Annotated in this window: 410 protein-coding genes, 12 pseudogenes and 1 riboswitch (1 of these 423 running past the window's edge); of the genes and pseudogenes, 160 read left to right on the top strand and 262 right to left on the bottom strand. The window is 63.0% G+C overall.

The features are described 5' to 3' along the window. The 3 genes from RI103_RS09910 to RI103_RS09900 all read left to right on the top strand — a co-directional run. A protein-coding gene (locus RI103_RS09910) for an HlyD family efflux transporter periplasmic adaptor subunit (protein WP_310811883.1) crosses the window boundary here: on the top strand, positions 1–657 show its 3' portion. It extends 585 nt beyond the left edge of the window; the window shows 657 of its 1,242 coding nt (coding positions 586–1,242); its start codon lies beyond the left edge, outside the window; the stop codon is at positions 655–657. Between the two features lie 81 nt (positions 658–738). Further along, a complete protein-coding gene (locus RI103_RS09905) occupies positions 739–2,301 on the top strand; it encodes a DHA2 family efflux MFS transporter permease subunit (RefSeq protein WP_310811882.1) in 1,563 nt (520 codons plus the stop codon). 156 nt (positions 2,302–2,457) lie between these two features. Continuing rightward, on the top strand, positions 2,458–2,649 hold the full coding sequence (locus RI103_RS09900) for a DUF2964 family protein (protein WP_310811881.1): 192 nt from the start codon (positions 2,458–2,460) through the stop codon (positions 2,647–2,649). Between the two features lie 134 nt (positions 2,650–2,783). On the opposite strand, the gene RI103_RS09895 is transcribed toward RI103_RS09900, so the two are convergent. Continuing rightward, a complete protein-coding gene (locus RI103_RS09895; RefSeq protein WP_310811880.1) occupies positions 2,784–3,476 on the bottom strand; it encodes an HD domain-containing protein in 693 nt (230 codons plus the stop codon). A gap of 273 nt (positions 3,477–3,749) precedes the next feature. Between RI103_RS09895 and RI103_RS09890 the strand changes: the two genes are divergently transcribed. Together RI103_RS09890 and RI103_RS09885 are read left to right on the top strand one after the other, a co-directional pair. Beyond that, positions 3,750–5,072: an LLM class flavin-dependent oxidoreductase gene (locus tag RI103_RS09890; protein ID WP_310815149.1), complete on the top strand. Its 1,323-nt coding sequence runs from the start codon at positions 3,750–3,752 to the stop codon at positions 5,070–5,072. A 163-nt stretch (positions 5,073–5,235) separates the two neighbouring features. Then, positions 5,236–5,319, top strand: a pseudogene (locus RI103_RS09885) (NAD(P)-dependent oxidoreductase); the annotation flags it as partial. A gap of 2 nt (positions 5,320–5,321) precedes the next feature. Here the strand turns inward: RI103_RS09885 and RI103_RS09880 are convergent. Both RI103_RS09880 and RI103_RS09875 read right to left on the bottom strand, forming a co-directional pair. After that, a pseudogene (locus tag RI103_RS09880) lies at positions 5,322–5,711 on the bottom strand (thiamine pyrophosphate-binding protein); the annotation flags it as partial. Between the two features lie 266 nt (positions 5,712–5,977). Continuing rightward, positions 5,978–7,036, bottom strand: coding sequence for a DNA-binding protein (locus tag RI103_RS09875; protein WP_310815148.1), 1,059 nt, complete (start codon positions 7,034–7,036; stop codon positions 5,978–5,980). Between the two features lie 110 nt (positions 7,037–7,146). On the opposite strand from RI103_RS09875, the gene RI103_RS09870 reads away from it, so the two are divergent. Beyond that, complete coding sequence (locus tag RI103_RS09870; protein WP_310815147.1) at positions 7,147–8,406, top strand: tyrosine-type recombinase/integrase; 1,260 nt, start codon at positions 7,147–7,149, stop codon at positions 8,404–8,406. Between the two features lie 36 nt (positions 8,407–8,442). Here RI103_RS09870 and RI103_RS09865 read toward each other — a convergent pair whose 3' ends face one another. Both RI103_RS09865 and RI103_RS09860 read right to left on the bottom strand, forming a co-directional pair. Continuing rightward, the gene (locus tag RI103_RS09865; protein ID WP_310815206.1) at positions 8,443–10,074 is read right to left on the bottom strand and encodes an ATP-binding domain-containing protein; all 1,632 of its coding nucleotides are present in this window, start codon (positions 10,072–10,074) and stop codon (positions 8,443–8,445) included. A 35-nt stretch (positions 10,075–10,109) separates the two neighbouring features. After that, a complete protein-coding gene (locus tag RI103_RS09860) occupies positions 10,110–11,129 on the bottom strand; it encodes a WYL domain-containing protein (RefSeq protein ID WP_310815146.1) in 1,020 nt (339 codons plus the stop codon). A gap of 384 nt (positions 11,130–11,513) precedes the next feature. On the opposite strand from RI103_RS09860, the gene RI103_RS09855 reads away from it, so the two are divergent. Both RI103_RS09855 and RI103_RS09850 read left to right on the top strand, forming a co-directional pair. Next, the gene (locus RI103_RS09855; RefSeq protein WP_310815145.1) at positions 11,514–12,518 is read left to right on the top strand and encodes a helix-turn-helix domain-containing protein; all 1,005 of its coding nucleotides are present in this window, start codon (positions 11,514–11,516) and stop codon (positions 12,516–12,518) included. Positions 12,519–12,578: 60 nt separating this feature from the next. Next, positions 12,579–13,190, top strand: a complete 612-nt coding sequence (locus tag RI103_RS09850) for a hypothetical protein (RefSeq protein ID WP_310815144.1) — start codon at positions 12,579–12,581, stop codon at positions 13,188–13,190. A gap of 205 nt (positions 13,191–13,395) precedes the next feature. On the opposite strand, the gene ilvD is transcribed toward RI103_RS09850, so the two are convergent. After that, positions 13,396–15,258 (bottom strand): dihydroxy-acid dehydratase, encoded by a 1,863-nt coding sequence (gene ilvD, locus RI103_RS09845; RefSeq protein ID WP_310815143.1) that lies wholly within the window; start codon positions 15,256–15,258, stop codon positions 13,396–13,398. Between the two features lie 599 nt (positions 15,259–15,857). Next, positions 15,858–16,021: riboswitch (yybP-ykoY riboswitch) on the top strand. 28 nt (positions 16,022–16,049) lie between these two features. On the opposite strand from ilvD, the gene RI103_RS09840 reads away from it, so the two are divergent. The 3 genes from RI103_RS09840 (at position 16,050) to RI103_RS09830 (ending at position 17,684) form a co-directional block, all read left to right on the top strand. Beyond that, the gene (locus RI103_RS09840) at positions 16,050–16,640 is read left to right on the top strand and encodes a TMEM165/GDT1 family protein (RefSeq protein ID WP_310815142.1); all 591 of its coding nucleotides are present in this window, start codon (positions 16,050–16,052) and stop codon (positions 16,638–16,640) included. 262 nt (positions 16,641–16,902) lie between these two features. Beyond that, a complete protein-coding gene (locus tag RI103_RS09835) occupies positions 16,903–17,094 on the top strand; it encodes a hypothetical protein (protein ID WP_310815141.1) in 192 nt (63 codons plus the stop codon). A 362-nt stretch (positions 17,095–17,456) separates the two neighbouring features. Then, positions 17,457–17,684, top strand: a complete 228-nt coding sequence (locus RI103_RS09830) for a hypothetical protein (protein ID WP_310815140.1) — start codon at positions 17,457–17,459, stop codon at positions 17,682–17,684. A 140-nt stretch (positions 17,685–17,824) separates the two neighbouring features. Here RI103_RS09830 and RI103_RS09825 read toward each other — a convergent pair whose 3' ends face one another. The 5 genes from RI103_RS09825 to RI103_RS09805 all read right to left on the bottom strand — a co-directional run bounded on the left by RI103_RS09825 (position 17,825) and on the right by RI103_RS09805 (position 21,754). After that, positions 17,825–18,238, bottom strand: a complete 414-nt coding sequence (locus tag RI103_RS09825) for a GFA family protein (RefSeq protein WP_310815139.1) — start codon at positions 18,236–18,238, stop codon at positions 17,825–17,827. A 42-nt stretch (positions 18,239–18,280) separates the two neighbouring features. Beyond that, the gene (locus tag RI103_RS09820; RefSeq protein WP_310815138.1) at positions 18,281–18,817 is read right to left on the bottom strand and encodes a hemerythrin domain-containing protein; all 537 of its coding nucleotides are present in this window, start codon (positions 18,815–18,817) and stop codon (positions 18,281–18,283) included. A 93-nt stretch (positions 18,818–18,910) separates the two neighbouring features. Continuing rightward, positions 18,911–20,212: a TIGR00366 family protein gene (locus tag RI103_RS09815; protein ID WP_310815137.1), complete on the bottom strand. Its 1,302-nt coding sequence runs from the start codon at positions 20,210–20,212 to the stop codon at positions 18,911–18,913. Between the two features lie 292 nt (positions 20,213–20,504). Then, the gene (locus RI103_RS09810; RefSeq protein ID WP_310815136.1) at positions 20,505–20,924 is read right to left on the bottom strand and encodes a DUF1810 domain-containing protein; all 420 of its coding nucleotides are present in this window, start codon (positions 20,922–20,924) and stop codon (positions 20,505–20,507) included. A 110-nt stretch (positions 20,925–21,034) separates the two neighbouring features. After that, positions 21,035–21,754: a Crp/Fnr family transcriptional regulator gene (locus RI103_RS09805; protein ID WP_310815135.1), complete on the bottom strand. Its 720-nt coding sequence runs from the start codon at positions 21,752–21,754 to the stop codon at positions 21,035–21,037. Between the two features lie 240 nt (positions 21,755–21,994). Between RI103_RS09805 and RI103_RS09800 the strand changes: the two genes are divergently transcribed. The 4 genes from RI103_RS09800 to RI103_RS09785 all read left to right on the top strand — a co-directional run bounded on the left by RI103_RS09800 (position 21,995) and on the right by RI103_RS09785 (position 23,611). After that, a complete protein-coding gene (locus tag RI103_RS09800; protein WP_310815134.1) occupies positions 21,995–22,297 on the top strand; it encodes a hypothetical protein in 303 nt (100 codons plus the stop codon). Between the two features lie 174 nt (positions 22,298–22,471). Beyond that, positions 22,472–22,705 carry a hypothetical protein gene (locus RI103_RS09795; RefSeq protein ID WP_310815133.1) on the top strand — a complete coding sequence of 78 codons (234 nt, stop codon included), beginning with the start codon at positions 22,472–22,474 and terminating at the stop codon, positions 22,703–22,705. Positions 22,706–22,717: 12 nt separating this feature from the next. Then, positions 22,718–23,008 (top strand): hypothetical protein, encoded by a 291-nt coding sequence (locus RI103_RS09790; RefSeq protein WP_310815132.1) that lies wholly within the window; start codon positions 22,718–22,720, stop codon positions 23,006–23,008. 78 nt (positions 23,009–23,086) lie between these two features. Continuing rightward, positions 23,087–23,611 carry a universal stress protein gene (locus RI103_RS09785; protein WP_310815131.1) on the top strand — a complete coding sequence of 175 codons (525 nt, stop codon included), beginning with the start codon at positions 23,087–23,089 and terminating at the stop codon, positions 23,609–23,611. Between the two features lie 15 nt (positions 23,612–23,626). On the opposite strand, the pseudogene RI103_RS39625 reads toward RI103_RS09785, so the two are convergent. After that, a pseudogene (locus RI103_RS39625) lies at positions 23,627–23,767 on the bottom strand (acyl-CoA desaturase); the annotation flags it as partial. Positions 23,768–23,865: 98 nt separating this feature from the next. Beyond that, positions 23,866–24,823 (bottom strand): annotated as a pseudogene (locus RI103_RS09780) (acyl-CoA desaturase); the annotation flags it as partial. 415 nt (positions 24,824–25,238) lie between these two features. Here RI103_RS09780 and RI103_RS09775 point away from each other — a divergent pair. Both RI103_RS09775 and RI103_RS09770 read left to right on the top strand, forming a co-directional pair. Further along, a complete protein-coding gene (locus RI103_RS09775) occupies positions 25,239–25,676 on the top strand; it encodes a 2,4'-dihydroxyacetophenone dioxygenase family protein (protein ID WP_310815129.1) in 438 nt (145 codons plus the stop codon). Positions 25,677–25,757: 81 nt separating this feature from the next. Beyond that, on the top strand, positions 25,758–26,114 hold the full coding sequence (locus RI103_RS09770) for a nuclear transport factor 2 family protein (protein ID WP_310815128.1): 357 nt from the start codon (positions 25,758–25,760) through the stop codon (positions 26,112–26,114). Positions 26,115–26,279: 165 nt separating this feature from the next. On the opposite strand, the gene RI103_RS09765 is transcribed toward RI103_RS09770, so the two are convergent. Next, positions 26,280–27,152, bottom strand: coding sequence for a manganese catalase family protein (locus RI103_RS09765; protein ID WP_310815127.1), 873 nt, complete (start codon positions 27,150–27,152; stop codon positions 26,280–26,282). A 243-nt stretch (positions 27,153–27,395) separates the two neighbouring features. Here RI103_RS09765 and RI103_RS09760 point away from each other — a divergent pair, with 243 nt between their 5' ends. Then, positions 27,396–27,812: a response regulator gene (locus tag RI103_RS09760; protein WP_310815126.1), complete on the top strand. Its 417-nt coding sequence runs from the start codon at positions 27,396–27,398 to the stop codon at positions 27,810–27,812. A 12-nt stretch (positions 27,813–27,824) separates the two neighbouring features. Here RI103_RS09760 and RI103_RS09755 read toward each other — a convergent pair whose 3' ends face one another. After that, positions 27,825–28,760, bottom strand: coding sequence for a LysR family transcriptional regulator (locus RI103_RS09755; RefSeq protein WP_310815125.1), 936 nt, complete (start codon positions 28,758–28,760; stop codon positions 27,825–27,827). Between the two features lie 116 nt (positions 28,761–28,876). Between RI103_RS09755 and RI103_RS09750 the strand changes: the two genes are divergently transcribed. Beyond that, positions 28,877–29,734 carry an oxidoreductase gene (locus RI103_RS09750; RefSeq protein WP_310815124.1) on the top strand — a complete coding sequence of 286 codons (858 nt, stop codon included), beginning with the start codon at positions 28,877–28,879 and terminating at the stop codon, positions 29,732–29,734. 147 nt (positions 29,735–29,881) lie between these two features. Here the strand turns inward: RI103_RS09750 and RI103_RS09745 are convergent, their stop codons facing one another. Both RI103_RS09745 and RI103_RS09740 read right to left on the bottom strand, forming a co-directional pair. Next, on the bottom strand, positions 29,882–31,099 hold the full coding sequence (locus tag RI103_RS09745; RefSeq protein ID WP_310815123.1) for an MFS transporter: 1,218 nt from the start codon (positions 31,097–31,099) through the stop codon (positions 29,882–29,884). Between the two features lie 113 nt (positions 31,100–31,212). After that, on the bottom strand, positions 31,213–31,647 hold the full coding sequence (locus RI103_RS09740; protein WP_310815122.1) for a helix-turn-helix domain-containing protein: 435 nt from the start codon (positions 31,645–31,647) through the stop codon (positions 31,213–31,215). A 157-nt stretch (positions 31,648–31,804) separates the two neighbouring features. Between RI103_RS09740 and RI103_RS09735 the strand changes: the two genes are divergently transcribed. Continuing rightward, on the top strand, positions 31,805–32,803 hold the full coding sequence (locus tag RI103_RS09735; protein WP_310815121.1) for an aldo/keto reductase: 999 nt from the start codon (positions 31,805–31,807) through the stop codon (positions 32,801–32,803). 67 nt (positions 32,804–32,870) lie between these two features. Here the strand turns inward: RI103_RS09735 and RI103_RS09730 are convergent, their stop codons facing one another. After that, positions 32,871–33,485, bottom strand: coding sequence for an ankyrin repeat domain-containing protein (locus tag RI103_RS09730; RefSeq protein WP_310815120.1), 615 nt, complete (start codon positions 33,483–33,485; stop codon positions 32,871–32,873). A 68-nt stretch (positions 33,486–33,553) separates the two neighbouring features. After that, positions 33,554–35,008, bottom strand: a complete 1,455-nt coding sequence (locus RI103_RS09725) for a catalase (protein ID WP_310815205.1) — start codon at positions 35,006–35,008, stop codon at positions 33,554–33,556. Positions 35,009–35,586: 578 nt separating this feature from the next. On the opposite strand from RI103_RS09725, the gene RI103_RS09720 reads away from it, so the two are divergent. Further along, complete coding sequence (locus tag RI103_RS09720; protein WP_310815119.1) at positions 35,587–36,531, top strand: cupin domain-containing protein; 945 nt, start codon at positions 35,587–35,589, stop codon at positions 36,529–36,531. Here the strand turns inward: RI103_RS09720 and RI103_RS09715 are convergent. Further along, positions 36,528–37,481 carry a LysR substrate-binding domain-containing protein gene (locus RI103_RS09715; protein WP_310815118.1) on the bottom strand — a complete coding sequence of 318 codons (954 nt, stop codon included), beginning with the start codon at positions 37,479–37,481 and terminating at the stop codon, positions 36,528–36,530. The genes RI103_RS09720 and RI103_RS09715 overlap by 4 nt on opposite strands. Before the next feature lie 244 nt (positions 37,482–37,725). On the opposite strand from RI103_RS09715, the gene RI103_RS09710 reads away from it, so the two are divergent. Further along, positions 37,726–39,027 (top strand): aspartate aminotransferase family protein, encoded by a 1,302-nt coding sequence (locus tag RI103_RS09710; RefSeq protein WP_310815117.1) that lies wholly within the window; start codon positions 37,726–37,728, stop codon positions 39,025–39,027. A gap of 106 nt (positions 39,028–39,133) precedes the next feature. Here RI103_RS09710 and RI103_RS09705 read toward each other — a convergent pair whose 3' ends face one another. The 4 genes from RI103_RS09705 to RI103_RS09690 form a co-directional block, all read right to left on the bottom strand. After that, complete coding sequence (locus tag RI103_RS09705; protein WP_310815116.1) at positions 39,134–39,604, bottom strand: universal stress protein; 471 nt, start codon at positions 39,602–39,604, stop codon at positions 39,134–39,136. A gap of 181 nt (positions 39,605–39,785) precedes the next feature. Continuing rightward, positions 39,786–41,291 carry a type I glutamate--ammonia ligase gene (gene glnA, locus RI103_RS09700; protein WP_310815115.1) on the bottom strand — a complete coding sequence of 502 codons (1,506 nt, stop codon included), beginning with the start codon at positions 41,289–41,291 and terminating at the stop codon, positions 39,786–39,788. Positions 41,292–41,373: 82 nt separating this feature from the next. Further along, positions 41,374–41,583, bottom strand: coding sequence for a hypothetical protein (locus tag RI103_RS09695; RefSeq protein ID WP_310815204.1), 210 nt, complete (start codon positions 41,581–41,583; stop codon positions 41,374–41,376). Positions 41,584–41,645: 62 nt separating this feature from the next. Beyond that, entirely contained in the window at positions 41,646–41,939 is a 294-nt protein-coding gene (locus tag RI103_RS09690; protein ID WP_106307087.1) for a GYD domain-containing protein, read from the bottom strand. Between the two features lie 300 nt (positions 41,940–42,239). On the opposite strand from RI103_RS09690, the gene RI103_RS09685 reads away from it, so the two are divergent. Continuing rightward, on the top strand, positions 42,240–42,905 hold the full coding sequence (locus tag RI103_RS09685) for a c-type cytochrome (RefSeq protein WP_310815114.1): 666 nt from the start codon (positions 42,240–42,242) through the stop codon (positions 42,903–42,905). A gap of 376 nt (positions 42,906–43,281) precedes the next feature. Here RI103_RS09685 and RI103_RS09680 read toward each other — a convergent pair whose 3' ends face one another. Then, positions 43,282–43,893, bottom strand: coding sequence for a septal ring lytic transglycosylase RlpA family protein (locus RI103_RS09680; RefSeq protein ID WP_310815113.1), 612 nt, complete (start codon positions 43,891–43,893; stop codon positions 43,282–43,284). Between the two features lie 638 nt (positions 43,894–44,531). Here RI103_RS09680 and RI103_RS09675 point away from each other — a divergent pair. Beyond that, positions 44,532–44,939, top strand: a complete 408-nt coding sequence (locus RI103_RS09675) for a RidA family protein (protein WP_310815112.1) — start codon at positions 44,532–44,534, stop codon at positions 44,937–44,939. Between the two features lie 310 nt (positions 44,940–45,249). Here RI103_RS09675 and RI103_RS09670 read toward each other — a convergent pair whose 3' ends face one another. Together RI103_RS09670 and RI103_RS09665 are read right to left on the bottom strand one after the other, a co-directional pair. Then, on the bottom strand, positions 45,250–46,215 hold the full coding sequence (locus tag RI103_RS09670; RefSeq protein WP_310815111.1) for a Tim44-like domain-containing protein: 966 nt from the start codon (positions 46,213–46,215) through the stop codon (positions 45,250–45,252). A gap of 82 nt (positions 46,216–46,297) precedes the next feature. Then, the gene (locus tag RI103_RS09665) at positions 46,298–46,792 is read right to left on the bottom strand and encodes a CBS domain-containing protein (RefSeq protein WP_310815110.1); all 495 of its coding nucleotides are present in this window, start codon (positions 46,790–46,792) and stop codon (positions 46,298–46,300) included. Between the two features lie 145 nt (positions 46,793–46,937). Between RI103_RS09665 and nhaR the strand changes: the two genes are divergently transcribed. From nhaR to RI103_RS09625, 8 genes and pseudogenes are all read left to right on the top strand, one after another. Beyond that, positions 46,938–47,834, top strand: a complete 897-nt coding sequence (gene nhaR / locus RI103_RS09660; RefSeq protein WP_310815109.1) for a transcriptional activator NhaR — start codon at positions 46,938–46,940, stop codon at positions 47,832–47,834. Positions 47,835–47,899: 65 nt separating this feature from the next. Next, entirely contained in the window at positions 47,900–48,301 is a 402-nt protein-coding gene (locus RI103_RS09655; RefSeq protein ID WP_310815108.1) for a hypothetical protein, read from the top strand. 553 nt (positions 48,302–48,854) lie between these two features. Then, positions 48,855–51,171 (top strand): annotated as a pseudogene (locus tag RI103_RS09650) (sigma 54-interacting transcriptional regulator). Further along, positions 51,161–52,387, top strand: coding sequence for a DUF917 domain-containing protein (locus tag RI103_RS09645; protein WP_310815107.1), 1,227 nt, complete (start codon positions 51,161–51,163; stop codon positions 52,385–52,387). Before RI103_RS09650 ends, RI103_RS09645 begins: the two are co-directional and overlap by 11 nt. Then, entirely contained in the window at positions 52,384–53,109 is a 726-nt protein-coding gene (locus tag RI103_RS09640) for an aspartate/glutamate racemase family protein (RefSeq protein ID WP_310815106.1), read from the top strand. Before RI103_RS09645 ends, RI103_RS09640 begins: the two co-directional genes overlap by 4 nt. Positions 53,110–54,102: 993 nt before the next feature. Further along, a complete protein-coding gene (locus RI103_RS09635) occupies positions 54,103–54,291 on the top strand; it encodes a hypothetical protein (protein WP_310815105.1) in 189 nt (62 codons plus the stop codon). 644 nt (positions 54,292–54,935) lie between these two features. Then, positions 54,936–57,197 carry a catalase/peroxidase HPI gene (gene katG / locus RI103_RS09630; protein WP_310815104.1) on the top strand — a complete coding sequence of 754 codons (2,262 nt, stop codon included), beginning with the start codon at positions 54,936–54,938 and terminating at the stop codon, positions 57,195–57,197. Positions 57,198–57,452: 255 nt separating this feature from the next. Continuing rightward, complete coding sequence (locus RI103_RS09625; RefSeq protein WP_310815103.1) at positions 57,453–58,145, top strand: NnrU family protein; 693 nt, start codon at positions 57,453–57,455, stop codon at positions 58,143–58,145. Positions 58,146–58,169: 24 nt separating this feature from the next. Here the strand turns inward: RI103_RS09625 and RI103_RS09620 are convergent, their stop codons facing one another. Then, positions 58,170–58,493, bottom strand: coding sequence for a hypothetical protein (locus RI103_RS09620; RefSeq protein ID WP_310815102.1), 324 nt, complete (start codon positions 58,491–58,493; stop codon positions 58,170–58,172). Between the two features lie 211 nt (positions 58,494–58,704). Between RI103_RS09620 and RI103_RS09615 the strand changes: the two genes are divergently transcribed. Together RI103_RS09615 and RI103_RS09610 are read left to right on the top strand one after the other, a co-directional pair. Then, complete coding sequence (locus RI103_RS09615; RefSeq protein ID WP_310815101.1) at positions 58,705–58,944, top strand: hypothetical protein; 240 nt, start codon at positions 58,705–58,707, stop codon at positions 58,942–58,944. 342 nt (positions 58,945–59,286) lie between these two features. Beyond that, the gene (locus RI103_RS09610) at positions 59,287–59,727 is read left to right on the top strand and encodes an NUDIX domain-containing protein (RefSeq protein WP_310815100.1); all 441 of its coding nucleotides are present in this window, start codon (positions 59,287–59,289) and stop codon (positions 59,725–59,727) included. A gap of 267 nt (positions 59,728–59,994) precedes the next feature. Here RI103_RS09610 and RI103_RS09605 read toward each other — a convergent pair whose 3' ends face one another. The 3 genes from RI103_RS09605 to RI103_RS09595 are packed head-to-tail and all read right to left on the bottom strand — an operon-like array spanning position 59,995 to position 62,596. Then, positions 59,995–61,479 carry a CHASE2 domain-containing protein gene (locus RI103_RS09605; RefSeq protein ID WP_310815099.1) on the bottom strand — a complete coding sequence of 495 codons (1,485 nt, stop codon included), beginning with the start codon at positions 61,477–61,479 and terminating at the stop codon, positions 59,995–59,997. A 38-nt stretch (positions 61,480–61,517) separates the two neighbouring features. Beyond that, the gene (locus RI103_RS09600; protein ID WP_310815098.1) at positions 61,518–62,132 is read right to left on the bottom strand and encodes an OmpA family protein; all 615 of its coding nucleotides are present in this window, start codon (positions 62,130–62,132) and stop codon (positions 61,518–61,520) included. Beyond that, a complete protein-coding gene (locus tag RI103_RS09595; RefSeq protein ID WP_310815097.1) occupies positions 62,129–62,596 on the bottom strand; it encodes a FecR domain-containing protein in 468 nt (155 codons plus the stop codon). The genes RI103_RS09600 and RI103_RS09595 overlap by 4 nt, the downstream gene beginning before the upstream one ends. A gap of 421 nt (positions 62,597–63,017) precedes the next feature. Here RI103_RS09595 and RI103_RS09590 point away from each other — a divergent pair, with 421 nt between their 5' ends. Continuing rightward, positions 63,018–64,475 carry an NCS1 family nucleobase:cation symporter-1 gene (locus RI103_RS09590; RefSeq protein WP_310815096.1) on the top strand — a complete coding sequence of 486 codons (1,458 nt, stop codon included), beginning with the start codon at positions 63,018–63,020 and terminating at the stop codon, positions 64,473–64,475. A 121-nt stretch (positions 64,476–64,596) separates the two neighbouring features. On the opposite strand, the gene RI103_RS09585 is transcribed toward RI103_RS09590, so the two are convergent. Then, positions 64,597–65,967 (bottom strand): MFS transporter, encoded by a 1,371-nt coding sequence (locus RI103_RS09585; protein WP_310815095.1) that lies wholly within the window; start codon positions 65,965–65,967, stop codon positions 64,597–64,599. A 57-nt stretch (positions 65,968–66,024) separates the two neighbouring features. After that, the gene (locus tag RI103_RS09580) at positions 66,025–67,275 is read right to left on the bottom strand and encodes an amidohydrolase family protein (RefSeq protein WP_310815094.1); all 1,251 of its coding nucleotides are present in this window, start codon (positions 67,273–67,275) and stop codon (positions 66,025–66,027) included. Positions 67,276–67,617: 342 nt separating this feature from the next. Between RI103_RS09580 and RI103_RS09575 the strand changes: the two genes are divergently transcribed. Then, complete coding sequence (locus RI103_RS09575) at positions 67,618–67,824, top strand: hypothetical protein (protein ID WP_310815093.1); 207 nt, start codon at positions 67,618–67,620, stop codon at positions 67,822–67,824. A 219-nt stretch (positions 67,825–68,043) separates the two neighbouring features. Beyond that, positions 68,044–68,451, top strand: a complete 408-nt coding sequence (locus RI103_RS09570; protein ID WP_310815092.1) for a DUF2784 domain-containing protein — start codon at positions 68,044–68,046, stop codon at positions 68,449–68,451. Positions 68,452–68,568: 117 nt separating this feature from the next. Here the strand turns inward: RI103_RS09570 and RI103_RS09565 are convergent, their stop codons facing one another. The 5 genes from RI103_RS09565 to RI103_RS09545 form a co-directional block, all read right to left on the bottom strand. After that, the gene (locus RI103_RS09565; protein ID WP_310815091.1) at positions 68,569–70,131 is read right to left on the bottom strand and encodes a class I adenylate-forming enzyme family protein; all 1,563 of its coding nucleotides are present in this window, start codon (positions 70,129–70,131) and stop codon (positions 68,569–68,571) included. A gap of 151 nt (positions 70,132–70,282) precedes the next feature. Next, positions 70,283–70,726, bottom strand: coding sequence for a universal stress protein (locus tag RI103_RS09560; protein ID WP_310815090.1), 444 nt, complete (start codon positions 70,724–70,726; stop codon positions 70,283–70,285). A 291-nt stretch (positions 70,727–71,017) separates the two neighbouring features. Beyond that, the gene (locus RI103_RS09555; protein ID WP_310815089.1) at positions 71,018–71,614 is read right to left on the bottom strand and encodes a type VI secretion system ImpA family N-terminal domain-containing protein; all 597 of its coding nucleotides are present in this window, start codon (positions 71,612–71,614) and stop codon (positions 71,018–71,020) included. 158 nt (positions 71,615–71,772) lie between these two features. Continuing rightward, positions 71,773–72,276, bottom strand: a complete 504-nt coding sequence (locus RI103_RS09550) for a DUF3455 domain-containing protein (RefSeq protein WP_310815088.1) — start codon at positions 72,274–72,276, stop codon at positions 71,773–71,775. 40 nt (positions 72,277–72,316) lie between these two features. Beyond that, positions 72,317–73,039: a superoxide dismutase gene (locus RI103_RS09545; protein WP_409076970.1), complete on the bottom strand. Its 723-nt coding sequence runs from the start codon at positions 73,037–73,039 to the stop codon at positions 72,317–72,319. 218 nt (positions 73,040–73,257) lie between these two features. On the opposite strand from RI103_RS09545, the gene RI103_RS09540 reads away from it, so the two are divergent. Beyond that, positions 73,258–73,956, top strand: coding sequence for a hypothetical protein (locus RI103_RS09540; protein WP_310815087.1), 699 nt, complete (start codon positions 73,258–73,260; stop codon positions 73,954–73,956). Positions 73,957–73,973: 17 nt separating this feature from the next. Here the strand turns inward: RI103_RS09540 and RI103_RS09535 are convergent, their stop codons facing one another. Continuing rightward, on the bottom strand, positions 73,974–74,924 hold the full coding sequence (locus RI103_RS09535) for a GlxA family transcriptional regulator (RefSeq protein WP_310815086.1): 951 nt from the start codon (positions 74,922–74,924) through the stop codon (positions 73,974–73,976). Positions 74,925–75,083: 159 nt separating this feature from the next. Here RI103_RS09535 and RI103_RS09530 point away from each other — a divergent pair, with 159 nt between their 5' ends. Then, positions 75,084–76,424, top strand: coding sequence for an epoxide hydrolase (locus tag RI103_RS09530; protein WP_310815085.1), 1,341 nt, complete (start codon positions 75,084–75,086; stop codon positions 76,422–76,424). A gap of 81 nt (positions 76,425–76,505) precedes the next feature. Here the strand turns inward: RI103_RS09530 and RI103_RS09525 are convergent, their stop codons facing one another. The 6 genes from RI103_RS09525 to RI103_RS09500 all read right to left on the bottom strand — a co-directional run bounded on the left by RI103_RS09525 (position 76,506) and on the right by RI103_RS09500 (position 82,697). After that, complete coding sequence (locus RI103_RS09525; protein ID WP_310815084.1) at positions 76,506–77,189, bottom strand: hypothetical protein; 684 nt, start codon at positions 77,187–77,189, stop codon at positions 76,506–76,508. Further along, complete coding sequence (locus RI103_RS09520; protein ID WP_310815083.1) at positions 77,186–78,592, bottom strand: selenium-binding protein SBP56-related protein; 1,407 nt, start codon at positions 78,590–78,592, stop codon at positions 77,186–77,188. The genes RI103_RS09525 and RI103_RS09520 overlap by 4 nt, the downstream gene beginning before the upstream one ends. Positions 78,593–78,898: 306 nt before the next feature. Next, positions 78,899–79,777: an ABC transporter permease gene (locus RI103_RS09515; protein WP_310815082.1), complete on the bottom strand. Its 879-nt coding sequence runs from the start codon at positions 79,775–79,777 to the stop codon at positions 78,899–78,901. Further along, the gene (locus RI103_RS09510) at positions 79,774–80,604 is read right to left on the bottom strand and encodes an ABC transporter ATP-binding protein (protein ID WP_310815081.1); all 831 of its coding nucleotides are present in this window, start codon (positions 80,602–80,604) and stop codon (positions 79,774–79,776) included. The genes RI103_RS09515 and RI103_RS09510 overlap by 4 nt, the downstream gene beginning before the upstream one ends. A 70-nt stretch (positions 80,605–80,674) precedes the next feature. Beyond that, a complete protein-coding gene (locus RI103_RS09505; protein WP_310815080.1) occupies positions 80,675–81,727 on the bottom strand; it encodes an ABC transporter substrate-binding protein in 1,053 nt (350 codons plus the stop codon). A 61-nt stretch (positions 81,728–81,788) separates the two neighbouring features. Beyond that, positions 81,789–82,697, bottom strand: coding sequence for a TauD/TfdA family dioxygenase (locus tag RI103_RS09500; protein ID WP_310815079.1), 909 nt, complete (start codon positions 82,695–82,697; stop codon positions 81,789–81,791). A gap of 295 nt (positions 82,698–82,992) precedes the next feature. On the opposite strand from RI103_RS09500, the pseudogene RI103_RS09495 reads away from it, so the two are divergent. Then, positions 82,993–83,544 (top strand): annotated as a pseudogene (locus RI103_RS09495) (LLM class flavin-dependent oxidoreductase); the annotation flags it as partial. Positions 83,545–83,732: 188 nt separating this feature from the next. Here the strand turns inward: RI103_RS09495 and RI103_RS09490 are convergent. Next, on the bottom strand, positions 83,733–85,046 hold the full coding sequence (locus RI103_RS09490) for a replication-associated recombination protein A (RefSeq protein ID WP_310815078.1): 1,314 nt from the start codon (positions 85,044–85,046) through the stop codon (positions 83,733–83,735). A 235-nt stretch (positions 85,047–85,281) separates the two neighbouring features. Between RI103_RS09490 and RI103_RS09485 the strand changes: the two genes are divergently transcribed. Next, positions 85,282–86,835 (top strand): phospholipase D family protein, encoded by a 1,554-nt coding sequence (locus tag RI103_RS09485; RefSeq protein WP_310815077.1) that lies wholly within the window; start codon positions 85,282–85,284, stop codon positions 86,833–86,835. Positions 86,836–86,880: 45 nt separating this feature from the next. On the opposite strand, the gene RI103_RS09480 is transcribed toward RI103_RS09485, so the two are convergent. The 3 genes from RI103_RS09480 to RI103_RS09470 all read right to left on the bottom strand — a co-directional run bounded on the left by RI103_RS09480 (position 86,881) and on the right by RI103_RS09470 (position 89,898). Then, entirely contained in the window at positions 86,881–87,711 is an 831-nt protein-coding gene (locus tag RI103_RS09480; protein ID WP_310815076.1) for a polysaccharide deacetylase family protein, read from the bottom strand. Beyond that, the gene (locus tag RI103_RS09475) at positions 87,708–88,823 is read right to left on the bottom strand and encodes a glycosyltransferase family 4 protein (protein ID WP_310815075.1); all 1,116 of its coding nucleotides are present in this window, start codon (positions 88,821–88,823) and stop codon (positions 87,708–87,710) included. Before RI103_RS09475 ends, RI103_RS09480 begins: the two co-directional genes overlap by 4 nt. A gap of 457 nt (positions 88,824–89,280) precedes the next feature. Next, positions 89,281–89,898: a DJ-1/PfpI family protein gene (locus RI103_RS09470; RefSeq protein ID WP_310815074.1), complete on the bottom strand. Its 618-nt coding sequence runs from the start codon at positions 89,896–89,898 to the stop codon at positions 89,281–89,283. Positions 89,899–90,328: 430 nt separating this feature from the next. Here RI103_RS09470 and RI103_RS09465 point away from each other — a divergent pair, with 430 nt between their 5' ends. Beyond that, a complete protein-coding gene (locus RI103_RS09465) occupies positions 90,329–91,078 on the top strand; it encodes an aldolase (RefSeq protein ID WP_310815073.1) in 750 nt (249 codons plus the stop codon). A 133-nt stretch (positions 91,079–91,211) separates the two neighbouring features. On the opposite strand, the gene RI103_RS09460 is transcribed toward RI103_RS09465, so the two are convergent. Continuing rightward, the gene (locus RI103_RS09460; protein ID WP_310815072.1) at positions 91,212–92,372 is read right to left on the bottom strand and encodes a response regulator transcription factor; all 1,161 of its coding nucleotides are present in this window, start codon (positions 92,370–92,372) and stop codon (positions 91,212–91,214) included. Between the two features lie 90 nt (positions 92,373–92,462). On the opposite strand from RI103_RS09460, the gene RI103_RS09455 reads away from it, so the two are divergent. Then, complete coding sequence (locus RI103_RS09455) at positions 92,463–93,605, top strand: aminoacyl--tRNA ligase-related protein (RefSeq protein WP_310815071.1); 1,143 nt, start codon at positions 92,463–92,465, stop codon at positions 93,603–93,605. 95 nt (positions 93,606–93,700) lie between these two features. Here the strand turns inward: RI103_RS09455 and RI103_RS09450 are convergent, their stop codons facing one another. Continuing rightward, positions 93,701–94,030 carry a hypothetical protein gene (locus tag RI103_RS09450; RefSeq protein WP_310815070.1) on the bottom strand — a complete coding sequence of 110 codons (330 nt, stop codon included), beginning with the start codon at positions 94,028–94,030 and terminating at the stop codon, positions 93,701–93,703. A 218-nt stretch (positions 94,031–94,248) separates the two neighbouring features. Here RI103_RS09450 and RI103_RS09445 point away from each other — a divergent pair, with 218 nt between their 5' ends. Beyond that, positions 94,249–94,740, top strand: coding sequence for a RidA family protein (locus RI103_RS09445; protein WP_310815069.1), 492 nt, complete (start codon positions 94,249–94,251; stop codon positions 94,738–94,740). Between the two features lie 290 nt (positions 94,741–95,030). On the opposite strand, the gene RI103_RS09440 is transcribed toward RI103_RS09445, so the two are convergent. The 6 genes from RI103_RS09440 to RI103_RS09415 are packed head-to-tail and all read right to left on the bottom strand — an operon-like array spanning position 95,031 to position 101,463. Then, positions 95,031–96,371 (bottom strand): hypothetical protein, encoded by a 1,341-nt coding sequence (locus tag RI103_RS09440; RefSeq protein WP_310815068.1) that lies wholly within the window; start codon positions 96,369–96,371, stop codon positions 95,031–95,033. Then, complete coding sequence (locus RI103_RS09435; RefSeq protein WP_310815067.1) at positions 96,368–97,960, bottom strand: VWA domain-containing protein; 1,593 nt, start codon at positions 97,958–97,960, stop codon at positions 96,368–96,370. The genes RI103_RS09440 and RI103_RS09435 overlap by 4 nt, the downstream gene beginning before the upstream one ends. Then, positions 97,950–98,987: a VWA domain-containing protein gene (locus RI103_RS09430; protein WP_310815066.1), complete on the bottom strand. Its 1,038-nt coding sequence runs from the start codon at positions 98,985–98,987 to the stop codon at positions 97,950–97,952. The genes RI103_RS09435 and RI103_RS09430 overlap by 11 nt, the downstream gene beginning before the upstream one ends. Further along, positions 98,974–99,513: a DUF4381 domain-containing protein gene (locus tag RI103_RS09425; protein ID WP_310815065.1), complete on the bottom strand. Its 540-nt coding sequence runs from the start codon at positions 99,511–99,513 to the stop codon at positions 98,974–98,976. The genes RI103_RS09430 and RI103_RS09425 overlap by 14 nt, the downstream gene beginning before the upstream one ends. Further along, positions 99,510–100,466, bottom strand: a complete 957-nt coding sequence (locus RI103_RS09420) for a DUF58 domain-containing protein (protein WP_310815064.1) — start codon at positions 100,464–100,466, stop codon at positions 99,510–99,512. Before RI103_RS09420 ends, RI103_RS09425 begins: the two co-directional genes overlap by 4 nt. A gap of 37 nt (positions 100,467–100,503) precedes the next feature. Further along, the gene (locus RI103_RS09415; protein ID WP_310815063.1) at positions 100,504–101,463 is read right to left on the bottom strand and encodes a MoxR family ATPase; all 960 of its coding nucleotides are present in this window, start codon (positions 101,461–101,463) and stop codon (positions 100,504–100,506) included. Positions 101,464–101,825: 362 nt separating this feature from the next. Here RI103_RS09415 and RI103_RS09410 point away from each other — a divergent pair, with 362 nt between their 5' ends. From RI103_RS09410 to RI103_RS09365, 10 genes are all read left to right on the top strand, one after another. Continuing rightward, complete coding sequence (locus tag RI103_RS09410; protein WP_310815062.1) at positions 101,826–102,992, top strand: formylglycine-generating enzyme family protein; 1,167 nt, start codon at positions 101,826–101,828, stop codon at positions 102,990–102,992. Positions 102,993–103,121: 129 nt separating this feature from the next. Then, on the top strand, positions 103,122–104,180 hold the full coding sequence (locus RI103_RS09405) for an HAD family hydrolase (protein WP_310815061.1): 1,059 nt from the start codon (positions 103,122–103,124) through the stop codon (positions 104,178–104,180). A gap of 133 nt (positions 104,181–104,313) precedes the next feature. Next, on the top strand, positions 104,314–105,996 hold the full coding sequence (locus RI103_RS09400; protein ID WP_310815060.1) for an arylsulfatase: 1,683 nt from the start codon (positions 104,314–104,316) through the stop codon (positions 105,994–105,996). Between the two features lie 309 nt (positions 105,997–106,305). Continuing rightward, the gene (locus RI103_RS09395; protein ID WP_310815202.1) at positions 106,306–108,792 is read left to right on the top strand and encodes a fused MFS/spermidine synthase; all 2,487 of its coding nucleotides are present in this window, start codon (positions 106,306–106,308) and stop codon (positions 108,790–108,792) included. 569 nt (positions 108,793–109,361) lie between these two features. Next, on the top strand, positions 109,362–110,696 hold the full coding sequence (locus RI103_RS09390) for a DUF3300 domain-containing protein (protein WP_310815059.1): 1,335 nt from the start codon (positions 109,362–109,364) through the stop codon (positions 110,694–110,696). A gap of 22 nt (positions 110,697–110,718) precedes the next feature. Next, positions 110,719–111,690, top strand: coding sequence for a DUF2950 domain-containing protein (locus RI103_RS09385; protein ID WP_310815058.1), 972 nt, complete (start codon positions 110,719–110,721; stop codon positions 111,688–111,690). A 148-nt stretch (positions 111,691–111,838) separates the two neighbouring features. Continuing rightward, complete coding sequence (locus RI103_RS09380) at positions 111,839–113,458, top strand: MlaD family protein (RefSeq protein ID WP_310815057.1); 1,620 nt, start codon at positions 111,839–111,841, stop codon at positions 113,456–113,458. A 429-nt stretch (positions 113,459–113,887) separates the two neighbouring features. Next, the gene (locus RI103_RS09375) at positions 113,888–114,466 is read left to right on the top strand and encodes a DUF2760 domain-containing protein (RefSeq protein WP_310815056.1); all 579 of its coding nucleotides are present in this window, start codon (positions 113,888–113,890) and stop codon (positions 114,464–114,466) included. Continuing rightward, entirely contained in the window at positions 114,463–116,322 is a 1,860-nt protein-coding gene (locus RI103_RS09370) for an Hsp70 family protein (RefSeq protein ID WP_310815055.1), read from the top strand. Before RI103_RS09375 ends, RI103_RS09370 begins: the two co-directional genes overlap by 4 nt. Continuing rightward, on the top strand, positions 116,319–119,186 hold the full coding sequence (locus RI103_RS09365) for an Hsp70 family protein (RefSeq protein ID WP_310815054.1): 2,868 nt from the start codon (positions 116,319–116,321) through the stop codon (positions 119,184–119,186). The genes RI103_RS09370 and RI103_RS09365 overlap by 4 nt, the downstream gene beginning before the upstream one ends. 11 nt (positions 119,187–119,197) lie before the next feature. On the opposite strand, the gene RI103_RS09360 is transcribed toward RI103_RS09365, so the two are convergent. After that, positions 119,198–119,467, bottom strand: a complete 270-nt coding sequence (locus tag RI103_RS09360) for a hypothetical protein (RefSeq protein ID WP_310815053.1) — start codon at positions 119,465–119,467, stop codon at positions 119,198–119,200. Between the two features lie 310 nt (positions 119,468–119,777). Next, complete coding sequence (locus RI103_RS09355) at positions 119,778–120,560, bottom strand: glucose 1-dehydrogenase (protein WP_310815052.1); 783 nt, start codon at positions 120,558–120,560, stop codon at positions 119,778–119,780. 128 nt (positions 120,561–120,688) lie between these two features. Between RI103_RS09355 and RI103_RS09350 the strand changes: the two genes are divergently transcribed. Further along, a complete protein-coding gene (locus RI103_RS09350; RefSeq protein ID WP_310815051.1) occupies positions 120,689–121,597 on the top strand; it encodes a LysR family transcriptional regulator in 909 nt (302 codons plus the stop codon). 12 nt (positions 121,598–121,609) lie between these two features. Here the strand turns inward: RI103_RS09350 and RI103_RS09345 are convergent, their stop codons facing one another. Continuing rightward, positions 121,610–122,641 carry a sensor domain-containing diguanylate cyclase gene (locus RI103_RS09345; protein WP_310815050.1) on the bottom strand — a complete coding sequence of 344 codons (1,032 nt, stop codon included), beginning with the start codon at positions 122,639–122,641 and terminating at the stop codon, positions 121,610–121,612. Between the two features lie 256 nt (positions 122,642–122,897). Here RI103_RS09345 and RI103_RS09340 point away from each other — a divergent pair, with 256 nt between their 5' ends. After that, on the top strand, positions 122,898–124,136 hold the full coding sequence (locus RI103_RS09340; RefSeq protein ID WP_310815049.1) for an amidohydrolase family protein: 1,239 nt from the start codon (positions 122,898–122,900) through the stop codon (positions 124,134–124,136). A gap of 78 nt (positions 124,137–124,214) precedes the next feature. Beyond that, a complete protein-coding gene (locus RI103_RS09335) occupies positions 124,215–125,111 on the top strand; it encodes a LysR family transcriptional regulator (RefSeq protein ID WP_310815048.1) in 897 nt (298 codons plus the stop codon). Between the two features lie 26 nt (positions 125,112–125,137). On the opposite strand, the gene RI103_RS09330 is transcribed toward RI103_RS09335, so the two are convergent. From RI103_RS09330 to RI103_RS09315, 4 genes are all read right to left on the bottom strand, one after another. Continuing rightward, positions 125,138–125,512 (bottom strand): hypothetical protein, encoded by a 375-nt coding sequence (locus RI103_RS09330; RefSeq protein ID WP_310815047.1) that lies wholly within the window; start codon positions 125,510–125,512, stop codon positions 125,138–125,140. Positions 125,513–125,523: 11 nt separating this feature from the next. After that, positions 125,524–126,426, bottom strand: a complete 903-nt coding sequence (locus RI103_RS09325) for a hypothetical protein (RefSeq protein ID WP_310815046.1) — start codon at positions 126,424–126,426, stop codon at positions 125,524–125,526. A gap of 239 nt (positions 126,427–126,665) precedes the next feature. Further along, positions 126,666–127,469, bottom strand: coding sequence for a phosphonoacetaldehyde hydrolase (gene phnX / locus RI103_RS09320; protein ID WP_310815045.1), 804 nt, complete (start codon positions 127,467–127,469; stop codon positions 126,666–126,668). A gap of 12 nt (positions 127,470–127,481) precedes the next feature. Beyond that, entirely contained in the window at positions 127,482–128,714 is a 1,233-nt protein-coding gene (locus RI103_RS09315) for a 2-aminoethylphosphonate--pyruvate transaminase (RefSeq protein ID WP_310815044.1), read from the bottom strand. Between the two features lie 119 nt (positions 128,715–128,833). On the opposite strand from RI103_RS09315, the gene RI103_RS09310 reads away from it, so the two are divergent. Further along, positions 128,834–129,718 carry a LysR substrate-binding domain-containing protein gene (locus tag RI103_RS09310; RefSeq protein ID WP_310815043.1) on the top strand — a complete coding sequence of 295 codons (885 nt, stop codon included), beginning with the start codon at positions 128,834–128,836 and terminating at the stop codon, positions 129,716–129,718. Between the two features lie 114 nt (positions 129,719–129,832). Here RI103_RS09310 and RI103_RS09305 read toward each other — a convergent pair whose 3' ends face one another. Further along, positions 129,833–130,579, bottom strand: coding sequence for a glucose 1-dehydrogenase (locus RI103_RS09305; RefSeq protein WP_310815042.1), 747 nt, complete (start codon positions 130,577–130,579; stop codon positions 129,833–129,835). 337 nt (positions 130,580–130,916) lie between these two features. Between RI103_RS09305 and RI103_RS09300 the strand changes: the two genes are divergently transcribed. After that, a complete protein-coding gene (locus RI103_RS09300) occupies positions 130,917–131,111 on the top strand; it encodes a hypothetical protein (RefSeq protein ID WP_310815041.1) in 195 nt (64 codons plus the stop codon). Here RI103_RS09300 and RI103_RS09295 read toward each other — a convergent pair whose 3' ends face one another. Beyond that, positions 131,112–131,888, bottom strand: a complete 777-nt coding sequence (locus RI103_RS09295) for a sulfite exporter TauE/SafE family protein (RefSeq protein ID WP_310815040.1) — start codon at positions 131,886–131,888, stop codon at positions 131,112–131,114. A 159-nt stretch (positions 131,889–132,047) separates the two neighbouring features. On the opposite strand from RI103_RS09295, the gene RI103_RS09290 reads away from it, so the two are divergent. Together RI103_RS09290 and RI103_RS09285 are read left to right on the top strand one after the other, a co-directional pair. After that, positions 132,048–132,932: a LysR family transcriptional regulator gene (locus RI103_RS09290; RefSeq protein ID WP_310815039.1), complete on the top strand. Its 885-nt coding sequence runs from the start codon at positions 132,048–132,050 to the stop codon at positions 132,930–132,932. Positions 132,933–133,093: 161 nt separating this feature from the next. Continuing rightward, the gene (locus tag RI103_RS09285) at positions 133,094–134,071 is read left to right on the top strand and encodes a PDR/VanB family oxidoreductase (protein ID WP_310815038.1); all 978 of its coding nucleotides are present in this window, start codon (positions 133,094–133,096) and stop codon (positions 134,069–134,071) included. Positions 134,072–134,154: 83 nt separating this feature from the next. On the opposite strand, the gene catC is transcribed toward RI103_RS09285, so the two are convergent. From catC to RI103_RS09270, 3 genes are all read right to left on the bottom strand, one after another. Next, entirely contained in the window at positions 134,155–134,445 is a 291-nt protein-coding gene (gene catC, locus RI103_RS09280; RefSeq protein ID WP_091800467.1) for a muconolactone Delta-isomerase, read from the bottom strand. A 139-nt stretch (positions 134,446–134,584) separates the two neighbouring features. Then, the gene (gene catA / locus RI103_RS09275; protein ID WP_310815037.1) at positions 134,585–135,493 is read right to left on the bottom strand and encodes a catechol 1,2-dioxygenase; all 909 of its coding nucleotides are present in this window, start codon (positions 135,491–135,493) and stop codon (positions 134,585–134,587) included. Between the two features lie 55 nt (positions 135,494–135,548). After that, positions 135,549–136,706 carry a muconate/chloromuconate family cycloisomerase gene (locus RI103_RS09270; protein WP_310815036.1) on the bottom strand — a complete coding sequence of 386 codons (1,158 nt, stop codon included), beginning with the start codon at positions 136,704–136,706 and terminating at the stop codon, positions 135,549–135,551. Positions 136,707–136,809: 103 nt separating this feature from the next. Here RI103_RS09270 and RI103_RS09265 point away from each other — a divergent pair, with 103 nt between their 5' ends. Then, positions 136,810–137,697 (top strand): LysR family transcriptional regulator, encoded by an 888-nt coding sequence (locus tag RI103_RS09265; RefSeq protein WP_310815035.1) that lies wholly within the window; start codon positions 136,810–136,812, stop codon positions 137,695–137,697. A gap of 4 nt (positions 137,698–137,701) precedes the next feature. Here RI103_RS09265 and RI103_RS09260 read toward each other — a convergent pair whose 3' ends face one another. Further along, complete coding sequence (locus RI103_RS09260; RefSeq protein WP_310815201.1) at positions 137,702–138,622, bottom strand: LysR family transcriptional regulator; 921 nt, start codon at positions 138,620–138,622, stop codon at positions 137,702–137,704. 105 nt (positions 138,623–138,727) lie between these two features. On the opposite strand from RI103_RS09260, the gene RI103_RS09255 reads away from it, so the two are divergent. The 8 genes and pseudogenes from RI103_RS09255 to RI103_RS09220 all read left to right on the top strand — a co-directional run bounded on the left by RI103_RS09255 (position 138,728) and on the right by RI103_RS09220 (position 145,006). Then, complete coding sequence (locus RI103_RS09255) at positions 138,728–140,011, top strand: aromatic ring-hydroxylating dioxygenase subunit alpha (RefSeq protein WP_310815034.1); 1,284 nt, start codon at positions 138,728–138,730, stop codon at positions 140,009–140,011. Beyond that, a complete protein-coding gene (locus tag RI103_RS09250) occupies positions 140,008–140,508 on the top strand; it encodes an aromatic-ring-hydroxylating dioxygenase subunit beta (RefSeq protein WP_310815033.1) in 501 nt (166 codons plus the stop codon). Before RI103_RS09255 ends, RI103_RS09250 begins: the two co-directional genes overlap by 4 nt. Beyond that, positions 140,495–140,623 (top strand): annotated as a pseudogene (locus RI103_RS09245) (tautomerase family protein); the annotation flags it as partial. The gene RI103_RS09250 and the pseudogene RI103_RS09245, both read left to right, overlap by 14 nt. A 42-nt stretch (positions 140,624–140,665) precedes the next feature. Continuing rightward, complete coding sequence (locus RI103_RS09240; protein ID WP_310815032.1) at positions 140,666–141,982, top strand: MFS transporter; 1,317 nt, start codon at positions 140,666–140,668, stop codon at positions 141,980–141,982. 188 nt (positions 141,983–142,170) lie between these two features. After that, the gene (locus tag RI103_RS09235; protein WP_310815031.1) at positions 142,171–142,548 is read left to right on the top strand and encodes a hypothetical protein; all 378 of its coding nucleotides are present in this window, start codon (positions 142,171–142,173) and stop codon (positions 142,546–142,548) included. 20 nt (positions 142,549–142,568) lie between these two features. Further along, on the top strand, positions 142,569–143,084 hold the full coding sequence (locus RI103_RS09230) for a nuclear transport factor 2 family protein (protein WP_310815030.1): 516 nt from the start codon (positions 142,569–142,571) through the stop codon (positions 143,082–143,084). Beyond that, positions 143,081–144,205: an amidase gene (locus tag RI103_RS09225; RefSeq protein WP_310815029.1), complete on the top strand. Its 1,125-nt coding sequence runs from the start codon at positions 143,081–143,083 to the stop codon at positions 144,203–144,205. The genes RI103_RS09230 and RI103_RS09225 overlap by 4 nt, the downstream gene beginning before the upstream one ends. Positions 144,206–144,262: 57 nt before the next feature. After that, positions 144,263–145,006 (top strand): SDR family oxidoreductase, encoded by a 744-nt coding sequence (locus RI103_RS09220; RefSeq protein WP_310815028.1) that lies wholly within the window; start codon positions 144,263–144,265, stop codon positions 145,004–145,006. A gap of 33 nt (positions 145,007–145,039) precedes the next feature. Here the strand turns inward: RI103_RS09220 and hypB are convergent, their stop codons facing one another. The 19 genes from hypB to RI103_RS09130 form a co-directional block, all read right to left on the bottom strand. Next, on the bottom strand, positions 145,040–146,095 hold the full coding sequence (hypB, locus tag RI103_RS09215) for a hydrogenase nickel incorporation protein HypB (protein ID WP_310815027.1): 1,056 nt from the start codon (positions 146,093–146,095) through the stop codon (positions 145,040–145,042). Then, entirely contained in the window at positions 146,095–146,424 is a 330-nt protein-coding gene (gene hypA / locus RI103_RS09210; protein ID WP_310815026.1) for a hydrogenase maturation nickel metallochaperone HypA, read from the bottom strand. Before hypA ends, hypB begins: the two co-directional genes overlap by 1 nt. Before the next feature lie 20 nt (positions 146,425–146,444). Then, positions 146,445–147,536, bottom strand: coding sequence for a hydrogenase expression/formation protein HypE (gene hypE, locus RI103_RS09205; RefSeq protein WP_310815025.1), 1,092 nt, complete (start codon positions 147,534–147,536; stop codon positions 146,445–146,447). After that, entirely contained in the window at positions 147,533–148,792 is a 1,260-nt protein-coding gene (hypD, locus tag RI103_RS09200; protein WP_310815024.1) for a hydrogenase formation protein HypD, read from the bottom strand. Before hypD ends, hypE begins: the two co-directional genes overlap by 4 nt. After that, a complete protein-coding gene (locus RI103_RS09195; protein ID WP_310815023.1) occupies positions 148,789–149,496 on the bottom strand; it encodes an SIS domain-containing protein in 708 nt (235 codons plus the stop codon). The genes hypD and RI103_RS09195 overlap by 4 nt, the downstream gene beginning before the upstream one ends. A 31-nt stretch (positions 149,497–149,527) precedes the next feature. Next, the gene (locus tag RI103_RS09190) at positions 149,528–149,803 is read right to left on the bottom strand and encodes a HypC/HybG/HupF family hydrogenase formation chaperone (RefSeq protein WP_310815022.1); all 276 of its coding nucleotides are present in this window, start codon (positions 149,801–149,803) and stop codon (positions 149,528–149,530) included. A gap of 30 nt (positions 149,804–149,833) precedes the next feature. Next, positions 149,834–152,245, bottom strand: coding sequence for a carbamoyltransferase HypF (gene hypF, locus RI103_RS09185; protein ID WP_310815021.1), 2,412 nt, complete (start codon positions 152,243–152,245; stop codon positions 149,834–149,836). Between the two features lie 24 nt (positions 152,246–152,269). After that, on the bottom strand, positions 152,270–152,371 hold the full coding sequence (locus tag RI103_RS39620; protein ID WP_370707810.1) for a DUF6893 family small protein: 102 nt from the start codon (positions 152,369–152,371) through the stop codon (positions 152,270–152,272). Positions 152,372–152,431: 60 nt separating this feature from the next. Beyond that, positions 152,432–152,983 carry a hydrogenase maturation protease gene (locus tag RI103_RS09180; RefSeq protein WP_310815020.1) on the bottom strand — a complete coding sequence of 184 codons (552 nt, stop codon included), beginning with the start codon at positions 152,981–152,983 and terminating at the stop codon, positions 152,432–152,434. Then, entirely contained in the window at positions 152,980–154,392 is a 1,413-nt protein-coding gene (locus RI103_RS09175; RefSeq protein WP_310815019.1) for a hypothetical protein, read from the bottom strand. The genes RI103_RS09180 and RI103_RS09175 overlap by 4 nt, the downstream gene beginning before the upstream one ends. Next, positions 154,389–155,048 carry a DUF6084 family protein gene (locus RI103_RS09170; RefSeq protein WP_310815018.1) on the bottom strand — a complete coding sequence of 220 codons (660 nt, stop codon included), beginning with the start codon at positions 155,046–155,048 and terminating at the stop codon, positions 154,389–154,391. The genes RI103_RS09175 and RI103_RS09170 overlap by 4 nt, the downstream gene beginning before the upstream one ends. Further along, the gene (locus RI103_RS09165; RefSeq protein WP_310815017.1) at positions 155,041–155,679 is read right to left on the bottom strand and encodes a DUF5947 family protein; all 639 of its coding nucleotides are present in this window, start codon (positions 155,677–155,679) and stop codon (positions 155,041–155,043) included. Before RI103_RS09165 ends, RI103_RS09170 begins: the two co-directional genes overlap by 8 nt. Beyond that, positions 155,676–156,290, bottom strand: a complete 615-nt coding sequence (locus RI103_RS09160) for a NifU family protein (RefSeq protein ID WP_310815016.1) — start codon at positions 156,288–156,290, stop codon at positions 155,676–155,678. The genes RI103_RS09165 and RI103_RS09160 overlap by 4 nt, the downstream gene beginning before the upstream one ends. After that, on the bottom strand, positions 156,287–158,101 hold the full coding sequence (locus tag RI103_RS09155) for a nickel-dependent hydrogenase large subunit (RefSeq protein WP_310815015.1): 1,815 nt from the start codon (positions 158,099–158,101) through the stop codon (positions 156,287–156,289). Before RI103_RS09155 ends, RI103_RS09160 begins: the two co-directional genes overlap by 4 nt. A gap of 53 nt (positions 158,102–158,154) precedes the next feature. After that, positions 158,155–159,213 (bottom strand): hypothetical protein, encoded by a 1,059-nt coding sequence (locus tag RI103_RS09150; RefSeq protein ID WP_310815014.1) that lies wholly within the window; start codon positions 159,211–159,213, stop codon positions 158,155–158,157. A gap of 337 nt (positions 159,214–159,550) precedes the next feature. Continuing rightward, entirely contained in the window at positions 159,551–160,606 is a 1,056-nt protein-coding gene (locus tag RI103_RS09145; RefSeq protein ID WP_310815013.1) for a HoxN/HupN/NixA family nickel/cobalt transporter, read from the bottom strand. Positions 160,607–160,736: 130 nt separating this feature from the next. Further along, positions 160,737–161,120, bottom strand: a complete 384-nt coding sequence (locus RI103_RS09140; RefSeq protein WP_409076969.1) for a copper resistance protein CopC — start codon at positions 161,118–161,120, stop codon at positions 160,737–160,739. A 27-nt stretch (positions 161,121–161,147) separates the two neighbouring features. After that, positions 161,148–162,044, bottom strand: a complete 897-nt coding sequence (locus RI103_RS09135; protein ID WP_310815012.1) for a hypothetical protein — start codon at positions 162,042–162,044, stop codon at positions 161,148–161,150. Positions 162,045–162,149: 105 nt separating this feature from the next. After that, complete coding sequence (locus RI103_RS09130; RefSeq protein ID WP_310815011.1) at positions 162,150–162,611, bottom strand: DUF2946 domain-containing protein; 462 nt, start codon at positions 162,609–162,611, stop codon at positions 162,150–162,152. Between the two features lie 260 nt (positions 162,612–162,871). Here RI103_RS09130 and RI103_RS09125 point away from each other — a divergent pair, with 260 nt between their 5' ends. Then, entirely contained in the window at positions 162,872–164,224 is a 1,353-nt protein-coding gene (locus tag RI103_RS09125) for a TAXI family TRAP transporter solute-binding subunit (RefSeq protein ID WP_310815010.1), read from the top strand. A gap of 15 nt (positions 164,225–164,239) precedes the next feature. On the opposite strand, the gene RI103_RS09120 is transcribed toward RI103_RS09125, so the two are convergent. Then, a complete protein-coding gene (locus tag RI103_RS09120) occupies positions 164,240–165,097 on the bottom strand; it encodes a ProQ/FinO family protein (RefSeq protein WP_310815009.1) in 858 nt (285 codons plus the stop codon). Positions 165,098–165,323: 226 nt separating this feature from the next. Between RI103_RS09120 and RI103_RS09115 the strand changes: the two genes are divergently transcribed. Further along, positions 165,324–166,235: a LysR family transcriptional regulator gene (locus RI103_RS09115; RefSeq protein WP_310815008.1), complete on the top strand. Its 912-nt coding sequence runs from the start codon at positions 165,324–165,326 to the stop codon at positions 166,233–166,235. An 89-nt stretch (positions 166,236–166,324) separates the two neighbouring features. Here the strand turns inward: RI103_RS09115 and RI103_RS09110 are convergent, their stop codons facing one another. From RI103_RS09110 to RI103_RS09070, 9 genes are all read right to left on the bottom strand, one after another. Further along, positions 166,325–167,701: an MFS transporter gene (locus RI103_RS09110; protein WP_310815007.1), complete on the bottom strand. Its 1,377-nt coding sequence runs from the start codon at positions 167,699–167,701 to the stop codon at positions 166,325–166,327. 91 nt (positions 167,702–167,792) lie between these two features. Next, entirely contained in the window at positions 167,793–169,532 is a 1,740-nt protein-coding gene (locus RI103_RS09105; RefSeq protein WP_310815006.1) for a GMC family oxidoreductase N-terminal domain-containing protein, read from the bottom strand. A gap of 50 nt (positions 169,533–169,582) precedes the next feature. Continuing rightward, the gene (locus RI103_RS09100; protein WP_310815005.1) at positions 169,583–170,389 is read right to left on the bottom strand and encodes an enoyl-CoA hydratase-related protein; all 807 of its coding nucleotides are present in this window, start codon (positions 170,387–170,389) and stop codon (positions 169,583–169,585) included. Positions 170,390–170,392: 3 nt separating this feature from the next. After that, positions 170,393–171,970 (bottom strand): AMP-binding protein, encoded by a 1,578-nt coding sequence (locus RI103_RS09095; protein ID WP_310815004.1) that lies wholly within the window; start codon positions 171,968–171,970, stop codon positions 170,393–170,395. Continuing rightward, positions 171,963–172,544 (bottom strand): 2Fe-2S iron-sulfur cluster-binding protein, encoded by a 582-nt coding sequence (locus RI103_RS09090; protein WP_310815003.1) that lies wholly within the window; start codon positions 172,542–172,544, stop codon positions 171,963–171,965. Before RI103_RS09090 ends, RI103_RS09095 begins: the two co-directional genes overlap by 8 nt. Further along, positions 172,517–173,338 (bottom strand): FAD binding domain-containing protein, encoded by an 822-nt coding sequence (locus RI103_RS09085; protein ID WP_310815002.1) that lies wholly within the window; start codon positions 173,336–173,338, stop codon positions 172,517–172,519. The genes RI103_RS09090 and RI103_RS09085 overlap by 28 nt, the downstream gene beginning before the upstream one ends. Next, a complete protein-coding gene (locus tag RI103_RS09080; RefSeq protein ID WP_310815001.1) occupies positions 173,335–176,373 on the bottom strand; it encodes a molybdopterin cofactor-binding domain-containing protein in 3,039 nt (1,012 codons plus the stop codon). Before RI103_RS09080 ends, RI103_RS09085 begins: the two co-directional genes overlap by 4 nt. Further along, positions 176,370–176,990, bottom strand: coding sequence for a UbiX family flavin prenyltransferase (locus tag RI103_RS09075; protein WP_310815000.1), 621 nt, complete (start codon positions 176,988–176,990; stop codon positions 176,370–176,372). The genes RI103_RS09080 and RI103_RS09075 overlap by 4 nt, the downstream gene beginning before the upstream one ends. Further along, positions 176,983–178,467, bottom strand: a complete 1,485-nt coding sequence (locus RI103_RS09070; RefSeq protein ID WP_310814999.1) for a UbiD family decarboxylase — start codon at positions 178,465–178,467, stop codon at positions 176,983–176,985. The genes RI103_RS09075 and RI103_RS09070 overlap by 8 nt, the downstream gene beginning before the upstream one ends. 304 nt (positions 178,468–178,771) lie before the next feature. On the opposite strand from RI103_RS09070, the gene RI103_RS09065 reads away from it, so the two are divergent. Next, on the top strand, positions 178,772–179,758 hold the full coding sequence (locus tag RI103_RS09065; RefSeq protein ID WP_310814998.1) for a LysR family transcriptional regulator: 987 nt from the start codon (positions 178,772–178,774) through the stop codon (positions 179,756–179,758). A 24-nt stretch (positions 179,759–179,782) separates the two neighbouring features. Here the strand turns inward: RI103_RS09065 and RI103_RS09060 are convergent, their stop codons facing one another. Further along, positions 179,783–181,147, bottom strand: coding sequence for an ATP-binding protein (locus tag RI103_RS09060; protein WP_310814997.1), 1,365 nt, complete (start codon positions 181,145–181,147; stop codon positions 179,783–179,785). After that, positions 181,147–181,806, bottom strand: a complete 660-nt coding sequence (locus RI103_RS09055; protein WP_310814996.1) for a response regulator — start codon at positions 181,804–181,806, stop codon at positions 181,147–181,149. The genes RI103_RS09060 and RI103_RS09055 overlap by 1 nt, the downstream gene beginning before the upstream one ends. Positions 181,807–182,013: 207 nt before the next feature. On the opposite strand from RI103_RS09055, the gene RI103_RS09050 reads away from it, so the two are divergent. Genes RI103_RS09050 through RI103_RS09040 form a run of 3 tightly spaced genes read left to right on the top strand, consistent with a single transcriptional unit; the run spans position 182,014 to position 187,650 of the window. Then, positions 182,014–183,492, top strand: a complete 1,479-nt coding sequence (locus RI103_RS09050) for a TolC family protein (RefSeq protein WP_310814995.1) — start codon at positions 182,014–182,016, stop codon at positions 183,490–183,492. Beyond that, positions 183,482–184,603 carry an efflux RND transporter periplasmic adaptor subunit gene (locus RI103_RS09045; RefSeq protein WP_310814994.1) on the top strand — a complete coding sequence of 374 codons (1,122 nt, stop codon included), beginning with the start codon at positions 183,482–183,484 and terminating at the stop codon, positions 184,601–184,603. Before RI103_RS09050 ends, RI103_RS09045 begins: the two co-directional genes overlap by 11 nt. After that, on the top strand, positions 184,600–187,650 hold the full coding sequence (locus RI103_RS09040) for an efflux RND transporter permease subunit (RefSeq protein WP_310814993.1): 3,051 nt from the start codon (positions 184,600–184,602) through the stop codon (positions 187,648–187,650). Before RI103_RS09045 ends, RI103_RS09040 begins: the two co-directional genes overlap by 4 nt. A gap of 70 nt (positions 187,651–187,720) precedes the next feature. Here the strand turns inward: RI103_RS09040 and hpnK are convergent, their stop codons facing one another. Genes hpnK through RI103_RS09025 form a run of 3 tightly spaced genes read right to left on the bottom strand, consistent with a single transcriptional unit; the run spans position 187,721 to position 190,175 of the window. Further along, positions 187,721–188,548 carry a hopanoid biosynthesis-associated protein HpnK gene (gene hpnK, locus RI103_RS09035; RefSeq protein ID WP_310814992.1) on the bottom strand — a complete coding sequence of 276 codons (828 nt, stop codon included), beginning with the start codon at positions 188,546–188,548 and terminating at the stop codon, positions 187,721–187,723. Then, entirely contained in the window at positions 188,538–189,812 is a 1,275-nt protein-coding gene (gene hpnI / locus RI103_RS09030; protein WP_310814991.1) for a bacteriohopanetetrol glucosamine biosynthesis glycosyltransferase HpnI, read from the bottom strand. The genes hpnK and hpnI (RI103_RS09030) overlap by 11 nt, the downstream gene beginning before the upstream one ends. Positions 189,813–189,824: 12 nt before the next feature. Continuing rightward, positions 189,825–190,175 (bottom strand): hypothetical protein, encoded by a 351-nt coding sequence (locus RI103_RS09025; RefSeq protein WP_310814990.1) that lies wholly within the window; start codon positions 190,173–190,175, stop codon positions 189,825–189,827. A gap of 330 nt (positions 190,176–190,505) precedes the next feature. On the opposite strand from RI103_RS09025, the gene RI103_RS09020 reads away from it, so the two are divergent. Further along, positions 190,506–191,165 (top strand): response regulator transcription factor, encoded by a 660-nt coding sequence (locus tag RI103_RS09020; RefSeq protein ID WP_310814989.1) that lies wholly within the window; start codon positions 190,506–190,508, stop codon positions 191,163–191,165. Beyond that, complete coding sequence (locus RI103_RS09015; protein ID WP_310814988.1) at positions 191,162–192,565, top strand: ATP-binding protein; 1,404 nt, start codon at positions 191,162–191,164, stop codon at positions 192,563–192,565. Before RI103_RS09020 ends, RI103_RS09015 begins: the two co-directional genes overlap by 4 nt. 117 nt (positions 192,566–192,682) lie before the next feature. Here the strand turns inward: RI103_RS09015 and RI103_RS09010 are convergent, their stop codons facing one another. The 5 genes from RI103_RS09010 to RI103_RS08990 all read right to left on the bottom strand — a co-directional run bounded on the left by RI103_RS09010 (position 192,683) and on the right by RI103_RS08990 (position 196,921). After that, positions 192,683–193,681, bottom strand: coding sequence for a lysylphosphatidylglycerol synthase domain-containing protein (locus tag RI103_RS09010; protein ID WP_310814987.1), 999 nt, complete (start codon positions 193,679–193,681; stop codon positions 192,683–192,685). A gap of 93 nt (positions 193,682–193,774) precedes the next feature. After that, complete coding sequence (hpnI, locus tag RI103_RS09005; RefSeq protein WP_310814986.1) at positions 193,775–194,935, bottom strand: bacteriohopanetetrol glucosamine biosynthesis glycosyltransferase HpnI; 1,161 nt, start codon at positions 194,933–194,935, stop codon at positions 193,775–193,777. Continuing rightward, positions 194,932–196,353: a hopanoid biosynthesis associated radical SAM protein HpnJ gene (gene hpnJ, locus RI103_RS09000; protein ID WP_310814985.1), complete on the bottom strand. Its 1,422-nt coding sequence runs from the start codon at positions 196,351–196,353 to the stop codon at positions 194,932–194,934. The genes hpnI (RI103_RS09005) and hpnJ overlap by 4 nt, the downstream gene beginning before the upstream one ends. A 97-nt stretch (positions 196,354–196,450) precedes the next feature. Continuing rightward, on the bottom strand, positions 196,451–196,624 hold the full coding sequence (locus RI103_RS08995) for a hypothetical protein (RefSeq protein WP_310814984.1): 174 nt from the start codon (positions 196,622–196,624) through the stop codon (positions 196,451–196,453). A gap of 93 nt (positions 196,625–196,717) precedes the next feature. After that, positions 196,718–196,921 (bottom strand): cold-shock protein, encoded by a 204-nt coding sequence (locus tag RI103_RS08990; RefSeq protein WP_007181784.1) that lies wholly within the window; start codon positions 196,919–196,921, stop codon positions 196,718–196,720. 302 nt (positions 196,922–197,223) lie between these two features. On the opposite strand from RI103_RS08990, the gene RI103_RS08985 reads away from it, so the two are divergent. Continuing rightward, positions 197,224–198,669: an NAD-dependent succinate-semialdehyde dehydrogenase gene (locus tag RI103_RS08985; RefSeq protein WP_310814983.1), complete on the top strand. Its 1,446-nt coding sequence runs from the start codon at positions 197,224–197,226 to the stop codon at positions 198,667–198,669. Positions 198,670–198,949: 280 nt separating this feature from the next. Here RI103_RS08985 and kdgT read toward each other — a convergent pair whose 3' ends face one another. Continuing rightward, entirely contained in the window at positions 198,950–199,966 is a 1,017-nt protein-coding gene (kdgT, locus tag RI103_RS08980; RefSeq protein ID WP_310814982.1) for a 2-keto-3-deoxygluconate transporter, read from the bottom strand. A 303-nt stretch (positions 199,967–200,269) separates the two neighbouring features. Here kdgT and kduI point away from each other — a divergent pair, with 303 nt between their 5' ends. The 3 genes from kduI to kdgR all read left to right on the top strand — a co-directional run bounded on the left by kduI (position 200,270) and on the right by kdgR (position 202,922). Then, positions 200,270–201,106: a 5-dehydro-4-deoxy-D-glucuronate isomerase gene (gene kduI / locus RI103_RS08975; RefSeq protein ID WP_310814981.1), complete on the top strand. Its 837-nt coding sequence runs from the start codon at positions 200,270–200,272 to the stop codon at positions 201,104–201,106. Positions 201,107–201,160: 54 nt separating this feature from the next. Then, positions 201,161–201,931, top strand: coding sequence for a 2-dehydro-3-deoxy-D-gluconate 5-dehydrogenase KduD (kduD, locus tag RI103_RS08970; protein ID WP_310814980.1), 771 nt, complete (start codon positions 201,161–201,163; stop codon positions 201,929–201,931). Between the two features lie 103 nt (positions 201,932–202,034). After that, positions 202,035–202,922, top strand: coding sequence for a DNA-binding transcriptional regulator KdgR (gene kdgR, locus RI103_RS08965; protein ID WP_310814979.1), 888 nt, complete (start codon positions 202,035–202,037; stop codon positions 202,920–202,922). Between the two features lie 96 nt (positions 202,923–203,018). On the opposite strand, the pseudogene RI103_RS08960 reads toward kdgR, so the two are convergent. Further along, positions 203,019–203,255 (bottom strand): annotated as a pseudogene (locus tag RI103_RS08960) (TauD/TfdA dioxygenase family protein); the annotation flags it as partial. Between the two features lie 809 nt (positions 203,256–204,064). On the opposite strand from RI103_RS08960, the gene RI103_RS08955 reads away from it, so the two are divergent. Together RI103_RS08955 and RI103_RS08950 are read left to right on the top strand one after the other, a co-directional pair. Further along, positions 204,065–204,454: a hypothetical protein gene (locus RI103_RS08955; RefSeq protein WP_310814978.1), complete on the top strand. Its 390-nt coding sequence runs from the start codon at positions 204,065–204,067 to the stop codon at positions 204,452–204,454. Positions 204,455–204,514: 60 nt separating this feature from the next. Continuing rightward, positions 204,515–204,763, top strand: a complete 249-nt coding sequence (locus RI103_RS08950; RefSeq protein ID WP_310814977.1) for a hypothetical protein — start codon at positions 204,515–204,517, stop codon at positions 204,761–204,763. A 57-nt stretch (positions 204,764–204,820) separates the two neighbouring features. On the opposite strand, the gene RI103_RS08945 is transcribed toward RI103_RS08950, so the two are convergent. The 10 genes from RI103_RS08945 to mprF all read right to left on the bottom strand — a co-directional run bounded on the left by RI103_RS08945 (position 204,821) and on the right by mprF (position 219,092). Then, complete coding sequence (locus RI103_RS08945) at positions 204,821–205,072, bottom strand: hypothetical protein (RefSeq protein WP_310814976.1); 252 nt, start codon at positions 205,070–205,072, stop codon at positions 204,821–204,823. A gap of 415 nt (positions 205,073–205,487) precedes the next feature. Continuing rightward, the gene (locus RI103_RS08940; protein ID WP_310814975.1) at positions 205,488–206,126 is read right to left on the bottom strand and encodes a glutathione S-transferase N-terminal domain-containing protein; all 639 of its coding nucleotides are present in this window, start codon (positions 206,124–206,126) and stop codon (positions 205,488–205,490) included. Between the two features lie 310 nt (positions 206,127–206,436). Beyond that, positions 206,437–207,201, bottom strand: a complete 765-nt coding sequence (locus RI103_RS08935; protein ID WP_310814974.1) for a ParA family protein — start codon at positions 207,199–207,201, stop codon at positions 206,437–206,439. 545 nt (positions 207,202–207,746) lie between these two features. Continuing rightward, positions 207,747–208,925 (bottom strand): 4-hydroxybenzoate 3-monooxygenase, encoded by a 1,179-nt coding sequence (locus RI103_RS08930; protein WP_310814973.1) that lies wholly within the window; start codon positions 208,923–208,925, stop codon positions 207,747–207,749. A 241-nt stretch (positions 208,926–209,166) separates the two neighbouring features. After that, positions 209,167–210,741 carry a threonine ammonia-lyase, biosynthetic gene (gene ilvA, locus RI103_RS08925; RefSeq protein WP_310814972.1) on the bottom strand — a complete coding sequence of 525 codons (1,575 nt, stop codon included), beginning with the start codon at positions 210,739–210,741 and terminating at the stop codon, positions 209,167–209,169. A gap of 342 nt (positions 210,742–211,083) precedes the next feature. After that, on the bottom strand, positions 211,084–212,883 hold the full coding sequence (locus tag RI103_RS08920) for a serine aminopeptidase domain-containing protein (protein ID WP_409076982.1): 1,800 nt from the start codon (positions 212,881–212,883) through the stop codon (positions 211,084–211,086). A gap of 40 nt (positions 212,884–212,923) precedes the next feature. Beyond that, positions 212,924–213,184, bottom strand: coding sequence for an acyl carrier protein (locus RI103_RS08915; RefSeq protein WP_310814970.1), 261 nt, complete (start codon positions 213,182–213,184; stop codon positions 212,924–212,926). A 37-nt stretch (positions 213,185–213,221) separates the two neighbouring features. Beyond that, positions 213,222–214,835: an amino acid adenylation domain-containing protein gene (locus RI103_RS08910; protein ID WP_310814969.1), complete on the bottom strand. Its 1,614-nt coding sequence runs from the start codon at positions 214,833–214,835 to the stop codon at positions 213,222–213,224. A 445-nt stretch (positions 214,836–215,280) separates the two neighbouring features. Continuing rightward, positions 215,281–216,543, bottom strand: coding sequence for an AcvB/VirJ family lysyl-phosphatidylglycerol hydrolase (locus RI103_RS08905; protein ID WP_310814968.1), 1,263 nt, complete (start codon positions 216,541–216,543; stop codon positions 215,281–215,283). Then, positions 216,540–219,092, bottom strand: a complete 2,553-nt coding sequence (gene mprF, locus RI103_RS08900; protein ID WP_310815199.1) for a bifunctional lysylphosphatidylglycerol flippase/synthetase MprF — start codon at positions 219,090–219,092, stop codon at positions 216,540–216,542. The genes RI103_RS08905 and mprF overlap by 4 nt, the downstream gene beginning before the upstream one ends. A gap of 483 nt (positions 219,093–219,575) precedes the next feature. Between mprF and RI103_RS08895 the strand changes: the two genes are divergently transcribed. Then, on the top strand, positions 219,576–219,713 hold the full coding sequence (locus RI103_RS08895; RefSeq protein WP_310814967.1) for a hypothetical protein: 138 nt from the start codon (positions 219,576–219,578) through the stop codon (positions 219,711–219,713). Positions 219,714–220,000: 287 nt separating this feature from the next. Here the strand turns inward: RI103_RS08895 and RI103_RS08890 are convergent, their stop codons facing one another. Continuing rightward, the gene (locus RI103_RS08890) at positions 220,001–220,150 is read right to left on the bottom strand and encodes a hypothetical protein (RefSeq protein WP_310814966.1); all 150 of its coding nucleotides are present in this window, start codon (positions 220,148–220,150) and stop codon (positions 220,001–220,003) included. 226 nt (positions 220,151–220,376) lie between these two features. On the opposite strand from RI103_RS08890, the gene RI103_RS08885 reads away from it, so the two are divergent. Next, positions 220,377–221,774: an MFS transporter gene (locus tag RI103_RS08885; RefSeq protein WP_310814965.1), complete on the top strand. Its 1,398-nt coding sequence runs from the start codon at positions 220,377–220,379 to the stop codon at positions 221,772–221,774. Positions 221,775–221,784: 10 nt separating this feature from the next. Here RI103_RS08885 and RI103_RS08880 read toward each other — a convergent pair whose 3' ends face one another. The 5 genes from RI103_RS08880 to RI103_RS08860 all read right to left on the bottom strand — a co-directional run bounded on the left by RI103_RS08880 (position 221,785) and on the right by RI103_RS08860 (position 226,984). Next, positions 221,785–222,279 (bottom strand): YetF domain-containing protein, encoded by a 495-nt coding sequence (locus RI103_RS08880; protein WP_310814964.1) that lies wholly within the window; start codon positions 222,277–222,279, stop codon positions 221,785–221,787. A 71-nt stretch (positions 222,280–222,350) separates the two neighbouring features. Continuing rightward, on the bottom strand, positions 222,351–223,007 hold the full coding sequence (locus tag RI103_RS08875) for a glycosyltransferase (protein WP_310814963.1): 657 nt from the start codon (positions 223,005–223,007) through the stop codon (positions 222,351–222,353). Continuing rightward, complete coding sequence (locus tag RI103_RS08870) at positions 223,004–223,609, bottom strand: SAM-dependent methyltransferase (protein WP_310814962.1); 606 nt, start codon at positions 223,607–223,609, stop codon at positions 223,004–223,006. Before RI103_RS08870 ends, RI103_RS08875 begins: the two co-directional genes overlap by 4 nt. A 24-nt stretch (positions 223,610–223,633) precedes the next feature. Continuing rightward, complete coding sequence (locus RI103_RS08865) at positions 223,634–224,812, bottom strand: acyl-CoA dehydrogenase (RefSeq protein WP_310814961.1); 1,179 nt, start codon at positions 224,810–224,812, stop codon at positions 223,634–223,636. Positions 224,813–224,998: 186 nt separating this feature from the next. Further along, positions 224,999–226,984, bottom strand: coding sequence for a PAS domain S-box protein (locus RI103_RS08860; RefSeq protein WP_310814960.1), 1,986 nt, complete (start codon positions 226,982–226,984; stop codon positions 224,999–225,001). A gap of 192 nt (positions 226,985–227,176) precedes the next feature. Here RI103_RS08860 and RI103_RS08855 point away from each other — a divergent pair, with 192 nt between their 5' ends. Beyond that, complete coding sequence (locus tag RI103_RS08855) at positions 227,177–227,413, top strand: hypothetical protein (RefSeq protein WP_310814959.1); 237 nt, start codon at positions 227,177–227,179, stop codon at positions 227,411–227,413. A gap of 83 nt (positions 227,414–227,496) precedes the next feature. Here RI103_RS08855 and RI103_RS08850 read toward each other — a convergent pair whose 3' ends face one another. Beyond that, complete coding sequence (locus tag RI103_RS08850) at positions 227,497–228,546, bottom strand: NAD(P)/FAD-dependent oxidoreductase (protein ID WP_310814958.1); 1,050 nt, start codon at positions 228,544–228,546, stop codon at positions 227,497–227,499. A gap of 229 nt (positions 228,547–228,775) precedes the next feature. Between RI103_RS08850 and RI103_RS08845 the strand changes: the two genes are divergently transcribed. Then, the gene (locus RI103_RS08845; RefSeq protein WP_310814957.1) at positions 228,776–229,213 is read left to right on the top strand and encodes a carboxymuconolactone decarboxylase family protein; all 438 of its coding nucleotides are present in this window, start codon (positions 228,776–228,778) and stop codon (positions 229,211–229,213) included. A gap of 95 nt (positions 229,214–229,308) precedes the next feature. Here the strand turns inward: RI103_RS08845 and RI103_RS08840 are convergent, their stop codons facing one another. After that, positions 229,309–230,169: a LysR family transcriptional regulator gene (locus RI103_RS08840; RefSeq protein WP_310814956.1), complete on the bottom strand. Its 861-nt coding sequence runs from the start codon at positions 230,167–230,169 to the stop codon at positions 229,309–229,311. A 164-nt stretch (positions 230,170–230,333) separates the two neighbouring features. On the opposite strand from RI103_RS08840, the gene RI103_RS08835 reads away from it, so the two are divergent. Next, complete coding sequence (locus RI103_RS08835; protein ID WP_310814955.1) at positions 230,334–231,734, top strand: DHA2 family efflux MFS transporter permease subunit; 1,401 nt, start codon at positions 230,334–230,336, stop codon at positions 231,732–231,734. 21 nt (positions 231,735–231,755) lie between these two features. Here RI103_RS08835 and RI103_RS08830 read toward each other — a convergent pair whose 3' ends face one another. Then, the gene (locus tag RI103_RS08830) at positions 231,756–232,529 is read right to left on the bottom strand and encodes an SDR family NAD(P)-dependent oxidoreductase (RefSeq protein WP_310814954.1); all 774 of its coding nucleotides are present in this window, start codon (positions 232,527–232,529) and stop codon (positions 231,756–231,758) included. Between the two features lie 251 nt (positions 232,530–232,780). Here RI103_RS08830 and RI103_RS08825 point away from each other — a divergent pair, with 251 nt between their 5' ends. Next, a complete protein-coding gene (locus RI103_RS08825; protein WP_310814953.1) occupies positions 232,781–233,710 on the top strand; it encodes a LysR family transcriptional regulator in 930 nt (309 codons plus the stop codon). Positions 233,711–233,758: 48 nt separating this feature from the next. On the opposite strand, the gene RI103_RS08820 is transcribed toward RI103_RS08825, so the two are convergent. From RI103_RS08820 to RI103_RS08795, 6 genes are all read right to left on the bottom strand, one after another. After that, positions 233,759–234,010, bottom strand: a complete 252-nt coding sequence (locus RI103_RS08820; protein WP_106284301.1) for a DUF1488 domain-containing protein — start codon at positions 234,008–234,010, stop codon at positions 233,759–233,761. Between the two features lie 85 nt (positions 234,011–234,095). Then, complete coding sequence (locus RI103_RS08815; protein ID WP_310814952.1) at positions 234,096–235,541, bottom strand: amidohydrolase family protein; 1,446 nt, start codon at positions 235,539–235,541, stop codon at positions 234,096–234,098. Between the two features lie 19 nt (positions 235,542–235,560). Then, a complete protein-coding gene (locus RI103_RS08810) occupies positions 235,561–236,358 on the bottom strand; it encodes an ABC transporter permease (RefSeq protein ID WP_310815198.1) in 798 nt (265 codons plus the stop codon). 86 nt (positions 236,359–236,444) lie between these two features. Further along, the gene (locus tag RI103_RS08805) at positions 236,445–237,278 is read right to left on the bottom strand and encodes an ABC transporter ATP-binding protein (RefSeq protein ID WP_310814951.1); all 834 of its coding nucleotides are present in this window, start codon (positions 237,276–237,278) and stop codon (positions 236,445–236,447) included. Between the two features lie 2 nt (positions 237,279–237,280). After that, complete coding sequence (locus tag RI103_RS08800; RefSeq protein WP_310814950.1) at positions 237,281–238,327, bottom strand: aromatic ring-hydroxylating dioxygenase subunit alpha; 1,047 nt, start codon at positions 238,325–238,327, stop codon at positions 237,281–237,283. An 81-nt stretch (positions 238,328–238,408) separates the two neighbouring features. Further along, positions 238,409–239,431 carry an ABC transporter substrate-binding protein gene (locus tag RI103_RS08795; protein ID WP_310814949.1) on the bottom strand — a complete coding sequence of 341 codons (1,023 nt, stop codon included), beginning with the start codon at positions 239,429–239,431 and terminating at the stop codon, positions 238,409–238,411. Positions 239,432–240,039: 608 nt separating this feature from the next. Between RI103_RS08795 and RI103_RS08790 the strand changes: the two genes are divergently transcribed. The 3 genes from RI103_RS08790 (at position 240,040) to RI103_RS08780 (ending at position 241,879) form a co-directional block, all read left to right on the top strand. Then, complete coding sequence (locus RI103_RS08790) at positions 240,040–240,225, top strand: hypothetical protein (protein ID WP_310814948.1); 186 nt, start codon at positions 240,040–240,042, stop codon at positions 240,223–240,225. Positions 240,226–240,437: 212 nt separating this feature from the next. Further along, complete coding sequence (locus RI103_RS08785) at positions 240,438–241,511, top strand: glycosyltransferase (protein ID WP_310814947.1); 1,074 nt, start codon at positions 240,438–240,440, stop codon at positions 241,509–241,511. 146 nt (positions 241,512–241,657) lie between these two features. Then, on the top strand, positions 241,658–241,879 hold the full coding sequence (locus tag RI103_RS08780) for a hypothetical protein (RefSeq protein WP_310814946.1): 222 nt from the start codon (positions 241,658–241,660) through the stop codon (positions 241,877–241,879). Positions 241,880–241,976: 97 nt separating this feature from the next. On the opposite strand, the gene RI103_RS08775 is transcribed toward RI103_RS08780, so the two are convergent. From RI103_RS08775 to corA, 12 genes are all read right to left on the bottom strand, one after another. Beyond that, positions 241,977–243,340 (bottom strand): IS3 family transposase gene (locus RI103_RS08775; protein ID WP_310812657.1). Its coding sequence is split into 2 segments (ribosomal slippage): positions 241,977–242,878 and positions 242,878–243,340, totalling 1,365 coding nucleotides; the frame shifts between segments, so codons are not numbered across the junction. A gap of 118 nt (positions 243,341–243,458) precedes the next feature. After that, a complete protein-coding gene (locus RI103_RS08770) occupies positions 243,459–244,763 on the bottom strand; it encodes an MFS family transporter (protein WP_310814945.1) in 1,305 nt (434 codons plus the stop codon). Positions 244,764–245,054: 291 nt separating this feature from the next. Then, positions 245,055–246,773: a SpoVR family protein gene (locus RI103_RS08765; protein WP_310814944.1), complete on the bottom strand. Its 1,719-nt coding sequence runs from the start codon at positions 246,771–246,773 to the stop codon at positions 245,055–245,057. Beyond that, the gene (locus RI103_RS08760) at positions 246,770–248,041 is read right to left on the bottom strand and encodes a YeaH/YhbH family protein (protein WP_310814943.1); all 1,272 of its coding nucleotides are present in this window, start codon (positions 248,039–248,041) and stop codon (positions 246,770–246,772) included. Before RI103_RS08760 ends, RI103_RS08765 begins: the two co-directional genes overlap by 4 nt. A 174-nt stretch (positions 248,042–248,215) precedes the next feature. Next, entirely contained in the window at positions 248,216–250,138 is a 1,923-nt protein-coding gene (locus RI103_RS08755) for a PrkA family serine protein kinase (protein WP_310814942.1), read from the bottom strand. A gap of 793 nt (positions 250,139–250,931) precedes the next feature. Next, positions 250,932–251,693 (bottom strand): hydratase, encoded by a 762-nt coding sequence (locus tag RI103_RS08750; protein ID WP_310814941.1) that lies wholly within the window; start codon positions 251,691–251,693, stop codon positions 250,932–250,934. A 379-nt stretch (positions 251,694–252,072) separates the two neighbouring features. After that, the gene (locus tag RI103_RS08745; protein WP_310814940.1) at positions 252,073–253,872 is read right to left on the bottom strand and encodes a methyl-accepting chemotaxis protein; all 1,800 of its coding nucleotides are present in this window, start codon (positions 253,870–253,872) and stop codon (positions 252,073–252,075) included. Positions 253,873–254,440: 568 nt separating this feature from the next. Next, the gene (locus RI103_RS08740) at positions 254,441–255,481 is read right to left on the bottom strand and encodes a LacI family DNA-binding transcriptional regulator (protein WP_310814939.1); all 1,041 of its coding nucleotides are present in this window, start codon (positions 255,479–255,481) and stop codon (positions 254,441–254,443) included. 168 nt (positions 255,482–255,649) lie between these two features. Beyond that, the gene (locus RI103_RS08735; protein ID WP_310814938.1) at positions 255,650–256,687 is read right to left on the bottom strand and encodes an ABC transporter permease; all 1,038 of its coding nucleotides are present in this window, start codon (positions 256,685–256,687) and stop codon (positions 255,650–255,652) included. Then, positions 256,684–258,282 carry a sugar ABC transporter ATP-binding protein gene (locus RI103_RS08730; protein WP_310814937.1) on the bottom strand — a complete coding sequence of 533 codons (1,599 nt, stop codon included), beginning with the start codon at positions 258,280–258,282 and terminating at the stop codon, positions 256,684–256,686. Before RI103_RS08730 ends, RI103_RS08735 begins: the two co-directional genes overlap by 4 nt. Positions 258,283–258,578: 296 nt before the next feature. Next, on the bottom strand, positions 258,579–259,541 hold the full coding sequence (locus RI103_RS08725; RefSeq protein WP_310814936.1) for a sugar ABC transporter substrate-binding protein: 963 nt from the start codon (positions 259,539–259,541) through the stop codon (positions 258,579–258,581). A 443-nt stretch (positions 259,542–259,984) separates the two neighbouring features. Further along, a complete protein-coding gene (gene corA, locus RI103_RS08720; RefSeq protein ID WP_310814935.1) occupies positions 259,985–260,962 on the bottom strand; it encodes a magnesium/cobalt transporter CorA in 978 nt (325 codons plus the stop codon). 610 nt (positions 260,963–261,572) lie between these two features. Here corA and cydX point away from each other — a divergent pair. Then, entirely contained in the window at positions 261,573–261,722 is a 150-nt protein-coding gene (gene cydX / locus RI103_RS08715) for a cytochrome bd-I oxidase subunit CydX (RefSeq protein ID WP_409076981.1), read from the top strand. Then, positions 261,719–262,339, top strand: a complete 621-nt coding sequence (locus RI103_RS08710) for an ATP-binding protein (protein WP_310814933.1) — start codon at positions 261,719–261,721, stop codon at positions 262,337–262,339. Before cydX ends, RI103_RS08710 begins: the two co-directional genes overlap by 4 nt. Before the next feature lie 132 nt (positions 262,340–262,471). Here the strand turns inward: RI103_RS08710 and RI103_RS08705 are convergent, their stop codons facing one another. The 3 genes and pseudogenes from RI103_RS08705 to RI103_RS08695 all read right to left on the bottom strand — a co-directional run. Next, positions 262,472–263,569 (bottom strand): saccharopine dehydrogenase C-terminal domain-containing protein, encoded by a 1,098-nt coding sequence (locus RI103_RS08705; protein ID WP_310814932.1) that lies wholly within the window; start codon positions 263,567–263,569, stop codon positions 262,472–262,474. Positions 263,570–263,789: 220 nt separating this feature from the next. Then, on the bottom strand, positions 263,790–264,248 hold the full coding sequence (locus RI103_RS08700; protein WP_310814931.1) for an Lrp/AsnC family transcriptional regulator: 459 nt from the start codon (positions 264,246–264,248) through the stop codon (positions 263,790–263,792). 147 nt (positions 264,249–264,395) lie between these two features. Then, positions 264,396–264,539 (bottom strand): annotated as a pseudogene (locus RI103_RS08695) (LysR family transcriptional regulator); the annotation flags it as partial. 255 nt (positions 264,540–264,794) lie between these two features. On the opposite strand from RI103_RS08695, the gene RI103_RS08690 reads away from it, so the two are divergent. Together RI103_RS08690 and RI103_RS08685 are read left to right on the top strand one after the other, a co-directional pair. Then, entirely contained in the window at positions 264,795–265,316 is a 522-nt protein-coding gene (locus RI103_RS08690) for a Spy/CpxP family protein refolding chaperone (RefSeq protein ID WP_310814930.1), read from the top strand. 287 nt (positions 265,317–265,603) lie between these two features. After that, entirely contained in the window at positions 265,604–266,041 is a 438-nt protein-coding gene (locus RI103_RS08685) for a PGDYG domain-containing protein (protein WP_310814929.1), read from the top strand. A 10-nt stretch (positions 266,042–266,051) separates the two neighbouring features. Here RI103_RS08685 and RI103_RS08680 read toward each other — a convergent pair whose 3' ends face one another. From RI103_RS08680 to RI103_RS08645, 8 genes are all read right to left on the bottom strand, one after another. Beyond that, positions 266,052–266,420, bottom strand: coding sequence for a DUF3022 domain-containing protein (locus tag RI103_RS08680; RefSeq protein ID WP_310814928.1), 369 nt, complete (start codon positions 266,418–266,420; stop codon positions 266,052–266,054). A gap of 107 nt (positions 266,421–266,527) precedes the next feature. Then, on the bottom strand, positions 266,528–267,346 hold the full coding sequence (locus RI103_RS08675) for a YhfC family intramembrane metalloprotease (RefSeq protein ID WP_310814927.1): 819 nt from the start codon (positions 267,344–267,346) through the stop codon (positions 266,528–266,530). A gap of 71 nt (positions 267,347–267,417) precedes the next feature. Continuing rightward, entirely contained in the window at positions 267,418–268,509 is a 1,092-nt protein-coding gene (locus RI103_RS08670; RefSeq protein ID WP_310814926.1) for a LacI family DNA-binding transcriptional regulator, read from the bottom strand. 31 nt (positions 268,510–268,540) lie between these two features. Then, positions 268,541–269,506 carry a D-glycerate dehydrogenase gene (locus RI103_RS08665; RefSeq protein ID WP_310814925.1) on the bottom strand — a complete coding sequence of 322 codons (966 nt, stop codon included), beginning with the start codon at positions 269,504–269,506 and terminating at the stop codon, positions 268,541–268,543. Further along, positions 269,506–270,801, bottom strand: coding sequence for an MFS transporter (locus RI103_RS08660; RefSeq protein WP_310814924.1), 1,296 nt, complete (start codon positions 270,799–270,801; stop codon positions 269,506–269,508). Before RI103_RS08660 ends, RI103_RS08665 begins: the two co-directional genes overlap by 1 nt. A gap of 164 nt (positions 270,802–270,965) precedes the next feature. After that, positions 270,966–271,949: a sugar kinase gene (locus tag RI103_RS08655; protein WP_310814923.1), complete on the bottom strand. Its 984-nt coding sequence runs from the start codon at positions 271,947–271,949 to the stop codon at positions 270,966–270,968. A gap of 219 nt (positions 271,950–272,168) precedes the next feature. Next, positions 272,169–272,942 carry a sugar phosphate isomerase/epimerase gene (locus tag RI103_RS08650; protein WP_310815197.1) on the bottom strand — a complete coding sequence of 258 codons (774 nt, stop codon included), beginning with the start codon at positions 272,940–272,942 and terminating at the stop codon, positions 272,169–272,171. 216 nt (positions 272,943–273,158) lie between these two features. Next, positions 273,159–274,049 carry a LysR family transcriptional regulator gene (locus RI103_RS08645; RefSeq protein ID WP_310814922.1) on the bottom strand — a complete coding sequence of 297 codons (891 nt, stop codon included), beginning with the start codon at positions 274,047–274,049 and terminating at the stop codon, positions 273,159–273,161. A 121-nt stretch (positions 274,050–274,170) separates the two neighbouring features. On the opposite strand from RI103_RS08645, the gene RI103_RS08640 reads away from it, so the two are divergent. The 8 genes from RI103_RS08640 to RI103_RS08605 all read left to right on the top strand — a co-directional run bounded on the left by RI103_RS08640 (position 274,171) and on the right by RI103_RS08605 (position 281,897). After that, positions 274,171–275,268, top strand: a complete 1,098-nt coding sequence (locus RI103_RS08640) for a YeiH family protein (protein ID WP_310814921.1) — start codon at positions 274,171–274,173, stop codon at positions 275,266–275,268. 182 nt (positions 275,269–275,450) lie between these two features. Beyond that, positions 275,451–276,188, top strand: coding sequence for a glutathione S-transferase (locus RI103_RS08635; protein ID WP_310814920.1), 738 nt, complete (start codon positions 275,451–275,453; stop codon positions 276,186–276,188). Positions 276,189–276,300: 112 nt separating this feature from the next. Next, positions 276,301–278,034 (top strand): ClcB-like voltage-gated chloride channel protein, encoded by a 1,734-nt coding sequence (locus tag RI103_RS08630; RefSeq protein WP_310815196.1) that lies wholly within the window; start codon positions 276,301–276,303, stop codon positions 278,032–278,034. Between the two features lie 164 nt (positions 278,035–278,198). Continuing rightward, the gene (locus RI103_RS08625; protein ID WP_310814919.1) at positions 278,199–279,536 is read left to right on the top strand and encodes a C45 family peptidase; all 1,338 of its coding nucleotides are present in this window, start codon (positions 278,199–278,201) and stop codon (positions 279,534–279,536) included. Between the two features lie 293 nt (positions 279,537–279,829). Continuing rightward, positions 279,830–280,084: a hypothetical protein gene (locus RI103_RS08620; protein WP_310814918.1), complete on the top strand. Its 255-nt coding sequence runs from the start codon at positions 279,830–279,832 to the stop codon at positions 280,082–280,084. 191 nt (positions 280,085–280,275) lie between these two features. Then, positions 280,276–280,506 (top strand): DUF2795 domain-containing protein, encoded by a 231-nt coding sequence (locus RI103_RS08615; protein ID WP_310814917.1) that lies wholly within the window; start codon positions 280,276–280,278, stop codon positions 280,504–280,506. Then, positions 280,503–281,390: an AraC family transcriptional regulator gene (locus tag RI103_RS08610; protein WP_310814916.1), complete on the top strand. Its 888-nt coding sequence runs from the start codon at positions 280,503–280,505 to the stop codon at positions 281,388–281,390. Before RI103_RS08615 ends, RI103_RS08610 begins: the two co-directional genes overlap by 4 nt. A 117-nt stretch (positions 281,391–281,507) precedes the next feature. Then, on the top strand, positions 281,508–281,897 hold the full coding sequence (locus tag RI103_RS08605; protein WP_310814915.1) for a cupin domain-containing protein: 390 nt from the start codon (positions 281,508–281,510) through the stop codon (positions 281,895–281,897). Between the two features lie 271 nt (positions 281,898–282,168). Here the strand turns inward: RI103_RS08605 and RI103_RS08595 are convergent, their stop codons facing one another. Then, positions 282,169–283,227, bottom strand: coding sequence for a LysR family transcriptional regulator (locus RI103_RS08595; RefSeq protein WP_310814914.1), 1,059 nt, complete (start codon positions 283,225–283,227; stop codon positions 282,169–282,171). A gap of 290 nt (positions 283,228–283,517) precedes the next feature. Between RI103_RS08595 and RI103_RS08590 the strand changes: the two genes are divergently transcribed. Next, positions 283,518–283,730: a hypothetical protein gene (locus tag RI103_RS08590; RefSeq protein WP_310814913.1), complete on the top strand. Its 213-nt coding sequence runs from the start codon at positions 283,518–283,520 to the stop codon at positions 283,728–283,730. A gap of 20 nt (positions 283,731–283,750) precedes the next feature. On the opposite strand, the gene RI103_RS08585 is transcribed toward RI103_RS08590, so the two are convergent. Beyond that, positions 283,751–284,368 (bottom strand): TetR/AcrR family transcriptional regulator, encoded by a 618-nt coding sequence (locus tag RI103_RS08585; protein WP_310814912.1) that lies wholly within the window; start codon positions 284,366–284,368, stop codon positions 283,751–283,753. A 218-nt stretch (positions 284,369–284,586) separates the two neighbouring features. Here RI103_RS08585 and RI103_RS08580 point away from each other — a divergent pair, with 218 nt between their 5' ends. The 3 genes from RI103_RS08580 to RI103_RS08570 are packed head-to-tail and all read left to right on the top strand — an operon-like array spanning position 284,587 to position 290,398. Next, a complete protein-coding gene (locus RI103_RS08580; protein WP_310814911.1) occupies positions 284,587–285,744 on the top strand; it encodes an efflux RND transporter periplasmic adaptor subunit in 1,158 nt (385 codons plus the stop codon). Next, a complete protein-coding gene (locus tag RI103_RS08575; protein ID WP_310814910.1) occupies positions 285,741–288,878 on the top strand; it encodes an efflux RND transporter permease subunit in 3,138 nt (1,045 codons plus the stop codon). Before RI103_RS08580 ends, RI103_RS08575 begins: the two co-directional genes overlap by 4 nt. Positions 288,879–288,880: 2 nt before the next feature. After that, positions 288,881–290,398, top strand: coding sequence for an efflux transporter outer membrane subunit (locus tag RI103_RS08570; RefSeq protein WP_310814909.1), 1,518 nt, complete (start codon positions 288,881–288,883; stop codon positions 290,396–290,398). 296 nt (positions 290,399–290,694) lie between these two features. On the opposite strand, the gene RI103_RS08565 is transcribed toward RI103_RS08570, so the two are convergent. Then, entirely contained in the window at positions 290,695–291,573 is an 879-nt protein-coding gene (locus tag RI103_RS08565; RefSeq protein ID WP_310814908.1) for a lipid A biosynthesis lauroyl acyltransferase, read from the bottom strand. A gap of 406 nt (positions 291,574–291,979) precedes the next feature. Then, positions 291,980–294,481, bottom strand: coding sequence for a penicillin-binding protein 1A (locus tag RI103_RS08560; RefSeq protein WP_310814907.1), 2,502 nt, complete (start codon positions 294,479–294,481; stop codon positions 291,980–291,982). A gap of 491 nt (positions 294,482–294,972) precedes the next feature. Here RI103_RS08560 and RI103_RS08555 point away from each other — a divergent pair, with 491 nt between their 5' ends. The 3 genes from RI103_RS08555 to RI103_RS08545 all read left to right on the top strand — a co-directional run bounded on the left by RI103_RS08555 (position 294,973) and on the right by RI103_RS08545 (position 298,135). Next, positions 294,973–295,602 carry a hypothetical protein gene (locus tag RI103_RS08555; protein ID WP_310814906.1) on the top strand — a complete coding sequence of 210 codons (630 nt, stop codon included), beginning with the start codon at positions 294,973–294,975 and terminating at the stop codon, positions 295,600–295,602. 570 nt (positions 295,603–296,172) lie between these two features. Continuing rightward, complete coding sequence (locus tag RI103_RS08550) at positions 296,173–296,853, top strand: PspA/IM30 family protein (RefSeq protein WP_011488613.1); 681 nt, start codon at positions 296,173–296,175, stop codon at positions 296,851–296,853. An 88-nt stretch (positions 296,854–296,941) separates the two neighbouring features. Beyond that, positions 296,942–298,135 carry a tetratricopeptide repeat protein gene (locus RI103_RS08545; RefSeq protein ID WP_310814905.1) on the top strand — a complete coding sequence of 398 codons (1,194 nt, stop codon included), beginning with the start codon at positions 296,942–296,944 and terminating at the stop codon, positions 298,133–298,135. A gap of 104 nt (positions 298,136–298,239) precedes the next feature. On the opposite strand, the gene RI103_RS08540 is transcribed toward RI103_RS08545, so the two are convergent. Further along, positions 298,240–298,929 (bottom strand): TetR family transcriptional regulator, encoded by a 690-nt coding sequence (locus RI103_RS08540; RefSeq protein ID WP_310814904.1) that lies wholly within the window; start codon positions 298,927–298,929, stop codon positions 298,240–298,242. Between the two features lie 144 nt (positions 298,930–299,073). Here RI103_RS08540 and RI103_RS08535 point away from each other — a divergent pair, with 144 nt between their 5' ends. Together RI103_RS08535 and RI103_RS08530 are read left to right on the top strand one after the other, a co-directional pair. Continuing rightward, positions 299,074–300,564 carry an NAD(P)/FAD-dependent oxidoreductase gene (locus tag RI103_RS08535; RefSeq protein WP_310814903.1) on the top strand — a complete coding sequence of 497 codons (1,491 nt, stop codon included), beginning with the start codon at positions 299,074–299,076 and terminating at the stop codon, positions 300,562–300,564. A 571-nt stretch (positions 300,565–301,135) separates the two neighbouring features. Then, complete coding sequence (locus RI103_RS08530; protein WP_310814902.1) at positions 301,136–302,542, top strand: methyl-accepting chemotaxis protein; 1,407 nt, start codon at positions 301,136–301,138, stop codon at positions 302,540–302,542. Between the two features lie 166 nt (positions 302,543–302,708). On the opposite strand, the gene RI103_RS08525 is transcribed toward RI103_RS08530, so the two are convergent. From RI103_RS08525 to RI103_RS08485, 9 genes are all read right to left on the bottom strand, one after another. Next, on the bottom strand, positions 302,709–304,115 hold the full coding sequence (locus RI103_RS08525) for a hypothetical protein (protein WP_310814901.1): 1,407 nt from the start codon (positions 304,113–304,115) through the stop codon (positions 302,709–302,711). 12 nt (positions 304,116–304,127) lie between these two features. Next, positions 304,128–304,418: a PAAR domain-containing protein gene (locus RI103_RS08520; RefSeq protein ID WP_310814900.1), complete on the bottom strand. Its 291-nt coding sequence runs from the start codon at positions 304,416–304,418 to the stop codon at positions 304,128–304,130. 1 nt (position 304,419) lies between these two features. After that, a complete protein-coding gene (locus RI103_RS08515) occupies positions 304,420–305,787 on the bottom strand; it encodes a hypothetical protein (RefSeq protein WP_310814899.1) in 1,368 nt (455 codons plus the stop codon). A 79-nt stretch (positions 305,788–305,866) separates the two neighbouring features. Beyond that, positions 305,867–309,565, bottom strand: a complete 3,699-nt coding sequence (locus RI103_RS08510; protein WP_310814898.1) for a type VI secretion system Vgr family protein — start codon at positions 309,563–309,565, stop codon at positions 305,867–305,869. Positions 309,566–310,023: 458 nt separating this feature from the next. After that, positions 310,024–310,647, bottom strand: coding sequence for a hypothetical protein (locus tag RI103_RS08505; protein ID WP_310814897.1), 624 nt, complete (start codon positions 310,645–310,647; stop codon positions 310,024–310,026). A gap of 157 nt (positions 310,648–310,804) precedes the next feature. Beyond that, positions 310,805–311,623: an ABC transporter permease subunit gene (locus RI103_RS08500; protein WP_310814896.1), complete on the bottom strand. Its 819-nt coding sequence runs from the start codon at positions 311,621–311,623 to the stop codon at positions 310,805–310,807. Further along, on the bottom strand, positions 311,623–312,552 hold the full coding sequence (locus RI103_RS08495; protein WP_310814895.1) for an ABC transporter permease subunit: 930 nt from the start codon (positions 312,550–312,552) through the stop codon (positions 311,623–311,625). Before RI103_RS08495 ends, RI103_RS08500 begins: the two co-directional genes overlap by 1 nt. Further along, a complete protein-coding gene (locus tag RI103_RS08490) occupies positions 312,549–313,715 on the bottom strand; it encodes a polyamine ABC transporter ATP-binding protein (RefSeq protein ID WP_310814894.1) in 1,167 nt (388 codons plus the stop codon). The genes RI103_RS08495 and RI103_RS08490 overlap by 4 nt, the downstream gene beginning before the upstream one ends. A 92-nt stretch (positions 313,716–313,807) precedes the next feature. Next, positions 313,808–314,908, bottom strand: a complete 1,101-nt coding sequence (locus RI103_RS08485) for a polyamine ABC transporter substrate-binding protein (protein ID WP_310814893.1) — start codon at positions 314,906–314,908, stop codon at positions 313,808–313,810. Positions 314,909–315,420: 512 nt separating this feature from the next. Between RI103_RS08485 and RI103_RS08480 the strand changes: the two genes are divergently transcribed. The 3 genes from RI103_RS08480 to RI103_RS08470 all read left to right on the top strand — a co-directional run bounded on the left by RI103_RS08480 (position 315,421) and on the right by RI103_RS08470 (position 318,677). Further along, positions 315,421–316,725: an Nramp family divalent metal transporter gene (locus RI103_RS08480; protein ID WP_310814892.1), complete on the top strand. Its 1,305-nt coding sequence runs from the start codon at positions 315,421–315,423 to the stop codon at positions 316,723–316,725. Between the two features lie 274 nt (positions 316,726–316,999). After that, entirely contained in the window at positions 317,000–318,328 is a 1,329-nt protein-coding gene (locus RI103_RS08475) for a phospholipase A (protein WP_310814891.1), read from the top strand. A gap of 145 nt (positions 318,329–318,473) precedes the next feature. Beyond that, on the top strand, positions 318,474–318,677 hold the full coding sequence (locus tag RI103_RS08470; protein WP_310814890.1) for a DUF1289 domain-containing protein: 204 nt from the start codon (positions 318,474–318,476) through the stop codon (positions 318,675–318,677). A gap of 154 nt (positions 318,678–318,831) precedes the next feature. Here RI103_RS08470 and RI103_RS08465 read toward each other — a convergent pair whose 3' ends face one another. The 5 genes from RI103_RS08465 to RI103_RS08445 all read right to left on the bottom strand — a co-directional run bounded on the left by RI103_RS08465 (position 318,832) and on the right by RI103_RS08445 (position 325,187). Beyond that, entirely contained in the window at positions 318,832–319,488 is a 657-nt protein-coding gene (locus tag RI103_RS08465) for an OmpW family outer membrane protein (protein ID WP_310814889.1), read from the bottom strand. Positions 319,489–319,558: 70 nt separating this feature from the next. Next, positions 319,559–320,749, bottom strand: a complete 1,191-nt coding sequence (locus RI103_RS08460; RefSeq protein ID WP_310814888.1) for a nitronate monooxygenase family protein — start codon at positions 320,747–320,749, stop codon at positions 319,559–319,561. A gap of 129 nt (positions 320,750–320,878) precedes the next feature. Then, on the bottom strand, positions 320,879–322,303 hold the full coding sequence (locus RI103_RS08455) for an aldehyde dehydrogenase family protein (RefSeq protein ID WP_310814887.1): 1,425 nt from the start codon (positions 322,301–322,303) through the stop codon (positions 320,879–320,881). Between the two features lie 152 nt (positions 322,304–322,455). Continuing rightward, entirely contained in the window at positions 322,456–324,048 is a 1,593-nt protein-coding gene (locus RI103_RS08450; protein WP_310814886.1) for an ABC-F family ATPase, read from the bottom strand. Between the two features lie 92 nt (positions 324,049–324,140). After that, on the bottom strand, positions 324,141–325,187 hold the full coding sequence (locus RI103_RS08445; protein WP_310815195.1) for an NAD(P)-dependent oxidoreductase: 1,047 nt from the start codon (positions 325,185–325,187) through the stop codon (positions 324,141–324,143). 202 nt (positions 325,188–325,389) lie between these two features. On the opposite strand from RI103_RS08445, the gene RI103_RS08440 reads away from it, so the two are divergent. Then, complete coding sequence (locus tag RI103_RS08440) at positions 325,390–325,596, top strand: dodecin (RefSeq protein ID WP_091793652.1); 207 nt, start codon at positions 325,390–325,392, stop codon at positions 325,594–325,596. A gap of 126 nt (positions 325,597–325,722) precedes the next feature. Here RI103_RS08440 and RI103_RS08435 read toward each other — a convergent pair whose 3' ends face one another. From RI103_RS08435 to RI103_RS08420, 4 genes are all read right to left on the bottom strand, one after another. Then, positions 325,723–326,817 carry a BMP family ABC transporter substrate-binding protein gene (locus RI103_RS08435; protein WP_310814885.1) on the bottom strand — a complete coding sequence of 365 codons (1,095 nt, stop codon included), beginning with the start codon at positions 326,815–326,817 and terminating at the stop codon, positions 325,723–325,725. Positions 326,818–326,886: 69 nt separating this feature from the next. Next, on the bottom strand, positions 326,887–327,816 hold the full coding sequence (locus tag RI103_RS08430; RefSeq protein WP_012433315.1) for an ABC transporter permease: 930 nt from the start codon (positions 327,814–327,816) through the stop codon (positions 326,887–326,889). Between the two features lie 44 nt (positions 327,817–327,860). Then, complete coding sequence (locus RI103_RS08425) at positions 327,861–328,967, bottom strand: ABC transporter permease (protein WP_310814884.1); 1,107 nt, start codon at positions 328,965–328,967, stop codon at positions 327,861–327,863. An 86-nt stretch (positions 328,968–329,053) separates the two neighbouring features. Next, positions 329,054–330,655, bottom strand: coding sequence for an ABC transporter ATP-binding protein (locus RI103_RS08420; protein WP_310814883.1), 1,602 nt, complete (start codon positions 330,653–330,655; stop codon positions 329,054–329,056). A 250-nt stretch (positions 330,656–330,905) separates the two neighbouring features. Here RI103_RS08420 and RI103_RS08415 point away from each other — a divergent pair, with 250 nt between their 5' ends. After that, positions 330,906–331,838 carry a LysR substrate-binding domain-containing protein gene (locus tag RI103_RS08415; protein WP_074764203.1) on the top strand — a complete coding sequence of 311 codons (933 nt, stop codon included), beginning with the start codon at positions 330,906–330,908 and terminating at the stop codon, positions 331,836–331,838. A gap of 75 nt (positions 331,839–331,913) precedes the next feature. Here the strand turns inward: RI103_RS08415 and RI103_RS08410 are convergent, their stop codons facing one another. Continuing rightward, positions 331,914–333,311: an 8-oxoguanine deaminase gene (locus RI103_RS08410; RefSeq protein ID WP_310814882.1), complete on the bottom strand. Its 1,398-nt coding sequence runs from the start codon at positions 333,309–333,311 to the stop codon at positions 331,914–331,916. Between the two features lie 535 nt (positions 333,312–333,846). Between RI103_RS08410 and uraH the strand changes: the two genes are divergently transcribed. The 6 genes and pseudogenes from uraH (at position 333,847) to RI103_RS08380 (ending at position 336,618) form a co-directional block, all read left to right on the top strand. After that, a complete protein-coding gene (gene uraH / locus RI103_RS08405; RefSeq protein WP_310814881.1) occupies positions 333,847–334,200 on the top strand; it encodes a hydroxyisourate hydrolase in 354 nt (117 codons plus the stop codon). A 326-nt stretch (positions 334,201–334,526) separates the two neighbouring features. After that, positions 334,527–335,720 (top strand): urate hydroxylase PuuD, encoded by a 1,194-nt coding sequence (locus RI103_RS08400; RefSeq protein ID WP_310814880.1) that lies wholly within the window; start codon positions 334,527–334,529, stop codon positions 335,718–335,720. A gap of 19 nt (positions 335,721–335,739) precedes the next feature. After that, positions 335,740–335,973, top strand: coding sequence for a hypothetical protein (locus RI103_RS08395; protein WP_310814879.1), 234 nt, complete (start codon positions 335,740–335,742; stop codon positions 335,971–335,973). A gap of 23 nt (positions 335,974–335,996) precedes the next feature. Beyond that, positions 335,997–336,263: a helix-turn-helix transcriptional regulator gene (locus RI103_RS08390; protein WP_310814878.1), complete on the top strand. Its 267-nt coding sequence runs from the start codon at positions 335,997–335,999 to the stop codon at positions 336,261–336,263. Further along, a pseudogene (locus RI103_RS08385) lies at positions 336,260–336,400 on the top strand (type II toxin-antitoxin system HipA family toxin); the annotation flags it as partial. The gene RI103_RS08390 and the pseudogene RI103_RS08385, both read left to right, overlap by 4 nt. Further along, a complete protein-coding gene (locus RI103_RS08380; RefSeq protein ID WP_310815292.1) occupies positions 336,397–336,618 on the top strand; it encodes a hypothetical protein in 222 nt (73 codons plus the stop codon). The pseudogene RI103_RS08385 and the gene RI103_RS08380, both read left to right, overlap by 4 nt. Before the next feature lie 3 nt (positions 336,619–336,621). Here RI103_RS08380 and RI103_RS08375 read toward each other — a convergent pair whose 3' ends face one another. The 11 genes from RI103_RS08375 to RI103_RS08325 all read right to left on the bottom strand — a co-directional run bounded on the left by RI103_RS08375 (position 336,622) and on the right by RI103_RS08325 (position 346,942). After that, entirely contained in the window at positions 336,622–337,134 is a 513-nt protein-coding gene (locus RI103_RS08375) for an ureidoglycolate lyase (protein WP_310814877.1), read from the bottom strand. After that, positions 337,131–338,144: an allantoicase gene (gene alc / locus RI103_RS08370; RefSeq protein ID WP_310814876.1), complete on the bottom strand. Its 1,014-nt coding sequence runs from the start codon at positions 338,142–338,144 to the stop codon at positions 337,131–337,133. The genes RI103_RS08375 and alc overlap by 4 nt, the downstream gene beginning before the upstream one ends. A gap of 72 nt (positions 338,145–338,216) precedes the next feature. Then, positions 338,217–338,738, bottom strand: coding sequence for a 2-oxo-4-hydroxy-4-carboxy-5-ureidoimidazoline decarboxylase (uraD, locus tag RI103_RS08365; RefSeq protein ID WP_310814875.1), 522 nt, complete (start codon positions 338,736–338,738; stop codon positions 338,217–338,219). After that, positions 338,735–339,709 carry an allantoinase PuuE gene (puuE, locus tag RI103_RS08360; RefSeq protein ID WP_310814874.1) on the bottom strand — a complete coding sequence of 325 codons (975 nt, stop codon included), beginning with the start codon at positions 339,707–339,709 and terminating at the stop codon, positions 338,735–338,737. Before puuE ends, uraD begins: the two co-directional genes overlap by 4 nt. Before the next feature lie 237 nt (positions 339,710–339,946). Then, entirely contained in the window at positions 339,947–340,813 is an 867-nt protein-coding gene (locus RI103_RS08355; protein WP_310814873.1) for an aspartate/glutamate racemase family protein, read from the bottom strand. A 26-nt stretch (positions 340,814–340,839) separates the two neighbouring features. After that, positions 340,840–342,321: an NCS1 family nucleobase:cation symporter-1 gene (locus tag RI103_RS08350; RefSeq protein ID WP_310814872.1), complete on the bottom strand. Its 1,482-nt coding sequence runs from the start codon at positions 342,319–342,321 to the stop codon at positions 340,840–340,842. 335 nt (positions 342,322–342,656) lie between these two features. Beyond that, complete coding sequence (locus RI103_RS08345) at positions 342,657–343,397, bottom strand: GntR family transcriptional regulator (protein WP_310814871.1); 741 nt, start codon at positions 343,395–343,397, stop codon at positions 342,657–342,659. A 312-nt stretch (positions 343,398–343,709) separates the two neighbouring features. Continuing rightward, positions 343,710–344,636: a muramoyltetrapeptide carboxypeptidase gene (gene ldcA / locus RI103_RS08340; RefSeq protein WP_310814870.1), complete on the bottom strand. Its 927-nt coding sequence runs from the start codon at positions 344,634–344,636 to the stop codon at positions 343,710–343,712. 28 nt (positions 344,637–344,664) lie between these two features. Then, the gene (gene tadA / locus RI103_RS08335; RefSeq protein ID WP_310814869.1) at positions 344,665–345,399 is read right to left on the bottom strand and encodes a tRNA adenosine(34) deaminase TadA; all 735 of its coding nucleotides are present in this window, start codon (positions 345,397–345,399) and stop codon (positions 344,665–344,667) included. Then, positions 345,396–345,797: a DnaJ family domain-containing protein gene (locus RI103_RS08330; protein ID WP_310814868.1), complete on the bottom strand. Its 402-nt coding sequence runs from the start codon at positions 345,795–345,797 to the stop codon at positions 345,396–345,398. Before RI103_RS08330 ends, tadA begins: the two co-directional genes overlap by 4 nt. Before the next feature lie 539 nt (positions 345,798–346,336). Continuing rightward, positions 346,337–346,942, bottom strand: a complete 606-nt coding sequence (locus tag RI103_RS08325) for a 2'-5' RNA ligase family protein (RefSeq protein WP_310814867.1) — start codon at positions 346,940–346,942, stop codon at positions 346,337–346,339. Between the two features lie 330 nt (positions 346,943–347,272). Here RI103_RS08325 and RI103_RS08320 point away from each other — a divergent pair, with 330 nt between their 5' ends. Then, positions 347,273–348,481, top strand: coding sequence for a putative DNA modification/repair radical SAM protein (locus tag RI103_RS08320; protein WP_310814866.1), 1,209 nt, complete (start codon positions 347,273–347,275; stop codon positions 348,479–348,481). A gap of 9 nt (positions 348,482–348,490) precedes the next feature. Beyond that, positions 348,491–349,966, top strand: coding sequence for a UdgX family uracil-DNA binding protein (locus RI103_RS08315; RefSeq protein WP_310814865.1), 1,476 nt, complete (start codon positions 348,491–348,493; stop codon positions 349,964–349,966). 62 nt (positions 349,967–350,028) lie between these two features. Here RI103_RS08315 and RI103_RS08310 read toward each other — a convergent pair whose 3' ends face one another. From RI103_RS08310 to RI103_RS08290, 5 genes are all read right to left on the bottom strand, one after another. Further along, entirely contained in the window at positions 350,029–350,544 is a 516-nt protein-coding gene (locus tag RI103_RS08310) for an Ohr family peroxiredoxin (protein WP_310814864.1), read from the bottom strand. A gap of 23 nt (positions 350,545–350,567) precedes the next feature. After that, positions 350,568–351,323, bottom strand: a complete 756-nt coding sequence (locus tag RI103_RS08305; RefSeq protein WP_310814863.1) for an SDR family oxidoreductase — start codon at positions 351,321–351,323, stop codon at positions 350,568–350,570. 238 nt (positions 351,324–351,561) lie between these two features. Continuing rightward, positions 351,562–352,563 carry a LysR family transcriptional regulator gene (locus tag RI103_RS08300; RefSeq protein WP_310814862.1) on the bottom strand — a complete coding sequence of 334 codons (1,002 nt, stop codon included), beginning with the start codon at positions 352,561–352,563 and terminating at the stop codon, positions 351,562–351,564. A 182-nt stretch (positions 352,564–352,745) separates the two neighbouring features. Further along, a complete protein-coding gene (locus tag RI103_RS08295; RefSeq protein WP_310814861.1) occupies positions 352,746–353,627 on the bottom strand; it encodes an RNA polymerase sigma-70 factor in 882 nt (293 codons plus the stop codon). A 288-nt stretch (positions 353,628–353,915) separates the two neighbouring features. Further along, a complete protein-coding gene (locus tag RI103_RS08290) occupies positions 353,916–354,422 on the bottom strand; it encodes a hypothetical protein (protein WP_310814860.1) in 507 nt (168 codons plus the stop codon). 215 nt (positions 354,423–354,637) lie between these two features. Between RI103_RS08290 and RI103_RS08285 the strand changes: the two genes are divergently transcribed. Then, positions 354,638–355,543: a DUF72 domain-containing protein gene (locus RI103_RS08285; RefSeq protein ID WP_310814859.1), complete on the top strand. Its 906-nt coding sequence runs from the start codon at positions 354,638–354,640 to the stop codon at positions 355,541–355,543. A 32-nt stretch (positions 355,544–355,575) separates the two neighbouring features. On the opposite strand, the gene RI103_RS08280 is transcribed toward RI103_RS08285, so the two are convergent. Beyond that, positions 355,576–356,235 (bottom strand): UdgX family uracil-DNA binding protein, encoded by a 660-nt coding sequence (locus RI103_RS08280; RefSeq protein ID WP_310814858.1) that lies wholly within the window; start codon positions 356,233–356,235, stop codon positions 355,576–355,578. A gap of 352 nt (positions 356,236–356,587) precedes the next feature. Here RI103_RS08280 and RI103_RS08275 point away from each other — a divergent pair, with 352 nt between their 5' ends. The 3 genes from RI103_RS08275 to RI103_RS08265 all read left to right on the top strand — a co-directional run bounded on the left by RI103_RS08275 (position 356,588) and on the right by RI103_RS08265 (position 359,275). Beyond that, complete coding sequence (locus RI103_RS08275; RefSeq protein WP_310814857.1) at positions 356,588–357,181, top strand: ParB/Srx family N-terminal domain-containing protein; 594 nt, start codon at positions 356,588–356,590, stop codon at positions 357,179–357,181. A 164-nt stretch (positions 357,182–357,345) separates the two neighbouring features. Beyond that, a complete protein-coding gene (locus RI103_RS08270; RefSeq protein WP_310814856.1) occupies positions 357,346–358,218 on the top strand; it encodes an endonuclease/exonuclease/phosphatase family protein in 873 nt (290 codons plus the stop codon). Between the two features lie 139 nt (positions 358,219–358,357). Next, positions 358,358–359,275, top strand: coding sequence for a YihY/virulence factor BrkB family protein (locus RI103_RS08265; protein WP_310814855.1), 918 nt, complete (start codon positions 358,358–358,360; stop codon positions 359,273–359,275). A gap of 85 nt (positions 359,276–359,360) precedes the next feature. On the opposite strand, the gene RI103_RS08260 is transcribed toward RI103_RS08265, so the two are convergent. Continuing rightward, positions 359,361–359,630, bottom strand: coding sequence for a DUF2934 domain-containing protein (locus RI103_RS08260; protein WP_310814854.1), 270 nt, complete (start codon positions 359,628–359,630; stop codon positions 359,361–359,363). Positions 359,631–360,196: 566 nt separating this feature from the next. On the opposite strand from RI103_RS08260, the gene RI103_RS08255 reads away from it, so the two are divergent. Beyond that, positions 360,197–360,559 (top strand): hypothetical protein, encoded by a 363-nt coding sequence (locus RI103_RS08255; protein ID WP_310814853.1) that lies wholly within the window; start codon positions 360,197–360,199, stop codon positions 360,557–360,559. Between the two features lie 308 nt (positions 360,560–360,867). On the opposite strand, the gene RI103_RS08250 is transcribed toward RI103_RS08255, so the two are convergent. From RI103_RS08250 to RI103_RS08230, 5 genes are all read right to left on the bottom strand, one after another. After that, complete coding sequence (locus RI103_RS08250; RefSeq protein ID WP_310814852.1) at positions 360,868–361,533, bottom strand: protein-L-isoaspartate(D-aspartate) O-methyltransferase; 666 nt, start codon at positions 361,531–361,533, stop codon at positions 360,868–360,870. A 780-nt stretch (positions 361,534–362,313) separates the two neighbouring features. Beyond that, positions 362,314–362,472 (bottom strand): hypothetical protein, encoded by a 159-nt coding sequence (locus RI103_RS08245; protein ID WP_310814851.1) that lies wholly within the window; start codon positions 362,470–362,472, stop codon positions 362,314–362,316. Positions 362,473–362,500: 28 nt separating this feature from the next. Next, complete coding sequence (gene phbB, locus RI103_RS08240; RefSeq protein WP_310814850.1) at positions 362,501–363,244, bottom strand: acetoacetyl-CoA reductase; 744 nt, start codon at positions 363,242–363,244, stop codon at positions 362,501–362,503. Between the two features lie 155 nt (positions 363,245–363,399). After that, positions 363,400–363,969: a TIGR01841 family phasin gene (phaP, locus tag RI103_RS08235; protein WP_310814849.1), complete on the bottom strand. Its 570-nt coding sequence runs from the start codon at positions 363,967–363,969 to the stop codon at positions 363,400–363,402. Between the two features lie 235 nt (positions 363,970–364,204). Continuing rightward, positions 364,205–364,402, bottom strand: a complete 198-nt coding sequence (locus RI103_RS08230) for a hypothetical protein (RefSeq protein ID WP_310814848.1) — start codon at positions 364,400–364,402, stop codon at positions 364,205–364,207. A 334-nt stretch (positions 364,403–364,736) separates the two neighbouring features. Between RI103_RS08230 and RI103_RS08225 the strand changes: the two genes are divergently transcribed. Then, positions 364,737–365,009 carry a hypothetical protein gene (locus RI103_RS08225; protein ID WP_310814847.1) on the top strand — a complete coding sequence of 91 codons (273 nt, stop codon included), beginning with the start codon at positions 364,737–364,739 and terminating at the stop codon, positions 365,007–365,009. 404 nt (positions 365,010–365,413) lie between these two features. After that, complete coding sequence (locus RI103_RS08220; RefSeq protein WP_310814846.1) at positions 365,414–365,701, top strand: hypothetical protein; 288 nt, start codon at positions 365,414–365,416, stop codon at positions 365,699–365,701. A gap of 369 nt (positions 365,702–366,070) precedes the next feature. Here the strand turns inward: RI103_RS08220 and RI103_RS08215 are convergent, their stop codons facing one another. Beyond that, complete coding sequence (locus RI103_RS08215) at positions 366,071–366,343, bottom strand: hypothetical protein (RefSeq protein WP_310814845.1); 273 nt, start codon at positions 366,341–366,343, stop codon at positions 366,071–366,073. Between the two features lie 373 nt (positions 366,344–366,716). Between RI103_RS08215 and RI103_RS08210 the strand changes: the two genes are divergently transcribed. Then, the gene (locus RI103_RS08210; RefSeq protein ID WP_310814844.1) at positions 366,717–367,436 is read left to right on the top strand and encodes a hypothetical protein; all 720 of its coding nucleotides are present in this window, start codon (positions 366,717–366,719) and stop codon (positions 367,434–367,436) included. A gap of 155 nt (positions 367,437–367,591) precedes the next feature. Here the strand turns inward: RI103_RS08210 and RI103_RS08205 are convergent, their stop codons facing one another. The 4 genes from RI103_RS08205 to RI103_RS08190 form a co-directional block, all read right to left on the bottom strand. Beyond that, on the bottom strand, positions 367,592–369,073 hold the full coding sequence (locus tag RI103_RS08205; RefSeq protein WP_310814843.1) for a diguanylate cyclase domain-containing protein: 1,482 nt from the start codon (positions 369,071–369,073) through the stop codon (positions 367,592–367,594). A gap of 471 nt (positions 369,074–369,544) precedes the next feature. Then, on the bottom strand, positions 369,545–370,318 hold the full coding sequence (locus RI103_RS08200) for an ATP-binding cassette domain-containing protein (RefSeq protein WP_310814842.1): 774 nt from the start codon (positions 370,316–370,318) through the stop codon (positions 369,545–369,547). Beyond that, a complete protein-coding gene (locus tag RI103_RS08195; RefSeq protein WP_310814841.1) occupies positions 370,315–371,289 on the bottom strand; it encodes an ABC transporter permease subunit in 975 nt (324 codons plus the stop codon). The genes RI103_RS08200 and RI103_RS08195 overlap by 4 nt, the downstream gene beginning before the upstream one ends. 81 nt (positions 371,290–371,370) lie before the next feature. Further along, positions 371,371–372,351 (bottom strand): ABC transporter substrate-binding protein, encoded by a 981-nt coding sequence (locus tag RI103_RS08190; protein WP_310814840.1) that lies wholly within the window; start codon positions 372,349–372,351, stop codon positions 371,371–371,373. Between the two features lie 364 nt (positions 372,352–372,715). Between RI103_RS08190 and RI103_RS08185 the strand changes: the two genes are divergently transcribed. Further along, the gene (locus RI103_RS08185) at positions 372,716–373,021 is read left to right on the top strand and encodes a cyclic-phosphate processing receiver domain-containing protein (RefSeq protein WP_310814839.1); all 306 of its coding nucleotides are present in this window, start codon (positions 372,716–372,718) and stop codon (positions 373,019–373,021) included. Beyond that, positions 372,987–373,832: a uracil-DNA glycosylase family protein gene (locus RI103_RS08180; RefSeq protein ID WP_310814838.1), complete on the top strand. Its 846-nt coding sequence runs from the start codon at positions 372,987–372,989 to the stop codon at positions 373,830–373,832. The genes RI103_RS08185 and RI103_RS08180 overlap by 35 nt, the downstream gene beginning before the upstream one ends. A 69-nt stretch (positions 373,833–373,901) precedes the next feature. Here the strand turns inward: RI103_RS08180 and RI103_RS08175 are convergent, their stop codons facing one another. From RI103_RS08175 to RI103_RS08165, 3 genes are all read right to left on the bottom strand, one after another. Next, positions 373,902–374,915 (bottom strand): aldo/keto reductase, encoded by a 1,014-nt coding sequence (locus tag RI103_RS08175; RefSeq protein ID WP_310814837.1) that lies wholly within the window; start codon positions 374,913–374,915, stop codon positions 373,902–373,904. Between the two features lie 58 nt (positions 374,916–374,973). Then, positions 374,974–376,221, bottom strand: a complete 1,248-nt coding sequence (locus RI103_RS08170; RefSeq protein ID WP_310814836.1) for an ABC transporter substrate-binding protein — start codon at positions 376,219–376,221, stop codon at positions 374,974–374,976. A 102-nt stretch (positions 376,222–376,323) separates the two neighbouring features. Beyond that, positions 376,324–377,568 (bottom strand): DUF1479 domain-containing protein, encoded by a 1,245-nt coding sequence (locus RI103_RS08165; RefSeq protein WP_310814835.1) that lies wholly within the window; start codon positions 377,566–377,568, stop codon positions 376,324–376,326. 95 nt (positions 377,569–377,663) lie between these two features. Between RI103_RS08165 and RI103_RS08160 the strand changes: the two genes are divergently transcribed. From RI103_RS08160 to RI103_RS08150, 3 genes are all read left to right on the top strand, one after another. Next, positions 377,664–378,638 (top strand): helix-turn-helix domain-containing protein, encoded by a 975-nt coding sequence (locus RI103_RS08160; protein ID WP_310814834.1) that lies wholly within the window; start codon positions 377,664–377,666, stop codon positions 378,636–378,638. 175 nt (positions 378,639–378,813) lie between these two features. After that, positions 378,814–379,077 (top strand): PepSY domain-containing protein, encoded by a 264-nt coding sequence (locus tag RI103_RS08155; RefSeq protein WP_310814833.1) that lies wholly within the window; start codon positions 378,814–378,816, stop codon positions 379,075–379,077. A 13-nt stretch (positions 379,078–379,090) separates the two neighbouring features. Then, positions 379,091–379,612 (top strand): cytochrome b/b6 domain-containing protein, encoded by a 522-nt coding sequence (locus RI103_RS08150; protein ID WP_310814832.1) that lies wholly within the window; start codon positions 379,091–379,093, stop codon positions 379,610–379,612. Between the two features lie 101 nt (positions 379,613–379,713). Here the strand turns inward: RI103_RS08150 and RI103_RS08145 are convergent, their stop codons facing one another. The 4 genes from RI103_RS08145 to RI103_RS08130 all read right to left on the bottom strand — a co-directional run bounded on the left by RI103_RS08145 (position 379,714) and on the right by RI103_RS08130 (position 382,690). Next, positions 379,714–380,115: a hypothetical protein gene (locus tag RI103_RS08145; RefSeq protein WP_310814831.1), complete on the bottom strand. Its 402-nt coding sequence runs from the start codon at positions 380,113–380,115 to the stop codon at positions 379,714–379,716. Positions 380,116–380,506: 391 nt separating this feature from the next. Further along, positions 380,507–381,592 (bottom strand): PKD domain-containing protein, encoded by a 1,086-nt coding sequence (locus tag RI103_RS08140; protein ID WP_310814830.1) that lies wholly within the window; start codon positions 381,590–381,592, stop codon positions 380,507–380,509. Continuing rightward, on the bottom strand, positions 381,541–381,927 hold the full coding sequence (locus RI103_RS08135; RefSeq protein WP_310814829.1) for a hypothetical protein: 387 nt from the start codon (positions 381,925–381,927) through the stop codon (positions 381,541–381,543). Before RI103_RS08135 ends, RI103_RS08140 begins: the two co-directional genes overlap by 52 nt. A 280-nt stretch (positions 381,928–382,207) precedes the next feature. Further along, entirely contained in the window at positions 382,208–382,690 is a 483-nt protein-coding gene (locus RI103_RS08130; RefSeq protein ID WP_310814828.1) for a cupin domain-containing protein, read from the bottom strand. A 350-nt stretch (positions 382,691–383,040) separates the two neighbouring features. Here RI103_RS08130 and RI103_RS08125 point away from each other — a divergent pair. Further along, a pseudogene (locus tag RI103_RS08125) lies at positions 383,041–384,393 on the top strand (dicarboxylate/amino acid:cation symporter). Between the two features lie 133 nt (positions 384,394–384,526). Here the strand turns inward: RI103_RS08125 and RI103_RS08120 are convergent. From RI103_RS08120 to RI103_RS08110, 3 genes are all read right to left on the bottom strand, one after another. Then, positions 384,527–385,141, bottom strand: coding sequence for a hypothetical protein (locus tag RI103_RS08120; protein WP_310814827.1), 615 nt, complete (start codon positions 385,139–385,141; stop codon positions 384,527–384,529). 92 nt (positions 385,142–385,233) lie between these two features. Further along, entirely contained in the window at positions 385,234–386,283 is a 1,050-nt protein-coding gene (locus tag RI103_RS08115; RefSeq protein WP_310814826.1) for a patatin-like phospholipase family protein, read from the bottom strand. Between the two features lie 121 nt (positions 386,284–386,404). Further along, a complete protein-coding gene (locus tag RI103_RS08110; protein ID WP_310814825.1) occupies positions 386,405–389,863 on the bottom strand; it encodes an adenylate/guanylate cyclase domain-containing protein in 3,459 nt (1,152 codons plus the stop codon). 366 nt (positions 389,864–390,229) lie between these two features. Here RI103_RS08110 and RI103_RS08105 point away from each other — a divergent pair, with 366 nt between their 5' ends. From RI103_RS08105 to RI103_RS08095, 3 genes are all read left to right on the top strand, one after another. Continuing rightward, positions 390,230–391,930, top strand: coding sequence for a 3-(methylthio)propionyl-CoA ligase (locus RI103_RS08105; RefSeq protein WP_310814824.1), 1,701 nt, complete (start codon positions 390,230–390,232; stop codon positions 391,928–391,930). A gap of 66 nt (positions 391,931–391,996) precedes the next feature. Then, positions 391,997–392,482 carry an adenosine-specific kinase gene (locus tag RI103_RS08100; RefSeq protein ID WP_310814823.1) on the top strand — a complete coding sequence of 162 codons (486 nt, stop codon included), beginning with the start codon at positions 391,997–391,999 and terminating at the stop codon, positions 392,480–392,482. Between the two features lie 136 nt (positions 392,483–392,618). Beyond that, a complete protein-coding gene (locus tag RI103_RS08095) occupies positions 392,619–393,542 on the top strand; it encodes a phosphorylase (protein ID WP_310814822.1) in 924 nt (307 codons plus the stop codon). A gap of 115 nt (positions 393,543–393,657) precedes the next feature. On the opposite strand, the gene RI103_RS08090 is transcribed toward RI103_RS08095, so the two are convergent. Beyond that, positions 393,658–395,454, bottom strand: coding sequence for an ABC transporter transmembrane domain-containing protein (locus tag RI103_RS08090; RefSeq protein WP_310814821.1), 1,797 nt, complete (start codon positions 395,452–395,454; stop codon positions 393,658–393,660). A gap of 235 nt (positions 395,455–395,689) precedes the next feature. Here RI103_RS08090 and RI103_RS08085 point away from each other — a divergent pair, with 235 nt between their 5' ends. From RI103_RS08085 to RI103_RS08075, 3 genes are all read left to right on the top strand, one after another. Beyond that, entirely contained in the window at positions 395,690–395,881 is a 192-nt protein-coding gene (locus RI103_RS08085; RefSeq protein WP_310814820.1) for a hypothetical protein, read from the top strand. Between the two features lie 480 nt (positions 395,882–396,361). Next, a complete protein-coding gene (locus RI103_RS08080; RefSeq protein ID WP_310814819.1) occupies positions 396,362–396,844 on the top strand; it encodes a glycosyl hydrolase 108 family protein in 483 nt (160 codons plus the stop codon). After that, complete coding sequence (locus RI103_RS08075; RefSeq protein ID WP_310814818.1) at positions 396,844–397,539, top strand: hypothetical protein; 696 nt, start codon at positions 396,844–396,846, stop codon at positions 397,537–397,539. Before RI103_RS08080 ends, RI103_RS08075 begins: the two co-directional genes overlap by 1 nt. A 712-nt stretch (positions 397,540–398,251) precedes the next feature. On the opposite strand, the gene RI103_RS08070 is transcribed toward RI103_RS08075, so the two are convergent. Continuing rightward, the gene (locus tag RI103_RS08070) at positions 398,252–398,464 is read right to left on the bottom strand and encodes a hypothetical protein (RefSeq protein ID WP_310814817.1); all 213 of its coding nucleotides are present in this window, start codon (positions 398,462–398,464) and stop codon (positions 398,252–398,254) included. Between the two features lie 39 nt (positions 398,465–398,503). Continuing rightward, positions 398,504–400,090: a hypothetical protein gene (locus RI103_RS08065; RefSeq protein ID WP_310814816.1), complete on the bottom strand. Its 1,587-nt coding sequence runs from the start codon at positions 400,088–400,090 to the stop codon at positions 398,504–398,506. Between the two features lie 733 nt (positions 400,091–400,823). Between RI103_RS08065 and RI103_RS08060 the strand changes: the two genes are divergently transcribed. Both RI103_RS08060 and RI103_RS39615 read left to right on the top strand, forming a co-directional pair. Then, on the top strand, positions 400,824–401,891 hold the full coding sequence (locus RI103_RS08060; protein ID WP_310814815.1) for a hypothetical protein: 1,068 nt from the start codon (positions 400,824–400,826) through the stop codon (positions 401,889–401,891). 9 nt (positions 401,892–401,900) lie between these two features. Continuing rightward, complete coding sequence (locus tag RI103_RS39615) at positions 401,901–402,518, top strand: RICIN domain-containing protein (protein WP_409076968.1); 618 nt, start codon at positions 401,901–401,903, stop codon at positions 402,516–402,518. A 122-nt stretch (positions 402,519–402,640) separates the two neighbouring features. Here RI103_RS39615 and RI103_RS08050 read toward each other — a convergent pair whose 3' ends face one another. Next, the gene (locus tag RI103_RS08050; protein ID WP_310814813.1) at positions 402,641–403,453 is read right to left on the bottom strand and encodes a DNA-binding response regulator; all 813 of its coding nucleotides are present in this window, start codon (positions 403,451–403,453) and stop codon (positions 402,641–402,643) included. A gap of 456 nt (positions 403,454–403,909) precedes the next feature. On the opposite strand from RI103_RS08050, the gene RI103_RS08045 reads away from it, so the two are divergent. Continuing rightward, positions 403,910–405,079, top strand: coding sequence for a hemopexin repeat-containing protein (locus tag RI103_RS08045; protein WP_310814812.1), 1,170 nt, complete (start codon positions 403,910–403,912; stop codon positions 405,077–405,079). A gap of 91 nt (positions 405,080–405,170) precedes the next feature. Here RI103_RS08045 and RI103_RS08040 read toward each other — a convergent pair whose 3' ends face one another. Next, complete coding sequence (locus RI103_RS08040; RefSeq protein ID WP_310814811.1) at positions 405,171–406,199, bottom strand: LuxR C-terminal-related transcriptional regulator; 1,029 nt, start codon at positions 406,197–406,199, stop codon at positions 405,171–405,173. An 855-nt stretch (positions 406,200–407,054) separates the two neighbouring features. Here RI103_RS08040 and RI103_RS08035 point away from each other — a divergent pair. Next, a complete protein-coding gene (locus RI103_RS08035) occupies positions 407,055–407,825 on the top strand; it encodes a hypothetical protein (protein WP_310814810.1) in 771 nt (256 codons plus the stop codon). 388 nt (positions 407,826–408,213) lie between these two features. Here the strand turns inward: RI103_RS08035 and RI103_RS08025 are convergent, their stop codons facing one another. From RI103_RS08025 to RI103_RS08005, 5 genes are all read right to left on the bottom strand, one after another. Further along, complete coding sequence (locus tag RI103_RS08025; RefSeq protein WP_310814808.1) at positions 408,214–409,146, bottom strand: FAD-binding protein; 933 nt, start codon at positions 409,144–409,146, stop codon at positions 408,214–408,216. A 77-nt stretch (positions 409,147–409,223) separates the two neighbouring features. Next, positions 409,224–409,973 carry an electron transfer flavoprotein subunit beta/FixA family protein gene (locus RI103_RS08020; RefSeq protein WP_310814807.1) on the bottom strand — a complete coding sequence of 250 codons (750 nt, stop codon included), beginning with the start codon at positions 409,971–409,973 and terminating at the stop codon, positions 409,224–409,226. A 71-nt stretch (positions 409,974–410,044) separates the two neighbouring features. After that, positions 410,045–411,304: an MFS transporter gene (locus RI103_RS08015; protein ID WP_310814806.1), complete on the bottom strand. Its 1,260-nt coding sequence runs from the start codon at positions 411,302–411,304 to the stop codon at positions 410,045–410,047. A gap of 114 nt (positions 411,305–411,418) precedes the next feature. Beyond that, positions 411,419–412,573 carry an acyl-CoA dehydrogenase family protein gene (locus RI103_RS08010; RefSeq protein ID WP_310814805.1) on the bottom strand — a complete coding sequence of 385 codons (1,155 nt, stop codon included), beginning with the start codon at positions 412,571–412,573 and terminating at the stop codon, positions 411,419–411,421. Positions 412,574–412,624: 51 nt separating this feature from the next. Continuing rightward, positions 412,625–413,467, bottom strand: a complete 843-nt coding sequence (locus RI103_RS08005; protein ID WP_409076980.1) for an IclR family transcriptional regulator — start codon at positions 413,465–413,467, stop codon at positions 412,625–412,627. Positions 413,468–413,804: 337 nt separating this feature from the next. Between RI103_RS08005 and RI103_RS08000 the strand changes: the two genes are divergently transcribed. Continuing rightward, a complete protein-coding gene (locus tag RI103_RS08000) occupies positions 413,805–415,028 on the top strand; it encodes a CaiB/BaiF CoA-transferase family protein (RefSeq protein WP_310814803.1) in 1,224 nt (407 codons plus the stop codon). 172 nt (positions 415,029–415,200) lie between these two features. Here the strand turns inward: RI103_RS08000 and RI103_RS07995 are convergent, their stop codons facing one another. The 6 genes and pseudogenes from RI103_RS07995 to RI103_RS07965 form a co-directional block, all read right to left on the bottom strand. After that, entirely contained in the window at positions 415,201–415,632 is a 432-nt protein-coding gene (locus RI103_RS07995) for a hypothetical protein (RefSeq protein ID WP_310814802.1), read from the bottom strand. Positions 415,633–415,950: 318 nt separating this feature from the next. Next, positions 415,951–417,078 carry a zinc-dependent alcohol dehydrogenase family protein gene (locus tag RI103_RS07985; RefSeq protein WP_310814801.1) on the bottom strand — a complete coding sequence of 376 codons (1,128 nt, stop codon included), beginning with the start codon at positions 417,076–417,078 and terminating at the stop codon, positions 415,951–415,953. Then, positions 417,078–418,466 (bottom strand): acetolactate synthase large subunit, encoded by a 1,389-nt coding sequence (locus RI103_RS07980; protein WP_310814800.1) that lies wholly within the window; start codon positions 418,464–418,466, stop codon positions 417,078–417,080. The genes RI103_RS07985 and RI103_RS07980 overlap by 1 nt, the downstream gene beginning before the upstream one ends. 35 nt (positions 418,467–418,501) lie before the next feature. Further along, positions 418,502–419,434: pseudogene (locus RI103_RS07975) on the bottom strand (CoA-transferase). Between the two features lie 103 nt (positions 419,435–419,537). After that, positions 419,538–420,443, bottom strand: a complete 906-nt coding sequence (locus tag RI103_RS07970) for a class I SAM-dependent methyltransferase (protein ID WP_310814799.1) — start codon at positions 420,441–420,443, stop codon at positions 419,538–419,540. Further along, the gene (locus tag RI103_RS07965; protein WP_310814798.1) at positions 420,440–420,943 is read right to left on the bottom strand and encodes a polyhydroxyalkanoate granule-associated phasin; all 504 of its coding nucleotides are present in this window, start codon (positions 420,941–420,943) and stop codon (positions 420,440–420,442) included. Before RI103_RS07965 ends, RI103_RS07970 begins: the two co-directional genes overlap by 4 nt. Positions 420,944–421,929: 986 nt before the next feature. On the opposite strand from RI103_RS07965, the gene RI103_RS07960 reads away from it, so the two are divergent. Continuing rightward, complete coding sequence (locus RI103_RS07960; RefSeq protein ID WP_310814797.1) at positions 421,930–422,739, top strand: transglutaminase family protein; 810 nt, start codon at positions 421,930–421,932, stop codon at positions 422,737–422,739. Positions 422,740–422,757: 18 nt separating this feature from the next. Here the strand turns inward: RI103_RS07960 and RI103_RS07955 are convergent, their stop codons facing one another. Then, positions 422,758–423,657, bottom strand: coding sequence for a LysR family transcriptional regulator (locus RI103_RS07955; RefSeq protein ID WP_310814796.1), 900 nt, complete (start codon positions 423,655–423,657; stop codon positions 422,758–422,760). Between the two features lie 161 nt (positions 423,658–423,818). Between RI103_RS07955 and RI103_RS07950 the strand changes: the two genes are divergently transcribed. From RI103_RS07950 to RI103_RS07935, 4 genes are all read left to right on the top strand, one after another. Next, positions 423,819–424,565 (top strand): SDR family oxidoreductase, encoded by a 747-nt coding sequence (locus RI103_RS07950; protein WP_310814795.1) that lies wholly within the window; start codon positions 423,819–423,821, stop codon positions 424,563–424,565. Between the two features lie 93 nt (positions 424,566–424,658). Further along, entirely contained in the window at positions 424,659–425,306 is a 648-nt protein-coding gene (locus RI103_RS07945; RefSeq protein ID WP_310814794.1) for a glutathione S-transferase, read from the top strand. A gap of 42 nt (positions 425,307–425,348) precedes the next feature. Then, positions 425,349–425,768, top strand: a complete 420-nt coding sequence (locus RI103_RS07940; protein WP_310814793.1) for a DUF427 domain-containing protein — start codon at positions 425,349–425,351, stop codon at positions 425,766–425,768. A 48-nt stretch (positions 425,769–425,816) separates the two neighbouring features. Further along, positions 425,817–426,557, top strand: a complete 741-nt coding sequence (locus RI103_RS07935) for a 3-oxoacyl-ACP reductase family protein (RefSeq protein ID WP_310814792.1) — start codon at positions 425,817–425,819, stop codon at positions 426,555–426,557. 334 nt (positions 426,558–426,891) lie between these two features. On the opposite strand, the gene guaA is transcribed toward RI103_RS07935, so the two are convergent. The 3 genes from guaA to guaB all read right to left on the bottom strand — a co-directional run bounded on the left by guaA (position 426,892) and on the right by guaB (position 430,871). After that, complete coding sequence (gene guaA, locus RI103_RS07930; RefSeq protein WP_310814791.1) at positions 426,892–428,475, bottom strand: glutamine-hydrolyzing GMP synthase; 1,584 nt, start codon at positions 428,473–428,475, stop codon at positions 426,892–426,894. Between the two features lie 191 nt (positions 428,476–428,666). Beyond that, positions 428,667–429,404, bottom strand: a complete 738-nt coding sequence (locus tag RI103_RS07925) for a hypothetical protein (RefSeq protein ID WP_310814790.1) — start codon at positions 429,402–429,404, stop codon at positions 428,667–428,669. Positions 429,405–429,410: 6 nt separating this feature from the next. Then, positions 429,411–430,871, bottom strand: coding sequence for an IMP dehydrogenase (gene guaB, locus RI103_RS07920; protein ID WP_132373943.1), 1,461 nt, complete (start codon positions 430,869–430,871; stop codon positions 429,411–429,413). Positions 430,872–431,242: 371 nt separating this feature from the next. On the opposite strand from guaB, the gene RI103_RS07915 reads away from it, so the two are divergent. Beyond that, positions 431,243–432,220 (top strand): DMT family transporter, encoded by a 978-nt coding sequence (locus RI103_RS07915; protein ID WP_310814789.1) that lies wholly within the window; start codon positions 431,243–431,245, stop codon positions 432,218–432,220. Positions 432,221–432,264: 44 nt separating this feature from the next. Here the strand turns inward: RI103_RS07915 and RI103_RS07910 are convergent, their stop codons facing one another. Next, positions 432,265–432,597 carry an RnfH family protein gene (locus RI103_RS07910; protein ID WP_310814788.1) on the bottom strand — a complete coding sequence of 111 codons (333 nt, stop codon included), beginning with the start codon at positions 432,595–432,597 and terminating at the stop codon, positions 432,265–432,267. Then, entirely contained in the window at positions 432,594–433,031 is a 438-nt protein-coding gene (locus tag RI103_RS07905; RefSeq protein WP_012433427.1) for a type II toxin-antitoxin system RatA family toxin, read from the bottom strand. Before RI103_RS07905 ends, RI103_RS07910 begins: the two co-directional genes overlap by 4 nt. 100 nt (positions 433,032–433,131) lie before the next feature. On the opposite strand from RI103_RS07905, the gene smpB reads away from it, so the two are divergent. Further along, positions 433,132–433,578 carry an SsrA-binding protein SmpB gene (smpB, locus tag RI103_RS07900; protein ID WP_042323149.1) on the top strand — a complete coding sequence of 149 codons (447 nt, stop codon included), beginning with the start codon at positions 433,132–433,134 and terminating at the stop codon, positions 433,576–433,578. A gap of 328 nt (positions 433,579–433,906) precedes the next feature. Here smpB and RI103_RS07895 read toward each other — a convergent pair whose 3' ends face one another. The 3 genes from RI103_RS07895 to ppsA all read right to left on the bottom strand — a co-directional run bounded on the left by RI103_RS07895 (position 433,907) and on the right by ppsA (position 437,929). Then, a complete protein-coding gene (locus RI103_RS07895) occupies positions 433,907–434,839 on the bottom strand; it encodes an SPFH domain-containing protein (RefSeq protein ID WP_310814787.1) in 933 nt (310 codons plus the stop codon). A 61-nt stretch (positions 434,840–434,900) separates the two neighbouring features. Continuing rightward, the gene (locus RI103_RS07890; RefSeq protein WP_310814786.1) at positions 434,901–435,356 is read right to left on the bottom strand and encodes an NfeD family protein; all 456 of its coding nucleotides are present in this window, start codon (positions 435,354–435,356) and stop codon (positions 434,901–434,903) included. Between the two features lie 167 nt (positions 435,357–435,523). Next, positions 435,524–437,929, bottom strand: a complete 2,406-nt coding sequence (gene ppsA / locus RI103_RS07885; RefSeq protein WP_310814785.1) for a phosphoenolpyruvate synthase — start codon at positions 437,927–437,929, stop codon at positions 435,524–435,526. A gap of 520 nt (positions 437,930–438,449) precedes the next feature. Between ppsA and RI103_RS07880 the strand changes: the two genes are divergently transcribed. Continuing rightward, on the top strand, positions 438,450–439,265 hold the full coding sequence (locus RI103_RS07880; protein ID WP_012433432.1) for a pyruvate, water dikinase regulatory protein: 816 nt from the start codon (positions 438,450–438,452) through the stop codon (positions 439,263–439,265). 156 nt (positions 439,266–439,421) lie between these two features. Here RI103_RS07880 and RI103_RS07875 read toward each other — a convergent pair whose 3' ends face one another. The 16 genes from RI103_RS07875 to rpsB form a co-directional block, all read right to left on the bottom strand. Beyond that, a complete protein-coding gene (locus tag RI103_RS07875) occupies positions 439,422–440,207 on the bottom strand; it encodes an RNA methyltransferase (RefSeq protein WP_310814784.1) in 786 nt (261 codons plus the stop codon). A gap of 71 nt (positions 440,208–440,278) precedes the next feature. Beyond that, a complete protein-coding gene (gene rnhB, locus RI103_RS07870) occupies positions 440,279–441,022 on the bottom strand; it encodes a ribonuclease HII (protein WP_310814783.1) in 744 nt (247 codons plus the stop codon). Next, on the bottom strand, positions 441,019–442,188 hold the full coding sequence (gene lpxB, locus RI103_RS07865; RefSeq protein ID WP_310814782.1) for a lipid-A-disaccharide synthase: 1,170 nt from the start codon (positions 442,186–442,188) through the stop codon (positions 441,019–441,021). The genes rnhB and lpxB overlap by 4 nt, the downstream gene beginning before the upstream one ends. Before the next feature lie 3 nt (positions 442,189–442,191). Beyond that, positions 442,192–442,980: an acyl-ACP--UDP-N-acetylglucosamine O-acyltransferase gene (gene lpxA, locus RI103_RS07860; RefSeq protein ID WP_310814781.1), complete on the bottom strand. Its 789-nt coding sequence runs from the start codon at positions 442,978–442,980 to the stop codon at positions 442,192–442,194. A gap of 110 nt (positions 442,981–443,090) precedes the next feature. Beyond that, complete coding sequence (gene fabZ, locus RI103_RS07855) at positions 443,091–443,555, bottom strand: 3-hydroxyacyl-ACP dehydratase FabZ (protein ID WP_310814780.1); 465 nt, start codon at positions 443,553–443,555, stop codon at positions 443,091–443,093. A gap of 208 nt (positions 443,556–443,763) precedes the next feature. After that, complete coding sequence (gene lpxD, locus RI103_RS07850; RefSeq protein WP_310814779.1) at positions 443,764–444,876, bottom strand: UDP-3-O-(3-hydroxymyristoyl)glucosamine N-acyltransferase; 1,113 nt, start codon at positions 444,874–444,876, stop codon at positions 443,764–443,766. Between the two features lie 277 nt (positions 444,877–445,153). Next, on the bottom strand, positions 445,154–445,675 hold the full coding sequence (locus tag RI103_RS07845) for an OmpH family outer membrane protein (protein ID WP_181916899.1): 522 nt from the start codon (positions 445,673–445,675) through the stop codon (positions 445,154–445,156). 47 nt (positions 445,676–445,722) lie between these two features. Continuing rightward, positions 445,723–448,026: an outer membrane protein assembly factor BamA gene (gene bamA, locus RI103_RS07840; RefSeq protein ID WP_310814778.1), complete on the bottom strand. Its 2,304-nt coding sequence runs from the start codon at positions 448,024–448,026 to the stop codon at positions 445,723–445,725. 67 nt (positions 448,027–448,093) lie between these two features. After that, positions 448,094–449,479, bottom strand: a complete 1,386-nt coding sequence (gene rseP / locus RI103_RS07835; RefSeq protein ID WP_310814777.1) for an RIP metalloprotease RseP — start codon at positions 449,477–449,479, stop codon at positions 448,094–448,096. Positions 449,480–449,486: 7 nt separating this feature from the next. Further along, positions 449,487–450,692, bottom strand: coding sequence for a 1-deoxy-D-xylulose-5-phosphate reductoisomerase (locus tag RI103_RS07830; RefSeq protein ID WP_310814776.1), 1,206 nt, complete (start codon positions 450,690–450,692; stop codon positions 449,487–449,489). A gap of 10 nt (positions 450,693–450,702) precedes the next feature. Next, positions 450,703–451,524, bottom strand: a complete 822-nt coding sequence (locus RI103_RS07825; protein ID WP_310814775.1) for a CDP-archaeol synthase — start codon at positions 451,522–451,524, stop codon at positions 450,703–450,705. After that, on the bottom strand, positions 451,518–452,300 hold the full coding sequence (gene uppS / locus RI103_RS07820) for a polyprenyl diphosphate synthase (RefSeq protein ID WP_310814774.1): 783 nt from the start codon (positions 452,298–452,300) through the stop codon (positions 451,518–451,520). The genes RI103_RS07825 and uppS overlap by 7 nt, the downstream gene beginning before the upstream one ends. 66 nt (positions 452,301–452,366) lie before the next feature. Next, entirely contained in the window at positions 452,367–452,927 is a 561-nt protein-coding gene (gene frr / locus RI103_RS07815; RefSeq protein ID WP_012433445.1) for a ribosome recycling factor, read from the bottom strand. 100 nt (positions 452,928–453,027) lie between these two features. Then, on the bottom strand, positions 453,028–453,741 hold the full coding sequence (gene pyrH / locus RI103_RS07810; RefSeq protein WP_011488865.1) for a UMP kinase: 714 nt from the start codon (positions 453,739–453,741) through the stop codon (positions 453,028–453,030). A 221-nt stretch (positions 453,742–453,962) separates the two neighbouring features. Next, complete coding sequence (gene tsf / locus RI103_RS07805; protein WP_310815194.1) at positions 453,963–454,844, bottom strand: translation elongation factor Ts; 882 nt, start codon at positions 454,842–454,844, stop codon at positions 453,963–453,965. Positions 454,845–455,049: 205 nt separating this feature from the next. Beyond that, positions 455,050–455,802, bottom strand: a complete 753-nt coding sequence (gene rpsB, locus RI103_RS07800) for a 30S ribosomal protein S2 (protein ID WP_132373926.1) — start codon at positions 455,800–455,802, stop codon at positions 455,050–455,052. Positions 455,803–455,899: the final 97 nt, after the last annotated feature.

Raw genomic sequence — 455,899 nt, 5'->3', positions numbered from 1 at the left:
CGCACATCGATCGAACAGCATCCGAACGTGCAGGCCGCGGCCTCGAAAGTGCGCGACGCGTACCTGAATTACGCGCGCAACACCTTGCCCGCGCCCGTCACCGGCTATGTGGCGCGCCGCTCGGTGCAGGTCGGCCAGCGCGTGGCGCCGGGCAACCCGTTGATGGCGATCGTGCCGCTCGACGGCGTGTGGGTCGACGCGAACTTCAAGGAAGGGCAGCTCAGGCACATGCGCATCGGCCAACCCGTCACACTCACCGCGGACGTGTACGGTTCCGGCGTCAAATATCACGGCCGGGTGGTGGGCTTCTCGGCGGGCACGGGCGCCGCATTCGCCACGCTGCCCGCGCAGAACGCCACCGGCAACTGGATCAAGGTCGTGCAACGTCTGCCGGCGCGGATCCAGCTCGACCAAAGTGAATTGAATGCGCATCCATTGAGGATCGGTCTGTCGATGCAGGTCGACGTCGACACCCACAAGGAAACGGGCGCTCAACTCGGCGCGGCGGTCAACACCTCGTATCACACCGACGTATTCGCGCAGTACGGCGACGAGGCCGACGCTGAAATCGCGCGGATCATCGCCCAAAACATGCCGGCGAAGCGCGAGATGGCCGCGAGTCCCACGCAGAAAAACGCCGTACGCAAAGCAGGCTGAACCTGCGGCTACCGAGTACCGGTTTTTTTGTGCATTTAACTGATAAGTCAGATAGTTTTGCCTTCCTCGACAGGTGATGAAATGAATGGATCGACGAAGCCCGCCACGCTGCCACCGCTGACCGGCGGCAAGCTGGTGCTGGCGACGCTTGCCGTGGCGCTCGCCACGTTTATGAACGTGCTGGATTCATCCATTGCGAACGTGGCGATTCCGACTATCGCCGGCAATCTCGGCGTTTCGGTGGACGAGGGCACGTGGGTGATCACGCTGTTCGCCGCCGCCAACGCGATCGCAATTCCGTTGACCGGCTGGCTCACGCAGCGCGTTGGGCAGATCAAGCTGTTCGTGTGGGCGATTCTGTTGTTCGTGCTGTCCTCGTGGCTGTGCGGAATCGCGCCGAATCTGCCGGTGTTGCTCGCCGCGCGGATTCTGCAGGGGGCGGTGGCGGGTCCGTTGATTCCATTGTCGCAAGCGATTCTGCTCGGCTCGTATCCGAAGGAGAAATCCTCGACCGCGCTCGCCTTGTGGGCGATGACCGCGACCGTCGGCCCGATTGCGGGCCCGGCGCTCGGCGGCTGGATCACCGACAGCTATAGCTGGTCATGGATCTTCTACATCAACATTCCGGTGGGCCTGTTCGCGGCCGGCGTGACGTGGGCGATCTATCGCACCCGTGAAACCCCGACCAAGCGGCTGCCGATCGACAAGGTCGGCCTGATCTCGCTGATCGCGTGGGTCGGCTCGTTGCAGATCATGCTCGACAAGGGCAAGGATCTCGACTGGTTCGGCTCGCCGGTGATCGTCGCCCTGACGGTGTTCGCGGCGATCAGCTTCGCGTTCTTCGTGATCTGGGAGCTGACTGAGAAGAACCCGATCGTCGACTTGAGACTGTTCGGCAAACGCAATTTCCTCGGCGGCACGATCGCGATTTCGGTAGCGTACGCGGTGTTTTTCTCCAACCTCGTGCTGTTGCCGCAGTGGATGCAGGCGTATCTGAACTACCGTTCCGTCGATGCCGGTCTGGCGATGGCGCCGCTTGGCATCTTCGCCGTGCTGCTCGCGCCGGTCATGGCGAAGATCATGCCGAAGTCGGATGCGCGCGTGCTGGCGACGCTGGCGTTCGTCGGTTTCGCCGGCGTGTTCTTCATGCGCTCGAACTACACCACCGGTGTGGACACGTGGACGCTGGTCCTGCCGACGTTGCTGCAAGGTTTCCCGACCGCGCTCTTCTTCGTGCCGCTGACCGCGATCATTCTGTCGGGCCTCACGCCCGACCGGATTCCAGCCGCGGCGGGCCTGTCGAATTTCGTGCGGGTGTTCGCCGGCGCGGTGGGTACGTCGCTGGCTTCGACGGGATGGAACGACCGGACGATCCTGCATCATGCGCAACTGGCCGAGCAGACGAGCGTGAACAATCCGGTTTACACGTGGGCGCTGGATGCGCTGCAAAGTTCGTTGGGAGGCGGTCAGGCGCAGGCCATGGCGTTCTTCGAACGCTCGATGAATGCGCAGGCGGCGATGCTGGGACTGAACGATATTTTCTGGCTGTCGGCGGTGATTTTCGTGCTGATCATCCCGTTGATCTGGGTGACGAAACCGGATCGCGCGAGTTCGGCCGCGGCGGCGGGAGCGGGTGGCCATTGACTGCGGCACAGGTGGCGAGCGGCATGCTTACCGGTATTTACTATTGCCTTTTCGCCACCTACGATAGATTGAGGTTTCCGTCGCACGACGCACGAGTTCGAGATCTTCCATCGTTCCTGTTCGTCATACGGCATTAACATCTTGCGGGAGAGCGCCATGATTCGCGCCGAACGTCGGATCGTATTCGCGGCCATCGCGGTGTTCGTCGCGCTGGCCGGCATGGCGATGGTCATTCATGGCGTGCTATTCGACATACGCAATGCCATGCTCTATGGCGGCGTGTTGCTGGTGCTCGGCGTCGCGGTGCTGGCGCTGATGCTGACGCCGCGACCGTCGGACAGATCGTGAAGCAGGGGTGGCAATGGCCGGGTCAATCAATGCCGCGCCGACAGATGCGGCGCCTCATGGGCCTCGCGTTCCGCACGCCCTGAGTCCTGAATTGGCCGGCACGCAAAGCGCCGACCATTTTGCGCAGGCAGTTATTACGCCGCCGGCCCGTGATTGCATGCCGCGTGATGGACGTGACCCGCGTTGCTGTCGTCCCATGCCGAGCCGAGAATGATCTTGCAGAAATTCAGCCGCTTGTAGCTGGGGTCTTTCATCTCGAGGACATCGGCTTTCACGTTGCCGAATGTGGTTTCGGGCTTGCTGATCGTGCCCTGCGCAAACGCGTCGATGATCTGGTTCTTGAAGTCCTGCTCCCGCGGATGCGCGGCCACCACGCTGACGCGTTGCGCGTCGTCGAAGTCGTGATACCGCATACCCAGCACGTCCATCTCGACGCCCGCCGTCACCAGCGAAACGACTGGCTTCAGATGCTCGGGGACGCCCGGCGTGGTGTGAAGTGCGATCGACAACCAGACCTGTTCGATGTCGTAGTCGTTGACGCCGTAGCTCTTGAGAAAGTCGCGCGCGGCATTGGCGCCGTCCACTTCGAAGCGATCCGTTTTGCTGCTGTAGTCCGGCGTGAGGCCCATGTCATGAAACATCGCGCCGATGTACAACAACTCGGGGTCGTACGCCAGGTTGCGGCGCACGCCTGTCAACGCACCCCACAGGAACACGCGCCGCGAGTGATTGAAAAGCAGATCGTTCTCGGTGTCGCGGACCAGATCGGTTGCTGCCCTCGCGAGGCGGCTGTCTGGAATCTGAATGCCGGCAATGGTCGTACTCATCGAATCTCTCCTGGACGAAAGATGGTGCCTCGTGAGGCGGTGGATTTCATGTCGCTCTGGCAGCGGCCTGTTGCCCAAGTATCCGTCCGAGTCGCTTCCGGGTGAGTAGCATTCGACCGGCAAAGCGTGCCAGTGATACGCTGTTTGCTGCCATTCGCGCCTGGTGGGCGGCGATCGGTGCCGCCCGCGCGCAGCGGCGTGCGAACCGGCCGCAAGCAGTCTTGACGAAGCGCGATTAAACTGGCGCGACCTGTTTGCGATGGAGATCGGCACATGTCACGTCAGCTTCGCCTCGGCGCCTTCATGCGCCCCACGACGATCCATACCGGCGCATGGCGCTATCCCGGCGCCTATCCGGACGCCAACTTCAATTTCGGCCATCTGAAGCGTTTCGCGCAGACACTCGAACGCGGCCGCTTCGACGCATTCTTCATGGCCGACCATCTGGCAGTGCTCAATATGCCGCTCGATGCGCTCAAGCACAGCCACACGGTCACTTCGTTCGAACCGCTGACGCTGTTGCCGGCGCTGGCGGCGGTGACCGAAAGGCTGGGGCTGGTCGCCACGGCGTCCACCACGTTCGACGCGCCTTATCACGTGGCCCGGCGCTTCGCCTCGCTGGACCACATCAGCGGCGGCCGCGCGGGATGGAATCTCGTGACGACGTCGAACCCGGACGCCGCGCTCAATTTCGGGCTCGACGAGCATGTGGAGCACGACGAGCGGTATCGGCGCGCCCGCGAGTTCTTCGATGTGGTCACCGGCCTCTGGGACAGTTGGGCCGACGACGCTTTTATCCGCGATACGGCAACCGGTACATTCTTCGATCCGCAAAAACTGCACGTGCTCAACTATAAGAGCGAGAACTTTTCGGTGCGCGGTCCGTTGAATATCGCACGCCCCGTTCAAGGCTGGCCCGTCATCGTGCAGGCTGGATCGTCGGAAGCAGGGCGCCAGATCGCCGCCGAAACCGCCGAGGTGGTGTTCACCGCCCAAACCCGCCTCGAAGACGGAAAGCACTTCTACAGCGATGTGAAAGGCCGCATGGAAAGACTCGGGCGGCAACGCGATCATATGAAAATCCTGCCGGCCGCCTTCGTGGTGGTTGGCGATACTTTGGATGAAGCGCTGGAAACGCGCGCGCGGCTCGACACGTTTGTTCACTACGAGAGCGGCATCGCTTCGTTGTCGATTGCATTGGGGCACGACGTGTCCGGCCTCGATCCGGACGGCCCGCTGCCCGACATCCCCGAGACCAATGCGAGCCGCACGGCGCGGCAACGGGTGCTCGAATGGGCGCAGCGTGATGGGCTGACGATTCGTCAACTCGCACAGCGCATCGGCGGCTACTCGGGACTGGAGATGGTCGGGACGGCCGCGACGATTGCGGATCAGATGGAGCAGTGGTTGGTGGAAGAGGGCTCGGACGGATTCAATGTAATGTTCTCGCATCTTCCCGCCGGCCTCGACGATTTCGTCGATAAAGTCATTCCCGAGTTGCAGCAGCGAGGGCTGTTCCGGCGCGAGTATGAAGGCGCGACGCTGCGCGAGAATCTCGGTTTGCCGCGGCCTGAAAACCGGTTTTTTCCTGCGTGATCTTCCTTGCCGCGCGTCGTATCGATACCGTATGTGTCTGCGTCCCGGTGGCACGGGCGGACGGCGTGAGCCCGAGTGACAGCGCCGCGTTGCGCTGGCCCACGTCGATCGAGACGATGCCCGCATGCACCGAGTGCGACAGATACGCGCCTCTGCAACGACCGGGGCGTCGATCGTGAATACGTCGTCGATCAACGCGGATCATCCCGATCCCGGCCTGATCGCTTATGCGACGACCAAAGGTGCGAGCTGGTAGTGGCCGCCGAGGGCGGCGCGGGCTTGCTGGCCGGCTATGGCAAGGACCGGCATGTGGTCCATCCTCGCGTCGTAGAGGCCGGTGATCAGATGCGAGGCGCCGGGGCCCGAGGTGGCGATACACACGCCGAGTTCGCCGGTGAATTTGGCGTGAGCCGTGGCCATGAACGCGGCCATTTCCTCGTGGCGCACCTGGATGAATTCGATCGGGGCCGGCTGGTCTTTGTCCTTGTCCTTGTCCCTGCGATGTTTTCTGGAATCGGCCTGGGCGCGGTTGAGGGCGCCGAACACGCCATTGATGCCGTCGCCCGGATAACCGTAAATGCGGCGCACGCCCCACGCGTGCAGTCGTTCGATGATGAAGTCGCCGACGGTTTCGGACATCACTATCTCCCTTGGAAGCGATTGAAGCGGCGACGGTCGGGGCATCTGGGCTGAGCCATATGCCGGTCGTCTGTCGCATGCGTGCTTCGCCTGTCGCAAGTCCCGTTCCGCGGTATTGCAGGCTGTAATCGTCAAGGCGGATGTTCGGTGAGCGGCGCCGCGCGGGACATTCTGACGCCGGGAGCGGCGGCACGTTGCGTTGCATTGCATTGCGTTTGCGTGAGGTGTGCAATCACAGGTGTGCACCGCGCTTTGCGCCGGGTGTTTCAGCCGCCTTCCGTGGATGACCTGCGGATCGCTGTTTCGGTGAACTTCAACTCGCGGCGCACGCCGCGCCGCCTGGCTGACGACGGGCGGCGAAGAGGGAGTGAGGAGGCAGGAGGGCGCCCGCTTTCTACCAGCTGGCGAGACAGCGCTTCAAGCTTTTTACGAAGGAGCTCGCTTGCGGCTATTTGTTGGTCGAGCGCAATTTGCCGTGACGCCAGCTCTCCTTCGACGCTCGCGCAACGTGTCATGGAAGCCGTCAACTGTGTTTTCGCCGCGCTGAGGGCATCGCGCAACTGGTCCCGCTCCGCCTGATGCGTGGCCTGGGCCGCGGCCATCCGATCGATAGCGGCCTGCAGCTCCTGGCGCGTCTGGCGCGCCGCCGCCCGCTCGCTGTCGATCTCCAGCAGCGCCCGCTTTTCGGTCGCCGCCAGGCGCTGCTCGCTCTGATTGTGCATGACACGCAGCTTGCCCAATTCCTCGGCGAATTCCCGTCTGGCGTCCGACAACGCCGTGGAGGCGACTGCGCTTTCATTTCTGGACTGCGCAAGCTGATCCGTCAACATGGTTTTGGCCGTTTCCAGTTCGACCAGCCGGGCGAGCAGCCTGGCGTTTTCAATGCGCAGATCTGCCGCTTCCCGGGACGCCTGCTCGGCGGCGTTGACCGCTGCCTCGTGTTCCGCAACCGTGTCCTGAACATGTTCGCGCGCCGCCTCAAGCTCGTGCTGGGCATCGCGCCTGAAGACTTCCAGTGCGGCGTTTGCCGCGTCGCTGGATAGCCGCCAGAGGGTCGCCGCCAATTCGCCGGCGGCGGTTGCGACTTCGGCCGGCAGATCCGGTTGCCCGACGTCGACCCGCGTCTTGTCCCTGACTTCCGTCCAGAAATCGCGCAAGGCTTTTGCCGGAGCGCTCATGCTGCCTTTGCGAACGAGTTGATACAGCTTGTTCGCCGTCGGCGTTTCTCCGTAACGGAAGAACATCAGCGCGCAGACCTCGCGATACAGCTCTTGCGTGTCCGGGACGCGTTCTCGTAGAGCTGCAATGTCGGTTTCGAGAGGCATGGGAATCCTTGGGCGGCGGATCAAGATGAATGTGTTGATAATACAACATATAATGTTAAATAACCAACTTGCGCTAGTTTGTACACGACATTAGTACTATAATGTCGTGTATGGTGTATCAGACGTCATATGCGTCGAGCCTTGCCTTTGGAGCCTTCAAAACCGTGCCTGATGCTCAACTTGCCACCGTTCAGCCCGTCGAATCGCTCGTCGTTCCCGAAATGCTCGATGGCCGCGACGGCACCAACCGTGGCGCAGCCGGTGGCTCACAGCTGTCGGCCACCAACGATCTGGACGCCGTCCGCGCCTGGCTTTCGAACTACGCGGACACCAGGACGACGTTCGACAACTACCGGAAAGAAGCTGAGCGGCTACTGCTCTGGGCCGTCGTGCAACTCGGCAAACCGCTGTCATCGTTGACGCATGAGGATCTGCTCATGTTCAAGGCGTTTCTCGTCGATCCTCAGCCGGAGAGTCGTTGGGTATCGACCACCGGCGGCAAATATCCGCGCGGCGACGAACGCTGGCGCCCGCTCAACGGACCGCTGTCGCCGGCGAGTCAGCGCCAGGCGCTGATCATCCTGAATGCGATGTTCACGTGGCTGGTCAACGCCGGATATCTGCGCGGCAATCCGATGGCGTTGCTGCGGCAACGGGCAAAACGCTCCGCGCCGCGAGTGACGCGTTACCTGTCGACGTCGCTGTGGGATGAAGTGAAGGTATTTGTCGAGCAATTGCCGCGGGAGACTGCTGATGAGCGGGCCTATTACGCCCGTTGCCGCTGGTTGACGACACTTTTCTACCTCCAGGGCATGCGCATATCGGAAGTTGCCGGCGGGAAAATGGGGGCCTTCTCCCGGCGGCTGGGTGCCGACGGCCAGGACCAGTGGTGGCTTGAAACACTCGGCAAGGGAAACAAGGAGCGCATTGTCCCCGCCTCGCCCGAACTGATACAGGAAATGCGGCTATACCGCACTGGACATGGCTTGGCGCCACTGCCCGCCCGGGATGAAGAAACACCGTTGGTCATTCCATTCCGAGGCCGGAACCGATGCTTGTCCCGTTCTGCCATTCACGACGCGATCAAGAGCATTTTTGGCAATGCTGCCATCTGGTTGCGCGCCAAAGGCGCCGAATTCTCCGATCGGGCGGACGAACTGGAGCGAGCGTCTGCGCACTGGCTTCGGCATACCGCGGGTTCGCATCAAGCAGACGGCGGCGTGGATCTGCGCACGATCCGCGACAACCTGGGCCACGTGTCACTCAACACCACCAGTCTCTACCTCCATACCGAAGACGATGTGCGCCATCGCGAAACCGTCGATCGCCACCGAATGAACTGGGATGATTCCAAACCTGAGCCGAAGTGACCTGGCTGTGACGCGGGCGCGTCACAGCGGCCAACCTCAAAGCCTCCCAATCACCTCACCCGCCGCCCTCTCCGAAATGACGAGCAGCAACTTCATGGTGGCTCGCGTCGCCCCCACGAAGAGCCGCTTCAGCGCCGCCTCATCCAGAACTTCAAAATCTATTTCAGTCAGAATGACGCACGGTGCGCATTGCCCCTTGAAGCGAAACACCGAGTCGAACAGGATGTCCCCGTCACGATAGAGCGGCGTGCCTGCTGCATCGTAGTGACCTGTAAAGCTTCGCAGACGATGTTTTCCAAGTTGATCGAGCACGGGGAACACCGACTTCTCCCTCCCCTGGAAAGTCAGCACGGCAATGTCCTGCGGGCGAAATCCGAGTGCCAGTGCCTCAGCTAACGCGTCGCGGGTTGCCTGTAGCGCGCTTGCTCCCGGATAGGAAATCACGCCGATATCCGACCCATCGAATGGGCTCGCTGCTTCAATCGCTGTCGGCGTGCTGGTGAGTTGCCCGAGAAAGCGCACGATATCGCGCGGGCTTCGATAGTTCGACGTGGCGCGGACCTCCACCCAGCCGGGCAGCGCGATAGCCTCCCGTCTGTAGAGGTTTTGCATTGGGTCTTCAAGCCACCACCAGCGACCGCCAGCCTTCAGCAACCGCTCAAGCGGCTCTACCCAGGCCTGAATAAAGTCCTGGCCTTCGTCGACTATGATCACGTCGAACTGCAAATCTACGCTTATCGTGCCGCTCAGGAACGCCTGCTCGAGCGAGTGGAACGCGCGCGCGTCGTTGAAGTCGACCTTTACGCCTGCCTGGTTCGCAACGGCTTCGCACAGTTGATGAAACGACATGATCGTGACGTCTTGCGGCGCAATCCGCCGAACGTGATCGGCGAGGGGACGGTTGTAGCAGACGTAGAGGGCACGAAGCCGCATCCGCGCCGCGTCCTCCAGCACGCGGATAGCGAGCTGCGTCTTGCCTGAACCGGCGGTGCCGACTACGCGCAGCCGAAACGGCTGGAACTCGATGCAGCGCGCCCAACTGGCGAGCCCTTCCGACACACGCGTAACGAGCTTCGCCGCTTGACCGATCATGGCGCCCGCATCGGGGACAAGCGCCAATTCGTTGGCCAGAAATCCGTGAATCTGGTCACGGCTCGGCAGAGGCGCCTCGTCTTCCGGCATCATCGCTTCGATGATCTCAGCCAATTTGTCTCGCTGCGAAGCGTCGACGATTCTGGACGGGTTCACGCCCGCGATTGCGCGATTGCGAACCTGATAGTCAGGACAGTAAAGCAGTTCTTCAATGCGGTAAGTGTTCGAACCAAAGGCCGCCGTCAGACGGCTATGCAAGCCGGCGACCGTGCGCGAAATCTGTGCCGCGATATTTTTTGGTTTTGCGGCGTACGTTTTTACCAGCCCGCCTTCTGTCTCCTCGAGCAAGCCTGATTTCTGCTCGATCACAGCGAGTCGGCCCGAGGGGCTGACAACAATGAAGTCTGCTTCGCCGAACACCGCGAAGCCGCTGCGCAGCTTGGTCCAGTGCACGCCGTGATACACCGTGTACGTATCGGCAAGTGTGGCCTTGAGCAGCGCCAGCGTTTCGACTTCGCGCCGCGCACCGCCACTCAGGCGCAGGGTATCCCATCCGTCGGGAAATATTCGAGCCATATTATTGAATGGGCAGCCGATGCATGTTGCCGGGCTTAATGCTGGTAGATCTTCGCCAGCGCAAGCGCTTCCTGCGCGAACTCCGCGCGCAGACTCCGCGGTCCGATCACTTCGACGTAAGGCCCAAAGGAGCGCAGCCACCAGCGCAAGCGCTGGCTCAGCAATACAGTGCCCTGCACTTCGAGCCCATCGCCGTTCTGCCGGGCATCCTGGTCCGCCGCGAAAGGCGCCTCGAGAAGGTGATCGCCGGCGCCGTTCAGGAACCGCAGCTTGAGCGTGACTTCGCCCTCGACCATGAAATCGAACTGCCTCTGCTGCTTCACATAGTCGTCGAGCTTGAAGGAACGAGGATACGAAAATGACTCCAGCATCATCTTCACCCTCGCCAGCCGGTCCAGCCGGTACATCGTCGGATTAGGACGGCCCTCGGTGCCGCCGATCAGGTAGACGAGGCCGCCTACTTCGACCAGACCGAGCGGCAGGATGACCTTGCACTTGTCATTCGTCACGTTGGAGCGCGGGCGATAGACGATTTCCAGTTTGCGTTCGTGAAAGAGTGCCTGGGACACGATGGCGAAGATCTCTGCATCGATCGCTGGATAACGCAGCGCGAATCCGCTGTGTTCTACCGCAACCTTGTCCGCCCATCGCCTGTAACGACGTTCATCTTCGGTCACCGCTACTTCGAGCCGTTTTTCCGCGACCTTGAACAGATCGGAAAGCGCCTCTGCGACGAGGGTCGGGATCTGCCGCGACGTAAAGCTGCGCAGCATGTGCAGGGCAAGCGCTTCCTCGCGCGTCATGATCGCGCCGGATTTCCCCGCCATGCCACCCGCACCGGCGCCCTTGCGCCAGTACCACGCCGCGCCGCGCTTCTCCATTTCGACGAAGCCCTCGAGTTGCAGCTTCTCCAGCCGTCGCTGCACTGTTTTTATAACAGGCGCGGCAGATTCAATCATTTCCAGCTTCTTGTGGACAGCCGGCGTGCTGAGATACTCAGCGCTCGAGTCGGCATTGGGCAATACGCTGATGATCTTGCTGTCAAGAATGTCCATGCAGAGGAACTTTCGATAAGTTGTAGGCGTTACGACATCGTTGTTAACGGCAAACAGCGGCAAATCTTAAGCGACCGTATCAAAGATCGATTTTCATTTTTTCAGGTCGCCCGACCGACAGAATTCGCTCCGGCTCCCCCGCCGCTCCAACGGGACAAAAAGTGTCTCGATATGACGGACGAACTCGAAAGTTGAATGGGACAGCGATTGTCCGAACGCACGGTTATCTTCTCGCTGTGCCGACTTCGAACACGAGGAAATGAAATGGGCAAACCGTCTGATCGAGCCCATTCCCTTAAGCCTGGTGATTTTCTTTTGTGCACAACAGGCAGTGAGATTCACCAGCTTGAATTGGAAGGGATTTGACTTCCGCAGTAAAGCGGGATGCATTGCTTTGCCGACGTTCGAGATATCACCGCCCTAAAAGGACACACTCTGCCCGACACAAACACAGTGAAACACATTGGCATTGCCTTATTCAACGGCTTTGCGCTTCCTGAAACAGCATCGATTGTCGAAGCGTTTCAGTCGGCCAATGCGCTTGCCGACAGTTCGCCACGCAATGCCACGCGCTATGAGGTCCGGCTGCTGTCGACTGCCGGCGGCCGGATCGCCAGCTCATCGTCGGTATTTGTCTGGACTGACAGTGTGGAGGCATGCCGCCAGGCCCTGAGTTTCGATGCTTTGTTCATCGCCGGCGGCACGGGCATACAGAGCGCCGTCCGTGATGAACGGTTGCTGATGTGGCTCCGCCAAGCCTACTTCCACAGCGATCTGGTGCTCCCCATCGCCGAGGGTCAGTTGCTGCTCGAAGCGGCCGGATTTGCGCATGCATCAGGTATCGGACTTGCCGCCGACGGCACGCCGTACGTCAAGCGCCGCGAGGGTCTCGATCCGAAGGCGTTACGTGATGCAGCGAGCGCGCTGCAGAGTGCGTTGAGTGTCATTCAGGACGATCTCGGCGCGGAGATCGCGCGTAAAGCCGCCGAGTGCGTCGCACCGCCCGCATCGACGCGATTCACAGCGTTCCTATACAGAGCGGCCTCGCGAGATGTGAGCGAGAGAATCCGGAACTCGGCGCGGTGGCTTGAAGAGAACAGCGACCGGCCGATTGCAATCGACGAAGCAGCGCATTTCGCTGCCATGAGCGAGCGCAATTTTCTGCGACGCTTCAAAGCCGAGATAGGTGTGACGCCGTCAGACTACCTGGTGTATGTGCGGCTTGATACGAGTTGCCGACTCCTTGCCGAGACAACGCTGCCGGTCGACAAGATTGCGCGCCGCTGCGGGATAGGCAGCGGCGGACAACTCGCGAAGCTGTTCCGCAAATACCTCGCGACAACGCCCACGGAATATCGCTCCAACAAGCGTTCTTCGAATGCGTCCTGACAGATCTCGCATTAAGCGTCATGGATCATTTTCGAAAGGCAACGAGGATCGAACGCTTTGGTGGACAACGAAAAAAATTGTGGATCGATCGGGACACGATTTGACTCTATGGGCCGCCACACTATCAACCTACTGAACAGCAAGGAGTACGACAGTATGCGAAATCTCAATTCCAACGCGCTTGAAATCAGCGGACGTCGTGACAATCGGCCGCTACCCGCCGAAGGCGCCGCGTTGCGCGTCGGCTTGCGCTTGTGGGGCTTTGCCGAGTCCGAGGTCGATGCATGGACCCCTGGTCTGCCGGTATTCGACGGCCTGCTCTCCTGGGAGATCGCCCGTCATCGGGATGGGGACGGCGCCGGCATGATCATCCATCTCGTCAAATCCTCGTCTCGAGCGCTGGGATCCTTCTGCTGGAACTGCGTAGGTGCGAATGAGGCGATTCGAGCTTCGGCCAATACGTCGCGTGTCGAAGCCGCGTTGTTTTGCGGCGACGAGAGCCGCTTGCCCGCCGTCCGATCCGGATTCTGGGCGATGGCAGGAACCCGTCCCGCCGAAGCAGCGCTTCATACACTGGCCCACGCCGTCATCGTTCCGCGACTCATGCGTGAGCGCGCGCGCCAGCGCGATAGCGTGATTCGCGTTGTCCCGCGTCGCCTCGCGTCGTCCTGATGGCTGCGGCATCACGGTACGGAGCGGTCCCGCCTCATCGCACCGGCGATGACACCCCTGGCATGACGAACAAATATCGGGGTTCTGTTTCTACGATGCGTATCGAGCCGGTAGGCCGGTCTCATTGCGCCGCGACCGATAGGCAGCACGCCGCCTATCGATCCCTTCGGCCCTGATCGCCTCACAGCGCCAGAGCCGTCCCGCCTCACTTGCGCTTGAGTTGCGAGATATCCCGCACCGCGCCACGGTCGGCCGAGGTCGCCAGCGCGGCGTAGGCCTGCAACGCTTGCGACACCACGCGTTCACGGTTCACCGGCAGCCAGGCCTTGTCGCCGAGTGCCTCCATGGCTTTGCGACGGCGCGCCAATTCCTCGTCCGACACCACCAGATGCATCTTGCGGTGAGGAATGTCGATTTCGATCACATCGCCCTCTTCCACCAGACCGATCGTGCCGCCTTCGGCGGCTTCGGGCGACGCGTGTCCGATCACCAGCCCCGACGAACCGCCGGAGAAACGGCCGTCGGTAAACAGCGCGCAGGTCTTGCCCAGGCCCTTGGATTTCAGATACGACGTGGGGTAAAGCATTTCCTGCATGCCGGGGCCGCCCTTGGGGCCTTCGTAGCGGATCACGACCACGTCGCCCGCCACGACCTTGTCGCCCAGAATGGCTTCCACTGCGTCGTCCTGGCTCTCGAAGACGCGCGCGCGCCCGGAGAAAATCCATTGCGATTCGTCGACACCCGCGGTCTTGACGATACAGCCCTTCTCCGCGAGATTGCCGTAGAGCACGGCGAGGCCGCCGTCTTTCGAATACGCGTTCTGCTTGCTGCGGATGCAACCGGTCTTGCGGTCGGTATCCAGCGACGCGAACGTGGCTTCCTGGCTGAACGCAACGGTGGTCGGAATGCCGCCGGGAGCCGCGCGGAAGAACTTCTGCGCTTCTTCGCCCGCGCCGCCGGCGACGTCCCATCTGGCGATGGCATTGCCCAGCGTGCCGCTATGCACGTTGCCGCACGACAGGTCGAGCAGATCCGCACGCGCCAGTTCGCCGAGAATGCCGAGAATGCCGCCGGCACGATGCACGTCTTCGATATGGTATTTGTCGGTGGCGGGCGCCGCCTTGCACAGGCACGGCACCTTGCGCGAGATGCGATCGATATCCGACATCGTAAAGTCGACGCCGGCTTCCTGCGCCGCTGCCAGCAGGTGCAGCACCGTATTGGTCGAACCGCCCATGGCCACGTCGAGCGTCATGGCGTTCTCGAACGCCTGCTTGCTGGCGATGCTGCGCGGCAGGACCGACGTGTCTTCTTCCTGATAGTAGCGGCGGCACAGATCCACCACGAGGCGGCCGGCCTGCTCGAACAGACCCTTGCGCCATGCATGCGTGGCGACGATCGTGCCGTTGCCGGGCAACGCCAGACCGATCGCTTCGGTCAGACAGTTCATGGAGTTCGCGGTGAACATACCCGAGCACGAGCCGCACGTCGGGCAGGCGTTGCGCTCGACTTCCGCCACTTCAGCGTCGCTGATCTTCGGGTCGGCCGCTTTGATCATTGCGTCGATCAGGTCGATCTTGGCGATCACCTGACCATCGGTCGGCGATTTGACCTTGCCCGCTTCCATCGGACCACCGGAGACGAAGACGACGGGGATGTTCAGGCGCATGGCGGCCATCAGCATGCCCGGCGTGATCTTGTCGCAGTTGGAGATGCAGACCATGGCGTCGGCGCAGTGCGCGTTGACCATGTATTCCACCGAGTCGGCAATCAGTTCGCGCGAGGGCAGCGAATACAGCATGCCGCCGTGACCCATGGCGATGCCGTCATCCACGGCGATGGTGTTGAATTCCTTGGCGACACCGCCGGCCGCTTCGATCTCTCTCGCCACCAGCGCGCCCAGGTCGCGCAGATGCACATGGCCCGGCACGAACTGCGTGAACGAGTTCACCACCGCAATAATGGGCTTGCCGAAATCACCGTCCTTCATTCCGGTGGCGCGCCACAAGGCGCGGGCGCCGGCCATGTTGCGGCCATGGGTCGAAGTTCGCGATCGATAGTCAGGCATCTGTGTCCTCAGGTATTGGGGTCGTCAAGACTGGAATTGTGCCCAGGCCGGCAAGCACCGTTACGGATGGTGACGGCGCACCGAGTGCCGCCAGTGGCTCGCAATGGCGCGCGCGTGCGGCTGGGAAGGTACGAATAGTGCGAGAGGACACTTAAGACGTCCAATATATTTTTTCGGTGGAATTAGGTCGCAAAAGATATTAGTTGGCCGTCGTTCGAGGCGGACAAGCGGCGTGAAGATTTCCTTGAAACGATGTCCGCCGCGATTGAGACTGCGGGGAAGCTGCACCAATGACGCTCATCGGTGTCAACCCGAAATGGAAATGTCGGCGCGGACGCGTTGCCACGAACATCGTCAATCCTGTTGAGGAATGCGCGCGACTTTCGAGTTCTTGTTCCCTGCGGAATGGCGGCGTCCACTACAGTCGCGTATAAGAACGTTGTGTAGAACGGTCGCCTCGATCGTCGTCGCGCCAATGTGTGCCCTTGCCGGCCTCCTCTCCTGGATTCCGCGTTCGTGGCTCCGCGCAGATCCTGCTCATCGCGCCGCCTGTCGGAAAGCTGACGATTTGCGTCACTCTGTCAGGACACTGTAGAATCGCGCAACTCATTGGGGAGTAGCCGCCTCGACCGCAATGATCGAGGGTGCCCGTCAACATACTTGGGGGTCGACAGACCGCCATGGCGTGCACAGCACGATGCCTGGCAAGACCGATGACTCGCATTCCGACCTGACCGGGTCGCCGGAATGCGCGTCATCGTGTACTTATCGCGCGGCCCGGCCTACAAACCATGCAATCGTTCCTCGTTTCGACCAGTGTGGTCGGCCTAGCCGAAATAGGCGACAAGACCCAGCTGCTGTCCCTGGTGCTGGCCGCCAGGTATCGCAAGCCCATTCCGATCATTCTCGGCGTGTTCGCCGCGACGCTCGTCAATCATGCTGCGTCCGGCGCGTTGGGCGCGTGGCTTGCCAGCGTACTGAGTCCCACGGTCCTGAACTGGGCCGTCGTCGCATCGTTTGCCGTCATGGCCGTCTGGATTCTGATCCCCGACAAGCTCGACGGGGCCGAGGCGGTTTCGACCACGCATCCGATGGGGGTGTTCGGCACCACGGCGCTGACGTTTTTCCTCGCGGAGATGGGTGACAAGACGCAGGTTGTGACGATCGCCCTGGCCGCGCGATTTCACGAGTTTTTCGGGGTGGTCGCCGGCACCACGCTTGGCATGATGTTGGCAAACGTGCCCGTCATCTACCTGGGACACAAGTTCGCCGACCGCCTGCCAACCAAGGCGGTCCACATTCTGGCCGCTGTCATCTTCGTTGTCCTCGGCGGCCTCGCTCTCAGGACGGCGCTGTATCCGCACGAGCATCCGCTGTTCTAGTTCGAAGTACGTTCAAGGCGCGTGGCGTCCGCGCTCGCTCCGGGACGCACTCAAACATCGCAGGGTCGACCTCATCCACTTCCGCAGCGTATGGCACCCAGGCTGCGCATAGCCGACAACCGTGTCGCCGTTTCGCACTCGAGAAAAATGGGCCCTGGCCGTTCAGCTTTTGACCTTTGTAAAGGAAAGCGTGCTTGCACCGGGCGATGGGTATACAGTCGGTAGATGGGTCGCGCTCAGTGCCCCTCGTTCTGGAATCATCATGCGATCACAAATCAAAACTGCACCACGTACGGCCGGCAATGTGAGCGAGTATGCTCTGTCGCGTCAGGCCCAGGCACTCTCGCTCGAACAGGCGGATCGTGCACGGGAGGAAATACGACGCGTCAACGACGCCCGCATTGATTCGAAAGCAAGCAAATGGCGTTATTCAGCGGCGTTGGCAGAGAGTTGACGCCGAGGTTCAGACTCTCATCCACTCGATAACCATGCAGCCTTTGGCCTTCCGACACGCGGCCGTTCCAGATCTGCACGCTTGATCATAAGACCGGAGAGAGAATGGCGGCGCTGGCCGCTCGCTCTACGAAGGCGTTTCTGTATCGTTCTGTCCGAATCGTCTCTCGCCGCCTTTCGTTGCTGAGGTCGCCGCAACGCAACTAGTCCGGACGTCGGTGTTAGCGGGAGTTCGTGTGCGAGAAATATCGGACACGCAAAGAGGACCCGTGCCCGAACCACGAATGCGCCCCGTTCCCGACGCTATGGGACGGATGCCGACATCCCGTTGATGAGCCCGTTCTTTATCGGCAGGAGAAAATCATGAATGGTGACCAGGCCAATACGCAACATCAGCTTGAAAAAGATCTGACTCATCTCGAACACATATTCCCGCAACTCGTCGCCAATAGTGTGCTCGGACTCGTCTATTGGCGCCAGCGTATGACAGCACTTGAAACGGCGCAGACATCGCTTCCCGTTGTTGCCGGGAGAGCGACGCGCCTGCGGTTCATGTTTGATCAGATAGACGGCGGGATCGCCCGCCTTTAAAGCAACGTACACAGTGATTGATCGGCAGCCGTTGCATGGGCTTGCCGTGATCGAATAACCTCTTGCCACGCAGTCAACGCTGCCAGCGGCGCAACGCCTCGCGCGATATTTGTTCCGGCATTCCGCCACCGCTACGTTCGTTACTCGTCCGCCGTGGGTCTGTCTTCGTTATATTCCGCGCGCACACCGGCGGGCAGCCATGGCTCCTTGTGACAACACCAAAGCTCGTAGCTCGGCTCATACAGGCCGACCCGGTCGAAGCCACCCAGCGGAAGGTCCAATTCGTCGCTGTCGAGATATTCCATGAACGCGACCGATCCGCATGTCGGGCAGAAATGCCTTCGCGCCCCGGGCGAACTCTGCCACGCCTGCGTCGCACCGGAAAACGCCACAGCGCTGCGCTCGAACATGGCATAACCGCCGAACACGTTGCCATGTATTCGTCGACACGTCATGCAGTGGCATATCGACACTCGCCTCGGCCGCGCGCTGACGTGGAATCGTACCGCGCCGCACGCACATCCGCCGGTTTGTTCCACTGGCTCGCTCTCCATCGCCGTGCCCTCCTCCGGTTTCGACGTCGTGCGACACTGGTCCTAAAGCACCGCGGTCTTGTCGCCCACCGATCTGCTGCCCACCGCATCGAGCTTGCTCTGCAATTGCGCCTTGCGTTTCGCCATCTTCTCGCCCAACGCGCGGAGATTGCAATTTGACTTGCGCAGTTCCGGAAAGAGTTCCCCTTCTTCCTCTTCGACGTGATGTCCCACCATCTCGCTCATCACCTTGAAGGTCGCGTCGAAGCCCTTGTCGCCCGCCTTCAGCGTTTCGAACTTCGCGATCAGCGTTTTGACGAGGAAATGCTCGACGTACGCTTCTTCGACGTCGATCTTGTCGCTGTCAGGCAACGCCTCCTGCGCAGCCGGATAGAGCAGTTCCTCTTCGAGCATGGCGTGAATGGCTAGCTCCTCGCAAGCGCGCTGCGCGAGTGCCGACTTCGCTTCAAGATCATCGTCCCCGGCTTTCCTGAATGCCGTGAACAATTTTTCGACAGCGCGATGATCTGCCTCGAGCAGGGCCAGTGCGTCGTGCGCGGCGGATTCAGTCGCCTTGTTGTCCTGCTTCGTCTTTTCCATCACGTTCTCCTCGGTCACGCGGTTGAATGCTAGATCGAGCAAACGTCATGCCCAGCCGCCGTCGCTTTTTTGCCCGACGCGTGCGCGAGCGAATCACGGAATCAGCCAAAGCGCCGCTGCATAGATGACGAGTGAGACGGCAAACGTGATTGCTGTGTAGCCCATCACCCGCTGGATGCGAATGCCGGCGATCGCCACGACGGGTACGGCCCAGAAAGGTTGCAGCATGTTCGAGACGTTTTCGGCCATGGCGACGCCCATGGCCGTGCGTGGAACGGAAGCATGCAGACTGAGCGCGGCGGGAAGAACAAAAGGTCCCTGTACAGCCCAGTGTCCGCCGGCGCTGGGAATGAGCAGCGTGATGATCAGCGAGCTGAAGTAACTCAAAACGGGAAGCGTCACCGGGGTGGCAATGGCCACAAACGTCTTGGCAATCGTCGACGCGAGTCCGGTTCCGGTCATGATGCCCATGATGCCGCCGTACATCGGATATTGAAGCAGCATCGATCCGGTTTGCCGCGCGGCGCGGCGAATGGCATCGGCATAGGCGATCGGTGTGCGCTGCAGCGCGAGCCCTGCCAGCAGGAAGATCAGGATCGTCGTGTTGATGTCGAGCTCGAAGCCCTTGCTGGACCATGTCAGCGCGAGATAGCCCACGCCCAGCGCCAGCAGGATTAACGTACCGAGCATTGAGCGCTCGGCGCGGGCAGCGAACGACGATGTCTTCGCGTCCCTGGCATGCGGATCGGCTTCTGTCGGTGCTTCAGGCTCAGGGTGCGTTTCATTGAAGGCGACCACATGCTCCTGCTTCGGGTGCATCCAGATGAAGATCGCCGTCATCACGACAACGACCAGGACGGTCGGGATGAAGACGAATGGCGCGAACACGGTCTCACTCAACGGAATCACCTGTCCCGTCGCTTTTTCGACCAGGTTCAATGCGTTGCCGTGCGATGCCTGTGACAACGCGATCGAACTGGACAAGCCGCTATTGCAGACCGACCACGCGGAGTAGCTACCCGCAACGAGCCATGCGAAATCCACCTTCACGCGCCGCGCGATTTCGCGCGACAGCAGCGCGCCGACGACCAGACCCAGCCCCCAGTTGAGCCACGCGGCAACCGCGACGATCGGGAACACCAGCAGCGCGGCGCGGGTCGGCGTGCGCACGCTCGCAGCCATCGCACGCAGGCCGCGCTGGACGAGGGGCGCGTCGGCGATCGCATAGCCGGTGGCGAGAATCAGGATCATCTGCAGCGCGAAGCCGAGAATGTTGAACGTGCCGCCGTACCAGGCGCTCAGGATGACAGCGAGCGACGCATGCGGCGCGAAGGCCATCGCCAGCAGAATCACCACGAGCGTCAAGCCAATGGCAAGGACGAATGGGTCCGGCATGAGCTGCTCGAACATATAGACCAGACCCCCGACTACGCTCCGGCGGCGCACGCTGCGATCTGTGCCGGCTGAGTTGATGTTCTCTCGTTCATGATTTTCCAGTCCGTCATTGACATTACATCGCTTACAGCGCCCGCAATCGATCACGGGCCGCCTCGCAGATGCGTTCAATGCTTTGTACCCTCGCGAAGCGTCCTGGACAAGGTTTAACTGTTCGCGCGAGCGGCGGCCGATGGCTGGTGGCGGAATCAATGCGGGACGTGGCAGGCTGCGCCGATCCGGCAAGCGCGTGCTAGAGGCGTTCCAACGTCAGCGGATCGGCCTGCCCGTGGAAGTACTTCCTCAGCGCCTCCGCAAACGGCTCTTTGTCGATCGCCGTGCGCTCGAATAGCGTCATCGACGAGTGAAACTTCAGGTAATCCGGATAGCCGAAAATTTCTTCGATTGGTCGACCTTCGACAACGTTCACGTATTGGGTCGATTGCCGCAGCCGTTCGCCCAGTATCGGATGCCGCAGATAAGCATCGGCCTCGGCCAGCGACGAAATCGCGAACCGCTGCGCCATTGCACTCGCTCCAAGTCCGTGGATCTGCGGAAACACGAACCACATCCAGTGGCTTCGCTTACGCCCGCTGCGCAGTTCGTCACAGACCTGGGCGTACAACGGATCCTGAGCATCGACAAAGCGCTGAAGGTTGAAAGGATCGTTCAATTCGCTCTCCGTTCACGCTGACTTGAAAAGCCACGTGTGAATGGCAATTCGCTCGTCATCCCGACCGCTGCATTAAATTGAATCCGCGCCAGGATGCGCTCACGCCGTTTCTATAGCACTTTCAAAGCGGGCAGCAAGCGGTCGAATTCGCGCTTCACTACGCCATAACACTCGCACACCCGCTTTTCGAGTCCCGGCCTATCCAATACCTCGATGTGACCATGGCTGTACCGAATCAAACCCGCATCCTGCAGTTTCAGTGCGGCTTCGGTTACGCCTGAGCGGCGCACGCCCAGCATGTTCGCGATCAGTTCCTGCGTCATCTTCAGTTCGTTTGACGGGAGACGGTCGATGCTGAGCAGCAGCCACCGGCACAACTGCTGGTCGATCGAATGGTGACGGTTACATACGGCGGTCTGCGCCATCTGGGTGATCAACGCCTGCGTATAGCGGAGCAATAGCCGCTGCACGGGCCCTGCACGATGAAATTCCTCTTTCAGGATTTGAGCGTCCAGTCGATAAGCCTCCCCCGCGCTTTGTACGACCGCGCGGCTCGGCGTGGTCTCACCCCCCATGAAAAGCGCAATGCCGATGAGTCCCTCGTTGCCGACGATCGCGATCTCGGCGGACGCACCGTCTTCCATCACATAGAGCAGCGACACGATGCAGGTGGTCGGGAGATAAACATAATTGAGGCGATCGCCGGATTCATAGACCACGCTGCCGAGCGGCATATCCACGAGTGTCAGATGCGGCGCCAGACGCCCCCACTCCAGCTCAGGCAACACTGCCAGCAGATGATTTTTGTTTTGGCGGTGATCTTGAGACATTTCACACTCTCCGCAGCTCGTCCGGAACCACGCCGCTTTCGCCGACGGTTTCCTGACGCGTCAATATGGATAGAAGGAGGAATGCGCCAACACCTTTGGGGCCCGTGCCGCAGCGCGCCGCCGCGCGGTAATCTTCGAGGTGCTCGAGATCTGGCCGATACGCAGAAAGATTATAGGCCGCGTCGAAATTACGCGCCGATCCGCGCCCTGCCGCAGGTGTGAGGGTTTAAGGCACGTCTGATGATTGCCACCCGCGTCAGCGCAACAGTGCTCGTCGGCCGTCAGGAGAATGTGGCGAGATTAGCGTCGATTGCGCGTTTGAACATGGACAGACGTCTGTACGTTGTCGTACCGCTTTTTCCGGCGCGTACGCGTAGCGTGTCTTCTATCCGTCGACCAGCGGGAGAAAATCATGCTTGGACGAACTTTCATCTGGGTACGTCCGGGTCGATTCTGGCACTCGCTTTCGTGCTGACCAATACCGGCCTGATGGCGGCTGCGTCGTTGCAAGGCACCAAAGTCACGCGGCTCGCGTCGCTTTGAAGTTCAGACCGGAGGTGCGGCGTCATGCCTCCCTCGCCGACACGCCCTGTGGAGAAACCATGCTGCGAAGCAGAAGAAACCTGCACGGCAGCACCGTTATTCGCCACCGGCGTTCGTCTGCGTGACACCGACGAGGAATGGGAGTATTCAAAGGAATAAATGCAGGAGCACGTCATGAGGCAAAACATCCAGAAGCTGTATCAGGCCCGTATCCATACTTTCACACCCGAATGCAAGGAACTGCAGGACGGGAGATTCGATTTTCATCTTCGGCATGCTGTGGAAGGTTGCCTTCCTTCTGCAGACAAACACTACGACATTGGCGTTTTTACAACTAGCGAGGAAGGCTATGCGGCCGCACTCGCATACGGCGACAAATACATTGCCGAACATAAGTTCGGGATATAGCGGCGCCGACGGTTGGCAACGAACCGCGAGCTTTATCTTGCAGCGACGACGGCCGCAGTGGCTGTCGTTCAACAAACAGGCGGCACCATGGCGGACAGAATCATTTCAGGCAGGACACACGACGCTTACATGACGGTCAAGGATCATGTTGCCGATGGCTGGGTGGCGAGCGTGTGTATTATTCGGAAAGGCGCGTCAAAGGGTAAGGAACGCATCAAACTCGACACTTTCTTCGAACGTGAAGATGTTGCATGGGAATCGGTCGAGACGCTCGCGCGTGCCGAACTCAACAATCTGAAATAGCACACGGGCGCCCTGCCAAACATACCAAGCCCATCCCGCGACGGCGCTCGCCGTCTGAACGAATTCATCGAGGCCGACATGTATAAACGCATTCTGGTAGCGATCGACGGCAGCGAGACGTCTGAACATGCGTTCGACAGCGCACTGCAGATCGCACGCGCCAATGACGCGCAGCTACAGCCGCTCTATGTGGTCGACAACCCCCTGATGACATACGACGCGTCCGGCTACGATCCGACGATCCTGCGCGACGCCTGCATTGAAGAAGGCCAAAGGCTGATGGCGGATGCGCTGGCGCGAATGAAACACGAGAACGTGGCGGGCGTACCGCGGATCGTCGACGTCGCGCCAATCGGCGAGGACATCTCGGAACGGATCCGCATTTCGGCGAACGAATTCAATGCAGACCTGCTGGTGCTCGGTACGCACGGCAGACGGGGTTTCAAGCGCCTGTTCCTGGGCAGTGTGGCCGAACGGGTCGTACGCAGCGCAAGCCTGCCGGTGCTGCTGGTCCCGAGCCGGCAAGCGCGAACCACGGTCGCGGAGACCGCGAAGCGCGTACACACCGACGTTGCCGCCGCGATGTACGAACTGCCCCGCTGACGGCACACCGCGGCATCAGCCGTAATGACGAAGACGTAGGGAAAACTGTCTCAAGGCGTCGATCCGACTTTGCTCCGCACGCCGGCACCAGTCCTGCAACTGACAGAGTAGCTGTTCACGGGAGAGATTCGAGCGTTCCCAGATTGCCGACAGATCCTCGCGCAATTCGAGGTAGATACGAAGCGCCGGGGCGTTGTCGTCTAGCCCTGCCGGCACCGGCTGACACGTCCTGGCCGGTCCTCCCTGCCCGTCACGGAACCAGCGTCTTACGCCGCGCATGAGCAGGGCTTTCTCGCGGCGGCTCGTGTGTTTCACATGCGCCAGTTCATGCCGGTAGGCGCGCTCAGCCGTTCGGGCATAGCTTGCCATTACCTCGAAACGGTTTCGAAGTACAGCTTGCAACGTATCGTCATCGATCTCCGCTTTGTCTTTGACCAGAAGCGGCCTCGGCGCGACTTTTCGGACCGTGGCCAGCCCAAGCGCGGCAAGGACGCAAATGTACATCCAGCCCATGTCGAACTCGTACCACCTGTTCGACAACCTGGCGGATGTCGCATACGCATGGTGATTGTTGTGAAGTTCTTCGCCACCGATCAGGATACCGATCGGGATCACATTCGTGCTCGCATCGGGAGGACCGAAGTTGCGGTAACCCCAGTAATGACCCAGTCCGTTCACGACGCCGCCAGCCCAGAATGGAATCCAGATCATCTGGACGGCCCACACCGACACGCCGACGACTCCGAACAGCGCGACATCGATCACGATCAGCAGGCTGATGCCGAGGTTCGGATACTTCGCATAAACGTTCCGCTCTATCCAGTCGACTGGTGTGCTGTGGCCGAACCGGCGAAGTGTTTCCTCGTTCTTCACTTCAGCGCGATAGAGTTCGGCACCGCCAAGCAGTACCCTCCAGACGCCCCTGATCTGTGGGCTGTGAGGATCCTCCTGCGTCTCGCACTTCGCGTGATGCTTGCGGTGAACCGCGGCCCATGTGCCCGTCACCATGCCCGTCGTCATCCACAGCCAGAACCGGAAAAAATGGCTGACGACGGGATGCAGGTCGAGCGCGCGGTGAGCCTGGCAGCGGTGCAGATAGACCGTCACACTGATGATCGTGACGTGCGTCGATATCAGCGTTGCCAGCAGGATCTGCCACCCAGAAAGGGCAAGCAGACCGTCCGAGAAGAATGCGAGTGAAGCACTGAACAAGTTGACCTTCTTTCTACAACAACGTAGCGCGGATTCGAATGTGTCTGTGTCGATCAGTATTTCGCACAGCGTGCGTGGCTTCAAGATGCCTGAGTCCGTATGAGACGTCGGTACGGTGCCGCACCGGTTGCCTATACTTCATGGGAGCGATCGTTCACGAGGAGCGGACCGGCTGATGGCGCGAAGTCACGAATCGCGCTAGCGCTGCGCTGCACCGTACGCCGAAGAAAAGACACGATGTGGACGACGTCCACAATTAAACATGCACTAAATATTCAGCGCCCTTCCACCAGCACTGGCTGGCAACTCGAGTTGCGCTAGCGTGCAATCTTCGCCCCGCTTCCTGCGATATTGTTGTTTCACCCACGAACCTCGCCGAACTCTGAATTCGGTTCGGCCAAATCAGGAGACGACGATGGAAATCAAGCAGAAGATTCGCGAAGAAGCGGTTCAAATCGACGACATCCCCTGGAAGCCCTTCCCGGACGCGTTATCGCAGGGCGGCATTCGTTGGAAGATGCTTCACGCTTCCCCAGAGATGGGCGCATGGACGGCGATTTTTGACTGTCCCGCCGGCTCATCCTTCAACGCACACTTTCATGTCGGCCCAGGGGAATACCTGCTGACCAAGGGCCGCATGGATGTCCGTGGCGGCAGCGAACACGGCGGCGACACTGTCGTGGCGCCGGCCTATGGTTACGAGTCCGCGAATGCGCGCCACGACAAAACCGCGTTCCCGGTCGATAGCGAGTTCTACATGACGTTCCTGGGACCGCTGTCCTTTATCAAGGAAGACGGCACGCCAATCGTGGTCGTGACCTGGGACGAAGCCCAGCGCGCATATGCGGGCTAACAAGGCCACTGTCTACTTCCTGTATCGGCAACGGCCATCGTTGCCGATACATCCCGTTGCCCCCTCTTGTGGACATTCGATATGTCAAATTCCTCTGAACAGGTAGAAGCAGCAACCAAACAGGTCCTTGACCATCATCTAGGCGCGTTTGCTCAGGGCGTCGACGAAATTCTCAAGGATTACGGCGACAATTCCGTCCTCGTTACGCCAGACAAGACCTTCCGCGGCCTCGATGAGATAGCGGGCTTTTTCAAGGCGTTCGTGGATGGCGCAGACCCGGCGTTCTGGCCAGCCTTCAAGATTACGAGTATGAGCACGGTGAACGACGTGGCGTATCTCGTGTGGGAAGCGAGGCCGTGGGTCACCCTGGCGACGGATACGCTGATCGTCAAAGACGGAAAAATCGCGGTTCAAACGTTCACATCGTTCTCGGCCTGAGCGGACATATCGAGCGTCAGCCTTTCGTCTGTCACTGACGGATCGCAAAGCACAGCGGACAAGCTAGCTGCTGTCCGCTTTGTCATGCCAACCCGTCTGATGAGCCGGTGCCCACCGTCCTAGCAAGGCGCGGCCGTCAGGACGGCCGCGCATGTGCTCACAACGTCAAACGGTCTGACCCGCGCCGAGGTCCGCACCCGTGGTCGGATCCGAGGTCGCATCCGACGCGGTTCTCGATGCCATGGCCTGCAGCATCTTCACATCGCGTTGCGATACGTTGACAGTGGCCATTCCGTCACCGCCATCCACGGCCGGCTCCGGAGACTCCACGAACTCCCAATCCGGGCCTTCGTTCCATGGCCCGCGCGGCGCATCATCGCCTTGCGACATGTTGTAGTACACGCTCGTGCATTCCGGCACGCCAGGAAGTTTGCCCTGCGGAAAGTTTGGCTGGATCGAATGCAATGCCTTCTCGAACGTTTTCTGGTGGGCGATTTCTCGTGTCATCAGAAAGCCGAGCGTTTCCTTGATGCCCGGATCGTCGGTGACGTTGATCAGGCGTTCGTAGACTATCTTCGCGCGAGCCTCGGCGGCAATGTTCGACCGCAGATCGGCCGTCGGATCGCCGATCGTGTCGACATAGGAAGCGCACCACGGCACGCCAGCCGAATTGGTCAGCGCCGGGCCGCCGCCATACAGCAGCGCCGTCGTGTGGGAATCGTTTCCTCCGCCCGTCATCGAGCGATAGAGCTCCGCCTCCGCCTCCACGGCTTCGGCTAACTGGCCCTTCGCACTTTTGTTCAGCATCGCGACGATCGAGCCAACAATTTCCAGATGACTCAGTTCTTCGGTTGCGATATCGAACAGCAGGTCCTTTCGGCCGGGATCATCTTCGCCGACCGCCTGGGTGAAGTACCGGCAGGCGGGACCGAGTTCTCCCTGAGGTCCACCGAATTGCTCCAGCAGCAGATTCGCCAGACCCGGATTCGGCGCGGCGACGCGCACGGTGTATTGCAGGCGTTTGTTGTGAATGAACATGAGGCTTCTCCAGTGACTGGCCGAAGCAACGCCGTACGGGTACAGACATGGACCTGTTAAGTCCCTGCACCCCTAGCTCGACTTCCCATGCGCGGCCAGCACCATGGGTCTGCGGGAAGATCAGCGGCGTGACGCCGACTCCTCGTGAACTCGATTGACCGGTGCCCCCGCCGGAATGGAACAACTATTTCCGCTCGGGTCCGTCAATTGCGTCAATCTGATGCACGGTTCGGAGAAACGGAGATGCAACCTGTCGGCGCCCACCATTTACTCATTGCAGATGACGACCCGAGTCTGCTCGCGGCATACGTCCAGTATTTCGAGCTTCACGGCTACGAAATTCGCGCCACTCGGGACGGAGTCGAGGCGTTGGCCGAGTACTGCCGGTGGTTCCCCGCTGTGGTGATTCTCGACGTTCAGATGCCTCGACTCGACGGCCGGGAGGTGGCCAGGAAAATCAGGCGCCTGAGGAGCAAACCCATACCATTGCTTGTCGCGGTGTCCGGGTTGTCCTCGCAATCCGAGCGGGCCGTATCGCTCAGGTCCGGTTTCGATCACCATTTCGCCAAACCGGCCGAGCTTCCGGTCATTCTTTCCGCGATTGCTTTTCGCTCGCGCACCCGCGACCCGGACCTTGCCCAGGTTCAGAGCCGGTGTTGACCGTCGGCGGACTCAACGGACCGCGCCAAGTTCGGACGGCTCGAAATAAAAACTCCGGTTCCCCGCGAGTCGCGCGACCATGAAGTCGATAAACGTCCTCACCCGCAACGGCTGCTCGGTCCGGTGACGATAGTAGATATAGACCGCTTCGCGCTGGGTGACATGCTCAACCAGCAAGGGAACGAGTTGGCCGCTCCTGATCGGCGCGGTGGCCGAAAAGCTGCCCAATTGACCAATCCCGAGTCCGGCGACAACGGCGGCGGTCTCGGCGTCGATATCGTTGACGCACAAGGTCGCCGCGATGTCGCGATAGACGATTTCATCGCCGATCAGGAATTCCCACGGCGCCTGCTTGCCCGTGTTCGCGCGCCGATATCCCGTGCAGCGGTGAGCGTCGAGCTCGTCGATAGTCCGCGGCGCGCCATGACGCTCGATATAGGCGGGCGACGCGCAGACGATCAACTGGATCGGCAGGAGCCGCCGCGCGATGGTGCCGCCCGACGGCGGCGAGCCGCCACGAAAGCCCACATCCGCGCGCTCGCTGATGAGGTCGGTGAAGTGGTCGTCGAGCTGTACATCGAGTTGCACGTTCGGATGCAGCTCGGCGAATTCAAGAAAATAAGGCCACAGCACCACATGCCCCATCGCTCTTGGCGCGCTCACCCGTAGCGGCCCCGCGATCTCTGCCTTTGATCGTCGCGCGTCGTCGAGTGCCGATGACAACACAGCCAACGCGGGCTCCACGCTGTCGAGCAGGCCCTGCCCTTCCTCGGTCAAGCTCAGCTTGCGCGTGGTTCTGTGGAAGAGCCGCACGCCCAGCTCCTTTTCCAGTTGCATCACCGCGTGGCTCGCGGCCTGCGGCGAGATGCCCTGGTCGACGGCCGCCTTGCGCAGGCTTCCGAGCGTCGCCGCCCGGACGAATATCGTGATTGCACGAACTTCATTCACGGCAGCCCCCATTAGCAAATAAAAGTTGATTATCAGTCTAGCAACCTGCGTCTAGTTCGTGCGAATCGATACTCCTATGATCCGTTCACACCCACCCCAAACGTAGGAGAAGCATCATGGTCGAACTCACGAGGAACGGCTTCAAGCGTGTCTGGTTCATCACGGGCGCGTCGCGCGGCCTTGGCGCCCTGATCGCCCAGGCGGCGCTCGCTGACGGCAACGCGGTGGTTGCCGCGGGCCGCAATGTCGCGGCGATCGTCGAGCGCCTCGGCGACTCGCCGGCACTGCTGCCGGTAGCGTTGGACGTCACGGACGAAGCGCAGGCAAAAGCCGCGGTTCAAGCCGCGGTCGAAAAATTCGGCCGTATCGACGTTCTGGTGAACAACGCGGGATTCGGTTTGCTCGGCGCCATCGAGGAGTCCAGCGACGCGGACGTGCGCCGCATGTATGACACCAACGTGTTCGGGCTGCTGACTGTCACGCGCGCCGTTCTGCCGGTGATGCGCTCGCAGCGCGCCGGTCACATCATCAATATGTCGTCGATCGGCGGCTACCGGTCCGCCGCCGGATTCGGCGCGTACTGTTCGACGAAGTTCGCGGTCGAAGGCCTGACCGAAGCATTGCACGCCGAATTGCAGCCGCTCGGCATTCACGCGACGGTCGTCGAGCCGGGTTACTTCCGGACTGACTTCCTCGACGCGTCGTCGCTGGTTGTCGCACACGAAGTCATTGCGGACTATGACGCGACATCGGGCAATGTGCGTCGGCACGCCGCCAACATGAATCACAACCAGCCAGGGAATCCCGCGAAGCTCGCCACGGCGATGATCGACCTGGTCGATGCGCAAACGCCTCCGCTGCGTCTGCCGCTTGGCACCGACACGCTAGAGGCCATCGCTGAGAAGAATGCCTATGTCGGGCAGGAAACGGAAACCTGGAAGGCGCTGTCGGCATCGACTGATTTTTCCGCTTGATACTTGACGATCGGATCGGCAAGCGCCTGGTGACGGGCAAGCTTCGGGTCCGGAAGCCAAGCCGGGTTGCGTAATCGGAGCCGTCATCGGGGAGATCGACGAGATAGTCGCCGCAGGCAGAGCTCATCTCGAGGAGCGGATGACCTGTCAATCGCCGGTCGCCCGCGCATCTTGCCCCGTGTCCGCTTGCTTGCGCATCAACAGGAGCAGCGCGATGAGCACAAGGACTATCGTCATGCCGACGAAGAGCAGCGTCGCGCGTTGAATGTCGGCGATCTGCATGACGATGCCGAGGCCGATCACGGGTAGTGAGATCGCCACGTAAAGCACGACGAAAAAGCTGGACGTGACTTCCGCGCGCCGGTGCGCGGGTGCCGCCGCCGCGATCTCGCCCAACCCGGCGCGAAAGCTGATGCCCTGCCCGATCCCTGCCAGGGCGGTGCCGAGCAAAAGCACACCGAACGAGGCCGCCGGCACGCACAGGCCGACACACATCAGCCCGACGACGAGTCCAATGCAGCCAGCCGCTTGCCTCCATCGGGCAGTAATGACGGTCTGCACCAGCTGCCCGAGGGCCGAGCACGCGAACAGCAGGAACACGATCGCGCCGGTCACGATACCGCTATGAAAGCCGAGTACGCCCCGAATCAGCTGAGGGGCGACCGCCGCGAAGAAGCCCACCACGACGAAACCGGCAAAGCCCGCCAGCGCGGCGGGGATAAACGCAGGGCGTACTTCGGCGGGAAGCGAAATTTTCTGGATGCCGAGCTTCACTCGCGAAGGAATCGCAGCGGTTTCCGGCACGCCAAGGACGATCAGTGCGGCGACACCGATCAGCGCGAGATGCACCGCATAGGGCAAGCGCATCGGCCAGGGGAAGAGTTCGACGAGAATGCCGCTTAGCAACGGACCGCAACCCAGTCCCAGCATATTGGAGGCGGTAGCGGCGAGCATGGCCTTGCCGCGCCATGCCGGCGGCGCGAGTTCGATCACGGCCACGGTGGCGGTTCCAGTGAAGATGCCGGCGGAGATTCCCGACAGCAGGCGACCCAGCATCAGAAGCGGCAGCCCGTCGCTGAGCAGGAACGTCAGCGCTGACGCGGCCGACGCACACAGCCCCGCCAGCAGCATGCGACGACGGCCCAGCTGATCGGACCAGTTGCCGACCAGCAGCAGTGCGGCCAGCACGCCGATTGCATACGACGCATAGATCACCGTGATGATGGTCGGCGTAAAACCGTACTGCAGCTGGTAGTACCGATAGATTGCCGTCGGTAGCGTTGTACCCATCATGTTGATCGCGAACGCCAACGCGACAGCGAGAAATGCGATCGGAGATTGCGGTGCTGCAGAAGCTGCTTTCATGAAACGTCCCAACGGTTGTTCAAAGACTGCGCGCAATTATGGGCAATTTCTCACGAGCCTGCTGACAGCTTGAAGATCGTGCTCAGCGTCGACCTCGTCTTGCGGCGACCGAGCTAGACGATGGGCACATCACGCGGATGGAGATGGTCGATCCGCTTTGCGCCGTGGTCGAACTCGCGGCGCGCCAATTCCATTTCGCTCATATGGACCTCGACCCAATTCCATATCCCGCAGATCTTGTCGAGCAGGCTGCGCCCCAATGGCGTCAACTGATAGTCGACTCGCGGCGGGATCACCGGATGCACGTAGCGCGCAACGAGGCCGTCACGCTCGAGCTGCCGCAATGTCTTGGTGAGCATTTTCTGGCTCACGCCCTCCACCACTTCTCGTAGCCGCGAAAAACGCATCTCGCCGTGCGTGCCGAGTGCATCGATGACGAGGATCGTCCACCTGTCCGCGATCTGCTCGATGATGTTGCGCGCCAGGTCGTCGGTTTTTTTTTGCGGATTGTCGTGCGCGTAAGCGCTGTCGTAGCAATTAGTTTCCATGGGGAAAGTATGAAACCGTCAGGTGCCTTCTTGTGATCGCCGGATGCCGCTGAAATAATCGGCTCGCCTGCCCGTCCAATGGGTACGTCGCCGTTAGTCAGATCGCATTCGACCCGTATGCGGTGCTTTACGCAGTGCTTTGATTAGAGAGCTTCACATGACTATTGAAACAATCGCAATTGAAGGTTTAACGACTCCCGTCTCACGCATCGGCCTTGGCACCTGGGCGATCGGCGGGTGGATGTGGGGCGGCACCGATGAGAAAGACTCGATTGCGGTGATCCGCCGGGCGCTGGACAGCGGTGTCAATCTGATCGACACGGCGCCGGTGTATGGCTTCGGCGCTTCGGAGGAGATCGTCGGCAAGGCGCTGGCCGATGGGTATCGGCACAAGGCGGTCATCGCGACCAAGGTCGCATTGGAATGGCGCGACGGCGCGGTGTTCCGCAATTCGTCGCCAGAACGCATTCGTCAGGAAGTAGAGGATACGCTGCGGCGCTTGCGGACAGATTACATCGACCTGTATCAGGTCCACTGGCCCGATCCGCTGGTGCCGATCGAAGAGACCGCCGCGGTGCTCGACGCTCTGCGCAAGGAAGGCAAGGTGCGCGCGCTGGGCGTGAGCAACTTCTCGCCAGAGCAAATGGATGCGTTCCGCCGTGTGGCGCCGCTGTCGGCCACGCAGCCGCCGTACAACCTGTTCGAACGCGATATCGACCGTGACGTGCTGCCGTATGCAAAACAGCATGGGCTCGTCGCGCTTGCCTATGGGGCACTGTGTCGCGGACTGCTGGCGGGGCGCATTGGCGTCGAGACACGTTTCGAGGGCGACGATCTGCGCCAGCGCGACCCGAAGTTTCGCGAGCCGCGTCGCGCGCAATATGTCGCGGCGGTGAAAGCACTGAACGTGTTCGCGCGCGATAACTTCGACAAGTCGGTGCTCGCGCTCGCGGTGCGCTGGGTGCTCGACCGCGGCCCGACGATCGCGCTGTGGGGCGCGCGCCGTCCGGCGCAACTGGACGGGGTCGACGACGTGTTCGGCTGGCGCCTCGATGAAAAGGCGTTCCAGCAGATCGACGCGATCATCACGCAGTACGTCAAGGATCCCGTTGGGCCGGAGTTCATGGCGCCGCCGGAACGCGTGCTTGCCGCGTGACAGGCAGGCATCGAACATCCTTTGCCGGCGGGCCACACGGCATGAAAGGCGATTGATCAGCGATGCCTCACTGCGTCGCGCCGACATGCCGCAATGCATCCTCCGCAGCCGGGTTGTGTTGTGCGATCGCCATTTGCAACGCGGTCCCGCCGCGCGCGTCGACATGATTCGCGTTGGCGCCGTGCGCGACGAGCACCGGAATCATATCGAGCCGGCCGAATAGCGCGGCAAACGACAACGCCGTTTCCCCCGCGTTGTTGGTTTGATCGATGTCGCAATGCGTGTCGAGCAGCATCGTTGCAATATTCGTCTCGCCTTTGAAGAGCGCCCCCATCAGCGCGGTGTTGCCGTGCCGGTCGGCGGCGCAAGCGTTGGCACCTGCGGAAAGAAGGGCCTTCAATGTCTGCGCGTGATTGTCATAGGCACTCAGTATCAGCGCGGTATAGCCTTCGGGAGTGGTTGTATCGAGCGGGAAATGCGCATCGATCAAGGCCTGAACGATATCCGTGCGTCCCGCGCGCGCCGCGGCAAACCAGTCTTCTGTGTAACGCGGCGTGTCCGTCGCGGCCGAATAGGTTCCCGGCTGATACACATGCTGCGCGCAACTCGCCGTCAATAGCGCGGCCAGGGTGGCGGCCGCCGCAGTCCGAAGAATGCGCCGGGCAGTGAAAAAGCATCGCATCAGGTTCTCCGTGAGAAAGCATGTCCAACAGTCGGAAAGCCTGCTTGCGCAGGCTTTCCGTACGTGCTTCAGTTTTCGCTCAGGTGTGCTGCCGCATCCTTCACACGGTTGAGGTCCGCATGGGTCGCCGCCGTGAGGCGGGTGCCGTAGTCGGAATCGGCCTTATAGAAGTAAGAGAGCATCGCGTACTTGTTGGCGTCGTTGGTCACGTGGCTAAGGTCGCCCGACAGCGCCGTGATCAGATCTGCCTTGTCGGTTTCCGACAGCGTCCGGTAGTACTCGCCGGCCTGACGGAAGTCGAGCGTCTTGTGGATCGCTCTTTGCTGGGTCGTCCCCTTCAGCGGCGTCTGCACGGACTTGTACTTGTCCTGCTGTGCGATTTCGGCGACTCCCGATGGCTCGTAGTTCACTTCGCCCTTTCGATCGTCCCCGTTCATCAAGCCGTCCTGATTGTTGTTGTGGACCGCGACGACCGGACGGTTGATCGGCAACTGGTTGTAGTTGGGGCCGAGGCGATACATCTGCGTGTCCGCATAGGCGAACAGGCGGCCCTGCAACATCCGGTCTTCGGACGGCTCGATCCCTGGCACAAGCCGCGACGGCGCAAATGCCGATTCTTCCGTGGACTCGAAATAGTTGTCCGGAATGCGGTTGAGCGTCATCGTGCCCACCTTCTGCTCCGGGATGGAAGACGGCCACACCTTCGTGTCGTCCAGCGGATCGAAATCGTACTTATCCAGATCTTTTGGCGAGAGCACCTGGATATAAAGATCCCATTGCGGGTAGGAATGCGCCTTGACCGAGTTGTACAGGTCGTTGGTCATCATGTTCCAGTCGGCGCCGATCGAATGCGGAATATCCTGGGGACGAATGCCCTGGATCCCCTGACGGCTTTTCCAGTGGAACTTCACGTAGTGAACTTCCCCTTTCGCGTTCACGAACTTGAAGGCGTGCACACCGAAGCCGTCCATGTGGCGATACGAATCCGGCATGCCCTCGTCCGTATAGAGATGCGTGAGCATGTTCGTCGCTTCGGGCGAATGGGCGAAGAAGTCGAATGCCAGATTCGGATCCTGCACACCCGTCACAGCCGACGGTTTGTTCGCATGCACGAAGTCAGGAAACTTGATGGCGTCCCGAATGAAGAAGATCGGCCAGTTGATGCCGACCATGTCCCAGTTGCCTTGCTGCGTGTAGAACTTGATAGCGAAACCGCGCGGGTCTCGTGCCTGCTCGGGCGATCCGCGATAGCCCATCACCGTCGAGAATCGAACGAAGACGGGAGTCTTGGTCCCTGGCGTGAACACCTGGGCCGTGGTCAGCGAACTGAGGTCCGTGGTCGGCACGAACTCGCCGAACAGACCCGTGCCACGCGCATGCACGACGCGCTCGGGTATGCGCTCGCGATCGAAGCGCTGCAGCTTCTCGATGAGATGAGAATCCTGCAAAAGAACTGGACCTTCGGGGCCCGCTGTCTGCGAGTTCTGGTTGTCGCCGACGGGCGCCCCGCTATCCCGGGTCATATCCACGGCATGCGCCGGTTGAGCGATCGAGATTGCCGAGACGATCGAGAAAATGCTTGCTGCAATTTGCGTCTTCAGTATTTTCACGTTGTATTCCTGGGTTCAGTTGGAAACCGGAGGGATCCTATGGCTCAGGAATTTTATTATCCAATGTGTTTTCTCTATCATTTCCATAGTGACCGGATTAATTTCAGAAACAACCGTTGCGGAACGCAAGCAAGCAGTGAGCGTGGCGACGCGCTACAGAATGATTTCAGGCAGGCATGTGCCGTGCGCTTTGTTCGCAGCGAGAAAATTTACAATTGCATTTAGTATTTCCACGCATACCCTTATGAACAATATGGATTTATATGGAAAATGCAACTAATATTTGGTTTTTCATCAATTGCCTGAACCTGACCTTATCATTGCGCGGAATAGCGGCAATGAATGAACGGTGCACCCATTTGCGCAAAGGTGATTTCGATATCCGGTACTTCTGAGGCCAGCGACCCGCGCCTATAGTCAGCTCAGCTTTCGGACGCCACCCAACTTCGTGATGGACCCGCACGAAGTTTCCCAATCCAAAGGAGCAGACCATGTTGACCCGCACGTCTTCGGCGCCTCTCGCCGAACCCGCTGACGCGACCCTCGATGCGCAATACTTCGAATACACGTCGTCAGCCAATCCGATCGGCGCGAAGCTCATCTCGCGCGTGCCTTTCCGCAATTTCGCGCCTTCGCTGTACGCAGACGGCGCAACCCGGATCGTGCCGCTGGACCTCTCCGCGGAGTTGGGTTGCCCCGGCCCCGCGACCGGTCCTGGCCTGAGCGCCAATTTCCTGCGTATCGTCGCGGGGGACGCATTGACGCTCGCCCCGAACGCGACCTCGCAGCTTTGCTACGTCATCAGCGGGAGCGGCAGCGTGATGCAAGCCGAGACGCGCTTCCCCTTCGGGCAGGGCGATTTCTTCACGCTGCCCGGTGGCGATGCCGCCGTGCTGTCCGCCGACACGACGGCCACGCTCTATTACGTCAACGACGCGCCGCTGCTCACCTATCTCGGCACGACCGGCGTCGAGGCGCGCTTCGCGCCGACGCTCTATCCGGCCGCCCAGGCGCAGGCGGAATTGCGCAAGGTCGCGGAAGAAGCCAATGCGGGCCGCCGCAACCGCATCAGCGTGCTGATGGGCAACGCCAACTTTCCGCAGACGCGAACGGTCACGCATGTGTTGTGGGCCATGTTCGGCATCGTGCCGCCCAACTCGATCCAGAAGCCGCACCGCCACCAGTCGATTGCACTCGACTTCATCGCCGGAGGCCAGCCAGGCGTCTATACGCTGGTCGGCACCGAACTGGACGAGAACGGCAATATCGTCGATCCGACACGCGTCGATTGGGAGGCCGGGATGGCGTTCGTCACGCCGCCCGGATACTGGCATGCGCATTTCAATGAAACGAACGAAAACGCTTACGTGATTCCGATCCAGGATGCCGGCTTGCAGACCTGGCTGCGCACGCTCGACATCCGCTTCGCCCGTTAAGGCTGAAGCGCCAGTGCGAGTCCGTCGTCCCAGTACGGCGGCTCGCCGATTGCCGCGGCGTAGAAATCCACGAACGCGCGCACCTTCGACGAGACGATTTTCTTCGGCGGGTAGACCGCCCAGACCGCGGGTTCGGCACGTCCCGTGCGCGCTTCCCATTCGGGCAGCGCGTGTTGCAGGTGCCCTTCGCGCAGGGCCGTGGATGCGAGCCACGTCGGCAGGAGAGCAAGGCCGCAGCCGGCCACGGCGAGTTGCAGCACGGCTTCGGAGTCGTCCGCGCGCAAGCGCCCTCGCAATGCCACCAGCACCTGCTGCGACGCTGCCTGCGCATCTGCGATGCGGGTGAAAGACCATTTGTCGTCCGGCAGCAGAGCCAGGCGAAGCGTATCGTGCGCCGCCAGATCTTCAGGCACACGAGGCATCCCGCTGCGCTCGAAATACGCCGGGCTGCCGCAGACGATCCGGTGATGCGGCGCAATGCGTCTGGCCATCAACGACGAATCGGGCAGCACGCCGATACGGATCGCCACGTCGATGCCAGCCTCGATCATGTTGAGCGTTTCGTCGGTCGACACGATATCCAGGTCAATGTCCGGGTAGCGCGCCATAAACGCCGGCAGATGCGGCACGATGTGCCGGCGCCCGAATGTCGACGGCATCGTGACGCGCAGCACGCCTTGCGGTGTGCGATTCAGTGACGACGTAACCTGGCGCGCGTCGTCGAGCGCCTGCAGGGCAATCATGGCGTGTTCACGAAATAGCCTGCCGCCCTCGGTCAGGACAAGCCCTCGCGTCGACCGGTTGAACAGGGCAATGCCCAGATCCTTTTCCAGCTCGCTTACGTAGCGCGAGACGGTCGAGGTCTTGACTGCCATTTCATGGGCCGTCTTGCTGAAGCTCTGCAGGTCCGCTGCGCACACGAAGGCGCGTACCGCGGCAAAGTAATCCATGGTATTTCTAATGCGAATCGAGCGTTCTACAAGGAACCTCACGACAGGACCCGCGCAACGCTCTGCCCGCGAGTTGCCGTTATTTTTGACTGGCCGTCCCGAGCCCGCGCCGCCCTGCTTGCCGCTGCGATAGCGTGGAAGGTGCGAGTCGAAGGCGAGAAGTCAGGCACGATCTTACCTGGATCGTCACTGTCGGGCGATCTAGACTGCAAGTTATTCTCGTCGCCAACCAAGGAGAAGCACGGTGTCCCGAAACAATGACGCAGTCTTCTGGCGCAACGCCAGGCAGCACCTCATCCGCTATGGCGGCACCTTCGAGCCGATGATCATCGAGCGCGCCCAGGGCAGCTTCGTCTACGACGCGGACGGCCGCGCGATCCTGGATTTCACCTCCGGGCAGATGAGCGCGGTGCTTGGGCACAGCCATCCGGACATCGTCGCGGTCATCAACGAATACGCCGGCAAGCTCGACCACCTCTTCAGCGGGATGCTGTCGCGGCCCGTGGTCGAGCTGGCAACCCGTCTGGCCGACATCACGCCCGACGGACTCGACCGCGCCCTGTTGCTCAGCACAGGCGCGGAGTCGAACGAGGCCGCCATTCGCATGGCGAAGCTGGTCACCGGCAAATATGAAATCGTCGGCTTCGCGCAGTCGTGGCATGGCATGACGGGGCATGCCGCATCGGCGACTTACAGCGCCGGTCGCAAAGGCGTCGGTCCGGCGGCCGTCGGCTCCTTCGCGATCCCCGCTCCGTTCCTGTACCGGCCGCGTTTCGAACGCAACGGTGAGTACGATTGGCTGGCGGAACTGGACTACGCCTTCGATCTCATCGACCGTCAGTCCAGCGGCAATCTCGCTGCTTTTATCGCCGAGCCGATCCTCAGCTCCGGCGGAATCATCGAACTGCCAGTAGGCTACATGGCCGCACTCAAGCGCAAATGCGAGGAGCGCGGCATGTTGCTGATCCTCGATGAAGCGCAAACCGGGATCGGGCGCACGGGCACGATGTTCGCCTTTCAGCGCGATGGCGTCACGCCCGACATTCTCACGCTGTCGAAGACGCTCGGTGCCGGTTTGCCGCTCGCGGCCGTCGTGACTTCCGCGCAGATCGAGGAGCGGGCCCATGAATTGGGCTACCTGTTCTATACGACCCATGTGTCCGATCCGCTCCCCGCCGCCGTCGGGCTGCGGGTGCTGGATGTGGTCGAACGCGAGGGGCTGGTCGCGCGTGCGAACCAGATGGGTGAGCGGCTCAAACGCGGTCTGCTGGATCTGATGGAACGCTTTGAGTGCATCGGCGACATTCGCGGACGCGGGCTGCTTCTGGGCATGGAGATCGTCAAGGACCGCCGCACCAGGGAGCCGGCGGATGGGCTGGGCTCGAGGATCACCCGCGAGTGCATGGATCTGGGGCTCAGCATGAACATCGTGCAGTTGCCCGGCATGGGCGGCGTCTTCCGGATCGCTCCGCCGTTGACCGTCCACGAGGAGGAGATCGACCTGGGCCTGGAACTGCTCGGACGAGCGATCGCACGTTCGCTGTAGTCGCAAACCACTGGCGTAGCGCGAACGCTGGACTCTATATGAGGATTCCGATGCAATTCATTCGTATACTTCCGGGTTCGCGCTCCTTCTCCCTCCGCCGACCGGACTATCGCCCCGGAGGCGCGGCGGTCGACGTCGACTGCCGGACGACGAGGACCGGGATCTGACTGTGTGTCAGGACCTTCTGCGTCTCGCTGCCGAGCAAAAACGCCCGCATGCCACTTCGGCCGTGGGACGCCATGACAATGAGATCACAGTTCTGCTGTGCTGCAACGCTGATAATCGCCTCGTAAGGATGAGCGCGATTCACCGCAACCGTATTGCACTCGACACCTGCTTGCGCAGCAGCTTGTTTGACCAGCCCGAGGTAGTCGTCCGCACGCTGCCGCGCGGCCTCAATGATTCGATCCTCGTTGTCCGCGATCATCTCCGTGCCATAGGCGAGGACATGAAACTCCGGAATGACATGAAGTCCCGTGACTTTGGCTCCGCTTTCCACGGCGAGCGTTACCGTCATCTGAATGGCGGCCTCGGAAAGCGCCGAGCCGTCGGTCGGCACCAGCAGATGCTTGAACATATGCCCCTCCCCCGCGAGCTGGCCGGCTCGCGTTGAAATCCTGCCCGGCGCCTCGACCACCTGAACCCGGTGAGTTTGAATCAGAGGCGGCCTCTTTGAGTATAGTCACTCCCGCCTCGCAACCACTGCATATCGTCGAGCCGAGCCTGCCCGCCGGCACATGACCGATTCAATATCGATCTCAAGTATCGAAATACAGGTAAAACTCCCACGGATGCGGACGCAATTTGATCGAGTCGATCTCGCGTTTGCGCTTGTATTCGATCCAGGTCTGCAGCACGTCTTCGGTGAAAACATCGCCCTTGCGCAGAAATGCCGTGTCGGACTCCAGCGCCGCCAGCGCCGCGTCGAGCGAGCCCGGAACCTGCCGTATGTTGTGGGTCTGTTCGGGCGATAGGTCGTAGATGTTCCGGTCGAGCGGATCGCCCGGATCCGTCCTGTTCTCAATACCATCGAGGCCGGCCATCAGCATCGCCGCGAACGCCAGGTACGCATTGGCCGACGGGTCCGGACAGCGGAACTCGACGCGCCGCGCATTGGGCGAATCCGAATACATCGGGATGCGCGCCGCTGCCGAACGGTTGCGCTGCGACATTGCCAGATTGACGGGTGCCTCGTATCCTGGGACGAGACGCTTGTATGAATTGGTAGTCGGGGCGCAAAAAGCCATCAGCGCGGGGGCATGTTGCAGCAAGCCGCCAATGTACCAGCGGCACATGTCGGAGGTCAGCGCCCAACCGTTTGCGTCGTAAAAGAGGTTCTCGTCGTCTTTCCACAGACTCTGGTGACAGTGCATGCCGCTCGCGTTGTCGGCAAACAGCGGCTTCGGCATGAAAGTCGCGACTTTCCCGTGCCGGCGCGCGACGTTCTTGCAAACGTACTTGTAGATCATCACGTTGTCAGCCATGCGTGTGAGCGTTGCAAAGCGCATGTCGATTTCGTTCTGACCGGCGGTCGCGACTTCGTGGTGATGCACTTCAATCTGTACGCCGGCCTGCTGCAGCGTCAACGCGATCTCCGAGCGGATTTCCTGTAGCGTGTCGTGAGGCGGCACCGGGAAATAGCCCTCCTTGTAGCGCTGCTTATAGCCGAGATTGCCGCCGCCATACGCGCCCTCGTCGCGGCCAGTATTCCAGTCGCCCTCGGACGACTCGACATAGTAGAAGCCGCAGTGCTGGTTCTGACCGAAACGGATCGAGTCGAAGATGAAGAACTCGAGTTCGGGCCCGATGTAGCATGTGGTCGCAATACCGGTTTGGCGTAGATAGTTTTCCGCCTTTTTCGCCACATAGCGCGGATCGCGTGAATACGGCTGCTGCAAAATCGGGTCGACCACGTCGCAGATGATCGACAGAGTTGGCGTGTCACACACCGGATCCACAAAGGCGGTCGCCGGATCGGGTCTGAGCAGCATGTCCGATTCGTGAATCTCCTGAAAGCCGCGAATCGACGAGCCGTCAAAGCCGATTCCGGCCTCAAAAAGGTCCGGGTGAACTTCAGGAAGCGTGATCGAAAAGTGCTGCCAGAGTCCGGGCAAGTCGGTGAACTTCAGATCGACGATCTGGATATTTTTTTGCCGCACCAGATCGATCACCTCATTCGCGCTGCCTGGTCGAGCGACGTGGAAGCGGCCTGCTTCGACGGACACCGTGAGAGGCGATGCCGGCGCTTGTGGCGTGCTGGACATTGGCTTCCTCCCCTCCCGGCCCTCTGCCTCTGGTCCAACTCTAGTCTGTCCGCGAGCGAAAACAAGGCCTCCGTTCGCCTCGCTACCGGTCTTCCGTCAGTCCCTTCAGATAGGCCTCGCCAGCGTCTTGAGCCGCGGCGCGCATGGCGAATGTGTCGTCCGAAACAATCGACCGCTTGACCTTTTGTGCTCCGAAGTCGACCAGCGTAATGACCCAGACAAACTCGCCGGCCTGCTCGGCGGTTTGAACGAATGCCCGTACGTCTTCGCTGTCGCTTGCTTTTGCGTTCATTGTGATCTCCTGAGAAAGAGTCGCGGAAAGAGAACGGCTCACGTGCCCGAGCACCGCCTGTTTTATGGAAGTTTGCCGATAATCGCGCTGCATTCATCCTTCGTGAAGGCACGGAGCGTTTGCGTGCGGACATTGCCCGCGGACCCCAGCGCGTAGCCGAATGCCGCGAAGCTTTGCTCATCCGGTGCGTCGATCACCGTGACAATGTCATATTTGCCTACCGTCCAGAAGATCTGTTTCATTTCACAGCCAAAGCTCTTGGCCAACTCCGCCGCTTGACCAGCCCGCTGCGGGCTGTTCTTGATGTTACGTATGCCCTGATCGGTGAATTGTGCAAGAACCACATAGGTCGCCATGACGATTCTCCTTACGATTAGTACGAGTCGCGTTTCATACGCGCAAGCCCGACCGCGAACGCGACTGCAATCGGGTTGCCCGAAAGCGTTCTGCGCGTAACCTGATTCTATGCAATCGAATCGGGTGCCACTGGCTGTTTGGTTTCGTGGTCGTCCAAGGCGGCGGCAGACGGGTTCCCGCTCGCCTTAGATGACAAATACGTCATTCTTTCGACGGTCGCTTGTCAGAATCACTCCCGCAGAATCGATTCACAGCGTCGTTCACCGGACGCTTGTTCGACGGAAACCGGAAAGGCCACGATGATCAGTTCACGTTCTAGCACCATGCTGCGCAACCGCTTGCGCTCCCTTTCGATCGCGGCGCTCGTCGGTTTCGCAGGCACCTGTCAAGCACAGCCCGCAGCGAATGCGCAAGATACGGCCGCGGGAACAACGGCGCCGTCCATCGCAACGTGTGTCGCGTGCCACGGCGCACTGGGCGCCGGCACCGTAAGCGGTGGGCCGCGGCTTGCCGGCAAGGATCCCGTTTATCTCGCCCATGCATTGTCAATGTTCAAGGCGGGCACTCGCGCGAGCACTGTCATGCAGCCGGTCGCGCTCAATCTATCCGATAGCGACATACAGCAACTCGCAAACTTTTTTTCCAGCCAGGATCCGCCGCTTGCCAAAGGTGCACCGCCGCCGCAGAGTCTGGTGATCGCCGGAAAGCAGCTCGCCGAGATGGGTGCTGGCTCCAACGTTCCCGCCTGTTTCAGCTGTCACGGGGCCGGCGGCAAGGGCAACGGGGCTCGCTTTCCGGGCATCGCGGGTGAACCGGCGGCATTTGTCGTTACCCGGTTACACGAATTTCAGGAGCGCGCGAAGGGAAAACCGCCGGCGCCGGGTTCGATGACAGCCGTTGCGGCGACATTGAACGATGCGCAGATCGAAGAGGCCGCGGCTTATCTTTCGGTGACCAGACCTTGAAGACTGACAAGGTGCGCATAGCGTTTGCGAAGCAACTCCCCTGCCGCCACCTGCCTTTCGTGTCGAGGACCTATGAGATCGATTGAGTGGAGCCACTTCGTGGTCATATCGGGTCTGGTTATGATGCTTGCCGGCTGCGCCGTGACCAGCCGCGATTCGAATCTGAGTGCAGCCCGGAACCCACAATTGCCTGACTCGTATCCCTGCCAGAGCCTGCATGTTAAGGCGATGAGCTGCCCACTCGGATAGGGCGTCACCGACCGCGCGCTATTTCCTCGGCGGCAACGTGCTGGCCGGCACATTCAGTCGAGGCGGGCAAACGTCCGCTCGCGAAGCAGTTTCACGAGCCGAGCGACGAGCCGCGTCCGTTGCCATTTCAATGCAATGAATGGCGGCTATCCTGCACATCAGCCGACGACCTGGCGCGCGGGGTTTCCTGTACACCTGCGCCCGGCTTCACGGTACCGTCGGCCTGCGGAACTTCCACCGGCTTGACTTCGACGGGGGCGATGCCATCTTTTTTCAACCCGAGCTTATCCGCAGTCTGGGGCGATACGTCGACGATTCGATCCTTGACGTACGGGCCGCGATCCCTGATTTCCACCACCTCGCTGTTGCCGTTTTTCAGATTCGTGACTCGCGCCTTGGTGCCAAGCGGTAGCGTCTTGCTCGCGGCGGTATTGGATTGCGGATTCATCGGCGTACCGTCAGCCATCTTTCTTTTGTAGAACTCCCGGCCATAATACGAAGCCTTGCCCTTGCGGGTCTTGCCGGTGCGATCAAGACGTCCGTGCTGAGCTGCCTTCGGGCTCGCCGGGCTGACTTCGGCGGATGCCGGCTTTTGCGCCGGAAGCGCCGTGCTCGAGAAGCACGACAACACCAGAAACAGAAGCGCTGCAAACGCGGATCCTGGACCGGGCCGCAAACGGACGTGGTCGAGATGGCCGCGAGCGTCGTACCGCAACGTACCAGGCGCCTTCTTGAGCAACACCTGCCGCACTTTCGGACGCGTCAATTCCGCTTGGGGAAGTGGGCCGGGTAGCCGATTCTGCGTGGTATGAAGATTGTCTTCCATTTGCCACTCCTTTCCAGCCTGTCAACGCAGCGGGCACCTGGTTCAGCAAGCGACACGTAAATTACGGCTGTGTTCGGGCTGCTAAATAAGCCTCGCACGCAGGCTGAGCGGTGTGCGCATGGGTATATCGGTCCGCCGGCCGCCCGTTCACAACCCGAGCCGCCTGACGAGTCCGCGGGCGGTTGCGCCACCTGTGACGCAGAATTGAGTTCACTGGAAACCTGCGACAATCAGCAGCCACGCTCAAACATCTGTTGATTGACGCACTTCCCGTGGATGACCCATGCCTGCTTCTCAAGCAATTTCGCCGCCACGTCTATCACCCGGCAATCTGAGCGAGCTGATCACTCTGCTCGAGGTTCAGGTACTGGGGCTTTCCGGGTGCCTGGTCAGCCAAGGATTCATGCTGGAACTGGATGGCCACAGTCGCTTGCGAACGGCCGCTTCGACCGCTTGCCAAAGGCGCCGTCAAGCGTATGGTTGAACGGCATCTTCGAGGACGTGGCGTAGCGTCTTCTTCAACGACCAATCGTTTTCACACGGAGCGAACCATGAGCCGAGAAATCATTCGCGTCGAACCACTGTCGAGCTGGCTCGAACGCTGGAAAGCGCCGACTTCCGCGGTCACCCGCCACGGCGACACGATCTACGTGTCCGGCTTCCCGCCGTTCGATCCCAACACGGGCGAAGTGATGGACGCACCGATCGAGCGTCAGACGGAGCGGGTATTGGAACAGCTGAAATTGTGCGTCGAGACGGCGGGTTCATCGCTCGATCAGGTGCTCAAGTGCAACGTGTATTGCACGTCGGTCGACATGTTTCCCGCCGTCAACGCGATCTATGCGCGCTTCTTCGGACCGAACCCACCCGCCAGGATTTTCGTCAATGTGCCGGCGTGGCCTGGACGCTTCGACATCGAGATCGATTGTGTGGCGGCGATTGATAGCAGCCGCGCCTGAGTATCCGTATGATGACGGTCGCCGCGCGACGCCTCGATGATCTTCAACGCGAGATGCATGAGTGGCCGAAGTTCGGCCATATTGGGACCGATCGCTGATCGCGACCACGTGCAGCGTCGCCAGTGCTTCTGGCGGCAAGCAGATCACGCCAATCAGGCGGCCAGGTTCGGATAGCCCGCATTTTGCGCACCTCGCTTGCCGCGCTTCGAGCACGGCGGGTGAACCGCTCTTTTCAATCCGCGAAGTCTAACGCGGCTTTTGCAAATCGCCCGAAGACCGGCGCTTCTTCGCGCCGGCTTCGACCGCGCTGTTATCCGCCGATCTGCTGGATGCCCGCCAGGCGCCACGCCTGGTCGCCCTGCACTTGCCTGACCAGGTTCCAGATCTCCTGGAATGGCTGGGCGGTCTGAGCATCGTCTTCCCGCATCTGACCGTGGAAGCGAACGCTGACCAATGTTTCATCGGCATTGCTTTCGGTGCCCAGCACCTCGGCATCGAGTTGCGTCACGTCCGTATGGCTCGGCTCGCGACCGCGCGCCTCGAGGTCCTGCTTGAGCCGCGCGAACATTTCCGGCGTCGTCAGTTCGAACAGATCCCCCTGCTCGTTGCGGTCCCACGCGCCCTGGAGACGCATGAACATCGACTTCGCCGACACCAGCAATGCAGTCTGATCGGGTCCGGGCGAAAGTTCCGGTGCGTTCATGGTGTTCGCCGTTCCGGTCATACCCATCGCTGCGCGCGGCCAGCCTCGAAAACGCGTTTCGGCCCGCGCTTGCCCCATCTGATTCAGAAGCGGCGAGCTGCCCGTTTGCTGCCGGCTCGCGGCACCGTGCCCATAGGCGAGATCCGAGCGACGCCGGTTGGCGATAAAGCGGAACAGCATCACGCCGGCAAGAATCACCACGCCGATCAACAGCGCATTCGACAGCAGTTGCGCGAGTCCCTCACCGAGCCCAAACGACGACAGCAACGCCGCAATGCCAAGTCCAGCGGCAAGGCCGGCGAGCGGGCCCATCCAGCGGCTTCCCGCGCCGGCGGCCGGCGCCTGCGTGGCCTGCTGCGCCGGTTGGGCTTGCTGGCTCCGTTGTGCTTGCCCGGATGGCGACGCCGTTTGCGACTGACGCCCGATGCTTTGGCTGCCGCCCACCCGCTTTGCTTCGGCATCGTTCGAAGCCACGGCGCCGAGCGCAAGGAGCCCCGCCAGACCGAGCGCCGCGGTCCCGCGCGTCACCGTGCCGGCAGCACGTCGAAGTTGATTGATGATCTGCGTGTACATAGAAAGCCTCTTTGGTGAGTCAGTGGACTGGCCGCTTCGCGCGCTCTTCGTCGTCGCGCGAAATACATTACGAACAGTAATATTATTGAGTGCTCAAACCTGCTGGCGATTGCGCCTGAAATCCATGATGTCCGACCTGAAAACCGTTGCCGTGGATGTAGTGCTCCAACTGCCGGATCGTGTCTTCCTGCTCGGCAATCAGGTTCTTGATCAGGTCGCCGATCGACACCATGCCGACCACTTGCCCCTCGGCAATCACAGGCAGATAACGGATCCGGTGCTCCGTCATGAGGGCCATGCATTCCTCGGTGGTCTGTTCCGGACTGACATAGCGCACCGCCGTCGACATGATGTCGCGCACCGGCGTATACCTTGACGAGCGGTGCATCAGCACGATTTTTCGCGCGTAATCGCGCTCCGTGACGATGCCGGCCACACGCCCGTCATGGACGACGATGAGCGCGCCCACCCGCCTGTGAGCCATGATCGCGATCGCGTCGTAAACCGAAGCGGATGCCTGGGTCGACCATACTGTCCGGAACGCCTTTGAACGCAGGAATTGCGCAACCGATGCCATTTGCCACCTCCGTCAACTACCGTTGCCGCCCGCAAAAACCATGGGCGAGACCTCAATCTATCCGAACCCGAGATAACGTAAAATGCGTATTTTTTATGCTGATATTTCGAGAAAACCGTAGCATTGAGTAATCGGCGGAGAGATCGTGAACTTCAAACATCTGCATTACTTCTGGGTCGCGGCGCACGCGGGCGGCATCGTTCGGGCGGGCGAGCAGTTGCACATCTCGCCGCAAACGCTCAGCGGGCAGATCAAGCTGCTTGAAGAAGCGCTGGATAAAAAACTGTTCAGAAAAAGCGGCCGCACACTCGAACTCACCGATGCGGGCCGCCTGGCGCTCGATTACGCCGACGAAATATTCTCGCTAGGTTCGGAGCTGGAAAGCGCGGTGCGGCGCGAAAGCGAAGCTGGGCCGCAAACGCGGTTTCGCGTCGGAATCGCGGATTCGGTGCCGAAGGCGATCGCGTACCGGCTGCTGGAACCCGCGCTGAGCGCTTCCGTCTCGCTGCGTATGATCTGCCATGAGGGCAAGCTGCACGCACTTCTTGCGCAACTGGCCGTGCACCGCCTCGACCTGATCATCGCGGACGCTCCCATTCCCGCCGACGTCAACATCAAGGCATTCAACCACCGGCTCGGCCGTTCGACGCTCAGTTGCTTCGGCGCGCAGGCGCTGATCCAGAGTGGCAAGAAACGCTTCCCGCTGTCGCTCGGTCAGTTGCCGGTGTTGCTGCCCGGCACGGAATCCGCGGTGCGCCGCAAGCTGGATCACTGGCTGGCGTCGCATGCGATTTCGCCGCGCATCGTCGGCGAGTTCGACGACGGGGCGATGACCATGGCATTCGCGCGTGAAGGCCGCGGCTTGCTGTTCGCGCCCACCGTGCTGGAGAGCCAGCTGCAGGCCGAGCACAAGCTGACGATGGTCGGGCAGATCAATTCCATCGTCGAAGAATTCTTTGCCATCTCGATCGAGCGCCGAATCAGCCATCCGGCTGTCGCGATGATCCTGGACGCGGCGCGTAGCGAGCTGTTCAATGTCTAGCGGCGCATGCTTGCGCAGATGCCATTACAATCCAGCACTTCGATCCGACCACCGTGATTCGCGCCATGAAATATCTCCTTGCATCGACCCTCGCGGCGCTCATCGCCGTCGCAAGCACGGCGGCGACAGCCCAAACGTCCGGGAGCAGCGACACACCCAAACTGCAGTGCGCCATCGGGTATGTCACGGGCATCGGCGGATCGGCGCAAAGTTTCCGCGAATACCTGGCGACCCCGGACAGAGACCGATATCGCTACCTCGCGGACAATCCGATCCAATGCAAGGTCTCCGACGAGGGTCGCGCATCAGGCTGCACCGGCCTCACGAGTCTGCGGCATGAAAAGGTCAGCGTGTACGACGATATCGACAACGAGACGATGTCCGTCGTCGCCCGTGTGGAACTCGAACACGGCACGTATCCGGTGATCATCGTCGTGCGAAGACAGGACGTGAAGTGCGAGGAGTGAGTGTTCTCACGTCTTGACAGTCAGCGATTCCACGCAGGTCTGCGCAAGGTTGTGCGTACACTTTGTTTCGCACAGATCCATCCGACGCCCGACGCCAAAGTCCTTGATCTTCACGTCACTTTCCTTTGTCATTCCACTAAAGGATCATCGCTGGAACGCCGTTATCAGGGTAACGCATTGTCAACCGCCGGACGCGCTTGCGCCGTCGCGGCAAATACCATTTGGTGCCTTGTTCTTACACGCCCTACACCACGCCTGTCGCCGGATCGGCGACAGCGCCGCCAGCTTTCATCAGCCCTCGGCCAGAAAGCACTGCATGGCTCGCCGCACCTTGCGATGAAGTCCGCACATGTGCTCACGCCAGGAATAATTTCGAAAAGGACAAGACCGGCAACAAGCCGTCATACTCTGTCTCTTCTTGCGGCGGACGGTCCCGAGAACGCAACCGGAAAGCTTCGCCGGAAACGCGATCGATGCATGACCGTCCGTCCCGTCGTTTCGACGGCAATTTCCGCGTAGCGCCACGCGCGGTTCAAGTGGAGCGTGCTTTGCAATGAGTTACCCCCCTGTCGTTCCGTTCGCCCACGACAAGGCTGATTCGGGCGCCTTCGTGGGCGGCGCCCCGGCGTTTCGCCAACTGGTCCGCATGATCGATCGGGTCGCCCCGACCGATCATCCTTTGCTCATCTTCGGGCCGACGGGTTCGGGCAAGGAACTGGTCGCGCGCCGTGTGCACGCGCATAGCCAGCGCCAGGATCAACCATTCGTCGACGTCAACTGCGGCGCGATTCCAGAGAACCTCGTCGAAGCCGAACTGTTCGGACATGTCAAAGGCGCGTTCACCGGCGCGGGCGAAAACCGCCAGGGACTTTTCCAGCAGGTCGGCAAGGGCACACTGCTGCTCGATGAAATCGGCGAACTGCCGCTTGCGCTGCAACCCAAACTGTTGCGCGTGCTTGAAACGCGGACCTTCCGTCCGATTGGCTCGTCCACCAATCTGCATTTCGCGGGTCGGGTCGTTGCTGCGACTCACCGCGACCTGCGCGAACTTGCCCGTGAAGGACTATTCCGCGAGGACCTTTTCTACCGGCTCGCGGTCTTCGTGCTGGCAGTCCCCGGACTCGAGCAGCGCATCGAGGACATCCCCGCGCTGGTGACCCACTTCGCGTCGCAGCACGCGCGCCGTCTCGAGTTCTCGCCGGCCGCCGTCCGGCGGCTTTGCCAGCATTCGTGGCCGGGCCACATCCGGCAATTGCGCAACCTGGTCAGCCAGTTGAGCGTGCTCGCCGAAAACACGCTCATCGATGTCGACTCGCTCGAACCGTTTCTCGCCAATGAAACCAGCGGGCCGGTGTCGCGCGCGAGCCTCGCCGACATGCTGTTGCAACTCGAAGGCCGCGACAAGCTCGCCGCCGCCGAAGACCTATTGATCGACCGCGCGCTCGAACGGACCAGCGGCAACAAGAGCGCGGCCGCCGCGATGCTCGGCGTGGGCCGCAAGACCATCGAACGGCGTCTGAAGTCACGCGAGGAACATCACCGGGAAGCGCGCAAGTGTCTCGAACACGCGAGCGCGCTGATCGAGGAGTCGAAGTTCGCCGAGGCCATTCCGCTATTGCGCCGCTGCCTCGACGTGCTGCAGACGCCTCACGAACAGGAAGCCGTGCGTCGCTTGCAGTTCGACGCCTACCGGCTGCTCGGCATGAGTTTGCGCAGCGTGCACGGCTGGCTGTACGCGGAGGCCACTGCCTGCTACGCCGCCGCGCTGACGATCGGCGAAGGCGTCTGCGAGCCCGCCGAGATCGCCGCGATCCAGTTCGGCATCTGGACCACGCAGTTGACGACACTTCAGCTCAAGCAGGCGCGCGCGACCGCGCAGAACATGCTGGAGCGCGCGCAGAACGGCGGCGACCGGGTTTCGCTCGACGAAGCCCACGTCGCGATGACCAACACCCTGTTCTGGCTTGGCGACAGCGAGGAGGCTCTCGCCTGTCTCGCGCGCGGCAACCTGCTCAGCGTGGGGCGCAACGACACCCGTACCGGCTCGCAAGGGATCGATCTCGCCAGCCTCGCGCTGACTTTCGAAGGACTTGCCGCCTACCAGATCGGCGCATTCAGCCAGGCGCGCCGCGCGATGGAGATGTTGATCCTGCGCGCGTCCGAACCGGGCGCGCACGCGCTCGCTCATGCCGTCAACCTGCAGGGCGCCGCCTGGCTCGCCTGTTTGTTCGATGACGTGGACCGGCTCGGACACCTCGCGAGCGAACTCGAATCGGTGTCGATCGCGAACGGCTTTGCGTTCTACCGGGGCGTCGGCCAGGTGCTTCGCGCATGTCACCTCAGTTCGCTTGGCCATTCCGACGAAGCGGAGACCGTCATGCTCGACGGCTACGACAACCACGTCGTCTGCAACGGCGGCGCGCTGTTCTATTCCTTCAAGACGTGGCAGCACGGCGAACTGCTGCTGCGCGCCGGCCGCGCGAAGCTATGCGAGGCGATTCTCGCCACCGCGATCGACGAGACCCTGGCCCGTCAGGAACGCGTCTACCTCGGCGAACTCCTGGTCACCCGGGCTCGCGCGCAGTGGGCGCTCGGCGATGTGAACGCCGCGGAGCAGGGTCTGCGTACCGCGCTGTCCACCGCGCTCGCGTTCGGCTCGGTGCCGGCGCGCGTGGACGCCGCGCGCTATCTCGCCGATCTGCTGCGCTCCACCGGCCGCAGCGCCGAAGCCATCGACACACTCGAGCGCGGGTTGCGCTCGCTGACGGGCGATCCGACCACTCGCGTCACCAGCGCCGTGAATCTGCTTGCCGAACTCCAGCAGGACGCTTCTTTCAACCTCGACTAAAGGACTCGCAAATGGCCTATGAATTACGCCGGGAAGATCTGGAACCGCTGCTATTGGGAGCAGCGTTCTTCGGAAGCGGCGGCGGCGGCACGATCGAATCCGCGCGGCATCTGGCCGGGCATTTCGTCACCGGCAACTACTACCCGTCCGACACAGTCAAGGTCGTGTCGGTCGACGAGGCCACTGAAGGCGCGGCGGTCATGGTCGCCTATCTCGGCGCACCTGAAGCGATCAACTCCGCCACCTATCCGATCGGGCCCGTGACGGCCGTGCAGAACGTCCAGGCCCGGCTCGCTTCGCAATCCACCAGGCTCGCCTATGTGATGCCGCCGGAAAGCGGCGCGCTGGGTTTCACGGTGGCGGCGCTGGTGGCGGCGAAACTCGGCCTGGCGGTGATCGACGCCGACGGCGCCGGCCGCGCCGTGCCCTCGCTGCCGATGCTCACTTTCGCGGCCGCCGGGATCGATCCGCGCCCGGCGTTCCTCGTGAGCCAGGGCGGCCTGTGCGTCGAGCTCGACGTGACGCCGCGCGCCGGCAACCAGGGCGGTCCGGCCCATCAACGCGACGTGTCGGCGATTGTCGAGCAGATGATGCGGCCGGTCGTTGCCGATCCCGAGTTCGGTCAGTTCGGCGGCCTCGCGATGTGGGTCATGAAGCCGGCCGACATCCGTCGCGCGACGCCGATCCGTGGCACCTTGACGCGCGCGTTGGAACTCGGGCGCGCGCTGCAGGCCGGGCAGATCGGCAGCGCCCGGCACATGATCGGCTATCTCGCCGAGCGTTGCGGGCTTTCCGCGCGGGCCATCTCGGAGCCCGGCGAACTGGTCTCGGCCGAAGTCGATACGAGCGGCGGCTTCGACGTCGGCAAGGTCCGTATTCAGGCCGGACAGCGCACTTATACGGTGATGTACCAGAACGAGTCGCTGCTGGCGTGGGACAGCGCGTGTCCGCAGCCGATCGTGCTGTCGCCGGACAGCGTGGCGTATTTCGTCGGCGGCGAAGGCCAGGCGATCTTCAGCAACGGCGATCTTCTCAAGGATGACGGTTCGTTGAATCCGGTGATCGGCAAGCGCCCCGTGACGCTGATCGCCTGGCGCGCCGAAGCTGAACTGCGCAAGCCCGGCCTGATCCTCGACAGCTTCATGCAGTTGCTGAACTCGCTCGGCTATCTCGGGCCGTATGTGCCGCTTGAATCGCTTCAATCGCCCCAGTCCGCGCGCAACGGAGACGTATCTTGAACTCACCTCTGCGCATCTGCGTGCTCGTGCCCGTTGCCACGTCGGCATACAACGACCGCATCATGAAGGCCATCGCGCCGGTCGTGCCGCCCGACGTGCAGGTCGAGATTCGCAATATCACCAGGGGCCATGCCGATATCGAGAGCCGCACGAACTGGCTGCAGAACGGCATGCCGGTGGTCGAACTCGCGCAGTCCATCGCCAACGACGGTTTCGACGGCATCTGGCTGACCGACTTCGACATGTGCGGCGTCGAAGCCGCGCGGGAAGTGATCGACATTCCGATCATCGGCGGGTTTCCCGCGTCGGCCTTCACCGCGCTCGCGCTCAGCCAGCGGTTCTCGATCATCACTATCCTGCAAAGCACGCTGGCGATGCAGCGCGGTCATCCGCAGACCTATGGCATCCAGGATACGTTCGCGTCGATCCGCGCGATCGATTGCCCGGTCGCGCAGCTCGAGAACGTCGACGTGGTGGTCGTTCGCACCTTCGAGGCGGCGCTGAAGGCGATCAAGGACGACGGCGCGCAAGCCATTCTGCTCGGGTGCACCGGTTTCGTCGACGTCGCGAGCCGCGTCTCCACGCTGCTTGGCGAGGCGCTCGGCGCGTACGTGCCGGTGATCGATCCGAATCAGGCCGGTTTCAGCTTCCTCGTGTCGCTGGTGCGGATGAAGGTGCGCCCCAGTCGGCTGACTTACAGCAAGGTCAGCCTCCAGTCGTAAGCGGCGCGCCTCTCTCCGTGTTCGCTCGGCGCGGCGCGATTGCCGAACCGGCTCTTCTCGCCTCGATCGGCCATGCTCCGCATCGCCCCTTGCCTCTCAGTCGCTTTCGTCCCATGTGGACGAAAGCGCCCGCTTGCCATGCTTGATGCAGTCAACTGGACGATATCGTCCAATCTGCGGAACGCGTGTGGACGAGACTGACCAACGCCGCGACTGAAATATGCCGACCCTCCCGCTCCGACAAGGCGGCGCAGGCTGGCACGCTCATTGCTAATGCCTACATAATGAGATAAGTCGGCGTCTGAAGAAAGCGGCGCAAACGAATCCGTCCGACAAGCCGGGGAACCTGAGAGACCAATAAGGATCGCGCGCCGCAATGCGTTCGACACACCGACGTCCGGCGACGTGCAGGTTGCACGTCGATAGCCGACGCCGCCGATTCCCGGACCGCCGCTGGTCATCAGGGCTTTTCGGTTAGTGATCCGAACGATGGTCGATGCGCCGATCAAGTCCAACGACACCGGGTCGTTGGGAACAGACCGAGAGAGGGGCTGTGCTGTTGTTGTAGTTGTGACTGTCGTGTGTCGACGCATCGCGACCGAATGCTTCCATAGAGAAGTTCGTCGCGATGCGTGACTGCGAAAATCGCGGTATCCGTCTGGCTATGTACCAGGCGGCCTGCTACGGGGTTCGGCCGTCGTTGCCTTCCCTTCCCGGGACAAGCAGCGGCGGCTCGCTCTTTTTAATCAGCCTGCGCCAACCGCGGCCAATCCGCCTCCTTCCGCAGGATATTTGCATCAGTTGCCTGCGGCACCGGCACGCCCGGCCATCCCGAGAGATTTTTCCGGAACGTCCGGTGTGCGGTCTCTTCCATTGCGTGACCGCGTGGATCCACTGCGCGGAACAGAATCAGCATTTTGCAACCGTACGCGGCGTCAGATTGTTAGCGACGCCGCGAGCCGAGCACATTGGCCATTCACGGGGATTCAAACAATGCATCACCATATTTTCGAAAGCGAACTCGTTCATCTGGAACGCGTCATCGCATTCGCGCCACGCGAGCCCTTTCCGCCGACTTACTGGCGTGATCGTGTCGAGCATCTGAAAAATTGTCCGCACGCGCCTTTGTATCGCAACCGCATTGCCCGTCTGTCCCGCCTTGTCGCCGAACTGAGTGGGTAGCCGTAAGCTTCGATACCTGATTGGCCTCCCGGTGGACCGTCCAACGACGATTTAACCCAACGCTTTCAACCGAACGAATCGGCCGGGCTCGGGCGGTCGCCAACTGGCCACATGTTCATCGAGGCGACCGGGCGAGTCGCCGTTCTCAGGCAGCGCGAGCCGGCCCGACCGGCCGTGGAACTCGCCGCACCCTCCTTCCGCGCTTCGCCGTCGATCGTCAGCGTTCGCCCGAGCGCCGGTACTGGTTGATCCTCTACCGCGACGCCACCGCCTTCGGCCGCCCCTGCAATGGGCGCAAAGTCGCGCATAGGCTAAAGCACCGAAAATACGCGGCATTTCATAGCCGTGCACTATCGACGGCATTGCCGTAATCTCATTCTATTGATGGTGACTCTCACCTATATTTTGAGTTGCATCAGCAGGCCTGCCGACGCGAGCTATTCTCGTCCAATGCATGCCACGACATTCCTGTCGGATGGAGAGCATGTGCGTCGGACAATCGCAGCGGTACACGCAGTACGCCCACAAGAGCCCACCAGATGATGTTCCGGCAGCCCCGTCGGCGCGGGATCGTGCGATGCGCCATAGATGGCGGACACCGTAGCAGAACAAATAGTGGGTACGTCCTCTCAAGGAGATAGCGCATGTCAACTGAAGCAAAGTGCCCGTTCAACCATGCCGCCGGCGGCGGTACGACGAACCGTGACTGGTGGCCAAAGCAGCTGCGGCTGGACCTGCTAAGCCAGCACTCCAGCAAGTCGGATCCGCTGGACGGCAGCTTCAACTACGCCGAGGCCTTCAAGAGCCTCGATCTGGCTGCGGTGAAAAAGGACCTCGCCGCGCTGATGACCAATTCACAGGATTGGTGGCCGGCGGACTTCGGCCACTACGGTCCGCTTTTCATCCGCATGGCCTGGCATAGTGCCGGCACATACCGCATCGGCGACGGCCGCGGCGGCGCCGGGCGCGGCCAGCAACGTTTCGCGCCGCTCAACAGCTGGCCGGACAACGTCAGCCTCGACAAGGCGCGCCGCCTGCTGTGGCCGATCAAGCAAAAGTACGGCCAGAAAATTTCCTGGGCCGATCTGCTGATCCTCACCGGCAATGTCGCGCTCGAGACCATGGGCTTCAAGACCTTCGGCTTCGCGGGCGGTCGCCCCGACACGTGGGAACCGGATCAGGACGTCTACTGGGGCACTGAAAAGACCTGGCTGGGCGGCGACGTCCGTTATGGCAAGGGTGCCGCGGGCAATGAAGACGACGGTGGCGTGATCGTCGCCGACGAAGAAAAGCACGGCGAAGAGGTCAGCCGCGACGACAACGGACGCAACCTGGAAAATCCGCTGGGCGCCGTGCAGATGGGCCTGATCTATGTCAACCCGGAAGGTCCCGACGGCAATCCGGACCCGGTCGCCGCGGCACACGACATTCGTGAAACCTTCGCTCGCATGGCCATGAACGACGAGGAGACGGTCGCGCTGATCGCCGGCGGTCACACCTTCGGCAAGACGCACGGCGCCGGTCCCGCCGACAACGTCGGCCCCGAACCCGAGAGCGCCGATCTCGAGAACCAGGGGCTGGGCTGGAAGAACAGCTTCGGCACCGGCAAGGGCGGCGACACCATCACCAGCGGTCTGGAAGTCACCTGGACGAGCACGCCCACGAAATGGGGCAACGGCTACCTGGAAAACCTGTTCAACCACGAATGGGAACTGACCAAGAGCCCCGCCGGCGCCAACCAATGGGTCGCCAAGGATGCCGGCGAAACGATCCCGCACGCTCACGATCCCTCGAAGAAGCTGCGGCCGACGATGCTCACCACCGACCTGTCGCTGCGCCTGGACCCCGCCTACGAGAAGATTTCGCGGCGCTTCCTGGAAAATCCCGACCAGCTCGCCGATGCCTTCGCCCGTGCATGGTTCAAGCTGACTCATCGCGACATGGGACCGCGCGCCCGCTATCTTGGACCGGAAGTGCCCGCTGAAGAACTGATCTGGCAAGACCCCATTCCGGCGGTCGACCATCCGCTGATCAACGAGCAGGACGTCGCCTCGCTCAAGCAGAAGATCCTGGCGGCGGGGCTGCCCGTCTCGCAACTGGTGTCGACTGCGTGGGCGTCGGCGTCCACCTTCCGCGGCTCGGACAAGCGCGGCGGCGCCAACGGCGCGCGCATTCGCCTCGCGCCGCAGAAAGACTGGGCGGTCAACCAGCCTGAACAGCTGGCGAAGGTACTGAAGGTCCTCGAAGGCATCCAGAGCGAGTTCAACGGCGCACAGTCCGGCGGCAAGAAGGTGTCGCTCGCCGACCTGATCGTGCTGGCCGGTAACGCCGGCATCGAACAGGCGGCGAGGAGCGCCGGCCATCAGGTGACGGTGCCGTTCGCGCCGGGGCGCATGGACGCCTCGCAGGAACAGACCGACGTGGAATCCGTCGGGGCGCTCGAACCGCTCGCCGATGGTTTCCGCAACTATCTGAAGGGCAAGTTCGGTGTCCCGGCTGAGGCTTTGCTGATCGACAAGGCGCAATTGCTGACCCTGACCGCGCCGGAGATGACGGTGCTGATCGGCGGCTTGCGCGTGCTGAACGTGGGGGCCGGACAGACTCCGCAAGGCGCCTTTTCCCACAAGCCGGAAACGCTGACCAACGACTTCTTCCGCAACCTGCTCGACATGGGTACGGAATGGAAGCCGACCTCGGAAGCGCGCGACGTGTTCGAAGGGCGCGACCGCAAGAGCGGAGAGCTGAAGTGGACCGGCAGCCGCGTCGATCTGGTGTTCGGTTCGCATGCGCAGTTGCGGGCGCTAGCCGAGGTCTATGCCAGCGAGGACGGGCAGGAGAAATTTGTCCGCGACTTCGTCGCGGCATGGGTCAAGGTGATGAACCTCGACCGGTTCGACCTCGCCTGAGCGGGTGCCCCGGTTCCGTCAGGGTTGCGGCCCTGACGGGACGGTGCGCCACTGGGCGAAAGTCAAACTGCCAGGTCACGGTGCGAGTCCCGCTGTAGGGGCCGCACCGTTTTTTTTCGCGCGACACGATGCGTGAGTGTGCGAGAGTGGCGGATGGGCGAAACCCTGTCTCAAGGTCAAGCGCCCATGCACCGCGCCGCCGAAGGTGACGGTGACGGTGACGGCATACGGTCAACGACTTGAGGAGCCGGCTCAATGGGAAGCACCAGCGCAGTTGCGGCAGCGGCGCTCGCCTTCGTGGGCAGCCACTTTCTCTTGTCCCATCCGCTGCGCAGACCGTTGGTCCGCGCGATTGGCGAGACGGGGTTCCAGGGCGTCTATTCGCTGGTCGCGTTCCTGACGCTCGGCTGGCTGATCGTGGCTTACGGAAAGGCTCCGCTTTCCCCACCACTATGGCCGGTAGGAGACTGGCTCTGGGCGGTGGCGACCGTGATCATGCTGATCGCGTCGATCCTCCTGACGGGTTCCCTGATCCGCAACCCGGCGCTGCCCACCGGCGGCCGGCCCGGCTCGTTTCCCGACTCGGCCCGCGGCGTCTTCGCCGTAACGCGCCACCCGATGATGTGGTCGTTCGCGCTTTGGGGGCTGTGCCACATCGCCGTGTTCCCTGTGGCCAGGAACATCATCCTTGCGGCGGCCATGGTGATTCTCGCGCTCGTCGGCGCCGCGCTGCAAGACCGGAAGAAGGAGCAGCTTCAGCCCGATCTCTGGCTCGCGTGGGAGGCGAAGACGAGCTATCTGCCGTTCGCGGCGATCGCCGCCGGCCGCGCGCGGTTGGGCGGGTTCGGCATGCACGCGCTGTTGGGCGGACTCGTCGTCTGGCTCGCGGCGACCTGGGCTCATATCCCGCTCACCGGTTGGGCTGCGGGCATCTGGCGCTGGCTGTAGACGCAGCCACCTCAGTGCCGTCGCTCAAGCCGCACTGCGTGCCATCGCTTGCCGGCTCGAAGTGAACTGCTCCTCGCGCGTCGCGGTGAAATCGGCGGCCCGAAGTGGAACCGTGTCTGGACCGGCAATCGAACGCTTCGCGCTGGCTCGTGCCAGAATGCGTGTCAGACACAGATAGAAATGCTCCAATTGTTTCGCGTCCGAAGCGCCGCGTTCGAGCTCGAACACATCTTCGAGCGCGCGGCGCGAAACGTGGAAACGTTGAAGTCCGTGGACGATGCGAATCTGAAAGACGACGCCGTCACTATTGTGCGGCACCGCTGCCCAAATGAGCGAATGGCTACGCATGGAGCCCCCCGTGGACCATGTTGGATCGAAATCCCGTCAATTTATGTTCGCACATCTCGGTGAGAGGCGAATCTTTTCAAAAACATGACGTTACATGATTTGACATTTTTACCACGGTCGGCATATTGCAGCGCAGCAAAATACCTGTAGACTCAAGACAGGGCAACTGCAATTGTGCACCCACGGTCGCAATATGACGGGAGCATGCGCCATGACGACTTCTCAGTCTTCACACACTCCAACCGTCCCTGCATTGCATGTCTTCGAACAGGCCGGAGGCTGGCATTGGGGCATCACCGTCCCGCGCGCGAAGGGAAGCGGATTCAAACTGATCGCCTTTAGCGAAACAACCTTCGCGGTTGAGGACGCCGCCCGCGCGGACGGGAGTCAAGCACTACAAAGTCTCGCCGTTAGCGGCGCACGCGACCGGCTCACGACCGACGTCGCGTGAATTCAATTTGCCGCGGCGCCGATCGAGCCTGGCCCGCGCAGACCGCATTTCCCGGAGTTACCTTGAGATCGATGGTCGCGCTGGCGATCAGGTAAGGCTTGCGTAGAGGACAAGCTTCGATCGTCGTCGCCACGCTGCAAGTGACCTCCGCCGCCGCACCGGCGCCACAATATTGTCACACTTTAAAACGACGATCGGTGGTTGCACCGTCCTTGGCCCGGACGGGCGGCATGGCGCGGAGATTCTGCCGCTGTCCCGACGATAGTGACCGCAGTGTTGCACCCGCATCGCCAGATCCAGGTTCAGGCATGCGGCGTGCTTTGCACAACGCGGCGAAAAAACATGAGAGACACCGTGAAGCAACGAGCGACTGTTGTCTGCCAGGTCGGCAGGCGAATCCTCCTGGTCAGCCGGGAAGGCTCGCGCTGGTCGCTGCCCGGCGGCAAGCCTGCGGCGGGGGAAGATCTTCGCGAAACCGCAATGCGCGAGTTGATGGAAGAGACCCGCCTTCGCGCAATGGACATGCGGTACATATTCGGCTTTACGGGCACACACACCTGTCACCATGTATTCGCTGCAACGATAGCCGATGGCGAACACCCGGTGCCCAGCAACGAAATTACGCGTTGTACCTGGGTGAAGATCGCGGCGGTGGCCAATCTGCCAGTCAGTGTTTCCACGAAGGGGATCGTTGAAGTCCTCACCATGGCATCCAACGGCGCGTCAAGACTGCCCAGCGACTACGACCAGGCAGCCGATACCGGAATCCGCTTCTCTCGCTGATGAAACCGTCTCCGGGCAGCAAAGCCATAACGGCCCGCGTTCGCCTTGCGTGCACCACGTGAATTTCACCCGCATCGCATCAACATAGGCGGTCACCCAGCCGCCATGATTCGATGGAATAATGAGGCTTCGTGCTCGCCTGGATGACTCGTAGAATTGCAGCCGGATGCGCTGCAACCCGACATCGTTCAGGCGGGCGCGCTCGACTTGCACTACCCCGCATGAGTGTTTTTGCGGATAACCCACGCACGATGATCAGAGTCTCCCTCAAGGCCCCGGCGCCTTGCCGGTGCGATCGTCGCCTGCTTCACGCTCCCGCGCTTGCGTGGTTTCTGTTCTGCCTTGTTCATCGGCATGAAGCAACGCGGGCGTGAGAAAGCAGCCCATGACGGCGGACAGGATAATAAAAATCGAGGCCGCATCGACCAGCAGCCCAAAATGAACAAAAATAAAGAAGCAGCACAAAACATTCAGCAGATGCAGGAGTAAGCCCAGAACGGTGGAACCCTTGGGGACCGCTCGTATGAACACCGCAAGCCGCGACTGGCGCCGTGGCACATACCAGATGATCAGCAGCCCGAACGTCATGATGAAGGCGCTTTCCGCCCATTTCAACCAGGTGGGCCGGCGCAGGAAACGTCCCTCGACAATCGTCTCGATGACTTGCGCCTGAATCTCGATGCCCGGCACCAGTTCCCCCAGCGGGGTCGTGCGCATGTCGGTCACGCCGGTGCCAGTCAGGCCGACCAGCACCAGTTTGTTCCGGATCCGGTCCGGATCGACTGTGCCCTGCAGGACGTCGCGCGCCGACACGTAGCGGCTCAGCGTCGAGCGAATGGACGCGAAATGCAACCAGATGTCGCCGGCGGGTTGCGTGGGCACCTGCACGTCCGCGACGCCCACCGCCTGCACGCCCGATGCGTCGGCAAAGACGTCGATTGCCGATGATCCCGTGGCGAGGCGGAGCATTTCCATCGGCAGACTGGGGACCAGCTTCTCCCGCAAACCCATCATGAGCGGGATATGCCGGACCACGCCTTGTTCGAGCGCCACACTGAGCATCGCCTGTCCGTGAGCCGCCGCCTGCAATTCCGGCAAGCTGGCGAGCACATAGTCGAACCGTTGCACATAGTCGAGTGGATCGGCGCCATGCACGAGGATCGGCGCGCTGCGCAGATCGGTACTGGCGGCGAGGGTTGCGTGATCGAGCGGCGCGGCCCCCAATATGGTCGGCGCCGCGTGCAACGATCTGGCAAGAACGGCCTCGTGACTCGGCAGCGCCCGCAAGCCGGCGGCAAGCGCCGCAGCCGTTTCCGGCAGATTGGCGGCCACCTTGTCGGGCGAGGTCTGATCCGGCTCCGGCATGTAGATGTCGAGACCGATCGCCAGCGGTTTCAGTGCTGCAATGGCATCGACCAGGCCTGCGAGCCGATTTCGCGGCCACGGCCATTGGCCGACGCTCGCTAGCGTCTCCTCATCGATCTCCACGATGGTCACGGGCTGCGCAGTCGGAACCCGCGCGAAGTGGCGTTGATACTGATCGAACAGAATTTGCCGGGCGGTTTTGAAGGAATCCGGCAGCGCCGCGTCGAGCGTGTCGACGAAAGCGGGACGCGGTATGTCGCTCGGCCATTCGCTGGTCAGATTGAGCAGGCTCAGGCCGAACAACAGCGCCAGCGCCACCGGACGTCCCTGGGCCGTCTTCAGCAGATGCCTGATCCGCGCAAGCCATGGGTCGAAATAGCGTTTCATCGACGGAAAGGCCGTTCAGCGCCGACGACTGGCGCAGGTCATTGGATGGTGATGACTGCGCGCCGGTTCATGCGATGAGGAACACCATCTGCCGTGGGCACCAATGGCTCGCGCTTGCCGCGGGCCGCGGTCTCTATCTGTTGCGGAGGAATGCCTTGCTTGATCAGGAACGTTGCGACGGTCTGCGCGCGTTGCATGGACAGCCGGTCATTGAATTCCTGCGAGCCGGCCAGATCGGTGTGACCGACCACCACGAGCTGAGGCGCGGGCCAGGTCGCCAGCACGGCCTTCAGTTTCTTAACCGTGGCGGACGACTCCGGGGCCAATTCGGTGGCCGAATCAAAAAGAAAAAAGATAGTGAATGTCATGGGCCGCGGCGGCCGGGCCGCGAGCAATTCGCCATATCGTGCCTGCACACTGGATTGGCTATCCAGCGTTTTTTCGATCGTGCCGCCCTTGCTGACGTCGACTCCGGCATAAGCCTTGTCGATGGTTTGCTCCGCGGTGGCGCTGTGGACCACGACCGCGCCGACCTTGCCATCCGGATCCGGCAATAGAATGATTTTGTCCGGCGTGCTGCACGCGGCCAGCCAGGCCAGCATGACGAATGCCGCTGCGAATGCCAGCCCGTGACGTCGAATTGCAGCCTTCAACGTGCCCCCTCCCCTTTGTCGCCGACTTCGATGATGAACTCCGTGCCGCGCACCCCCAGCGTGGTAGTCGGCGTGCTGAAACGGACGGCATCCGGATTCGCCTTCGCCAGCTTTCCTGAAATCACGGCCAGGGAACCGCGTTTGATGGACGCGTCGAGCACACCGTCATGGGTCGTGGTATTGAACGCGAATTTGTTCAGGTCGAGGATCGTATCGGCGCCGGCCGACAGTTGGGTGGTGTCACGCAGCGTGATGCCGACCGACGACTGCGGGCCGGTCACGATGCGATCGCTGCCATACACCTCGCTGCCGATGGCCGCGCCCGAACTTGCTCCGGCCCGCTCGATCCGCACCGTGCCCTTGAGCGTCTTGACGACGCCGGCGGCATCGTCGGCGAATGCACCCGTGATAGCCATGCATCCGCAGGCGAGAAGCAACGCATAGTGAGCGGCTTGGAGACGCATCGGTGGCACCTGATGGCGTAAACGCTGCATTTCCGCGGGACAGCGCGGTTCCCCGGATGTCGACCTGGTGTTGCGAGCGAACCTTGCCCGACTGCGTGTAGAGCCGGGGCTAGCGAAGAACCTGCGGAACTACTGCTCCTTGAAGCGGGGGAAACTTCTCTGGGGCATCCATCAGGCTAGCGCGCCGTCCCGGATGCCTCTGTGCGCTGCCGCGCATATCGTCAGCGGATACTTCTTCGGCACGCTAATCGACCGGTCGCCTTGCGTCCGCACGCCTGTCGATTAAGGGTTAACCCATTCAGAACTGCGCATCAAAGTGCATACAGTTCTTGCATACGCGCTTGCTTCAGATGCGGGGCATTGCCGCCCGGGGACTTCCGGCGGTGTTTCCTCAGTTCCACGAACTCAAAGGAGATGGCAAATGGAAATCCGCAATCCTTCCCCCGGCCTCTACAACGAAGATCTCGCGCCTTCGAGGGTACGCAACTGGGGCGCCTTCAGCATCTTCAACGTCTGGACCTCGGACGTGCACAGCCTCTGGGGCTACTACCTCGCCGCCAGCCTGTTCCTGCTGTGCGGCACGTTTACCAACTTCGTGCTGGCGATCGGGCTCGGCTCGCTGGTGATCTTCGCACTGATGAACCTGATCGGCTACGCCGGCGAGAAGACCGGCGTGCCTTACCCGGTGCTGGCGCGCGCCTCCTTCGGCGTGTGGGGCGCCAACCTCGCCGCACTGGTGCGCGCGGTGGTGGCCTGCTTCTGGTACGGCGCGCAGACGGCGGCGGCGTCCGGCGCGATGGTCGCGTTGCTCATCCGCAGCGACAGTTTGATGGCGTTTTACAAGGGCACGCACTTGCTCGGTCACTCGGCACTGGAGGTGATCTGCTACGTGGTCATCTGGGCGCTGCAACTGCTCATCATCCAGAAGGGCATGGAGACGGTGCGCAAATTCCAGGACTGGGCCGGTCCGGCGGTGTGGGTCGCGATGCTGATCCTCGCGATCGGCCTATGCGTGAAGGCCGGCGGCTTCTCGTTCGCGCACGTCATTCCGATGGACGTGCTGCTCGACAAAACCAAAGACGCTGGTGTGAGCGGCGAGCCCGGCTCGTTCTGGGCGCTGATGGCCGTGGGCGCGACCTGGATCACCTACTTCGCGGCGCTGTACCTGAACTTTTGCGACTTCTCACGCTACGCGAAGAATCGCGACGCCGTGAAGAAAGGCAATCTGTGGGGCCTGCCGGTCAACCTGATCGCGTTCTCGCTGGTCGCCGGCATCACCACCATCGCCGCCTTCAAGGTGTACGGCGAAGTCCTGCTGCACCCCGAGCAGATCTCAGCCAAGTTCGATAGCTGGCTACTGGCGCTCATCGCGGCGCTGACCTTCGCGGTCGCCACGCTCGGCATCAACGTGGTCGCCAATTTCGTCTCGGCGGCGTTCGACATCTCGAACGCTTTCCCCAAGCAGATCAGTTTCAAGAGGGGCGGCTATATTGCCGCCGCTATCGCGCTGGTGCTCTACCCGTTCGCGCCATGGGAAGGCAACGCCGCGCACTTCGTCAACGCGATCGGCGCGACGATGGGCCCGTTGCTGGGGATCATTCTGGTGGACTACTACCTGGTGGCCAGGGGCAACATCGACGTCGCGGCGCTCTATCAGGAGCATGGCGAGTACCGTTACGAAGGCGGCTGGAACGTCAACGCGTTGATCGCGGCGGCGATCGGCAGCGTGTTTTCGACCTTTCTACCCAACTTCACCAACCTGCTGCCGGTCTGGTGGAATACCTATGGCTGGTTCTTCGGCGTGTTGATCGGCGGCGGCACATATCTGATCATGGCGACGTTGCGGCCACGTACCGCGATCGCGACGACCCGCGCTTAAAGGGTTCTTCGTGGGGCTGGACGCGTTGACCCGCGTTCAGCCCCACGAGGCAGACTCAAGCATTAGCTCGCGCTGCGTCGCGCAGGCGGATGGATCGTCGCGATAGCCAGGTTCGCTTTTCTCACTGGTTGATCTGCCCTGCTGCAATGTCCTCCAGCGATCTTCCGCGCGTCGGCACGCCCATGAGCAGCACCGCCATCGCGCCGATCAGCAGCACCAGCGTCGTCGCGCCGAACACCCCGGCAAAGCCCAGCAGCGGATACACATAGCCAACGAGAATAGGCGCGGCAATCGCACCCAGCCGGCCAATCGACGAAGCGAGCCCGGTGCCTGTCGCGCGCACGTCGGTGGGAAAAACCTCGGGGGTGTAGGCATACACGCCGGCATAAGTGCCGTTCATGAAGAACGAAAGCAGGATGCCCGACACCATGATGCCCGCATCCGTGCGCGTCAACGCAAGCCCGAGCGCCGAGACGCCGCCCAATATCATGTACGATGCGATCGTCGCCTGGCGGCCGATTTTTTCATTGAGCCACGCGCCCGAAAAGTAGCCGGGGATCTGCGCAATGTAAATCACGAGCGAATACGAAAAACTCCGCGTGATCGTCATTCCGTTCTGGACCAGCAAGCCTGGAATCCACGTGAAAAAAGCGTAATAGCTGAACGTGATGGATAGCCACATCAGCCACGTCATGGCCGTGATGCGCGCGAGCTTCGCCGCCCACAACGCCTTGACGTTCGCGATGATCGAGGCCCGTCCGGCGGCAAGCGGAACGGCTCCCTCGCGCACGGGAGGCAGCGGCTCCAACTGCACGCCGGCTTTCACCACCTCCGCTTCCATTCGCGACACGATCGCATCGGCTTCCGCGTGCCGGTCGCGCGCCTCGAGCCAGCGCGGCGACTCGGGCAACGCTCGGCGCCACCAGAGCAGCATCACAATGGGCAGCGCCGTGATCACCATGACCACACGCCATGCATTGGGTGCGAGCGGGATCACCAGATAGCCGAGCAGTGCAGCCGCCACGAAGCCAAAGGAGAAAAATCCCGCGAGACTGCCGGTGAAGCTGCCGCGATAGCGCCGCGCTACGAACTCGGAGAGAAACGGCGCGACGATGGCGCTTTCCGCTCCCGTCCCCAGGCCGGCGACAATCCGCGTCGCCAGAAAAAATCCCCAGTCGTTCGCAAGCGCGCTGGCAAGCGAGGCGACACAGTAGATCACCAGCGCATACATCATGACCTTGCGTCGGCCGATGATGTCGCCGAGCATGCCCGCCAGCATCGCGCCGACGAAATAGCCCATGAACGTCCCGCTTCCCAGCACGCCGGTCTGCACGCTCGTGAGCCCCCATTGCGTGCGCAGCACCGGCAGCAGGAACGCGAGCACGGCGGCGTCCATCGCATCGAAGGTATAGCCAAGGCCGCCCATCAGCAGCAAACGGCGGTGAAAACCTGAAAACGGCAGTCGCTCGATGCGAGCGGCAATCATCGACATGAACAAGCTCCAGTTGGGACTGTGGGGCGCCGCGAACGCGGGCGGGCTCTTATAAGGTCAGGCGCTTTCGAGTTCGTTGACGAAGATCCGGCCATCCTTCATCACGAGCGGAATATGCTCGCCCTGGCCTAACAGGCAATCGACGGACTTCAAGGGATTGCCATCGACCACCAGCACATCGGCATGGGCGCCCGGCATGATTCTGCCGAGTTTGTCCTGCATGCCGAGCACTTCCGCGCCGACGAGGGTCGCGCTCGCGATCACCTCGGCCGGCGACATGACGTCGGCCAGAATCCGGAACTCATCGCTTTGCAGCCGCTGCGCCTCGCCGAGCAGGTCCGTGCCGAAGCCCATTTTGACGCCGGCGCGTTTCATGATTTCAATCGAGTGCAGACCCGCGCCGTGCACGTCCGCGACCTTGGCGATGCTGGCCGGCGGCAGCCCATATTTCTCGCCCTCGCTTGCAAGGGCGTCGTAAGTGACGAGGGTCGGCACGACATACGCTCCGTGCTCCGCGACGAGGCGCGCGGTCTCCTCGTCGATCAGATTGCCGTGCTCGATCGTGCGCACGCCACAACGCACGGCGCGCGCGATCGCCTCAGGCGTATAGGCATGCGCCAGCACATACGTGCCGCGCCCTTGAGCTTCGGCGACGATGGCGCGGATCTCGTCTTCGGAGTAACCGAATGCGCCGACCGGATCGGTGGGTGAAGCAACCCCGCCCGAAGCCATGATCTTGATCTGGTCGGCGCCCATCTGCAGTTCCTCGCGCACGGCCCGGCGCACTTCGTCGACACCGTCCGCCACGCGGCCGAGCGCGCCTACGCGCACGCAGCATCCGCACGGTGAATCGGATGGCATGTAGTCGGAGCGGGCGCGCGGATCGGCGTGTCCGCCCGTCTGGCTCAACGCGCGGCCGGATACGAAAAGACGTGGACCTTCGATGAGCCCCGACTCGACGGCCTGCTTGAATGGATACCCTGCCCCGCCCGCATCGCGCACGGTGGTGAAGCCGCGGCGCAGCATCGCGCGCATGATCGGCACGGCGCGCAGCGTGACGAGCACATTCGGCAGCGTCGCCACGCGCGGCAGATTGAACCCGATTGCGACGACGTGCACGTGGAGATCGATCAAACCCGGCATGATCGTTTTGCCTTTGACGTCGATCACGCGCGCGTTGCTGCTTTTGATCGGTCGATCGGACACTTCGCGCACGAACCCGTCTTCGATGAGGATTTCGAAGCCCTCCAGCAGGTCCGGATGGGTAGGATCAAGTAGCGCACCGTTACGTAGGATGAAGCTGGTCAAGTGTTATCTCCTTCAGGTTTTGATCGCAGCGCCCGGCATATGGGCCTCCCTTCGCGTATGGAGGCGGTATATGGAAGCGCTGCCAGGCTATTCGTCAGGATAGAACTCGCAGGCATCAAGTATGGCGCCGACGAACACCTGGCGCAAAGCGGCTCAAAAAAAGCTTTCCCACATGTTGATCTATGGCGGGCCTCAGCATTAAGATGAGCACCTCGGCGCGCGACATGTCCCCGAACGCGAGGTGACATGCAGCAGCCGTCATCACAAGATTGATCCTGCTCGCAAAGCGAGGCCAACGGATCAGGTTCCCAGCGAAGCAGCAAGCTCAGCCAGGAGACGACGATGCTCAGTCCACACGAATTCGCGACCCTCATGTTGCTCAAGGATGCACCGGATCTGCTGAGTCTGGACGGTGCCGATCTGGAAGCGCTTCTGGAGCGCCAACTCGTCACGCTGGAAGACCTCGCCTCCGGGCAGCAACGCCCTCTCATTACCGATGACGGTCAGATGTTTCTGAACGCCGCCGCGCGTATCCTGAACGACGAATGACACGTATCGCTTGATCAGTTGCACAGTCAAGGAGTGTTGCATGGCCGAATCGGGGGCAGGAATCGTCTTGGGTCTGTTTGGGCTGAGCGTCGCCGTGCTGTTGGTCGCCGGACATTACTGGCGCGAAATGATACGGCGGCGGCAACTCAGGCGGATGGACCATCGCGACTGTTGGGAAGTGATGCGGCATAGGCGCTAAAGGGCCGCGCGAAAGCCTTCATGATCTGGCTGGCCGATGCGGTGCTTGTCGCGCACGCGCTGCTTGCGGTTTTCATCGTGAGCGGATTCATCGCGATCTGGGTGGGTGCCGGTCTTCGCTGGAAGTGGATACGCCAGCGGTTTTTCCGGCTCGTACATCTGTTAGCGATCGTTATCGTGGCCACACTGTCGCTGCTTGGTATCGCGTGTCCGTTGACGACGCTCGAGGACTGGCTGCGCACGGGTTCGCTGGAACCACAGGGACTCACGCAAGGCTTCATCCAGCGTTGGGTGAGCCGCCTGCTGTACTACGATTTGCCGGCCTGGGTCTTCACCCTTCTGTATGTCGCTTTTGGTCTGGTGGTGGTGTTGACCTGGCGCCTGATTCCCCCAGAGAACGGACGTTATTCGAAATCAACGCGCCCGTGAGCATGAAGCAACGCGCTGGACACCAAAGGCGAGCAAATGGAACGACGGGCATCCGCATGTCCGCAGCCCGTATCGTGCGAAATTGGGTTTCGCAGCTACCGGACACACATTGCCCGTTCACGCCGCGCGCCAATCGTCCAGACGCTCGCCGATGGCTTTCAGTTTGGCCCGGTCCACTTTGCCTAACGAATTGCGCGGCAACTGCTCAACGACGATGAGCCGCTCCGGCATCTTGTAGCTTGCCACCCTGGTGGACAGGTCGCGCAACACGTCCCCGATCTGCGTCACGGCTTCGGTCAGTTCAACGAAACCGATCACGCGCTGACCGAGGACGGGGTCCGGTACGCCGACTATCGCCGCTTCGCGCACGCCGCGATGGACGGTGAGCGCATGCTCAATTTCGGTCGGCGAGATGTTCGACCCGCCGCGAATGATCAGGTTTTTCTTTCTGGCGACGTACCAGAAATCGCCGGCTTCGTCCTCGCGCAGCACGTCGCCGGTGGCCCACCAGCCATCCTTGCGTGCGTCGTCAATGCGTCCGGGGCCGAGCCAATAGCCGACGAACAGGTTCGGTCCGCGCAACAACAGTTCGCCCGCTTCGCCGCGCCTGACCGTGTTGCCCTCCGTGTCGACGAGGCGGACCCGGTCCATGTCGACCGCTCGACACACGGGCCCGGTATCGAATCCATAGGTGAAGGTGCCCGCGCTTTCGCTCATCCCGAGGAAATTGCGCATCCTGACGCCGAACACCCGCAAGAACTCCTCCTGCAGACTCGGCGGCGTCGTGTCGCCGCCGACGAGGCAGATGCCTAGTGACGTGACGTTGCGTGGCTGCGCAATCTGCTCGGCGATCGCCTCCGAATACATGAACGGCAACCACATCATCATCGTGCAGCGGTGCCGTTCTATCAGGTCGAGGGCGGCCGCCGGTTCGAACCGGTCCAGCAGGACGCACGTGCCTTCTGCGGCGAGCGTGGTCAGCGCAGTGAAGAGCCCCGCACCATGCATCATGGGCGTGGCAATCAGCGTGACGTCGTATGGCCTCGACGCAATGGCCTGGCAAGCTTGCATCATCGAGCATGCAGTGCGCGGGGTGTGCGTGACGAACTTCGGTTCGCCCGTGGTGCCGGACGTCGACAGCAGCAGCGCTGGTTCATCGACTCGCACCGGATCGAGCCGCAGCTCGTCTAGCTCGTGCTCGATCAACTCGCTCCAGGCTCTGGCGTGCGTGCCCTGCGGCGAGCCGTCGACAAGAAAGCGCTTGTCCGCAACGAGAATCGAAGCATCCACAGCGGCAATCGCGCCGTATAGATCAGTCTGGCCGAGATACAACGAAACCTGCAGGCGTCGGAGCTGCGGCTCGAGTTCCGCGCGTGTGAGCCGGTTATTCAGCGGCACCGCGATCATGCCTGTCAGCATGCACGCGTAATACGCGGCGACGGTTTCCGGTTTGTTCGTCATGTGCAGCGCGACGCGATCGCCGGGTTTCAGACCCTGAGCGAGCAGCCCTTGCGAAAGCCTCCTGATGTACCGCGCCAGACGATCGTAGGTCCATCCGTCGTCTCCGGCGATCAGCGCAACGGCGTGAGGGCGAGCCGCGGCAGAGTCGAACAGGCGTTCGGGCAGCGTAACGAGTTGCGGCGTCTCGATGAGTTGCGCGCGTGTTCCGGGACGAGACATGGTGGTTGCTCCAAGGGTCGGTTGGCTGTCGGTGACAGGTCTACCCTCACAACAGGCAACGCGCCGAAATTATTCCGCTCCGGCGCTTGCGCCGCGCCAATCCCCTTCTCCGCGCCAATGACAACGGCATGTCGATCCACGGCGCCATCCTCTAGTCCAACGGCACGGTAATCACAGCACGCCCCGCGGCACGTTTCACGAGCTCCGCGTGGGTAGATGGCTGGCCTAACCATCTTGCCAGTCCACGCGGATTCCGGTGACCCAGCACGAGCAGGTCCGCGTTGAGCAAGCCTGCGTAATTCGCCATGCTATCGACCACGTTACCCACGGCGACATATCCGCGTGCAACCGTTCCGCTCTGTGTCAAATGATCCAGTGCTTCCTTCAAGGTCTGTTTTGCCACGCTTTCCATGTGTGAACACGCCACGTCCGATACGTATCCGAGACTGCTGGCCACGGCCGAGCCGATATCCACCACCGACAGCACATGAACGGTAGCGGTGAGCGCATACCCCGAACGGGCCACGCGCAGCAAAGCCGATCTGGATTCAGGCGATCCATCGTAATAGACGAGCAGATTGTAGTGGTCAGGCATGGGATCCTCGAATCGGGCGACGAAGGGAGTTGCGCGGTTTGCAATTCTCATAACACCCTTGGCCGACGAGGTATTCCAGAGAAGCACAACGCTTCTCGTCGTCCACGGCTCGTTGCCGTCGTGGAATAAAGCCGTCAGCACAGGCGTTCGGAGAAGGACGATTCAGCGCCAAAGGGATTGGGCAATTCGGTCCGCGGAATGACTGCTCCGTGATTGCACGGCCATTTCTTTGCGCACTCCGGGATCGTTCGTTCGCGTGCATCGCAGATAGAAAGACGATTGCGGCGGGCGCTACTCCGAACACGAAAAGGAATCAGCGAAATGAAACTGCGTCAAAAGGCAGTGATTGCCTGGTCTTTCGCCGCTTGCACGGTAATACTCACCGCGTGCGGCGGCAGCGACAATGCCACGCCGCCGACCCCGGCCACCGGCCCTTTCAAGGCCACCGTGCTGGTTTCCGACGGCAGCGTGAGCGCACCGAACACGGATGCCAATCTCAAGAACGGCTGGGGTATCGCCTTCAATCCATCCGAGTTGCGGATGCACGTGATCCCAGTTGCGATCGAGAAGCGTCGCGGCGAGCGCGAGGCCATCCGCGAGCCCGGCAACACCCTCGCGAGCCAGTCGCGCTCGCGCAAGCCACGCGACCACACGCAGGTCTCGCGTATGCGCCATCAACTCGATGCACAAGGCGTTTGCCGCAACCCAGTCGGGCGGTACGGCGGCGACTAGCGTGGCGCCGTATTCCGCTTCAGGACGTCCGCTAACGGCTTGCTCGAGTTCGCGGAAGCGCGGGTCGTATTCGAGATCGGGTCCGCACGGCGCTTCATCCGACAGCGCGTCCAGCCATTCCGTCCAATCCTGATGAGCGATGAATTCAGTTTCCATGGTCTGCGTTGTGCGTTGAACCCAGGTGGTCCGTTCATTTGCCTCTTGCTTCAGATAACACGCGAAAGGCCGCCGTATTCCATCGACTTTATAAACGTAGTTATCCGAATTAACATGAACGATCGCGACCGGCGGGCGCTAACGCCCGCAGCCGCTTGTTACTTGAAAAAGGTATAAGTGGCGATGTACGGCGAGCTGCCAGGCGCGTGTTCGACGGTGCATGGCGCTGTCGGCGCGGCACCGCCCGCGGTCATCGTGCGTTGCACGTAGCGCACGTCGCTCAACATGCCCTTCGCGCCCGTCGAATGTGTTTCCAGCAGGAGCTGCGGCACGGCGTTCGGCGTGTTACCCGGCATCTGCGCGAGGACACGGCCCACGATCCGGCTGCCGTCACGGGCTTCCCAGGAAGGACCCGCCGAATGCTCGATCACCGCGGTCCCGCTGGCGTCGAACAAGGTGGCGCGCGGACTGCGGAACACCCAGCCGAGCGTGTGATTCGCGCCGTATTCGCACGAGTAAATCTGGACGCCGGATGCGGTCGCGCTCAAAAGCGCGTGCGCATCCGGCGGATCGATCGAGGCGGCGCCGGCCGACGTGCCGACTACTGCCAACAGCCATCCGGCACCGATCGAATGGCGCATTCTGCGTGACAAGCGAAACATGGTGATACTCCCTTTGAGCCGATACGATGAAAACCTGCAACTACCCCGCTCCACCTGAGGCGCGCTCGAGATTGGCCGAGGCGAACGCCCAGTTCAGGTGGCGCGACAGCGTCGCGGCCAGATAATCCGGCCGACGGTTCTGATAGTCCAGGTAGTACGCATGCTCCCATACATCGACGGTCAGCAGCGGCACGAGTCCACGCGTGAACGGTGTTTCCGCGTTGCTCGTCTTGACGACCGCGAGTTCGCCGCGATCGAGCACGAGCCATCCCCAGCCGCTGCCGAACTGCGATGCCGACGTCGCGGCGAGCGTCTTCGCGAGTGCCTCGACGGAACCGAACTTGCGACCAATTGCCGCTTGAAGCTTCTCGCCCGGCGCGCTCGGCGCCGGGCTCAGCGAGTTCCAGTAGAAGTTGTGGTTCCATGCTTGCGCGGCGTTGTTGAAGACGTCGGCGAGCGCGGGCTGGTCATGCGACTGCATGATGACCTGTTCGAGCGATGCCTGTTCGAGCGGCGTGCCGGCAAGGAGCTTGTGCAGGTTGTCGAAATAGGCGCGGTGGTGCTTGCCATGATGAATGCCGATGGTACGCGCCGAGATGGCCGGTTCGAGCGCATTGTCGGCCCATGGCAATGGCGGCAGCGTTTGCGGCGACGAGCCGAGAAATGCCGGAACGACACTCGTCGCCATGCTTGCGGCGGGCCCGGCGTCGGGAGCGCCAGCGCCGTACGCTATCTTCGAAAACAGCAGGCTGAATGAAGCCATGGACCCCGCCGTCATCAGACGTCGCCGGGAAATGAAGGAGTTGAGCATGTTTGAACCTGTTGTTGTGTGGGCGACCGGTTCACCCGGTCTGCTCACACAACACCTGGTCATTGGCATCTATTCCACGCCGTTCTGAAATCGCCCCGTGCGGTTGCAGGCGGAATAACGGCGTTGCACGGCTGTTCTTTGCACATGAAGAAACCGCCAGCGGAGATGCAATGAAAGCAAAAATGACCATCGAAGAATTGTCGATTCCCTACGAGAGAATTACGCCGGTCGGAGGCCGCCTTTCAACCGAACCTGCCGGTCATCACTTCGACCTGAGCTTTCGCATCAACGTGAAGGCGCGTACGTTGGGCACGTTCTCGGGTGCCGACATCGACGCCCCAGTGCTGCAATGGAACGAGCGCATCGAATGGTTCCGCTACGATGATTCGGCGCAGCAATGGGTGTTTGTCGACGAGGTGGACAAGGACATGTACGCGTTCAAGCCGGCCTCGAACACGTTCAGGATCTGGCATTCATACCGGTATCTGATGGCGACGGACGACATCAACCGTCCGCCCGCCGCCCTCAAGGCAATGAAAAGCGATGAAGACGCGAAGAAGTGGATTGCGGAGAACGGCTTCTCGTGGAACCTGGCGATTCGCGACGTGCCGTCGATGGGAATCGCCGGCGGTTCGGGCGGCGGTGGCGGCGACAGTCTCGTGACCGGGAACACGCGGCGTCGCGTCATTTATTTCGATCTGGGATTTTCAGGCCACACGGAGCGCGTGAGGCTCGTGCAAATACTGGAAACGTTCAGGGGACAACTCACCATCTGCCACCTGATTCGAGGCGACATACAGAAAGCGACGGTGGACCATCCGCAGAATCTCGCCCGGTGGCGCTTCCAGTTGGCGAGCGGCGCTCGTTGACCGGCTGCGCGGTTGTCTTATCGCGCGCCCGCGCGGGCCTCGCCGCGCATCTCCCGCGGCGGCACGCCAAACCCGCGCATGAACACTTCGCGCATATGCCGGCGATCGCGAAACCCCGTCTCTTTCGCGATCACCTCCAGCGAATGCCGGCTCTTTTCGATCATCAACCGCGCGGCTTCGAGCCGCAACCCTTCGATCGCCTTCGCGGGCGATTGTCCCGTCTCCAGAGTGAACACCCGGCTGAACTGCCGCGGGCTCAGATGCGCCTGACTCGCGAGCTCTTCGACAGTGAGTGGCCGGCTCAGATGCTTGCGCGCATAGTTCAGCGCGTCCTGGATGCGGTCGGACTTCGGCGCCAGGTCGAGCATTTCCGAATGCTGCGACTGGCCGCCCGAGCGCCGTTGATGCATGACGAGCTTGTGCGCGACTGAACGCGCGATATCGGCGCCGAGGTCCTTCTCGACCATCCCGAGTGCGAGGTCGAGTCCGGCGGTCATGCCCGCCGAGGTCCAGATCGGGCCATCGACCACGTAGATGCGGTCTTCGTCGAGCTGGATGTCCGGAAACCTGCCTGTCATCGCGCGCGCGTAGGCCCAATGCGTGGTCGCGTGCCGGTTCGCGAGCAGCCCCGCTTCAGCCAGCACGAAACCGCCGGTGCAGATGCCGGCAATGCGCCGCGCGCGCAACGCCGCCTTGCGCAGGAACCTGAGCACTTCGGCGGACGGCGGTGCGGTGAGCGGGTTGTTGACGCCCGCCGCGATCCACGTGTCGATCGCCATGCGCCCGCCTAGCGGCCGTGTGCCCACCGCCATGCCGAGCGACGAACGCACCTCGCCGCCCGCCACCGAAAAGTTCTCGATGCTGTAGAAGGCTTCGCCCGCCGCAATGTTCGCGTACTCGAAAACCGACTGTGACGCGAGCGCCATGACCTGAAAACGATCGCTCAACAAATATCCGATCCGGTGCATGTCGGCCTCCGCGCCTGGTCACGTCAAACATCCGATGAATTCGATGTCCTTAATCATGACCCTATACGTCATTTGAGCCACCGTCAATCCGTACCACAATGGTCTTACGCATATTGCGCACGGTTGCAAATTGCGCACCTTATTCAAGGAGACATCGTTATGCCCATGGTTTCGACAGCGCCAATCCGGCGCGGCTCGATCGCTACTTCAACCGCCGCTCTCGCGCTCTGCGTCGCCGCCGCTTTCAGTTACACCAGGCCGGCTTCGGCCGCGGATCAGCCTTCCGCGAGCCCGCGCGCCGCGGCTGAAGACGACTCGATCCGCCCGTTCCACATCCACGTTGCGGACGACACGCTCGTCGACCTGCGCCACCGCATTGCCGCGACGCGGTGGCCCGACAAGGAGACCGTTGCCGATCAATCGCAAGGCGTGCAGGAAGCCAGGATCCAGGCGCTGGTGCGGCACTGGGGCACGGACTACGACTGGCGCAAGGCGGAGGCCAGGCTCAATGCCTTGCCGATGTTCGTGACCACGATCGACGGCGTCGATATCCAGTTCATCCACGTGAAATCGCGAAATCCGCACGCGTTGCCGCTGATCATCACCCACGGCTGGCCAGGTTCACCGCTGGAAATCGAAAAGGCAATCGGTCCGCTGACCGATCCCACCGCCTATGGCGGACGCGCGGAAGACGCCTTCGACGTCGTCATCCCCTCGATGCCCGGCTACGGCTTCTCCGGCAAACCCACCGGCGTCGGCTGGGGTCCCGACCACATCGCGCGGGCGTGGGACGTGCTGATGAAGCGCCTCGGCTACAAACAGTACGTGTCTCAAGGCGGCGACTGGGGTTCCGTGATCGCTGATGCGATGGGGCGTCAGGCTCCGGCCGGCCTGCTCGGCATTCATGTCAACATGCCCGCGACGGTGCCACCGGATGTCGCGAAGGCGCTCAACAGCGGCGAGCCGGCGCCGGCCGGACTGTCGAATGGGGAGAAGGCTGCTTACCAATCGCTCGCCAACCTGTACAAAAAGGGTGGCGGCTATGCCGCGATGATGGTCACGCGCCCGCAAACCGAAGGCTACGGCCTGGCTGATTCGCCCGCGGGCCAGGCAGCCTGGATGTACGACAAATTCGCGGCGTGGACCTATAGCGGCGGCGACCCCGAGCGCTCGCTCACCAAGGACGAAATGCTCGACGACATCACGCTGTACTGGGTCACGAACACGTCGACCTCGTCGGCGCGGCTTTACTGGGAGAACAACAATAACAACTTCAACGCGGTCGAACAGCGGACCGCCGAGATATCGGTTCCGGTTGCCGTAACCGTCTTCCCCGGCGAGATCTATCGGGCGCCGCGGAGCTGGACCGAGCGTGCCTATCCCAAGCTCGTTTATTTCCATGAGGTGAACAAGGGCGGTCACTTCGCGGCATGGGAGCAGCCGCAACTCTTCACCGAAGAGCTGCGCGCGGCGTTCAGACCGCTACGGCAATATCAATGACGTGCCGCCGGTTGCCGCCGCACGCGAATGCACGGCGGCAACCGGCGGCAAGAGTCGGCTTGGAGAGACGCACGCGCCCCATCACACCTCGCCGCGGATCACCGCCGCATTCAGCGCCAACGAGAGCGCGCCGACCAGAACAAGACTCAACGCCCACAGCGCATCCAGATTGAACCAGCTGCGCGACACGAACTTCAACCCCAGGTAGCGATAGACCAGCCAGGCTAGAAGACCACCGGCCACCATCATCGCGCAGGCATGCACGCCCGAGACGAGCAGCGCCATGCCCAGATTCGCTTCAATCAGGGTCTGCGCGGCACGGTGCCCTCGGTCCATGTCGTAAGCGCTGCACAGTCCGAGGTAGATGGGGACGAGCATCAGTCCGGCGCCGTGCGCAATGGCAACGGCGAACGACCACAGCGCGAGCCGTGACGGCGGAATCCGCGCGAGCACACGCGGATGGCGTCGCCGGATCAGCAGCAAGGCGCCGAAGCCGATCACGAGCACGCTGGCGCCGATCTGGATCTCGCGCTGCCAGGCTAGCAGGATGGTCAGCATGGCGAACGGCAGCATCACCAATAACACGGCCAGCACGTGCCCGACCGCGAGATAGACGAGCGCGCTGACCAGCGCTCGCGCGCGCCGCTCCATCAAGGCACTCGAGACAGCGAGCGGCCATCCCATCGCCGGGTTGATCCCGTGATAGACGCCGCTCGCCAGAATGGCCAACCACAGGCCGGTCTGCGACCAGCCTGCCCCGATCAAACGCCCACCGACGGGTAACAGAACGAATCGGTCGAACAGTCTCCGCCTTCGAGCCGGATCTGATGAGCGCGATATCCGTCCGCGAACTCCACCCAATAATCGTCGGCCAACGCAAGCCCGCCGCCGGGTTCGGCCCGCGCCATGACTTGCGCCGCCGGCACGCCGTCCGGATAGAACTGGTTGTCCCACGTCGAATAGAGCGAGTTGGTCCAGTAGACCCGCTTGCCGTCGCGGCTGATCTCCACCATCTGCGGACCGCCCGCGAAGGTCTTGCCGGTCGGATGAGGCGTGCGCCGCACGATCCCGCCGATATGAACCGATCCCGCGAGCTTCGGCTTGCGTGGTTCCGTCACGTCGTACTGGCGCATCTCGCCGGTGCCCCAGCAGGCGACGTAGAGGAATTTGTCGTCGATGGAAAGATCGATGTCCGTGACGAGCGGCGGCACCGCGCCGAAACCCTGCAGCAACGGCGGCAGCAGTTCGGCGGCCGCGGGTTCGGGCGCAATGGTCGCGGTCTTCTCGATGTGAAACTCGCCTCCTTCGCGCCACCACGTCCAGATCGATCCTTCCAGATTCGTCGTATCGACCACGACACCGATGAAGCCGTACTCGCGGCTCGGATCGTGCGCGGGCCGCACTTCGAGCGCCATCTGATGATTCGCGCCGAGGTCGAGTGTCTGCACGTTGCGCCTGCCGCGCAGATCCCAGAAGTGGATACGGTGCCCGTATTGGTTCGACAGCAGATCCTCGGGGACGATGCCGTTCTCGAATTGCGGCGGCAATGCCCATTCGCTCGACACCATATAGTCGCGCGGCAGGTTCCACCAGAAATCGTAGTGCTTCTCCTGCAAGCCGCGATCGATCTCCCAGCGGCCGAGCACCTCGAACGTTTCGCAATCCATGATGAAGATGCCGGGCGGCCCGTCGGTGCCGTCTTTCCCCGCGCCGCCGAGCGTGCTGACGTAAATCCCTTCCGGCCCGCAATGAACCGTGTGCGGACGCGAGTAGCCCGTTTTACGGAAAATCTCCTCGGGCTCGATGATCTTGTGAATCTTCGCCTGGGTCGGATGCGGATGGGTATCCACGATGTAAATGCGTGAAGAACGCATGCCCGGAATGATCAGATAGCGGCGTTCGAGGAATGCGTGGCCGGTCAGCGGCGAGAGCGACGACGAGCACGCGTTCCAGCCGAAATGATGGAATTCGTCCCCCTTGTGCGGTACCGGCACCGTGTGGACCACCTGGCTGTAAGTGGGCGAGCCGGGCTTCACGTCGATGACGGCGAGCGCGTCGGGCTGCGAGAAATCGGGGCTGAGAAGCACGGTGTAGGCGTACTCTTCCGCCGGTGCATCCATCGCGAGTCTGGGTGACGCATGGAACGTGGGATCTGGGCGCATACCCATGGCGGGACTCTCCTTGTCTATCTGATTCGGGGCCAGGGCGTTCGCGTATTCACCGTCATGGACGGGCCGCTCGCCTCGGTACGAAACATCCTGTACCAATGAGAAACACGGCCGATGGCGGCGGACCGTGGCGCAGCTGTAGATTTGTGGTTCACGGCGGCAGCGAGAGCAACCGGGAGTTTCGCCATTTTTTGTGCGGCGCAGCGGCCGTCGAACGCCGGCGCCCTATTGCGCTATCGTACTCGCCAACGCGACGCGCCGCCGCTCGTCCTCTGCGGCGCGCGCGGTCAGCGCCCGGAAGGTCACTCAGTGCTGCACGCCCCAGCGCCGAACGGTCACGCGTTCGAGCGTATCGAACACCAGGTGCTCGATCAGCAAGCCGATCACGATCACCGCCGCGAGGCCGGCGAAAACGCGGTCCGTATACAGCTCGTTGCGATTCTGGAAGATGTACCAGCCGAGGCCGCCGCTGCCCGAACTCGCGCCGAACACGAGTTCCGCCGCGATCAGCGTGCGCCAGGCAAACGCCCAACCTACCCGCAAGCCCGCCAGAATCGCCGGCAACGCCGCCGGCACCAGAATCAGCAGCACATGGCGCATGCCGGTGAGCCCGTAATTGCGGCCCGTCATGCGCAACGTCGCCGGCACCGACTGAAAACCGGAGTACGTGTTCAGCGCCAGCGGCCAGAGCACCGAATGGACCAGCACGAACAGCAGGCTGCCGGTGCCGAGGCCGAACCAGAGCAACGCGAGCGGCAACAGCGCGATGGAAGGCAACGGGTTGAACATCGCCGTCAGCATCGACAGGACATCGCGGCCCAGACGCGTCGACACGGCAAGCGACGTCAGCACGAAAGCGAGCGCGGCGCCCAGCAGATAGCCGCGCAGCAGCACGGACATCGACACGGCCGTTTTTTGCAGCAGTTCGCCGGACCATACGCCTTGTACGAACGCGCTGAAGGTCGCGCCGAAAGTCGGCAGCAGCAGATCGTTGTCGATCGCGCGCGCGGCGATTTCCCAGAGGCCGATCAACACCAGCGCAATTAGCGTCTTGCGCAACCAGCTCTGCGCGAAGATGCGCTTGCCGAGCGGCAGCGGCGCTTCAAGGACGAGTTCACCGAGCGGTTCGAGCGGCCGCTCGTACTCCTCGCGAACCGGCGGCAACAAGGTGGCGGGAGAACTCATTGCACGGCCTCCGTCTCTTCGAACAACAGGTGATGAATACGCGCGACGCTGCGCTGAAAATCGCTGCGCCCGAAACTGTCCTGCGAATACTGATGGCTGTTCAGTTCCGCGCGCACACGGCCGGGATGCGGCGACAGCAATAGAATGCGGTTGCCCACAACCAGCGCTTCTTCGATCGAGTGCGTGACGAACAGCAAGGTGAAGTTCACCTCTTCCCACAGACGCAATAGTTCTTCCTGCATCTTGCGGCGCGTCAGCGCGTCGAGCGCGGCGAAGGGCTCGTCCATCAGCAGCACGCGCGGCTGCATGGCCAGCGCGCGGGCAATCGCGACGCGCTGCTTCATGCCGCCCGACAACGTATGCGGATAAGCGTTGGCAAAAGACGCCAGCCCCACCTTCTCCAGATAATGCAGCGCCCGTTCCTTTGCTTCCGCGCGCGAGAGCTTCCTCGCGACCCGCAGCGGAAAGGCGACGTTCTGCAGCACGGTCTTCCACGGCGGCAACTGGTCGAACTCCTGAAACACGACAATGCGATCGGCGCCGGGGCCCCGGATAGCCTGGCCGTCGAGCGAAATACTGCCGGACGTCGGCTCGATAAAGCCGGCCACCGCCTTAAGCAGGGTCGACTTGCCGCAACCCGATGGTCCCAGCAGCACGAAGCGGTCGCCGCCATAGACGTCGAAGCTCACGTCATGGGTCGCGCGCACGATCCGCTCACGCGTGCGGTATTCGAGGTTGACGTGTTCGACCGCGAGCAGTTTTTCGCTGGTCGCCGGCGTGGCCGCTTCAGCCTGGTCCGGAAACAGCACAGTAGGATTGGCTACCATCAGATCGCTCCCTGTAAGCCGACCACGCGGGCCGTTAAATATCCGGTGAAGGCCGGGTACGCATTCATGTTCAGCTTCCCGCGGCGGTCGCCGGGTCGTCGAAGAAATAATCCTTCCAGGACTTCGGTTCGTTCCTGATCACGCCGACGCGATGCATGAACTGCGCGAGTCCGAACGTGTTCTGCGGCGCGACCTTGAATTGCACCTGCGGATCCTTGATGACCTTCAGCAGCAGACTGCGGTCGATCTTCGACTGATTCGTGCGGATGTAGATATCGGCTGCGGCATCGGGATTCGCCGTGATGAAGCGCGCCGCGTCCGCCAGCGCGTCGACGAAGGCGCGGTAGGTCTTCGGATTGTTGTCGCGGAATTTTTCCGTTGCGTACAACACGGTCGCAGAACTCGGGCCGCCCAGCACGTCGTATGAATTCAGCACGATATGCGCCTTCGGATTGCCCGCCAGTTCCTGCTCCTGAAACGGCGGATTGCCGAAGTGTCCGGTGATTTCCGTGCCGCCCGCGATGATCGCCGCAGCCGCGTCGGGATGCGGCAAAGCCTGCGTGAACTTGTCGAGGCGGTCGTAATCCTTGTCGCCCCAGCGTTTGGCCGCCGCGTATTGCAGCACGCGCGACTGCACCGACACGTTGACGGCCGGCACCGCGATGCGGTCCTTGCCGGTGAAGTCGGCAATCGTCCTGACGTCGGGATTGTTGCTGATGAGGTAGTACGGCAGATTGCCGAGCGAGGCCACGCCTTTCACGTTCTGCTTGCCATGCGTGCGATCCCAGATCGTCAGCAAGGGGCCGACGCCCGCGCCGGCTATATCCACCGCGCCGGAGAGCAGCGCATCATTGACGGCCGCGCCGCCCGAAAGCTTCACCCAGTCGACCTTGATATCCAGCCCCTGCTTGCGCCCTTCCTTCTCGACGAACTGCTGGTCGCGCGCTACGTTCAGCAGCAGATAGACGATACCGAACTGCTCGGCCACGCGAATCTGGCCTTCGGCATGCGCGGGCACGGCTGCGCCGAGACCGGCCACGGCCGTCGACAGAGTCAGCAGCGTCGCGCTCAAGCGGCGAGCTAAAGACGACCGCGCGGCGGTCGGGCGAAACATGGCGAGCATCTGAACTCCGGTGAGCGTGTAGTTTTGGTAAAAGCGTGGTTAAAAATGGGCCACGTTGCCGTCAGAACGGCACATCGCCTTCAATCGTCGTGCGGTACAGTTTGCGGCGCAGGTGGTCCGGCGTGCCCGCCGCGAGATGCATCAATGAGCGGTTGTCCCAGAACACCATGTCGTGTTCGGCCCATTGATGTCGATACAAATGCTCCGGGCGCACGCTATGCGCGAAGATTTCCTCGAGCAGCTGCTTGCTCTCGTCTTCCGGCAAACCGATCACACGGGTCGTGAAATGCTCGCTGACAAAGAGCGCCTTGCGTCCGGTCTCCGGATGCGTGCGCACGATCGGATGCACCACCGGCTTGACCTGCGCGATCTGCTCGCCGGAGAGATTCGGGCGCCACGGGCTGCGTTTTTGCAGCTCGGCATATTTCGCGAGATACGTGTGTTCCGCCGAACGTCCTTCCACGGCGGCGCGCAAATGCGCGGGCAACGTCTCGTACGCCAGATGCATGTTGGCGAACAGCGTGTCGCCGCCTTCCGACGGCAGTTCCTGCGCGTGCAGCAGCGAGCCGAGGCTCGGCTTCTCCTTGTACGACAGGTCGGAATGCCAGTAATGACCGGCGTCGCCGAGACCGATCGGCTGGCCGTTCTCGACGATGTTCGAGACCACCAGCACCTCCGGATAGCCGTTCAACTGGAACTGATGCAGTACATGGATCTGCAGTGGACCGAAGCGCCGGCTGAATGCGATCTGCTGAGCGGGCGTGATGCGTTGATCGCGAAACACGAGCACGTGATGCTCCAGATGCGCGCGATGAATGCGGGCAAAATCATCCTGGTGCAGCGGCTGGCTGAGATCGAGCCCCCGCACTTCCGCCCCGACGGGGCCGTCGAAAGCGCGAATCTCGATGGATTGGGCTGGTTGGGCGTGGCCAGTTCCGCTGGCGGCGGTGGGTTCAAAGGCAGTCGTCACAGGAATCTCTTTGTCGAATCTGTTCGGAAAACGCCGGCAACGGCGCAACCAGACAAATTTAACGGCGCGCACGCCCGCCGGCAACGAAGCAAATCCGATACTGTTATCTGCTGGAGTGATAAACCCGATGCTTTAACGCGCCGCGGGCAGCGCGGCCGCGTGTTCGCCGGCACGACACCTTCGTGCCCAAGGCGGCGGCCAGCACCCGAAAGATAAACAGCGAGACCGTCGAGGCAGCAGTACGGTTCGCACTTCTGCAGATTTTCTTATCTGCAATGATTGGTTGGATTCGAGCGCACGCGAGTTCTACGACGTGGTGGCGGGCCTCTGGGATAGCTGGGAAGACGACGCGTTTATCCGCGACAAGGAGAGCGGCGTCTACTTCGCCCCGGACAAGCTGCGCGTGCTTGGTCACGCGGGCAAGCACTTCAAGGTGCGCGGACCGCTGAACGTCGCGCGTTCGCCGCAGGGCTGGCCGGTCGTCGTGCAGGCCGGCGCGTCCGAGGCGGGGCGCGAGCTTGCCGCGCAAACGGCGGAGGTGATCTTCGTCGCGCATCAGACGCTCGACGAAGCGCAGTCGTTCTATCGCGACGTCAAAGGGCGTCTCGCGAAATACGGGCGCGCGCCGGACCATCTGAAGATCATGCCGGGCATTTTCCCGATTGTCGGCCGCACGCAGGAGGAAGCCGAGGAAAAATTCGCCGCGCTGCAAGCCCTGATTCATCCGACCGTGAGGCTCTCGCTGCTGTCGAACATGTCGGGCGGCGTGGACCTCTCGCAGTATCCCGTCGATGGGCCGTTGCCCGAATTGCCGGAAACCAACGGCAGCAAGAGCCGTCAACGGCTCCGTTGGCCCCGACGGCGCGCAATCGGTAGCGATAGAAGGCTCGCCCGTCGGCGCCGCTGCGGCGGTCGCATTGAACTGAAGGCGACGCCGCGCGCCGCGAGCCGACAGCCAGTGGCAGACGCAGAAGAGAAGAGACTTCGCAACCCTGACCGGCGCTGTGGGTCAGATCGACCGCCATCCATGCGCGCCTACCGCTTCTGTTTCTCGCGCGCCTGCGCATCCAGTTCGCGCAGGTGCTCGAGCTTGTCGCCAATTCTGGATTCCAGTCCGCGCGGCACGGGCTGATACCAGCGTTGCTCGACGACATCTTCCGGGAAATAATGCTCGCCTGCCGCATACGCATCCGGTTCGTCGTGCGCGTAGCGGTAGTCCTTCTTGTAGCCGAGATCCTTCATGAGTTGCGTCGGCGCATTCCGAAGATGCAGCGGCACCGCTCGCGTGCGGTCACCGCGCACGAATGACAGCGCCTGATGCCACGCCATGCTGACAGCATTCGACTTCGGTGCGACGGCGATATACACGAGAGCCTGGGCGAGCGCCAGTTCGCCTTCGGGCGAGCCGAGCCGTTCATACGCCTCGGCCGCGTTCACCGCGACCTGCAAGGCTCTCGGATCCGCGTTACCCACCTCTTCGCTCGCCAGGATGATGATGCGGCGCGCGAGATAACGCACATCGACGCCCCCGTCGATCATTCGCGCCATCCAGTACAGGGCCGCATCCGGAGCGGAGCCGCGGGCGGATTTGATCAGCGCGGAAATCTGGTCATAGAACTCCTCGCCGCCTTTGTCGAAACGCCGTGTCGTCGTGGCGGACGCGGTACTGACGAAGCCCGCGTCGATGCGCGTGAGCCCGGCCGCCATGGCGGCATTGGCGAGCTGCTCGACGAGGTTCAGAAACTTGCGACCGTCGCCGTCGGCAAAGCCGATCACGGCATCGAGCGCGGAAGGCTCGAACTCGAGCTCTCCCAGCACCGCCTGCGCTCGCCCGAACAGCTGCCGCAATTCCTCGTCGGATAGCGGCTTGAGCACATACACCTGGGCGCGCGAGAGCAGCGCGCTGTTGACCTCGAAACTCGGATTCTCCGTGGTCGCGCCGATCAGCGTCAGCCGGCCCGTTTCCACGTGCGGCAGCAAGGCGTCCTGCTGGCTCTTGTTGAGCCGATGAATCTCGTCGAGGAACAGTACCGTTGAACGGCCCCGGTGGTCGAGCGTCTGCTGGGCGCGCGCGGCGGCCTCCCGCAGTTCCTTGACACCGGCGGCGACGGCCGACTCGGCGATGAACTCGTAGTCGAAAGCCCGCGCGGCAAGCCGCGCGATCGTCGTCTTGCCGACACCGGGCGGTCCCCACAGGATGAACGAATGGAGTCGTTGAGAGTCGAGCGCGAGCCGAAGCGGCTTGCCGGCGCCCAGCAGATGAGACTGCCCGACGACGTCGTCGAGTGATTCGGGCCGAAGCTGCTCGGCAAGCGGCGCGCGCGGCTGGGTTGTGAAGAGATCGGTCATGGTGCTGATAGCGCGCGGCTTTTCCCGTGGTTGGTGTGCCGGACCACGGATCTGGATCGCCGCAAGAAGACGCCCTTTTACCCTTATGTCTTGTGAGTCGACAGAAGAATACCCGTTTCGACCTGAGCCGACATTCTCTCCGCTATTCGCGCCGGCGCGCGGGCACCGCGGCCGCACTCGACGCGACCGACTCTTGCGGCTATCTTACGGACAGGCACCCTTGAAGGGCACAACCATGGCGACACTCCGCGGTATCGTTGCAGTCTTGCTGATCACGCTGCTGTCCGCCTGCGCAAGCCTGCCGCCGCAGACCGGCCGCACCGCGACGCACGCATTGACGGACACCGACAGCACGCGCCTTGGCACCACCTTCGTCCCGCAGGAGCGCAAGCATCCCGACAACAGCGCATTCCATCTGCTGTCCAATGGCGTCGATGCCCTTCTCGCCCGCATCGTGCTCGCGCAAGCCGCCGAGCGCACGCTCGACCTGCAGTACTACATCTGGCACGACGATCTGACCGGCCGCCATCTGGCCAACGCGGTGCTCAACGCCGCTGATCGCGGCGTCAGGGTCCGCGTTCTGCTGGACGATCTGGGCACCGGCGCCGACGACCAGGTTCTGCTCGCCATCAGTTCGCACCCGAACATCGAAATACGGCTGTTCAATCCGATCGCCAGCCGGAGCTTCAAGAAGCTGGGCACGGCGCTCGAGTTCAGCCGGGTCAATCGGCGCATGCACAACAAGGCGCTGATCGCGGACAACCAGGCGGCCATTCTCGGCGGCCGCAATATCGGCGATGAGTACTTCGGCGCATCCAGCGAGGTCGACTTTGGCGACCTCGACGTGCTGACTTTCGGGCCCGTGGTCCACAAGGTCTCCAATGCCTTCGACGAATTCTGGAACTCGGATGCGGCCTATCCGATCGCCAGCCTGACCGGCCATGCCGCCGAGCCGGACGCGCTGCCGGCTTATCGCGCGAAGCTCGCGGCGTTCGTCGCCTCCGAACGTGATTCGCCGTACGTCACGCAGGCCAAGGCACGCCTTGGCGAAACGCTGAATGCGCGCGACACCGACTTCTCCTGGGGCAAGGCGACCCTTCTCTACGACGATCCCGCGAAGATCACGCGCTCGCCCGATGATCCGCAGGGACATCTGCTCTCGCAGTTCAATGCGTTGAGTATCGAGCCCGTGAAGGAAGTGCTGATCATCTCGCCGTACTTCGTCCCCGGCAAAAAGGGCGTGCAATGGATGCGCGCGCAAACGCAGCGCGGCGTGCGCGTCACGGTGCTGACGAACTCGCTGGCCGCTACCGACGTCGCCGCGGTTCACGCCGGATATCAGCGTTATCGCAAGGATCTGCTCGACGCCGGCGTGCATCTCTACGAGTTGAAGCCGGCCGCCGACGAGGACGCGAGTCAGAAGAAGAAATCGATTCTCGGTTCTTCAAAGGCCTCGCTGCATGCAAAGACCTATGTGTTCGACAAAACCAGTATCTTCATCGGCTCGATGAATCTCGATCCTCGTTCGATCACGCTCAATACGGAAATCGGCGTGTATTGCGAAAGCGCCCCGCTCGCCGCCCAGGTCGCGGATGGCGTCGAGCCGAAGCTCGATCAGATTGCGTGGCGGCTCGAAACCCGCACGAATGCGAATGGCACGACCAGCATCGTCTGGATAGACACCGCGCCGGATGGCACAGTCAGCGAACTCGCCGAGCCCGGTGTGTCGACCATGAAGCGTGTCGGCATCTGGTTCCTCGGTTTGTTGCCGATCGAATCGCAACTCTGATGAGAAAAGCCCGTCGCGGCGACCAGAAATCAGGCGGCCGCCGGCTTACCGCTTGATCCTCAAATACGCCCGGCTGATCGTGGGCCGTGTATGCACCCATAGCCGCGAGGCCAGCCACGAAGCCGGCCGGTCGCGTACTTCGAGGCGCGTGATCGAGCGCGTCGCGCCGTCATTGCGTCCCGAATAGTTCGAACCCGTCTCGCAGGTGTAAAAGTGCCGGAAGCCGGCTTGAGCCGCGATGCGCCGATAGTCGTCGTCGTGGTATCCCTGTGGCCAGCACAGATGATCCGATACGGCACCCAGCCTTTGTTCTAGCATCGCGCGCGCGCTGGCGAGATCGCGTGTCAGCCCGGCGCATTTCTCCTGCGCGCTGGCGGACACCCGATCCCACCGCACGTGGCTATGCGTGTGACTGTGAAATTCGAATGTGCCGGCTTCACGCATCGCATCGATCTCCGACCAGCGAAGAATGGCACGATCGGGCTCGCCGTTTTCAATCGCCACCTCGCCGTCGCGGTGATTGAGCAAGGGCGGCAACGCGCCGCCCGAGCGCGCGTGCGCGCGCACCGGCCCGTCGCCGATCCAGCTCGTCACCAGGAAGCACAGCGCAGTCAATCCGTGCGCTTGCAGAACCGGATGCGCATGCACCCAGTTGTCGAGATAGCCGTCGTCGAAAGTCAGCACGACGGACTTCGCCGGCAAGGGCTCTCCCGCCAGATAGGCCGACAGTTGCGCGCTGCCGACGCTCGTGTAGCCCGCATTGGCCAGATACGCCATTTGAGCGGCAAAGTGTTCCGGCGACACCGTGATCATGCCCGGCGAGGTGCTGATGTGGTGATACATCAGCACGGGCACCGCGCGCGCGATCTTCGTCATGCTGCTGCCCGCCGTTGGCCGTAGTAAGCACGCCGGGCATAGATGCCCCGCAGGTAGCAGTCGATAGTCTCGTTCGCCATGGTATCCACCGTGAAGCGGCTTTCGGTTTTCAGACGCGCGGCAAGCCCCAGGCGCGCGCGCAGGGGCGCATCGTCGATCAGACGCGCGAGCGCGCTGCGCAATGCATCGATGTCGTGCGCCGGCACCAGCAGGCCATTCACGCCGTCGTCGATCAGTTCGGGCACGCCATCGACGCGCGTGCCGATCACCGGCAGACCCACCGCCATCGCCTCGATAAACGATTGTCCGAGCGCTTCCTGATGCGTCGGCAAAACGAACAGATCGCAGCCGCGCAACACATTGGTAATGTCCGTGCGAAAGCCGAGCAGATGGATGCGATCGGTCAAGCCCATGCCATCGACAATCGCCTTGATCTTCTCGAACCACACGCCGTCGCCCGCCATCACGACATGCAGATTGGGCCGCTCGGCCAGCATCGGCCTGACAGCGGCGATCAGATCCTCATGGCCTTTCTTCTCGCGGACGATCGCCACCATGCCGGCGACGACCGCGTCGGCGTCCAGTCCGAGTTCATCGCGCAGCGTGGAGCCGGTCCCCGCTTCCGGCTTCAGGATGCCGTCGTAAATCGTCTCCACGCGGTGTTCCTCCACGCCCGCGGAGATCAGGTAATTGCGCACATGATGGCTGACCGCGACGACGCGATGGGGAATCCAGTTGTACGTGGCAAGCGACGTAATCGGCAACGCCAGATGCCGCGTGCGCACGATGAACGGCGTTCCCGCGAGGCGCCCCGCCATGCCGGCGACAAGGCTGTCATGGCCGCTGTGCGTATTCAGCACATTGAAGCGACGCTGCTCGAGCAGCGAGCGGATCGTGAGCATGGAGCGCAGATCGGCGCCGGCCCGCATGCGTGCGTAATGCACATGAAAGCCTTCAGCGCGCGCGCGAATACCAAGACGCGCGTCTTCGGGACAAACAAGCTCGACGTTATGACCCAGTGCCCGCAACGCGATCATTTCCTTCAGGGTGCGAACCTCCTGGCCTCCCCATCCCCGCGACGACTCACTATGGAGAACACTTAATGCTTTCATGCGCTGGCTGGCCTCCCGGACCCTTCTTATGGACGACGACCCGGTCTGTAATCGTTGGTAATATTTACCCCGGACCGCGGCGACCTTGGGGCATACGCTGTGTTCGTGGGGGGAAAGCGAATTTGAAGTTGCGTCAGCCGGTGACGGGTGACGTCAGTGTTCAACGGACTGACATGACTTCTCGTTGACACCGAACTTTCAAGTTGTGGCGGGAGTATTTCGGTAGCTTCCCGTTTTGTAAATAGCAAGACACACTGATCCGGACGGATTGAATCGGCGCAAACGTTGTCGCGGACCAAGTGTTGGTTTTTGCGCAGTCGCAGTGGCGGAGTGAAGGAGCAAACGCAGAAAATGCTTGACTGCTGGTCACTTTCTAGCGTGGGTTGAGGGCGTCGGGAATGCCGATTTCATACGATGAACAATCAATGGGCCCGCGTTGGTGTTTTACCTTGTCCGCTTATGCCGTCTTCAGCTTCGGGTCGAGGAACGGCATGATATGTCCCATCGCGCGCGACACGTAGGCCTCTTTTTCTCCCACGGGAGCGACGTAATGAAGTGCGCTCGCCGCCGCGTCGATTCCTTCCAGCCGGGCGATGATCCAGGCCGCGAGGTAAGCCGAAGCCAGACACCCGCCGGCCGTGGCCACGTTTGCGCTGGCAAAAATGGGCTGATTCAACACGTCGATGCCGGCTTCCTGAACCCATGGCCTGGTCGTGAGATCGGTACACGCGGGCGCACCGTCAAGCAGACCCAGTCTGGCGAGGACAAGCGTGCCGGAACATTGCGCGGCCAGCAGCTGTCTGGATGGATCGAACTGCAACTGCGCCATTAGCGCGCTATCGGCGACGACTTCACGTGTCTGTCTGCCGCTGCCCACGATCACCGCATCGGCAGCACAAGCCTCCTGCAGCGATGCCTGGGCTTCGATGACCACGCCATTCATCGACTTGACCCGCGCGGTGGGACAAGCGATCGACACCCGCCAACCTGGCTTCTTGACGCGATTGAGGACGCCGAGTGCGATAAGCGAGTCGAGTTCGTTGAAGCCTTCAAACGTAAGGATGGCAATGTGCACGATGTCCTCCGCGAGTCAGGGGGCGCTTGCTGTTTGCCGCCGCTGCGGGGGGGCACGCCAATGAAAGCCGGCCAGTCCCGCAGTTGCGCAAACAGAGTTCCGATGCGACATCGTATGGTCGAGAATCAAAGACAATCAAATAATTGTCATGGATACATTTGCGCATGCCGACCTCCCGGTACAATTTGCTGGTCGACAGAATGGCGGCCGATATTCGCGCCGGCCTCTTACACCTACTGAAGCGGCTCTAGCGGAAGCGCTCCTTTCGTCGGAGATAGCGAATGGAGACCACAACGAGCCAGCTACGCCCCGGCGGTGCGGAACATGCCTGCACCACCTCTCGCCCGAGACGCTGATATTCTAACGAACGTTTTGTCGAGAGTCCGGCGCCAAGGGCCCTCTCCTCATCATTACAAACGCAAACATCATCATGAAAGCTACCCCATTTGTCGAAGACGCCATCTATCACGCCCCGGAAGTCGTCGCCCTGCGGCAGGACCTCGCGCTAGCGCTGCGTGCCGCCGCCCATCAAGGCCTCGGCGAAGGGGTATGCAATCACTTCAGCATCGCGCTGCCCGGCGACCACGGACTCTTCCTGCTGAATCCGCGCGGCCTGATGTGGAGTGAAGTCAAGGCGGACGACATCGTCATCGTCGACGGTCTCGGCAATCGCATCGCCGGCCGGCATGAGGTCGAGCCTACCGCCATGTTCATCCACGCGGCAGTCCACAACATCGCCGGCAAGCATTGCGTGCTGCATACGCATATGCCCTATGCGACGGCCTTGACGCTGACAGAGGACTGCGGGCTCGATACCACGCTGTCGCAAAACGCAATGCGCTTCCATGGACGGATCGCCATGGACCACGAGTACAACGGCCTGGCACTGGCCCCCGAAGAAGGCGAACGGATCGCACATGCGATGAATGGCAGCGACATCGTATTCCTCGGCAATCACGGCGTGGTGGTGTGCGGCGAGCGCATCGACCACGCATACGACGACCTTTACTATCTGGAGCGGGCTTGTCAAAGCCAGGTGTTGGCGTCGTCCACGGGACGGACACTGAAACCAGTGAATCCTGACCTCGCGGCTCGCGTGGCGAGTCAGATGCAAGGCGAGCGCGTGCAGTCGGAACTGTTTTTCGCGGCGTTGCGGCGCACACTCGGCGAACCTGTTTAGTGTCCCGTGGGCGCGTGTTCTCCATCATGTGCTGACGGAGGTTTTCGAGCGTCGTCTCACAAACTTCGCGCTTTCGCCCCGCCGTTCGAGTTATTGCGGAAATCCGCGACGCCGGAGAGCACGCTTGCCGAAATCAGTCGGCCCGTTGCGGCCCATCCGCCGACGCACTTCGATCATGTGCGGGATCCGTGACCGGCGGAATGCCGAGTTTGACGCCTCGGTCCGCCAGCATGACGATGAGCTCCGTCCGGCGCCGCAGATTGAAATGCGCGAGCAGATGACTGACGTATTTGCGCACCGTAATGTCCTCAAGTCCCATTTTCAGAGCAATCGCCTTGGAAGGAAGTCCGCGCACCAGCCACCCCAACGTTTCGAATTCTCGTGGCGTGAGTCCCAGGTCGGAGGCCTGGCTCATTGCCGAATGACCGTTCGGCGGGATGTCTCCCGGTGCATGTGCCGGCCCCTCATTCGTGCCCATGTCGCGCCTGAGCCTCTCGATGCTGAATGCGGGCAGGAACACGCCGCCCGCCAGCACCGCGCTTATGGCGGCACGAAGCGCTTCAGGAGGCGACGACTTGGGCACGTATCCCATCGCGCGAAGTTCGATGCATCGACCGATGGTCTCCACGCTCTCATCGGCCGACACCACGATCACCGGCAATGACGGTCGCGACTCTTTCAATTCTGCAAGCGCGTTGCAGCCGTGACCATCGGGAAGGTCGAGATCGAGAAACACGACGTTCAGAAACTCGCCGAGCGCGTGCTTTACGCCCTGCGACAACGTGCTCGCGTGCAGCAACTCGATGTCCGGAAAGAGCTCTTTCAGTAGAAGCGCCAAGCCGGCTCTGAAGAGTTCGTGATCGTCGACGATCAGTACGCGCATTCCACCGTCTCCCGGGACCGCTTTCAGGGCGAGCCGCAATGACACGGCGAATGACGCTGCATCCGTAGCCATCATCCGCTGTGTCGAGATGAATAGTACACGCAGTGCGCCAATGCCGCGGACAATCGCGGCCGCACGGCATTGCAGGCAAAAAACGCCGGAGTTGCGGCCGTGCCGCGTTTCGTGCAGAGTAACGACTAATGAACGACGAGGCGGCGAAGCCAACGGCCATGCGCCTCGAGCACTACAACGCAGCACCTTCCTCCACTGAACAGAAACGAGTACGAGACGAACAGCAACACACCATGAACTTTTTGAGCACTCTCCCGCAACGACCTCCGCAGCCCGCCAAGGCGGCCGGAGTCTGCTCGAGAACTCAATCTGCGCGCGGGAAAAGCTGATCGCCCGCACCGTGTGAGACTCGATGATCCGGATGCCCCTTGCGGGCGTTTTTTCATTTCAGGCCTGTTTTTACGCTGAATTCTGAATCCGGAGCACATCATGAAATTCTCGCAGCAATTTTTCGCCAACAGTTTCTTCGAGCAGGACAATACCCGGCTGGAACTGACCGATCTCGCCCGCAAGGCATGCTTCGTCCACCAGGACGCCGCGGGACTATATTCCTGGATGTCGCTGGGCCTGAGAGCGCAGCGGCGCGTCGAGAGCATCGTGCGTGAGGAGATGGAGCGCGCCGGTTTTTGCGAAATCCAGATGAGCCTGCTGCAGGACGCCGACCTGTGGCGGCAAACCGGGCGGCTAGACGTATATGGCGACGAACTGATGCGGCTCACGAGCCGCTCCGGGCGGCTGTTCTGCCTCGGCGCCACGTGCGAGGAATTGGCCACCAACATGGTCAAGACACACTACAACAAAACCGACATGAGTCTGGGCCTCTATCAGTTCGGCAACAAATACCGCGATGAACTGAGAACGCGCGGCGGCCTCGCGCGCGCCAGGGAGTTCATCATGAAGGACGGCTACGCATTCAATGCCACGGAAGACGGCGCACGCGCAGCGTACGAGGCCGTTCGCGAAGCCTATCTACGCATCTTCAGGCGGCTGGGGCTGGACGCCATCGTCAAGTCCAGCGACAACGGCGAAATCGGCGGACAGAGCTCGGAGGAGTTCCATGTCCTCAGCGAGCTCGGCGAGGACGAGACCGACGGCGAGAAATCGCTCGAATGCGCGCACATTTTCGACCTGGGCGATCGTTACTCCAGGGCCATGGGGTTGGTCAATGCCAAAGGCGAGTTCGTCAAAATGGGCTGCTTCGGCGTGGGCATCTCGCGCCTCGCCATGCTGCTGCTCAGCCGACAGCGCGACGAGCGCGGCTTTTGGGGCAGCGAGGCCTTCAACACGTTCGACGTCGTGCTCACGGCCATCGACTGGGAGCGTCAGGAACGCCAGGAAGCTGCGCAGAGGCTGCGCAGCGATCTGCAAGCACGAGGATTGAGCGTGCTGGTGGACGATCGCCTCGCGCAAGCCGGAAAAAAACTCGCCGATGCCGAGTTGATCGCCTGCCGGCAGCGCGTGGTAGTCAGCGGCAAAGCACGCGCGTCGGGTCGCTTCGAGTGGATGGATCGACGAACCTTTGCGCGCGAAGAGGCGACGGCGGCGGAGATCGTGGCGCTTTGCGCGAGATAGCTCTGGCACGTGTGCGCTTCGGGATCTGCTTCAGCGGAGCGTCATGTCGGCAGCCGGGATTTCATGCGCGCCGACATGCCCTCGCAATGAAGTTCTCACTGAAGCCACTTTCGCACATCCTTCTCCCATTCCGGGTCGCCGCAGCCCTGCGGGTTTTCCGGCCCGAGCACGGTGATGTAGCCTTTACTCTTCATGCACGATTCGTATGCGCGAACTTTCGTGCATTGACCCGGGCCCGCGTTCCGCGAAACGGCCTTGCATTGCGCGATCGTCCTGTCCATCGGACCGAAATCCATATCGCTTGCCTGGTTGAGCATCGGCGCGTCAGCGCCTGACGCGGAGAACTCGACCGGACCGGTCTGTGCGCAGGCACTGAGTGCACCGGCCAATACGGTAATGAAGAGAAGGCGAACACGCGGTTGCATGGGGCGGCTCCTGTCTGGCAGAGGTTGCGAAATCATACGCCCGTGCGGGGTTATATCGTCGCCGTTCGCGCGCATGAATGCGTCGAGCAGGATTCACACGTTCCTCACCAGCGCCCGGTCGTGTCATGATTTGCGTAGCGGACCGTTTTGCATCGACCAACGCCCCACCGGCCGAACGCCCGGCGGCTTTCACCTCAATGGAAACCTTCAACACCGATATGACCGCTCCCACATCGAATCCTTCCTCCGGTACAGCCCTGGCTCGTCTGCACGCTCTCGGCCTCGCCTTGCCGAACGTACCCGCCCCGCGCGGCGCGTTCAAACCGTGTTCACGCTCAGGCCCGTTGATCTTCCTCTCCGGACAAATCTGCGAATGGGAAGGCGAAGTGCGATTCAGCGGCCCGCTCGGCGAGGTTCACGACCTTCAGGCCGGACAGCAAGCCGCGCAGATCTGCGCGCTAAATCTGCTGGCCGCACTGCAACTCGCGCTGGACGGCGATCTGGACCGTGTGGTCTGTTGCCACCGCGTGGGCGGCTTCGTGTATGCGACGCCCGGTTATCCGGACGTGCCGAAAGTGATCAACGGGGCGTCCGATCTCTTCTTCGAAGTGTTCGGCGAACGCGGCCGGCATGCACGGACGGCAGTCGGCGTGGCCACCCTGCCCGCCGCGGCGTCCGTCGAGGTGGAGGCTATCTTCGAGGTTCGTTAAGGCGTCGCCGTGCCGACCGTCAGCACGTGACCGCTCGGCACGACCAGCACGAGGCGATCGACGCGGCAATTGAAGGAGGTGTATCGGCAGAAATACGAGCATGCCGCCTACAAAAAACGGTCGTGCAAAAAAAACTGGCGCGGAGCATGACATGACCGATTCGGGGAAAACGTGAGCGATGCGCAGTTGCGGCGGCTCGATGCCGCTCGATTTCGCGGCGTACGTCTTCATGCGCGCCCGGTCCATGCCGCGGTTGAGGCCGCAACTTCACGCTTGGCGTTCGACAATTCCTAGTATCGGTTCAGCGGTCCCGGCAAGGTTTCCTTCTTGCGCTTTGTCCTCGCCTGGTCCGCGCTCCTGCGTAGAACCGAGCCGATCTCTTTCCACCGGAGCAGAGTGCGCGCCTCGTCTCCGGCATAGTTCGATTCGACCGCGGCGATCACGCTCGCGGCATCCTCATCAGCGGTCGCATCGATGTTCTCGAAGCGCGCGGGACGACCGAAGTCGCCGCCTCTGTCCATCCACCAATACAAGGCAGGAATGGTCCGCCGCCATTCGCCTTTGCGCGCGACGACGGCGAGCTTGCGCCAGGCGAGCGCATCGCTCGACAGCCAGCGCTTTCGCGCCCGATTCACCGCCTGCTCGCCACGCCGAACGAAAGAGCCGACCCGCGCGCGCGAGGCAATCAACAAGATCACGCCCAGCACGGCGAGACAACCGACTATGACCTGCCGCGCATGAATCACGACGATTCGATGCGGCATGCCTTCGCGTATGGCGTCGATGGGTATATCGAATAGCGGCTTTTCCCGTACCGCGGCCGCCGAGAAACGCACCGCCGGCAGGACGATTTTCTCCTGGCGGCGCGTCGTCGTGTTCCACCATTCGATCGTCACGGGCGGCAGATTGTATGTGCCGCTGCGATCGGCGACGTAGCTCGCGCTGTCGGTTCGCTCACCGGCGACGAGTCCCGCGCGGTCCTCGACGAGGTTGCGCGTCGCCGCGGGTTTTGCATAACGCTTGAGTCCGGGCACGTCTGCGAGCATCGCCGGCGGAATCAGCATCGACTCGGTGTCCGCGGCGCGCTGCGTAATCGTGCGCGTGAGCGGCGCACCGACGGCGAGATGCCCCGGCGCCGGTTCGATTTTTTGTTCGACGCTGAGTTTGGGCGCGGCGAAGAAGGTGCTCATGCCTTCGGCGCCCGGCGGCAAGGTCGCGACGAGTTTCAACGCCGGCGTCGTCACCTGCGCCGGTCCTGTCATGCCGCCGGGGTAGACCGTGATAGTCAGCGGCGCAATCTCGAACGTCTTGCCCGCCTGCGGCGCAATCCGGTACGCGCGGCTCACGCCGAACCAGCGTGTGCCCTCGATGTCCTCGGACAGATTGTCGGCCTGCTCGTCGGGCAGATTCACGATCGCGCCGGGGATGGTGAAGAGCGGCCAGTTCGGCGCCTCGGTGAACCATGTGGTCGTCAGCACATCGACGACCAGCTTGACCTCGCTCCCCGCCACGACCGGGCCAGCGGGTTCCAGATGCGCGCGCGCCATGATGCGCGGCGCGGGATCGGCCGTCGCGGAGCCTGACGCCAGCAAGGAAACCAGCAGCGCAACGCCGCATAGAAATCGCTTCATGGCGTACCCCCCGTCTTCGCCGCGGATTCCTGTTCAAAGCGCTGTTGCAGGAACACGGCGGGCGACGTGTTCAGGTTGCGCATCCACGCATCCTCGCTCGGCCGTGGTGCCGCTTCGATCACCGCGGTCGTGCCGCGGCCCTTTTTCTTGTCGACCTGCACCTGGTCGGGCGGATCTTCCTCCGGGTCGGCCTCGTTCTGTTTATCCCTTGCCAGCAGTGTCTGCATGTACGCGCGATTGGCCGCCGCCTGCGTAAGCGACGGCTGGATTTCGAGTGCGTTGTCGTAGGCCTTGATCGCGCCCGCGTAATCGTCGAGATGCGCGAGCGTATTGCCGATATAGAAATACGATTGCGCCGTCTTGAGCCGTGAGAAAGTTTCGAGCGCACCGGCGTAATCTCCCGCGAGATATTGCGCGCGGCCTTTCCACATCGGGTCGTCGAAGCGTTCCGCAGCCGCCTTGTAATTGCCGTGTTCGAGATGCCAGCGACCTTGCTGGTCGTCCGTCGCGAACAGGTCGAGCCACTGCCATTGCGCTGCTTGCGCGGGACGTGGCAACGCGCTGAATGCCAAAGAGATCAGCACGACGGGCAGCCACTTCACCGTCCAGCCGCGCCGGAAACTCCAGAGCGCGAGCAGCAGCAACGGCAACACGAGCCAGTAGCCGCTTTCCTTCCAGCGCGGTTCGATCTTCGCTTCCTCCGCTTGCGCGAGATAGGCCTGCGCGCGATGCTGAACCCACGACACGTCATCGTCATCCGCGCGCATGCTGGCGAGCGGAATACCGGCATCGCGCGCGACGTTGCGGATCGCGTCGGCGTCGAACGTGCCCAGCAGCGGATGGCCTTCGGCGTCCATCTGGATCATGCCGTCGGGGCCGCGAATCGGGCCGCCGTGTTCCGTGCCCACCGCGAGCCACAGCAGCTGGTGCCGCAGCGATTTCGCTGTCTGCACGAAGGCATCCGCTCCGTTTGCGTCGAAGCCGTCGCTCATGAAGACGATCGTGCCGGCCGCCGGGTCGTTCGCCAGAAGCCGCTCGGCGACATCGAGACCGGCGGCCGCGTTCTTGCCGTCGCGCGGCATCAGCGCCGGTGAGAGCGCGGGCACGTAGAGTTCGAGCATCGCCGGATCTTCCGTGGGCGGCACCACGAGATGGCCCGTCGCCGCGAACACGACGAGACCCGTTCGCGCGCCTTTGCGCGCTCTCGCAAGATCGAGCACCTTCTGTTTCGCGCGTTCGAGCCGGGTCGGCGCGATGTCGGTCGCATCCATCGAATGAGCGAGTTCGAGCACGACGACGAGCGGCGCCTTGTCCTGATTGAACGGCGGACGTTCCTGCTGCCACGTCGGCCCCGCCACGGCAATCGCGCCGATGCCGAGCAGCAGCGCCAGCGTATGAACCGGCTGGAGCGCGCGACGTTTCGCGCCGCCGACGATCAGATGCTCCAGCAATTGCGGCGCGATCACACCGCGCCAGCGCGCGCGCACGTCGTTGCGACGCAGCCAGACGAACGGCAGGCCGAGCGCCGGAATCAGCAACAGCAGCCACACTGGCCGCAGGAAATGGAACGCGGTCAGGTCAATTTCCACGCTGAGCCTCGCTCACCGGCACACCCTGCGCGCCTCGCGCCCGCCGCGGCGCGCGCAGCAGCGCGATCAGCAAGCCCAGCACATGATAGAGCGCGAGCATGGACAAGCCCGCCGCCACCGGCACCCAGAAATAGTCGCGCTGCGGCCGGTAGATCTCACGTTTGATATTCTCGGGCGTCAGTTTGTCGAGCGTCGCATAGACATCGGCCAGATCCTTCTCCTGACCCAATGCGCGGAACGAGCGGCCACCGGTGATATCCGCGATACGCTTCAACGCACCGAGATCGACCCGGTCTTCACCGGTCGTGTCCGGGTCGCCGATGCCCACCGTGTGCACCACCAGCTTGTGCTGTTTCGCGATCTCGGCCGCCCGCTCCGGTGGAATCGTGCTGCTGGTGTCGTTGCCGTCGGTGAGCAGGATCAGCACCTTCTCCTGCGCACGCGAATCGGCCATCAGCTTGACGGTCAGTCCGATTGCGTCGCCGAGCGCCGTGCGCGGGCCGGCCATGCCGATCTGCATCTGATCCAGCAGAATCCGCACGCTGTCGTGATCGAGCGTGAGCGGCGCCTGCGGATAGGCCGCGTCGCCGAACACCACAAGGCCGATGCGGTCGCCCTTGCGCTTCGCCACGAAGTCGGCCACCACGCGCTTCACGGCGCTCAGCCGGTCCATCCGTTCGCCGGCCGGATCGACGAAATCGCGCGTGGCCATCGACCCCGACAGATCGATCGCCAGCGTCAGATCGCGCGCCGGTTCGTCGCGCACGACCGGCGGCTCGACGAATACGGGCTTGGCCGCGCCGATCACGAGCAGCACCCACAGCACCGGCATCAGCAAGCGCAGCAGCCAGTGCCGGCGCAGGCGCACGCCGCCGGGCGCCGGTTTTTCGCCCGCGGCCTGCGCCATTTCGTGAAAGAACGGCACGCGCACGGCCATGGCCGTGGTGCGATAAGCGGGTATCAGCCACCACACGAGTATGGGCAGCGGCAGCAGCGCGAACATCCACGGAAAATCAAACTTCCACATGATGATGCTCGATCCAGTCGCGCGCATGCCGGACCAGCGCGGCTGCTTCGGCATGCGAAAGACTCGCGACCTGCTCCGGCGGCGCATAGCTCGCGAGTGTGAGAAGCGCACCGGTTTGCGCGTCGAAACGTCCGCGCGTGCGTTGGAGAAAAGCGAGCCACGCGTCGCCGGTCAGCGCCGCCACCTGCTCGCGCGGCGCGAACTCGAGCGACGTACGTTTGAGCAGGCGCGGGATGGCGGCAAGCAAGGCCGCGCGCTGCATCGGGTCCGCCTGACCTGAAGCGAGGCTCGTTTCGATTCCGGCCAGTTCCTGCAAGGCGTTGCGCCGGTAACGCTGGCGCTCGTAGCGGCGCCTGGCCGCCCATATCGCCAGCAACACGGCCGCCAGCAACAGCGCGGCGACGAACAGCCAGCCGATCGTTTGGGGTGCGTACGATACCGGCGCGGGCAGAGGCAACTCCTGCAAGCCTTGCAGTTGCGGCGACGCATCCGCCACCGCCGACACGATGCCCGACGCGCCGCTCATATACCGCTCCCGGCGGCAGGCCGCGCGCGTGCGCCGAACAGACGGCGCACCTGATCGACCGCAGGCTCGTCGGTGGACAGGGCCATCAACGGCACGCCGCTCATGCGCAGCAATTCGGCCACTTCGGCAGTGCGGCCGCTGAACAGGCTCGACAAAGGCCGGCGCACGCGCTCCTGTTCGATGCGTAATTCGACCTGCAAGCGCCCTTCGCTGACAACGAGCGCGCGGTGGCCCGGCATCTGCTGCCACAGCGGATCGAAGACCATCGCCGCAACCACGTCGTTGTGCGCCGCGAGTTGCCGCAGCAGCCGGCGCGTGCGCTCGCCCGCGCCCGCGAAATCGCTGATCACGCAGATCAGATAGTCGTGCCCCGCCAGTTGAAGCACGCCTTCGAGCGCGGCGTCGAGTCGATCGTAAGCGGTTCGGGTCTCGCTTTCGGCGTGCAGCGCGCCGTTCATCGCGGCGAGCGCGCCGAACAGCGTCTTGATGCGCGCGCGGCTGCGCAGCGGCTTGATGCGCGTGAGCTGGCAGTCGTTGAAGAGCACGCCGCCGACGCGGTCGCCGGCGGCAAATCCCATCCACACGGCGAGCGCGGCGGCTTCGGCGGCCACCACGGATTTGAACGCGCGATGCGAGCCGAAAAACATGCTCATGCGCTGATCGACGACCACCAGAAGCGGCCGGTCGCGCTCTTCGGTATAGGTGCGAACCTGCGGTTTGCCGAGCCGCAACGACGCTTTCCAGTCCAGATGACGGACATCGTCGCCCGGCAGATAGCCGCGAATCTCTTCGAAATTCAGGCCGCGCCCGCGCAGACGCGACGCGTGCGCGCCGGACAGCACGCTCGTTACCGGTGCGGGTGCGACGAAACTCAGCCCACGCGCCTGGAATTCGAGCTTCGCCAGGTGCGCGGCGTCGACATACACGCTGCCGATGTCAGTTGAAGACAGCACGGCCACGCCACTCCTTTGCCTTGAGACGACAGCCGGATCAGGCCGGCACCGCGACCTTTTCCACCAGACGGTCGATCACCCGGTCGGCGCCGATACTGTCCGCGTTGGCATCGTAAGAAAGGATCAGGCGATGTCGCAGCACGGGGTGCATGACAGCGCGCACGTCGTCAGGCGTGACGAAACTGCGCGCCTGCAGCCACGCCTGCACGCGGCTCGCGCGGTCGAGGCCGATCGCGCCGCGCGGACTCGCGCCGACCTCGATCCATTTGCCGAGGTCCGCGTCGAGTTCAGCGCCGTGACGCGTCGCGTTGACGATCGACACGATATAGTCGTCGATCGCGGGCGCCACGGCAACCTGCCGGATTTCTTCGCGCACCGCGAAAATGACGTCCTGCGACAGTACCGCCGGCGCCTCGTCGGGCGCGTTGCTCTCGTGCCGCAGCAACCGCAGCATGGCGACTTCGCTAGCGGGCGACGGATAGTCGATCAGTACTTTGAGAAGAAAGCGATCCATTTGCGCTTCCGGCAATGGATAAGTGCCTTCCTGTTCAATCGGGTTCTGCGTGGCCATCACGAGAAACAGCGCGGACATGCGGTGTGTTTTTCCCGCGACTGAGATTTGCCGCTCTTCCATTGCTTCAAGCAATGCGGATTGAACCTTGGCTGGCGCGCGGTTGATTTCGTCGGCGAGAATCAGGTTGCCGAATATCGGTCCGGGTTGAAAACTGAGCGTGCGTTCGGTGCCGGATTGCAGCAGCGTCTCCGCTCCGGTGATGTCCGAGGGCAACAGATCGGGTGTGAACTGGATGCGGCTCATGGTCGCCGCGAGCCGCGTGGCAATCGCCTTGACCGTGCGCGTCTTGGCGAGCCCCGGCAAGCTTTCGAGCAAGACATGGCCATCCGCCAGCAGCGCAATCAACACCTGCCGAACCACGGCCTGCTGGCCCACGACCGCCTCATTCACGCTCGCTTCGAACTGCAGAACGGTTTCGCGCATCGTGCTTTCTCTCTCAAGTCTCTTACGTGATATCTGCCTGGACGACCCGGATGTCATGTTGACGCAGACACGGTAATGCACCAGTGCGTATTCGTCAAAGCTTCCCACTTGTTTAAAAAAAATTATGAAATATCGGGAAAAAATTGCTACTCTCCAAGTGGCTCGTTTGCACGAGTGCAACGGCCTTATTCTGTATCGCTAAGTTTGTCATGAAGCTTGAAATAGCGAGTCGATCGTCACGTACGACGACCCGGCCGTTTCACTGCGTGAGAGAACAGATGACGAGTGCGAGAGATCGAGGGCCAGCCAGGCCGTCCCGCTCGAACGGAACGACCGCCGCGACAGCAACGCGTGCATCACGCATGCGCAAACTTTTGCTGTGGGGCACCCTGCTCGTCATGGTTCCGGCATGCATCGGCGCCGCCGTCAGTTGGGCCTTCACGCCGCACGCGCCCGCTCATGCACCAATCGTTCTCGGCGACGGCGCGCACGGCCCGCTCGGCATGGCCTGGGTGCCCGGCGGCCAGTTCCTCATGGGCAGCGACGCCAAACAGGCGCAACCGAACGAGCGTCCCGCGCACAAGGTGAAGGTGCATGGTTTCTGGATGGACCGCCATCACGTCACGAACGCGGAATTCCGCCGCTTCGTCGAGGCCACCGGCTACGTCACCACCGCCGAGAAAAAACCCGACTGGGACACACTGAAAGTGCAGTTGCCACCCGGCACGCCGCGTCCGCCCGAGAGCGCAATGGTGGCGGGCGCGATGGTGTTCGTCGGCACCAATCGTCCCGTGCCGCTGGATGATTACTCGCAATGGTGGCGCTATGTGCCTGGCGCCAACTGGCGGCATCCGGCTGGACCCGACAGCAGCATCGTCGGCAAGGACGATCATCCTGTGGTTCAGGTGTCCTACGAAGATGCGCAGGCTTATTCGAAATGGGCCGGCAAGCGCCTGCCGACCGAAGCCGAATGGGAGTTCGCCGCGCGCGGCGGCCTCGAACAGGCCACTTATGCGTGGGGCGAGCAGTTCTCCCCTGATGGCAAACAGATGGCCAACGTGTGGCAAGGCCAGCAGCCACAGTCGTTCCCGGTGGTCAATCCGAAAGCGGGCGGCGCGCTCGGCACGAGCTCGGTGGGCACCTTTCCGGCCAACGGCTACGGCCTCTCCGACATGACCGGCAACGCCTGGCAATGGGTGGCCGACTGGTATCGCGCCGATCAATTCAGACGCGAGGCGGCGAGCACCAGCGCAATCGACAACCCGGTGGGCCCGCGCGATTCGTGGGATCCCGCCGACCAGGGCGTGCCCGTCGACGCCCCCAAGCGCGTGACACGCGGCGGTTCGTTCCTCTGCAACGAAACCTACTGCCTGAGCTACCGGCCCAGCGCGAGACGCGGCACCGATCCCTATAACAGCATGTCGCATCTCGGCTTTCGCCTCGTGATGGACGAAGCCGCGTGGAAAGAAGCCGGCGCCCGCCAGGCTTCGGCGAGAGCCGCGGGGGCGCCTGGCATCACCGGCGGGTAGCGTGCGCCGAACAGCTGCTCGACTGCTGTGTTTGATCGCTGTGTCCGATCGTTGACTCACCGCCGTTTCTCGCGCCCACGAGGTGTCGGCGCGCGTCGCGATTGTCTGTCCAATCGAACTGGAGCCTGGATGCAACCGTGCCATCAGCCTGTGTGGTCGAGCCGTGCCCTGCGTCTGCTCCGGGCCGCATGCGTCGCACTCAGTCTTACCGGTTGCGCCGCGCCGCACGATGCCGTCACGCGTGCCCAGCCCACGGCGAACTCGCCCGCCGCTACGTTGTCTTCCTGGCGTGATACGCCGGCCAAACAGGCAATCCAGTCCTTCGTCAGCGATGTCACCCGTGAAGGTTCACCGTCATTCGTGCAGCCCGCGGATCGCATCGCCGTGTTCGACAACGACGGCACGCTGTGGAGCGAACAGCCGCTGTATTTTCAGTTCGTCTTCATGCTCCAACAGGTGAAGGCGGCCGCGCCGCGGCATCCCGAGTGGCGAGACAATCCCGCTTTCAAGGCGCTCGTCGCGCAAGACTACGGCGCGCTCGCGGGCCAGCAGAAGGCATTGCAGCAACTGGTCGCGCTCGCCAATAGCGGCATGAGTGTCGACGACTACGACAAGACCATCCGCGCGTGGCTCGATAGCGCACGCCATCCGAAGTTCGGCCGGCCGTATACGGAGCTCGTCTATCAGCCGCAACTGGAGTTGCTGGCCTATCTGCGCGCCAACGGCTTCAAGACCTACATTGTCTCGGGCGGCACGATCGAGTTCATGCGAGTGTGGGCCGAAAAGGCTTACGGCATTCCGCCCGAGCAGATCATCGGCTCCAGCCAGCTGGTGCGGTACGAGATGCGCAACGGCCAACCTGCTCTCGTGCGCCAGCCGAAACTCGATTTCGTCGACGACGGCCCCGGCAAACCCGTCGGCATCTATCGCAACATCGGCCGCAAGCCGATTCTCGCGTTCGGCAACTCCGACGGCGATCTGCAGATGCTGCAGTACACCGCCGCCGGTCCCGGTCGGCATCTCGCGTTGCTGCTGCATCACGACGACAGCGCGCGCGAATTCGCTTACGACCGTGCGTCGAAAGTCGGCAAGCTCGACAAGGCGTGGGACGAAGCGGTCACCGACGGCTGGACGGTGGTGAGCATGAAAGACGACTGGCAGACAGTCTTTCCGGCGCAGAAGCAGTAAGCCGCGCCGAGCGGCGAGCGCGGGCCTGGCCGTATAGACAGACAGCGGCCTTCGAGGGGTAACCCATCGCGCGGAGCACTGCGTGACGGGAGGATAACGGGCGGAAAAGCGTCAACTCGATTGGAGCGACACAATGACAAAGATGCCAAAAAAAGGGCGTTACGCGTTGGGGGCCGCCGTGCTTGCCCTTGCCGTGTTCGGTGTATTGATCCTTCCATCGATCAACGCACCCGCGCAAACGCAACCCGCGGCCAAACCGGCTGCGACCAGCGCGCCACAGCCGGCCGCCAAATCGTCAGCGAAACCGAACATCCTCGTGATTTTCGGCGATGACGTCGGCCAGGCGAATATCAGCGCCTACTCGCGCGGCGTGGTCGGCTACAAGACGCCGAATATCGATCGCATCGCCAACGAAGGCATGATCTTCACGGATTACTACGCCGAGAACAGTTGTACAGCGGGTCGGTCGTCCTTCATCACCGGGCAGTCGCCATTACGCACCGGGCTCTCCAAAGTTGGCGCGCCGGGCGCGCCGGTCGGTTTGCAAAAGGGTGACATGACCATCGCCCAGGCGCTCAAGCCGCTCGGCTATGCAACCGCTCAGTTCGGCAAGAACCATCTTGGCGACAAGAACGAGTACCTGCCGACCAATCACGGTTTCGACGAGTTCTACGGCAACCTGTATCACCTGAACGCCGAGGAAGAACCCGAGCGTCCCTACTGGCCGAAGGACAAGAACGACCCGTACGCGAAGAACTTCTCGCCACGCGGGGTGATTCACAGCACGTCCGACGGCAAGGTTCAGGACACCGGTCCGCTCACGGTCAAGCGCATGGAAACCATCGACGACGAAACCGGCGCGCACGCGGAAGAGTTCATCCGCAAGCAGGTCAAGAACGGCACGCCTTTCTTCGTGTGGATGAACTTCACGCGCATGCACATCTTCACTCATGTGCGTCCCGAGTTCAGAGGCAAGAGCGGCATGGTCGGCAACGAGTACGCCGACGGCATGTGGGAACACGACCAGGACGTCGGCAAACTGCTCAGGTTGCTGGATGACCTGAAGATCGCCAATAACACCATCGTCGTCTACACGACCGACAATGGGCCGAATCAGTTCTCGTGGCCCGACGCGGCCACCACGCCGTTCCGCAGCGAGAAAGATTCGAACTGGGAAGGCGCATTCCGCGTGCCGGCGATGGTGCGATGGCCGGGGCATATCAAGGCCGGCGAGACATCCAACGACATGTTCTCCGGGCTCGACTGGTTTCCGACGCTGGTCGCCGCGGCCGGCGACGGCGGCGTCAAGGACCGGCTCCTCAAAGGCTGGGCGCCCAAAGCAGGCGGCGCGAGTTTCAGGAATCACCTCGACGGCTATAACCAGTTGCCGTACCTGACGGGCCAAACTACCAAAAACCCGCGCACCGAGTTCTACTATTTCAACGACGACGGCGAACTGGTGGCGATGCGCTGGGATCAGGACGGCAACGCGTGGAAGGCGGTGTTCTGCGAGCAGCGCGCGAAGGGCAACTTCAATATATGGCAGGATCCATTTGTCTGCCTGCGTGTTCCGAAGATATTCAACCTGCGCATGGATCCTTATGAGCGCGCGGACGTGACGTCGGATCAATACAACGACTGGCTTGCGAAGAATGTCTACCTGACCGGCATAGCGACGATGAAAGCCTCGACGTTCCTGCAGACCTTCGTCGACTATCCGCCGAGCCAGCGGCCCGCGAGCTTCAGTGTGGACGGCGTGCGCCGTCAGGTCGACAAGAAGATCGACGAGTCGTTCAGGAAGCGCGGCCTGGAATAGCTCTGCGTCCGTCGACCGGAGCTCGTGCATCAGTGCGTTACTCCGGTCGCATGCAACATCGCTGCTGCGTTGCGCGCGCTCTCTTCCGATCGCGCGCTACGCCTCCCCCGAACGGCGCACGTCACGCGCCGTTTCAACCCCCTTCAATGTCAATCGATGACGCACACGCTGACGCACCGAGCCAAGAGTCCGCGCCGCGAGCGCCGCGCACAAGAACGCGCGCAGGCACGGGCCTCAGCTTCAAGCGGGCCGCTCGAACAGCAATCGCCCAATCCCACCGCTGCGCCCACATTGTCCGTCTTCTGGCCGATGCTGTTGCTGTTTGCATCGGGCGCGGCGTCGCTCATTTACCAGGTGCTGTGGATCAAGCAATTGGCGCTCGTCGTGGGCGTCGACGTGCAGGCGGTCACGACTGGCGTCAGCGCGTTTTTCGCGGGTCTCGCGCTGGGCGGCTGGCTGCTCGGCCGGCTCGCGGATCGTCTGTCGCGGCCTTTGCTGTTTTACGCGACGCTGGAAGGCGGCGCGCTGCTGCTGGCGATGGCCGGCACCATCGCGCTGGCGCACGCGGCCGCGCCGTTCGCGTGGCTGCAGGAGCGTGCCGGGCCACTGGCGTGGGCGTTGCCGTTCGCACTGGTCGGCCTGCCTGCCGTGCTGATGGGCGGCACATTGCCGGTGCTGATGCGCGCCCTGGGTCCGCGCGCGACGCAATTGGGCCGCGCCGGCGCGCGCCTGTACGCGGCCAATACGGGTGGCGCGATCGCGGGCACGCTCGTTTGCGCTTTCGTGCTGATCCCGTCGCTTGGCGTGCGGGGCAGCGCGTTCGCCGCTGCCGGGTTGAACGCGGTGGCCGCGTTGATCGCACTACTGATCAGCCGCGTCACGTCCGCACGAGAGTCTGTGAATCCCCAGCCACTCAAAACGACCGCCGCGGATGAAGCAACGGCGGATCACAAGCCCGCGCCCGGCGCGCGCCTCGCCATCACCCTCTATGCGCTCGCCGGCGGTATCGCGCTCGGTTACGAGGTGGTGTGGTCGCAACTGATCGTGCAGTTCATCAGCACGCGCAGTTTCGCCTTCGCGATCGTGCTCGCCACCTATCTGCTCGGACTCATGCTCGGCAGCGCGCTCGCCTCGCGTCATGTCGACGGCGCGCGCGATCCGTGGGGCGTGTTCGCGCTGCTGATCGTGGCAGCCGGACTCGTTGCGTTGCTGGAAGTCGCCGCGTTGGGCGGCTGGCTGCTTCAATGGCAAGGCCTTGCACGCGAGGCCGCGTTTGCCGCCACCGGCAGCCTGCTCGCCGCCATGTGCGCGAGCTTCGCGGTCGCGGCCGGGTGCATCGTCTTCGTGCCCACGCTGTTGCTGGGCGCGGCGTTTCCGTTCGCGCTTCGTGTGAGCGTGGATGCGCGGCATACCGGCCGCGATGTCGGCGCAGTGGTGGCGCTGAATACCGCGGGCGGCATCGCCGGCACCCTGCTCGCCGGCTTCCTGCTGGTGCCCGCGCTCGGGTTGATACACGCGCTCGCGGCGCTCGCCGTTCTTGCCGGCGCGGTGGGCGGCATCGCCGTGTGGCGCGGTCAGCGCGTGCGGCGTGGCGCTCGCTGGAGCGTCCCGCTGTTGGCTCTGGCAATGCTGTGCGCCGTGCTGCTGACACCGTCGGACCGCCTCGCCACCCTGCTCGCCGACGCACGCGGCGGCAAGCTGGTCTCCTACGAGGAGAGCGCGGGCGGCACCGTCGCAGTGATCGAACAGGGTGCGGGCCAGAAACAGTTCCGGCGTCTTTACATTCAAGGCGTCTCGAACTCCGGCGACGCGATGACGTCGTTGCGCTATATGCGCCTGCAAGCACTGCTGCCGCTGCTGGTCCATCGCGACACGCCGCGTAGCGCGCTCGTCATCGGACTCGGCACCGGCATCACGGGTGGCGCGCTGCTCACGTGGCCCGGCCTCGACAAACGCGTGGTCGCCGAACTGCTGCCGGCGGTCGTGCGCGCGGCGCCGCAATTCAAAGGCAACTATGGCATGAGCACGGACCCGCGCGTGGATATCCGCCTGCGCGACGGACGGCGCGAACTGTTACGCAGCGGCGAACGCTACGACCTGATCACGCTAGAGCCGCCGCCTCCGTCAGCGGCGGGCGTGGTCAACCTCTACTCGTCCGACTTCTACCGGCTGGCGGCCTCGCGTCTGCGAACGGGCGGCATCGTCGCGCAATGGCTGCCACTGCCGACCCAGAACGAAGACGACACGCGCTCGCTGATCCAGAGCTTCATCCAGGTATTTCCGTACGCCGCGCTGTGGACCACCGAGTTGCACGAGATGATGCTGGTCGGCTCGATGCAGCCAATCGAACTGGACGTGCCGCGTATCGCATCGCGCATGGCGCAACCACAGGTCGCGGCGGCCCTGGGCGAAGTCGGCGTGGCGTCGCCGGCGGCGCTGCTGGCGATGTGGATCACCGATCGTGCCGGCCTTGCCTACTACGCCGCGGATGCGCCGCCCGTCACCGACGACCGCCCGCGTATCGAATACGCGGCGTGGGTGCGGCGGGATGGTTTCCCCGATGCACTCGCGCATCTGCTCGCGCTGCGTGGCGAGCCGCCTCTGCTTCATGCCGACGAAACTTTCCGCGCAGCCTTGAATAGCGAGCGCGCTACGCTGAAAAGTTTTTATGACGCGGGCCTCGATGCATATCGCGGCGAGCGTGAGGCGTGGTCGCGCGACATTGGCGATGCCTTGCGGGCGCAACCGGATAATCCCTATTTCCACTGGTTCGTCGGCGATGAACCGTCGCGGTAGCGAGCACCAGGAATAACGGGAAGGGTTCGGACGACACTTAACGAAAAACTATTTTTCTCTGAATTGATTCGCATCATGCCGCGCTATTATTCGATCGTATTCACGTGAAGCCTTTTCCAACAAAATTACTCACGCACAAATAACTTCGTGCGACAGAATCATATCGATGCACCACGACTGAATCGATCCCAATGGACCTCGTGCGATTGCAATATTGACTTGAGAAAAATATTGCACACTTCGACGGAAAAGTTTTATTAAACTTGTCCTTGCGATTCACGTTGTCCCGCGTGCGCATCATTCGCTCTGCGAACATGCGGCGCAATTCCGTGTGTCGCCGTGAGCTTGCCACGCATGCAGGGAACCCGGATGTTCAGGTGCGAACTGCCTGTACCACGATTCGGAGTCCGTTCGAAGTTCGATTCTCACGGGTCGTGTACAGCAGACCGCCGCGCCGCTGATCAAACCCACTTCAGGTGGCTGATCGCTGAGCGGCATGGTTACGGCTTCGACGACTCACGCACCGCGTCACTGCGCCTCAATCAACTTCCAACAAGGGAGACCCGATCGTGAAATGCTCCAGGGCATACCAGAGAGGATCGCGAATTCTTCTAGCCGCATTCACGGTGCTAGCCGGCTCGCCGCTTTTCCTCGAGGTCGCGGCGCCTGCCGCTCATGCACAAACCCCGGCACAAACTCCGGCGAAGATCTCGAATCAGCAACTGGATTCGCTGACCGCGCCGATCGCGCTCTATCCCGACGCCCTCCTCGCGCAGGTGCTGATGGCCTCCACCTTCCCGCAGGATGTGCCGGCGGCGGCGGCATGGTCGAAAGCCAATCCGAAGCTCGAGGGCGACGACGCCGTGAAAGCGGTCGCGTCGGAGCCGTGGGATCCGAGCGTGCAATCGCTGGTGGCGTTTCCCCAGGTGCTCGCCACCATGGCGTCGAAACCCGACTGGGTCACGCAGCTCGGCAACGCCTTCCTCGCCCAGCCGAACGACGTGATGGACTCCGTGCAGCGCTTGCGCAAACAGGCGCAGCAGGCCGGCAACCTGAAGACCAACCCACAGCAGAAAGTGGTCGTCGAGCAGAGCACGATCCAGATCGTGCCGGTCAACCCGCAGGTCGTCTACGTGCCGACGTACAACCCCACGGTCGTCTACGGGACATGGCCCTATCCGGCCTATCCGCCTGTGTACGTGCCGCCCCCGCCGGGCTATGCCGTGGCCAGCGGACTCGCGGCGGGTCTCGCGTTCGGCGTCGGTGTCGCGATCACCAGCTCGCTGTGGAGCAACGTCAACTGGAACAATCACAGCGTCAACATCAACGTCAATCAGTACAACAACATCAATGTGAACCGGCGGCTCGACGTGAATAGCAGCACGACGAACTGGAACCGCAATTCGACCTTCAACCGCAACACCGCGGCCAACGTGGGCAGTGCGCAGCGCGACGCGTATCGCGGGCGCGATATGTCGGCCTCGCGTGCGCAGGCGCAGCAGACCTTGCAGAACCGCACCGGCCAGAACCTGGGCGGAACAGCCAGTCAGCGCGTGCAGGGCATCCACGAGGGCGGCAACTCCGCCGGCAACATCCGCAACGGCGCACAGAATGTGAACCGCGACAACGCGTTGCGTGGCGCGGGCAACGGCGGCGACGCGCAGCGCGATATGCAGCGCGGCCAGGCAAGTCGGCAGTCGCTGGCGGAGAATCGCGGCGGTGGCGGTCAGCCACGTAACGGCAATCTCGGAGCGGGAGGCGCTGGCCAGCGCGCCGGCGGCGGACTGGGCGCGGGCGGCGGTGGACAACAACGCGGCGGCGGTTTCGGTGCGGGCGGCGGTCAGCCGCGCGGCGGCGGTCTGGGTGCGGGTGGCGGCGGTCAGCGCCACTTCGGCAGGCATTGAACCGATCACACAGGAGCCGCTCATGATTCGCATCCGCACGTTTCACACCCCCGGTGGACGTCTTGCCGACGCCCTTGCGCGCGCCTGCGCCTGCGCCCGCGCCCTCAAACCGCGCCGCGCCGCTACTGCGCTCGGCTTCGCCGCTCTGCTGTTTGGCGCGTCCGCGGTGCATGCACAGGCCGTGTACCCGACACCCGAGCTCGCCACCAAGGCTTTCGTCGACGCGCTCGCCAGCAATGACCACGCCGCAATGCAGCGTGTGCTCGGCAAGGACTTCACCCGCTTCATACCGACCAAAGACGTAGGTGAGGACGACATCTACGACTTTCTCGGCGCGTGGTCGGCGGGGCACCAGATCGTCGACGATCCCGCGCCGCTCGACGGCCGGGCGAGCAAGCATCTGTCGGTTGGCACCAGCGGTTGGACCTTGCCGATTCCGCTCGTGCAGACGCCCAACGGCTGGCGCTTCGATCCCGCTGCCGGCCGCGACGAAATCGCGACGCGCCGCATCGGCCGCAACGAGCGCGCGGCGATGCTGACGTCGCTCGCTTATCTCGATGCGCAACGCGACTATCAAGGGTTGACCCAGCATTACGCGCAGCGCATTCTGAGCACGCCGGGCCAACACGACGGCTTGTACTGGCCGAGCGCGCCTGGCGAAGCAGAGAGTCCGCTCGGTCCGCTCGCCGCGACGATGTCGCATACCGGCGCCATCTCGAAAGAGGGTTATCACGGCTACCACTTCCGCATTCTCTCCGCGCAAGGACCGCATGCCAAAGGCGGCAGCCGGAACTACGTCGAGAACGGCACAATGACGAAGGGTTACGGCCTCGTCGCGTGGCCCGCCGAGTATGGCAAGACGGGCGTCATGAGCTTCATGGTCAATCAGGACGGGCAGATCTACCAGAAGAACCTCGGCCCGCAATCGGCGCGTGCCGCGGCCGCGCTCAAATCGTTCGATCCAGACTCGTCGTGGGAGGCCGTGCAGCCCTGAGCGCGGTATCGGCACCGCGAGCGCGACCCGCTCGCGGCGGCCCGGGGACCAGCAGTAAGCCTGGCGACGCCGTTCGATCCGCGCCCGCTTCCGGAGCCGCGCGGCCAGCGGCGGCCAGGCGCGCCCAGTCACGCTTCGGAGCCCCGCCATGAATAGCCCGCAAGGACCTGTCCTGCCGCCCGATCTGCCCGACCCTGACATCGTGCGGCGGCGCAGGTGGCTGCCCTCGCTCGTCTGGGTCGTGCCGCTGATCGCGGCGTTGATCGGTATCGCACTGGTCGTCAAGTCGGTCAGGGAACGCGGGCCGGCGATCACGATCGTCTTTGAAAACGCAGAAGGCCTTGAACCCGGCAAGACCCAGGTCAAGTACAAGGACGTCGAAATCGGTTCGGTGAAGGCGATCACGCTGTCAAAGGACCGGACGCACGTGCAGATTGCCGTGCAACTCACGAAGCAGGCGGAAGGCTTCGCGGTCAAGGACACCCGCTTCTGGGTGGTCCGCCCTCGCGTGGGCGCGACCGGCATCTCGGGCATCGGCACGCTGCTCTCGGGCCCCTATATCGGCGTGGACGTCGGCCGCTCCACGGAAACGCAAACCGAGTTCGTCGGGCTGGAAACGCCGCCGCCCATCACCGCCAATCAGAAGGGCCACCGGTTCACGCTGCACGGCGATTCGCTCGGCTCGATCGACATCGGCTCGCCGATTTTCTACCGGCGCGTGCAGGTGGGCCAGGTCTATGGCATTTCGCTCGACAAGGACGGCACGGGCGTGACGATGCAGGTGTTCGTCGCGGCGCCATTCGACCAGTACGTTGGCACCAATTCGCGCTGGTGGCATGCAAGCGGCGTCAATGTGCGGCTCGATTCGGCCGGCTTCGTCGTCAACACGCAGTCGCTCGCGACAATTCTGATCGGCGGCCTCGCTTTCCAGACGCCACCGGGTCAGCCGATGGGCGCGCCGGCGGCGGAAAAAAGCGACTTCCGTCTCGCCTCCGACGAAGCGGACGCCATGCGCCCGCCGGACGGCATACCGGTGCGCGCCGTGATGACTTTCAACCAGTCGCTGCGCGGGCTTTCAGTGGGCGCGTCGGTCGACTTCCGAGGCATCGTGCTTGGCCAGGTGACGGACATCGGCGTCGAGTACGATCCGGACATGCACAGCTTCGTCATGCCGGTGACGCTGGATCTGTACCCGGACCGGCTCCGGCGGCGTGCCCGTGGCCCGGCGATGCCCGAAGCGCACACCGCGGCCAGCCGCGAACTGCTGCGGCGTCTCGTCGAGCGCGGGCTGCGTGGCCAGTTGCGCACCGGCAACCTGCTGACGGGCCAGTTGTACATCGCGCTCGACATCTTCCCGAATGCCGCGCCCGTCAAGTTCAACGCCGCCAGCGATCCGGTCGAACTGCCCACCATCCCGAACACCCTTGACGCGCTGCAGGTGCAGGTGGCCGACATCGCGAAGAAGCTCGACAAGGTGCCGTTCGATCAGATCGGATCGAACCTGAACACGTCGCTGAAAAACGCCGATGCGCTGTTCGCCCGGCTCAACAACGAAGTCGTACCGCAAGCCCGCGATACGCTCGCCGCCGCGCGGCAGACCTTCGGCTCGGCCGAGGCGACTTTGCAGCAGGACTCGCCGTTGCAGTCGGATGTGCACCAGGCGCTGCGGGAATTGACCCGCACGCTGCAATCGCTGAACGCGCTGGCGGACTATCTGGAGCGTCATCCGGAGTCGTTGGTGCGCGGCAAACCTGGAGACAAGCCTTGACCAACGGAAACCCGGACGATCAAAGCGAGTACGACAGCGCTGGTGCGGGCGGCCCATGGCTCCGATGGGATCGTGGGCGACAACGGGCAATCAATGCCGCCACGACCGCACAACGCATGAACTACGCGTGACCATCGCGTGAAAGCGCCGCACCGACATGCTCGCCACATCACCGTGACAACCCGCCAATCTCGCCGCATTGCCCGCTAGAATGGCCGGCTTTGCCCGTTTCGGGCGCGCCACAAGGCAAAATACGGGTTTTGCGCGCGCAAATCGCGCCGCGCATCAGGATGAAATCAGACGCCGGCGGCAGGCATGCCGCCGGCCTTCGCCAAGCCGCACGACGACGGCCCGCTCAAGCCCGGCGGGGCTCCGCGGCCGGCGCAGCCAGGACAGCTCGTCCTTAAACAGAGCACCTCAGGAGCATTTATGACCGATTCGAATCCCTCTTTCCTCGGCAGGATTTCCCTCGCCGTGGGCACATTCTTCCGCATCCTCGGCGATGGCGAATTCGCCGCTGGGGTCCTGCGTCTGCGTGACGGCGGCGTTGCCGCCAGCGCAGCGCCCGCGCCGGCGCCTGCCCCGGCGCCCACACCCGCACCGCAGCCGGCGCCCGTGCTGAAGCAAGCGAGCCCTGACGCCGCGCTGCAATTGCTCGGCCTGTTGCAACGCGACGCGCGCTTCATCGATTTCGTCGAGGAAGACATCAAGAGCTATAGCGATGCCGACATCGGCGCGGCCGCGCGCCTCGTGCACGACGGTTGCCGCGCCACGCTGCGCGAGCACTTCACGATCCGCCCGGTGCGCGACGAAGCCGAAGGCAGCCGCGTCACGCTGGCCGAAGGTTTCGACGCGGCCTCGATTCGCCTGACGGGCAACGTGGTCGGCAAGGCGCCGTTTAACGGCAGCATCAGCCATCGCGGCTGGCGTGTCGAAGAAGTGCGTCTGCCGAAACTCGCGGACAGCCACAACGCAAAGGTGATCGCACCGGCCGAGGTGGAGCTATGAGCGACGCACGCCAATCACGCTACGCCATCGGCATCGACCTCGGCACCACGCACTGCGCGCTGTCCTACGTGGACACCAGCGCCAGCGACGGCGAAAAGACCACTCAGGGCGTCCTGCCGGTCGCCCAGCTCACGGGCCCCGGCGCGATCGACAACCTCGATTTGCTGCCCTCGTTTCTCTATCTGCCGCATCCGGACGAACTCGCCTCAGGCGACCTCTATCTGCCATGGACCGGCCAGCGCGAATTCGCGGTCGGCGAATTCGCCCGCAGCCGCGGCGCGGCCACGCCGATCCGGCTGGTATCGAGCGCGAAGAGCTGGCTGTGCCATCCGGGCGTCGACCGGCGCGCCGCCATTCTGCCCAACGACGCGCCGCCTGAAGTCGCGCGCGTCTCGCCGCTCGAAAGCTCGGTGCGCTATCTGACGCATTTGCGCGAAGCCTGGGACCACGCGCATCCCGACGCGCCGTTCGGCGAGCAGGACATTACGGTGACGATCCCCGCCTCGTTCGATCCGGCCGCGCGCGAACTGACCGCCGAAGCCGCCGAGGCCGCTGGCTACGGCCGCATGACGCTGCTGGAAGAACCGCAAGCCGCGCTGTATAGCTGGATCCAGAAGAGCGGCGGCCAGTGGCGCAAGCAGGTCAAGGTCGGCGACATCATCCTCGTGGTGGATGTGGGTGGCGGCACGACCGACCTCTCGCTGATCGCCGTGATCGAACGCGAAGGCAATCTCGAACTGCATCGCGTCGCGGTCGGCGAACATATTCTGCTCGGCGGCGACAACATGGACCTGGCGCTCGCGCACGTGGTCGCGCGCAAGCTCGCGGCGCAAGGCACCCAGGCCGACGCGTGGCAACTGCGCGCCCTCACCTACGCGTGCCGCTCGGCCAAGGAAACGCTGCTCAGCGATCCGGCCACCGAAACCGTACCGCTGGTCGTGCCGAGCCGCGGCTCGAAACTGATCGGCGGCTCGATCCGCACCGAGCTCACGCGCACCGAATTGACCCAGACGATCCTCGAAGGCTTCTTCCCGCAGGTGGATAGCGCGGCGCGTCCAGTGAGCCGCGCGCGTGCCGGTTTGACGCAACTCGGGCTGCCGTATGCGCAGGACGCGGGCATCACGCGCCATCTGGCGGCGTTTCTCGGTCGTCAAGTGGGCGCGCTGGCTGAACTGGCAGGCGTGAGCGGCATCGCGGCTGCGGAGAATGCGAGCTTCCTGCATCCCACGGCGGTGCTGTTCAACGGCGGCGTGTTCAAGTCGCCGCTGCTGGTCGAACGCATCATGGGCACGCTCAACAACTGGCTCGGCGCGGAAGGCGCGGCGCCGGCGCGGCTGCTCGAAGGCGCCGATCTCGACCTCGCCGTCGCGTGCGGCGCGGCCTATTACGGCTACGTGCGACGCGGCCAGGGCGTGCGGATTCGCGGCGGCACGGCGCGCGCGTACTACATCGCGATCGAATCGGCGATGCCCGCCGTGCCCGGTCTCGAGCCGCCGATCCAGGCGCTATGCGTGGCGCCCTTCGGCATGGAGGAAGGCACCGAGGCCGAACTGCCCGCGCAGGAATTCGGGCTGGTGGTCGGCGAGCCGGTGCATTTCCGCTTCTTCGGGTCGTCGGTGCGCCGTCAGGATCAGGTCGGTACGCTGCTCGACTTCTGGGGACCCGACGAATTGCAGGAACTCGAAGAGATTCAGGCGACGCTGCCCGCCGCCGGCCGCACCGCCGGTGAAGTCGTACCGGTGAAGCTGCATGCGCGCGTCACCGAAGCGGGCACGCTCGAACTCGAAGCCGTGCCGCGCGGCACCGACGAGCGCTGGAAAGTCGAGTTCGATGTGCGCGGCAACGCGAATGCATGAATGAGATGAAGCGGTACAGCGTCGGTATCGATCTCGGCACCAGCAACACGGTGCTCGCCTACGCCGAAGCGGGGTCGCCGGGTGGGTCCCAGCGCATTCGCGTCTTCGAGATCGAGCAGTTGGTGAGCCCCGGCGAAGTGGCCGCGCGGCCGCTTCTGCCCTCGGTGCGCTATCACGCGGCGCAGGGCGAACTGAACCCCGGCGATCTGCGATTGCCGTGGTCCGGCGCGGACCAGAGCGGCGCGCGCAAGGATGGACAGCAGGACACGCAGCCGGTTGTGATCGGCCGGCTCGCGCGTGTGCTGGGCGCTCAGGTGCCTGGCAGGCTGGTATCGAGCGCGAAGAGCTGGCTCTCGCATGCATCGGTCGACCGCGTCGCGCCGATCCTGCCGTGGGGCGCCGCCGACGAGGTCCGCAAAGTCTCGCCGGTCGAAGCCAGCGCGAGCTATCTGGCGCACGTGCGCGCGGCCTGGAACCAGCGTTTTCCGGACGCGCCGCTCGAACGCCAGGACGTGGTGCTCACGGTGCCGGCGTCGTTCGACGAAGGCGCGCGAGCGCTGACCGTGGAGGCGGCCCGCCTGGCCGGCCTGCACAATCTGAAGCTGCTGGAAGAACCGCAAGCGGCCTTCTACGACTGGCTGTTTCATCATCGCGAGCGGCTGGCGAGCGAGCTTGCGGACACGCGCCTCGTGCTGATCTGCGACGTCGGCGGCGGCACCACCGACCTCACGCTGATCGAAGTCAGCCTGCGCGACGGCGAACCGCAGCTCACGCGGATCGGCGTGGGCAATCATCTGATGCTCGGTGGCGACAACATGGATCTGGCGCTCGCGCATCTGGTGGAAGCGCGGCTGCCGGGCGCGAACCATGCGGGCGAGCGCACGCGCCTGTCGGCGGCGAGTCTGTCGCAGCTGGTCGAGCGGTGTCGCAATGCCAAGGAACAATTGCTCGGTCCGCAGGCGCCCGACTCCACCTCCATCACGCTGCTCGGCGCGGGCTCGAAGCTGATCGGCGGCGCGCGCACGGTGCAGGTCACGCGCGAGGAGGTCGAGCGGATCATCGTCGACGGCTTTTTTCCGGCGGTGGCGTCGCACGAACGGCCGGGCAGACCGCGTGGCGCGATCGTCGAATTCGGCCTGCCCTACGCGACCGATGCCGCCGTCACGCGTCATATCGCGGGGTTTCTGAGTCGCTTCGCCACGCAGTCGCTTAAAGCACTGGGCGCCGAGTCTCGTGGTTCACCAGACGAAGACGCGTTGCCGGTGCCCGACACCCTGCTCCTGAACGGCGGCGTGTTCCGCGCCGAAGCGCTCACGCAGCGTCTGGCCAGCACCTTGGGCACGTGGCGCGGCGAAGCGCTCAACGTGCTGCATAACGACAATCCCGACGTGGCCGTGGCACGCGGCGCGGTCGCCTATTCGCTGGCGCGTGCGGGCAACGCGCCGAAAATCGGCGGCGGCTCGCCGCGCAGCTACTTCCTCGTGCTCGACGAAACCGGCGACGGCAAGCAAGATGGCGAACCCGCGCAACGCGGCATCTGCCTGCTGCCGCGCGGCACCGAAGAAGGCCACGAGATCCTGATCGCGGATCGCACCTTTGCGTTGCGGCTCGGGCATCCGGTGCGGTTTCACCTCGTGTCGTCAAGTGCGGATACGGTGTACCAGCCAGGCGAATTGATCGATCTCGCCGGCGGCGACTTCGTTCGTTTGCCGCCGATCGCAACCATCGTGCAGCCGCGCGGCACGAGCAGCGCACGCGAGACCGCCGTGCAGATCGCGACGTCGCTCACCGAGGTGGGCACGCTCGAAGTCCACTGCATCGAACTCGACGATCCCGCGCAGCGCTGGCTGCTCGAATTCCAGTTGCGCCGTGACGACGCGCAAGTGGACCTGAGCGCGGATGCTGCACCGACCCGTCATCCGGCGCTCGACCAGGCGATCGAACATATCGATCGCTGCTTCGGTTCGCGCGCGCAGAAGGTCGATCCGAAAGAAGTCAAACGCCTGCGCTCGCAACTCGAACAACTACTGGGTCCGCGCGAAAGCTGGAACAGCGCGTTGCTGCGCGAACTGTTCGGCGCGCTGTGGGAACGCGCGCGCCGCAGGCGCCGCTCGGCGGATCACGAGCGCCTCTGGTTGAACCTGGCCGGCTATTGCGTGCGGCCCGGCTTCGGCTATCCGCTCGACGAATGGCGTGTCGAACAACTCTGGTCGCTCTTCGACGACGGCATCCAGTACGTCAACGAAAGCCAGGTCTGGTCGGAATGGTGGACGCTCTGGCGCCGCGCCGCCGGCGGCCTCGACGAGAGCGCGCAACTGCGCGTGCTCGACGCGATGGCGTATCTGCAAGGCGCCGCGCAATCGCGTCTCAAGCTGCCGTTCGACGTGGCGAAAACCGGCTTCACCGATATGGTTCGGCTGAGCGCATCGCTCGAACGGATTCCTGTGGAACGCAAGATCGAACTCGGCGAATCGGTGCTGACGCGTCTGAAGAAACCCGCTGAGAATCATCAAAGCTGGTGGGCGGTCGGGCGCATCGGTGCGCGGCGGCCTTTCTACGGCAGCGCGCATAGTGTCGTGCCGCCGGAGATTGCCGGAGCATGGCTTGACGCACTCCTCGCGCTCGACTGGAAGAAGGTCGATCCCGCCGCGTTTGCCGCCGTGCAGATCGCCCGCATGACCGGCGACCGCTCGCGCGACTTGTCCGAAGATTTGCGCCATAAGGTAGTGCGCCGGCTCGAAGCGGCCAACGCGCCGCGCGCATGGATCACGATGGTGAGCGAGAGCGTCGAGCTCGATAACGCCGACGAAGGCCGCGTGTTCGGCGAGTCGCTGCCGGCGGGACTGAAGCTGATCGCGAACTGAGACTCGCGCGGCTAGGGCAGCTCGAAACTCAATACCGCTTCCGCCGCAAGCGTGTCCTGACGATTCTTGAGACTCTCCGCGAGCAGATCGCGGAATATGAGCAGTGTGTCGGCGCCGTACTGCGCGCGAAATCCGTTCAGGACTTCGGCGATGGCGGCCTGTTGTGTCGCCGGCGTCAACGTGCTGGCAATGTACGAACTGCCGCGCGCCAGATCCATCATGTAGGTGGATCTGTAGAGCGCCTTCTCTGCCTCTCGGGTGGATTTTCGTACGGTGGGCATCGTTGTTTTTCTCGTTTGGCTTTTCGTTGCATGTACAACCAGCAGCTCTCCTCCGCCGACGAGGCCAGGCGTTCTAATGCTTCGGCCTGACGCAACCATCTCCTTCTATCTCAACAGGTGAAGCTTAAGGGAACCTTATGCGCGGCGAACAAGGGGCACGCAGACGCATGTTCGATACACGCCCACCCATTCGCGTGATGAGTATCGGAATGCTCTGATGAATGCGCCGCGCTAACTACTTCTCAATATGCAAAAAAGGCCGTAAAAAACCGGCCTTTTCGTATGAAGACTCCACGATTGTTTGGTAGTACTACACCTGCGTCATACCACCGTCGACAGCCAGTTCAATCCCCGTGATAAAACTCGCTTCATCGGAAGCGAGGAACGAGACGGCCGTGGCGATCTCGTCCGGTTCGCCGACGCGGCCCAGCGGCGTGGTCGCGCTGGCCTGCTGGCTGAAGGCGTCGATCTGCTCGTCGCTCATGCCCAGTTCGGATTTGTAGGCCGGCGTGACCACCACGCCGGGCGCTACCACGTTGACACGAATGCCGCGGCCCTTCAGGTCGGTCGCCCATGTGCGCGCGAACGAACGCAGCGCGGCCTTGGTCGCGGCATACACGCCGAAGGCCGGCATACCCTTGCTTGCGGCGATTGAACCCGTGACGACAATCGCGCTGCCTGGCCGCATCAACGGCAAGGCTTTCTGCACCGTGAACAGCGTGCCCTTCACGTTGATGCCGAAGTACTTGTCGAACTGCGCTTCGGTGATCGCGCCGAGCGGCGAAAACTCGCCGCCGCCCGCGTTCGCGAACAGGATGTCGAGTCGGTCGTGGGCGGCCTGCACCGTGCTGATCATGTGCTCGAGGTCGGCGGCCGACGAGATATCCGCGCGAATCGCGGTGGCGCCATGGCCGATGCGCTCTACCGCGTCGTCGAGTTCGGCCTGACGGCGGCCGGTGATATAGACGATCGCGCCTTCCTGGGCGAAACGCGTTGCGGCGGCGAGGCCGATGCCGCTGCTGCCGCCGGTCACCAGCACGATCTTGCCGGCGTGTTTGCGGGGATTGACGTTTTCAAGTGCGGACTGATTCATGAACGGCTCCTGTGTATGAGGTCGGTTGACCATGACACCCAGCTTATTTCATGCACACACAGAGATAAATATGTATCCTGTGGTTTCTTTATCTACATTTGTGGATAATCTATCGGAATGGGGCTCACATGGATCACTTGCAGGCCATCCGCATCTTTGCGCGCGTGGTGGAAACCGGTGGCTTCGGCCGCGCGGCACAGTCGCTGCAGATGCCCAACGCGACGGTCAGCAAGTGGGTCAAGTCGCTCGAAGATCACCTGGGCGTGAAACTCCTCGAACGCAGCACGCGCAGCGTCAACGTGACGACGGACGGCACGGCGTATTACGAGCGCACGCGCCACCTGCTGAGCGAACTGGACGATATCGAGGCGACCTTGGGCCGCGACCGGGCAAGCCCGCGCGGCGTGCTGCGGGTCGACACCGGCGGCTCGACCGCAAGCGGTATTCTGATTCCCGCGCTCCCCGAATTTTGCGCGCGTTACCCGGACATTCAGGTGCGCTTGAGCGTGACGGACCGTACCGCCGATCTGATCGCGGAGAACATCGACTGCGCAATTCGCAGCTCGGCGGATGACCCTGCTTTGGTGACACACGCCATCGGCACCCTGCGCTGGACCACCTGCGCGAGCCCGGCGTATCTGGCCGAACATGGCGCGCCTTCACATCCGCGTCAGATCGTCGACGACCGGCATGCGGTGGTCGGCTACTTCTCGGCAAGCAGCGGACTCATGCAGCCCTTGCAGTTCTTCAAGGACGGCGAGCGTATCGTGCTCGACGGCGTGCGCAACACGGTGATGGTGAGCGAGAGCAATGCGCATCTGGCCACCGCGCTCGCGGGACTTGGCATCGTTCATACGCTGGATTTCATGGTGCGGCCGGCCGTCGAGCGCGGCGCTCTCGTGCCGATCCTGACGGACTGGCGGCCGGAGCCGCTACAGGTTTATCTCGCCTATCCGCCGAGCCGCCGTTACAGCACCAAAGTTCGCGTGTTCGCCGACTGGGTGAGCCAGCTCCGCGCGCTGCACGAGACTGCCTGAACGCGAGGCCTGCTACGCCATCGTCACCTGGTTTCGGCCGCCATGTTTCGATTGATACAGCGCCCGGTCCGCGCTCGCGAAACCCTCACGATACCCCGGCCGTGACGACTCGCTGATGCGAGTCAACGACGCGCCCACGCTCACCGTCACCCTGCCGAGCGGCGACGCGCGATGTTCGATCGCCAGATCCACCACGCCCTGGCGCAGCGTGTCGAGCGTCTCTTCGAGCGCTGCGTGCTCCGCTTGCAGCACTAGCAGGCCGAACTCTTCGCCGCCCATGCGTCCGACGATGATGCGTTCGCCATCGGCCGCCGCCTGCATCACCGAGGCCACTTTGCGCAGGCACTGATCGCCCGCCTGGTGACCGTAGGTGTCGTTGTACTGCTTGAACCAGTCCACGTCGACCACGACTGAACCCATGACGTCGCCGTCCCGCGCCTCTTTCCAGCGGCGCGTGATGCTCTCCAGCAGGAAACGGCGGTTGTACAACTGCGTCAGTGGATCGATCGCGGTAGCCGTGCGCATCTTCAGATCGTTTTCGATCATCGCGCGCAGGTGGTAGAACACGCCGCGCTGCCCCGCGTCGAGCCGGCCGGGCGACGGGTCCATCGCGCACAACGCGCCGACGATCTCGCCATTTGGCGCGCGCAGCGCAATCGCCGCATAAAAACGCACGAACGGATGACGCTGCACCAGCATGCATTCGCCGAAGCGCGCATCGTTATGCGCATCCTCGATGACGAACAGCTCGGCGTCGCGCACCGCATAGTCCGCAAGCGAGCGGGCACGCGTGACGAGCGGCATCGCCATGCCGACCTCGGCGCGGTAATGCTGGTACTCCTCGTCGAGCAGCGTGATCGCGGTGATCGCCGCGCCGGTCACGCTCTTGAGGATTTCCGCTGCGTGGGTGAAGCATTCGCGCATCACCTGATCGTCGTGCAGCAGCCATTCGATGACCGACGATTCCAGCTCGGGTTCGCCGGCGACGGACGAATCGAACTGCATGCGGCTGGACAGACGGTCGTTACTAAAGGCGAGTTGCACGGCTGGGGTTCCAGAAAGTAATCAGCTCGTGTCAACGGCACAACCACGCGAAACTTGAGCGGTCGCGAAGCGCGTCCGCGCGCGAACCGGACACGGCGGCGCGGATCGACGCGCCGCGCCAGGAAGTACAATTCACCCGCCGGTGACGCGCCGCCTCTGTTTACTCGAGCAAACAGGCGGCACGTCCTTTTCAACAGACAATTGCACACGCCCTTGCCGCGCGCTGCCTGACGCGCGACGCCGCCGACCCGTTCTCATGACGACAACCGCCCATCACCACCCGACGAACGCTTTGCTCATCGCCAACGTCCGCCTGGCCGACGGCACCCGTGTCGACGTCTCGATCGCCGACGGCCTCATCGTGGAAATAAGCGCGGCAAGCAGCGGCGCCGGTCTGCCGCGCGAGCCCGGCGTGACGTTCGAGGACGGCGCGGGCGCGTTGCTGCTGCCGGGTTTCGTCGAAGGCCATACGCATCTGGACAAAACCCATTGGGGCATGCGCTGGTATCGCAACGAGGTTGGGCCGAAGCTGACCGACCGCATCGAAAACGAACGACGCTGGCGCGCCGGGAGCGGTCATGACGCGGGCGCACAGTCGCTCGCGCTCGCCCGGGCGTTTTTACGGGCGGGCACGACGCGCCTGCGCACGCACGTCGATATCGACACCGACGCGGGTCTGCGCCATCTGGACGGCGTGCTCGCCACGCGTGACGCGCTGCGCGATGTGCTCGACATGCAGATCGTCGCGTTTCCGCAGTCGGGGCTGCTCGGCCGCGCGGGCACGGATACGTTGCTGGACAGCGCGCTGAACGCCGGCGCCGATGTGCTTGGCGCGCTCGATCCGGCGCTGATCGACGGCGATCCGGTGGCTTCGCTGGATCTCACGTTCGGACTCGCGCAGCGCCATCACAAGCCGATCGATATTCACCTGCACGAGCCCGGCGAAATCGGCGCATTCACGCTCGGCCTTCTGCTCGACCGTGTCGCCGCGTTGGGCATGCAAGGCCAGGTGGTGGTCAGTCATGCGTTCTGTCTGGGCGCGCTGCCCGAGCGCGAACGCGACGCGTTGCTCGACCGCCTCGCCGATCTGCGCGTCGCACTGCTGACCACGGCGCCCTCCTCGACGCCGGTGCCGCCGCTCAGAACCTGCCTCGAAAAAGGAGTCACGCTGTTCGGCGGCAACGACGGCATTCGCGATACGTGGACGCCTTACGGCTCGCCGGACATGCTCGAACGCGCCATGCTGATCGCGATGCGCTATGGCCTGCGCCGTGACGACGATCTCGCCCTTGCCTTCGACTGCGTGAGCAGCACGGCGGCGCGCGCTTGCGGGTTCGCGGACTACGGTCTGCACGCCGGCGCGCGCGCCGACCTCGTGCTGGTCGACGCGGACACGCTCGCGCATGCGCTCGTCGCGCGGCCGCCGCGCAAGCTCGTGGTGGCTAATGGCCGGATCGTCGCACGCGAGGGCACGGATCCCGAATCGATGAATTGAACACGACGATGGCGAGGCTGCGCGCATGCATCGCAGCGGCCGCGCCACGTCGCCCGCCACAAGGTATTTCGCACTCACATGATCAATCTCTTTCAGGCCATGCAGGCGTTCGTCAAGGTCGCCGACGCGGGCAGCTTCGCGCAGGCCGCGCAGCAACTCGGCGTCTCGACCTCGGTGGTGACGCGCCATGTGTCGAGCCTCGAAAAGCATCTCGGCATTCGCCTGTTCCAGCGCACCACGCGTAAGGTCGTGCTAACCGAAGCCGGCGCCGAGTATGCCGACGGCTGCCGGGTCCTGATGGCCGAACTCGAAGAGGTCGAATCGCGCGCGAGCACCACGTCGAAGGAGGTCGCGGGCGATCTGCGCATCGTGGCACTCGGCAGCTTTTCGCTGTTTCGCCTCACACCGCTGTTCGCGGAGTATCAGGCCAAGTTTCCGCATGTGAATCTGCGCGTCACGCTCACCGAAAAACGCGTCGACCTGCTCGAAGGCGGTTTCGATGTGGGTATCGTGACCGAGCATATGATCCGCTCGGAGTCGCTGGTGGTGCGCCGTCTGATCAACTCGCACGCGGTGCCGGTGGCGTCGGCCGCTTATCTCGCCCAGGCCGGTTATCCGAAAACGCCCGCGGACCTCGCGCGGCACCGGGTAATTACCGCGCCGCTCGACACGAGCCCGCAGAGCTGGATGTTCGGCAACGGCGACGGCGGCGAAGAGAGCATCGCGCTCGATGCGTCGTTCACGGTCAACAGCATGATCATGCAGAAACAGGCGGCGCTCGGCGCGATGGGCATCGCACTGCTGCCGCTCGAGATGGTCGACGATGAGTTGCGCGCGGGCACGCTGGTGCGGATTCTCGAGGACCACGCCGTGCTCAATGGCGACGTGGCGGTTTCGCTCGTGTACCCGAGCCGGGAGTTCGTGCCGCGCAAGATCCGCGAGTTTATCGATCTGGCGGTGGGTTTTTTCGAGTGAGTTGGCTCAATTGGAGGAGCCGCCTGCTAAGCGGTTTCAATTCTGAGCGAGTCGAACTCCACGGCGATCTCCGCTCCGACCGTTGAAAAGACGTAGGCGATATGGTCGCCGTGATGCCTGCCGAAATGCGCGGATCTTTCCAGCATGCTGATTGCCACGGCGTAGGCCTCGTTGTCCTGTTCGAGCACCTCGATCGCGTTGACGATGTTCAGCAGGCCGCCGCCCTCAATAGCGGCACGCGTGACGCCGCAAAAGGTAACGGTTGCACGCCGGGTCTGATCGTAAAGCGCGAGCGTCAACGTATTGGGCGTGCTGCCCCCCCCTTCCTTGCTGGTCGCGATAATGTCGATGTACCAGTCATGAAAGTTACCGAATTTCTCCAACTCATCTGCGATTGTCATGTCGTCTCGTCCTACGGAAGTACTGAGACCGGCCAGCCATGATCGCGGCCCCAATCGTCCCAGTTATGCGCGTGTGGGTTCGGTTGACCGTGATGGTTGTCGAAATCGATATCAACCACGGGCGCACCATCCGGCCCATACATGCGCCATTGTTTCTTCTTCCCGGGCGCGCTCTCCGCCCAAGCGTTCGGCTCTCCGTCAAACGGTATGCCGGCCAGTGCCATCGTGCCGGCAGGCAGTCTGCCGTCGCCGAACTCAAACGGCCGCGCACCACCGAACGCGCTGCGACTGGTTGCGATAGTATCAACCGGTCCGGCCTCCGATAGATCCGGGACGCCATACTTGCTGATCCACCCTGCTTTGGAGAAGATGACCGCGCTGGCAACGGGGACGGTCTGGAACATCGCCTGCATGAAATCCACGTTGATGCCGTCCTGCAGCGCTCGAATTTCGGCCCACGTCAATGGGTCAGCATTCATCTGTTCCAATTGGGCGCGGTAACGATCCGCGATGGAAACAAAAGGCTTTTCATCGCCGTCCACGGTGCCCCAAAACGGCGATGCTGGGTTGCGCTGCGAACGCATCACGCTCGCGGTTCCGGTAAGGCGCTCGGGAATGACCACGACGCTGTCGCCGCGCACCATGTCCTGCAAAGTCCGAACAACGTCCAGAGCGCTGCCGTTCTTCGCCAGCCGGTCGTGCCAATAGAAGTTCCGGTGCAGGAAGGTGCGTACTCGTTTTACCAGGCCAGCGTCTTTGGCCCATGCGTCCGCATAGGCCGCCAATGTGAACCGTTTGCCTTCGTCGACGGCCCGGTGCTGGTCGTCGCGCGACGCAAATGGCATAAACGCTCTGTCAGTGCGATACAACGTGTACCGATGCGAGGCGTCGCGTTTCAGTTCGGTGCCGCCCATTGATTGACTCCGCCAAGTGTGACGTCATCAATCTTGCTCAATGTCGGCGGAGCATTTCTGTAGGATTCGGCGGCATACCGGCTGGAAATTTCTGAAATATGGATTCACCGTCAACGGCTTTAGCTGGACCGCACCATAAAAACCAGTTGCCGTCGAATATCATCAACGGAAAAGGTGCACCGCTCAAAAACCGGTGCGCCTTCCACGAACCACAACGAGCTCCCCCGCCCCTCAACCCATCAAGGCCGCTCGCCGCGCGCGAGGCGTGCTTCGATGTCGTAGACCACCGGCATCAGATCAGCGACGCTGTCGATCACATAATGCGCGCCCGCCGCCTGCAGCTTCTCGATCGCCGCCTTGCGACGCCATGCGAATTCATCCGGCGCCAACGCCTTGACGTCGTCTTCGGCCATGCCGAACGCGTTGCCGCTCACCGCGACTCCGACCGCCCACGTGCCGCCATTGATGCCCTCTTCGATGCCGACCTCGGTGTCGTCGACCTTGATCGCATCCTTCGCGCGCCAGACGCCCAGTTCCGGCAACGTCTTATAGATCATGTACGGTGACGGCCGCCCTTCCGGCGTATCGCCGGTGCACACGATGCTGTCCGGCGAAAAGCCCTGCGCCGCCGCGCCCGGCACGATCTCGGCCATGATCTCGCGCGTGTAGCCGGTGGTCGTGCCAATGCGGATGTCGTCGCCGCGCAATGCGCTCGCTACTTCCGCCACACCGGGAATCACCGAACTGTAGCTCGCGGCCACCGCGATGTTCTTCGGCACGAATACGTCGTACACGGCGTCGATATCCGCTTCGCCCGGCGCGTGCCCGTATTTGTCGGCCCAGGCTTGCGCGACGCGCGGCAACGCCATCAGCGCCGCGATATGCGGACGCTTGGCCATGCCCATCGGGCCGCGCGCTTCGTCGATCGTGATCGACACGCCGAACTGTTCGAATGTCTCGACGAAAGCGCCCATCGGCGCCAGCGAACCGTAATCGACCACCGTGCCGGCCCAATCGAAAATCACTGCTTTGACGTGTTTCATTGACTTCGTTCCTCAGGCCGCTGCGGCCAATCTCTTGCGTTCTTCGATCGCGGCCGCCGGCGGCGCGGCATGCCCGACGCCCATGGTCCGCAGCGAACTGCCGCACGCCGCCACGACGCGGCGCATCACGTGCTCATCCACCTGGCCGATGCAGCCGATACGGAAGCTGTCCACCACCGTCAATTTGCCCGGATAGATGATGAAGCCCTGCTGCTTCATCAATTCATAGAAGCGCTCGAACTTGAACGACGGATGCGCCGGCGCGAAAAACGTCACGATGATCGGCGAGCGCCAGCGTGCGTTCAGCAACGGCTCGAAGCCGAGTTCGTGCATGCCGGCCACCAGCACGTCGCGATTGCTCGCGTAACGCGCAAGACGTCCGGCCTGCCCGCCTTCTAGTTTGTGCAGACGCAGTGCCTCGATAAACGCGGCCACCGTGTGGGTGGGCGGCGTGAAACGCCACTGCCCGGTGCGGTTCATCACGTCCCATTGATCGTAGACGTCGAGCGCGAGCGAGTGACTGCGGCCCTTCGCCTCCTGCAACGCACGCTTACGTGCAATCACGAAACCGAAACCTGGCACGCCCTCGATGCACTTGTTCGCCGACGACACGAACGCCTCGCAGGCAATCTCGCGCACGTCGAGCGGCACCGCGCCGAAGGCGCTCATCGAATCGATCAGCAGCTTGCGGCCCTTCTTCGCGGTGGCGGCGGCGATCTCCTCGATCGGGTTGAGAATCCCCGAGCTGGTTTCGCAATGCACGGCGACCACGTGCGTAATGCGCGGATCGGCGTCCAGCATGCGTTCCACCTCGGCGCCGCGCGGCGGCAGGTAGTCACCCTTGTCGAGCACCGTGCAGGCGCGGCCGAGATAGCCGAGCGTGGTCGCGGTGCGTTTGCCGTACGCGCCGTTGGCCAGCACGAGCGCGTGGCCGTCGCGTGGAATCAGGCTGCCGAGCATCGCCTCGACGCAATAGCTGCCGCTGCCTTGCAGCGGCACGCAGTCGTATTCGCCGGTTGTGTCGCCTGCGATCTCCAGCAGGCTGCCACGCAGCAGCGCGGTCATCGCGCGGAAATCGCCGTCCCAGGAGCCCCAGTCGCGCAGCATCGCTTCCTTGGTCGAGAACGCCGTGGTGAGCGGCCCGGGCGTCAACAGATACGGCTCGCCCTTCGCCGGCGGCGCGCACGTGACGGCGGCGGCAGCTGCGGCGTTCACGGCTGAGGAACGGTCGATCACGCTGTCCATGTTCGGAATCTCCGGTATCGCTGTTTCGGTGCCTCACACAGTACAGAAATACGTGGCATCGGTAAAATCGATATAATCGATGTGGGTATCGCAATAACTTATAGGCTAGCGAGGCATACGTGCAATACGCGCAATTGCGGGCGTTTCATGCGGTTGCGGAACATGGCGGGTTCTCCAAGGCGGCGCAGGCGCTCTCGCTCACCCAGCCGGCCGTGTCAGATCACGTGCGGCGGCTGGAACAGGATTACGGCGTCAAACTGTTCGAACGCGGGCCGCGTGGCGTCGAGACCACGGAACTCGGTCTGCGCCTGTTCAGCGTGACGCGGCAAATGCTCGGTTGCGAACGCGACGCGCGGCAGCTGCTCGAATCGGCGGGCGGCCTCGAATCCGGCTCGCTCTCGCTGGCCGCGGACGCGCCCGATCTGGCGGTCGCGCTGATCAGCGCATTTCGCAAGCTGCATCCGGGTATTGTCGTGACGCTGTCCATCGCCAACGCTGCGGACTGCATGCAACGCGTGCTTTCGAGCGCCGTCGACGCGGCCATTACCGCCGCGCCGCAAGTGCACAGCCGTCTCGAAGCGCGCGTGTTGCGGCGCGATCCGCTGGTGGCGATGGTGCCGATGAGCTATCCGGTGGCGAAGAAACGCAAACTGAGCTACACCGAACTGGTGCGGCAGCCAATGATTTTCCGCGAGTCGCAATCCGTCACGCAGCAGCTGCTCGAAATCGAACTGGTGCGCGAATCGTTGCAGGTGGAACCGGTGATGTACGTGGACGGCCGCGAGGCGCTCGAAGAAGCGGTCGCGCAGGGCATGGGCGTGGGGGTGATCGCGCGCGCCGAATTCAACGAATCGCGGCGGATCAGAATGATTCCGCTACAGGACTGTCAGGTGCGGATGATCGAATCGCTCACGCGGCTCGCCGAGCGGCCGGGATCGAATCTGCTGGATGCGTTGTTCGCTGTGGAGTTGACGAAGCCGGGTGCGGTTACGCCGGCGGGATGAAACAGTAAGCCGTCCGCAGGCATGCCTGCGGACGGCTTTCTTCGTTGTCACGCAATGTGGCGCAATGTGGCGTGACGCTAGCTCGTCACGCCACAAACTTTCGCGCCGAACCGCTTACCGCGATCCACCGCTCGCGATCAGGCTTTCACCCGTCAGCCAGCGTGCGTCGTCGGAAGCGAGGAAGGTGACGACATCGGCGATATCGTCAGGCTGGCCGATACGGCCGAGCGGCGTCGTGCTGACGGCCCAGGTTTCGAAGTCGGAGCCGAGGATGCCCCCGGTATGCGTGCCTTCGGTTGCAACCATGCCAGGATTCACGGAATTGACGCGGATCTTGCGCGGGCCGAGCTCGCGTGCAAGCACGCCCGTGATGCCATCGACGGCGCCCTTGGTGGCCGTATAGACCGCGCTGCCCGGCGGCGTGATGCGGCTCACCACTGAACTGATATTGACGATGCTCGCGCCTTCGCCGAGATGCTTGACCGCCGCCTGCGTAGTCAACAGCAGACCGAGCACGTTCACGTTGAAGTGCTTATGGAAATGCTCTTCGGTGATCTCTTCGATCGGCGCGAACTCATACACACCCGAGTTGTTGACGAGAATGTCGAGACGGCCATACGTTTCCACCGCCGAATCGATGATGCCTTGCGCGTCCGCCGCTTTCGACACGTCACCCGCAACGGCCACCGCCTTGCCGCCCGCAGCGGTGATCGCATCGACGACGCTGTCGGCGCCCGCCTTGCTCGACGAATAGTTCACCACCACTGAAGCGCCTTGCGCCGCCAATGCCTTGGCGATCGCCGCGCCAATACCTTTCGATGCACCGGTTACGACTGCAACTTTACCTGTGAGCTTGCTCATGATCGATTCCTTTAAATGGGATTCGCGCCGACGCTGTCGCGAAGATTCGCGGGTTGCGGTGGAAATGCACTGGCGCTGACACTGGTGACAATGTAGGGACGTCGGCCGTGTGGATAAAGCGGCTGAAGGCGAATAGATACGTCGGTTGAGCCGAACAATCGGACGACAGGCAACGCGGATGGCTGGAAGGCTTGATACGAAAGGCGGCGCCGTCTACTGACGCGCATGGGTGGATCACGAGTAAGCGCGCACATAACACCGATCGGCGATCTCCACTCTCGGATCACGCTGGACGGCAAGTGCAAGTATCTGCCGACCAAACCGTTCCGGGGCGTGCATGGACGCGCTCCTGCGAGAACGGCTCGATGCCGGCAATGCCAATGACACGGCTTACGGCGCAATGAATTCAGCACTTACGCAGCAACATGATCTGCGCGGCCACGCTGGCCAGCACCGCCAGCGCGCCGAGCGTATCCAGAATAATGGGCCACACGATATTGCTCCTTCCACGTTCGCTTTCACCGCTGCCTGATTAAACGAATGCGCGCGCCATCAATTGAATGCCCAGTCCAAGCAGACAGATAAAGAACCAGCGCCTGAAGGTTTGCGCGCCGATGCGTCCGCGCACGCGCTGTCCGATCCACATGCCGAGCAGCGCCGGGACCACGGCGAAAAGCGACTCGCCCAGATCGCCGGCGGCAAACGCGTGCTCTCGTGTGAGTCCGATCGCGAGCGCGATGGTCGAGACCGTGAACGACAAGCCGAGCGCCTGCACCAGATCCTCTTTCTTCAACGCCAGCCCTTGCAGATACGGTACTGCCGGCACCACAAACACGCCAGTGCCGCCGGTGACGACGCCCGTCACCGCGCCGATCGACGGCGACAGCCAGCGCTCGTGCCGCGGCGGCACCGAGAAGCGCCACGCCAGCAAACCGGCTACGGCGTAAAGCGTCAACGCGGCGCCGAGTCCGACCACGGCCCATTCGCCGCCCCCGCCCGCAATGAACGACGCGGCCGCGACCGTGCCGGCGACGATGCCCAGCATCATCGGCCACAAGCGTCTGAGGAGCGCCCGCACGCTCGGCCCCGCGAACAGTTGCCAGACGTTCGTCACGAACGACGGCAACAGCAGCATCGCGGCGGCCTGCGCCGGCAGCAGCATCGCGGCGGCCTGCGCCGGCAGCATCAGCGTGCCGAGCACGCCCATGGCGACAGTCGGCAGTCCCATGCCGGTCACTCCCTTGACGAAGCCGGCGACCACAAAGGTCGCGGCGACCACGCCCGCACGCATCGCAAACGAAGAGATCATCGGAATGTTGTGATTGAAGTGATGTCGGCAATTTTCAATCGCCGCAAGGCCGGCCACAATGCGTAAGATACTTACTGTGACTTAGGCTGGGGCTAAGGCAGCAACTCAGGCTGCAACTCAGCTGAACCTCACCGGCAACCACACGACAATCCGTTCCCCATGCGCTTCGACCTCATCGACCTCCGCCTTTTTCTGTACGTCCTCGAAACCGGCAGCATCACCCACGGAGCTACGCGCGCCAACATGTCGTTGCCGTCGGCGAGCGCGCGGCTACGCGGCATGGAAGACGCCCTCGGCATGCCGCTGCTCGAACGCGGCCGACGCGGCGTCGAATCCACCCCGACCGGCGACACGCTCGCGCATGACGCGCGACTCGTACTCGGGCAAATCGAAAGAATGCAGGGCGAACTGGGCGAGCATCAGGAAGGCCGCAAAGCCTGCATACGGCTGTGGACCAACACGGCGGCCATCACCGAGTTCCTGCCTTCTGCGATCGGCCTCTTTCTGCGCGACCACACCAACGTGCAGATCGACCTGAAGGAGCGTCAAAGCAGCGAAACGGTCAAGGCGGTGCTGACCGGCGCGGCTGAAATCGGCATCATTTCCGATGCGGTTGATCACGGCGCGTTGCAGACTTTCCCCTTCGCCATCGACAAACTGGTGTTGATCACGAGCCGCGACGACACGCTCGCCGCCCGCCGCCGCACGACGCTGGCGGAAGTGGCGGACAGGGAATTCATCGGACTGAGCGCGGACAGCGCGTTGCAAGCCTACCTTGGCGAGCGTGCGCTGCTGGCCGGCCAGCCGCTTCGCTTGCGCACCCACGTGCGGACATTCGACGCCATCTGCTGCATGGTCGAACAAGGCGCCGGCTTGGGCATCGTGCCGGCGACGGCGGCGAAGCGCTATCGCGGCACGCCCGGCATCCGCACGATCGAGCTGACCGATAGCTGGGCCGCGCGCCAATTGCTGATCTGCACGCGCGACCTGAACGCGATGCCGCGCCCCGAAAAGGCGCTGGTGCGGCATCTGGCCGGGATTTGAAGCTACGGTCCGGCACGCCTGCACCACCTATTATCAACCCGGTTGATCTAACAAACCATTTTTAATCGATTTGCCTGATTTATTGCGGTTTCTTATCCTTGACGCACAACCGCATGCGGCTCGCTGCATGCGCCGTCCGCTCCTTTTTTGCCGGCAAGATCATGGAAAGAACCACCTTCAACGTGCGCGTCGACCGCGTCCGCGACGAAGCGCATGGCGTGCGCTCGTTCAGCGTGTCGCGTCTGGACGGGCAACCGTTCGACCACTACGAACCCGGCGCACACATCGATGTCACCGGCCCATCCGGCGTCACGCGGCAATATTCGTTGTGCGGCGACCCGGATCAGCGCGACGCGCATCTGTTCGCCGTGAAGCGCGAAGCGACGTCGCGCGGCGGCTCGCGTTCGCTGCATGACGAGGTCACGGTCGGCAGCGAATTGACCATCGGTGCGCCGCGCAATCTGTTCCAACTCGCGCCGGACGCCACAGAACATATTCTGATCGCAGCCGGTATCGGCGTGACACCGCTCCTGAGCATGGCGTACCGTCTGCTCAGGCAACAACAGCGTTTCGTGTTGCACTATTTCGCGCGCAGCGCGGAGCACGCGGCGTTTTTGCCGCTGCTCTCGCGCGCGCCGTTCAGCGATTACGTCAAGCTTCACTTCGGCGTTGCGCGCGAGGGGCTCGACGCGGTGCTCGGCGATTGCCTCGCCAAGGCGCGTGACGGCGCGCACCTCTATACCTGCGGGCCCGCGCCTTTCATGGAGCGTGTGGTGGCGATCGGCGAAACGCTTGTCGCGTCCGAAGCGATCCATCTCGAACGATTCGCCGCGCAACCGGCTTCGGCCACAAGTGCCGAATCCGCCACGCTCGACACATTCGACGTGCGGATCGCGAGCAGCGGCGCGACCGTGCGCGTGGACAAGGACACGACCATCGTCGCGGCGCTGGCGTCGATCGGCATTGAAGTGGATACGTCGTGCGGCGAAGGTGTGTGCGGCACCTGCATGGTCGACGTGGTGAGCGGCACGCCCGAACATCGCGACCATTGTCTGAGCAAGGCGGAACGGGCGAGCGGCAAGGTGATCTGCTGCTGCATCTCGCGCGCCGCTTCGCCGGTTCTGGTACTGGACCTCTAAGGCTGATCACCGGCACGCCGAGCCTTTTCAACCGCGAAACAAAAAGGTGCTGCATTCGCAGCACCTTTCACACGCGCCTCTTCTTACCGGTCGTCGTCGCGAATCGACGACGCATGCCGGCACAGCGCGCGCACTTCGACATCCATATACGGAAACAGCGGCAACTGGCTCAGCACGTCGTGCAGATGCGCGGGGCTGTCCACGTCGAACACGCTGATATTCGCGTAGCGGCCGGCAATGCGCCACAAATGCCGCCACACGCCCTCCTGTTGCAGCCTTTGCGACATCGCCTTTTCATCGGCCTTCAGGCGCGCGGCGCGTTCGGCATCCATATCGGCCGGCAGGTTGACGGTCATCTCAACGTGAAACAGCATGCTTGCTCTCCTCTCTGATCGGTAACAAAAGGCCCCGGCGGCCCGGCCAATCGCGCCGCGCAACCAGGGCCGACAGATTCGTGCGATACGCCCGGGCGTTTTCTCTCAGGTGCCCGGCTTCAGCCCTGCGCAAGCGGCATCAGGCTTCAGCGCGCAGACGCTCCACTTCGGCGTCCGGCAGATTGTCGCGGTCCTTGAACAGCGTGAAGTCGAAATCGATCAGCGCGAAATTGCCGTCCACGCCATACGGTTTGCCTTCGGCGCCCTCGGCCTGCTTGAGCGCCGGCACGAGGCCGTCGCGCGTGGCGAAGGCGAAGTCGTCCCACAGATACGGATCGCCGTCGATGTTGATCTGCGTGGTCAGCTTGCGGAAACCCGGCGCGGAAACGAAGAAGTGAATATGCGCCGGACGATGTCCATGACGGCCCAACTGATCGAGCAACAGTTGCGTCTGGCCCTGCGGCGGCACGCTATAGCCGACCGGCACGACGCTGCGGAAGCTGTACTTGCCTTCGGCGTCGGTACGGATCGAACGACGCAGATTGAAAGCCGGCTGCGATTTGTCGAAGTACGAATAGTTGCCGAGATGGTTCGCGTGCCACACTTCGACGAGCGCATGAGCGAGCGGCTTGCCATCTTCGCCGAGCACGCGGCCGCGCATGATCAGCGTCTGGCCCGGATCGGTGCCGTCGTCGAGACGCGCATGCGCGTCGGAGACCGGCGCGCCGGCCACATACAACGGGCCTTCGATCGTGCGCGGCGTGCCGCCTTCGATACCGGCCCTGGTTTCCGCTTCATCCAGACGCAGGTCGAGAAAATGTTCGAAACCCAGACCCGCGGCCAGCAAACCGAGTTCGCCGCTCTTGCCGGCGTCGCCAAGATAGTTCAGCGCGGTCCAGAATTCGGCGGGCTGCACGTCGAGATCTTCAATCGTATAGAACAGATCCTGCACGATCCGGTTGACGATCTGCTTGGTGCGCGGATTGCCTTCGCTGGTGGCGCTGTCGTTGATCTTGTTGAGCAGTGCGTCGATAGTTTGCTTGTTCATGGGATATCTCCTTCGTTTGATGTTCTGGATGGCTAACGGATGAGCCTTCGGTGCTTCAGTTCGTGGTGACGCTGGCGCCTTTGCGCGTGTCGCGCCGCAGGCGGTCGATCTTGTCCCAGTCGAGCGCGATGCCAAGACCCGGACCGTGCGGCAGATGCAGCGCGAAATTCTCGTAGCGCAGCGGTTCGGTGAGAATTTCTTCGGTCAGCAGCAAGGGGCCGAACAGTTCCGTGCCCCACTTCAACTCGCCGAAGGTGCTGAAGAGCTGCGCCGAGGCGATCGTGCCGACCGCGCCTTCGAGCATCGTGCCGCCATACAGGTCGATATTCGCGGCGCACGCGATGGCCGCCACCTGCGCGGCACCCAGGAGGCCGCCCGATTGCGCGATCTTCACCGCGAAGACATCGGCGGCGCGCGCGCTGGCAACGGCGAACGCATCGGCCGGGCCATGCAAGGCTTCATCGGCCATGATCGGTACCTGCGCGAGGTCGGTCAGACGCTTGAGTCCCGCACGGTTCTCCGCGGCGATCGGCTGTTCGATCAGCGTCACGCCCGCATCGGCAAAACGCCGCGCGGCCCAGATCGCCTCCGATTCGCTCCACGCCTGATTCACATCGACGCGCACTTCACCGCGTCCTTCCAGCGCTTTCCGAATCGCGACGACATGCGCTACGTCGTCCGCCACCGCGCGCGTGCCGATCTTCAGCTTGAACACGCGATGACGCTTCGTCTCGTACACCTGCTCCGCTTCGTCGATATCGCGCTGCGTGTCGCCGCTCGCGAGCGTCCAAGCCACGTCCACGGAATCGCGCACACGGCCGCCGAACAACTCCGACAGCGGCACGCCGAGGCGCTGCGCCTGGGCATCGAACAACGCCGTTTCCAGCGCGGATTTCGCAAACCGGTTGCCCTGAAAGAGCTCGCGCAGTTTCGCCATCGCGGCGCCCGGACGCGTGGCGTCCAACCCTTTGAGCAGCGGCGCGAAATAAGTGTCGATGTTGACCTTGATACTTTCCGGGCTCTCCTCGCCATAAGCGAGGCCGCCGATCGTGGTGCCCTCGCCCACGCCGACCAACCCGTCGGCGCAACGGATGCGCACCAGCACCAGCGTCTGGCAATTCATCGTTGCGACCGAGAGGCGGTGCGGACGGATCGTCGGTACGTCGACGAGAATCGTCTCCACGCTCTCGATCTTCACGGGTGTTGCTATCATTCGTTGCTCTCCTGAACTGCCTGAACGGGAGCCCCATAATAGAAACAAACACGCGAAGCAGTCCAACACCGATTCCGACTACTTCCATACCTCAGGGGTATGCATGGAACTTCGCCAACTCCGCTACTTCATCGCGGTCGCGGAAGAAATGAACATCACGCGGGCCGCCCAGCGCCTGCACATGACGCAGCCGCCGCTCAGCCGTCAGATCCAGCAGATCGAGGAAAGCGTCGGTCTGGCGCTGTTCGAACGCGGTTCGCGGCCGCTGCGCCTGACCGAAGCCGGCCGCATTTTCTACACGCAAGCAAGGCGCCTCGTCGACGAAGCGGACGAACTCGCCCCGCTCACGCGCCGGCTTGCGCAACTGGCCGAGCGCGTGGTGATCGGTTTCGTGCCGTCCACGCTGTACGGCGCGCTGCCCGCCGTGATTCGCGCGTTTCGCGAGGCCGCGCCGCATATCGAACTGTCGCTGATCGAAATGTTCACGATCGAACAGCTCGCGGCGCTCAAGGGCGGCCGGATCGACGTCGGCTTCGGCCGCTTGCGTTTCGACGACGCGCAACTCGCGCGCGAGGTCCTTCTGGAAGAAAGAATGATTGCCGCGCTGCCGCAAGACCATCCGCTCGCCCGGCAGAAGAAGCCGCTAACCTTGGCGGCGCTCGCGCAGGAAACCTTGATTGTCTACCCGAGCACGCCGCGTCCGAGCTACGCCGACCAGCAGTTATCGGCCATGCACGACCATGCGCTCGAGCCGAAGGCGATTCATGAAGTGCGTGAATTGCAGACCGCCTTGGGCCTGGTGGCGGCGCAGGTGGGCGTCTGCCTCGTGCCGGAAAGCGTCGAAGGCTTGCGCGCGCACGGCGTCGTGTACCGGCCGATTCCGGCGGCCAACGTCGCTTCGCCGATCATCATGAGCCGCCGCTTGCAGGACGAGTCGCCGACCACCACGCTGCTATGTTCACTCGCCCGGGATCTGTTCAAACGGGCCTGACACCTCACTTCTCGTCGAAGCGCCGCACGATATCGGCCATCAGGTTGCGCAGCCACACGTTGCCCTCGTCCTGATCGAAGTGCTCGTGCCAATGCATTGTGACCGCCGCGATCGGCAAGGTCACGGGCAGTTCATAGATCTGAAAACCGCCGTCGCGGTTGAAGATGTGCGCGAGGCGCCGTGGCAGCGTGGCGAACAGATCCGTGACAGCCAAAACGCTCGGCAACGCCACGAAATGCGGTAGTTCCAGCGCGATATGACGCCCGACGCCTTGCGCGCGGAATTCGTCGTCGAGCGCGTGGTGGCTGTGCTCGACCGAGGTGATCTGCACATGCGACGCATCCAGAAACGCCTTCAGACTCAGCTCCTTCGTGCGCGGCAAGCCGTGGCGCTTACGCGTCATACACACATATGTCTCCTCGAACAACGCCTGATGCCGCGTGCGCGCGGTCAGCGCGGGCAGATTGCCGATGGCGAAATCGAGCCGGCTCGCGCGCAGTGCGTCTTCCATTTCTTCGACCGGCAACGGCTCGATACGCAATCTCACACGCGGCGCCTCGCGGTGCAAAGCCTCGCAAATCGGCGGCAGATACGCCAATTCACCCGCATCCGATAACGACAGCCGGAACGTGCGCGTGCTCACCGCCGGGTCGAAATGCTCCGCGTAACGCAGCGCTTCGCGCACGGTGTCGAGCGCGCGGGACACGATGGTCGACAGTTCCAGCGCGATCGGCGTGGGCTGCATGCCGGCGCGCGTGCGAATGAAGAGCGGATCGTCGAACAGCGTGCGCAAACGCCCTAGCGAATAGCTGATGGCGGGCTGCGAGAGCGCCAGCCGCTCGCCCGCGCGAGTAAGACTGCGCTCTTCGACAATTGCCTGAAAAACGCGCAGCAGGTTGAGGTCGACATGATCCAGCGAGTTCATCGAGATATCCATGCGGTTGATCTTATATTTCATTTTAGATCAATTTGACGCATATCAACGGCTCGGCCAGACTTCGCTTCATCGACCACCCCACCTGCAAGAGCCATGAGCGAATCCTCATATCAGACCGTCGACACGAGCGCGCTGTATCAGCGCGCCCAGTCCGATCGCGTGGCCCCGTCGCTGTACTACGACCCGGCCGTCTTCGAAGCGGAGCTCGAACGCATTTTCTACAAGACGTGGATCTGGGTCGCGCACGAAAGCGAACTGCCGAATCCTGGCGACTTCCGCACCACCACGATCGGCCGTCAGCCGGTGATCGTGGTGCGCGACAAGACCGGCGCGGTCAACGTCTTGCAGAACCGCTGCCGCCACCGCGGCGCGACCGTGTGCGAACAGCACAAGGGCAATGCGAAAGGCTTCACGTGCCCGTATCACAGCTGGACCTACGGCCTCGACGGCGCGTTGCGCGCGCTGCCATACGGCGACGGCTACGAAGGCGTGGTCGACAAGACCGAACTGCCGCTCGCCAGCCTGCGCGTGGGCATTTATCAAGGACTGATCTTCGCGAGCTTCAATCAGGAGATCGAGCCGCTCGAAGATTTCCTCGGCGGCGCGAAGCCGTGGATCGATCTGTTCATGAAACAGGGCGCGGGCTATCCGATCAAGGCCAACGGCGAACATCGCTTCCGCTTTAACGGCAACTGGAAGATCCAGCTCGAGAACACCACCGACCTCTATCATTTCCCGGTGGTCCACAAGTCGTGGATGAAATCGATCGACGACGAAACCGCCGCCGCGATCACGAGCTTCATGACGAGCGACGAAGCGTTCTGCCGCTCCCTCGGCAACGGCCATAGCCTCGCCGTGCTGGTGCCGGAAATCGTCGACCTCGACCGCGATGACGGCGCGCCGATTCCCGAACGCTTCGAAGCACTTGCGGCCTCGCTCGCCAGGGACCATGCGCCGGACGAAGTGCGCCGGATCGTGCGCTCGCTGATGGGCGTCGGCTTCAATCTGAATCTGTTTCCGAACCTCGCGCTGTCGATGGCTTTTTTCCGTGTGCTGCGGCCCATCTCCGCGAACGAGACCGAGATCCGCCACGTCGCCCTCGCCATGGACGGCGGTCCCGAAGAAGCGAACCGCGTGCGCCTGCGCATTCACGAACACTTCCAGGGGCCGTTCGGTTTCGGCAGCCCGGACGACGCCGAAGCTTGGGAGCGCGTGCAGCGCGGCTCGCAGGCCGGCCCCGATCTGCCGATTCTCGTGAACCGCGGTTTGAATCGCGAGAGCACGGCACCGAACGGCGAAAAGACCGCCCACGCCACCGACGAAACCGGCATGCGCGAAGCGTACGCGCAATGGCGCACGATGATGGAGCAAGCATGATGGACGACAGGAACACGCTGTTTTCGCAGAAGACATTTGCCGGCGCGATCGAACTCATCTGGCGCGAAGCCGAACTGCTGGACCGCAAGGACTATCGCGAGTGGCTCACGCTGTGGGACCCGACGGGCTTCTACGTGGTGCCGATCGATCACGACACCACCGACTTCGCCGCCACGCTGAACTACGCGTACGACGACCAGGGCATGCGCGAAAAACGCGTGCAACGCATGACGTCCGGCTATTCGGCATCGGCGAGCGACGCCGCGCGCACCGTGCGCACCGTGTCGCGTTTCACGCTCACGAGCGACGCCAGCGATGAAGTGACGGTGAATTCCGCGCAAGTCATCGTCGCGTACAAGCGCGGCAAGTCCACGCTGTTCGCGGCGGACCTCACGCATCGCATCAGTTTCAGTAGCGGCGAGGCGCGCATCGTGCAAAAGGTAATCCGCCTGATCGACTCGACCGAAGCGTTGAGCGCGATCGGCTTCCTGCTCTGATCCTCGAAACCGCGTGCTCGACACGCCGCTTGCCACCGCCTGCGTGATGATCAAGGACATTCCGGATACCGATTTCGGCATCGGCGGGCAGACCGCGAAAGCACTCGGGCGCTAGCGCCTTCCCCTTATCAATTAACGCGAACCAGCGGGCACGATCATGCAAAACGACACGCTTTCTCCCACGGCCGGATCGCCCCCTTTGCCCGCGGCGCCGGCCACCTCGCGGACGTTGCGGCGCATCATCATCGCCTCGGTCCTCGGCAATGCGCTCGAGTGGTACGACTTTTTTCTGTACGGTACCGCTGCCGCGCTGATCTTCGGACCGCTGTTCTTCCCGCTGCATGGCGACCCGCTGCTCGGCACGCTCGCCGCTTTCGCCGGCTTCGCGATCGGGTTCCTGGCGCGACCGCTGGGCGGCATCGTGTTCGGCCATATCGGCGACCGGCACGGCCGCAAACGCGCGCTCGTCGTCACGTTGATGATGATGGGCGTGGCGACCTTCGGCATCGGCCTGCTGCCGACATTCTCGCAAGTCGGCTTTCTCGCGCCGGCCGCGCTCGTGTGTCTGCGGGTCGTGCAAGGCATCGCGTCAGGCGGCGAATGGGGCGGCGGCGTGTTGTTGATCAGCGAGAGCGCGCCGGCCAATCGTCGCGGCTACTATGCGGCGTTCAGTCAGCTGGGCGTGGCGGGGGGCTTCGTGTTGTCGGCGGCCGCGTTCTATCTGGTGCAGCGCTTGCCGGTCGAAAGCTTCATGTCGTGGGGCTGGCGCGTACCGTTTCTTGCCAGCGTGCTGATTTTCGGCGTGGGCGTGTACATTCGCCGGCGCTTGCCGGAAAGCCGCGACTTCACGGCTGCCAAACCGAAACACATGCCCGTTCTGACGGTGTTGCGCAATCATCCGAAGCAGGTCTTGCAGGCGATGGGGCTGCGCGTCGCCGAAAACGGCGGGACGTATATCTTTCTTTCGTTCGTGCTGGTGTACGGCAAGACGATCGGTGTGCCGGTTTCAGTGATGCTCGGCGGCGTGATGGTCGCCATGCTGCTCGAACTCGTGACGATCGTACTGTGGGGGCGTCTGTCGGATGTGATCGGGCGGCGGCCGGTGTACATGATCGGCGCGCTCGGGTTGGTGGTGATCGCGTTTCCCGCTTTCTGGCTGATCGACACGCATCAGCCGATGCTCGTGTTCGTCTCGCTCGCGCTCGGCTTGCCCTTCTGCCACGCTGCGATGATCGGCACACAACCCGCGTTGATGGGCGAACTGTTCCCCACGGAAGTGCGCTACTCGGGCATGGCGCTCGGTCACGAAATCGCTTCGGTATTTTCCGGTGGACTCGCGCCGCTCGTCGCCACCGCGCTGTATGCAAAAGTGCGCGCGCCGTGGCCGGTCGCGTTGATGCTGATCGGCTTCGGCGTGATCACCGCCCTCACGCTCGTGACGATTCCCCGCAACACCAGCACCACGCATGATTGAGCCGAGATCGGCCGGCCGGCGCGGCAACGAGCGGCAGCATATTCGAGTAGACGCGCTTCGCTGCGCCGCGCGGATTCGCGACGGCGCCGTGCGGTGTTCGTGGGCGTGCCGCCGATTCCGGGCTAGCTGTAAGCCACTTTCCGGTTGATCACGATCCGCACAACCAGAATTTCAAGCAGGAATCTCTCATGTCCGATACGTCAACACTGCCGCTGCGAGTTCTGTTCTGCTGCGGCGTCACGCAGAATTTCTTCGACCTGCCGCGCGAGCAGATCGGCGAAGTCTGGCAGGCCTACGGCAAGATGCTGGCCGCGATCGAGTCGATGGAAGGCGTCAAGGTGCTCGGCATCATGGATGACGACCGCCTCACCGTGGGCCACGCCGACAACTCGCCGTGGACCTTCTACATCATGGCCGACGTGCGCGATTTCGACACCACCGTAGCCGTGTGCAACCTGTATCGCACCACGCCGGTCGGCGAATACAACCTGTGGCGGTTCGGCAGGATCGAAGCCCGTGTTGGACGCGCGCTGCAAGTGCCGCCGCAACATGCCAGTGCGGCTTGAGCATGACGGAGCGTGATGCGATGAACCCAAACCAGGATACGCTTGCCATGTTGACCGGGCGCCTCGCCGCGCTCGAAGCCGAATCAGCGGTGCGCCGCACGATGGCGCGCTATATGGCGCTGTGCGACGTGCCGTCCGGCGCGCTCGCAGGCGAGACGCTCGCGGCGCTCTTTTCCGCCGACGCCATCTGGGAAGGCATCGGCCCACAGTACGCGAGCAAGTTCGGCCGCCTGACGGGCCACGCCGGCATTCTCGCGATGCTCACGCGCTACCTGCCGCCGTCGCCGCATTTCTCGGTGAACGTGCACTTCCTCACTTCGGAAACCATCGACGTGCGCAGCGCGAGCGCAAAGGGTCGCTGGATCATGCTGCAGGCGTCGGGCTATGTCGATGCGCAAGCCGAATTGATCTCCGCGCGCCTCGAGGTGGATTTCGCGCCAGCGGGCAACGGCCGAGACTGGCTCATCACGCACTTTCGCACGGAGCGCCTGTTCGACGCGCCGTGGCAGGTCAATGGAAGGAAACCAAACCCATGAACGAGTTTATCCAGACGCTGTCATTAGGCGGTAGCGGTCCGAGCATCGCGATCAAGGACACGATCGACATCGCCGGTTACGCCACCACGGCTGCGAGTCGCGCACTGGCCGGGACGCCGCCCGCGCCACGGTATGCGCAAGTCGTCGAACGATTGCTTGCGGCCGGCTGGCACATCGTCGGCAAGGCCAACATGCATGAGCTGGCGTTCGGCATGACCGGCATCAACGACTACACCGGCACGCCGCGCAATCCGCAGGACGCGGCCCGCATTCCGGGCGGATCGTCGAGCGGGTCGGCGGCGGCGGTCGGACTGAAGCTCGCCGACGCCGCGCTCGGCACCGACACCGGCGGCTCGATTCGCGGCCCCGCCGCGTGCTGCGGCGTGATTGGTTTGAAGCCTACCTTCGGGCGCGTATCGCGTCTCGGCGTGGCGCCGCGAGAATCCACGCTCGATTGCGTCGGGCCGTTTGCACGCGACATGCGCATGCTCGTTGCCGCCATGCAGGCGATCACCGCGGACTTCGACGCGAACGCCGCGCATGTCTGGCAAGGCGCGTGCAAGGTCGGCATCGTGCAGGCCGAGGCCGCGACCGACATCCTCGAAGCCGTAACACGCGCGGCCGATAGAGCCGGCTGCGTCGCGCACCCGCTGCCGCTCGCCGGGCTTGCCGCCGCCTTCGACGCGGGCCTCGTCGTCATCAACGCCGAAACCTCGCGTGCGTTCGGCCATCTGGTGGCAAGCGGAAAACTCGGTGCGGATCTCGACGCGCGCCTGCGCGCCGCGGCCAACACCACCGCCGCGCAACTCGACGCAGCCGAACAGGTGCGCCGCCAATTCACGGCGGCGGTCGATCAGGCGCTCGAGAACGTCGATGTGCTGATTCTGCCCACGCTGCCCGCCTTACCGATCACACTCGAACAGGCACGCGGCGGCGCGCCGGTGATCGCGATGTCCTCGCTGATCCGGCCGTTCAATCTGAGCGGCCATCCGGCGTTGAGCTTGCCGTTGCCGATCGACAGTTCGCCGCTCAAGGCAGGTTTGCAGATCGTTGGACGCAAGGGTCAGGATGAGCAGGTGTGCGCCATCGCGGCGCGTTTCGAAGCCGCCCTTGCCGCTTGACCCACGCCTCGGGCCGCGCGAACAGCGGCCGTTTTTTTTCGAAGTGGAGTCGAGACAATGCAGAAAAGAGTCGTTCTTGTCACCGGCGCCGCGCGCGGCCTGGGCGCCGCGATCGCCACGCGCTTTCATGCGGCGGGTTACGCAGTCGCCATCGGCGATATCGCGTTCGAAGCAGCCACAGCCCTCGCGCGTGATCTGAGCGCCGACGGTTCCACTGCGTTCGCGCTGCATCTCGACGTCACCGCAAAAGAAGCATTCATCGCTGCGCGCGACGCGATCCTGCAACGCTGGGGGCGCGTCGATGCGTTGGTCAACAATGCTGGCGCCTCCAAAGTCGTGTCCGTGATGGACATTACCGCGGAGCAATTCGATCAGGTCATCAACGTCAACTTGCGCAGCGTGCTGTTCGGCTGCCAGGTGTTCGGCCAGCATTTCGCCGACGCGGGCGCGGGCCGCATCGTCAACATCGCGTCGCTGGCGGGACAGAACGGGGGAGCGGCAACCGGCGCGCACTATGCGGCGGCGAAAGGCGGTGTGATCACGCTCACCAAGGTCTTCGCGCGCGATCTCGGTGCTGCGGGCGTGACCGTCAACGCCATTTCGCCCGGACCGATGGATCTGCCGATCGTGCATGAAAGCGTCGCGCCCGACAAGCTGAAGGCGGTGATCGCGAACATTCCGGCGGGACGTCTAGGCTCGGCCGATTATGTCGCCGATGTCGCGGTGATGCTCGCCGCGGAAAATGCTTACTTCGCGAACGGCGCGTGCTGGGATGTGAACGGCGGGCTGTTCATGCGCTGATACGGATGCGTGGGTAGACCACAGCGGCATGCATCAACGCAGCATGCTGCTTGTGGCCGCATCGTCATCGCGCACCACCATCACCTCACGCACCGTCGCAGCGCGGCTGCGCAACCATCCATACCACCCTTCCATCCCCGCTCCGCTCTGCGCCGACACCTGAAGAATCTGCATCTCGGGATTGACACGTTTCGCGTACTCGATGCACCGCTCTACATCGAAGCGCAAATATGGCAGCAAATCGATCTTGTTCAGCAGCAACAGGGAACACGCGCGGAACATATGCGGATATTTGATCGGCTTGTCCTCGCCTTCAGTCACCGAAAGAATCAATACTTTTGCCGCTTCGCCGAGATCGAATAACGCCGGACACACCAGGTTGCCGACGTTTTCGATCATCACCACCGAATGCAACGGCGGGTCGAGTTGCGTCAGCGCCCTCGACGCCATCTCGGCGTCGAGGTGACAGCCGGTGCCGGTGTTGATCTGCACCACGCGCGCGCCGGTTGCGCGAATCCGCTCGGCGTCGTTGAGCGTGGCCTGATCGCCTTCGATCACAGTGAGCGGGAACGCGTGACCCAGATCGCGGATCGTTCGTTCCAGCAATGTCGTCTTGCCGGCGCCCGGCGAGCTCATCAGATTCAGCGCCAGTATCGAACGGCCGGCGAGCCAGCCGCGATTGCGCTCCGCCAGCAACTGGTTTTTTGCCAGAATGTCGCGTTCCAATGTGACCGATGTGCCATGTTCGACTTCATGGTGATGATCGTGTGCATGGTCATGCGCGTGATCGGGTGCATTCGAATGCACATTCGAATGCGCATGCGAGCGTGCATGTACGTGGCCGTCGTCATGCGCATGGTCATGATGATGCGCATGCTCATCCGGCTCAGACTGGCCGTGCGAGTGTGCATGCGAATGACCATGCGCGTGCACGCTCGCGCTCACGTGAGCATGAGCCTGCCCGCTTACTCGCCGATAGGCAGTTTCAGGCGAACCGCCGCCCGCGGCCTGCCGCTTCATCGCCTGCGGCTCCTCCAGATCGGTCACCGCCGCGCTCTGCGTGTTCGAGCATCCGCATGTCGTGCACATCACACCACCTCCATCTGCCGGATCTTCAACTGCTGGCCGGAAATCAGTTCGAGACTCTCGCTGCCGCAAGCGCATTGCCCGAACGGCACATCGACCGCGAGCGTCGCGCCACAGGTAAGACAACGCGCCTCGCCCGGTATCACGACGATATCCAGCGTCGCACCCTCCACCGCCGTGTCTTTCGCGCACACGTCGAAGCAGAACCGGATCGCCTCCGGCATCACCGCCGATAACTGCCCGATCTCCAGCGTCACGCGTCGGACGCGCGCGCCGTGCGCCTGTTCCGCGCAAATCTCGACGACGCTGCTCGCAATACTCAACTCGTGCACGGCGCGCTCCCTTTGGCCGCTCAGCAGATGCGCGGCAGTTGTTCGCCCACCAGCATATCGACGATGCGTTGCCCGCCGAACACGGTCCGCATGACGACGAGCCCGCGCGCATCCGCCTCGCTCCGTTCAACCACACCGATCGCCGCAGCCTCGCGTCCCGCCGGATGCGCGCGCATGACGGCCAGCACGCGTTCGGCGGCATCGGCGGGCACGACGGCCACCAGCTTGCCTTCATTGGCCAGATACAGCGGATCCAGCCCGAGAATTTCGCAGGCGCCCTGTACCTGTTCGCGCAACGGCAGCGCGGCTTCCTCGATCCGTATCGTCACGTTCGAACTTTGCGCGAATTCGTTGAGCACGGTCGCAACGCCGCCGCGCGTCGCATCGCGCAGACAGCGAATCCGCGGGCACGCGTCGAGCATCGCCGCGATCAGGCCGTTCAGGGGCCGACAATCGCTCTCTACGTCGGCTTCGAGTGCAAGCTGTTGACGCGCCACCAGAATCGCCGCGCCGTGATCGCCGAGATAGCCGTTGACGATCACCACGTCACCCGGACTTGCATTGCGCGCTGAGATCGCGACATCGGGCCGCACCACGCCAATGCCCGCGGTGTTGATGAACAGCTTGTCCGCGCAACCGCGTTCCACCACTTTAGTGTCACCCGTGACGATCGCGACGCCGGCTTCGAGCGCGACGCGCTGCATGCTCGCCGCGACGCGGCGCAGCAGATCGACGGAGAAGCCCTCCTCGATCACCACCGCGCACGTCAGATAGAGAGGCGTCGCGCCGCACACCGCCAGATCGTTCACCGTACCGGACACGGCCAGCGTGCCGATGTCGCCACCGGGGAAGAACAGCGGATCGACCACGTAACTATCGGTCGTCAAGGCGAGCCGGTCGCCGTGCGCGGCGAGATCGGCAAGCGCGAAGACGGCCTGATCTTCCAGCGCCGCGAGCGTGGGATTGTCGAAGGTCGAGACGAACACGTCTTCAATCAGATCGCGCATTGCGCGGCCGCCGCTGCCGTGCGCCAGATTGACGGAAGCGTCTCGCACGCGCCGCACGCGATGCGGTGTGCCGGGTTCGATGGAAGTGGCGGCGCGGTCGTTCACAGGCCGCCTCGCGCGGTGGAGGTGGCGAGCGCGTCGGCCGTCGCTGCCGCCCCGGCCAGGCCGCCGGCACCAGGACATGCCGCGCCCGCACTGGTGGCCGACGCTACCGCTTGGCGCGCGAGGCGGCGCTCATCGATACGCGACGTATCAATCCGTCCGTAGTTGTAATACGCGGCACAAGCGCCCTCGCTCGACACCATCAGCGAACCGAGCGGCGACTCGGGCGTGCACGCGGTGCCGAACACCTTGCATTGATGCGGTTTGATCACGCCCTTGAGCACCTCGCCACATTGACAGGCTTTCGGATCCGCGATCTTCAGGTTCGGCACCGCGAACTTGCGCTCCGCATCGAATCCCGCAAACGCCTCGCGCATGCGCACGCCGGAATGATCGATCGAGCCGAGTCCACGCCACTCGAAGAACTCGCGCGTCTCGAACACGCGCGCCACCGCCGACAACGCCTGCGCGTTGCCATCCTCAGGCACGATGCGGCCGTACTGGTTCTCGACCTCGCAGCGGCCATCCGCGATCTGCCTGAGCACCATCCACATCGATTGCAGCACGTCGAGCGGTTCGAAGCCGGCCACCGTAATCGGCTTGCGATAATGCCGCGCGATGAAGTCATACGGCCGCGTGCCGATCACCATGCTGACATGTCCGGGCCCGAGAAAGCCGTCGAGGTGCAAGTCCGGCGAATCGAGAATCGCCTTGATGGTCGGAATGATCGTGATGTGATTGCAGAACAGCGAGAAATTCGTGACCTCTCGCGCGTGCGCCTGCAAGACGGTCATGGCGGTGCTCGGCATCGTCGTCTCGAAGCCAAGGCCGAAGAAGATCACCTCGCGTTGCGGATTGAGTTGCGCGATCTTCAATGCGTCGAGCGGCGAATAGACCATGCGCACGTCGGCGCCGTCGGCTTTCGCCTTGAGCAGGCTTTTCTTCGAACCGGGCACGCGCATCGCGTCGCCGAACGTCGTGAAAATCACCTCCGGGCGCTCCGCCAGCGCGACGCAATCGTCGACGCGGCCCATCGGTAGCACGCACACCGGGCAGCCGGGACCGTGCACGAACTCCACGGCGTCCGGCAGCAGTTGCTGGATGCCGTAGCGGAAAATCGTATGCGTGTGGCCACCGCACACTTCCATGATTTGCAACGGCCGTTGCTTCGCGCGTTCGATGCGCGACACCAGCGCGCGGATCTCCCTCGCGAGCGTTTTCGCCTTCTCCGGGTCGCGAAACTCATCGACATATTTCATGGCGTGCCTCCCGCAGCCGCCGTGGCCGAAGCGCCGAGACCGCCACGGTCGTCGGCGAGCAGCGTATGCACGAGGTCCCACAGAATGTGATAGATCGCGACATGCGTTTCCTGCACGCGATGGATGCTGTCGCTTCTCACCACGAGGCAATGATCGAGCGCGGCGCTCGTCGCCATGCGTCCGCCGTCGTGACCGGAGAGTCCGACGGTCAGCAGTTCCATTTCTTTCGCCTTCGCGAACGCGGCCAGCAGGTTCTCCGAATTGCCGCTCGTCGACACGCCGATCAGCGCATCGCCGCGCCGCGCCTGCGCCACCAGTTGCCGGACGAAAATGTGATTGAAGCCGACGTCGTTGCCGACCGCCGTCAACATGGCCATGTCGGCGACGAGATTGATGGCGGTGAGCGCGGGGCGTCCCGTCGTCACGGGATGCAGAAATTCGACGGCGATATGCGCCGCGTCGCAACTCGAACCGCCGTTGCCCATCGCGAAGAGCCGGCCGCCGCGGCGATACACGTCGGCAATGGCGTGAGCAACGCGCACGACCTCGGGCGCGCTTTCCTCGAAGAAACGCGTCTTCGCGTCCACGCTGTCCTGTGCCTTGCGACGCACCGATTCGAGCAGGGCGGCGTCGAGCCGCTGCGCGTCCTGATGCGCGCCATGCAGGAACGGATACAGCGCTTGCAGCGATTCATGTTCGGGCATGACCGGTCTCCGTGTGCTGGCGGGAGCGCGCTCACGGCGCGCCGCTCAGCTCATCCATCTCGCCCTGCGCGACGCCCAGTTCGTGCAGCAGCGCAAGCGTGCGCGCCGCTTCCTGCTCGTCGAGCCGGCTCATCGCAAAGCCGACATGCACCAGCACCCATTCGCCGACGCACGCGCTCGCCGGCCGGTCTGCGTCGGTCACGAACGCGATGTTGATCACGCGCCGCACACCGCCGACGTTGACGAGCGCGAGATCGTTCGCCGCATCCGTCACTTCGACGATCTGCCCTGGGATGCCTAAACACATGTCGCTCTCTCCTCTGCCCCATGCAAACCCTCAAGCCTCGCCGCGCTGCCGCGCCGCCGCGACGACCGCCTGCCCGAGCGACAATCCACCGTCGTTGGCCGGCACCTGGCGGTGCGTCAGCACGCGAAACCCTGCTTCGCCAAGGCGCGTGACAACCTGCTCGAACAGGATGCGGTTCTGGAACACGCCACCCGATAGCGCGACGCTGCGCGCGTCGGCCGGACCAGTCAGCAGATCGGCAAGACACTCCACCATGCGCACGATCGCAATCGCCACGCCCTTGTGAAAACGCGCCGCAATCACGGGCACGGGCGTACAGCGCAGCAGATCGTCCAGCAAGGCTTCCCACATCGGCCGGGGTTCGATGCAGCGCAAGCCGCCCGGCATGGTGTTGGTCAACTCGAACGGATAGGCATGCGCGTCGCTATCGTTGCGCAGCGTGTGCTGATCGACCAGCGCCTCCAGTTCGATCGCGGCCTGGCCTTCGTAAAGCACACGCTCGCGGCACACGCCGAGCGTGGCCGCCACCGCGTCGAACAGACGCCCAGCCGAACTCGCGAGCGGGCTGTTCACGCGCTGCGCGATCATCGAGTCGAGCGCGGCGCGCGGACGGCTGCCCAGGAACTGCTGCATGTCCAGACCGCTGTAGTGGCGCGTAAAGCCATGCCAGTCGAAAGCCGCCCGCAGATGCGCGTAGGCATTGCGCCACGGCTCGTCGATAGCGCGCGTGCCGCCCGGCATCGCGACCGGCTTGAAGCGGCCGAGCCGCGTATAGCCGCGATAGTCGGCCAGCATGAATTCGCCGCCCCACAGTGTGCCGTCGTCGCCGTAACCCAGGCCGTCGAGCGCGACGCCGAGCATCGGCGAGGCATCGAAGGCGACGCCGTTTTCCGCCATGCACGCAGCGAGATGCGCGTGGTGATGCTGCACTTCGACCACCGGAATCCGCGAGGCTTGCGCGAGCTCGTAGCCGATCTTGCGCGACAGATACTCCGGATGCAGGTCGAGCGCGACCACCTGCGGTTCATGCTCGAACAGACGCAGATACTGCGCCACCGCGCGGCGATAGTCCGCATACGTCAGCGCGTCTTCCAGATCGCCGATGTGATGCGAGACGATCGCCTGCGCGTCGTGCGCAAGGCAGAAGGTGTTCTTGAGCTCGCCGCCCATCGCCAATACCGCGGGGGTGTCGGCGAAACCTTCGGGCAACAGCAGCGGCGCCGGCGCATAGCCGCGCGCGCGCCGCACGATCCGCGCGCTCCCCTGCACCACGCGCGCCACGGAATCGTCGACCCGGCGCGAAATGTCGCGATCGTGCATCAGGAATACATCGGCGATACGGCCGAGCCGCGCGCGGGCGTCCGCGTTGTCGATGCACGGCGGCTCGTCGCTGGTATTGCCGCTCGTCATCACGAGCGCGGAATCCGTCGACTCCGTCAGCAGCCGATGCAGCGGCGTGGACGGCAGCATGAAGCCCAACGTGCCGACGCCCGGCGCGACACTCGGCGCAACGCATTCGGCGCCGTCGGCGGACATGATCACGATCGGTCCGCCCGCGCTCGCGAGCAGCGCGCGTTCGGCTTCGGTCGGCGTGCAATACCGGCGCACGGCTTGCAGATCGCGCGCCATCAGGGCGAAGGGTTTGCGCTCGCGCCGCTTCAGCCGCCGCAGACGCGCGACCGCGGTTTCGTCGCCCGCATCGCAGGCCAGTTGAAAACCACCTAGGCCCTTGATCGCGACGATCGCGCCGTGCCGCAACAACTGGCTCGCCGCGCGGCACGGGTCGTCGCCGTTGACACGGGCGCCGTCGCGGCTCTCCAGCCAGACACGCGGGCCGCATGCCGGGCACGCAACCGGTTGCGCGTGAAAGCGCCGGTCAGCGGGATCGTCGTATTCCGCGCGACACGCGTCGCACATGGCGAACGCCGCCATCGTCGTATTGGCGCGATCGTAGGGAATGGCCTGCACGATCGACAGCCGCGGTCCGCAGTGCGTGCAGTTGGTAAACGGATAACGGTAGCGGCGGTTCGCCGGGTCGGCGAGGTCCGCCGCGCAGTCGGCGCAGATCACCGCGTCGGGCGTGACGCCGGTTTGCACATGGCCGCTCACGCTCGGCACGATACGAAAGTCGTTCGCCTCGGCCGCCGCGTTCAACTGATGGCGCTCGATCGCGTCGATGCGCGCAAGCGGCGGACACTCGGCGCTCAGGCTGTCGATGAAGCGCTGCAGCGTCCACGCGTCGCCCCATGCATGAATCAGCACGCCGTCGCTGTCGTTGCACACGTCGCCGACCACGCCGCAGGCATGCGCGAGCCGCCACACGGTCGGCCGGAAGCCGACGCCCTGCACCAGTCCGCGCACGCGGATTTCTTCGCCGACCGGTCCCACGACCGCCGGATGCTGCGTCGAACCCTGCCCGCCGGGCTGTGCATGCGTGCTCATAGCCATCTCCCTGGCTGTTGTCGCCTACATGTTGCGGATGCGGATATAGCGCTTGATGTCCTTCATATTCGCCAACACGCCGACCACCAATGCCGGCAACAAGAGATACTTCAGGAATCCTTTCATGATGTCTCCCGCTTCGGTTATTTCACACCGTATCGCTGGCGTGCCGGCGCACCCGGTATGTCAGGCCACGCGCACGGCGCGCTGTGCCAGCCTCGCCGTCACGAGCCGCACCACCACCTCGGCGGCCTGCTCCACCGCGGCCGCCACGGGGCGGCTCAAACTCATCCGTCCTTCTTCGCCCTCTTCGCAACCGAAGTCCTGCGGCTCGCAGCCGAGCACGACAATGTCCTCGCAACCGCCGCCGAGCATGCGCACGGTTTGCAGCACCTTGGCCGGGTCCATCTCGTGCGGTGACATCAGGATCGGGACGGCATAGGGATCGCCGTTTGCAGCGCCGTCCAACTCTTCGAGAGACGGCTCGATCACATACAGCGTGCCAGGCGCGCCGCCACGCTGCGTCGCGTCGATCAGGATCGCGCTGTCCACGCCGTCGAGCAGCGCGTAACACAGATCGACGCCGCGAATGCCGAAGTCCGCGACGCTCACGCCCGCCGCGAATGCCGGCAACTCGCCCGCGGCCAACTGTTCCTGCAAACGCCGCACCACTTCGACGCCAAAGCCGTCGTCGCCGAGAAACACGTTGCCGATGCCGGCCACCAGGATCGCGCTCATACCAGCCCCCGCCGGGAGCCGGCAGCGTGGCCGAGCGGCTCGATCTCATCCGGGCCGAAGAAGAACCGATGGCCCGGCATGCGCTGCTCGCCGAAGTCCTTGCCGGGGTCGTCGTCGATGGTCACGGCAACATGCACGTGGTCGTCGAAATCGCGTTCGATCGATTCGATCGTCGCGACCATGCCGCTCAGCGCGATATCGAAGATGTCCGCGCGGCCGCGCGGGCGCAAGCGCACCTGATCGCCGATGCGAATCTCCACGCCCGCGACCCGCACACACGCGAGATGCGGTCGCGCATCGAGTTCGGCCCACGGCGAGACGGGCATGGCGATCTGCGTCGCGCAGACGGAGGCACCCACGCTCGCCGCGTCGAGCGCGCGCACTTGCCGCAAGGTGCCGTGCAGCTTGCGCATCTGCTCGGCGTCCAGACCTTCGGTGCGCGCGAGCAAGGCGCGAGCGCGCTCGTCGGTGGCGATCACTTCGCGCTTTTCTTCGTCCGTCATGGTGAGAATGCGCAGCGTGAGAATTTCATCGATCTCCGTGGCGTCGAACAGATCGCCGGCGCTCTCGGGCGCGATCTGCGGGAAATCGTAGAGGATGATCGGCGAGGCGAGCATGGTGTCGGGCCGCTGTTCATCGCCGACCAGCACCGGCCATACGCCGATATTGCGGCATGCGGCCGACGCCGCCGCGAGCTCGTCGGGTGGATCGATCGACGAGATCCATGTGCCGCGGTCGATGGTCAGCACGGTATGGCACGAGACCAGCGCATACAGCGAAGCGGCGTCGCGCGTAAGGCTGCGCGCATGATCGAGCGGCGTCTCGTTGACGATGCGCACTTTCAGCCGGTAGACACCCGCCGCCACGCCCGCCGCGCTTACTTCGACGCGGCCTTGCAACGCCGCGCGCGTGCGGCGCAACGCGCCACGCAGTGTGCCGTGCCGGTCCGCCAGCGGTTCAAGTTCGTTGCCGCCGTCGAATGAAAAGGGCATATCGCGCGGCGCGTCCAGCAATTCGCCCAGCGCCAGTACGGGCAGCGCGAGGTGCCGTTCAGCCGCTTCCTGCCACGGCGTATAGCGCCGTTCGTCGATATCGAGCACGGGCACCGTGCGCCACGCGGGCTCGCCCGACTCCGGCCGCACCGCGGCGTTCTCCGATACGTCCAGCACCGTCCGTTCGATCACCTGCAAAAATCCGGGACGCACTGCCACGCGCGTGTGCTCGCCGCCGCGCAGCAGACACTCGCTTTGCGTCACCCACGGATCGCTGCCGGATGCCTCCGCATAGGCGCGCGGATACACGCCGCCGAAGGTCCAGCGCTGCCGGTTCTTCACCGAAGTCGGGCGGTACGGATACAGCATGTAGCCTTCGTACAGCACCGCCTGCACCACGCTCTCGACCGCGTTCACGATATGTCCTCCTCGAGCTTGTCGAGCAGGCTCGTGACCGCCTGCTCCCAACTCGTCAGACCCCCGCGGGTTTTAAAGCGCGAGAGGCGATCGAATACATCGCGGTGCAGGCACAGCCACGCGCCGTTCGGGTAATAGCGAGCCATCATGTCGCGCCATAGCGCCACCGGCAGACGGTACGGCGCCTCCTTGTGCCACGGAATCGGCGCGGCCTGCAACGCGCCATCGGCTTCGCGATAGAACACCGTGCCGCTGAACTGCAGCATCAGCGGAATCTCGCCCTCTTCGAGTCCGTGAAAATATTTGGTGGCGGCCACATTGAAGTCGTAGCTGCAAGGCACGGGCAAATCGAGCGTGCATTCGCCGGTAAAGGGCGGCACGACCGCCGACGTATGGGTCCACAGCATCGTGCGTAACGTGTCTCCCCAACGCGGTGGAATGCCGAACAGGTCTTCGAGACCGTACTGCTCGGCGGGCGCGTAGCGGCGTTTCGTGGCCTCGATCTGGATCTGGCATTGCAGCGTGATGCTGGCAATCTCGCGGCGCGCCGATGTACCCGTCGCCGCATCGACGATATGCAGCCTGAACACCAGTAGCGGCGCCGCGGCAAACGGCGCCATTTCCGCCGCCTCGACGGTGAATCCGAGATCAGGCATGGAGCAGGCCCTCCGGTACGCGGCCCAGGGTCTTCAGCGCGGCGAAGAAACGATGAATCGCGTCCCACGCCTGCCGTCCGCCCGATATGCCGCGCCAACGCGCGCGAATCACGCCGGTCAGCGCATAACATTGGTCGATCGGCACACGGTAGTACTCGCGCGCGCCCTCGCTGCGGTTCACGAGCAGCGCCTCGACGTCGGGCTCGAGTTGCGCGAGCCATGGATTATCGGCGACGAGTTCGGTCCACGCCTGCAGATCCAGCAGCGATTGCGTGCCGCCTGCTGGTCCGGGATAAAACGCGACGATACGTTGCGCCGAACTGTCGTGAAAGAAGAAAGCAATATCGATGGGAATCGCCAGCGCGTCCCACTGCGCGTCGCTCATGCAAAAGCCGTTGAGATAACGCGCGTCGCGCGGTACTGGCCGATAGCGCGCATTCTGCTGGCTGCCGAACAGCAGTGCGCAGGCACGGCAGCAGCAATGCAGTGTCCGTTTGCCGATTTCGAACAGATGAGGATGATCGGCCAGCAGCAGCGCGCCGCACAACTCGCAGTGTGTGTCATCGGCTCGGCTCACGAAATGGCGCACGCCCGCGACCCAGCCGCGCGTCGGGGCGGCGGCGGGCGTCATTGCGCGCCGGCCTCGGTCCGGCGGGCTACCTCGGTTTGCTCTGGGTGCGCTTCGGTGTGCACCTCAGTGCGCGCACCAGGCACGAAGCGCAGTTCATGCACATTGACGTCCTGCAAGCCGGCAATATCGACGCGCATCGCCTCGGGCGCCGCCTCGAAAATCACAAGTTCGATTTCCTGCTGCAATTCGCCAACCGAGTTGTGCTTTCCTTGCAGCCGCCCGGCCACTTTCACGCGCACCGCTTCTTCGGCGGCGTCGAGCAATTCGATCTGGATGCCCTGCACGCCGAGCAGCGGCCGCATCTTCTCCACCGCGCGCGACACGCGCGTCGGCAGGTCTTGCGGATGCAAACCGTGCAACAGCAGCAGCGCCGATACACTGGCATCGCGTTCGAACGCTTCGACCATGGCGTCATCCATCGCACCGGCGCACGAGACGATTTCGATCAGGCGCGCGAGCCCGCTAGCGTGCAGATCGAGCACAACCTGCAGCAGTTCCTGGGCACTCTCGCGCGCACGCGGATCGTCGAGCGATTCGAGCGCCGCAATCAGTTCCTCGATGCGGCGTTGCTGGGCGGCGACCGCACGCTGGTCGCTCAGCTGGGCGCTCACGTATGCGCTCCCTGCATCACGCCGAAGGTCGGCGAATGCGAGGTGTCGATGGTCTTGCCGTTGCCCACATACATATGCACGCCGCACGGCACGCATGGATCGAAGCTGCGCACGGCGCGCATGATGTCGATGCCCTTGAACCTGTCGGGACCGTTCTCTTCGAAGATCGGCGTGTTCTGCACCGCGTCTTCATAGGGTCCGGGCGTGCCGTAGATATCGCGTGGATTGGCGTTCCACGGCGTAGGCGGATATGGATGATAGTTGGCGATCTTGCCCTCGCGGATCACGAGGTGATGCGAGAGCACGCCGCGCACCGCCTCATGGAAGCCGCAACCGAGGCCTTCTTCCGGCACGGTGAAATCGCTGAACGTGCGGGTGCGCCCCGCGTGCAATTCGGCGAGCGCCTGCTCCGCGAAATACAACGCCGCCGCTGCCGAATAAGCCTGAAAATACGTGCGGGCGCGATCGCGTTCGAGCGCGTTGCTCCACTTCGGAATCTTCCACTCGAATTCGACTTCGGGCTTGAGCGCGGTCTTCGGCAAATAGATCTTCACGCTGTGACCGGTCGCCTTGATATAGCCGATATCCACCAGTCCCGCCAACGCAGTGGCCCACAGGCGCGCAATCGGACCGCCGCCGGTATCGAGCGCGAGGTGGTCGCCCGTGCGTTTGTCGAGCCAGCGCGGCGACATCACCCACGTATAGTTGCCGTCGAATTTGCGCTTCTGCGGATGCGGCAGCGTGGTCTGATTCCACGGATGCTTGCGGTCCACCGGATTGCCGAGCGGGTCGTTCTTTACGAAGGTTTCTTCGTGATCCCAGTCGTCGTAATAGGAGCTGCCGAGCAGGATGCGGATGTTCAGGTTGATGTCGACGAGGTCGGTCGTGACCAGTTCGCCGTCCACCACCACGCCTGGCGTGACGAACATGCCGCGGCCCCATTGCGTCATGGTGTTGTAGTTGTAATCGCACACGTTCGGGTCCTGGAACGAACCCCAGCAGCCGAGCAGTACACGGCGCCGGCCCACCTCTTCATAACCGGGCAGTGCCTCGTAGAAGAAGTCGAACAGATCGTCGTGCAGCGGCACGACCTTCTTCATGAACTCCACGTATTTCATCAAACGCGTGATGTAGTCGGTGAACAGCTGAATGGTCGGCACAGTGCCCACGCCGCCCGGATACAGCGTCGACGGATGCACGTGGCGTCCTTCCATCAGGCAGAACATTTCGCGCGTATAGCGGCTCACCATCAGCGTCTCGCGGTAGAACTCGCCGGTAAACGGATTGAGCGCGGTCATGATCTCCGCGATCGTCTGATAGCCGTGCTTGTCCGCGTGCGGCGCCGGCGTTTTCTGCGCCTTGGCCCACACGCCCGGATTGGTCTCCTTGACCATCGTCTCGCAGAAGTCCACGCCCACCAGGTTGTCCTGGAAGATGTTGTGATCGAACATGTATTCAGCCGCTTCGCCGAGATTGACGATCCACTCGGCGATCATCGGCGGCTTCACGCCGTAGGCCATGTTCTGCGCGTAGACCGAACAGGTCGCGTGATTGTCGCCACAGATGCCGCAGATCCGGCTCGTGATGAAATGCGCGTCGCGCGGGTCCTTGCCCTTCATGAAAATGCTATAGCCACGAAAGATCGACGACGTGCTGTAGCATTCCGCCACCCGGCGGTTCGCAAAATCGATCTTGGTGTAAATCCCCAGACTGCCGACGATCCGCGTGATCGGATCCCAGTTCATTTCGACCAGCTTGCCCGGTGCTGCCTGGGTGGTGCGGGTCGCTTCAGGTGCGGTGCTGACGGCCATGACCTTCTCCTGCTGACGACACTGACGACACTGACTGCGCGAATTCCGCCCGCTCAGCGACGGTAACCGGTGGTGAGTTCCGAACGGTTGTGACGCCATTTCGGCTCATCGTTGAGCGTGTTTTTTGTCAGCTTGCGCAAACTGCGGATCAGCGGGCCATAGCTCCTGATCAGATTGGACGACAGCACCGCGCCGGGCGGCTCGTCCATGAACGGCATGAACTTGTCCGGGAAGCCCGGCATCGTGCAGCCGATGCAGATGCCGCCCACGTTCGGACAGCCGCCCATGCCCGCCATCCAGCCGCGTTTGGGCACGTTGCATTGCACGACCGGTCCCCAGCAGCCGAGCTTGACGATGCAGTTCGGGCTGCCGTATTCGGTCGCGAAGATCGCCTGCTCGTACGAACCCGCCCGGTCGCAACCATCGTGCACGGTGCGGGTGAACAGCCACTTCGGCCGCAACGCATCGTCGAGTGGAATCATGGGCGCGAGGCCCGCGAGTTGATACAGCAGATACAGCAGCGTCTCCATGAAGTTGTCCGGCTGCACCGGACACCCAGGCACGTTGACGATAGGCAAGCCCGCTTTCGACTTCCAGTCCCAGCCGAGATAATCGGCGAGACCCATGCAGCCGGTCGGGTTGCCTTGCATCGCGTGAATGCCGCCATAGGTCGCGCAGGTTCCCGCGCCGACCACCGCCAGCGCGCGCGGCGCGAGCCGGTCGAGCCATTGCGGAATCGTGATCGGGTCGCCCGTATCGGGGTCGGTGCCCAATGCGGCCCAATAACCCTCGCGATTGATACGCTCATTGGGAATCGAGCCTTCCATCACCAGCACGAAGTTGTCCAGTTCGCCACGCGCGGCCTGATGAAACGGTTTGAGAAACTCAGCGCCGTTTTCATACGCCAGTACGGGATTGTGTAAATGCACCTTCGGCAAGCCGGGAATCGCGCCGAGAATCACGTCCTCGATGCTGGGCTGGGTGGCGGCCGTAATGGACACCGAATCGCCGTCGCAGCCGAGGCCCGCGGTGATCCAGATGATGTGCACTTCCTTGAGGGCCGGCGCGTGCTGAGTCTTGCGCCCATAGGGGACGTTGTCTGCTTCTGCCATGATGTGTCTCCACTGCGTTCACGTTCTTTTGGACAGACAAAGATACGTGGCGAGCGCCGCACGGCAGTCACGTGTCCAGCAATCGATCGGGGTAATTTCCGCTTGAGGGGGCGGTTAAAAGGATCGGATTTGCTGCATGTTTTCGTTTGAATGGTGCTCATCGCAATGAGCCCGAAAAACTTTTTCGAGTATAGTTCAGCGATTCGGAATAACCCAATTTTCATAGCTTATTCGCGAAGCTTCGCGCATTGCGATAGCCGCATCCACACGCCTTATTCAATTCTCTGACGATAGCCCTTAAGGGTTTGAGCCAGGCCTTGCTGTCATTGCATCGCAATCAGGAGCGTATCTCTATCTCCCCGATTCGCCGCCATTTGTAGACCGCCGCGGACAATAACCAGGCGGACGCGAAGACCCCGACGATCGCATAACCGAGCATTCCGAAGTTATCGTTGAGAACCGCCACCGTCTGCCAGAATCCGCCACTCAGATGCAGCTTGTCGACGACCAGCCCAAGGCCTTCGATGCTGCCGATCAGCAGCGCCACCAGCACCGAAATCGTCGTGATGGTGAGGTTGTAGTAGAGCTTGCGGACCGGCTTCACGAATGCCCAGCCGTAAGCGCCCAGCATGAGCATGCTGTCGGTGGTATCGATCAGGGTCATGCCCGCCGTAAACAGCACCGGAAACACGAGGATCGACCAGATCGACATGCCTTGCGCGGCGCCCGCCGCGGAAATGCCGAGCAAGCCGACTTCGGTCGCGGTATCGAAACCGAGGCCGAACAGGAAGCCGAGCGGGTACATGTGCCAGCTTCGTGTGATCAGGCGGAAGAGCGGCCGGAAGAGGCGCGCCAGGAAGCCGCGATTGGCGAGCAGCATGTCGAGATCTTCGTCGACGCAGGGTTCGCCGCGGCGCACGCGCCGAAACGCGCGCAGCACCGAGCGCTGCACGATGAGGTTCAGCAGCGCGATGGCGAACAGGAAAAACGTCGAGACGAGCGTGCCGATCATCGCGCCCGTTTCCCTGAACCCGTTCAGTTGAGTTTGCAAGGCCATGGCGGTGACGGCAATGCCGAGCGTCGCCAGTACGACGATGGTGGAGTGGCCGAGCGAGAACATCAACCCTGCCGTCAGCGGACGCTGGCCGGACTGCATGAGCTTGCGCGTGACGTTGTCGATGGCGGCGATGTGGTCCGCGTCCACGGCGTGCCGCAAACCGAACGAGTACGCCAGCAGACAGGAACCCATCAGCAGCGGATAGCCGCGAAACGCCATGAAGGCCGCGAGCCACGCGGCGAGATTGAAGGTCAGTAGCAACGCGTAGAGCCATGCGATCCGCCGGCGCTGATATCCGGGCTTCGCTGCGGGGAGCGCCTTCACGAACTCCGTCATGTGTTCTTCTCCCCGAAGGCGAGGACGGCTGCGTTGCACGGCTAGGCGCTCGATGCGTCTTTTCGATAATAGACCTTTTCAGACGCTGCGCCATCGCTCGATGGATGACGCAGCGCATCACCGCTTCGGGCTACTTCACATTGAACGCGTAGTCGCCATGGGTGCGATGTCCGTCCGACGCCACGGCCACCCAATGCACCGTGTAGTGACCCGCCGCGAGCGGCGGCAAGGGCACGACGATCAGCGCCGGTTGATGCGCATCGACCGCGGCCTTCTGCGTGTTGACCTGCTTGCCGCTCGCGTCGGTCACCGTCAGCGAGCTGAACGCCGCTTCGAGCGGCCCGTCGAAAATCACCCGCACCTGAGCGGGCGATGCTACCGTCGCGCCTGCTCCCGGCTCCTGCTTTTGAGGGAATACATGCGCGAAGGCCCCGCTCGCGAGTGCGAGACCGGCAAACAGCGCCGTTAGCTTCGCGGTAGCGCCGAACCCGCGCAAGCGTTGGTGTTTCATCATCGTGCCATTCATCATCACTCTCCTGCTTTACTGGAACAGCGGTTTGCCGATCGTGGTCGGCGCGACATCGTCGAAGAAGATATGCGCCTGGACCAGAATGCCCACATGCGAGCCGCTCGCGCGATTGATCGGGATTTGCGCCTCCACGCCGAACTGTCCATAACGGTTGATCCAGATAAAGCCTGGATTGACCGTGCCGGTCGTCTGCCCCTGGCTGCGGGACAGCGGAATCTCCACCAGCGGAATCAGATTGGCGAACGGCTGCGGCAGGCCGACATCGCGCACATGCTGCTGCAGATACGGCAAGCTGTATTGCAGGGTGAAGCCGTAGTTGAACGCGTTCGGCTGTCCCGCGCCGGTGGTCAGCGCCGGTCCCGCTTCACCCGTGATGGCGATCGGCCGCAGATACGCCAGCGAGTCGGGCAGATCGCCCATGCCCTTGCCGGCAAAGACGGTCGGCGAGATCGTCGAGAAGTTGTCGGCGATCGCGCGGCTGCCCGTGCCGCCGAGTTCGGCCTCCACGCCGATCGAGGTCATGAACTCGTGCGCGTCGTTGACGTACAGCAGGTACTTCAGGCCAACGCCGAAGTTGTCGAAGCCGTGCGCCTGCGGATTGTTCTGCATTGCATAGGTGCCGTCGACGGATACCGCGAGCCGCGGCGTGATCAGCTTGTCGTACTCGAAGTCGAAGGTGTTGATGCTCTGGTCGCCGTTGTCGCCCGGCACGCGTTGATGGCCGAACTCGAAGTTGGCTTCGTCCCCGACGCCGGGGTCGTCGACGGCCATCGTCGCTGGGAAGACGCGGTTGCCCGCAATCGCGTGTGCACTGGCCGGTGAAGATGCGCACAACAATGCGCTGGCGGTGGCTGCGGCAAGCGTTGCCGCGCGCAGCGGTTGCCCGCTGCGCGTTCTTTGGATAGGCATGATTCATCCTGTTTCATGGGTCGTGACACTGCCGGCGCGCACAGTCGCGTGGACGCGCGGCGGCAACCGCGATGCATTCGATGCATCGCGCCGTGGTGACTCGAATCAGGATGCGAACGGAGGGGCGCGGGGTTGAGCGGGGGTGAGCGGCTCGACGCGGCGCACGCTCTCGAAGCGGGTCGCGACGGTGTGCTGCAAAGCGCGGACGGTGACGACGAACAGTGCCTCGACGCTCGGCACGACGGGCATGTGGGCAAGCAGGCTGCAGTAGCCGCAGGCGTCGCCGTCGGACATGACGGTGTGAGGGGTGTGTTTGCCGCCTGTCTGATCGGCCGCGTTGGACGCGACCGATGTCGCGTCCGGCGTGTCGTCCTGCATCGAGTCCATCGAGTCCATCGAGTCCATCGAACCCATGGACGCCATCGACGGCATGTCGCAATGCTCGGCTGACATGGCGCTTTCATCGCTGCGTGCGGCGAGCGTGTGCGAGATCGTCGGCGCGAGCGAGGCCATCAGGATCGCGAACAATCCCAGCCAACTGCCGATCTTCCGATAGAAACGACTCACGATGCGCCCGGCGACACGAAGGGGAAGCTGTCGCGGATTATGCCATGACCAACCCCGCAGTCCGGTCGTGACAGCGGCAGTTATGCTGGGCATTTCACTCGCGCGCCGCGTAGGCAGCGCGCGTCTTCGAACGTGCCGCGTCGGCCACCACACCGGCAAGAGCTTCGCGGGCCGCCCGGTCAATAGAGCAAACTGCCGACGGCAAACCCGCCGCGGACAGTGGACAATGCGATCATCCCGGCTCCCGGCACGGAGTATCCATGAAAGCGCAGCGCGTGCGTCCCCCGCATTTTCCCGGCGAAGAGCCGCATGCCGAGTGGCGCGATCACACCCTGCTCTATGCCGTCGTGGCCGCGCTCATCATACTCATGGTCACGCTGGTCGTCTGGCTGGTCGATCCGGCGCCGCCCAAGACGATCACCCTGAGCGCCGGTCCGCATGACAGCTCGTTTCTGGTCGCCGCCGAGCAGTACAGGAAGATCCTCGCCCGCAACGGCATCAAGCTGAACGTGCTGGAGTCCGACGGCTCCGTGCAGAACCTGCAACGTCTGCTGGACCCGAAGCAGCACGTCGACGTCGCGCTCGTGCAAGGCGGTGTGGCCGACGGCCACGACACCTCATCGCTGATGTCGCTCGGCAGCGTGTTTTATATTCCGGTGGTGGTGTTCTATCGCGGCACGGGCCTGAGCCAGCTTTCGCAACTGGAAGGCAAACGGATCGCGGTGGGCCGCGAAGGGAGCGGCACGCGCCTGCTGGCCCTCAAACTGCTGGATGCCAACGGCATCGAGCCGGGCGGCGACACCACGCTGGTGCCGAGCGACGGCTTGCAGGCCGCCACCCAACTGGTCGCGGGCGACGTGGACGCGGCGATCCTGAACGGCGACTCGGCCACGCGCGGCCTGATGCTGCGCCTGCTCAAGGTGCCCGGCGTGTCGGTGATGAACTTCGCCGAAGCGAGCGCCTATACGCGTCTGTTTCCCTATCTGGACCAGATCGACCTGCCGGCCGGCGTGCTGGATCTGCGGCGCAGGATTCCGCCTGAAACCGTGCATCTGATCAGCCCGACCGTCGAACTGGTGGCGCGCACCACGTTGCATCCGGCCATCTCCGATCTGCTGATCGAAGCGGCACAGGAGGTGCATGGCATGCCGGGCCTGTTGCAGCGCGCGGGAGAATTTCCGAGTCCGGTCGCGCGTGAATATCAGATCAGCGAGGACGCGCAGCGCTACTACAAGACGGGCAAGAGCTTTCTGTACCGCACGCTGCCGTTCTGGCTGGCGAGCATCGGCGACCGCACGCTGGTTCTGCTACTGCCGATGGCCGTGCTGCTGTTCCCGTCCATGCGGCTGATTCCGGCGCTTTACCGCTGGCGGGTGCGCTCGCGCATCTATCGTTATTACGGTTCGCTGATTGCGATCGAACGCGGCGCGCTCGCCGATTCGACCGAGGATGAGCGCAAACGGCTCTTCGCGGAACTGGATCAGATCGAGGATTCGTTGAATCGGCTGCGCATGCCGCTCGCTTACGCCGACGCGTTCTATGTGCTGCGCGAACACGTCGGCTTCGTGCGCAGCCGGCTGGGGGCTGCGTCGCGGCAAGGCAGCCACCCCTAGGCGGGGTGGCGGGTTTTACGCTTCGCGAGTGGCCGGCGAGGTCGCCGGTTCAGCGGCGGCTTCGTGGGCGGTTTCGTGGACCGCCGGCGTATCCGTCGAGCCGGTCTGCGCACTGCCCGCTTCGCCCGCTTGCGAGGCCGCGACGGCCTCGGCCGGCGCATTCGCTGTCCCGGCTGACGCATTCGGCGCTTCGGCCGGCGCGTTCGCTGCCTCGGCGGCGGGCTGAGCGCCCGCTTCCGTGGCCGCTTCGGCGGTCGCGTTTGCATGCGCGTTCGGCGCGCCGGCTGCCGCCTTCGCACCCTTGCCCGCGCGATGCGCCTGCAGACGCTGCGCGCCCGCGGCCTCCTGCGCCGTGACCTTGCCCGCCTCCGCGCCCGTCAGATCGACGCGAGCCGCGCCTTCCACGAGACATTTCCAGTAGCGGCTGCCACGGCACCACGTCTTGATCGCGTCGCGCAATTCGGCTTCGCTCAACGACAGTTCCTTAGCGTGCGCCACGAGGTCTTCGAAAATACCGACCTTGAGCGGCAGCTTGGGCGCCGGATTCTTGGGGAAGGCAATGGGGAAGCGCTTCTGCAGCCGCCCGATCGATTTCACCACCGGGTCCACCGGCTTCGCCTCCACCACCGGTTTGGCGTCGGACGCAGCGGCGGGCGCGGCGGCAGGCGCAGCACGGCGCGGCGGCGCGGGCTTGCGGGCCGGCCTCGCGCCCGGCTTGGAAGCATCCTTGGCAGCCGGCTTGGCAGCAGGCTTGGGAGCGTCCTTCGAAGCAGGCCTCGAGCCAGGCTTCGCGCCGGACTTCGCGGCAGGCGCAGCCTCGCGGCGAGCCGCGGCCAATTGCTTCTTCAATTCAGCGAGTTGTTCGAAACCCATAGCGCACAATCGATCGAGAAAGACGAGATTGTAGCAGCGTAAGGAAACACGCTCGTGACTGCGCTGCGAGCCACGCCGCTCGGGCTTGCGCGCGGGGTTCCGTGTAAGCTCGGCACGGCACGGTTAAACTCAGTGTTTGCGGCGCTTCCCGCCCCCTTTTCAACCCCGTTTTCAACCCCGTTTTCAACCCCGTTTCAGCCCTTTCCACCCCCCGTTCCCGCGCGTCATGGACCTCAAGCAAATCCAGTATTTCATCGCGCTTTTCGAAGACGGCTCCGTCACGCGCGCCGCGAAACGGCTCAATATCGTGCAACCCGCGCTCAGCATGCAGATTTCGAAGCTCGAAACCGAATTGCGCCAGAAACTCTTCGAACGCGGGCCGCACGGCATGACGCCGACCGACGCGGCGCGCCAGATGTACCGCCTGTACACGCCGATCATGCGCGACATCGAGCGGGCGCGCGATCAGCTGAGCCGGCAGGATGCGATCGTCACGGGGCGCGTGTCGCTCGGCATGGTGTCCTCGGAGGCGGAGAGCGTGCTGCCGGAGTCGCTCGCCAGGTTCAACGCTATGTTCCCGCAGGTCGAGGTGTCGGTCGCCGACGGTTTCAGCGCGCAGTTGATCGACGCGGTCGAAGCGGGCCGGTTGGATGCGGCCATCATCAACAAGCCGCGCGGGCGCCTCGCACTCGACGTGGTGCCCCTGCTCGACGAGGAAATGGTGCTGGTGACGAGCGCCGCGCTCGGGCCCGACCTGCCGCCAGCCATCGATCTCGCGACTCTGGCCGGCATCGAACTGGTGCTGCCGACCCGCCGCAATGGCCTGCGCGGCGTGCTGGACGCGGCGCTGCTGGCCGCCGACGTGGTCATCAAGCCGAAGTTCGAGATCGACCTGCTGAACACCATCGTGCAGTTCGTCGAGCAGAGCGGCGTCGCGACGATCCTGCCGCGCGTGGTGGTTCAGCGCAAGGTCGACGAAGGCGTGCTGTGCGCGCGCACCATCACATCGCCGCCGATCGTGCGGCACATCATCCGCGTGAGCCATCCCAAGCGGCCGATCGGGCCGGCGGCGCACGCGCTGATCGACATCATCGGCGAAGAGATCCGGCGTGTGACGACGGGTGTACCGGTTGCCTGACTGCCGGCCGAACCGCCTTCTGACCCGCTGTGCGCGCTACCGTCTGAACGCTGCCCGAGCCGCCGCCAGCCGGCCGCCAGATCCGCGAACTAGACCGTTCCGCGCACCGCGCCCTGTTCGAGCCTGCCGCGCGTCTCCGGCACGACGAACGCGCCGATCAGGAAAATCACGCTGATCGCTCCGACGAAGATCGCCAGCGTCATCGGCAACTCGCTCGCATCTTTGGCCACCAGCGACACGGCGGTCGGCATCATGCCGCCGATCGCAAAACCGATGTTCCACGAGAGCCCCGTGCCCGTCGCGCGAATCGCGGTCGGGAACCGTTCGTTCAGGAAGATCAGGATCGGCGCGTAGCCCGCACTGCCGAGCGCGCTGAGAATCACCGCGTACACGCCGATCATCGTGATGCTTTGCGCCGTGGGCAGCAGCAGGAACAGCGCGGGCAACGCGAACAGGCGAATCAGGCCGAGCCAGATGAAAGCGCTCTTGCGCCCGATGAACGTGCTCAGATGCCCCGCCGCCACCGATGCAATCACCACCGCCACGCTGCAGATCAGCAGGATCGCCGCCGCGGCGCCGTTCGGCGCGTGGCTCACCACCTTGAGGAAGGTGGGCAGATAGCCCGAGGTCAGGTAGTAGCCGCTACCGCCGCCGATGGTCAGCAGCAGGTTGACCAGCAGGATCGAGCGATAGTCGCGCGAGAACAGCGTACGCACCGGCGAGCGCACGATTTCGACCGGCGTGTCGGACTTCTGAGCCGCGGCCTTGGCGGCCTTTTCGGCGGCGAGCTTTTTCCACAGCGGCGACTCTTCGAGACTGCTGAAGACGAACAGCCCGAGCACCGAACTGATGATGCCGGTGAAGAACATGCAGCGCCAGCCCCACACATCGAACGCCGGGCCGGGGAACAGCGCCGACATTGCCAGATACGTGAGCGAGGCGAGCAACGCGCCGAGCCCCGCTCCGCCGCCGCCGATCAGCCCCGACACCGCGCCGCGATATTTCGGCGCGACCGATTCGGTGCCGATGGTATGCGTCGACGCCACCACGCCGCCCACGAACACGCCCTGCACGAGGCGCAGCACGAGGAACAGGATCGGCGCGACGAGGCCGACTTGCGCGACGGTCGGCAGCACGCCGAACGTGGCCGTGGAGAGACCCACGCCGACCACCGCGATGATCATCGCGCCCTTGCGTCCGTGACGGTCCGCATAGGAACCGAACCATGCCGAGCCGAGCGGTCGCATCAGCAGCGTCACGGCAAACGACGCATAGACCGCGGCCAGCGAAAGCATCGCGTGCTCGGACGGGAAGAACAGCCGCCCGACCACCGGCGCGACGAACAGCAACACGAACAGATCGAACAGATCCAGTGCCCAGCCGAGGCACGAGGCCATTACCGCACCCATCACTTGCCGCTGGTCTACCGCGGGCAAGGCGGCGCCATTTTGCGCTGCTACAGACATCGTCATCTCCTTGACTATCATCGGGCCGTCTCTCGATCGTCCCCGTTCAGGCACGTTCTCTTGCACGTGCTCTTGGTGGTGTTAAGAAACCTTATGGCTGGGCCATGGCGAACGGCGTGTTCGACGCCGCATTTGCCGCATTTGCCGCGTGCCGCGCGAGCATCGCGTCGGCGATTTTTTCGGCCATCATGATGGTCGGGATATTCGTATTCGCCGAGGGCAGGCGCGGCATCAGCGACGCGTCGACGACCCGCAGGCCCTGCGCGCCGTGCACGCTGCCCGAAGTGTCGGTCACCGCCATGACGTCGTTCGGGTCGCCCATGCGGCAAGTACCGCTGGCGTGCCAGACGCCGAACACATTCGCGCGGATGAAGTCTTCGAGCGCGCCTGGCTCGCCCAGCAGGGCGGACATGCGCTGGCCCCGCGTGAAGAACTGCTCGATCAGCAGCCGCCGCAGCGGCGCCGGCGTATCGAGCAGCGTGCCGAGCAGCGAAATCAGCATCGCATTGCCCGCGCCGACCCGGCTCAGCGCTTTCACGCGCGGTGAAAACGCGGCCGGAAAAAAGTCGCGCGGGTTATCGCCGAGACCCGACGCCTCGACGATCTTCGCCAGCATCCGCACGCCGTACGCGAGGCGCGCGAGATCGCGCGGATCGTCGAGCAGATTCAGATCGACACGCGGCGCTACGGCTGGATCAGCGGACGCGAGTTGCACGCGGCCGCGCGAATAAGGCCGGTTGCACCAGAGAAAAAACAGACCGAGCCGGTTGCCGAGCGCATGCCAGGCGGCGCGCGTCGCACTCGACAGATACAGATCGGACTCATCGCAACCGGCGACGCCCGAGCTAAAGCGCGCGGCTGTCATGCTCGCGCGACGGCGCGAGAGCGGCATGCGAAAACGCCGCTCGAGAAAATGACAGAACGTGAGCGACGGATGGTCCTGCAGATTGCGTCCCACGCCCGGCAGATCGACCCGGCACTCGATGCCGAGCGCGTCGAGTTCCGCCTTCGCGCCGATGCCGGCCCGCATCAGCAACGCGGGGGATTGCAACGCGCCCGCGCTTAACACGACCTCGTTCGCATCGAAACGGATACGTACACCGCTGCGCTCCACCGCGACCACGCCGCGCGCGACACGCCCTACCATGACGATCGACTCGACGCGCAAGTCCGCATAGATGTGCAGATTGCGGCGTTGGCGCGTCGCCTCGTCGAGATATGCTGCTGCGCTCGATACGCGCCGGTCGTCGAGGTTCGAAAACGCGCCGGGAAAATAGCCGTCGCCGAATTCAGCGTTCTGATCCTGCAGTGCTTCAAAACCGTTTTCCCGCATGCCGTTGGCGAAGGCATGGCAGAACGCCGGCCACTGCGCGGGCTGAATACGGCGGATCGGCACCGGGCCATCGCTGCCGTGCAACTCACTGCCGGGAAAATTCACATCGCTTTCGAGCTTGCGGAAATACGGCAGCACGTCCTGCCATGCCCAGCCGCTCGCACCGTTGGCGGCCCAGTCATCGTAGTCGCGCGGCAGGCCGCGATTGGCCGACTGCACGTTGATGCTCGAACCGCCGCCCATCACGCGGCCCTGCTCGTACACGCGAGGCGCGGCGGTGCGGGTGGCGCTCGCCTTAAGGGCCGGCCAGATGTACTTGTCACCGTAGAAAACCGGCATCGGATAGCTGTCGAGAATCGCCGCCGGCACCTTGCCCGGCGGCGTATCCGCGCCCGCTTCGATCAGCGCGACCCGCAACGACGCATCCGCCGACAGGCGATGCGCGAGCACGCACCCAGCCGATCCGCCGCCGACGATCACGTAGTCGAAGCGCTCCATCCACCTGTCTCCTGAGGTTCTGTTCTGTTCGCCGTTGCGTGGGGTTCGCTTCAACTGCCGCGGAACACCGGCTTGCGCTTGCCGTGAAATGCCTCGACGCCTTCGCGGAAATCGTCGGAGGTGCGCAGGCGGCTATAGCAGTGTCCTTCGAGTTCGATCGCGATCGATAGCGGCGCGTCCTCGGTATCGTTGAGCAGCTTCTTCGCGGTGCGTTGCGCGAGCGGCGAGAAGGCGCGCAGTTCGTCCACCAGCGCGTCGGTCGTCGCTTCGAGTTCGGAGTCGGCCACGCATTCGACCGCGATGCCCCACTCGTAAGCCTGCTTGCCCGGAATGCGGCGCGAGCGCATCACGATGTCCTTGGTGCGGCCAATGCCGACCATCTGCTGCAAACGGGCCGAGCCGCCGGAACCCGGAATCTGGCCGAGCTTCTGTTCCGGCAGCGCGTAAAAGGTGGTGTCGGTGGCAATGCGGAAGTCGCACGCGAGCGACAGTTCGAAGCCCACGCCAAAGCAGAAGCCGCGATTGGCGGCGATCACCGGCTTCGAGCAGCGCGCGGGCGCGGCGATGTTCCAGGCGAGCTTCGACACGGTTTCCGGCGATGCTTCGAGAAAGCCCTTGATGTCGCCACCGCTAGAAAAATGTTCACCCTTGGCGCGCACCACGATCACGCGCACGCGCGGGTCTTCGTCGAGCGCCTCGAAGGCGGCGCGCAACTGGTCGCGCGCATGCATCGAGATCACGTTCAGCGGCGGCCGGTGCAGGATGATGTCGGCCCGCTCGCGTTGCGCGTCGATCTCGATGGAAAAGCCGTCGAGGTCTTGCAGCAGGCTCTGGCCGCGGTGAGTCAAATCGGTCATGAGTTACTCCTTGGTGGTTTGCGTGTGATGTGCAATGGCTTCGCCGCACGTGTCGCGTTGGTACTCGCCCGCCGACAGCTTGCGGCGCAGAATCTTGCCGACTGGCGACTTCGGTATGTCGTCGACGAACACGTATTCGCGCGGACGCTTGAAGTTGACGAGGTCGGACGTGCGGCAATGCGCATCGAGCGTCTCGGCATCGACGTAGTCGCGGCGCTTGACGAAGGCGACCACGCGTTGCCCCCAGCGCTCGTCCTTCACGCCGGCCACCGCGACCTCGTCGACGGCGGGATGCAGCGACAGCACCGACTCGATATCGACCGGCGAGATGTTCTCGCCACCGCTGATGATCATGTCATCGACGCGGCCCGATACGTACAGGTCACCTTCCGCGTCGAAGAACCCGGTGTCGCCCGTGAAGTACCAGCCCTCGCGCAACGACTTGGCGTTCGCATCGGGACGGTTCCAGTAGCCTTCGAAGGCTTCGTCGCCAAGCAGGTCGGCGATGATCTGGCCTTCCTCTCCCACTTGCGCGAGGTCTTCGGGTGTATGCGCGTCGAGCCTGACGACGCGCAAACGCGTGTTGATGCCCGCGCGACCCGCACTGCCCGGCTTGCGCGTGGCGTCCTGATCGATGCTGAAGGTGTAGACCTCGGACGAGCCGTAGTGATTGACGAACAGATCCGGCTTGAACGCCGCCGTGAGGCGCTTGAGCAGACCATCGTTCATCGGCGCGCCGGCAAAGCCGAGCTTCTTCACCGTCGACGTATCGATCGACGCGAATGCCGGATCGGCAAGCAGATCGTGATACAGCGTCGGCACCAGATAGAGACAGGTGAGCTTGTGCCGCGCGATGGCATCGAGTGCGAAGCGCGCATTCCAGCGGCGCACGCAGACGAACAGGCCGTCCACCAGCGCCATCGAGAGCAGCGAACGCACGCCCATCGTGTGATAAAGCGGCATCACGCCGAGCGTGCGTTCGCCGTGGCCATACAGATTCTGCGCGACGTGCGCGAGCGCGGCGGCGCGTTCGTGACGATGGCGGCGCGGCACGCCTTTCGCCTTGCCGGTGGTGCCCGAGGTGTAAAGAATCAGTGAGTGGTCGTCGGCAGTCGCGCGTGTTTGCCCGGCGCCCGGCGTATCGGGCGTACTTTGCTCCGTCAGCGTTGCGAAGCTCGCGGTGCAGCCTTGCGCGTCGTCGAGACCGATACGCGGCAGACGTTGCGCTGCGGGACTTTGCGCGACCGCATCGGCGCAGACCGGTTCGTAGACGATGGCATTTACACCGGCGTCGGTCACGCAGTATTCGAGCTCCTCCGGTTTCGCGCGCCAGTTCAGCGGCACGATCACCACGCCCGCAAATTGACAGGCCCAGTGCAGGGTCGCCATTTCCCAGCGGTTTTGCAGCACCACCAGCAAGCGGTCGCCATGCACGAGCCCCAAACGGCGCAGGCCTTCGGCAACGTTCACGATGAGCCGGTGCCACTGCGCATACGTCAGCGTCAGTTCGCCGTCGACCAGGGCCAACGCGTCGGGGCTGCGTTCCACGCTCTGCAGAAAGGTTCGGCCGAGATCAAGCATGAACGGCCTCCACAGTCTCGCCCGCCGAGTTGCCCTGGCGGCGCCGTGCCGCCACGTCGAGCACCGCGGCGACGATCGGCGTATAGCCCGTACAGCGGCACAGATGTCCCGAGAGCATGTCGCGCACCTGCGCTTCGCTCGGATCGGGCACGCGTTGCAGATAGTCCGCGCACGACATCAGAATCCCGGCCGTGCAGAACCCGCACTGCAACGCATGATGACGCTGGAACGCCTGCTGCAGATCGCCGAGTTTCATGTCGGGCGCGAGTCCCTCGACGGTGTCGATGCGGCGGCCGTCGGCCTGCACCGCCAGCATCAGGCACGAGCGTCCCGCCACGCCATCCACGTGCACCGTGCACGCGCCGCACACGCCGTGCTCGCAGCCGACGTGCGTGCCGGTCGCGCCCAGTTCGTGACGGATGAAATCCGACAGCAGTTCGCGCGGCTCGCAATAGCCGCTGCGTTCACGGCCATTGAGCGTCAGCGTGACACGCTGCTGCTCGCCCTGCCTCATGACGTGCACGACATTGCCGTTCGATGTGTTGCTCACTTCGCCTCCTCGATCACGCGCCATCCGAGTTGCCGGACCAGATGCCGGCGATAGGTCGCGCTGATATGCGCGTCGTCCTGCGCGCCCAGCTTCCAGCTCAAATCGTTCAATGCGCTGCGCAGATCCTCGTCGCGCAGACGCGGCCATTGCTCGACCACCGGCCTGTCCGCGACACCGCCCACCGCGAGGCGGATCGAATCGCTCGTCACGACGGCCGCACAGGCGACCATCGCGAAGTCGCCGTGGCGCGAGGAGAATTCCGTGAAGCCGTAGCATTCGCCCGGCCGCTTGAACGGAAAGCGCACGGCTTCGACCAGTTCATCCGGCTCGCGCGCGGTCATCAACATGCCCTGGAAAAACTCGCTTGCGGGCAGCACACGGTGCTTCTTTTTCGAACGCAGCATCACGTCGCCGCCGAGCGCGGCCAGCACCAGCGGCAGTTCCGCGCTGGGGTCGGCGTGCGCTATCGAGCCGCACACCGTGCCGCGATTGCGGATCTGGAAGTGCGAGATGTGCGGGAACGCCATCGCCAGCAACGGCACTTCGTCGCGCAGCGATTCACGCCACTCGACGCTGCCTTGCGTGGCCGCCGCGCCTACCACCAGCAAGCCCGCCTTGTGATCGGCGCGCACCGAGTTCAGCTCGTCGGTGCGCGAGATATCGATCAGCATGCGCGGCTGCGCGAGCCGCATGTTCAGCACCGCCATCAGCGACTGGCCGCCGGCCAGCACGCGTGCGTCCTCGCCGCTTTGCGCAAGGGCGTCGAGCGCATGCTGGGTGGTCATGGCGCGCAGATAGTCGAACGGCGCGGGTTTCATGCCTGTCTCCTGAAACGGGCGAAGAGGCGCGAGAGCCACGAGCCGCCAGCGCGAAGCGGCTTGCCGGCCGCCTGACGGCCGAGCGATTCGAACAGTTGCCGCAACACGACCTTGGCCGCGCCTTCGAGCATGCGGCCGCCCACTGCCGCGACCTTGCCCGACACCTGGGCTTCGTAGTCGTACGAAAGACGCGTGCCGTTTTCAATCGGCGTCAATTCGACGAGGCCGCTGCCGCGTGCACTGCCGAGCGACGACATGCCTGCACCCGCCAAACGCAGCCGATGCGGCGCGTCGATTTCCGACAGGCCGATCTTCGCTTCGAAGCGCGCCTTGATCATGCCGACGCCGACCGTCACATCGGCGCGATACTGGTTCGTGCCTTCTGCTTCGAGCGCATGACAGCCGGGAATCACCTTGGCGAGCGCATTCGGATCGAGCAGCACCGCAAAAATCGCTTCCGGCGAGGCCGGCAGATCGACGCTGCCCTGCGCAGTGAGCGCCTTGCCGCCGCCCGGCGTCGCCGGTTTGGCCGCCGGCGCTTCACGCAACTCAGGACGCGACGGCGCGGGATCGTCGATGCCGATCAGCGCCATCACCTTCGAAGGCGTCAGCGGCAAGCGAATATCGTCGACGCCGAGCGCATCCGCCACCGCATTCGCGATGCACGGCGGCGTGCTCATGTTGTTGCCCTCGCCGAGTCCTTTCGCACCGAGCGGCGTGAACGGCGACGGCGTTTCCAGATGCACGATCACCGGATCGGGCACCTCGCAGGTGGTCGGCATCAGATAGTCGGCGAGCGTGCCGGACTGGAAGCTGCCGTCCGCGCCGTAGCGGAACTCTTCCATCAGCGCCGCGCCGAGCCCTTGCGCGAAGGCGCCGCGAATCTGGCCATCGGCGAGCGCGGGGTTCAGCAGCGTGCCGGCGTCGTGCGCGGTGACGTAGCGGTCGATCCGCACGCGGCCGGTGGCGCGATCCACTTCGACGCCGCACATGTCGAAAGCAAACCCGTAGGCCGCCGACGTGTTGACGCGATCGTTCTCGTCCGGCGCGGCCATGTTCGGCGGATTCCAGAACACCGTCTCGCGTAGACCCGGCTCTTCACCTTCGGGCAACAGCGCGGGCGCCCAATGCGGCGCATTGGCGGCGACGCGGCCGAACGGCTGCGCGCGATCCTCGGCGCCCTTTGCAAAGATGCGGCCCTCTTCAAAGCGGATATCTTCCGGCGCGCAGCCCAACTGCTTCGACACGATGCGCGCGATCTTGTCGCGCACGCGCACGGCCGCCAGATGCACCGTGCCCGCCACAGCGCCGGCGAAGCGGCTCGAATAATTGCCCGCCGCCACCGACCACGCGTCCTTGTGCGTATCGAATTCGACATTGACGATGACATCGTGCGGCGCGACGCCGAGCACGTCCGCGACCACTTGCGCGCACACCGTCATATGCCCCTGGCCCGCGGGCGTCGACGCAATCGTCACCACCACGCCGCCGAGCAGATCGACACTGACCGTCGCGCTCGCGATCGCGCCGCTCTTCGGCCCGGCCTTCTTGCGCGCGTCGGCGGGCATCACGGTCGTGATGTAGCCCATGTTCGACACCGACGGCTCGACGATCGCCGCAAAGCCGATGCCGTACAGCCGCCCTTCCTTGCGTGCCGCCTCGCGGCGCGCACGCAGCTCGTCATAGCCGCCTTCGTCGAGCGCGCGGCGCAGCGCCTCCTGATAGTTGCCCGAGTCGAGCAGCGCGCCAGCCGCGGCGCGATACGGGAACGCATCGGCGGCGACGAAATTGCGGCGGTACACGTCGAGCACATCGAGCTTCAATTCGAGCGCGATGCGCTGCATCAGCCGCTCAAGCGCGAAGTACACCTGCGGTCCGCCGAAGCCGCGTACCAGACCCGTCGGCGTCTTGTTGGTCAGCACGACACGGTTGCGCACCAGCAGATTGTCGATCGCATACGCGCCGGTCAGGCAGCCATGCATGCGATAGAACGTGGCCGGTTCCGGCGCGCGCAGATAGCCGCCGCAATCTTCGAGTTGGTCGTAGGCGAGCGCCGTGATGCGGCCGTCGTATTCCACGGCCGCTTCGAGCGTCGAGACGCGCGCGGTCGCGGAGGTGGCCGCGCTCAGATGTTCGAGCCGGTCCTCGACCCACTTCACCGGCGCGCCGGCTTTGCGCGAGGCGAGGCACATCAGCACCACGTACGGAAACACCGCCTGCTTCACCCCGAAGCTGCCGCCCGAATCGCGCGGCGCCTTGTGACGCAGACGGTTGGCGGGCACGTTCAGCGCCATCGCCATCACCGCGTGCAGCGAGAACGGGCCCATGAAATTCGACGTGACGTCGTAGCCTTCGTCGCCCGCCAGATACTCCGCGATCACCACGCCGCACTCGATCGGCGCGCAGCTATTGCGCGGATAATGCGCGACCAGTTTCACGCGATGCGGTGCTTTCTCGAACGCGGCTTCCGGCTCGCCGTAACGGAAATGCCGGTCGCTGATCACGTTGCTGCCCACTTTCTCGTGCAATACCGGCGACTCGTCGCTCGCCGCCTGGTCGATCGAGGTGACCGGATCGAGCGTCGCGTATTCCACCTTCAGCAGATCGAGCGCGTCTTCCGCGATGGCACGCGATTGCGCCAGCACCACCGCCACCGGTTCGCCGACGTAGCGCACGCGGTCCATCGCCAGCGCCCACTGTTCCATCGGCGATTTCACGCCCACCACGAAGGGCCGCGACCAGGCGCGCAGGTCGTCGCGTGTCAGGATCGCGCGCACGCCGGGCAGTTTCAAGGCCGCGTTCGTGTCGATCGACACCAGTTCCGCGTGCGCGTGCGGCGAGCGCAGGATCGCGGCGTGCAGCGTGCCGGGCCGGATGCCGATGTCGTCGCCGTAACGGCCACGGCCGGTGAGAATCGCGGGATCTTCCAGGCGCTCCATCGGGCGGCCGAGATGACGTTGCTGGCGTTTTTCCAACTCCGGCTCGCGTTCCCGCGTCGCCGTGTCGCCTGCGTGGAGCAAGTCGCGCTGATTCATTCGTCCGCTCCCGAGCGGCGCTCCGCGAATTCGCCGGCGAGTCCGCTCCAGCGCTGCGCGATCTCGCGATGCTCGATGCCGAACAGATCCAGAATCCGCCCCACCGTGTGATCGACCACGTCCTCGATGGTCTTGGGATGCGCATAGAAAGCGGGCACCGGCGGCATGACGATAGCGCCCATCTCGGTGACGGAAGTCATGTTGCGCAGATGCGCGAGATTGAGCGGCGTTTCGCGCGCGACCAGCACCAGCCGGCGGCGCTCCTTGAGCATCACGTCGGCGGCGCGCGTGAGCAGGTTGTCGGCGAAACCGTTGGCCACGCTCGCGAGGGTTTTCATCGAGCACGGCGCGATCACCATGCCGGCCGTGATGAACGAACCGCTCGCCACGGCCGCGCCGATGTCGCGTACGTTGTAGACCACATCGGCGAGGCGCTCCAGATCGCCGCGCGTCATGCCGAGTTCCTGCGCCGCCGTGACCGCGCCCGAGGCCGATACGATCAGATGCGTTTCGTGCGTGCCGAGACGCCGCAACGCGGCGAGCAGACGCACGCCGATCAGTGCGCCGCTCGCGCCGGAGATGCCGACGACGATGCGCTCACGCTTGAGTTCAGACATGAGCGTCACCCAGATAGGTATCGAACGCGGTGTTGTCGGCGGCGACGAGCTCGTTCAGATCCACCGTGTCCTGCCCCGGAATACGCACCCGCGTAAACACGTGCGACGCGTACACCACCGGCCGCGTGGCATCGAGTCCCATCTTCGCGCTCACGCCCTGCAGATGCGGCGGCGCGTCTTCGGGCTGGCCGACGGTGGTCGACGGATCGAGCGGCGAACCTTGCGCGCCTTCGATCACGACCAGATCGCGATCGGCCTGAAAGCGCGTGGCGATGGCCCATTCGATCTCGGCCGGATCGTGCACGTCCACATCGGTATCGACCACCACGACCTGCTTGATGTCGTAGTGCGCGCCGAACGCGCACAGAATCACGTTCTTCGCTTCGCCCTCGCGCTTCTTCTCGAACTGCACCCACAGGTGATAACGGCATACGCCGCCCACGGAGAGATGCACGTCTTTCACGTTAGGATGACTACGTTGCAGATGCGCGAGCAAAGTGGCCTCGCGCGGAATCGCGCCAAGCAGCAGATGCTCCATTTCCGCCGGCACGATCGTATGAAAGATCGGCTTCTCGCGATGCGTGACCGCGGTGACCTCGATCACTTCACGCGCTTCCTGGGCGCTGTAGTACTTCGGAAATTCGCCGAACGGGCCTTCCATTTCGCGCACGTTGGGCAGAATGCGCCCTTCGATCACGATCTCCGCGAAGGCCGGCACGTTCACGCCGTTGCTCACGCACTTGACCACCGGCAGGGGCGCGCCATGCAGCGCGCCGGCGATTTCCAGTTCGTCGGAATCGATCGGGGAAATGGCTTGCGAGGCGAGCATCGTCAGCGGATCGACGCCGATGGCGATCGCGACGTCGAGCGCGTCGCCGGCCTCTTCCGCCGCCTTCTGGAATGCGTACAGATGGCGCGGCAACAGCAGGATCGCCATGCGGTCCGGTCCATGCACCTGAATGCGATTGATCGAAACGTTCTGCACCCCGGTACGCGGATTGCGCGCGATCACGAGGCCCGCGGTGATGTACGGCCCGTTGTCGTGTTCGCTATGGGTGGGAATCGGCAGCAGCTTGTGAAGATCGATGCCGCTGGTATGCACGACCTGCTGACAGGCCGCTTCGGCGCGCGGGATTTCCTTCGAGGGAACCGGCTGATCGGCCGCGTCGCGAAAGCGCGCCAGGAGATCCGCCTCGGCGACGCCCATCGCTTCGGCGATCCAGCCACGCCGCGACATGAAACCGCTCACCACCGGCATGTCGTGACCGCCCGGCTGCGTGAAGAACGCGGCTTGCGTGCCGTCGAGGCGCTTGGCAATCGCGGCGAGTTCGTGTTCGAGCGCCACCGGCTTGTCGATCGTGGCGACCCGGCCCGTGCGCGCCAGATGCGCCAGCCAGTCGCGCAGCGTGAGCGCGCCCGGCGAACCGGCCCACGTCAGGTGGAAAGTACCGTGCGATGCGGCATCGCGAGTATTCATCTACGTCTCCATCTTTGCCTGGCTTCATGTCCGAACCGGACCGCCAGTTGATGATGGAAGCGTAACGAGATCGGCTTATAACTTCTAATATTGATTATTGATGCGTCGAATCATTCCCGATGATATGCGCGTTACTACCAATGACAGGCAATTGTAGGCAGCATATCAATAGACACGGTACGGTAGCGGTGCGTCTGGCGGGGTTGGCGGAGGATTCGCAGCGCCCGGAACAGACGGCTCAGGTTTTCCATCTGATACGACGTGCCATTCTCATTACGTTTGCTGATGTTTTATTCATACCAACATGGACCTCAGGCAAATCCAGTATTTCATCGCGCTCTTCGAAGACGGCTCGGTCACGCGGGCGGCGAAGCGCCTGAACATCGTGCAGCCCGCGCTCAGCATGCAGATCGCCAAACTCGAGGACGAACTGCATCAGCAGCTCTTCGAGCGCAACGCGCACGGCATGGCGCCGACGGCCGCCGGCCGCCTCATGTACCGGCTCTTTCTGCCGATCATGCGCGACCTCGCTCATGCGCGTCAGCAACTCGTGCAGCGCGACGAGGTGGTGACCGGTCATGTGTCGATCGGACTGATCGCGTCGGTCACGGAAAGCGTGCTGGCCGACGCGTTGTCGCGTTTTCACGCGCGCTACCCCCATGTCGAAGTGACGGTGGCGGACGGCTACAGCGCGACTTTCATCGATTGGGTGGCGGGCGGCCAGCTCGACGCGGCGTTGATCAACAAACCGCGCGCACGCCTTTCGCTCGACGCGCAGCCTTTGCTCGACGAGGAAATGGTGCTGGTGACGAGCGCCGAGCACGGCCCCGAGTTGCCGCATGCGATCGAACTCGCGCAATTGCCCGAACTGGAGCTGGTGCTGCCGACCAAGCGCCACGGTTTGCGCGGCGTGCTCGATACAGCGGCGCAGCATGAAGACGTGCTGCTCGCGCCGCGCTTCGAGATCGACGTGTTGAGCACGATCGTGAAGCTGGTGGAAAGCACGCACTTCGCGACCATCCTGCCGCGCATCGCCGTGCAACGCGCGGTGCGTCGAGGCAGCCTGCGTGCCTATCCGATTCTCGCGCCGCGCATCGTGCGGCACATCGTGTGTGTGAGCCATCCGCGACGCCCGTTGAGTGCCGCGGCGGATGCGCTGGTGTCGATCATCGCCGACGAGTTGCGCCAGGTGTCGAGCGCGTCGGAACTGGACGCGACGCTGAACGCGTCGTCCAGTGATGCATCGAACGACCCGCGTTCAGCGGCATTGCCCGGGGAACGCACCGCATGAACGTGGCGCGGCGATTGAACGCGGTCAGCTTTTGATGGCCACCGGCGCGTCGACGTCATGCGCCTTCAGACCGGACACCGTTACACGCAAGCCGCGCCGGCCCTCGTTGTTGCGCAGCGAAAGGTCCATCTGATGCCGCTCGGCGATGCGCGACACGATCGCGAGCCCGAGGCCGCTACCCTCGCCTTGCGCCTCTTCGCCGCGATAGAAACGGTCGAAGACCCGTTCGAGTTCGGCCTCCGGAATGCCCGCGCCGGTATCGACGACCTCGAAGCCGACGCGCGTACCGGCTCGCTTCAATATCACATCGACGCGGCCGCCGCGCGGCGTATGCCGGATCGCATTGTTGATCAGATTGCCCAGCAGCACGCTCAAGCCGTGCGGCTCGGCCAGCACGGTATAAGCATCGCCCTCCGTGCGCGCGCCCTCGCATTCCAGACCGATGTCGATCTCCTTCGTTTCCGCCAGCAACGAAAAATCACCCACGGCCTGCTCGCCGATCCGGCGCAAACTGATCGGCACCATCGACGTGACCGGATGCGAGTCTTCACGCGCCAGCGTCAGCAGTTGCTGCACCAGGTGAATGATGCGGTTGACGCGCCCTTCGACGCGTTCCAGCGTTTGCCCTTCGCCCTTTAGCGAACCATCGCGTGACGCGGCCTGCAATTGCAGCTTCAGCGCGGCGAGCGGCGAGCGCAACTCGTGCGCGGCGTCGGCGATAAACGTGCGCTGCGCCTGCGACGCCGTGTGCAGCCGCTGCAACATATCGTTGAGCGCTTCCACCAGCGGCTTGATTTCGACCGGCACGCTGCCGTCCAGACGCAGCGGTTCGAGCGAATCGATCGTACGAGTGGACAGCGCGCGCGACAAGCCGCCGATCGGCGCCAGCCCACGCGCCACCACCAGCAGCACCAGCACGATCGTGACCGGCACCAGCACGCCGAGCGGCCAGAGCGTGTGCAGCGCGAGTTGCATCGCGAGGTCTTCGCGCACGGAGATGGGCTGCGCCACCTGGATATAACGCTGCGCCTGCTGCACGGCGAATGTGCGCCAGTGATACTCGCCGCGCTCCACCGTGTTGAAGCCCGCGGGCTGACGCGGAAACACCGGCGCCTCCAGCGAGTGATAGATCAGCTTGCCGGCAGCGTCCCAGATTTCGATGACGACCCGGTCGTCGGCCAGCCCGCCGAGGTCGGGATCGCGATGTTCGCCGTCGCCCACGCCGGCGAGATTCGACGGCAGCGACAGCGCGATCGTGCGCAGCTCGTAGTCGAACAGTTCGCTCGCCTCCTTGCGCGCCGTATGGAAGATGCCATAGCCGGCCACGCCCGAGGCAGCCGCCAGACCGAAAATCAGCCAGCCCAGCAACCAGCGGCGAATCGACGTCATCAGCACCTCTTCAGACGGTAGCCCACGCCGCGCACGGTGACCACCTGATCCGCGCCGATCTTGCGCCGCAAACTATGCACGTGCACTTCGATGGTATTGCTGCCCACTTCCTCGCCCCAGCCGTACAGCTTTTCTTCGAGCTCGGCCTTGGTGAACACTCGCGTCGGCTCTTCGATCAATGCCTGCAGCAGCGCGAATTCGCGCGGCACGAGCGGCAACGATTCGCCCGATTTGGTGACTTCGTGCGCGGCGGGGTCGAGTGTGAGCTCGCCATGCGCGTACACCGGCTGCTTCTGGCCGGTGCGGCGCCTGAGCAGCGCGCGCACGCGCGCGGCCAGTTCGTCGAGGTCGAATGGCTTGATCAGATAGTCGTCGGCACCTGCGTCGAGGCCGCGAATGCGTTCGTCGACGGCGTCGCGTGCCGTCAGGATGATGACCGGCGCGGCGCCGCCATTCTTGCGGTAGACGTTGAGGACGTCGATGCCGTCCTTCTTCGGCAAGCCGAGATCGAGCAGCACGAGGTCGTACACACCGTTGCCGAGCGACAGCTCCGCCGCGCGGCCGTCTTCGGCCCAGTCGATCGCGTAGCCGGCGCGGCGCATCGCGCCCAGTACCGTTTCCGCAATCATGTCGTCGTCTTCGACCAGTAGCAGACGCATGGCCTCTCCTCTCCCGTGTTGGCCCCGGCATTGTCCAGCCCGGTAGCTTAACGCTTCCTTATGGCTTGCTTATGTCTTGCTGAAGGGACGCTGAAGGGACGCTTAAATTGGGGTTAAGCGTGTCTTAAGCAGTCCATCCGCAGAATCGCCTCCTGTTCCGCGGCATCCCTGCGCGGATTCCCCACTTCTTCGTTCAGGAGCCGGACTTTGCCCGTTCTCAATGCCGCGACGGCGGCTATATCGGCGAGCGCGCCTGTGTTCGCCGCGGCGGCCAAGCCCGCGGTCAAACACACTCCGCGACCCTACGAACGGCTGCGCGCGTTCGTGCCGCTCTGCGTGTTGCTGATGGGCGGCTGCGCGTCGTATCACCGCGAGCCGCTCGCGCCGCAGGACACGTCCACCTCGGCCCATTCGCTCGAACGCATCCGCATCGATTCGTCGAGCATGCCGTTGCCGGAGCTGGCCGCGCATCGCTTCGATCCGTCCGACGGGCTCGATATCGACGAGGTTGCCATGCTCGCGGTGGCCAACAATCCCGACCTCAAGCTGGCCCGCGACGACCTCGGCATCGCCCGCGCGCAAGCCTACTCGGCGGGTCTGCTGCCGGATCCGCAATTGAGCGTATCGAGCGATTACCCCGGCCAGCTCGACACCGTACGCGCGTTCAGCTACGGGTTGAGCATGGACGTGATGGCGATCGTCCTGCGCAGCGCCAACAAGCAATCCGCCGATGCCACCGTGGCCAAAACCGATCTCGGTCTGCTGTGGCAGGAATGGCAGATCGTCGCGCAGGCTCGGCAGCTGTTCATCAAGACGCGCTTCCAGCAGGACACGCTGCCGCTTTTGCAGCGTGAGCGCGACCTCGCGCGCACGCGCTACGAACGCATGGCCGAAGCGCGCCGCGACGGCAACCTCACCGACGACACGCTGAATGCAGCGCTGCTCGCCTATAGCGACGCACGCAAGCAATTCACCGATGCCGAGCGCGCAACCGAGCAAACGCACCACGACCTGAACGCGCTGCTCGGTGTTTCGCCCGACGTGCACTTGCAACTCACCGGCAGCGAAGACATCGAGCCGCTCGCCGACACGACGCTCGACGCCGCGCTCGCCGGACTGCCTCGGCGGCGCCCTGATCTGATCGCGCTGCAAGCGGGCTACGAGGCCCAGGAACAGAAATATCGCGCCGCGATCCTCAGCCAGTTTCCGAGTCTGTCCGTGGGCTTCGTGCGGGCACGCGATACCTCGAACATCTACACGAGCGGCTTCCAGATCAACCTCAGCCTGCCGATCTTCAACCGCAACCAGGGCAACGTCGCGATCGAGAAGGCGACCCGCCAGCACTTGCGCGATGAATATCAGGCGCGGCTGAACAACGCTTACGCGGACGTCGCGCATCTGCGCGCGGACAACACGATCCTCACGCGGCAGTTGCAGCAGACCGAGGCCGCCTTGCCCGATGTCGACGTTGCCGCCCGGCACGCGGCCGCGGCCTACGCGGAACACAACCTCGCGCTCGGCGCCTACACCGATGCGCAAAGCGCCGCGCTCACCAAACAGATCGACGTCGCGACGTTGCGCGAGTCGCTTGCCGAACAACGCGTCGGCTTGCAGGCGCTGCTGGGCAGCGCGATTCCCGATGCCTATTCCTCCGCTTTGACCTACTCCGATAACCATGCGAAATAGCCTCACTTCAGCGCTGCGGCCGCGCATCGCCGCTGGCGCGATCCTGATTGCCGGCGCCACGGTGCTATGCGCGGGCATTCATGCGTCACATGCCGCGGCGCCCGCCGCCGATGCCGCCGAGCAACCCGTGGTCGCTGTCCAGACCGTGCACGTGCAGCGCGCCGAGATCGCGCAGCCGGTGCGGGCCTATGGCATCGTCGCGGCATCCGCGTCGAACCTCACCACCGTCAATCTGCCGTACACCGCGCGCATCGCGCAGATGCGCGTGCAACCGGGGCAAACCGTGACGCGCGGCGCGCCGCTCTTCGTCGTGCAAGCCGACCCGGCCGCCGTGCTCGCGGCCACCCAGGCGAAGAGCGCCGTGACGCTCGCACAAGGCGAGCTGGCGCGCACGCAATCGCTGTACGACAAAGGGCTCGCAACCCAATCGCAACTCGCCGGCGCCCGCAAGGCCGCCGACGACGCGCAGCAGGCCCTCGCCGCGCAGAATCAGACCGGCGTGGCAAGCGGCAACAAGATCATCACGGCGCCCAACGATGGCGTGGTGCTGCAAGTCACAGCCGCTCAGGGCGACCAGGTGCAGCCCGGCGCGGCGATCCTGCAACTCGCCGGCGGCAGCGGCAAGGACGCGCGCGCCAACGTGATGCTCGGCGTCGAACCCGCCGACGCCGCCGCGATCCACGCCGGCGACACCGTCACGTTGCACGGCCTGTCCACGTCGCTCGCGAAGATTTCGGCGAACGGTCACGTGGCGCTGGTCGGCGCTTCGGTGGATCAGCAGAGCCAGCTCGTCGATGTCGGCGCGAACGTGCCGCTCGAACAGACAGCCTTCATTCCCGGCACGCGCGTGAGCGCCGACATCGCCACCCACAACGGCACGCACTGGATCGTGCCGCGCGCCGCCGTGCTGAAAGACGACAAAGGTGCGTACGTGTTCCAGATCACGCCGCAGAACAAGGCGCGCCGCGTGGCGGTGACCACCGAGGTCGAGAACGGCGAGCGTTACGGCGTGGATGGCCCGCTCGACGCCGCCCAGGGACTCGTGGTCAGCGGCAACTATGAATTGAAGGACGGCATGGCGGTGCAAACCAGCGGAGGCGCGCCGCGATGAATTTCGGTCAATGGATGCAGAAGCACCGCCGCTCGCTGCTGTTCGTGATCGCGTTGCTGGCGATCGCGGGCGCACTGACCGCGTTCCGTCTGCCGATCTCGCTGTTCCCGAACGTCGCTTTTCCGCGCGCGGTCGTCTCCCTCGACGCGGGCGACCGTCCCGCCGAACAGATGGCCACGCTCGTCACGATGCCCGTCGAGGAAGCGTTGCGGCGCGTGCCCAACGTGCGCGACGTCGAATCGAAAACGAGCCGCGGCGCGGCCGAAATCTCGATCAACTTCGACTGGGGCACCGACATGGCGCAAGCCACCTTGCAGGCACAGTCGGCCATCAGCGAGATTCTCGCGACGCTGCCGCAAGGCACCTCGATGCAGGTGCGGCGCATGGACCCGACCGTGTTTCCGGTGCTGGCGTATAGCCTCACTTCGCAGCAGCAGTCGCTCTCCGCGCTGCACGATCTCGCGCAATTTCAGATGCGGCCTTTGCTGTCGTCGGTAGAAGGCGTGGCGCGCGTCGACGTGACGGGCGGCGCGCAGGACGAGTTCGAAGTCGCGATCGATCCCGCGCGTCTCGCCGCCTACAAGCTCTCGCTCGCCGATGTGTCGAAGGCGATCGGCGCGAGCAATGTGCTGATGGCGAACGGCCGCATCGAGGATCACTACAAGCTCTACCTCGTGATCGCCAACACCACCATTACGCGGCTCGACGAACTGCGCAATGTCGTGGTGTCGGCCGGCGGCGCGACGCAGATCCGCCTCGGCGACATCGCGACCGTGCGCCAGGGCGTCGTGCCGCAATGGATGCGCGTCACCGCCGACGGCCAGGATGCCGTGCTCATCAACGTGTATCAGCAGCCGGGCGCGAACAGTGTGGCGATGGCCAAGGCGATCCGCGCGAAGCTCGCCGACTTCCAGCATCAGATGCCGGCCGGCGTGCATCTGTCGAATTGGTACGACCAGAGCGAACTGGTGATCGCCTCGGCCACCAGCGTGCGCGACGCGATCATGATCGGCGTGGTGCTGGCGGCGTTGACGCTGTTCGCCTTTCTGCGCAACTGGAAGATCACCGCGATCGCCGTCGCGCTCGTGCCGGTGGTGATGGCCGCGACGATCCTGCTGCTCGACGTGTTCGGCATGGGCTTTAACATCATGACGCTCGGCGGCATGGCCGCCGCCGTCGGTCTCGTGATCGACGATGCGATCGTGATGATCGAACACATCGTGCGACGCATGCGTGAAGGCGGCGCACGCGCGTTTCATGGCCGCGTGATGGCGGCGGCGCTCGAATTCACGCGCCCGCTCGCCGGGTCGTCGGCGGCGACGCTGATCATTTTCGTGCCGTTGGCGTTTCTCTCCGGCGTGACGGGTGCGTTCTTCAAGGCGCTCTCCGTGACCATGGCGAGCGCCCTGTTCATTTCGTTTCTCGTCACGTGGCTCGCGGTGCCGATTCTGTGCGACCGCTGGCTGAAACCGAAAGACGCCGAGGAACACCAGGAAACCCGCTTCGCCTCGTGGATGAACCGGCGCTACGCGTTTCTGGTGGAGCGCGTCACGGCGCGGCCGGTGCTTGTGCTGCTCGGTTTGCTGCCGCTGATCGTGGTGGCCGCGTTCGCGTTCACGCGCGTGGGCAGCGGTTTCATGCCGAGCATGGACGAAGGCGGTTTCGTGCTCGACTATCACACTGAGCCGGGCACGTCGGTGACCGAGACCGACCGGTTGATGAAGCAGATCGAAGGGATCATTCGCGCAAATCCGAATGTCGCGACGTATTCGCGCCGTACCGGCGCCGGTCTCGGCGGCGACCTGAACGAACCCAACAAGGGTGACTTCTTCGTGCGGCTGAAGTCGGGCAATCGCGAACCGATCGACACCGTGATGGAAGAAATCCGCTCGAAGGTCGAAACTCAGGTGCCGGGCGTGAGTATCGAACTCGCGCAGTTGATGGAGGACTTGATCGGTGACCTGACGGCAGTGCCGCAGCCGGTCCAGATCAAGATCTATTCCGACGACCCGAACACGCTCGACACGACCGCGCGCAAGGTCGCGGCGCAGATCGGCAAGATTCAGGGCGTGGTCGATGTGAACGACGGCATCAATCCCGCCGGCGACGCACTCGAATTACACATCCGTCCCGAAGCGGCGGCCGCCGAAGGCATGGACCCGCAGTCGATCGCGCAGGCCGTGTCCGATATGGTGGAAGGCAATGTGGCCACACAATTCCAGAGCGGGCCGAAAACGGTCGGCGTGCGTGTGCGCGTGGCCGGCGCGATGAAGCTCACCGATACGCAACTGGGACAGTTGCAGATTCGCGCGCCCGACGGCCATCTGTTCGCGCTCGCTCGCGTCGCCGATCAGGTGACGGTGACCGGTCAGCCGGAAATCAGCCGCGACAATCTGAAACGGATGGTGGCGGTGACCGCGCGCATCGACGGCCGCGATCTGGGCTCGACGATTGCCGACGTGCAGAAGACGCTCAGCGACAAGAGTCTTTTGCCGAGCGGCGTGTACTACGAATTGGGCGGTCTGTATCAGCAGCAGCAGATTGCGTTCAAAGGGCTGCTGAGCGTGTTCGGCGCGGCAATCGCGCTGGTGTTCGGCTTGCTGCTGTTTCTGTACGAGCGCTTTCGCGTCGCGCTGGCGGTCATGGCGATGCCGTTGCTGGCGGCGGGCGCGGTGTTCATCGGCTTATGGATCACCGGCATCGAGTTGAACATCTCCGCGATGATGGGGATGACGATGATCATCGGCATCGTGACCGAGGTGGCGATCTTTTATGTGTCGGAGTTGCAGGGGCTCGTGCGCGACGACGAGATGCCGTTCGAGGAAGCGCTGCTGAGCGCCGGGCGCAATCGCCTGCGTCCTATCGCCATGACGACGATTGCCGCGATTCTGGCGCTGCTGCCGCTGGCTTTTGCATTGGGGCAAGGGTCAGCGATGCAGCAGCCGCTGGCGATCGCGATTATTTCCGGGTTGATCGTTCAGCTGCCGCTGGTGTTGTTGTTGCTGCCGGTGTTGTTGAAGTTGTTGATGAAGAAGGAGGCGATTTAAGCTGCGATTCGCGGCCTGCGCGGCATTTCCCATCTGTGCGCCTGTGGTTCGCCGCGGGCGCACAGGCGAATCAGCTGGCGTTCAGCACGTCTCCAAACCCGCCCACCCGCACCCCCGCCGCCCGAATCGCCATCGCAACCCTCGGCGACAACAACGCACGCAATTCGTCCTCGTGCCGATACATCCTCATCCCGTCACTCAACGCCCTTTCCCCCGCCACGGCAGGATGGCAGTAAATCTCCCCCACCCCGTGCGGCAGATCGGCAAGCGCCGCCAGCCACGCCGCCTCGTCCATCCGGCCGCTGTCCGCGATCCCCACTACATAATCGTTATGCGCGATGCCGGCGCGATCCAGCCGCGCCTTGACGCGCGCGATCCACGGCCGCAACCACAGCGGCGCATTCGCCTCGAATGGCAGGCGCATCGCCTTCATCCCATACTCGCGGCCGATCTCCAGAATCAGTCCGAGCACCGTCGGGTGCACATGAAAATGCTTGTGCGTGTTGACGTGATCGAGCGTCAGACCGGTCTGCGCAAAGGCATCGAACTGCGCGCGAATTTCCCGCGCAAGCTGCTTGCGCACATGCGGTAAAAAGAAGAACCGCACGCCGTCGCGCACCATGTTGTCGCCGAAGCGGCCGTGCTCGTCGAGCAACGCGGCAATGCCCGCGCGCGGCGTGACCGCGTCGCCGTCGGCCAGCACCAGATGCAGGCCGACGCGCAGCCGCGGCAACGCACGGGCGCGCGCCACCGCGTCGCCGGCAGCCGGTGCGCCGATCATCAGGCTCGCGGCGCTCAGCACGCCCTCGCGATGCGCCCGCTCGACCGCCTGGTTCACTCGCGCGTGCAAGCCGAAATCATCGGCGGTCACGATCAATGCGCGTGGCTTAGCCGCCATCCGACGCCTCCATCACATCCATCACCTTCAACGCGCCATTGCGCGTGGCCCTCGACGTGTAAGCCTCGACGGGCACGCGCGCACCGCGCCATATCACATGCGAACCGAACACGGCGACGCACCACTGTAACGCCAGCAACGTATCACGCAACGGCACCAGCGGCAGATCACGCCAGAACGTACGCTCACGACGCGCCGAGCGCAGATGCATCAACAGACGCGCGGCGACGCCGGCGGCCGTGCCGGTTGCGCTCATGAACGCGGCCCACGCGTGCATGGCGCCGGACGAACCGGACGCGAGGCCGGCGGTGAGCCACGCGCCGGCCACCAGCCAGGGCGTGGGAAACGTGATGAAGAGAAATGCGAAACCCGGCGCATTCACCGAGCGAATCGTACGCAGCCAGCGTGTTTCGCGCTGCCACAAGGCGGAAAAGGTCGGCTCGATCACGTCGGTGGCCACCATCACGCGCGAGAGCACGGTTTGCAGACCGAGGGCGCGCACGTGTTCGGCCAGCCAGTAATCGTCCGCGAGACAGTTTTTCAGGGCCTCGAAACCGCCGATGCGCTCGAGCGTCGCGCGCCGCAACGCGAGCGTCGCACCGAAGCCGAAGCGACGCGAGCCGGCCGCGTGCGCGACCCGCACCGACGGCGCGAACCATTCGTTGATGAAGAGCGCGCCCACGCGCGGCCAGAAGCCGCCGATGCCCCGCGCCACATAGAGGCACGTGACCACGCCCACTCGCGGATCCGCGAGCGGCGCGGCCACGCTGTCGAGATAATCGGCTTCGACGGCAATGTCGCTATCGGCAATCACGATCACGTCATGGCGTGCCCGCGACGCCATGTTGATCAGATTGCTGACCTTGAGATTGCTGCCGTGCACGCGCGTGTCGATCGCGAGTTCGATGTCGTGTAATGGATAGGCGGCCTGCAGGCGGCGCACCACGGCAATCGCGGGATCGTCCGGCGAGGACACGCCGAGCACGAGTTGGAAATGCTCATGACGCTGATCGCAAAAGGTCCGCAGATTGTCGTACAGACGCGGCTCGGCGCCGCACAGCGGCTTGAGTACGCTAACGCCGGCACGCGCGAAACGATGCAGCGGCTGCGAAGCTTGCGAGGCGGAATAAGAGGCACGGCCCGTAGCGCCGCGGCGCGAGCCGAAAAACGGCATCGCCACCGCCGCCAGCAACGCGTAAAGCGACGCGCAGGCGCAGCCGGCTAGCAGGATCCATTGGGATGCCGTCACTGCGTGCGCCACCATCGTCCGGTTCCGTCAGTGCTCGGCCAGCACGAACGCTTTGCCGGTCAGGCGCAGATGAAGAATCACGAGCCAGCGCCGCGGACAATCCGACGCGATCGCGACCGGCCGCGCAAGGCGGTTGGTGCCAGTCGCGTAGTGGCCCTGCAGCGCGAGCTGGAAGGCGGCGTGCGCGAACTGGCGCGTCACGATCACGCCGCTCACGATCACGGCGACGGCGAGCAGCTGGAACGGCATGGAGCTGAGGGCATGCTGCGAAACCGGCAGCACCAGCAGCGCGAGGCATGCGAGCACCTCGGCGCCCATGGCGGTGAGCGAAGCCACCATCAGGTGGGCGCGCAGCATGTCGACGGTGGCTGGCTTCATGGCGGGGTCTCGTGACCTGACGAAATGCGCAGCGCCTTGATTCGGCGCGACTCGTTGGCGTGGAAAAGCACCGGCTGTCCATCCCATCGATGTGCTTACGATTGAACTGCAATGACGTCGCAACAGCCCAGCCGCCGCGTGCCCGCAATGACACCGCGACAGCGACCTGTTGAGGGCCGATAGTAGCGATTCAAGCTGAAGGAAACCTTAAGGAACAAGGCGTATAAAGCGGGGGATGAACAGCATGGTTAAACTTCGGATTACGGTCCGGCGCCTGCTTGAATATCGCGGCTGCCGTGCAATGAAACATCGAACGGGAATAACGGACTCATGCGTGTACTCCTCGTAGAAGACGACGATCTGATCGGCTGCGGTATCGAAGCGGGACTGCGTCAGGCCGGCTTCACGGTCGACTGGGCTCGTGACGGCTACAAGGCCGGTCTCGCGCTCGACACCACCGCCTACGCGCTGGTGGTGCTCGATCTCGGCCTGCCCCGCGTCCCGGGCATGGAACTGCTGAAACAGCTGCGCGATTCGGGCAAGGACGTGCCGGTGCTGGTGCTGACCGCGCGAGGCACGGTGGTCGACCGTGTCAACGGCCTCGAAGCGGGCGCCGACGACTATCTCGGCAAGCCATTCGATCTGACCGAACTGGTCGCCCGTTGCAGGGCCTTGCTGCGCCGCGCGCAGGGGCGCAGCGTCGAGCAGATCCGCTATCAGGACCTGACAGTCAACCCGGCCGCGCAAACCGTCGAAGTGGGCGCGACGCGCGTGTCGCTCACCTCGCGCGAATGGGCGATCCTGATGCAGTTGCTGACCAACCAGGGGATTCCCCAGTCGCGCTCGCGTCTCGAAGAAAGCCTGTATGGCTGGCAGGAAGAAATCGAGAGCAACGCGATCGAGGTGCACGTGTCCAATCTGCGCAAGAAACTTGGCGCCAAGCTGATCAAGACAGTGCGCAATATCGGCTACGTGGTGGAGAAAGAATGATGGGCGCGTCGATTCGCCGGCGTCTCGTGTTGTTGGTGCTCACCAGCATCGCGCTGGTCTGGGGCGTTGCGCTGGTGTCGAGTTATCGTCAGGCCACACGCGAAGTCGCCGAATGGGAAGAGGCGCGTCTCGCGGAACTCGCGCAGATTCTCGCCCTGCTCGATCAGCGCAATCTGACCACGCTCGCCAACGCGCGCATCGACGTGCGCGAGGAAGAAAAAGGCGGCGAGCCCGGCGCCAACGACAGCGACGACGACGACGCGCTGCCGCGCGACGCGCTGTTCCAGGTGCGTGGCCCGAACGGCGAGGTGCTCGCGGGCAGCCCGCCATTGCGCAAGCTCAAGGCCTGGGATCTGCCGGTGCCGCCGGTCAGCGGCACGCAGGACATCATGCTCGGCGGCCAGATGTATCACTCGTTCACCCTGCGCGACACCGCGCTCGGCCACACGGTGCGCGTCTTCGAACCGGCCAATACACGCAGCGACCTGGTGAGCGGCGTCGCGAGCCGGATCGCCCGCCCCACGCTGGTCGGACTGCCGGTGCTGGCGGTGCTGGTATGGTTCAGCATCGGCTGGAGTCTGGCGCCGCTCAGGCTGCTCTCGCGCGCCATCCGTTCGCGCGACGTCAACCGGCTGGAGCCGGTCGACATCGGCCGCGCGCCGATCGAGGTGCGTCCGCTCGTCGATGCGATCAATCTGCTGCTGTCGCGTTTGCTGCACTCGTTGGAGCGCGAACGCGCGTTCACCGCCGATGCCGCGCACGAACTGAAAACGCCGCTGGCCGCGATCAAGGTGCAGGCGCAAGTCGCGCTGGCGGAACAGGACACCGCGCGCCAGCGGCTGGCAATGGAGCGCGTGGTGCAAGGCGTCGATCGCAGCGCGCGGCTCGCGGAGCAATTGCTGCTGCTCGCGCGTCTGGACGTGCATGAAAAAATCTCGACGGCGCCGCTCAGACCGGCAACGGTGGCGAAAGACGCGCTGCTCGCCAACGAGCGCAACGCGCAGCAGAAAAACATTCACGTCATGCTGTCGGGCGACATGCGCGCCGAGATCGACGCGGAGCCCGTGCTGATCGGCATCCTGCTCGACAATCTGCTCGATAACGCGATCAAGTACGGGCACGTCGGCGGCAGCATCGAAGTGGCGGTGCAGCATGCGCAAGACTGGGTGCAGGTGACCGTGCGCGACGACGGCCCCGGTGTCGCGCCGGGCGACCTCGACCGTCTGACGAATCGCTTTTTTCGCGCGACCGGCAATCAGGCCACCGGCAGCGGACTGGGTCTTTCGATCGTCGCGCGGATCGCGGAGCATTTCGGCGCGAGCTTGCGGCTGGGCACGGGTATCGGCGAGCGTGGGCTCGCGGTCGAGGTGTCGTTTCCCGCTTATGCGCAGGCGGGCTGAGGAGAATACGGAAGCGGCCTCGCATCGACGCGTCTCGCTTGTGCGGGTGCGCTTTCCCGCGCGCGCGCCCCATGTGCCGTGGTGCCTTGGTGGTCCTGCGCCGCGCGCCGTTTGTCTTTAAGGCGCGCGCTCGAACGCACTCTCCGGCGCACGATTCGACGACTCCGCGAATTGCCACGCAATGAGGCCCGGCACGAACATCACGAGGTCGCGAATCCGGCGCGCGGCGGCTAGCGCGAGACAGGTGGAAGGATCGAGGCCCAGCGCGCCGCCGATCAGAATGAAGCCGCCCTCCTGCACGCCGAGCCCGCCCGGCACAAAGAAGGCCGCGCTGCTGATCGCCTGGATCAGCGATTCGATCACCACCGCTTCCACGAGCGTGACCTGCACACCGAGAAAGTACAGGGCCAGCCAGATTTCCAGCGACGTGAGGAAGCACTGCAGCGGTTGCCAGAAAAACAGATAGCGCAGCACCACGCCACGCCGGCGCCAGATCAGCTTGATGACCTGATCGATCTGCGCCGATTGCCCAACCAGCGCGGCGAGCTTGCCGCTCGTCATATGATTGAGCGCGCGCGTGATGCGCTCGAACGGACTCGCGTGCTGCACCAGCGCGAACAACACCAGCAACGGCGTGAGCACCACCACGCCCCACGCCAGTTGTCCGGCGAGCCGCAGCGTGTCGGAATGCGCGTGCGCGAACAGAAAGCCGATGCCGACCATGGTGAAGAGCAACTGGCTGATCACCGTGAGCTGCATATCGACGATGATGCTGCCCACCGCCATGGACGGCCGCACGCCCCAGCGCTTGAGCATGCGGAACGACACCACCTCGCCGCCGATGCGCGCCACCGGCAGCATGCTATTCACCGATTCGCGCACCCACGCGAGGTGCAGCATCTTGACGAGACCGGGACGGTTCGCGCCGCGAATCAGCGAGCGCCAGTCGCAAGCGTTGGCGAGCATCGGCAGCACGTGCGCGAGCGCCGCCAGCAGCAGGCCCGCGCCGGCCGCGCGCAGCGCGCCGAGCACGGCGCCGGGATTGTCCTGCCAGACGAGCCAGAGCGACACCAGCAAGCCCGCTAGCGCGGCGATGCGGCCGAGATGCTTCGTCACGCGAGCACCTCGTGCGCGCGCGTCAGGCGCGTTGCCCTGCTTTTCACCACTACTTTAAAAACCCTGCGCATCATGACCGATCCGTGCTGCCGTTCATTCGTCCTGTGCCGCCGACAACAGGCCGTCGCCATCCACCTTGAAGCTGAAGCCTCGCCAGATCACGCGCGACGACCAGAAACTCGCGACGAAAATCGCAAACGATACGATATCCCATAACGGCAGCAGCCACAGGTCGCGATGCGCTTGCTTCAGCGCGCGATCGGATAGCAGCTTCAAGGCGAGCCGCGAGCCCATGGCGGCCAGCGCGAGCGACCACGCCCACCAACCGCCGGCCGAGAAGACGACCGCGAGCAGCGCGAACGCGAACGGATGAACCAGCGCTGAGCCGAGATGCCCGAGCGGATCGATGCGGCGAATGGTGCGGCTCCAGCGCAACTCATGCGCGATCAGTTGCGCCGCGCTCGATTCGACGCACGCATGCGAAATGGTGAACGGCGGAATCACCACCTTCTCGCCGATCAGGCGCACCGCTTCGCCGATCGCATGGTCCTCGGCCAGATGCTGCACGAACGGCGTAAAGCCGCCAATTTTGTCGAGCGTATCGCGCCGCATCGCAATGGTCTGCCCGAAGCACGGGCGCGCGAGCCCGAGCGCGAGACCGGTCACGACACCCGGCAGGAACTGGTAGTTGGTCGCCTTGGCCGACAGGCGCGGCCAGAAACCCGGATCGGGCTGCCCGCGATACGCGCAGGTGACCAGTCCCACGCCCGGCTTCTGCAACTCGCCGATCACATTGCGCAAATAGTCCGGGCCGACGCTCACGTCGCTGTCGGCGAATACGAGCACGTCGTGCCGCGCCTGCGGCAGCATGTTGAGAATGTTGCTGATCTTGCGGTTCGGGCCGTACAGACGCTCGTCGGCCACGACGGTGATGTCCGCTTCGGGAAAGAGGCGCCGCAGATCGTCGACGGTTTGCAGCGCCGGATCGGCCGAGTCGTGCACGCCGAACAGGAATTGCACGGGCCCGGGATAATCCTGCCGGCAGAAGCTCGACAGATTGGCAAGCAGCGCCCACTCATTGCCGTGCAGCGGTTTGACGATCGTGACCGGCGGAAAGGCGCTCGGCTCGGACACCGCTCGCGCGAAGAACCGGCCGATCAACGCGCCGGCGAGCACGGTGTAGCCGATGCCGAAAACTGCGCCCGCCGCGCACGCATAGGCGAGCGTGACGGCGAGCAGGTGCGCGGCGCTCACGCCTCGTGGGCGCGCAGGAAACGGAAGAATTCCACGCCTTCGCGCAAGCGCCGTTTCATCATGTCCCAGCTCGTCAACATCTCACGCAGGATTTCCCAGATTTTCGACGGGCGGAAATAGAAACGCTTATAGAAGTTTTCGAGCTGATGGTAGATCTCGTCGCGCGACAGATGCGGATAGCCGATCGCCGCAAGCTGCACGCCTTCCTTGCTCACGAGGTTGATCACCTTGTTCTCTTCGAGCCAGCCGTTTTCGACCGCCTGGTTATAGAGTGTCGTGCCCGGATACGGCGCGGCAAGCGACACCTGGATCGTGTGCGGATTGATCTCCTTGGCGTACTCGATCGTCTTCTGGATCGTGTCCTGCGTTTCGCCCGGCAGACCGAGAATGAAAGTGCCGTGAATCTTGATGCCAAGCTTGCGGCAATCGTCGCTGAAGCGGCGCGCGATGTCAGTGCGCAGACCCTTCTTGATGTTCAGCAGGATCTGGTCGTCGCCGGATTCGTAGCCGACCAGCAGAAGACGCAGGCCGTTGTCCTTCATGATCTTGAGCGTGGAGTACGGCACGTTCGCCTTCGCGTTGCACGACCACGTCACACCTAGTTTGCCGAGGCCGCGAGCGATTTCCTCGACGCGCGGCTTGAAGTCGGTGAAGGTGTCGTCGTCGAACATGATCTCCTTGACTTCAGGCATGTTGTCGCGAATCCACTTCACTTCCGCCAGCACGTTCTCGACCGAACGCGTGCGGTAGCGATGCCCGCCCACGGTTTGCGGCCACAGACAGAAGGTGCACTTCGAGCGGCAGCCGCGGCCCGTGTAGATCGACACGTACGGGTGCTTCAGATAGCCGATGAAGTAGTTGTCGATCTTCAGATCGCGCTTGTACACCGGAGCCACGAACGGCAGCTCGTCCATGTTCTCCAAGATCGGGCGCGCTTCGTTGTGCTCGATCGAACCGTCACGGTTGCGATAGCTGAGCCCTTTGATCTGCGCGAACGGCTTGCCCTCGGCGATTTCCTGGCAGGTGAAGTCGAATTCCTCGCGACAGACGAAGTCGATCGCCTCGGTCGCGGTCAGCGAATTGTGCGGATCGACCGCGACCTTCGCGCCGACCATGCCGATCAGCAGCGACGGCTTGCGCTTTTTCAGGTCTTCCGCGAATAACGCGTCGGTGGGAAAGGACGGCGTGCTGGTGTGGATCACCACCAGATCGTATTGCTGCGCGATGTCGAGCGATGCCTCGACCGACAGACCGTCGGCGGGCGCGTCGAGCACGCGGCTATCCGGCACCAGTGCCGCGGGCTGCGCGAGCCACGTCGGATACCAGAATGAGCGGACTTCACGCTTGGCCTGATAGCGCGAACCCGCGCCACCATCGAAGCCGTCATACGACGGCGCCTGCAAGAACAGGGTTTTCATGGATGCTCCAGCAAGCCTTGAATCGGCGCTTTCAGTTCTCAGTCAACATACTATCGGAACTATTGCCCGCCAGGGAGGCGGGGGAATCCAGCAAATACTACGGAGCAAAGCTGAAGGAAACCTTAAGGAAAATCCGGGTGCTGACGATGCCGGCGGCGCGGTTCCCTATGCTTCGGAAAGCGTCGGAAAGCTTCGGAAAGGCCTTCGTAACAGGCGTCGCGATAGGTGCGCCGGAGAGGATCGTGCGGGCAAAACGCACGCGGCGCTTCATGTCACGCGTGTGAACGAGCCGCTTTTTTCGGTGTATGGACCGCGCGCAACGGTGGCCGGCCGCACGCGTTGCACGCGCGAACCGGCCACGACTTCAGACCGGCTTGATATCCGCCGCCTGCTTGCCCTTCGGCCCCTGCTTGATCTCAAAACTGACCTTCTGGTTTTCCTGCAAGGACTTGAAACCTTCGGAACGAATCTCCGAGAAGTGGGCGAACAGATCTTCGCCACCGTCGTCGGGAGTAATGAAGCCAAAGCCTTTCGCGTCGTTAAACCATTTCACTGTACCGGTTGGCATGTCGATTCCTCTGTGCATCTGGGTTGAGTGGGCTGCATTCGCCGCAAGTCCGCGCCGGTTCCTGCCACCGCTGCTCGACTCTACGCTTCTTTGCACGGCATTGCTTCGCCCGGTTTTCTGCCGCCGCAGCAGCCAAGCAGCAAGACACATGCCGCGCACCACGTCAGGGCGGACCGCCAGTGCGATTTCGCACAATCAGATAAGATGTTTGGCTATCGGCAGTCCATCCTCGGCCGCGCACGTCCAGCCCAATGTTTCACGACCGCGCGGCCTGTCGTTTTCCCCTACACAGGAACCCCAGCATGGCCACCTCGAGCTATACCGATACCCGACTTCTGATCAACGGCGAGTGGTGCGACGCCGCCAGCGGCAAGACCCTCGACGTCATCAACCCTGCTACCGGCAAGGCCATCGGCAAAGTGGCGCACGCGGGCATCGCCGACCTGGACCGGGCGCTGGCCGCCGCGCAACGCGGCTTCGAAGCCTGGCGCAAAGTGCCGGCCAACGAGCGCGCCACGACCATGCGCAAGGCCGCCGCGCTGGTGCGCGAGCGCGCCTCGGACATCGGCCGCCTGATGACGCTGGAACAGGGCAAGCCGTTTGCCGAAGCCCGCGTCGAAGTGCTGGCGGCGGCGGACATCATCGAGTGGTTCGCCGACGAAGGCCGCCGGGTCTACGGCCGGATCGTGCCGTCGCGCAACCTCGCGGCGCAGCAACTGGTGCTGAAGGAACCGATTGGCCCGGTCGCCGCCTTCACGCCGTGGAACTTCCCGGTCAACCAGGTCGTGCGCAAGCTGAGCGCCGCGCTCGCATGCGGCTGCTCGTTCCTCGTCAAGGCGCCGGAAGAAACCCCGGCGTCGCCGGCCGCGCTGCTGCAGGCGTTTGTCGAAGCAGGCGTGCCGGCGGGCACGGTCGGCCTCGTGTTCGGCGATCCGGCTGAAATTTCGAGCTATCTGATTCCGCATCCGGTGATCCGCAAGGTCACGTTCACCGGCTCGACGCCGGTCGGCAAGCAACTGGCGGCACTGGCCGGCTCGCACATGAAGCGCGCGACGATGGAGCTGGGCGGCCATGCGCCGGTGATCGTGGCCGAAGACGCCGACGTAGCGCTCGCGGTGAAGGCCGCGGGCGGCGCGAAATTCCGCAATGCCGGCCAGGTCTGCATCTCGCCGACGCGCTTCCTGGTGCACAACAGCATCCGCGAAGAATTCGCCGCGGCGCTGGTCAAGCACGCTGAAGGCCTCAAGCTGGGCGACGGCCTCGCCGAAGGCACCACGCTCGGCCCGCTCGCCAACGCACGCCGTCTCACGGCGATGAGCAAGGTGCTCGACGACGCGCGCAAGACCGGCGCCAAGGTCGAAACGGGCGGCGAGCGCGTGGGCTCGGAAGGCAACTTCTTTGCGCCGACCGTGCTGACCAACGTGTCTCTCGAATCGGACGTGTTCAACAACGAGCCTTTTGGCCCGATCGCCGCGATTCGCGGCTTCGACAAGCTCGACGAAGCGATCGCCGAAGCCAACCGTCTGCCGTACGGTCTGGCGGGCTACGCGTTCACGAAGTCGTTCACCAACGTGCATCTGCTGTCGCAGCAACTGGAAGTCGGCATGCTGTGGATCAACCAGCCGGCCACGCCGTCGCCGGAAATGCCGTTCGGCGGCGTGAAGGATTCGGGCTATGGTTCGGAAGGCGGCCCGGAGGCCATGGAAGGTTATCTGGTCACCAAGGCGGTAACGGTGATGTCGGTTTAAGGCGGACCGAGGCGGCTTACCGGCCGCCTCCTTTTACGCCACCGTACCGGGTCCGCGAGCTATTGCTCGCGGACCTTTTTTATTGTCATGAACGATACGATCTCAAGGCTCATCCAGCCTACTGCTGACTGGCAAGACCGCTGAGCTCCGGCCGCTCTTCGGCAGGCACACGCACGAGGTCTGCTCGACGCCGCCGCGAACGGGTAACGGTGGACTATGAAACTGACGCTTGCCCCCGGACCCGGCACCGTCAGCGCGAGCGAGCCGCCATCACCCTGCTCTACACATGCACGTCACGCTCGTTGAGCGGCGGTGTATTCGCCGCCGCGAACTCCTCGCGTAACGCATCGCGCGCATGATGCCGGCGCACCCACATCGCGGTGAGGATCGGCACCAGAATGGCCGTCACGAGACAGGCCGTCGCGACCATCGCGGTCGCGGCCGGCACCAGCGGCCTGAAGCTCGGAATCATCTCGCCGATGATCGCCGGATTCGCCACCGCGGCCCCCGCCGTTGACGAAGCCGCCAACCCCGCCGCGCCATTGCCGCCCGCGATCCAGCGGTCGGCGAGAATCAGCGGAATGCCCGTCACGACGATCACGCCGAGACCCAGCACGATGCCCGGCAAGCCGCTTTTCGCGATCACGCTGAGGTCGATGCCGTTGCCGAGCGCGAAGCCGAAGAACGGAATCAGCGGATGCACGCAACGGCCGAAGAATTCGCGCAGTTCGCCGTCCAGATTGCCCAGCGCGAAGCCGATCAGAAACGGCAGCACGGCGCCGACAAAAAGCCGCGGCTCGAAGAACGCCACGCCGGTCGCGCCGAGAATGATCATGCTGACAAGCGGCCCCGATTCGATCGACATCAAAACGAAGGCGCCCGCCTCTTCCTTGGTCCCGTATTGCTGCATCACGGCCGCGTAGAGGCCGCCGTTGGTCATGTCCATCGACGTCGTGATCGCCAGCACCGAGAGACCGGCAAAGAGCCCCGCCTTGACGCCGTCGATCGGAATGAAGTGCGAGGCGATGATCGTCGCGATCCACGCCACGAGCATTTTCGTCACCAGCAGGGTGCCCGATTTGCGCAGCACCGTGCCGGTCGCCCGCAGATCGATGGTCGCGCCCATGCAGAAGAACCACACCGCCAGAATCGGCACGGTGCCGCTGATCAAGCCATTGGTGAACGAGCCGAAGTACTTGCCCGCGCCCGGCGCAAACGTGTGGACGCAGGCGCCGAGCAGCAACGGCACCAACATCAGGCCGCCAGGAATGCGGTCGATGGCCTTCTTGAGCTTCATGCCTCCTCCATGGACTTCGCGTCCAGTTATCGGGTAATTCACCCTGGGTAATGTCCCGTTCTGGCGCCGGGCTGTTCCCTTTCGGCGCAATATAGCATCAGAATAGGAACGGCGTTCCGATTCCGTGAGAAATTGCGCTCATCGTTTACCCGTGTGTCTTTGCAAAGCCTTGCCAGTCGTGATGCGGCGACTCAATATTTTCGGACCGCTGTTCCGAATCCATATTTCTGCGCTACAGTCGAGCCCACAACGGCGCCTGCATCGACACGCGGCAAGGCGCGCCAACTGAGCGGAGAACGAACAATGGAAGTGAGACAGGCCATCAACAGCGAATACGCAAACACGCTGAATACCGAAGGGCTGCGCAAAGCGTTTCTGGTGGATCAGGTGTTCGAGCGCGATGCGCTGAAGCTCACCTATAGCCATATCGACCGGATCATCGTGGGCGGCGTGATGCCGGTGGCGCGCGTGGTCGAGGTGCCGGGTTCGCTCGGCAAGGCGATCGGCGTGAGCTATCTGCTGGAGCGGCGCGAACTCGGCGCGATCAACATTGGCGGCGACGGCTGGGTCGACGTGGACGGCACCCGCCACACGGTGCGCAATGAAGAGGCGATCTATATCGGCAAGGGTGCGCAGGCCATCGCGTTCGGCAGCGACGACGCCGCGCGTCCCGCGAAGTTCTACCTGAACTGCGCGCCCGCTCACACGTCGTATCCGACCCGCACGATCTCGCTTGCGCAAGCCTCGCCGCAGACTCTCGGCGACTCCGCCACGAGCAACCGCCGCACCATCTACAAGTTCATCGTTCCCGAGGTGCTGCGCACCTGCCAGCTTTCCATGGGCATGACCAAGCTCGAACCGGGCAGCCTGTGGAACACGATGCCGTGCCATACGCACGAGCGCCGCATGGAGGTGTATTTCTATTTCAACATCGCCGCCGACGCCGCTGTCTTTCACATGATGGGCGAGCCGAACGAGACGCGGCACATTCTCGTGCACAACGAGCAGGCGGTGATCTCGCCGAGCTGGTCGATTCACTCCGGCGTCGGCACGCAGGCGTACACGTTCATCTGGGGCATGGTCGGGGAAAACCAGGTGTTCAGCGACATGGATCACATTGCGGTTCGGGACCTGCGTTGATGGGCCGCTTTCTCGCTCCGCTTTCTGACTCCTCAGCCACTACGACCGCACGACATGGGCTCGAACACCGTGAACCCCTTTGATCTCACCGGCCGCGTCGCCATCGTCACCGGCAGCAATACGGGCCTCGGCGCCGGCATGGCGGTCGCGCTCGCCGCGGCCGGTTGCGACATTGTCGGCGTGAGCCGGGCCGATGCCGGCGACACCGCCGCGCGTGTCGAAGCCTGCGGACGCCGCTTCGCCGACGTGCGCGCCGATCTCGGTTCGATCGCGCCGGTCGGGGACATCGTGCGCGCCGCTGTCGAAGCGTTTGGGCGCATCGACGTGCTGGTGAACAACGCGGGCATCATCCGCCGCGAGGACGCGCTCGATTTCACCGAAGCCGACTGGGACGCCGTGGTGGACGTCAATCTGAAGAGCCTGTTCTTTCTCTCGCAGGCCGCCGCGCGGCAGTTCGTCAAACAGCAAAGCGGCGGCAAGATCATCAACGTCGCGTCGATGCTATCGTTTCAAGGCGGCATCCGCGTCGCATCCTATACGGCGGCCAAAAGCGGCGTACTGGGTCTCACGCGGCTGCTCGCGAACGAATGGGCGGCGCACGGCATCAACGTCAATGGGATCGCGCCCGGCTACATGGCGACCGCGAACACAGCGGCGCTGCGCGACGACGCCCAGCGCAACGACGAGATTCTCAGCCGTATTCCTGCCGCCCGCTGGGGCACGCCGGACGATCTCGCGGGACCGGTGGTGTTCCTCGCGTCGTCCGCTTCGGACTATGTGCATGGGCATACACTGGCGGTGGACGGCGGCTGGCTCGCGCGCTGACTCGGCAGCGGGCGCCGGACGCGGTATGCTCTCGGCGCCTCGCCGGCGCATGCACCGGCATCGCAGGCAACGTCGCGGGAACGTATAGACAGGGAAGACGGAAATGGCAGCAACAGGCAAACAACGCAAGGACGACGACACCGCGCACGCGCAGGACGCGGAGAACGCCGACTACGGCGGCATGGGCGGCATGGTTTGCGACAAGGGCGAATCGGCCTCGTCGATTGGCCGCGTCTTCGCAATTCTCGGCGCGATCGGCGACGGCGGGCAGATCGGCATCAGCGAATTGTCACAACGGCTCGGCATGTCGAAAACCACCGTGCACCGCGTGATCCAGACGCTGAAGGCGCTCGGCTACGTGACGCAGGAAGTCGAAACGGAGCGCTACCGGCTGACCATCCGCCTGTTCGAACTCGGCGCGAAGGCGCTGGAGAGCGTCGATCTGGTGCGCGAGGCCGACGTCGAGATGCGCCGTATCGGCGCGGCGACCCGCGAGGCGGTGCACCTGGGCGCGTTCGACGAAGACGCCATCATCTATATTCACAAGATCGACGCCGACTACGGGTTGCGCATGCAATCGCGCATCGGTCGGCGCAATCCGCTGCACAGCACGGCGATCGGCAAGGTGCTGCTCGCGTGGATGGACCCGGCCGACGCGCGCGAAGTGCTCTCGCACGTCGAATTCCGCAAGTCGACGCAAAAGACGCTCTCATCCGCCGAAGCCGTGCTGAGCATCTTGCCGCGCGTGCGCGAGCAAGGCTACGGCGAGGACAACGAGGAGCAGGAAGAAGGTCTGCAGTGTCTCGCGGTGCCGGTGTTCGACCGCTTCGGCCGCGTCGTCGCCGGCTTGTCGATTTCGTTTCCGACCATGCGATGCGGCGCCGACACGAAGTCGCACTATGTCGCGCTGCTCAGGCAGTCGGGCCTCGCGATCTCGACGCGACTCGGTTATCGCGAGACGACGGCGCCGGAGCAGCTTGTCGCTGAATAGCGGCTGAACCTCAAGCCGCCTTTGCCGCTGGATTCGGCAGCACGCTGCGCGTGAAGCTGCGGCGGCCGTCGACACTGACCGGCACGTCGCCCTTCAGGGATGCGAGACCGGCTCTCCGAGCAGCCTGGCGAAGGCTTCCTGATCGGCGTCCTGCAAGTGCGTCTGGCCGGGGAAAAATATCACCTTGTGACGTACCAGCGCCGCACGAATTGCTTCGACGGTGGCCGGCTCGAGTTGGCTCGACAGGCGTACGCCGCGAATCTCCGCGCCGATGCGGCCGGTGACGGGATGAATGTCCGGTGCGTTGGACGTCGCGAGACTGAGGTTCGACATGCTATGCAACTCCTGGGTTGGGACGGTCGAGGACGCGAAAGGTCGGCGCTGACCGGCAAGAATGCGAATAAAACTGGAGCGGCTGACGAACAGCGGACCCTGCGATCTAACCAGTCCCGGCGGCGCGCGTAAAACACTTGTTTTTCATGTGCTTATCACATGCGACGTCATGAAGGTCGGGCATGGCCGCGATGGCGTCGATATAAACGCGATGCTGTCGCGCCTGTTCGCTATCGAAGCGCGCGCATCGCGCGAACGCATGGGCACGCATGGTTGCGTCCGATAAATCGGTAGGGAATGCCCGTCGGCAAGCTAGTCTGCAACCGAATGTATCCGTACGGCCTAGCCGCGATGGAGCGTCCCGCCGCACACTTAACGGCTGCCACGACACGCGCCATTCAACCCGCCGCAACCCGCGAGACGCTCGACCACGCCGTCTTTTCCACAACGCGTTCAATGGCTTGCGCGCGCAACTGCTCGCCGAGCCCTATCTCCTCGCTGCGCCGCGACGCACGCTATTCACGCGACGCGCATCTCGCCCGCATACATCGCTATCGACACGTCCTGTTACACACAAACACACCGAGAATGCCGCGGCTCAGTAGAGTTCGGGTCACAAGGAAACAGGAGCAACGTCATGAAAAGATTTTTCGCGCTGGTCATTCTGACCGTCACGCTCGGCAGTGCATTGGGCGGTTGCATCGTGGTTCCGGCAGGCGGCTACCACGAGCACTATCACGATCACGACCACTATTGAGCGCGAGCCGCGCAAGACTTTCCACTCACCACATAGAAGCCGGAACTAAAACATGAACCAATCACAAAACCGCTGGCTGTCCATGGCAATCGTCGCGGGTCTCGGAATCGGCGCATCGTCGGTCGCGCTGGCCCACGTCGATGTGGGCGTGAACATCGGCATTCCGGGCGTCGCTTATGCGCCCGAACCCGTGTATGCCCCGCCGCCGGTCTATGCACCGGCTCCCCCGGTGGTCGTGGTAAGTCCGGGCTGGTACGGCGAGCGTTATTACGACGGCCACCGCTACTGGGAACGGCGCGATTGGGAAGAACGTCATCACGGCGGACGCGAGTGGCATGAGGCGCGTGGTCCGCACGGCGACTGGCGCGGTCACGACAACGGCTGGCATGGTCATGGCGACGACGACGGCCACGACCACGGTCGTGGCCACGGCGATCATTGATACCCAGGCCGCCGCCATGCGTGCACGCATTCGCGCCACGCCTTCTGCAGGAGCGACGATTTGCTACGCAGCGATCCAAGACGAGTCACCGCGCAAATCAACGACACGCTGATCTGCGCCGAATACAGCGAACAAACCGGTCAATTGTGTTTGCGTCAGGACGGCGCACTGTTGCGCGAATGGTTTCCACCTCACTCGTGGATCGCGATTGCGTCAGTGGCGGGTGCGCGGCATTGGGGCACGCGGCCTAGCGATGATGATTTGCTGGCGCTGCTGCACAACGAGATGACACTATTGCGCACGCCATAGAAGAAGGGAGTTTGTCTTGCGCGCGGCGATGCGCTCGCCGCGCGCTTCGTGACTCGCTTAACGCGCGTTGTGAATCGGCGGCGAGTACGAACTGACCGTCGTGTCGTTACTCTGACCTGCTTGCCACGTGCCAACGCTGGCTGAACCATATCCGCTGTTGTCGGCCTGAGCGGCGCCTTGCTGGCTCGAGGCCTGCGCTTGCGCAGCCTGTGCGTCTGGCGATGCAGGCTCATTGGACGACTGAGCGAACGAGGCTACCGGCGCGGCAAGAACAACGGCGATAACAACGGCTTGAATGAGCGACTTCATGAAACCACCTCCAGAGATTGTCTTTCTACGCGCCGCGGATGGGGCTGTTGTTGCAGCGGTAGGTAGAGTGTAGGTGGCCAGCGCGGCGGGATAAATCCGCCAATTCTAAATTCAGTGTTGCTGCTGCCACTACAATGAAAAACGGCTGATCAGTGAGCGTTTTTTAAATTTCATCTGCTCGAAATTCGCCGTCTTTCGCACAGCAATGGAGAGACTGTTCGTCATTGCGCGCATAGTCGCGTTTTTGCGGTGCAGCAGTACGCAGCGCGACCCGTTTGAAACGCGTATCAAAGCGTGGCACGGGCCAACGCACTAATCAAATGGGTTCTGTTCGGGACGGTTATTGTCGGCAATATTCGCCGCGTTGTGATCTGGCGAGGCGCGCATTTGCCGCGCCTCGTGCCCTCTTCAGTGACTAGACGACCGCCGCGGAAAACGCCGGCCTGCCCGTGACCGTCTGAAGCCATCGATCCAGCGAAGGCAACGGCTGCGGCGCCTCCAACGTGCCGGCGAACCGTTCCCCCAGTTGCACCCAGCGGTGCGCCGCGAGGCCGACGCCGATATCGGCCGCCGTAAAGCGATCCTGCGCGAGATAGTCGTGTTTTTCGAGGACCGCGTCGGCAATGCCCAGAAGCCGTGTTGCCTCACGGTATGAACGCCTGATGGCGTCGTAGTCCCGTTGCGCTTCCGGCACGCGCGTCAGCCCCAAAAACGCGACGCGCAATGTCGCCCAGAGCGTGCCGAGTTGCCAGTCCATCCAGTGCTCGACGTCGGCACGGGCAGCCGGGTCGGACGGCAATAGCGTCTGCGCGTCGTATTTCGCGGCCAGATAACGGACAATCGTATTCGACTCCCACACCACGCACTCGCCGTCGACCAGCGTGGGCACCAGTCCGTTCGGATTGAGCGCACGATACTGCGGCGTGTCGATCACGCCGTACTCCAATCCCGCATCGATCCGCGAAAACTCCCGCCCTTCCTCGAAGCCCAATTCAGCGAGACACCACAGCACCTTCTGCACGTTGATCGAACTGCGTCTGCCATAAACTTGCATTGCCATACCTCGTTAGCTAGAGAACACAGCCGATTATCACATTCACGGGCCGCGCGGCAAACAGAGCGATCAGGGGATTCATTTTCGACCGCGAAAGAAAGATGATCGATGCGATGGCCGCAAGCGCCCGGATCGTCCACGTCGACGATCCGGCGGCCCGGCCATGCGCTCGCCGCGAGTGCGGCACGGGCAAAGATCGCGATCGCAGCTGGGGGCGACACGCTAGCGAGCGCGGCTACTGGCATTCATGCAGAACGGGGTGTTCGGTCAGCTGGAGGAGCGTGGCGGCCGTGTTAGTCAGCGGCGCCCACTATCCGATCAATTCCCGATGCAACGCCATGAATTCGTGGGCGAGCTTGTGACGAGGATCGAAGTGAATCATCGGCTTCGCGTACTGATGCGACTCGCGAATTTTCACGGACGTCGACAATCGCGACTCCAGCACAGGCAAGCCCTCGCTGATCAGTTCCTCGACCAGTTGAAGCGGCAGACTCGCGCGCGGCTGAAACTGGTTGATCACGATTCCCTCGACTTCCAGGCCGGGATTGTGGTCCTGCTGAATCTCCTTGACATTGTCGAGCAGCGTGTACAACGCGCGGCGTGAAAAGTCGTCACAATCGAACGGAATCAAACAGCGGTCAACCGCGATCAGCGCGGAGCGCGTGTAGAAATTCAGCGCGGGCGGCGTATCGATGTAGATCGCATCGTACTCATCCAGCTCGTTCAACGCGTCACGCAGCTTGTAGATCTTGTAGCGCGATTCGAGCTTGCCGTGGAGCGTGTCGAGATCCGGATGAGAGGGCATCACATCGAGGTTTTCGAACGGCGTGCGGTGAATGAACGTCGAGGCCGGCGTCGGTCTGAAACTGAAGCTCAAGGCCGTTTCGAAGAAGTCCGCGACGTTGGGTTTGAGATCGCTGGCCTGCTTGCCAAGAAGATACTGGCTCGAGTTGCCTTGCGGGTCGAGATCGATGACCAGCGTACGCAGATTCTCGCTGGCGTTGATGGCCGCCAGGTTGCATACGATGGTCGATTTGCCCACACCGCCCTTCTGGTTGAATATGACACGCCGCATGGACCTCTGCCCCTTTTTTTGAAGAACGCGCTAAAAAGGCACAGCTTACCCTGGCAAAATGACAACGCGAGGCGCGGTCCTTATGAATAGTTCTCGAAGGTCTTTAGCTGAGTCCAATCTGGCCAGGTCAATTCCCACACGCGGCGAATTTTTCGATCGATGTAGGTCGCGTTCAGCACGACTTCGAATTCCACGGGCGCCTCGGTATGCTGCGCGGCGCGCCCCGCGGCGGGAGCCTGTCCCTGCGGGCTGATTCAGGTTCATTACGACTTCGACGGGCGCATTGGACTCAAACCACTTGCCGCCGCTGGCGCGTTCGGGCTCGCGACCATGGTCTTCGCGCGGTCCAGGTCGTTCGCCCCGTCGCTGGACGCGCTGGTGATCGCCGGCGCTAGCGATATGGTGAGCGTCGACAGCCGTTCAGCCCTGATTCAGCTCGCCACGCCGACGCCAGGCGCGAACGTGTCTCGGCGGCCAATATGCTGTTCATCGGCGCTTCAAGCGAGCTGGGAACGTTCGAGCCCAATGCCACGCGCCCTACCCGCTCACGCTTGCGCGCCTGCGATGCCGACGTAGTTTTCCGCCATTACCGTGGCCGCCGCCCGCGATGTCGTCACATACTCGAGTTCGGCCACCTGAAGCTGCTGTTCGAAAGGCGACGCGCCCTCGATACGGTGCATCATGCTGGTCATCCAGTACGAAAAATGCTCGGCGCGCCAGATGCGTTTGAGCGCGGTCGCGCTGTAATTGTCGAGCAGATCCGTGCGATTCTCGACGTAGAACGCGTTCAGCGCCCCGGTCAGCACGCGCACGTCGGCCACCGCCAGGTTCATGCCCTTCGCGCCGGTGGGCGGCACGATATGCGCGGCGTCGCCCGCGAGAAAGAGCCGGCCATGTTGCATGGTGTTCGACACGAAACTGCGCATGCCGACAATGTTCTTCTGAAAGATCTTGCCGTCGACGATTTTCTGGCCGTCGTGCGAATCGACTCGTGCGTGCAATTCCGCCCAGATCCGGTCGTCGGACCAGTTCTCGACCGAATCCTTCGGATCGCACTGGAAATACATGCGCTGCACATTCGACGAGCGCGTGCTGATCAGCGCGAAGCCGCGTTCGTGACGCGCGTAGATCAATTCATCCGATGACGGCGGCCCTTCGCACAGGATACCGAACCAACCGAACGGGTACACGCGTTCGAAATCCTTGCGCAACGCCTGCGGAATCGATGCACGCGACACGCCTTGCGAACCGTCGCAGCCGATCACGAAGTCGCATTGCAGTTCGTATGCTTCGCCATCGTGGCGATAACGGATCGATGGCTTATCCGTGTCGATGCCGTGAATCGACGTCTCCGAGACGCCGAAGCGCAGCTTGCCATCGTCGGCCACGCGTGCCGCGACGAGATCCTTGATGACTTCGTGCTGCGCGTAGACCGTGATCGAATGCCCCGTGAGGCCGGTCAGATCGATGCGCCGCCGCTTGCCTTCGAAAGCCAACTCGAAGCCGTGATGCAGCGCGCCTTCTGCTTTCATCCGTGCACCGACGCCGGCTTCGGTCAACAGGTCCATCGTGCCTTGTTCGAGCACGCCGGCGCGGATAGTGGATTCGATCTGATCGCGACTGCGCGACTCGAGCACGACGGAGTCGATACCGCGCAGATGAAGAAGATGGGAAAGAAGCAGGCCCGCAGGCCCGGCACCGATGATGCCAACTTGGGTGCGCATGAGTTGTCTCCTGAATGCGGCGTTAGATTTGCGCTCAGTTTGACGATCACGCACCATATCGCGCAACGCGATATGGTGGATAGGCTGTATCCTATTTTAAGATAGGAGCCTTGGGCAGGCACATGCAGCCGATAGACGGAATCGAGTCCTAACGCCGTCTGGACGGGGCTGTTGGCCCATCCGTCCGATGACTCATCCTTCGTGTGGCGTTGCGCTAGCTCAAGGTAAACCCCAAGCCACGCTACGACGCGAGAAACAGGCGATACACCGGGTTCTGCGTCTCTTCCCAGTTCGGATAGCCGAGCGTGGCGAGAAAACGGTCGAACGCCTCGTTCTCGCTTTCGGGCACCTGGATGCCGACCAGAATCGAACTGTAGTCCGCGCCCTGGTTGCGATAGTGGAACAGGCTGATATTCCAGTTCGGCGCCATCGACGAGAGGAATTTCATCAGCGCGCCCGGTCGCTCCGGGAACTCGAAACGGAACAGACGTTCGTCGTGCGCCAGAGGCGAGCGCCCGCCGACCATATAGCGGATGTGCTGCTTGGAGAGTTCGTCGAACGTCAGATCGACCGTGGCGAAGCCGTGCGCTTCGAACGCGCCCGCGATCTGCGCCGACTCGCTGCGATTCCTGATCTGCACGCCCACGAAGATATGGGCGGAGTTCGCATCGGCAATGCGGTAGTTGAATTCGGTGACGCTGCGTGTACCCACCAGTTCGCAAAAGCGCCGGAAACTGCCACGCTCTTCGGGGATCGTCACGGCGAACACCGCTTCGCGCGCTTCGCCGACTTCGGCGCGTTCGGCGACGAAACGCATGCGGTCGAAGTTCATGTTCGCGCCCGACGTGATCGCGATCAGCGTCTGGTTCTCGATGCCTTCGCGCTCCGCATACTGTTTCGCGCCCGCCACCGCGAGCGAGCCCGCGGGTTCCAGCACGCTGCGCGTGTCCTGGAACACGTCCTTGATCGCGGCGCATAGCGCGTCGGTATTCACTAGCAGCACGTCGTCGAGATACTCGCTGCACAGGCGGAAGGTTTCTTCACCCACCAGCTTCACCGCCGTGCCGTCCGAAAACAGACCCACTTCGTTGAGCGTGACCCGCTCGCCCGCTTTGAGCGACGCGGCCATCGCGCACGAATCATCGGTCTGCACGCCGATCACCTTGATCTCCGGGCGCACGGATTTCACGTACGCGGCCACGCCTGCCGCGAGTCCACCGCCGCCGATCGGCACGAAGATCGCGTGAATCGGGCCCTGATGCTGGCTGAGAATCTCCATCGCCACCGTGCCCTGGCCGGCGATTACATAGGGATCGTCGAACGGATGCACGAAGGTCAGGCCGCGCTCTTCCTGGAGCTTCACCGCGTGTGCATACGCGTCGCTATACGACTCGCCGAACTGCACCACTTCGACGGTCGGCCCGCCGTGCGCGCGCACCGCATCGACCTTCACCTGCGGCGTGGTGACCGGCACCACGATGATCGCCTTCACACCCATGCGCGCCGCGGACAAAGCCACGCCCTGCGCGTGATTGCCCGCCGACGCCGTAATCACCCCACGTTCCAGCGCTTCAGGAGGAATATGCGCCATCTTGTTGTACGCGCCGCGCACCTTGAACGAGAACACCGGCTGGTTGTCCTCGCGCTTCAGGTAGACCGGGTTGCGCAGACGCGCCGACAGATTCGGCGCGCGTTCGAGTTCGGTCTCGCGGGCCACGTCGTAGACGCGCGCGGTCAGGGTTTTCTTCAGGTAGTCGTGACGAAGCGCGACGCTATCGGCGGCTTCGGCCGCCCGTTTGAGTTCGTGTAACGACAAGGCAAGCTCCTGTGCGGCAAGGACGAGTTAGCAGAGAGTTCACCAGGAGGCAGGCTGCAAGCGGACATAAAAAAACCCGCCTCGTGGGGCGGGTTATGTGTCACTGCTATCAGACGCGCGCTAACCCACCATTCGATGAATGATGCTAATAATCAGCGCAATACGGATGTCGAGGCAGTTCATGCGTTGGATCTTCGTTGACTTGAGGCGCTTTGTCAATCCCCGTCGATTGCAATGCGCGCCGCGGCGTGCGCTCTGCGTGCCTGCGAGATACGTTCGGACCCGTGCTTACGGGCCGTAACGAATAACCTCGCAGACCATCCGTTCATCATCGTGACGATCTCAACGCCGCTGCGCGTGCGCGACGCGCAAACTGCGCTCCGGCACAGCGGGCGAATGCCGCGGATTTAACACACGCTCGCGCAGAAACTGTTCGAACTGCGCCATCACCATGTTGCGCGCGGTCCGTGAAAAGAGCGCGTGATCGACCTTGCCGATCAATGTCACGTCGATGTTCTTCAGCGTGCTCAAGCGATTGCCACGGGGTCCGAAATGAATTTCCAGTGCGTCCAGTCCTTCGTCGAGCGAACCGTACAACAACGATGTCTGTACGCCCTTGCGCTCCAGGTCGCGCATGAGTCCGCGCACCACGCCGCCCGGCGTGCGCTGGCCGAGCAGCCACTCGAGCGCTGTGCCGGCGCGCGCGGAAATGCGCGCACCCAGACGCCGCGCGAGTTCGATCGCGATCATCCGGCCATTTGCCTGACCGGTCAGCAGACGCAGCCACTTGCGCGGATTGCGCATGGCGCGTCGATAGACGACACTCGCCGCCACGTGCCGCGCGCCCGGCCGCGTGCGTGCGCTGTCCCACGTAAAAAACGGCAGATTGACAGCCGCGCAGCCCACCACGGCCGGATGAGCGCGCGCCGTATAGAGGCTGACATACGCGCCCGTGCACACGCCGAACATCACGGTCTTCGGATGCCCCGCCGCCATGAGCCAATCGACGCCGGCCCTCGCATCCGCGACCGCGAATTGCGCGTAGACCTGATCGAGCGACAGCGCAGCGTCACGCCGCACACTATCGCCGAGGCCGCTCAAGTCCATGCGCAACGAGGCGATGCCGCGAGCCGCCAGATAGCGCGCCATTAACACTGTGAAACGGCCGTCGCCGATCCGGTGCACACCGCCCGTATTGACGAACAATACAGCCGGCGCACCTTCAAGCGCGTGCAGCGGCTGACAGAACACGCCGGCATAGCTGCCGCCCTCGAACACCACGGGCGTTTCGTGTCCGTGCGCGAAATCGATCCGCGCGGTGGTTGCGCCTGCAAGCATGTCGACGGCCGTCTCGCGCTCCGTGAGCGCGCCGGCAGCCAGCCATTCGAGGACGCTCGCGAACGCCTGTTGCGGCGTTTCGCTGTAACTGGGATTGACCAGGAACTTGCCGTATTCGCCGAAAAACTGCAGTTCCGTTTGAGCGTCGAGCGTCTGATAGCGCGCCGCCATCCGCTTCAGACGCGCGCTCTCGTTCAGGTCCTGCAGCAGCACACGCCGCGCGGGACATTGCATGGTCCGTTCGAGATCGACCTTCGCGAGCGTCTCGAGCGTATCGGGATAGAGACGGAAGCCATGTGCGCCAACCGTATGCGAGGTCTCCGCATCGAGGCCGAGTCCGAGCGCATGTTGCGCGCTGAGCCAACTCTGATGCTGAAGCTCCAGCTCGCGGATGTAACCCTTGCCCGAACTCACCGGCATGAGCAGAGCCAGATCGTCGACGCCACCCATTTCCTCGGCGGCGAGTGCCGCCAGCGTCGCGCCCAGACGCAGTCCGCACAGGCTCAGGCGCGTCACCGCGGTCTCGGCGCGCAGCCAGAGCGCGGCCGCCTTGATGCTGTCGAGCCACGCACGCAGGCGCTGCGGATCGTCTTCGTTGGCGCTCGAATCGCCAGTGCCGGGATAGTCGAAGCGCAGCACCGCGATGCCGCGCGCGGCGAGCCTGTCGGCGAGATCGCGCCAGCCGCGATAGGTGCACAGGGCTTCGTAGCCGAACGGATTGCACAGCACCACGCCCGTCTCGGGTTGCGCGTCTGCCGGACGATGCAGCCATCCGAAACAGCCGTCGAACGTGACCGGGGTCATGGTGACGCGAGCCGGTACGATCGCCTCCATTAGCGCGACTTCAGGTTCGCGTTGCAATCGACGCCTCCGGCACGATGTGCGCAAGCGCGCTTGCGAGGGAATCGATACTTTGGAACAACTCGTGCGTGATCAGCGCGCCTGGGATTTCAATGGGGAATTCCTCCTCGATGGCCATCATCACGCGGACGGCGCCGAGCGAGGACAAACCCGCGGCGTAGAGATCGTCTTCATCGCCGACTGTATCGATCGGTACGGCAAGACAGGCAGTTTCGTGAAGAATACGGCGCACATGAGTCTTCATTCTGTTTCCCCCGATACTTCAATGTTTAATGACGGCGTCAGATGACCACATCGCCGCTGACGCACTGTCCGGCGAGCGCCCTTCTGTCCACCTTGCCGTTGACGTTCAGCGGCAACGTATCGAGCATCACGATCCGTTGCGGCACGGCATACACCGGCAAGCGCTGACGGCACCCCTGCAGAATCTGCGCGGCACTGCACGGCGTATGCGTTACGAAAGCGATCAGGCCACCCGCGCGGCCCGCTTCGTCGACAGGCCACGCGATGACCGCGCACAGCGCCGCCTGACTGCACGAGCGGACCACATGCTCGACTTCTTCGAGTTCGATGCGATTGCCACGAATCTTGATCTGCGTATCCAGCCGGCCTTGAAATACGATTCCCTGACCGACCACCTCGCGCGCGGCATCGGCGCTCCGATACCAGCGCGACGCGCGGCGGCCCGGATACATCGTCGAAATGAAGCGGCTGTTGCCGGGGTCGTCCAGCAGCAGATAGCCCGACGCGACCTGCGGACCGCCGATCAGCAATTCGCCGCTGACGCCCGGCGCGACCGGTTCGAGCGCGGCGTCCACGATCAACAGTTCCATGCCCGGCAAAGCGCCGCCAAGCGGCATCACCGCGTGTCGCGGATCCGCGAGAAATTCCGCGGTGACTTCGAATGCGGCGCACGCAACGGTCGCTTCAGTCGGCCCGTACAGGTTCAGAACCCGGCTATTCGGCGCGGCGCGCAGCCAGGCTTGCACAAGCGAACGCGGCAACGGTTCACCGCCGAACAGCGTCATGCGCAGGCTGGGAAATTCGTCCGGTTGCAGCTTGCGGAACTGCTGCATGAAGGCGGCGACCGAGGGCACGCTGTTCCAGTGTGTGATCGCGTGTTCCTTGATGAAGGCCGCGTTGTAGATCGGCTCGACGGTCTTCGGTACATACAGGCATGCGCCGTTCGCCCAGCACACGAACATGTCGTGCACCGACGGGTCGAACGAAAGCTCGCAGAACTGCGCGTAGCGCGCGCCGGGCTGCCTGTCGATCCGATGCATTTGCCCCGTCACGTAGGCGCACGCATTCTCGTGAGAGATCGGTACGCCCTTGGGCGCGCCGGTCGAGCCTGATGTGAACAGAATGTAGGCCTGGTCGCGCGGCGCGCGAGGTGTGGCGGCTTCGGCCTCGCGCGGACGCACGGACACGCCGCGGGCGAGTGCCTCGCGGGCTGCGTGCGTTTCTCCGGAATCCTGAGAGACGCGCTGAACTTCCCTACATTCATCATCCAGCAGGAAGATCTTCGGCGATTCGTCCAGCAGCGACAGCACTTCATCGAGCAACGCGGCGCAGCGCCGGTCGACCAGCATGACGGGTGCGCCGGACTGCGCGATCACGGCGGCGATACGCGAAGCAGGCACGTGGGGATTGAGCGGCACGTAAGCGCAACCGGCCTTGAGGATGCCTAGCAAACCCGCATAAGCGTCGAGGCTGCGATGCGCGAACAGGAGGCAACGGCGCGCACTGCCGGCCGGCAGCGATGCCGACACGCCCGCCTCGATCCGGCGCGCCCGCGCGGCTACTTCGTCGTAGCGGTACAGACACTCGTCGACCCACAGCGCGGGACGATCCGGCTCGCGCGCGGCAGTATCGAAGAAGAAGGAATCCAGCATTCACGGCCTCGATGCGTGAGGCAAGGCCCTGGCGTCGCCGCACCGATCACACGAGCGTGCCGGAGGGAATGCCAGCCATGCCGGGAGCACACTACCGGGCGGTTGAACCACCTGGCAGGGCGCTGCATTGTCGTAGGAGAATTCACAGCACAAACACGCGGACGACGCCCTGCCATGCAGGCTCGTCGCGCGATATCGCTTGATCAGCCCGACAGTCAGGTCTTTGTAATAATCATAGTTACCGGTGCGGTCGCACTATGTGCGATAGCGCTCTGAACAGACGAATCAGCTTTGAGGGCACCCCGCCGTGCGCGGGATGACGTGGCCCTCAGCCTGGATTGCTGCGCCTGCCGTTTCCATCAAGGTTCGCGGCACCTTACTGCCTTGCGTACCGCCTGCCGGAAGGTCCGGGCACGCCTCGGCGGCACGCCGGACGATGCGAAGATCAATGCACGCCGCTTTGCTTCCTGAAAGCGTTGAGAATGCGCTTTTCAAGCGAATTGTAATCGCCCCCAAAGTGATGATCGCCCGAGGTGCGAATCACCTCGATACCGGTTTTGGTCAGCGCAGGACACAAGGTGTCCTTCTCATTCTCGCCGTAGAAGCACTGCACGATGGCGGGCGGCACGCGCGTCAATTCCGGCTGGACCTTCAACGCCTTGTCGCTGGCCGGCATGCCGAGCCAGCCGCCCACGCGAATCTGAAAATCGGCATCAGGCGCGAAGCCGAGCAACGCGATCAGCGACACCTTCGCGCGCAGCGCTTCGGGCAGACGGTTATAGGCGAACGGCATCACATCCGCGCCGAACGAATAGCCGACCAGCGCGATATGCTGGGCGTTCCAGCGCGCGCCATAAGTCTGCATCACGCGCGCGAGGTCGCGGCTCGTCTGTGCAGGGGGCTTTTCGCTCCAGAAATAGCGCAGGCTGTCCCAGCCGATCACGGAGACGCCGTCTTTCTGCAACGCCTGGGCGATCGTCTTGTCGAGATCGCGCCAGCCGCCATCGCCGGAAATCACAATCGCCATGAGGCCGTTCGGATGCGCCGCCGGCAATTCGATGAGCGGCAGATCGGAAACGTCGTCGTCGCTCGTGGATACGGCCTGCAAATGCGGCGTGACCAACGCGACGAGGCGCGCGCGATCGGCGTTACCCGTGGCCGCCTTTTCGACGAAGCCCGGCACCTTGTCGCGGATAATCGTCGGGTCCGGCGGGCAAGGCTGAAAGCGTGCATCGAGCGTGTGCTCGGCATCCACCGCGACCGCGCCGGCAATCGTGTTCGACGGCGCCTGTTCGAGCACGTGCATGGCGAGCGTCGCGCCCTGGCCAGTGCCCGCGACGATCGGCGCGAAATAGTGGCTCGATTGCGATTGGCGTTCAAGTTGATGGCTCAACGCTTCGGCATCGCCCACCAATTGATGGCAGGCTTCTTTCTTCGCGCCCAGATTGGCGGCATAGCGAGCCGTGTCCACGCCGACGGTCAACGCACCGGCCTTGGCGAGCGCATCGGCGCTTTGCTGGTCCGCCGCGCTCCAGCCGCTCGCTTGCGAGTACAGCACCACGAAGCCTCGCAACGGTCCGGCCGGCTGCGTCACCCTCACGTCGCCATAACGGCCGCCGGGCACTGTGGTTGTTGCCGCTTGCGCGAGTGCGCCAACAGTCACGAGGCTCGCCGCCAAAGCGAGCTTGAACAACGAATGCAATGTCATGAACGCCGGCCTCCTGCCAGCAAGGACAGATCCGCGAGCGTGAAGAACACGCCGACCGAACCCGACGCCGCGAGATAGCGCGGCTCCCAATGCGGCTGGAACTTGCTCTTGAAAGCACGCAGTCCGCGGAAGTTATAGAAACGGCCGCCGAAACGCCACACGATGCCGGCGAACCGGTGCCAGCGCGAAGCCAGCGGCGTGGGCTGCATGCCGGACAGCGGCGCGATACCGAGACTGAGCGAGCGGAAACCCGCCTGCTTCAGATGCAGCGCCAGCTGCGTGAACAGATATTCCATGGCATACGGCGACGCGCTTTCCACATGACGCATCACGCCGACCGTCGCCTCGGTGTTCATGTCGGTCGTCATGAAGGTGACGAACGCGGCCGGCTCGCCGTTCTGACGCACCAGCATCACCGATTGGGCAGCAAGGTATTCGTCCGTGAAGGCGGCCACCGAGAAGCTCTTTTCGCGCGCGTCGCGGCTGTCGAGCCAGCCGTCGGAAATCTCGCGCAGCGTGTCGAGCGACGCGGGCACGTTCGCCTGATCGATCACTTCGACCGTGAAGCCATCACGCTCGCCGCGCTTGAGCGCATAGCGAAGATGCGCGCGATGCGAGCCCTTCAGGTCGAAATCGTCGAGCACGACGTGCGCTTCCTCGCCGAGCTTCATCAGCGTGAGACCGGCGTCGAGATAAAGCGGCAATGCGTTGGCGCGTACCTGATAGAACGCCGCGCGCCCACCGTGCGTGTGCGCGAGCGCGACGAACTTGCTGATCAGGCCGGCCCACTCTTCGCGCGGCCCTACCGGATCGTGCAAAGCGGCCCACGTGCGGCCGTATTTCGCATACATGAGAAAAGCCTTGCGCGACTCGGAGAACAGAAAACTCTTGTCGCCCATCAGCGCGAGACCGGCGTCGCTGCGCTCCTGCGCGCGCACGATGCGCGCCGCGTCGTGCAGATCTTCCGGCGCCGGTTTGACGAAGCGGCCCGGCGCGGGACGCAGCAACTGCCAGAAGGAGAAGGTCGCGGCGAACAGGCTCGCGGCCAGCGTCGCGCGCAACGCGCGCGGCGCGCGTTCGTCGAACGCGAATTGCCACCACAGGTCGCGCGTGTAGGGCACGTCGCGGAAAGCAAACAGCATGACCCACGTGGCGAGCATCAGCACCATGGCGACCGACACCAGCCAGCCCGCCGTAAAGCGCTCCGCGAACAGCGACGAATGACGGTTGAAACGCCGGCGCGTGGACAGCAGCAGCGCGATCAGCATGCCGAGCACGCCCGCTTCGACGAACGCAAGACCTTTGGTCAATGACAGCGCGAGACTCAGCACCGCCAGCAGGAGCGTCATCCACCACGCGGCGTCCAGCCGCCGCAGCAAACCACGGGCGACGAACAGCAGCAGTACGCCGACCACGCTGCAGAGCATCTGCGAGCTTTCGAGCACCCACAGCGGCAGCACGTCGCGCAGCATGTGGATACGTTGCCAGAACGCGGGCGTCGCGCTGGAAATCACCAGCATGCCGCCGACCACGAACGTGACGAGACTCAGAAACAGCGGCGCGAGCTTTGACGCGGCAGCGGCGTGCTGCAGCGGCAAACGGCCTTTCAGCGCGCGGCCTTCGAAGCCCGCGAGCAGCGCGGCCGAGACGATCAACGGGACACCGAAATAAATCGCGCGATACGCGAGCAACGCGGCAACCATCTGCTGCGTTTGCACACTGCCGCTCAGCGTGAAGACCATCGCCGCCTCGAATACGCCGACGCCGCCAGGCGTGTGGCCGATCATGCCGAGCAGCATGGCCGCGGCGTAGACCGTGATGAAGGTCACGAAGCTCACGTCGGCATGCGGCAGCAGCGCCCACAAGGCGAGGCCGGCGGCCACCACGTCGAGCACCGCGAGCGCCACTTGCGCGAGCAGGTCGCGGCGCGCGGGAATATCGAACGAAAGCCACTGCCAGCGCGTGCGGACCGGGCGCGTTTCGCTGCGGCACGCGGTGGCCGCCAGCGTCAGCACGACCAGCAGCGCCGCGCCGCTCCAACGCAGCGCGACGGGTTCGAGATGCAGCAGCGGCGCGAGCGTGCCGGCCGCGCCGAGCATGCCGAGCGCCGTCATGCACACCAGCGCGAGCGCGAGCGACACACTCGTGAACACCGTCATGCGGCCGATCTGCGCGGGCGTGACGCCGGTCACGCCGTAGACGCGCGCGCGCACGGCGCCGCCCGTCAACGCGCCGAAACCGGTGGCATTGCCGAGCGCGGAGCCCGCGGTCGCGCCGATCCACAGCGCGGTACGCGGCACGACTGCGCCCAGATAGCGCAAGCCGACTGCATCGCGACCGACCAGCGCCACATAGCTGAGCGCGGTCGCGCCGAGCGCGGCGGTCCACTCGCCGAGCGTCAGTTGACACAACTGACGCATCACCGAGCGATAGTCGACTGCTTGCGAGAGGTGTTGCAGGACGACCAGCAGCAGCGCGCCAATCACGAGCGCGAGCACGGGCGAGAGAAGTCCCCTGTTGCCAAGCGTTCTCGATGCACGGTCGAACATCGCGCCTAGCCGGTCGAATTTGTTGTTATATCGATGGAACATGGTCAATGCGGCGCCTTGCGCGGCGCTGTCGCGACGGATTGTCCGTCGCGGCGTCGCCAGTTATTAGCAATTACAAATGGATAACGGCACAGGGATGAAAAGGTTGACACCGTCAGCCATATTGCGGGGTTTGACCTGGGCCGGCCGGCGAATCCGAATGCGCTGCGCGGCACCGCGATACGCGTGAATAGAACGGTCGATATTGCCGATCGGACCGCGATAAGGCACGTCCGGCGGTCGACAGGGGGCTGAAGTTTAAACGCTATTCGTGCGCTGCAATGAAAATTCGACGCAGCGTCGATCGTGCGCGGTCGCCCTGCCGCTCGAAGCGTTGATTCGCGGCATCAAGATTTTCACGTCGCGTGCCGTAATCGAGAGCAATAGCTCAGTGAAACGCGGCGCACTTGCCGCGTGAAGTTTGGTACGCGAAGGAGAATGAAGATGACGGAACAGGACTGGGTGATGGCGGGCGTGTATCTGGTCGGCTTGGTGTCGATAGCGCTGCTGATGAGCGCACTGGCCGCGCGAGCGACCCGCGAGCGCCAGGCCGCGAGGGTGTCGAGCCGCGTGCGCGACTAGGACCAACTCAAGCCACGCTGTACGGGCCGTTGCCGTACGAGCTGGGAAATACGAGCGGCGTCACGCCTGACGCTCACATGGCGCGAATCGCGCGCATGCCGCCGCTGCATTGACATTTGAAGGGGAATGGCTCGCTGCACATGCCGGGAGGCCCCGATGACATGGCGGCCTGGCGGGCAGGAATGACGTAGATGTAACGCGAAAGCGCAGCGCCGCGCGAATGACAGACGCGGCGCCTGTCCGCGCCCTGCACTATCTGTCAGCGCGTGTGGCGCGCGGCTTGTGCCTTACTGCGGACGGCGATGCGCTTCGGCGATCACAGCGCAGTTTTGCAGGTGGAGGTTCAGCGCGTGCAGCGCCAAGGCGCGCAGCTTGCCGAAGAAGGTGTTGTTGGCGGCGACGGTAGCGCGGGCGGCGGCATTGGAAGCGGTGTTCATGGCGGACTCCTGTTAGGGTTTATACCTAGGCAATAACCCGATTATAACTGGCTTCTGCCGCACCGCAACAAATATCGATAAAGTCGCGCACGTGTTGCGCATCGGTCACACCGACACCCCACGTCGTCAAAAAGGGTGGCATCGATACGTGCACTGTTAACAAACCGCACCGTACAGGTGCAATAATGACCCCTTTGCCCGCGACCGTTCGCCGCAGCCCGCCTTCATGACCGCCGTCCAGAAAGCCCTGATCGCGCCCCTCATCGTCGCCTGCGCGATGTTCATGGAAAGTGTCGATGCGAACGTGATCGTCACCGCGCTGCCCGCCATGGCGCGCGACTTCGGGCGCGATCCGGTCACGTTGAAAATCGCGGTGACGAGCTATGTGCTGGGACTCGGCGTGTTCATCCCCGTGTGCGGATGGCTCGCTGACCGGTTCGGCGCGCGCACGATCTTCCGCACCGCGATCGGCATCTTCGTGACGGGCTCGTTGCTGTGCGCCGCGTCGAATTCTCTGGCCACCTTCACGCTCGCGCGCTTCGTGCAAGGCGTAGGCGGCGCGATGATGGTGCCGGTCGGGCGGATCATCATCTTCCGGGTGGTGCACAAGTCCGACTTCATCCGCGCCATGAACTATCTGAGCGTGCCCGCTATGCTCGGCCCCGCCGCGGGACCGCTGCTGGGCGGCTTCATCACCACGTATCTGCACTGGCGTCTGATTTTCTTCATCAACGTGCCGATCGGCATTCTCGGCATCTATCTGACCAACAGGCACATCGCCAACACGCGCGAACCGGACCCGGGCCCGCTCGACTGGATCGGGTTTTTCCTGTCGGCGGCGGGCGCGGTGTTGCTGCTGCTCGGGCTGTCGCTGGTCGGCGGCGAACTGATTTCGAATCGCGACGCGTTCGGCATGTGCGCGTGCGGCGCGGTTCTGCTCGCGGCCTATGTCGCGTACGCGCAGCGCGTCCCGCTTCCGCTCCTGGACCTGCGCTTTTTCAAGGTGCCGACGTTCCAGGCGAGCGTGCTCGGCGGTTCGTTGTTCCGCATCGGCCTCGGCGCGCTGCCGTTCCTGCTGCCGCTGATGCTGCAGGAAGGCCACGGCATGAGCGCATTCGAATCCGGACTGATCACGTGCGCGTCCGCGTTCGGCGGCATGTTCATGCGCACGGTCGCCTCCAGCGTGCTGCATCGCTTCGGTTTCCGCTCGGTGCTGGTGGTCAATGCCGCGTTGTCGGGACTTTCGATCGCGGCCTGCGGACTGTTCTTCCCGGGCACGCCGACCTGGATCATCTGGGTGGTCGTGCTGCTCGGCGGCTTCTTCCCCGCGCTGCAATTCACGAGTCTGAACTCGCTCACTTACGCAGAAATCGCCAGTCGCGATGTGGGCCGCGCCACAAGTCTCGGCAGCGTCGTGCAGCAGATGTCGCTCGGCCTGGGCGTGACGATCGGCGGTATCGTGCTGCAGATTTCGCGCGTGCTGCATGGGCATCCGGGCATCACGTGGTCGGATTTCTGGCCGGCGTTTCTGGTGGTCGGGCTGTGCTCGTTCGCGTCGATTCCGGTCACGCTGCGCATGCCGCACGGCGCCGGCGAGGAAATCTCGCGCGGCGGCCGGGGCTGACCGGCACGCCTCAAGCCTTCTTGCGGATCACGCCCACTTCGCCGTTGCGTTCGAGAATCGCCGCGGCCACCTCATCCATTGAACGTGAGCCGGTTTTCTGCCGTACGCTTTCCTGAACGTCGGTTGGGCTGATAAGAGCCGCGTTCATTTCGCGCGGGTTGAAAGCGCCGTTGCTGTACACCTCGCGTTCGACGCCGCCCACCAGCCGCTCCAGCGCGCGCGAGCGCATGCATGCCCACGCCAGCAGCCGATGACCCGCGACGATCACGAACGAGGCCACCACCGTGGCGATAAACGGCGACGCGCCGACGATGGCCCGGCTCAGCGTCGCGCCAAGCAGAATCACCACCACCGAATCGAATGGCGAGCGTTGTCCGAACGAGCGGCGGCCCGAGACCCGGATCAGCACCAGCGCGACCAGAAACACGACGATCGAGCGCATGCCCATCTGCAACGGGTCGAGATTTCTGCCCTCGCCGAACAGCAGGGAAATCGCGTTCATCATGTCGCCCTCCTCGCGGCGTACCGCCGTCTTATCTTGTGTTGTCCAATCGAGGTCGCAACGGATAGCAACCGTTACCCGGCGGCCGCCCACGCCACGAGCGTATCGCCGAAGCCGCCACGAGCGCGAGCCGCCGCACGCGCGCTCGTGATCACGCGCGGCGCCGCACTCCAGGCAATGCTCGCACCGATCGCGATCAACCGGTCGACCAGCGCGACATCCTCGCTGCACCTGAGCGGCGGAAAACCGCCCGCGCGCCGGTAGGCGTCGGCCGACACGCCGAGGTTCGCGCCGTGAATGTGACGGTGACCGTCGGCATCCACGTAAGTCTTGCGGAAGTATTCGCGCACGCTGTGCGGGTGCGCGGTCCAGTCGTCGACGGCAATCGAGCCGCATACCGCGTCCGCGTCCAGCGAAAGCTGCGCGACCAGCCAGCCTGACGACACGCGGCTGTCGGCGTCGGTAAACGCGAGCCAGCGCGCGCCGTCCGCCAGCAGGAAGTCCGCACCGGTCGCACGCGCAATGCCGACATTGCGCACCTTCACCGTCAGTGTCTCGACACCGTAAGCACGCGCGATCGCGCCGGTAAAGTCGTCGCATGCGTCGAGCACGACCACGATGCGCACCGTTTCGCCCGCCAGGTCTTCATGCCGCGAGGCTGCGATCAAGGCCGCAAGGCAAGGCCCCAGCAACCCCTCTTCGTTATGGGCCGGAACGATCACGCCGATCATAGGAGCCCCTCGCGTTGCGCGACCGACCGTGCGTCGCGCGACCAGACGTCGATCAGCAGATCGGCTTCATCGTGATGCGCGAGACGCGTGAGACCGCAGCGTGCGTCGAACAGCGCATGCGCGGCGTCGGCGGATTCGAGCGCTTCGGCGAAGGGCCGCCGCCAATGGCAGGCGAGCAGCGTCCCGTCCGTCGTGAGCGAGGCGGCGATTCGCGCGGCCAGGGTTTCGAGCTCCGCCGAATCGAGGTAGTACGCGAATTCGCTGATCACGATCAGATCGAACGGCCCCGCCTCGGTCGGCCACTCGCGCGGCACCGTGCGCTGTTCGACGCGGACGTGCGGCACGCCAGCAACGCGCTCGCGTGCAAGCTGCACGGCGCGCTCGTGCAGATCCGCGGCGAGCAGCGTGTCGCAGCGCTTCGCCAGTTCGGCGGTCAGTTCGCCGTTCGCGCAGCCGGGTTCGAACGCGTTGCGGTAACGCGGACGCGGCAGCAGCGCGAGCGTGAGCGAGCGCTTGCGGCTTTCGTACCAGCCTTCGCGCAGCTTCCACGGATCGTCGCTGTGTTGATAGAGTTCATCGAAGTAGGTAGCCGGAGAGCTCATGTCAGCGGCCCTCCGTGCATGGCGTCAGAGCATCCACGGGGCACCTCCGGCAGCAGGACCATCCCGTGCGTCGGCCGGTGCCGCCGCGGCGACCAGTTCGCCGAGCGCGGCAAGATCGCGTTCCGCGTGGCTCTGCCGCAGGAACACCGGCAGATCGGCCAGCGCACGCGCGAAGCGCGCATTGCGGCACAACGGGCCGGCGCCGAGGGTGCGCGTAGCGTGATTCATCACGGCAGTCGCGGCCTCTTCAATCACGAGGCGTGCGCGCATGGCCTCACGTTGCGATTCGGCCAGCGGGTTGGCGTCGATGTGCGCGGCCGTTTCGCGCAATACCGCGGCCGCGCCGGCCAGTGCTACGTCGACCGCACCGAGGTGCGCCAGCCGATGCGCATCCGCGCGCTGCGTGGACGCCTCGCGCAGCATCCGGCCGATCTGCGCGGCGGCGCCATACCAGCACGCGGCAATGCCGGCGCCGCCGTGCCAGAAGCCCGGTCGCCGCACATACGAATGCACGCCGCCGACCAGCGTCGCCGATGCCTGATCGAAGCTCACGTCGGCGCTTGCCGTGGCCTGCATGCCGACCGCTTGCCACTTCGACGCGTCGATCGAGATGGACGGCTGATCCATCGCGACGGCCGCGAGGATCGGCTCATCGTTCAGCCAGGCGGTGACGAGCGCATGCGTGACGACACCCGCGCCGGAACACCAGGCTTTCGTGCCCGATAGACGAAGGCCTTCGCCATCGCTTCGGATTCCTACTTTCACCGCCTGCACGCGCGCGTCGGGCGGCTCGGCAGCCCAGACGCCCCAGCGGCTTCCCGCCGGCGGCGTGGATCCCTGCAACTCGGCGAGAATCGCGAGCGCATCGGTGTGGCCTTCGAACAGCTTGACGAGCCCGAGATCGCATGCGGCCACCGCCGCGAGCGCGCGCCAGCGCGCGAGCGTCGCGCCGTGACCCGGCAAGGGCACAAAGGGCGCACGGTCATAACCGTGTTCGACCAGCGAGCGCAACATATCGCCGAGCGCCGCAGGGTCGCGGGGGTCGAAAAGTGTGTCACGCAGAAAATTTTCAAGCGAGGCGGCAGAGTTCGCGTCTTCCTGCCCACTTGGCGCCGCGGCATGGGAATCGCGAAACGCGCTCATGCCGGAGCTTTGCGGCGGCCGCGCATTGATGCCGGCCGCACGATCACGCGTATCGAGCATCGTGCCTCCCTGGAGCTGTTCGATCGGCTGCCGGCGGACTCTCAAGGGCCGCCGCGCACAAAAGACGCTCAGCAAGTGGCGTGCCTTACGCGCCAGACGCGGCGACACGCAACGCGTTTCTTCGGGAATCAGGAATGCCGGAGCACGCCAGCCATCGCACGGCTCTGGTATGAGGGAAGCGCGCTTTTAATCGAGGGGCTGGCCGGGACCGCGCCCGCTGCGCCGCGCTTCGACCTCGGCCAGCAACGCATCGAACAGTTCGAGTTCCACCGGCTTGACCAGGTGCGCGTGGAAACCGGCCTCACGGGTGCGCTCGCGATCGCTCGCGTGCCCGAAGCCGGTCATCGCGGCGTACAGGGTTTTGGCGAGCTCGGGCATCTCGCGCAGCGCCGCGATGGTCGCGTAGCCGTCCATCTTCGGCATCGCGATGTCGATCACGGCGAGGTGGGGCACGAAGCGCGGCGCGACCTGAAGCGCCTGCTCGCCCTCATAGGCAATACGCACCTCGTGGCCTTTGAGTTCGAGCAGCATGGCGAGACTGTCGGCCGAATCGCAATTGTCGTCGACCAGCAGAATGCGCAGCGGCGCGACGTCGGTGTTGGCCGCGTTCGCCTCATCGCCCGTTGCATCGGATGACGCGGCGGCCAGCGGCAGACTCAGCGTGAAAGTGCTGCCGTGGCCTGGCCCTTCGCTGCTTGCGAGAATGCTGCCGCCGTGCATCTCGACGAGCGACTTGCACAGCGTGAGGCCGATGCCGAGACCACCCTCGCCGGCATTCTGCCCGTCCTTTTCCTGAGCGAACAGCTCGAAGATCTTGTCGAGCGAGCGCAGAGGAATGCCGCAACCGGTATCGCGCACTTCGAGCACGGCCATGTGGTAGTCGATACGCGCCACGATGTCGATGACACTGCCCACCGGCGAGAATTTTGCCGCGTTATGCAAGAGGTTTTGCAACACCTGTACGAGACGCGTCATGTCGCCGCGAACGATCACCGGCTCCTCGGGCATGTGCTGCACGACCCGCTGTTCGTGCGCATCCGTAAATGGCCGGGCCGCCTCGATCGCGCGCGCCATCACCTCAGCGAGATCGACACGGCCGAGGCGCAACTCGACTTTATTCGACATGATCCGGCCGACATCGAGCAGATCGTCGACCAGCCGCGTGAGGTGCGTGATCTGGCGATCGATCAGGTCGCGCGAACGCGCTAGCGTGGGACTGACGCCGGTTTCGAGTTGCATCACGCCGATCGCATTGCGTACCGGCGCAAGCGGATTGCGCAATTCATGGGCGAGGGTCGCGAGAAACTGGCGCATGCGTTCGCCCGAGCGCTCCAGTTCTTCGCGCTGACGCCGTTCGGTCAGATCGCGCGTAACCTTGGCGAAGCCGCGCAGCCGGTTCGATTCATCATGCACCGCGGTGATCACGACGTTGGCCCAGAAGGTCGTGCCGTCCTTGCGCACGCGCCAGCCTTCGTCCTCGACGTGTCCGAGCTGACGGGCAATCGCCAGTTCGCGCGCGGGCTTGCCGGCCGCCGCTTCCTCAGGTACGTAGAACGTCGAGAAATGCCGGCCGACGATTTCCTCGCGCGTATAGCCTTTGATGCGCGCCGCGCCGGTATTCCAGCTCACCACGTAGCCTTGTGGATCGAGCATGAAGATCGCGTAGTCCTTCACGCAGTCGACCAGCAAACGGAAGCGCTCCTCGCTTTGCCGCAGCGCTTCCATGTACTCGCGTTGCGCGGTCAGATCGCGCGTGATCTTGGCAAAGCCGGTGAGAATGCCCGCGTCGTTGCGGATCGACGTAATCACGACATTCGACCAGAAGGTCGTGCCGTCCTTGCGGACCCGCAAGCCTTCGTCCTCGAAGCGGCCGGTCAGCGACGCCTGTTGCAGTTCGTAGGCGGGCCAGTCGCGCGCCACGGCTTCTTCGGTATAGAAGCGTGAAAAGTGCTGGCCGACGATCTCCTTGTCGGTGTAACCCGTCAGCTTCAGTGCGCCGGCATTGCAACTGGCGATCCGCCCGGTCGGCTCGAGCAGGAAGATCGCATAGTCTTCAATCGCCTCCATCAGTGCCCAGTAATCGATGTCGACAGCCGCGCTCGTGCGGGCCGCGCCCGGAACCTTGGCAGGCTTGCCGTTTTCGCCGGCGGAATGGACATCAGGCTGTTTCATCGTGGTCAGAAATAAGGGCTACGTCCAAAAGCATACACCGCCCGTCGCCGCCTGCTTCCCTTATGGTTTCACCTAAGGTCCACGCGCGACGCCCCGCACCAGACTCCGCGTCCGGAGAAGCGCCGATTGAATCGCCGGGTCCCGCAATTGCTACGCCCTGATCACACCATCATCGGAAAACAGGAGTCGCAATTGAAACACGCATTCATCACCCTCGGTCTCGCTGCCGCGCTGGCACTCACCTGCACCGCCGCGCAAGCGGAAGGCTGTACGAAAGGCGCGGTCGTGGGCGGCGTCGCCGGCCACGTTGCGGGCGACCACGGTGTAGCGGGCGCGGCCGCCGGCTGCGCGGTCGGCCACCACGAGGCAAAGAAGAAGGACAAGGAAGCCAGCGCGGCCGCTGCTGCAAGCCAACCCGCCGGGAAATGAGCGCAATGTAGAAAGGAGCCGGTAGCGACCTGTGGATCACTACCGGCTCGATCATTCAACAGCGCGATATCTCCACCGCCCAGTCACCCGGCGGCACTAACCTTTTCCGCCAGCTTCGCGTCGTAACTGGAGTGCACGTGCACGCGTTTTTTGTCCGGATAAGCATAGGAGTACGCGCGGCGCAGCGCCAGCGACGCCTCGTGAAAGCCAGACAGAATCAGCTTCTGCTTGTTCGGATAGTTGGCGATGTCACCGACCGCGAAGATGCCGGGCCGTGAACTCTCGTAGTTCGACGTATCCACATCGACGCGGCCGCCGTGAATCGATAGCCCCCATTGCGCGATCGGTCCGAGGTCGGCGACGAGTCCATACAGCGCGACGAGATGCTCCGCCGCCAGTTGCGTTTCGCCTTCGATATGTCGCAACGTGATCGACTTCAATGCATCGCCTTCGACATTGAGCGTCGCAATCGCGCCGACGATAAAATCCATCTCGCCCGCTTCGACGGCGCGCCGCATCAATCCGACACTCGAATCGGCCGCGCTGAAACCGCTTCGCCGATGCACCAGTGTCACCCGGCGCGCGACCTTGCGCAGCGCCAGCGCCCAGTCGAGCGCGGAATCGCCGCCGCCGGCCACGACCACGGTCTTGTCGGCGAAGTCGGCCAGACGTTGCACGCTGTAGTGCACGTGGCGCGACTCCAGCGGCACGGCCTCGGCCAGCGCCAGTTTTTGCGGCACGAACGCGCCGTTGCCGGCGGCCAGCAGGATCGCCGCGACATCGAACACGAGTCCGCGGTCGGTACGTACCGTCCAGCGCCCGTCGCCGCCCTGCTCGACCGACTCGACCCGTTGTTCGAGATGAATGGGCGGGTCGAACGGCTTGCATTGCGCCAGCAGGCGCTCGACCAGCTCACGTGCCGTGCAGGACGCAATGGCGGGAATATCGTAGATCGGCTTGTCCGGATAGAGCTCGATGCATTGGCCGCCGATCTTGTCGAGCCCGTCGACGATCTGGCAGGACAGGCCGATCACGCCCGCTTCGAAAGCGGCGAAAAGCCCCACGGGGCCTGCGCCGACGATCAGGACGTCGGTGCGGATCGGCAGCGGTTGCTGGTCTGCGGCGGATGTCATGCGAATCTCTTCGATAGATAGATGACCCACCATACCGAAACGCCGGATGCCCGGCAACGATGCCATTACCACCGGTAAGGACGCTCGTCATGCCGCACACGTTCACCGCCACCGAGTCAAAGTGGTTACCTGAAAATAGCCGAAATCGGTCATTTTCCAAAGCCAGCGATGAGCCTAATCTTCACCCGTCGCATCACGGAATGCGTTCAACCCAACTCAGGAGTGAATCATGGAACAACGTCTGGACTTCTACAAAGCCAACCCCGCCGCGATCAAGGCCTTGATCGGTGTTGAAGAGCGCATCGGCAAATCGGCCCTCGAAAAATCGCTGACCGAACTGGTTCGTCTGCGCGCCTCGCAGATCAACGGCTGCGCGTACTGCGTCGATATGCATACCACCGACGCCCGCAAGGGCGGCGAAACCGAGCGGCGCCTCGCGACCGTAGTGGTCTGGCGCGAAACGCCGTTCTTCACGGACCGCGAACGCGCCGCGCTCGAATGGACCGAAGCGCTGACGCTGGTGTCGCACGACCATGTGCCTGATGCAGTGTGGGAAGCGGTGCGCCCACACTTCAGCGACGAAGAACTGGTCGATCTGACGCTGCTGCTCTCCGCGATCAACGCATGGAACCGTTTCGCGATTTCGTTTCGCAAGCTGCCTGCATGAACGCCACCGTGTGAAGGCAGTTCAATTTAGAGAACTGCCTCGCGCTGCGCCTCGTTGAGGCAACGCGCACGCGCTGTCTCGCGCTGTCTCGCCTCTCACTCCCCGATCCACGACCCACGCAGATCGCTATCGTGCAGCAATTGCAGCAGCGTTCCCGCGGGCCGGCTGAGCCGCTTCGCCGCCAGGGCGATGAATTCCACCGACGGCAGCGTCGGCAGACTTGCCATGTTCAGCGGCGGCGTAAGACCTCGCGCGGCCAGATACTGCGGACGAACCGTAATGCCGAGCCCGCCGCGCGCGGCCGCGATGCAGCCCGCGTGGCTGCTGCTCGTGCACACCAGCTGCCAGCTGAAGCCCGCCTCCGCGAGCGCGTCGAGCACGACCGCCCGCGTCACGCTCGGCTCGGCGACCAGAATCAGCGGCAACGGCTGGCTCAGATCGACCAGCGTGCCGGCGCGCGCCAGCCACTCCAGCCGCCCGGTGAAGAGCGGCACGCCGCGCCGGTCGCCGAGACGCCGCTTGCCGACCAGCAGATCGATCTGCCCCGCGTCCAGCAACTCATACAGCTTGCCGGTCATGCCGATGGTGATTTCCAGCTCGACGTCCGGATGCGCGTCGCGAAACGCGGCCAGCACCGTGGGCAACGGGCCGAGTGCGACATCGTCCGAGGAACCGAGCCGCACGCGGCCTTTCAGACGCGGCGCGCGAAACTGCGATTCGGCCCGCGCGAGCGCCTGCAGAATCACGCTGGCGTGCGCGAGCATGGCTTCGCCATCCGGCGTCATCGCAAGCGAATGGGTGTCGCGCACGAAGAGGCGCCGGCCCACGCTCGCCTCGAGCCGCCGGATGTGTTCGCTGACGCTCGATTGCGTCAGGTCGAGCCGCCGTCCCGCCTCGGTGAAGCTGTGGCAGGCGGCGACGGTCGAAAAGGTCTTGAGCCAGATGGGATTGAGCATGAGCCATTGTCGCGCTGCTTATCGCCAAAGTCGATAACAGTCAATGCCCCTAGTGGGGTTCCCGATTGACGAGGATGTCAATATGATGACGGAATTGCCCCCACTGAATGTTTAGAGCCGGGCCGGCCGCCCACCAGTGCCGCCGTCCCGCCGCCCCGTTAAAGATGACCAAGGATTCTTCCCAGACCGCTTTGCTCTGGATCGTCGCCGCCGGCTTTTTCATGCAGTCGCTGGACACGACTATCGTCAACACCGCGCTACCGTCGATTGCGAACAGCCTGCACGTCGCGCCGCTCGCCATGCAGCCGATCGTGGTCGCCTACACCCTGACCATGGCGATGCTCACGCCCGCGTCCGGCTGGCTCGCCGACCGCTTCGGCACGCGGCGCGTCTACTTCGCGGCGATCCTCGTGTTCGTGCTCGGTTCGATCTGCTGCGCGAGCGCGCATACGCTCGGCCAACTGGTGATGGCGCGCGTCCTGCAAGGTGTCGGCGGCTCGATGCTGCTGCCGATCGGACGGCTCGCCGTCTTGCGCAGCGTCACGGGCGACCAGTACGTGGCGGCGCTCGCGTTCATTTCGGTCGCCGGGCAACTGGGGCCGATTGCCGGGCCGACGCTCGGCGGCTGGTTCGTGCAGGCGATTACCTGGCACTGGATTTTCCTCATCAATGTGCCGATCGGCGCCGTCGGCCTGTACGCGGTGCAGCGTTTCCTGCCGTCGCATGGCGAAACCCAGGCGCCGCCGTTCGACTTCGTCGGTTGCGGGCTGCTCTCGCTGTGCATGATCGCGTTCTCGCTCGCCGTCGACGCGCCCGTGCCCACACACCGGGCGGCATGGTCGGCGGCGCTCTTCGCGCTCGCCGCCGTGAGCGCGCTCGCCTACATTCCGCATGCGAGACGCCGTGTCAATCCGCTCTTCAAGCTGTCGCTCTTTCGCGAGCCGAACTTCAGCGTCGGCCTGATCGGCAACCTGGTGTGCCGCATCGGTTCGAGCGCCGTGCCGTTTCTCGTGCCCTTGCTGCTGCAATTGCAACTGGGCTACTCGCCGCTGCATTCGGGTCTGATGATGCTGCCCGCGGCGTTGGCCGGCACCGTCGCCAAACGCTGGATCGCGCCGCTCGTGCGCCGCTATGGTTACGACACGTTCCTGCTCGTCAATACCATCATCGTCGGTTCGTCGATCGTGGCTTTCGCGCTGATTACGCGCGGCACGCCGCTCGCGGTCGAGATCGCGATTCTGGCGGTGTTCGGCGCGGCCAACTCCATGCAGTTCGCGGCGATGAACAGCGTCACGCTCAAAGGCCTCTCGCATGAAGATGCCGGCAGCGGCAACAGCCTCTTTTCGATGGTGCAGATGCTGGCCATCGGACTGGGCGTGTCGATCGGCGGCGGGCTGGTGAATCTCTTCTCGGCACACCTCGGCTCGGCCGCGCTCGGCTTCCGGTTGAGTTTCGCGTGCGTCGGCGTGATCACGCTGGTGTCGGCGTGGGTGTTTCGTCACCTCGACGAAGCGCCTGTCTCGCGCCCAGTGCGCGGACAGGCGACTCAGGGCGCGGGCCGCTGATCGCCGCCTCGCGTCGGGCCGTCAGTCCGGCAAACGGATGCCGGAAAACCCCGCGCACGCCTCGATCAACCGCTCCTGCACGGCAACGTCGCGCACTGCCGGATGCGTCTCGCGTTGCTTCATGTGATAGAAGTACGCGCCGCTGACGGTGGCCGCCGGTTCATTGCTGACGGCGAGCCATACCTGGGTTTTCGGGGCGGCCTGCAAATCGTCCGGTGCGCCCGGACCGCCCATTTTCGTCGCCACCCAGCCCGGCTCCAACGCGTTCGACAACACCCGCGGCCAGCGGCGCGCGATCGCGAACGCCAGCAACGCGTCGTGCAGTTTCGAGTCCGAGTACGCCGCCGTGCCCTGCCAGGGACGCCGCGCCCAGGCCAGATCGTCGAGACTCGCGTCGCCGCTGCGATGCAGGCCCGAACTCAGGTAGACGAGCCGCTCGGGCTTTTCGATCAGCGCGGTCAGCACGTAAGGCGCCAGCGTGTTGACCGCGAACACGTGCGGCAAGCCGTCGACGGTGGCGATCCGGCGCGGCTCCTGATAGCCGACCGCGGCGTTGTGGATCACCGCGTCGAAACGGCCCAGCCGGTTGACCTGCTCCGCCAGCGCGACCGTCGCCGCGATGCACGACAGGTCGCCTGCCAGTGCCGTCTGCGCTTGCGGTACGGCTTGCAACGCCTGTTCGGCGCGCGCGGCGCTGCGCGCATGCAAAACCACCTGATGGCCCGCGTCGACGAGCAGGCGTGCGGCCATCTGACCGAGACCATCGGCGGAACCGGTAATAAAAATACGCGACATGGGGCGTTCTCCGTTGTTTAGTCCACATATGCCCGATGCATACCGAGAATCACATGTCTTGGTACTTCGGGCGAACGCAGACAGATTAACGGCCGCCGCACGACTGACGCGATAGCCGGGCTGTCATTCCACTCATGACACGACGTCATTCATTCGCCTTGCCAGGCGGCACATCCACGCGGCAGCGCGTGAATTCAAACGGACTTTCGCGTTAGCATGTCACGCATTAATGAATAACAAAGGACTATCACATGCCATTTGACGAGCGCGTGCTGAACGGCATGGGCGTCTTGACGGCGATCGTCGATTGCGGCAGTTTCGCGGCGGCGGGCGAAGCGCTTGACATGTCGCAATCGGGGGTGAGCCGTTCGGTTGCGCGGCTCGAAGCGCGTCTCGGCATCCGGCTTTTCGACCGCACCACACGCTCGGTCACGCTGACCGACGAAGGCCGGCGCTTCTACGAACAGATCGTGCCGCTGCTGGGCGGACTCGAAGAAGCCGCCGCTTCCGCCGCGCAGGGCGCGACCGCCGTACGCGGACGTTTGCGCGTGAACATGGATCCGTTCTTTTCACGCCTTGTGCTGGGTCCGCGGCTGGGCGGCTTTATCGACAAGCATCCCGATCTGCAGCTCGAACTGATCACCCGGGACCAGTTGGGCGATCTGGTCGCCGACGGTTTCGATCTCGCGATCCGTTTCGGCGAGCCGCCCGTGTCCACGCTGATCGCTCGCAAGCTGCTGGACACGCGCATTCTCACTGTGGCCGCGCCTTCGTATCTGAAGAAGCATGGGCATCCGCTGAATCCGGCCGAGCTCGAAAGCGGCAAGCATGTCTGCATCAAGTTTCGCGATCCGCTCACGGGCTACCCGTTCAGTTGGGAATTTCTGCGCGGCCGCAAGAAGATCGCGATCGCGCCGCAAGGCCGTTTGACCGTGAACGACGTGGGCACCTTGCATAGTGTCTGCACAGCGGGCCAGGGCGTCGCGCAGATTCTCTCGCTTGGCGCCGAGTCGTTGATGGCGAGCGGAAAACTCGTCGAGCTATTTCCCGACTGGGGCGACGAGGTCTATCCGCTATACGCGCTCTATCCTTCGCGGCATCATCCGCCGGCGAAGGTCCGGGCGTTTTACGATTTCATCGTATCGCTCACGGGCGGCGCGCCACGCGAACCGGCGACTTGAGTCCGCGTTCGGCGATGTCCGCGCGTCAGAAGAATACGCTGCGCTGCGTCAGGAAATCGTATAGCGGTTTTGCGGGCCGCCGAGATACAGGCCGCGAGCGAGCGTGAGGATCTGCTCGCGATGCTGGTCGAACGCGGCGAGCACGGCGGGTTCGTCGGAACCCACGCTCGGGCTCAGATTCGAAATCACCGAACGGTTGACCGCGAAAGCGATTTCGCGCGCATTGTCATAGCCCCAGAAATTGACGCAATGGTGAGAGGCGTCATAACTGCGGCTTGGATTCGGGAAGTTGAGGGACATTTCGTACTCCCGCGATATAGGGTTCTCCTTCCACGTTGCGCTGAATAGAGGGCGGGGTCAAGGGGTTGTTTGTAAGTGCGCGCGCTCATGCCACTTCGTCCAGCAACTCCCGGACCGCCGCCCGTGCCTCGCAGGCCAGTGCCTTGAGATCGACACCCTCGATCCGATCATCGGACACGATGCGTTTGCCCGCCGCAAACAGCGCGGCCAGCGAGGGCCTTCCGCCCGACGCAACCGGCCCGATCGCCGGATCGTGCAGGCCGAAATATCGCGGGTCGTCGAGACGGTACACCGCGAGGTCCGCGGCGAAACCCACCGCGATCCTGCCGACCTCGTCGAGGCCCATGATCCGCGCGCCACCCGCCGTGCCCCAATGAATCACATCGGCCACGCTCGCCGCGTTCGCGCCACCTTCGAAGCTGCCGCCGCGAAACGCGGGCTGCGCCATCATGCCGCGCCGCGCGCGCTGCGCGAGCCACGTCATGTGCACTTCGGAGATCATGTCGGCGGCCTCGTTCGACGCCGCGCCGTCGACGCCAATCGATACGGGCACGCCCGCATCGGCCATCTCGCGCACCGGACAGATGCCGCTGCCCAGCCGCCCATTGCTCTGCGGACAGTGGGCGACGCCCGTGCCGGTTTGCGCGAGCAGCGCGATCTCGTCGGCATCGACCTTGACGAGATGCGCGTACCAGACGTCATTGCCGAGCCAGTCGTGGTCGCCGCAAAACGCCACCGGCGACTGCCGGTACATCGCGTGCGCACTGTCCTGATAGCCCACCGTCTCCGAGAGATGGCTATGCAAACGCAGACCGAGACGGCGCGCCACCGCCGCCGTCGCGCGTATCTCGGCGGGGGAAATCGAATACAGCACGGTGGTCGGCGCCATCACGACGCGCCGCATCGCGCGCGGCGACGCGTCCTGGTAACGGGCAGCCAGGCGTTCGATATCGGCAACGTAGGCGTCGAGCGTTTCAGGCCGCAACGCGCTCGGCAATTCGGCTTCGAGCTGGCGCGTCTGCGTGGCGCCGCCGCGCAGCAACACGAAGCGCAAGCCGAGTTTGTCCGCCTCTTCGAAGAGGATCGCCGAACTGTCGAACGGCATGTTCGGGTAGTACACGTAGTTGTGATCCGCCACGGTCGCGCAGCCTGAACGCGCCAGTTCGATCAGGCCGATGCGCGCGGCGAGCCGGAAGCGCCGTTCGTCGAACAGCGCGCGAAAGCGATACGGCGTCGCGGCGAGCCACGGCGTGAGCGTGGCATCCAGTCCGGCCGGGTCGCCTTTGAGCAGCGACTGGAACAGATGGTGGTGCGTGTTGACCCACGCCGGATAGATCACGCAATCGGTGGCGTCGACGATCGTCTCGCCCGGCCGTGGCGTGAGCGTGCCGATCGCTTCGATCGTGTCGCCGGCGATGCGGATGTCGGAACCGTTCGCGCGCGCGGGATCGTCGGCTGAACCGCGGCCGCCGGTCATGATCGCCGCCGCGTTGCGGATCAGCGTGGAAGGTGTCGTTGGCTGTGTCGTCATGGGGTCGCGCATGGTGAATTCAAAGTTGGCTGTCGTGCCAGCCGCGTAAGCCGACGCGCGACACCCACGCCGTCATGGCGAACAGCACGACGCCCGTCACGGTGATCAGCAGCAACGCCGCGAAAAGACGCGGAATGTTCAACTGAAAACCCGCCTGCAAGATCTGATACGCGAGCCCCGCGCCACTGCCGCCCGTGCCGGCGACGAACTCCGCCACCACCGCGCCGATCAGCGACAAGCCGCTCGAAATCCGCAAGCCGCCGAAGAAATACGGCAACGCGCTCGGAATCCGCAGACGCACCAACGTCTGCCAGCGGCTCGCGCGGTTGATCCTGAAGAGGTTGACCAAGCCGGGGTTCACGCTGCGCAAGCCGAGCGCCGTGTTCGAGATGATCGGGAACAAGGCGACCAGCGTCGCGCACAGGACCAGCGCGACGGTCATATCCTTGACCCAGATGATGATGAGCGGCGCGATCGCCACGACCGGCGTGACCTGCAACAGAATCGCATAAGGAAACAGGCTCGCCTCGATCAGCGGACTCTGCACGAACAGCAACGCGATCGCGACACCCAGCACCGTGGCCAGCGCGAACGCCAGCAAGGTGATCTTCAAGGTGGCGAGCAGGCTGCCGAACAGCAACGGCGCATCCTGCACCAGCTCGCTCACGATCGCCGAGGGCGACGGCACCAGATACGCGGGCACCTTCATCAGCACGCACGCGCTCTGCCACAACACCAGCACCACCACGCCGACGACCCACGGCGCCAGCGCCTTCATCATGCCGGGGCGTTGCAACCACGGCTGACGCGTGGGCATTGCAGCCGCTGTGGCAACCGCTGTCGAAGACGCAGCCCCCGCGCCTCGCCCGGCGTTGCTCGAATGACCCGCAAGCACTTCGCCTGTCATGATTGCACTCCTGTTTCTTCGTTCGCGAACGACGCGCGATGCGCATCGGTGATCAACTCCGAGAGCGTCCTGCAATGCTGCATGAACGGCTCGCTGACGCGATAGGCGTCAGCGCGTTCGAGCGGACCGCCTATCTGCAGCTCGGCGATGACGCGGCCCGGCCGCGCCTGCATCACGAACACCCGGCTCGACAGATACACCGCCTCGTAAATGCTGTGCGTGACGAACACCACCGTCATGCCGCGCCGTTGCCACAGCGCGCGTAAATCGCTATCGAGGCGGTTGCGGGTGAATTCGTCGAGCGCACCGAACGGCTCGTCGAGCAGCAGCAGATCCGGCTCGGTCACGAGCGCGCGCGCCAGCGACGCGCGCATCTGCATGCCGCCCGACAATTCGCGCGGCAGCACCTTGCCGAATCTCGCGAGTCCCACGCCGTCGAGCGCGTCGGCCACACGGGCGTCGGCTTCGCGGCGCGGCACATGCGCGAGATCGAGCGGCAGGCGTACGTTATCGGCCACCGTCGCCCATGGCATCAGCGTCGCTTCCTGAAACACCATCGACATGCGCCGCCCCGGCGAGCCGACCGTGGCGAACGGCTGGCCCCACCAGCGCATGTGGCCATGCGTCGGCGTTTCGATGCCGGCGAACATTTTCAGCAACGTGCTCTTGCCGCAACCCGACGGCCCGAGTAGCGAAACGAACTCGCCGGGTTCGATGGCAAGGCGCACGTCTTCCAGCGCGATCGTGCCGTTGGGATAGCGCTTGTCGACGCGTTGCGCCGACAGCAACGGCGCGGCGGCGTAGGACGTCAAGGCTTCAGTCGGCGCCATGATCATTGCTCCGCGTGAATGGGCAATACTTCGCGAAATACTTCGGACTCGCCGTGATCGTTCAGCAGCTTGAGCAGCATGCGTCGCATCAGCAGGCCGGGCTGATCCGATTCCATATGACATTCCTGCTGACGGCGCACGTCGATGCACGCGTCGTAGTCCGTGGCCTCGAGAATGTCGCGGTCTTCGTCGGTGATCGGGCGATCCCAGTCGATCAGCTCCTGCGTCGAGCAGGCGTCTTCGCTGTCGTTGCGATAGAGCCATTGCGACAGCATCAGCGTGCGGTCGTCGATCGGCGTCGCGCAGTTGTAGATGATGTGGTGAATACCGCTCGCCGGATACACGCAGCCGAAGCGCCGCGCGAACGGCATGAACCAGCGGTTGATCAGATGGCGCTCGGTGACTTCCGCGGTCGTGCCGGTGATGCGATAGCTCGCCGGCGGATTGCGCACGGGCACATGCGTCTCGGCTTCGAAGCCCCATTCATGCGGACGGAATTCATACTTCGACGGCTGCGGGTTGTCGAACAGGCCGAAGTTGCCTTTGTGCACGAAGCTGAAATGCGAGTTGTCGAACGAGTTCTCCATCATGCGCAGCGGACTGGTTTCCCAACGCTCGTAGAACTGCAGGATGCGGCGATAGCCGGGCGCGCCGTCTTCAGGAAACTCGGGGATAGGCTGCAACGGATCGTCGAGCGCGACCCACGCGTAGTCGTAGCGCTCTTCACAGCGATACGACGGCACCACGGCGCGCGACGGAATCGCCCCGCCGCCGTTCTGCGGAATCTTCACGCACTGACCCGAGCAGTCGTAGGTCCAGCCGTGATAGCCGCAGGCGATATTGCCGTCGCTGTCGACGAATCCCTTCGACAGTTTCGCGGTGCGGTGACAGCAGCGATCGCGCAACGCGTGCGGCTTGCCGCCCGCGCCCTTCCATAACACGATCGGTTCGCCGAGCAAGGTGAACGGCTGCGGGCCGGCATCGAGTTGCGTCATCGGCATGATGGCGTACCAGAAGCGGCGCAGGACGTTTTGACGGGTGACCAGCATGTGATGCTCCTTCTTTCAGGCGTGCAGGCGTTCAGGCGTGAATGTGATTGTGATTGTGCGATTGCGGGTCGAGAACTCGCCTCAAGGCATCACTTTCGCGTTCTGTATGAATTGCAGCGTGTAGGCCGCGTGATAGTCGGTGGCGGGCTTGAGGAGCCTCGCGTCGACCATATAGTCGAAGGTCTTCTTCCAGCGGGCGTCGGTCATCGTGCCGATGCCTTGCGTAACCGCATCGCCGCCGGTCACGAGCTTGAGCTTCTTCAGTTGCGCGACGCCGTAGGCGAGTTGCGCGTCGCCCATCTGCGGGTTGTCTTTCTTGATGAGCGCATTGCCCGGCGCGGGATCGTTCAGATAGCTCTTCCACCCTTCCATCGATGCCTTCACGAAACGCGCCACCACGTCCGGCTTGCTCTTCATCGTGTCGCGCATCGTGACGATCGTCGAGTTGTACGGCGGATAGCCGTCGTCAGCGAACAGGAAGAAGTGTGCGTTGGCATGAGCCTGCTCCGCCTGGAACGTTTCCGACGACGGATACGCCTGCATCGCCACGTTCGGATCGGCAAAGAACGGTTGCAGGTTGAAGGTGTACGGACGCGCTTGCGCTTCGGTGTAGCCGTACTTCGCCTTCAGCCACGGCCACCACGTCGTGCGGCCCGAACCGGCGACGAGGATCGTCTTGTTCTTCAAACCAGCGAGACTGGTCACGTCGGCGTGGGTCATCATGCCTTGCGGGTCGTACTGGAACGCGGCGGCCACCGTGGTGACGGGAATGCCGGCCTCCACGCTCGAAAGCACCTGGAAGTCGTAGCCGAGCAGGAAATCCGCCTGGCCGCCGGCCAGCAACTGCATGCCGTTGACTTGCGGACCGCCCATCCTGATCGTGACATCGAGCCCGTGCTTCTTGTAGATGCCAGTCGCGACGGCTTGATAAAAACCGCCGTGCTCGGCTTGCGCGTACCAGCTGGTCAGCAAGGTCACGTGGTCGTCGGCGTGCGCCAGCGGCGCGGCGAACGCGGCGCCGGTTAGTGCGGCCGCACCAGCGGTGCGCGTCGCGAATGAACGGGCGGACACTGCGAGCCGGGAGAGAAGATGCAAAACGCGCATGACTGAACTCCGTGTGAACGTGAGAAGGGTTGGGATTGTGGCAAGGCAAGGCTGAACGTCGTTCAAGGAATGGACGACAAGATTGCGGCGATGGGCGCGAGCGGAATCGATACGACGTGCAGGCATGCACGAGCGCACGAGAACATGCAAACGCATGCGCAGATCGGCGCGTGTGATCGCGGTGACGTACAACAGTTGGGTGAACATTTGGGGCAACTGCATTGCACGCTCCTTGTTGGCGGAACCGGACGGTTCCGTTCAAACGCCGAACTGCTTCGACGTGGGCGCACGATGCGCCCCAAGAGCAATGCCCCACGATGACCGGCATGACATGCCGGCTCGCTAGCCGCTTCTACTCTGATTGTCCTTTAAGCGAATGTTGTGCCAGTTACTGCGAAAGCAGCATGCCACGCGCCCTGTCGGGCGTTTCAACGCATCGGAGCGACGGCGTTGGGATGTGCGGTTGCACTCAGGCAATGCGTGCCGGCACTGCTCAGGTGCAGATGCGATACCTGCTGGCGCGACATGCTCCCTCGCCAGCCGCCAAATCGCGAGGCCGGGCCTGCGGCTTGCTGCAGCAGAGATGTCATCCAACCAGGGAGAGGGACATGAGCGAAACCAAAGAGAACGCCAAGGACAAGCACAAGCCGGCCGATATCGAACATCCGCAACCTGCCGTTCATAGCGACAACGAGAAGAGCAAGCTGCCCGAACGCGACGACGAAGGACGCGATCAGTCACCTTCGGACCGTCCCGGTAAAAAACCCGGCGAGGGCGAGCCGCCGGTCGGTTGAAATATTAAACGCCAGACCAGGAGCGGCTTTGCTGCATTTCCGCGGTGAAGCCGCATAAATTTTTCCCTTCTACTGCCTTTCATAAGCCAAACATTTCTTCCTAATTTTTACCGATTATTTTTCCGACGTGATGGACTACTTTTCTGCTTGCAGCGACGTGTGCGCCAAGCGGACCGGCTGCCGCCCCTCAACAGATAACAAAGGCGACGCTCATGTCCATCTCCTCGGCTCTCTCTTTACGCCCGAAAGTCTCCATCTGTGTGCCGACTTGCGATCGTCCTGAACTGATCGCAACGTGCATCGACTCGTGCCTGGCACAAAGCTACGGCGATCTGGAGATCGTGATCGGCGACGATTCGAAGGACGCGCGCACCGCGAAGTTGATCGCAGCACGTTACGCGCAGGAGCCGCGCGTGCGCTATACGAGGAATCAGCCGTCCCTCGGCCAGGCGCGCAATGTCGCGAGCCTGTTCCGGCGCGCGAGCGGCGACAAGATTCTGCTGATCCACGACGACGATCTGCTCACCACGGACGGCGTCGAAAAGCTCGTGTCGCTATGGACGCTTCATCCACGACTCGACGCGGCATTCGGCGACCAGTACGAAGCCGGTCATGGCGGCGCCATCGACTTCGCGGCAAGTGCGAAACTGAATATCGCATTTCAGCGCACGAAAGATGCCGAAGGCCTGCAGTCCCTGCCGGGCAGAACCGGTCTGATCCAGATGTTCCCGAACAACGGCTGGATGGCCAACGCCGAACTCGTGAAACGGATCGGCTACAAGGAAGAATACGGCGTGTGCTGCGACTTCGTGTTCGGCACCGAACTCTGTCTCGCGGCGCGCGAGGTGTTCTATCTGCACGACTATGTCTCGGTGTATCGAAAGACGGCAAGCTCGATCTCGCACAGCACGCGCGGTACGGCGGTCGCCGCGACGGTGAGCGCGTATGCGTTCGTCAAGGCATTGAAGCTGCCCGCGCAACTGGAACCGTCGCGCAGGCTGGCATTGCGCCGTCTCGCGCCGATCGTAGTGTCGGTTCACGCGAAGAATCGTCAGTCGCGCGCCGGCTTCAAGGTCGCCTTCGCCCATCTGTTCGCCTACCACTACGGTTTGAGCGCGCGGCTTTACTATCATCTCCTGATGCTTGCGCGCGGGGCGCTGAGCGCGCGTCAGCAGGCGGCCGCGGTTGCCGCGGTGGCGGCCGCGCCCGTTGTTGCCGCGGATCCGGCCGCCGTGGTGAAGGATCTCGTCTCCGAACTGGTGAGCGATCGTTCGGAGCCAGTCTGACGCGACGGCACCGACAAGTTCCCGAGCGATAAGCGTGTTTTCTGCTAAGCATGCGCTGCTAAGCAGACGCGTATTTGTTGCTTGGTGCGGCCGGGCGGGCTGATTACGATAAAGGCGAACCTTCACCAGCCCTGAGGTGACTCGCCATGTCGGACAGTGCCTGTTTCAAGCCGCGCGTGATCGAACCGGTCGTCGTCAACCAGCCTGAAGGACTCGGCCTCGCGGTGGAGTTATGGCTCGCGCAACCCGTCGACGGAATCGCCGGGCGAGCGCTACAGATTCATTTACGCAGTGACGCGAAAATGGTGCAGGCCGAGACGCTGCGCGATCTGCTACATGCGTTGGGAACCGAGATCGTCGTGGCGTGAGCATGCGCCCTGCTCTCGATGCGCGATAGCTTGCGTCGCCGGGGCCCATAAAAAACGGCGGCCGTGAACTGACCCCGCAAAGTTGGACAGTTTGAGTTCAGGTTTGAGCGGGCTGGGTTCTGTACATCACAGGACTCAGCCCGTTCAGTTTGAGCTTGATGCGTTTGTGGTTGTAGTAGTGAATGTATTGTCTGATGCCAGCCTTCAACTCGTCGATACTTTCAAACCTGCTCAGCCGGAAGAACTCCGCCTTGAGCGTGCCAAAGAAGCTTTCCATTGCCGCATTGTCGTAGCAGTTTGCCTTGCGCGACATGCTCTGCGTCAGGCCGTGTTGATCCAGCAGCCTCCGGTAAGCAGGCATCTGGTACTGCCAGCCCTGGTCTGAATGCAGCAGCGGGGTCTCCTGGGGACCAAGCTTTGCCAGCGCTTTTTTTAGCATGCTGCTGACCAGATCGAAGACCGGTCGGGTGTTCATCTGATAAGCCACGATCTCGCCGTTATACAGATCCATGATCGGCGAGAGATACAGCTTCTGACCCAGCACGTTGAACTCCGTCACGTCCGTCACCCACTTCTGATTGGGCTGCTGTGCGCTGAACTCGCGGTTTAACAGGTTCGGCGCAATACGGCCGACTTCGCCGCGCCATGAGCGGTATTTCTTCGCGCGCACCAGCGATTTCAGTTTCAGTTCTCCCATCAGACGTTGCACCGTCTTGTGGTTCACGCTCGGGCCTGCCTGCCGGATCGCCGCCGTGATGCGCCGGTAGCCATAACGGCCCTTGTGGCGTTCATACACAGTCTTGATGCGGGTTTTGAGGTCCTTGTGCCGCTCACCGGCATCCGGCACGCTCAACTGGTAATAGAACGTGCTGCGCGCCAGACCCGCTGCCTTCAGCAAAGCGGGCATCGGGTGGTGCTGCCGGAGCTCCTGCACTATTTGCGCTTTTTCTTCTGCACGCCCTGCTTCTTTGCCTGAAGCAGGGCATCGAGCTTTTTTAGATAGGCCACCTCCGCGCGCAGGTACTCGTTTTCCTTGAGCAACTGCTCACGCGTGCGCTTATCTGGCGCACTGTCTTCGGTCGGCTTTTCAGGAACTGGCTGGGTCATGGTTTTGCGGCGCCATCGTGGACGAGGCGCCAGTGCGTCGATACCGCCTTCATGATACCGGCGTTCCCATTGCGCTATGCAGCCCGGACTGCGGATGTCGAACACCGCAGCCACCTGCCGGTATGGCAAATCCTTCTGCCACATGTGCATGAGTACCGACATCCTGAACTGCGCGTCATAGTGACTGAATTTCTTGCGCAGTCCGTCCTGTCCATGTTGCTCGTAGGCCGAAATCCACAGCTGTAAAACCGAGCGACTCACTCCATACCGCTTTGCAAGTACCTCGACACCAGCCGAACCGGCCACGTACTGCTTCACCAGCTTCAGCTTTAACTGCTCACTGTACTTCGTCATGAAAAACACCCCAAAAGGTTGGATCGGTGTCCAACTTTTGGGGTGCAGTTCACCGAGTTTGGCCCGGACCGCTGTTCGCAAGCCACGCCTAAGCGCTTATCGAGCGAGCCTCAAAGACTCAAGGCTCATGACGCAAATACCCTTCTTTCGACGGATCGCGCATTCGCAGCGACACGATGCCGGCAATCGCGCACAGCGCGGTGACGTACCAGTAGAACATCGACTCGTTGCCAACCGACTTCAGCCACAGCGCCACATATTCCGCCGAACCGCCGAAGATCGCATTCGCCACCGCGTACGAGAGCCCCACGCCGAGCGCGCGCACTTCCGGCGGGAACATTTCCGCCTTGATCAGGCCGCTGATCGACGTATAGAAACTGACGATCGCGAGCGCCACGACGACCAGACCAAAGGCTGCATACGGGCTCGTCACGTCTTTCAGCGTGTGCAGGAGCGGCACGGTGCCGATGGTCGCGAAGAAGCCGAAGAACAACATGGAACGACGGCGGCCGATGCGGTCCGACAACGCGCCGAACGCCGGCTGCATCACCATGTAGATAAAGAGCGCCGCCGTCATCACGTTGCTGGCCGTCTTCGCGTGCATGCCGGCCGTGTTGACCAGGTACTTCTGCATGTAGGTGGTGAACGTGTAGAAAATCAGCGAGCCGCCGGCCGTGAAACCGAGCACCGTCATGAACGCGCCCTTGTGCAGCCACAAGCCGCGCAGCGTGCCGGCCTCCTTGCGCTGACGCGTTTCGGCGGTGGTGGTTTCGTCGAGCGATTTACGCAGATACAGCGCGACCAATGCCGCGACCGCGCCGATCGCGAACGGCACGCGCCAGCCCCATGCCTTCAGCTCTTCGGTGGAAAGCGTTTGCTGCAGCACCACCAGCACCAGCAGCGCGCACAACTGGCCGCCGATCAGCGTGACGTACTGGAACGACGCGAAGAAACCGCGCCGGCCCTTGAGCGCGACCTCACTCATATAGGTCGCGCTGGTGCCGTATTCGCCACCCACCGACAAGCCCTGGAACAGCCGCGCGACCAGCAGCAGCGCCGGCGCTAGCGCGCCGATCTGCGCGTAGGTGGGCAGCATGGCGATCACGAGCGAACCGCCGCACATCATGAACACCGACACCATCATGGCGGTGCGGCGGCCGTGCTTGTCGGCGAGGCGGCCGAAGAACCAGCCGCCGATCGGGCGCATCAGGAAGCCGGCGGCGAAGACGCCCGCCGTGTTGAGCAACTGCGTGGTGGTGTTGCCGCTCGGGAAGAACGCCGGCGCGAAGTACAGCGCGCAGAACGAATACACGTAAAAGTCGAACCACTCGACGAGATTGCCCGATGAAGCGCCAACGATCGCGAAGATGCGGCGCCGTGTGTCGTGAGCCGAGGCCACGGATTGGTCGGTTAGGTCGGTCATGCTGTTCTCTTCCTTGTCTTTGAACGGAGGTAGCGGTCGTGGCGCCGCCTTCATTACACGCGGGCTGAGACGCCTCAGAGGCAGTCGCGGCGCGTGTGCGCGAATTTTACAGAATCGCAAGGGGAAGATGGGAGTTTGTTAGGTGATGCTACCCGGGGCGCGTCGATGCTGCGGCGCCGCAGCGCTTGTGTGTTGCGCAGGTTGCGACGGCGCGGCCAAGAAAAAAGCCAGCTCGAAAGCTGGCTTTTCTTCATCGCGGCGACGGTGCTGCGCTGCACCGCAACCCGCCGATCACACCCTCACCGCCGGCGGCACATAGCGGCACTCGTAACGCTTGCGGACCGTCCCATTCTCGTCGACGCTTTCCAGATACACGTCGAACTGCCACAGCCGCGCCATGTGCTTGAGCACTTCCTCACTATCGCCCGACAGATGCCGGTTGTCGCTCATGAAATGCCGCAGCGTCAAACTCCGGTCGCCGCGCGTATTCACCGCCCAGACCTGAATATTCGGCTCGCGGTGATGCATGTCGTACTGGCGCGACAACGCCTGGCGCACGTACTGATAGCCGCTGTCGTCATGAATCGCCGAGACTTCGAGCGCGTCGCGCATGTCGTCGTCGAGCACCGAGAAGAGGCGCATTTCGCGGATCAGATGCGGCGACAGGTACTGCGCGACGAAACTCTCGTCCTTGAAGTTGCGCATTGCGTAGTGCATGGCCGGCAGCCAGGGACTGCCCGCCAGTTCCGGGAACCACTTGCGGTCCTCTTCCGTCGGCGCCTCGCAGATCCGGCGAATGTCGCTCATCATCGAAAAACCGAGCGCGTACGGATTGATACCGCTGTAGTAGGGCTTCGTGACCGGCGGCTGATAGACCACATTGCTGTGCGAATGCAGAAACTCCATCATGAAGCCGTCTTCCAGCTTGCCCTGGTTGTACATGGTGTTGAGCAAGGTGTAGTGCCAGAACGTCGCCCAGCCCTCGTTCATCACCTGGGTTTGCCGTTGCGGATAAAAATACTGGCCGACCTTGCGCACGATGCGGATCACTTCCCGCTCCCACGGCTCCAGCAGCGGCGCGTTCTTCTCCGCGAAATACAGCAGGTTTTCCTGCGGCTCCGGCGGATAGCGCTCCTCGATTTCTTCCGGCAATGGCGTATGCCGGGTCGGCAAGGTGCGCCACAGTTCATTCACCTGCGACTGCAGATAGGCCTCGCGTTCGCGGCGCGCCGCGAACTCCTTTTCGAGCGACAGCTTCTGCGGACGCTTGTAACGGTCCACGCCATAGTTCATCAACGCGTGGCACGAATCGAGCAGTTCCTCGACCCGGTCGAGCCCGAAGCGCTCCTCGCACTCCGCGATGTAATTCTTCGCGTAGACGAGGTAGTCGATGATCGCGTGCGCATCCGTCCATAGCCGGAACAGATAGTTGCCCTTGAAGAACGAGTTGTGCCCATAGGCCGCATGGGCGATGACGAGCGCCTGCATCGTCATCGTGTTCTCTTCCATCAGATACGCGATGCAGGGGTTCGAATTGATGACGATCTCGTACGCCAGCCCCATCTGCCCGCGACGGTAGCTTTTTTCGGTGGAGAGAAAGTGTTTGCCGAACGACCAGTGACGGTAGTTCACCGGCATACCGACGGACGCGTACGCATCCATCATCTGTTCGGCGCTGATGAGTTCGAGCTGGATCGGATACACGTCGAGTTCATATTGCTCCGCAACACGGGCAATATGCGAGTCGTACTCTTCGATCAATTCGAAGGTCCAGTCGGACGGGCACGGCAGAGGCCGTCTATCGGCTACGTTCATACGGACTTCCCTTTGCCCCTCAGTGGGCGTTCCGGTGTGTCCCCGTGCTGCAGCGGTGTCGACTGCTCCGGCTGCGGCGGCTCCCGTATCGTCCGCCTTCGCCTCGGCATGCCCCGACTGTTGCTGCTGCGGCACGCCTTTCCCGCGCTCCGGCTGATAGCCGCGCGCTTCGTTGTGCAGGTGCTTGCTCGTCATGAATTAGCCGCCTGCTTTTCAAACAACTCCCGGAACACCGGATAGATGTCGGCCGCGGTTTCGACCTTCTTCATGGCCATGTGCGGTTGACTCAAGGCCAGCTGCGCATATTCGAGCCACAGATTCTGCTCTTCCGGCGTCACCTGAATATACGCAAAATACCGCACCTTCTCCAGGATGTCATCCGAGAGTATCTTGCGGCACTTCGGCGAGTCGTCGGTCCAGTTGTCGCCGTCCGACGCCTGCGCGCCGTAAATATTCCATTCAGTCGGCGAATAGCGCTCGTCCATCACCTTCTGCATCAGCTCCAGCGCGCTCGACACCACCGTGCCGCCGCTTTCGGTCGAATGAAAGAACGTGTCTTCGTCGACCTCCTCGGCGCGCGTATGGTGGCGGATGAACACCACTTCGATCTTCTCGTAGTTACGCTTGAGGAACAGATACAGCAGGATGAAGAAACGCTTGGCGAGATCCTTGCGCTGCTCGTCCATGGAACCGGACACATCCATGAGACAGAACATCACCGCCTGGCTGGAAGGCGTGGGCTGCTTCACGCGGTTCACGTAGCGCAGATCGAACGGATCGATGAACGGAATCCGCCAAATGCGCCCGCGCAAATGGTGAATTTCTTCTTCGAGCAGTTTGATCTCTTCGCGACGATCGTCGGGATCGGCCTTCATCACCTCCAGTTGCCGTTCCATCTCGTGCAACTGGTTGACGAGCGGCGCACCGAGCGCGATACGGCGGCCGAGCGCGCTGCGCAGCGAACGGACCACGTCGATGTTGTTCGGCGTGCCTTCGGCCGCCCAGCCCGCGCGGATGCTTTTCCACGTGGGTACGGCCATCAGATGGGTTTTGACGAGACGCGGCAGTTCGAGGTCGTCGAAGAAATACTGCATGAATTCTTCGCGGCTCAGCTCGAATACGAAGTCGTCCTGACCCTCGCCTTCATTGCTGGCCTGCTTGCCCCCGCCTCCGCCTCCGCCGCCTTGCGGGCGCTGGATCTTGTCGCCACGGATGTAATCGGAATTGCCCGGATGCACCATTTCCCGCTTGCCGCCGGGACCATGCCGGAACGACGGCTCCGCAATGTCCTTGCGTGGGATGGTGATGCTCTGGGTGTTCTGAATGTCCTTGATGCTGCGGTCGCGCACGGCTTCCGAAACGGCGCGACGAATATAGTTCTTAACGCGACGCAAAAAACGTTCGCGATTCGCAATGCTCTTGTTCTTGCCTGCCAACCTGCGGTCGATGATTTGATGAAGCACGCCCGGTCTCCCGTGTCGATGGGCGCTAGCGCTTTAGCGCTTACGCCCACCCCATGCAGCTGCTAATTTCGGGTGCGCGAGACGCACGCTGCTTGATGCCACGCTATGTCCATGCAGCTTGCGCCTCGCAGGGTGCCCGCGCAGTCGGACCGCGCGGGCGGCACGCAATGCGCATCATGACGACTTGCGCACGCGCAGATACCAGTCACACAGCAGGCGCACCTGCTTCGGCGTATAGCCCTTCGTCACCATGCGATTGACGAAGTCTTCGTGCTTGCGTTGCTCTTCCGCCGAGCCCTTGGCGTTGAACGAGATCACCGGCAACAACTCTTCCGTGTTCGAGAACATCTTCTTTTCGATCACGACGCGCAGCTTCTCGTAGCTGACCCAGGCGGGGTTCTTTCCGCCGTTGGCAGCACGCGCACGCAGCACGAAGTTCACGATCTCGTTGCGGAAGTCCTTCGGGTTGCTGATGCCCGCGGGTTTCTCGATCTTTTCCAGTTCGGCGTTCAGCGCCGCGCGGTCGAAACTCTCGCCGGTGTCGTGGTCGCGGAATTCCTGATCCTGAATCCAGAAGTCCGCGTACGTCACATAGCGGTCGAAGATGTTCTGACCATACTCGGAATACGACTCCAGATACGCGGTCTGAATCTCCTTGCCGATGAACTCCGCATAGCGCGAGGCGAGCACGTCTTTAATGAAAGACAGATACTTCTGCTCGGTTTCCGGCGGGAACTGCTCGCGTTCGATCTGTTGTTCGAGCACGTACATCAGGTGCACCGGATTGGCCGCGACCTCGGTCGAATCGAAGTTGAATACGCGCGACATGATCTTGAACGCGAAGCGGGTCGACACGCCGGTCATGCCTTCGTCCACGCCCGCGAAATCGCGGTACTCCTGATACGACTTGGCCTTCGGATCGGTGTCTTTGAGATTCTCGCCGTCGTACACCTGCATCTTCGAGAACAGGCTCGAATTCTCCGGTTCCTGCAAACGCGTGAGCACCGACATCTGCGCCATCATCTTCAGCGTGCCCGGCGCGCAGACCGCATTCGCCAGCGACGAATTACGCAGCAGCTTCTCGTAGATCTTGACCTCTTCACCGTAGCGCAGGCAGTACGGCACCTTCACCACGAAGATCCGGTCGAGCAGTGCTTCGTTGTTGCGGTTGTTGCGGAACGCCTTCCATTCGGACTCGTTCGAGTGAGCCAGAATCACACCGTCGAACGGGATCGCGCCGAACCCTTCCGTGCCCTTGAAGTTGCCTTCCTGGGTTGCGGTGAGCAGCGGGTGCAGCACCTTGATCGGCGCCTTGAACATTTCGACGAACTCGAGTAGCCCCTGATTGGCGAGACACAAGCCACCGGAGTAGCTGTAAGCGTCCGCGTCGTCCTGCGCGTACTGTTCGAGTTTGCGGATGTCGACCTTGCCGACCAGCGACGAAATATCCTGATTGTTTTCGTCGCCCGGCTCGGTCTTGGCTATACCGATCTGGCGAAGGATCGACGGGTAGCGGCGCACCACGCGAAACTTGCGGATGTCGCCGTTGAATTCGTGCAGGCGCTTGACCGCCCACGGGCTCAGAATGCTTTTCAGGTAGCGGCGTGGAATGCCGTATTGTTCTTCGAGAATCGGGCCGTCTTCCTCGTAGTCGAACAGACCGAGGGGCGACTCGTTCACGGGCGAGCCCTTGATCGAATAGAACGGCACGCGTTCCATGAGCTGCTTGAGACGTTCCGCGATCGATGATTTACCGCCGCCAACCGGGCCCAACAGATACAGAATCTGCTTCTTTTCTTCGAGCCCCTGGGCCGAGTGCCGGAAGTAGGCGACCACCTGCTCGATCACCTCTTCCATTCCGTAGAACTCACGGAACGCGGGGTATACCTTGATGACCTTGTTCGCGAAGATGCGCGACAGGCGCGGATCATTACGAGTGTCGATCTGTTCCGGCTCCCCGATCGCCGTCAACATGCGTTCGCCAGCCGTGGCGTACGCGGCGGGATTGTCTTTGCAGAGCGCGAGATACTCCTCGAGCGAGAGCTCATCTTCTCGCGTTTTCTCGAAGCGGGTCGCGAAACTGCTGTAGATATCCATGCTACCTCCTCGCCGAAGTCTAGACCGATGTCGTGCGCGGCGCGCTATTCGGAAACGACATCGCTCGAATTCATCCTAAACCCTTTTAAATTTTTTTTCACGAACTACGTTGCGAAAATCGCGCCGTATTCGCCTCCCAACATTCCTCACTTGGAAACAAAGTTTCGACCACCTACAATCTTGCACTCATATCGCAACGATTGCAGTGATCCCCGCTGCGCATGGACCGCTGCCTCCACGCCTCATCAGCACTCTACTGCAGTGCTGCCCAGTGCTCCTGCCGCTGTGCCCTGCAATACTCTCTTGCACCAGCCATTACGTTCATCGAACGATCCCATTGCCGTATCAGAGGGCACGTCTGCGCACGCACACTTTGTTGCTGAAAGCGCGGACGTCTGCAGGCTTTCTGTGTCCGGCTACTTTTCCCATCAACGCTCGACACAAGCGTTCGGTCTACACCAACAGATACCTGTTACATGTTCATGCGCGTTGATGCACCGTGCCGCTATGAAGCAAAGTCCGTGCACCCTCGAACGGTTCGTCAGCCCACGAGCGGTTTTGTTCCGCGTCATCGACATGGCGTGTCATGAATCGTCGCGCGAGACGCGCAGGCATTAACCGCGTCGAAAGCATGGTTAGCCGCATGTATAACTGGATGACGACAACGCCATGCATCGCTTCAATAGGCGTATACGGCACAGCTGCCGGCACAGATGCGAAGAATGCAAAACGGCTGCCCGCGGGCAGCCGTTGAATGAGGCTTTGTAATGCGCGGTTACAAGCGCACGGCCTCTCAGGTCAGTTCAATCTCCACTTCCCCAAGGCCGTCGATGTGGCCGCGCACGATGCCGGCCTTGTCCAGTTTGTGTGCGCCGACGTACGAACCAGTGGTAAGAGTCCACTCGGGTTCGATCGTAATGCCCATGGCGGCGCAATGGTTGACGAACCACACCAGCAGTTCGCGCGGATCGCCCGCCGGATTGCCCGTGGCTTCCGGCAGCAGCGAATCGCCGTCGAAGCTCAGTTCCAATGCAGGCGAAACGAAGTCGAAGCCGCGCGCGAGACCCGCATAGGCGACCGGATGGCCCGTGATCAACGCGCCGTTGTTCTGGGCGTCGGCCAACTGCGCAAGTGGCGCGACATTGGGCCACTCGGCGAAGCGGCTATCGACGATCTCGATGGCGGGCAATACGACGCCGACCTTCGAGAGCACCTCGTCGCGCGCATAGGCCCGGCCGCGCGGCTCGATCGCCTCGGCGAAACGGAAAGCGATTTCCAGCTCGACCAGCACCCGGAAGAAACCGTCATGCGCAACGCGCGCCGGCGAGCGCAGCACCAGCGAGGCCGGAATCGGCGCGCCCGCGGCAGCGCCGCCCGGCGTTTTGGCGCCGATCTTCCATGCGCCGGTCGAGTCGCCGAGACCCGCGATGACCGCCTGCTGGATCGCGTACGCAGTCGCCGCGTCGGGCGGCAGGCTGTCGGGTGCGGGCGCATCGATCGGGCGATGCTGCCGGCGTGCTTCGACGAGGCGGTTCGCGAGGTCGTATGGCGTCATGTCGGTCCTTTGTGGCTGGCGCATTGAGCGGTTGGTTGTGGCGTGCTGGTGGGTGGTGGCCATGCGTTGCAACAGTCGAAGGCGGCGGAACCACGCTCGTCGATCTGACGGGCTGCGTCAGCGATTGCCGCTACTCACGTGGTAGCGTCCCCGAAGCGACTTCCTTCAGGGGCGTCCGTCAATGTACCGGATCAGGACGCTCGCCAGGGGGCCGGCCGCCCTCGCAAACGTTACTTAATGCGCACACCATAAAAAAAAGACCGCGAATGCGTGCGCAATCGCGGTCTTTTGAAGCGAGGCAGTCATTCTCTTGCGGCGCCTACCCATCTAATGGGATCGGCCGTGGCATCGGGAATGAATGTTGCGCACGGCTTTCCGCTTAGAACGTTTCCCAATCCTGATCGCCGCCTGCGCCAGCGGCCGCCGTGACTTTGGCAGGCGCGCGCGCCGCTGCCGCAGCGGGCTGTGCCGTCGCGGCCGGCGCCTTTGTCGTGACCGGCGCCTTCGTCGTGACTGCGACTGGCGGCGCGGACCGCGCAACGGCAGGAGCGCGCGCGACCTTGCGTGCGGCCACCGAACGCAGCGGCGGCGTGGACGCGCGCTTTGGCGGCGGGCTCACGGATGCCTTGTAGCCGCCGTCTTCGAGCTGGAACACGGCCACGGCGGTGCGCAGTTTGCCGGCCTGATCTTCAAGCGACGACGCGGCCGCCGCCGCCTCTTCGACCAGCGCGGCGTTTTGCTGAGTGACTTCGTCCATCTGCGTGACGGCGCGCGCCACCTGATCGATGCCGCTGCTCTGTTCTTCCGACGCCGCGGCGATTTCGCCCATGATGTCCGTCACGCGCTGCACCGCGCCGATGATCTCGGTCATGGTGCGGCCGGCTTCGTCGACCAGCGCCGAACCCGACTGCACGCGCTCCACCGAGGTGTCGATCAGTTCCTTGATTTCCTTCGCCGCCGCCGACGAGCGCTGCGCAAGGCTGCGCACTTCACCCGCCACGACCGCGAAGCCGCGCCCTTCTTCGCCGGCCCGTGCCGCTTCCACGGCTGCGTTCAAGGCCAGGATGTTGGTCTGGAACGCAATCCCTTCGATGATCGAAATGATGTCGGCGATCTTTGCCGAGCTTTGATTGATGTCGCCCATCGTGCCGACCACCTGGCCGACCACGGCGCTGCCCTTGTTGGCGATCTCCGACGCATTGGCCGCAAGCGAGCTCGCCTGACGGGCGTTGTCGGCGTTCTGCTTCACCGTGCCGGTCAGCTCTTCCATGCTCGACGCGGTCTCCTGCAGCGCTGAAGCCTGCTCTTCGGTCCGTGAGGACAGATCGATATTGCCGGCCGCGATCTGGCGCGTGGCCGTCGCAATCGATTCGCTGCCGCCGCGCACGGTACGCACCGTTTCGGTGAGACTGTGCTGCATTTTGGCGATGCCAGCGAGCAACTGCCCCATTTCGTCGCGTGAGTTCACGACGACCGGGCGGCGCAGATCGCCCGCTGCAATCGCGTCGAAATGGCCAAGGGCTGCGTCGAGCGGCCGGCCGATGGCGCGGCTGAGCGTCAGATACGAGATCACGGCGGCCAGCACGCCGATCAGCAAGGCGCCCACGCTGACCATGCGGAACACGTCGAAGCTGCTTTGCGCCGAGTCGTAGCCGTCTTTCGCGGAGGTGAACTGGTATTTGCGCAGCCCATCGTCGGAAATGGCGAGGTCGTTGTAGGCCGCCTGCAGACGCTTGGCGCCGTCGATCAACTTGGGCTGTTCGTTGGCGGCGACGATCGCCGCAAAGCTGTCCATCTGCTGATGCAGCGCGTCACGTTTGGCGACGACGTCCTGCGCGAGGCGGTCTTCGTCCGGTTCGCGCGGCAGGTCCATGTACTTTTTCCACCAGGTGTCGGAGGTGGCGCGCATGGTCCGCGCACGCTCGAGCGTCGGCGCGGCTTCCGGCGTGCCGATCATGAACGCCGCGCGGTCGAGCGCCAGCCGCTCGCGCGCCGCGAACAGCTCGGCGTTGCCGATATTGACCGCGCCCGGCATGGCGCTGGTGAACGTGTCCTTGTAGGCGTCGTTCGAACGGCTCATGCCGAACAAACCAAAGACGCCGATGGCGACGAGCAGCGCGGCGAGAAACGCCATCGTGAGGCCTATCCGCGCCTTGATCGTAATGCCTTGCTTCAACATGCTTGTTCCTGTGCTTGACAAAATAAGAGGCTGCGTCCGCAGCGCGATTGGGCGTGTGGCGTCTGCGTAATGGCACTTTTTTGATGCGGCGCTCTAGTAGTCCTGTTTACGGCATGGTCACCGCGTACTTGAAGGATTTATATGGTATGAGGAAAAGCGCTGTAAGCCGTCGGAAGAAATTACAAGGTGCGGAGAGGCTGCGGCTTCGCCAGCCGGTGATGCGGAACGGGCGCGCCGGTGCCCTGCGGGATGGAGGAAAGACTGCATGCCGTTACGACGGCTGGAGAGTGTGTCGAGTGCGCCACTCCGCAGGCGCGGGGCACTGCGTCGACACCAGCGCCGCAAGGCTGAATCTGATCGGCCTGCGTTCTTGCTACGAGCGGGGCGAGCGCGGCCGCCCAGACGTTATTGAGCGCCAGGACACGCGCGCGACTTCATTGTCCGGCTCTGAAGCGCCTCAGCGGATCAGCCGACATGTCGGCCCCGCGCGAGCGAACATCGAAGGCTAGCTTTTGGGCCTGACGCGCGCGGCCGCGCCCCTCGCCGCCAATGCGCGCATCGTGTCCGATCACGCCGCCAGATCGCGCGCGGCCGCGTCGGCCCACGGCGCGGTGGACTCGCGCAAGATCAGCCGCGGCGACACCACACGGCGGCGCCCCGGCGCGCGCGCGGTGCCCGACGAGGTGCCGGCAATCCGTTCGATCAGCGTCTGCGCGGCCATATCGCCGAGCGCGCGCACCGATTGCCCGACGGTCGAGAGCGCCGGATAGGTGAAACGCCCCAGCTCGATATCGTCGAAACCGATGATCGAGCAGTCGCGCGGCACGCTGATATTGCGTTCCGCGGCGGCGCGCAGCGCGCCGATGCCCATCATGTCGTTGCCGGCAAATATCGCCGATGGCTTGACCGTGTCGAATAGTTGCGCGGCCGCGCGATGGCCGCCGGTGCCCGAAAAATCGCTTTCCACGATCGCGTCGGGCGCAATCTCGATGCCGCGCTCGGTCATCGCGCGGATAAAGCCGTGCACGCGCATCGCGCTGACCGCCGTCTGAACCGGCCCGGTGATGCAACCGATCCGTACGTGCCCCAGTTCGAGCAGATGCCGGGTCGCCAGATAGGCGCCCTTCTCGTGGTCGATCTGCACCAGATCCGCGTTCAGTCCTTCGATGTTGCGATCCAGAATGACCAGCGGCTCATGCGAATCGGCGAGCGTCTGCGCGAGCACGGCGTCGTCGCCGGCGGAAGCGACGATCAGGCCGTCGATCCGCTTTTCCTGCAGCACGCGCAGATAGTTACGCTGCTTGGCCGGATCGTCGTCGGAATTGCAGAAGAACACGCAGTAGCCGTTGCGCGAGCAACCGTCCTCGATGCCGCGCGCCAGTTCCGCGAAATACGGGTTCGTGGCGTTCGGCACGACCAGCCCGATCGTCGCCGTGGCCCGCGCCTTCAGCGAGCGGGCCACCGCCGACGGAACATAGTGCAGCTGACGGATCGCGTGTTCGACCTTCGCGCGCACGTCTGCCGACACCGGCCGCGAGTTGTTCACCACGTGCGATACCGTCGTGAACGACACGCCTGCCGCAGCCGCTACATCCTTGATCGTCGCCATAACCTGTTGCTCTCCTGCCTGTTTTGCCCGCCGGCCGCGCCATCTGGCGCCCTACCGGCCGTCTTCATCGAAGACCGACCAAACCCCATGATTTCTTACGTTTACCGCTCATGACGCTGTGACTGCCCTTGTTGCGTTACTGTGCCGGCTCGCGGTGCCGGCCACCGGTCAGGCGCGCTTGCGGCGGCTGCGATACGTATCCAGCACCACCGCCACCACGATCACCGCGCCGGTGATCATGCGCTTGGTCGGCTCGTTCGCGCCGATCTGCGCGAGGCCCGCCGCCAGCACCGAAATGATCAACACGCCGAAAAAAGTGCTGATCACCGAGCCGCGCCCGCCCATCAGGCTGGTGCCGCCGATCACCACGGCCGCGATCACCTGCAGTTCCAGGCCGACGCCCGCGTTCGGATCGGCCGCTTCCAGACGCGAAATCTGGAACAGCGCGGCCAGCCCCGAGAGCGCGCCCATCAGCGCGAACACGATGACCTTGTACGGCCGCGGATTGACGCCCGCGAGCCGCACCGCTTCCTCGTTGGTGCCGATACCGACCAGATAGCGGCCGAACACCGTGCGCGTGAGCACCAGTTGCGCGATCACCATCACCGCCACCGCGATCAGGAACGCCGGCGAGATGCCGAGCGCGATCGGGTTCGACAAAAAGTCGAACGCATCGCCGATATAGGCGGTGCGCGAATTCGTCATCTGATACGCCATGCCGCGCGCCGCTTCGAGCACGCCGAGCGACACGATGAACGACGGAATCCGCCAGCCCACCGTCACCGCGCCGGTGATGGTGCCGGTCAGTGCCGCCGCGGCGACGCCGAGCAGCGCCGCCGGCAACGGCCCCCAGCCCCACTTCAGCGCGGCCACGCTCACCACCGACGCGCCCAGCGCCAGCACCGAACCCACCGACAGATCGATCCCGGCGATGATCAGCACGAAAGTCATCCCCACCGACATCACCACCAGATCGGGAATCTGGTTGGCGATCGTGCTGAACGTGTCGTACGTCAGAAAGTGCGAACTCAGCAGCGAGAACAGCACGATCATCGCCAGCAACGCGCCGGCGAGCCCGAGGTAGTTCGAAAAGCCCAGCCGCGTGCCGGCCGGCTTGCCGCTCGCGAGCGGCGCCGACGGATCGGGCGGCGGCGCGACGGTGCCCGCCTTGTCGCCCGATGCTTCCCGCAACGGTTGATCGTTCATGACAGACTCCCTGCTTCGCTGATGTCGGGGGCGGCGTGCAGCAACGCGTCGCGGCTGCGGTAGCCGGCGAACGCCGCGGCCAGCAACGCATCCTGCGACCAGTTATCGCGCTCGAACACACCCGTCATGCTGCCCGCGGACATCACGCCGATCCGGTCGCAGATCAGCATGAGCTCGCGCAGGTCGCTCGACACCACGACGAGCGCGCGCCCTTCACGGGCCAGCGCGCCCATCAGGCCATAAATATCGAACTTCGCGCCGACGTCGATGCCGCGCGTAGGCTCGTCGAATAACAGCACGCGGCAATCGCGCGCCAGCCAGCGGCCGATCACGACCTTCTGCTGGTTGCCGCCCGACAGTTCGCCGACAATCTGCCCCGGCCCCGAAGTGCGGATCCGCATCGCGGCGATCTGCGTTTGCGCGAGCGCATTCTCCCGCTTCGCATCGACGATGCCGTGCCGCGCCACGCTGCCGATATTGCCAAGCGACACGTTGGCCGCGATCGGCTGCGGCAGCAGCAGGCCTTCGCCTTTGCGGTCCTCGGTGATCAGCGCGATGCCGGCGCGCACCGCGTCCGAGGGCGAAGCAATCTGCACCGGCGTGGGCGGCGCGCCCGGCGTTTGCGCCAGCGACACGGTGCCGCCGTCCTTCGGATCGGCGCCGTAGATCAGCCGCATCAACTCGGTACGCCCCGCGCCGATCAGGCCGCTAATGCCGAAAATCTCGCCCGCGCGCACTTCGAACGACACCTCGCGCACCACCTTGCCGCGCGTGAGCCGGTCCACTTTCAACAGCGGCGCGCCGATGTTGCGCACGCCCAGATCGATCCGCTCGCCGAGCTCCCGGCCGACCATCCATGTGACGATTTCGTCGCTGGTCAGGTTGGCGATCGCGTCGACATGCACCAGCCGCCCGTCGCGCAGGACCGCGACCTGCTCGGCCACCCGCGCGAGCTCCTCGAGCCGGTGCGAGATGTAGACGAGCGCCACGCCGCGTGCCTTCAGCCGGTCGATCTGTTCGAACAGCAGATCGACTTCGCGCGCGGTCAGCATCGCGGTCGGCTCGTCGAGGATCAGCACGCGGCAGTCGTCGATCAGATTGCGCGCGATCTCCGCCATCTGCTGATGGCCGATGCCGAGTTCGCCGACCAGCGTGTCCGGATCGATCGCGTCGAGCCCGACTTGCGCCATGGCGTGACGCGCGTCCTCGCGCAGCCTGCGCCGGTCGATCCAGCCGAAGCTGAACGCGCCGACCCGCGGCAAGCGGTTCAGGAACAGATTTTCGGCCACCGACAAGGTCGGCAGCAGATTCAGCTCCTGCATGACCATGCGCACGCCCAGCGCCTCGGCTTCGGTGCGGCTCGCCGGCGCATAAGGCGCGCCGCCGAGCTGCATCGTGCCGGTGGTCGGGTCGACCAGGCCGCCGATGATTTTGGACAGCGTACTCTTGCCCGCGCCGTTCTCGCCCGTCAGCGCCAATACCTCGCCGGCGCGCAGCGACAGCGAAATGTCGGCGAGCACCGGTTCGGCGTAGGTCTTGCCGATGCCGCTGACAGACAGGACGGCAGGCACGGCGTGGTGGTCGGTTGAATCCATCGCAATCCTGGTTCCAAGGCGGGGCAACGGCCTCATGCGCTTGCCCGAATCGAGCCGCCGCCCGCCTCGTGTCATGCCGGCCCAATGCGCGCAATGCGCAGGCGCTAAGAGCCACGCACCCTCCCGTCGCGCGACACCGTCATGACGCTTACCTCTGGAATTAACGGCGGCGCGGCAGGTTTCTTGAGCGTTTATTGAATAGCCGCGGGTTTGCGGGCGCAAATCAAGCGTCGAGCACGACACTGCGCCCGTGCAAACCCGCGTACCCGACTACCCCGGGACTGACCGGGCCATGCTTACTTCGTAACCAGATCGCACGGTGTTTCCACGACGCCGGACAGATCCGACTGTTTCTTGTGCTCGCTGAGCGCCTTCAGCGCGGTGTCGATACCGAACACGGCCTGCTTGGCGGCGTACTGATCCGCGGTGGCGAGCACCCGGCCGTCCTTGAGCATGGGCTTGATCGCGTTGATGTTGTCGTAGCCGACCACCAGCACCTTGCCCTGCTTGCCGGCCGCGCGCACGGCCGAGACCGCGCCGATCGCCATGTTGTCGTTGCCGGCGAGGAGCGCCTTCAGATTCGGGTACTCATTGAGCATGGCCGACGCCACCGCGTTACCCTTGTCGATTTCCCATTCGCCCGACTGCACCGAAACGACCTTGGCGCCGACCTTCTGCATCGCGTCCTTGAAGCCGGCCGTGCGCTGCTGCGCGTTGGTGGTGGTGGATACGCCTTCGATGATGCCGACCTCGTCGCCCGACTTCAGCTTCTTCGCCAGGTAGTCACCGACTTTCTGCGCGCCCTTGCGGTTGTCCGGGCCGACGAACGGCACGTTCAGGTCCTTCGATTTGAGCACGTCCGGGTCGAGCCGGTTGTCGATGTTCACGACGATGATGCCCGCGTCCACCGCTTTCTTGACGACCGGCACCAGCGCCTTCGAATCGGCCGGCGCCAGCACGATGGCGTCGACCTTCGACACGATCATCTGCTCGACGATACGGATCTGGTTCGCGGTATCGGTTTCGTCCTTGATGCCGTTGGTGATCAGGTCGAATTGCGACGGATTGTGCTTCTGATAGTCCTTCGCGCCGGTCTCCATGGTCAGGAAGAACTCGTTGGCAAGCGACTTCATGACCAGCGCGACCTTCGGCTTATGAGCGGGCGCGCTTTGCGCGTACGCGGAGGAAAACGGCAAAGCGGCGGTGGCGGTGGCGAGAACGGCGGCCGCCAGAATGCGGCGGCGAATGCGTTGGCTCATGCATATCTCCAGGGTTTTGTCAGGCTCGCCGGGGAGCCTTATTTTTAATAGTGCGCAAACGTTTGCGAGGCCCATTCTCGATGTAGTCCGTTCGGCTTGTCAACGCTGCGCGGTGTTGCAGCGCACCGGGGCGCGGCAATGCCGTGCGCCCGATCATCGAAGCGCCGCGCCGCTTTGGCGCGCTGGCAGGTAGCGTGTGGCAAAGGCGTCCTCGCTTGGTCCGTGCGTGGCAGATCTGCCGCCGGCCGCAAGATCGAAGGCCGACGGGCCGCCTATGCTGGACTTTTATTGCGCGCGGTGCAAGCGGGGAGAACACCGGACGATCTGCGGGGACGGTCCGCGGGTGGGTGCGCCGCAGGATCGGGAGGCCCGCATGATGCGCGTTCAGCCCAGCCGCCGAACCGGATAAAGGGCAACGCCCGCGGCCGCCCTCTGCCCGACCGTCAGAGCCAGCCGACCTTGCGGAATCGCCAGTACAGCACGAGGTCGACGGTCAGCATGACCGCCAGACAGACTGGATAGCCGTACTTGTAGTGCAGCTCGGGGATGCTCTGGAAATTCATCCCGTAGATGCCGGCGATCATGGTCGGCACCGCGAACAGCGCCGCGAACGAGCCGAGCCGCTTGGTCACCTCGCTCTCGGCCAGCGAAATCATGCCGAGATTGACCTGCACGGCGGTGACGACCATTTCGCGCCTTCCGTCGATGATCCTCACGATCCGCTCCAGGTGGTCGTAGACATCGCGGAAATACGCCTGCATGCCCCCGCAGACGCTGGGAATGCGGCCGCCCGTCAGCTTGCTGATCGCTTCCTGCAACGGCGCGATATGGTGCTGCAGGATCACAAGGCGCCGTTTCAGCGAGTACAGATCCTGGATGATCGCGCGCGACGCGGCCGAATTATTGCGGTCGAAAATGCGGTCTTCGAGCGCTTCTATTTCGGTGTTCATCGCCTCGATGATCGGGAAATAACGATCGACGATATCGTCGGCGAGTGCATACAGCACGAACGCGGAGCCCTCCTTGAGCAGCTGCGGCTCGCGCTCGCAGCGGGCTCGCACGTTCTGAAAGCCGGTGCGGGTGCCGCGCCGCACCGAGAGCACATAGTTGCGCCCGACGAACACGTCGACTTCGCCGATCAGCAGTTCGCCCTCTTCGTCCATCTCCACCGTGTGCATCACGGCGAACAGCGACTCGCCGTACTCCTCGATCTTCGGACGCTGGTGACCGTTCTGCGCATCTTCGATCGCGAGTTCATGCAGGCCGAACTCGTGTTTCATCACGGCCAGTTCGCCCGGCCCCGGGTCCTTCAGCGCCACCCAGACGAAGCATTCGGGCCGCGCCACGTAGTCGCTGATGCTATCGATGTCGATGTCTGCCAGTTTCCGGCCGTCCTGATAGGCGGCGCAATTGATCAGCATGTTTGGATTACCTCGAAAACGGAACAGACCGCCCGGACGCTTACGATACGTAAGCCTGGCGTCGGCTCTGCGTGGGCGAATTTGCGTTAGCCGACATGGTAAGGGCTATGCGTGCGGGTCAGGTATCGAATTGTTAAGGTTCGCAGCCGCCGGCGAGCACGCCGAAGCTCAGCGCGGCAAGCGCGCCCAGCCTCGCCATTGCGACCAGCGCGGCCTGGCTGTGATGATCCGGACGCGTCGGCATGCTGGGTCCGCCGTGTGGTTGATTATGGTCCCGCTTTCGTGCTTCTTCTTTCTGATTGGCATTCGGACGATGCCTGGCCATCCTGATTGCTGCCACTCAACCTTCGCCATGCATCATAGCAACGCGCCCCCGTTCTGCCAGCCTGGCCAATCGGACGACCCACGACCTCTTGCATGGCGCCGCGTTCTTCTTCATGATCGCTGCAAAGGGCCGTTCCGTGGGCTGCGGCGCGCCGCGTTTCAGTTGCGGATTTACCCCCGGTTCCAGCGCATGCCACCTTTGGCCGCCGGCATGCCGGCTTCGCCGTACGGGCTCTACGCAAGGTTGCGGGCCGGCCTCGCCGGACATACGACCAAGGAGACTGCAATGTGGTATTTCACCTGGATTCTCGGCATCGGCGTGGCGTTGGGCTTCGGCATCATCAATGTGATGTGGCTCGATGCCGGCGGCAAGTTCGCGCGTGACCCGCAACACGCCGGCGCCGCATCAGTCACGCCCGAGGACGCGCCTTCGTGACTCATCTGGTTTTCTTCTGCGGTCACGCGGGCACGGGCAAGACCACCCTCGCCAGGAAGCTGCTCGGCCCGCTGATGAAAGCGAACGCCACGCCCTTCTGCCTGCTCGATAAAGATACGCTCTACGGCGGCTACAGCGCGGCCGCCATGGCCATGCTGACCGGCGACCCGAACGACCGCGACAGCCCGCTGTTCCTGCAACATCTGCGCGATCCCGAGTATCGCGGCCTGCTCGATACCGCCCGCGACAATCTCGAACTCGGCATCAGCGCGATGGTGGTCGGGCCGCTCTCGCGCGAAGTGCGCGAGCGGCGCCTGTTCGATCGTGCGTGGCTGGGGGTCGGCGCGGAAGTGGCGCTACGGGTGGTGTGGGTTTATACGTCGGAAGAGACGGCGCATCAGCGGATCCTTACGCGTGCCAATCCGAACGATGCCTACAAACTCGCGCACTGGGACGAGTATCGGCAGCGCCGTTTCGTGCCCAGCGGCGATATCTGCAACGATCTTTTGATGTTCGACAATACCGCGCCTACTGCCGCGGATCATGAAGCCTTGCTCGCGCGCATCGTGGGCGAGCCGCAGGCGGCGGCGACGCTCATGCCGCCGGTGCCTGTGTAGCATCGGCGTGCAGTGAAAACGCCCCGTAAAAACGGGGCGTTTCCTCGGCTCTCTGCGGAGCCGTCCTTGCTGTTCGCGGCAGACATTTCATGCCTCTTGCCACGTTGTCGCACGGCCCTCGGTGCCGATCCTTCAAACAGTAGCCATCGCGTCCAGCGACTGCCCCTCGTACAACTGCCCGAAGCGGTTCGCGAGGAAGTCGCGCAGCGACACCTGCTCCTGACGCACGAAGCCCTTCTGCGGCAGCTTCTGTTCGCGGAACAGATCGAGCACCGCGCACATCGCGCCGGCCGTGGTGATCTGGATCGCGCTCATCGGCACGCCGCACACGGTCTTCGCGAAGATCTTGCGGGTGAACACTTCCTGCACCAGTTGACCGTCGCGCATGCCGCTCACCGTGATGAACACCAGCACCACGTCTTGCGCGGTGGACGGCACTGAACGGCGCATGATGTTCTTGAGCGTGTCGCGGTCGCTGGCAAGGCGCAGGTCTTCGAGCAGGAACTGCATCAGGTTGCGGTGGCCCGGATAGCGTACCGACTTGTAGTCGAGCGACTCGACCCGGCCCGACAGCGTTTCGCACAGCGTGCCGAGGCCGCCGGAAGTATTGAAGGCTTCGTATTCGGTGCCGTCGAGCGAGAAATGTTCGAGGCCTTCGAGCGGCTGCACCCACTGCGTGCGGCTATCGCGAATCGCTTCGCAGGGCTGGCAGTACTCGTTGATCAAGCCGTCGACGCTCCACGTCAGGTTGTACTTCAGCGCGTTAGTCGGGAATTCCGGCAGCGCGCCCACGCGCATCTTGACGTCGCGGATTTCCGTGAAGCGGTTCGCCAGTTCGTGCGCGGCGATGCCGATGAAGCCCGGCGCAAGACCGCACTGCGGCATGAAGGCGTGATCGGCGTCGTCGGCAATGGCGCGGATCGCATGCGTGGCGCGCACGTCTTCCGTCAGATCGAAGTAATGCACGCCCGCGCCCTTGGCCGCCGAGGCCACGTTCACCGCGAGGTAGTACGGCAGCGCGTTGACGAGCGCGTCGAAGCCTTGCACGGCGGCGCGCAGCGCGGCGGCATCGGCGGAATCCACACGGCGGGTCGGAATGCCCTGGGCGGCGAGTTTATCGAGCGCGTGCTGGTCGCGGTCGAACGCGACGACGTCGTAGTCGCCGGTTTCGCGCAACATGTGGGCGATGGTGTGACCGATCAAACCTGCGCCAACGATGGCTACTTTCATGCGCTTCTCCTTATTGTCTGTGTGCTGTCTCCAGCTTGGGAAGTGCGCTGCGCGCGTGGCGCGGCGCCTGCGGGCTGAACCCTTGAGCAACAGTTTAGGGAGAAGCAAAACCACTTTATACGCACAAAATGCTGCGCAATGACCATGAAGTTCGACGTTATGACGAACGCATCAGTCGATATGTCGAAAAGTTGTTAAAACGGCGTAAACGCCCCGGCGCTCATACCGTGCCGCGATCGATCTTGCGCGCAAGGATGATCGAAGTCGTGGTGCGCTCCACGCCTTCCAGCCCGCCGATCTGATCGAGCAGATCGTTGAGACGATCGGGCGAATCGGCGCGCAGCCACGCCACATAGTCGAACTCGCCGCTCACCGCGCACAGCAGCTGCACCTCGGGCATCTTGCCGAGGCGTTTCTGCACGCCAGGCCCGTGCTTCGGCGCGATGATGATGCCGACGTAGGCCACGATGCTCGAGTCGAGCACGTCCTGGCCGAGCCGCACGCTGTAGCCGGCAATCACATTGCTGCGCTCGAGCCGCGCAATGCGCGCGATCACCGTGGTGCGCGCCACGCCCAGTTGGCGGGCGAGATTGGCGACACTCTCGCGAGCATTGGCTTGCAGCAGCGCAACGAGGTTGCGGTCGAGGTCGTCGAGTTGGTCGAGGCGCGGAGGTCTCATCGAGGCAAAAAGAAATGGGTCAGGTGAGGCGGATTATCGCGCGTCTTCTGCGGCAAATGGAGAAGTCGCGAGCCCGATCGCCTTGAACATCATGAGCGAATGGCAGGCGTTGCTCGCGTCACGGACGCCTCGCATTGGCTGCCAGGCTCATGCACCGAACCGTTCGATGACGAAATCGATAAAGCTGGTGCGCTTGGACGTGGCCCGCCGATCGCGCGGATACAACAGATGGACCGGCGCGCCTTCGCGCAAATAGTCTTCCAGCACCGATACCAGTTCGCCGCCGGCGATCAGGCTGCCCGCTTCGACCACGACGACCAAGATTTCCATGCTGACGAATTTATCCACACGCTATTTCGTGATCGTTTCGGTTGTAAGCGTTTGTCGCACAACAGCCGCATCGTAGGGATATCGTGATACTAATAGCGGCGACGGCAAAGTGGGCAGCCGGCCGCCGTGCATCATCATGACCCGCGCATGACCGCCGCACAGCGGGCCGCTCGCACGCTAGCCTTGTCCCAATTCGAATAGACATCAGGAGTTTCGATGAAAAAAGCACTGGTAATGCTGGCCACCGCAGTCGCCATGAGCGGCGCGTTCGCACAAACTTCCGCGCCGGCGTCGGCACCGGTGAGCGCCGCTTCCGCACCCGCCGGCAAAGCCGGCCACGAGCGCAATGTCGAAGACCGCATCGCCTACCTGCATTCGCAACTGAAGATCACCTCGGCGCAGGAATCGCAATGGAACACGTTCGCCGACGTGATGCGCAGCAACGGCCAAACCATGGGCCAGCTGTTCCAGCAACGCCGGGCCGCCACCAACGTATCGGCGCTCGACGACATGAAGCAATACGCGACTATCGCGCAAGCGCATGCGGACGGCATGAAGAAGCTGGTCGATGCGTTCGATCCGCTGTATAGCAGCTTCTCGCCGGAACAGAAGAAGCTGGCTGATGCGACCTTCCATCAGCCGGGCGGCGTGGAAGGCCATGGTCATCATGGTAAAGGCAAGGGCAAAGGCGGCAAGACCGCACCTGCCCCGGCAAGCGACGCCACCGTGAAGCCGTAAGAAATCCGTCGCGCGCGGCGCGGAATTTTCCGCGTTGCGCGCCGGTTTTTTTGCCATGGGCGGCGGCGTGTTTCGATATGCCTGCGGCACCCTCGAATGTGCATGCAGGTCGGGCGCTCTTCCGTCCTTGCGCCATCTTTGCGGTCGCACGACAAACGGACGATCCGCTGCGCTGTCTATCGCAAAAGAAACCGGTCGCCAGATGCATCTGGCATGATGCGAGTCATTCGCGGCCCGAAGACTTCAAGTCCGGTGCCGCCGCCCTGCTCTCCACACCTGCTCGCTTCATGACCGAACTCAAAAATCTCGATCTGAGTCAAGACGCCAACGCCTGCCGTGTCGTAAAAAATGAAACCGTCAGCGTCGAATTCGCCACCGCCGAAGGCGAACTGATGAGCCTTGAAGGCCCGAACCGCTATGTCCGCGGCGACGCGCTGATCACCGGCTCGACGGGCGAGCGCTGGGTCGTCTCGCGCGAACGCTTCGACGCCAAATACATTCCCGCCGACGCCGCCGTCGCGCACGGCCAAGCCGGCGCGTACCGCAACCGCCCCGCCGTCGTGCTGGCCAAACAGATGCATGAAGCGTTCTCGCTCGCGCGCTCGGCGAACGGCGGCGATGTGCTGCGCGGCGCCGCCGGCGACTGGATCATGCAGTACGCGCCCGGCGACTACGGCGTGGTGCAGGCAGCCCGCTTCGCGAAGGTCTACCGGCTCGCCGATTGATTGGGCCGCCTCAAGCGAACTCGTCGCCGAGATCCACGGTGACATCGCGCGGCACGGTTTCGCCGTTCGCATACTGTTCTTCAAGCGAGCCGATGCTCGCTTCGACATACGCGCGCAGCACCGCAAAACTGCGGCCGCGCAGACGCGCCGGCAATGCGCGATAACGCGCCAACGCGGCCGGCGCGATCACCACGCTCATCACGATACGGCGCGCCGTCGCGCCGAAACGCATCGCCACCCAGTGAATCGCCAGCGTCGGCGTGCCGTCTTCCGCGGCGCGCTGGGTGAACTGCGTCTGCTCGGGAAACAGATCGCTGATAACGCGCGCTAGCTCCTCGAACTCGGGATTGGCGCAGTCGTATTGGTAAGCTTCTTCCATTGAAATGTGCCGAAAAGGCGGCCTCGGAAAGATTGTAGGGAACGACTGACAGTTCAACGTGACGCGCGGGTCATGCGGCGCCGTCGAGTGCGGCCATCAAGCAGTCATCAAGCGGCCACCGCTGGACGCCTGAACGCCCGGAACAGCAACCCCGTAACGATCACCGCTCCTACTGCATACACGGCGTCCACTGCCGCGAGCGGCACGAGTTGCGCCTGGAACAACGCGGCTGGCACGTCCACCAGCGCGTGCAACGCAATCGCGAGCGGCAGGATACCGCGCCAGCCGGCCCGCAAGCCGCGCCACATCAGCACCGACAAGCCGATCTGGAACACCAGCGCGGCCACGCGTTCAAGCGCGAAAATGCCGGCGGTCTGCGGCGTCAGGCTGGCAAGAATCAGGTGGATGCGCATCACCGAATCGGTCGGCAGATTGCTCAGGTAGCCGTCCAGTTGACCTCGGTTTTCGAAGACCGCGAACAGGATCCATTGAACCTGCACCAGCACGCCGACGAGCCAGGCTTCGGCGCCGCCGTGGCCCAAGCCATAGGTCAGCGCGGTGCCGTCGTTCGTGCCCGCCGCCAGTGAGCTCGAGCCCGACTTCGCCGCCGCGCGCTTGAGCAGCAGCCGCATGCCGATGAACCGCCCCACTTCCTCGCAAATACCCGCGGCCAGCGCACCGTACACCACGAAGGCCAGCGGATTCGACAGGAAGCTCGCCGTCGCTTCATTCCGATGCAGCACGTAGTCGTTCAGCGCGCGCTCGATCACCATGGCGAACAGCGCGAACACGGCGATGCCGGTGATGGCGTCACGCGGCTTGAGCGCGAGCGGCCGGCGCAGACGGCGGTAGATCAGGAAGGGTAAGGCGGCGACGAGCAGCGTCGCGAGGGCGAGGCTCGAGAGGGTAAGCGGTGCAACAACCATGAGTTTCCTTGCGATGTCCGGCGCGCACCCGCTGCGCGCCGCAGCCCGAATGATCGCAGATCGGCGCGAATTCAGCGCAAAGTGGAGGCGCGGACGATCAATTCGCCCGGCAGCAGGCAGTCGCGCGCGGTGGTCTGAACGCCTTCGATACGCTCGTGCAGGAACTCGACCGCGCGGTAGCCGATCTCGTAGGTCGGCTGACGAATCGTCGTGATGCCGGCCAATTCGGCCCAGTCGGGATCGTCGATGGAAAGCAGTGCGACGCGGGCCTGCCAGTCGGCTCCGTGGCGTGCTTTCAGATGCAAGGCGAGACACAGCGCGACAGGCGCGTTGGCCGCGAACAGGGCGACGCGCGCGACGTTGCCCGTGGCGCCGCGCGCATGAGCGGCCGCGTCGATCGCGCGGTCCAGCTCGGCGAGGCTGCGCTCGACCTCGGCGGCATCCGCGAGGTTGAGCACCAGCGTGTGCCCGCGTGCCGTGCCTTTACCGCCGCCGTGCTCGCTCTGAGCACTCTGAGCGCTCATCGCCTCACGAAACGCCGCTTCACGTAGTTGCCGCGAGCTGACCTGCTCGAAAGGCTGGACGACGAACCAGATGTCGTCAAAACCGTTGTCCAGCAAATGCCGCGTGCCGAGTTCCGCCGCCGCCCGATTGTCGAGACCGACCATATCCGTGACGAGCCCGTCCACCGAACGGTCGACCAGCACCGCCGGAATCCCGCCGCCGCCCACCGGCCGCAAGGTTTCCTCGCGCACGCCGAGCGCATTGACAATCACGCCTTCCACCCGATACGTGGTGAGCAGTTGCAGATAGCGCCGCTCCATCTCGACTTCGTTCGCCGCATGGCAGATCAGCGGCATCAGGCCGAGTGCGTGGCAGGCTGCTTCCACGCCTTGCAGCACTTCGACCGTGTAGGGATTCGTCAGGTCGGCCAGCAGCATGCCGATCAGGCGGTTGCGGCCACGCTTGAGGCCGCGCGCCATCTGGTTCGGCTGATAGTCGAGGCGTGCGATCGCGGCCTCGATTCGCGCGCGCAGTTCAGGCGACAGCACGCTCATCTCGCCGTTCAGATAGCGCGAGATGCTGGTCTTGCCGGTGCCGGCTTCGCGCGCGACGTCGGTGATCGTCGCGCGGCGCCGCGTGGCCTGCGGCGTCGTGCTCATCGGCTCCTCGTGGAGCGGCTCGTGGTTCGGCTCATCTGGACAGCACTTCGCGGTTGACGATATTGTTGGCCAGCGTGCCCTCGAGCGCGGCGACGAGATTCTCCGCCGCATTGCGCGCCATCGCATGACGGGTTTCGTGGGTCGCCGAACCGATATGCGGCAGCGCGACCACGTTCGCCAGCTTGAGCAGCGGCGAGTCGGCCGGCAGCGGTTCGGTGTCGAACACGTCGAGACCGGCGCCGTGAATCGTGCCGTTCCGCAGCGCTTCGATCAGCGCCTTTTCGTCGACGGTCGCGCCGCGCGAGGCGTTGATCAGGATCGAGCTTTTCTTCATGGACTTCAGCTCAGCGGCACCGATCATGTGCCGGGTTTCCGGCGTGAGCGGCACTTGCAGGCACACGAAGTCAGAGGTGGCGAGCAGTTCCGCCAACTCGACGCGCCGCGCGCCGTAAGCCTCTTCAGCCTGCGGGTTCGCGCTGCGGTTGGTGTACAGCACCTTCATGTTGAAGCCGAGCGCCGCACGCCGCGCCACCGCGCCGCCGATCCGCCCGAGCCCGACGATGCCGAGCGTCTTGCCCTGCACGTCGACGCCGAACTGAGCCGGGCCGATGCCGTGCTGCCAGTGCCCCGCCTTGACCCACTCGGCGAGTTCGACCACCCGCCGCGCGCACGCGAGGATCAGCGAGAACACGGTGTCCGCGGTGGACTCGGTCAGCACGTCCGGCGTGTGCGCGAGCACGATGCCGCGGCGCGTGAGATCGGCCACGTCGAACTGGTCGAAGCCCACCGAGATGGTCGAGAGCGCCTTGAGCCGCGTCGCGCCTTCGAGCATCGCCGGTGTGATCTTCACGCTCGAACCGATGCCGCCGTCCGCGTCTTTCAGCGCGGCCACGAACGTGTCGTGTTGCGCGGCATCGACCTGCACGACTTCAGCATGTTGCTGCAGATACGCGAGCACATCTTCGGGCAACGACTTCCAGGCGACAATTTTCTTCATCAGCTTATTTTCCTTGCAACGGGGTGACGAGCCAGTGGCGCGTTGTTCGCTTCTTGCGCCTGCGGTTTGACGATCAGCGTCAGAATCACCGCGGCGATCAACGCCACGCTCATAAATGCATACGACGCCGCGGGCGACCCGGTCGCACCGTTCAGATAACCGACCACATACGAGCCGACGAACGAACCGAGCGCGCCCATGCTGTTGATCAGCGCCATCGCGCCGCCCGCGACATTCTTCGGCAGCAGTTCCGGCACGATCGCGAAGAACGGGCCATACGGCGCGTACATCGCGGCGCCGGCGATCACCAGCAACGCATACGAGAGCCAGAAATGCGTGGAGCCGATCGCGTACGAAGCCGCGAACGCCACCGCGCCGACCAGCAGAAACGGCCACACGAATACTTTGCGGCGGTTGAGTTTATCCGATGCCCACGAAGCTGCAAGCATCGCGATGGTCGCGGCAAGATACGGCAACGCCGAGAGCCAGCCGGTTTCGACCATGCCGAGCGTCGAACCGTTCTTCAGGATCGACGGCAGCCACAGCACGAAACCATACACGCCGATGCTCCAGCAAAAATACTGTGCACACAGTTTGATCACCGCAGGCGTTTTGAACGCGTCGCTGTAGTTGCGCACCGGTTTGATCGCGGCCTGCTCGGCGCGCAGCGTTTCGGCGAGATCGTCCTTTTGCTGCTGCGTGAGCCACGATACCTGCTGCGGCTTGTCCTGCACGATGAACCACCAGCACACGGCCCAGAGAATCGCGGGCACGCCTTCGGCGATGAACATGTGGCGCCAGCCGAACGAATGCACCAGATAGCCCGACACCACCGACATCCACAGCACGGTCACCGGATTGCCGAGAATCAGGAAGGTGTTGGCACGCGAGCGTTCGCTTTTGGTGAACCAGTTACTGATGAAAATCAGCATGGCCGGCATCACCGCGGCTTCGACCACGCCGAGCACGAAGCGGATCACCATCAGCGACGGAATATTGCTCACCATGCCGGTCAGCGCCGCGCAACCGCCCCACAGAATCAGACTCCAGAAAACGAGCTTCTTGACGCTGCGGCGTTCCGCGTAGATCGCGCCGGGAATCTGGAAGAAAAAATAGCCGAGGAAGAACAGCGCGCCGATCAGCGACGACAGTCCCTTGCTGATGCCGAGATCCTGGTTGATGCCGGCGGCCGACGCGAAACCGTAGTTCGCGCGATCCAGATAAGCGAGGCTGTAGGTGATGAAAACGATCGGCATGATCGTCCACCAACGGCGAATCGCAAGCGATGAGGTCATGGGGTGTCTCCTTGGACGGCTTCCCGAAACAATGATGGACGGTCATGGGGCGCCCTGTTCGAGCGCTCTTGCTGTTATCGAGGCGGCCTGGCGGAATGTGGCTTGCGGCCTTGCGAGCCGCCCGGCCCTTCTGGTTGTTTAGGTCCTTTCGGCCCTTTCGGTTTTCAAGCCGCGGCGGCCACGGACGCTGTGTCGGCCGCTTCCAGCGCGTCGAGTTCGGCGCGGCTCGGCAGCCCTTCCGAATCGCCGATCACCTGAATCGCCAGCGCGCCGATGCGGTTGCCGCGCGCCACGGCTTGCGGCAGCGATCTGCCTTCGAGCAACGCGCTCACCACGCCGACGGCGAAACCATCGCCCGCGCCGACCGTGTCCACGACGTTCGCGACCGGCTGCCCGGCGATCACGGCGGCATCGTCGGCGGTACGGAAGTACGCGCCCTGCGCGCCGAGCTTGATGATCACGCCGCGCGCACCTTGGTCCAGATAGAACTTCGCGATGTCGTCCGGCTGGGTGTAGCCGGTCAGAATCTCGCCTTCGCCGATGCCGGGCAGCACCCAGTCAGCCAGCGCGGCGAGCGCGTTCAGACCTTCGACCATCGCGGCGCGCGACGGCCACAGCGTCGGGCGCAGGTTCGGGTCGAACGAAATCGTCTTACCGGCGGCCCGCACTTCCTGCGCCAGATGGAACGCGAGTTCCCGCGAGCTCGCCGAAATGGCGGGCGCCACGCCGGTCAGATGCAGATGACGCGCCGGCAGCACGTAGTCGGCCGCGTAGTCGGCGAGCGACAAATGGCTCGCCGCCGAACCCTTGCGGAAATACTCGATTGCCGGGTCGCTGCCGTCGTCGTTTTTCGACTTGAGCTGGAAGCCGGTCGGATAGCGTTCGTCGGTCGTGACGCAGCCCTGGTCGATGCCCTCTTTCGTCAACGTGTCGCGCACGTACTGGCCGAACGAATCGTTGCCGACGCGGCTCATCCAGCCCACCTTGAAGCCGAGACGCGACAAACCGATCGCCACGTTCAGATCGGCGCCCGCGATGCGCTTCGTGAACTGCCCGACGCCCGCGAGCGGGCCGGTTTCGGCGGCCACGAACATGGCCATTGCTTCGCCGTAGGTGATGACATCGAGTGCTGCGTTTGTGGTGCTCATGCTTCGCTCCTGCGTGATCCTTTTTTGCCGCGTGTTTGGCGGGTTTTGTCCGGGTGACTGCCGCCTGGAGTTTGCCGCGCAAGGTTGGCTGCGTGTCGTTTGCGCCTGCCGTTTTGCACGCACCGTTCGCGCTTTCCGCTACTGCTTTCCGTTTGCCGCGTGCCTGTTGCCGCGTGCCGTTCACGGTGACGCTACGTTCTCTCAGGTTCTACATGCCGCTCACGCGGCGGCCAGCCATGCGACGTAATGCGCCGCGTCCGTGTCGACACGGCTCGTATCGAACGGAAACTCGATGCCGCGCGGCACATGGCGCGGCAGCTTGTCGAGCACCGCGGCGAACTGGGCGTCGTCCGCTGCGGGCGCGGCGGGAAAGCGCCGCGCGCCCTCGCCCACCGTCGTCTTGCAATGGATGTATTCGACGTGCGCCGCCAGCGGCGCGGCGGCCTCGAGCGGGGCGACCTCGCGCCAGGCCCAGTTGCCGATGTCGAACGTCATGCCGAGCACGCCGGCGTGCCCTTCGCGCGCCAATGCGTCGAACAGGCCGATGAACTGCGCGAGCGAACCACCCTCGGCCAATTGCCCGTTTTCGACAACGAGCCGCAGTTCCGCACAGCGCATGTGATCCGCGATCACGGCGGCATTGGCGTCGGCGGCGAAACCGCCGAGCTGCAACTTCACGAAGCGCGCGCCCAGCGCGAGGGCTTCTTCGGTCGAGAGGCGCAATGCGTCGGCGTCGAGCTTGCCCTGCGGCGTGTACAGCGAAGCCGGCGTCGAGTACACGGACCACAAGCCCAATTCCGCGATCTGCCTGCCGAGCGCGCGCAGATTGTGCGGCGCGGCGTCCGTTTCGTCGGCGAACAGTTCACGGCGCACTTCGAAACCTGCCGCGCCTGCCTGCCGGCTCGCTTGCGCCCACTTCAGATGGCCGGCCGCGCGGACCGCGTCCATCCCGAATGCGCTTGCGACGATCACCACGTCCACTGCGTCAGCCATGTCGAAATTACCCAAATCTGTCTCGTGATCAGCATTTGGAACCGGTTCCAAATGCACTTCGAAAAAAAGCGCCGAGGCGCTTGCGATGCTCGAATAGTGCGCCGAAGCCGCGGTCACGCACCATAGTGGAAATCCCCAGGCGCGGCTTGGCATCGGATCGGGGACGGGCCTGGCTCGTTGAAGACCTGGAGCGTGGGGGCCACCAGCGCCGCGTACTCAAGCTCCATCAGCAAGACACAGCGCGAGAAACTGCGCCACCACCCGCGACGGCGCACTTGCATGCGGCACCAGAATCGACAGCCGCCGCGTGAGCGGCTCCGGGCTGAGCGACAGCAGGCACAGCGCGCGGTTCTCGTGCCGCATCGACATGGCCGAGACGAAGCCGATCCCCATGCCCGCGCGCACCGCTTCCTTCACGCCTTCGACGCCGGCAATCTCCAGCGCCACGCGCATGGGCACGCCCGCCCGCGCGAACGCGCGCTCGACGATCTGCCGCACGCCCGAGCCCGCCTCGCGCAACACCAGCGGATGCTCGCCGAAGGCCGCCAGCCCCGCCTGGCCGCCTTCGGCCAGCTGCGCCAACGGATGCGAACGCGGCATGATCGCGACGATTTCGTCCTCGCGCCACGCATGCACCGCGGTGTCCGGCGGCAGATCCACGCCGACCGGACCTTCGATCATGGCGATGTCCACCGAATCGAGCGCGCCGACGATCTCCGTGGTGTTGCCGTCGGCAGTATGCAGCGTCACGTCCGGATAGCGACGATGGAAATCGGCGATCAGATACGGCAGCAGGTAGCTCGCCGGCGTGGTGCTCGCGCCGATGCGCAAGGTGCCCTGCTCCAGGCCGCGCAAGGCGTCGCGGTACGCGTGCGCCTGGCGCCAGGTGTCGCGCAGCCGCGTGGCGTAGCTGGCGAGCTGCTCGCCCGCGGGCGTGAGGCGCACGCCGCGCCCGTCGCGCTGATACAGCGGCTCGCCGAATTCGTCCTGCAACTGCCGCAGCTGGCCGGACACGGCCGGTTGGGACAGGTGCAGCGCCACTGCCGCCCGGCTGATATTGCGATGCTCGGCGACGGCTGCAAACGTTATAAGTTGGTCCGGGGTCATGATCGTCGAAATATCGGCTCAAACGATACCTTACATTCTAAATCACGATTTTTCATATCGTTATATCTAATTTAGGATTCGCCCTATCGAATCTTCGTCAGTCACAGAAAGGGGCTGCACCATGTCCACAGTTCATCTCACTACTGCCAGTACGACGCCCGCGGGGTCTTCCACCCGCGGACAGCTCAACGGCATTCTGTTCGTCGCGTTGTTTGCCGCCGCCGTCACGCGCATCGCCGCGATTCCCGCCATCGCCGGACTGGGCTTGAGCCCGCTGATCGTCGGCATCGTGGCCGGTGCGATTTACGGCAACGCACTGCGCGACGGCATGCCCGCCAGCTGGGCGGCCGGCGTCAACTTTTCGGCGCGCAAGTTGTTGCGCATCGCCGTCGCGTTCTTCGGCCTGCGCGTGAGCCTGCAGGAAATCGCTCAGGTCGGCGTGCCCGGCCTCGCGGAATCGGTGCTGATCGTGGTGAGCACGCTGGTGGTCGGCACGTGGGCCGGCATGAAAATCATGAAGCTCGACCGCGACACTGCCTTGCTGACCGCCGCGGGCAGCGCGATCTGCGGCGCCGCCGCCGTGCTCGCCTTCGAATCGACGCTGCAATCGAAGCCGCACAAGAGCGCGATGGCCGTGGGCAGTGTCGTGCTGTTCGGCACGCTCTCGATGTTCCTCTACCCGGTCCTGTTCAAGGCAGGCTGGCTGCACCTGGACACGGTCGGCGCGGGCCTCTTTTTCGGCGGCACGATCCATGAAGTGGCGCAGGTGGTCGGCGCTGCCAGCAACGTGAGCCCGGAAGCGACGCACATCGCCACCATCGTCAAGATGACCCGCGTGATGCTGCTGGTGCCGGTGCTGCTGGTGGTCGGTGTGTGGGTGAACCGCTCGGCGCGCCGCGCTTCGGCTGCGGCGGGCGCGCAGGACGGCGCCCACGGCAGCGCGCCCGCCAAGCTGGCGATTCCCTGGTTCGCGCTCGGCTTCCTCGCCTGCGTCGTGATCAACTCGCTGCATGTCTTGCCGGAAGCCGCCACCAGCACGCTCAACATGCTGGACACCTTCGCGCTGACTATGGCCATGACCGCGCTCGGCATCGAAACGCGCATTTCGCAGATCCGTCAGGCCGGCCCTCGCGCACTGACCACCGGCTTCATCCTGTATGTATGGCTGGTTGCCGGCGGACTGGGTATTACATGGACTGTCCAGCACCTGTTCGGCTAAGCCGCGCTCGCCTTCACAACCACCCCGCCGCGTGCGGGGTTTTGCGCATTCTGGAGACCATCCGGCCCGCTCGCACGGCATACTGGTTGCTGGCGTTGTCAGCTCATGCAATCCGCTTATGCGGCCCGCTTCTGGGACCTGCTTCCGGGTCCCGCTAATGCAACCGGAATGAGGATCGATCGATGAGCCTGGAACTTTACTATTGGGATGGCTTGCAAGGCCGCGGCGAATTCGTGCGGCTCGCGCTGGAAGAAGCCGGCGCCGACTACGTCGAAGTGGCGCGCGGCGAGCAGTCAGACGGTCTCGGCACGAAAGCGATGATGTCGGTGATGAAGAGCAAGGACGAGCCGTATCCGCCATTTGCCCCGCCGTTTCTGAAGGACGGCGAACTGGTGATTGCGCAGACCGCCAACATCCTGTTCTATCTCGGCCCGCGGCTGAACCTCGCACCGATGGTGGAAAGCCTGCGCTATGTGGCCAACGGCCTGCAACTGACCATCGCCGACGTCGTCACCGAGGCGCACGACACCCACCATCCGCTCGCCAGCGCGCTTTACTACGAAGACCAGAAAGAGGCCGCGAAAAAACGCGCGCACGACTTCATCGACAACCGCATTCCGAAGTTCATGTCGTACTTCGAGCGCGTGCTCAAGCAGAATCCGGCCGGCGATCAGTTCATGGTGGGCGACGCGCTCACCTATGTCGACCTGTCGATGTTCCAGCTGATCGACGGCTTGCTGTACGCGTTTCCGCGCGCGCTCAAGCGTTTCGGCGAACACTACCCGCGGCTCGCCGCCTTGCACGACGCAGTGATCGAGCGGCCGAACATCGCCGCGTATCTGCAGTCCGGGCGGCGCATCGAACACAACGAGGCTTGCATCTTCCGGCACTACCCGGAACTCGACAAGGCGGCGACTTGACCCGCGCCAACTTTCCTCGCTCACTCACCGTCTCGCGCCCGCCGTCCAAAGCGGGCGCGATGCTGTTGCCGTGCGCGCATTTCAACCCGCTTTCACGCCTCGTACCGTCGACGTGCTTTCATTCCTGCTGAAGCTGCGCACCCGCGCCCAAGATCTGTTCCGCCTCTCCGAAGCACACACGATGCTGATCTGGTCGGTCGTGGTCGGCGTCGCGGGCGCCTTCGCGACAATCGCCTTTCGCGAAGGCATCGCGCTGCTGCAATTCGCGGTCGTCGGCAAATCCGGCAGCTTTGTCGAAATGGCGCGCAGCCTGCCGTGGACCGTGCGCATCTGGCTGCCAGCGGCGGGCGGTCTGATTGCCGGCTTCTTTCTGCTGATCGCGCAGCGTCACGCGGACAAATGCAATCACGTCGACTACATGGAAGCGGTCGCGATCGGCGACGGCGTGGTGCCGGTGAAGCTGAGCCTGTGGCGCAGCGTGTCGTCGCTGTTCACGATTTCGAGCGGCGGCTCGATCGGCCGCGAAGGCCCGATGGTGCAACTGGCGGCGCTGGCCGGCTCGTTGATCGGGCGCTGGGTGCATTTCGATCCGTCGCGGCTACGCCTGCTGGTGGCGTGCGGCGCGGCGGCCGGGATCACCTCCGCGTACAGCGCGCCGATCGCGGGCGCGTTTTTCGTCACCGAGATCGTGCTCGGCTCGATTGCAATGGAGAGCTTCGGACCCGTGGTCGTCTCGGCGGTGGTGGCCAACATCACGATGCGCGAATTCGCCGGCTACAAGCCGCCGTACGAGATGCCGGTATTTCCGCCGGTGGCGGGCGTCGAGGTGCTGCTGTTCGTCGCGCTCGGCGTGTTGTGCGGCGCGGCGGCCCCGCAGTTTCTGCGGCTGCTGGACGTGTCGAAAGCAGGCTTTCGCAAACTGCCGCTGCCGCTACCCGTGAGGCTCGCGCTCGGCGGCCTGGTGGTCGGCATTCTGTCGGTGTGGACGCCCGAGGTGTGGGGCAACGGCTACAGCGTCGTCAACTCGATTCTGCATTCGCCGTGGACGTGGACCGCGCTCGTCCTCGTGCTGGTGTTCAAGCTCGTCGCCACCGCGGCCACCGCGGGCTCCGGCGCGGTCGGCGGGGTGTTCACGCCGACGCTGTTCGTCGGCGCGGTGGTCGGCTCGCTGTTCGGCCAAGGCATGCACGCGCTGTGGCCGCACGGCACGTCGGCGCCGTTCGCGTACGCAATGGTCGGCATGGGCGCGTTTCTGGCGGGCGCCACCCAGGCGCCGCTGATGGCGATCCTGATGATCTTCGAGATGACGCTCAGCTATCAGGTCGTGCTGCCGCTGATGCTCTCCTGCGTGGTCGCCTATTTCGTGTCGCGCGCGATCGGCAAGACCTCCATGTACGAAATCACGTTGCGCCGCAATCACGAGGAACAGGAGCGCTCGCGTCTGCGCGCCACGCAGATGCGCGAGCTGATCCGTCCCGCCGAAACCGTCGTGCCGCCCGACGCGACCGTGCAGGCCATGACGCGCGTGTTCCTCGAATATCCGGTGAAGTATCTCTATGTGGCCAACGAGTCCGGCGCGTTCCTCGGCGTGGTCGCGCTCAAGGACATCACCTCCGATCTGCTCGACGGCAGCGACACGTCCGCGAAGACCGCGGCGGATTACCTGCAGCCGCATTTCGACGTGCTTACGCCGGACATGCCGCTCGGCGTCGCCTTGCAGCATTTCCTCGCGTTTCAGGGCGAACGCCTGCCGGTGATCGAAAGCGCCGCGCATCCCACGCTGGCCGGCGTGGTCTATAAAACCTCGCTGCTCGACGCGTACTTCCGCATGAATCCGACGCGTTAGGCGCCGCGCACAATCCGCTCTCAGGCCGCGCCCGCGGGCTCTTCGGGGCTCGTGCAAAGCGCCGCAGATTCTCTACAATGGACAGACCGCTGCGGCGAACGCCGACAGCGCGCGTTACGCCAGGACGGGCGCACCGGGACGCCCGCCCTTCGATCGGAGCGAAGATGAGCGAACCGTCCCCCGACGCCGTGCGCCGCGACCAGGCGGGCTGGATTTTCGTGCATGTCGAAGGCGAGCCGTACGACCGCGGCGAGCAACACGGCCAGTTGCTCGCCACCGAAATCCGCAACGCGATCCACACCGCCCGCTACCTCGCGAAGTGGGACACCGGCGAAGACTTCGAGACCTTCGTCAACGCGGCCGTCTCGCAGTTCGCCAGCAAACTCGACACCGAATTCGCCGACGAGATCCAGGGCATCGCCGACGGCGCGAAGCTGCCGTTCGCCGAAGTGCTGGCGTGGAACGGCTACATGGATCTGCTCCAAAGCTGGTGGCCCACCCACGCATCGCAAAAGCAGCCGAGCCTCGGCCTGAAGCCCTGGCGCGGACGGCGCGGGCACCACTGCAGCGCGTTCATCGCCACCGGCCGCGCGACCCGCGACGGCCGCATCGTGATGGCGCACAACTCGTGGGACCGCTACGCCGCCGGCGACGCGTTCAACGTGGTCTTCGACATCGTGCCTGATCAGGGCAATCGCATCCTCATGCAAGGCTTGCCGGGCTGCATTTCCAGTCTCACGGATTTCTGGGTCACCGCTGCCGGGCTGATGGTGACGGAGACCACCATTTCCAACTTCGCCGGCTACAACGCGGCGGGCGCGCCCGAGTTCTACCGCTCGCGGCGCGCGTCGCAGTACGCGAACAGCATCGGCGAATGGTGCGAAATGTTCGCGATCGCCAATAACGGCGGCTATGCGAACAGCTGGCTGCTCGGCGACGCCAAGACCGGCGAGATCGCGCGCTACGAACTGGGGCTGCACTTCTCCGGTTTCGAGAGCACCAAGGACGGTTTCTACAGCGGCTACAACACCGCGACCGATCTGAAGATCCGCAACCAGGAATGCCTCGGTGAAGGCGAAGACTATACCGACGTGCGCAAGAACGGCGCGCGGCGTCTGCGCTTCATGCAGCTCGAAGAAATGTATCGTGGCAAGATCGACGTGGATCTGGCGAAAGAGATGATCGCCGATCATCACGACGTCTACCTCGACCGCAACGACAACCCGTGCTCGCGCACCATCTGCGGGCATCTGGAACTGGACGACGCGCGCTTCGGCGGCACCGACCACGGCCCGTTCAATCCGTGGGGCGCCAATGACGGCAAAGTGGTCGACAGCGAAATGGCGCGCGAGATGGCATTCAGCGCGCGCTGGGGCCATCCGTGCGGGCGGCCGTTCGATGCCCAGGCGTTCATGAAGCGGCATCCGCAGTGGAACTGGCTGAACGGTTACATGCGCGACCGGCCTTCGTGGCCGTGGACGCGCTTCGAAGCGCTGCGCTAGAAGCCGAGCCTGAAGCGCCTGCCGCAGCGCGGCATGAGCATGGCACGAGCGTTCGTGACGGGGCTGCTGCGTTGTCGCCAGGTTTCTGCCATCATCTGAAATCTACAACATCGTTTTGCCGCAAAGGTGCGCGCTCCGCGGAATTTGCGCATTTAAGATGAAGAGGCGCGTTAGCCGCCGGCTGGAACACTGCGGCAAAAAACACCGCGTGTAGCATGCGCCGTCCTTTCGACGCGGGGACGGCACAGCGCTTGCTCAACTGTCAGCGCCGCATGAGCTTAGGAGGTCGGGCGATGAAAACCTCGACACTGTTGACCATGGTGACGCTGTCAGCCTCGTGTTTTGCCGCGCCGGTTCACACCGCGCCGGACAGCACGAACGCCAGCAGTCTTGCCGAACGCGCCAATGCAGCGCCCGTCGCCCCCGCGGCGCCGGACGTCGCCGCCACGGACGATAATCGTCCGCAACAATGGCAGCACATCGCGCTGCCCAAATCGCGGCATCTCCAGCGAAGCTTCACGGGACAGAACGAGCATTTGCAGACCTGATGCATAGCGTGTGCAGATGCTTGCGCCGGCCGGATGCGTGAGACTTCATAGCGCCTGAAACGGCGACGATGCCGTGCACGGGTGCGCGCTGCGTGAAGCGATATCCGGTGCGTTGCGTGGGCATTGTGTGTTCCTTGTTCGGCCGCATCATTCACGTCCCACTAGTACTTGCCAAAAACAGGAGCGTTTGCATGACCGCATCGGCCATTCCCGGCGAATCGATTGACTTGCAGATCGCCGATCTTCTGAGCGAAGTCCAATTCCCGACGTACAAGGACGCGCTGGTCGACGCCGCGCGCGAAGCCGGCGCGAGCAATGAAGTGCTGTCGATGCTGGACGGCTTGCCCGAACAGGATTACACCGACGTAGCCTCGGTGACGCGCCTGATCGGCGGCAATTACGGTCCGGGGCTCGGTGCGTGAGCGAGGAAGCGGCAACGTCGCCGCCCCGGCCGCCTTCCCCTTCGGTGTCGTCAAACGGGAAGCGCGGCGCGGACTGGATCTGTCGCTCGCCGCAGACGGCCGGCGCGAGCGGCATCGAGCGGATCGAGGCGTTCTTTCATCAGGCCGGCTACGCGATGCACCGGCACGATACCTACGCGATCGGCCGCACGCTGGCCGGCGTGCAGAGCTTTCGCTATCGCGGCAGCACGCGCAACAGTTTGCCGGGCGGCACGATGGTGCTGCATCCCGACGAACCGCACGACGGCCAGGCCGGCACCGGCGACGGTTTCCATTACCGCATGATCTATGTCGATCCTGCGCTGTTCCAGCAGGCGCTCGGCGGCAAGCCGCTGCCATTCGTGGAACGCGGCCTGTCGAACGATCCGCGCCTCTTCGCGGCCACCGAGAACCTGCTGCGCGCAATGGACAGCGTCATCGACCCGCTCGAACAGGACAGCGCGCTCTACGATCTAGCCGTTGCCCTCGACGCGGTGGCGGGCGCCGCGGATACGCCGCGTCCCGTGGATTGCCGCGCGGCAACGCGCGCACGCGACTACCTGCTTGCCTCGCTCGATCGCGCCGTCACCCTCGATGAACTCGCGGCTGCGGCGGGCCGCGACCGCTGGAGTTTGTCGCGGGATTTTCGCGCGCTGTTCGGCACCAGTCCGCATCGCTACCTGACCATGCGGCGTCTCGATCTCGTGCGGCAACTGGTGCTCAAGGGCACTTCGCTCGCCGACGCCTCAGCGGCAAGCGGCTTCGCCGATCAGAGTCACATGACGCGGCATTTCAAGCACGCCTGGGGCGTCGCCCCGGCCCAGTGGCTGAAGATGCTCGGCTCGTCGGCGCCCGGCGCGCGCTGAGGCAAGGCGCGCGTGATCGTGCCGCGCCGGACGGCCGCGCGCACAAACGTTCAAGACCCCGCTACCCGTCGCATCGTACGCTCCTGCCTGACACAACCGCTCACGAGGAGCACTGCGATGTCCAACGCTCAGGTCATTCAACGTCCGTATCAGCCCATCAACTTCGCGGAAAAACTGCGGCTCTTCAACGACCAGTGGCAAGCGCGCGTGGTCGCCGAAATGAACGACTATCAATTCAAGCTGGTGCGAATCGAAGGGGATTTCATCTGGCACGAGCACGCCGACACCGATGAAACCTTCATCGTGCTCGACGGGCAATTGCGCATCGACATGCGGGATGGTTTCGTACTGATCTCGGCCGGGGAAATGTTCGTGGTGCCGAAGGGCACCGAGCACAAACCGTACGCCGAACGTGAAGTGAAGCTGCTGCTGATCGAGCCGCGCGGCGTGAAGAATACTGGCGAAGCAATCAGCGAACGGACAGCGGCGAACGACGTATGGATTTGAGGCAATCGCGCAGTCGCCGCGGCATCAGCGGACACGTGGGTCGTCTACGATGATTCGTCTGCGCGGCTCGCGCACGTGATAAACGTCCCATTCGCCTTCGGCAGTTTTGACGAAGCCGTGGCGTTGGTAAAAACGATTCGAGTCGCGCTCACGTAGCGCGCCTACTTTGATCGGCAGCGATTTCGAGTCCGCCTCGGCGAACAACTCGGACAGTACCGCCTGCCTTGCTGCGTCGGGACGATGTAGCCCCCGACGCCCCTCGCCGTCGACATCAAACCGGCGACGACGCCGCGATCCGCGCACGCGCCGCCTTGTGCAAGGGACGCGCTGCATCGGCGGACAAGTCCGTCACCGGCAGGTCGTCCACGTCCGCTATCGCCTCCGCCGATTCGATCGCGGAACGCGCCGGCATCACGGTGCGCGGATCGCGAGTCTGCTGGCCCGTCCGCTGGAAATGCTCGACGAGGTGATCGATAAAAGTGCGCACCTTCGCCGGCAAATGCAGACGGCTCGGATAGGCAATCGTGATTTCGATCTGCGGCAAACGGTAGTCGCGCAGCAACGGCACGAGCCGCCCGGACGCCAGATCGCGGCCGATCAGATAGCTCGGCAGGATCGCCACCCCCATGCCCAGCAGCGCGAACTGCCTGAGCATCTCCGTATTGTTCGCAACGATCGCATTGGTCGGGCGCACGCGGACTTCGCCGTCCGGTCCGGTGAACACGCGTTCTTCGCCGCCCTGCTCGGACGGCCGGCTCAGACACGGATGCGAGAGCAGATGCTCGGGCCGGGTCGGCGCGCCGTGCTGCGCCAGATAGGCGGGCGTCGCGCAAACCGTCATGGAGCCCGTGGTGAGCCGCCGCGTGACGATGCTCGCGCTGCGCATGTTGCGCGCCACCATAATGCCGACGTCGAAGCCCTCTTCCACCAGATCGACATGGCGATCCGCGAGCGTGACGTCGGGCACGACATCCGGATAACGCGCGGCATAAGACTGCACCACGGGCGCGAGGCTGTGCAGCCCGAACACCACCGGCGCAACGATGCGCAAGGTGCCGACCGGCTCGTGATTGCGCGCCACCACCATCTGCTCCACGCCTTCCAGGTCGTCGAGAATGTGGCGCACGCGCTCCAGATACGTCGTACCGGATTCGGTCAGCGACAGGCGGCGCGTGGTGCGATTCAGCAGCCGCGTGCCGAGGCGCGCTTCCAGATCGGCGACGTGGCGCGTGACAACCGCAGTGGAAAGATCCAGCGCGCCGGCCGCGCCGACGAAACTGCCGAGGTCGGCCACTTTGACGAATACGCGCATCGACTGCAATTGGTTCATGGGACGACTCCTGCCTCGGTAAAGCCGGGCCGGCGCACACTTCGCGCCTGTGTCGACCCGTGCGGCAAGGCGCGCGCGGGTTTGCCCAACGATCCGATTGTATCGACCCGATCATGTCCCAACACTGACCTGGACATGACAATCCGGACAGGTTTCCGGGACGCTCGCGTCACTATGTCAGGCTCACGGGGAGCCTTGCCGCGAGCATGATTGCGGATTTCGACTAGGTATAAACCCTAGTATTCTGGTAACATAGCGCCCGAAAGGAAATCAATCGCAAATCAATCGCCATGACACACCGTTTTCAGCTTTTCGAAAAAATCGCATTTTCGCTGGTCTGCTGGTCCGCCGCGGCCTGTTCGGCCTTTATCGCCTATGAACGCTGCCCGGACATCAAGGTAGTCCTGCACGCCGGTAAAGAAGTGCTGCGTTACAGCGGCCAGTATTCGTACGTGTGCGCCACGCCGGTGGCCGACGCTTGCGCGCAGTTGCCGAGCGACTGATTCAGCGCGTTTCACCGCGCCTACGCGTCGCGCCCGAACACCACGCGCGCGAAAAATCCCGCCAGCACCGCTTCAACCCTCTCCGCCGGTACGTTCTGCGGGTCGACCGTGTAGAAGAACTGCACGCCGTCGCACAGGCCCATCAAGCCGATCGCGAGCGTCTCCGACGGCATCAGCATCGGCGTGCCGACCCGCGCCGAAAACTCCCGAATGTACGCGTCCAATTGCTCGAGCTTCTCGTGCATGAACGCGTTAAAGCGTATCCGGAAGCGGCCGTCGCGCACCGCGAGCAGCTTCGCCTCCGCCCACAGCAGGAAACACTTGTTCTCGCGATGCAGGTTGCTGTAGTAGCGCAGCACGCGCTCTTCCATTTCCTCACGCGATGCCGCGTTCGCGAAGATGTCCTGCAGCCCTGCCTGCATGACCTCGTGGTCGCGCCGCAATAGTTCGAGAAACAACTCGCTCTTGCTGCGGAAGTTCGAATAGAACGCACCGCGCGTATAACCCGCCGCCTCGGCGATGTCCTCGACACTCGCCGCGACAAAACCTTTCTTCATAAAAATCGCTTGCGCAGCGTCGAGCAGACGCTCGCGCGTCTGGTCTTTGCTCTGCTCGCGTGTCAGTCGTTGCCGTTTCATGGGCGCAAGTCTAGCACTGAAAAGAATTCCAATTCACCGCAACATTCAAATACAGGTGTGTATTAGAATGCAAATCAACATTCGAAGTCAGACGCGTATGCCAATTGCATGAACGGCTGGCGCGTCTTCACTGGCGGGCCGCTGCGGCTTGCCCTGTTCGTTGGTTGTCTTCAGTTGGGGGCATTGTGAAGCGTCCCGGTCTTCCCGCATCGTCCGCGATGCGCCCGCAGTCCCATCGGCCTCGGCATCGTCGTCTCGCGCGCTTGCGCCGCGGCGCGATCGTCCTGGCTCTGGCCGGCGCCGTCACGCTGGCCGCGTGTTCGAAGAAAGAAGTTGTGGCGCCGCAACCGCGTCCGGTGGTGGCCGTCGTCGTGCATGCGGACGGCAGCGGCACGCAGGCCGCGTCCTTGCCCGGCGAGGTGCAGGCGCGCTATTCGACGCCGCTGTCGTTTCGCGTCGGCGGCAAGATCGTCGAGCGGCGCGTGCGTCTCGGCGACGTGGTGAAGAACGGGCAGATCGTCGCCCGCCTTGATCCGGCGGACGCCCAGAAGAATGCCGCGAGCGCGCAGGCCCAACTCGCCGCCGCGCAGCACGCACTCGTGTATGCGAAGCAGCAACTCGACCGCGATCAGGCGCAGGCCAGAGAAAACCTGATCGCGCCCGCGCAGCTCGAACAGACCACCAATGCGTACGCATCCGCCGCCGCACAGCGCGATCAGGCCGCCCAGCAGGCAGCGTTGTCGAAAGACCAGTTGCAATACACCACGCTCGCCGCCGATCACGCCGGCGTGATTACCGCCGAACAGGCCGACACCGGCCAGAATGTTTCCGCGGGCCAGGCCGTCTACAACCTCGCGTGGAGCGGCGACATCGACGTGGTGTGCGACGTGCCGGAAAGCGCGCTCGCGGCGCTCTCGGTCGGGCAAACCGCCAACGTCACGCTCGCCGCGCTGCCGGGGCGCAAGCTCAGCGCGCGCGTGCGCGAGCTGTCGCCCGCCGCCGACCCGCAAAGCCGCACCTATCGCGCCAAACTCACGCTCGAGAATCCCGGCCCGGACGTGCGCCTCGGCATGACCGCGGACATCGAACTCGCCGCGCCAGCTAACGCCTCGGCCAATCAGCACGGCTCGTTCACCGTGCCCGCCACCGCGCTGTTCCATGACGGCATGCAGCCCGCCGTGTGGATCGTGCGCGCCGCGGACAACGCGCTGGAACTGCGCCGCGTCACGGTCACGCGTTACAACGAACGCACCGTCGTGATCGGTCAGGGTCTCAAGGACGGCGAACGCGTCGTGCTGCAAGGCGTGCATACGGTGACCGCCGGCGAAAAAGTCCGCGCGATCGCGCCGCTGCATCCCGAGGACTTCGCTTCATGAGCACGCCGCATGAAGAAGGACGCTTCAACCTGTCCGCCTGGGCGCTGCGTCACCAGGCGCTGGTCGTCTTCCTGATAGCGCTCGCGACCGCCTTCGGCATCCTCGCCTACACGCGGCTCGCGCAATCCGAAGACCCGCCCTTCACATTCCGTGTGATGGTGATCCGCACCTTCTGGCCCGGCGCCACCGCGCGCCAGGTGCAGGAGCAGGTGACGGACCGCATCGGCCGCAAGTTGCAGGAAACGCCTGCGATCGATTTCGTGCGCAGCTACTCGCGCCCCGGCGAATCGCTGATGTTCTTCTCGATGAAGGACTCGGCGCCGGTGAAGGACGTGCCCGAGACCTGGTATCAGGTGCGCAAGAAAGTCGGCGACATTGCGGCCACGCTGCCGCAAGGCATTCAAGGCCCCTTCTTCAACGATGAATTCGGTGACGTCTACACCAACATCTACACGCTCGAAGGCGACGGCTTCTCTCCCGCGCAACTGCACGACTACGCGGACCAGTTGCGCACGGTGCTGCTGCGCGTGCCGGGCGTCGCCAAGGTCGATTATTTCGGCGATCCGGACCAGCACATCTACATCGAGATCGCCAACACGCAACTCACGCGCCTCGGCATCTCGCCGCAGCAACTCGGCCAGGCCATCAATTCGCAGAACAGCGTCTCGCAGGCCGGCACGCTGACCACCGCCGACGACCGCGTATTCGTGCGCCCCACCGGTCAGTTCAAGGACGTCAACGCGCTCGCCGACACGCTGATCCGCATCAACAACCGCTCGTTCCGTCTCGGCGATATCGCCACGATCAAACGCGGCTACGATGACCCCGTCGCCACGCAAATGCGCGCCGGCGGCAAGGCCGTGCTCGGCATCGGCGTGACGATGCAGCCTGGCGGCGACGTGATCCGTCTTGGCAAGGCGCTCGATCAGCAGATGGCGCAGTTGCGAAAGGCGCTGCCCGCCGGCTTGCAACTGGTCGAAGTGTCGAGCATGCCGGACGCGGTCGCGCGCTCGGTCGACGACTTTCTCGAAGCCGTCGCCGAAGCGGTGGCGATCGTGCTGGTGGTGAGCCTGGTGTCGCTCGGCATGCGCACCGGCATGGTGGTCGTGATCTCGATCCCGGTGGTGCTCGCCGTTACCGCGCTGTGCATGTATCTGTTCGACATCGGCCTGCACAAGGTGTCGCTCGGCACGCTTGTGCTCGCCTTGGGACTACTCGTCGACGACGCGATCATCGCGGTCGAGATGATGTCGGTGAAGCTGGAGCAAGGCTGGAACCGCGCGCGCGCTGCCGCCTATGCGTACACCAGCACCGCGTTTCCGATGCTGACCGGCACGCTCGTCACCGTCTCCGGTTTTCTGCCGATCGCGTTGGCCAAGTCGAGCACCGGCGAATACACGCGCTCGATTTTCGAAGTATCGGCGATCGCGCTGATTGCCTCGTGGCTTGCCGCGGTCGTGCTGATTCCGCTGCTCGGCTATCACCTGCTGCCCGAGCGCAAACGCGAGGCACATGAGGCGCATCTGCCCGACGATCACGAGCACGATATCTACGACACGCGTTTCTACCGACGCCTGCGCGGCTGGATCGGCTGGTGCATCGAGCGGCGCCTCGTCGTGCTGGCGATCACCGTCGTGCTGTTCCTGCTGGCCATGGCGGGTTTCACGCTGGTGCCGCAACAGTTCTTCCCGAGTTCGGACCGTCCCGAGTTGCTGGTGGACGTGCGCCTGCCCGAAGGCGCGTCGTTCGAAGCCACGTTGCGCCAGGCCCAGCGGCTCGAAAAAGCGCTGGTGGGCCGCCCGGAAATCGATCATACGGTCGACTTCGTCGGCACCGGCGCGCCGCGTTTCTATCTGCCGCTCGATCAGCAATTGCCGCAACCCAATTTCGCGCAGTTCGTGATCACAGCGAAGTCGGTGAAGGATCGCGAAAAGCTTGCGCAATGGCTCGAACCGGAATTGCGCAATAACTTTCCGGCGATTCGCACGCGTCTGTCGCGTCTCGAGAACGGACCGCCCGTCGGCTATCCGGTGCAGTTCCGCGTGAGCGGCGACGACATCGCCACCGTGCGCTCGATCGCCGAGCGCGTCGCCGCGACCCTGCGTTCGGATCGCGGCACCCGCAACGTCCAGTTCGATTGGGACGAACCCGCCGAGCGCTCGGTGCGCTTCGAAGTCGATCAGAAGAAAGCGCGCGAACTCGGCGTGAGTTCCGAAGACATCTCGAGCTTCCTCGCGATGACGCTCTCCGGCTACACCGTCACGCAATACCGCGAACGCGACAAACTGATCAGCGTCGATTTGCGTGCGCCGAAGGCCGAACGCGTCGACCCCGCGCAACTCGTCACGCTGGCCATGCCCACGCCGAACGGTCCCGTGCCGCTCGGCACGCTCGGCCATTTGCGCAACGACCTCGAATACGGGGTGATCTGGGAACGCGACCGTCAGCCGACCCTCACCGTGCAGTCCGACGTCGCGCCCGGCGCGCAAGGCATCGACGTCACGCATGCCGTGGACAAGGCGCTGAGCCCGATTCGCGCGACCTTGCCCGTCGGCTACCGGATCGAAATCGGCGGCTCGGTCGAGGAAAGCGGCAAAGGCCAGACTTCGATCAATGCACAGATGCCGATCATGATCATCGCCGTGCTCACGCTCCTGATGATCCAGTTGCAAAGTTTCGCGCGCGTGCTGATGGTCGTGCTGACCGCGCCGCTCGGGTTGATCGGCGTGGTGCTCACGCTGCTGCTGTTCGGCCAGCCGTTCGGCTTTGTCGCGATGCTCGGCGTGATCGCGATGTTCGGCATCATCATGCGCAACTCGGTGATTCTGGTCGATCAGATCGAACAGGACATTGCCGCGGGGCATAAGCGCTTCGACGCGATCGTCGGCGCGACCGTGCGGCGCTTCCGGCCGATCACGCTGACCGCGGCCGCCGCCGTGCTCGCGCTGATTCCGCTGTTGCGCTCGAACTTCTTCGGCCCGATGGCGACCGCGCTGATGGGCGGCATTACGAGCGCCACCATCCTCACGCTGTTCTATCTGCCCGCGCTGTACGCCGTGTCGTTCCGCGTGCGTGCCGATGAACGCGAGCCGCAAACGCCGTCCGCGTCCGGCACGACGCATACGGGGAATTGAGCATGGCCACTTTCGTCTTCTCCCGATACTCGCGCCGCGCCGCCCTCACCGGCATGGCATGCGCCCTCGCCGCCTGTTCGTTCGGACCGAGCGGCGAGCCGCCCGCTATGCCGCAACCGCCGCACTATGGCGTCGAAGCGCAGCCGACGCAAACCGTGCCCGCGCAAGGCATCACGCAACAGTTCGTGGTCGGCGCGAAGCCGGTGCCCGAATGGTGGAAGCTGTATCGATCAGACGCACTGAACGCACTCGTCGATGAAGGCCTGCGCAATAGTCCGACGCTCGCGGCGACGGACAAGAGCCTCGCCGCCGCGCGTGAGCAATTGCGCGCGCAGATCGGTAGTTCGATGCTGCCGACGATCGACCTCGGCGGCCAGGCAACACGCAATCGCGCGCTGGCGATTCCCGAAATCGGGCCGAACACGTTTCTGTACAACATCTTTGTCGGTCAACTGCAGGCGCACTATACGTTCGACCTGTTCGGCGCGGCGCGGCTGGCCGACGCGGCGCTCGCCGCGCGCGTCAACGTGCAGGCGTATCAGTTCGATGCCGCGCGCCGCGCGCTGGCCGCCAATATCGTGACCGCCGCAATCACCAGCGCCGCGCTGCATGCGCAGATCGAGACGACCGAACGGCTCGTGACGATCGCCAACGATCAGGCCCGCGACACGCAGCGGCGCTATGCGCTGGGTGCTGTTTCGCATGCCGATGAGTTGAGCGCGCAACAGAGCGCGGCGAGTCTGTCCGCGAGCTTGCCGGGGCTGAAGCAGCAATGGCTGACCACACGCCACGCGTTGGCGGTGCTGCTTGGCCGCACACCGGATGCGGCGCCGGACGATCTCGAACTCGCTCTGTTGCATGTGCCCGACCAGGTGCCGGTCGTGGTGCCGTCGGAACTGCTGCGCGCCCGGCCCGACATTCAGGCCGCTGACGCCGCCTTGAAAGCCGCGGCGGCCGATGTCGGCGTCGCCACTGCACAGATGTTCCCGAGTCTGTCGCTGAGCGCGTCGATGGGACAAGGCGGCTTTAGCTGGCCGGTGGCGCTCTCCGGCGCGGGCGCGATCTGGAGCATCGGTGCTTCGCTGTCGCAGCCGCTGTTTCATGGCGGCGCCCTGTTCGCGCAACGCCGCGCAGCGGTCGATACGTACGATGCCACGGTCTCGCAGTACAAACAGACGGTACTGGCCGCGTTCCAGAACGTCGCCGACACGCTGGCCGCGCTCGAACACGACTCGCAGGCGCTGGATGCGGCGAACGTTGCCGCGCGTTCCGCTCAAGGCATCTTTGACGAAACCTCCGGGCGCTATCGATTGGGTGCGCTGCCTATCGCGGCGGCGCGTTCGAGCGAGCAGCAGTTTCGCAACGCGCAGCTCGATGAGATCCGCTATACGAGCGCGCGTCTGACGGACACGGCTGCATTGTTTCAGGCGATGGGGAATCCGCCGGTTGAATCGGCGGCGGCGTCTGCTTCTGCCTCGGCCTCGGCGGTTCCGGCGACGAATGCGGGCATCGCCGAATAGCTAAACCTGGGATTCCGTACTGAGCGCCACGGACTTATCCCCACTTTTTGTTGATGAGCCTGTTGACAACTATCTGACAAGCAGGCTAACACCTTGAATGCGCGGGGATTTGTGCGGGCGGCACGGAATGAACCAGCGGGCGTTGAACCGCGGCTTTTTCACATGACGAGGGCCCTGGGAATGCCTTAAGGTTATCCCCTGTTTATGTTCACAGCCCTACTGATAACACCCGGAGACACCCGCCAAGTACTTGATCGCGCACCATCTTCTCCAGACGCGTTTAGCGCCGATCCGCCTCAATAAACACTAGCCTCCCCCGCCGGCCGATTCTTGAACCGCTTGTGCACCCAATAATATTGATCAGGAATCCGCCTCACCTGCGTCTCGAGAAACTCAGTGATGCGCCGTGCGTCGACAGCCACGTCGTCGGACGGAAAATCGTTGAACGCTTCGAAGATGCTCAGCTTGTAGCCGCGGTAGTCCGGCAGCACTTCCGTCACGAACGGCACCACCCGTGCGTTCGCCGCGCGCGCCATCCGCGAGACGGAAGTGAGCGTGCAGGCCGGCACGCCGAAGAACGGCACGAACACCGAGTCCCGCAAACCGAAATCCATATCCGCGGCCAGCATCACCGGCTTACCCTCGCGCAGCGTGCGCAACGCTCGCCGCACGCTGTCGCTGCGCGGAATCATCTCCGTGCCGAAGCGGCCGCGCTGCCGTTTGGCCATCGCATCGAGCAGCAGGTTCGACATCGGCGTATAGAGCGAGGCGACCGGATGCCGCGTCGAGTACATCATGCAGCCCGCCTCGATGCCGACGAAATGAAAGCCGACGAAAATCGTCGGCTGCCCCGCCATGTCGGACAGATCGATTGCGCTCTCCACTTCGACGAGGCGCGCCAGCGCCTGCGCATTGCCGAACCATTGCGGCCCGCGCTCGACATAACTGCGGATCACATGACAGAAGTGCGCGCGCGCAAGACGTTCGCGCGCCTCGTCGCTCATGTCCGGGAAACACAGTTTCAGATTGGTATGCACGACGCGCCGGCGCGTGCTCGGAATGCGGTACAGCAAGGCGCCGATACCGGTGCCGATTCGCGCGACAACACCGTACGGCAGAAAGGCAAAGGCGCGCAGCAGACCTGTCATCAGACAGATCAGGATTCGACTTTTCACAAGGCGGGACCCGGTGGATGCTGGATGGCAAACACGCCGGCCGCGGCAACTTCAACACTGCCAGCGGACGAAGTGACATACGCGCGCGTCATACCGGGTCTCACGCGGCGCGGGTTTCGAGAATGGACGTCTCGCTCGCGGCGAGACGCCGTGGTGCTGGAGGCCGAAACCGTTTAGGGATCAGGCGTCCTCTAGGACCCTTGATAAATGCACCGCAGGCGTGATTAAAACACACTGCGTATGCCGACCACACAATCTGTCGGGTGTGTTACCCGGCTATCGGCAGGAAAGCCGCGCCGGGCGGCGACTCCCCGCTCTTTCAAAAACTTGCGTGCGCGGACTACCAGGTTCACGCGGCCCGCACACGCCTGCTACGTCCTGAAGAAAATCCCTTCGAACCACATCATCACGGCTTGTTCGACTCGAACAGATCCATGATCTGCTTCTTCTCGTTCGACGAGACACTCGGCGGCGGCACCACTGGCGGCGTCATGCCCGCCGGGCCCACGCCGCCGACCGCATCGCTCACGCCCGCGGTCGGATTCGCCGAATCCAGGCCGATGCTGGCCACGAAGCCATTGCCCGGCGTCATGTCCGTGTAGAACAACTCGCCATCGACCGAGGTCACGCCGTCCGGCTGCGCCGGTTCGCTTTGCGGCACCCCGCGCAGGGCGCGCTGCATGTATTCAACCCAGATCGGCAACGCCAGTTGCGCGCCGAATTCGCGGCTGCCGAGGCTCTTGGGCTGGTCATAACCCATCCACGCCACCGCCACGAGCGATTGCTGATAACCGGCGAACCAGCCGTCCTTCGCGTCGTTGGTCGTACCCGTCTTGCCTTGCAAGTCCGAACGATGCAGCACGTTGGTGCCCGCGCCCGTGCCGGCCGTCGCCACCGAATGCAGCAGGCTGTTCATGATGTACGCGTTACGTGGTTCGAGCGTGCGCGGCGCGTCGCGTCCGGCCGTCAGCGGCTGCGCTTTGGAGAGCGGTTGGCCGCGCGCGTCCGTCACCTCGTTGATCAGATACGGATTGATCCGGAAGCCGCCGTTCGCGAACACCGAATACGCACCCGCCGACTGCAACGGCGTGACGAGGCCCGCACCGAGCGCCATCGGCAGATACGGCGGGGTCTTGTCGGCGTCGAAACCGAAACGCTGCGTGACGAAATCTTGCGCGTACTTGGTGCCGATGAACGACAGAATACGGATCGACACGAGGTTCTTCGACTTCTGCAACGCGAGACGCAGCGGCATCGGACCATCGGGCTGGTCGTCGTCCTTCGGCTCCCACGCGTCGCCGCCTGGCGTGCTCGACGGGAAATACAGCGGCGCGTCGTTGATGATCGTGGCCGGTCCGAGACCCTTGTCGAGCGCCGCCGAATAAATGAACGGCTTGAAGCTCGAACCCGGCTGGCGCCATGCCTGGGTGACGTGGTTGAACTTGTTCTTGTTGAAGTCGAAGCCGCCCACCAGCGCGCGGATCGCGCCGTCCTGCGGCGTGAGCGACACCAGCGCGCCTTCCACTTGTGGCAATTGCGTGATCTGCCAGTTGCCCTTGTCGTCCGCGAGAACACGCACGATCGAGCCGACCTTGATCCTGGTGGCAGCCGTGGCGCGCGCGCTCAATGCGCCGGCCGCAAAGCGCAGACCGTCGCCGCTGATCGTCACCTGCGTGCCGTCCACCAGTTGCGCCTTGACCTGTTTCGGACTCGCGTCCGTGACCACGGCGGCGATGATCTCGCCGTTGTCGGGGTGATCGGTGAGCGCGTCGTCGATGGTCTGATCGCGGTCGTCGCCTGGCGCGGGCAGTTGCACGAAACCCTCCGGCCCGCGATAACCGTGACGCCGTTCGTAATCCATCACGCCCTTGCGCACGGCGCGATAGGCGGCGTCCTGATCGGCGGAGTCGATCGTGGTCGTGACGTTCAGGCCGCGCGTATAGGTTTCGTCCTTGTACTGCGCGTACATCATTTGCCGGACCATTTCGGCGATGTACTCGGCGTGCACGCTATATTCGTTGCCCGGATTCTTGGTGTGAATCTCTTCCTTCACGGCCTGGTCGTACTGATCCTGGCTGATGTATTTCAGTTCGAGCATGCGCCGCAGAATGTACTCCTGGCGGATCTTCGCGCGCTTCGGATTGACCACCGGGTTATACGCGGACGGCGCCTTCGGCAAACCGGCCAGCATCGCCGATTCCGCCAGCGTGATGTCTTTCAGATCCTTGCCGAAGTACACGCGCGCGGCTGCGGCGAAACCATAGGCGCGTTCGCCCAGATAAATCTGGTTCATGTACAGCTCGAGAATCTGATCCTTGGTCAGCGCGCGCTCGATCTTGTACGCGAGCAGCATTTCGTAGATCTTGCGCGTGTAGGTCTTCTCGCTCGATAGGAAGAAGTTGCGCGCCACCTGCATGGTGATCGTGCTCGCGCCCTGCGAGGCGCCGCCGTGCGAGAGGTCGGAGACACCCGCGCGCAGAATGCCGATGAAGTCGACGCCGCCGTGCTCGTAGAAGCGATAGTCTTCGATGGCCAGCACCGCCTTCTTCATCTGATCGGGAATGTCCTGGAAGCGCACGAGCGAGCGCCGCTCCTCGCCGAACTCGCCGATCAGCACGTGGTCCGCCGTGTAGACCCGCAGCGGCACCTTCGGACGGTAGTCGGTCAGCGCGTCGAGCGACGGCAGTTGCGGCCCCATCACCACCAGCGCATAGCCGACGATCAGCGCGCCCACCACCGCGATGGTCGCGAGCAGGCCGGCGAACCAGATGACGATGGTCGCGCCGATGGAACGGCGGCCAGCTTCGGCGTCGCGCGAAGCTGCGTTGCGTCCTGGAGTGCGTTGGTAGGAATCCCGGTCTTCACCAGACGGAGAATTGGATGAATGCGGTCGTTTGATGATTGGCATGACTGGATTAGTGGGCGCATGACTGAACGCCTTTCTGCGCGCGCTCCTGGCGCGCACATGGATCGTGATCGAGCATCGTAGCCTGAGGCGCAAACCACCGCACGGCCCTTTGCCCCCGGCCGGCCGCACGGCGTGCCCGGATCGTGTCCGGCGCAACGTAACAGCGCATTTTAAAAGAAATCAAGCGCGCTCCAAGTCAGTTTTTTTGTAAGAATTCCCTTCGCACGAAAGGAATCTGTAGTTTCGGGCGATCTCGCGAGCACTTTCACGCAAAGCTGGAGTTATTCACAGAAAATGTTCACAGGCCTGTGGACAAGCCGCCCGCAAACGCTACAACTCATTGATGTCACGGGATTTTCATGTCGCGCCCGTTCCGCATCGGGGCAACTCGTCATATGATGGTCTCGGCGCGCGCCAACACCCGCGCGCGCCACGGCGTCCGCCAAATGCACGCTTTAAACCGCCCATGCCAACAAGTATGCGAGCCGACCATGAACAAGCCCAGCGAACGCATCGTCGTATTCGTCACGACCGCGCAGAAACGCGCGATCACCTCCACCGCCGAAAATCTGGGCATTAGCGTCAGCGAGCTGATGCGGCGCGCGGTGTTGAGCTTCGGCGCGACCAGCGAACAGGTGAAAGCGGCGAGCATCGTCGACCGCCTGCGGGCGCCGCGCGCGCCCGACGCGCTCGATGCCGCGCTGCAACGGGTCGCGCGCGGCACGCGGCATGCGCGCGCCGCCTTGCCGCCGGCTTTGCAAACACGCGGCGACAACGCAACCGGCGCGTCCATGGATAGCGCGGCGGGTTCCAACGCGCCGGCTGCAAGCGCGGTGCCACTTGCGCCATCGGGGCAAGCAGAGACTGCATCCGCGCCGTTGTTGCCGGCAGGTCTCGCCGCCGCCCTCGCCGCCGGCATCGACGAAGAAGCTGCGGCAACGGCCGAAGCCGTTGCGCGCATGACGGCCGCTGAAGCGGCTTCGGCGGAAGGATCCGCGCCCCCGCAAGCCGACACGGAAGCGCAATTGCGCAGCGTGCTCAAACGCCCGCGCCTCGACACCCCGCGCGACGACGACGATCCGCTTGGCGACCCGAGCACGAAAGGCGGCCGTTTCGCGTAATGATCAGCGGCGACGCCTATCGCGCGACGCGCTTCGGCGCGTTGCATATCGTTACATCGGCGTCATTCAAAATGCGCGAGCTTTCGGCATTGCAAGCCCGACCCTCACCCAGCGATTCGCAGCGGCTTGTTGCCCACTGAAAAATACGCTCCACGTATGCGTCATTATGTCTTTGCATGCACGGCTGCTGGACGTGTCCGGCCATGCGCGCGTACCGCGACAATGGATGCAAACACAGCACATACGCACCGCTTCCATTCACGCCCGCGACACTTGCCGCGCGCAAGGTTGGCCAAATTGTCATCGCGCCCTTTAAGTCGGTTTTAAGAGAGCGCGTGGTGTAATATCCGCAGGCAGCTGAATGACGCGTCGTGCGATTTAACGTTTGAGCTGTGTGCCATTCGATATTCGAATCGAACAATCTACGTCGCCGCTATTGCAATCGGCGTGAGCGCCCCGAACTCCGGTCCGAACGTTGCGCAGCTTCGCGCGCAGCGGCGTAAAGTAGCAGTTGAATGCGGTTAAGCGCGCGGGATTGTTCAGCGCCGTTTACATTATTTGGAGGTTTTCATGTCGCTTTTTGACAGCATTTCGCGCACGCTTAAAGGTCTCCTGAATGACGCAGCCGATTCCGTGCAGGATCCGTCGCGCGACTCGCGCCAGATCGTGCGCGAACTCGACGAAAGCATCGCCAAAGCCGAGAACTCGCTGATCGAGATTCAGGCGCAAGTGGCCACGCAGCAAAGCAAGCGCGATGTTGCCGCGGACAAGGCGAAGAAGTACGAAGACGGCGCGAAGCGCGCGCTGCAGTCCGGCGACGAAGCGCTCGCGCGTGAAGCCCTCGGCGCGCAGGCCACGGCCGAAGCCGAACGCGATGCGCTCGCGAAGGAACTGACTACGCTGGAGCCGTCGGTGGCGCAGCTCAAGAGTCAGATCGAAGACATGCGCACGCGTCGCAACGACCTGAACGCACGCTCGAACATTCTGCAAGCCAAGCAGCAGATCGCACAGGCGAAAGATGTGGCAGCCACGGCATTGGGCGGCATCGGCGGAAAAAATCTGTCCGAAGATTTCCAGAAACTGGAAGACAAGGTTGCATTGTCGAATGCCCGTTCGGACGCACGCCTGAATTCGGCCGACGTGAAGAGCGGCAAGGCGCTCGACGACAAGCTCGCGGATCTGAATCGCGGCCCGTCCGTCGAAGATCGTCTCGAAGCATTGAAGAAGCAGATCAACACGCCGGCCCAGTAATTGCGTCGACAGCAGTACATACCGGCGGCCTTCGTGTGAGCCGCCGGAATCGACTGAAGGAGACGGGCGCAACGCGCCCGGTCCGTAAATGAAAAAATTTCTCGCAACCGCGTTTGCCTCACTGCTGTTCGTGTCGGCCGCGGCGTTCGCTGTGCCTACCGTTCAGCAGATCGAATCGGCCATGTCGCAAGGCAACTGGCAACAGGCCGACGCCGGTCTGAGCGAAGTGCTGCAGGCGCATCCGAACAATGCGCGTGCGCATTATCTGTACGCCCAGGTGCTCGACCGCGAAGGCCGTTCCGCCGACGCGCTCGCCCAGGTGCAGCAGGCCAAGACACTCGACCCGCAAATCCGCTTCACCGACCCGACGCGCTTTGCGCAAACGGAAGCGCGCATTCGCAAGGACGCGGAACGCGCAGGTGCCGCGGGCGGCAACACGACCAGCCACGCGGCCAATCCGTTCGCGCAGCAGACCACGCCGGCCGTGCAGCAACAGTCGGCCATGGTGCCACAAGCGCCGCAACGGCATGGTCCGGGCATGGGCATGTGGATCGGCATCCTTGTGCTGATCGGCGTGATCGCGCTGGTGCTGCGCTGGACCTTGCGCCGCGCCCGCACGCAAGGCGATACGCGCGCCGACGACGAGCGTCGCGTGCAACTCAAGCGCGCCACGGAGATGCTCAACACCGTGCGTTCGCTCAAGCTCGACGTGAAGCTCTCCACCGTGCAAGGTCATGAGGCGCTGGAGAAGGAAGTCGAAGCAACCGAAGACCAGTTGCGCGGCCTCGTCGAAACACTGTCGAACAGCAAGAATCCGCTGCCGCCGTATCAGCTCGACGAACTCGAGCAACGGCTCGGCAGCATGCGTGCGCGTGTGGACGGCCGCCCTGATCCGTATGCCGCGCCGGCCGCTAGCGCGCAGCAACAATCGCCGTATGCGCAGGAAGCCGAACGATTCGGCAATCCCCCGCAAGCGCCCTATCCGCAGCAAGGACCGTATCAGCAACAGCCGCAGGTTATCGTGCAGCAAGGCGGCGGCGGTTTCGGCGGCGGCATGGGCGGTTTGCTGACCGGCGTGCTGCTCGGCGAAGCGTTGAATTCCGGACGTGAGCGCGTGGTGGAGCGCGACGTGATCGTCGACGACGAAGCGCGCCGCCGTGGCAACGACGGCGGCAATGGCGGCGGCCTCGACTTCGGCCAGGGGTCGAACGACTGGAGCGACAACAGCGGCGGCGTCGACATGGGCAGCAACGACGATTCCGGCGGCTGGAACGATACTTGAGGCTCGCCGCTGCTGAAATCCAATCAGTCAGGCAAGCATGCGTCAATGAAAACAGGCTCCTTCGCGGAGCCTGTTTCGTTTATGGCGCTTCGTTGTTTGAGGCTTCATGCCCGTATCGGCGCCGGCACGCTACATGGTTCATGCTGCGCCAGCAACACCGAACCCGCGAACAGCCTGACGATGAAACGCTCCGCATACGCGATCAGCGCATCGCGGCGCGCGTCGTCTGCGTCGATATACTCAGCCGATAGATGAAAGAGTTGCAGCACGATCTGCGTGCAGACTTCATCGACCGTTTCACGCGAGAGCGTCGGCATCAATTCCAGTTGAACGACGTCGTCGGCCATTTCCGCCGACACCTCGTGCAGGTTCGCGCGCACCGCCTCGCGCAATGCCCGCGATGTACCATGATATTCAGCTAGCGCGCTCAGAAAGGCCTCACGGTTTGCCAGCGCGAACGCAAAGAACGCGACGCAGGCACGACGCGGCATGCCATGCGGCTCGTCGTGCGCGGCGAGCCAGCGCTCGCGCCGCAGCATCGGCCGCAAACGGCGGCTCACCGATTCGACGGCTTCGCGCGCCAGATCGTCGAGCGTGTCGAAATGACGATAGAACGTGTTGGGATTGAGCCCGGCCTCGCGCGCCAGTTCGCGCAAACCCAGACTCGTAAAACTGCGGCCGCCCGCGGTCAGGCGCAACGCGGCTGCAATCAGCTTGCGCTTGCCGGCCGGCACTTCCTGCCCCGCGGCAACGCCATGTTCGGCGGCAGCTGCCGCTTCGGGTACGGACGTCATGTGGTTTCAATCGATGCGCGCTATGCGCGTTTAATAGCAGTACTCTAAACGATCTTGACGCCAGGTGCACAGTTGACTACCCTGCGCATCATGCTGCCGTAGACATCTGTAGACGCCTGAGATTCGCCCGAGCCGGAGACCGCCGTGACGTCTGCATCATCCGCCCCATCTGCCGCGCCACGCATCGCCATTGTCGGAAGCGGCTTTGCCGGCATCGGCATGGCGATTCGCCTGCAGCGCATGGGCATCACATCGTTCACGATTTACGAGGCCGCCGGCGATATCGGCGGCACCTGGCGCGACAACACCTATCCCGGTGCGGCCTGCGACGTGCCCTCGCATCTCTACTCGTTTTCGTTCGAGCAGAATCCGGCATGGTCGCGCGCGTTCGGCGGCCAGGCGGAAATCTTCGCTTATCTGAAGCATTGCGCCCGCAAATACGGCGTGGAGCGTTACGTGCGTTGCAACACGCGCGTGGCCGCGGCGCGCTTCGACGAAGCGCGTCAGGTCTGGCATGTCGAGCTCGATATGGACGGCGTGCGTGAAACCATCGAAGCCGATGTAGTGATTGCCGCGAGCGGCCCGCTGTCCCGCCCAGCCATGCCGAAGATCGCCGGGCTCGAGCGCTTCGAAGGCAAGCTGTTTCATTCGGCGCGCTGGGACCATGCGTATCCGCTCGAAGGCAAACGCGTCGCGGTGATCGGCACGGGCGCGAGCGCGATCCAGTTCGTGCCGCAAATTCAGCCGCGCGTCGCGCAACTCGATCTGTTCCAGCGCACCGCGCCGTGGGTCATGCCCAAGCCCGACAAGCCGATCGACGCGCGCGCGCGGTGGCTGTTCGAGCATCTGCCGTTCACGCAGCGCTTCGTGCGCAGCGCCATCTACTGGCAACTCGAAGCGCGCGCCATTGCATTCGTCGTCAATCCGAAGCTGATGACGGTGCCGATGAAGTTCGGCCTGAGCTACCTCGAACGACGCGTCAAGGACCCTGCCCTGCGCGCCAAGCTGACGCCGAACTACCGGTTCGGCTGCAAGCGCGTGCTGCTCTCGAGCAACTACTATCCCGCGCTCAGCCAGCCGAATGTCGATGTGGTGACGAGCGGCATCCGCGAGATCGTTGCCGACGGCATCGTGACCGAAGACGGCGTGCATCGCCGCGCCGACGCGATCATTTGCGGCACGGGCTTCCAGGTCAACGACGTCGGCGCACCGTTCGACGTGACCGGCGTCGACGGCGCGGATCTCAGCGCGCTGTGGCTGCGCGACGGGCCCGAAGCCTATCTCGGCGTCAGCGTGGCGAACTTTCCAAACTTCTTCATGATCGTCGGCCCGAATAGCGCGCTCGGCCACAACTCGCTGCTCTACATGATCGAGTCGCAAGTGCAGTACATCGCCGATTGCCTGCGCGTGCTGCGTCGCCGCAAGGCACGCACGATGAATCTGCGGCCCGACGTGCAGCGCGAATTCAACGCGCGTTTGCAGAAGGACATGCAGCATTCCGTGTGGGCGAGCGGATGTCGTAGCTGGTATCAGACACGAAGCGGCAAGGTCACCGTCTTGTGGCCGGGCTTCACTTTCAGCTTTCGCAAACGGACGCGGCGTGTGCGTCCGCACGACTATCGCTTCGCACCCTGATGCCGTGGCCGGCGGCTGGCTGACTGGGAGAGCGGGACGCCGCCGATGCAATCCGATTCGCCGCCATGCGAACTACAAGATCGAACGACAAGGGAGACAACAAACATGGCAGGCATCGACTCCAGCGCGCCCTTCTCCCGCGCCGCGTCGACCTGCTCAGCCGCCGCCCAGCAGACGCAATAGTCCCCAGAGAAACTTGCAGAGCATGACGATCAGCTCCCACAGGTGATAGAGCTGTTGCCAGCCCGAAACGCGCGCGAAGCAGTCGATCATGGGTTGCCGGTGAGAAACGGAAAGGTCTGCGGTTAAGGCTGTGGATCACAGTTTGACCGCACATCATAACGACTGCGGGATACCCCGTATCAAGTCGCTTGAAAGTCCGCCGTAAACGCGTCGAGGAGACGCTGCATCCGCGTTGGGTGACGTGCGCCAACTGAATGCGCCAGGCGCGCCATCAGCAACATGTTGCATGGGACCGGGGTAAGTGCCAAAGCGCTCACTCTGGTCGACCGCTTTGCATGGGACCAGAGCAACCGCTAAAGCGCTAACTCTGGTCGACAAAGGAGACAGCATGACGCGTTTCAGCTTTCGCCGGGCGGCCCGCTCGCACACGGTCGTCGGCGATATTGCCGCGCAAGCCGGCAAACTGGGTATCGAGATCTGCGACGTATCGGGCCACGTCGAGGAAGTGGCCGCGCGCGTGCAACGCCAGGCGCAAGTCTGCCGGGCGCTGCGCGAATCGGCTGCGCAGACGCTCGCTGGCAATCATCGCATTGCCGCTGCCGCGCGGGAAATGAGTCACGTCTCCGCTGAAGCCGCGACCGGCGTGCAGGAATCGCAGCAGACGCTCGAAGCGTCGCTTGCCGACATCCACGGACTCGTGGAGGGCGTGACGGTCATCGAGAGCCAGATCGGTGCGCTGCGCAGCGCGTTGGCGCATGTGAGCCGCGTCTCCGAGGAGATTTCGCTGATCGCCCGTCAGACGCATTTGCTGGCGCTGAATGCCGCGATCGAAGCTGCGCGCGCCGGCGACTCCGGCAAGAGTTTCGCGGTGGTCGCAGCCGAGGTGAAGAACCTCTCGGCGAAGACCGCACAGGCCACCGGACAGATCGAGACGACGCTGGCGCAACTCACACAACAGACCGAGCAGTTGATCAGCGAGGGTTCCGTGAACACCGCGCGGGCGCATCGGGTGCGCGAAGGCACGCGCAAGATCGGCGAGGTTGTGCATGCAACCGGCGATGCGATCGCGCATCTGAACGACGAGGCGGGACAGATCGCCGTGTTGACCGGCGAGATCGAATCGCAGTGCGGCGGGCTCGAAGCGCAGGTGCTGGAAATGGCGAGCGGCGTCGAGGATTCGAGCGAAAACTTCGTACAGGCCAAAGACCGTTTGGGGAATCTGCTCGGTGTGTCCGAAACCCTGATCGAACTGACCGCCGCGACGGGTGTTGAAACGACGGATACGCGTTTCATCGAGGCCGTGCAGCAGGCGGCAGCCGCCGTGAGCAAGGCATTTGAAACGGCCGTGGCGCGCGGTGAAGTGTCTATCGAGGATCTGTTCGATCAGCAGTATGTGCCGGTGACTGGGAGTAATCCTTCGCAGTTTCTGACGCGGTTTACTGCGTTGACCGACCGGGTATTGCCGGCAATTCAGGAGCCTTTGCTTGATCTCGATCCGCGAGTCGCGTTTTGCGCGGCGGTCGACTTGCGAGGTTATTTGCCGACGCATAATCTGAAATTCTCTTTACCGCAGCGCGATGATGATGTGGTCTGGAATACGGCGAATTGTCGGAATCGGCGGATGTTCGATGATCGGACTGGGATTGCCGCAGCTTCACATACGAAACGGTTTTTGTTGCAGACCTATCGGCGGGATATGGGCGGCGGCCAGTTTGTGTTGATGAAGGATGCGTCCGCGCCTGTTTTTGTTGGTGGGCGGCATTGGGGTGGGGTTCGGATTGGGTATCGGGTTTGATTTTTTGCTGCGGGTTTGTTGGGTGTGTTCTTGTGGTTTTGGCCTTTCCTTGATTTGTTTGTGGTCTATTGGCGTTGCCCCTCCCCGGAGGGACCTAACAGTTTATAGCCCGCCTTCCGGCGGGCTTTTTTTGTGCATGGCCCAGAAGGCCGCAATCGTGGGAGCTTCATCGACCTCGGCGGTAGGCGCGCCAGAAGTCCTCGGCGATGCCTTGCTCGCGGAAATACCTCAGCGCGCCAAACACAACGCCAAGAAACGGCAGTGCAATCACTATGACTGTATCCGTGGTCTGCCACCCCGGCCTGTCATCGAGCAGGGACATGCCGAACATCATCAGTGAGAGAAAGAGCAGTTCGGCAAACGGAACAAGGGAATAGGCATAGCCGTCTTTCCACGGCGCATTCACCGGTCGCAACTCTCGCACCGCGAGACTGAGCGTCACGCCATTCTCTACCGGCAGTGCCACGAGTTGCGCACCCTGTCCGAAGTGCGCCATCCTCGCCGCGAGCGCATATAGCAGCCATCGCGACACCGGGGCCTGCGGACCAATGGATGTATCGAGCGCATGCGTGGAGACTTCCAGCCCGCTCTCCTTCACCGCGCCGAAGGTTGCGTGCTGCGCAAGGCCCTTCAGGCGGCTGTGCCAGAAATTGCGGATGCGCTTCATCTCAGCCTGTTCAGCCCGGAGCAGCAGCGACAGCGCCTCCTCGACCTGATCGGCTTCCGTCTCGATCTCACGCATCAGCCACGCCTGTGACTTGAGCTTGCCGCGCTGGTCGTACATGAACTGGTCCGAAGCCAGCAGCAGCGCCACGGCAAACTCCGAGCAATCCTTCGGTAGATCCGGGTTGTCATTCAGATGCCACGCCAGCACCAGCCGGTATGACGGATCGCTGTCAGCCGGGAACCACTTTTCAGCAAACTTCGGTTCCGTGCCGGGCCGCATGCGGACAATGCGCGGCGCTCCCGGCAATTCGAGCTTCTTCCACACGGCGTGAATGATGTCGGACGATTCATCCCGGCCACCCTGCATCATGAGCTGGAACGAATTGCTCCGTATGGCACCTGCCAGTTTCGGCGCGAGCGGCACAAGCAGCTTTTCCAGGACGGCATGTAGCCTGGACTCGGCCCCTGTCTCGTCCACGTCGAGCGCCATTACCTTGCCCGGATTCTGCGGTGGCGTGCCTTCGAGTCCGAGCATGCGTTCGCCAAGGTCCGGTTCCGGTGCGAGCACTACGCTATCCAGCACGGCTACACCCGAACGGCACTGACGCTGCCACGATCTGCGCAACTGCCAACCCTCCCTGTTAAACACCGCCGCCTCGAATGCCTTCAGACCATATCCAACGTAATAGGCGAGCGCGCATAGTGCTCCCCAGAAGGACGGCCCGGTCAGCAGGATGCTCTTGAAAAACCCCATTGACATTACCGGTTGCCCCTTCGGCCAGGAACGCACCGTTGTGAACAGGGCGAAACATTCCACGACAATGAACATGGCAAGATAAAACCACAAAGGTGGCGGCTCACCCGCCTCCTCCTCGTCGGGTATCACCTGGTTCCAGCGAAATGTCATCGTTTCTCCGTGTCAGCCTTCGTATGTCCAGTCATGCTGGGAGGCAATCAGTATTGGCGGCGGATTGCAGCGGCAACGGCAGAAGTCGCCCTCCAGCGCCGGCAGCCTGCCGTCCATGGCGTCATCTTCCGAACGCGGGCCATTCGCGACGATGTGCCCGATGGAACCACACGCGGGGCATTGCACGCGCGCCCCGAGGTAGCTCATGCCACGCTCATCGGGGCCAACATCTGCGATGCCATCGAGTACGGTGCCGTTTGTTGTGGTCCGGTCGAGCCGGAGGATACAGGCGCGTTCGCTCACGTCAGGCCCCCAGCCATTCCCAATCGGCTCCGTCGGTTCTGGCGGGCATGCTCTGTCCGTGGCGCACGGTAACGATGCCCGCGAGGTCGTAGTGATATGACCCGGAGGCCGAAAAACTGCCTGAGTGAACGCGCGCAAGCCAGCGCCCACTGCGTGGGCAAACGGCTCCTGCCTTGCAGACGTGTTCGGTGCCTTCGATGAGGTCGAACGACCACTGCTTGACGGGCGTTGGCGCGCTGCCCTCCCATAGCCACTGCACCGGCCCGTTAAGCTCGGTGCCGCTGGCGGAGGCCATCAGCATTTTCACGTTGTCTGTTGTGGCAATGTCCCCGGCCTTGAATGGCACGAGCTGAAGACTGCGATAGGCACCGTTGTCCGCCAGCCGCACGGCGCGATACAGGCCATCTTCTGCAAAGGTTTCGCCAGGCTTGACCGGCCATAGGGACATGTTCTCGCGATGGGTTTTCTCCCACTGCTCGCGCTCCTGGGGTGTCGAAGGGTAATCGTGGTCGAAAGTTATACGACTTTTTATGGGACTGAAATCAACGTGCGTAGATAGACCCCAACCATAGCCCTCATATTGAATATTCATATAAGCTACGCCGGAAAGTTCGTACACACCTCTCTGGATTTTATTGTCTGGGATGGATTCCAATTTCAAAATTTTACTTTCACCGGGATTGAGCAAAACCTCTCCATCCGAAAATTCGTTTCTGTTTAAGATTTTCTTTCCTGCCAAATTAAATCCCCAATCATCACGAGATTGCATTTTTCCGAGCTCACTAAACGGCGCAACGGCAAGCCCACCATTCAGACTGTCACCAGGCCACTGGTCCGGCGTCTTGAACTTAATCCACCGACTTCCTGAATTTATAAATCGCACCGAAATTAAGTAGTGACCGTCTTTACGCTCCACCGTCAATGTCTCAAAATCCAACTTCACAATCTTGGCGCCTTCGTTCCATGCGCGATCCGCCAGCTTGAATGGCACATCAAAGACATCGCGATTAAAGCGTTCAGGAATCAGGCGTATGGAACCGCTTCTTTGAACGCCTTTCCCGTCATCGTCAACACATACAACGCTAAACGTGGCTGGCGGGTCCACCGTTTCGGGACCACCACTTTGAATATCTTTGTCACATAGATTTTTTGCAACAACCTTCAACTCCTTTAAATCAGTATTTTGAAGACTCAGAGCAAAAACACCGATACCTGCCTGAGTAACTTCGTTGATGGTATCTCCTTTGGCTAAATAAAACTCTCTGTCGCCATCAAACGTTAAATCTCTTGAGCCATATTCCAGGCCACCCGACCATGAAAGTGAAAATGCACCAGGTAGCAGAACACCATTACTCGAATCATTTGCCATCGCACACCTATTTCCTATCCATTGCATGGTTAGTGACAAAATAACCACCTGAAAGAATCTTCGAAATTTCGGATTACTGCTATTTTTCCGCATGACCTGCCCCCGTCCTTTTCGCCGAGCTTGCGCCGCTTGCACCTGTTTTTGTGGCAGTTGCGCTTGCGTCGCTTTCCTTGGAATTTGCGCTTGTATCGGCTTTCTTGGCAGTTACTGTAGGTGCGTTATAACCAACTCGCCACCGTTTGTTGGTTTGAGAAGAAAACCACCTGCGAATATATTCAAGATAATAAGGTGAAGTAGTAGCAGTGGGCTTGAGACAGCCGTTACCCATAAGATTATTTTCCGTTTCAATCACCCAAACTTTATTCGTCGTCTTGTTGGCGTCCGCCAAGACGAAGTCTATGTCCTTACCCTCCTTGACATACATAGAATGGACAAATCCACCTTGCCACCAATATTCATCTGGGAAATTAAACAAATGTCCAGTTTCATGTGCTTTAGTTTGCGTAACTACTTCTATATATCTACCCGATTTAGCATCTTTTGCATATTCCTTTTCCGGCCAATTAGCCGCATCGGCTCGTTGGGTGGTTGGATGCAAGTTAATAGTGATATTTGGGTTAAGCGCCGGGGCGTCAGCAAACCTAACTACGTGCACATCGGCGCAAAATTTGACTGCAACCCGACAGCCACAAGCCGCACCTTTACTGCAGCCATCGAGAAGCAGCTTGTAGCTCCCTTGATTCAGGGTCTTCTCAATGATGTTCTTGTACGTTGACGCTTCAACTTCCCTCGGGTCACGTTCGACAAGCATCAAGCCCTGCTCGGCGTATGATTTACCTGAATTGGCTCCATTTGCAAAACTCTCATACTGCACCACCACGTAGTCGTTCCGCTCGTCACGTAACGGCTCATTTGTTGCCGGATTCATTTTCACCAGCAGTCGTGGCACTAATGCAATCACAACCTTTGCCGTGAGGGTCTTGGCGCCGGAGTCGTATGTGAACTGGCATGTAGTCGACGCTGTGCCAGAACACATAACTGGTTTTCCGTCCTTTACAAGCCTGTCAGTTCTTGTCCAACCGTATTTCTGATACGTAAGTGTTTCGCGTCGCATCGTTGCCGACGCTACAAAATCCGAAAGCTGCCAGTTGCACGGCACAGAGCTTTCAAGTTGGATCGGGTCGAGATTCCCCGCTGACCCCTCGGTTGGTGCATTATCTGGATCATTTACAACCAAACCGCCATTGCCCACCGGACCACCAGCGGAACCCGTCGAGCCAGGAAGCTGTTGGCCTTTTGATTGAGTGTCCTGCGACGCGCCCCCGCCCGCCGACCCCATCGAACCCCGATCCGGCACGCCGCTCATGATTGACCCACCGGGTGAGGGTGCAGGCGCTGGGGGCACCGCCCCCGTATTCACCAGCCCTTCCCATTGCGCATAGTCCGGTGCAGGCGCGGGCGTCCCCGCAATATCCCGCGTGAAGTTCGCATTGGTGCGCCACACATCGCAATCCGTCGTGAATGGCACGAGCTTCGGCGCGAACGCCTCTCCACCCAGGTCCATCTGCGCGGGGCCAACCTTCTTCAGGCCGCTGGTCCTGAACACCGCCCCGCCCCAAGAGCCGAATTCGATCCCCCCCGGCGTCATACGCAGGTACGAGCCGCCAACATTCAGCACGATCTCCTTTGACGACTTCACATGCAGCACACCGTCAACCGTCTCAACGGTCATGTCGTTCTGCGACGCAAGCTGCATCGAACCGCGCTGGGCCTGCACGACAACAACACCCGCCGCCGCAATCAGACTCATGCCTTTCTGCGAGAAAACCGACACCAGATCGCGTGCAGCCACGGTGAAGCGCCTGAGCGTGCTGAAATGCACGCCTTTCTTCGCGGTGCCGATGATCGAGCCATCGGCGGCAACCTGCACGCCGTCGCCCGATGCGATACCCACCGGCCCTGGTCCCGTGACCAGCACGCCGGGTTTCTTCAGTTCATGCAGCCCGTCGTTGATCGCCTGCTGCGCATCCGTATCCGCGGGCGTCGCCTTCGACGCATCGGCGGAAGCAGCAAGTGACTTGCTGAGTGCCTGATGCTCCTTCAGTTGCGCCTCCGTCTCGTCCATCGCGAGCACCTTGCCGCTGCCGCCCGCCTGGTTATAGGCGGTGAGCATCGCGCCAGATCCGCCGCGAGTGACCGCGTAACCGTCTGTCCGAAGTTCCGCGCCCGCCCCGCGCTGTTTCAGGTCACGGTCCGGTATGAAGCCCAGGTTGAGCTGCGAGCGGCCCGAGTGCTCTGTGCTGAGTTCGATCCCTTGCTGGTCGTCCCAGTCATCCATCCACAGCTTGTTGCCAGACTGCGTGCGGATTTCGTTGCGCGACATGCGCCGCCGCGACGAGTTGATGAGGCCGGGACGCTGGCTGTTTGGCATGAAGCCCACAAGGAACGGCTTGTTCGGGTTGCCTTCACGAAAGGCGACCAGGCCCTCATCGCCGTCCAGCGCGGGCATGTGCATGCCGGTGTTGTCTCTGCCCGAAAACGGTTTCGCCAGCCGCAACGGAATGCTCTCCGCACCTTTGGGCCAGTTGCCGAAGTCGCAATGAAAGCGCGCGACATACTCCCCTTTGTCGGTCAGGTAGGCAAATTTGTATTTATCGGGAGAGCAGATCGTTGCCCCGAGTGTGCCGTGTATCCGGGGCCATCGGGTTTCATCGATGGCCATCCGGTATGGACGGTCAGCTGGAATGGCGGTGAAACGGTTCATGTAGCTGACGCTTCGCGCGCCGCTATGCACGACCTTTGTAACGAACATGCCCGCTCCTGCGTCCTCAAGCTCCCGGTCCGAACGCACAAGACGACCCGGCCTGAGTGCGAGCACGGTCGACTTGACCTTGTAGCGGACCTGCTGTGCAAGCGCCGCCTCATGTCGTAACTGCGCCTCGCGCTTCGCGCCACCGGCGTCCCCATGATGCGTGCCCCACACATAGGGCGTGCCGACCATCGTCCCGTCGTCCGGGACAGCGCGGCTTTCATTGCGCAGAACTTCCCACGCACTGTCCGGGTTGTAGTCGGCAACGGTAAAGGATTCCGGTACGGTGCGGGTACGCACCTTGAAGGAAAAGATGGATTCCTCAAACGTTGACAGTCCGGCTGTGGGGCGGTCAAGTACCATGACCGGGGGCCGCTCATAGCCGTCTATGTCATCGGCAATCACCAGCACTTCGCCATGCTCGCCGGTCGTCGTGAAGCAGAACAGGCCAGCCTGTTCCATTTCGAGCCGGATGTATGCCCAGTCCCCCAGGTTGAACTGAAACCGGAAGTCGTGTTTCGGATGTTCACGCCGGAGGCGAAATTCCACCTGCATCCAGAAGCGGATTTCGTGACGCTCAAGGATGGTCCTGATGATTTCCCACGATGCCATCCGCTGGTATGTGACGCAGTTGCTCGGCCCGTCGAGGACAGCGAGTCGCTGGCGGATCACAACGCGATACGTGCAACCATCAAGTGATTCCGACACCAGATCGAAGCGCGACACAAACCCGTTGAATGTACGCAGTTCACGCCCATCCTCGGGCTGGATGGAGAACTCTGCGAGTTGCCCCAGCACCTTCTTTCTGCTCACCGGTTCCGGCGTCGAGATCACAGCCTTGATCCGATACGGCTCGCAGATTTCCTCATGCACTTCCCACGATACGACCGAGACAACCGGCGCGGGTTTCGGCCGGCCAGTGTCACTTTCCTTCTCAACCTGCTGCGGCTTGCGCGGCATGAACTTCATGTGCGCGGACTGCCGCCCCGTCAGATATGTTCTTATGCGATCAGCTTCAGCCATATGCATTCTGTTAAGAGCAGTGCCTATTTTTTGCGAAGCCTGTACCTCAGCATCTAACCTCCATCAGGTCAACGAAGTTAATTTGGGATAGCGCGAATTTGACAAGCATTCACAAAATCGGCGGCGTCTTATTCATGACGCATCAGAACGGTCTTCGTTGCCGCCTGACAAATGACTTTTGTTTTCCGGCCGCCTGTCGGCGCGCACCTGGGTTGATATGCGACAGATGCTTTTCACCAGGCCAAATCTTCCAGCACAATGGCGAAAGGGGCGCAAACGCTCGCGCCCGTCCCGTCATTCACGCTGCCTTTCAGGTGCTTGCGCCGGGTCACGGGGCGCTGAAAGAGGTGCAGGCGCTTGCTGATTGGGTACGCAGGACGAGGCTTGTCGAGTTAACGAAACTGTCAGGCAGTGTGAAGCGCACCGCGCCGATTTCGGCCGACTGACGGGCGATGACGCGCCGTTTTCATTCCTCTCTGACTGGGGCCGCGAATGAGGCGCATATGAGGAATGCCGGGGCCAATCCGGGCGAAGGCGGTGACGCATTTCCAGTTACGTGCATCGACGCGCATGAAGAAGGGAATTTCGCGCTGTGTCAGCGCGGCCACCATGGTGTTGCCGATATAGCCGCGGTCGAGCAGCAGCAGATCGGTGCGCGGTTGCAGCACGTCCAGCGCTTCGAACAGCTTCTGCCGCTCGGCGCCGCCGGCCGGATGAAGCGCGGCGTGCAGGGTCAGCTCGGGCCCGGGCAGGAACAGCGCAAACGCGTAGTGATCGGCGCGCAGTTCATGGCCGCGACGCGTGCCCACACGCAGGCGGCTACCATCGGCGGCAACCAGCCTCAGGCCGTCCCACCGCATCGAATCGATATGGGGCTGGGCCAGCGTCATGAGACGTGCGCAAGCCAGGTCGAAGAGCTCGACTGACAACCCGCTTCGCGCCTTGCTGAAGGCCTGTGCGCTGACTGCGCACAGGCGCCCGCCGCTTTCGCCCAGCGCGCCGAATAGCTCATCGAGTTCGGCCTGCAACGCTCGCACACATGCCCGACATCATCAACGCGGCCATGCGCGGTAAGGTCAGGGTGCGATTGCGGGTAAATCCGCTAGCCGCCTCGCACACAAAAATGCGGACAGGTTCGACAACACCACAAAAAAACACCCACCCCAAACCATCAACAAAAAAAAATCAAACCGCCATCACCGCCCGCTTCCTCTCCGCCCGTTGCATAAAATAATTAGTGGCCACGACCCCAACAGTGACCACAGCAATAAACAGCGTAGCCAGAGCATTCATCTCCGGATTCAACCCCAACCGAACGCGCGAGAACACGACCAACGGCAAAGTAGTCGACCCAGGCCCCGACAAAAATGCCGACAACACCAGATCGTCGATAGACAAAGTGAACGACAACAACCACCCAGAAACCAGCGCCTGAGAAATCAACGGCAACGTAATAGAGAAAAACACCCGCAACGGCGTAGCGCCAAGATCCAGCGCCGCCTCTTCCAGCGAAGGATGCAGCTCCTTCACCCGCGACTGCACGATGATCGCCACATAGGAAATACACAGCATCACATGCCCGATCCAGATCGTGAAAATGCCACGTCCGGCCGGCCATCCCAACCACTTGGCCATTTCGATGAACAGCAGCAGCAACGAAATCCCCTGAATCACCTCAGGAATCACCAACGGCGCATTGATCATCCCCGTATACAGCGTGAAACCACGAAACCGCCCCATCCGCGCAAGCACAAACCCGGCCCACGTGCCAATGACAACCGAAGCAAACGCCGTCAACAACGCCACCCGCAGCGACAGCCAAGCCGCCGCAATCAGTTCGTCATCCTGAAGCAACGCCGCATACCAGCGCGTCGAAAACCGCGTCCACACCGTGACCAGTTGCGATTCGTTGAACGAATACACAATCAGACTCACAATCGGCACGTATAAAAACAGAAACCCGATCCCCAAGGCAAGCAACTGCAAAATCCGGTTCGGCTTCATCAGCGCCTTTCCTCCATCGCCTTCGCCTGCGCGTACTGGAAAAACGCCATCGGCACCAATAACAACAACACCATTGCGCACGTCACGGCGGACGCCATCGGCCAATCGGCATTGTCGAAGAACTCATTCCACATCACGCGGCCGATCATCAGCGTATTCGCGCCGCCCAGCAATTCAGGAATCACGTACTCGCCCACCGCCGGAATGAACACCAGCAAACAACCGGCGATAATGCCGTTCTTCGACAGCGGCAAAGTGATCTGCCAGAACGCCTTCCACGGCTTCGCGCCGAGGTCGTAAGCGGCTTCCAGCAGCGTCATGTCCATCTTCACCAGATGCGCATACAGCGGCATGACAAGGAACGGCAGATACGAATAGACCATGCCGATATAAACGGCGGTATTCGTGTGATACAGCTCGATCGGCGTATGAATCAGCCCGATCGACATCAAAAAGTTATTCAGCAGGCCGTTGTTCTTCAGAATCCCGATCCACGCATACACGCGAATCAGAAACGACGTCCAGAACGGCAGCATCACGGCCATCATCAGCAGATTGCGGCTGGCCGGATTCGACCGCGCGATGTAATACGCCATCGGATAGCCGATCAGCAAACACAATAGCGTCGAGATCGCGGCGACCACCACGGAATTCACGTAGGTCGCGAAGTACAGACTGTCGGTCAGCAGAAACGCGTAATGCGACAGGTCGAGCGTGATGTGAATCGCGCCGTCCGCGAAGTTGGTCAACTCCGTGTAGGGCGGAATCCCGAGCTGCAAATCGGCGAAGCTGATCTTGACGACCAGCAGGAACGGCACGAGGAAAAACAGCAGCAGCCAGATGAACGGACCGGCCACCACCGCGGTCCGGCCGGTCAGGTTGAAGCGCCGCACCGGCCAGGTGGCGAAAGAATTGAACGAGCGCTTCATGACGTGAGCACCACACCGGCCGACGCGCTCCAGCGCACGTACACTTCGTCGCCCCACGTGGGCGGATCGATCTCGGTTAGCGCAAGACTCGTCACGTTCGCGATCACGGTTTTGCCGGCGTCGAGCTTCACGTGATACAGCGAATAGCCGCCCATGTACGCGATATTCGTGACGACGCCCTTGCCCCAGTTGAACGCGCCCTCAGGCGGTTTGCGCGTGAGCGCGATGCGCTCGGGCCGCACCGAAATCGTCACCGGCATGCCGAGCGGACCGGTAATGCCGTGGCTGACATATAGCTGGCACGGCAGGTCGGGCGTTTCGATGAACACGTGATCGGGCTCGTCTTCAACCGTATGGCCTTCGAACAGATTCGTCGAACCGATGAACTCGGCCGAGAAACGGCTATTCGGATATTCATACACTTCGTGCGGCGTGCCGAGTTGCACGATCTCGCCTTCGCTCATCACGGCAAGGCGGCCCGCCATGGTCATCGCCTCTTCCTGATCGTGCGTCACCATCATGCAGGTCACGCCGACCTTGTCGAGAATGTTGACCAGTTCGATCTGGGTACGTTGACGGATCTGCTTGTCGAGCGCGGACATCGGCTCGTCGAGCAGCAGCAGCTTGGGCCGCTTGACCAGCGAACGCGCCAGCGCCACGCGCTGCTGCTGACCGCCGGACAGCTGATTCGGCTTGCGCTTCGCAAAGCGCCCCATCTGCACGAGTTCGAGCGCGCTTTGCACGCGATCCTTCAGCTCGGCCTTGGGCACGCCTTCCTGCTTCAGACCGAAGGCGACGTTGCCTTCCACGGTCATGTGCGGAAACAGCGCGTACGACTGGAACATCATGTTGACCGGCCGGCGGTACGGCGGCAATTGCGCGAGATCCTCACCGTCGATCAGGATCTTGCCCGAGGTCACGCTTTCGAGCCCGGCCATCATGCGCAGCAAAGTGGACTTGCCGCAACCGGAACTGCCGAGCAGCGCGAACAGCTCGCCTTTCTTCACCGACAGGTTGACGCCTTTGACCGCCACGGTCTCGCCGAACTTTTTCACGACGTCGACGACCTGGACAAAGTTCTCCGTGGCGTCGCCTATAACGGCGTTCAGGCCCGGGGACGGCGCAGCCGTCCCTGCCAGCGCGCCCGACTGGTCACTACTCATCACAATGCTTGACTCCGGCGTTTGACGAACAAAGCCCCCGGTGAACACCGAGGGCTTCATGATGATGCTTACCCGTTCACTCTGACCGCGGGTCAGCGGCCGGACTTGAATTCAGTCCACAGCCGCGTTTGCAGCCGCTGGATTTCCGGCGGCAGCGGCTTCAGCAGGAACAGGGTCTTGATGACTTCAGGCGGCGGATACACGGCCGGATCGTTCGCCACGTCCTTGTCCACATATTTGCGCGCTTCGAGGTTGGCGCTCGGGTAGTAGACGGCGTTGGTGATCGCGGCGTGAACCTGCGGCGTTTCGATGTAGTTGATCCACTCGAGCGCGGCTTCCTTGTTCTTCGCGTCCTTCGGAATCGCCATCACGTCGAACCACACCGGCGCGCCGCCCTTCGGAATGTAATACTCGACTTTATAGGGTTTCTTCGCTTCGACCGCGCGATGCTTGGCGATCACGACGTCGCCCGACCAGCCGTACGCGAAGCAGACGTCGCCGCCGACCAGGTCGTTGATATAGCCCGACGAGTTGAACTGCGTGATGTACGGACGGATCTTCTTCATCATCTCGAGCGCGGCGCGGTAGTCGGCCGGATTCGTGCTCATCGGATCCTTGCCGATGTAGTGCAGCGCGGCGGCGAACATCTGGTCCGGCGCGTCGAGCACGGACACGCCGCAAGCCTTCAGCTTCGAAATGTTTTCCGGCTTGAAGAGCACGTCCCAGCTGTCGAGCGGCACGTTCTTGCCGAGAATCTGCTGCGCCTTGTTGACGTTGTAGCCGAGGCCGGTCGTGCCGTAAGCCCAGGGCACCGTGAACTTGTTGCCCGGATCGGCGCCGGCGACGAGCGCCATCAACGACGGATCGAGGTACTTCAGGTTCGGCAGCTTCGATTTGTCGAGCGGCGCGAAGATGCCGGCGGCGATCTGCTTGCCGGCGTAATTGCTGGTCGGCACGACGATGTCGTAGCCCGAATTACCGGTGAGGAGCTTGGCTTGCAGCGTGTCGTCGCTGTCGTAGTTGTCGTATTTGACCTGAACGCCGGTCTGCTTGGTGAAGTTTGGAATGGTGTCCTTGGCAATGTAATCGGACCAGTTATACACGTTCAGCTGCGTGTCTTTCGCAGCGGCCGTCAACCACGGCGTCGCACACAAGACCAGCGCCGCCACTTGCCCCACTACCCGTCTTTTCATTTCGTTCTCCAATCCTGACCGACCCGTTGCCGACCGTCCTCACCTACGCCGCGGCACTGCGTCCACGGCTCCCCTGAAAAACCCGAAAAGTACCATCAATTATTGCGCGCTCCAAAAAAAATGCCAGGCTGTCGCGCAAACGGTACAGCGCAAGCCGCACCGGTGGAAAATTGGCCGCAATTTTAGCGGGTTATGAGCGCGTGTCCAGCCGAAAAACACAGCTGTATCGCCCCTGCTGTTATGTCGTTGTCAAGTTGGCGCAGTGAAGGCACGGCGAGTTCGCGCGAGCGATGGCGCCCGAGGGCCGCTTTCCGTGACTTTTCATGCGAGGCGGCTAAGGGTCGCAGAGACCTCGAGCCGCCGGGCGTTCGACGGTGCACAATAGCTCTGACAGGCCAAAGGACAGCGCATCGCGAATCGCGTTGCAGCCCGCGGGCCTCGACGCACCGGCCGCCGCGCGCGCAGCGGGCACGTGGCTTGCAAGAAGATGCAGTCTTGAACCCCAGGCATCGATGAACACCAATCCGTTCGCATTGCGACCCAACCGCCGCCGGCGGCTGCCTGACGACGGGCCGGCACGTCCGCCGCACTGGTTCTCGTTCGTCGGCGCGGGCGCCTTGATCGCGGTCGGCTATATCGATCCGGGCAACTGGGCGACCGCGCTCGGCGCCGGCGCGGGCTACGGCTACCGCCTGCTCGGCATGGTGCTGCTGTCGAGCCTGATGGCCATGCTGCTGCAATGGCTGTCGTCGCGCCTGGGCGTCGTGACCGGGCGTGATCTCGCGCAGGTCTGCCGCGAACGCACGGGCCGCCGCGGCACCCTCTTCTTGTGGCTGACCAGCGAGGTCGCGATCATCGCCTGCGACGTCGCGGAGGTGGTCGGCAGCGCCGTCGCCTTGCAATTGCTACTCGGCGTGTCGCTCACGGTCGGAGTGCTGATGTCGGCGGTCTGCACCTTCGCGTTGCTCGCGCTCCAGCAGAAAGGCGGCCGCAAACTGGAAGCGGTGATCGCGGCGCTGATCGGCTTCGTCGGCCTGTGCTTCGTGGTTCAGCTCGCGCTGGCGCGGCCGGACTGGCATGCGGCGCTCGCCGGCACCGTGCCGAGCGTCGAGTTGCTGCGCAATGCGGGCATGGTGTGGCTCGCGGCGGGCATCGTCGGCGCGACGGTCATGCCGCACAACCTCTATCTGCACTCGGCGCTCGTCAAGCATCACGCGCCGGACGGCAGCGACGCCCAGATCAAGGTGGCGTTGCACGTCGTCAATCTCGATACCTTCGGCTCGCTTTCGTTTGCTTTCGTGATCAACGCGGCGCTGCTGATCGTGGCCGCGGCCGTGTTCTATGTGAGCGGCCACCGTGACGTGACCGATCTCGCGGATGCCCACCGCCTGATCGCGCCGCTCGTCGGCACACGCTGGGCCGGCATCCTGTTCGCGGCGGCGCTGCTCGCCTGCGGACTGAGCGCGACCGTCACCGGCACACTGGCGGGCCAGGCGGTCATGGAAGGCTTTCTGCGCATCCGCCTGCCGCGCTGGAAGCGCGCCCTGCTGACCCGCGCGCTGGCGATCGGGCCGGCGCTCTTCGCGGTCGCGCTGTTCGGCCAGCACGGCTCCAATCAGTTGCTGGTGGCAAGCCAGGTGGTGCTGAGCCTGCAATTGCCGCTCGCGGTCGTGCCGCTGATCCGCTTCACCTCGGACGCCACGCTGATGCGTGGCTGGCGCGTGCGCGGCGTGCCGCTCGTGCTCGCGTGGCTGTGCGCCGCGTTCATCATCATGCTCAATGGCGCGTTGTTGTGGCAACTGGCGTTCGGTAGTTGAGAGGCCGTTTTTTCGCCTGGACTGTAAATGAAGTGATTTTGTAAGCATTCTCTGAGTATCTCGCCATGACTGGCGACGCTGTCCATTGCTGCGGCGCGCCGGTTGTGCGGCCTGTTTCACCTCGGCTGCCGGGTTTCTTGCGGCAGCCGTTTTTGTGCCCATTCCTGCGCCCATCGGCGCTTCCGCGCGATCGATCCGGTGCGCCCCGCACGTCATGTTTCGACGCCTGCCTCCCCGTATCGCTCGCTGCCCCTGCTCCCTGGACGACAGCCCCATGCGCTTTGACGCTTCAATCGACTGCCTTGCCCGCAACGCCTTCCCTCACGCCCGTCGACTCGTGGCGCGCCTTTGCCGCGCCACGTTGCTCGCCACGCTCTGCGCCAGCGCAGTCCTGTCCGGCGAGGCGCGCGCGACGGTCGCGATGCTGCAACCCGCTCGCGTGGTCGCGGCCAACGAGCCGTTGCAAATCACGCTGCTGTACTCTGCCGACGACGCCAAATCCCTGACCATCACCGTCCCGCCGACCATTCGCGTGACCTTGAGTGCAGGCGAGCAGTCGCCGCAGCCGCTCGATTTGCAGCGCGAACCCGGCGTGCCCGACATACTGCATCTGCGGCCGGGCCAGTTCCGCAAAGTGCGTTTCTCGGCGCCCTGGCCGCAATCGGCACGCGGTGAGATTCGCATCGACCCAGTGGGTTTCGACGCGTCGCCGGCGCTCGTGGCGATCAATCGGGGACCGCAGCAGGACGCGATTGCCGAGGCGGAACGCGCGGAAAGCCAGGCGACCAACCCCGCTCAAGCCGCGGCGACCGCTGCGCTGGTCGGCGGCCCGACCGGCGACGCGATCTCGCCGCCCGGCGACTCGCTCGCGACCACAGGACGCGGCGTGCTCTCGCACCTCTCCTATTACGATCCGATGTACATCGCCTTCGGCCACAACGGCGACACGAACGCGCGGCTGCAATTGAGCTTCAAATACCGCATCCTGATACCGGACGATTTGCGCTCGAAGGCCTTCCTCGACAACCTGTACTTTGCGTACACGCAAACATCCATCTGGGATCTGTCCGCCGATTCACGCCCGTTCCGCGACACGACCTACTCGCCGCAGTTGTTCTACTACGTGCCGGACACCGGTTGGCAGAGTCCGTTCTTCACGCGCATGGGTTTTGCGGCGGGCGTTGCGCACGAATCGAACGGCAAGGCCGGGGCGGACTCACGCAGCATCAACATGCCTTTTATCCGGCCGACCTGGGAATTCGGCGATCTGACGGCCAACCACATGACTGTGTCGCCGAAAATCTATTACTACGTCGGCACGAGCAGTAACCCCGATATTGCCGACTATCGCGGCTACGTCGACCTGTTGATCAAATACGGCAGCCCGGACGGCTGGCAACTGGCGACCACGCTGCGCAAAGGCACCAAGCACTGGTACGGCAGTGTGGATACGCAATTCACCTATCCGCTCGCCAAACTGCTGGGCGGCGCGTGGGGCGGCTATCTCTGGGTGGGCTACTTCAACGGCTACGGCGAGGACCTGCTCGACTACAACAAGCGCCAGCACTGGATGGCGCGGATCGGCTACAGCATCGCGCGCTGACGCGAGCGGGCGCTATCGCGTCGAACCATACGGCGGATGCTGCCAGGCGTGCGCGAACCGCGGCCACGCCGTTCGCGCGCGGCGGGGTACACGGCGCGCATCGGTTAACATAGCGGAACTTCGCTTCTCCGCCCCAAGGTTTTCGATGGCTTCGAATCTTCATGATCTTCCCGACAGCCCGTGCATCGGCGTCTGTTCCACGCTGTTCGACGACGTCTGCAAAGGCTGCGGCCGCACTGCCGGCGAAGTATCCAACTGGGTTTTCCTGAGCGACGAGGAAAAGCGCGCCGTGTGGGTTCGCATCGAGCAGGAAGGCACGGCCATGCGGTTTGCGAACGACAAGCTGTAGGCCGGGTCGGCCGGCTTCTAGTCGCATGCTTGCGGCCACGTGGCGATCAAGGTTGACACCCAATAAGAAACGCCGGGGCTGAACCGCACCCCGGCGTTTTTTTGCATGTCGACTACGGCTGGTTAAGCGCGAAAACGACGCGACGCGAGAAAAGTCAGAACCGCATGCCGACACCCAAACCGACCACCACCGGATCGATGCTCAAGCGGCCAAGCGCCTGACCGCCGAGCGAGGCATCCGTGTGCATCCAGATCTTCTTGATGTCCGCGTTGACGAATAGCGACTTGGTGACTTGCACGTCGACACCGGCCTGCAACGCCGGACCCCAACTGTGATTGGTGATCGAGATCGGCTGGCCGCCCGCGTTCAGGCCGTTGTTATAGAACAGCGTGTAGTTGAGACCCGCGCCGACATACGGACGAATGCGTCCCGCGTGATTGAAGTGATATTGCAGCAGCAGCGTGGGCGGCAATACGTTCACGCCGCCGAGACCACCGAGACTCGAAGTCACTTGATGCCGCGAAGTGCCGAGAATCAGCTCGACGCCGAGTTCATCGCGAATCATGTAAGTCAGATCCAGTTCCGGCACGATAGCGTTATTCACACCTACGTGCAGCGCGCTCAGCGATTGGGTGGTGCTTACGTTCGGCATGATGCTGATGGCGCGCAGACGCACCAGCACGTCGCCCGCGTGAATGCCGCTCATCGTGTCGTCGCCGGCGGCATGCGCCTGCGGCGCCAGCGCGCCCGCCAACAGCAGGCTCGATGCGATGACGGCGGTTTTGATTCTGTTCCTTAACGAATGCTTCATGTGCTTCCCCGCTTGTTTGTTTGCATGCGGGCATTGTCGAAGCTCTCGTCGCGCGGCACGTTGACGCGTATCAACCCAGCGAGAATGCCCATCGCCCTGCGACAGCCGGTCGCGTCGCACCCGTGAGCAGCAGTTCGAGCAGGTCGTGCACACTGCGAATCGCCGTGCCGAACGGCAGCGCTTCGCGGCCGCGGAAGAACAGACCGTTCGCCACATCGCCGCGCAATGCCGCCGCGAGCCGCGTGTCGATGCAGAAGTGGCCGAACTTCTCGATGCCGTCGCGCCAGCCGCACGCGCTAAGGCATTCGAGCGCCGTCGGACAGACGTGTTTGAGCGCCCCGACTTTCTCGCGGATCTTCGTTTCATGGCGCAGATAGCGCATCAGCCACGGCGTTTTCACGGCGCGCGCGGGCAGTCCCGTCACGCTGACGAATTCGACGATATCTTCCGGGGTGGCTTCGGCCAGCACGCGCTTGAAGTTCGGATGCGCGTCGCCTTCCTCGGTGACGGCGAACGGCGTGCCGAGCTGCACGCCGCTGGCGCCCGCGTTCAGCAGCGCACGCACGGCCTCGTGACTATTGATGCCGCCCGCGACGATCAGCGGCACGTCTGCGCGCTTCAGGCCGAGCGAGGCGAACACGGTGTCGAGTTCTTCAAGGACGCGGAAAAAATCGAAGCGTTGATCGTGTTGGTCGGCAAGGTTGTTGACGCCGAGATGGCCGCCCGCATGCGCCGGATGTTCGATCACCACCGCGTCGGGCAAACGGCCTTTTTTCATCCACTTTTTCAGCACGAGGGCGACGCCGCGGCTATCCGACAGGATCGGAATCAGCGCGATGTCGTGCCCCTGAGTCATGTCCGGCAGATCGAGCGGCAGGCCCGCGCCCATGACGATCGCATCGGCACCGCTCTCGCATGCGACGCGCACGTAGTCGGCCTGCGCGCTGACCGCTTTCATCACGTTGACGGCGATCATGCCGCGCCCTTCGCTGAGTGCTTTGGCGGAGTGGATTTCGCGAGCTAGCGCGGTGAGATTGGCCGCCTCGAGCGTGGCCCGATCGGGCGACTCGCGGCAACGCTCGATCAGGTCGCGATGGTGATGCCGCAGATCGATGCTGGCGATGGTGCCCAGTGCGCCTTCACGGGCGACGCTGCCGGCCAGCCGGTGGGCCGAGATGCCGACGCCCATGCCGCCTTGCACGATCGGCAGTAACGAGCGGCCGCGAACGACGAGCGGCGGAAAGGAATGAGAGGTGAGCATGACTGGCCCAATGGCGGATTATCGAAACGTTGATAATCGTCGGTCGGGCGCAGCCTGCATTGCTTCAGGTCAATGAGTCGGCGAATGTCCTGGTCACGCGTGTCGATCAGTTGATGCCGGTCAGATGAATCACACCTTGAATTGCATGGACTTGAGTTCGAGATACTCTTCCAGCCCGTAAACTCCGTTCTCGCGGCCGAAGCCCGACTGCTTGAAGCCGCCGAACGGCGCGGCCATATTCCACGTGCCGCCGTTGATATCGACCTGGCCGGTGCGAATCCGCCGCGCGACGCCGGCGGCACGCTCGTCGCTGCCCGCCCATACCGCGCCGCCGAGGCCATACGGAGAATCATTGGCGATCCGCACGGCTTCCTCTTCGTCCTTGTAGGTCAGAATGGACAGGACCGGGCCGAAGATTTCCTCTTGCGCGATCATCGCCTTGGGATGCACGCGGCCGAATACGGTGGGCTTGACGAAGAAGCCCTTCGATACGCCGTCAGGCAAGCCCGCCCCGCCCGTCACGAGTTCGGCGCCCTCCTCGATTCCCTTCGCGATGTACTGCTGCACACGCGCCTGCTGCGCCGCCGACGCTAGCGGGCCAAGACGGGTCGTCTCATTACGCGGATCGCCGGCGACGTAGGCCTCGGCGGCCTGCTTCGCCAACGCGCGCGCTTCGTCGTAGCGCGCTTCGGGCACCAGCATGCGCGTGTGCGCCGAGCACGTTTGACCGGAATTCAGAAAGCACGCGCTGATCGTCCCCTTGACCGCCGCGGCGAAGTCCGCATCGTCGAGAATGACCGACGCCGACTTGCCGCCTAATTCGAGCGCGACGCGCTTGACCGTCGCCGAAGCCAGTTCGGACACGCGCTTGCCGGCGCGGGTCGAGCCGGTGAACGAGACCATGTCGACTGACGGATGGCTCGCCAGCACCTCGCCGACCACCGGTCCATAACCGCTCACGAGATTGAACACGCCGGCCGGCAGCCCGGCTTCGTGGATCGCCTCGGCAAGCACGAACGCATTCAGCGGCGCGATCTCCGATGGCTTGAGCACCACCGTGCAACCCGCGGCGAGCGCCGCCGCGACCTTCAGCGTGACCTGATTGAGCGGATAGTTCCACGGCGTGATCGCCGCCACTACGCCGACCGGCTCGCGCACCACCAGCGAATTGCCGACCCGTTCCTCATACTGGAACTCGCTCGCGAGCTTCGCGTAGGCGCCCCAGTTGTAGACCGGACCGCCCACCTGAATGGCGCGCGCCAGTTTCAGCGGCATGCCGACTTCGCCGGCGATCAAACCGGCCAGTTCGTCGGTGCGCGCTTTCAGGTTCGCCGCGATATTGCGCAGATACTCGCCGCGCACGGCGGCGGGCGTCGCGGCCCAGCCGTCGAAGGCCACGCGGGCGGCGGCGATCGCGCTTTCGGCATCGGCCTCGACGCCTTCAGGGATGCGCCCCATGATCTCTTCCGTGCCCGAGTCGATCACGTCGATCGTGCCGGTGCCGCACGGGGCGATCCACTTGCCGTCGATATAGAGTTGCTCGTAGGTCTTCATGATGGTCGGTCCCTGTGTGTCTCCGGAATGGTCTTCTATTCTAACCAGCACGCTGGAGAAGGCCGGTGGCGACGCGCGCGCCATGAAAAAAGCCCGCTTCGAAGAAGCGGGCTTTGCGATGCGACGTGATGCGGCGAGCGGTTCAGCCGTGCTTACTGCACGCCCTGGCTCAGCAGGAAGTCTTCGTAGTTGCCGCCGAAGTCATTCAACGTGCCATTCGTCTTCACTTCGATGACCCGGTTCGCGAGGCCGCTCACGAACTCACGGTCGTGCGACACGAAAATCAACGTGCCTTCGAACTTGTCGAGCGCGATCTGCAGCGACTCGATCGATTCCATGTCCATGTGGTTGGTCGGCTCGTCCATCAGCAGCACGTTGTGGCGGCCCAGCATCAGCTTGCCCCAGATCATGCGGCCCTTCTCGCCGCCGGAGAGCACCTTCACCGACTTGCGGATGTCGTCGGCATTGAACAGCAGCCGGCCGAGCGTGCCGCGCACCATCTGCTCGTCGTCGCCCTCCTTGCGATAGCCGTCGATCCAGTCCATCAGCGTGACGTCGTCCGGAAACTCTTCGTACGTATCCTGCGGCATGTAACCGACGTTCGCGTTCTCGGCCCACTTCACCGTGCCGTGATCGAGTTCCAGTCTGCCCAGCAGCGAGCGCAGCAGCGTGGTCTTGCCCGCGCCGTTCTCGCCGATGATCGCGATACGCTCGCCCGGCTGCACGCTGATGCTGAAGTTGTTGAAGATGCTGCGGTCGTACTTCTTCGAGATCTTGTCCGCCACCACTGCGATGTTGTGCAGCTTCTTCTCGTACTCGAAGCGGATGAACGGGTTCTGCCGCGACGACGGCTTGAATTCCTCGATCTTGATCTTGTCGATCATCTTCAGACGGCTGGTGGCCTGACGCGCCTTCGACTTGTTCGCCGAGAAGCGGCGCACGAAGTCCTGCAGGTCGGCGACACGTTCCTTCGCCTTCGCGTTGGCATTCTGCTGACGCTCGCGCGCCTGCGTGCTCGCCAGCATGTAGTCGTCGTAATTGCCTGGATAGACCTTCAGCGTGCCGTAGTCCATGTCGGCCATGTGCGTGCAGACCTGGTTCAGGAAGTGTCGATCGTGCGAGATGATGATCATCGTCGAGTTGTACTGGTTGAGCACGTCTTCCAGCCAACGGATCGAGTTGATGTCCAGGTTGTTGGTCGGCTCGTCCAGCAGCAGCACGTCCGGCTTCGAGAACAGCGCCTGCGCGAGCAGCACGCGCAGCTTCCAGCCCGGCGCCACGTTGCTCATCGGGCCGTTGTGGTCTTCGATCGCGATGCCGATGCCGAGCAGCAGTTCGCCCGCGCGCGCTTCGGCGGTGTAGCCGTCGTACTCGGCGAACTTCGCTTCGAGTTCGGCGGCGTGCATGTAGTCGTCGTCGGTCGCGTCGGGGTTCGCGTAGATCGCGTCGCGCTCGGTCATGGCGGCCCACATTTCCGTGTGGCCCATCATCACGACGTCGAGCACGCGCACGTCTTCGTACGCGAACTGATCCTGGCGCAGTTTGCCGAGGCGGATGTTCGGTTCGAGCATGACATTGCCCGAGCTCGGCTCCAGATCGCTGCCCAGAATCTTCATGAAGGTGGACTTGCCGCAGCCATTCGCACCGATCAGGCCATAGCGGTTCCCTTCCCCGAATTTGACCGAGATGTTTTCGAAGAGGGGCTTCGGCCCGAATTGCATGGTGATATTGGCGGTAGACAGCACGGCGCGTCCCTTTGAATGTGATATCGGCGAAAAACCCAATATTTTAGCAGGTTATCGCGAATTCAACCCGCACGCGCGCCGCGCTGCCGGCTTTAGCTGCCGCGCGGCGTCTGCAAAACGTCGATGAAGGCCGACAAATCGGCCTCGCCGAGCCCCATCGCCGCGCCGAGCCGCAGCAATTGCTGGACCGTCGTCGATACCGGCATCGGCGTGCCGGTCTCATACGCGGCCGCCGCCACCGTGTCGATGTCCTTCTGAAAGGTTCGGAACGCGCCAATCGGCGCGAGGCCGGTTTGGGTCATGCGCGGCACGAACGTCTGCAGCAGCACTGAATCGGCCCAGCCGCCGGCCAGACCTTCGGTCAGCCGGGAAGCGTCGAGGCCGCTGCGCTGCGCGAGGCTGACCGCCTCGGCGATCGCCGCCAGCGTCGCGGTGACGATGGTCTGGTTGCACAGCTTGGCGGTTTGACCCGCGCCGACCTCGCCCATGTGCGTGATACGCGCGGCGTAGGCGCCGAGCAGCGGTTTGACGGCCTCGACGTCCGCTGCGGCGCCGCCCGCCATGACCGCCAGCGTGCCGGCCCTCGCGCCGGCCACGCCGCCTGAAACCGGCGCGTCGATCCAGCCGACGCTAGCGGCGACCGCACTTTCGTCTGCGTTCGGGTTCACGCCGGCGCCTTTGTTCTCGCGAGCGCTTGCGTGTGGGTCTGCACCTGCACGTGGGGCTGTACCTACGTCCCTAACCGCGCCTGCGCCCACGCCCGCACCTGCGTCCGTGCCCATACCTGCGCCCCTGCCCACACTTTCGTCCGCGCGAACCGCCGTCAGCGCCGCCGCGCGCCGCGCGAACGCGCGCGTCGCGGCCGGCGGGATGCTGGAGTGATCGACGATCCAGCGCAACCGGCCCGACACGGGCGCAGCGGCGCTCAGGAGGCCCGCTGCGCCGAATACGGTCTCTTCCACCGCCGCCGCGTCCGCGACGCACAGCAGCACCGCCTCACATCGCGCGGCGAGTTCGCGCGGCGTGTCGACCACCTGGGCGCCGTCCGCCAGCAGCGCTTCCGCCTTGGCCCGCGTGCGATTCCAGACATGCACGGTATGCCCCGCGCGCAGCAGATGCCGGATCATCGGCGCGCCCATCAAACCGGGACCGCAAAAACCAATTTCCACTTTTGAACCTCGTCGGATGTCAGATTGAGTTGCGCGGACATGATAACGGCGGCATCCCGCGACCGCATGCCGGGCATGGCATGTGCGACATGACTCGGTCACGCGAGGCCGTCCGCGGCGCTTACGTTACCTATACTTTTTGAACACCAACGAAGATCAAAGGAGGAAGTCCATGTCCGAACACGTCTACAAACAGATCGAACTGACCGGCTCGTCGACCAAATCGATCGACGACGCCATCAGCACGGCAATCGCGAAAGCGTCGAAGACGCTGCGCAATCTGCACTGGTTCGAAGTGACGGAAACGCGGGGCCAGATCGAAAACGACAAGGTGGCTTACTGGCAGGTGACCATCAAGGTCGGCTTGCGCATCGACTGACGCGCCAGCAGCCTGGCCGTCGGCGCGCTAAAACCCACAAGGCAAAAAAAAGCTGCGTCCGTACGGGACGCAGCTCCTTAAAGCAGCGGTTGCTGAAACCGCCGCCTGGTCGACCATTTGACGGCGTTACTTCGGCAGCGAGCCGTCCACGCCTTCGACATACCAGTTCAGGCGTTGCAATTCCGGATCGGTCAGCGTCTTGCCGGCCGGCACCTTCACCGCGCCGGACTGGTCCTTGATCGGCCCCGTGAACACATCCCACTTGCCGCCCGCCAGTTCGTCGCGCCTGGCCGCGACCTGCTTCTGCGCGTCAGCCGAAATCGCGGACGTGTTCAGATCCTCGAGATTGACGGCCTTCTGCGGAATGCCCCACCACACCGGATCGTTCTTCCACTTGCCGTCCAGCACCTGCTGGATCGCCGCGTTGTAATAAACGCCCCAGTGCGCGACCACCGAGCCGAGATGCGCGTCAGGACCGAACTTCTTCATGTCCGAGTCCCAGCCGAACGCGTGCACGTGCTTGGCCGACGCCGTGGCCAGCGTGGCGCTCGAATCGGTGTTTTGCAGCAGCACGTCGGCGCCCTGGCCGATCAGCGTTTCAGCCGCCTGCTTTTCCTTGCCCGGATCGAACCAGCTGTTGATCCAGATCACCTTGGTGTGCACCTTCGGATTCACCGAGCGCGCGCCGAGCGTGTACGCGTTGATGTTGCGGATCACTTCGGGAATCGGCACCGACGCCACGAAGCCGAGCGTGTTGGTCTTCGTCACGTAGCCCGCGGCGACGCCGGCCAGGTACGCGCCCTGGTACATGCGCACGTCATAGGTGCCGAAGTTCGGCGCTTTCTTGTAGCCGGTGGCGTGCAGGAACACGGTGTCCGGGAAATCCTTCGCGACCTTCAGTTCGAAATCCTGATAGCCGAAGCTCGAACCGATGATGATCTTGTTGCCCTTGTTCGCCAGATCGCGGAACACGCGCTCGGAGTCGGCCGATTCCGGCACGTTTTCGATGCGGGTGATCTTGATCTTGCTGCCGAACTTCGCTTCCGCTTCCTTCGAGCCCTGATCGTGCGCGAAGGTCCAGCCGGCGTCGCCCGGATTGCCGAGGTAGACGAACGCGACGCCCGGCGCATCGGCGGCCTGCGCGCTTTGCGCGAGCGGCGCGGCGAGCGCCAGCGAGGCCGCGCCCCAGGCGAACGCGGTCAGCAGATTTCTTCTCTTCATGTTTTCTCCTGTCGTGTTTATCGAATGATGTGAAACGTATGGTCGATGGTCGGTCAACGGGTTGGCCAATCAGCCCGCCGAGAAAAACGGCTTGCCCAGCGAGGCCGGCGCATTCAGACGGATCGTGTTCGGATTGCGCGAGATCAGCACCAGCACGACGACTGTCGCAACGTACGGCAGCATCGCGAGGAATTGCGTCGGCACCGGCACGCCGATCGCCTGCGCGTAAAACTGCAAGCCCGTCACGGCGCCGAACAGCAGCGCGCCGATCAGCAGGCGCCCCGGGCGCCACGTCGCGAACACGACCAGCGCGAGCGCGATCCAGCCGCGGCCCGAGGTGAGCTGTTCCTGCCATAGGTGCAGATTCACGATCGAGTAATAGCCGCCCGCGAGCCCGGCCATGCCGCCGCCGAACGCCACCGCGCCGTAGCGCACACCGATCACCGGAAAGCCGACCGAGTGCGCCACCTGCGGCGATTCGCCGACCGAGCGCAGCACGAGTCCCGCGCGCGTGCGGTACAGGAACCAGCCGATCACCGCGAACATCAGGAACGCAAGGTAATCGAGCGGCGTGAGGCTGAAGAACGCGGGACCCAACACCGGAATCTTCGAGAGGCCGGGAATCGTCCACGTGTCGATGGTCGCGCGCACCGCCGCCGACGTGTACGGCTTGCCGACATACGCCGAGAGGCCGATGCCGAAGATCGTCAGCGAGAGACCGGTGGCGACCTGGTTGGCGAGCATGGTGAGCGTGAGAAACGCGAACAGCAGCGACATGGCAAGACCGGCGCCGATCGCGGCGAGCACGCCGAGCCACGGACTGCCGGTGATCGCGGTGACCGCGTAGCCGGTCACCGCGCCCATCAGCATCATGCCTTCGACGCCGAGGTTGAGGACGCCCGATTTTTCGGTGACGAGTTCGCCCGCGCCCGCGAACATCAGCGGAATCGCGGCGGTGACGGCGCTCGACGTGAGCGAGCTGGCTTGTTGAATGTCCATGTGGATCCGGCGCAAAAATCAGTGAACGATAAGCAGTGGGCGAGTCAGTGAGCCTGGGCGGCCAGCGTTCGGCGGCGCACACGGTAGTTCACGAACAGGTCGGCGCCCAGCAGGCAGAACAGCAACAGCCCCTGGAACACGCCGGAAAGCGCCTGCGGCAATTGCATCGAGGTCTGCACGGCTTCGCCGCCGAGATAGAGCAGCGCCATCAGCAGGCTCGCAAGCACGATGCCGAGCGGATGCAGCCGCCCCACGAACACGACGATGATCGCTGTAAAGCCGTAACCCGGCGACCACGTAGCCTGCAACTGGCCGATCGGACCGGCGATCTCGCCCATGCCGGCAAGGCCCGCGAGTCCGCCGCTGATGAGCAGCGAAGTCCAGATGGTTTTCTTGTCGGAGAAGCCGGCGTAACGCGCGGCGAGCGGCGCGAGTCCGCCCACGTTCATGCGGTAGCCCGCGAAGCTCTTGCGCATGAAGACCCACACGAGCGGAATCGCGATCAGCGTGACGAACACCGATGCATTCAGACGCGTGCCGCGCAGCCATTTCCAGTGCCAGTCGCCGGAAAAGGTCGGATAGAGCGCGTCGCCGCTGAACATCTCCGAGAGCGGGAAGTTCATGCCCTGCGGATCGCGCCACGGGCCGCTCACCAGGTAGATCAGCAGTTGCGTCGCCACATACGTGAGCATGAGGCTGACGAGAATCTCGTTGGTGTTGAAGCGGCTCTTGAGCAGCGCCGGAATCGCCGCCCACGCCATGCCGCCGAGTACACCGGCGATCATCATGGTCGGCAGAATCCACCAGCCGGTGGCCTGATCGAAATAGATCGCGACGCCGCTCGCGGCGATGCCGCCGAGCAGCATTTGCCCTTCGGCGCCGATGTTCCAGACATTGGCGCGATAGCCGATGGCGAGGCCGAGGCCGATCAGGCACAACGGCGACGCCTTCAGCAGCAGTTCGGACCAGCCGTTCACGCTGGACAGCGGCTCGATGAAAAACGCGTGCATCGCCTGCAGCGGATCGCGGCCGACGAGGCTGAAGATCAGAAAGCCGATCGCGAGCGTGAGCAACGCGGCGATCAGCGGCACGGCGAGCTGCATGGTGCGCGAGGGCGTCGTGCGTGCTTCGAGTCGATACGGAAGAATCATGGGTAGCGTGGGATTTATGTGGTTCTGGTTCTGGTTCTGGTTCTGATGCCGGGCGATGTCACGCGTATTGGCGCGCGGACTTCCGTTCAGGCATGCGCCGGCTGTTCCGCCGATGGCGCCGCGCCCTCGCGATCGCCAAACAGGCCCGCCATCCAGCGGCCAATTTCCTCGGCATTCGTCGCCCCCGTGGCGCGCACCGGCGAGAGTCTGCCGCCCGCGAGCACCGCGATGCGATCGCAGATGTCGAACAACTCTTCCAACTCCTCCGAGATCACCAGAATCGCCACGCCGCGCGCGGACAGATCGAGCAACTGCTGGCGAATGAACGCCGCCGCGCCGACGTCGACGCCCCACGTGGGCTGCGCGACCACCAGCACCTTGGGCGCCTGGAGAATCTCGCGTCCCATGATGTATTTCTGCAGATTGCCGCCCGACAGACTTTGCGCGAGCGCTTCGGGACCGCCGCAGCGCACGTCGAAAGCCTCGATGCAGCGCTTCGCGAACGCGCGCATCACGCCGGCCTTGATCCAGCCCGAGTTCACCATCTGCTGACGATGCGCGGTGAGCAGCGCGTTTTCCGACAGCGTCATGGCCGGCACCGCGCCGCGGCCGAGGCGCTCTTCCGGCACGAAGCCAAAGCCGAGCGCACGCCGCCCGCCCGCGCCGAGGCGTCCGGCCGCCTTGCCGCAAATCGTGACCGCGTCGGCACGCACGCCGCGCTTTTCGCCCGACAGCGCCGACAGCAGTTCCGCCTGTCCGTTACCCGAGACGCCCGCGATGCCGAAAATCTCGCCCGCATGCACGCCGAATGACACGTCACGCAGCGACGTGCCGAACGGGTCGTCGCTTTGCACCGAGAGTTGCTTCACGTCGAGCAGTACCGCGCCCGGGTTGTGTTCGCGCCGCGTGTAATCCGGCAGCGAATGGCCGACCATCAATTGCGCGAGCGATGCGTGGGTTTCGCCCTTCGGCTTCACATGACCGGTCACGCGGCCGCCGCGCATCACCGTCGCGGTGTCGCACAGTTCCTGAATCTCATCGAGCTTGTGGCTGATGTAGAGAATGCTGCAGCCTTCGGCGGCCAGCCGCCGCAGCGTCTCGAACAGCTTGCGGACCGCTTGCGGTGTCAGCACCGAGGTCGGCTCGTCCATGATCAGCAGACGCGGGTTCTGCAGCAGGCAACGCACGATCTCGACGCGTTGCCGCTCGCCCACCGTCAGGCTGTGCACGTGGCGCTGCGGATCGATGTCGAGGCCGTAGTCGGCCGAGACTTCGCGGATGCGCTTCGACAGCGTTTTCAGATCGAAGGGTTCGTCGAGCGCGAGCGCGATGTTTTCGCCGACCGTGAGCGTCTCGAACAGCGAAAAGTGCTGGAACACCATACCGATGCCCAGCTTGCGCGCCGCCGCCGGGCTGGCGATCTCGACCGTCTGGCCTTCCCAGCGGATCTCGCCGGCGTCGGGCCGCACCGCGCCGTAGATGATTTTCATCAGCGTGCTTTTGCCGGCGCCATTCTCGCCGAGCACGGCATGGATTTCGCCCGGCGCGACGATCAATGTGACGTCGTCGTTCGCCCGCACGGCCGGATACTGTTTGGTGATGCCCTGAAGCATCAACCGGGGCGCCGCCTGTTCCGGCCTGTTTGCCGGCTGCGCGGCGGCGCCGTCGCTATAAGAAGAGTCGCTCATGTGATTCCGTAGTACGTCGTGACTGCCGGTTACAGCGCGTTCGTCCACCTTGCCGGCAGGCGATCCGTCACCACAATCGGATGACAATACCTAATTCGACCCGGTCAGTCGAGCCGCCAAAATTCCCCGCAAACCCGCGTCGCAGCGCGCTCTGCGGGTATCCCACTCTTGACGCGGCTTTTCGTTCATATTAAAAGTCATATACCCCCATGCCCGTTCGATCAGCCAGAACATATATTTCGGAGAAGTCATGAGTCAGCAACGCGAGGCGATCGATACGTATCTATTACGCGTCTTGCACACCCTGTTGATGGAACGCAGCGTCACCCGCGCGGCCGTCAAACTGAATCAATCGCAACCCGCTATCAGCGCGGCGCTGCGCCGTTTGCGCGACATCACCGGCGACCCGCTGCTGGTGCGCGGCAAATCCGGCATGGTGCCGACGGAATACGGCCTGCGCCTGCTCGAACCGGTGCAGAACGCGCTGCGCGAGATCGAACGCATCAAGTTCCAGCAGCACAACTTCGATCCGGCCACGTCGATCCGTTGCTACCGGATCGGCTGCCCGGACTACCTGAACGTGCTGTTCGTGCCGACGGTGGTCGAACGCTTTCGCCAGGCCGCGCCGAACGCGACGCTCGAGTTTCACTCGCTGGGACCGGCCTTCGACTACGAACTCGCGCTCGAGGACGGCAAGCTCGACATCGTGGTCGGCAACTGGCCGGAGCCGCCGGAGCAGTTGCACCTGTCGAACCTGTTCGTCGATCAGATCGTTTGCCTGATGAGCAACACGCATCCGTTCGCCAAACGCGGCGGGCTCACGCTCGACCAGTACCTGAATGCGCCGCATCTCGCGCCTACTCCTTATTCGGTGGGCCAGCGCGGCGCGATCGACGTGCATCTCGCGCGCGAGCGGTTAAAGCGTCACGTGGTCGTGACATTGCCGTACTTCAATCTGGCGCCGTACGTGCTCATCAAGTCCGATCTGATCTTCACGACGACGCGCCTTTTTGCCGATTACTACGCCAAGTTCCTACCGCTCACCGTCGTGCCGGCGCCGCTCGATTTCCCGCCGATGCAGTACTACCAGCTGTGGCACGAGCGAGTGCATTACTCCGATGAAGTGCGCTGGTTGCGCAGCCTGGTCGCCGAAGCGACCAAGACGTTGATCGACAAGCCTTGAGTTTTTGCGTTGACGGCTTATCGGCGGCCGCTGCTTGGCTGCGTGCATGGCCACCGATAGCCCCGGTCTTTTCCGCTACGCCGCTGCTTCGTAAAGCGTCTTCGCCAACCGGTTGTGCTGCTCGATGACCGGTCCGAGTTCCAGCGTGGTCAACTGCCCTTCCTTCACGATCACCTTGCCGCCGATCACGCTATAACTCACTTGCGACGGCGCGCAGAACACGAGCGCCGCGACCGGGTCATGCAAAGCGCCCGCGAAGAGCGGCTGACGCAAATCGAACGACACGAAATCCGCCGCCTTGCCGGGCGCCAGCGCGCCGATGTCGTCGCGATTGAGCACCTTCGCGCCGCCGAGCGTCGCGATTTCCAATGCTTCACGCGCGGTCATCGCATCGGGTCCGAAGCCGACTCGCTGCAACAGCAACGCCTGACGCACCTCGGCGACCATTTGCGCGCCGTCGTTCGACGCCGATCCGTCGACGCCCAGCCCCACCGGCACGCCCGCCAGACGCATGCGCCTGACCGGCGCAATACCCGAGGCGAGCCGCATGTTCGAACACGGACAATGCGCGACGCCCGTGCCGGTGCGCGCGAACAGGTCGATGCCCGCGTCGTCGAGTTGCACGCAGTGCGCATGCCACACGTCGTGACCGACCCAGCCGAGGTCTTCCGCGTACTCCGCCGGCGTCATGCCGAACTTCTCGCGGCTATACGCGATGTCGTTGACGTTCTCCGCCAGGTGCGTATGCATCGACACGCCATACTGCCGCGCCATGACCGCCGATTCACGCATCAGATCGCGGCTCACCGAGAACGGCGAGCACGGCGCGACCACCACGCGCAGCAGCGCGTAACGCCCTTCGTCGTGGTACGTCTCGATCAGGCGCTGCGTGTCCTGCAGAATGTCCGCTTCACGTTCGACCACCGAATCCGGCGGCAAGCCACCGTCTTTCTGCCCCACGCTCATGCTGCCGCGCGCCGCATGAAAACGCATGCCGATGCGGCGCGCCGCGGCGATGCTGTCATCGAGCCGGCTGCCGTTCGGATAGATATACAAATGGTCGCTCGACGTCGTGCAGCCGGACAGCAACAGCTCGGCCATTGCCGTCAGCGTCGAGACCTCGATCATCTCCGGCGTGAGGTTCGCCCACACCTTGTAGAGGCTGGTCAGCCAGCCGAACAATTCGGCGTTCTGCGCGGCGGGAATCGCGCGCGTCAGGCTCTGATACATGTGGTGGTGCGTGTTCACGAGACCCGGAATCACCAGATGTCCACGCATGTCCAGCACTTCGTCGGCGGTTTGCGGCAATTCCGCCGTCGGGCCGACCGCGACGATGCGGTTGTCCTCGATATACAGGCCACCGTCGCGCAGTTCGCGCCGGGCGCCGTCCATCGTGACCAGCACGTCCGCGTGCTTGACCAGCATCGTTTTCTTGGGCTTATTCGTTTGATTGGCCGCTTGTTCCATCGTCATTCGTTTCTCCGCTTCATTGCTTCCGTGCAAAGCCGTTCGAACGCGATGTGACGGCGCTGCCGCGCCGCCGCGTCCCGTCGAACGCCGTTGGCCCGGTTACCCAGCGTGTATCCGCCGTCTTCGGGTGTGCGCCGCGGCTGAATCGTCGTCGATTCGCGTTTGCTGCAACGCACGGACGTAACCTTCGACGGCCAAAATAATGCTGGCAACTCACGCCAATGCGATACCCAACTTCACGCCGTCGATATAGTGGGTCTTTTTTGGCCCGATACGATCCGCCGGTGAGGCAAATGCGCTGTAATAGTCGAAGGAATCGAGTCGTTGCGGCTTTCAGCAGGCTGTCCGTCATGCGCCAGCTATTATCTTTCCTATCTCGCGCGCGCTGAGCGGAACAACCTTTTTACAATGGCTGCCACGGCGCTCGCTTCAATTCGCCGACGGGTATGTAGCCACTGACGTGGAGCCTCGATCCGCCGCAAACGTATCTGGATCGGGCTGCCGCCGAAACCTCGCATTCACATAAGGAAAATTGCGAATGGGAAAGCTCACTACCCATGTGCTCGACACCGCGAACGGCCGTCCCGGCGCGGGCATCAAGGTCGAACTCTTCGCGCTCTCAGGCGATACGCGCCGCGCGCTCAAAACAACCCTCACGAATGACGACGGCCGTTGCGACCAGCCGCTGCTCGAAGGCGAAGCGCTGGTCGCGGGCGAATACGAACTCGTGTTCGGCGCCGGCGACTACTTCGCGTCGATCGGCACGAAGGTGCCGGAGCCGCGCTTCGTCGATCGCGTCGTGTTGCGCTTCGGCGTGGCCGATGCCGGCGCGCACTATCACGTGCCGCTGCTGGTGTCGCCGTGGTCGTACAGCACGTATCGCGGCAGCTAAGGAGACATCTGCCGCGAGGTGCTGGGAAATCGAGGCCGGTTCGCGCCGCACACGACCGCGCTCGATTGCATTGCGCAGATGCTCACGGAGACACGAGCGAGCACCCGCGAAACGCAATCGGACGCACGCGGCTCGATCCCGGTTGATCCAAACGCGACCCAAGCCGACGAGCCAAATAAAGAACGGCGCCGTGCGAACTGAGCGCATCGCGTCTTCACCCCGCAGTCTGCGCAGTGACGTGCTGCCCTGCCAACGACCCGTCAGCCGGGCTCCAGAAGGCACATAACGTCACTGCGTGTACAACGAATCAGAAGTGGAGGAGTTTCATGGAAGGCTTTATTACAGACTGGTTGAATCTGGCGATTCGCTGGTTCCACGTCATCGCCGCGATTGCATGGATCGGCGAATCGTTCTATTTCGTCGCGCTCGACAACAGCCTCAAACCGCCGACAGACCCCAACCAGCGCAAGCGCGGCGTGTTCGGCGAACTGTGGCACGTGCACGGCGGCGGCTTCTACAACATGCAGAAGTACACTGTCGCGCCGCCGGAAATGCCGGACGATCTGCACTGGTCGAAGTGGCCGTCGTACACGACGTGGCTGTCGGGCTTCGGTCTCTTCACCGTCCTGTATCTGTTCTCGCCGAGCACTTACCTGATCGACAAGAACGTGCTGGATATGGGCCCGGTGGTCGCTGTCGCGTCGGCGCTCGGTTTCCTCGCCGCCGGCTGGATCGTGTACGACTCGCTGTGCCGCATTCTCGGCAACAAGGACAAGGTGCTCGGCATCTGCGTCGGCGTGTACGTGCTGATCGCGGCGTGGCTCGCGTGCCATATCTTCGCGGGCCGCGCGGCTTACCTGATCATGGGCGCGATGCTGGCGACCATCATGTCGGCCAACGTGTTCTTCGTGATCATTCCGGGCCAGCGCAAGATGGTCGACGCAATGCTCAAGGGCGACACGCCGAACCCGATCTACGGCAAGCGCGGCAAGCAACGCTCGGTGCACAACACGTATTTCACGTTGCCGGTGGTGTTCGCGATGCTGTCGAACCACTACGCGATGACCTACACGCATCCGTACAACTGGGCCGTGCTGGTAGTCATCATGCTGGCCGGCGCGCTGATCCGTCAGTTTTTCGTGATGCGTCACCGTGGCCAGGTGCTGTGGTATCTGCCCCTCGCTGGCATTGCGCTGATGTTCGGCGCCCTCTTCTGGACCATGCCGAAGCCGATCGTGCCGCAAGCGCAAGCGGCGAACGCGCCGACGGTCAAAGTGGCCGATATCGCACCGGTGCTGCAACAGCGCTGCGTGGCTTGCCATTCCGCGCATCCAACGATGATGGGCAGCGCGCCGGCCGGCGTGCTGCTGGATACGCCGGATGAAATCTCGCAGAATGCGCAGCGGATCTACCAGCAAGCCGTGACGCTGAAGGCGATGCCGCTCGGCAACGTGACGCACATGACCGACGACGAACGCATGAAGATTGCCGCATGGTTCGAAGGTGGCGCAGTGAAGTAACTGACGGACCGGGCCGGGCATGCCGCCCGGCGTGGCGTGGATGAAGCAATGTAAAGCGGGCTTTTCGCGCGAGCGGGAAGCCCGCTTTTTCTTTGGCGGCGCGGCCGCTGTCGGCTTCTCTAGGCGGGATACGGCTATTTTGTATCTCTTGGGCTACAAACAGCCGTATTCTGTTCATCATGTAGCCCATGAGCCACAAATTTTCATCGTCAATTTTGTGTCTCATGGGCTACAACAATGCGTAAATTCGTGAAAATTGACGCCTTGGGGCTACAAATGACTAATCTCGCCGACGTATCGGACATGCTGAAGGCCGTGCGGCGCGAAAGCAATCTGTCGCAGCAAGAGTTGGCGCACCGGGCTGGCGTCGCCCGCACCATCGTCGCGCGTATGGAAACGCTCGCCAAAAATGACATGAGCGTGTCCGTGCTCGTGCGCCTGCTCGAAGCGGCAGGCTACGACCTCAAGTTCGTCGCGCATGGGCACGGCCGCACGCTCGAAGACATCCTCGCTGGACAACGCAGTCCGGACGCGAACTCATGAGGCTCGACGTTCAGGTACTGGGCAAGAACGTCGCCACGCTATTTCGCGAGCGCGACGACTACGTCCTCAAATACAACCGCGACGCGAACGCGGCGGACTTCGTCAGTCTGACCATGCCGGTTCGCGAAGAGGCATGGCATCCTTGCGCTCCCCCAAGAAGAGCCTGCAATTCAAGAGACTCAAACCGGCGATCGAGCCCGCGGGGTTTTCCGCGCCGGAACCGGCGGAACGCGCGCGCGAGGTGATCGGGCATTCGCCGCTTCTTGCCATTGTGATTCGTCGCCAAAACAAAAAACCCACAGCACTGCTGCTGCGGGTTTTCCAAGTCAACCTGCTCACTACGTCAAGGCGATAAAACTCAAACCGCCACCGCGCTCAACGCATCTTCCGTGAGCCACAACGACTCCAGAAGATCCTGCTCATTGAGATTGAGCCCATCCCCGCCACGGTCGACGACGATAAAGTCGCTCACGTCGCCTAAAGCGATCAGCGGATGGTGCCACACGCCCTTCGCATAGTTCACGCCCTGCCAGCCGCTCGTCACGAACGCGCGAATCTTCGACGCGTCCAGTTCGCCCGCCGGCGCCACGACCACCAGATACGGCTTGTCGTTCAGCGGCACGAACGCCTGACTGCCGAGCGGATGTCGCTCGAGCATCTTCACTTCGAACGGCAGCGTGCGCGGCTGCCCGCGAAACAGGTTCACGAGCGTGCGGCCGTTCTCGTCGGTAACGTCCACTTTCGCGAGATCGTGAAAGCGGATCGTCGTGCCGAGGTTGATCGGAATCTGCTTCGCGCCTTCGAGTTCGATCACGTCGCCGAATGCGGCGAACGCTTCCTTCGTCAACGGTTCGATCGCGAGCGTTTTCATGATGCGAGCGTGCCCCACAGATGCAGACGCGACACGCCACCGTCCGGAATGATGTTAAAGCGCACGTGCGTCACCGGACCCAGCGCCGCAATTTCGCTTTCGAAATAGTGCTGGTTGTCCATCTTCAGCTTCTGTTCGCCGAGCAGCACCGGCCAGAACATGGCTTGCGTGACCAGCGAGCTGTCCGTGCCGCCCGTCACGTACGCCGCCTGAATCGAGCAGCGGTCCGGAAAGTTGCCCTTGAAGTGCGCCGTATCGACTTCGATCTTCTTGATCACACCCGGCTGCGCCAGTGCGACGATTGCCCAGTCGTTGCCCGGCTCGCGACGGCGGCGCGTTTCCCAGCCGTCGCCCATGTTCACGCCACGGCCTGGCATCAGGATCGTCGACGCAGCGCCGAAGTGCTGATTGTTCGCCGCGACCAGATACGCGCCGTTTTCCATCGCCGCCAGATCGAACTGCTCGGTGCGGCTCGCGCCGGCCCAGTCGACTTGCGGTTGACCATACACGCGCAGACGCGCGATGCCGCCGTCCGGATAGATGTTCACGCGCAGATGCGTGTACGCGTTCGCGTCGCTGACTTCGTGATAGTGATGGCTATTGCCTTGCAACGTGGTCGACGGCACGATTTCGGTCCATTGCGTCGACTGGTTCGGTGCGCCGTCCACTACGCGTGCGGCTTCCACCGAAGCCGCCGGCGGGAAGTTGCCCGTGAAGTGGCTGGTGTCGAGATCGAGACCCTTGATCACGCCCGGACGCGCCAGTTTCACGATGCACCAGTCATAGCCGCTGACGCGCTTGCGGCGCGTTTCCCAGCCGTCCATCCACTTGCCGTTGTCGTCGTATTTGCCCGGAATGAAGACGGCGGGCTCCGGGTTCAGCATGCGTTCCTTCGGTGCGAAGAAATCGTCGCTGGCCTCGAGCGCCTGCGCGCCCAGGCGCGGGTCCGCCAGATTCACATAGCGGCGCGTGAATTCCGGTGCGTTGGGGTCGAGAGTCGGGAGTGCCATCTTTGTCTTCCTTAGTGTTGGTCAGTGCTGAAAAAACGCTTCGGTTCGAGGTCCGCGACGCGCGGTAAAACCTTACGCGTCGATCAGGTCGTCGAGCCGGAAACGTGCGATGCGGTAGATCTGATCGAGGCTCGCGCGCAGTTCGTCGGTGCGGCTGTTGTTCACACGCGCCTCGAAGTTCGCGATGATGCCGTGACGGTCATACCCGCGCACGGCGAGGATGAACGGAAAGCCGAACTTCTCGCGATACGCGGCGTTCAGCGCGAGCAATTTGTCGAATTCTTCCTGCGTGCACTGCGCGAGGCCGGCGCCGCTCTGCTCACGCGTGGATTCGGCGGTCAGTTCGCCGCGTACGGCGGCCTTGCCGGCGAGTTCCGGGTGGGCGTTGATCAATGCCAGTTGTTTCTCTTCGCCGGCGGTCTCGACGATGTTCGACATCTTGCGATGCAACTCGTCGATGCTGCCGAAAGGCCGTTGCAGCGCGGCGATTTCCGCGACCCACGGCGAGTGCTCGAAAATGCCCGACAGCGCTGCCACGAACGCGTCGGTCGAGGTGCTGTTGAGTTGGTCCAGAGTGTATTGCATCGCCTTCATGCCGCAGCCCCGCGGTTGTCTTGTTGGTAAGGATGATGTTCGCGCCAGTGGCGCGCAATATCGACGCGCCGCGTGACCCACACGCGATCGTGCTGTTCGATATGGTCGAGAAAACGTTGCAGCGCGCGGAAGCGCCCAGGGCGTCCGAGCAGACGGCAGTGCATGCCGATGGAGAGCATCTTCGGCGCTTCGTCGCCTTCTTCGTAGAGCACGTCGAACGCGTCGCGCAGATAGGTGAAGAAGTGATCCGCCGTGTTGAAGCCTTGCGGGCTCGCAAAGCGCATGTCGTTGGTGTCGAGCGTGTACGGCACGATCAGTTGCGGCACTGTCGCGCCGCCAGTCACGTCCACGTCCACGTCCACGTCCACGTCCACGTCCATCCAGAATGGCAGATCGTCGCCGTAGTAATCCGAGTCGTACAGGAAACCGCCATATTCGGCGACGAGACGCCGCGTGTTGGGACTATCGCGGCCGGTGTACCAGCCGAGCGGACGCTCGCCCGTCACGCGTTCAATCGCTTCCATGCCGAGGCGCATGTGTTCCGCTTCTTTCTCCGGCGCCATGTCCTGATAGTGAATCCAGCGATACCCGTGGCAAGCAATCTCATGCCCGAGTTCGACGAACGCGCGCGCCAGTTCCGGATGCCGTTCGACCGCCATGCCGACACCGAACACGGTAAGCGGCAGGCCGCGTTTTTCGAATTCACGCAGGATGCGCCAGACGCCCGCGCGCGAGCCGTATTCGTAGATCGACTCCATGCTCATGTGACGAGCCGGAAAAGCCGCGGCGCCGACGATCTCCGACAGAAACTGCTCCGAGCCAGGATCGCCGTGCAGCACGCAATTTTCACCGCCCTCTTCGTAGTTCAGGACGAATTGCACCGCGACACGCGCTCGACCCGGCCAGTTTGCCTGCACCGGGTGGCGGCCGTAGCCGATCAGATCGCGTGGGTAGTTCGGGTCGAGTGGCATGGTTTGACGAATGCGTGGTGACGGTACGTAAAATTCGCTTGGAATTCACGTGGCATGCACGTGAGGTTGGCATGAGCTTGCGTGACGGGTGCAAACAACTCACACAGGCGCGGATGGAAAAAACCGGAAGCAGTACCGAAAGCCGCAGAATAAAACCTTTCAGACAGCCCGCGCCGAGTTGGACCAGTGTAGCGAAAACGCCCGGGTGCGCCCATACACCCGGGCAGATAGTGCGTGTCAGACTGAATGTATGTGCGGCCCCGGCTCTGTAGTGTTTACCCGCAGCAAATCGGCCGTTCCCGGGTTCTCCGGCGTATTGGCGGCGCAGATGACGGCAGAACCGCGCGGCGTAGGCGGATTCGGATCGGCGTTGGTCGGGCTGAAGGACTCCAATGCACCGTCGTAGCGCTTGGCCAGCGGCCGCGCGTAGTCGCCGCGTTTGGCCGTCGAAAGACGTAGCGCGACCAGCGCCTCGGTCCATTTCACGGCCGCTGTCACGCCTTCGATCACCGGCGCGCCGAGCGCGTCTTCGATCTCCGCGCACAACTCGGCCATGCCCGCGCAGCCGAGCACGATCGCGTCCGAACCGTCTTCCGCGAGCGCACGCCGGCATTCGTCGAGGATGATGCGACGCGCCGCCGAGCCTGGCTTGTCGAGGTCGAGCACGGCGACGTCGGTGGCGCGAACGTTGCGGCAAAACCGCTTCATGCCGTAACGCTCGGCGAGATGCCACGCCATGCCGCACGTGCGCGCCAGCGTGGTCACCACCGAGAAGCCCGGCGCCAGCACGCTGGCCGCGTGCATCGCCGCCTCGGCAATGCCGATCACTGGACCGCGCGCCAGCTCACGCGCGGCGTACAGACCCGGATCGCCAAAGCAGGCGATCACGTAACCGTCGCAGCCCTCGCGCTCGCCGGCCGCGACTTCAGCCAGCAAACCCGGTGTCGCGAGCGCTTCGTCGTAATAGCCTTCGATCGACGGCGGCCCCATGGTCGGATTCACCGCGATGACTTCCGTGCCCGGCGCGGCGACTTCGCGCGCGCAGCGGCCCATTGCTTGCGTCATGCGTTGGGTCGTATTCGGGTTGATCAGTTTGATGCGCATATCGACTCCTGTTGCGTCCGCGAAATTCAGCGTGCGAGAACGCGATAGAACAGCGCAGCAAGGCCTGCGCCGATGAACCACGAGAAATTCGCCAGGCTGTCGAGCGCCGGCACCATCACGCAGATCACTGCGATCACCGCCGCCGGCAACAACGCGGCGACAGCACGATAGTTGACGCCGTTGCGATACCAGTACGAGCCAGTGGGCGCGACCGTGTACAGATCGTCGAGCACAATTTTCTGACGCTTGACCAAATAGTAGTCAATGATCAGTACGCCGTACAAAGGTCCAATGAAGCTGCCGAGGACGTCGAGCGTGTAGTGGATCACGGCCGGGTTGTTGAACAGATTCCACGGCGTGATGAAGATCGACGCGACCGCTGCGAGCATACCGCCCATGCGCCAGCTAATGAGGCGCGGCGCGACGTTGGAAAAGTCGAAAGCCGGCGAGACGAAATTGGCGACGATGTTGATGCCGATGGTCGCTATCGTAAAGGTCAGCGCGCCGAGAATCACCGCGGTCGGATAATCGATACGGCCCACGGTCTCGACCGGATCCGTGATCAGCTCACCGAACACCGGCAGTGTGGCCGCGGTCGTGATCACCGTCACCAGCGAGAAGGCCAGGAAGTTGACCGGCAGTCCCCAGAAGTTGCCGCGCTGCACGCTGCGAAAGCTCTTGCCGTAGCGCGAGAAGTCGCCGAAATTCAGCATCGGTCCGGAGAAGTACGACACCACCAGCGAGATCGCCGTGATCATCACCGGCACGACTTGCATACCGTGATATTTGACGCCGCCCAGGTTGATGCCGATGTTGCGCCATCCCGCGCGATACACCATGTAGCCCGCGAGGATGAACATCACCACGTAGACCGCGGGACCGGCGAAGTCGATAAACTTCTTGATGGTCTCCATGCCATGCCAGAACACCAGGGCCTGCAACACCCACAGCAGCATGAAACCGGTCCAGCCGAGCGTCGAGAGTCCCATGAAGCCATGATGATGAACGTCGGCGTAAGGCAGCAATTGCGGAACGAACTTCAACACCACGATCACCAGCGCGCTCGACGCCAGATAGGTCTGAATCCCGTACCACGCGACCGCGATCAGGCCGCGAATCACCGCGGGAATATTTGCGCCGAGCACGCCGAAAGTCGCGCGGCACGCCACCGGATACGGCACGCCGTTCGCCTGGCTCGGCTTGGCGATCAGGTTGCACAACAGGTTGACGATAGTGATGCCGACCAGCAGCGCGATCAGCACCTGCCAGCTAGTCAGGCCGAGCGCGAACAGACTGCCCGCGAACACATAGCCGCCGACGCTGTGCACGTCCGACATCCAGAACGCAAAGATGTTGTAAGCGCCCCAGGTTTGATGCCGCAACGGCGCGAGATCCGCGTTGTAGAGCCGGTCGCTGTAGCCTGCGGGCATCGACGGTTCGCTGGGCGCGCCGTCGTCTGCGTAAGTGGGAATGGCGGGATTGCCGGGCGCTGCACTGAACTGAGCCATGATTCCTCCTTGGAATAGGGACCGTCGATAGCGAATCGAAGGACGTTGCATCGGCCATGCCAGTCGCGCCCGCCTCGTCCGTGTGGGACGAAGGGTCTTGACGCGCCTGTTCGGCCGTGCCGCGGATGTCTCCGTACTTGAAGTACTTGTGGTTATCGCATCGCCAGCCGCCGCGAATTCCCGGCGATGCGTTACTGCTCAAAGCCCGTCGCCCGGCGGCGGACACGCGTGCACAAGCCGGCAGCGCTCACGCCGAGCCGCCTTGCAACGCTTGATTCGTTCAGTTCAATTCAGTGCGGCGCGCACCGGTAAAGGGCGCACGCCGGCCGCCTGCCTCAGCCCGGCGCGGACTTTGTTCTTGATGAATCTCCAGGCGCACCGTTGAGTGCGCCGAACACTTCGTGCAGATCGGCCGCGCCACGTGCGGGGCGATCCAGCATCTTCAACTCGACACTTTGCAGATGGCGCGACATTAATGCCGCCGCCTCTTTTGCATCGCCGGCGTCGAGTGCGGCGAGAATGGCTTCGTGGTCCTCGAACGAGCATGGGCTGCGTCCAAGCGACTCGTACAGCGCGGAAATCAGTGTGGAGCGCGCCACCAGGCCGTTCAGGCAGTCGCACAGCACGGCGTTGCCGGTGAGTCCCGCCAACTCGGTGTGAAACTCGCCCGACAGACGAATCCACGCCGGAAAATCACGTGTTTCGAACGCTTTGCGTTCCCTGCCGATCATGCTGGCAATGCTCTTCAAACGCCGCATGCCGTGACCACCGCAAATCTTCTCCACCACCGCCAGCTCGATGATGCGACGCATCTCGAACACTTCGTGCACTTCCTGCAGCGACGGGCTTGCCACGAATGCCCCGCGATTCGGTTCGAGATCGACCAGGTGGTCAGTGGCCAACTGCGCCAGCGCTTGCCGGATCGGGCCGCGCTTGACACCGAATACTTCGCATAACTGCGCTTCTGTCAGCTTGGCGCCCGGCGCGAGCCGATGCTCGAGGATCGCCGCGCGGATGCGCTCGGCGATCGCTTCGGGCTTCGAACTATTCGCGGCGGCGGACTCTGTGTCGGACATGATGTTCGTCTCGGTATGTTGGTCATCATAGGATGGACATAAAAATTGTCAACAATTTTTGCTTCGAATTTCGACAATCTTCACGCTAAGCCTGAGCTGGCGGGCAGCTGGGCGGCTTGAGTGCCCAGCGCAGTCTCAGTACGAGTTTAATTAGGTAGGGCGGGTGCCGTCTATTGATGGCGGGTTTTGTCAACAAAATCAGAAGGCCTTCACGGGCCGCTCTGTCGGCGGTGGGTTGGTGAAACTGACCGTTAGTTGCATTGATAGACTAAAAAGAAAGCGGGCAACTACCCGCTTTCCTCCCCCGCTGCTTCAGACGAGGTACGGATAGCCGGACAAACTCAGTTTGAACCCGCGTGCGTCGGCGACGAGATGCGCGTCCGCGCCCACCGGCAGCGTCAGCATGTTGCGGACATGCCCGAATTGCAGGCCGGTGACGACCGGAATGCCGATCACCGACCTCACCTGCTCGATCATGGCGTGCAGGTCGTAGCCGTTGTCGTAGTCGTAGGATTTGGCGCCGGAGAAATCGCCCAGCACGAGCGCCTGTTGCTGCGCGAGAATGCCGGACAAGTGCAGTTGGTAGATCATCCGCTCGACCCGGAACGGTTGCTCGTTGACGTCCTCGAGAAACAGAATGCCGCCCTGCACCGGCGGCATGTACGGCGTGCCGATCAGCGATGCCACCACTGCCAGATTGCCGCCCCACAACATGCCCGAGACATCGACCGGTTGCGCTTGCGGCGTGTTGCTCGAGACCGTCATGGTTGGCTTTGTCAACGCCGACCAGAAGTGCTGCATGGTGAATTCGCTCAGTTCTTCCGCGCCGAAGTCGCTCATCACCATCGGCCCACCGAAGGTTTTCACGCCGGCGCGCGCCAGCAGCGCAAGCTGGATCGCGGTGAAATCGCTGTGTCCCACCAGCGCGATCGGCTGATCGGTCAGCCGCCGTTGCAACCCTTCGTAGTCGAGCCCATGCAGGATACGCACCGCGCCATAGCCGCCGCGCACGGCCAGCACGATGTCCGGCAACTCACGCGACGGGTCGGCGAGCCGGTTCAGTTCGGCTGCGCGTTCGCCGTCGGTGCCGGCGAAGCGCTGATAGCGGCGCCTCGCCGCCTCCACGCCCTCAACGTGATGCCCCTGCGCATGCAAGCGCTGCAACGCGCGACGCAGCACCTCGGGGTCATGCGGATACCCGGACGGCGCGATCAGTTCGATGGTGCGATGGACGGTCATTGGCAGGACCTTGTTGGACGTTGTTGTTTTAGAGCGCCTCAGCCGGGCCCGGTTTGGTGCCGGGCTCGCTAACCGCGTCGGCGCGAGCCACCGCACGGGCTGCTCGGCTCGCGCGCCGCCGTTCGGCAAAGAACGATTTGAGCGCGGCACCGCATTCGCTTTCGAGCACGCCGCCGATCACCGTGGTGTGATGATTCAACTGCGGGTTCGCGAAGGCGTCGACGACACTGCCGCACGCGCCGGTTTTCGGATCGCGCGCCCCGAACACGACACGGGCGATACGCGCGTGCATGATGGCCCCCGCGCACATCAGGCACGGCTCGAGGGTCACGTAGAGTTCGCAGCCCGGCAGACGGTAATTTTCCATGGCTTGCGCCGCGGCGCGCAACGCGGCCATTTCCGCATGCGCCGACGGGTCGTGCCCGCCGATCGGATGATTGAAACCTTTGGCGATGACTTCGTCGCCGCGCACGAGGACCGCGCCGACGGGCACTTCGCCGGCTGCGCGCGCCTCTTCGGCGGCGGCTTGCGCCAGCGCCATGAAGCGGCGATCGCGCGCGGAAACCTCGGGGACAGCGGAAAATGGGGGCGGCCCGCCAGGCGTGGGATCTGTATTCGCCGAAGCGGCGGCGGCACCCGAATCGGTCGTAGCCGATTCGGCGACACCGCTGGCCGAGGCTTGAGAACCCAGCATATGCTGCGCTTCGTGAGATTCGACAGAATCCGAATCCGGCACGGCGGCGTGGACAAGCGGCTCGCTCACTGCGAACCCGCGTCTGCCATATTGAGGTTGCCGGCGCGCTCGCTCAGCCGCTCGGCAATGCGCCGGCAGTATTCGCGCGGCAGAACCAGCGGGCCGCCACGCAACGATTCAAGTGCCATATCGAGCGCCAGCATGCGCGCCTGGAGACGGCAACGGGTAGCCCGGTCGCTCACGGCATTCAACTCCGCTTGCAGGTCGCGCAACGCGCGCAACTGCTCGACAGCGGGCGGCACGAAGCCCGCATTCTTCAAAATCCGGTTGGCGACGCGCACTTCTTCCGGGACCAGAGCATCGTCGTCCAGAGACAGCGGCGCGCCCGCGCCCGGTAACTCGTCGAACTCACCTCGCGCGGCGGCGGCGGCAATACGCTGTTCGACTAACGCATCAAGCAATTTCATCTGCAATCCACTACGTTGCGGCCCAAGCATTCTATCAGGGAGCGCACGATCGTTCCGCTTCTCCAACCGACGAAATCCCCTACGTTTTCAGATTCTGCGTATTTGAGGGGCATAGGGTCGTGCGCTACGCTGGGGGATTCGCGGCCGCGCCGCGTGTGCCGCCCTTCTCCGCCGAAAAACCGACAACATACTTTCAGCGAACGATGCCGTACGCGCCATTGCTCGCCGCCCCTCAAAGCCACCGACATCATGCAATCAGGAATGATTCACTCGAGCCGTAACCACGCCACCGTCACTTTCGACGCCGGCACCCGTCTCCAACGCGCTGCACATGCTTCGCACCTGGGCAAACGCATTCTCAAATCGTGGCCGCGCGCAATGCTAGCCGCCTTGACCATGTCGCTCGCCCTTTCGGGTTGTGGCGTGTTCTGTGGCGGCGCGGGCGGCAGCGGAGGCGGCTTCGCCGGCGGTTGTGCGACCGGCATGCGGTTCTAATCCGGCGCCCTTCGACAACCCGGCGTCACCTGGGGCGACGCGCGCTATGAACCCGCGCCCGTGAAAGTCCATCGAGCCAGCGCAACATGGCGCGTACGCCCAAGCAAACTGTGCATCAACGCAAACTCACGCACGTTCCAGCATACCGGTTCGACGGGACGTGCCGCGGCCCACGGCATGCCGTACGCCAGTGTGACGTGCGGCGTGTAGTGCGCCGCGGATGAAGCCGCGTGGTCCCCCAAACCGGCATTTCGCAACGCAAGGCCCAAGGCGTCGTGCAGCCTGTGCAGGCCAGCGACGCCCTCGCCTCCGCCCAGTACCAACGGTCCCGGTCGCGGCTTCGACGCGAAGCTGACGGCAGTGTCGAATTCGACGCTGAACGGCTCCATGGCGACCGACGCAGCCGCTTTCATCGCCGCATCGACTCGCTCCTGTGGCAAACCACCCGCGAAATTGCCCAAGTGCAGCAAGGTGACATGCAGACGGGCCGCCGCAAGCGGTTTGCTCCGCGCGCGCGTCTCTGCGCAAAGCTGTTGCGCGAGCTTCGAGATGCTGGCCGCTGTCGTGGCATCGGGAAAGACGGCGAAGAACAGGCCGTCTGTCGGCGTTGGCGGCGCCTCGAGCCCAGGCAACCAGAGTTGTTCAGGCATGGCGTTCCTGACCGGATAAAGCCGGCATGTAGATGAATCTCCGTTCATTGTGCGGGCTCACCCGCGTACCTGATCTGTTCAGACCACCCGACTGCGCGAGGTTCCACATCAACCTTGTTCTAAAGCCATTGAAATTTTCAAAGCTATAGTCCGACTGCGAGCAAACGCTGCGCCAATCGGACAAGCTCAACTCCCGTTAGATCGCTTCTGCCCCGACATTCCTGTTCGCCAGCCACGCTCCATAAATGACCCCGCTCCACTCAAAAAACCGCTTGCAGTGACCGCCTGCCCACGTACAATACTGTACATCCATACAGTACTGGCGGCAACGTGGAATTGCTCAGAAAGCTGGAAATATTGGCCGACGCCGCGAAGTACGATGCGTCGTGCGCGAGCAGTGGCGCGCCCAAGCGCGGCTCTCGCGGCATTGCCGGACTGGGCGCCAGCACCGGCGCAGGCATTTGCCACAGTTTCACGCCGGACGGGCGCTGCGTCTCGCTGCTGAAAATTCTGCTCACCAATTTCTGTTTGTACGACTGTCAATACTGTGTCAACCGGCGTTCGAGTAACGTGCCACGCGCGCGCTTTACGCCCGAGGAAGTCGTCGAACTGACGCTCGATTTCTACCGGCGCAACTACATCGACGGACTGTTTCTGAGTTCCGGAATCATTCGGTCATCGAACTACACGATGGAACAGCTCGTGCGCGTCGCTCAGTCGTTGCGTGAGGATCACCAGTTTCGCGGCTATCTTCATCTGAAGACAATCCCCGACGCCGATCCGCAGTTGATTGCACAAGCCGGCCGCTATGCCGACCGTTTGAGCGTGAACATCGAATTGCCCACCGAGGGCAGCCTCGCGCGGCTCGCACCGGAGAAAAACGTCCGCACCATCAAACTCGCCATGGGCTCGATCCGTCTCGCGCAGGAAGAGGCGCATAGCGACGCCAGCGCGCCGAAGTTCACGCCCGCGGGCCAGAGCACGCAGATGATCGTCGGCGCGGATCAGACGAACGACAGCACGATCTTGCAGACCGCCGCGGCGCTGTACGGAGCGTACAAGCTGAAGCGCGTGTACTACTCCGCCTTCAGCCCGATTCCCGACAGTCCTTCCGCGTTGCCGGCTCAGGCGCCGCCGTTGTTACGCGAACATCGGCTGTATCAGGCCGATTTCCTGATGCGCGGTTACGGCTTCAGTGCGGAGGACCTGTTCGAACAACCTGGCAATCTCTCGCTCGACATCGACCCGAAGCTCGCATGGGCGTTGGCGCATCGCGACCAGTTTCCCGTCGACCTGAACCGCGCGCCGCTGCGCATGATCGCGCGCGTGCCGGGCATCGGCATGCGCAACGCGAAACGCCTGGTCGAGTTACGGCGTTCGCGCCGTGTACGCTACGAGGACCTCGTGCGGTTGCGTTGTCCGCTGGAGAAGATCAAGCCGTTTGTCGTGACGCAAGACTATCGCGCGGCGCTGCATGACGCGTCGTCGGCGCGATTGCGCCGGGTGCTGGCGCCGCCGGTGCAACTGGCTCTGCTGTGAAGTCTCGCGATGCGTTCCATCGTTATCGAAGACCATTTCGCCGCGTGGCGCGCCGCGTCGCTGGGCGCTTTAGACGAAGGCCTCGCGCCCGAGACGATCGAATGGCGTGTCGGGCAGGAACGCGAGTCATCGCAAGGCCGGACGCTGTTCGACTACGGCGCGACATCCGCAGGCGCGGCACCTCGACCCACTGCCGCGACCGTGCATGTTTCCAAGGAACTGGCGACACTATTGCGAGACGCTGCGTCATACCGCGAGTCAGATCGCTGGGCGTTTTTATACAAGGCGCTGTGGCGCTGGCAACATGGCGACCGCGCGGTTGCCTCGCCGGCAGATGCGGATGGCGCCCGGCTCCATCGTATGGCGAGGAGCGTACGACGTGCCAGGCACGACATGATCGCTTATGTGCGCTTTCGCAGGCAGACGTCGGCGTCGGCTGTGCAGACGCCCGAATACGTCGCCTGGTACGAGCCCGAACATGATGTCCTGGCGTGGGCTGCGGAACACTTTGCGCAGCGCATGGGACGCTCGACGTGGATGATCACGACGCCGCGCGGCGCCGCCTTCTGGGACGGTCGGCAACTGCACCTGGAGCAACGCCGCGCCCTGCCCGCCGATCATCGTGGCGATACAGCGGACGAAGCCGGGACGCTATGGCTCGCCTACTACCGCAGCACGTTCAATCCGGCGCGGCTGAACGAAGCGGCGCTCGAACAGCACATGCCGGTACGTTTCTGGAAAGGCCTGCCGGAAGGCCATCTGATTCCCGCGATGATCAGTGAAGCGAAAACCGGCGCGCGCCGCGTGGCGCAGGCGAGCGGCGTCGGTGCGCTGGGCGGCAAGACCATTCCGATCGAAGCGGAGATGGCGCAACCCGCCCGCGAGCAGCCCTCGTCGCTCGATACTTGCCGGCGTTGCAACCTGTGGCGCAACGCAACGCAAGCTGTGGGGAGTTCAGGGCCAGGCGACGCGCGCATCATGCTGATCGGCGAGCAGCCCGGCGATCAGGAAGATCTGAGCGGTCAGCCATTTGTCGGGCCAGCGGGGCAATTGCTGGAGACCGCGATCACGCGCGCCGGACTGTCGCGCGCGCAGGTTTATCTGACCAACGCGGTGAAGCATTTCAAATGGGAGCCGCGCGGCAAGCGCAGGCTGCACAAAACGCCCGGGCAGCGTGAGATCGAAGCGTGTTCTTACTGGCTCGAGCGGGAGTTGAATGCAGTGCGGCCGGCGGTGGTCGTCGCGCTTGGCGCGACGGCGCTCACGGCGTTGCTGCGCGGGAAAGTCAGTCTGAGAGACTATGTCGATGCGCCGTTCAGAGTGGCAGGCGGCTGGGGCATCGCGACCTATCATCCGTCGTTCGCGTTACGGCAGCAGAACGACGCGGACTGCGAGAAGCTATTGGCCGAGATCAGCAGTGCCCTCATCCGGGCGCGTGAGTTGGCGGAATCCGTCACGGCGGCTGTCACGAAACGGCAGCAGTGAACAGAGCCCCTTTTTTGCGCACTCTGTAGAACATCAACTTCCGAGAGAATCTTCACGCAGCGTCACGATCTGCCGGCGTCGTCCTGCTGCACAAGCGCGACGACATTCCCGATCCCCTGCCGTGCCATCTTGGTATAAGGGCAAAAGCGTTCCGTGTTGCGGACCAGTTCCTCGGCCACGACACGCTCGACACCGGGCAATCGAATACGGGTCTGCGCGGTCAGGATGAACAGGCCGTCCATGGGATCGCGGCTGAAATCGACGGTGACCTCCACCGAAGCGCCGGGAATCGGAATGCTTGCCCGTGCCGCAAGCAGACTCAGTGCACCATGAAAGCAGGCCGCGTAACCCGCCGCGAAGAGCTGCTCGGGATTGGTGCCGCCGCCGGGACCGCCCAGCGCCTTCGGCAATCGCAGGTGAACTGTGAGATTGCCGTCGTCAGAACGGGCAATGCCCGACGCGCGCCCATGACCCGCGTCGCCGCCTGTTACGGTGACGGTGGTCGAATACAGCGTTTGAGGGTCTCGCCCGTGATACCTGTCGAGCAGCGTCAGCGGCGGTGGACGCAATGTGGGCATGGCGCGCCTCGTCGGCTCGTGCCTTATGTCGCGGCTTGCATCTGGGCGAACCACGCGTCGAAGTTGATCGTACCGAGACGCGGGTTTGCGCCCGGGACAAGGGTGTCGTCCTGCAACTCGGCGCCGAAATAGCGGGCGCGTGGGTCTGCAACGACTTTGCGCGAATCGTGGCTCGCCAACAGGAATCGCCGCACCATGTCGGCCAGCCGCACGCGCTCCGGACCCGCGATCTCCGCGATACCGTTGCGCGGTTCGCCGACGGCAAAGTCCGCGACGGCTGCCGCCACATCATCCGATGCAATCGGCTGGAACAATGCGGGAGACAGCCGGATGTCCTGGCCGTCGCCACCCGATTGCGCAATGCCGCCAAGAAATTCGAAGAACTGGGTCGAATGGACGATTGTGTACGGCACGCCCGATTCGCGGATCAGCTTCTCCTGCGCGATCTTGCCGCGGAAATAGCCGCTTGCCGCGAGCCTGTCGGTGCCGACGACGGAGAGCGCGACGTGATGCTGTACGCCCGCGGCAAGCTCCGCCGCAAACAGATTGCGTCCGGCCGTCTCGAAGAATTCGAGCACGGCGGCATCTTCGAACGATGGGGAATTGGCCAGATCGACCACGACATTCGCGCCCGTCAACGCCTCCTTCAGCCCTTCGCCCGTGATTGTGTTCACGCCCGATGCGGGCGATGCGGCAACGACGGCATGACCGCGCGCGCGAAGATTCTTGACGACTTTACTGCCGATGAGTCCCGTACCACCGATCACGACGATTTTCATGATGTCTCTCCAAGAGCTTGTGAGCGGCTCCCGCACCGCCTGTTTTTCGACTCCGGCTTGGCATCGCATAGCGGACGGTGCGGATGGGTTTGCCGGTGCTTTGCCGGACTAGCCGCGATTCGCGTGCCCTCCGTACAGGAAGCATCGTAGGCATGCACTGCGTCATGCGGTAGGGCCGCAAAGGGACGCACCGTGTTGCATGAGGAGCACCAATCGACGCACGGTAGTTCGGGTGCCGTCACTCGAGCGTCGGTAACGCCGTCATCGTCGTCAGACACTGCAGGTCGAGCGCTCTCGTGTGCTCGGTCATATAGTCGATGAACACGCGGACCCGGGCAGGAAGTTGTTTGCGGCTGAGATAGCAGATGTAGTGGCCGCTGTCTTCCGGTGCGTGCTGCGCGAGACAACTGACCAGCTGCCCGTCGCCCAGCAGATCGCAAACCTGATGCGCAGGCAACTGCGCGATGCCCAGCCCGTCGAGCACTGCCTGCACGATCAGATCCGGGTCGTTGAATGTGTGCTGCGCGACGGGCTGGCGCCGCTGCGGCAGACCGTCGACCTTGAACTCCCACTCACTGATGCGCCCGGACGCGGTCAGGAAATTGATGCAGCGATGATCCGCCAGTTCATCGACGTGCCGCGGTAATCCGTGTCTTCGCGCATAACCGGGCGACGCGCAGACGAGCATCTGCATCGGAATCAGCTGGCGCGCCACGATCCCGCTGTCTTCCATGCGCCCGTCGCGAAACGCAACGTCGACGCGATCGGCGGTAAAGTCGGCGGGCCGGTCGTTCAGCAGCAATTCGAGGGCGATCTCGGGATAGCGCGAATGAAAGCCCCGCAGCAGCGGCGCGACGATCTTGCGGCCGAAGCCCGGTGTCGAGACGATGCGCAGATGGCCGCGCGGCGGCCCGTTGCGCAGTTCCCGCATGTCTTCCAGCGCCTGGGCGATGCGCTCTATGCCAGGCTGACAGTTCTCGTAGAAGAGTTCCCCCTCGCGCGTCAACGACGTGCTGCGGGTCGTGCGCAGGAACAGGCGCGCGTCGAGCTGAGCCTCGAGTTTCTGCACATTGCGGCTAACGGAGGAACGCGCGATCCCGAGACGATCGCCCGCACGGGCAAAGCTGCCTTCGTTGGCAACGGCGAGAAAGGAAACGACGCCGGCGTAGCTGGTCGCAAAGCTGCATGCGAACGGATCGGCGGCGCTGGCGATGGGGCGGCGTGGTGGGTAGTCTGACATGGAAGCGCGAGTCGTGAAGTCCATAGCGACTAGACGTATCTGCGCTGCCATTTGTGACAGGGTCCACCGTTTTTAAAGCATGGTAGTGCGTCCCTGAATGATGCGGCGCGCGCTCGCCGCGCATTCGCGCGTCCTTTACGTGCATGTCCAGACAGAATCCACAGCCGGCGAGAGATCGGCGTTCAGTCGTCGGCATATGCCGCCGCGATGCGGGCGAGCTTGTCAGGGTTGCGCTGCACATGGATCCGAACGATGCGCTCGCCATCCGTTTCGAACGACTGTGCCGATTCGAGTTTGCCTTCGATAAAGCGCAACAGCGCCCATTGACCGTTGAGCGCCACGAGCTTGACGCTCAGGCCGCTGCCATAACGCCGCGACGATGCGTAGAAAAGCTGCGCGATGCGCCGGCCGCCCGCCATCGGTTTCGGGAAGCTCTGCACTTTGCCGCCACCGTCGCCGATCAGCATCGCGTCTTCGGCCAGCAATGCGTTGATCGCGGGGAAATCGGCGCGCTCCAGCGCGTGCGCGAAGGTTCGCAGCAGGCGCAGATGCGTCTCGCGCGGTACCACATGACGTGGACGTTCGTCGCGCAGCTGCGTTTTTGCACGGCTCACCAACTGACGGCACGCCGCCTCCGTCTTGCCGATGGCTTGTGCGACTTCGTCATAGTTGGCGTCGAATACTTCGCGCAGCAGGAACGCCGCGCGTGCTTCCGGCGTCAGCCGTTCGAGCAGCATCAGAAAAGCCACGGAGACGTCGTCGGCGCGCTCCGTGGCCTCCTCCGGCGTAGCCGGGAAGTCCGTCATCTGCGGTTCGGGCAACCAGATGCCCGCGTAGTGTTCGCGTTGAATCTTCGCCGCGCGCAGACGGTCGATGGACATCCGCGTCGTGACCGCGACCAGCCACGCCTCGGCGTTATCGATGGCTTCACGGGCTGTCGCATGCCAACGCAGCCAAACGTCCTGCACGATATCTTCGGCCTCGGCAACCGATCCCAGCATTCGATACGCAATCTTCTGCAGTCGCGGGCGCAGCCCGTTAAAGGCACGTACGTCGTCGTCCATGCACAGACTTCCTCTTAGGTTGAAAGCACAAACGCGGCCCGAACGGATTGCCGCCAGCGAGATATTGACCCGAAGGCGCAACGCTCGAACGCCCGGCATTGCCCTTACGACACAGCATGCACATGCGCATGAGATGGCCCGACGATCGGCTGTGATGTCTGCGTCACACTTCTGAGTCAGCCGCTCCCGCAGCGGCGAAACTTATCAAGCACTGTCCGTACTCCCCCGACACTGGCGCGCCGGCAGATCTCCACGCCGTGTCGCGCCACCTCTTAGCCCGAGCGGCTGTCACGACTTCCTCGCACGCGGCAGCGCTGCATTCAGAAACGGATTGAAGCTGCCCGAACTGGCCGGCGTAGCGACTTTGTTCGAGCGGCGGCGCTTGCCCGGTTGCGCACTGCCGGACAACTGCGCAAGCAGTTCATCCGTACCCGTGTCTTCGTCGGCGCCGGCCGTTTTTCTGCTTCTGCCGCGTCGCGGTTCAGCCTCTTTGGCAGTTTCACTTACAGCGCTAGCTGACAGCGCGGCGCCGGCGATGTGTTCGACCACCGTGATGAACGAAGTTGAAGCCGACTGCAGGTCATCGCCTGGCAACATCGTCTGTACGACGATTTCATGCAGCGAGCGGCCATCGACGGAACGGCTCGCGGAGGTGCCATGCCAGTCGACGTCCGCTTGCGCGAACGCGCCAATGATCCGCTCGAGCACCGCCGGCGACAGGACGCCGCCGTCATAGAGGCTGACGACCACCCGCTCGAAAATTCCAAACGGAGTTGATGGAGACGCTTTCGGCACGAGTTCTTACTCCTTGATGGTCCCGCTGCTTATCGCCGGGCAGTCACACGGCCCATACCTCGTGGACCAGCGCCAGCCTATCACGACTGCCGACCGGCATTCGGCGCTGAAGCCCAATCCACTACCGACGCCATCATCGTGTCCCGGCGCTCATGGGAACAGGCGTTGCTGACTTCATCTGAATTCAGTCTACGCATGCAATCGCGCGAATATCCATGAAACAGGTTGGCGACGTACGCATCGGCATTTCTGGTTGGCGCTACAAGGGATGGAGAGATAGTTTCTATCCCCATGGGCTGCGACAGGCCGCCGAATTGCAGTTTGCGTCCTCGCTTTTTCAGACCATCGAGATCAATGGTACGCATTACAGCCTTCAGTCGCTCGACAGTTGGCGGCATTGGTACGCCGAGACCCCTGCCGACTTTGTCTTCAGTGTGAAAGGCGCGCGATATCTGACCCATCTATTGCGTTTCCGCGACGACAGCGCGCGAGTTGCCAGCGCCAACTTTTTCGCGCAGGGGCTGCTTGCCCTGAACGAAAAACTGGGACCCATACTGTGGCAGTTCCCGCCCTCGTTTGGCTTCGAGCCCGCGGCGATGGAACGCTTTTTACGTTTTCTGCCCCGCGACACCGCGGCCGCGCTCTCTTTGGCAACGCAACACGATGAGCGTGTCAAGACGCCATATGCCTCGGTGGACCGCAAGCGGACACTGCGCCATGCCGTCGAAATACGCCACGCCAGTTTTCTGGACCCCGCCTTCGTCGAGATGCTCAGGCAATACGAAGTCGCACTGGTAGTTTCCGATTCCACCGAACCGTGGCCGCTGGCCGAAGACCTTACCGCTGACTTCGTCTACATTCGGATGCATGGCACCGAATCGCGGTACGCCGGCGCCTACGCTGACGACGCTCTGGACGACTGGGCCGCCCGGATCGACGCATGGCGCCGCGGTTCGCAGCCCACCCACGCGCGGCTGATCGCGCCGCATCTTCATCCACCCGCGCGGGCGCGACGGGACGTCTACTGCTATTTCGACAACGATGCCAAAACACACGCGCCCTTCGACGCGCAGCGGCTGATGCAACGACTTGGCCTGCAAGCAGCGCATTCGGCGGCATAACGGCAAGACGCCTTCCAGCGCGGAACACCGCATCAGTTGGACAGTTTGCGCTGACGGCTCAACTCGTGCGCGGCCTGAAGGGCCGCGACAATCGTGTCATACACGCGTTGCCGCGTCGCGGGATCGGGCGCGCGCAATGCGAACGACGGATGATAGGTCGCAACCACCGTCCGCTCGTCGTGTTCGATCGTTTTGCAGAGCGCGTCCTGCAACCGGGCGTGCGAATCGTCCAGTACCGCCTTTAGCGCGGTGGCGCCTAACGCAACGATCACGTGCGCCCCTGTGGTCCGGAGTTCCTGTTCAAGCCAGTATCCGCATGCTTCGATCTCTCGCTGTCCCGGCGTCTTGTGCATGCGACGCTTGCCACGCGGCGTCCACTTGAAATGTTTGACGGCGTTCGTGACATAGACTTCCTTGCGTTCCAGCCCGGCTTCGTCGAGCGCTTTGTCGAGCAGTGCTCCCGCCGGTCCGACGAACGGTCTGCCCTGCAAGTCTTCAGCATCCCCCGGCTGCTCGCCGATCAACATGATGGCCGCGTGCTTCGGCCCTTCGCCGGGCACCGGCTGTGTCGCATTGCACCACAGCGCGCAGCGGCGGCATTCGTCCAACGTCGCCGGTTGCTGGTCGCGTTCGACATCCGGATCGGACTGCGTGCTGCCGCGCGTTCGGCGCTTGAGTTTGTCGTCGGCCATGGTCGGTTTCGGTGCGCCGCAAAACGTTGCGCGGCGTGTCGGAGGATGCAACGCCTGCTAACTGATTACGTGCCGTTATGGCTTGACTCGACGCAAGACGCAGGCCCGGGTGAGCCTGATCTTCCCCGCTGTCGACGCCTCGGGAGCGCCGGGCCGGCCGTGACAGTCCACCGCGATTGCGCCGCTCCAGGTCCGGCTCGTCGCCACACGCCGGCCTTGCCTCCGACGGCACGCATCTTGCGGCAGGGATCAGATCAGGCATCGCGCGAACGGCATGATTCGCGGGCGCCGCATCCGCGTTCGACGCGGTAACGCTCGACGCGGTAACGATGTTCGCGGATAGGAGACAGGCATGACTACACTAAAAATCGACCAGCTGCGTCCCACCCAACTGACACACGGCGCGCGGGAAGTGCGCGAAAAAATCAAACAATACGAAGCGCTGAGCGGGCACGATCTGGAGATGGCCATCGCTGAGAAACCGATACCCGTCGTCTACGGACCGAACGGCGCGCCGTTTGCGATCGATCATCATCACGTGGCCGCCGCGCTCTGGCATGTGGGCATCAAGTCTGTGCCGATCGTCCTGGTCAGGGATCTGTCGACTTACTCGCCGGCTGCTTTCTGGCTGAGCATGGAAAACGAACGGTGGACTTTCCCGTATGACGCTGAAGGCCGACGCCGGCCGTTTTCCGATTTGCCGGAACACATCTGGGCTCTGCCGGATGACGAGTATCGCAGTCTCGCGGCAGCGGTCCGCGATGCCGGCGGCTACGAAAAAACCAGTGTCCCTCTGGAAGAATTCCGATGGGCCGATTTCTTTCGCTCGAATCTGCCGCGGCCAGACAGCGACAAGAAGTTCGCAGCGCTACTGGACGAAGGGCTCAGGCTGGCAAAGAGCAAGGCGGCGCTGGGACTGCCGGGCTATCTGGGTCCCGCGGACTGAGCCATCGCGCTCGACACGGCGCGCCGGTGTCGTCGGATGGCCGTGGCGCGCGCGAGGTTCGAAAGGCGATGTCCGGCGCGCACGCTGCTTTTCGCCGTTGTAGTGGCTCATCTCAATCCCTTGTGCCGGTTAACCTGAATGAGCGAGGTGGATAAGCAAGCATCATGAAACTCATCGACTGGAATGTTCAGTGGGGACGCGGCGTGGACGGCCGCGTCGACCTCACACGAATCGTGCACGAAGCGCGCGCGCTGTCCGATTTCGACGTCATGTGCATGCAGGAAGTCACGCGCGGTTTTCATGAGGATCCGGCGTCGGGCGGTTTGGCCGGCGGGCCATCCGCCGATCAATTCGCCGAACTGGCCGCGTTGCTTCCGGCATTCACGGTACTCGACGCAGTGGGCTCGGATCTCCCGGCGCTCGGGGCGAGCCGCCATCGGCGTCAGTTCGGCAATGCGATCGTGACGCGGCTACCCGTCAGGCAGGTGCTGCGCCACTCCCTGCCCTGGCCTGCGGATCCCGCCAAACCGTCGATGATGAGGGTGGCGCTCGAAGCCGTGCTCGAAACCGATATCGGCGCGATACGGGTGGTCTCCACGCATCTCGAGTTTTATTCGGAGACGCAGCGCCTCGCGCAACTCGCCAGGTTGCGGGAACTGCACAGGGAAGCATGCGACCACGCGCGAGCGCCCGCGAAGGCGGAAAAAATCGACAGCCCGTTTTCCGACACGGCGCGGCCTGTGAGCGCGATTGTCTGTGGCGACTTTAACAGTGCGTACGAAAGCAGCGCATATTGCCGGATGCTTGAACCCATTGCCGATGCCCCGCGCTTTGTCGATGCGTGGGCCAGCGCGCACCCTCGCGCGCCGCGAGCCCCGACCGTGGGGCTATACGATCACGAGCAGTGGCCGGATGGTCCATTCGCCTGCGACTTCATCTTTGTGACGGACGATCTGACAGCGCGGATTGCGGCCTGTGAGGTGGACCCGCACAGCCAGTCGTCGGATCATCAGCCGATGTGGCTCGAATTGCATTGAACCGTCCATAGCGAACGCCTTGTTCATCGCTGTCATGGTGCGCGGCGCCTCGACGAAGACAGAGCGCCTCGCGTCCCGGCGGCCTGGAAATTGCTCGCCACTCGACACACTAGAGACAACGAGCGGACGGGAGAACAGCATGGAAAACCAGCGACGCCAAGTGGGCTCCCGATCCGGACGGTCAGGCAATGCGGTGACCGTCGTGAGGGACGCCGTAGAACGGTTTTCGTCGGACCGATGCGCGATGATGGGCGCGAGCATCGGTTTTTACTCTGCGTTTTCGCTGGCGCCGACTTTACTGATCGTCTTCGCGATCACAGGCTGGTTCGTCGGCCGCGACATCGCGCAAGGGCAGTTCTTCGGCCAGATCAGGCAGCTATTGGGCAACGATGCCGCCGCAGCCATGCAGGCTGTCGTCGAGCACGCGCATCATTCGAGCGGTGGTGGCGTGGCGGCGGCGTTTTCTGTGGTGCTGGTTCTCGTCGGAGCCTCGGCAACGTTTTCTTGCCTGAATACGGCACTCGACGTGGTCTTTGCGGCGAAATCGCCTAAAGGACTCGCCGGTCTGGCATGGGTGATACGGGCGCGACTCGTCTCGCTTGGCCTGCTCATGGGACTCAGCTTTCTGCTGGTGGTCTCGCTAGTGCTCGACGCCGCGATACAGACAGCCGGCAGTGCTGTTTTCGGTAGTTCGACGCTTAGCGTTGTCGCCGATGTCGCGCAGTCGATTTTTAGCCTCGTGATACTCGCTTTCGGACTTGGCGCACTGATCAAATGGCTACCTGACACGCGAGTCAACTTCCGTTCGGCGTTGATCGGCGGGGCCGTCGCTGCGCTGCTGTTCACCGTGGGCAGGCACTTGTTCGGTTTGTATCTTGCGCATGCCGGAACGGCGGGCGCGTTCGGCGCAGCCGGCTCGCTCGCTGTGCTGATGATGTGGTTATATTTTTGCGCCGTCGTTTTTCTTTTCGGCGCGGAGGTCAGTGCGTCGCTGTGTCAAACGCCGAACGACGGTGACCCCGCGGACGTCAAAGCTCGCATGAGCGCAGCGCATTGACGACCAAAAACCCGACCGGCGATTCTCGACATTCGGGGCCGCTAGTGTCCGCTGTCAGCTTCTTGACGCGTGAGCGGCATCAACGCTACCGTCGTTTGCGAGCGTCAGCATCCACATCCGCATCGCGGCCAGGCACGTCCTGCAATTGCTCCTCTGGCGCGAGCCGGCCGCCCCGCTCGCGGTCCGCCGACTGATCGACGTTGGGTTCGGGATTGCCCTGCGTATCATTGCCCTCGGCTTCGATCTGCCGGCACGCTTCCTCCCAGTGCTTTTCCGCACTGCCGTCCGGCGACGGGTCGTTTTCCCAGAGTTGATACGCCCGCGTGCGAATGCGGGCTTCGAGATCGTTGTCCATGCTGCGTTTCTCCATAGATGTGCGCGTGAATGTACGCGTGGCAACGTGCGATGCGTTCGTGCATTCCCACGCCCCAAGGCTGGCATCGACGGCGCGCTGTCGCCGCGTGACCACTGGCGCGCGCCGCGTGACAGCAGCAACGGGTCTGGCTGGATGGCATCAAGAGCAGCCCTGAATGAGCGCCCTCCGCTAGGCCGCAATAAACATGCCGTCGGATGCGTCGAGAAGATGCGGTTTTCGCGCGGCATACGGTGTCTTGCTGAAGTTGCAATGCAGCGAAAAAATCGCCGGTACGCGTGTTTCTTCTATAAGCCACTATGGGATTGAACCAACGAGAATGGCGAGTTACCTTCTCTGTGACGGAGCCGCAGCCTGGCAAGCACACGCCACCCCGCACTGGCGACCGGCTGAGCGGGCCTCGATACGTACAACGCCGTCAATTTTTACCCGCTGTCCTAACGTTCGATAATCGCACGGACTATAACGATACTCATGAAGCGGACGTGCTGCGAGCGGCCGATCGGCTCCGGCTCCTGCGACGCAAGACTGGCCATCCGGAGTTCAGAATGCAATCGACCGACGAGCAAATCGAAACGTCACCGGACGATCCCGCCATGAGGGGGATGACGGCTCAGGACAGCACACCGGTCCGGCACGATCGTTACCGGCTCACCGTGCGTGCAAAAGCAGGCAACCTGAGGGTCGTTGCCGCCTGGCAGGTGCTCGGTTGCGAGGCACCCCAGGCGGACCATGTTCGGATCCGCGTAGACCGCCGTCACTGCTACGAAGAAATGACCATTACGTTCGCCGCGGTATCGCCGGATGCGCTCGCGACGATGGTGGGCCGTCTGATCGCGCTGCCGTGGGCGCTCGACGCGTACTTTTGTCCGTGCGCATTGCCTCAGGCGTTAGAACCTCCAGCTTCCTGAACTCCATGCCCGCCCTCGGCGATGATGCACCGTTGCCGTTGCTGTTGCGCCCACCCGGAATAGCGATTCCGCTGTCGTCCTTGCGCGAGCATCCGCCACACGAAGCGGCAATGACAACGATGAGAAGAATCTTCGTCAATGTGCTGACCATTGTGATCTCCACTCGCATGGCGCGCACGCTATCGTGCGTGCGGCTCCTCGACCTGTGCGGCCGTCGCGGCCTGCTCACGGACAGATGCATCAGGTGAACCGTTCCCGCGTGCCTCAAATGATGTCCGCGTCTCCCCGCGTCTTCCCCGTGTCTGCCCTTATCGCTCTGCGATGTCGCCCCAGCCCTGCGCACCGATCAACGGTACAAAACGCACAAGGTCGAGCCTTTCCTCGTGGTATGTCGTGCTGCTGTCGCGAGTCAGCCGGATCAGCCGTTGATGATCCGGATCCGGACCCACCGGCATCACGAGCCGGCCGCCTATCTCGAGTTGCGCGCGCCACGCGGGCGGCACGCTTGGGCCGGACGCGGTGGCGACGATTGCATCGAACGGCGCACACGCCGGCAGCCCGAGTGTGCCGTCCGCCGTATAGACGTTCACGTTGCCGTAGCCGAGCGCGTTGAGCCGTTCCATGGCGCTCTCAGCCAGTTGCGGATGACGCTCGACCGTATCGACGTGTGCAACCATTTCCGCAAGCACGGCCGCCGCGTAGCCGGAACCCGTACCGATCTCCAGTACACGGTCGCCCGGCTTGAGCCGCGCGGCCTGCAGCATGCGCGCGACCATGAACGGCTGCGTGATGGTCTGGCCGGCTTCGATCGGAAGGGCTGCGTCCGCATAAGCCCATTCACGCAGTTCGGGACTCAGAAATGCCTCGCGCGGCACGCGCCGCATCGCGTCGAGAATGCGCGGCTCGGCGATGCCGCGTGCAACCAGTTGCCGCTCGACCATTGTGTCGCGCGACTCCGCCAGATCTTCGTGCACTGTGATTCTCCCCTCGTTCTATAGCGGCTCGCTGTCCCGGGGGCTGCTTAACCCTACATAACCATGGTAGATGCAAATTATTCGGGCCGGTCTTTGCTTGTCGACTCATACATCGCTCATTGATATCGCTCATTCATCGATGCGCCGCGCCCCCCTTAAGTTCTGCTTCAGGATTCTCTCTTTCGTTGCCGCCCGCGTCGCTCCGGCAGTCATCTGCGGCGTTGTGGATTTCGCAGGCGTTCGAGGCTCGCGTGCAAGTTGCGCGGGCGATCTTCCCCTCCTGGGAATCAGCAACTGACGTGCCTCAAGCTCGCTTGCGCATGTATCTCGTCACGCTGCGATCACGACGCTCGGCTACCTTGGTAAACGTGCTAGTGGATATGTAGGAGGATGCCGCGCGAACAGACGAATAGCAGAATCGCGACTGCGCTGCAGGCGGCCAGGACCGGCGGGAGATCATGTGCTTTCGCGAGCCACGCGCGGAGCGCCGCCGTCGCGAGCGCGAAACCTGTGGCAAGCGAAAAAATCAGCCACGCTGTGCGCCGCGTCACGCTGGATAAGCCCGTCAGATGCGAGCGGAACGCGTACCACGCCCACATTCGTGGCGGTGAACTGCTATGGGAGGCGCATCCGGCCGAATGGTGCGATTGGAAGGATGAGCCGCAGGCGTGTCGCTTTACCAAGGCAAGCTGGCATTAAATGCCCTGGCGTAGGGAGTTCTGCTGGCCGGGAGGACCAGCAGAATCCGGGCGCGGCGACTGCGCCTGCGAGCGTAGAGGCTCAATGGCGGGCGTTGCTCCAGTCCCGCCAGTAGGGATGATGCCCCATCTGTCTGAGTCTTTTTCGACGCATTTGCTCCAGATGATAGTGAGCGGCGACGAACACGGCTGCCGTCGCCATCACGAATGAACCTACGACGATTGCTACTGCTTCGCTCATGGGAACCCCCGTTGCTGACCTGTCCGCTTCATTGCAGGTGTTGCCCGCCGTTGATTGCAATATTGGCTCCCGTCAGGAAACCCGCCTCGCGCGAGCACAGGTACACCACGAGCGCGGCGACTTCGTCCGGATGTCCGAGCCGGCCGACCGGAATCTGGGGAATTATCTTCGTCTCGCGGATGTCCTCGGGTACCGCCATCACCATCTTCGTCGCGATGTAGCCGGGCGAGATAGTGTTGACAGTGACGCCTTTCTTCGCCACCTCGAGCGCCAGGGATTTCGTGAAGCCATGCATGCCGGCCTTCGCCGCCGCATAGTTGGTCTGACCGAAGCCGCCCTTGGAGCCGATGATCGACGACACATTGATGATGCGGCCCCAGCCGCGCTCGACCATGCTGTCGCACACCGGCTTCGTCATGTTGAACACCGAATCGAGATTGGTTCGGATTACCGCGTCCCAATTGACCTTGTCCAGCTTTTTGAAGCTCGCGTCGCGCGTAATGCCGGCGTTGTTGATGAGAATGTCGACCGGCCCGACTTCGGCTTTGATTTGCGCCGCGCACCTTTCACACGAGTCGTAGTCGGCGACGTCGACCGCGTACGCGCGGAACTGTCTTCCCTGCTCTTCCATCCGTGCGAGCCACTCGTTTGCACCAGTGTTGGCCGGCGAACACGTGACCACGACCGCATATCCGGCATCGTGCAGCTTGATGCTGATCGCCTCGCCAAGTCCGCCCATTCCACCCGTCACCACCGCGATCTGCTTTGCCATCGAATCGTCCTCGCAAAAAATCGGTCTCGTAGACATCTGGAGCAACACTGCATTCAGTCAAGAACTGGATGTGTTGGAGCAGCGTTCCGCCGCTCCTAAGTATTCCTTCCTATGGATTGGGAACGGCGACGCGGGCATCGCTTCCCGCCTCGGCCTTATCCTTTCGCGCCAGCGGCTACGGTAGCCTGCTCGGCACTGCGTCGCGCGGCCTTTGACGCCGTGGCGGTGACTGCATCGAAATTACTCCCTGCGACCTGCACGGCCTGTTGCCCCGTCTTCTGCAGCGTTTCGTACAGGGTCGTGCTGGCGCCGATCGCGGATTTCCATGCAGCGATCGCTGCTTCGGAACCTGCCGGCCCGTTCTTCGCCGCTTCTTCGACGAATGCCTGCACGCGTGCGTTATATCGCTCGTATTGCGTCTGTGTGAATTGGGTGACCTCAGCCTGCGTAGTCGATGCGATGTCGAACACCTGCCGGCCGTATGACAGCGTTTTTTCCGCGAAAGGCGCAGTGAAACCTGCTTGCAGCGAGAACCATTGCAGCGGGTCCGGCGTGCCGGACGCCTTCGTCATATTTTCCTGCGCCTCGGTGAGCGTGGACCTGAAGACCTGCAGGTTCAGCGCGGCCAGTTTTTCGGCGCCTTCAAAGATCTTCCCGGTCAACCCGAAAAATGCGTCGAGGCTGGCCTTCACGGCAGCGGCTTGCTCGGGACTCGATAGAGCCATGGTTGAATTCCTCAAGATTCGGTCCGGTGCACGAAACCCCCGCTCGGACGAGAGTGTTGCGACGGATCGCGATGGTGGATAGATCAAAGCGCAAGGACGCCTGTCAGGCAGAATGCGTCGCGAGAACTTCGACGTTCGTTACATCAACAGGCACTACAAACTAACCCGCAACTGAGACGTTTCGTTCATGACTATGTCTTCGGCGCGCTGGCTGGACGTGCGCGCCCGAGGATGTCTAGCGCATCCGGGCGACGGCCTTGAGGATGGAATCGCCGTCGCTCGTGATATGAGCGCGCGGGCGTCCTGAGGCAAAGTTTTCCAGAGATATGAGTTGCCGCTCCAGCAACGTATTGAGTTCGGCGCGGCCCAGTTCGATCTGGTCCGGCGCGTCCTTGATGAGCATCAGGGTAGCGAATTCATGGGGACTCAACATATCGTCTCCTCGATTTAGTCTCTCTGCGCGGAGAGCATTAATTACCTCTCCTGCGCGCATGCCGGCAAATATTTCTGCCGCCCCCTCCGTGAAGCAATCATGCGAGAAATCGAATCACGGAGACGCCATCATAACCGCTCAATTTTTGAACGCAATATCTGAAATGCCTTTTTTACGCCTCTCGGTTTTCTTTTTATATTTGACGGCAACTACTACTTGTGCAGTCCAGCATGACACGCCGCGAAGCCCAGCCAGCGCGGCCTATACCCATAAAATTCCGCAATAATGTTTTAATAGTTAACTTACTTAACGAGACCAATCCGCGGCGAACCTATTGGCTGATTTATATGTGAATATCGTATTTATAGACGCCAAGCCGATTGTTATCATTAACGCAAAATTGCGAAATATTTATTACAACGCGCATATTGGCTTCGCTGCGGTAATGCTCTGCTTCTCCGACAGAGGTATGATGATTATTGCTGGTCACGTCAGCGCAGGAGGAAATCATGCCCTCAACCCCAAACACCCCACCGATCCACCGGCCAGGAATTCCGGACCACCCCGTCCACGGCGTTACGCCGGGCACCCGGTCGTCGAGGCCTAAACCTGCGCCAGGCACTACGGTCGATGTTCCTGACGCCGCGGAAGCGGAGCCGGCGCCGCACGAGCATCTACCGAGCAGGTCGGACGACAATTGAGCCACCTGCGCGTTTAGCTTGACGCCGCCCGGCCTGATTTTTTTGCGAACGCGGCGTCTTTTCCAGAACCGGAGGCACCGCTGACAAGTCTCAGGAATAGCCTTGTGCACAACGCCGGTCCCTGCTCCGCCCGGCCAGTTCGACCGCGAATGATCTCCAACAACATGGCGTCGCGGAGTCGACGGGCAGCGTGCTGTCCGAACAGCCGGCCCCGAAGTCGGCAATTCACCTCTGGAGGTTTAGCGAATACAGCCTGATCAATCCATGCTTTGTCTGTTCGAATCTCGATTAGCCAGGTATCGGAGGCAACATGAAGTACGAGTACGGCGGCTGGGTCATCGACGCAACCCCGGATTTTTCGCTTGGTCAGTTCTTCGCGCATGCGCGGATCATCCGGGCGTCACCTGACGACGATGTGGACACTGAAATGCATGTCGAGCGCAATCTTGCCTGGTTCGAAACCGAAGACGAGGCAATCGAGGCCGCTCGGCAATGGGCGATTGAGTGGATCGACGCGCGCGATGATAACCTCGTCATTACCGAGGCTCATGCATCGAGCCGGCAAAACCATAGACCGGCGAAAGCCCCGGCCAGATGAAAGTCCGGATATCTTGATCCTGATGCCGGACGACGGTCCCTGTGGCCATTGCGCAACGCCCGCGTGAGCGACGACGCAAACCCGCCCACGGTAGACGCGGGAATGCGAGGGCTCGACAATATTCAGACAAGACACCCGATTGCTTCAGAAACGCGGATGTGTAGGATGGAACCAACGTCAGCGCCCCAAGGCGCGGCGTGTGTGTTCGGGCCGCAGCGATGTCTGCGGCTTTTTTTTGTTCAGAAATTCTTCAGTATCTGCTCGGGCCTTCCAATGGCCTTGACGGCGGCGTACTGATAATTCCAGCGCTACAAACGGCCGGCGCAGGGACGATCCAATCATCAGAGCTATACAGTAACGAAGCTGTTGTCATCGCGCGAACCTGTCGTCCACCACGCGCTGCCCGGCGCTATAGCCCGCCATGAGTGCCTCGGCTTGCGTCGGGAACGGTTGATGGATGGTCGCCCCGAGGCGGATCGGCGCGACCACGGGGCGCGTACCGCCCACCGCGCCCATCGTTCTGATTTGCACGACGGCAACGAAGCCACGCGGAGGCAACAGCGTCACGCTGCCGGTGGTCTCCCACACCGGTTCTAGTTCCACGGTGACCTCAAAGCCCTTGTACCCGTAGATTCTTTTCATGATGATCCTGCGTGATCAACCCGGCCCTGAGACCGTGGAATGCCCCTGCAGGAAAGTGTACATCGCACTTGCAGCGTGGCGACGAAAGGAATTTCCGAATAGTTCCAGTCGCCCTATCAGGGCCGAAGAGTGTGCCGTCCTGACCAGGCTGGGGGAGTCGCTTCGAACGGCTGGTCACTCCATCGCGGCCGCTCCCGGTTCGTCGCGGTGGGCTGCAAGGGTGACGATGTTGATACAGAGTACGTTCGGCCTGGAACTTGACTGCGATGTACGCGAGGGGCGCTCGCGTCATTCAAATCAACCGCTTGACGGTCCTCTATTTGCGCGCACACTGCATATTTACAGTGACCGGCCCAAATCAGGGAGCTCAACGATGACCAAGCCTTTTCAGCAGTGGAAAGTCTTGCCGCACGGCAAGCTCACGGAAGTCGACGAAAACATCCTCACGGTGACCGGCGAACTCCATATGCCGCTCACCGACCTCCCGCGACGCATGACCGTGGCGCGTCTGAACGACTCGCGACTGGTCATATTCAGCGCAATCGCGCTCGATGAGATCGAGATGCAAGCGCTCGAAGATTACGGGCGCCCTGCCTTTCTGGTGGTGCCCAACGACCATCATCGGCTAGACGCAAAAATCTGGAAAGAGCGTTACCCGTCTATGCAGGTCGTTGCGCCCGAAGGCTCGCGAACCAAGGTGGAAGAAGCGGTGCACGTCGACACGACGGCCCCCAGCTTCGGCGATCCGAACGTGCAGTTCGTGACCGTGCCTGGAACGCGTGGGCATGAGGCGGCGCTCGTCATACGCACGCCCAACGGCACGACGCTGGTTCTGAACGATCTGGTCGGCAACATCCGCCATGAATCCGGTTTCGGTGGCTGGTTGCTGCGCATGATGGGATTCGCGGGGAACGAGCCGCATATTCCGAAGCCGGTGAAGCTGGTTCTGATCGCGGATAAAGAGGCGCTGCGCGCTCAGCTTCTGCAGTGGGCAGACATTGAGTCGCTCAAGCGCATTCTCGTGTCGCACGGTTCGCCCATCGAAGACGATCCGGCCCAGACTCTGCGCGCTCTGGCGAGTTCGCTGGCGTAACGCAGGAGCGCGGGAAAACAACGATGCGCGGAACGTGACTGAACCGAAAGCGAACTCTGGCCAACGACGGGGCGTGACCGCCTGAATCACGGCAATTTCCACCTGGCATAACGAAATGAGCGCAGTTAGCGCCCCTTGCCCGCCTGGTAGAAGACTCACCTCGCAAAAATGCGGTCTGTATCCAGCTCCAGTCGATAAGCGAGATCCCGATTTTTGGCTTCGTACATCGCGAAGTCGGCCTTCCTGATGAGTTCGCTCGAATCCTCGCCGGCTTGCAGAATAGCAAGGCCGAAGCTCGCGCCGACCCTCTCGACCCCCCAGTGTGAATTCAGCGGAACCTTTAGAGCAGCCGTCAATTCGGTGACCATCTGTTCGACTACGCCGGTTATAGCGTCTGCCTTGAGCACAATAAGGAACTCGTCGCCGCCAAGGCGCCCTACCGCACCACGCTGCTTTACCGTAGCCCGCAGGCGCGCCGCCACCAGAACAAGAACTTCGTCGCCGCACTGGTGGCCGTACGTATCGTTGAGTTCCTTGAAGCTGTCCAGATCGACAAAAATGACGGCGACTCGTCCGACCGCACCCGGGGCCGCGATCGCCTCGTCAAGCAGCTCCACGATGTTGCCGCGGTTGGGCAAATCCGTCAGTCGGTCTGTTTGGGACAGACGCCGTAGTTCCTCTTTACCGTTGAGGAGTTTGACGATCAGAGCAGTAATCCAGGCCGATAGTGCCGCGAGCATCACCGTGATGGTCGCGGCCATCGTCACATACACGCGACGCATCCTGAAGTAATCGTCCAGCGCCTCATCGACGGAAAGACCGGCGACGACGGTCAAACCATACTTCTCGAGATGGCGGCTTGCCACCACACGATCGACATGATCGATCGGATCGGAGAAGTCGGCCAGCACCGTCTTGCCGAGTGGGACATAGTTGCTCGGCAGCGCCTCGCCAGACCGGCTCGGCGAATTGCCGGCACGACGCGACAACATGAACCCGCGACCGGATATAACGGCAATCATGCCGCGCTGACCCAGCGCAGCATTGTTGTAGAAACCATCGGTCAAATAAGCGGGATCTTCCGAGACGATCACCACCCCACCAAAACGGCCATCGGGGCGGTCGATGCGGCGGGTTGCCTGAACAGACCACTGCCCGGAAATACGTCCAATCACGGGCTGGCTGATGAACAGTCCGATGTCCGCAGGGGAAAGGTGGACTCGGAAATGCTCCCGGTCCTTGAGATCGACCATACCCGAAAATGGCAAAGTCGATGCGATCACGCGGCCGTCGGCACCCGCAATGGTGACCTGTAGTGCCGTGTCCGCAGTAATCAGCCCGTATGCCCGATAGGCCGCAAGATCGAAGCTTTGCGGCGTACGTTCGTATCCGTATTTGACCAGCAACGCAATTTCGTCGACATCGTGAACGGTCTTCAACGTATGGGTTTCCAGGGCGTCGGCCAGCGTGCGCGCGGCCACACGTGTGTCGCGCATCACTGCCGACTTCTCGACCTGCAGGCGCAACAGTATGGTTACCCACAATATGCCGAGGACCAGAACGGTTAGCGCAGGCACCAGTACCAACGCGTGGCGGGACGATCGGATGCTGTTCGTGGCGTAGGTTGTTCGATCCATGGTTCATTTTCACACTGCATAGGCCAACGCAAGTCTCTCAGTGCGCCTGAATGATCAGGACGTTTCGGCAGCACACTTGACGACACCAGCACGATTTCTGGCTTTTCCAAATAAAGTGACGGCCGGCCGTTTTTAGGTCGCTCAACGCTATAACGACAAACCTCGCAAAAAGTTTATTGTTTTTGCCGAAATAAAAAAGAACGGTCGTATAGTATGAGGATATATGGATTACATTGCGCCTGTTATGTGCGTATTAAATCGTCGGTGGAATAGAGTCGCCGCGGGACGCCGCCGACCGGCGCGCAAACTCTTCGATCTTCACGGGGTATGAAAACGATAACAAAGCAATGTCATGTGCTTTTTTGTTCAATATTTTCTAATAACGCAACCTTCCGTGAAAAATTAATTCTCAATCGGAATGGTTTTTTTATTATAGAAATATAAATAGGCGGACCCAACCGGATGCAGCGCTCAGTGGCCCGATCCGCGTCCGTTCGCGTACGTGTCGCCGACAATCAGGTGCACGATCTCGTCGCCATTAGTTGCGGCCACGAGGCGTTCGCCGGCGACCTCACCGCGCCGCAGCACGACGATGCGATCGGCAATGGCAAAGATATCGTGAAGGTTATGCGAGATCAGAATCACGGACACGCCCTGGGCTTTTAGCGCGGTGATCAATTCCATGACCTTGCGTTGTTCGGGTACGCCGAGCGCGGCAGTCGGCTCGTCCATGATCAGCACACGCGCGTTCCAGTAAATCGCACGGCCAATCGCAATCGCCTGCCGCTGGCCGCCGGAGAGCATCTTCACCGGACCGCTGAGCTTGCGCTCGGGAATCACGATATCGAGACGCTCGAGCACTTCGCGCGCGACCTCCGCCATGCGCGGCCGGTCGATCACCTGAAGCCCGAATTGCCGTCGCGTCGGCTCGCGTCCGAGGAAGATGTTGCTTCCGACATCGAGATTGTCGGCAAGCGCGAGATCCTGGTAGATCGTCTCGATCCCCTGAGCGCGGGCGTCCTGTGGATCGCGCAACTGCAAGGATGTGCCGTTGAACAGCAAGTGGCCCGCGTCGGCGTGGTAGACACCGGAGAGGATCTTGATGAGGGTCGACTTGCCGGCGCCATTGTCGCCGGCGAGCGCCAGCACTTCGCCCGCCATCAGTCGCAGCGAAACGCGCCGTAGCGCCTCCACGCCGCCGAAGCGGATCGAGATGTCGCGCGCCTCGAGGATCGGGGTGCTCATTGGGCGCCTCCGAGACGTTCCTTGTACTGGTCGATCAGCACTGACATGATGATGACAATGCCGACCACGATAAACTGCCAGAACGCGTTGACGTCGATGAATACCAGTCCGAACTCGATCACCGCGATGATCAGCGCGCCAATCAGCGTGCCGATGACATTGCCGGTCCCGCCGAACAGACTCGCCCCGCCGATCACGACCGCCGCAATCGAGTCGAGAAGCATCGGCTCCCCGGCGTTGGCGGCGCCCGCGGCAAAGCGCGCCGTATAGACGATGCCGCCAATAGCGGCAAACGCAGCGGCGATCAGATAGATCACCAGCAAATGACGCCTGACATTGATGCCGGCGCGGATCGCCGACTGTGGATTGCCGCCGATTGCATAGGTGTACTGGCCGAAGCGCGTCTTTGATAGCACGACATGCATGACGACCAGCAAAATGGCCGTCAGCGCCACTGGGGTCCAGCCGCGCCCGAGCCAGGCGAGGCCGGCATTGTCCACCGCCACGGTCATGCCGCTTCCCGCCGCCAGAAAGCCCACGCCTCGTGCGACGCCATACATGCCGAGCGTGCCAATGAAGGCGGGTACCCCGAGCCGCGCGATCAGCACGCCATTGACGAGCCCCGGAATCGCGCATACCCCGACGGTCAGTGGAATGGAGAACAGCAGGCTCCACGGCGAGCCGCCACCCAATATCGTGAATTGGGCGACACACACGGCGGCCAGTCCCATCACGAATCCCACCGACAGATCGATGCCCGCCGTGATGATCACGAACGTCTGACCGATCGCGAGCAGTAGCGGCGCGCTGGCCGCGAGTCCGATCGACTGCAGATTGTAGGCATTGAAGACGAACGAGCGATGATCCGATATCCGCGCCCACACTTCGAAAAACACCAGTAGCGCACACAGGAAAAGCCAGGGCCAGAGCCTGCTGATCAGTGCGAGCCTGTCGAGCCGTGAGTCGTCCATCGAGTCGTCCCGGAAATCGGAAGTGGCGTGCGCGTGCGCGTCGACGCACGCGGGGATATGGCCTCGTTCGACAGCGCGTGCCTAGTTCGAATAGATGTACTGTTTCATGTCCGGCTGGTCGATGTTCGTCTTGTCGAGCACCACGAAGCCGGTGCTCCTGAATGGCGGAATCTTCTTGCCGCGAATCACGTCTGCCGCGAACTTCACGCCGTAATAGCCGATCTCATCCGGGCGCTGCGCGATCGCGATGTCCACGAGGCCGCTTCTGATCTGCTGGTCGATGCCAGGCACGGCGTCGAACACCACGACCTTGACGACACCCTGCTTGCCGGCCGCCTTGACGCCTTGGGCGGCGCCGCTGCCAGAAAACGTATTGGCGCCGAACACGCCGGCGAGGTCCGGATTGCGCGCGAGCACCGCGGCAACGTGCGATGCAGCGCGGTTCGCATCGTCCTCGTTATATTGCGTCTGTAGCACCTTGATGTTCGGATGCTTCTTCATCTCGTCCAGGAAACCCTCGGCGCGCGCATCGGTACTCGAGATGCCGGGCTTGTTGTTTTCGCAATAGACGGTGCCCTTGTCGCCGATGGCCTTCGCGAGCGATCGCGCCGCAACGCGGCCGCCTTCCAGGTTATCCGAAGCAATGTACGACAGTGGGAAATCCGCGTCGCCCTTGCCGGTCTGATAGTGGCCGTCGCCGATATACGTGTCGACCGTGATGACCTTGATGCCGGCGTCGGCCGCTTCCTTCAGCGGTCCGATCAATTGCTGCTTGTCGACCGGTGAAACCAGCAGTACATCCGGGTGTTTGGCGATAAACGCCTTGAGGATCGGCACCTGCTCGGTGGTGTTCCATGCCTTCGGCACCTGGAATAACAACTGGACGTGTTCTTCGTTCGCGGCCCGCTCCGCGCCGCGATGCATCGTGAAATAGAAAGGATCGGTGACGCCCGGCAGCAACGCGACGACTGGATGCGCGGCATCGGCGTGCGCCGGTCCCGTGAGCGAACAGCCGACGATCGTTGCAAGTGCAATCAGATAGTGGGAAACGATGCGCTTCATTTTTGTCTTCCTCCTGTTGAGTCCGACGAACGGCGCCCGACCTGACTCGTTCTGACCTTCACGAAGTGACGGCGCCCGGCAGTTGGCCAGTATACTGACGGGCGTCAGCGGCGACCTTGGTGTTTTCCAGCATCTTTTGCGCATAATTGCGCCGAGAGTCCTGAATTGCCCGGTCTCGCAGTCCGCGGGCGGCCATCCGCGGCGCTGTTGCCCGCCGCTCTACAGTCTCATGATCGACCAGATCCGCACGCGCAAATTGACGCGGCGTTACCGTCAATGGGCCGACTCCACAGCCGGGAATCCGCCTTGAGCGACAGCTGCGTTTGGTAGGATCGCCATATTCAATAGCCGGCGGCATAACGCAATGAGACTGTTTCTCGACGACGAACGTCAGACCCCGGAGGGGTGGCACCGAGTCTACTGGCCTGCCGACGCTATCCGTTTGCTGGAAACGGGAGATGTCACGGAGCTGAGTCTCGACCACGACCTTGGAGACGATGCACGGGGCACGGGATATGACGTCATCGTCTGGATAGAGGAAGCCGTGGCTTTGCGGGGATTCAAACCGCCCAAAATTACCATACACTCAGCGAACGCGTCCGCTGCCCAAAAGATGCGCGCTGGAGTCGAAGCAATTGAACGCCTCGCCGGGGTGCGTGGCGATTTATAACAAGCGCGTGAAACGGTATGTGCGCGACTTTCAGATTGCTTTAGAGAGAATAGAACTTGTGACGCCGTCGACGAACACAACGCACGACCAGACAACACTCGAGCTTGCCCGCAGCTATCTGGACATTCTGTCGGCACATGATCTCAAGGAGATTTTCAACGGGGCGCCTGACTTATCCGGGCTTTTTCTTTCAAGTGTTCCCTCGCAATTCAGCGACGCTACCCATCGCCTGATGGTCGTTGGAATGGAGACGAAGCAATGGCGCGATAAGTCCTGTCCGTTCAAGAACGGGGAGGTCAATACACTCCAGAAAGTCATCGAATCGATGGCCGTTCATAGTCGATGTTTTGACAGACCCGCGGGCCGCCATAGATTTCTCCAGTTTTTAAACCAGGTTAAGAAGCTTACCCGCGCGCGACTTCCTGAGAGCGAAGTTGCTGTCGTTTGGGCGAACCTGTTTTGCGTGAGCGATGCTGGCAAAACGCCGACCAGGACACCTACGTTTGCTGCGATCAAAGTCCTATCCGCGAGCTTGCTTCGCGCCCAGATCAAAGTTGTTGATCCTGACGTGATCCTCTTCACGACCGGGGCAGCCTATGACGCGTATTTACGCGACTGTTTTCCTGACCGGACGGAAAGTACGGTCATCGAACCGAAGTGCCTCTGGCAATTCCGGCTTGGTCGCACGGTCTGCTACCGGACAAGTCATCCACGCTACGTTGCGCATAACCGCTGGCGGAGCCACGCATTGGATCTGGCATGCCGGCACCTCGCCTCGGATACAGCGCTGTCTGCATTCGATGACAGATAGTGCCGGCGTTTCAACCGGCGCCCAACAATTGCCCACAATCGAGCCGGTGCCGTCTGGAACCCGGCGCTATCAAGGGGTGGGCGCGTCCTGGCGGATCAGCTCACGCTCCTTCAGTTCGGCCCAGAATGCCGGTGGAATATCAGCCCGGAAGGTTTGCAGGTTATCTTCCAGCTGGGCAACCGTACGCACGCCGGGAATGCTGGTCGGGATCGCGGGATGGCCGAGCACGAATTGCAGCGCCGCCGCTTTGAGCGGCACCGAGTATTCCTGACATACCGTCTCGATCTTGCGCACGCGCTCGAGGATCGGCTCAGGCGCGGGCGCATAGTTGTATTTCGCCCCATGCACCGCGCCCGTCGCCAGAATGCCGCTGTTGTACCCGCCGCCGAGAATGACCGACACCTGCTGCTCTTCGCACAGCGGCAAAAAACCGTCCAGTGCGTCCTGCTCGAGCAGCGTGTAGCGGCCAGCCAGCAGCAGGCAGTCAAAATCCTGCCGGCGAATCGCTTCGTGCGCGACCTGCCACTCGTTGACACCAATGCCCACCGCTTTCACGACACCTTCGTCTCGCAACTTCAGCAGTGCTTTCGACGCACCCGTCATCGCCGTCTCGAACATCTCAGGTTGACACTTGCCGTGAGTAAAGACATCGATGTCGTGAATCAGCGCGATGTCGATGTGCTCCAGCGCGAGACGCTGCAGGCTATCTTCGATCGAACGCATCGTGCCGTCGTAGCTGTAGTCGAAAACGAGTTCGAACGGCAACCCGTCGACCCAGGGCTCGAAATTGATCTCGGCGCGCCTGCGTGGCTTCAGAATACGCCCGACCTTAGTCGACAGCACATATTCGTCGCGCGGATACCAGCGCAGCCCCTGCCCACAGCGCGCCTCGCTCAACCCGTGCCCGTACATCGGGGCGGTGTCGAAGTAGCGTACGCCCGCGTCCCACGCGGCCTTGATCAAGGCCGCCGAATCCTCTTCACTGATCGGCCTGAAGATGTTGCCGATCGGCGCAGCGCCGAAACCCATTACGGTTGTCTCGAATCCTGAACGAGGCCATTTACGCTTTGCTACAGGATCCATCTCCATCCCCTTTCATTAGTGAAGTTGCGCGTTTCGTAGTGGGCTGACACGAAGCGGCTCACTTGACTCTCGCGGCGGCGGCAAGCTTGCGCACGCCCTCTTTCGGATCCTCATTCGAGTTCATGAAGTTCGTGACGACGTCGGTCATCGCGCCGGCGGTAACCGAGGACTGAAGCTCGCCGAAGGCCAACGAAGGCAGAAATCCACCCGATTTAATCGTGGCCTGCTCATCCGCGCGTGATTTCTTCGCGCAGCTATCGAACTTGTCCATGGGCACATCCAGCCGGACGGGAATCGAACCTTTGTAGAGACTGAACTGCTGCTGGAAATCAACGGACATGATCGTTTTGGCAAGCGCAAGCTGTCCCGGCGTCGCCTCCTTTTTGCCCTGCTGCTGAAAGAACACGAACGCGTCCGCTGTGTACGTATAAGCATTCGACGTACCGGGCGCGGCCGCGCAAATATAGTCGACATCCGCCTTCCTGTTCGCGTTGGCGAACTCTCCTTTTGCCCAGTCGCCCATGAATTGCATGCCGCCCGAGCCGGAAATCACCATGGCCGTCGCAAGATTCCAGTCACGGCCGTGGTAACCCTTGTCGAAATAAGTCCGGATCTTCTGCACGGTCTCGAACACCTGAACCATCTGCGGCGAGGTCAGTGTTTTCTGATCGAGATCGATCAGGGCTTTCCGGTAAAAGTCCGCGCCCTGGGAGAGCACGACTGTCTCCCAGATGGTCATGTCTTGCCAGGGTTGACCACCGTGCGCGACGGGCGTGATGCCCGCTGCGCGAAACTTGTCGGCGAGTGCGAAGAATTCCGGCCAGGTCGTGGGCGGCGTAGCACCGACTTTGTCCAGATCGGCTTTGTTGATCCACAGCCAGTTAATTCGATGTACCGAAAAGGGTGCAGCCACATAGTGACCGCCCGCCTTCATCGCAGTGTCTATTTGCGCTGGGGTATGCGCTTTCCAATCGGTTGCGGATTGATCGATCGTGACCAGCGACCCCTGCTCGGCCCAATCGTGAATCAGCGGTCCCTTGATCTGCGCGGCCGATGGCGCGTTGCCCGACATGACCTGCGTCTTCAGCGCCGTCATGGCCGCCGCGCCCGCGCCTCCTGCAATGGCGAAGTCCTTCCACTCGTAGCCCTGTTTGTTCATATCGTCCTTCAGCACCCGAATCGCTTTCGATTCGCCGCCGGAGGTCCACCAGTGCAGTACCGAAAGCTGTTCGGCGGCAAGCACCGCGTGAGTTCCAGCCATGAGCAGCGCAATAGCCGTCGCAACGGACGTCAGTGATCGTTTCATTGCAGCCTCCGAATTTTTCGTTATGGATCGGGCGAGGCATGCGCAGCCAGGGCGGCCGCGCATGCGTGCCCGTTTTCATGCGTGGCAAACGTCTTTGCCGAACTACAGGTCAAACCCGAGTTGCGCCTTGCCGAGCGGCGTCAAATCGTCAGCCGTTGCGCGTCCGGTGAAATCGACCTCGAAATGGTCAGCCGGAAAATCAGGCGGGCTTTCACCCTTGAGGAAGCTCGGCAACTGGCGCTTGAGGTAAGCGTCGTTTTTGGCGCACGCGGGCGCCGAGGCGATGTACATCACATTGCTGTAACCCGCGCCCTTATGCTCGTCTTCGACCGCATGGATGACATCGCTGTGCCAGAACACGGTGTCGCCCGCTTCCATTTTGGGAATCGACGACAGTGCCTCGAACAGCGGCGCATGGAATTCCGGCTTGATCGACAGCGCCCGCCCGGGCATGGCACCGCACAGGTCGTCCTCTGCGACATCGTCCTGAAGCGCGCGCAGCAGGATGTACACCATCGAATTGGCAATCGGGACGAGTTGCAGCGTGCCGTCACCCGGACCTTGAGGCGTCAAGGCAGTCCAGCCTTGGAAAGTACGAAACATCGAGCATACGGCGGGCGACGCGATCTCCTCCACGTCAGGCCGAAAAGCCGCATCGAACGGATCGTAGTCGCGCCAGTTCCCTGCGAATACGTGGCGATATACCTTGCGGAAATTGCTTTCGATCCAGCGCTCGACGGACCCGCCGTCGCAATGCGCCGACAAGCCGAGCGACGCGGAGCCCGGCGGCCTGCGGCGCAGACGGTCGGCATAAACAGGCACGCGCTGCGGATCGAAATGCTGGCGGCCTTCGCTCTCATTGCGCCACAGTCTGTTCAGGAACACGCGCGCCGCGGTCAGCGACTCTGACTGACGGGCCAGCACTTGTGGCTTCGACCAGTACACGCCATAAATCTGCGGCTTGCTGGACGCCAACTGGCCAAAGTATTTGTCTTCGGCACGGTTCTCCAGGCGCTTGTCGAGATTGTTGCGCTCAACATAGTTGGCGATATCGTCGTCCCAACTCCGCACCAGTGCACGGGGAAAGACGTGACGAATCACGCACGCGCCGCGCGCCTTGACGACTGCGATCTGCTCCGCGCTGACGCGTTGTTCGGTAATGTCGGAAAACTGAATTTCGGGAATGACGTCTTCGCCGCGATCCCGCTGTCCGGCGATTCGCTTCGCCTCGGCGCTGATCGCCGCTTCGACTTCGGCGAAGATCTCCCGGTAGTTCGGCAACGCCGCGCGCAACTCCTTTTTTGCCTGCCAGATCGCGCCCGGCAAGTCTTCGATTTTCAGCGCCATGATTGTCTCCGTTGGGGATTGGGTATGCCCCGAGGATATGACGTGCACGCGCGCCCTGGTGATACTATTCAGGCAATTGATTTGCGTTTTCAGCCATGAAACCAGCCTACGAGCATGTCGAGTTCGGTGAGGACTGTTCGGTCCGGGTTTACCATCGGCGGCTCCCGCGTATTCCGTTCGAGTGGCATCACCATCCGGAGTACGAGTTAACTCTGACGATGAACAGTCACGGCAAGCGCTACATCGGCGACTCCGTGAATGAATACGAGGCTGAGGATCTCGTCCTCGTGCCGCCGGATCTCCCGCACACCTGGGCGTCGAACCGTTCGATCGAGCCGTCCTCGCCGCAGGTCGCCATCGTCATCTGGTTCGACGGCGATTGGGCGCGGCGCATGGCGGATTGCTGCCGCGAATACGAACCCCTGCGCAAGCTGTTACGCCGAGCCGCGTGTGGGCTGGCCTTCGAGCCGCCTGCAGGCAAATGGATGCGCGGCCGCCTCGAGCAGTTGCTATCGAGCGGGCCGCGCGAACGTCTTGGCGCCGCCCTCGATATCCTGTGCACGCTCGCCGACGCGCCGGGCCAACCGCTCGCCTCGCCAAGCGCTTTCACCCAGGCCACCGCCGGCCCATCTGGCCACGAGCCCGAACGGATCAACCGGGTCCTTTCGATGATTGACGCGCGCTTTGCCGAACCGCTGCGGTTGTCAGAACTCTGCGCGGCCGCCAGCCTGTCGGAACGCACGCTCACGCGTTACTTTATTCAGCATATCGGCGAGAGCGTCGGTCGGTATATCACCCGGGTTCGTATCGGTCACGCTTGCCGGATGCTGGCTGACACCTCGCTGCCCGTTGCTGTCATCGCTGCTCGTTCGGGCTTCGCCAACGTCGCCAATTTCAATCGGCAGTTCAGGGCCGCAAAGCAAACGACGCCGGCCGAATATCGACGGCTGTTCGCGGCTGCGGGCTCTCCGGATCAGGACGCAGCGGCTAGTTTGACCGAACGGTCTCCTTCACTTCAAAGGAAGCGGAAACTAACCGGTGAGCGAAACGGCGAAGAGACCGCTCACTAGTGCCGCACGTGAGCGTTTGCGTCGAATGAAGCGGACGACTTCGACGCAGCGGCGATTGCATGCTCTTCATTGATCCACGCCAAGTCAGCCTCCATTAAAAGCCTACAATTAGCTTGCGATCCAATCTCGACGGACGTAGAGTGTGCGCTCGACAAACCAGCACATGAGGTGACGGATGTTCAAGTTCCTGGCGTTATGTGTCGCGTTGGGTGTTTCCGGCACGGCGTTCGCCAAAGCCGATTGCCCGGTCCATCCGAAGAGCGAGTGGATGAAGGAATCGGATGCGCGCGCTCAGCTCGAAGCAGAGGGCTATAAGATCAAGAAGTTCAAGGTCGACGGCAACTGCTACGAAATCTACGGGCACAACAAAGAGGGCAAAAAGGTCGAGATCTACTACGACACCAAGACGCTTGCCGTCGTGAAGTCTGAGATCGACTAACGCCTGGCGCTCGATGCACGTCAAAACCTGGGATATAGGCGTACGGTTCATGCACTGGACCGTCGCCGGCATGGTCGTGTGGAATCTGTTTGGGCCTACTGACCAGACGCATCGCGTACTTGGATATATCGCCGTGGGCCTCGTTGCGTGTCGCCTCGTGTGGGGATTCATCGGCACGCCGTACGCGCGATTCTCCGCCTGGTGGCCGACACCGGCGCGTTTGAAAGACTACGTGCGCTCGCTGGCCGCCGGCAAGCCACTGCATCATCTGTCGCACAATCCGCTCGGCGGCCTGATGGCAATCGCACTCTGGCTGCTGATTCTCGCACTGGCAGCAAGCGGCTGGCTGATGCGCATCGACGCCTTCTGGGGCGAAGACTGGCCGCATAACCTTCACACGTGTCTGTCAATCGCACTGCAGGTCTGCGTGTGCGTCCATATCCTCGCGGCCGTCCTCATGAGCATCTGGACGCGTGACAATCTGATCGGTGCGATGCTGACCGGCTTCAAGCGCGATCCCGCCGACAAGCGCTGACAGCTGCGGGCGCAGCCCGACTTCAACGAACCCGTCCGCCACCCGCAAGCAGACATGCACGCTCGGTCCGGCCACGGAGATTCAGAAAGTCAACGGACCAACTACCCGAACACCCGAGCCCATGCCGCCCGGAGGCGACGCGCGCGGTTTTCGAACAGATAGGAGGCAACCAGCGTCAAGAGACCTGAAATAACACCCGTGACGATGTGCTCGACATAAGGGATGCGGTAATGACTTGCGTGCGAGTAAGCGTCGCCTACGGTCGTCAGGACGCCGACGACCAGCGCGTTGCCGTATCGATGCGCGTAGAGTTTCCCCGCAGGCGTGAAGGTCAGAAGTACGGCCAGGAGTCCGGTGAGCAGACCGGTATGGAATGCAATCGTCCAGTGGGCAGGGCTCAGGACATTGCCCCAGCTCCCCGGCATGCAGGTCATGCACGCGCTGGTCGGCTGCCAGAAACGCTGGATAAACAGCCTGGCGCGGCGTTTCCACTCGGTTGACATGATGTATTCCCATCCATGCCGTTGTCGCGGCCGACGCCATCATTCATTTCGTCGGGGCGGTTCAAGGCCCTTTAACCAGGTTGCCGTCCTTGGCATGGATGCGTCGAATCTGCACGCCGTCGAGGCCGGTCAAGAGCGCGTACATGGTCGAATACTACACCGCGATTGGACCGCCGACGTTTTGACCGGAACCGGAATCCGTCCCTTGCGTTTGTCGTTGCGGACAATCGGCACGACGACGGGCGCGAGGCTCGCCCGATCACGGTCGCGTACATCCTGTTGTGCGGCGCGAAGAATTCCGCGCCGGCATCTAACAACGGCTTCAGTTGCTTCGAGGGGTTGAATCCGCAATCGATAGCAGTCTTTCGCATGCGTCCCGCTTCCCCACCAACTATTTCTTTGCCACATCGACCTCGGTGCTCACTTGCGCCACCTGGCCGGTCGTGTCGATAACTTTCAAGCTGACCGGGTAGATCCCCGGTTTATTGAATGCGTGTGTGCCCGTCGCCGTACCCGTGCCGGCACTTTCTCTGATGGTCGCTGCCTGCGGTTGGCCACCGTCGCCCCACGACCACGTTGCCGAATGTGAGTCGCCGCTGTCAACGTCGGTGAATGCAGCTTTGAAATCAATCGCCACGCCGACTTTTGCACGGACACTCGGCGCGATAGGTCCAACCACGGGCGCCGTGGAATTGCTGCCAAGAAGGATCAAGCCGGCATTGGACGTCGCGACTATTTCTCCGTGGTCGGAGATAGCGAGTCCACCGGCTAGTATCAAACCGGCAGGTGCCGATTGAATGCGACTGTTCAGGTCGACCATTCCTTCGCCCTGGCTCCATACGAATGCATGCCGGTCTCCGTTTGCCGTGTCGGCTGCACCCACCACCTGCCCGGTGCCGCTAATTGCACTTGCCGACGATGTTTTTCCGCCCAAAGTACCGAGAGCGGTCAGGGTGCTACCCGTCCAGATGTAGGCCCGAGGATTCCCATTCGCATCGACGGACGACCCCACTACCTGACCGGTTTTGTTCATGTCGTTCGCGATGGTGAGCTTGCCGCCCAGCGTGCCGATGTCCACCATACCGTCGGCCGCCGTCCAGGAGAACGCAGAGACACGGCCATTCGTGAAAGCTGTGCCGCCGATTACCTGCCCCGCATCGTTAATTCGCGTCGCGTAAGAGAACTGGGCACCGGGTAAAAGACCGAGATCGGTCATCACTGATCCCGTACGCACGAATGCGTGTGGCCAGCCCGCCCGAACCGTTGCGTAACCGACGATCTGGCCGGCGCCATTAATGTCCGAAGCGTATGACAGGGGGCCGCCGAACGTGCCAAGGTCGGTCATGCCGCCGCCCTGACTCCATACGAAGGCGTGGTATTTGAGCAGATTGAGATTGGCGACACCGACAACGGTTCCAGAAGCGTTCACCGCATTCGCATACGCAATGCCTCCGCCGAGTGATCCGAGGTCGACCATCCCCGCACCAGATGTCCACGAAAAGGCGTGCATGACCAGTTGCTATACATTTGCCCTGTATCGAGCCAGGTCCCGGCCGGTGCCGAGCGGGAGTCATGTTCCAGGATGTCGTGGCTATAAAAATAGGAGTTGTAATCGCGAGAACAGCTCTCGGTGAAGCCCACGGCGGTAAGGTTAAGTAGGCGACACTGGTTATCAAAGACAATGAGCGTCCCGCTATCCGCACCGACCAGATCTCGCGCAGTATCTAAAACGTCTTCCCAAGGTGGAACCGGATCGAGGAGATGCTGCGCGGCGTCGACTGCCCTCCCGAGAGCGACTTTACGTTCAGCCATTTCTCCTCCTTAACAATCCTTATTAGAATAAAAACCCGAATGTATTGCAGCAGCTTCATCGCACCGACGAAAGTCAAAATTGACTTGTCGCCAGCGGTTCGTGCATCGAAATGTCTCACGGCGATAGGCGACAGTATCATCAGCGCTTGAACGGTCGGCTACTGGTGGTGGTCCGGATATTCCCACTTCAGACCGATGACGCAGCCAATGACGACTCCTGGCAGGTTCAAGCCGAACGTGGCTCATGCCATGTCATGAAAGATTGCGACTCGCAAAAGCATCAATCAGGCATCCCGTCATGATCGCCAAGCGGTCTGATCGGCCAGTCCGTCCAGCGGTCCGCGCGTGTCAGTTCGTACGTTTCGTTAAGCGGATACCGGATATGGTTGTCGGCACGCGGCCGCTCACCAATCACCATCAGCCTGACTTCATCTTGGGTATTGTTGATGAAGGTGTGGCAGATACCAGTGCCAGCCGCAAACGCCACCGAGTCGCCTTCAGCAAGCGGGTGCAGTACGCCGTCGATCCAGACATCGGGCTTGCCATGCAGCACGTAGACAAACTCCTGCTCAGTACTTTCGGCGTGCGGATATGAGGTGCGCCGACCCGGCAAAAGCCTCACGTGATGAATGCCGATCCGCGTGATACCCATTGCAGCGGAGAGCGGCGCGTCAAGGCCCATCGGTTCGGAATCGCCGCGATAGCAATGCGCATGGGGTTCTTCCAGTTCGGTCCAGTGTTTGATGAAATCGGGGCGACCCATCGTTTGTTCTCCTTGGTGACGAGAAACGATGATAGTGGGTTAAAAGTCACCCGTGATCAAACCCGGCCTCAACACAGCGACAGCTTTTATAAGGCGGTTTGCTGCAGTGCACGCTCGGGTTTGTCCGCTTGCCGAGGACGGATGCGAAGCATAGGCTTCGTAATGGTTTGGTAAGAATCTATTCGCAAGTTGCCGGGTGAGCAGCCGTTCCGCGTTCTGCGGAACAAGCACAGGTATCACGACTGCGCCCCGCGGTCGCGACGCCGGCATGCTTGCCCGTCGTCATCGGTCACGCTGGCGTGTCAATCGAAGCGCTGAATGACGACTGAAGTGATTGTTTTGGAGCTCAAATGGCTTCGCACAAACCGCTTTACAGATCACTTTATTTCCAGGTCATCGTCGCGATCATCGCCGGTATTGTGTTGGGGATTTTCGCCCCGCAAACCGGCGAGGCGATGAAGCCGCTCGGCGACGCCTTCATCAAACTGATCAAGATGATCATCGCCCCTATCATCTTCTGCACCGTGGTCGTCGGCATTGCCGGCATGGAAGACATGAAGAAGGTGGGCAAGACCGGCGGACTGGCGCTGCTCTATTTCGAGATCGTCAGCGCTCTCGCGCTGGTGGTCGGATTGGTGATCGTCAACGTGGTACAGCCCGGCGCCGGCATGAACGTGGACCCGAAGACGCTGGACGCGAAAGCGGTGGCTACGATCACCAGCGGGCGCAAGATGGAGAGCACCACCGAATTCCTGATGAACATCGTCCCCTCGACCGTGGTCGATGCGTTCGCCTAGGGTGAGATACTTCAGGTCCTGCTGTTCGCGCTCATGTTCGGCTTCGCGCTGCACTCGTTCGGCGGCAGAGGCACATTGATATTCGACTTTGTCGAGAAGATCTCTCACGTGTTCTTCCGCATTGTCGGCATCATCATGAAAGTGGCACCGATCGGCGCCTTTGGCGCGATGGCTTTTACCATCGGTAAATACGGCATCGGCAGCATGCTCTCCCTTGGGATGCTGATGCTCACGTTCTATGCGACCTGCCTTTTCTTCATCTTCGTCGTGCTAGGACTGATTGCCAGGTTCCATGGTTTCAGCGTGTGGAAGTTGATCAAGTACCTCAAGGAAGAACTGTTCGTCGTTCTTGGAACCTCCTCATCGGAAGCCGCGCTGCCTCGCGTCATGGTGAAGCTGGAGAATCTTGGCGCGAAGAAATCAGTAGTTGGACTAGTCATTCCCACTGGATACTCTTTCAATCTCGATGGCACGTCGATCTACCTCACACTGGCCGCCGTCTTTATCGCCCAGGCGACGAATACGCCGCTAGACCTCACGCATCAGCTTACTTTGCTAGCTGTGTTGCTGCTGACCTCCAAAGGCGCCGCGGGTGTGACGGGCAGCGGGTTCATCGTGCTTGCGGCCACGCTGTCCGCGGTCGGACATGTACCGGTTGCAGGTCTTGCGCTTATCCTGGGTATCGACCGCTTCATGTCCGAAGCGCGCGCGTTGACGAATTTCATCGGCAATGCCGTGGCGACACTGGTGGTGGCCAGATGGACCCACGAACTGGACCAACCCAGAATGCGCCGGGTGCTGGATAACGAAACTCCCGAGGAAGCGGACGAGCCGGAAAAGGTGTTTGACCGGACGGACGAAAGGATGCCTATCGCTACGGCGGGACCACGATCGCATAACATCTGAGGAGCGTGTGGATCGCCGGATCGATACAACGCCGCATCTGCTTCGCAGTGTCGAGCACGTCGCCTGCGCCGATCAGCGTAAGGTCCGTTTGCACCGCTCGGTGAGTAACCGGACGGCGCAGGTCGAATCATGGTCATTGCGTTACAGGCAGGCCGAGCCGCCACGTCAGATTGGCCCGCGCGCGCGTTTCGCAACGGGTATGGAAAAAATCGGTGTGGTAAATGCGCGGACGTGCCAGCAGGTTGCCCAGAATCGTCCTTTCATGCATGTCGTAGGCGCGATCGTCAAGGTCGGAACGTTCCGCCCTCAGGCGCACTCCGTCCTCACGAAAGCGGTCGCGTCGACCGCCCAGCACCGCGAGGTCGATGTCGCAGGCAAAGCAATCGTCCAACGCGGCCGGCACACGCGTATGCCTGGTCGCCAGGATCATTTCGCCGATGCGCTCGCTCGCGGCGATACCCTCACCCGCCCATTGCCGGAACCAGTCCGCACTGCGTTGCTCGTTGTCCCGTGCGCCGGGAACGTAGATCACGTCGTGACACCACAGCGCAAGTTCCACAACATCGGGGTGAGGAATCGCGCTACGCGCCCGGTCGAGATCGCGCAAGCAGCGGCGGATATGACGCAGCGTGTGGTAATGACGCGTCGGTTCGGCATAAAGCTGCGCCAGCTCGGCATAGGCGGCTTCAGCACGCAAGCCGCCGCTGCGTGACCACAATGCGATAAAGCGCGCCCGCGTCTGACTCATTCCCGCCTCTCTCCATGAAGCACGGATCGCGTGAGCGTCCGGCGCCATACCCATCATGACCTCATTGCGTTGCGCCGATCCAGTCGCAAGGCTCAAAGAAATTCCTCGCGAATGTCGATACTCGAGCGTTGCCCAACGTTCCGGTAGTGATGCGCGAGCCACACATCGGCCTCGCGTCGGCCGTTATCGCGCAGTCCGCAAAGGAAATCCCAATCGGCGTTGTACTTGCTGGACACGCTGAGCGCGCACATGGCCTCGTCGGATCGAATGGAATGGATCAGCATTTCCTTCATCTCGTCACCTTCGACTTTGCCTTGCTGGATCAGATCGGTGACGAAGGCGATGGCCCGCATCTCGCGCATTAGCGACGAATTGAAGCTGATTTCGCTGACGCGGTTGAGGATGTCGGCGGCCGTAATCGGCACGCCCCGGCGAACGAGCGGGTTGATATGGACGATCACGACGTCGCGCGTCTTGCAGTGGTAAATCAACGGGTAGATGGCCGGATTGCCCATGTAGCCGCCGTCCCAGTAGTGTTCGCCGTCGATGCTGATCGCCTGGAACAGCGTCGGCACGCACGCGGAGGCAAGCACGGCGTCCGCGCAGATATCCTCGCCCGTGAAGAGGCGTATTTTCCCCGTCTCGACGTTGGTCGCGCACAGATACAGATGGATGGGACATTGTTTTCGCAACGCGATGAAGTCGACCTGGCTATCGAGCACCTCGCGCAGCGGATTGAGATTGTTCGGATTGAACTGGTAGGGCGAGAAAATGCGCAGTGCCATGTCGGCGAACGCATATAACGGCGAATGATCGAACCCGAAGCTATGCGTCCCTTTCAGCCACGGCATCCAGCGCAACGGGTTGTAACGCTCGGCCGATTGCGCCACGGCGTACCAGAAGTCGTGCAGCGCCTGCCGCGCGCCGTCCTCGCCCCCTTTCAGCAAGCCGTACGCGAGCACCGCGGCATTCATCGAGCCGGCGCTGGTCGCACTCACTCCTTCAATCGCAAGCCTGCCGTCCTCTAGCAGCCGGTCGAGCACGCCCCACGTGAACGCACCGTGCATCCCGCCTCCCTGCAAAGCCAGCGCGACCGGCTTGTGCTCGGCATCGCCGCGACGGCCTGCATTCTTCGTCGTCATTTCCCGTCTCCTCGGTCAATGCGGATCGGCATCTCGCGCCCGGCATGGCACGCAGGTCACTCACGCCCGGCCGGCCGGCAGCACGCCCACGCGCCAGTCCGCGCCATGGATCATGGATCGTTCACCCCTTGCACCATGCCAACGCATCGAGCAAGGCTTTCGCCTCCCGCATGTCGGCGGTGTCGAAGCCTTCTGCGAAGCCGCCGTACACCTCGGACAACGCCCGCCGTGCGTCGGCCGTTTTGCCCCGGCATTGCCACAGACGGGCGAGGCTCGATACGGCGCGTAATTCGAACGACCTGGCGCCGTGACGGCGAGCCGCTGCGATTGCCTGATGAAAGCAGTCCTCGACTTCTTGCGCACGGGTGTCATCGGCGATGCGATCGCTCGGTGCGTCGAGCAGCAGATGTCCCCTGACCCGATGTAACTCTGCCTCGTAGCAGTGCTCGCCTGAACGACGCACCATCGCCATCGCTTCGTCGATCGCATCCAGGCCTGCGTCCGTCTCTCCCGCTTGCCGATAGCTGTCGGCCAGCAGCACCAGAAAATACGAGCATCCCATTTCGGACCCGGTCGCACGGTAGCCGGCGAGGCCCTCGCGTATTTGCGCAATCCCCTCCTGGAGGCTTCCTTGCTGGCTCAGCGCCCAGCCGCGCAGAATCGTTCCCCAAGCGTGCCAGAGCGGCATCCCCTGCTCGGCCGCGAGCGAGATGACGGCCTCCGCGTACTTATGGGTCAGCGTCGCATCGCCCCGAAACTGATGCAGTTGCGCCGTGTAGGCCAACGTCAGCGCCAGGCTCGCGCCGCCGGTATATTTCCGGGCCAGTGCGAGCCCCTCTTGATTCCGTTTGCCTGACTGATCGGCGTATCCCTGATGCCACAAGGTCCAGGCCATAAAGTTCAGAGCGCGCACGCCCGGATCGATCACGTGGTCGTAGACGTGCTCCTCGTGCGTTTCCTGAAGATAGAAAACCAGAGCCTGCTCCTGGTGGATGCGGGCAGCTTCGAGATCGCCCTTGTAGAACAGGCTTGCCCCTAGTGCGAGATGCGCCTCCACGAACAAGGCCGGTTTGCCGATCTGCCGTGCCATGCGCAGCAGCCGTTCTCCGAGTTCGTTCGCGGTACGGTACTCCGCGCGCAGCTGGTAATAAGTCCTCAGTCCCACCTGCACCGAAAAGATCTTCGACGTCTCGCCTATCCGTTCGCACAACGCCAGCGCGCGTGTATACGCCGCCACGACCTCCGGCGCGCCAAAGCCGCGCACGGCCATCAAGGCGGGCCCCAGCGAGAGCAGCAGCGTCAGTTCCTGCTGCGCGCGTTCGGGCGTGTCAGGCAGATGTTCGAGCAATTCCCGCGCTGCGCCGAGATGACGCATCGCGTCCAGATGGGCGGAATGCTCGAGCGCCTGCTGCCCGGTGCGGTGCAGGTATTCCACGGCCTTCTGGACATTGCCGCTCAGCCTGTAGTGATGGGCCAATTCGCTCCAGTAATCGGCGATACGGGTGGAGAACAGCGCCTCGATGGCCTGCGCCGCACGCTCATGCAGGGCGCTGCGGCGCTCTGTCAGCAGCGAGCGGCCGGCGACTTCCTGGGTCAGCGCGTGCTTGAACGAATACTCGACCTCCGGAAACGCGGGACGCTCGTAGATGAATTCCGCGGCCTCCAGGCGGGCCAGCAGATCCCGCAACGCTTCATCGGTCGGGGCACCGGGACCTCCGCAGATGCGCTGGACCAGACTGAACGAAAACTCCTTGCCGAGGACCGCAAGCGCCTGCAGCAAGTCCTTCTCCGCGACAGGGAGCCGGTCGATGCGAGCGGCGAGCACGCCTTGCACGGTGGTCGGAATATGCAGCGCAGCCGGGACATGCTCGATCCGGAAACGGCCGGGTTCGCCGAGCAGCGCTTTCTCTTCGACCAGCGTCTGGACCACTTCCTCCATGAAGAAAGGGTTGCCCTCCGTCTTTTCGAGGATGAGCTGTTTGAGCGGCACGAGGGTGGGATCGTCCCCAAGCAGCGCCGAGAGCAATCCCTGGGCCTCCGCCGGCCCGAGCGGTTCGAGCCGCAACTGGCTGCAGTGGTCCACGCGCTCCCACACAGGCTGATACTCTGGCCGGTAGTTCACAAGGAGCAGGATCCGTGAATTCGCCACGCGGTCGATGAGGCTCAGGAGGAACGCCTCAGTCTCGCGGTCCAGCCACTGCAGATCCTCGAACAGCAACTCGATCGGCTGGTCGCGGCTCTCCCGCGTCAGGAGTTCGATGATCGCGTCAATGGTCCGGTCGCGCCGGACTTGCGGGTCCATTTCCGCGAGCGCCGATCCTCGCTCGCCGACGCCAAGCAGATAGAGAAGATAGGGCACGAGATCCTCGAAGCTTCGCTCGAGGGTCAGCGCCTTGCCCATGACCTTTTCCCGACACTGCCGCTCGTCGTCACGGGCGGTGATCTGGAAATAGTTCTTCAACAATTCGATGAGCGGCAAGTAGGCGAAGGCCTTGCCGTGCGAAACCGAAAACGTCTCCAGCAACACACGGTTGCCCCGAGAGCGCTCCTTGAACTCATGGAACAGACGCGACTTCCCGACCCCGGCCTCGCCTGCCACCGCGACGACCTGTCCGCGCCCCTCATTTGCCTGCTCCAGCGCCGCATGCAAGTGGTCCAGCTCGGTCTGGCGGCCCACGAATCTGGCCAGGCCGCGATGTGCCGACAATTGCAGGCGCGTGCGCAACGCGCCGGGACCCAATACCTCATACACGACGAGCGGCTCGGGAACCCCTTTGACCTGCGTGGCCCCCAGTGCCTTGAACTCAAAATAGCCCGCGGCGAGTTTGTGCGTGGACTCGCTCACCAGAATCGACGAGGGGGCGGCAATCCCTTCCATCCGGGACGCAATGTGGATGGTGTGTCCAACCGGATCGTAATCGGTGTGCAGGTCGTCCGTGCGGATCGAACGCACGACGACCTCACCCGTGTGGATACCGACGCGAATTTGCAGCGGGATGCCTTTTTCCAGACGAATCCTGTCCCCGTGGCGGCGCATCGCGTGCTGCATCCGCAGCGCCGCATACAGCGCGCGCTGCGGATGGTCCTCATGGGCGATGGGCGCGCCGAACAGCGCCAGGATGCCGTCGCCGAGCGATTTGGCGACATAGCCCTCGTAATAATGGACAGCTTCCATCATCAGCGCGACGACCGGCCCGATCAGGCGCTGGGCTTCTTCCGGGTCCAGGTCCTGAACCAGCGCCGTGGACCCCGCCATGTCGGCAAAGAGCGCCGTGACGGTCTTGCGCTCGCCGGCGATCTCGCCCCGGGCTTCCATGGCCGCCTGCTCGGCGCGGATGCGCTCGGCAAGGTGGTGCGGCGTGTAATGGACAGGCGCCGGGGACGGCTCTGAAACGGACCGGGATTGCAGGGGCGCCCCTGCGGGCCCATCAGTCAGCGGCGTGCCGCATTCGCTGCAGAACTTGGCGGAGGGTCCCGCCTCATTTCCACAGCGCGGACATGTGCGCGCCAGCATGGCGCGGCATCCTTCACAGAGGCTCGCCCCAGCGGGATTCTCGAATCCGCAGTTTGCGCAGCGCATACGACCTCGTCCGTTGTCCGGTGCGTGCTTCTAAACATTAGGCGCAGGACCCGGTTGCGACAAGAGGCGTCCTCCAGGGCCATATCCTTAATTAGCCGCCTACCGGACTTCTTCCCGCAAGGCGTCAGCGAGCACGGCCGCACCGCTGCTTGTGCCGTTTGTCCGCACCGCGAGCGCAACACGTTGGCGATATTCCCGTTAGCCATTTGCAACAGGTCCAGGGCTAGCCTATCTTGAATCACTGAACAGGATTGCCTGCGCGGCTCAAGTCAAAGGCTGATGGAAGCATCAGCCGTCATTTCGAGCACGGATAGTCAGCCTTCGAGTGTCAAAGGGAAGCGTTGCGAACAACAGGGAGACACGGCTATGACGACACCGCTGCCTGGACAGATGATGGACGTGCCGCTGACGGTTTCTTCGTTGCTGGCGCACGCGTCGCGCTACTTCGGCACGACGGAGATCGTGTCGAAGCGCGTCGAGGGCGACGTGCATCGCTACACGTATCGCGACTGCGAGCGGCGCGCGAAGCAACTGGCGCAGGCGCTCATCGCGCTTGGCGTCGAAGCGGGTGACCGGATCGGCACGCTCGCATGGAACGGCTACCGGCACCTGGAAACGTACTACGGCACGACAGGCTTCGGCGCCGTCTGCCACACGATCAATCCGCGGCTTTTCCCCGACCAGATAGCCTATATCGTCAATCACGCCGACGACAGCTATGTGCTGTTCGACCTCACGTTCGCGCCGCTCGTCGACACGCTTGCGCCGCAATGTCCGAACGTGCGCGGCTGGATTGCGATGACGGACGAGGCGCATATGCCGCGCATGTCGACGGCCGCATCGTGCTACGAAACGTTGCTCGCGGGAAACGACGGCCAGTTCGACTGGCCGTCGATCGACGAGCGAAGCGCGTCGAATCTTTGCTACACGTCGGGCACGACGGGCAATCCGAAGGGCGCGCTGTATTCGCATCGCTCCACTGTGCTGCATGCGCTCGGCGCATCGCTTCCCGATGCGATGGGGCTATCCGCGCGCGATTGCGTGCTGCCCGTCGTGCCGATGTTCCATGTGAACGCGTGGGGCATTGCGCACGCCGCGCCGTTGAACGGCACGAAACTGGTGTTCCCCGGCAAGGACCTCGACGGCAAGTCGCTCTACGAACTGATGGAAGCCGAGCGCGTCACGTGTTCGGCGGGCGTGCCGACCGTGTGGCTCGGGCTGCTCAACTACGTGCACGAAGCGGGCGTACGGTTCTCGTCGCTGGAGCGCACGATAATCGGCGGCTCGGCGTGCCCTCCTGCAATGCTCAGGATGTTCAAGGACGATTATGGCGTCGAGGCCATCCATGGGTGGGGCATGACGGAGATGTCGCCGCTCGGTACGCTTGCCAGACTCAACTGGGAGCAGACGCAGCGCTCGCCCGACGAGCAACGCAGGCTGCTCGAGAAGCAGGGACATGTGGTCTATGGCGTCGACATGAAGATCGTCGGCGACGGCGGGCGCGAATTGCCGTGGGACGGCGTGACGTTCGGCGATCTGCATGTGCGCGGGCCGTGGGTGATCGACAGCTATTTCCGCCGCGATGCATCGCCGCTCGTCGACGGCTGGTTTCCGACCGGCGACGTCGCCACGATCGATCGCGACGGCTTCATGCGCATCACCGATCGCAGCAAGGACCTGATCAAGTCGGGCTGCGAGTGGATCAGTTCGATCGACATCGAGAACGTGGCGGTCGCGCATCCCGCGGTGGCGGAGGCGGCGTGTATTGCCTGCGCGCATCCCATGTGGACAGAGCGGCCGCTGCTGGTGGTCGTCAAGCGTCCCGATACCCATGTGACTCAGGACGAGTTGCGTGGATTCTACGAAGGCAAGGTCGCCAAGTGGTGCATTCCTGACGATGTCGTCTTCGTCGACGCGCTGCCACACACCGCAACCGGCAAGCTGCACAAGCTGAAGCTGCGCGAGCAGTTCCGCGATTACATATTGCCGTCGGCACGCAAAGTCCAGAAATGTGCTCTTACCGATCGGATGACGGCGGGCTCCGGGTCAACGCCCGAACCCGAATGATCGAATCATTCGCCGGTCATCCGCGCGTCTTTCCCGGTGTGCTGTCGCAACGGAGCGAGGTCTGAGATGCAAATGTCCGCCGTCACAATCGTCAAGCCCGAAACGACCAACTTCATCCTCGGGCAAACCCATTTCATCAAATCCGTCGAGGATATTCACGAGGCAATGGTTGGCACCGTGCCCGGCATAAAGTTCGGCCTGGCGTTTTGCGAGGCCTCCGGCAAGCGCCTCGTGCGCCGCTCCGGCACCGAGGAGGGCCTGATCGAGATGGCTTGCAACAACGCGATGAGCGTTGCCGCCGGCCACAGCTTCTTTGTTTTTCTCGGCGACGGCTTTTACCCGGTCAACGTGCTGAACGCGATCAAGGCAGTCCCGGAGGTGTGCCGGATCTTCTGCGCGACAGCGAATCCCGTCGAAGTGTTGGTTGCGGAAACGAACCAGGGCCGTGGCATCGTCGGCGTGATCGACGGATTCTCCCCGCTCGGCGTCGAAGGCGAGGAAGACGTGCAATGGCGCAAGGACCTGTTGCGCACGATCGGCTACAAGCTTTAGCAGTCGTCACACGCGCGCCGTCCGGCCCGCCGCACGGACTGTCGTGGCAGGCCGGAGGCAGCGCCACGGGCCTCGTATCACTTTGCGCGGCAATCAATGCTCGTGCCCAACAACGAACGTGTCTCGCCAATGAACCATGGAAAATCGACGCCTGCCACCGGGAACGCTGTGGCCCGCCATGCTGCGCCAGGCCGGGCACGCGCTGCGCTGCGGCGCGCTGCAACCTATCGAGACCTTCCAGTCGGTAATCGAAAGCGGCGGCATGCGCTTTGTCGTGCGGCAGGTCTCGAGCCTGACCCGCAAGGAGCAGCAGCGCCGGCAAACGCAAAAGCTTCATGCAGGCGAGCGCCCATCGGTGAATCCATTCCTTCCCTACGACCCGGATCTCTTTGTCGCGGATGTCTCGGACACGCACTTGGCTTTGCTAAACAAGTTCAATGTCATCGACAATCATCTGCTGATCGTTACCCGTGATTTCGAACCGCAGGACACGCTCCTCAACCTCGCCGACTTCGAGTCGCTGATTGCCTGTATGGCCGAGTTCGACGGCATCGGTTTCTACAATGCAGGCGCCGCCGCGGGCGCGAGTCAGGCGCATAAGCATTTGCAAATCATGCCGCTGCCGCTCGGCGACTCTGAACCGCCGCTCCCCATCGAGTCCATTCTCGCAGCCACGCTCACCGAAGATCAGGCGCAACGCGTGCCAGGTCTGCCATTTCGGCACGCGTTCGCGCGCCTCGAGTCCGGCGCCGCGATCTCCGTGGATGCGGCGCCGTCGGTCCTCGCCTGTTATCGTGCTCTGCTCGAAGCCGCCGGCGTCCAGCCGGTCGAGGTCAGCGGTGAACTTCGGCACTCGGCGCCGTACAACCTGCTCGTTACACGCCGATGGATGCTGCTCGTACCAAGATCGGAAGAGCGTGTCGAGGGTGTATCGATCAACGCATTGGGATTCGCGGGATCGCTCTTCGTGCGTGACGCGGCGCAGATGAAAGTGATCGAGCGGCTCGGCCCGATGGCCGCGCTGCAGCGAGTCGCGCTACCCACCACCGCTGTGCGATAGTGCGCCGATGCGCCGCGCGAGGGCGCACCGCCTGGTCACTTGCCCGCCAAACGGCGGCCTGCGCCCCACTACTGCCGCCGGCTCCTTCTCCTTCACGCCGACCCGACAGCATCGCTCACGGCGCCGCGTACGCCGTCTGCCCCGACTGCTCGCCGAACTGCAACGCTGCAAGCTGGGCATAGAGCGGAGAGCTCAGAAGCAGCTCGGCATGACGACCCTGCGCGACGATACGCCCCTGCTCAAGCACGACAATGCGGTCGGCCTGTTGGACGGTTGCGAGGCGGTGTGCAATGACCAGTGTGGTGCGGTTCTGCGCGGCATTGTCCAGCGCCTTTTGCACCAGCCGTTCGCTGGCGGCATCGAGCGCGCTGGTCGCTTCGTCCAGCAGCAGGATAGGCGGATTCTTCAGGATCGCGCGAGCGATCGCAATGCGCTGCCGCTGTCCGCCGGACAGTCGCACGCCGCGCTCGCCGAGAAAGGTGTCGTAGCCTTGCGGTAATTCTTCGATGAAGCCGGCCGCAGCAGCCATGTCGGCGGCCTTCTGCACTTGCGCGAGCGTGGCTTGCGGCGCGCCATAGCGGATATTCTCGAGTACGCTCCCGGAAAAGATCACCGATTCCTGCAGCACCACGCCGATTTCCTTGCGCAATTCGACGAGCGGCACCTCACGAGTCGGGACGCCGTTGATCAGAATGCGGCCGGCTTGCGGATCGTAAAAGCGCAGCAGCAACTGGAACAGCGTGGTCTTGCCCGCGCCGGACGGACCGACCAGGGCGACATGTTCGCCCGGACGGACATCGAGCGAGAGTGCGGACAGCGCGGCAATGCCTGGGCGCGATGGATACGAGAAGCTGACGTTGTCGAAGCGGATGCCCTCGCCTTTCGCGGGCAGCGCGACCGTGGTCCCGGCCTCCACCACCGGCGAGCGCGCCGCCAGCAATTGCAGCAAACGTTCGGTGGCGCCGGCAGCGCGCTGCAGATCGCCCCACACCTCGGCGACCGCTCCCACGGCGCCGGCCGTGAACACCGCGTAGAGAATGAACTGGGACAATTGGCCCGCCGTCATCCGCCCGGCCAGCACCGCCTGTGCCCCGAGCCACAACACGAAGACGATGGCGGTGAACACCAGCACGATCACCACGGCGGTCAACCAGGCGCGCGCGCGAATGCGCGTGAGCGCGGTCTCGAAGGCCGCCTCCACCGCGCCGGCGAACCGCCGCGCCTCGAATGGCTCCTGCGTATACGACTGTACGGTCGGCATGGCATTGAGCACCTCGCCCGCCAGCGCGCTGGTGTTGGCGAGCTTGTCCTGGCTCGCGCGCGAGAGCCGTCGCACGCGCTTGCCGAAGATCACGATAGGCGCGACCACCACGACCAGCGTCGCGATGATGTAGCCGGACAGCACCGGGCTCGTCACCGCCAGCATCGCCACGCCGCCGGTCAAGAGGAAGAAGTTGCGCAATCCGAGCGACAGGCTGGTGCCCACCACTGTCTGGATCAAGGTGGTGTCGGCGGTGAGCCGTGACAGGACCTCGCCGGTCTGCGTGGTCTCGAAGAACTGCGGGCTCATCTGCAACACGTGATCGTAGACCGCACGCCGCAAGTCGGCCGTGACCCGCTCGCCCAGCCACGACACGAGGTAAAAGCGCAGCGCCGTGGCGCCGGCCAGTACCAGCGAAACGGCGAATAGCGCGAGGAAATAGCGGTCGATGTGCGCCCGGTCGCCCGCGGCGAAGCCACGATCGATCAGATATTTGAACGCCACCGGCAACACCAGGGTGGCGCCCGCCGAGGTCACCAGCGCGAGAAAGGCTAGCGCCCAGCGGCCGGCATAGGGGCGCAGGAAGGGAAGCAATGCAAAGAGGGGGCCGATACGTGATGATGGCGGCGAAGACGGGATAGCGTCTGGCATGAGGATTCCAAAGCGGGTCGAATATCTTCTCGATTGTGCCAGTCTTGCGGGTTCGAAAGCGGTTCGTGTAAAAGCCCGATGCTGATCCATGCGTGCTTCCGTGTCCGCCGCGCATTGTCCTGGAGCCTGGCCGGCCCATGCGATTACGCGCTGGGCAGCCGACTGCTTCCACGCGCTTGCCGCGACTGTCCATCTGTATCAAGATCGAGTCGACTCATCCTGACCAGGCCACTCCATGACAGACAACTCCGATCCCGACAAACTGAAAGGCCCCGGTGGCTTGACGTTGCGTCAGATTCACGAGCAGGTGCAGAAGAGCGTCGAGCGCGACCGCGAAGAACAGGCAGCACGCAACACCAGCGCTGCGCGGCGCGGCAAATGGCAACGCTGGGTGCGCTACGTGTGGGGCCGCAGCGGGCGCCGCTAGGCGGCGAGCTGGTCCCGCGTGCTCCTCGGCGCAGTCGAGGGCCGTGGCACGATCGTGTCCTTTGCCGGCGGCCGGACGTTCAAGCAATGGCTCTGGCAATGCTGCAAGTGACCTCGTAACAGGAATTGGAACCACGCCTGCTGGCCGGGTTCGTGCCCGGCAGGTGTCACCGTCACCGACTGTGCGAGCCATCGTTGCCACACGCATCCTAACGCCGGCTGACTGCCGCCCATGGATCGAATACAGCGCACTGACATCGAGCGTCCACTAGCCATTTAGAACTGGTGGCGCACACCCACCGTCGCACCCGCTTGCCTCCCCGTCCATTGCAGAGCTGATGATCGAAAGCGTCCGGCTCCACGCAATCGCACGCCAGGATATTGCAAACAAACGCCTCGATTGTCCTAACGACGACAACGATGTACGCGTTAGGCTTCGACGTACGTTCCGTTTGTTTCAGTACGACGAGGAGGTGGACTCATGAGCAGCTTCGATGATGCGTTCAAGGCCCTGATAGGGAGTGAAGGCGGCTATTCGTTCAATCCGGCCGATCCCGGCGGGGAGACGATGTGGGGGGTGACCGCGCGCGTCGCGCGCGCGTCGGGGTACGCCGGACCCATGAGAGACCTCCCGCTCGAAACGGCAAAGCAGATCGCCAGGACGAAGTACTGGGACACGCTCAGGCTAGACGAATTCGACCCACGCGTCGCGTTCCAGATCTTCGATGCCAACTACAACGGCGGCCTCGTCGTGCTCTGGATGCAAAAGGCATCGGATGCGGAGCCGGACGGCAAATTCGGTCCCGATACTGTTGCCGCCGTAAAAGCCGCTGATCCGCTCAAATTCGTCATGCGTTTCGCTGCCTATCGGGTGCGTTATCTGAAGGGACTTCACACCTGGCCGAACTTCAGCCGCGGCTGGATGGATCGTATGGCCAAAAACCTCTTGATGGGAGCGGCATAATGGACTGGTCGAAAGTTGCATCAACCATCAGCGGAACTGCCCCGCTTCTCGCTGGACTCGTTGGCGGCCCCGTTGGTCTTGGCGTCACCGCCGCCACAACGATCCTTTCACACGTGCTCGGAACCGCCAGCGATCCCACGTCGGTGTCCGCCGCACTCGAAGATCCGGCCGCGCTCGACAAGGTGCGGCAAGCAGAGAGCGCAAACGCGGTGCAGCTGCAGCAACTGGCCGTGACGGCGGCGCAGGCGCAACTGACGTACGAAATGGAGCTTGCCCGGGCGGAAGCGGCGGATCGTGCGGACGCACGAGCCAGAGAAGAAAAAACCGGCGACTGGGTCCCCAAGGCGCTGGCGATGACCGTCACGGTCGGCTTCTTCGGCATGCTCATCCTGATGGCCCTGCACGGACTGCCCGACGCGAATCGCGATCTGATGAACGTCATTCTTGGGGCGCTCGGTACAGCGTGGGTGAGCATCATCGGATACTACTTCGGTACATCGGCAGGGTCTGCGAGAAAGACCGAGCTGCTTGCCAAGCCCAGTGTCCCGATTTCGTCCAATAGCGCTGTCACGCTTCGCGAGCCGGCGCCTGTCTCCGCGGCTGCGGGCGCGACTCCCGTGGGCGCTGCTGCTCACAGCGAACTGTTCTTGCCGCCAGCGCCAGGAGGACAAGGCCCTGTATTCGGCGGATCATGACGAGATGGCTTCACGTCACAGAGCGACATTGCGCCGACAGCAATGAGTGCGGCGCGAGCAACGCCTTTCCTTGCTCGCGCCGTATGCGTCGAACTGCAAGTCGTTATGCGCGACTCAATCCACGAGTACGCCCCCCGCGGCACATCCATTCACGGCAGCGCGTTCCTCCGCTCGCCGTATCATCTGAGTCCCTGGACCATCTTGGCTGCGTGCGGACCATAGTCATGCCTTTCGACGTTCAGCATGGTCGAAGAGCACGCAAGCCCTCCTCCCTTGCCCGAAGCTGTTTGCGATAAAAGCCGCGCGCGCGGCATACGCCTCCAGCGCGAGGTGCTGCCGTGGCCGGCCAAAGTTAGACGGGAATCCCCTGCGCTCGCCTACGCTCATGCAAGCCCCTCATGCGGCGCTCACGTTTTGCCTGTACGGCCACGCATCTTCTTCAGCATGCAAGCCAGCCAACCCTTTGCACCCGGCGACATGACGCGCTCCACCGCTGCGAGCGCACGCACCGCTAACGTAGACGCACGGCGCGGTCACAGCTGAGCTGACGATGAGATTGATACAGCGGTTGGGCGCTACGATCATCCTCGTCCGCCGTTCTTCATGGGATTTCCGCTGGTCACCAAAGTGGATCGCGCTACACGGCAGCGGCTTTCGTGCCTGCCCGTCGAGTTGCGAGTCCGGCGTGATCTGCACCTGGCGCATCAGAAGCTCATGCACCGCGGCGGCTCGCTGCAACGTTGATGCTGAATTCGAACTTGCCGCCCAGCTGCTCGCAGTCGGCGTGCCGCGCGACCAGAACGGACGTTTGTCGAGTTGCGGCAAGCGTGCCAGCAATGGTCATCCCAAGGCGTGCCAAACGGGCGCGTTGATCTTCCGGAAGTATGGCGACAGCTGTTTCGTCCGGCGCTGCGCGGCGATTCATACAGCGATCGCCAAAACGCAGGCGCGCGTCGAGGTTTTGTCATTGAGGAGTCTTGGGCGTGTCCACACGCATCTGCAACCGCTTCGGCGCGGCAGGTGCCGCCGCCTCCGCCCGGCCTTGTACCCGTGCCGGGAAAATGGCGCTCACGAGTCTGTCGACGAAAGCGAAGAACTTGTCGGACGCGTAGCCCGCAACGAAGGCCACGGCGAGCGGGGAAAATTCGATTCCCTCGTGCAGCAGCTTGCTGAACAGACCAATGGAGATGCCGACGATCACGGCCGTCGTGATGTGCGCGCGGTTAGCGACCGTCGAGTGCTCGGGGTGAAACAGGCTCGCCGACGTATCCGCGTTAAGCTGCCGGAGAATCGCGGCGCACGCACCGAGCCATGCGTACAGCACCGGCAGTAGAAAACTCGTGATCGCCCCGACAAACGCGAGAATCACGTCGCGGTCGTTCGTCGCCATCGCGCGTATGTCCTGATACACGGCGATTTTCTGAAAGCCCTGTTCCACCGCGTCCTCCGGACGCCATGCTTTCTCCGGCTTGCTGGAGCCGGGCTCTTTCCCCGGTCCGGTCGCAAGCAGCGGCAGATCGACTTCGAGCGCACGCCGACGGCTGTCGGGGCTGCAGTTCCAGTCAGCAGTCGGATCGACCTTGTTGTCCGCTTTCGACGCGGCGGCCGCGGACCTGCCCAGGCTCACATTCATCTCACCGTTACGCTTCTCCACGGAGGATCCCGCGGACTCGCACTTCGGCTTGTACGGGCTGTCTGCTTCGCCAATGAGGAAGAACCGCCGAATCGCCTCGGTGCGCTTCACATCGGCATAGAGCTGCCGGTTGTTGGTTGCGAACTGTTGAAGCAACTGCTTGATCTGAAGCGCCGGCTGGGAGTTCTGCAACTGCAGCACGGCATCCTCGCCCTTCTCCTTTGCCGCGATGATGTTCGCGCGATGCGCCTGCAGCAGGTTGTGCATCGAGAGCGCGGCCGCGTCGTTCTGTTCGACCACTTGCGATACATCCACAGAGATCTGGTTGACGACGAAAAGCAGGCACGACAGCGACACGACCAGGAACGCCAACCCGAAAGAAGCCCAGGTGTAATTCCTGATCGCCTGCCGTGCGCCCTTGCGCGCTTCCGCGCTCGCGGTCTCGGCGATGATCGGCGCCACCGCTCGTGCGATGCGGCTCATGCCCGCATAGAAGAGCGCTTCGGTAATCGCGTTCCATGCGAGGTCCTGCTGAGCGGCCCGGGCCACCGACAGGCAGGCGATATCGCTCTCGGGTATCGTTTTGCCCGTCTGCGCCGCATAGGACACGAGATCGCCGCACCGGTCGAGGTCTTCGGCGATGCGCGGATTCGGGTACCGCGCGGCGCACGCGATGCGGTTCATCGCGGTATGAAGCGTGCGGCGGATATGCGCATTCGCGACTCCCAGATCGAGCGCCCGGCGCGCGGCTCGGGCGGCTTCGATATCGGCGTCGCGAATCGGCACGCCCATTCGCGACGCGTGCGCGATCAGCTTTTCGCACCGGTCCACGTCGACCGACAATGGCGAAGGCGATGTCGGGTCCGCCCTCAGGTCGCCCGAATCACGCGGGTCTTTGCGTTCAGGTGCGTCGTTCATTAGCGTCTCCTCGTCGCCGGCGCGGCTGCACACGCTTCGTTCGAAGGTGATGCGTCGCCGCTGAATCGAATAGCCATCGTAGTCATCTCAGTATCGATCGACCTTCCGGGAAGCGAGTACGCCAAGGCGCGCCGCATCTCGAATCATCAATCTCTGAATATTCGTTATCCTCATTTCCAGATGATTGCCGCAAGATCGGTTTCGGAAAGACGATATTGCCAGTCCTCGTTTGAACACCAGGCATCCATTTCATGCGCTCTCAGCGACCGTGTGAGAGCAAGAATCGTCCTGGCGAATAGCAGGATCGTCATAACTCCCAAAGGCTTTTACGGGATACCTTAGCTTCGGGATGCCGGGAACCAAGCTCGTCGTTGTCCTGCTCGTTTGCTGGCCAACGCGGCGCTCCATCGTTCAGGAATGTCGAGCATGCTCGCGGATCCCAAAGACGCCATTCGCATCGAAGTGAACCGTTAAACCAGGGGCAGCCATGTCAGAACTTCAGACTCAATCCACCCAACCGACGCTCAGCACCTCGAGCCCAGTTGCGAATACACAGCCTTCCATTTCCGTCATCGTCAATCCGGAGGATACGGTAGGGCTCATGCTCCAACCCGCTTTCATCTCGCTTGGCCTTCCACTGGAACTCTTTCTCAGCGGAGTAGGCGGAACAGCCTAGCTGCTTTCGCTTTTGCCATTTTGAGTTCAATAGCTCATTTTTCTCGAGGAGTGCAACATGACCATCGCCATCAACGCAATCCAGTCCGTCACGCCGATGCTTCGCACAGAGCTGTTTAACGTCGGCGCGCTGCACAGAATTGGCACCGCCACTATTACGCCGCCTCTCAAACTTCGTCCGCAGTTGTTCCTCGTCGAGCAATACAAGCTCGTTTCCTTTAAAGGCGATCTCGCCAGGGACGACATGATCAGCAGCTTTTCCCTCTCGCCCAATTCGGAGTTCACCTACACGCTGATTACCAGAACATCCACAACGTCCAGCAATGAACTGACGACCACCGTGATGGAGAGTCAGGATACGGCCGCGGCGACTCAATTCAACCGGAGCATGAAAGACTCCGCCGATTCGAAATACGGAAAGGACAGTTCGAACTACCAACTCGACGCGAACTTTCATGGCGAGGCGCAGATGACTCTCGGAGGCGGAAGCGCCGACGCTCAACTCAATGTCAAAGGCGGTTCGCAGGACGTTCGGGAGGAGTTCGCAAACTCAGCGCAATCAGCTATCGATTCGCAGATTTCATCGACCAATCAGTACCGGACGCAACAGGCCGTGTCCGGCACGCAGAGCAACCAGACAACGAACTCGACCGAGACCCGGACCGAAAAAAAGACGCATAACGACACTCCGAATCCGATCAATATCGGTGTCTTCCAACTGAAGGAAGAAACCATCGCGCTCCTGTGCCTCGTAGACGTAACCGTTGCATTCAGAAACACGGATCCCTCACAGAACCGGGAGGTTCCCGTCCGGGAGATCGACGCTCTGCTGAACATGGTCATCGCGAGCGCAGACGAGCGAAAGTTGCTGAAAAATCAGATACGGGACACGCTCGGATCCGTTCGGGACTATCTCGACCAGCCGCGCAGTCTGATCATTCCTGACCCGCAAAACGCGGATAACTTCACCGTCGACAAGAAGCTCGAGTCCGTTTACGAACTCAAGTCTAGTGATGGGTCGGTGAGGCGCAAGCTCGTTGCTCCCGGCATCATCATCAGGGATTTCCGTCGATTTCTGCGCAAGCCCAGGACCACGGTCGAGTTGCCCCTGGAACCAATCAAGTAACCATTTCAAATGGCCCAACGGCCAGCCGATCGAATGCTTACCGCTTGTTTAGACGAGGGCGACATGTACGTATCAAACTCGAGATTGTTTTCACGGCAATGGCGGCGCGGTTCCGCGGTCGCCAAACAGCGTACGGCTTCGATCGGCAAGCGCCTTGCGGCGCTTGCGTTCGTGGGCGCGCACGCAATCTTCATGGCCGACGGCGCAATGGCGCAGAGCGAATTTCGACGCCTGCAACTGATGCAAACAGGCCAGTTTCTCGATGCCGACCATTGCGGCCCGAGCGTGGCAATGAATCCCGGGTCGAGCTGGGAAGGCGGGGCTTGCCAGATGTGGCGCTTCGTACCGGCAGGCGGCGGGTGGTTCCGGATTCAGCTCGCCCACAATGGCCATTTCCTTGACGCCGACCATTGCGGCGAACACATCGCCACCAATCCTGGCTCGAATTGGGCCGGCGGCGCGTGTCAACTCTGGCAGATCGTTCCCGCAGGTGGTGGGTGGTTCCGTCTTCGACTTCAATATGACGGCCGCTTTCTGGACGCGGATCACTGCAGCGCGCGCGTCACCTTGAATCCCGGCTCCGACTTCAACGGAGGTGCTTGCCAACTCTGGCGAGAGATCCAGTGACGGGTGTGTCCGTCGCGCCGCCTGCGACGCGAGTCGAAAGGCGGCGCGTGACACCGCGACGGCGCGCCCACACGTGGCGCGCCGCTGCTTCGCCCGATCGCTCACGGGTCGTTTCGCGCGTTCTAGCCGGCGGCATACCGCCGCGTGCCTTCCTGATATGCGGCGGGGCATACGCCGAAGTGCCGCTTGAATGACCGCGTGAAATACGACAGGTCAGTGAAGCCAACCGCGTAAGCGACCTCCTTGACCAGCATGTTTTCGCGCTCCAGAAGTTCGCGAGCCCGGTTCATTCTGAAGCACAGCAGATACTGGCAGAAGCTCACGTTGTGATCCTTCCTGAATACGCGACAAAACTGTGAAGGACTGAGCCGGCAGGCGGCGGCAACAGTCTCCAGGCTTATCCGGCAAGCGAAGTGCGCGTGCAGATGCGAAATAGCCGCCAACGTACGCTTTGGAGGGCCGGGTCTATTGCACGGTTGAGAACCGCTTGACGAACTCGAAGCAGACAACGCATTGGACACGACTGCCGTGTCGCGCTCCCGCCTTATCGAGGCAATCGAGGAAAGGGTTTCGTTCAATTCCTCATGCCGCACCGGCTTGACCAGCAGATCCCACACCTTCAGACGCACCGCCCACGTTGCGACCACGATCGAATCGCGGCCCGTGATCACCAGCACGGGCAACTCGGGATGGTCGTTGCGCACCCGCATCAGGGAATCGAAAACGCGCGTATCGGGATCGTCGACCTCGAAGCATACAAACGGAGGTGCGTGAAGGCGGATGGCGCTGGATACGTGATGCAACTCCCGGACGCGGCACACCTCGTATGCATCAAGGACGGCGTTCAGCATCGACACATCGGGATCGGGCATCAGATCCACCCAGAGAAATTCACAAGCACGACTTTCGCGTTCAAGCGTCGATGTGTCCAACATGGTGTGACGTCTCCCGATGTTCCGCGAACGACGACGTCGGGTCATCGCTGCATGTGGCTAAGTCCGCGTTTCAGGCGAAGAAATGCCGGAATCGATGGGCCGCCTCATCGCGGCGCACAGCGCCAACGGCATCATTGGCCACCCCGCTGTTACGCTCACGGGACGTTTCGATCCGTGGATAGAGAATAAGATTTGGGAAGGCGGTTGCCATCGGCTAGAGGGACTACATCGAAGGTCGCATACGCCTATGCCACGAGCGCGCGGGCGGCGCGCGCGCCCGCCATCGTCCTGCGTGGTATCAGGGCGACACACCCGACGCCGCGATCGTCCTATGCAAGCGCACGATCGTCATAACTTTCCTGGCCTTGCGCATCCTACCCTTGCCGTTGACGCCAGCCTCGCGCAGGCTGGGCGTCATGACGATTCCGCGCGCATCCGCAATAGTGAGAGGGCAACATGATCACCAAGGCTTACTTTCTCTTCGATTCACAATACGTCCGCTACGATGTGGCTTCGGATGCGGTGGAAGCCGGATATCCGAAATCGATCGGCGCCAATTGGACCGGCTTCTCCGCGGCAGGATTCGGAGGCGGCATCGATGCCGCGGTGAACTCCGATTCGGGCAAGGTCTATTTCTTCAGGGGCCCGCAATTCCTGCGCTACGATATCGCCGCCAATGCGGTCGATTCCGGTTACCCTCTCGCGATCGCGGGGCATTGGCCAGGGCTCGCCGAGGCTGGCTTCGGCTCGGATATCGATGCCGCTGTGAACTGGGGCAACGGCAAGCTCTACTTCTTCAAGTCAGGTCAGTATGTTCGCTACGATCTGTCCCAGGACAGGGTGGACGACGGATACCCCGTTTCCATCGCGGACGGCTGGCCTGGGTTCAGCGCCGCGGGATTCGGCAGCGGGATCGACACGGCACTGAACTGGGGCAACGGCAAGGTCTATTTCTTCCGCGGCGGAAAGTATCTACGCTACGACGTCGCGGCCGATTCCATCGACCCGGGTTACCCCGCCGATATCGATGCGGCGTGGGGAGGGCTTGCAGCCGCGCGCGCGGGCAGTCCGATTCGCGCATCCTGGTCACGCACCGGCGCAACGGCCGGCGGCGCTGACTTCTCTTACTTGAGCGATAACTTCTTCTCACAACTCAAGGCGGTCTGCACAAGACTCAACTGCGTGCCGGAAGACCTGCTCGGCGTGATGGAGAGCGAGAGCGGCGTGCAGCCGTGGTCTCAGAACGCGAACGGCAAAGCGACGGGACTGATCCAGTTCATGCCGGAAATTCTGAAGGGGCTGGGATGGTCGGCGGGCCCGGACGCCTTCAAACTTTTGAGCGCGGAACAACAGTTGCCGTATGTGGAGAGCTTCTACCGGCCTTACATAGGCAAGCTGACTTCGCCGGGTCGGCTCTATCAGGCAACCTTTCTTCCAGCGACGCTGACCGGCACCGATGAATCGTCGATCATCGCGGCGCCCAATGGCCCGCATGCCGACGCGTTTCATTGGAATCAGACGCTCGATACGAACCGTGATGGCGTGATTACCGTCGGCGATCTTACCGCGCGCATCAACAATGTGCGCCAGGGCCAACGCTGGGCAGCGCTCGTCAGCAGACTCTGAGCGCGCTCGCCGCGGCTCACGGAAATCGACAGTGCCGCGGCGGCGCCGCGCTTTCAGCGGCGGGCGCGCGCATCGAGCCCCGCGGCCGCGGCTATGCAGGTCTGGACTTGTCGGCCTGGAGGCGGCTCGCGATCAGCTGGATCAGATAAAGGGCGAACTCCGGCTCCTGATAGTAGAGGCGGATAGCGTCGGCTGCGGAGACCGTCCTCATCTCGCAGTCGGTCTTGCATACGGCCGTGGACGTACGGCGATACCCCGGCGAGAAGAGCCCGATTTCGCCAAGCACCGTGCCCGCACCCATGTCGATGCCGAGCTCGCTCAACCTGACGGTGCCCTTCTCGATGTAGAAGAGTTCGCCGCTGGCGTCGCCCTTGCGAAACAGCACTTCGCCCGAGCGGAAGCGATGGCTTTGCATGTTGGCGAGCAGTCGGCCGACCGTGACGTGTCCGTTGATCGCCTTGTCGACCTGCGCGTCGCGGATCCTTTCCATACGCGCCGCAACGGCACTCGCTTCACCACGGCTGGAAACGTTCAGCGCCTTGAAAATGGTCGTGAGGTGCGTCTTGACTGTCGCTTCCGCGACATCGAGATGACGCGCGATCATCTTGTTGGAGCGCCCGCGGGCGAGCAGCGCGAGTACTTCGATCTGTCGCGGCGTAAGGTGCAGATGCGGGTTCGGGTATGGCAGGCCTTGCGCAGCATCGACTCCGGCAGCCGCGAGCGGCTCGTGCAGGCTCGCCGCAACCAGCGAGCGGGGCAGATAGACACCGCCCGCGAACGCGAGGCGCAACGCACTGAAAAGCAGCTCGGACGAGGCCGACTTCTCCACGCAACCCGAAACACCCGCCGCGAGCAGGTCGTCCACGTGCTGGCGTTGCGCGTCGCTCAGGAGAACGATGACGGGCGTCGTGCGAGTATGGCGGCGCGCGGCTTCCAGCTCATCGCTCGCCCGGCGCAGACAGTCGCCGTCCATGACGACGCAATCCGGCTTGCGATCGTTTGGCCAATTCGTGGTCAGGCAATTCGACGCGAGCACTTCGGCATCCTGCGCGAATCCGCGCAACAGCGCCTCGACGCCTTCGCGAAAGAGTCCCGCCGGTCCGGTGAGCAAAATGTACATGTGCACCGCGTTCAGGGCAATCGATTGTTGAAGCTCCAGCTCAAAACTGGAGCCGATATTGTTTCAGGATATCGTGATCGCGTTGCACAGTATCGTTCTTAACCGCCCAGAGCCGGAGGTTGCCAATCTCGCATTGTTCTCCTGACGATCGCCGCCTTTGGGGATCATGGTAGAAATGACGTTCTCTGTTTTGCAAATGCTTAACCTAGTTAAAATCAGACAAAAGCCCTGGGTGACCGAATTGGAACGCGATAGGAAACGCGCTCCTGAAATCCGCCATGAGCCATCTCGTCGAGGATGCTCGATGCGGGCATGTTGCAGAGCGTATCCCGGGTCGGTCTTGACGCCCTCGCGCGTCCAATGATCTACGACGTTTGAACTAGTCCTTGCGACCGGCCGGCATGAGATCCGGCGCTGCAGGCGCCGTCGCGCAACTGTTCGCGGCGCTTTCGTCCCCATGCGTCGGGAGCGTCTTTGCACGACACCCGATGTAGTTCGTCTAGCCGATAGGCACGCGCCCCCCTCAGTCCTACTCTTCAAGCGTCCCGAACGGTGCGCCAATCACGCGATCATGCGTGCCCACCGAGATCCCAAAGCGTGCCAAGGCCGGTGGCGGGCAGGCTTCAATGAACGAGTCGAATCCGTACCAGGAGACCTCATGATTTCGCCTGCCGCTTTCCATTTCGCCCTTGCAAATCGCAATAGCCACTGGCGGTGCGCGGCGTCTGCCGCGACCTGCGTAACCGCGCATTTCCCGGCTACGGGCTCTTTCGTCGCGTCGCGCGCCGAGGCGAACGACGCAGGGCAAGCGCATTTGCACGAACCCGATTTCGCTCATAGCTGCTGGAGAACGTCATGGCGGAGTTGACCTTCCCTGACGGCGTCAATCTCAGTGACGACGTCGCGACGCTGTCTGTTCTCTGGCATCGGCGCACCAATCTTTCCGGTACGGAGATGGGCTGCGTCTACGCGATCGTGAGGCGAGCGTTACGGCGCTACTATCCGTCCGAATTGCGGGCGTTGTCCGAAGACAAAGACGAACTCATCGCGCAGTTCATCTTTTATCGCGTGCTGCGACTGGGGACCAACCACATTACGCCGCACGAACCGGCGAACGGTGTGCCGATGAGCGCCTACGCCATTTGCGCATATTTCCGGCGTTACCTGATCGACTGCCTGCGTAGTGCAAGCCACCGCCACAACGTGTCAATCGAGGTCAATGGCATATCCGCCGAGCTCGATGCCCGCGCGCTCGCGCTCGACGACCCCGTCGAATCGGTTCTCGTCGAGTACGGCCTCGACGAACGGCGAACGCGGCAGGCCGCGGCCGCGTTCGTGAGCGCGCTTGCGGAGGCAGACCGGATCATCCTGGCAGGGAGCCTCGGGACCCACTGCGGCAGCAAGGGAGGGCTCAGAGGCATCGCGGATCATCATTGCCTGCCGTCCTACCACTATCACGCACAAAAGCTCGGAGTCACCTTGAAGAAGTCGGCGAATCCGGAGGACTTCGCCAGCACGAAAATTGGCAGCTGGATGAGAGATACGCTCGGCATCGAAATCATCGCCGAAAATCGGCGGGTCATTTTGATCATTCTGAATCTGCTTGCGCTGGAAGCACACGAGTGACATGCATCGTATTCCAGCTGGCAACTCCCGACGCGCCGAAACATGCAATAGATGTCGCGCGGCCGCGAAATCGCGAATTCGAGGTTTGACATGAAAACCGTTGAAGAACATTCGCTACGCTATCAGGTCGACAAATGGCTCGGGCCGACGACAACGCGACCCGTGCACGTTACGCTCTTCAGCCGGACGCGCTTGGACAGAAGGCGATATGTGTGTGTCGCATCCAGCCATTCCATCAATGCGCACGAACTCTTCTTCTTTCGACACGACGACGGCTGCTGGAGGGTGTTCCCTGCTCTGCCCTGCAAGCCGCAGATGACTGTCGAGCGTCGTGCCGCCCATTTGCCGACCTGGTGCCAGTCCTGACCTGAAGAAATTGGAGTTTGCTTCAGGTAGTCGCTACGAGATCCGGCACTATTGCAAACAGGTCTCCGACCAAGCCATAGTCCGCGACGCTGAAGATCGGCGCTTCTTCGTCCTTGTTGATCGCGACGATCACTTTGCTATCCTTCATGCCGGCCAGATGCTGGATCGCACCCGAGATACCGACTGCAATGTACAGCTGCGGCGCGACGATCTTGCCGGTCTGGCCGACCTGATAGTCGTTCGGCACGAAGCCCGCATCGACTGCTGCGCGCGATGCGCCCAGCGCTGCGTTCAGCTTGTCCGCCAGCGGTTCGAGCACCTTCGTGTAGTTCTCGCCGTTGCCCAGGCCGCGGCCACCCGAGACGATGATCTTCGCCGACGTCAGTTCCGGACGGTCCAGCTTCGTCACTTCACGGCTGACGAAAGACGAAATGCCGCTGTCGGCTGCCGCTTCGATCTTTTCTACCGTCGCGCTGCCGCCTTCGGCTGCCACGGCATCGAAACCGGTCGTGCGGACCGTGATGACCTTGATCGGGTCCTGAGACTGCACCGTTGCGATCGCGTTGCCTGCGTAGATCGGGCGCTCGAACGTATCCGGGCTGTCCACTGCCGTGATGTCGCTGATCTGCGCGACGTCCAGCTTCGCGGCGATACGCGGCGCGATGTTCTTGCCGTAAGCGGTGGCCGGCGCGAGGATGTGTGTGTAATCCTTCGCGATGTTCATCACCGTCGCTTCGATGTTTTCCGCGAGGCCGGCTTCGAGTTGCGGCGCATCGGCGAGCAACACTTTGCTAACGCCTGCGATCTTCGCTGCCGCATCCGCTGCGGCCTGTGCGTTGTGACCTGCGACCAGCACGTGAACGTCGCCACCGATCTTCTGCGCCGCTGCGATCGTGTTCAGCGTCGCGGCCTTGATCGACGCGCTGTCGTGTTCTGCTATTACCAGATTCGTCATTTGCTCTATCTCCGTGTCGACTGGAGTTAGCGCTTTGGCGCTTGCTCCAGTCCCATGCAACATGGTTGCCGTTCTACTTAAAGCACCTTGGCTTCGGTCTTCAGCTTCTCGACCAGCGTCTTCACATCCGGCACCTTCACACCGGCGGAGCGCTTCGGCGGCTCGACGACTTTCAGCGTCTTCAGGCGCGGCGTGACGTCGACACCCAGATCTTCCGGCTTGAGGACTTCCAGCGGCTTCTTCTTCGCCTTCATGATGTTCGGCAACGTCACGTAGCGCGGCTCGTTCAGGCGCAGGTCGGTGGTGATGACTGCGGGGAGCTTCAAGGACAGCGTTTCCGCGCCGCCGTCCACTTCGCGCGAAACGGTTGCCTTGCCGTCTGCCACGACAACCTTCGAGGCAAACGTGGCTTGCGGCAAATTCGCCAGCGCAGCGAGCATCTGGCCGGTCTGGTTCGAATCGTCGTCGATGGCCTGCTTGCCGAGAATGACCAGCTGCGGCTGTTCCTTGTCGACCAGCGCCTTCAGCAGCTTCGCGACAGCCAGCGGCTGCAGTTCTTCGCCCGACTCGATCAGAATCGCGCGATCCGCACCAATCGCCAGCGCCGTGCGCAGCGTTTCCTGCGATTGCATCACGCCCGCCGACACAGCGATCACTTCGGTCGCCACGCCCGCTTCTTTCAGACGCACCGCTTCTTCAACCGCGATTTCGTCGAACGGATTCATCGACATCTTCACGTTAGCAATGTCGACGCCCGTGCCGTCCGACTTGACTCGAACTTTCACGTTGTAGTCGACTACGCGCTTTACTGGCACCAGAATCTTCATAAAATCCCCAATGAACACATATGCCGCCGTCCCGCAAACTGCGCAGGTACGGCCGCGGTCAGTCGTTACGGTCACGCATTCTGCGGATCGTAGAGCTTCTCCCTGATGAAGAGCGCGGGCACAAGACCGCAAAGAAAGTACGCCCCGCCCATGACCAGAAAACCGAGACCGATCGTTCCGTTCGTTGCAAGGAATCCAATCGCGGCGGGGGCGATCGCCGCACCGGCACGTCCCAGGTTGTATGCGCCGCCGACGGCCGAGCCGCGAATGCGGGCCTCGAAACTCTCGGTCATGTAAGTCGCGTTCACGCCATACGGCATCCCGTAAAGGAGGCCGAAAAAGGTCATCAGATAGACAATGTTGCCGGGCGTGTGCCACAGCACGATAGCCGGCAGGAACACCGCGGCGCCGAATGCACCGAATGCGAACACCGCTCGCCGGCCAAACTTGTCCGCGAGCCAGCCTGCCATGACCTTTCCGAGGATCATCGCGACATAGGTGCCGACCATATAGCTCGTCATCGACGAAAAGTTCAGATGCAGTTCCTTCTCCAGGTAGGTCGGCATCCAGTTGCTGACACCGTAGTAACCAAACTGCAGCAGACCCGCTGTCAGCGACCACAACATGAACATGCGACGGTGAGCCTGATCGCCGAAGACGAGCTTCATCGTACCCGCGCTGTTTTCTTTTCCGACGGCGACGCCGCGACGACGCGCATCCCGCGAAGCAACGTAACTCTCCGGCTCGGGAACGATACGCTGCATGATCAGCGCGAGGACGACAGGAACAATCGAAATGAAGAAGAGATAACGCCAGCCGAATGCCGGCAGAATCCAGGCGGCCAGAATCGTTGCCACGACATAGCCCACTGACCATCCCGCCTGTAGCGTGCCGAGGATCGTCGAACGAAATCGGGTAGGCGAATATTCGGACATCAACGTATTGCACGCGACGTACTGTGCGCCGAGCCCAAGCGATGCAATGAAGCGAAAGGCAGCGAACTGCGAGAAGGTCTGCGTGAAGCCGAGCGCGGCCGTACCAATCGAAAATACCGCGATAGTCCAGACCACCGTTCGCACGCGGCCGAAGCGATCGCAGGCCCATCCGCCGTAGATGCCGCCGATCGCCATGCCCGCGAGCGTGATGCTGCCGAGCGCCCCCGCTTCTACATTCGAGAGTCCGAATTCGCGCTTGAGACTCGACAGGCTATAGGACAGAAACATCAGGTCTGCTCCGTCGACCATCAAGCCGAGAAAAGCAAATACAAACGCCACGATCCATACGCGATCACGGGCAATCAAGCCTTGCTGGCTAAACGAATTGACTTCCATCTACGCTCCTCCATGGGACAAACATGCCGCAAGCACTCTCTGGTGCTTTTTACGGCAAACGATTGGCGGTGATCAGTCACCGCCCACTTCACTATTTCGACACGGCGGCAGCGATCAGATACTCGCGTCGCGCATCATGTTTCGCGCAATGACAAGTTGCTGAATCTGGCTCGTGCCTTCGTAAATGCGGAACAGCCGCACATCGCGGTAAAAGCGTTCGATCGCATACTCGGAGACATATCCCGCGCCGCCGTGGATCTGCACAGCACGATCGGCGACACGGCCACACATCTCGGAAGCAAACAGCTTGCAGCACGATGCCTCCGTGGACACGTCTTCCTTGTTGTCACGGCGGCGAGCCGCATCGAGCACCATCGTACGGGCGGCGTAGAGCTCCGCCTTGCTATCGGCGAGCATGGCCTGGACAAGCTGAAATTCGCCGATCGGCTTGCCGAACTGCTGCCGCTCCATCGCGTAGTGAAGCGCATCGTCGAGCATGCGCTCGGCCGCGCCAACGCAAATCGCGGCAATGTGCAGACGCCCCTTGTCCAGTACTCTCATGGCGGTTTTGAAGCCAATTCCCTCGATACCGCCAATGAGGTTTCGCGCGGGCACCCGGCAGTTTTCGAAGATGACGTCACAGGTATGTGCGCCCTTCTGCCCCATCTTTTTGTCGATTTTCCCTAGCGATACACCGGGGACGCCTCTTTCGACGATAAATGCCGAGATGCCGCCCGCGCCTCTGACCTCGGGATCGGTGCGGGCCATGACGGTGAAGATGCCGGCTTCGGGTGCGTTCGTGATGAAGCTCTTGGTGCCGTCGATGATGTAGTGGTCACCGTCGCGCACGGCCCGCGTAGACAGCGAAGCGGCATCCGAGCCCGAGCCCGGCTCGGTCAGCGCGAACGAGGCGATGAGTTCGCCCGACGCGAGCCTCGGCAGATAGTGTTGCTTCTGTTGCGCCGTTCCGTCGATGATGATTCCCTGCGACCCGATACCAACATTGGTGCCGAACAACGAGCGAAAACATGGCGACGTCTTGCCGATTTCAAACGCCACAAGCACTTCCTCTTCCATCGTGAGCCCGAGACCGCCGTATTCCTCGGGGATGGAAAGGCCGAAAAGCCCGAGCTCGCGCATCTCGGCAACGATGGCGGCGGGAATCTGGTCTGTCTCCGCCACTTCATCCTCAGCGGGGATGAGCCGCTCGCGCACGAAGCGCGAAACTGCGCCGAGAAGGAGGATTAGCGTTTCATGGTCACGGATCATCTGTATTCCTGATTCCAGAAGGACGCTTCGTTCGAGCGTCCCATGTGTCGGTCAGCGCCGCCCTATGGCGGCACCCAGACGTTGCACAAGGTCCACGAGGCGTGGACCAATGTCGTTTTCCAGCGTATCCCGGCTCATCACGAATGCCGGGCCGCCGCAGTTAAAAGCCATGCGCGTGCCATCGGGTGCCGTGAATGGCGCGCCGACGCTTGCAATATCTTTGTCCCATTCGCCCACCGAGAGACAGAAGCCGCGTTCCTCATAGTCCTTCACTGCCTGATCGATGCCGCGCTTGATGCGCGGCCAGTCCGATTCGTCCTGAAGACGCACCTGCTCGAGCACCTCGCTGCGTTCATCCTCGGGTGCCGCCGCAAGGTACGCCCGTCCAATCGACGTCGTCGCGAGCGGCAACCGGACGCCGACGGCACGCATTACCGTAATCGGCGCGCTGCTGCGCACCCACTCGATGTAGACGATCGAGAGGCGGTCACGCACCCCGACGGCCACCGACGCGCGCGCATACTCGGCAAGTTCCTGCATGAACGGCCGCGCGACATCGCGGATGTCCAGATTCGACAGCATCGAGTAGCCAAGCGAAAGAACACCGGTCCCAAGGCTATATTTCCCGAGCGACTCCGAGTAGCGCAGATAACCCAGCTTCGCGAGCGTGCCCGCCAATCGCGCCACGGTTGCTTTTGGCAGGTTCGTGCGACGAGCCAGCTCCGACAACCCCAGATAGCGCTCCCCGGGGCCGAAGCAGCGCAACACCTCGAGTCCCCTCGCCAGCGCGGTCACGAACTGCCGATCCGAGCCCGCCTCTTCGTCGAAACGCGCAATGTCACGTTGCTCATACGGAGGGACCGATGATCCCGCCGCGTTCTTCGTCTTCGACATGGCCGCACTCTGCTCCTGCTTTCCCGAACCCTTGCTTTTGCCGAATCCTGTCATGGTGAAAATCTCCCTGTCAAACATTTTCGAAAATCGGTCCGCAAAGCGGACCATTTTGGCATGATCGTGCCATTTTTACGCAGCAAACCATATGACGCGGTACGGGCACTGTTTACATCGCCTTTTTAGGGGACATTTCGCCTGGCCGTATCGGCTATTTAACGGTGTTTACATTCCAGGCCCGGTCCGTTAATGTGCGTATCAGCTCAGATTTTATCTCATTGGTCCGCACAGCGGACCAATCGGAAACACCCGAATTACCTTCGACTTGAGGATGACGTTCATGTCCAGCGCACTTTCACACCTTCGCATTCTCGATCTGTCCCGCGTCCTGGCCGGCCCTTGGGCGAGCCAAACGCTGGCGGACCTGGGCGCTGAAGTGATCAAGATCGAACGTCCCGGCACGGGCGACGACACGCGCAGCTGGGGGCCGCCCTATCTGCACGACCATGACGGCAATGCCACTGGCGAGTCGGCCTATTTCCTGTCGGCAAATCGCGGCAAAAAATCGGTGACGCTGGACATTGCGACGCGCGAAGGACAAGCCATCATCCGCAAGCTGGCGCAGCAATGCGACGTGTTCATCGAGAACTACAAGGTCGGCGACATGGCACGCTACGGGCTTGCATACAGCGATCTGCGCGCCGTCAATCCGCGGCTCGTTTATTGCTCGATAACGGGCTTCGGACAAGACGGTCCGCTCTCGAAGATGGCCGGTTACGACTTCATCGTTCAGGCCATGGGCGGATTGATGAGCATCACCGGTGAGCGTGACGAACTGCCGGGTGGCGGCCCACAAAAGGTCGGGGTGGCGTTTGCCGACCTGATGACGGGCATGTATGCAACCGTCGGCATCCTGGCCGCACTGGCGCATCGCACCGAGACGGGCGAAGGCCAATACATCGACATGGCATTGCTCGATGTGCAGGTCGCGGCAATGGCGAATATGAACCTCAACTACCTGGTATCGGGAAAGACGCCCAAGCGCGAGGGCAATGCACACGCGAACATCGTGCCTTACCAGGTGTTCAAGGCCAAAGATGGGCAAATGGTGCTAGCGGTCGGCAACGACGGACAGTTCCGCAAATTCTGCGAGATTGCGGATTGCGCACATCTGGCAACCAATCCGAAGTTTGCGACGAATGCGGCACGCGTGATGAACCGTGAAATGCTCGTCCCGATGATTCAGGAACTCCTGATCACGCGCACGATCGAGCAGTGGGTGACGCCGCTCGCGGCCGCGGGCATACCTTGTGGACCGATCAACGACATCGCGCAGACGTTCGCACACCCACAGGTCCAATACCGCGGTATGCGGGTGGATTTGCCTCATCCGCTCGCGGGCAGCGCGCCCAGCGTGGCCAATCCGATCCGGATGTCAGCGTCGCCGATCGAGTATCGAAGCGCGCCGCCGACGCTCGGGCAGCATACCGATGACGTGCTGGTATCGCTGTGTGGGATCGATAGGGATGAACTCGGTGAGCTGAGGAAAAAAGGCGTCGTTTGAACGCGCACGTTATCTGCGGGTGCACATCAGCGAACTGGCCGTCTCGCTTCCTGATATAGGCGAACTTTTCAGAGAACGAATAGCGTGATGGTTGCGGTTATTCCATTCCGCAGTGCGTGCGCGGCGACCCGACCTACGTCATCGCTCGCTCGTGCGTTTGGGGTGCGCGTAATCAATGGTACGTCGTCACAGACGACTGCAACTTCGTCAGCACACCGTGTTTGAATCGGAACCAGCCTTGCGAGCTTTGCATCACGACTTCATCGCCTTGCCAGAACACGCGCTTGACCGTCATGCGCATACCGGAGCGTTGCACTAGCGGCGGATGGTGGCGAAAGTCGTACAGCACCGGGCCGGAATCGGTCTGGACGAGCGTGCGCGTGACGCTGTCATTTGCGTTGCCGACCTCATCGAAATGCGTGAGCGTGGCCGCGCTGAAGCGATCGAAAATTTCCTTGTCGAGCATCCCCACGAAATCGTGGTCGACACGCATAAATTGAAGGTTGCCCGCGGGCGTGGCGAGCGGGCCGGACGCATTGCTTTGCGCATGAACGCAAGTCGCGAAAGAGGTGGCTGCGAAGGCAGCGAGCAACAGTTGTCTCATGTTTCCTTCTTTAGAGTCAGCCGGCGTCTCCGACGACGGAGCATAACCGCAATCGTTCCCGTGGACACATTGTCGTCAATTTCGGCCGGCACGTCGAAGGCTTCATTTCAAGATGAACAGTCGTCACGCACGAAATGGAATTCGCGCGACAGCTAGCCGATCGCATCGTGTTCATGGACGTCGGCCGGGTTGTCGAAACGGCGACGCCGGCCAAATTTTTCGGCTCGCCGGACTCGCTGCGCGCAAGGCAGTTTCTCGCCCGCTTTCATGGACATGGCGGCAACGCTTCGGTTTGAGTCGAGTGGACCGAGTCAGGCACTATCCGAACACTACGACCTGCCGGATCGCTTTTCCTTCGTGGAGCAGATCAAAGCCATGATTGATTTCATCTAGCGTCAGGCGGCCGGTGAGTAGTTTGTCGACCGGCAGCCTGCCCTGCATATAAAGATCGATGTAATGGGGAATGTCGCGGGCAGGCACGCACGTGCCGATATAACTGCCTTTGAGTGTGCGCTCTTCAGCGACCAGACTCACTGCCGGCAGCGGCCATAGCGCGGTAGACGGCGGCAGACCTGCGGTGACGGTCGAGCCGCCGCGACGGGTGATGCGATAAGCGAGATCCAGCGCGCGAATGGCGCCTGCGAATTCGAAGGCAAACTCGACCCCGCCTGAGCTCAATACACGGATCTGCTCGACGGCGTCATCGCGGCCCGCGTTGACCGTGTGCGTGGCGCCGAGGGCGCGCGCCTGCTCCAGTTTCGCATCGGACAGGTCGACGGCGATGATCTGGCGAGCGCCAGCCGCCTGTGCGCCGATCAGGGCCGCCAGGCCCACACCGCCCAGCCCGACCACGGCAACAGACGCGCCGACACGCACTTGCGCCGTATTCACCACCGCGCCGACGCCCGTGAGCACGGCACATCCGAATAGCGCGGCTTCGTCGAGCGGCACGCCGGCGTCGATCCTGACGACCGAGCGCCGCGATACGGTCGCGTATTCCGCAAACACCGAGCAGCCAAGGTGGTGATGCAATGTCTCGCCACCGCGCGTAAGCCGACGTGCGCCGGAGAGCAGCGTGCCGGCCCCGTTCGCCGCCGCGCCCGGCTCGCACAAGGCTGGGCGGCCCTCGGCGCAAGGCGCGCAGTGGCCGCAGCTTGGCACGAATACCACCATGACATGATCGCCTATCTGAAGATCGGTAACGCCTGCCCCCAGTTCGGCGACGACGCCAGCGGCCTCGTGTCCGAGTGCCATCGGCATGGGGCGCGGCCGATCGCCGTTGATGACGGACAGGTCGGAGTGACACAAGCCCGCAGCGGCGATCTTGACAAGCACCTCATCAGGCCCCGGCGGTGCAAGCTCAACCTCGTCGATACGCAATGGACGGGAAACGGCATACGGATACGCTGCGCCCATTGTTTCCAGTACTGCTGCCTTGATCTTCATTACGCGACCTCCATGACCCGATTGCCTAGTTCCTCAACAAAGACGCGGACGTTTTCCGAGTAGTCAACCGGAACGATGACCAGTTGTACCCCGCCTTCGCCGAACGCGCTCTCCAATGCCGGAGCCAAAGCCTCCGCCGTCTCAATGCGCCTGCCCTTTGCGCCGTACGCATCCGCATATTTGACAAAATCGAGGTTACCGAAAGTCAGTCCCCAGTCAGCGAATTTGTCGACGGCCTGCTTCCAGCGAATCATTCCGTAGGCATCGTCCTGAATGATCAACACGACGAGATTGAGCTTCAGTCTCACCGCCGTCTCGAGTTCCTGCGAGTTCATCATGAATCCGCCGTCACCGCAAACAGCCATGACACGACGATCCGGATAAAGAATCGCGGCCATCATCGCCGATGGCAAGCCCGTCCCCATGGTTGCCAGCGCATTGTCGAGCAATAGCGTGTTCGCGCTGCGGGTTCTGTAGCACCGTGCGAACCAGAGTTTATACATGCCATTGTCAAGCGCAAGGATGCCGTCGGCCGGCATGATCTTCCTCACGTCGTGAACGATGCGTTGCGGAGTCAACGGAAAGCGCGATTCCTCCGCCCGTCCCAGCGTGCGTCTCAGGATATCTTCGCGCAGCGGCGCCAACGCCGCCGCGCGCGGCAGGTCTCCCTCCAGCAGATCAGCCAGGCGCCCTAGACTCAAGCCGAGGTCTCCGACCACTTCCGCGTGCGGGAAGAACACCTGTTCGACATTGGCCGGCGTATATCCGACGTGAATGACCATCGGCCCGCCGGGCCCCATGATAAAAGGCGGCTTTTCGACCGTGTCGTGGCCGATGGCGAGAATCAGGTCGGCGCGCTCGATCGCCTCGTGCAGGTAGTCACGTTCGCTTAGCGCCGCCGTTCCCATCCAGAGTTCGGACGTCTCTTCGCGACCGATTGCGGACACGGTCCCCTTACCCATTTGCGTGTTGAAGTACGGCATGCCCGTGCGCCGGATGAAGTCGGTCAACTGCCCGGCAAGACGGGGCCGGTTGCTGGCCGCGCCGAACATGACCAGCGGACGTTGGGCGCTCTTCAGCAAGGCGGCAGCCTGCTCGATTGCCGCCTGCCCGGCGACAGGAAGGTCGACCGCATGCAATGGAATCAACGGGATGCCACTGCCTACCTCCGAGGCGGCCACGTCTTCCGGCAACTCGAGATGCACCGGACCCGGCCGCTCCTGCGCAGCCACGCGGAATGCCTCGCGCACCATGGTCGGAATGCTGGCGCCGTTGACAATCTGCCGGGACGCCTTGGTGAGCGGCTTCATCGTCGCCACGATGTCGACGATCTGAAAGCGCGCCTGGCGCGCTGTCATGATGGCCTTCTGACCGGTGATCAGCACCATCGGCATCGCACCCAGCTGAGCGTAAGCCGCGCCTGTCACGCGGCGACCGCGCCGACCAGCTCAGGCACGCCGATACCCAGGTTGATCACGCCATCAAGCGGAAGTTCGAACGCACAACGTCGAGCCATCACCTTCCGCTCGTCGAGCAGCGGGCATTCGTTCGCTCCCGCCGGAATCCTGATCGCGCTGGAAAACGCCGGGTTATAGGCCGTCCCGTAAGTCTGCGGCTGCGCACTGGGCGATGCGACTACGACACGGTCGACGAAGATGCCCGGAACCACGACTGCGCGAGGGTCGAGTGTTCCGCTCGCCGCGATCCTCTCCACCTGCGCGATGACGAGTCCGTTTGAATTGTGAACTGCCATCGCGACTGCCTGCGCATCGAGCACCAGCGCTTCGCGTTCCATCGTGATATTGCCTTCCGGATCGGCCGTCGTGCCGCGAATCAGCGCGACGTTGAGCGGAAAGACCTTGTATAAAAGCCAGGTCTTGCCGTCGAGATCGATAGTGCTAACCAGATCCTCGGTTGTCCTCGCGTTGATCTTCCCTCCCGCCTAACGCGGATCGACGAAGGTGCCCAATCCCACCTGTCTGAGCGTGCCTGCCCTGTGGGCCGCGATGTCGCGATATAGATGCGACATCGTGCCAAGCGGCAGGTTGTATGCCTCGATCAGATTGTCGGTTGCCATTCGAGCGAGCTTCGGCGCTAGCGACCAATGACCGCCAATAGCGCGTTTGACCAATCCCTGGAGCGCGACGCGATTGAGTCCGCGGTCCTTGCCGTCGCCCGGCGCGGCCGCGAACACCAGCGTCAGATCGCGTGGAAAGCCGGATGACGTGAAACGCCGGGCCAAAGCCGTGATCAACTCGTCCGGCGTACCAATGCCGACAAAGCCCGAACAACAGACCGCGTCGCCATCGCGGATCAACGCAATGGCGTCGTCAGCGGTGACAATCTTGTTTTGCATAGTGCCCGCCTGAAGGAGGTGAGTTCGCAGCGCGCGTCGCCTTGGCCTCAGCAATGAAACAAATGCGCAGCCCGTTCATGCGACGTTGCGACATCGACGCCGGTCATCCCGCCCGTCCGGATAGTCGACGGTCCTTCAATTTCACATGCACGAGGAACGGCAAATGACTCTTGCCAAGCGGATGAAGGCGACAAAGGTCGGCCGCCAGCCGTGACCAGCCTCGTGGTGCGCAATACTCGAACGTGCGCAGCGCTGCGATCTCCGGCGACCAGCCATGCAGACACGTTTGTATCTCGTCGCCATTGATGCCCCACGGCATCGGCGGCAAACGGTAACGCGGCGTTGTCATGACACCCCAGTGGGTGAGTCCGGAAAACCAGCGCGGGATCGCGTCAAATGCAATCTCGGCACCCGGAAAGCGCTCGGCGATCCGGATAAACAGGCGTCTCACCGCATCTGGCTGGAGATACATGAACAGCCCTTGCGCCACGACAAAAACATCAGCGCTGGCTTTGATCCCATTTGCCCAATCCGGCTCGAAAACACTGGAAGCGATGCAGCGAAAGCGCCTCGAAGAAGGCAGGAATCGCTCGCGTAGTTCAATTGCCGGCGGCAAGTCGACCGTGAGCCAGGTCATGTGGCCGTTGTCTACACGATGAGCCTGTGTTTCAAGCCCTTCGCCCAGCGATATGACCCATCCTTTCGGATGCCGGTCGAGCCAGTCTTTCAGGAGCCGATCGATTTCCGCAGCCCGCGCGGAGAAGGAGCCAAAGGGATGGCCGAAGTGCCCCGCGAAATCATAGTCAATGGCGTTGCAGATGCGCACGCTATCGGGATCCACCAGAATCGCGTCGGCGCGGCGCGATTCGCAGGCCCGGTCGTAGAGCGTCCACAGCATCGTTTCCGATACCCCCTCCAGTTTCGAGGGAATCCGGGCTATTTCCCGATCGCTTCGTTCAGTTAACGAAGGACGAGCTTTCGCGCGCGGCCGCTCCATGGCGGCGGTCATTCCGCGCCCAGGCGTCTTGCATTCGCGGTGGCACGGCCATGAATCGGCGCGAGCATTTCCCGGACCAGAGAGGTCATCGAACCCGCCAGGTACAAGGGGTTCGAAGGAGACTGAATGACGGCCGTCAAAAAACTTGGCCGATGTTCACACCCTTGCGTGACGGGGCGTCTTGAGGCGAATGCGCCAGGCGCCGCTGACATGGCACGGATCAGGTTGCAGGTATCGCTGGTGAACTCGACGGCTAGGTTGACCAGCCCGGTGTTCATGGCCACTATCGATTCGGATGTGGCCTCGCATTTTTCAATGCCCATGATGCTGAACTCAGCCCGGTCACGCGGACTGGGCACCGGACCCGCCAATGCCATGCGCACAGTGCGCAGACGCACCACTTGCGTCGTTGCACTGAGCAGTTCACAAACCTCGGCAAAGAGACAGAACCAGCTGCTTGAGACGTCGAAGACGGGTCCATGGCGTGACGAAATAGGAGTTATGTTTTCCATATAAAGATCCACTTGGTATGGATGCCTAAAAATATTGAATTTCGCGCGAACGGGAATGTGCCGGCACGGCATTTAATGTTTGTTGAAAGGGGCAAACGCCCACGTGACCGTCGGGATTTTCGGGCCGACAGTTCAAGCGCGGCAAGGTCGGAAAAATATGAAGGGGCTCAACGCTCAACGCGCGCGTCGTAATTCAAAAGCACGGCGGCGACGCGTTCGCGTCGCTTCCCGCAGTCCCGTCATTGACCTCAGCATAAGCGGATAAATGTTGCACCGCAACACCTGTTTGAGCACCGGCTGGATGATCGTTTTGTGTGACGGACCAGGCATAGGTGTTGCGCACGGCCCCGGCTCACGGCGCATCGTCGGTTGTGGCGTCGGAAACCCGACTTTGTCGAAACCAGATTTTGCGAGAACACAGGCATTTAAGGCGAAAAGTGATTTCCTCGCGACCTTTGCCTCATCGCGAGCGGATCTGCTCGTTTATGTCCAGCCACGTGAACTCCGCGCCTTATTCGTGCGACGTCCGCGATTCGCAAATGCCAGGTACATCTGTTGCGCTGTGCATTGATAAATGACCCGGGTGGAATCGCTGCTTCCAATCTGCGGCGCTGACCCGACACAACTGAAGTGACCGAAACCCAATTCTGGCCCTGAGCATCCTGAAGCTGGCAGTCTGACAGCGCGACCGGGTGCCGAGCCTCTGGAGAGCATCATGGCATCCCGTACGATTACTCACGTTATCTGCCCATGTGGGCATCGAGGCTCGATCGTCGAGAGCAGATACGACGACGGCCGCTCGCACTGGTACCTCGCAACGCTACGCGAGTTGTCTCACAAGGGAGTGTACGACGGCCTCGACGCACTCTTTTCAGAGACGACGCCGGCGTGCCCTGCATGCGGGCGGTCGTTGGGACCCGAGCACATGGTTGCGGACGAGCATTGCGTCGCAAGCGGTGCGGTTGCTTCGTAAAAGCGGAGGGACCATGAACCTTCGCGTCGGATTCGAACTGGTCTTTTCGTGCAGCCAGCCCATCCCCATGCTACTCATGCTAAACACGCATTCCTCACACGTGGATGATGTGATTGAAGCGGATCGCCTGCAAGTCGATCCGCCGATACCCCTAACCCAGTATCACGACTCGTTCGGCAACCTTTGCAGCCGTCTGGTTACACCCTCCAGCGGCTACCTTGCGCTTTCGACGGAGGCCTTGCTCAGCGTAGCGGACCACCCCGAGGAGCCACCGCCGGAGAACTACCAGAGTCCTGTGGAGCACTTGCCTGATGAGTGCATGCAGTTTCTTCTGGGAAGCAGGTACTGTGAAACCGACCTGCTGTCGAATACGGCATGGGCGCTGTTTGGCGGCACAGCCCAAGGGCGGCCTCGCGTGCAGGCGATCTGCGACTTTGTGCATCGGCATATCGCTTTTGACTACCAGCAAGCCCGGCCGACAAGAACGGCTCACGAGGCCTATCAGGAAAGAGTCGGTGTGTGCCGGGACTACGCACATCTGGCGGTCGCGTTGTGTCGCGCGATGAACATTCCTGCGCGCTACTGTAGCGGCTATATCAGCGATGTCGGTCTGCCGCCGCCCTACGCGCCAATGGACTTTTGCGCATGGTTTGAAGCATATCTGGGTGATCGCTGGCAGACTTTCGATCCCCGGAACAACGCGCCCAGGACAGGCCGCGTGCTGATGGCGCGAGGTCGCGACGCGACCGATGTTGCACTCAGCAACGCGTTTGGGCCGGCCGTCCTCGTCAAGTTCAAGGTCGTGTGCGAGCCCGGTGGTTGACACGCGCCGGGCTTTTCCTCATGAGGCTCGTGTAGTGAACGGTGCCGAGAGTTCTTCCGCTCTCGAAAGGAACAGCTTAAGGACTGAAGAGGTGTTCGACCTGCTGTAGCCAATGACGAGATCAACCGTCGGGGCATCGCCTTCAAGGGGGCGGCTGACGACCGACCATGGCAGCAGGTTGGTCGCGTACTCCGGCATCAACGCCAGCCCACGCGTGGACGCCACGAGGGACATCGCCATTGCGAGATTGTCGACGCCGTGGTCGGGCGTGATTTCGACCCCGCTCTGTTGTAGATACCTCTCGATCACTTCGTGCAGCACCCTCGCCTTGTTCGACGCCATGATGAACGTCTCGCCCACGAGATCTTCCGGGCGGATCGCTGTTCGCGCGGTCAGCCGGTGGTCGCTAGGCATCAGCACAATGAGCTTCTCCCTGCAGACGACGCGATAGTCGAGATCGAATCCCGGTTCGGCCCGCAGAAACGCGAGGTCGAGCCGGCCACGCGCTAGCGCATCGGCGAGGTCCGGCGAATAGCTGCTCGATACGGTGACGTCGATATTCGGCAATTCATCGCGCAGAACCTGCATGGCGCGCGGCAGCCAGGTTATTTCCTCGCCGGTCTGAAAGCCCAGCGCGAAGGCCTGTTTCGCCGGCTGCGCCGCGCGGCGCGCCGCCTCGGTCGCGGCGTCGACCTGCGCAAGCGCCAGCCGCGCGTGGTCGAGAAAAGCCTTGCCCGCTGCAGTCAGTTCGACGCCGCGCGCACTGCGGCTGAACAGTTCCGCGCGGACCTCGTCTTCCAGATCGCGAATCTGCCGGCTAAGAGACGGCTGCGACGTGTGCAGACGCTGTTCGGCCGCAACCGTGAGGCTGCCCGTCTCCGCGACGGCAACGAAATACCGCAGATGTCGAAGTTCCATATGCTCCTCGCCCGCACCCGATGCCTCATAGGCATGCCCACCAGCCTACAAAGTCTTTTTGCTTTGCGCAATCGACCACTAGATTAGCGAACAAGGGGCGTCGCGGAGCCTACCGGCAAACCGCGACGAACGACGAACCCACAGCAACCAGGAGCAATCTCATGACCCACCTCACCGGAAAGACCGCGCTCGTCACGGGCGCCTCACGCGGCATCGGCCGCGCCAGTGCGCTCGCACTCGCGAAAGCAGGCGCACAGGTGCTCGTTCACTACAGCAGCGGGGAACAGGCGGCGGATGCTGTCGTCGCCGAAATCCGCGCGGCCGGCGGCAACGCCCAGAAAATCGCCGCGGATCTGCGCGACGCGGACGGCCCGCATACGCTCGCAAAACGCGTACGCGCTGTTATCGGCCATCGTCTGGACATTCTGGTGGCGAACGCCGGCATTTCAAAGGCCGCGAGCATCGAGGAAACGACCATCGAAGATTTCGACGACCTCTTTGCCGTGAATGTGCGCGCGCCCTATTTCCTCGTGCAGCAGTTACTGCCCGTGATGTGCAAAGGCAGCAGCGTCGTCCTGCTCTCGTCGCTCGCGGCGCGTGCCGCGGTCGGCAAGTTCCCCGCATACGCGGCCACCAAGGGGGCGGTCGATACACTCGTCAGGCATTTCGCTTCGGCACTTGGTGAACGCGAGATTCGCGTGAATGCAGTTGCGCCCGGCGTCGTCGAAACCGACATGTCGAACTTCACCAGGACCGACGCGGGACGCGAGGTCGCGCTCGGCATGCAGGCGTTAAAGCGCGTCGCGCAACCTGATGACATCGGCGGAACGGTTGCCTTTCTCGCCTCGGACGCAGCGCGCTGGATTACCGGTGAAACGCTGCGTGTCGACGGCGGCTCGAAACTCTAGACTCATCCGATTCGCGCCCGTTCCCAGGTTCTTCGAGATGCCGGATTAATCAGGCATCCATATTGATACGAGACATTAGAAAGGATGATGCCAATGACAACCGCCACACCCATACTGTACGAATCGAAAGGCTCTCCGAACGCACGCCGTGTGCGCATTTTCATCGCCGAGAAGGGGATCGACATCCCGATGAAGCCTGTCGACCTGGGCGCCAAAGAACAGTTTTCCGATGCTTACCTCGCAATCAATCCGCGCAGCCAGGTGCCGGCGTTGGTCCTCGCCGACGGCGCCGTCATCGCGGAAGTGCTCGCCATCTGGCGTTATCTGGAAGAAGCGTATCCGCACACCCCGTTGCTGGGCACCACGGCAAAGTCGAAGGCCCTCGTCACGATGTGGGAACGCCGCGCGGAACTGGACGGCTTCGCGCCGGTCATGGAAGGCGTGCGTAACGCGGTCACGGGCCTGAAAGGCCGTGCGCTGTCAGGTCCGCATGCCTATGACCAGATTCCCGAACTGATCGCGCGAAGCAAACAGCGCGTAGCCGACTTCTTCGCCGACTTCAACGAGCGACTCGAGACAGTCCGGTTCGTCGCCGGCGATGATTTCTCCGCAGCGGACATCACGACGCTCGTGACCGTCGACTTCGCCGCCAACGCGCTGAAGATGCGGATTCCAGTCGAACACTCCGCGTTCCAGCGATGGTACGACGAGGTATCCGCCCGGCCGAGCGCCGCCGCATGACGCATTGCACCGGCGCTGAAGCGCCAACTCAAGGAGACACCCATGGTCAGCAATACCACTCCCACCGCCCGGTCAGTGAAGATTCCAGGCAGGGACCATCCGATCACCATCGAACGCAATCCGTCGCGGGTGGTGGTCACGGTGGCCGGAAAGATCATCGTCGATACGCAGGATGCGTTGACGCTGCGCGAAGCCCATTACCCAGCGGTCGTCTACATCCCGCGAAAGGATATCGACATGACCTTGCTCGAGCGCACCGACCACGCGACCTACTGCCCATATAAGGGCGATTGCGCGTACTTCTCGATTCCGGCCGGCGGCGAGCGCGCGGTCAACGCCGTTTGGACCTACGAGAACCCATACGATGCCGTCGCACAAATCCGCAATCACCTCGCGTTCTATCCGGATCGCGTGGATGCGATCGACGAGCGGCCGGCCGCTTCGACAGCGGTCAATCATTAACTGGATTGGTGACGCGGTGAACCGCGCACGGAAACTTTAGGAAATCACATGCCTAACTTAGCTCAAAAAGTGGCACTCGTTACCGGCGGTTCACGCGGCATCGGTGCGGCAATCTCGAAGCGTCTCGCCGCGGATGGAGCGCGGGTGGCCTTGACATATTCGAAGGACGCCAGCGCGGCTTCGGCCGTCGTCAAAGAGATCGAACTCAATGGCGGAAAGGCTATCGCGATCCAGGCCGACGCTACTGACGTCAAAGCTATCGAGGCCGCGGTCGAAAAAACTTTTGCGACCTTCGGTCGGCTGGATGTGCTGGTGAACAATGCCGGCACGGCCATTCCGAAGCCGTTCGAAGACACGACACTGGAGGAGATGGATCGGGTGATCGACATCAACGTCCGCGGCGTGTTCGCTACGACCAAGGCTGCGCTGAAGCACCTTGGCGACGGTGGCCGCATCATCATGATCGGTTCGGCGGTCGGCGAGCGTGCCATTGCGCCCGGACTGGTGCCTTACGCAGCCACGAAGGCAGCCGTCAGGATGTTCACTCAGGCGCTGTCTCGGGAGCTGGGAGGTCGGGGCATCACGGTGAACAACGTCCAGCCGGGTCCGATCGATACAGACCTGAATCCCGCCTCAGGCGATTGGGCGGTGCCGCAGAAGGCAGCCACCGCACTCGGCCGCTATGGGCGCGCTGAGGAAATCGCTGGCATGGTAGCTTTCGTCGCCGGCCCGGAGGCCTCTTACATTACCGGCGCGAATCTTACGGTGGATGGTGGGATGAATGCGTGAGCCTGGGCGCACCTTCGGCCTACGGATTTGAAGACGGGAGAAGTCGGTGCGGACGCGACGGGGAGTTGATCAGCTGTGCGGGATTGCGCGCTCGCCGCTCCATTGGATTTCGCGGCGCCCGATTGTCGACGATCGAAGCCGGAGGCTCACCGCGCCTGACGGCGTGACTGCCGCATATAGCCCCCGCCGATCGGCAACCTTATGGATTTGCTGGCCGGCTTGCGCGCGCAACCGCATGTCTGTGAGCAGACGAAGTGCTCGGACGTATACCGTCAGCCGATACCGTCAGACAGGCTTGACGGTATCGGACAAGGCCGTGCGAGGACGGTCTGAATCATTCCCACTCGATTGTCGCCGGCGGCTTACCCGAGATGTCATACACCACCCGGTTGATGCCGCGCACTTCGTTGATGATCCGGTTCGACACGTGGCCCAACAGTTCGTGCGGCAAATGCGCCCAATGCGCGGTCATGAAGTCCAGCGTCTGCACGGCACGCAATGCGACCACGTATTCATAAGTCCGGCCGTCGCCCATCACGCCAACACTCTTGACCGGCAAAAACACCGCGAACGCCTGGCTCGTCAGATCGTACCAGGACTTGCCGCTTTCCTTGTCGATGAAGGTCCGCAGCGTCTCGATGAAAATCGCGTCCGCACGGCGCAGCAGGTCCGCGAAATCGCGCTTCACTTCGCCGAGAATCCGCACGCCCAGACCCGGGCCCGGGAACGGGTGGCGGTACACCATCGCCGGCGGCAAACCGAGCTTGACGCCGAGTTCGCGCACTTCGTCCTTGAACAGCTCGCGCAACGGTTCGAGCAGCTTCAGATTCAGCGTCTCGGGCAGGCCGCCCACGTTGTGGTGGCTCTTGATGGTCTGCGTGGCCTTCTTGCCCTTGCCGGCCGATTCGATCACGTCCGGATAGATCGTGCCTTGCGCCAGCCACTTCGCGTCGGTCAGCTTGCCGGCTTCGGTCTGGAACACTTCGACGAATTCCGCGCCGATGATCTTGCGCTTCGCTTCCGGATCGGTCACACCGGCCAGCTTGCGCAGGAACACTTCGCTGGCGTCGACGTGAATCACCTTCACGCCGAGGTGATCGGCGAAGGTCGCCATCACCTGCTCGGCTTCGTTCAGGCGCAGCAGGCCATGATCGACGAACACGCAGGTCAGTTGATCGCCGATCGCGCGATGCAGCAGCGCCGCCGCCACCGATGAATCCACGCCGCCCGACAGGCCCAGAATCACGTGCTCCTTACCGACCTGCTCGCGGATCTTAGCGACGGCTTCGTCGATGTAGTGGCCCATTTCCCAATCGGGCTGCGCGCCGCAAATCTGTAGCACGAAGCGTTCGAGCATGGCGCGGCCCTGCACGGTGTGCGTGACTTCCGGGTGCCATTGCAGACCGTAGAAATGGCGCTTTTCGTCGGCCATCGCCGCGATCGGGCACGATTCCGTCGACGCCATCAGCGCGAAGCCCGGCGGCATTTCCAGCACCTTGTCGCCATGGCTCATCCACACCTTCAGCATGCCGTGGCCTTCGGGCGTGGTGAAGTCGCTGATGCCTTCGAGCAGGCTCGTATGATTGCGCGCGCGCACTTCGGCATAACCGAACTCACGCAAATGGCCGATATCGACCTTGCCGCCGAGTTGCTCGGCCATGGCCTGCATGCCGTAGCAGATGCCGAGCACCGGCACGCCGAGTTCGAACACGGCTTGCGGCACGCGCGGCGTATCCGTTTCGGTGACCGAGCTCGGACCACCGGACAGGATCACGCCCTTCGGCGCGAAGTCGCGAATGAACGACGCATCGACGTCGTAGGGATGAATTTCCGAATACACGTTGGCTTCGCGAACGCGACGTGCAATCAGTTGGGTGACTTGCGAACCGAAGTCGAGGATCAGGATCTTGTCATGCATGGCAGCGGACGGAGTCAAAAGAGAGCGGATACGGAATGCCGCGCGCAGGGCGCGGCGTTGAATTCAAAGCGGTCCAGGTGGGGACGATCGAGCATGAAACGTAACGACGCAGCATGTTGGCGCAGGCAATTGCCCGCAGCGCACGCAAACCGGATCCGGATGCTTTGGCGGATGGCGTGGCGCGCAACGCGTCAGCCATGAAACGGCGGCCGGGGCGCGCCGGGCGCATCGGCTGCGCCATTGCGGGCTTCGTCTCGCGCGGCGGCGGCTTCTGCCCGCGCTGCGCGTTCGGACGGCGTCAGACTGGCTTCGTCGACCACCGGATGAAGCGGTGCCCCTGCAACAGGACTCACGGAACCGACAGGCCGCGTAACCGGCACGACGGGCTCGACGACCGGCTCGGCGTGATAGACCGGAAAGCCCGCGGTGACACGGCCCGGCTCGCGCCGGTTGGCCGCGTCTTTCGCGGCGTCTTTGGCAGCCTGCTTCTCGGCGCGCTCGGCAGCGGCGGCTTCAGCGAGCCGCACTCTTTCGCGCCGCCGCACGGCTCCCGCCAAACGCACGCCGCCCAGACCGATCACCAGCAGCACCACGCCGGTCAGCACCGCGACGATCTGACCGAAGCCGGTCAGCTCAGGCGCATGCAAACCTAGCAGCCAGACCAACATCAGCACGCCGGTCAGCCAGTTCACATGACCGACCACCTTGGCGACGGTGGACGTGAGCGCGCCGTCGACCGACGCATGGAAGGCCAGCCACGCCAGCCCGATCAGCGCCACGCCAAACCCCTGGCCGACCAGAGCCGGCTGGGTTTGCACCAGAAGCAGCGCGTTGTACAGCGAAGTCCACGGCGTCAGCAGGAACAGCAGGCCGAACGCAAGCAACAGCAAGGCATCGAGGATGAGTACAGCGCGCAGCAATGGCTTCATTGGCGTTTAGTCCACGTGGTAGTTGGGCGCTTCCTTGGTGATTTGCACATCATGCACATGCGACTCGCGCAAGCCCGCGCCCGTGATCTGCACGAACTCGGCCTTGTCGTTCATCTCGGCGATGGTGCGGCAGCCGCAGTAACCCATGCTGGCGCGCACGCCGCCGATCAGCTGGAAGAGGATCGCGTTGACCGAGCCCTTGTAGGCGACGCGGCCTTCGATACCTTCCGGCACCAGCTTGTCGATATTCGCGGAGTTGTCCTGGAAGTAGCGGTCCGCGGCGCCGTCCTTCATCGCGCCGACCGAGCCCATGCCACGGTAAGACTTGTACTGGCGCCCCTGATACAGGAACACGTCGCCCGGTGCCTCTTCGGTACCGGCGAACATGCTGCCCATCATCACGGCATTCGCGCCCGCCGCCAGCGCCTTGCTGACGTCGCCCGAGAAGCGCACGCCGCCGTCGGCGATGACCGGCACGCCCGTGCCCTTGAGCGCTTCGGAGACGTTGGAAATCGCGGTGACCTGCGGCACGCCCACGCCGGCGACGATCCGCGTCGTGCAGATCGAGCCCGGACCGATACCGACCTTCACGCCGTCCGCACCGTATTCGACGAGCGCCTTGGCGGCCGCCGCGGTGGCGATGTTGCCGCCGATCACTTCGACGTGCGGGAAGTTCCGCTTGACCCACTTGACGCGCTCGAGCACGCCCTGGCTGTGGCCGTGCGCGGTGTCGACGACGATCACGTCGACGCCCGCCTGCACCAGCAGCTCGACGCGCTCTTCGTTGTCCGCGCCGACACCGACCGCCGCGCCCGCGCGCAGCTTGCCGTGTTCGTCTTTACACGCGTCCGGGTGTTCGGTCTGCTTGGTGATGTCCTTGACGGTCATCAGGCCGCGCAGTTCGAATGCGTCGTTGATGACCAGCACGCGCTCCAGCCGGTGGCTGTGCATCAGCGCCTTGGCCTCGGCGAGCGGCGTGCCTTCCTTGACGGTGACGAGGCGCTCGCGCGGCGTCATGATGTTGCGCACCGGTTCGTCCAGACGCTCTTCGAAGCGCAGGTCGCGGTTCGTGACGATGCCGATCAGTTGCGCGCCTTCGACGACCGGGAAGCCCGAAATGCCATGCTGCTGCGACAGCGCGATCACGTCGCGCACTTTCATTTGCGGCGGCACCGTGATCGGATCACGCACGACGCCCGATTCGAAACGCTTGACCTTGGCCACTTCACGCGCCTGTTCGGCTGCGGTGAGATTCTTGTGGATGATGCCCACGCCACCCATTTGCGCCATCGCAATGGCGAGGCGGGCTTCGGTGACGGTGTCCATGGCGGCGGACACGAGCGGCATATTCAGGGAAATGTTGCGGGTCAGCCGGGTCTTGAGGCTGGTGTCGCGCGGCAGAACATCGGAGAAAGCCGGGACGAGGAGCACGTCATCGAACGTGAGTGCTGTTTGGATCAGACGCATGGCAAATCCTATAGGCGCAAAAGCGAATTATACGCGATACCTCCCTGGTTTTCACTGCACTAACAGCAGCTTAGCGAATTTCGGGCGGTTTTTTTCGCGCCATCGGGCCCCTGGATTTCGCTTGGCGGTTCGCCTCAGGTTCGATCGGGTTTCGTTTGCGCGTTCGGGCGCAGCGGGCTACCTCTGGGTCCGGACGCCCGCTCATTCGCGTCGGCACGCGTTCGGCCGGCCGGGCGCGCGAGGTCCGTCGAGCAGAGGAAAACGCGTGCTGAAACCGCACAAAAGCTGCCCGAATGCAGAATCGAACAAGACGCCTGGGCCGCCGACCGGCTATTCTGCCGACCATTCCAGTTTTTTTGCAGGGGCAGTCGATGCAGCGCGGTGTGGCATATGGAGTAATGGCCGGGGCCTTATGGGGAATGGTTTTTCTGGCGCCGCGCGTGCTGCCGGACTTTTCGCCGCTGCTTTTGAGCGCCGGCCGCTACACGATGTACGGCATCGTCTCGCTGGCCGCCGCGCTGCCCATCGCGCGCTCGCTCGTCAAACGCCTCACTCGCGAGGATCTCGGCGCGCTGGTGAAACTGGCGCTGGCCGGCAACCTCCTCTACTACCTGCTGCTGACGGCGGCCGTGCACCTGATCGGCATCGCGCCGGCCTCGCTGATCGTCGGCGTGCTGCCCGTCACGGTGACGCTGCTGGGCCGGCGCGATCACGGCGCGGTGCCGCTCGCACGCCTCGCCTGGCCGCTCGCGATGGTGATGGCGGGCATCGTGTGCATCAACATCGATGTGTTTACGGTGGCGGACAGCACGCCGGTGAGCATCGCCACCAAGCTGACCGGGCTGGCCTGCGCGGTCGGCGCGCTCGGGTGCTGGACGTGGTTCGCGGTCGAAAACGCCCGGTACCTGCAGCGTCAGACGCATTTCAGCGGCAATGAGTGGTCGGTTCTGTGGGGCGTGGTGACGGGCGCGCTCGGCGCGGCGCTGTGGCTCGTCATCGCTGTGCTGCCGGCGGGCGGCCCGCACGGCGAGCTGGCCGACGGCCGCTGGCACACCTTCTGGATGCTCAATCTGGGCCTCGCGATCGGCGCATCGTGGCTCGGCAATGGGCTGTGGAATGCCGCATCGAAACGGCTGCCACTGACGCTCTCCGGCCAGATGATCGTGTTCGAGACGCTCTTCGCGCTGCTTTACGCGTTCATTTATGACCAGCGTCTGCCGCGTCCGCTGGAACTGGCGGCGATTCTATTGCTGGTGGCCGGTGTGTGCTGGTCGGTGCGCCAGCATGCGGACGACGATACGTCCGCGGTCGCGCCGATCAAGAAGAAGGCGCAGGTGTCGGCGTCTTGAGGCAAAGCGCGGCCGAAGAGTCCGCCCGGCCAGGCGAAACCCGCCTATCGCGAATCCTTGTTCTGCCAGCGACGCCCTTCGATCGAACCCGCTTTGCGGGTTTTCTCGACGCGCCGCTGACGCGAAACCTTCGGATCGACCAGCAACGGCCGGTAAATCTCCACGCGATCGTGGTCGGCCAACACCGCGTCTAGCGGCTTGAGCTTACCGAACACGCCCACTTTCTGCGTGCCCAGATCGATCTGCGGGAAACGCCGCAAGATGCCGCTCGCGTCCAGCGCCTGCTGCAGCGTGGCGCCTGCCGGCAATTCCACGGCAATCAGCGCCTGCTCGCCGGCCGACGCGTAGCAGACTTCAATCGACAAGCGCGCGCTCATGCCTTACCGTAGCGCTGGTCGGCGCGCTTCACGAACGATTCGACAAAGGTATTGGCAATGTGATTGAACACCGGGCCAATGATCTTCTCGAGAATGATGTTGGTGAATTCGTAGTGCAGCGCGAATTCGATCTTGCAGGCGTCGGCGCGCAGCGGCGTGAAACGCCAGAAACCGGTGAACTTGCGAAACGGGCCGTCCGCGAATTCCATATCGATGCGCGTGGGCCGCTCCATGCTGTTACGCGTGGCGAAGTGCTGCTTGATGCCCTTGAAGTTGATATCGATCTTCGCCTCCATGCCGGTTTCGTCCCGGCGGCGGATTTCGACTCCCCCGCACCAAGGCAGGAAGTTGGGGTAATCGGCGACGTCGGTGACGAGGTCGAACATCTGTTCCGCCGAATGGCGGATCAACACGGTTTTCTGGACATCTGCCATAAATTGAACAGCGCGTGGCAAGGGTGGACGAGCGCAGCGGGCTTTCCTTGCCCCGCTTTGCTAAAATCGTGATTTTAAACGAGTTGGGCACTTTCCATTCATGAGCATTATCGACAACAGGAAAGCCTTCTACGACTACTCGGTCGAAGAACGCTACGAAGCAGGGCTCGTGCTCGAAGGATGGGAGGTCAAGGCGCTGCGCGCCGGGCGCGGCCAGATCAAGGAAGGTTACGTCGTTATCAAGAATAACGAACTGTTCCTGATCGGCACGCACATCAGCCCGCTGCCCGAAGCCTCGACCCATATCAACCCCGACCCGGTCCGCACGCGCAAGCTGCTCCTGCATAGCGAAGAGATCAGCAAACTGATCGGCAAAGTCGAGCAGCGTGGCTACACGCTGGTGCCGTTGAACTTCCACTACAAGGGCGGCCGCGTTAAGTGCGAGATCGGTCTGGCCAAGGGTAAGAAGCAGCACGACAAGCGCGAGACTGAGAAGAAGCGCGATTGGGAACGTGAAAAGGCGCGTCTGATGCGCTCGCCGAGTTGATCGGACCTTTGGTCTGAGTAGCGGCGGGCGGCGTTGAGATATGCCGCGCTGCGTTTTGCGCCAGTGCGCTCCGATCGACCTGCAAGCGGCGCGCAACCGGGCCCGCAAGCGTTCAAATTGAAGATGGCCCGCATAGCCCGCGGGCCATTTCTTTTTTCAGCAAGTGTGAAAGCGCAGGCCGCGCAACTGGCGCGTTCAGCGTGGTTTGTGCGGTGGACGAAGCCGGCGCGTTGAGTGTGGTCCGCGCGTTGCGCGCAGCCGGCGCGTTGAGCTCAGGCGGCGTAGTCAGCACAGTCGTTGCGTGACCTCAGTCGGCGCACCAGCGCACTCAGCGCACCTCAGTCGCGCCCTTCCCTTTGTTCACGATCGTCAGCGCCGACGCAATCATCGAACTCATATCCGCGAGATTGCCCGGCACGATCAGCGTGGTGCCCTGCTTCGCCAGATTGCCGAACGCGTTCACGTATTGTTCGGCCACCTTGAGATTCACGGCTTCCATCCCGCCATTTGACTGGATCGCCGCCGCGATCTTCTGAATTGCCTGCGAGTTGGCTTCGGCCACGGCCAGAATCGCCGACGCCTGACCTTGCGCCTGGTTGATCGCCGCCTGCCGCTCCCCCTCGGACTTCTGGATCGCCGCCTCACGGCCGCCAGACGCGATATTGATCTGCTCCTGCTTGCGCCCTTCCGAAGCGGCGATGAGCGCGCGCTTCTCGCGCTCGGCGGTGATCTGCGCCTGCATGGCGTGGAGAATTTCCTTGGGCGGCGTCAAATCCTTGATCTCGTAGCGCAGCACCTTCACGCCCCAGTTCGTCGCGGCCTGATCGAGCGACGACACGATGCTGTGATTGATGAAGTCGCGCTCTTCGAACGTCTTGTCGAGTTCGAGCTTGCCGATCACCGAGCGCAGCGTGGTTTGCGACAGCTGCGTGATCGCGAACACGAAGTTGCTCGACCCGTACGACGCCTTCATGGGATCGGTAACCTGAAAGTACAGCACGCCATCCACCTGCAACTGCGTGTTGTCGCGCGTGATACAGACCTGGCTCGGCACCTCGAGCGGAATTTCCTTGAGGATGTGCTTATAAGCGATCCGGTCGACGAACGGAAACGCGAAGCTCAAGCCCGGCGTCAGCGTACGGTGATAACGGCCGAGCCGCTCCAGTACCCAGGCATGCTGCTGCGGCACGATCTTGATGGTTTGCGCCGCCAGTACGATCACGATGATCAGAAGCACCGCCCCGACGATGGTCGAATCCATTACTGCCCTCCGGTCCTTGGTTCGAATAATTGTGTGTGCTGCGCGTATGACGCGTTGGTGCTCAGACCGCGGTGGCCCGAGTGTTCGAATGACGCGCCGCCACGACGACGAGGCAACTGCCGCGCATTTCCGTGATTTCGTAGAGCTGCGCGTCTTCGGGTTCGCCGGCAGCCAGTTCGACATCCCATGCCGCGCCGCGATAATCGGCGCGCGCCCGCCGCTCGTGCCACGCCGGCACGGCCAGCGTCTGACCGATGTCGAGATTGACGTCCGGGTTGCGCGACGCCTCCTTGCGCGTTCGGCGGCCGAACCGCGAACGCCTGAGCAGCAGGACCGCCGCCAGCGCCACCACGGCCGCGACCGCGAACTGCACGTCGGTCGCCGCGCCCGCGAGGTGCGCCAGCGCGGCCGCCACGCAGCCCAACGCGATCATCAGCAGATAGAACGTGCCGCTGAGCAACTCCAGCACGACCAGCACCCCCGCCCCGATCCACCAGAACAATCCACCTGGCGCCACGTCGACCTCCACAAAGCAAAACACCCCGGATCTACCGGGGTGTTTATAGCACGAAGCGAGGGCATTTTAACGGGCGGTGCAGCACGGTTTCACGTGCATTCGACGTGCGCTTGACCTACCGCATCGTGCGTTATGCGTGCCGCTCAGGAAGCGGCACGCCGCTCGACTTACTGCTTCGCCGAGTCTGCCAGTTGCTGCCACGTCTCGATGATCGTATCCGGGTTCAGCGAGATCGACTTGATGCCTTCATCGGTCAGCCATTGCGCGAAGTCCGGATGATCCGACGGGCCCTGGCCGCAAATACCGACGTACTTGTCCAGTCGCAGACACGTGTCGATCGCGCGCTTCAACAGGAACTTGACCGCCGGATCGCGTTCGTCGAAATCCACCGCCAGCAGTTCCATGCCGGAGTCGCGGTCGAGGCCGAGCGTGAGCTGCGTCAGGTCGTTCGAGCCGATCGAGAAGCCGTCGAAGAATTGCAGGAATTCTTCAGCGAGAATCGCGTTCGACGGCACTTCGCACATCATGATCAGGCGCAGGCCATTTTCGCCGCGCTTCAGGCCGTACTTCGCCAGCAGCCCGACCACGCGCTCCGCCTGCTTCAGCGTACGCACGAACGGCACCATGATCTCGACGTTGTCGAGGCCCATCTCTTCACGCACCTTCTTTAGCGCGATGCATTCCATCTGGAACGCTTCAGCGAAGTCGTCGGCGATGTAGCGCGACGCGCCACGGAAACCCAGCATCGGGTTTTCTTCGTCCGGCTCGTAGCGCGAACCGCCGATCAGCTTCTTGTACTCGTTCGACTTGAAGTCCGACAGACGCACGATCACGGGCTTCGGATAGAACGCGGCCGCGATCGTGGCGATGCCTTCGGTCAGTTTGTCGACGTAGAACGCGCGCGGCGATGCGTGACCGCGAGCGACGCTTTCCACGGCCTTTTTCAAGTCCTGATCGATGTTCGGATACTCGAGAATCGCCTTCGGGTGAACGCCGATGTTGTTGTTGATGATGAACTCGAGCCGCGCGAGACCCACGCCTGCGTTCGGCAGTTGCGAGAAGTCGAAGGCCAGTTGCGGGTTGCCCACGTTCATCATGATCTTCACCGGAATCGGCGGCAGTTCGCCGCGCTGCACTTCGGTGATTTCGGTTTCGAGCAGGCCGTCGTAGATCTTGCCTTCGTCGCCTTCCGCGCACGACACCGTAACCAGCGCGCCTTCCTTCAGCACGTCGGTCGCGTCGCCGCAGCCGACCACTGCCGGCACACCCAGTTCACGCGCGATGATCGCCGCGTGGCAGGTGCGGCCACCACGATTCGTGACGATGGCAGAAGCGCGCTTCATGACCGGCTCCCAGTTCGGGTCCGTCATGTCGGCGACCAGCACGTCGCCCGGCTGCACACGGTCCATTTCCGACGGATCGTGAATCACGCGCACCGGACCCGCGCCGATCTTCTGACCGATCGCGCGGCCAGTGGCCAGCACGTTCGATTGACCCTTCAGCTTGAAGCGCTGCTCGGCCTTGCCCGCCGCCTGGCTCTTCACCGTTTCCGGACGCGCCTGCAGGATGAATATCTTGCCGTCGCGGCCGTCCTTACCCCACTCGATGTCCATCGGACGCTCGTAGTGCTTTTCGATGATGACGGCGTATTTGGCCAGCTCGATCACGTCTTCGTCCGTGATCGAGAAGCGGTTGCGCTGCTCGTGCGGCACGTCGACGGTCTTCACGCGGCCTTCTTCGCCGGCTTTGGTGAATTCCATCTTGATCAGCTTCGAGCCGATCGAGCGGCGGATGATCGGGTACTTGCCTTGCGCGAGCGTGGTCTTGTAAACGTAGAACTCGTCCGGATTCACCGCGCCTTGCACCACGGTTTCACCGAGACCATAGCTCGACGTGATGAAGACCGCGTCCTTGAAGCCCGATTCGGTGTCCAGCGTGAACATCACGCCGGCCGCGCCGACGTCCGAGCGCACCATGCGCTGCACGCCCGCCGACAACGCGACTTCAGCGTGAGTGAAGCCCTTGTGCACGCGATAGGAGATGGCACGGTCGTTGTACAGCGACGCGAACACGTGCTTCATGCGATCAAGCACCTCTTCGATGCCGACCACGTTGAGGTAGCTTTCCTGCTGACCCGCGAACGATGCGTCCGGCAAGTCTTCCGCCGTTGCCGACGAACGCACGGCGAACGACAGTTCTTCAGGCGAGCTGTTTTGCAGGGTGTCGAAACCCGCGCGGATGTCGGCCTCGAGCTGCGGCTGGAACGGCGCGTCGACGATCCATTGACGGATTTCCTTGCCCGCTTCGGCAAGCGACTTCACGTCGTCGACGTCGAGCGTCTCGAGACGTTTGGCGATGCGTTCGGTCAGGTTGTTGTGATGCAGGAAGTCGCGGAAAGCCAGTGCCGTAGTGGCGAAACCGGTCGGCACACGCACGCCCGCTTCGGCGAGCTGACTGATCATCTCACCAAGCGACGCGTTCTTGCCACCGACGATTTCCACGTCGGTCATCCGCAACTGCTCGAACGGAACTACATACGCCTTATCCTTTGCGACGGTAACTGCGTTAGTCATACAAGCCCCTAAGTGTGAAAGAAATTCACGGCTGTGCAAGTGGGCTCGAACGCGAGACGCCCATTGGAAGCGTGACCTCGCGTCTTGCACAACCTGTTGGAGAAGCAATCGCTGCACATTGCCCGAAGCGCCGAATGCGCGACGAAGAAGGCGAAAGGGCGAATTTGCCGATCGATCCGCAACGTTCGCCACAAGTTACCGTCCAAAAGCGCGGCGTTGAGCGACCGTTCGCGGCGAGTTAGACGCCAATCGCCTGCAATTGCTTATCCAACAGGTTGCCGCTATTCTACCGTGCCGACTTTGAAAATGTGACAGTCGGACGAGAATTGCGCCTCGAATCGCGCCCCGGACCGGCCAGCGGGCTTTTGCGAGGCCCAGACGCCATCCGGGCGCGGTTGCGGTGCCCACGGCGCACTGGTTGAACGCCGCTGCAGCCTCCGGTTAGCCACCGGGCAGCGTCGTCGCCATAGCGATGTTTCATTCGAGCGCGTTTTTTCGCTCACGTTCCCCAGCCCCACTGATGCCGCCCACCGTATTCATCGTCTCCGACGGTACCGGGATCACTGCCGAAACCTTCGCGCATTCGATCCTCTCCCAGTTCGACCAGAAATTCCGCCTGGTTCGCGTACCCTTCGTCGACTCGACGGAAAAGGCTTACGCCACGCTCGAAAAGATCAACGAAGCGATCGTGCAGGACGGCCGCCGTCCGATCGTCTTCACGACGCTGGTGGACAGCGCGTCGAATCAGATCGTCAAAGGCTCGAATGCGCTCGTGCTGGACATGTTTCAGACCTTCGTCGAGCCGCTCGAACAGGAACTGGAACTGAAGTCGAGCCACGCGATGGGCCGCGGCCACCAGAACGCCGACACCGAGGAGTACAAGAACCGGATCGAGGCGATCAACTTCTCGCTCGCCCACGACGACGGTCAATCGAACCGCAATCTCGCCGACGCCGACGTGATCCTGGTCGGCGTGTCGCGCAGCGGCAAGACGCCGACCAGCCTCTATCTGGCCATGCAATATGGCGTGAAGGCGGCCAACTATCCGCTGATTCCGGAAGATTTCGAGCGCGGGAAATTGCCTACGCCGCTGCTCGCGCATCGGCAGAAAATGTTTGGCTTGTCGATCGATCCGCAGCGGCTTTCGGAGATTCGCAACGAGCGCCGGCCCGGCAGCAAGTACGCCGCGCCGGAGAACTGCCGCTACGAGATCAACGAAGCCGAAGCGATGATGCGGCGTGAAGGGATCAAGTGGTTGTCGTCGACGCACAAATCGATCGAAGAGATCGCCACGACGATCCTGCAGGAAATCAAGCTGGACCGGCCTTCTTATTGAGCCTTTGCCCGTGGGTCGCGCGAGCCCGGTGGTCTTGAGCACGGGCACGCGCGAGAACATGCGTGTTGTCGAGCCACGGCGTGAGCGCGATCTGAGCTCCGCGGCCTGAAACAGACTCGAGCGCAGACGAACGCCGGAGTGCGCACGTCTCCTGCGTCAACTACGCCCGCGCTGCTGGCGGCACTGCTCGAACACGCACACGGCCGCCGCGGCCGCCACATTCAGCGACTCCATGCCGCCCGGCTGGGGAATCGTCACTCGCAACGAGACCGCGTCGCGCCAGATCGGCGAAACGCCCGCCCCTTCGTTGCCGAATACCCACGCGAGCGGCCCGCTCAGATCGCAATCGTAGATCGCCTCGGCGCCGTGCGAGTCCGTGATCACGATCGGCAGCGCGAGACGCTCGATCAACGCCTGCGCTTCCACATCTTCATGAATCTGTAGCAGGAAGTGCGCGCCCATGCCCGAGCGCAAGACTTTCGACGACCACGCGTAGGCCGTGCCCGGCGCGCAGAACACCTGCTGGATGCCCGCGGCCGCCGCGCTGCGCAGAATCGAGCCGACGTTGCCCGCGTCCTGCACGCCATCGAGGACGAGGCAGGTTTGCGTGACCGTGTCGGGTAGCGGCGCCTCGAGCTTTTCGACCAGCAGCAGAATGCCGACGCCATGCACGACATTCGACAACTGCCCGAACAACGCGTCCGGCAGCGTCACGAGACGGTGATCTTCGATGCGCGAAACGATCGCCTGCGCTTCGTCGTGGCGCAGCGCGCCATCAGTGACGATGCACATTTCCGGTTGCCCGGCGACGTCGAGATACGCGCTCGCGAGATGGAACCCTTCGAGCAGCGCGTGGCCGCTCTTGCGTTGTTGATGCGTCGAGCCGGCCAGTGCCTTCAGGCGCTTGTAGAGCGGATTGTCCCGCGAGGTGATGGCTTTCACAGGCAGCGAAGGCAGTGAGAATGAGGAAAGGGTGAGTCACACGCGGCGCTCATTAAGCGCCTGTGTATCGTTCAGAAGGCGTTGCGTTCGCCAAAAGCGTCGTCGTCGAGCATCACTTCGGACACGACGATCACGTCACCGGCCGGCAGCGGCACGCCCGTGCCGAAGCGCAGATGCGCTTCACGCACCGGCGCGAACGAGCGCCGATGATGCTCGCAAGGCCCATGCTCGCGCAGCGCCGCGAGATGCTGCGGCGTGCCGTACCCGGCATGCGCGTTGAAGCCGTACACAGGATACGTCTGATGCAATTCGAGCAGCATCCGGTCACGCGTGACCTTGGCAAGAATCGACGCCGCTGAAATGCTCTTGACGAGCGCGTCGCCGCCAATCACCGCCTCGCTGCGCACGCTCAGCGTCGGACAGCGATTGCCGTCGATTTTCACGAGCGTCGGCACGACGGATAAGCCTTCCACGGCGCGCTTCATGGCCAGCATGGTGGCGTGCAGGATATTCAGCGAATCGATTTCTTCGACGGTTGCCGAAGCGATGCAGTAAGCCAGCGCCCGGTCGACGATCTTGTCGTACAGTTCGTCGCGCTTTTTCGCGGTCAGCACTTTGGAATCGTCGAGGCCGCGAATCATCGGTTTGGACGGATCGAAAATCACCGCCGCAGCCACGACCGGGCCGGCCAGCGGGCCGCGCCCTGCTTCGTCGACGCCGCAGACGACGTCGTCCGGCGTCTCGAAGTTCAGGCCGACCTGTTGCGCCGCCGCTCCGGCAACGGTTTTGCGGCGAGGTGCGCGTGCAGCGGTCACGGCCGCGCCTTCCGGTTTTCGATGACGCTCGCCACGACTTCCGCCGCGCGCTGCGCGGTATTCTGCTTCAGCACGTGATGCATCTCCGTGAAGATTTCCGTCAGCGTGCGCCGGTTGGCCTCGTCGCGCAACTGTTTCAGCGTGGCTTCGGCCAGCGCCTGCGGCGTGGCGAAGTGCTGCAGGATCTCCGGCACCACGAAGCGCCCCGCCAGGATGTTCGGCAGGCCGACATACGGCAGATAGCCTTGGCGGCGCATGATCTGGCCGGTCAGCCAGGGCACCTTGTATGAGATCACCATCGGCTTTTTCAGCAGCGCCGCTTCGAGCGTCACGGTGCCGCTCTTCACGAGGATCGCGTCGGCGGCGGTCATGGCGAGTTGCGCCTGGCCGTCGGTAATGGTCAGCGCGAGGCCGGGGTGCGAATCGACCAGCGGCCGCAGCATCTCGCGCAATGCCGGCGTGGCCGCCGGCATCACGAAGCGCAGACTCGGCTCCTGGTGCTGCATCATTTCCATCGCGGCAAAAAACGTCGGCCCGATCAGGTCGATCTCCGAGCGCCGGCTGCCCGGCAGTACCGCGATGATCGGCCCGTCTTCGGCGAGACCCAGCGTTCGGCGTGCGCCGAGCGTGTCCGGCACGAGCGGAATTTCGTCGGCGAGCGGATGGCCCACGTACGATGCCGCGACGCCCGCCTTCTCCAGCAGCGCCGTTTCGAACGGGAACACGCACAGCATGTGGTCGACCGCCTTGGCGATCTTCTTGATGCGGCCGCCGCGCCACGCCCAGATGGACGGGCACACGAAGTGAACAGTCGGAATGCCCGCGTCGCGCAACGGATGCTCGAGCCCGAAGTTGAAATCGGGCGCATCCACGCCGACGAACACTGACGGCGGCTCGGCCAGCAACTGCCGCTTCAGCTCGTTGCGAATGCCGAGGATGCCGGGAATGTGCTTCAGTGCCTCGACATAACCGCGCACCGACAGCTTTTCCATGGGGAAGTGGGCGTCGAAGCCCGTGGCGATCATGCGCGGGCCGCCGATCCCATAGTACTGGGTGCCGGCAGGCAGACGGCTCGCGAGGCCGTCGAGCAGCGAGGCCGCCAGCAGGTCGCCGGACGGCTCGCCGGCCACCATCGCGACGCGCAATGGATTGGGTTGCAATGCCATCGGTTAGCGGATGATGCCGCGTTGCGACGCTTCGACGAACGCGAGCAGCGTCTGCACCGGCGCATCGCCATCGCCACCCGCGGACGCGAGTTCGCGCAGCTGCACCTTCGCCTCTTCCAGCGACAGGCCGTTCTTGTACAGCACGCGGTACGCCGCGCGCAGCGCCGAGATCGCGTCCGGCGAGAAACCGCGGCGGCGCAGACCTTCCACATTGATGCCGTGCGGCTCGGCCTTGTTGCCCGCGGCGATCACGAACGGCGGAATGTCCTGCACCAGCGCCGAAGCGCCGCCCAGCATGGAATGCGCACCGATGCGCACGAACTGATGCACGCCCGACATGCCGCCGATGATCGCATGGTCGCCGATCGTCACGTGGCCGGCCATCTGCGCATTGCTCGACAGAATGACGTTGTTGCCGACGTGGCAATCGTGCCCGATGTGCACGTACGCCATGATCCAGTTGTCGTCGCCGAGCGTGGTGACGCCCGCGTCCTGCATCGTGCCGGTGTGGATCGTGGTGAACTCGCGGATGGTGTTGCGGTTGCCGACCACGAGCCGGGTCGGCTCGTCCTTGTACTTCATGTCCTGCGGACGGCCGCCAACCGATGCGTAGTGGCCGATCCGGTTGTCTTCGCCGAGCGTGGTGTGACCTTCGATCACGCTGTGCGAACCGACCGTGGTCCGCGCGCCGATCGTCACATGTGCGCCGATCACGGCATACGGTCCGACCTCGACGGATTCGTCGAGTTGTGCGCCCGGTTCGACGATCGCAGTGGGATGAATCCTGCTCATGCGTCCTCGCTTGTGATTCTGTTGCGTTGTCTGGATGGGCATCTGGCGGGAGGTCAGCGCGCATGCGACGCCGCCGACCGCCCGGACGCTGGCTTAAAGCGCCAGGCGCGTTAAGCGTCCTTGTCCGTGTGCCGTACCGCGCACATCAGGTCGGCTTCCGCCGCGACCACGCCATCCACTTCGGCGCGCGCCTTGAACTTCCAGATGCCGCGCATGTGACGCTCGAACGTGCAGTTAAGGATCAGCTGATCGCCCGGTTCGACCACGCGCTTGAAGCGCGCGTCGTCGATGCCGACGAACAGATACAGCGTGTTCGACGGGTCGCTCGGCTCTTCCGAAAACGTCAGCAGAGCCGCCGTTTGCGCGAGCGCTTCGAGAATCAGCACGCCCGGCATCACCGGACGCGTCGGGAAATGACCCTGGAAATACGGTTCGTTGATCGACACGTTCTTCAACGCTTTGATGCTCTTGTGCGGCTCGAGTTCGAGCACCCGGTCGACCAGCAGGATCGGGTAACGATGGGGCAGCAGCGTGAGAATCTTATGAATGTCGAGATTGATTTTTTCGGTGCTCATGGTGTTTCTGCTCACGCATTGACTGCGCGGTGATGACTGCGGATGCTGGTGCAGGTGGGTTGGTAACGCGTGCTGCCGGCGCTCGCCGTGACCCGGCGGCCGCGCCACCCGGCCACGGCAACCGACTTTGCTTCCTGATGCTTGCCCGCCATTTTACGCGGTGCCGGCAGGTTGCCCTGCGATTTGCTTAGCCAGTTGCCTTGCTGTTTCAGACTTTATCGCCTGCGGCCTTGCCTGCCGCGTTGGCGGCCGGGCTGTCCTGCTGCTCAGCCGCGGCGTTTTCAAGCGCCTTGATACGATCGCGGAGTTTGCCGATGTTGCGCAGCAGAGCCGCGCTCTTGTTCCAGTCTGCATTGTTCACAGCTGGGAAGGCACTGGTGTACATACCAGGCTTCAACAACGATTTCGAGACGCCGGACTGCGCCGTGACGATCACATAGTCGGCCAGCGTGACGTGCCCCGCAATCCCGACGGCGCCGCCGATCATGCAATGACGTCCGATCGTCGTGCTGCCCGCGATGCCCGCGCAGCCGGCGATCACCGTGTAGGCGCCGACCTTGCAATTGTGGCCGATCTGCACGAGGTTATCGATCTTCACGCACTCTTCGATGATCGTGTCGGCCATGGCGCCACGGTCGATGGTGGTGTTCGCGCCGATTTCCACGTCCGCCGCGATCGACACGCCGCCGACCTGCGGAATCTTCACCCAGCTACCGGTACGTGCCTCACCCTCGCCGATGAAATCCGGTGCGAAGCCGAAACCGTCCGAGCCGATCACCGCGCCGGCGTGCACGATCACGCGCTCGCCGAGCTTGCAACCGTGGTACACGGCGACATTCGGATAAAGGTGCGAGCCCGCGCCGATGCGCGTGCCGCGGCCGATCACGACATTGGCGTCGAGCCGAACGTTTTCGCCGATCACCGCGCCTGCTTCCACCGTGACGTGCGGACCGATCACCGCGCTCGCGGCAATCTGCGCCGACGGGTCGATGCTCGCGCTCGGATGCACGCCGGGGACTGCCTTGGGTGCGGCCAGGTCGATGAAAGTTTGCGCGACGCGCGCGAAGTAAGCATACGGATTCGGCGTGACGATGAAGTTACGATTCTCGCGGGAAGCGAGCTTGGCGAGGTCGTCGGCGTTGATCAACACCGCGCCCGCACGGGTCGTTTCGACCTGCGAAAGGTACTTCGGATTGGCGAGGAACGCCAGCTGGTCCGGGCCTGCCTGGTCGAGCGGCGCGAGGCCGCCGACGCGCTGCGAACCGTCTCCGACTACTTCACCGCCGAACCGTTGGACGATGTCCTCGAGCGTAAATGCCATGCCTATCCTGTCTCCTGTGTCGATCCGAGTTAGCGCTTTAGCGCTTACTCGGATCCCATGCAAAGCTGTCGACCAGAGTTGGCGCTTTAGCGCTTACTCTGGTCCCATGCAAAGCTGTCGACCCGAGTTAGCGCTTTAGCGCTTACTCCTATCCCATGCAAAGCTGTCGACCCGAGTTGGCGCATCACCGCCTTACTCCGATCCCATGCAAGATGGTCGCTGCTGTTAGTCCAACTTGTCAGTTCTACTGCCGGGCCATCCCGCTCGGCAACCACGTTCAATTACCCGAAGCCGCCAGTGCCTTCAGCACCTGATCGGTGATATCGATGCGCGGGCTCACATACACTGCTTCCTGAACGATCAGATCGTAATGCTGCGCCTCGGCGATCTGCTTGATCACCTTGTTGGCCCGGTCGAGCACCGCCGCCAGCTCTTCATTGCGGCGCTGGTTCAGGTCTTCACGAAACTCGCGTTGCTTGCGCTGGAAGTCCGTGTCCAGTTGCGACAGATCGCGCTGCTTTTGCGCGCGATCTGCGGGCGACATGGACGCGCCGTTCTTGTCGAGGGAATCGGACATCGACTTCAGCTTCTGCGCCATGTCGGCAAGGTCCTTGTCACGCTTGGCGAACTCGGCCTCGAGCTTGACCTGCGCGGCCTTCGCGGCAGCGGATTCGCGCAGGATACGGTCGGAATTCACCGCCGCGATCCTGGCCTCCTGCCCATGGGCGACCCCGACACCCAAGGTCATCGCCAGCGCCAGCGCGCACGCCACACGTTTCGAAAACATACCGGTTAGCAAAGTCATCCTCTCGATACTGTAGTTTGGCCGGGCCGTCTGCAGCCAGATCAGAATGCCGTCCCGATCTGGAACTGGAATTTCTGATACTGGTCGCCGGTGTGCTTCGTGAGCGGGAAGCCCAGGCTGAGCTTGAGCGGGCCGATCGGCGAGATCCACGCCAGACCGACACCATAGCCGTAACGCAGGCCGTTGGCGCCGATGCTGTTACCTTCCGTACCCCAGACGTTACCGCCGTCGAGGAACGTGAAGACCCGCAGCGTGCGGTCGTAGCCCGTGCCCGGCAGCGGGAACGTCAATTCGATGTTACCCACCAGCAGCTTGGAGCCGCCGATCGGGTCGTTCGTCTTGGCGTCGCGCGGACCCAGCGAGCTCGGCTCGTAGCCCCGCACCGAACCGATACCGCCCGCGTAGTAGTTCTTGAAAATCGGATAAGGCTTGCCGCCGAGGCCGTTACCGTAACCGCCCTGGAAGTTGAAGCCCAGCACGAAGCCGCGCGCAAACGAATAATAGTACTGCGCGTTGATGTCGGCCTTGTAGTACTGCGTGCCGCCGATCGGCGTGCCGTACTCGGCGTTCGCCTGCGTGAAGTAGCCGCGGCTCGGCACCAGTGCGCTGTCACGCGCGTCGCGCGACCAGCCCACCGTGATCGGCACGTTGTTCGACACGCGGCCGAAATTGTTCACGTAGTCGATGTAGCTTTGCGGCGTGTTCGCGTCGACGTCCAGCTGGTTCTGCTCGAGGCCGGCACCGAAGTACACGGTGTCGACTTCCGAGAACGGAATACCGAACTTCAGGTCGCCGCCGATCGTGACGATCTTGAAGCTCGAATCCGTCGAGTAGTACAGCGGCTGGTACGTACGGTAATAAACGTCCGTAATGCGCTTGATGCCGTCGACCGTGAAGTACGGGTCGACCTGCGTGACCGTCAGCGTACGGTACGTCTTCGCGGTATTCACGTTCACCGAGAGACTCGTGCCCGAGCCGAACACGTTGTCCTGCGACACGCCGGCCGAGAGCACCACCTTGTCGGTCGACGAGAAGCCCGCACCCAGCGTGATCGCGCCAGTCGGCTTTTCGGCCACCTTGACGTCCACATCCACCTGGTCCGGCGTGCCTTCCACCGGCACCGTGGTCACGTCGACATCCGTGAAGTAGCCGAGACGGTTGATCCGGTCTTTCGACAGCGCGAGGCGGTTCGAATCGAACCACGAGCTTTCGAGCTGGCGCATTTCGCGGCGCACCACTTCGTCACGGGTACGCGTGTTGCCGACCACGTTGATGCGGCGCACGTAGACGCGGCGGCTCGGGTCCACCTGCAGCGTCAGGTCGACCTTGTGGTTGGCCTGATCGATCTGCGGCTGCGCATTGACAGTGGCGAACGCATAGCCGTATTCGCCGAGCTTGTCGACGATAGCCTTGGTGGTGGCTTGCAGCTTTTCAGCCGAGAAGCGGTCACCCGGTTTGATCTTGATGAGCTTGGCCAGCTCCGGCTCGCGGTCGAGCAGATTGCCCGCCAGCTTGATGTTCGAAATCGTGTACGGCTCGCCTTCGTGCAGCGTGACCGTCAGATACATGTCCTTCTTGTCCGGCGAGATCGACACCTGCGTCGAGTCGATGTTGAACTCGAGGTAGCCGCGATTCAGGTAATACGAGCGGACGTTTTCGAGGTCGCCGGTGAGCTTGTCTTTCGCGTACAGGTCGTTCTTCGTGTACCACGAGAACCAGTTCGGCGTGGACAACTGCATTTCGTCGCGCAGCGTACCCGTGCTGAACGCCTTGTTGCCGATGAAGTTGATCTGGCGGATCTTCGCGCTCGGACCTTCGGCCACCGCGAACAGCACGGCCACACGGTTGCGGTCGATCGGCGTGATCGTGGTGGTGACTTCAGCGGCGTAGTAGCCCCGTGTCAGATACTGACGCTTCAGTTCCTGCTCGGCTTTGTCGACCAGCGCCTTGTCGTAGTAACGGCCTTGCGACAAACCCACGGCGCGCAGCGCCTTGGTCAGGTTGTCCTTGTCGAACTCATGAATGCCGGCGAAGTCGATCGTGCCGATGGCCGGACGTTCCAGCACCTGCACGATGACGACGTTGCCTTCGGTCGCGATCTTGACGTCGTTGAAGAAGCCCGTGGCATACAGGGCGCGGATGGCCTCCGATGCCTTGTCGTCGCTGAAAGTGTCGCCTTGCTTGATGGGCAGATACGCGAACACGGTACCAGGTTCGACGCGTTGCAATCCCTCGATCCGGATGTCTTGCACCACGAAGGGCGTCGTTGCGTGAGCAACCAGCCCATGCGCGGCGAATGCCGCGGCTATAACCGTCTTTGGAACAAAGCGATGAGGTTTAAACAACGTGCTTCCCCAGTGTGTATAGCTGCATCAGGTCGGGCGGTCGCCATCGTGAACGCCGCCGAACACTTTAAAAATGGATTAAACGAGCCAGATCGTTGAACAGCGCGATCGCCGACAATGCGACGATGCAGGCGAGACCCGCCCTCTGAAAAACGAGTTGCCAGCGATCGGAGACAACTTTACCGGTCACAGCTTCAACCAAATAATATAACAGATGACCCCCGTCCAATACCGGAATTGGTAACAGGTTCAGTACACCAAGGCTAATACTGACAAGGGCCAGGAACGACAGGAATGCAGAAGGACCTAGACGTGCGCTCTTTCCTGCGTAATCGGCGATCGTGACCGGGCCGGAAAGATTTTTGAGCGACGCCTCGCCGACCACCATCCTGCCGAACATACGCACCGAGTAAACCGCGAGATCCCACGTGCGGCGCGCACCCAACTGCAGGCTTTCAACCGGACCGTAATGCACGTCGATGGACGGCACCTGCGTGGCCAGTTCCGCGCCGATGCGGCCGATCTGCTGACCTGTGGTTTCGTCACGCTGTGCCTGCGGCACGATGCTCACGTCTTCGAGCTTGCCCGCCGCCTTGCCGCCCCGCTCGACCTGCAGCGTTACCGCTTTGCCGGCGTGCGATTTTACATAAGCGATGAAGGCCGTGGCGTTGTCGGTCGGAATGCCGTCGACGGCACGCAGACGATCGCCCGCGACCAGGCCGGCCTTTTGCGCCGCGCTGCCCGGCTGCACGCCCGCCACGGTCAGCTTGCCACCACCCGGCTCGAAACCGAGACGCGACATGAAGTCGTCGTCGACGTCCTTCTCGCTGAGACCACGCAGATCGAGCTGAAAATCCGACGTGCCGTGTGCATCTTTCGCGCTCAGCACGACGCGCTTGTGATCGAACGCAGCACCCAGCAGCTTCCAGCGCAGGTCCGACCAGGAGCGCACCGGCGCGGATTCGCCGGCGTTTTCGGCACGCACGGCGACGATCGTCTCACCGCCGTCGAAACCGGCGACAGCCGCGGGCGTATTCGGCGCGGGCGCCGCGATCACCGCCGCCGGCTCCGTCACGCCGGTGGCGAAGACGAGCGCGAACAGCACGATAGCCAGCAGGAAGTTCGCGACCGGACCGGCTGCGACAATTGCAAAACGGCGCCACACGGACTGCCGGTTGAACGCATGCGGCAATGCTTCGGCGGGGATCGGCTCGGCGCCGGTCTCGCGCTCGTCGAGCATCTTCACGTAGCCGCCGAGCGGCAACGCGGCGATGGTCCATTCGGTGCCCGTCTTCGGACTCACCCACTGGAACAGCGGCTTGCCGAAACCGATCGAAAAGCGCAGCACCTTGACGCCGCACAGGCGCGCCACGCTGTAATGCCCGTATTCGTGGACGACCACGAGTACACCAATCGCGACCGCGAAGGCGAGCAGTTCGATCAGCAGGTTCATGAGCGCCTCACTGGACGGCGCGTTCCGTGCGACGGGCGCCGTCGGGCAGACGCGCGATGAATTCGGCAGCGGCGCGACGCGCGGCGGCATCCGCTTCGATCACGTCTTCGAGCGCGTGCGCGCTGCGGTTCGGCAACGCGTTGAGCACCGCGTCGACCACCTGGGCAATCGTCATGAAGCCGATCTGGCGCGCGAGGAACGCTTCAACCGCGATTTCGTTAGCGGCGTTCAGCGCCGCACTTGCCACGCCGCCCTCGGCGAGCGCCTTCACTGCCAGCGCAAGACACGGAAAGCGCGCGTAATCCGGCTTTTCGAACGAGAGCGACGCGACCTGCAACAGATCGAGTTGCGCGACGCCCGAGTCCACGCGATCCGGAAACGCCAGCGCGTGCGCAATCGGCGTGCGCATGTCGGGATTGCCGAGTTGGGCGAGCACCGAGCCGTCGGCGTACGACACCATCGAGTGGATCACGCTCTGCGGATGAATCAGCACCTCGATGCGCTCGCCCGGCAAACCGAACAGCCAGTGCGCCTCGATCACTTCGAGGCCCTTGTTCATCATGGTGGCCGAGTCGACCGAAATCTTGCGGCCCATCACCCAGTTCGGATGCTTACAGGCTTCGTCCGGCGTGACGTCGACGAGCGTGGCCGGCTCGCGGGTGCGGAACGGGCCGCCCGACGCGGTCAGAATGATCTTGGAGACGCCGCCGTGCAGCGCGGCTTCGCGCGGCAGGCATTGGAAAATCGCGTTGTGTTCGCTGTCGACCGGCAGCAGCACGGCGCCGTTGTCGCGCACCGCGTCCATGAAGATCGCGCCGGACATGACCAACGCTTCCTTGTTGGCGAGCAGGATGCGCTTGCCGGCGCGCGCAGCGGCAAGGCTCGGCGCCAGGCCAGCCGCGCCGACGATCGCCGCTACCACCGTATCGCAGCCGTCGCTCTTCGACACCTCGACGAGCGCCTGCGGCCCGTACGTGACCTCGGTCTTGCTACCCGCCTCGCGCAGTTTCGCCGCGACGCTCGCGGCCGTGTCGGCGTCGCCGACCACCGCGACTTCAGGCTGAAAGCGCAGGCATTGCTCGACGAGCTTGTCGCCGTTGCGATGCGCGGAGAGCGCATAAACCGAAAAACGCTCGGGATGACGCGCGACGACGTCGAGCGTGCTGTCTCCAATCGAGCCCGTGGAACCGAGCAATGTCAGACGTTTTTGCATATCTCTTTCTCTAGCCGAGCAGCAGCATGGCAAGCGGCAGCACCGGCAACAAGGCGTCGATGCGATCGAGCACGCCACCGTGCCCCGGCAACAGGCCGCTTGAATCTTTCACACCGGCCTGGCGTTTCATCATCGATTCGAACAGGTCGCCCACCACGCTGAATGCCACCAGCAGGGTCAGCGCGAGCAGCGTGCGCACGGCGCCCCAGTGCGCCAGCAGCGCAGAATACAGGGTCGGCTCGAACGCATGCAAAAAGACCGCCGCCGCCGCGACGATCATCACCACCAGCCAGCCGCCGATCGCGCCCTCCCAAGTCTTACCCGGACTGATGGCAGGCGCCAGCTTGTGTTTTCCAAACGCTTTTCCGGAGAAGTATGCGCCGATATCGGCCAGCCATACCAATAGCAGCAGCGACAGCACGAAAGGCACGCCCTGCATGCGCGCGGCGACGAGAGCATGCCAGCACGCGACGAATACCACAATGCCGGCAAGAAACAGGAAGGGACGCCAGGCGCCCTGCGCGAGCGTGGGCTTGCGCAGTAGCACGAACGGACCGGCGATCACCCAGAAAATGGCGGCTGCCTGGAAGAGCGGCCTGGCCTGCTCGATACCGGTGCCGAGGCGCGTACTGGCCACCAGCGCCACGGCGGCCACCAGCGCGTAAATGACCGGGCCCGCGCCGCCCAGCTTGAGCAGGCGCGCCCACTCCCACGCGGCAAACACGACGACGAAGGCGATCAGCGCGCCGAACGCGCCCACCGGCGCGAACAACGTGACCGGCAGGAACACTGCCAGCAGGATGATCGCCGTGATGACACGGGTTTTTAGCATGGAAGCGAATCGACGTTTTGCGATTGCGGCTCGAGTTGAGCACTGGTGCGGCCGAAGCGGCGTTCACGCTCCGCGTACGAAGCGATGGCATGAGCCAGCGCGTCGGCGTCGAAATCCGGCCAGAACGTGTCGGTGAAGTAGAACTCGGTGTACGCGAGCTGCCACAGCAGGAAGTTGCTGACGCGGCGCTCGCCGCCGGTGCGGATGAAGAGATCCGGCTCCGGTGCATAAGCCATGGAGAGGTGCTCGGCGAACGATTCCTCGGTCACCTCGACCGCCCGGCCCGCCAGCGCCGACTGTTCGGCGAGCTTGCGGGTGGCCTGCATGATGTCCCAGCGGCCGCCGTAATTCGCGGCGATGGTGAGTGTGAGGCGGGTATTGCGCGCGGTCTTGCTCTCCGCGCGCTTGATCAGATCGCGGATGCGCGCGTCGAAGCGCGACAGATCGCCCACCACGCGCAAACGGATGCCGTTCGCGTGCAGCTTGCCGATCTCTCGCTCCAGCGCGGTCACGAACAGGCGCATCAGGAACGACACTTCGTCGTTCGGACGGCGCCAGTTTTCGGAGCTGAAAGCGAACAGCGTCAGATATTCGACCCCCTGACGGGCGCACGCCTCGACGGCCGCACGCACCGCGTCGACGCCGCGCGTATGGCCCGCCACGCGCGGCAAGCGCCGCTGGGTGGCCCAACGGCCGTTGCCGTCCATGATGATCGCGATATGTCGCGGCACCGCGGCGACATCAGGCACGCGCACGGTTGAGCTGGTATAGGTCATGGCCGTCGGGACAGTGACTGCAAATAAAAGAAGTGGAAAATCGTGACCGTGCTGAGCCGATCGGCCTCAGACCGTCATGATCTCGGCTTCTTTCGTCACGACGAGTTTGTCGATTTCGGCGACGAACTTGTCCGTCAGCTTCTGAACGTCGTCACCTGCACGACGCTCGTCGTCTTCCGAAATTTCCTTGTCTTTCACGAGCTTTTTCAGTTGCTCGTTGGCGTCACGGCGCAGGTTGCGCACCGCGACCTTGGCCGTTTCCGCTTCGCTCTTGACCACTTTGGTCAGTTCGCGGCGGCGTTCTTCGGTCAGCGCGGGCATCGGCACGCGGATCACGTCGCCTTGCGTAGCCGGGTTCAGACCGAGGTCCGACTCGCGGATCGCCTTTTCGACGACCTGGACCATTTTCTTTTCCCACGGCTGCACGCCGATCGTGCGTGCGTCGATCAGCGTCAGGTTCGCGACTTGCGAAATCGGCACCGGCGAACCGTAGTAGTCGCACTGGATGTGATCGAGCAGGCCCGTGTGTGCACGGCCCGTGCGGATCTTCGACAGGTCGTTCTTGAACGCGTCGATGGAGCGCTGCATCTTTTGTTCAGCGCCCTTCCTGATATCAGCCACAGACATTTTTAAACCTCCGAACCTTCAAAACGGTGCGAGCCGGCCAGCGCGCGCAAGATGCGGCGGCCCGGGCTCGCGCTAAAGCCCACGTTATGTGAACGAGAGTTTACACGTGGACGAGGGTACCCTCGTCCTCGCCTTGTACGATGCGCTTGAGCGCACCCGGCTTGACGATCGAAAACACCCGGATCGGCAGCTTCTGGTCGCGGCACAGCGCGAATGCCGTGGCGTCCATCACCTGCAGATTGCGGCCGATCGCCTCGTCGAAGCTGATCGTGGTGTAACGCGTCGCGCTCGGGTCTTTCTTTGGGTCGGCGGAATACACGCCGTCTACCTTGGTGGCTTTGAGCACGACTTCCGCGCCGATTTCCGAGCCGCGCAGCGCAGCGGCCGTGTCGGTCGTGAAAAACGGGTTGCCGGTGCCGGCCGCGAAAATCACGACTTTGCCTTCTTCGAGCTGGCGAATCGCGCGGGGCCGGATGTACGGCTCGACCACCTGGTCCATGCGCAGCGCCGATTGCACGCGCGCCTCGATGCCGGCGTGGCGCATGGCATCCTGCAGCGCCAGCGCGTTCATCATGGTGGCCAGCATGCCCATGTAGTCCGCCGTGGCGCGATCCATACCCGCCGCGCCGCCCGCGACGCCGCGGAAAATATTGCCACCGCCAATCACCACGGCCAACTGCGTTCCGAGACGGACCACTTCGGCCACGTCCGCCACCATTCGTTCGATGGTCGCGCGATTGATGCCAAAGGCATCGTCGCCCATCAGAGCTTCACCGGAGAGTTTGAGCAGGACGCGTTTATAGGCAGTGGGCATAGGGGTATCCAGATCGCGCAGAACAGGGCAACAACAAGGGACTAATGTAGGGGTGAAATACTGATTCGGGCAAGCGCCGCCAAATTGACGAACCCTGGGGTTCGTTAGCGGCGGCTGCGCCGCGAGGGTCAACCCGCGCGCAGCCTTGCGGCGCTGCCGACCGCGGCAAAGTCTTGCTCCGCCGCGGGTCCAACGGTACAGCCGTGATGCTTACGTGAGACTTATTGTTGCTTTGCAGCAGCGACTTGAGCGGCCACTTCAGCTGCGAAGTCGTCCTGCTTTTTCTCGATGCCTTCGCCGACCACGAACAGCGCAAACTTCTGCACGCTCGCGTTGCCGGCCTTCAGCATCTGTTCGATCGTCTGCTTGTCGTTCTTAACGAACGTCTGGTTCAGCAGCGACACTTCCTTCAGATACTTCTGCACGCTGCCGTCGACCATCTTGGCGACGATTTCAGCCGGCTTGCCCGATTCGGCAGCCTTCTGTTCAGCAATGCTGCGTTCCTTGGCGATCAGATCCGCCGGCACGTCGTCCGACGACAGCGAAACCGGCTTCATCGCGGCGATGTGCATCGCGACGTCCTTGCCGACCTGCTCGTCCGCGCCGGTGTACTCGACCAGCACGCCGATACGCGTGCCGTGCAGGTACGCTGCCAGTTTGTTGGCCGTATCGAAACGCACGAAACGGCGGATCGACAGGTTTTCGCCGATCTTGCCGACCAGCGCCAGACGCACTGCGTCGACCGTCGAGCCGTCCAGCGGCAGGGCCGCCAGCGCCGCGACGTCAGCCGGGTTTTGCGTAGCGACCAGCTCAGCGACCTTCTTCGAGAACGCCAGGAAGTCGTCGTTCTTCGAAACGAAGTCGGTTTCGCAGTTCAGCTCGACCAGCGAACCCGCGTTGCCGCCGATGAACGATGCGACCACGCCTTCAGCCGTCACACGCGACGCTGCCTTGCTGGCCTTGTTGCCCAGCTTCACGCGCAGCAGCTCTTCAGCGCGCGCCATATCGCCGTCGGCTTCCGTCAGCGCCTTCTTGCATTCCATCATCGGCGCGTCGGTTTTTGCGCGCAGTTCTGCAACCATGCTTGCGGTAATTGCCGCCATCATTTGCTCCTTGAGTTCCGTCTGTCACACGCCGACCGGACTTCGATGCCGGCGGCAAGAATTCGTTTCAGCATTCCGCGTATTTTTTACGGAGAACGCGTCGAGCACTGCTTCGGACACTGCCGGCAGCACCCCACTACAATGTCGCGACTTAAAAAAAGGGGGCCTGTAGAAAGCCCCCTTTTTTGCCGGACACGGGGCAGCTTTACGCTTCCGAGTTGACCTCGACGAACTCGTCGCCGTCGCCACCACGTGCAGCTTGCACCACTTCGTTGACCGCGTTCGCACGGCCTTCGACGATCGCGTCGGCCACGCCAGCCGTGTACAGAGCGACAGCCTTCGAGGCGTCGTCGTTACCCGGGATCACGTAGTCGATGCCTTCCGGCGAGTGGTTCGTGTCGACCACGGCGATGACCGGAATGCCGAGCTTGTTCGCTTCGGTCACGGCAATCTTGTGGTAGCCGACGTCGACCACGAAGATCGCGTCCGGAATGCCGCCCATGTCCTTCACGCCGCCGATCGACTTCTGCAGCTTGGCCATTTCACGTTCGAACAGCAGCGCTTCCTTCTTGCTCATGCGTTCGGTTTCGCCTGCTTCCAGCGCTGCTTCCATGTCCTTCAGGCGCTTGATCGAGACCTTCAGCGTCTTGAAGTTGGTCAGCATGCCGCCGAGCCAGCGTGCGTTGACGAACGGCATGCCAGCGCGTTGCGCTTCTTCAGCGATCGTGTCGCGCGATTGACGCTTCGTGCCGACGAACAGAATCGTGCCGCGATTGGCTGCCAGTTGACGCGCGTACTTCAGCGCGTCGTTGTACATCGGCAGCGTCTTTTCGAGGTTGATGATGTGAATCTTGTTGCGATGACCGAAAATGAAGGGGGCCATCTTCGGGTTCCAGAAGCGCGTTTGGTGACCGAAGTGGACACCGGCTTCCAGCATTTGACGCATGGTAACTGCCATGAAAATCTCCGCGAGGGTTGGGTCTTAAGCCGGCTGCCGTATCGGCCGCGCCGCCATCTCTCTGGCTGAACGCGGCGGACACCCTGGGTGCGCCGGC

The sequence above is a fragment of the Paraburkholderia sp. FT54 genome (assembly GCF_031585635.1).
Classification (GTDB): Bacteria; Pseudomonadota; Gammaproteobacteria; order Burkholderiales; family Burkholderiaceae; genus Paraburkholderia.
The sequence above is the reverse complement of the archived record's forward strand: the minus strand, read 5'-3'. Positions and strand labels throughout refer to the sequence as shown.

Excerpts from the sequence above, each read along its gene's own strand:
- RI103_RS09905 (WP_310811882.1), top strand. The coding sequence starts at position 739 with ATGAATGGATCGACGAAGCCCGCCACGCTGCCACCGCTGACCGGCGGC.
- RI103_RS09900 (WP_310811881.1), top strand. The coding sequence starts at position 2,458 with ATGATTCGCGCCGAACGTCGGATCGTATTCGCGGCCATCGCGGTGTTC.
- RI103_RS09895 (WP_310811880.1), bottom strand. The coding sequence starts at position 3,476 with ATGAGTACGACCATTGCCGGCATTCAGATTCCAGACAGCCGCCTCGCG.
- RI103_RS09890 (WP_310815149.1), top strand. The coding sequence starts at position 3,750 with ATGTCACGTCAGCTTCGCCTCGGCGCCTTCATGCGCCCCACGACGATC.
- RI103_RS09875 (WP_310815148.1), bottom strand. The coding sequence starts at position 7,036 with ATGCCTCTCGAAACCGACATTGCAGCTCTACGAGAACGCGTCCCGGAC.
- RI103_RS09870 (WP_310815147.1), top strand. The coding sequence starts at position 7,147 with ATGGTGTATCAGACGTCATATGCGTCGAGCCTTGCCTTTGGAGCCTTC.
- RI103_RS09865 (WP_310815206.1), bottom strand. The coding sequence starts at position 10,074 with ATGGCTCGAATATTTCCCGACGGATGGGATACCCTGCGCCTGAGTGGC.
- RI103_RS09860 (WP_310815146.1), bottom strand. The coding sequence starts at position 11,129 with ATGGACATTCTTGACAGCAAGATCATCAGCGTATTGCCCAATGCCGAC.
- RI103_RS09855 (WP_310815145.1), top strand. The coding sequence starts at position 11,514 with ATGCATTGCTTTGCCGACGTTCGAGATATCACCGCCCTAAAAGGACAC.
- ilvD (WP_310815143.1), bottom strand. The coding sequence starts at position 15,258 with ATGCCTGACTATCGATCGCGAACTTCGACCCATGGCCGCAACATGGCC.
- RI103_RS09840 (WP_310815142.1), top strand. The coding sequence starts at position 16,050 with ATGCAATCGTTCCTCGTTTCGACCAGTGTGGTCGGCCTAGCCGAAATA.
- RI103_RS09835 (WP_310815141.1), top strand. The coding sequence starts at position 16,903 with ATGCGATCACAAATCAAAACTGCACCACGTACGGCCGGCAATGTGAGC.
- RI103_RS09830 (WP_310815140.1), top strand. The coding sequence starts at position 17,457 with ATGAATGGTGACCAGGCCAATACGCAACATCAGCTTGAAAAAGATCTG.
- RI103_RS09825 (WP_310815139.1), bottom strand. The coding sequence starts at position 18,238 with ATGGAGAGCGAGCCAGTGGAACAAACCGGCGGATGTGCGTGCGGCGCG.
- RI103_RS09820 (WP_310815138.1), bottom strand. The coding sequence starts at position 18,817 with ATGGAAAAGACGAAGCAGGACAACAAGGCGACTGAATCCGCCGCGCAC.
- RI103_RS09815 (WP_310815137.1), bottom strand. The coding sequence starts at position 20,212 with ATGCCGGACCCATTCGTCCTTGCCATTGGCTTGACGCTCGTGGTGATT.
- RI103_RS09805 (WP_310815135.1), bottom strand. The coding sequence starts at position 21,754 with ATGTCTCAAGATCACCGCCAAAACAAAAATCATCTGCTGGCAGTGTTG.
- RI103_RS09800 (WP_310815134.1), top strand. The coding sequence starts at position 21,995 with ATGATTGCCACCCGCGTCAGCGCAACAGTGCTCGTCGGCCGTCAGGAG.
- RI103_RS09795 (WP_310815133.1), top strand. The coding sequence starts at position 22,472 with ATGAGGCAAAACATCCAGAAGCTGTATCAGGCCCGTATCCATACTTTC.
- RI103_RS09785 (WP_310815131.1), top strand. The coding sequence starts at position 23,087 with ATGTATAAACGCATTCTGGTAGCGATCGACGGCAGCGAGACGTCTGAA.
- RI103_RS09775 (WP_310815129.1), top strand. The coding sequence starts at position 25,239 with ATGGAAATCAAGCAGAAGATTCGCGAAGAAGCGGTTCAAATCGACGAC.
- RI103_RS09770 (WP_310815128.1), top strand. The coding sequence starts at position 25,758 with ATGTCAAATTCCTCTGAACAGGTAGAAGCAGCAACCAAACAGGTCCTT.
- RI103_RS09765 (WP_310815127.1), bottom strand. The coding sequence starts at position 27,152 with ATGTTCATTCACAACAAACGCCTGCAATACACCGTGCGCGTCGCCGCG.
- RI103_RS09760 (WP_310815126.1), top strand. The coding sequence starts at position 27,396 with ATGCAACCTGTCGGCGCCCACCATTTACTCATTGCAGATGACGACCCG.
- RI103_RS09750 (WP_310815124.1), top strand. The coding sequence starts at position 28,877 with ATGGTCGAACTCACGAGGAACGGCTTCAAGCGTGTCTGGTTCATCACG.
- RI103_RS09745 (WP_310815123.1), bottom strand. The coding sequence starts at position 31,099 with ATGAAAGCAGCTTCTGCAGCACCGCAATCTCCGATCGCATTTCTCGCT.
- RI103_RS09740 (WP_310815122.1), bottom strand. The coding sequence starts at position 31,647 with ATGGAAACTAATTGCTACGACAGCGCTTACGCGCACGACAATCCGCAA.
- RI103_RS09735 (WP_310815121.1), top strand. The coding sequence starts at position 31,805 with ATGACTATTGAAACAATCGCAATTGAAGGTTTAACGACTCCCGTCTCA.
- RI103_RS09730 (WP_310815120.1), bottom strand. The coding sequence starts at position 33,485 with ATGCGATGCTTTTTCACTGCCCGGCGCATTCTTCGGACTGCGGCGGCC.
- RI103_RS09725 (WP_310815205.1), bottom strand. The coding sequence starts at position 35,008 with ATGACCCGGGATAGCGGGGCGCCCGTCGGCGACAACCAGAACTCGCAG.
- RI103_RS09720 (WP_310815119.1), top strand. The coding sequence starts at position 35,587 with ATGTTGACCCGCACGTCTTCGGCGCCTCTCGCCGAACCCGCTGACGCG.
- RI103_RS09715 (WP_310815118.1), bottom strand. The coding sequence starts at position 37,481 with ATGGATTACTTTGCCGCGGTACGCGCCTTCGTGTGCGCAGCGGACCTG.
- RI103_RS09705 (WP_310815116.1), bottom strand. The coding sequence starts at position 39,604 with ATGTTCAAGCATCTGCTGGTGCCGACCGACGGCTCGGCGCTTTCCGAG.
- glnA (WP_310815115.1), bottom strand. The coding sequence starts at position 41,291 with ATGTCCAGCACGCCACAAGCGCCGGCATCGCCTCTCACGGTGTCCGTC.
- RI103_RS09695 (WP_310815204.1), bottom strand. The coding sequence starts at position 41,583 with ATGAACGCAAAAGCAAGCGACAGCGAAGACGTACGGGCATTCGTTCAA.
- RI103_RS09690 (WP_106307087.1), bottom strand. The coding sequence starts at position 41,939 with ATGGCGACCTATGTGGTTCTTGCACAATTCACCGATCAGGGCATACGT.
- RI103_RS09685 (WP_310815114.1), top strand. The coding sequence starts at position 42,240 with ATGATCAGTTCACGTTCTAGCACCATGCTGCGCAACCGCTTGCGCTCC.
- RI103_RS09675 (WP_310815112.1), top strand. The coding sequence starts at position 44,532 with ATGAGCCGAGAAATCATTCGCGTCGAACCACTGTCGAGCTGGCTCGAA.
- RI103_RS09670 (WP_310815111.1), bottom strand. The coding sequence starts at position 46,215 with ATGTACACGCAGATCATCAATCAACTTCGACGTGCTGCCGGCACGGTG.
- RI103_RS09665 (WP_310815110.1), bottom strand. The coding sequence starts at position 46,792 with ATGGCATCGGTTGCGCAATTCCTGCGTTCAAAGGCGTTCCGGACAGTA.
- RI103_RS09655 (WP_310815108.1), top strand. The coding sequence starts at position 47,900 with ATGAAATATCTCCTTGCATCGACCCTCGCGGCGCTCATCGCCGTCGCA.
- RI103_RS09645 (WP_310815107.1), top strand. The coding sequence starts at position 51,161 with ATGGCCTATGAATTACGCCGGGAAGATCTGGAACCGCTGCTATTGGGA.
- RI103_RS09635 (WP_310815105.1), top strand. The coding sequence starts at position 54,103 with ATGCATCACCATATTTTCGAAAGCGAACTCGTTCATCTGGAACGCGTC.
- katG (WP_310815104.1), top strand. The coding sequence starts at position 54,936 with ATGTCAACTGAAGCAAAGTGCCCGTTCAACCATGCCGCCGGCGGCGGT.
- RI103_RS09625 (WP_310815103.1), top strand. The coding sequence starts at position 57,453 with ATGGGAAGCACCAGCGCAGTTGCGGCAGCGGCGCTCGCCTTCGTGGGC.
- RI103_RS09620 (WP_310815102.1), bottom strand. The coding sequence starts at position 58,493 with ATGCGTAGCCATTCGCTCATTTGGGCAGCGGTGCCGCACAATAGTGAC.
- RI103_RS09615 (WP_310815101.1), top strand. The coding sequence starts at position 58,705 with ATGACGACTTCTCAGTCTTCACACACTCCAACCGTCCCTGCATTGCAT.
- RI103_RS09610 (WP_310815100.1), top strand. The coding sequence starts at position 59,287 with ATGAGAGACACCGTGAAGCAACGAGCGACTGTTGTCTGCCAGGTCGGC.
- RI103_RS09605 (WP_310815099.1), bottom strand. The coding sequence starts at position 61,479 with ATGAAACGCTATTTCGACCCATGGCTTGCGCGGATCAGGCATCTGCTG.
- RI103_RS09595 (WP_310815097.1), bottom strand. The coding sequence starts at position 62,596 with ATGCGTCTCCAAGCCGCTCACTATGCGTTGCTTCTCGCCTGCGGATGC.
- RI103_RS09590 (WP_310815096.1), top strand. The coding sequence starts at position 63,018 with ATGGAAATCCGCAATCCTTCCCCCGGCCTCTACAACGAAGATCTCGCG.
- RI103_RS09585 (WP_310815095.1), bottom strand. The coding sequence starts at position 65,967 with ATGTCGATGATTGCCGCTCGCATCGAGCGACTGCCGTTTTCAGGTTTT.
- RI103_RS09575 (WP_310815093.1), top strand. The coding sequence starts at position 67,618 with ATGCTCAGTCCACACGAATTCGCGACCCTCATGTTGCTCAAGGATGCA.
- RI103_RS09570 (WP_310815092.1), top strand. The coding sequence starts at position 68,044 with ATGATCTGGCTGGCCGATGCGGTGCTTGTCGCGCACGCGCTGCTTGCG.
- RI103_RS09565 (WP_310815091.1), bottom strand. The coding sequence starts at position 70,131 with ATGTCTCGTCCCGGAACACGCGCGCAACTCATCGAGACGCCGCAACTC.
- RI103_RS09560 (WP_310815090.1), bottom strand. The coding sequence starts at position 70,726 with ATGCCTGACCACTACAATCTGCTCGTCTATTACGATGGATCGCCTGAA.
- RI103_RS09555 (WP_310815089.1), bottom strand. The coding sequence starts at position 71,614 with ATGGAAACTGAATTCATCGCTCATCAGGATTGGACGGAATGGCTGGAC.
- RI103_RS09550 (WP_310815088.1), bottom strand. The coding sequence starts at position 72,276 with ATGTTTCGCTTGTCACGCAGAATGCGCCATTCGATCGGTGCCGGATGG.
- RI103_RS09545 (WP_409076970.1), bottom strand. The coding sequence starts at position 73,039 with ATGGCTTCATTCAGCCTGCTGTTTTCGAAGATAGCGTACGGCGCTGGC.
- RI103_RS09540 (WP_310815087.1), top strand. The coding sequence starts at position 73,258 with ATGAAAGCAAAAATGACCATCGAAGAATTGTCGATTCCCTACGAGAGA.
- RI103_RS09535 (WP_310815086.1), bottom strand. The coding sequence starts at position 74,924 with ATGCACCGGATCGGATATTTGTTGAGCGATCGTTTTCAGGTCATGGCG.
- RI103_RS09530 (WP_310815085.1), top strand. The coding sequence starts at position 75,084 with ATGCCCATGGTTTCGACAGCGCCAATCCGGCGCGGCTCGATCGCTACT.
- RI103_RS09520 (WP_310815083.1), bottom strand. The coding sequence starts at position 78,592 with ATGGGTATGCGCCCAGATCCCACGTTCCATGCGTCACCCAGACTCGCG.
- RI103_RS09515 (WP_310815082.1), bottom strand. The coding sequence starts at position 79,777 with ATGAGTTCTCCCGCCACCTTGTTGCCGCCGGTTCGCGAGGAGTACGAG.
- RI103_RS09510 (WP_310815081.1), bottom strand. The coding sequence starts at position 80,604 with ATGGTAGCCAATCCTACTGTGCTGTTTCCGGACCAGGCTGAAGCGGCC.
- RI103_RS09505 (WP_310815080.1), bottom strand. The coding sequence starts at position 81,727 with ATGCTCGCCATGTTTCGCCCGACCGCCGCGCGGTCGTCTTTAGCTCGC.
- RI103_RS09490 (WP_310815078.1), bottom strand. The coding sequence starts at position 85,046 with ATGACCGATCTCTTCACAACCCAGCCGCGCGCGCCGCTTGCCGAGCAG.
- RI103_RS09485 (WP_310815077.1), top strand. The coding sequence starts at position 85,282 with ATGGCGACACTCCGCGGTATCGTTGCAGTCTTGCTGATCACGCTGCTG.
- RI103_RS09480 (WP_310815076.1), bottom strand. The coding sequence starts at position 87,711 with ATGACGAAGATCGCGCGCGCGGTGCCCGTGCTGATGTATCACCACATC.
- RI103_RS09475 (WP_310815075.1), bottom strand. The coding sequence starts at position 88,823 with ATGAAAGCATTAAGTGTTCTCCATAGTGAGTCGTCGCGGGGATGGGGA.
- RI103_RS09465 (WP_310815073.1), top strand. The coding sequence starts at position 90,329 with ATGAAAGCTACCCCATTTGTCGAAGACGCCATCTATCACGCCCCGGAA.
- RI103_RS09455 (WP_310815071.1), top strand. The coding sequence starts at position 92,463 with ATGAAATTCTCGCAGCAATTTTTCGCCAACAGTTTCTTCGAGCAGGAC.
- RI103_RS09450 (WP_310815070.1), bottom strand. The coding sequence starts at position 94,030 with ATGCAACCGCGTGTTCGCCTTCTCTTCATTACCGTATTGGCCGGTGCA.
- RI103_RS09445 (WP_310815069.1), top strand. The coding sequence starts at position 94,249 with ATGACCGCTCCCACATCGAATCCTTCCTCCGGTACAGCCCTGGCTCGT.
- RI103_RS09440 (WP_310815068.1), bottom strand. The coding sequence starts at position 96,371 with ATGAAGCGATTTCTATGCGGCGTTGCGCTGCTGGTTTCCTTGCTGGCG.
- RI103_RS09430 (WP_310815066.1), bottom strand. The coding sequence starts at position 98,987 with ATGTGGAAGTTTGATTTTCCGTGGATGTTCGCGCTGCTGCCGCTGCCC.
- RI103_RS09425 (WP_310815065.1), bottom strand. The coding sequence starts at position 99,513 with ATGAGCGGCGCGTCGGGCATCGTGTCGGCGGTGGCGGATGCGTCGCCG.
- RI103_RS09415 (WP_310815063.1), bottom strand. The coding sequence starts at position 101,463 with ATGCGCGAAACCGTTCTGCAGTTCGAAGCGAGCGTGAATGAGGCGGTC.
- RI103_RS09410 (WP_310815062.1), top strand. The coding sequence starts at position 101,826 with ATGCGCAAACTTTTGCTGTGGGGCACCCTGCTCGTCATGGTTCCGGCA.
- RI103_RS09405 (WP_310815061.1), top strand. The coding sequence starts at position 103,122 with ATGCAACCGTGCCATCAGCCTGTGTGGTCGAGCCGTGCCCTGCGTCTG.
- RI103_RS09400 (WP_310815060.1), top strand. The coding sequence starts at position 104,314 with ATGACAAAGATGCCAAAAAAAGGGCGTTACGCGTTGGGGGCCGCCGTG.
- RI103_RS09395 (WP_310815202.1), top strand. The coding sequence starts at position 106,306 with ATGCTGTTGCTGTTTGCATCGGGCGCGGCGTCGCTCATTTACCAGGTG.
- RI103_RS09385 (WP_310815058.1), top strand. The coding sequence starts at position 110,719 with ATGATTCGCATCCGCACGTTTCACACCCCCGGTGGACGTCTTGCCGAC.
- RI103_RS09380 (WP_310815057.1), top strand. The coding sequence starts at position 111,839 with ATGAATAGCCCGCAAGGACCTGTCCTGCCGCCCGATCTGCCCGACCCT.
- RI103_RS09375 (WP_310815056.1), top strand. The coding sequence starts at position 113,888 with ATGACCGATTCGAATCCCTCTTTCCTCGGCAGGATTTCCCTCGCCGTG.
- RI103_RS09370 (WP_310815055.1), top strand. The coding sequence starts at position 114,463 with ATGAGCGACGCACGCCAATCACGCTACGCCATCGGCATCGACCTCGGC.
- RI103_RS09365 (WP_310815054.1), top strand. The coding sequence starts at position 116,319 with ATGAATGAGATGAAGCGGTACAGCGTCGGTATCGATCTCGGCACCAGC.
- RI103_RS09360 (WP_310815053.1), bottom strand. The coding sequence starts at position 119,467 with ATGCCCACCGTACGAAAATCCACCCGAGAGGCAGAGAAGGCGCTCTAC.
- RI103_RS09355 (WP_310815052.1), bottom strand. The coding sequence starts at position 120,560 with ATGAATCAGTCCGCACTTGAAAACGTCAATCCCCGCAAACACGCCGGC.
- RI103_RS09350 (WP_310815051.1), top strand. The coding sequence starts at position 120,689 with ATGGATCACTTGCAGGCCATCCGCATCTTTGCGCGCGTGGTGGAAACC.
- RI103_RS09340 (WP_310815049.1), top strand. The coding sequence starts at position 122,898 with ATGACGACAACCGCCCATCACCACCCGACGAACGCTTTGCTCATCGCC.
- RI103_RS09335 (WP_310815048.1), top strand. The coding sequence starts at position 124,215 with ATGATCAATCTCTTTCAGGCCATGCAGGCGTTCGTCAAGGTCGCCGAC.
- RI103_RS09330 (WP_310815047.1), bottom strand. The coding sequence starts at position 125,512 with ATGACAATCGCAGATGAGTTGGAGAAATTCGGTAACTTTCATGACTGG.
- RI103_RS09325 (WP_310815046.1), bottom strand. The coding sequence starts at position 126,426 with ATGGGCGGCACCGAACTGAAACGCGACGCCTCGCATCGGTACACGTTG.
- phnX (WP_310815045.1), bottom strand. The coding sequence starts at position 127,469 with ATGAAACACGTCAAAGCAGTGATTTTCGATTGGGCCGGCACGGTGGTC.
- RI103_RS09315 (WP_310815044.1), bottom strand. The coding sequence starts at position 128,714 with ATGGACAGCGTGATCGACCGTTCCTCAGCCGTGAACGCCGCAGCTGCC.
- RI103_RS09305 (WP_310815042.1), bottom strand. The coding sequence starts at position 130,579 with ATGAGCAAGCTCACAGGTAAAGTTGCAGTCGTAACCGGTGCATCGAAA.
- RI103_RS09300 (WP_310815041.1), top strand. The coding sequence starts at position 130,917 with ATGGACGCGCTCCTGCGAGAACGGCTCGATGCCGGCAATGCCAATGAC.
- RI103_RS09295 (WP_310815040.1), bottom strand. The coding sequence starts at position 131,888 with ATGATCTCTTCGTTTGCGATGCGTGCGGGCGTGGTCGCCGCGACCTTT.
- RI103_RS09290 (WP_310815039.1), top strand. The coding sequence starts at position 132,048 with ATGCGCTTCGACCTCATCGACCTCCGCCTTTTTCTGTACGTCCTCGAA.
- RI103_RS09285 (WP_310815038.1), top strand. The coding sequence starts at position 133,094 with ATGGAAAGAACCACCTTCAACGTGCGCGTCGACCGCGTCCGCGACGAA.
- catC (WP_091800467.1), bottom strand. The coding sequence starts at position 134,445 with ATGCTGTTTCACGTTGAGATGACCGTCAACCTGCCGGCCGATATGGAT.
- catA (WP_310815037.1), bottom strand. The coding sequence starts at position 135,493 with ATGAACAAGCAAACTATCGACGCACTGCTCAACAAGATCAACGACAGC.
- RI103_RS09270 (WP_310815036.1), bottom strand. The coding sequence starts at position 136,706 with ATGATAGCAACACCCGTGAAGATCGAGAGCGTGGAGACGATTCTCGTC.
- RI103_RS09265 (WP_310815035.1), top strand. The coding sequence starts at position 136,810 with ATGGAACTTCGCCAACTCCGCTACTTCATCGCGGTCGCGGAAGAAATG.
- RI103_RS09260 (WP_310815201.1), bottom strand. The coding sequence starts at position 138,622 with ATGAACTCGCTGGATCATGTCGACCTCAACCTGCTGCGCGTTTTTCAG.
- RI103_RS09255 (WP_310815034.1), top strand. The coding sequence starts at position 138,728 with ATGAGCGAATCCTCATATCAGACCGTCGACACGAGCGCGCTGTATCAG.
- RI103_RS09250 (WP_310815033.1), top strand. The coding sequence starts at position 140,008 with ATGATGGACGACAGGAACACGCTGTTTTCGCAGAAGACATTTGCCGGC.
- RI103_RS09240 (WP_310815032.1), top strand. The coding sequence starts at position 140,666 with ATGCAAAACGACACGCTTTCTCCCACGGCCGGATCGCCCCCTTTGCCC.
- RI103_RS09235 (WP_310815031.1), top strand. The coding sequence starts at position 142,171 with ATGTCCGATACGTCAACACTGCCGCTGCGAGTTCTGTTCTGCTGCGGC.
- RI103_RS09230 (WP_310815030.1), top strand. The coding sequence starts at position 142,569 with ATGAACCCAAACCAGGATACGCTTGCCATGTTGACCGGGCGCCTCGCC.
- RI103_RS09225 (WP_310815029.1), top strand. The coding sequence starts at position 143,081 with ATGAACGAGTTTATCCAGACGCTGTCATTAGGCGGTAGCGGTCCGAGC.
- RI103_RS09220 (WP_310815028.1), top strand. The coding sequence starts at position 144,263 with ATGCAGAAAAGAGTCGTTCTTGTCACCGGCGCCGCGCGCGGCCTGGGC.
- hypB (WP_310815027.1), bottom strand. The coding sequence starts at position 146,095 with ATGTGCACGACATGCGGATGCTCGAACACGCAGAGCGCGGCGGTGACC.
- hypD (WP_310815024.1), bottom strand. The coding sequence starts at position 148,792 with ATGAAATATGTCGATGAGTTTCGCGACCCGGAGAAGGCGAAAACGCTC.
- RI103_RS09195 (WP_310815023.1), bottom strand. The coding sequence starts at position 149,496 with ATGCCCGAACATGAATCGCTGCAAGCGCTGTATCCGTTCCTGCATGGC.
- RI103_RS09190 (WP_310815022.1), bottom strand. The coding sequence starts at position 149,803 with ATGTGTTTAGGCATCCCAGGGCAGATCGTCGAAGTGACGGATGCGGCG.
- hypF (WP_310815021.1), bottom strand. The coding sequence starts at position 152,245 with ATGAGCACGCATGCACAGCCCGGCGGGCAGGGTTCGACGCAGCATCCG.
- RI103_RS39620 (WP_370707810.1), bottom strand. The coding sequence starts at position 152,371 with ATGAAAGGATTCCTGAAGTATCTCTTGTTGCCGGCATTGGTGGTCGGC.
- RI103_RS09180 (WP_310815020.1), bottom strand. The coding sequence starts at position 152,983 with ATGAGCGCGATCCTGGTGGCCGGCATCGGCAACGTGTTTCTCGGCGAC.
- RI103_RS09170 (WP_310815018.1), bottom strand. The coding sequence starts at position 155,048 with ATGCCTGATCTCGGATTCACCGTCGAGGCGGCGGAAATGGCGCCGTTT.
- RI103_RS09165 (WP_310815017.1), bottom strand. The coding sequence starts at position 155,679 with ATGACGCCCGCCGCCGCCCCGACGCGCGGCTGGGTCGCGGGCGTGCGC.
- RI103_RS09155 (WP_310815015.1), bottom strand. The coding sequence starts at position 158,101 with ATGGCCGTCAGCACCGCACCTGAAGCGACCCGCACCACCCAGGCAGCA.
- RI103_RS09150 (WP_310815014.1), bottom strand. The coding sequence starts at position 159,213 with ATGGCAGAAGCAGACAACGTCCCCTATGGGCGCAAGACTCAGCACGCG.
- RI103_RS09145 (WP_310815013.1), bottom strand. The coding sequence starts at position 160,606 with ATGACGGAGTTCGTGAAGGCGCTCCCCGCAGCGAAGCCCGGATATCAG.
- RI103_RS09140 (WP_409076969.1), bottom strand. The coding sequence starts at position 161,120 with ATGATGAAACACCAACGCTTGCGCGGGTTCGGCGCTACCGCGAAGCTA.
- RI103_RS09135 (WP_310815012.1), bottom strand. The coding sequence starts at position 162,044 with ATGCCTATCCAAAGAACGCGCAGCGGGCAACCGCTGCGCGCGGCAACG.
- RI103_RS09125 (WP_310815010.1), top strand. The coding sequence starts at position 162,872 with ATGAAAGCGCAGCGCGTGCGTCCCCCGCATTTTCCCGGCGAAGAGCCG.
- RI103_RS09120 (WP_310815009.1), bottom strand. The coding sequence starts at position 165,097 with ATGGGTTTCGAACAACTCGCTGAATTGAAGAAGCAATTGGCCGCGGCT.
- RI103_RS09115 (WP_310815008.1), top strand. The coding sequence starts at position 165,324 with ATGGACCTCAAGCAAATCCAGTATTTCATCGCGCTTTTCGAAGACGGC.
- RI103_RS09110 (WP_310815007.1), bottom strand. The coding sequence starts at position 167,701 with ATGTCTGTAGCAGCGCAAAATGGCGCCGCCTTGCCCGCGGTAGACCAG.
- RI103_RS09105 (WP_310815006.1), bottom strand. The coding sequence starts at position 169,532 with ATGGAGCGCTTCGACTACGTGATCGTCGGCGGCGGATCGGCTGGGTGC.
- RI103_RS09100 (WP_310815005.1), bottom strand. The coding sequence starts at position 170,389 with ATGACCGATTTGACTCACCGCGGCCAGAGCCTGCTGCAAGACCTCGAC.
- RI103_RS09095 (WP_310815004.1), bottom strand. The coding sequence starts at position 171,970 with ATGCTTGATCTCGGCCGAACCTTTCTGCAGAGCGTGGAACGCAGCCCC.
- RI103_RS09090 (WP_310815003.1), bottom strand. The coding sequence starts at position 172,544 with ATGGCGCGTGATCGAGGAGGCGAAGTGAGCAACACATCGAACGGCAAT.
- RI103_RS09085 (WP_310815002.1), bottom strand. The coding sequence starts at position 173,338 with ATGAAACCCGCGCCGTTCGACTATCTGCGCGCCATGACCACCCAGCAT.
- RI103_RS09080 (WP_310815001.1), bottom strand. The coding sequence starts at position 176,373 with ATGAATCAGCGCGACTTGCTCCACGCAGGCGACACGGCGACGCGGGAA.
- RI103_RS09075 (WP_310815000.1), bottom strand. The coding sequence starts at position 176,990 with ATGTCTGAACTCAAGCGTGAGCGCATCGTCGTCGGCATCTCCGGCGCG.
- RI103_RS09070 (WP_310814999.1), bottom strand. The coding sequence starts at position 178,467 with ATGAATACTCGCGATGCCGCATCGCACGGTACTTTCCACCTGACGTGG.
- RI103_RS09065 (WP_310814998.1), top strand. The coding sequence starts at position 178,772 with ATGGACCTCAGGCAAATCCAGTATTTCATCGCGCTCTTCGAAGACGGC.
- RI103_RS09060 (WP_310814997.1), bottom strand. The coding sequence starts at position 181,147 with ATGACGTCGATTCGCCGCTGGTTGCTGGGCTGGCTGATTTTCGGTCTG.
- RI103_RS09055 (WP_310814996.1), bottom strand. The coding sequence starts at position 181,806 with ATGCGTCTGCTACTGGTCGAAGACGACGACATGATTGCGGAAACGGTA.
- RI103_RS09045 (WP_310814994.1), top strand. The coding sequence starts at position 183,482 with ATGCGAAATAGCCTCACTTCAGCGCTGCGGCCGCGCATCGCCGCTGGC.
- RI103_RS09040 (WP_310814993.1), top strand. The coding sequence starts at position 184,600 with ATGAATTTCGGTCAATGGATGCAGAAGCACCGCCGCTCGCTGCTGTTC.
- hpnK (WP_310814992.1), bottom strand. The coding sequence starts at position 188,548 with ATGGCGGCTAAGCCACGCGCATTGATCGTGACCGCCGATGATTTCGGC.
- hpnI (WP_310814991.1), bottom strand. The coding sequence starts at position 189,812 with ATGGTGGCGCACGCAGTGACGGCATCCCAATGGATCCTGCTAGCCGGC.
- RI103_RS09025 (WP_310814990.1), bottom strand. The coding sequence starts at position 190,175 with ATGAAGCCAGCCACCGTCGACATGCTGCGCGCCCACCTGATGGTGGCT.
- RI103_RS09020 (WP_310814989.1), top strand. The coding sequence starts at position 190,506 with ATGCGTGTACTCCTCGTAGAAGACGACGATCTGATCGGCTGCGGTATC.
- RI103_RS09015 (WP_310814988.1), top strand. The coding sequence starts at position 191,162 with ATGATGGGCGCGTCGATTCGCCGGCGTCTCGTGTTGTTGGTGCTCACC.
- hpnJ (WP_310814985.1), bottom strand. The coding sequence starts at position 196,353 with ATGAAAACCCTGTTCTTGCAGGCGCCGTCGTATGACGGCTTCGATGGT.
- RI103_RS08995 (WP_310814984.1), bottom strand. The coding sequence starts at position 196,624 with ATGAAGCGCCGCGTGCGTTTTGCCCGCACGATCCTCTCCGGCGCACCT.
- RI103_RS08990 (WP_007181784.1), bottom strand. The coding sequence starts at position 196,921 with ATGCCAACCGGTACAGTGAAATGGTTTAACGACGCGAAAGGCTTTGGC.
- RI103_RS08985 (WP_310814983.1), top strand. The coding sequence starts at position 197,224 with ATGGCCACCTCGAGCTATACCGATACCCGACTTCTGATCAACGGCGAG.
- kdgT (WP_310814982.1), bottom strand. The coding sequence starts at position 199,966 with ATGAAGCTCAAGAAGGCCATCGACCGCATTCCTGGCGGCCTGATGTTG.
- kduI (WP_310814981.1), top strand. The coding sequence starts at position 200,270 with ATGGAAGTGAGACAGGCCATCAACAGCGAATACGCAAACACGCTGAAT.
- kduD (WP_310814980.1), top strand. The coding sequence starts at position 201,161 with ATGGGCTCGAACACCGTGAACCCCTTTGATCTCACCGGCCGCGTCGCC.
- kdgR (WP_310814979.1), top strand. The coding sequence starts at position 202,035 with ATGGCAGCAACAGGCAAACAACGCAAGGACGACGACACCGCGCACGCG.
- RI103_RS08955 (WP_310814978.1), top strand. The coding sequence starts at position 204,065 with ATGAACCAATCACAAAACCGCTGGCTGTCCATGGCAATCGTCGCGGGT.
- RI103_RS08945 (WP_310814976.1), bottom strand. The coding sequence starts at position 205,072 with ATGAAGTCGCTCATTCAAGCCGTTGTTATCGCCGTTGTTCTTGCCGCG.
- RI103_RS08940 (WP_310814975.1), bottom strand. The coding sequence starts at position 206,126 with ATGCAAGTTTATGGCAGACGCAGTTCGATCAACGTGCAGAAGGTGCTG.
- RI103_RS08935 (WP_310814974.1), bottom strand. The coding sequence starts at position 207,201 with ATGCGGCGTGTCATATTCAACCAGAAGGGCGGTGTGGGCAAATCGACC.
- RI103_RS08930 (WP_310814973.1), bottom strand. The coding sequence starts at position 208,925 with ATGCGCACCCAAGTTGGCATCATCGGTGCCGGGCCTGCGGGCCTGCTT.
- RI103_RS08920 (WP_409076982.1), bottom strand. The coding sequence starts at position 212,883 with ATGACCCCGGTCACGTTCGACGGCTGTTTCGGATGGCTGCATCGTCCG.
- RI103_RS08915 (WP_310814970.1), bottom strand. The coding sequence starts at position 213,184 with ATGAAGACTCATGTGCGCCGTATTCTTCACGAAACTGCCTGTCTTGCC.
- RI103_RS08910 (WP_310814969.1), bottom strand. The coding sequence starts at position 214,835 with ATGCTGGATTCCTTCTTCTTCGATACTGCCGCGCGCGAGCCGGATCGT.
- RI103_RS08905 (WP_310814968.1), bottom strand. The coding sequence starts at position 216,543 with ATGACATTGCATTCGTTGTTCAAGCTCGCTTTGGCGGCGAGCCTCGTG.
- mprF (WP_310815199.1), bottom strand. The coding sequence starts at position 219,092 with ATGTTCGACCGTGCATCGAGAACGCTTGGCAACAGGGGACTTCTCTCG.
- RI103_RS08895 (WP_310814967.1), top strand. The coding sequence starts at position 219,576 with ATGACGGAACAGGACTGGGTGATGGCGGGCGTGTATCTGGTCGGCTTG.
- RI103_RS08890 (WP_310814966.1), bottom strand. The coding sequence starts at position 220,150 with ATGAACACCGCTTCCAATGCCGCCGCCCGCGCTACCGTCGCCGCCAAC.
- RI103_RS08885 (WP_310814965.1), top strand. The coding sequence starts at position 220,377 with ATGACCGCCGTCCAGAAAGCCCTGATCGCGCCCCTCATCGTCGCCTGC.
- RI103_RS08880 (WP_310814964.1), bottom strand. The coding sequence starts at position 222,279 with ATGATGAACGCGATTTCCCTGCTGTTCGGCGAGGGCAGAAATCTCGAC.
- RI103_RS08875 (WP_310814963.1), bottom strand. The coding sequence starts at position 223,007 with ATGATCGGCGTGATCGTTCCGGCCCATAACGAAGAGGGGTTGCTGGGG.
- RI103_RS08870 (WP_310814962.1), bottom strand. The coding sequence starts at position 223,609 with ATGAGCTCTCCGGCTACCTACTTCGATGAACTCTATCAACACAGCGAC.
- RI103_RS08865 (WP_310814961.1), bottom strand. The coding sequence starts at position 224,812 with ATGCTCGATACGCGTGATCGTGCGGCCGGCATCAATGCGCGGCCGCCG.
- RI103_RS08860 (WP_310814960.1), bottom strand. The coding sequence starts at position 226,984 with ATGAAACAGCCTGATGTCCATTCCGCCGGCGAAAACGGCAAGCCTGCC.
- RI103_RS08850 (WP_310814958.1), bottom strand. The coding sequence starts at position 228,546 with ATGACATCCGCCGCAGACCAGCAACCGCTGCCGATCCGCACCGACGTC.
- RI103_RS08845 (WP_310814957.1), top strand. The coding sequence starts at position 228,776 with ATGGAACAACGTCTGGACTTCTACAAAGCCAACCCCGCCGCGATCAAG.
- RI103_RS08840 (WP_310814956.1), bottom strand. The coding sequence starts at position 230,169 with ATGCTCAATCCCATCTGGCTCAAGACCTTTTCGACCGTCGCCGCCTGC.
- RI103_RS08835 (WP_310814955.1), top strand. The coding sequence starts at position 230,334 with ATGACCAAGGATTCTTCCCAGACCGCTTTGCTCTGGATCGTCGCCGCC.
- RI103_RS08830 (WP_310814954.1), bottom strand. The coding sequence starts at position 232,529 with ATGTCGCGTATTTTTATTACCGGTTCCGCCGATGGTCTCGGTCAGATG.
- RI103_RS08825 (WP_310814953.1), top strand. The coding sequence starts at position 232,781 with ATGCCATTTGACGAGCGCGTGCTGAACGGCATGGGCGTCTTGACGGCG.
- RI103_RS08820 (WP_106284301.1), bottom strand. The coding sequence starts at position 234,010 with ATGTCCCTCAACTTCCCGAATCCAAGCCGCAGTTATGACGCCTCTCAC.
- RI103_RS08815 (WP_310814952.1), bottom strand. The coding sequence starts at position 235,541 with ATGACGACACAGCCAACGACACCTTCCACGCTGATCCGCAACGCGGCG.
- RI103_RS08810 (WP_310815198.1), bottom strand. The coding sequence starts at position 236,358 with ATGCCCACGCGTCAGCCGTGGTTGCAACGCCCCGGCATGATGAAGGCG.
- RI103_RS08805 (WP_310814951.1), bottom strand. The coding sequence starts at position 237,278 with ATGGCGCCGACTGAAGCCTTGACGTCCTACGCCGCCGCGCCGTTGCTG.
- RI103_RS08800 (WP_310814950.1), bottom strand. The coding sequence starts at position 238,327 with ATGCTGGTCACCCGTCAAAACGTCCTGCGCCGCTTCTGGTACGCCATC.
- RI103_RS08795 (WP_310814949.1), bottom strand. The coding sequence starts at position 239,431 with ATGCGCGTTTTGCATCTTCTCTCCCGGCTCGCAGTGTCCGCCCGTTCA.
- RI103_RS08790 (WP_310814948.1), top strand. The coding sequence starts at position 240,040 with ATGAGCGAAACCAAAGAGAACGCCAAGGACAAGCACAAGCCGGCCGAT.
- RI103_RS08785 (WP_310814947.1), top strand. The coding sequence starts at position 240,438 with ATGTCCATCTCCTCGGCTCTCTCTTTACGCCCGAAAGTCTCCATCTGT.
- RI103_RS08780 (WP_310814946.1), top strand. The coding sequence starts at position 241,658 with ATGTCGGACAGTGCCTGTTTCAAGCCGCGCGTGATCGAACCGGTCGTC.
- RI103_RS08770 (WP_310814945.1), bottom strand. The coding sequence starts at position 244,763 with ATGACCGACCTAACCGACCAATCCGTGGCCTCGGCTCACGACACACGG.
- RI103_RS08765 (WP_310814944.1), bottom strand. The coding sequence starts at position 246,773 with ATGACGAGCAAGCACCTGCACAACGAAGCGCGCGGCTATCAGCCGGAG.
- RI103_RS08755 (WP_310814942.1), bottom strand. The coding sequence starts at position 250,138 with ATGGATATCTACAGCAGTTTCGCGACCCGCTTCGAGAAAACGCGAGAA.
- RI103_RS08750 (WP_310814941.1), bottom strand. The coding sequence starts at position 251,693 with ATGACGCCATACGACCTCGCGAACCGCCTCGTCGAAGCACGCCGGCAG.
- RI103_RS08745 (WP_310814940.1), bottom strand. The coding sequence starts at position 253,872 with ATGTTGAAGCAAGGCATTACGATCAAGGCGCGGATAGGCCTCACGATG.
- RI103_RS08740 (WP_310814939.1), bottom strand. The coding sequence starts at position 255,481 with ATGGCGACGATCAAGGATGTAGCGGCTGCGGCAGGCGTGTCGTTCACG.
- RI103_RS08735 (WP_310814938.1), bottom strand. The coding sequence starts at position 256,687 with ATGAACGATCAACCGTTGCGGGAAGCATCGGGCGACAAGGCGGGCACC.
- RI103_RS08730 (WP_310814937.1), bottom strand. The coding sequence starts at position 258,282 with ATGGATTCAACCGACCACCACGCCGTGCCTGCCGTCCTGTCTGTCAGC.
- RI103_RS08725 (WP_310814936.1), bottom strand. The coding sequence starts at position 259,541 with ATGAGCCAACGCATTCGCCGCCGCATTCTGGCGGCCGCCGTTCTCGCC.
- corA (WP_310814935.1), bottom strand. The coding sequence starts at position 260,962 with ATGCTGATCAATTGCGCCGCCTATCAGGACGGCCGGAAACTGGCAGAC.
- cydX (WP_409076981.1), top strand. The coding sequence starts at position 261,573 with ATGTGGTATTTCACCTGGATTCTCGGCATCGGCGTGGCGTTGGGCTTC.
- RI103_RS08705 (WP_310814932.1), bottom strand. The coding sequence starts at position 263,569 with ATGAAAGTAGCCATCGTTGGCGCAGGTTTGATCGGTCACACCATCGCC.
- RI103_RS08700 (WP_310814931.1), bottom strand. The coding sequence starts at position 264,248 with ATGAGACCTCCGCGCCTCGACCAACTCGACGACCTCGACCGCAACCTC.
- RI103_RS08690 (WP_310814930.1), top strand. The coding sequence starts at position 264,795 with ATGAAAAAAGCACTGGTAATGCTGGCCACCGCAGTCGCCATGAGCGGC.
- RI103_RS08685 (WP_310814929.1), top strand. The coding sequence starts at position 265,604 with ATGACCGAACTCAAAAATCTCGATCTGAGTCAAGACGCCAACGCCTGC.
- RI103_RS08680 (WP_310814928.1), bottom strand. The coding sequence starts at position 266,420 with ATGGAAGAAGCTTACCAATACGACTGCGCCAATCCCGAGTTCGAGGAG.
- RI103_RS08675 (WP_310814927.1), bottom strand. The coding sequence starts at position 267,346 with ATGGTTGTTGCACCGCTTACCCTCTCGAGCCTCGCCCTCGCGACGCTG.
- RI103_RS08670 (WP_310814926.1), bottom strand. The coding sequence starts at position 268,509 with ATGAGCACGACGCCGCAGGCCACGCGGCGCCGCGCGACGATCACCGAC.
- RI103_RS08665 (WP_310814925.1), bottom strand. The coding sequence starts at position 269,506 with ATGAAGAAAATTGTCGCCTGGAAGTCGTTGCCCGAAGATGTGCTCGCG.
- RI103_RS08660 (WP_310814924.1), bottom strand. The coding sequence starts at position 270,801 with ATGACCTCATCGCTTGCGATTCGCCGTTGGTGGACGATCATGCCGATC.
- RI103_RS08655 (WP_310814923.1), bottom strand. The coding sequence starts at position 271,949 with ATGAGCACCACAAACGCAGCACTCGATGTCATCACCTACGGCGAAGCA.
- RI103_RS08650 (WP_310815197.1), bottom strand. The coding sequence starts at position 272,942 with ATGGCTGACGCAGTGGACGTGGTGATCGTCGCAAGCGCATTCGGGATG.
- RI103_RS08645 (WP_310814922.1), bottom strand. The coding sequence starts at position 274,049 with ATGACCCCGGACCAACTTATAACGTTTGCAGCCGTCGCCGAGCATCGC.
- RI103_RS08640 (WP_310814921.1), top strand. The coding sequence starts at position 274,171 with ATGTCCACAGTTCATCTCACTACTGCCAGTACGACGCCCGCGGGGTCT.
- RI103_RS08635 (WP_310814920.1), top strand. The coding sequence starts at position 275,451 with ATGAGCCTGGAACTTTACTATTGGGATGGCTTGCAAGGCCGCGGCGAA.
- RI103_RS08625 (WP_310814919.1), top strand. The coding sequence starts at position 278,199 with ATGAGCGAACCGTCCCCCGACGCCGTGCGCCGCGACCAGGCGGGCTGG.
- RI103_RS08620 (WP_310814918.1), top strand. The coding sequence starts at position 279,830 with ATGAAAACCTCGACACTGTTGACCATGGTGACGCTGTCAGCCTCGTGT.
- RI103_RS08615 (WP_310814917.1), top strand. The coding sequence starts at position 280,276 with ATGACCGCATCGGCCATTCCCGGCGAATCGATTGACTTGCAGATCGCC.
- RI103_RS08605 (WP_310814915.1), top strand. The coding sequence starts at position 281,508 with ATGTCCAACGCTCAGGTCATTCAACGTCCGTATCAGCCCATCAACTTC.
- RI103_RS08595 (WP_310814914.1), bottom strand. The coding sequence starts at position 283,227 with ATGAACCAATTGCAGTCGATGCGCGTATTCGTCAAAGTGGCCGACCTC.
- RI103_RS08590 (WP_310814913.1), top strand. The coding sequence starts at position 283,518 with ATGACACACCGTTTTCAGCTTTTCGAAAAAATCGCATTTTCGCTGGTC.
- RI103_RS08585 (WP_310814912.1), bottom strand. The coding sequence starts at position 284,368 with ATGAAACGGCAACGACTGACACGCGAGCAGAGCAAAGACCAGACGCGC.
- RI103_RS08580 (WP_310814911.1), top strand. The coding sequence starts at position 284,587 with ATGCGCCCGCAGTCCCATCGGCCTCGGCATCGTCGTCTCGCGCGCTTG.
- RI103_RS08575 (WP_310814910.1), top strand. The coding sequence starts at position 285,741 with ATGAGCACGCCGCATGAAGAAGGACGCTTCAACCTGTCCGCCTGGGCG.
- RI103_RS08570 (WP_310814909.1), top strand. The coding sequence starts at position 288,881 with ATGGCCACTTTCGTCTTCTCCCGATACTCGCGCCGCGCCGCCCTCACC.
- RI103_RS08560 (WP_310814907.1), bottom strand. The coding sequence starts at position 294,481 with ATGCCAATCATCAAACGACCGCATTCATCCAATTCTCCGTCTGGTGAA.
- RI103_RS08555 (WP_310814906.1), top strand. The coding sequence starts at position 294,973 with ATGAACAAGCCCAGCGAACGCATCGTCGTATTCGTCACGACCGCGCAG.
- RI103_RS08550 (WP_011488613.1), top strand. The coding sequence starts at position 296,173 with ATGTCGCTTTTTGACAGCATTTCGCGCACGCTTAAAGGTCTCCTGAAT.
- RI103_RS08545 (WP_310814905.1), top strand. The coding sequence starts at position 296,942 with ATGAAAAAATTTCTCGCAACCGCGTTTGCCTCACTGCTGTTCGTGTCG.
- RI103_RS08540 (WP_310814904.1), bottom strand. The coding sequence starts at position 298,929 with ATGACGTCCGTACCCGAAGCGGCAGCTGCCGCCGAACATGGCGTTGCC.
- RI103_RS08530 (WP_310814902.1), top strand. The coding sequence starts at position 301,136 with ATGACGCGTTTCAGCTTTCGCCGGGCGGCCCGCTCGCACACGGTCGTC.
- RI103_RS08525 (WP_310814901.1), bottom strand. The coding sequence starts at position 304,115 with ATGACATTTCGCTGGAACCAGGTGATACCCGACGAGGAGGAGGCGGGT.
- RI103_RS08515 (WP_310814899.1), bottom strand. The coding sequence starts at position 305,787 with ATGGCAAATGATTCGAGTAATGGTGTTCTGCTACCTGGTGCATTTTCA.
- RI103_RS08510 (WP_310814898.1), bottom strand. The coding sequence starts at position 309,565 with ATGAAGTTCATGCCGCGCAAGCCGCAGCAGGTTGAGAAGGAAAGTGAC.
- RI103_RS08500 (WP_310814896.1), bottom strand. The coding sequence starts at position 311,623 with ATGAAGCCGAACCGGATTTTGCAGTTGCTTGCCTTGGGGATCGGGTTT.
- RI103_RS08495 (WP_310814895.1), bottom strand. The coding sequence starts at position 312,552 with ATGAAGCGCTCGTTCAATTCTTTCGCCACCTGGCCGGTGCGGCGCTTC.
- RI103_RS08490 (WP_310814894.1), bottom strand. The coding sequence starts at position 313,715 with ATGAGTAGTGACCAGTCGGGCGCGCTGGCAGGGACGGCTGCGCCGTCC.
- RI103_RS08485 (WP_310814893.1), bottom strand. The coding sequence starts at position 314,908 with ATGAAAAGACGGGTAGTGGGGCAAGTGGCGGCGCTGGTCTTGTGTGCG.
- RI103_RS08480 (WP_310814892.1), top strand. The coding sequence starts at position 315,421 with ATGAACACCAATCCGTTCGCATTGCGACCCAACCGCCGCCGGCGGCTG.
- RI103_RS08475 (WP_310814891.1), top strand. The coding sequence starts at position 317,000 with ATGCGCTTTGACGCTTCAATCGACTGCCTTGCCCGCAACGCCTTCCCT.
- RI103_RS08470 (WP_310814890.1), top strand. The coding sequence starts at position 318,474 with ATGGCTTCGAATCTTCATGATCTTCCCGACAGCCCGTGCATCGGCGTC.
- RI103_RS08465 (WP_310814889.1), bottom strand. The coding sequence starts at position 319,488 with ATGAAGCATTCGTTAAGGAACAGAATCAAAACCGCCGTCATCGCATCG.
- RI103_RS08460 (WP_310814888.1), bottom strand. The coding sequence starts at position 320,749 with ATGCTCACCTCTCATTCCTTTCCGCCGCTCGTCGTTCGCGGCCGCTCG.
- RI103_RS08455 (WP_310814887.1), bottom strand. The coding sequence starts at position 322,303 with ATGAAGACCTACGAGCAACTCTATATCGACGGCAAGTGGATCGCCCCG.
- RI103_RS08445 (WP_310815195.1), bottom strand. The coding sequence starts at position 325,187 with ATGGGCGCGCCGATGATCCGGCATCTGCTGCGCGCGGGGCATACCGTG.
- RI103_RS08440 (WP_091793652.1), top strand. The coding sequence starts at position 325,390 with ATGTCCGAACACGTCTACAAACAGATCGAACTGACCGGCTCGTCGACC.
- RI103_RS08435 (WP_310814885.1), bottom strand. The coding sequence starts at position 326,817 with ATGAAGAGAAGAAATCTGCTGACCGCGTTCGCCTGGGGCGCGGCCTCG.
- RI103_RS08430 (WP_012433315.1), bottom strand. The coding sequence starts at position 327,816 with ATGGACATTCAACAAGCCAGCTCGCTCACGTCGAGCGCCGTCACCGCC.
- RI103_RS08425 (WP_310814884.1), bottom strand. The coding sequence starts at position 328,967 with ATGATTCTTCCGTATCGACTCGAAGCACGCACGACGCCCTCGCGCACC.
- RI103_RS08420 (WP_310814883.1), bottom strand. The coding sequence starts at position 330,655 with ATGAGCGACTCTTCTTATAGCGACGGCGCCGCCGCGCAGCCGGCAAAC.
- RI103_RS08415 (WP_074764203.1), top strand. The coding sequence starts at position 330,906 with ATGAGTCAGCAACGCGAGGCGATCGATACGTATCTATTACGCGTCTTG.
- RI103_RS08410 (WP_310814882.1), bottom strand. The coding sequence starts at position 333,311 with ATGACGATGGAACAAGCGGCCAATCAAACGAATAAGCCCAAGAAAACG.
- uraH (WP_310814881.1), top strand. The coding sequence starts at position 333,847 with ATGGGAAAGCTCACTACCCATGTGCTCGACACCGCGAACGGCCGTCCC.
- RI103_RS08400 (WP_310814880.1), top strand. The coding sequence starts at position 334,527 with ATGGAAGGCTTTATTACAGACTGGTTGAATCTGGCGATTCGCTGGTTC.
- RI103_RS08395 (WP_310814879.1), top strand. The coding sequence starts at position 335,740 with ATGCCGCCCGGCGTGGCGTGGATGAAGCAATGTAAAGCGGGCTTTTCG.
- RI103_RS08390 (WP_310814878.1), top strand. The coding sequence starts at position 335,997 with ATGACTAATCTCGCCGACGTATCGGACATGCTGAAGGCCGTGCGGCGC.
- RI103_RS08380 (WP_310815292.1), top strand. The coding sequence starts at position 336,397 with ATGGCATCCTTGCGCTCCCCCAAGAAGAGCCTGCAATTCAAGAGACTC.
- RI103_RS08375 (WP_310814877.1), bottom strand. The coding sequence starts at position 337,134 with ATGAAAACGCTCGCGATCGAACCGTTGACGAAGGAAGCGTTCGCCGCA.
- alc (WP_310814876.1), bottom strand. The coding sequence starts at position 338,144 with ATGGCACTCCCGACTCTCGACCCCAACGCACCGGAATTCACGCGCCGC.
- uraD (WP_310814875.1), bottom strand. The coding sequence starts at position 338,738 with ATGAAGGCGATGCAATACACTCTGGACCAACTCAACAGCACCTCGACC.
- puuE (WP_310814874.1), bottom strand. The coding sequence starts at position 339,709 with ATGCCACTCGACCCGAACTACCCACGCGATCTGATCGGCTACGGCCGC.
- RI103_RS08355 (WP_310814873.1), bottom strand. The coding sequence starts at position 340,813 with ATGCGCATCAAACTGATCAACCCGAATACGACCCAACGCATGACGCAA.
- RI103_RS08350 (WP_310814872.1), bottom strand. The coding sequence starts at position 342,321 with ATGGCTCAGTTCAGTGCAGCGCCCGGCAATCCCGCCATTCCCACTTAC.
- RI103_RS08345 (WP_310814871.1), bottom strand. The coding sequence starts at position 343,397 with ATGTCCGACACAGAGTCCGCCGCCGCGAATAGTTCGAAGCCCGAAGCG.
- ldcA (WP_310814870.1), bottom strand. The coding sequence starts at position 344,636 with ATGACCGTCCATCGCACCATCGAACTGATCGCGCCGTCCGGGTATCCG.
- RI103_RS08330 (WP_310814868.1), bottom strand. The coding sequence starts at position 345,797 with ATGAAATTGCTTGATGCGTTAGTCGAACAGCGTATTGCCGCCGCCGCC.
- RI103_RS08325 (WP_310814867.1), bottom strand. The coding sequence starts at position 346,942 with ATGCCTGAACAACTCTGGTTGCCTGGGCTCGAGGCGCCGCCAACGCCG.
- RI103_RS08315 (WP_310814865.1), top strand. The coding sequence starts at position 348,491 with ATGCGTTCCATCGTTATCGAAGACCATTTCGCCGCGTGGCGCGCCGCG.
- RI103_RS08310 (WP_310814864.1), bottom strand. The coding sequence starts at position 350,544 with ATGCCCACATTGCGTCCACCGCCGCTGACGCTGCTCGACAGGTATCAC.
- RI103_RS08305 (WP_310814863.1), bottom strand. The coding sequence starts at position 351,323 with ATGAAAATCGTCGTGATCGGTGGTACGGGACTCATCGGCAGTAAAGTC.
- RI103_RS08300 (WP_310814862.1), bottom strand. The coding sequence starts at position 352,563 with ATGTCAGACTACCCACCACGCCGCCCCATCGCCAGCGCCGCCGATCCG.
- RI103_RS08295 (WP_310814861.1), bottom strand. The coding sequence starts at position 353,627 with ATGGACGACGACGTACGTGCCTTTAACGGGCTGCGCCCGCGACTGCAG.
- RI103_RS08285 (WP_310814859.1), top strand. The coding sequence starts at position 354,638 with ATGAAACAGGTTGGCGACGTACGCATCGGCATTTCTGGTTGGCGCTAC.
- RI103_RS08280 (WP_310814858.1), bottom strand. The coding sequence starts at position 356,235 with ATGGCCGACGACAAACTCAAGCGCCGAACGCGCGGCAGCACGCAGTCC.
- RI103_RS08275 (WP_310814857.1), top strand. The coding sequence starts at position 356,588 with ATGACTACACTAAAAATCGACCAGCTGCGTCCCACCCAACTGACACAC.
- RI103_RS08270 (WP_310814856.1), top strand. The coding sequence starts at position 357,346 with ATGAAACTCATCGACTGGAATGTTCAGTGGGGACGCGGCGTGGACGGC.
- RI103_RS08265 (WP_310814855.1), top strand. The coding sequence starts at position 358,358 with ATGGAAAACCAGCGACGCCAAGTGGGCTCCCGATCCGGACGGTCAGGC.
- RI103_RS08260 (WP_310814854.1), bottom strand. The coding sequence starts at position 359,630 with ATGGACAACGATCTCGAAGCCCGCATTCGCACGCGGGCGTATCAACTC.
- RI103_RS08255 (WP_310814853.1), top strand. The coding sequence starts at position 360,197 with ATGCAATCGACCGACGAGCAAATCGAAACGTCACCGGACGATCCCGCC.
- RI103_RS08245 (WP_310814851.1), bottom strand. The coding sequence starts at position 362,472 with ATGAGCGAAGCAGTAGCAATCGTCGTAGGTTCATTCGTGATGGCGACG.
- phbB (WP_310814850.1), bottom strand. The coding sequence starts at position 363,244 with ATGGCAAAGCAGATCGCGGTGGTGACGGGTGGAATGGGCGGACTTGGC.
- phaP (WP_310814849.1), bottom strand. The coding sequence starts at position 363,969 with ATGGCTCTATCGAGTCCCGAGCAAGCCGCTGCCGTGAAGGCCAGCCTC.
- RI103_RS08230 (WP_310814848.1), bottom strand. The coding sequence starts at position 364,402 with ATGTTGAGTCCCCATGAATTCGCTACCCTGATGCTCATCAAGGACGCG.
- RI103_RS08220 (WP_310814846.1), top strand. The coding sequence starts at position 365,414 with ATGAAGTACGAGTACGGCGGCTGGGTCATCGACGCAACCCCGGATTTT.
- RI103_RS08215 (WP_310814845.1), bottom strand. The coding sequence starts at position 366,343 with ATGAAAAGAATCTACGGGTACAAGGGCTTTGAGGTCACCGTGGAACTA.
- RI103_RS08210 (WP_310814844.1), top strand. The coding sequence starts at position 366,717 with ATGACCAAGCCTTTTCAGCAGTGGAAAGTCTTGCCGCACGGCAAGCTC.
- RI103_RS08205 (WP_310814843.1), bottom strand. The coding sequence starts at position 369,073 with ATGGATCGAACAACCTACGCCACGAACAGCATCCGATCGTCCCGCCAC.
- RI103_RS08200 (WP_310814842.1), bottom strand. The coding sequence starts at position 370,318 with ATGAGCACCCCGATCCTCGAGGCGCGCGACATCTCGATCCGCTTCGGC.
- RI103_RS08195 (WP_310814841.1), bottom strand. The coding sequence starts at position 371,289 with ATGGACGACTCACGGCTCGACAGGCTCGCACTGATCAGCAGGCTCTGG.
- RI103_RS08190 (WP_310814840.1), bottom strand. The coding sequence starts at position 372,351 with ATGAAGCGCATCGTTTCCCACTATCTGATTGCACTTGCAACGATCGTC.
- RI103_RS08185 (WP_310814839.1), top strand. The coding sequence starts at position 372,716 with ATGAGACTGTTTCTCGACGACGAACGTCAGACCCCGGAGGGGTGGCAC.
- RI103_RS08175 (WP_310814837.1), bottom strand. The coding sequence starts at position 374,915 with ATGGATCCTGTAGCAAAGCGTAAATGGCCTCGTTCAGGATTCGAGACA.
- RI103_RS08170 (WP_310814836.1), bottom strand. The coding sequence starts at position 376,221 with ATGAAACGATCACTGACGTCCGTTGCGACGGCTATTGCGCTGCTCATG.
- RI103_RS08165 (WP_310814835.1), bottom strand. The coding sequence starts at position 377,568 with ATGGCGCTGAAAATCGAAGACTTGCCGGGCGCGATCTGGCAGGCAAAA.
- RI103_RS08160 (WP_310814834.1), top strand. The coding sequence starts at position 377,664 with ATGAAACCAGCCTACGAGCATGTCGAGTTCGGTGAGGACTGTTCGGTC.
- RI103_RS08155 (WP_310814833.1), top strand. The coding sequence starts at position 378,814 with ATGTTCAAGTTCCTGGCGTTATGTGTCGCGTTGGGTGTTTCCGGCACG.
- RI103_RS08150 (WP_310814832.1), top strand. The coding sequence starts at position 379,091 with ATGCACGTCAAAACCTGGGATATAGGCGTACGGTTCATGCACTGGACC.
- RI103_RS08145 (WP_310814831.1), bottom strand. The coding sequence starts at position 380,115 with ATGTCAACCGAGTGGAAACGCCGCGCCAGGCTGTTTATCCAGCGTTTC.
- RI103_RS08140 (WP_310814830.1), bottom strand. The coding sequence starts at position 381,592 with ATGGTCGACCTCGGATCACTCGGCGGAGGCATTGCGTATGCGAATGCG.
- RI103_RS08135 (WP_310814829.1), bottom strand. The coding sequence starts at position 381,927 with ATGGCTGAACGTAAAGTCGCTCTCGGGAGGGCAGTCGACGCCGCGCAG.
- RI103_RS08130 (WP_310814828.1), bottom strand. The coding sequence starts at position 382,690 with ATGGGTCGCCCCGATTTCATCAAACACTGGACCGAACTGGAAGAACCC.
- RI103_RS08120 (WP_310814827.1), bottom strand. The coding sequence starts at position 385,141 with ATGAGTCAGACGCGGGCGCGCTTTATCGCATTGTGGTCACGCAGCGGC.
- RI103_RS08115 (WP_310814826.1), bottom strand. The coding sequence starts at position 386,283 with ATGACGACGAAGAATGCAGGCCGTCGCGGCGATGCCGAGCACAAGCCG.
- RI103_RS08110 (WP_310814825.1), bottom strand. The coding sequence starts at position 389,863 with ATGCGCTGCGCAAACTGCGGATTCGAGAATCCCGCTGGGGCGAGCCTC.
- RI103_RS08105 (WP_310814824.1), top strand. The coding sequence starts at position 390,230 with ATGACGACACCGCTGCCTGGACAGATGATGGACGTGCCGCTGACGGTT.
- RI103_RS08100 (WP_310814823.1), top strand. The coding sequence starts at position 391,997 with ATGCAAATGTCCGCCGTCACAATCGTCAAGCCCGAAACGACCAACTTC.
- RI103_RS08095 (WP_310814822.1), top strand. The coding sequence starts at position 392,619 with ATGGAAAATCGACGCCTGCCACCGGGAACGCTGTGGCCCGCCATGCTG.
- RI103_RS08090 (WP_310814821.1), bottom strand. The coding sequence starts at position 395,454 with ATGCCAGACGCTATCCCGTCTTCGCCGCCATCATCACGTATCGGCCCC.
- RI103_RS08085 (WP_310814820.1), top strand. The coding sequence starts at position 395,690 with ATGACAGACAACTCCGATCCCGACAAACTGAAAGGCCCCGGTGGCTTG.
- RI103_RS08080 (WP_310814819.1), top strand. The coding sequence starts at position 396,362 with ATGAGCAGCTTCGATGATGCGTTCAAGGCCCTGATAGGGAGTGAAGGC.
- RI103_RS08075 (WP_310814818.1), top strand. The coding sequence starts at position 396,844 with ATGGACTGGTCGAAAGTTGCATCAACCATCAGCGGAACTGCCCCGCTT.
- RI103_RS08070 (WP_310814817.1), bottom strand. The coding sequence starts at position 398,464 with ATGAATCGCCGCGCAGCGCCGGACGAAACAGCTGTCGCCATACTTCCG.
- RI103_RS08065 (WP_310814816.1), bottom strand. The coding sequence starts at position 400,090 with ATGAACGACGCACCTGAACGCAAAGACCCGCGTGATTCGGGCGACCTG.
- RI103_RS08060 (WP_310814815.1), top strand. The coding sequence starts at position 400,824 with ATGACCATCGCCATCAACGCAATCCAGTCCGTCACGCCGATGCTTCGC.
- RI103_RS39615 (WP_409076968.1), top strand. The coding sequence starts at position 401,901 with ATGGCCCAACGGCCAGCCGATCGAATGCTTACCGCTTGTTTAGACGAG.
- RI103_RS08050 (WP_310814813.1), bottom strand. The coding sequence starts at position 403,453 with ATGTTGGACACATCGACGCTTGAACGCGAAAGTCGTGCTTGTGAATTT.
- RI103_RS08045 (WP_310814812.1), top strand. The coding sequence starts at position 403,910 with ATGATCACCAAGGCTTACTTTCTCTTCGATTCACAATACGTCCGCTAC.
- RI103_RS08040 (WP_310814811.1), bottom strand. The coding sequence starts at position 406,199 with ATGTACATTTTGCTCACCGGACCGGCGGGACTCTTTCGCGAAGGCGTC.
- RI103_RS08035 (WP_310814810.1), top strand. The coding sequence starts at position 407,055 with ATGGCGGAGTTGACCTTCCCTGACGGCGTCAATCTCAGTGACGACGTC.
- RI103_RS08025 (WP_310814808.1), bottom strand. The coding sequence starts at position 409,146 with ATGACGAATCTGGTAATAGCAGAACACGACAGCGCGTCGATCAAGGCC.
- RI103_RS08020 (WP_310814807.1), bottom strand. The coding sequence starts at position 409,973 with ATGAAGATTCTGGTGCCAGTAAAGCGCGTAGTCGACTACAACGTGAAA.
- RI103_RS08015 (WP_310814806.1), bottom strand. The coding sequence starts at position 411,304 with ATGGAAGTCAATTCGTTTAGCCAGCAAGGCTTGATTGCCCGTGATCGC.
- RI103_RS08010 (WP_310814805.1), bottom strand. The coding sequence starts at position 412,573 with ATGATCCGTGACCATGAAACGCTAATCCTCCTTCTCGGCGCAGTTTCG.
- RI103_RS08005 (WP_409076980.1), bottom strand. The coding sequence starts at position 413,467 with ATGTCGAAGACGAAGAACGCGGCGGGATCATCGGTCCCTCCGTATGAG.
- RI103_RS08000 (WP_310814803.1), top strand. The coding sequence starts at position 413,805 with ATGTCCAGCGCACTTTCACACCTTCGCATTCTCGATCTGTCCCGCGTC.
- RI103_RS07995 (WP_310814802.1), bottom strand. The coding sequence starts at position 415,632 with ATGAGACAACTGTTGCTCGCTGCCTTCGCAGCCACCTCTTTCGCGACT.
- RI103_RS07985 (WP_310814801.1), bottom strand. The coding sequence starts at position 417,078 with ATGAAGATCAAGGCAGCAGTACTGGAAACAATGGGCGCAGCGTATCCG.
- RI103_RS07980 (WP_310814800.1), bottom strand. The coding sequence starts at position 418,466 with ATGGTGCTGATCACCGGTCAGAAGGCCATCATGACAGCGCGCCAGGCG.
- RI103_RS07970 (WP_310814799.1), bottom strand. The coding sequence starts at position 420,443 with ATGACCGCCGCCATGGAGCGGCCGCGCGCGAAAGCTCGTCCTTCGTTA.
- RI103_RS07965 (WP_310814798.1), bottom strand. The coding sequence starts at position 420,943 with ATGGAAAACATAACTCCTATTTCGTCACGCCATGGACCCGTCTTCGAC.
- RI103_RS07960 (WP_310814797.1), top strand. The coding sequence starts at position 421,930 with ATGAACCTTCGCGTCGGATTCGAACTGGTCTTTTCGTGCAGCCAGCCC.
- RI103_RS07955 (WP_310814796.1), bottom strand. The coding sequence starts at position 423,657 with ATGGAACTTCGACATCTGCGGTATTTCGTTGCCGTCGCGGAGACGGGC.
- RI103_RS07950 (WP_310814795.1), top strand. The coding sequence starts at position 423,819 with ATGACCCACCTCACCGGAAAGACCGCGCTCGTCACGGGCGCCTCACGC.
- RI103_RS07945 (WP_310814794.1), top strand. The coding sequence starts at position 424,659 with ATGACAACCGCCACACCCATACTGTACGAATCGAAAGGCTCTCCGAAC.
- RI103_RS07940 (WP_310814793.1), top strand. The coding sequence starts at position 425,349 with ATGGTCAGCAATACCACTCCCACCGCCCGGTCAGTGAAGATTCCAGGC.
- RI103_RS07935 (WP_310814792.1), top strand. The coding sequence starts at position 425,817 with ATGCCTAACTTAGCTCAAAAAGTGGCACTCGTTACCGGCGGTTCACGC.
- guaA (WP_310814791.1), bottom strand. The coding sequence starts at position 428,475 with ATGCATGACAAGATCCTGATCCTCGACTTCGGTTCGCAAGTCACCCAA.
- RI103_RS07925 (WP_310814790.1), bottom strand. The coding sequence starts at position 429,404 with ATGAAGCCATTGCTGCGCGCTGTACTCATCCTCGATGCCTTGCTGTTG.
- guaB (WP_132373943.1), bottom strand. The coding sequence starts at position 430,871 with ATGCGTCTGATCCAAACAGCACTCACGTTCGATGACGTGCTCCTCGTC.
- RI103_RS07915 (WP_310814789.1), top strand. The coding sequence starts at position 431,243 with ATGCAGCGCGGTGTGGCATATGGAGTAATGGCCGGGGCCTTATGGGGA.
- RI103_RS07910 (WP_310814788.1), bottom strand. The coding sequence starts at position 432,597 with ATGAGCGCGCGCTTGTCGATTGAAGTCTGCTACGCGTCGGCCGGCGAG.
- RI103_RS07905 (WP_012433427.1), bottom strand. The coding sequence starts at position 433,031 with ATGGCAGATGTCCAGAAAACCGTGTTGATCCGCCATTCGGCGGAACAG.
- smpB (WP_042323149.1), top strand. The coding sequence starts at position 433,132 with ATGAGCATTATCGACAACAGGAAAGCCTTCTACGACTACTCGGTCGAA.
- RI103_RS07895 (WP_310814787.1), bottom strand. The coding sequence starts at position 434,839 with ATGGATTCGACCATCGTCGGGGCGGTGCTTCTGATCATCGTGATCGTA.
- ppsA (WP_310814785.1), bottom strand. The coding sequence starts at position 437,929 with ATGACTAACGCAGTTACCGTCGCAAAGGATAAGGCGTATGTAGTTCCG.
- RI103_RS07880 (WP_012433432.1), top strand. The coding sequence starts at position 438,450 with ATGCCGCCCACCGTATTCATCGTCTCCGACGGTACCGGGATCACTGCC.
- lpxB (WP_310814782.1), bottom strand. The coding sequence starts at position 442,188 with ATGGCATTGCAACCCAATCCATTGCGCGTCGCGATGGTGGCCGGCGAG.
- lpxA (WP_310814781.1), bottom strand. The coding sequence starts at position 442,980 with ATGAGCAGGATTCATCCCACTGCGATCGTCGAACCGGGCGCACAACTC.
- fabZ (WP_310814780.1), bottom strand. The coding sequence starts at position 443,555 with ATGAGCACCGAAAAAATCAATCTCGACATTCATAAGATTCTCACGCTG.
- lpxD (WP_310814779.1), bottom strand. The coding sequence starts at position 444,876 with ATGGCATTTACGCTCGAGGACATCGTCCAACGGTTCGGCGGTGAAGTA.
- rseP (WP_310814777.1), bottom strand. The coding sequence starts at position 449,479 with ATGAACCTGCTGATCGAACTGCTCGCCTTCGCGGTCGCGATTGGTGTA.
- RI103_RS07830 (WP_310814776.1), bottom strand. The coding sequence starts at position 450,692 with ATGCAAAAACGTCTGACATTGCTCGGTTCCACGGGCTCGATTGGAGAC.
- RI103_RS07825 (WP_310814775.1), bottom strand. The coding sequence starts at position 451,524 with ATGCTAAAAACCCGTGTCATCACGGCGATCATCCTGCTGGCAGTGTTC.
- uppS (WP_310814774.1), bottom strand. The coding sequence starts at position 452,300 with ATGACCTATACCAGCTCAACCGTGCGCGTGCCTGATGTCGCCGCGGTG.
- frr (WP_012433445.1), bottom strand. The coding sequence starts at position 452,927 with ATGTCTGTGGCTGATATCAGGAAGGGCGCTGAACAAAAGATGCAGCGC.
- pyrH (WP_011488865.1), bottom strand. The coding sequence starts at position 453,741 with ATGCCCACTGCCTATAAACGCGTCCTGCTCAAACTCTCCGGTGAAGCT.
- tsf (WP_310815194.1), bottom strand. The coding sequence starts at position 454,844 with ATGGCGGCAATTACCGCAAGCATGGTTGCAGAACTGCGCGCAAAAACC.
- rpsB (WP_132373926.1), bottom strand. The coding sequence starts at position 455,802 with ATGGCAGTTACCATGCGTCAAATGCTGGAAGCCGGTGTCCACTTCGGT.